Raw genomic sequence first — 461,373 nt, forward strand, 5'->3', positions numbered from 1 at the left:
TGACCTTCATCGTGAGATCGATCCGTACACCTCCGCGCCCGTGGCCCGAGAGCGCGACGACATCCGGTTCGTCGTATTCGGTTACCGTCCAATGGATCACGTTGCGGAAGCCCTTGACCTTGATCAGCGACGACACCTGCGTGCCCTCCGAGATCTCGTCGGGGACCCCGCCTTTCCAGCCGCCGAAGATCGTCATCCACTCCGAGAACCTGCTCAGATCGGATGCGAGCACCCACGCCGACTCGGGTGACATGTCCGAGTGGACGCCCACCTCGACTCCGGCCATCCGAACCTCCCTCCCTCGTCTGACGCCAACACGTCTCCATGCCGACCGTACGGTGGAATGGCGAAGCGCGCAGATCGGCCGCGGCCCGCGACGAATGACTACTCGGTGTACTGGGCGATCTGGATGAGGTTTCCACACGTGTCGTCGAGGACGGCGGTGATCACCGGACCCATCGCGATCGGTTCCTGCGTGAACCGGACACCGAGGTCACTCAGCCGGGTGAACTCGGACGCGATGTCGTCGACAGCGAACGATGTGTAGGGAATCCCGTCGGCGACCAGCGCCTCCTTGAACGGCGTGACCGCCGGATGGCCACTGGGTTCGAGGACCAACTCGACGCCGTCCGGGTTCTCGGGCGACACCACGGTCAACCATCGCGCCTCCCCCATCGGGATGTCGTGCTTCGCCACGAAACCCAGGACGTCCGTGTAGAACCGCAACGCGGTCTCCTGATCGTCCACGAGCACGCTGGCCAGGTTGATCCTCATGTCGTTGCGCCTTCCTCGTTCTGGTCACCGGACCCGCCGGTGTCCTTCTCGGGTGTGTTCCAGTCGGGTGTGCGGAGCCACCGCTCGACGATCGGCTCGAGTGGCTCGGTGTTGATGTAGTGGAACTTGTACCGCCCGTCACGTCTGGTCTCGACCAGACCGGCCTGCGCGAGCACCTCGAGATGTTGCGAGATCGCCTGGCGCGACGAGCCGAGCCCGTGCCTGGCGATGAGCCGGCCGCAGATCTCGAAGAGGGTCTGACCGTCACGATCGGTCAACTCGTCGAGGATCGCTCGACGCGTGGGATCGGCCAACGCTTTGAAGACGTCTCCCATGGCCGCGACGTTACGCAAGTAGGCACTTGCATGTCAAGGTCGTCGATCACGCGTTGAGGACGTGTCGGGCGCTGCGCACTGTGCTGCACAAGGACTTCCAGTATTCTCCGACCGGGTCGGTCGAGGAGGCGCAACGGTGATGCTGTCGATTGTGATCGGCCTGATGGTGATGATCGCGTGGGCCCTGATGTCGCGGCGCCTGACCGACATGCGCATCACCGGTCCCGCAATGATGGTCGCCGCCGGACTGGCCATCGGTTTCACCACGAGCGACGAGATCGGCCACACTCTCAACACGGTCGTCGCAGAGCGTGTCGTCGAACTGATCCTGGCGCTGTTGCTGTTCGTCGATGCGATGGAGGTCAAGGGCGGATACTTCGGCGGGGAGCGGCGAGCGGCCCTGCGCCTGCTGCTCGTGGCACTCCCGCTGTCGTTGCTGGTCGCCGTACTGGTGGGCTGGCTGCTGATACCCGGTTTGTCGATCGCCGTGCTGCTCGTCATCGCCTGCGTCATCGTGCCGACCGATTTCACGCCCTCCCCGGCGATCCTGCGCGATCTTCGTCTGCCCGAACGCATCCGTCATCTACTCAACGTCGAGAGCGGGTACAACGACGGCATCCTGGCACCCGTCTTCATCTTTGCCCTCGCACTGTCGGAGGGCGACGGCCACGCGGATCCCCTCGAAGCACTCGGTGAGGCACTTCCGGCCGCGGGATGGGCCGTGGTGATCGGCGCTCCGATCGGTATCGTCGCCGCCTGGTTGACCAACAAGAGCGTCGCCCGAGACCTCATGACGCCGCAGGCCGTCCGGATGAGTCTGGTCCTGGTCCCGCTGCTGAGTTATGCGTGCGCCATCGGACTCGCCGGCAACGGGTTTGTCGCGGCATTCGTCTGCGGCCTCGCCTATCGCGGGACTCGATCTCCTGCCCCGTCCGAGGCGGAACTCAGCCTGGCCGAAGACCTCAGCACGCTGACCAGTTTCGCGATGTGGTTCGTGTTCGGTCTCGTCACGGTGCTGCTCACCTCTGCCGGCCTCGAGTGGCGAGTGGTTCTCTTCGCCCTTGCCGGCCTGACCCTCATCCGCATGATCCCTGTGTGGGTCTCGTTGCTGCGCACGGATTTCGACCGGCGCGACCGATTGGTGATCGGCGCGCTCGGCCCGCGCGGCACCGCGTCGATTGTCTTCGGCCTGCTCGCCTACAACTCACTCGACGGTGAACCGGCCGACGTCACGCTCTACGCCATGGCAGCGACGGTGATCGGCAGTGTGATCATCCACGGGATCGGGTCCGCGTGGCTCGCCGAGCGGATGGCAGGCGGCGAGCACCCCTCGGCCACGCGCGGCCGACCGTAGGATCAGGAAATGACCTCCGCCGATCCGTCGCCCACCGGCGACAGCGGGTCTGCGTCACCGACGATCGGTGTCGAGGAGGAGTTCATCCTGGTCGACCGCACCACCGGGCATCCCGTGGACCGCAATCGAGAGGTGGCCGCGGCGGCCGCACGTCGCGGTGTCGATCTGGACCTCGAACTCACGTCGTGTCAGGTGGAGATCGCCACCTCGATCTGTTCGAGCAGCCGGGACGTCGCGTCCGAACTGCGCCATCTCCGCTCCGTCGTCGCCGACGCCGCCGACGAGGTCGGGGTCGGGGTGATCGCCGCCGGGGTGCCGCCTACCGTGCCCGACCACTTCCCCATCACCGACACGGATCGATATCGGCGGATCGGCCGGCAGTTCGGCATGCTCGCCCACGAGCAGGGGATCTGCGGATGTCATATCCACATCGGGGTCCCCGATCGGGACATCGCCGTGGAGGTCGGCAACCGACTCCGCGCACGGCTGCCGGCACTGCTTGCACTGTCCGCCAATTCGGCGATCTACCGCGACGCAGACACCGGTCATGCGAGTTGGCGGTCGATCTTGTGGTCACGGTGGCCGGCGGCGGGACCTCCGCCACATCTGCGCTCCCGCGAGCATTTCGAAGACCTCGTGGCGATGTTCGTGTCGAGCGGCGCCATTCTCGACGACCACATGGTCTATTGGGACATCCGGCCGTCAGATCATCTGCCCACCATCGAGATCCGGGTGGGAGACGTGCAGTCACGCGTCAGCGAGACGGTCGTCCTCGCCACCCTGGTCCGCGCACTGGTGATGCATTCGGTGGATCAGATCGCCGAGGGCGGGAACCCGCCTCCACCCGTTGACGCCGACATCCTCGCCGCCGCATTGTGGAAGGCGGCGCACGACGGTCTCGACGGGGACGGGATCGACGTCGGCACGTGCCGGGCCGTCGGTGCGCGCGACATGATCGCTGCACTCGTCGCCGATGTCGGATCGCAACTCGACGTCCTCGGCGACCGTGCCATGGTCGATCACGCTCTGAAAGGTCTGGTCGACAACGGAAATGGGGCCACTCGCCAGCGCAGATCGTTCGGCGACGGTGCGACATCTCGCGACATCGTCGCGGAAGCGGCCCGCGAATTCACCCGCTGAGACCCGAGGGCCGGAGCTATCTCAGTGTGGCCCCGTACACGTGCGTCACGTCGAGCGTCATCAGTACCCGACGGTCGGCGACCATCACGGCGCGGTACTCGTCCCAGTCCGGGTGCTCGCCGGCGCCGAGCCGGTAGTACTCGACGAGCGCGTCGACCTCGGGTCCGTCGGGGTCGGTAGTCGGCCCGGTCAACGTGACCGTTCCTTCGGCGGTCGCCCAGCTGTAGCCGTCGGGACTGGTGAACTCGATCGCCGCTCGCGGGTCGCGGCGGAGGTTCGCGGTCTTGGCGCGACCTTCCGTCATCGACACATGGATCTGATCGGCAGCACGGTCGTAGACCGCGGTGATCGGAGACATCTGCGGAAGGCCGTCCGACTTGATGGTCGCCAGGATGCCGAGCGTGCTGTCGGCGATCAGTGAGCGCGGATCGTAGGGAGCGTCGGTCATGGTGATGCCAACCGGATCCGTGACGGCGGCATTCCACCGGACGAGACGGAGGCCCGCCGACCAGCGCTTCCGTGTTCCCACGCGTCCGACATCACGTCGCCGAGAGGTCACCGCGACCGACGTCACGACGCTGTGGCGGCGCTTCGCCCGCCTCGACGCGCATTCCGATTCGGAGACAGGGAGTACGCAAACGCCGTCGACGGATCTATCGTGGCCGACATGACAACCGGAACCGACTCCACCCCAGCCCCCGGCACCGATGTCGACATCAAACCCCGCAGCCGCGACGTCACCGACGGCCTGGAGAAGACCGCCGCGCGTGGCATGCTCCGGGCGGTCGGGATGGGCGACGACGACTGGGCCAAGCCACAGATCGGCGTCGGGTCGTCGTGGAACGAGATCACACCCTGCAACCTGTCACTGGACCGGTTGGCCAAGGCCGTGAAGGAGGGCGTGTTCGCCGCGGGTGGATATCCCCTCGAGTTCGGCACCATCTCCGTCTCCGACGGGATCTCGATGGGCCACGAGGGCATGCACTTCTCGCTGGTCTCCCGTGAGGTGATCGCCGACAGCGTCGAGACCGTCATGAGCGCCGAACGCCTCGATGGTTCGGTGTTGCTCGCCGGGTGCGACAAGTCGCTGCCGGGCATGTTGATGGCTGCCGCGCGGCTCGACCTCGCCAACGTCTTCCTCTACGCCGGGTCGACACTGCCCGGGTACGCCACGCTGTCGGACGGCTCCGAACACCAGGTGACGATCATCGATGCGTTCGAGGCCGTGGGTGCCTGTTCGCGCGGACTGATGAGTCAGGCCGACGTCGACACCATCGAACGTGCCATCTGCCCCGGCGAGGGCGCCTGCGGCGGCATGTACACCGCCAACACCATGGCGAGCGCCGCCGAGGCCATGGGGATGTCACTACCGGGCAGCGCGGCCCCGCCGGCCCCGGACCGACGTCGCGACCGGTACGCGCGGGAGAGCGGTGAGGCCGTCGTGGGGATGCTGCGGCGCGGCATCACGGCCCGCGACATCATGACCAAGGAGGCGTTCGAGAATGCGATCGCCGTCGTGATGGCATTCGGTGGGTCGACCAACGCGGTCCTGCATCTGCTCGCGATCGCCCACGAAGCCGAGATCGAACTGTCGCTCGACGACTTCTCCCGCATCGGGTCCCGGGTCCCGCACCTCGCCGACGTCAAACCGTTCGGCAAGCACGTCATGACCGACGTCGATCGCATCGGCGGCGTTCCGGTCGTCATGAAGGCACTGCTCGACGCCGGACTCCTGCACGGCGACTGCCTCACCGTCACGGGGCAGACGGTCGCCGAAAATCTCGCGCACATCGCGCCCCCGATCCGGACGGACTCGTCCTCCGGGCGACCTCGTCACCGATCCATCCGACCGGTGGGATCACCATCCTCAAGGGCTCGCTCGCACCGGAAGGCGCGGTGGTGAAGTCGGCCGGCTTCGATTCCGACGTCTTCGAGGGTGTGGCAAGGGTTTTCGACCGCGAGCGATCGGCGATGGATGCGCTGGAGGACGGCACCATCACTGCCGGCGACGTGGTGGTGATCCGCTATGAGGGCCCCAAGGGCGGACCCGGCATGCGCGAGATGCTGGCGATCACCGGTGCCATCAAAGGCGCGGGACTCGGCAAGGATGTGCTGCTCATGACCGATGGGCGCTTCTCGGGTGGCACCACCGGACTGTGTGTCGGCCATGTGGCCCCGGAGGCCGTCGACGGCGGCCCGATCGCGCTGGTGGAGAACGGCGACCGCATCCGCCTCGACGTCGGCACCGGGACACTCGACCTCTTGGTCGACGACGACGAATTACAGAAGCGCGCATCAGGTTTCACACCGTTGCCCCCGCGGTACACGCGTGGCGTGCTGGCCAAGTACTCGAAGCTGGTCACCTCCGCGTCGCGGGGAGCGGTGTGCGGATGACGCCGAGGAGCGAGGTTCCGATTCCGGGCGACACCGGTGGCTAGGGACAACGTCGTCGCCATCGTGCAGGCCGGCGGACGTGGATCGCGGATGGAGGTGCTCACCGAGCGTCGAGCGAAACCCGCCCTGCCGTTCGGTGGCAACTACCAGTTGATCGATTTCTCGCTCTCGAATCTGCACCACAGTGGCATCGACGAGGTCTGGTTGTGCGTGCAGTACGAGGCCGACTCCCTACTGCAGGAGGTCGCGGGCGGTCGGCCGTGGGATCTCGACCGGACCCGCGGTGGCCTGCGCATGGTGCTGCCCGAGGAGTCCGACAACGCCTCCACGGAGGACGGATTCGCCACCGGCAATGCCGACCTGTTGTATCGGATACGCGATCGCATCGCAGACAGGGCACCCGAGGCGGTGATCGTGATGAGCGCCGATCACGTCTACGACTTCGACCTGTCCGACGCGCTCGCCACGCACCGAGCGTCCGACGCCGAATGCACGATCGTCACGACGACGTGTGCCCTCGAGGAAGCGGCGGCGCATGCGACGGTCCGGTCGCGCCGCGACGGCACGGTCACCGGATTCGAGTACAAACCGGAACACCCGACGACCAGGGTCATCGCCGCCGAGATCTTCGTGTACGACCCACGCGTCCTGGTCGCGGCCCTCGAAGAGCTGTACGGGCATACGGTCGACGGCTCCGACGACGAGAACGACACCGGGCTGGGCGATTTCGGTGACCATCTGGTGCCGTGGTTCGTGGCGCGCGGGCGCACGGTCACCCATGCGCTCCCCGGCTATTGGATCGACGCCGGGCGCCCGGAGACCTATCTGAAGGCGCATCGGGATCTGGTCGAGGGCACCATCGACCTCTTCCGACCGAGCTGGCCGATCCTCACCAGGCAGCCCCAACGCAATGCGGCGCGCATCGACGCCGGGGCGGTCGTCGCGGACTCCTTGATCTCCAGCGGCGCACGGGTGTCCGGCACAGTCCGGCGCAGTGTGCTCGGACCCGGGGTCATCGTCGAGCGTGGTGCGGACATCACTGACTCGATCATCTTCTCCGACACCGTGGTCCGCCGGGGCGCACGCGTCTCGTGGTCCATCGTGGACGAACGGGTCCGGATCGGTGAGGACGCGCGGGTGGGCGGCCGACCGCGGACCCGGCCGGTGCCCACCGACCGGATCACCCTGGTCGGCATGGACACCTTGATCACTCGTGGAGCCCGGGTCCCGCTCGGCACCCGGATCGGTGCCGGATCACGGTGGTCGTGACTCGTCCGGGCACACCTCAATCGAGGCAGAACTCGTTGCCCTCCGGGTCACGCATCACGATGTGACCGGACTCCAACGGCGGCGCGGGCTCACGCCGCTCGACGCGTGTCGCGCCGAGTGCCACGAGACGTTCGCAGGCTGTCTCCAGAGCCGCCATCCGTTCGTCCCCGTCGGCGCCGGGCGCCGCCCGCACGTCGAGGTGGACGCGATTCTTGGCCGTCTTGCCCTCGGGCACGCGCTGGAAGAAGATCCGCGGGCCGTCGTCGTCCGGGTCGATCAACGCCGACGCATCGTTTCGTCGTTCCGGGGGTATGCCGAACGCCTCCAGCGCCGCGTCCCAGCTCTCGAAGCCCGGGGGCGGGTCCTGGATCCGGTAACCGAGCACCTCCGCCCAGAAGCCGGCCAGCGTCGCCGGATCCGCGCAGTCGAACGTCACCTGAATCTCACGTGCCATCGTTCTCTCCTTTGATCGAGCGGATGAACCCAGCGTGACAGGCGTTGAGGACAGCCATGGTCCGTTATCGTCGCCGATACCGCCTTGGGTAGCGTTACACGGATGAACCTCCGCCGTGGCGCCCTCGTGTCCCTCTCGACGCTCGCGCTGACAGTGAGCCTCTCCGCGTGCAGCTCGAGCTCGGATTCGCCGTCGGACTCCACCGGCACCGGCACAGCTGCGGCCTCCGCGGCCGCCACGAGTTGCCCGACCGCGGCCCCGCAGGGATCGCCGTCACCGCAGTGGGAGTTGAGCGGCACCACCGGCAAGATCGCGGTCACCGGGTCCACGGACTCGACGGCGCCGGCGATCGACGTCACCGCCCCGTTCTCGGTCAGCCAGACACAGGTCCACACGCTCCAGGCCGGTGACGGTCCGGTCGTGCCCGAGACGGCCACGGTGTCGGTCTGCTACGAGGGCGTCAACGGTCGCGACGGCAAGGTCTTCGACAGCAGCTATGAACGCGGAACCCCGGCGGAGTTCCCCCTCGACGGCGTCGTGACCGGTTTCAAGAAGGCCATCGCCGGACAGACCGTCGGGTCCACCGTCGCCGTGGCCATGGCGCCCGAGGACGGCTATCCCGACGGCATGCCCGACGCCGGGATCGAGAAGGGCGACAGCCTCGTGTTCGCGCTCAAGATCCTGTCGGCACAGGACTGAGACGCACACGGGTCACCTTTCCGCGCATCTCACCCACCGTCGGGGGCACCCTCCGCTTCCGCGACGGCGCGTCGGGCCTGCCTGACACGGTCGAGTGCATCGTCGAGACCCTGTGCAGCCGTGCGCTGTTCGTCGTCGGCGACATCGACCTGACGACGCGCGAAGCGGAGTTCGGCGTCACAGGTGGCGAGTTCCGCGCGTAGTCGGTCGGCCTGCTCGACGAGCTCGTCCACGCGTTGCACAGCGGCGGCGCGTTCGCGATCACGTTCCGCGAGCTTGCTCCGGGCTTCCTGTTCGGCAGCCGCCACGGTGGCGAGTACCGCGGCGGCCGCGGCCACCCGGGTGGCGCGGCTCCGGTCGTCGTCGGTCGGGGCCGTGCCCTCCCCTGTCGCGACGTCGGTCGGATCTGGTCCGGTTTCTGCCGCGTCGGGGACGACGAATACCCCCGCCGGGCCGAAGCCGCTGTATTCGGCGGAGGTGACCAGGCGCCCGCGGCGCAGCGCGTCGGCCACCTCGGCATCGGCCACCGCTGCGCGAAGGGATTGACCGACCTCCCGGATCGCGTTGGCGGAGAGCGTGGTCCCGCGCGTCCTCGCCACATCCACCACTGCTGTCGTCGAGTCGGTGACGATCTGTTGCCGCAGCGTGGAGAGTTCCCGCAGTCGATCGGCCGATGATCTGCGCTGTGCCGCGAGCATCTGGTCCGCGAGATCCAGGACCGCGGCAACCCCGTCGGGGTCCTGCCGCGCCCACTGATTGATCGCCCACGCCACCTGCGTGGGTCGTCGCAGCACCGCGATCTCGCGGGCGAGCTCCGGGTCGCCGTTCGCCTTCGCCTCGGCGACGAGGTCCTTCCGCCGGCCGATGAAATCGCCGGGATCGAGACCGTAGAGGTCGTCGGTGATCTCGTCGATGTCCATCTAGCGGATGCTCCCCGTCGTTGGTATCCGCACCCGTCGCCGTTCGCCGAACCTGCCGAATCCGATGCGCTGCAGGATCGGCGACGACGTCTGTTCCGCATGGACCAGGGCGAGCGTCGCACCGCGGCGACGACCGTCGAGCACGCGGTCGAGAATCAGACCGCGATAGACACCGCGACCGCGGTACTCGGGCAGCACGGCTGCGCCCCAGAGCCGGGCCACTTCGCCGGCCAATGAATACCCGCCGGCGCCGACCGGGATGCCGGCCACGGATGCGACGAAGAGACCCGGTTCGCCGTCGTCGTCATGTGCCGACTCCGGATCCTGCAGGACCGGTGAGCGGAATCCCCACGCATCGGTCGAGACGCGATCGAATGCGGCGAGACCGTGCGCGTCGGTGACCCGGGTCGAGCCGACATCCGGTGGCATCGCGATCTGGCCGGCCATGTCCGGTCCGATCTCACATGCCAGGACGTCGATGACGGCGACGGTCCGCGCTCCCGACGCGTCCAGGAACTCGTTACCCAGCTCGGCCAGCGGCCCGGGTCCGATCGTCACCAGGACGTCGTGAGCGCCGTGGTCTGCTGCGATCCTGATCGCATTCGCAACGACCTGTTCCGGTTTCATCGGCGCGCCACGATAGTTGAGCAACGTGGCCTCGCCATCCTGCTGATAGAACTCGTGGTCGTCGACAACGAAGTACTCCGACCCGGGCGGATGCCACGACGACCGCCATGCCGCCGACTCCCCTCGCACCGCGTCCGGAGTCCAGTTGACGCGATTCGACGCGCGTTCACGACTCATGTTGCGCTGCACGATCATCCGATCCGAGACCGTCGTATCCGGTCCGGACCCGTCAGCCCACTCCGGCGATGAGTCCGCATGCCGAGTCCGGCGAACGAGTCGGTCGCCGAGTTGAGCACCATGGCCATTGTCGATCTCCTTGTCGTCGACGTCAGGGTACGACGAACCGACAGCGCCGGGCGACGGCCTCGGGCGACCGACTCCGGCGTCGCGCAGGCGGCTCTCTACCCTCGAGCCGTGCAGATCTCGACCTGGGTGGCCCTCCTGACGGCGTGTCTGCTCATCAGTTTCACGCCGGGCGCAGGGGCGATCAACACGATGAGCAACGCGCTCAATGTGGGGTTCCGTCGCGCGATCTGGGGCGTGCTCGGCCAGCAGGCGGCGCTGCTCATCCAGCTCCTGGTCGTGGCCGCGGGCCTCGGTGTGGTGATCGCCGGATCGCCCACGGCCTTCGCGGTCATCCGATACCTGGGCGCGGCCTATCTGGTCTATCTGGGTGTCCGACAGTTCCTGCGGCGCCCGGATATGTCCGACCAGGCCGCCGAGACCCTGGCCACGGAGTCGGGATGGTCGATGTTCGTCCGAGGCCTGTGGGTGAATCTGCTCAACCCCAAGGCGATCGTGTTCCTGCTGGCGTTCATCCCCGGGTTCGTACGTACCGACCAATCCCTGACCGGTCAGTACGCGATCATCGCGGTGACGATCGTCGTCGTCGATATCACCGTCATGTGGTTCTTCTTCGCAGTGGTCGCGCGCGGGTTCCGCCGGCTCACCGGCAGCGAGCGCGGCCAGCGCAATCTGAATCGACTGTTCGGCACGCTCTTCGTCGCGGTCGGGATCATGCTGGCCGTGCTCTGAGCGCGGCCCCGTCGTCCCCTCGCGCGGGCACCACCGGTTGACACCATGTGCCCGGGGCGGGTACGCAGACCGCATGGCAGTCGCGCCGACCTATCGGGAAACCCGTTACGACGAGGTGACCGTGTTGGCGTCGGCGAACGGCGGGGCGTTTCCGTACGGGAACTCGGTGGTGGTACGCGGGTCCGAGGCCACCCTCGTGATCGATCCGTCGCTGGAGGTCGACCACGATCCCGTGGACGCCGACGCCGTGATGGTCAGTCACGCACACGAGGACCACATCGCCGGTCTCCGACATTTCACCGGCGCGAAGTACGCGCATCACGCCGACGTCGCCGCCGTCCGGTCGCTCGCGGTACTGCTCGACGGCTACGGACTCACCCCAACAGAGCGGGCAGCGGTCACCGACGAGATCGGGGACCAATTCGGCTTGCCCGACGGTTTCCCGGAGTCCGAGGGGGTCGGTGACGGGCATGTGTTCGACCTCGGTGACGTGACCGCCACCGTCATCCACCTGCCCGGCCACACCGCCGGTCACTGCGGGGTCCTCGTCGAACCCACCGGGTTCCTGTACATCGCCGACGTCGACCTCACATCGTTCGGCCCGATGTACGGCGACGTCGGCAGCAGCGTCGAGGCCTATCTCGCATCCATCGAACGGGTACGCGCGATCGATGCGCGGTGGTACGGGACCTTCCACCAGAAGGGTGTGATCGACGGCCACGCGGAGGTCTCCCGCCGACTGGACGCCTTCGCTGCGGTGATCCACCGACGCGAGGATCGACTGCTGGCATTCCTCGATCGTCCGCGGACGCTGCCCGAGATCGCCGACCATCGCCTCGTCTACCGTCCGCACGTGGATCTGCCCTTCGTCGACGCCGTCGAACGACGAACCGCCGAACTGCATCTCGAGCGTCTCATCGCGCACGGTCAGGTCGCCGTCACCGCCGAGCAGGCCTTCGTCTCCACCTGAAACGCCGCCCCCTGCCGACGACTGCTGCAGAGGAGTCGGGACGCTCGGCGGCTTCGCACCGGTCTGCACAAAACAGGCCGATCGTCGGTGGGTCCGTGAAAGTATCGACGTCATGAGCGAGCACACATATCGAGTCATCGAAGTCGTCGGCTCCTCCCCCGACGGAACCGACGCGGCCATCGCGAACGCGATCGCGCGCGTCTCCCAGACGACGCGCAACGTCGAATGGTTCGAGGTCACCGAGACCCGCGGCCACGTGGTCGACGGCGCGATCGGCCACATCCAGGTGACCCTCAAGGTGGGGTTCCGCATCGACCCCGCCGATGCCGTCGACGGCTGACCGTCACCCGATACCGGATGCGACGATTCGTCTCAATCTGAGAGTTTTCCTGACTCAGTCCAGAAAAGCATGCATACTGTCCGTGTGCCCACTTCTCCCGAGTACGCCGAGCAGCTGCGGTCCGTCGCTCTGCGCGTGACCCGTCCGCGGGTGGCGGTACTCGAGGCGGTACACGCCCACCCGCACGCCGACACAGAGACGGTCATGGCTGCGGTGCGCGCAGCTCTCCCGGATGTGTCCCGGCAGGCGGTCTACGACGTACTCAACGCGCTCAGTGGCGCGGGTCTGGTCCGTCGCATCCAGCCGTCCGGCCACGTGGCGCGATACGAGTCACGGGTCGGCGACAACCATCACCACGTCGTCTGCCGGTCCTGCGGGGTCATCGCGGACGTGGACTGCGCCGTCGGGGAGGCTCCCTGCCTCACCCCGTCGGACCACCAAGGTTTCGTCCTGGACGAGGCCGAGGTCATCTATTGGGGTCTGTGCGCCGAGTGCGCGACCTCTCCCACTTCGGGATCACACCTGTGATCACAGCCCGAATCACCAACTCCCGAAAGGATTGTCGTGACTGAGGAAAATCCCGCAGCCGCTTCAGAGCACCCGCCGATCGCCGAGGCGCAGACGGACGCGGCGGACAAAGGGTGCCCGGTCCGGATCAAGCCGCCCGTCGAGGGCGGCGGCAACCGTGACTGGTGGCCCAACCAGCTCAATCTCAAACTGCTGGCACACAATCCGGCGGTCGGCAATCCCCTCGACGCGGACTTCGACTACGACGCCGCGCTCGGTGGGCTCGACGTCGACGCCCTGAAGGCCGACCTCACCGAGGTCATGACGACCTCGCAGGCATGGTGGCCGGCCGACTTCGGTCACTACGGCCCGTTGTTCATCCGGATGTCCTGGCACGCCGCCGGCACCTACCGGGTGGAGGACGGCCGAGGTGGTGCGGGATCCGGTATGCAGCGTTTCGCGCCGCTGAACAGCTGGCCCGACAATGCCAGCCTGGACAAGGCCCGCCGCCTGCTGTGGCCGGTGAAGAAGAAGTACGGCAAGGCACTGTCGTGGGCCGATCTCCTGGTCCTCGCCGGCAACGTCGCGCTCGAGTCGATGGGCTTCAAGACCGCCGGGTTCGCATTCGGCCGCCAGGACGAGTGGGAGCCCGAAGAGGTCTACTGGGGCCCCGAGGCCGAGTGGCTGGGCGACGAGCGCTACAGCGGAACCCGTGATCTGACCAATCCGCTCGCGGCGGTTCAGATGGGCTTGATCTACGTCAATCCCGAAGGCCCCAACGGCAACCCGGATCCGCAGGCATCGGCGATCGACATCCGCGAGACGTTCGGCCGCATGGCGATGAACGACGTCGAGACGGCCGCGCTCATCGTCGGTGGACACACCTTCGGCAAGACGCACGGAAACGGCGACGCCGAACTGGTCGGTCCCGAACCCGAGGCCGCCCCGATCGAGCAGCAGGGACTGGGCTGGGTCAACCCGCAGGGCACCGGTGTCGGCGCCGACGCGATCACCAGCGGCCTCGAGGTCATCTGGACCCACACACCGATCAAGTGGGACAACAGCTTCCTGGAGATCCTGTACGGCAACGAGTGGGAGCTGACCAAGAGCCCCGCCGGCGCCAACCAGTGGCAGCCCAAGGACGGCGGCTGGGCCAACTCCGTGCCCGAGGCGTTCGGGACGGGCAAGACCCATCCGTCGATGCTCACCTCGGACCTCGCCCTTCGGGTCGACCCGGTGTACGGCGCGATCACGCGTCGTTGGCTCGATCATCCCGAGGAACTCGCCGAGGAGTTCGCGAAGGCGTGGTTCAAGCTGCTGCACCGCGACATGGGTCCGGCGGTCCGCTATCGCGGTCCGCTGGTGCCGACCGAGACCTACCTCTGGCAGGACAACGTGCCCGCCCAGGAAGGCGCGGTCATCTCCGACGCGGACGCCGATTCGCTCAAGGCGCAGATCCTCTCGTCGGGACTGACGGTCGCGCAGCTCGTCTCCACGGCGTGGGCGGCGGCGTCGTCCTTCCGTGGCAGCGACAAGCGCGGCGGCGCCAACGGCGGACGGATTCGCCTCCAGCCGCAGGCCGGATGGGAGGCGAACGAGCCCGACGAACTCGCCCAGGTGACCGGCAAGCTGGAGGAGATCCAGGCGGCGTTCAACGCTGAGTCGGGTGCCAAGGTGTCCTTCGCCGACCTCGTCGTGCTCGGTGGTGTCGCGGCCGTCGAGAAGGCGGCCAAGGATGCCGGCCTCGACGTCTCTGTGCCGTTCACCCCCGGCCGCACGGATGCCACCCAGGAGCAGACCGACGTCGAGTCGTTCGCCTACCTGGAGCCGAAGGCCGACGGCTTCCGCAACTACGAGGGCAAGGCGAGCGACCTGCCGGCGGAGTACCGACTGCTCGACAAGGCCAATCTGCTGACGCTGTCGGCGCCGGAGATGACGGTCCTGGTCGGCGGTCTGCGGGTATTGGGTGCGAACTACCAGGATTCGGCGCTCGGTGTGCTCACCGACAAGGCCGGGCAGTTGACGAACGACTTCTTCGTCAACCTCCTGGACATGAGCACCCAGTGGGGTCCGTCGTCCGACGACGACGGCACCTACGTCGGCAAGGATCGCGCGAGCGGTGCCCAGAAGTGGACGGCGAGCCGCGCCGATCTGGTGTTCGGTTCCAACTCGCAGCTCCGCGCGCTGGCCGAGGTCTACGCCGAGGACGACGCCAAGGAGAAGTTCGTCGCGGACTTCGTGTCCGCATGGGACAAGGTGATGAACCTGGACCGGTTCGACATCTGATCCGTCCCTGACCAGTTGTCCTGACCGGTGACGCCGGGTCGTGCCTCAGTGGCCGGCCCGGCGTCGCTGTTTCCGGCCTGTGCCACCATGAATCGTGGCCACCCGATGGGATGAGACAGGCGCGCCGCGAGGTGACGCGTACGACGAGCGGTGGACGGCGATGGCCGCGGCCGGCCAGAACGTGCACGGTGAGGCCGACCTCGTGGAGACGTTGCTGGCCGGGCTCGACGGCGACTCGGTCCTCGACGCCGGCTGCGGTACGGGGCGCGTCGCCATCGAACTCGACCGCCGCGGCCACCGTGTCGTCGGCGTGGACGCCGACCCCGCCATGCTCGCCGCCGCACGGCGCAACGCTCCACATCTGAGCTGGGTCCGGGCCGATCTCGCCGATCTCGCCGACCTCGCGCCCCACCTCTCCGAGGTGTTCGACCTCGCGGTGTTGGCGGGGAACGTGATGATCTTCGTCCATCCGGGCACCGAGCTCGCGGTTCTCGCGCAGGTCACCCGCCGGGTGCGACCGAATGGTCTGGTGGTGGCCGGTTTTCAGCTCACCACCGACCGGATCTCGCTCGACGACTACGACGCACATGCCGTTCACCTCGGGCTCGAGCCGGTCGCTCGCTGGTCCACCTGGGACGGCCGGCCCTACGAGGGCGGCACGTATGCGGTGTCGGTGCATCGACGGGTGCGGTGAGGTCGGACTTCTGCGCCCGATCCGGTCACCCGGCATACGCTGGAGGTAGTCGTTATGCTGGCGCTTTCCACCGGAGGTCGCGGCAGACGCCGAGTCACCCAGGATGACAGGAGCGACGATGACCGCAGATCTGGGCGCGAACTCGCTGACGCCGGCCACACCCGCCGGCGGCGGCCACATCCGTCTGACGTCGCACAGCGGCGGGCTCGACGCCCTGCCGATCCGATGGGGTGCCCCCACTGCCGCCGAACGCGGACCCGTGGTCGGCACGACGTCGCGGCGAGCGCACCGAAACGTCATCGGCACCCACAGCGGCTCCTACAGCGTGTACCGCGCGCTGGCCGTCGCCGCCGGCGCCCTCTCCCGTGAGCACCGCGCAGATCTCACCAACACCACACCCACCGATGTCGTGGGCCCCTACCCCCAGTGGTCGCAGCCCGGCGCGATCGTCAGTCTCGATCCGTGGGGTGCGATGACGGCAGAGGCGTTCGCCACCGAACTCGCAGCGGGTCACGACATCCGTCCCACGATCGCGATCACCAAGGCGCACGTGGTCCTACCGGAGATCGCCGACGCGATCGCCAAGGGGCGATTGACCCCCGATGGCACACATCTGCTGGCATCCGGCGCGGCGCTGGTGACAAAGGCCGCGATCGAACCGGTGTGGCATCTGCCGAGTGTTGCCGCACGATTCGGGTGCACCGAGGCGGAGCTACGGCGGGTCCTGTTCGAGGAGACCGGCGGCATGTATCCGGAACTGGTGACGCGCTCCGATCTCGAGGTGTTCCTGCCGCCCATCGGCGGTCAGACCGTCTACATCTTCGGTGATCCGGCTGATCTCGCGGACCCCACTGTCGAACTGACCGCCCGCGTGCACGACGAGTGCAACGGTTCCGATGTGTTCGGGTCCGACATCTGCACGTGCCGGCCATATCTCACACACGCGATCGAGGAATGCATCCTCGGTGCCCAGCGCGACGGCGTCGGACTGGTCTCCTATTCACGCAAGGAAGGTCGTGCACTGGGTGAGGTGACCAAGTTCCTGGTGTACAACGCGCGGAAGCGTCAGGTCGGTGGCGATACCGCCGATCAGTACTTCGCTCGGACCGAATGTGTTGCGGGCGTGCAGGATATGCGCTTCCAGGAGCTGATGCCCGATGTCCTGCACTGGCTCGGAGTGCGCAAGATCCATCGACTGGTGTCGATGAGCAACATGAAGTACGACGCGATCACCGGGTCCGGTATCGAGGTGGGTGAACGCGTCAACATCCCCGATTATCTGATCCCCGAGGATGCCCAGGTCGAGATCGACGCCAAGATGGCCGCCGGATACTTCACACCGGGCCCGGTGCCCGACGCCGTCGAGCTCGGCAAGGTCAAGGGTCGAGGACTCGACGGATGACCGTCCACCTCGACCCTTCGGTCGGTGACACCTCCACCGACACCCCCGTCGGAGCAGCCGCGGAGTTACGCACGACCGACGCGATCCGCAGCCGTGCGCACGGTCTGCTGGACCGTGCGCGTGCCGGGGATTCCGCATGGTTCTCCATCGACGACGATGCCCTGCTCCTCGCGGCGGACGACGTGGTCGCCGTGACGCGGCGACGCTACCCGGATCTGGACATCCCTTTCCACAGCAGGTGGCGACACTTCGAGGCCGGTGGTCTCGATCGTATCTCCGGCGCGGCCGACCAATTGCCCACCGAGGTCGACGAGCGGGCGCGCGCACTGATCGATCTCGCGGTGGTCAGTGTGCTGCTCGACGCGGGCGCCGGACCCGACTGGGCCTTCCGGGAACCCGGCACCGAACTCTCGTTGGCACGGTCGGAAGGACTCGGTGTCGCAAGCTGGCACGCCTTCCTCGACGGTCGGTTCTCCGCCGGCCGAACGCCGATGGTGGATGCCACCGGGCTTCGTGATCTCACGGTCGAGTCGTTGGCCACCGCCTTCCAGGTCACCGGCAGCAACCCGCTGGTGGGGTTGTCCGGTCGCGTCGAACTGTTGCACCGGCTCGCCGACGCGCTCATCGCACGACCCGACGTCTTCGGCCCGGACGGGCGACCAGGCCGTCTCTACGACGCGCTCGTCGACGACGGCGATCGGAGCATCCCGGCAACCGACATCCTGTCCGCACTGCTGACCACACTGTCGCGGATCTGGCTGTCCGACAACAGCATCGGCGACCAACCTGTCGGCGACTGCTGGCGACACCAGGCCGTGCACGGCGCGGGCCGGACCGAGGGCTGGATGCCGTTTCACAAATTGTCCCAGTGGCTGACCTACTCCCTGCTGGAACCGTTCGCCTGGGCTGGTGTCGAGGTGAGCGGACTCGACGATCTCACCGCACTGCCCGAATACCGCAACGGTGGCCTGCTCATCGACACGGGCGCGATTCGGCTGCATGACCCGGCCCTGGTCGAGCGCACCTGGTCGGTCGGAGACGAGCTGATCGTGGAATGGCGCGCTCTGACAATCGCACTGATCGACGAACTCGCCCCGCTGGTCCGGGAGCGACTCGATGTCGAACAGTCGGCCCTGCCCCTCGCCTGCGTGCTCGAGGGTGGCACCTGGTCGGCAGGACGTGCGCTGGCACAACGGCTTCGGGGTGGGCTTCCACCGCTGGCGATCGCCAGCGACGGCACGGTGTTCTGACCGGCCGACAACACGAGACGGAGACAAGATGGACGACGTTGTTCTCATCGACCACCCGCTGGTGCAGCACAAACTGACCCTGTTGCGCCGCAAGGACACCTCCACCAACGACTTCCGGCGTCTGCTCAACGAGATCTCCACGTTGATGGCCTACGAGGTGCTGCATGACATACCCATGCACCCGATCACCATCGAGACGCCGCTGGAGACCATGACGGCGAACGTGATCGACGGAAAGAAGGTGGTGTTCGCGTCGATCCTGCGCGCGGGCACCGGGATCGTCGACGGCATGCTGACCGTGGTTCCCGGGGCCCGTGTGGGTCATATCGGCCTCTACCGGGACCCCAAGACCCTGATCGCAGTCGAGTACTACTTCAAGATGCCCGGTGATCTCGCGGAGCGGGATGTGGTGGTCGTCGATCCGATGCTCGCCACCGGTCATTCCGCGGTCGCCGCGGTGGAGCGGATCAAGGAGTACTCGCCACGGTCGATCAAGTTCGTGTGCCTGCTGACCTGCCCGCAGGGCATCGAGGCCTTGCATTCCGCACATCCCGACGTGCCGATCTTCACGGCCGCGGTCGACCGGGAGCTCGACGAGAACGGCTATATCGTGCCGGGTATCGGCGATGCGGGAGACAGGATCTTCGGAACCACCTGACGCCTCGTACACGGGGACGCCGTCCGGCTTGCGATACTACGGACATGAGGGCCATCGTGGTGACCGGGCCGCCCGGGTCCGGCAAGAGCTCGGTCACAACTGCGCTCCACGACCGCCTCGGGTCGGCCGGAGTTCCCAACGCGATGATCGAGGTCGACGAACTCGAACGCAGTTACCCGCCGCTACCGCCTCCGGTCGTCTTCGACAATCTGCGCGTGGTCGCCGCCGCATACCGCGACGCCGGATACCCGTTGGTGTTCATCACCGCCACCGTGGACGGCGAGAGCTACCTGCGGCGGCTCCGGTCAGCGCTCCCCGGTGTCGATCTGTTCGTCGTCCGACTCGACGCCGAGGTGGACACCCTGCGCCTACGGATCACCGAACGCGAACCGGCCTCCTGGCATGGCTTGGTCGAGTTGCTCGATTCCGCATCGACTCTCGCAGCGACCATGCGGGAGCTCGACGGCGTGGATCTGACGTTGCTGACCCAGAGTCGAGATCCTGCCTCGGTCGCCGACGAACTGCTCCGGCACCTCGGCCTTGACGGACTGCCCGCTCCGGGGCCGGCACCCGATGCCCCTACGGGGTGAGCGGGGCGGTTCATGACGGCAGGTGCCACGCCACCGCCGCACCGATCGCCCCGATTGCATTCAGCGACCAGTGCAGAGCGACCGGGGCGAGCAGGCTGGTGGTGCGATACCGCAGCCAGCCGAGAATCAGCCCGGCAAATGAAGTGGCCACGACGGCCCCCAGGATTCCGGCGATCTGCGCCAGTGTGCCGGAGCCGAGGATTCCGCTGAGCCCTTCGTTCCCCGAGGTCAGTCCCAGCGAGGAGCTGACATGCCATAGCCCGAAGGCCAGCGCACCCAGTCCCAATGTCGCCCGCACACCGAACAGCCGGCCCAGTGCCCCTTGCAGGACACCGCGGAAGAGCAGTTCCTCGGGCAACACCGTCTGTAGCGGAATCACGACGAGTGCCGCGAGCGTGGCCTCGGCTGCGCTGTCGTAGCGATCGGAGAGAAAGAACTGCCGCGTGGCCGGGATCGCCACGGCCACCGAGACAACCGCGAACACGATCACCACCGCGGCAACGGCATACCGGACTCCGGCCCGCAATTCGGCGCGGCTCAGGCCCATCTCGCGCCACTGCAGCCCCATCACGCGTGTCGCGGCCACCAGGGCCACGGCCGCCACCGGGACGGCGAGCATCCCGGTCCACCGTCCGGTGAAATGTGCCACGAGGTTCGTTAGCACCAGGACGATTATGATCCCGAGCAGCATGCCCACGGATCTGGCGCGCGGCACCGTCACGTCCGAGCTGGTCGTGCCGGCCATCGCGCATCCTCCGTCGGGTTCGCTCTTCTGCCTGAAGGTACCCGGTCCGGAACGGCGCGGACGCGATCTGACCTCAGTCCCCGATGTCGAAGTCCCCGAAGAGGTAATGCGACATCGACGGACCGACCTGGCGCGCCAGCTCCGCCGGGGATGCCGACACGATCTCCGGGACGCCCATCACGTACCTTGCCATGACGAGTCCCATCATTTGCGTCACGACGAGCGAGATGCGCCGCTCACGGTGGTCTGCTCGGGCTATCTCCCCCAAGGTCCCGCGTGCCATACCCAGGAAGAAGGCACGGACTCCCGCGGCGACCTCGTCGTGCGTCACGGCGACCCGAAGCATGGCGACGGCTCGTGCCCGCTGTTCGGGATGGTCCTCCCAGAACACGATCACCCGTCGGACGAGTTCGGCGGCAGGATCCGCCGTCGCTGCCGCATCGAAGCCGTCGAACACCCCTGCGGCAACGGGATCCGGCCTCAGCGCCGCGACCAGCAGGGCCTCCTTGTTTCCGAAGTAGTGATGGATCAATGCGGGATCGACCCCGGCCCGACGGCCGATGGCCCGCATGGTGGTTCGATCGAAACCGTTGTCGGAAAACAATTCTCGTGCAGCAGCAAGGATGGCGTCGCGATTCCCGCCACCATCGTCGGACAGTCTCGGACGACCTCTGCCCCGCCCGGTCACGGTTTCGGGCTGCGAGCGAGCACCAACATCCGTTCCTCGATGGTGGCGCGGACGGGACTGATCTCTGCCGTGATCCCCGCAGCGTCGAGGACCGACACGATCGCGTTCGGGTCGGTATCGGGTACCCGAATCGAGCGGCCCGCCAGGATCACCGGGATCTCCGCTCTGTTCAGAACGTCGAAAGCGGCCGCCCAGTCAGCGGTGTGGACGGCAACAGCCCGCGTGTCACCGATGATGTCGTCCTCGCTACCGGAACCCACCAATTTCCCACTTGCCATGAGCAACAAGCGATCACATTGTTGGGCCTCTTCCATGTAGTGCGTCGTCACCAGGACACCGACATTGTTGTCGGCCTGCCGCCGTATCGTGTCCCAGAGTTCAGCCCTGGACAGTGCGTCGACGCCCGACGTCGGCTCGTCCAGGACGAGCACGCTGGGCTGGTGCGCCAACGCCACAAAGAACGCGGCCTGCCGCTGAGCGCCCAGTGCCAGATCCCCGACCAGCGTGTCGCGTACGTCGCGCAGGTCTGCGGGCACGTCGGGCACGCCCACCTGGTAGGCGCCCGCACTGAACGACAGGTTCTCCTCGACCGTGAGATCGCGGTACAGGCCGAGATTCTGCGGGACGTACCCCAGGCGCGCCCTGCGCGTTCGATCCGGCGGTCCCCCCAACAACTCGACCGCCCCCTCGGTTGCCGGGAGGAGGCCCAGCAAGATGCGAATCAGCGTGGTCTTCCCCGCCCCGTTCGCGCCGAGAAGTCCCACCACCTCTCCGGGCGCAACAGTCATGGACACCGAATCGACCGCGGTGAAATCACCGAACCTACGGGTGACCGACTGTGCCCTGATGACCTCGCCGGTCATGATGCCCGCACCTCGTTCCGGCGGATGAGCGACAGTGAGATGACGATGTCCTCCAGGTCCGGCTCCACCGGGGTGCCGCCTTCTGGCAGCCCGGGCCAGTACTCGTGTCGCTCTCGCCCACGTCGCCACGACCAGTCTGGTCGAACCGGTACCTCGGATCGGGTGATGGCACCGGTGAATTCGGCGCGTACATCGTCGTATGAACCCTGCGTGAGGATTCGACCGGCATCGAGAACCACGAGTTCGCCTGCGCGTTCGGCCTCATCGAGATAGGTCGTCGACATGAGAACGGCCGCGCCCTCGGCAGCGGACTCGGAGATCATCCGCCACAGATCGATGCGGCTGACCGGATCGACACCGGTACTCGGTTCATCCAGGATCAACAGCTGTGGGTGGTGCAGCATCGCCATCGCTGCGCCCAGCTTGCGTCGCATACCTCCGGAGAGGGCCGAGGCCACTCGGTCGGCGGCTATGCGTAACCCGGCCCGGTCGATGAGTTCTTCTCGTCTCCGCGTGAGTTCGCCACCGCCGAGTCCGTAGATGCCTCCGACGAAGTCGAGGTTCTGTCGGACGGTCAGTGCCGCCCAGCTACCCGGCCCGGCCGAGAGGAATCCGACCTCATCCTTGACCGGCGCATGCACTACCCCGGAATCCGGTGTCACGGCGCCGACGAAGGTTCTCAGCAGTGTGGACTTGCCTGCTCCGTCACCACCGACCAATGCCACCACGCGACCCGCCGGAACATGCACACTGACATCGTCGAGCGCCGTTCGGTTTCCGAAGCGGACACTGACGCCGTCCGCGCCGGCGATCATGCCGCGCCCGCGTCGGCGGGGTCAACGGACGTCGAGCCGGACGCCGTCTTCACCTTCGACACGTCGGGCGCCAGGTCGCGGCGGAACCGCAGGGTTGCCCCGGTGAAGACCACAACCGCCATGGCGGTCAGCACCACGAGTGGGATCCACAACGACTCGATGGGCGCATCGCGGAGCATGACTCCCTGCGAGATCATCGTGAAGTAGGTCAGCGGCAGCAGATAACCTATCCACCGTACGCCCGCCGCCATCGCGTCGAGCGGGAATATCATGCCGGACAACAGGATCTGCGGCATCAGGAGCAGGAATGCAGTCTGGATCGCCTGTCCCGTCGTCTGCGAGATCGTCGATATCAGCACTCCCAGCCCGAGGACGACGAACAGGAAGATCGCCGCGCCGAGCGCGAAGACGAGAACACTGCCGTTGAATGGGACGTCGAAGAGAACCATGCCCAAGACGGTCACGACGATCATGTCCACCGCGGCCAGCAGGAAATACGGCACGATCTTGCCCAGGATCACCTGGCTCGGCGCGATCGGCATCACCGCGAGTTGCTCGAGCGTGCCGGCCTCCCGCTCCCGAACCAGCCCGATACTGGTGACGATCGTGCCGATGAAGGTCAGGATCAACCCGATGATCGCCGGCACCATGACCCACGACGTCTTGAGGTCGGGGTTGAACAGCACATCGACCTTGATCTGATCGCCCAGCTTGTTCAGGATGCCCACCGTCGACTGAGCGGCGAACAGGTTCGATCCGTCGACCAACGCGGTGGCCGGTTGCCGCGGGTCGGACGCCGACACGATGGCAACGTCGACCTTGTTCTCTCGCAACAGTTCCTCTGCCTGCGAAGTCGAAGCGTCGACGTTTGTCTCGGTGACCTCGAAATACGACGGCAGCGATCTGGAGACCTGTTCCGCGGACGGGCCGACGACAGCGGTCTGGACGGACGACACATAGAAGTTGGCCGCATAGCCGAAGATCACCAGCAAGAGGAGTGGCAGGACTATCAACATGGCCAGGGTGCGGGGGTCCCGCCGGAGTTCGCGAAATTCCTTGAGAATCATGGCGCGCATAGCCGATGCTAGGCACCACGCAGCCCGTTGGTCAACAGGCGATGAATTAAATGTCCGGGCGCCCTTCCCCGCCGTCTCAGTTGTGGGGCACGTCCGCGGTCAGTCCGCCGTCCATCACGAACTCGGTCCCCGTCGCGTAGGACGACTCGTCGCTGGCCAAGAAGACGATGAACGTGGAGACCTCACTGGATTCGGCGGGGCGGCCGAGTGGGGTCTTCACGATGTCCTCCGGCAAACCCTCGGTCATCGGAGTGCGGATCATGCCCGGATGGATGGAGTTGACCCGGATGTTGTGCGGCGCCAGTTCCAGCGCAGCGGATTTCGCGAGACCGCGGACACCCCACTTCGACGCGACATAGCCGTGCGCCCACGGGCTTCCACGCAGGCCCTCGACCGACGACACGTTGATCATCGAGCCGCCACCTGCGGCGATCATCGGATCCACGGCAGCCTGCATCCCGAGAAAGGTGCCGGTCAAGTTCACATCGATGATCTGCTTCCATTTGTCCAGGCGGAATTTCTGCAGCGTGCTGCCGTTGACGATGCCGGCGTTGTTCACCAGGACGTTGAGCTTGCCGAAATCGTCCACGGCCGTCGCCACGGCAGCCGCCCAGTCGTCGGGTGACGTCACGTCCAGGTGTACGTAGCGCGCGGCGTCGCCGAGTTCGTCCGCGAGCGCCTTGCCCTCGTCGTCGAGGATGTCGCCGAGGACCACCTTGGCGCCCTCCGCGACGAGCATGCGGGCGTGTGATGCGCCCATCCCCCGTGAACCACCGCTGATCAGTGCAACTTTGTCGTCTACGCGTCCCATGGCGAGCCAGGTTACCTGGTCAACGGGCAAATGAGAACAAGTTCTATCGACTTCGCCGCCGACGTGATCTACTGATATGGACAGTAGTCCGGACAATTGTTCACCTGACCAGGGCAAGGAGTGTTCGATGGCCATCCGTGTGGCTCACGTAGGGACCGGGAACGTCGGCCGGCTGGCCCTGCGGCAGCTGATCGACGACGCACGTTTCGAGCTGGTCGGGCTCTGCGTGTCGACCCCGGACAAGGTGGGCCGCGACGCGGCCGATCTGGCCGGGCTCGACCGCGGACCCACCGGCGTCGTCGCCACCGCCGATCTGGCCTCGATCATCGCAGCGGCACCGGACTGCGTGGTGTATTGCGCGATGGGTGACACCCGACCGGTCGAGGCACTCGACGACTGCATCCGGTTCCTGTCTGCCGGGATCGACGTCGTCGGGTCGGCACCGGTGTCGCTGCAGTATCCGTGGGGGGTGATGCCGCCGAAGGTGATCGCAAAGGTGGAAGCGGCGGCAGCCGAACACGAGGCGAGCATCTTCGTCACCGGTGTCGATCCCGGGTTCGCCAACGACCTCGTACCGCTGGTGTTCGCGGGTACCTGCCAGCGCGTGGAGCAGGTCCGGTGCATGGAGATCGCCGACTACGCGACCTACGACGGCGCGGCGGTGATGTTCGACGTGATGGGCTTCGGCAAGCCGATGGACGAGACCCCCATGCTCTTCCTGCCCGGCGTGCTCGGATTGGCGTGGGGCACCACGATTCGACAACTCGCGGCCGGCCTCGGGGTGACGGTCGACGAGATCGTCGAACGCTATGCGGAGGAGCCCGCGCCCGACTCCTTCGACATCGCGGCCGGACACATCGCCGCGGGAACGCGTGCAGCCGTGCGATTCGAGATCATCGGCATGGTCGCCGGCGCGCCCACGATCGTGATCGAGCACGTCACGCGTCTGCGCGACGATCTCGGCGCCGACTGGGCCACGCCGGCACAACCGGGCGGATGCTATCGCGTGGAGATCGTCGGCGAGCCGTCATATCGGGTCGACATCTGCCCCACCAGTGAGCACGGCGACCACAATCACGCCGCGATCGTGGCGGCCGCCGGCCGTATCGTCAATGCGATCCCCGTCGTGATCGACGGCCCGCCCGGCATTCGCACGGCACTCGATCTCCCGTTCGTGGTCGGTGCGGGAACGGGTTCCGGCGCACAGTGATCCGGCGACGGCGCCCGTTCCGTGACTCTCCCACGCTCGCGACTCTGGGCCGGGTCCGGCGTCAGCGCGAGAGAATCAACTCCGCAGCGGATCGGTAGCGCGCGTACACCTCCGGCCCGATCGCCGTCCCGGTGCGTTGCGCCGCAGGTACTTTCCATGCGGGTAGCTCACCGGTGAGGGCCCACGCCGCCTGGCGGGCCGCACCGAGCGCGACGTATTCGCCCGGCGCGGGCACCGTGACCGGGGAACCGAACAGTCCGGGGGCGATCGCGAGCACGGCCTCCGACCGGCTGCCACCACCGATCATCAGCACACGATCGATGGCGACACCCTGGTCCCGGATCAGCTCCATGCAATAGACGAGCGAGCACAGCAGCCCCTCGACGGCGGCCCGCGCCATGTTGGCCCGGGTGGCGTTGCCTCCGGTGATCCCGACGATGGATCCGGTGGCGTCCGGCAGATTCGGCGACCGCTCACCGGACAGGTATGGCACCATGACCAGCCCTGACGATCCCACATCGGCCGACAACGCGAGTCGCCCGAATTCGTCGAGATCCACGCCGAGCATGCCGGCCGCCGTCGCGAGCACCGGTGCGCCGTTGAGCGTGCACACCAACGGGAGCTGGCGGCCCGTGGCGTCCGCGAATCCGGCCACCAGTCCGGCGCCGTCGCGGGCCGGGGTCTCGGTGACCGCACTGATGACTCCCGAGGTACCCAAGGAGACCACACAGTCCCCCGCTCCGGCTGCGAGACCGAGTGCGGCAGCCGCATTGTCACCGGCGCCTACGCCCAGGACATGGCCGGTGCCGGTGCGGCCGGCCACTTCCGCGGGTTCCAACACCCGCGGGAGCAGTGGACGGCGGCCCCCGAAGGCCAACTGCAGCAGATCCTCTCGATAGGCGCCGTCGGCGGCCGAGAAGTATCCGGTGCCCGACGCGTCGCTACGGTCGGTGACCAAGGTGTCGAGGCCGTCGGCGCCACGGAGCCGCCAGGTCAACCAGTCGTGTGGCAGGCAGACGGCGGCGGTCGCGTCGGCGACATCCGATTCGTGATCGGCGACCCAGCGCAGTTTGGTCGCGGTGATGGAGGCCACCGGCACCACACCGACCTGCGACGCCCATTCCTGCGCGCCACCCAATTCGTCGACGAGAGCCGCGGCGCTCGGCGCCGAGCGGGTGTCGTTCCACAACAAGGCATCACGGATCACCGAGCCGTCGCCGTCCAGGCAGATCAGACCGTGCTGCTGTCCCGCCACCGACAGTGCGGCGACATCGTCGAGTCCGCCCGCCTCGCCGATCGCCCGGTTCAGCGCGTCCCACCACTGTTCCGGATCGATCTCGGTGCCCGCAGGATGCGGCGACGAGCCGGCGCGGACGACCCGCCCGGTGTCCGCGTCGCAGACGACGACCTTGCACGATTGCGTCGACGAGTCGACACCGGCGACGAGCGTTGCGCGCGTATCTGTCATCCGAGCAGCTCCTCGAGGGTCGCGCGGGCGCCGTCACGACGCAGCGACTCCAGCGCCGCCAGATACGGCTTGGTGAATCCGGCGTCCTCGGCGAGATCCCCGAACAGGGTGGTGTCGGAGACGAAGGCCAATGACTCGGCACGGGATTCGCGGGCCAGCGGGATCAGCCGATCCGCGAGCGGGTCGACGACGGAGATCTCGTCCCCGTCCTCGTCGACGCCCTCCGCGTAGCGTGTCCAGCTCGCCACCACTGCGGCCGCGAGGGTGACGTCACCTCCGTCGGTCAGACGCTCCCGAATGACCGGTACCAGCCATTTGGGGATGCGGTCCGACGAGTCCTGACAGAGGCGGGCGATCGTGTCGGCGATCGCGGGATTGGAGAACCGCTGGATCAACGTCTCGGTGTAGTCGTCGAGGTCGACTCCCCGGACCGGTCGCAGGGTCGGGCGTCCCTCGTCGTTCATGTAGCGGCGCAACAGTGTCGCGATGAGCGGGTCCGCGGTGGCGTCGTGGACATAGCGATATCCCATGAGGTACCCGAAGTAGCAGAGGGCCTGATGACTTGCGTTGAGCAGCCGCAGTTTCATCAACTCGTAGGGCGTGACGTCGTCGACGATCTGGACGCCGACGTCCTCCAGTCGAGGGCGGCCCATCGTGAAACGATCCTCGAGGACCCATTGGGTGAACGGCTCGGCGACCACCGGCCAGCGATCGTCGATCCCGGTTCGCGTCAGGACCTCCGCCCGCAGATCGGCCGGGGTCGCCGGAGTGATCCGGTCGACCATCGAGTTGGGGAACCGGGTGTGTTCGGCCATCCAGTCCGCCAGTTCGGGATCCTTGAGTCGCGCGAACGCGAGGAACGTCGATTCCGCCATCTCGCCGTTGCCCTGGATGTTGTCGCAGGACATCACGGTGAACGACGGGATACCGCGCGCCCGGCGCCGGCGGAGCGCCTCCACGACCAGACCGAACACGGTGACCGGCACCGCACCATCGGCGAGATCGGCAACGATCTGCGGATTCTCCGTATCGAACTCTCCGGTCGCCGGTGAGAAGTTGTAGCCACCCTCGGTCACCGTCAGCGAGACGATTCGGGTGTCCGGCGCGGCCAGTTTCTCGATCACGCGCTCGGGATCATCTGGCGCGAACAGGTAGTCGGTGATGGAACCGATCACTCCGGTCTCGACCCCTCCCTCGGGGTCCTTGAGGGTGAGCGTGAACAGGCCGTCCTGCGGGACCAGGGCGTCGCGCATGGCCGCATCGGGCGGTCGCACACCGACGCCGCAGATGCCCCACTCGAACGCGCCGTCGTCGCCGGTGGCGAGGAGCCGATCGAGATACATCGCCTGGTGCGCTCGATGGAATCCGCCGACACCGAAATGCACGATGCCGGTGACTATCCGGGTTCGGTCGTAGTCGGGCGTCGCGGCTCCGTCGATCTCCGGCAGCGTCGATTGCGTCAGTTCAACGGTCTCGGTCACGGGTCAGTCCTTACGTGTTGTCGGTTGTCGGTGTCGGACGGTCCGTGCCGGATGTCGGGTGGCGGGGCATGCCGGGGTAGACGACCGCCTTGATACTGCCCGGGATGCGGTCGGCGTCGAGGGCCGCCCGCGTGTCGTCGAGGCCGAAGCGGCCGGTCACCATCGAGTCGAGATCCACTCGACCGGAGGTGATCAGGGACAACGCGGTGGGCCAGGTGTTCGCGTACCGATACACCCCGGTGAGCACGATCTCACGATTCTGGATGAGCGACACCGGAAGTGCCATCGTGTCCGTGCCCATGCCGACCAGCACCGCTCGCCCCGCGGGACGGAGCGCAGACATAGCGCCGATCACCGCGGGTTCCACACCACTCGCGTCGATGAACGCACCGACCGGATCGACCGTGGCACCGGGCGAGACGACGTCGGTGGCACCGAACCTGCGCGCGACCTCGCGTCGATCGGGATCGGGTTCACTGACGACGATCGTGGTGGCTCCCGCGGCACGCGCAACCTGCGCACACATCAGCCCGATCGGCCCCGCGCCGGCGATGAGTACCGAATCACCCATGCCGACATCGGCTTTGCGGATGGCTGCGATCGCCACCGACAACGGTTCACAGAGTGCGGCCGCCTCGTCGCTCACCCGGTCCGGCACGGAGTGCGCGAATGCGGCGCCGATGGTCACGAACTCGCAGAGCGCGCCGTCGACCGGCGGCGTCGCGTAGAAGCGCATGTGCGGGCACAGGTTGTACAGTCCGCGCCGGGATTCGTCGCTGGCCGGATCCGGTGTCTGCGGCTCGATCGACACCCGCTCGCCGACGCGCGACCGCGAGACACCGCCGCCGACCGCGACGATCGTCCCGGAGGCCTCATGCCCGAGGACCAGGGGCGTCTCGACGACATGCGTACCGATCCGTCCGTGTCGCAGGTAATGGGTGTCCGACCCACAGACGCCGACCGCACTGACGCGGATGAGCACTTCGCCGGGCCCGGGTGTCGGCACCGGGCGATCCTCCACGGTCAGACCGCCGTCCGGGTGAAGGACACTCGACCGCATCGTGCGGATCGACAGGTCACTCTCGTCATCGATTGTTGCGTGCATCACATTCCTGATGTTAGCGTATTGAGCATAACTCCGGCTAGTGAGCATATGCTCACCGTGAACGCGAAGCGAGACCAATGACGACTCCCGCGAGGACCACACCTGACTCGGGACATGACCTGCGCCTTCTCGTGCGGGCGGCCACCATGTACCACCTCGAGGGGCTGACCCAGGCCGAGATCGCGACACGTCTTGGGGTGTCCCGCCCGACCGCCGGGCGGCTGGTGGCCCGGGCTCGCGCCCAGGGGCTCGTCCAGGTGACCGTGAGCGCGCCGGGGCACCTGAGCGCGTCGATCCACACCGACGTCGAGCGTTGTGTCGAGGAGACGTTCGGGCTCGACGAGGCCCTGGTGATCGACGAGATCGCCGACGGCACCGCGTCGGGCAACGCCGCACTCGGTCGCGCGGGCGCATCGGTACTCGCCCGACGTATCCAGGCGACCGACGTCCTCGGCTTCACCTGGGGACCCGAACAGGTCGCCGTGGCCGACGCGATGACGGCGAACTCGTCGTGCCGACAGGTGGTGCAGATGGACGGTTCGATGACCTCCGTCGAGTACCACACCGGCGTCGACCACGCCCTGTCGCGCCTGTCCGATCGCCTCCACGCCCAACCCATGCGACTTGTCGCGCCGCTGTACGCGGATCCGGACACGGTCACCGCGTTGGAACGGGATTCGATTCTGTCGCAGTCATTGTCAGCGGCGCGATCGGCGAATGTGATGCTGTTCGGCGTCGGCTCGGTGTCCACGTCGACCACTCTTTTCGAGGGTGCGTTCATCGACGCCATCGTGCTCGACGAACTCGACGAACTGGCGGCGGTCGGCGAGATCGGCGGTCGGTTCTACGACGCGCACGGCGTGGCGGTGGCATCGACACTCGTCGACCGGACCGTCTCCGTCCCACTCGACTCGGTTCGCGCCTGCCCCACCTCCATCCTCGTCTCCGGTGGAGAACACCGCCGGGACTCCATTCTCGGCGCGCTGCGCGGCGGTTACGCGACGATCCTCGTCACCGATCTCCCCACCGCGGAATGGCTTGTCGCCCAACAGAAAGGTGATCACTGATGGCCGAAAGACCAGGTTTCGCGCGGCGGATCAGGCGTGCATCGCGCCGTTCCCGCATGGCGGCGGCGTCCGGTGCCGCGGCCCTCGCGCTCGTCATGACCGGATGTTCCGGCGCGGGGTCACTCACCGACGGCGGTGGTGACGCCGTGACGGTCGCGATGGTGTCCAACTCGCAGATGCAGGACGCGGTCAAGCTGTCCAGCCAGTTCGAACAACAGAACCCGGGCATCAAATTGAAGTTCGTCACCCTGTCGGAGAACGAGGCGCGCGCCAAGATCACCTCTTCGGTGGCGACCGGCGGCGGCGAGTTCGACGTGGTGATGATCAGCAACTACGAGACCCCCATGTGGGCCGAGAACGGCTGGCTGGTCAACCTGACGCCCTACATGGACGCCGACCCCTCCTATGCCGCAGACGATTTCATCCCCACTCTGAAGACGGCCCTCTCGTACAAGGGATCGATGTACTCGGCACCGTTCTACGGTGAGTCGTCATTCCTCATGTACAACAAGAAGATGTTCGCCGACGCAGGGGTCACTCTGCCGGCAAAGCCGACCTGGCCCGAGGTCGCCGAGGCCGCGGCGAAGCTTCATCGCGGTGACGTTTCCGGGATCTGCCTACGCGGCAAGCCCGGCTGGGGCGAGTTGCTCGCACCACTGGACACCGTCATCAACGCATTCGGCGGCCGCTGGTTCGACGAGGACTGGAACGCCCAGCTGACCAGCCCCGAGGTGAAGAAGGCCGTGCAGTTCTACGTCGACACCGTACGCAAGGACGGTGAGCCCGGTGCGGCCTCGTCGGGCTTCCAGGAATGCGGCAATCTGTTGTCGCAGGGCCAGACCGCGATGTGGTACGACGCGACATCGGCGGTGTCGGTCCTCGAGAGCCCCGACACCTCGACGATCGCAGGTGACGTCGGCTACCTGCCCGCACCGAGCATGGCCAAGTCCGACAACGGATGGCTCTACACATGGTCGCTCGGCATCCCGACCAGCAGCGCCAAGCGTGAGCAGGCGTGGAAGTTCATCAACTGGATGACCAACCGCGACTACATCAAACACGTCGCCGACACCCTCGGCGCGAGCCACATCCCGCCCGGCAGCCGGATGTCGACGTACGAGCTGCCGGCCTACAAGGAGATCTCTGCGCCGTTCGCCGACGCCACGTTGTCGGCCATGACCACGGCCGACCAGCTCAAGCCCACCCTGAAGCCCGTGCCGTACACCGGCATCCAGTTCCTGGCGATCCCTGAGTTCCAGGATCTCGGAACCCGGGTGAGCCAGCAGATCTCGGCGGCCATCGCAGGCCAGATCAGCGTCGACACGGCGCTCGAACAGAGTCAGAAGTATGCCGAGACCGTCGGCAAGACCTACCAGAAGGAGAGGTGAGACGTGGCCACCGCACTCGCCCAACCAGGGGCCGATCCACAACCGCGGTCCGATGAACCGCTGAAGTCGCACCGGGATCACATCTCGCGCGCCGAGGGATGGCGCCGACGGGGCCCACTGCTGCCCGCCCTGATCTTCATGATCGTGGTGACCCAGATCCCGTTCGTGTTCACCCTCTTCTACTCGACGCAGTCGTGGAACCTGGTCCGTCCCGGCTCCCGTAGCTTCGTCGGGCTCGACAACTACTTCGCGGTCTTCACCGACGGCCAGTTCTGGCGGGTCACTCTCAACACCATCGTGCTGATCGTGGGTACCGTGCTCGCGTCGGTCATCCTGGGTCTGATCTTCGCCCTGCTGCTCGACCGGAAGTTCCTCGGCCGCGGGATCGTTCGGACGCTGCTGATCACCCCGTTCCTGGTGACCCCGGTCGCGGCCGCGTTGCTCTGGAAGACCAGTCTGCTGTCACCGACGAACGGTCTGGTCAACTGGGCGCTGAGCCCGTTCGGAGTCCACACCGACTGGCTCAGCCAGTACCCGCTGATGAGTGTCATCGCCGAATTGGTCTGGCAGTGGACGCCGTTCATGATGCTGCTGATCCTGGCCGGCCTGCAGTCGATGCCGCACGACATCAGCGAGGCCGCCCGCGTCGACGGTGCCACCAGTTTCCGGCTCTTCCGGGAACTGACCCTGCCGCACCTGCGGAGGTTCATCGAACTCGGTGCGGTGCTGGGCGCGATCTATCTGGTCAACACCTTCGACGCGGTGTACATGATGACCTCCGGTGGTCCCGGGGTGTCGAGTGCGAACCTGCCGTTCTACATCTATCAGCGCGCATTCCTCGGCTTCGACATCGGACAGGCCGCCGCCATGGGCGTGGTCACGGTGATCGGCACGATCGTCGTCGCGTCGCTCGCACTACGCCTGATCTTCAAGAGCTTCACCGGAAACGAGGAGGCAGCCTGATGAGTACCTCAACCGAGACCCGCGCATCGTCGACAACCGTCGACGGGGTGGAGATCACCCGCCGCAGCAATCCACGCGGGGTCCTGCTGACCGTGTTCACCTGGATTCTGGCGCTGGGGTTCTTCTTCCCGGTGTTGTGGATGGTGCTCACCGCGTTCAAGAAGGAAAGCGACGCCGCCACCAACCCACCGACGTTCATCTTCACCCCCACCCTCGAGCAGTTCAAAGAAGTGTTCGACGCCGGTATCGGCACCCCACTGATGAACTCACTGTTCGCCACCATCGTCTCCACCATCCTGGTACTGGCCCTGGGAGTCCCAGCCGCATTCGCCCTCTCACTGCGCCCGGTCCGCAAAACCCAAGACGCACTGTTCTTCTTCATCAGCACCAAAATGCTGCCCATCGTGGCCGCCATCATCCCGCTCTACGTCATCGTCGGACGCATCGGCATGCTCGACAACATCTGGACCCTGGTCATCCTCTACACCGCGATGAACCTACCCATCGCCGTCTGGATGATGCGCTCGTTCTTCCTCGAAGTCCCCAGCGAACTCCTCGAAGCCGCCAGCATCGACGGAGCCAGCCTCTGGACCTCCGTACGCGAAGTGATCCTGCCACTGATCTCCCCCGGCATCGCCGCCACCGCACTGATCTGCGTCATCTTCTCCTGGAACGAGTTCTTCTTCGCCGTCAACATGACCGCCGTCAACGCCCAAACCATGCCCGTATTCCTCACCGGCTTCATGTCCGGACAAGGCCTCTACTGGGCCCAACTCTCCGCAGCCTCCGTCCTGGCCGCCCTACCCGTGGTCATCTGCGGCTGGATCGCCCAGAACAAACTCGTCCGCGGACTCTCGTTCGGCGCCATCAAATAGCGGCGCACGCCACGTGACCCGGCACCCGTCCCAGCGCGGCGCCATCAAATAGCGGCGCACGCCACGTGACCCGAAACCCGTCCCAGCGCGGCGCCATCACATAACCGTCACCACACCAGTTCTCACCACCTCAGGAGACACCCACCATGGCTTCCATCACCTACGACAACGCCTGCTGCGTCTACCCCGGCGCCGACACCCTCGCCGTCGACCGCCTCAACCTCGACATCACCGACGGCGAATTCGTGGTCCTCGTCGGCCCCTCCGGCTCCGGCAAATCCACCGCCCTACGCATGCTCGCCGGCCTCGAAGAAATCGACTCCGGACAAATCCGCATCGGCGGCGACAACATGGTCGGCGTCGCCCCCAAAGACCGCGACATCGCCATGGTCTTCCAGAACTACGCCCTCTACCCCAACAAAACCGTCGGCGAAAACATGGGCTTCGCCCTCAAAATGCGCGGCATCGGCACCGAAGAACGCAAACAGAAAGTCGCCGAAGCCGCCCGCCTGCTCGACCTCACCGACTACCTCGACCGCAAACCCGCCAAACTCTCCGGCGGCCAACGCCAACGCGTCGCCATGGGCCGCGCCATCGTCCGCGAACCCCAAGTCTTCTGCATGGACGAACCACTGTCCAACCTCGACGCCAAACTCCGCGTCCAAACCCGCACCCAAATCGCCGCCCTACAACGCCGCCTGGGCACCACCACCGTCTACGTCACCCACGACCAAGTCGAAGCCATGACCATGGGCGACCGCGTCGCCGTCCTCAAAAACGGAGCCCTCCAACAATTCGCCACCCCCGCCGACCTCTACGACCGCCCCGTCAACGCCTTCGTCGCCGGCTTCATCGGCTCACCCGCCATGAACCTGTTCACCGCACCCGTCACCGACGGCACCATCACCATCGCCGGCTCCACCGTCGACCTCGACAACGAAGCACAAGGCCTCCTCCACAAATCCGGCCTCACCCACGTCATCGTCGGCATCCGACCCGAACACCTCGCCATCGGCCGCGACAACGGCATCAACGCCGACGTCGCACTCCTCGAAGAACTCGGCAGCGAAAGCTACGTCTACGCCGAAGTCAAAGATCCCACCATCACCACCCTCGACGGCGACCCAGTCACCCTCGTCGCACGCTCCCCCCACCGCGCACCCGCCAAACTCGGCGACGCAATCCGCCTACACCAAGCCGACCGCGCAGTACACCTGTTCGACCCGACCTCGGGCAACCGACTCGTGTAGCCGCGTCGCCGCAGGTGTCGGCGCTGATAGTGTTACGGCTCCGGCGACCGTAGGAGCTCATTCGGTGACATCTGACAGCACGACCTCCGAGGACGCAGGACACCCCGAGACAGCCTCTGGGCACGCACAACCGGAGGAGTCCGCCCCGCCGACCACCCGACCCGACGACGATGGCCGAAACGGCAGGACGGGCTGGTGGAGACGTCACCGACGCCGGTACGCCTTCGCGGGCATGATCGTCGCGCTGGTGTTCCTGTGGTTCTCCCTGACGCCGTCGCTGCTCCCCCGGGATGCACTCTTCCAGGGTCTGGTGAGCGGTGCCTCGGCGGCCGTCGGTTATGGCCTCGGCGTGTTCCTCACGTGGCTGGCGCGGTTCATGATCTCCCGGGACGAGTCCTGGCGGAGCGCGACGCGCACGTCGTGGATCGTCCTCGCGGTGATCGCCGTCATCGGGACCGCCCTGATGCTGATCTGGTTCTCGCAGTGGCAGAACGACATCCGTGACCTCATGGGTGTCGACCACCTGGGCTGGACGGCGTACCCGCTCATCGCGGTGATCCTGGTGATCATCTTCGTCCTGCTGGTGACGCTCGGCCAGGCGTTCGGCTCGCTCGTCCGATGGTCCGTTCGGCAGCTCAACCGTGTTGCCCCGCCGCGCATCTCAGCAGTCATCGGCGTAGGCCTGGTCATCGCGCTCACCGTCTTCGTGCTCAACGGCGTCGTCGCCAAGTACTCGATGCAGTGGCTCAACTCCAGTTTCGCCGCCGCCAACGAGGAGACGAAAGCCGACAACTCCCCGCCGACCTCCGCCCTTCGTTCCGGTGGACCCGGGTCACTCGTCACGTGGGATTCACTCGGTCGGGAAGGTCGTGTGTTCGTCTCCCGCGGTCCGGACACCGGCGCCCTCACCCAGTTCAACGGTGCTCCCGCCATGGAGCCGATCCGCGTCTACGCCGGTCTGGAGTCGGGCGATTCCATCCGCGAGAATGCCGAGCTGGCCGCCGATGAGCTGGTCCGCACCGGGGGTCTGCAGCGCAAGCTGGTCGCGGTCGGGTCCACCACCGGCAGCGGATGGGTCAACAAGGCCACCGTCGACTCGCTCGAGTACATGTACAACGGCGACACCGCGATCGTCAGCATGCAGTACTCGTACCTGCCCAGTTGGCTCTCGTTCCTCGTCGACAAGGAGCGCGCCCGGCAGGCGGGGCGCGCCCTCTTCGAGGCGGTGTCCGAACGGGTCTCGGCGATCCCGGAGGCCGAACGCCCGAAACTGGTGGTGTTCGGGGAGAGTCTCGGATCCTTCGCCGGGGAAGCCGCGTTCGGCAGCATTCCGGCGCTGGCTGCGCGCACCGACGGCGCCCTGTTCAGCGGGCCGACGTTCAACAACACGCTGTGGAACGACACGACACGAGAGCGCGATGCCGGTTCGCCGCAGGTGCTTCCGGTCTACGACAACGGCGCGCAGGTCCGATTCATCGCCGACGAGACGGACCTGACCCGACCGGATGCGCCGTGGAAGTCGTCGCGAGTCGTCTATCTGCAGCATGCGAGCGATCCCATCACCTGGTGGAATCCCCAGCTGATCCTCAATGAACCCGACTGGTTGTCCGAACCCCGTGGGCGCGACGTCCTCTCGGCGACCCGCTGGATCCCGTTCGTGACGTTCTTACAGGTGTCCGCCGACATGGCGGTCGCGGTGAATGTCCCCGACGGCCACGGACACGACTACATGTCCGCGATCCCCTATGCGTGGGCCGCGATGCTGCAGCCCCCGGGCTGGACCGAGACGAAGACCGCCGCGTTGCTCCCGCGGCTGAATCGGGACTGACCGACGAGGGGGTGCGGCCGGGCAGTCGCCGTCAGATGTGGCCGGTGGCGTCGAACACCCAACTGGTGTCGGCACTCGCGAGATCCGACATCCAGGTCGGTGGTGCGTTCTGGATGAGAGTCGCCGAGTCCCAGTAGTCCTTCCACAGGATGATCTGGCCGTCGCGGATGCGGTGCACCGTGACGAAGGGCAGGACGGCAACCTCACCGGTCGGCCACTCCCAGGTCTCCGAATGCTCATAGATCACGTCGTCGCCGGTACTCACCAGGAGACCGTCGTGGTTGGCGTAGGCGGTCAGGGGTTCGAAACCGACCTTGATGCGTTTGACGATGTCGACCGGTCCGCGTGCGGCCAGCGTCGGACCGAACGGAACGTCGACGTAGATGCAGTCGTCGGCGAGGAACGGTGTCACCGCATCCCAATCTCGTCGGGCGAGCGCCGCCCACAGACCGCGGACGATGTCGGCCGGATCAGCGGACATCGGCGAATGCCTGCTGCGGCGCGGGGCTCGGGGCGGCCGGGACGGCCGGCGCACGACGACCGTGCCGGAGGAACCGCCCGGTCCGGGTGACCCCGACGAGGTCGGTGGGTACGCCGTCCTCCACCACCTTGCGCCCGCTGACGTACACGGCGACCACGGTGTCGTCGTTGCGGTTCACCATCCGTGACAGCCCACCGTAGGCCGGTATGGGCGCCTCGGCGTACGCGTCGAGGGTGTCGTCGAGGTGGCGCGGATCCACGATCATGAGGTCGGCGCGATCACCCGGGCGCAGGTGACCCGCGTCGATCCCGTACCAGTCGGCGAGTTCACCCGTCATGCGATGGACCGCGGCCGAGACCTCCATGAACGGTCGCCCGGCGCACTGAGCCGAGTACACATGGCGCAGCAGGCGCAGTCCGAAGTTGTAGAACGCCATGTTCCGCAGATGCGCACCGGCATCGGAGAAGCCGAACTGGATACCGGGCTCCCGGGCCATCTGCTGGAGCATCTCGGGTCGATGGTTGGAGATCGTCGTCCGCCATCGGAGATCGGTGCCATGTTCGAGCACGAGGTCGAGGAAGGCGTCCACCGGGTGCAGCCCGCCGCGGTCGTCGCCGACCTCGCCGAAGCTCTTCCCGATCACCGACGTATCCGGACAGGCCACGATCTGCGCGTCGAAGAAGTCCCGATGCCACACCCGCATACCGAACTTGGTGTCGTAGTCCTTGCGGAACCGTCGTCGGTAGTCCTCGTCGCGGAGCAGGTCGTTACGTTCAACCTCCTCCTTGAGATGCAGTGCGGCCGCACCGGATCCGAACTCTTCGAAGATGACGAGATCGATCCCGTCGGCATAGACCTCGAACGGGACCGGGAGATGCTGCCAGCGGAAGTCGCCCCGGAACCTGTTGGCGAGCGCGGCGAGCGGACCCATCAGCTTGATCGCGAAGGGGTTGGCCTTGATGTCGGCCGCGGACAACAGACTCGTCTTGAGGGTGTTCCGACCGATACCCATCGAGGTGAACACCTGCGAACCCACGTTCAACGGATTGGTGATGTCGGGGCCCGCCTGCAGGATGCGCCCGGTCCTGCGCAGAATCGCCTTCAGCCGGCGTAGTTCCCGGGGTTTCGCGTAGGTGGACGGCAACGTTCGCGATCGGCAGGTGTCGCCGTCGAGCTTGTCGAAGAGCAACTGTTGCGAGGACATCCCCACGAATCCGGCGTCGAGTGCCATCGACAGCCAGCGTTCCATCTGCTCTTGCTCGGACGCGGTGGGTCGCACCGATTTCCGGGTCGCACGGTCGAGTCCCATGGCAGCGGTGCGCATGTCGGAGTGACCGATGAACGCGGCGACATTCGGCCCGAGGGGACGGTCCTCGAGCGCATCGATGTAGTCGGCCGGCGTCGACCAGGTCTTGTGCCGGTCGACGATGTCGATCACGTTCTGACGTGGGATCGCCTCGACCCGGCCGAACAGATCACCGGCGTCCGTGCCGTCGACGTGGATCGTCGACAACGAGCAGGAGCCGACCAGGATCGTCGTCACCCCGTGCCGCAGCGACTCCGACAGCCCCGGCTGGGCGAGGACCTCGACGTCGTAGTGGGTGTGGATGTCGATCATGCCCGGCATCACCCAGAGGCCCGCGGCGTCGACGACGTCGCGACAGCCCGCCTCCTCGAGCGGATCGGCGGACACCACGGCCACCGATCCGTCGCGAATACCGATGTTTCGCACCGCCGGGGGCGTGCCCGTCCCGTCGAACCACAGTCCGTCGCGAATGATTGTGTCGTAGGTCACCGAACCATTAGAGACGTGTCGGCGGATCAGTGTCAACGAATAGGTAGACATATTTTCATATCTGTACACTCGACCAACTTCGGCACTCGCCGATCGCCCCGCGGATCAGAGCAAGAACGGTCGGGCGAGCGACGCCGACAGCGGCGGATACTGGACGCATGACCGAGCCAGGGCGAGACCGGATACGCGAACTTCTCGACGCCGTACTCGCCGACGACAATCACACACTCGGCGACATGGCTGCCGGTGCACACGCCTCCGCATTCCACTTCAGCCGGCAGTTCTCCCGGCATGTCGGTGAGTCCCCGGTCGCACTCCGACGACGGGTCATGCTCGAACGCGCCGCCTGGCAGCTCCAGCGCGGGGAGTCGGTGACCGACAGCGCTTTCGCTGCCGGCTACGACTCGGTCGAGGGGTTCGCCCGTGCCTTCAGCCGCGCGTTCGGGCACCCGCCGAGCCGGATCGGCTCGCAGGCCGACCGCGGCCACTGGCTGCCGTCGCCCAACGGCGTCCACTTCCACTCGCCGTCGGTGCTCTACGTCGACAACGGCGCGGCCACCGAGGAGTCCGCCGGTGATGTCCTGTCACTGATGGTTCGTCACGATCTCGACGATGTCAGCGCACTTCTGGAGGCGGCCAAGGACATCGACGACAGCGCCTATCGCGCGAGGCGACTGCGCGGCCACCGGCCGCTCGCGTGGAGCGGTCCGGAGGAGTCCCTCGCCGAGGTCTTCACCCACCTCGTGCTGGACAAGCAACCGTGGCTCGCAAGCATCGCCGGCGACGACGACCCGACCCTCGACACCCCCGACGACGTCCAGACCCTGACCGAGGTCCACGCCGCGATCGCACCGCGCTGGCTCGCCCTCACCCGAGACATCGACCGCCGTGACGCGTGGTCGGACAGCATCGTCGACGCCATCTGCGATCCGCCGGAATCCTTTCTGCTGTCACAGATCTGGGCTCATGTCCTGACATTCTCGACGCACCGGCGGCAGATCGCCCGGTGGATGCTGTCCGACGCCGGTGTCGACGTCGCCGCCATCGACCCGGACCCCATCATGTGGCACCGACAACGATCCGGAGGAACCCTGTGACCACCGCCCGCGTCCGCTATTACACGGCAACGACTCTCGACGGCTACCTGGCCGATCAGCACGACTCGCTGGACTGGTTGCTCACCCAGCCGATCGACGAGGACGGCGCGATGAACTACGGCTCGTTCATCGAGGAGATCGGCGCGATGGTCATGGGCTACACGACCTACGCATGGCTGCTGGAGCACGAGGTCGGCGACGGCAAGCCGTGGCCATACGACATCCCGTGCTTCGTGTTCACCCACCGGGACCTCGCGCCGGTAGCGGATTCGGTGCGCATCGTCGAGGGCCTCCCGGCCGATCACCGATCGGCGATCGTCGACGCCGCGGCGGGCAAGGACACCTGGGTCGTCGGTGGCGGCGATCTCGCCGCACAGTTCGCCGACGCCGGACTGCTGGACGAGGTCGTCGTGTCCATCGCACCGGTCACGCTGGGCGCCGGACGGCCGCTGTTCCCCCGGCGATTCGACCTCGAACTGCTCGAGGTCGATCGCAACCGCGCCTTCGTGTGCGCGCGCTATGCGGTGGTGGGCCCCAGGCCGGTCGCATCGCCGTGACCCCCGGAACCGCTCGACCGTCAACGAACGGCCGCGGTCGGTCAGGCATCGCCGATGCGCGATCGCCGATCGATGTCGAGTTCGCGCGCCCACCGCGGCATGATGAAGATGCCCTCGGCCTCCGCGCAGATACCGTCGGCCGTCGAGATCTGTCCCTTCGCAAACGTCTTGACGCCCTCGGTGCGGTCGATCCACGCCTCGGTCCGCATCGACCCGAGTTTGGTGCCCTGCCGATAGCGGATCGACAGGGTGCCGGTCATACCCGGCGCGCCCGCGTGCACGGCGGCGTGGCCGAGGACCTGATCGAGGATCAGTGCGATGACGCCACCGTGCACCAATCCGGGCGGCCCTTCGTACTGCGGACCCAGCGAGAACTCGGCCCACACCCGGTCGTCGCCCGCCTCGAACTCGACCGGGGGTGCGACGGGATTACGGATTCCCTCGACCGCGTTTCCCCAGTTACGTTGCCGACCATCGGAATTGAATCGGATACCGAAAGAGGAGTCGATGCGCCGGCGTTCGAGGATCGCCGTCGCGGCGTCGATGAGTCGTTGCGCCTCGATGACGTCGTCCTCATCGACATCGGTGACCACGGTCGCGGCGACCAGTGCGCGCACGCTGTCACCGACTCCCCTGGCCACCTCCATCTGTCGAGTCAACTCCTCCGCAGGAATCTCCTCGGTGAAGTAACCGCTCACTGAACACCTCGCATCGTCGTACCGACCCGGACATCACGGTATCCCAGCCCCGATTCCGCCCGTCGACCTGCAGATCCCGAAGTGAACGAGAACACGTTCTCGTTTTGCTATCGTGTGGTCATGTCACGCATCGGCGGGTTCGCGGACGACGACATCGTGGGTTGGCTCGGTCTCTCACCGACCCTCGGTGGCGCCCTGGGCGACTACGCAAACGCTGTCTACAACCAGGGACGACTGGACGTTCGCACCCGGGAACTCGCGCGCATGGTGATCGCGGGGCACAACGAATGCGCCGTCTGCCGCGGGACCCGCGCCGCGTCGAGTGGGCTCGACGAGGAGTTCTACCTGCACGTCGACGAGTGGGCGACCTGGCCGGACTACTCCGACACCGAACGGGTCGCCGCGGAGTTCGCGCACCGATTCGCGACGGATCACATCGGCCTGCGTGAAGACGAGGAGTTCTGGCAACGCTGTCACGTGAGCCTGACCGACGAACTCGTCGTCGACCTCGCCCTGTCCTGTGCCCTGTGGCTCGGTCAGGGCCGGGCGCTGCGGGTTCTCGACGTCGGTCAGGCGTGCCGCCTGACCATCTGACCGGATATCCGGCCCGGTAGCCTCATCGGCATGAGCGATCAACAGTGGAAAGCGTTCGAGGTCTCGATCTCTGATTTCGTCGCCGAGGTGACCCTCACCGGCCCGGGCAAGGGCAACGCAATGGGCCCCGACTTCTGGCGCGAGCTCCCCGAGATCTGCGCGCAGCTCGATCGGGACGACGATGTGCGGGCCATCCTGCTGACCGGCTCGGGTGCCCACTTCTCCTACGGTCTCGATCTGCCGGCCATGGCCGGAGACCTCGGATCGGTACTCGCCGAAGGCGCGAAAGCACGGGCGCGCACGGAGTTCCACGACATGGTGCGTCGGATGCAGGGCGCCATCTCGGCAGTCGCGGACTGCCGCAAGCCTGTCGTCGCCGCGGTCTCCGGGTGGTGCATCGGTGGTGGTGTCGACCTCATCAGTGCCGCCGATATCCGCTATGCCAGTGCCGACGCGAAGTTCAGCGTGCGCGAGGTCAAGGTCGCGATGGTCGCCGATGTGGGCAGCTTCGCACGGCTGCCACTGATCATCGGCGACGGCCACCTCCGAGAACTCGCCCTGACCGGCAAGGACATCGATGCCGACCGCGCCCTGCGGATCGGACTGGTCAACGATGTCCTACCGAACCATGAGGGTCTGCTGGCCACCGCGCGCGCGACGGCCGCCGAGATCGCCGCGAATCCTCCGCTGGTCGTGCAGGGCGTGAAGTCCGTGCTCGATCACACCCGCCGGCCCGCCGTCGAGGACAGCCTGCGCTATGTGGCGGCGTGGAACTCGGCGTTCCTGCCCAGCGACGACCTCACCGAGGCGATCAGCGCCGTGTTCGAGAAGCGGCCGCCGGAGTTCCGCGGCGCCTGATCGTCCGCGACCCGATCAGACGAGGGCGATCGGTTCGAGCACGAAGACGGGAATCGTCCGCTCGGTGCGCGCGACGTACAGATCGAAGTTCGGCCACACCTCGACCATCCGCTTCCACGCGGTCGCGCGGTCGTCGCCGTCGAGTTCGCGGCAGGTCATCGTGGTGGTCCTACCGCGATGCCCGACCTCGACGGTCTCGGTGGCGCGCAGGTTGTAGACCCATTGCGGCATCTCGGGTCCGCCGAAGTACGAGCCGGCGATCAACCATGCGCCACTCTCGGTGGGGACCGCGAGCAGTCGGGTCGATCGCACCGCTCCGCTCTTGCGGCCGACGACGCGCAGATCGATGTTGGGCAGGCCCGCCACATCGAGCAGGCCGTAGCGCTGACAGGTCAGCGTGTGCAGCGCGTTGTCGCACACGACGATCTGCGGCAACAAACGCGGCATCCAGCTGATCGAACCGATCTTGATCGCCAGCGGTGTGAGGGCGCCCATGCCCCCAGTGTGACAGCAGGCGGACCGCAGCACATGTCGGCCCCGGTCGATGCCTGGGGTGAGTTGAACCAGGTGCCTCTCCCGCAGCGACGGCGCCAGCGATCACGGACCGGCGATCGGCGAACCGCGGGGAGCTGGTGGGCAGGTGCGGTAGCTTGGCTCCCGAACCGTCGGCGCATCGACGGCGGGAGCCCACGAGAGGTCGGACATGGCGCAGCGCATCCTGCTCGACGGAGGTCAGACCGGCACCCGGCTCCGCGTGGTCGGCCCCACGACATCGAGCGACCACGACGGCGCGCCGATCCACACCGACCGACCGGTTGTTGCGCAGATCGCCACCGCCGCAAGCGAACTGATCGCCGGCTTGGACGGCAGCGTCGACGGTCCGATCGATGAACTGGCCGCGGGAGTCTCCGGGCTCACTCCGGAGGCGACACGCCCGGAGGAGCTGTTGGCCGCCGTGTCGGGCCTCGGCATCCGATCGGTCGCCCTCGCGCATGACTCGGTGTCAGCGTATCTCGCGGCCAACCGGTTCGATCTCGGGGCCGTCACCGCCGTCGGCACCGGGGTCGTCACGCTCGGGGTCGGACCGGCCGGGACCGCGCGCGTCGACGGTTGGGGCCACCTCGTCGGTGACGCGGGCAGTGGCTACTGGATCGGGCGCGAAGGCCTCGACGCCGCGCTGCGCGCCTTCGACGGGCGGGGCCCGGCCACCGTCCTGGAGCGCTCCGCCACCGACGAGTTCGGTGACCTGCCGGAGCTGTACATGGTGTTGCAGGGCGACCCCGACCGGGTCGCCCGCACCGCGCGCTTCGCTCGCACAGTCGACGAGGCGGCGCGCTCGGGCGACGTCGTCGCGATCGACATCAACCACCGGGCCGCCGCCGAACTCGCGGGTTCGGTGCGGGCGGCGTTGGCCCGCAGCGGCTTCGGAGCCGACGTCCCCGCCCGGGTGAGCTGGATGGGCAAGGTACTGGGGCGCAACGAGCGAATCCGCGAGCGCTTCGTCGATCTCATGCGCAGCGCCGGACCCGACGTCACCGTCGCGGAACCACATGGAGAGCCCCTCGACGGGGTGGCCCTGCTCCTCGATCTGCCCGCCGACCACCCACTCGCCGGGGAGGTGCACCGCGCCTGATGCGGTACACCCCCCCACAGCGATCAGGACTCGACCGAGCCCAGCGAGTCGGTCAGCGTGCCCGCCAACAGCTTTGCGAACTCCGCGGGATCGCCGAGCTCACCGCCTTCGGCGATCACGGCCATCCCGTAGACGAGCTTCGCGGTGCCCACCAGCGCGGAATGATCGTCGCCCGCAACGAATGCCGCGTTGAGTCCGGTGACCAACGGGTGATCGGCGTTGAGTTCCAGGGCACGCTTGGACTTCGGCAGTTCCTGCCCGGAGGCACGGTAGAGCTTCTCGAGCTGCGGGGACATCGAGAACGTGTCGCCCACCAGGCACGCAGCCGACTCGGTGAGACGCGATGAGAGGCGGGCCTCGCTGACATCGTCGGACAGCGTCTCGCCCAACCAGCCGAGCAACCCCGCGAACGATTCGGCCTGCTTCTCCTTGTCCGCCTTGGCTTCCGCGTCGGCATCACCGTCGGCGTCATCCGCGAGAGCGTCGAGGTCGACCGCCCCCTTCGCGATGGACGTGAACGACTTCCCGTCGAACTCGAGCCCGCTCGTCACCCACATCTCGTCGACCGGATCGGTGAGCAGCAGGACCTCGATGCCCTTGGCCCGGAACGCCTCGATATGCGGAGAGTTCTCGATCTGCTGACGGGTCTCGCCGGTCATGTAGTAGATCGAGTCCTGACCACTCCTCATCCGCCCGACGTAGTCGGCGAGCGTGGTGAGGTCGTCTGCCGAGTCCGTCGACGCGAACGACGACGCCTTGAGGATGGCATCGCGATTGTCGAAGTCGTTGACCAGGCCTTCCTTCCACACCCGGCCGAAATGCTCCCAGAAGGTGCGGTAGTCCTCGGGCCGGTTGCTGCGCAGGTCGCCGACGGTCGAGATGATGCGCTTGGTCAGGCGACGGCGGATCGCGCGGATCTGTCGGTCCTGCTGCAGGATCTCGCGCGAGACGTTCAGCGACAGGTCGGCGGCGTCGACGACTCCCTTGACGAAGCGCAGGTACTCCGGCATCAGCTCTTCGCAGTCGTCCATGATGAAGACGCGCTTGACGTAGAGCTGCACACCGGAGGTCCGCTCCCGCATGAACAGGTCGAACGGTGCCTGCGACGGGATGAACAGCAGCGCCTGATACTCGAAGGTCCCCTCCGCCTTGACGGTGATCACCTCGAGCGGCTCGTCCCAGCCGTGGCTGACGTGGCGATAGAACTCGGTGTACTCCTCTTCGGAGACCTCGTCGGCGGACTTCGCCCACAACGCCTTCTGCGAGTTGATGGTCTCGCTGACGATCTCCGTCTTCGGCTCGGCATCGCTGCCGGACTCCTCGGCCCCGGATTCGGTGGCGGGGGCCGCCACCGGCTTCTCGACGTCCATCCGGATCGGCCAGGCGATGAAGTCCGAGTAGCGCTTCACCAGCTGCCGCAGCTTCGTCGCATCGGTGTAGTCGTACAGATGGTCGTCGGTGTCGGCCGGTTTGAGCGCCAACGTGACGGACGTGCCCTGCGGAGCGCCCGTCACCTCGTCGATCGTGTAGGTGCCGTCGCCGGTCGATTCCCAGCGGGTCGCCACGTCGTCACCGGCGAACCGCGTGACCAGGGTGACCCGGTCGGCGACCATGAAGGTCGAGTAGAAACCGATACCGAACTGTCCGATCAGTTCCTCCGACGCCGCGGCATCCTTGGCCTCGGCCAGCTTGCGCCGCAACTCGGCGGTGCCCGACCGGGCCAGCGTGCCGATCAGTCCGATGACATCCTCGCGCGACATGCCGATGCCGTTGTCGCGCACCGTCAGGGTCCGCTGGTCCGAATCCACCTCGAGCTGGATGTGCAGGTCGGACGTGTCGACGTCCAGGCTCTTGTCCTGCAGCGACTCGAGTCGCAGTTTGTCGAGCGCATCCGACGAGTTCGAGATCAACTCCCGCAGGAAGCTGTCCTTGTTCGAATACACCGAATGCACCATGAGATCCAGCAACTGACGGGTCTCCGCCTGGAACTCACGAACCTCTGTTTGACCACTCATGATCCACCTCCGCCTCAGAGCGTCTGCCGGAGCCGGATAATACCGATCCGAACATTGGCTACGCTGAGGTGGGTCGTCCCGTCGCCGGCGCGCACTCAGCGGGCCGACGCCGCCTGGCCGCCCGTCCGACGTTCGCCACAGGAAGTCAGGTGCATGCCTCCTCCTCGTCTGCTCTTCGTGCACGCCCACCCCGATGACGAATCGCTGTGGACCGGTGGCGCCATCGCCCGGCACGTCGCGCGCGGCGGGGACGCCGACCTGATCATGTGCACGTGGGCGGAGGGCACCTGGCGCCACGCCGAACTGATCGATGCCGCCCGCGAGCTGGGACTCCCCCGCCCACCGATCATGCTCGGCTATGCCGACGACCGGGTTCCGGAATCCGCGCCGGAGTCGCAGCGATTCTGCACCGGGTCGTTCGACGAGCAGGTCCGGACGCTGACGCAGCACATCCGTCGCCTGCGCCCCGACGCGATCGTCACCTACGACGCGATCGGGATCTACGGACATCCCGATCACATCCATGCGCACCGCCTCGCATCGTGCGCAGCCGACGCCGCGGCGAGCCCCCGCCTGTATCGGTCCGAGGGCGACGCGTGGCAGACGCGGTCGATCTACTTCGCGACCATTGCCGAATGGATGGTCGACGATGTGCGGGGCGATCTCTTCGCCAGCACCCCGCGCGACTACCTGCCGGGCACCCCGGAATCGGCGATCGATCTGACGCTCGACGTGATGCCGTGGCGCGACCGGAAGGCGGCGGGCATCAGAGCGCACAAGACGGAGCTGACGCGGAGCCGGACCATGCAGGCGTTGATGGCGATGCCGCCGGAACGGCGCAGCCGCCTGCTCGGCACCGAGAACTTCATTCGTCGTGACCTGGTGCCGGACGGTGTCGACCTGGGCTGACCGTTTGCCGGGCGGTCGGTGACGGCGCGTACGGCGTGAGCGCGGTCGGCCCTCACGTGCCGTCGGAGTCGATGACGCGGATGGGGGCGCGCAGTCCACTGGCGCGCTGCACGCGTCGCGTCACCGCGGCGGCCAGCACCTCCGGCGACCCGATGATGCGCACGCGCCGCTGAGCGCGGGTGACGGCGGTGTAGAGGAGTTCACGGGTGAGCAGCTCAGAACCCTCGGGCGGCAACACCACGGTGACACCCTCGAATTGGCTGCCCTGACTCCGGTGAATGGTCATCGCGTACAGCGCGATGACGTCGGCGAGCCGGGTCGGGTGCAGGCGTCGGATCCGAGAGCCTCGGCGGAAGACGACCTCGAGCCCATCGTCGCCGATCCCGCCCCCGGCCCCGTCACCGTCCCCGGCATCGCCTGCAGCACGGATGACGACGCCGCTGTCCCCGTTGAACGTCTCGGTCTGTCGGTCGTTGGCGGTCACCAGGAGCGGCTGCCCCGGATAGCGGGTGGACGGGTCGACGACGAGGTGCTGATCCGGCTGCTCGGCGAGCCATTCGACAACGCGCCGCGACCACCCCTCCACCCCCCAGGCGCCCTCCCGGTGGGCGCACAGGACCCGGTGCTGATCGAGCGCATCGAGGGCGGCGGAGGCGTCCGAAGCGGTTGCGGCCGCCCGCAGGGCCGCGCCCCAGGCCGCGACGTCTGCGCGCACACCGTCGAGGTCGTCGGCCCGCACCAGGGTGACCTCGGTGAGCGCCGGATCGGACACCAGCTCGACGACTGCCTGCGCGTCGCCACGGTTGATCGCCTCGGCCACCGTGGCGATACCGCCACCGAAGCGATGCCCGCGGCGCAAGGTGACCACCCCACGCTCGATCCGCTCGCGGTCGTCGATCACCGACATGACCGACTCATCGAGCACGCCCGCCGGCAACGCGGCGGGAACGGCCGGGTCGTCGCGGTCGACGAGATCGGCCAGTACGGCACCGGCCTCGACGGACGCCAACTGATGCGGGTCCCCCACCAGGATCACCCGCGTGTCGGGACGGACCGCGTCGAGCAACTTGCTCATCGCTGTCATCGACAACATCGACGTCTCGTCCACCACGACCACGTCGTAGGGCAGTCTGTTGCCCCGGCCGTACCTGGGCGTGGCACCGGGACGCCACCCCAACAGCGAATGGACCGTGACGGCCCGCACCGAGCTCGGTGCAGCGTCGTCAGCGGAGACGGCCGCCTGCAATTGCGCCGCGGCGCGACCGGTCGGAGCGCACAACCCGATACGTGCGGACCCGCCGGCGAGGCGGTCGAGGACGGCCAGGATGCGTGCGACCGTATAGGTCTTGCCGGTTCCCGGGCCACCTGCGACGACGACCGTCCAGCTGATCGCGGCCATCTGTGCGGCCACGCGTTGCAGGTCGACCTCGCCGGGCGGACGTCTGCCGAACACATCATCGACCGCGGCGCCGACGGCAGCCACATCGACATCCGGGCGCGTCGAGACCCGTTCCGCCAGCACCGATCGGATCAGCTCCTCCTGGCGGAAGTACTTGCGCAGGTAGAGCAACGGCCCGTCATCGGACGCGGCGAGCACGAGTGGACGCAGCGGACCGGCCCGTCCGCCGCGGACCAGGACGCTTGCGGTCAGCGCGCGTTCGAGTTCCTCCGGGTGCGGAATGGCGGCGGCGATCGCGGGGTCATCGCCGGCCAACTCGGACACTCGGGCGACGGCCAGGCAGGTGGAGCCGAACCGGATGGCGCGCACCGCCAGCGCTGCGCCGATCTGGGCCGCCTCCTCGACCGGCTCTCCGCCGAGTCCGACCAGCCTGCGGGTCACGTGCAGGTCGGCGGCGTCGAGGAGGCCGCGGGAGTTGAGCACGCCCAGCGCCCCGTCCTCGCCGGATACCGCCCGGGCGTCGAACGCGGGACGCGGCGGTGCATCCGCGCCCACGTCGGGGCGTTCGTGCGAGCGCGGTGCGGTCATGATGTGCCCTCCGCCAGGAGATCCGAGACATCTTCGACCAGCGCGGGCGGCACGTGCCATTCGAACACGCCGCAGCCGGCCGGGGTGTCGGGTCCGATCATTCCGCGGACGAAGTGGTACTGCACCGGTCCGAGATGATCGGCTGTCCGGTAGTCCCGCACCCGCCATCGCAGATAGCGATGCAGTGCAACGGAATACAACAGAGCCTGGAGCGGATAGTTGGCGGCGATCATCTCGGTGGCCATGGCATCACGGTCGAAGTCCTCGGCAGTGAGGTCGCCCGGCCGCAACCGGTTCGTCTTGTAGTCGACGACCACGAAACGGCCGTCCGGCGTACGCAGCACCGAGTCGATGCTGCCCGTCAGGTAACCGCGGAGTCGTTGCGGCGGCAGCTCACGTAGCCGATCGCTGTAGCCGGCGAGCGGGTCGTCGGCGGGCAGGTGCCTGTCCATCAGGTCGGCGACCGCGCTCATCGACACCGCAGATCGCGAGGACCCATCCGCACGCGGGTCGGTCAGCGGGAACTCGAAGTCGAGCTCGGCCAGCCGGTCTCGCGGTCGGATCTGCCACAGGTCGCCGAAGCCGAGCGGCGTGGTGAGGACACCGACGAGTGCCGCTGCCAGCAGATCGACATCGACGTCGACCATCCTGCGCTCGATCGACGTGCGGCACAGGTCACGGACATGCCCGGCCATGTCCGGGGCGTCGGTGTCTACGTATTCGAGGGTCTCGTGGACGAGCGTGCCGAAGGCCGCGCCGAACGGCATCCCGTTCATCAGCGACGGCGTTCCCGACGCGGGTGCAGTCTCCGCCGGGATGCGCTCGACATCCGGCACCGGCTCGTCGGCGATCAGATCGTCGTCGGCCTCACTACCGGACCCGAGGAGTGGCAGGTGCCCGTGTCCTGCGCCCGCAACGATCGCGGAATACGATGTGCGGCGCCAACTCTGATCGATCGATCGGTCGAACAGGGCGACGCCGAGACCCTCCGCGGGGCGTCGTGGCGGCAGCGGCTCGATCCGGCTGTCGCCGTCACGTCCTGCCACCTCCACCCGGATCGCGCCGTCGGCGGTGGCATAACCGGTCAGCACCCGGCCACACGTGTCCTCGTCGGGGACGTCGAAGGATTCCGGGACCGCCGACGAACCGTCCTTGCGGCCGAACAACATCCGATGCAGCGCCGAGATCCTGGTGAAGTAGGCGGGCGCCCACCAGAGCACCACCTGGGACTGGGCACGGGTGAGCGCGACGTAGAGCAGTCGGAGTTCCTCACCGGCCGATTCGGTCTCGTGCCGTGCCCACCGCGACCGGTAACCCGGCGCCTCCTTGCCACCGACGTCGAGGACCCGTTCGCCGGCGTCGTCGTGGAAGGTGAACGTCGCCCGGTTCGAGTTGCGTGCCCCGTCCCATGCGAACGGCACGTACACGATGGGGAACTGCAGTCCCTTGCTGCGGTGCACGGTCATGATCTGCACCGCCTGGGTGTCACGGTCCAGCCGACGCGTCTGGTCTTCGTGGCGCTGCCAGCGTGTGGTGTCGGCGATGCGGTCGGCGAGCCATTCGCCGAGTGCACTCAGTCCGCAGTCGCTGTCCATGACCTCGGCGTTGCACAGCGATGCCACCTGGACCAGGTCCGTCAGCGCGCGCTCGCCGTCCCGCAGTGCCAGCACCCGTTCGGCCACCGACATCCGGCTCATCAGTCGTTGGGACATCGCCGCGAAACCACCCTCGTCGAACACCCTGCCCAGGCCTTGCAGCATGGTCGCGAGTTCTGCCGTGTCCGCGCCGTCGTCGGCGGCCAGACGCTCGGCCGACCAGCCGATCAGGGGGCTGAGCGCCGCGAGCCGCACCATGTCTGAGCGTGCGGGTTGTTCGATCGCGCGGATCACCGACAGCCAGTGCCGGGCCGCCGCCGTGTGGAAAACGCTGGTGCCCGACCCGATGACGGCCGTCACTCCGTGTTCCTGGAGTTGCTGTTGGAGCGGGGCGACGGTCTTGTTGAGGGTGACCAGTACGGCGACGTCGCCCGGTTCGACTGGCCGGGTCACCCCGTCGACCTCGATGGTGGTGTTCGAGGCGAGCAGCCCCGCGATGTCGGCAGCGACGTCCGCGATCACCCGGTCACGCACGTCGCCGACGGAGGCGAAACCGCTGGCGCCCGTGACCGGGAACGCCGCCCGCGGAAACGCCCGCAGACGCACGGGGGGCACGCCGCGAATCCGGCTGCCCGCGCGGGCCGCCGTGACGTCGTGCACCAGGATCTGCGGGTGGCCGAGTTCGGCACCGCCGTAGAGCCTCCCGAGCGCATCCACCAGCGCACCGTCGGACCGGCGGTTCACGTCGAGGGCGCGTAGGGCGTCGGCCGAGGTCACCGCCTGCAGGTAGGCCAGGACCTCGGCGCCGCGGAAGCCGTAGATCGATTGCTTCGGATCACCCACCAGCACCAGCGTGCGGTGCTGGTGGAAGCAGCGCCGCACGATCTCCCACTGTTGTGGGTCGGTGTCCTGGAACTCGTCGACCAGCACCGCCTCGAACGACGCACGGATGCGTGCGCACGCCGCTTCGCCGACCACCGGATCGGTGACGATGCGAAACAGGATCATCTGCAGGTCATCGTAGGTTCGCAGGCGGGACAACCGCTTTCGGTCCTCGATGATCTCACGGATGCGCGCGGCGAACCGGGCGCGCCGGATCGCGACGGTCGCGGTCGCTCCGGTGGAGCCGCCGAGGTCGGCCGACGAGGGTGCGAGCGCGGCGGCGGGCTGGCGTACGGCGTCGCGGGCGATCGCGGTGGCGTCGGCCGGCGCGATGTCCGGCGCGTCGGAGCCCGCGTATCCCCGGATGTACAGGTCGAGTGCCGCCTCATCGACGAGATCGTCGACGTCCTCGACGATCTCGTGGACGAGTTCACGCTCGCCCAGGAAGCCCAGCGCGTCGAGCATGCGGTTACAGAAGGTGTGCGTGGTCGCGATGGTGGACGCGTCGAAATCCGAGAGGGCACGCGCGAGTCGTTCGCGGCGGAGCGCGACATCGGCCGGCACCCCGTCGGCCAAGTATCGGACCAGCGGGTCCGGGTGTGCGCCGCACGCTGCCGGATCGGACAGTGCGGCCACGAGTTCGGCGACGCGATCACGCATGCGCTCGCGGAGTTCGGCGGTGGCCGCCCGGCTGAAGGTGACCAGCAAGAGCTTGTCGATGGGCACGCCCTCGGCGATGAACCGTGCGCCCAGGCCGACGATCGCGAAGGTCTTGCCGGTACCCGCACTCGCCTCGAGGACGGTGGTCCCCGCGGGCAGCGGTGCCGTCACATCGAACGGCGTGGGAGTGGCTGTCATGTGCGCGTCTCGAATTCGATCAGGGGTTCCCAGACCAGCCGGGCGAGTCCGGTGAACACCGCGTCACCCGGTTCGCCCGGCAGATCGATTCCGCACCATCGGCCGTCTGCGGGAATGCTCTCGGCCAGCAGCGCGTCGAAATCCGTTGTCGCGGTGACATCGCCGGCGTATGCCAGACGCACGTGACGATCACGCCCCGCACCGAAGTCGCCGCCGAAGGCCTTACGGGCCGCCGGCAGCGCCCGATCCGCACGTCCGGTTCGCTGGTGATGATCGGCGAACTCGGCGGCCGGGTCCAGCGGCAGCGGAAGCACACGCTGCAACCCGACGTCGCGGATCGCGATCAGGGCCGCGAGCACCGCGGCGGGATCGTCGGGGACGGCGAACAGCGATCGGGCCACCCCGCTCCGGCGACCCCGGCCGACGACGAGTGCCGCACGTACATCCGGGAGTCCGCGGTCCCCGGCCTGTCGGGCCGCGGCGATGGCCAGCAGCCGAACCCATGCGACGAGGCGTTGCTTCGCCCGCAGTTTGGAGTACGTCGCGGTGACCATCGTGCCGGCGAAGATGTCCCCCACCGTTCCGGACAACCGCCTGCCGTCGGGCAGCGGGACCACCACATCGGAAGTCACCGGGCGACCGGAGCGTGCCGGGGCCACCGCGGCGAACACGGCCTCGACGTCGACCGAGATGGTCTGGAGTTCGCGGGTGCCGAAGGCGAACGGCGGCAACGTACCCCGGCGCAGCTCCGCCGCCTGGCAGGACGCCAGATCAGCGCCGCCGAGCATGCGGGACAGGAACCGGTCGCCGATCCCCCAACGATCGAGGGGTGCGAGCGCGACGTCGAGCTGGTCGGGGTGCGGGCGTTCCTCGTCGGGCACCCGGGTGCCGAGTCGCTGACGTACGAAACCCTCGATCGGATTGGTAAGGAAGGTGATCAGGGAGTCGAGGTCGACGTCGTCACCCACCGCCGGAACACGCACCTCGGCGATGAACGGGGCCCGGGCCGGATCGGTGCCCAGGGCGCGGGCACCGGCCAACAGCGCGGTGTCGAAACTGAACGGACCGGCCACGCCGGGCACCGCCCCCGCACGGAAGTTCAGCTCGTCGAACCCGTGCAGGGTGTGCACGATCGTGCACGACCGCTCGTCTCCCCCGGTCAGTGCACGCACCGCGTCGCCGAGCTCACTGACCACGACCGCAGGCGGAATACGCCGGCCGGACACCGGATCCGCGCCGCTGTAGAACACCAGCAGGTGCTCCTGCGCGGCGCAGATCGCGTCCAGGAACAGTTGACGATCTTCGTCGCGAGGATTCCGTTCACCGATCAGCGGAGCGCGGCCGAGGATGTCGTCACCGTCGACGCGCAGGGTGCGCGGGAACGCGTCGGCGTCGACGCCCAACAGGACGATCACCCGATGCGGGACCGAGCGCATCGGCACCATCGAGCAGACGGTGAGTTCGCCGGTGCGGAAGTTCGCCCGGGTGGGCACGGCCGCGACCAGACCGGCGACGAGGTCCCGGATGTCGCCGAGCCGCAGCAGCGGCGCCGCGACCTCCCGATCGTCGGTGTGCGCATCGTCGAACACCGCGCTGATCGACCGGATCGCCTGGGCCCGTTGCCATTCCTCGTCACGATCGGGACGCGCGAGCGCGTCGATCGCACCCACCACGATGTCGACCCACAGGTCCGGCGGATGGGCGCCGGCCACCGCTTCCAGTGTCGCCGACAGCCGTGCGATGAACTCGGCGAATCGACCGGCCAGATCGATCTCGGTGCTCTCGACGCCCGCCAGCGGCAGCGCGGTGTCGAGCCACTCGCCATCGGACTCCTCGGCGACCGCGCCGAGCATGATCCGATCGAGCCCGGCGGCAAAGGTGCCCTGCCCGAAGCCCGACAACCCGAACCGGGATCGCTGGGAATCGTCGATCGCCCAGCGGATGTTGCTGCCCACCAGCCATTCCCGAATGATCTCCAGATCGTCGTCGGTCATGTCGAAACGCTGCCGGACAGGTGGGCGTCCGAGCAGATCGAGGACGGCGCCGGCGGTGACGCGTCCGGCGCCCATCTCCACCACCGCAGCCACCACGTCGAGGATCGGGTTGGTGTGTCGCAGACCGCGATCGGCGAGTCGCACCCTGAGCTCGAAAGCGGGATGACCCAGTCCCGGCTGACCGAACGCCCCCCGGATGAGCGGAGCGAAGGTCTCGACATCAGGGCACATGACGAGCACGTCGCGAGGTTGCAGGGTCGGGTCGGCGGCGAACAGATGCAGCAGTCGGTCCCGGAGGACCTCCACCTGCCGTTCCGGACCGTGGCAGGAGTGGATCTCGACCGAGTCGTCGGGCGGGAGGATCCCGTCGGCGAGGTGATCGTCGCGGATGCCCGACTGCACAGCGGTCAACAGGGTCTCGTGCACCGGACCCGGCTCGGGAACGTGATGCGTCACCCGGTCCGCCATCGGCGCGACCCGACGCTGGAGTTCCTGGACGTCACGCGAGAGGCCGGCGAGGACCGGATGCCGCAGGACCGGTGGTCGGTGGTCGGCGCGACGCGGGCCTGCATCGGCACTCACGGACGTGGTCAGCGCGTCCCACAGGGCCGGACTCGGATGTGGGACGAACACGTGGACATCGCGATGGACGGCGAGCGCCCCGAGCACCTGGCGCAACGACTCGGTGACGCGGGTCGGCCCGAACACCGAGAGCCGTTCCGGCAGGTCCGTCGCGCCGGGCTCGGCGCGCAGCACCGCGCACGACTCCGCCAGCGACTCGGCCGGATGCGGCGCGCCGATCTCACGACGCACCGCCCGCCAGAAGTCGGGCTGCCATGCCAGGTCGGCGGGGACGGGTTCGCCCACTCCGTCGGAGTCGCCGCCGCGCGCCCAGTCGCCGAGCATCGCGGGTCGCTGTCGGCCGTAGCCGTCGAAGAGCTGCGCGATCTGTCGGGCCGTCGCATATCGCCTGCCCCGACGGTGTTCGTCGGGATCGGGGCGGCCATCGGCCCCGACGTGCCGGGCGAGGATCGCCAGTCGCGGATCGTCGATCATCTCGTCGAGAACGCGCAGGACGGGCCACGTCATCGCGGCGGGCCGCCAGGGTTCGCCGGCGCGTGAGCGGCCTCGCCGATGCCCCGGTCCACCGGGTCCGTCGGCGGACAGCGCATCGCCGAGGGCGGTGTCGGTCAGTTCCGCGGGCGAGAGGAAGTCGAGGTTCGCCGCCACACCGTCGGCGCGTCCGGCCGCACCGAGCCGGGTGGCGAGGCGCTGCTGCAGCCAGCGTTCGACACCGGCGGCGGGCACCGACACGATCTCGGCGCTCATCGGATCGGGCAGCGGCGTGATCAGCACGTCGGCGAGCGCATCGGCGAGCGCATCGGTGCGCTCGGCGCGGTGCAGGTGGAACATGATGTCGCCCTCGTGATGCGGTCGCGGTCGGGGTCAGGGCCTGACGGGAAGCCCGGCGTCGGCGACGAGGTGGGCAGCCAATACCGCCCGCACCGCGTCGGGGACCGGTGTCGGACGGCCGGTGTCGGTGTTCACCGAGACCATGGTGGTCTCCGCGACCGCGCACGTGGTCCCCGCCGGATCGATCAGCGTGAGCGACAACGTGAACGAGGTGTTGCCGATCCGGCTCACGCACGACCGGACGATCACCGGTTCATACGAATACTCCAGGACGGCGGTGAACACGATGTCCTGTCGCGCCACCAGCACCGAGAACCCGGCAGGCCGGTCCGCCAGCCAGGACGCGAACGAGCGGACCCGGCACTCCTCGAAGATCCGTGCGAATTGCACGTTGTTGATGTGGTGGTTGATGTCCATGTCGCCGAAGCGCAGCTGGATCGGGACATCGAGATATTGGTCGGCCACGATCGCAAACACTAACCGGTGGCCCCGACATCACCACCAACGACAACACACGTGCTCTGCTGCACCCGCGCGGGCGGCGGCGGACCGTACACTCACCGTGGGCACTGCACACGAGGGGGAGATCGTGATCCTGGAGACCGTCCGGTTACGGCTACGACCGGTCACGATGTCCGATGTCGACGCCCTCGTGGATCTCGACAGCGACCCCGCGGTGATGCGCTACGTCAGCGGTGGCGCGGCCACCTCCCGCGAGGAGATCGAGAACTGGGTCCTCCCCCGCGCACAGGCCGAACACCGTGCTCATCGCACCGGCATGTGGACCGCCGTCGACCGCACCACCTCGACCTTTCGTGGATGGTTCCTGCTGCGCGCGCCGCGGCACAGCAACCAGCCCGAACTCGAACTGAGTTACCGACTGCGTCGCGATGCCTGGAACCAGGGCCTGGCCACCGAGGCCGCGCGCGCCCTGATGACGATGTCTTTCCAGGAGATATCCACCGACCGCATCTTCGCCAGCACCATGGCCGCCAACATGGCGTCGCGACGCGTGATGGAGAAGATCGGGATGCGGCTCTCCGCGATCCGCATGTCGGACGACGAACTGATCTTCGGTGCCGGCGGTGGTGAGGTCGAATACGAACTGCTGCGCAGCCACTGGGAGACCACCACCATGCGCTGGTCGACGCCCTCGGCGCCCTCGTGGCGACCCGTCGCACCGGCCGGCTGGTCGTATCGACACGGACCGCTCTCGGACCTCACCGCCTGACGAGACAGCGCACCGTAGGACGGCACACGCATTCGGCCGGGGTCCTCACCGCGACCGAACTCCGATGATTGACTACCGTTAGGAGTCGTGCGGCAGCCCCACGCCGTCCACCCAGCGACAGGAGACGTTCTCTGATGAGCAGCCCAACTCCGACCTCAGCGCGCCCGCACGTCGTCATCGTCGGTTCCGGATTCGGTGGACTCTTCGCGGCCCAGCGCCTGGCGAAGGCCGATGTCGATGTCACCCTCATCGCCAAGACCACCCACCACCTGTTCCAGCCCATGCTGTATCAGGTGGCCACCGGGATCATCGCCGAGGGCGAGATCGCTCCGGCGACCCGTGTGGTCCTGCGCAAACAGAAGAACTCCAAGGTCCTTCTCGGCGATGTCTTCGAGATCAACCTCGAGGCAAAGACAGTCACCTCGCGGCTGCTCGAACGCGTCACCGTCACCCCGTACGACAGTTTGATCATCGCCGCAGGCGCGGACCAGTCGTATTTCGGCAACGACCATTTCGCCGAGTACGCGCCGGGCATGAAGACCATCGACCACGCACTGGAACTACGGGGGCGCATCCTCGGCGCCTTCGAGCAGGCCGAGCTGTCCGACGACCCGGAGGAGCGTGCCAAACTACTCACCTTCGTGGTCGTCGGTGCGGGCCCGACCGGTGTCGAACTCGCCGGGCAGATCGCGGAGATGTCCGACAAGACACTCAAGGGCACCTTCCGCAACATCGATCCGACCGAGGCGCGGGTGATCCTGCTGGACGCGGCGCCGGCGGTACTGCCGCCGTTCGGCGAGAAGCTCGGCAAGAAGGCCGCGTTACGGCTCGAGAAGCTGGGCGTCGAGGTCCAGCTCAACGCGATGGTCGTCGACCTCGACTATGACGGCCTGACCGTCAAGGAGAAGGACGGCACGACCCGCCGTATCGAATCGCAGTGCAAGGTGTGGTCGGCAGGCGTTCAGGCGAGCCCGCTGGGCAAGCAACTCGCGGAGCAGTCGGGTGTCGAACTCGACCGCGCCGGCCGGGTCAAGGTGAATCCTGACCTGTCCATCCCGGGGAACCCGTATGTGTTCGTCGTGGGCGACATGATGGCCGTCGACGGCGTGCCCGGCGTGGCGCAGGGCGCGATCCAGGGCGGTCGGTACGCGGCGGATGCGATCAAGGCCGGGCTGCACGGCCAGACGCAGGAGCAGCGCAAACCGTTCAGCTACTACGACAAGGGCTCGATGGCCACGGTGTCGCGGTTCAGCGCGGTCATGCAGGTCCCCATCCCCGGAACCAAGAAGAAGTTCGAGACCGAGGGCTACTTCGCGTGGCTGGGCTGGCTTGCCCTGCACCTCATCTACATCGTCGGGTTCCGCAACCGGCTCAACACACTGGTCAACTGGTTCTTCGCCTTCAGCACCCGCGGCCGTACCCAGTTGGCGGTCACCGAGCAGCAGGTCTATGCGCGTACCGCACTCGGTGCGTTGTCCGAGCTGGAGAAGAAGTCGGTGCCGGAGGTCGAGGCGGAATCCGCCGGCGCCGAACCCGACCCGACGCCCGAGGGCACCAAGGCCGAGGCGAGCTGACCCCGGTCAGCGGATCATCGTCGGCGCGAGGTCGAGTTCGTCGCACAGCGCGCCGGCGATGCCCGTCGACGCGGCGAGCGCCGTGGTGAGGGTGGCGCCGGCGATGCCCGCGGGTCGGGCGAGTTCCAGTCGCGTCGCGTAGGCGTCGGCCGACACCGCGGCCGGGCGGGCGTCCGGATAGCGGAACACGCTGCCGACGGCGCGATGTCCGGCGCCGGCCACCCCGCCCAGCGCCAGACGGTGCCGCAGCACCGGCGAATCACCGATGTCCACACGTAGTGATCCCTGCCAGCGCGCCCGCGCGGCGTGTTCCGGTGACTCCTCGGCCCGCCCCAGCTGCGCATGTTCGGCGATGATCACCATCGCCTCACTGTGGGCGATCACCCGCGTCGCGGTGTGGTGTTCGGCACCGGCGGCCACCACGGTCGGCTGCGGATCGAGATGAAGACGCGCGCCGTCGCCCACCTCGACGGTCCAGTCGGCGCGAGAGTCGATCCGTTCGATCGACGGCAGCGCGATGGTCGCGGCCACCGTCCGCAGCCGCAGGACGGCGTCGTCCTCGAGGATCACGCGGATGGCGATGGTGTCGCCGCCCAGGGGTGTCGCCGCGGTGCTGACCAGGTGCACCGAATCCGGCCCCGTGGTCCGCGCCGCGAGGCCGCCGGTGGCGGTGACCCGCGGCGAACGGCCGGGCCGGGCAACGATCTCGAGGTCGGTGTGCACGCGTCAGCCGGCCACCGTGATCGCGACCAGCTGCTCGCGCACCCAGCCGAGCACGTCGGTGGCCGCGGGATCCTCGGTGAGCGAGATCATCGCTGTCGGCCGCCCCTCTCGGACGCGCGCGGCGTCGGTGCGCATCACCTCGAGGTCGGCGTTGACCCGTTCGGCCAGGTCCGTCTTGTTGATCACCAGGAGATCGGAGTAGGTGACGCCGGGACCGCCCTTGCGCGGGACCTTGTCGCCGCCGGCCACATCGATGACGAAGATCTGAACGTCGATCAGCCCGGTGGAGAACGTGGCGGTGAGGTTGTCGCCGCCGGATTCCACCAGGATCAGATCGAGCGGCGGATTGGCCGCCACCAGGTCGTCGATCGCGTCGAGGTTGGCGGTGATGTCGTCGCGGATCGCCGTGTGTGGACAACCGCCGGTCTGCACCGCGGTGATGCGCTCGTCCGGGAGGACGGCATTGCGTCGGAGGAAGTCGGCGTCCTCGGTGGTGTAGATGTCGTTGGTCAGCACCGCCACCGACAATTCGTCGCGCAGCTGACGGCACAACGCCGCGACGAGGGCGGTCTTGCCGGAGCCGACGGGTCCGCCGACCCCGACGCGTAGCGCCTCCCCCGGCTCGCGGTGTCGCCGCGGGCGGGCGTGGTCGTGGGTGTGCGGCTCTCCGTCGATGAGATGGGGTGGCATGACGTCCTCTCGGCTATCGGGTGTGATTGAAGTTCGAATTCGTTTGTGGGACAACCGAATTTCCCGGTCAGGACATGAACAGGGGCATGTCTCGTCGCTCATGTCGTTCGGCGAACACGTCGAGCGTCGGGTCGGACAGATCGGCGAGCTCGACAGCCGCCGCGGCCGCGACGCGTTCACACTCGACACCGAGGTCGGCGATCATCACCGCGACATCCGCGGGATCGAGCGCGAGGAGGCGTTGGCCGGCGGTCGCCGAACCGCTCATCGTCGTGTACACGAGGACGAGGGCGGTGTGGAACCCCGAGAGTTGCGAGACCCGGCCCACCGCACCGGAGATGACCGGCAGATGGGTTCGCGGTGCGTGGCCGCTCCAGTCCTCATCCGGCCACAACCGACGGGCCAACCGCAGCATGCCCCGGCCCTGCGCCTGCGAGGCGCGGCGTGCCGCCGCCGACGGTGTGCGCGCATCGGTCTCCTCCTGGGCCGCAGGCACTTCCACGGTCCCGTCGGCCACCGCCGCGGCGATCGACGCTGCGACCAGGCCGGTCGTCACCACCCGCCGGTGCAGGAATCGCGCCAGGCTGTCGACATCGACCACTGCGCGGTCGGCGATGGCCTGTTCGACGCCCCCCGAATGCACGTGGCCACCGACGGGGAGCCGGGAATCGGCGAGCGTCAGCATCATCGCGAGCTGCGACCGGGTCCCGGGAGTCACATCGAACACGTCAGCGACCTCAGAAGAGGAAGTAGCGTTGTGCCATCGGCAGTTCGGAGACCGGTGCACTGTCCCAGACCTCGCCGTCGATGCGCACGGTGAAGGTGTCCGGTTCCACCGAGATCTCCGGCGTCGCCGAGTTGTTGGGCATGTCCGCCTTGCCGACGCGCCGGGTGTTGCGCACCGCGACCAGCCGACGATCCAGATCCAGGGACTCCTCGATCCCGGCGTCGAGCCCACCCTGGGCGACAAAGGTGACCGACGTGGCGGCCGCGGTCTTCGGTGACGCGCCGAACATCGGGCGGGGGAACACCGGCTGCGGTGTCGGGATGCTCGCGTTCGCGTCGCCCATCGCGGCCCAGGCGATCGCACCACCCTTGATGACCAGGTCGGGACGCACCCCGAAGAAGGCGGGATCCCACAGGACGAGGTCGGCGAGCTTGCCTGTCTCGATGGAGCCGATCTCCGCGTCGAATCCGTGGGCGATCGCCGGGCAGATGGTGTACTTCGCGATATAGCGTCTTGCCCGATTGTTGTCGGCGGCACCATCTCCGGGCAACGAACCGCGCTTGCTCTTGAGTACATGGGCGGTCTGCCAGGTCCGCAGCACGACCTCACCGATGCGGCCCATCGCCTGCGCGTCCGAACCGATCATCGAGATCGCGCCGAGGTCGTGCAGCAGGTCCTCGGCGGCGATCGTCGACGGCCGGATCCGACTCTCCGCGAACGCCAGATCCTCCGGGACGGTCGGGTTGAGGTGGTGACACACCATCAGCATGTCGAGGTGTTCGTCGAGGGTGTTGACGGTGTGCGGCCGCGTCGGGTTGGTGGAGCTGGGCAACACGTTCGGGTGCGTCGCGACGGTGATGATGTCCGGTGCGTGACCGCCGCCGGCACCCTCGGTGTGATAGGCGTGGATACTGCGCCCGGCGATGGCGCCGACGGTCTGCTCGACGAACCCGGCCTCGTTCAGGGTGTCCGAGTGCAGCGCGACCTGTACGCCGGTCTCGTCGGCGACGCGCAGGCACGCATCGATGGCCGCGGGGGTGCTGCCCCAGTCCTCGTGCAGTTTGAAACCCGATGCCCCGGAGCGAATCTGCTCGTGCATCGCCTCGGCCGAGACGGTGTTGCCCTTGCCCAGCAACGCGATGTTCATCGGCCAGTGATCGGTGGCCGCCAGGATCGATTTCAGGTGCCAGGCGCCGGGGGTCACCGTGGTCGCCTTGCTGCCCTCCGCAGGTCCGGTGCCGCCACCGATGAGGGTGGTGATGCCGTTGCCGAGCGCTTCGTCCATGATCTGCGGACAGATGAAGTGCACATGACAGTCGATGCCGCCGGCGGTCAGGATCTTGCCGTTGCCGGCGATGATCTCGGTCGACGGACCGATCACCAGATCGGGATGGACTCCGTCCATCGTGTCGGGGTTGCCCGCCTTGCCCATCGCGGTGATCCGCCCGTCGCGGATGCCGATGTCGGCCTTGATGATCCCCCAGTGGTCGAGGATCACCACTCCGGTGATGACCGTGTCGGGCGTACCGTCCGCCCGTGTCGCCCGGCTCTGTCCCATGGACTCGCGGATCACCTTGCCGCCGCCGAAGACCGCCTCGTCGCCGGCCAGACCCGGTCCCCCACAACGATCCTCGGTGACCTCGATCAGCAGATCGGTGTCCGCGAGCCGAATCCGATCACCGACCGTCGGGCCGAACAGTTGGGCATAACGGTCGCGTCCCAGTGTCGCCATCAGTCGAGCCTTCCCGGAGCGTCGAGCGAGATGCCGTGCACCTCGCGGGTACCGCCGAGCGGTACGAGGGACACCGCCATCTCGATGCCCGGCTCGAATCGGACGGCGGTGCCTGCGGGGATGTCGAGCCGACGCCCCCGCGCAGCCGAACGATCGAAGTCCAACGCGGCGTTGGCCTGTGGGAAATGCACATGACTGCCGACCTGGACCGGGCGGTCGCCGGTGTTGACGACCGGGAGTGTCACGGCATCCGCGCCCTCGTTCAGTTCGATGGTGCCCTCGACGGGCAGGATCTCGCCGGGTATCACCGACGACTCGGTTCGCGACATCTGGGCCTCCGCCGGCTAGTCGATCGGGTTGTGCACGGTGACCAGCTTGGTCCCGTCCGGGAAGGTGGCCTCCACCTGGACGTCATGCAGCATCTCGGGCACGCCGGCCATCACGTCGTCGCGCCCGAGCACCTCGCGTCCGGTGGTCATCAGTTCGGCGACCGACCGTCCGTCGCGGGCACCCTCGAGCACATGATCGGTGATGAGCGCGACCGCTTCGGGGTGGTTGAGCTTCAACCCCCGGCCCTGCCGGCGGCGGGCCAGTTCGGCGGCGTAGGAAATGAGCAACCGTTCCTGCTCATGCGGCGACAGACGCACCAGTACCTCTCCTAGCGACACGGATCCTCACCGGCGACGGACCCATCGGGGTGGCGCGCACACAGGCGGGCGGCGCGGCGTAGAAGACATCCTGCCACGCGATGCGGGACCCGTCTCGGCGAGCCGAGCCGGACCTCGTGGGAGCCTCAGGTCGGCAGTCCGCCCCCGCCGGCACGCAACTCGGCGAGCCGCTCGGTCGTGCACAACGGCGCGATGGCCGCGACCTCGGCGGCAGTGAACGCACCCGCCGCGGCACCGCGGTCCAGGACCGACGCCAGCGACAACGCGGTGGCGGGTTCATCGACGATCGCACCCGACCGACGATCGAAGTAGGACTGCAGCCGCTGTGCCGCGACCGGCATCGCCGATCGGAAGAATCCGATGACCGCCACCCATCGGGTCACCAGGTGCCCGGGGTGCATGTCCCACCCCTGATAGAACGCACGCTCCAGCGACCGCACGACCAGTGCGTGATGGCGGCGTAACGCCGCGTGGATCTGCTCGGTCGACCCGGCGGGGACGACCTGCGTCGAACCGTCACTGATCCATACCCCGGTCTGCGCCGCGGCGGCCTGCATCACCGCCTTCGCATGGTCGGCGACGGGGTGGGCCAACGACTGCTGGGCCGAGACGACACCGCACGCCGCGCTGTAGTCGTAGGTCCCGTAGTGCAGGCCGGTCAGCCGTCGTCCGCCGCGGTGGATCGCCTCGGCGACGGTCGCCCGACCGCCGGGCCCGAGGACCGCCTGCGGTATCTCGACCTGGAGTTCGTACCGGAGCCCGCCGTCGGGAAGACCGTGCGCCTGCTCGAAGGCGGCGCACAGGACATTCACCGCGTCGACCTGCCGGACGTCGCGCAACTTGGGCACGGTGAAGACGAAGCCGTCGGGAATCCCACCCGCGCCGTCGAGGACCAGCTCCAGGGTGCGCAGGCCGCGGCCACGCTCACGCTCACCGAGACCTTTCGCACGGACGCCCGCACTGCGCGGCGCGTGCGGGCGCAGGCGGGTCCATGCCGCGAGGGTCTCGCCGGCCCGCCGCGCGTCGGCGTCCTCGACGGCGTCGTCGCGCCAGCCGTAGCCGTCCTCGAGGTCTATCCGTAGGTCTTCCACGGGGTTGTCGCGCAGCCGCTGCCGCGCGAGGTCGACCACGGTGGTGTCGCCTCCGGCCAGCTCCACGAGCAGGTCCGATGCGGAGTCAGCGATTGCGGTCGCGTGTTCACCCCAGGAAGCAGGCGTGCCGGGATCGACGTCGGAGGCGGCGACGTACACGGTGTGCGCGGGTTGCGCGATCCCCCGGTCGCCGGGGTAGTACGCCGCGAGGTCCTCGTCGACCGGCCGCAGCAGGTCCTCCAGACGTGCCCGGACGTCGACGGGCAGACCTCTCGCCGTCATGCGCCGGATGGGATGGTCGGCACCTCGACGCCCTCGGGTAGCTCGACGTTCTGCAGACGAACCTGCGACGTCGCGATCACACGCCCCTGATCGTCGGTCATGGTGACCCGCCAGAGCTGCTGACGACGGCCACGATGGATGGGCGCCGACTCGACCGAGAGCGTGCCGGAACTGATCGACTTGAGGAAGTCGGTGTTGTTGTTGACGCCGACGGCGGTGCCACCGATGCCGGTCACCTGCAGCCAGGTGAACGCGCTGACACTGGCCACGCTCTCGGCCACCGCGCAATAGACACCGCCGTGCACGATGCCGAACGGCTGGTGATGTTTCTCAGATAGTTCCAGCGTTGCGACGACCCGGTCACCGCCGACCTCGCTCAACTGAAGCCCCAGTGAGCTGTCCAGCCCGCGGCCGAAGGTGTCCTTGATCAACTGTTCACTCTCAACGGTCATACCCATGAGATTGTCACGCGACCCCTCCGACGGCGACCGAAGGTCCGCGACGACGGCCGCGGTGCCCGCGACCGGTGACCCGGATCGACCGACGAGCCCGGGGTCGAATCCGGCCCGAGGGAACCGATAGGCCCCACGCTGCGTTACAGCGTGGGGCCTATCGCGGCGTGGACCGGGGGTCTCTGCAGCCCTCAGGACTCTCGCTCGGTCCGCGTGATTTAAATGTAGGGTAGCCTTACCAACGTTGTCAAGGGGCGACACGAAAAAGGGCCGTGAGCAGTACGGGAACACGATCGGCAATCGATGTGTGGCAGGCAGGAGAAGCAGAAGTAAAATGCGAAGAATGAACGGACTGGGCGACCTCGAGCGCGCTGTCATGGACACACTGTGGGCGAGCCCCACTCCGCAAACGGTGCGACAGGTCCACGAGGCACTGTCGCGCGACCGGTCGTTGGCCTACACCACCGTCATGACGGTGCTACAGCGTCTGGCCAAGAAGAATCTGGTGACCCAGATCCGCGACGACCGCGCACACAAGTACGTGCCGACGCATCCGCGCGAAGATCTCGTCGCAAGTCTCATGGTCGATGCATTGAGTGAGGCGGACGCGCCGGGTTCGCGGCACGCCGCGCTGGTCTCGTTCGTCGGACGGGTCGGCGCAGACGAGGCCGAGGCACTGCGCAACGCACTCGATGAACTCGAAGCCGCACGCGGATCGAGCGATACACGATAGATTCGCCCCAGCACGCACCTGCAGCGACACAACAGCCCACGCAAGGACAGCTTCGATGACCGCGCTCTTCTTCGGCATCCTGACCCTGGTGCTCATCGGCCCTGCCGCGGAAGCAATGTCCCGCGCATCCTGGCCGGTCAAGGCACCTCGGGCAGCGATGACGCTGTGGCAGGCGATCGCCCTGGCCGGCGTCCTGTCCGCATTCAGTTGCGGTCTGGCCATCGCGGCGAACCTGCTGGCGCCGGGACCCGACGGATCCCCGACCACCAATCCGTTCGACGAGATCGATCGACTCGGCCTGCCCCTGTGGCTGACCCTCGTCGGGGTCTTCGCGCTGACACTGATGGTGGGCGGGCGCCTGATGTACACCGTGATCCGCGTCGGCGTCCGCACCCGCGCTCGCCGCTACGCGCACCGGCAGCTCATCGACATCCTGGATCTGTGCGACCGACGCGACGTCGACCACCCGCTGTTCGCCAGCGACGTCCGCATGATCGACGTCGAGCAACCACTCGCCTACTGTCTGCCCGGTCTGAGGCAACGCGTCGTGGTCAGTGAGGGGGTCGTGGCCCGACTCAGCCGTGAGGAGCTGACCGCGGTCCTGGTCCACGAACGCGCACACCTGCGGGCGCGTCACGACCTCGTGCTCGAGGCCTTCATCGCCTTCCATGAGGCCTTCCCGCGCTTCGTGCGCAGCAGCTCCGCGCTCGGCGCGGTCGAATTGCTGGTCGAGGCGCTCGCCGACGACCAGGCGGTCCGCGCGACGGCACCCACCACGCTCGGACGTGCACTCGTCGCGTGCGCCGACGCGGTGGCGCCCCGAGGCGCCATGGCGGTCGGCGGCCCGACGACCCTGGCACGTATCCACCGGCTCCGTGACCAGCGCCCGACCCGACTGATCGCGGTCGGCGCGTACGCCGGGGCCGCGACGATTCTGGTGGTTCCCACCCTGGCGGTCGCCATCCCGTGGCTGACCGAGCTCAGCCGACTGATCTCGGCGGCGTGAGTCACCGCACCCTCCCGGTCGTGGTGCGGTCCCCTAGGCAATAGTCTTGATTCCATGACCACATCTGCCTCCACAGATCGGCCCGACTCGACCAAGGCACAGATCGGCGTGACCGGTCTCGCCGTCATGGGCTCGAACATCGCCCGCAACTTCGCGCATCACGGCTACACGGTGGCCCTGCACAACCGCAGCATCGCCAAGACCGATGCCCTGATCGCCGATCACGGCTCCGAGGGCTCGTTCATCCGGACCGAGACCATGGAGGAGTTCGTCGCGGCGCTCGAGCGTCCGCGCCGGGTCCTGATCATGGTGAAGGCCGGTGACCCGACCGACGCCGTCATCGAGGAGCTCGCCGGCCTGATGGAGCAGGGCGACATCATCATCGACGGTGGCAACTCGCTCTACACCGACACCATCCGCCGCGAGGCCGCGATGTCCGAACGAGGACTCAACTTCGTCGGTGCCGGCATCTCCGGCGGCGAGGAGGGCGCCCTCAACGGACCGTCGATCATGCCGGGCGGCCCGGTCGAGTCCTACGAGTCGCTCGGCCCCATGCTCGAGTCGATCTCCGCGCATGTCGACGGCGAGCCGTGCTGCACCCACATCGGCCCCGATGGCAGCGGCCACTTCGTGAAGATGGTGCACAACGGTATCGAGTACGCCGACATGCAGCTCATCGGCGAGGCCTACGACCTCATGCGCAAGGCGCTCGACATGCCGGTCGCCGAGATCGCCGACATCTTCCGTGAGTGGAACTCCGGCGACCTCGACAGCTACCTGGTCGAGATCACCGCGGAAGTCCTCTCCCAGGTCGATGCCGAGACCGGCAAACCCCTCGTCGACGTGATCGTCGACGCCGCAGGCCAGAAGGGCACCGGCCGGTGGACCGTGAAGTCCGCCCTGGATCTCGGCATCCCGACCACCGGCATCGCCGAGGCGGTGTTCGCGCGCGCACTGTCCAGTGCAACCGATCAGCGCAAGCAGGCGCAGGGCCTGGAGTCGGGCGCACTGGCCGCGGCGCCGACCGACGCCGCCACATTCGTCGACGACATCAACAAGGCGCTGTACGCGTCGAAGGTCGTCGCCTATGCGCAGGGTTTCGACCAGATCGCCGCGGGCAGCGCCGAGTACGACTGGAACGTCAAGCCCGGCGACCTCGCCACCATCTGGCGCGGTGGCTGCATCATCCGTGCCAAGTTCCTCAACCGCATCCGTGATGCATACGCGGAGAACCCGGATCTGCCGAGCCTGTTGCTCGCGCCGTACTTCCGCAGTGCCGTCGAGGAGGCGGTGGACAGCTGGCGCCGCGTGGTGTCCACGGCCACCCTGATGGGGATCCCGGTGCCCGCCTTCGCGTCCTCGCTGGCGTACTACGACGCGCTGCGGTCCGAGCGGCTACCCGCGGCACTGACCCAGGGGCTCCGCGACTTCTTCGGCGCCCACACCTACCAGCGCATCGACAAGCCCGGCACCTTCCACACCCTGTGGAGCGGCGACCGGTCCGAAGTGACCGAATAAGCTCGGGCCGAGAGGAGTTCGCGACCCACCGTGCGATTTGTCGAGGGCCACGCGCCCACCCATGACCTGACCTACGACGATCTGTTCATCGTCCCGAATCGATCGGACGTCGCGTCGAGGTTCGACGTCGACATGTCGACGGTCGACGGCAGCGGCACCACGATCCCGATCGTGGTGGCCAACATGACCGCGGTCGCGGGCAAGCGGATGGCCGAGACGGTGGCGCGCCGCGGCGGCATCGTGGTGTTGCCGCAGGATCTCCCGATCCCTGTCGTCGCCGAGTCGATCGGCTACGTCAAGTCGCGTCACCTCGTCGCGGACACCCCGGTGACGCTCACCGCCGACGACTCGGTCTCCGACGCGCTCGCGCTGATCCCCAAGCGCGCGCACGGGGCGGCCGTCGTGGTCGAGGACGGGCGCCCGATCGGCGTGGTGACCGAGAAGCGCTGCCGGGACGTGGACCGGTTCGCACGGGTCCGTGACGTGCTCGATCCCGACATCGTGATGTTGTCGGTGGAGACCGCACCGCGTGACGTGTTCGACGCGCTCGGCGACCTGCACCTCGGCCTGGCCGTCCTGGTCGACGGCGACGGACAACTCGCCGGCGTGCTGTCGCGGGTCGGATCGCTCCGCCACGGCATCTACCGGCCCAATGTGGACGACGACGGGCGGCTGCGGATCGCTGCGGCGGTCGGCATCAACGGTGACGTCGTGGGCAAGGCGAAGGCGCTCGCGGCCGCCGGCGCGGACCTTCTCGTCATCGACACCGCGCACGGCCATCAGGAGAAGATGCTCAGCGCTCTCGAGGCGGTCGCGACGTCGGAGCCGGGCGTCCCGATCGCCGCGGGCAATGTGGTGTCGGCGCAGGGCACCGCGGACCTGATCTCCGCGGGAGCCTCCATCATCAAGGTCGGCGTCGGCCCCGGCGCGATGTGCACGACCCGCATGATGACCGGCGTCGGTCGTCCCCAGTTCTCGGCGGTCGCCGAATGCGCAGCGGTCGCACGCGAACACGGCGCCCACGTGTGGGCCGACGGCGGCGTGCGTCATCCGCGCGACGTCGCGCTCGCATTGGCCGCGGGTGCATCGAATGTGATGATCGGGTCGTGGTTCGCCGGCACCTACGAGTCGCCCGGCGACCTCCAGCAGGACGCCGACGGTCTGTACAAGGTGAGCTTCGGGATGGCCTCCAAGCGTGCGGTCGCGGCACGGTCGGCCAACGACGGTGCGTACGACCGCGCGCGGAAGTCGTTGTTCGAGGAAGGGATCTCGAGCTCGCGGATCCGTCTGGACCCCGAGCGACCCAGCGTCGAGGACCTGATCGATCACATCTGCGCGGGAGTGCGCAGCACGGCCACCTACACGGGCGCACGGACGCTTGCCGAACTGCACGAGAAGGTCGTGCTGGGGATCCAGTCCGCAGCCGGTTTCGCCGAAGGCCGCCCGCTCCCGGGCGGGTGGTGACGGGTGGAGACGGTTCTTCTCGTCGCGGGTCTGGTCGGCTTCGTCGCTCTGACCCTGGGCACTGCCCTGTTCGTCGCCGCCGAATTCTCGCTGACCGCGCTCGAGCGGTCGACGATCTCCGACGATGTCGCGACCAACGATGATCGCCGGTCCCGCCTGGTACAGCGGGCGCACTCGACGTTGTCGTTCCAGCTGTCGGGTGCTCAGCTCGGCATCACGATCACCACGCTGATCACCGGTTACATCGCCGAACCGGTTCTCGCGCAGTTCATCGATCCGGCACTCACCGGGTTGGGGCTCAGTGAGTCGATGGCGTCGGGGACCTCGCTGGCCCTCGCGCTGATCATCGCCACGTCGCTGTCGATGGTGCTGGGTGAGCTGATCCCGAAGAATCTGGCGATCGCCAAGCCGCTGGCGGTGGCGCGGGCCACCGCCGGACCGATGACGATCTTCTCGGCGGCGTTCCGGTGGGCGATCAACGGGCTCAACGGGTCGGCCAACTGGATCGTGCGTCGCCTCGGCATCGAGCCCGCGGAAGAACTGCGCTCGGCGCGTTCCCCGCAGGAACTCGTGTCGCTCGTGCGAAATTCCGCCCGACAGGGCTCGATCGACGAGGACACCGCGGCGCTCGTCGACCGCTCGCTCAAGTTCGGTGAGCTCACCGCCGAGGATCTGATGACCCCGCGGGTCACCGTCGACTGTCTCGATCGCGATGACAACATCCGCGACCTGGTCATGGCGTCCTCGCGGACCGGACACTCCCGCTTCCCCGTCGTCATCGACGGCGACCTCGACGATCTCGTGGGCGTCGTGCACATCAAGCAGGCGTTCACCGTGCCGCCCGAACGCGCTGCCGGAACCACCGTCGCCTCCATCGCCCGGCTGGTCCCCCGGGTTCCCGCGAGCCTCGACGGCGATTCACTGATGGAGCAGATCCGCGCGGACGGGATGGAACTCTGCGTGGTCATCGACGAGTACGGCGGTACCGCCGGGATCGTCACCACGGAGGACCTGATCGAAGAGATCCTCGGGGATGTCACCGACGAGCACGACCAGGAGCGCGCCGACATCGCCGAGGACGGTGACGGATTCCTGTGCTCGGGTCTGTTGCGCATCGACGAGGTCGACGAGGCCACCGGCTACCGCGCCCCCGAGGGTTCCTACGACACCCTCGGCGGTCTCGTGATGTTCTGCCTCGGACGGATTCCCGAGGTCGGCGATGTGGTCGATCTGCCCAATCGGTCGGCGTCGGGCGATGACGACGAGGACGGCGAAGACCAGCCGCCGGCCGGTTCCGAGCCGACCTGGCGCGCCACGGTCACCCAGATGGACGGCCGCCGGATCGACATCGTCTCCCTGCGGCCGCTGACGGGCTCCGAGGATGACGAGGCCTCCGCCGCGAGGGGGACCGACGCATGAACGATGTCTGGGCTGTCGTCCTCACCGTCGCGCTGCTGCTCGGCAACGCGTTCTTCGTGGGTGCTGAATTCTCGCTGATCTCGGCGCGCCGGGACCGCCTCGAGGCTCTCGAGGAGAGTGGGAAGAAGCGGGCCCGCACGGTGATCCGGGCCGGTGAGAAGCTGTCCCTGATGCTGGCGGGAGCCCAGTTGGGGATCACCATCTGTTCGATCCTGCTGGGCCGCGTCGGCGAACCCGCTGTCGCGCACCTCATCGAGAAGCCCTTGGATCTGGCCCATGTCCCGCATGCGCTGTTGCATCCGATCTCGTTCGCCATCGCCCTGTCGCTGGTCGTCGTGCTGCACATCCTGATCGGCGAGATGGTGCCCAAGAACATCGCGCTGGCGGGTCCGGAGTCATCGGCGATGCTGCTGGTACCCGCCCACCTCGCCTTCATCCGGTTGGTGCGACCACTCATCGCGTTCTACAACTGGCTGGCGAACATCTCGCTGCGCCTGCTGCGGGTGGAACCGAAGGACGAACTGACCTCGACGGTCTCACCCGGCGAGCTGGCGCAGATGCTCAGTGAGTCCAAGCAGGAGGGGCTCATCGACGCCGAGGAGCACGAGCGGTTGACCCGGGCGCTGGAGTCGGTGAGCCGGACGGTCACCGAGGTGATGATCCCGCTCGATCAGATGCGCAACGTGTCCGTGGAGGTCGACGCCGAGACCGGCGGCACCGGACCGACGCTGGGCGCGGTCGAGCGCGCGGTCAGCGACACCGGGTTCTCCCGCTTCCCGGTCCGCGGTCCCGACGGGACGTTCACCGGCTACCTGCACCTCAAGGACGTCCTCGACGAGATCCTCGACGAGCGAGTCGGCCCGGACACCATCATCGGCATCGACAAGATCCGGCCGCTGCCGGTGATCGCCTCGACGACACCGCTGGACGAGGCCACCGCGGCGTTGCGGCGGACGAGTGCCCACATCGGTGCGGTCGTCGACGACAGCGGCCGGACCGTCGGCATCGTCGCGATGGCCGACCTCGTCGAGGAGTTCGTCGGCACGGTCCGCGACGAGACGCATCGGGTCTGATCGATGACGGCCTCGATGACCGCGCGGCACGTGGGCGACGTGCTGGCCCCTGCCGAGTGGCGCGCCCACCGCGACCGGCATCGCGCTCGCGTCGACGACCTGATCGGCCCCTATCTGCGCGCCCGTCGCCGGGGCGTCAGGCATCCCGTCATCGACTTCCTGTTCACGTACTACTCGTCGCGGCCCGCGCACGTGCAGCGGTGGCATCCGGGCCACGGCATCGTGCTCGCCGGTGCGGACGAGTATCTGGGTCTGCGCGGATACCACCGGGTCGACGGTGGCGTCACGGTCGACCCGGAGTTCCACCGCGGGCGCCTCGGAGCACTCGGCGCCACGGCGGCGCTGCTCCGTGCCACCGCGTCCCGGCCGGCGCGGCTCGGCTGTTTCGGCCTGCACGAGTGGGCGATGGTGTACCGGACCGACGAGCCACGCCACGACGCCCCGCTTCGGCTGGGCCGCGCGGGCACCGATGCGGTCGTCGACGAGATGCCGTTGCGGTGCACGCATTTCGACGCGTTCCGGTTCTTCACGCCCGCCGCGCGGCCGCTCAACGAGGCCGAACTCGACCGCGATCGGCAGGCGGCCGACGAACAGCCGGGCTGCCTGCACGCGACGATGGATCTGTACCGGGCGTGCTTCACCGTCGCCCCGCTGATCGACTCGGATCTGACCTTCTCGTGCTTCGCGTTGGCCCTGCGGGCGCGAGAACTCGACATGCGTGCGAGTCCCTACGACCTCACCCACCTCGGCTACGACCCGATACCGATCGAGACGGCGGCGGGACGCGCACAGTATGTCCGCGAGCAGGCCGCCATCACCGAGGCCGGGGCCGCGCTGCGAGAGGCGGTCGCGCAGCGGTGCACGACGCTCGTCGCACACGCCCCCACCCGCGTCAACTGACCGTCGTGATGGTCGTGGACCTGCCCGGATGCCCGATGTCGGCGCAGATTACCGGCGAGTAGCATGTTCGGTGTCGATTCACCGCTGGAGAAAGGCTGTCATGTCTGACCGGATCACCGTCAACGGGCTGCAGGTCGCTTCCGTCCTGTACGACTTCATCAACAACGAGGCGTTGCCCGGTACCGGCGTAGACCCCGACGCCTTCTGGACCGGTGCGGCATCCGTCATCGGCGATCTGGCGCCCCGCAACCGCGAACTGCTCGCGGTCCGCGACGACCTCCAGGCGCAGATCGACCAGTGGCACCGCGATCACCCCACGTCGGACGGCGCCGTGGACTTCGACGCCTACAAGGCATTCCTCACCGAGATCGGCTACCTCGTCGAGCCGCCCGCGGACTTCCAGATCGGCACCGAGAACGTCGACCGCGAGATCTCCGAGACCGCCGGCCCGCAGCTGGTCGTCCCGGTTCTCAACGCGCGCTTCGCGCTCAACGCCTCCAATGCCCGCTGGGGTTCGCTGTACGACGCGCTCTACGGGACCGACGCGATCCCGGAAACCGATGGCGCCGAGAAGGGGTCGTCCTACAACAAGGTGCGCGGCGACAAGGTCATCGCGTACGCCAAGGACTTCCTGGACAAGGCCGTGCCGCTCGAGCAGTGCAGCTTCACCGACGTCACCGCGTTCGCCGTGGTCGACCAGGCAGTCCAGGTCACCCTTGCAGACGGGACGACCTCGACGCTCGCCGATCCGTCGGCGTTCGCCGGCTACCGGGGTGAGCCCGCCGCCCCGACATCGATCCTGTTGCGCAACAACGGCCTCTACCTCGACATCGAGATCGATCCGTCGTCGCCCATCGGCTCGACCGATCCGGCCGGGGTGAAGGACGTCGTCGTCGAATCGGCGATCACCACCATCATGGACTTCGAGGATTCGGTCGCCGCGGTCGACGCGGACGACAAGGTGCTCGGCTACCGGAACTGGCTGGGGCTCAACAAGGGTGACCTCAGTGAAGAGGTCGCCAAGGGCGGACGGACGTTCACCCGCGTCCTCAACGGCAACCGTTCGTACAGCGCGCCGGATGGGACCGAGTTCGACCTGCACGGCCGTTCGCTGCTGTTCGTCCGCAACGTCGGGCACCTCATGACCAACAGCGCGATTCTCGACGCCGACGGCAACGAGGTCCCCGAGGGCATCCTCGACGGACTCTTCACCTCGCTGATCGGCATCCACGGGATGTCTGCAGAGGGACAGCAGAACTCGCGCACGGGGTCGATCTACATCGTGAAGCCCAAGATGCACGGCCCCGACGAGGTCGCCTTCACCGTCGAACTCTTCGATCGTGTGGAGAAGGTGCTCGGCCTTCCGGAGAACACCCTCAAGGTCGGCATCATGGACGAGGAGCGACGCACGACCGTCAACCTCAAGGCCTGCATCAAGGCCGCAGAGAACCGGGTCGTGTTCATCAACACCGGCTTCCTCGATCGCACCGGCGACGAGATCCACACCTCCATGCTGGCCGGCGCGATGATCCGCAAGGGTGAGATGAAGCAGCAGAAGTGGATTGCCGCCTACGAGGACTTCAACGTCGACACCGGTCTGCACGCCGGGCTGCAGCACAAGGCGCAGATCGGCAAGGGCATGTGGGCGATGCCGGATCTGATGCACGACATGCTCGAGCAGAAGATCGGTCACCCGAAGGCCGGGGCCACCACCGCGTGGGTGCCGTCGCCGACCGCGGCGACGCTGCACGCACTGCACTATCACCTCGTCGACGTCTTCGAGCGGCAGGACGAGATCGCCAAGCGCGATCCGGCGTCGGTCGACGACATCCTCACGATCCCCCTCGCGCCGAAGACCGACTGGTCGGCCGAGGAGAAGAAGGAAGAACTCGACAACAACTGTCAGTCCATCCTGGGCTATGTGGTCCGCTGGGTCGATCAGGGCGTCGGGTGCTCGAAGGTGCCCGACATCCACGACATCGCGTTGATGGAGGACCGGGCGACACTGCGGATCTCCAGCCAGCTGCTCGCCAACTGGCTGCACCACGGCATCGTCACCGAAGACGACGTCGTCGCGGCCCTCGAGCGGATGGCGCCGGTGGTCGACCGCCAGAACGCGGGCGACGCGTCCTACCGTCCGCTCGCCCCCGACTTCGACTCGAACATCGCCTTCCAGGCGGCAAAGGAGCTTATCCTCGAAGGTGCGAAGCAGCCGAGCGGCTACACCGAGCCGATCCTGCATCGCAAGCGGCGCGAGTTCAAGGCCGCCAACGCCTGATCCAGCCGCCCTGCCGACACCCGCATGGCAGCTGCCATGGTGTCGGTGGCGGTGACTCCGCTATCGTCGTCCGTTGTCACCCCGGTCACACGACCGGGGTCGACTCGGACCCGAGCAGCGGAAGGCGGGGGGTTGGCACACCATCGGAGTACTGACGGCCGCACGGGCATCCGTGGGCGTGGGGTCAGTCGAGGGCTGGTCGGTTCCCTGTTGACGTTGGTGCTGGTCGCCGCCCTGGTCCTGCTCTGGGCGCAGCTCGGCGACCGCATCGACCGCCAGGGCGACCAGGCCGCGGGCACCTGTGTGGAGGGGAAGACGACCGTTCCCGTCGTCGCCGATCCCGATATCGCCCCGGCGCTGGCCACGATCGCGCAGGAGTACGCGAAGACCGATCCGGTGGTCCGCGACCACTGCGTGACGGTGGAGGTGCGTCCCGGCGACGCGAAGGTCACCCTCGACGGTCTGTCCGGCACCTGGGACGCCGCATCGCTGGGCGCGTACCCGGCCGCGTGGGTCCCGCAATCCTCGATCTGGGCCGCCGACCTGATGACGGCCACACCAGCTGCTGTGGACGGAAAGCCCGCGTCGCTGGTGAGTTCGCCGGTCGTGCTGGCCACGGCACCACGATTGGCCGAGGCGTTCGAGGGGAATCTGGAATGGCAACAGTTGCCGACCCTGCAGCGACGTGACGCCGCCCTCGGCGACGTCGGGCTCGGCAGTTGGGGATCGATCCGTCTCGCGATGCCGACCGGAGCGCAGTCCGATGCGACCGCGCTCAGCGCCCAGGCGGTGGCGGCGCAGGTCACCCGCACCACGGGAACCCTGACCGAGCAGGATGCTAGTTCGTCACGGGTGGCCTCGAGCATCGATGCGATGACCGACGGTGCGCCGCAGTCACCCGACGGCACCCCGGTCGGCGCGGCCCGATCGATCGCCGACGCCGACGACGACGCGTCGGCACCCATTCACGCGGTGGCGATCACCGAGCAGGCCCTCTATCAGTTGACGAAGTCCGACACGTCGGCACGTCTCGCCGAGGTGGTACCCGGCGGCCCGACCCCGGTCGCCGACTACCCGATCATCCGATTGGCCGGTTCCGGGGTGTCGGCCGAGCAGACCGATGCGGTGTCGGAGTTCTTCGAATTCGTGAACAAGCCGGAACAGATGAGCACTCTGACCGCGCTCGGGTTCCGCGGCGACGCACCGATGCCGGCACCGAATGCGACCGTCACCTTCCCCGTCACCGCGAACCCGATGCCGACACCGGAGACGGCCGCGACCGTCACGATCAACCGACTGGTGTACGGGCCCGACAGCGGTCCTCGTCCAGCGGAGGCCGGTTCGTCGACGACCCCGGGTTCGACCAGCCCGGCCGCCGGCGGCTGACGGCGTCCACGAGACCGGCGCCCGGGGCTCTCCCCCGGGTCGCCGACGTCACGCCGATCAGTGGGCGAATGCCTCGATCGGTGGGCAACTGCACACGAGATTCCGGTCACCGAACGCGTTGTCGATCCGTCGGACGGCCGGCCACACCTTGGCCCGGGCACCAGCCGACGGCAGGCCGAGCGGGTAGACCGCGACCTCACGCGAATACGGGTGGTCCCACTCGCCGACGAGGGCCTCCGCGGTGTGCGGTGCGCCGCGCAGCGGGTTGTCCTCGGCCGGCCACACTCCCGAACCGACCTGGTCGATCTCGCCCCGGATCGCGATCATCGCGTCGCAGAACGCGTCGAGTTCGTCGAGGTTCTCGCTCTCGGTCGGCTCGACCATCAGCGTCCCGGCCACCGGGAAACTCATCGTCGGTGCGTGGAAACCGTAGTCCGCCAGCCGTTTCGCGACATCGTCGACGGTGACGCCGGTCGCCTTGGTCAGCGGCCGCAGGTCCAGGATGCACTCGTGTGCGACGAATCCCTCGCCGTCGGTCCGCGCTGCTTCGCTGCCGCGGCCGGTGTAGAGCACCGGATAGTGATCGCGCAGGCGACGGGCGATGTAATTGGCCGATGCGATCGCGGTCAGCGTCGCTCGGCGCAGACCGTCCGCCCCCATCATCGCGATGTAGGCGTAGGTGATCGGCAGGATCGACGCCGAACCATACGGAGCGGCCGAGATCGTGCCCTCCGACGAGAGTTCGTCGGCGAGCGGGTGACCCGGCAGGAAGGACGCGAGATGGGCACGAACGGCAACCGGCCCGACCCCGGGCCCGCCACCGCCGTGCGGGATGCAGAACGTCTTGTGCAGATTGAGGTGGCTGACGTCACCGCCGAAGCGACCGGGCCGCGCGACCCCGACGAGGGCGTTGAGATTCGCACCGTCGACGTAGACCTGACCGCCTGCCTCGTGGACGGCCGCGCAGATCTCCTCGATGTCGTGTTCGAACACGCCATGAGTGGACGGATAGGTGATCATGATGGCCGCCAGCACATCCCGATGCTTGTCGATCTTGAGACGAAGGTCGTCGACGTCGACGTCACCGTTCTCCCGGCACCCGACGACCACCACCCGCATCCCGGCCATCACCGCAGATGCGGCATTGGTGCCGTGAGCGCTCGACGGGATGAGGCAGATGTCGCGGCTCTCGTCACCCCGGCTGCGGTGATATCGACGGATCGCGAGCAGTCCCGCGTACTCGCCCTGCGAGCCGGCGTTCGGTTGCAGGCTGACCCGGTCGTAGCCGGTGACGGCGACCAGCCACTCCTCCAGCGTCGAGATGAGTTCCCGGATGCCGGTGGTGTCGGAGACGGGCGCGAACGGGTGCAGGCGCGCGAACCCGGGCCAGGTGACCGGCTCCATCTCCGCGGTCGCGTTCAGCTTCATCGTGCACGAACCGAGCGGGATCATGCTGCGATCGAGTGCGATGTCCTTGTCGGACAGCGCACGCAGGTACCGCAGCATGGCGGTCTCCGTGCGATATCGGTTGAAGGCCGGGTGGGTGAGGAAGTCGCTCTGCCGGGTCTCGATCGGCTGCGCGAACGAATGACGGCGCACCCCTTCGGCACTGAACGCACGCAGCACCGCGGCCAGGTCGGCGTCCGTGGTGGTCTCGTCGCAGGCGATGCCGACGGCATCGGCGTCGATCCGCCGAAGGTTGATGTTGCCGTCGCGTTTGGCGTTCGCGACGATCGCGTCGGCCTGACCGGGCGCACGCACCACGATGGTGTCGAAGAACGACGAATGCGCGATCGAGAAGCCGGCGACCGTCAGGCTGTCGGCCAGGAACGCCGCCGCGTCGTGCACTCGCCGCGCGATCGCACGCAGACCGTCGGCGCCGTGATACGAGGCGTACATCGCGGCCATGACGGCGAGCAGCACCTGGGCGGTGCAGATGTTGCTGGTGGCCTTCTCCCGCCGGATGTGCTGTTCACGGGTCTGCAGCGAGAGGCGGTAGGCGAGGTTGCCGTCGGCGTCCTTGGAGACGCCGACCAGCCGGCCCGGCAGTTGCCGAGCATGCGCGGAGTGCACCGCCAGATAGCCGGCGTGCGGACCCCCGAATCCCATCGGCACGCCGAACCGCTGCGTGGTGCCGAAGCACACATCCGCGCCCTGCTCGCCCGGCGGCGTGATCAGGGTCAGGGCGAGTAGGTCGGCGCCCACCGATACCAGGGCGCCGCGATCGTGCGCCGCCGAGATGATCGGCGCGACGTCGAGAATCCGGCCGGACGCACCCGGAACCTGCAGCACGACCCCGAAGAAGTCGCCGTCGGGCAACCCGCACTCGGGCAGCGACGGGTGCAACGACGCCGTGACCAGCTCGATACCGAGCGGCTCGGCCCGCGTGTCGAGGAGGGCGCGCGTCTGCGGGAACAGGTCGGCGTCGACGACGAGACGCGGCGAACGGGATTTGCCGGCGCGACGCATCAAGGTCATCGCCTCGGCCGCCGCGGTCGCCTCGTCGAGCATCGACGCGTTGGCGACCTCCATCGCGGTGAGGTCGGCGACCATGGTCTGGAAGTTCAGCAGCGCCTCGAGGCGTCCCTGGCTGATCTCCGGCTGATACGGGGTATACGCGGTGTACCAGGCGGGGTTCTCGAGCACGTTCCGCAGGATGACCGGCGGGGTGAAGGTGTCGTGGTAGCCGAGTCCGATCATCGATCGCGCGACCACGTTGCGGGATGCGAGTTCGGCGAGGCGGTCGTGCACCTCGTGTTCACCCATGGCGGGCGGCAGCGCTTGCAGACCGTTGTCGCCGGGCTCGTCGGCGATCACCGACGGCACGACGGCCGCCGCGAGTTCGTCGAGCGAGGAGACACCGATCTCGGCGAGGATGCGGTCGGTCTCGGCGGGGTCGGGACCGACATGGCGGTCGATGAAGGTCACCGGATCGGACGCGGAAGTGGCGGGCATGACAGGTCAACCTCTCGGCGGTCTGCGGCCCTCCCCCTCTGTCATGTCCGGAATCCGCGTTGGGGATACCTGACGCCTGAGAGATTCGGCCGAACCCGTGACGGGGGTGGCCTTTCACCGTGGGCGGACCCGGGTCACCCCGGGCCTCTTTCCAGAGACGCCGTCAACTCCACGGTCCTGGGTGCCTGAGAGTTTGACGAGGAGGTGTTGCTCCTTCGGCGGCCACCCCAACCCGATCGGTGGCTCTCTCCCGTGACGTAGCGACGCCCACCCAGTATACGGGTGGGCGGCTGCTGTGCAGTTCAGCCCCGCGCCGGGGCTGGAGGAGGCGTCAGCCGGTGCGGCGGGTACGGCTCTTGCGACGCGCGGCGAGTTCGTCCTCGGGAGCGGTCTCCGTCACGCCGCCGTCGGCCCGTTCGCCGGGGAAGTCGGCGATGGTGCCGGTCAGCTCACGCATCGCGCCGCTGACCGCGATGCCGAACACGCCCTGGCCACCCTGCAGCAGATCCACGACCTCCTCGGCCGATGTGCACTCGTAGACCGTGGTGCCGTCGGAGAAGAGCGTGATCCGCGCGAGGTCCTCGACGCCACGTTTGCGCAGGTGGTCGACGGCGACGCGGATGTTCTGCAACGAGATCCCGGTGTCGAGGAGCCGCTTGACGATCTTGAGGACGAGGATGTCCTTGAACGAGTAGAGCCGCTGGCTACCCGATCCGGCCGCGCCGCGGATGGACGGTACGACCAGCGATGTGCGGGCCCAGTAATCGAGTTGGCGGTAAGTGATACCGGCGATCTGGCAGGCACTGGGCACCCGGTAGCCGATGAGCTCGTCGGGAACCGTGTCGTTCGGGAACAGACCGGGCGCGATGTCGTCGAGGCTGCCCTGGGTGGCGGTCGTCGTGGGGGCGCTGTCGGCGGCACCGTCGGGTGCCGGATCCGTCGGTGACGTCACTTCGTCGTCGAACGGCTGATCGCCCACTGCAGACTCCCTCGCAACGCCTGGATCGACTCGAAAGGCACCGAACCCCGGGCAATGGCCTCGAGGACTGCTTCAACAGTACGCGCCTGACGGACGATCATCCTCCGTGCCCGCCGAAATCGGGCAACGTGTTGAACGGTAGGTCTCCAGGAGAGGGCGATCAACGCGACGCGCGGGACAACCTCAACCTCAAGTTGAGATCGAGCAAACAGTGACCTGGCAGTGGCCGTTCCGTGACCAACCGGGGCGGTGTCAGGCGCCGCCGCTGGCCTTGAAGTCGTCCGGCGAGACGTTGTCGAGGAACTCCTTGAACTTCTCCACCTCGTCCTCTTTGGCACCTGTCGCCGGGGCCTCCGAGTCGTCCTCTTCTTCCGGGATCAAGAGTCCCGCCTCGGTGAGGACGTCCTCGTCCGCGATGATCGGCACCCCGACGCGCATCGCGACCGCGATCGAATCCGAGGGGCGGGCCGACACCCGGACGTCGTCGGCGAAGACCATCTCCGCGTAGAAGGTGCCCTCCTGCATGTCGACGATCCGGACCTCCTGCAGGGTTCGTCCGAATTCGGCGATCAGGTTGACGATCAGATCGTGCGTGAGTGGACGAGGGGGTTCGATCCCCTTCTGCTGCAAGGCGATCGATGCCGCTTCGCTCTGCCCGATCCAGATCGGCAGGTACCGCTCGCCCTCGACCTCGCGGAGCAGCAGCACCGGCTGACTCTGTGGCGGCTCGACCCGAATGCCCACGACTCGCATCTCGCCCATCAGCACCCGCCTCCCTCTGATCGCGCGGACGCCATCCGGTCCGCTGCTTCGCTCCCGGCACGGCGTTTCGACTCGCTCGCTGCACGTCCCGTGCCGACAGTCCTTCGTTGTCAACGACGCTACACCGCAGACCGGCGCCGCGACGGGCGTGCGAGCGCGTTCAGTCCAGCACGCCGCGCACCGCGGCCTTGACCAGTTGGGTGTGCAGGGTCACCGACAATGCGGCGATCTCCCGGACGAGTTCCTCGGCCCTGTCTCGCGCCCCGGTCCCCTTGCCCTTGGCGATGGGGTTCGCGATCTGAGCGACGAGTCCGGCCTCGCGATCCGCGGACACCTTGAAGGCGCGCAGATGCCGAGTCTCGAGTCCGTAGTTCGCCAGTGCGGCGGCCGCTTCGACCAACTTCACCGCGTCCTCGTCGAAGAAGCCGGCCGGGCCCGCGATCAGCAGCCCGTTGCGCTGCAACTCGGTGACGAACGCCGAGTCGACACCCGTGCGCTCCATCAGCGCCTCGCGCGAGACACGGCCACCGCGGGTGCCGAAATCGGTCGCCGGGGCGACCGCAGTACGCGCCGAGGACAGCAGCCGGGTCCCCCCGGCACCGGCCCCGCCGTCACCGCGATCGATGGCCTCGAGTTGTTCTTTGATCACCTTGAGTGGCAGATAGCGGTCGCGCTGCGCGGTGAGCACGAAGCGCAGGCGCTCGCAGTCCGCGGAGCTGAACCGCCGATAGCCCGACGGCGCCCTCTCGGGGGTGATCAGACCCTCGGATTCCAGAAATCGGATCTTCGAGATCGTGACATCCGGAAAATCTTCGCGCAGGAGCGCGAGGACCGTGCCGATCGACATCGATCCCTCGCCGCGCTGACCTGCCGACGACGCCGTCACGGGGTCAGGCGCCCGCTTGGCCGTCGCGTGGGCCGCTCAGGAAGACCAGGCGGAACTTGCCGATCTGAACCTCGTCGCCGTTGCTCAGCTGTGCGGTGTCGACCGGCTCCCGGTTGACGTAGGTGCCGTTCAGGCTGCCGACATCGACCACCTGGAACTCGTTGTCGCCAAGGCGGAATTCGGCGTGTCGACGACTGACGGTCACGTCGTCGAGGAAGATGTCGCTGTCGGGATGCCGACCGGCCGACGTGGTCGCCTGGTCAAGCAGGAACCGCGACCCCGCGTTGGGGCCGCGCTTGACGACAAGCAGCGCCGTGCCGGGCGAGAGCCTTTCCACCCCGGTGTCGGCGGGCTCACTCGAGGTGGTCGTCCCGGCGTCGAGTTCAGAGATGAACTCCTCCCGGAAAACCGAGGTGGTCTCCACCGGTGCCTCAAGATCCTTGTCGTTTTCGCTCACCACTTCTCCTTCGTCTGTCTCGGTGCCCGGGGCTCTGAGCCCCGGCGCCTGCGGCCCCTCGGCCACGTGATGTGTGGGGACCTGGGTGCCCGCGATGCCGGTGCAGCATCACTGCGATCGGATATCCGGCTCGCCGAAGTCTTCGGATTCCGAACCGGTTCTGCTGTGAGTAAACCGTACCGTGTCGTGGGCGCCTCGCGGGTGGTCGAGTCGATTGGGACTCCGCCGATCATAGTCGCAGCGCCCGGTTCGCCCGACCGCTTACGGACGTCTGGTCGCCCGCCTGTCACCGCCCTGTCCATCCGGGCGGCGGCGAAGGCACTCAGCCGTCGATCACACCTCGATAACCGTCCGCGTCGAGCGTCCCCGCCAACGCGTCGTCGAGTGCCGACTCGTCGGCCACGTCGATGACGACCAGCCAGCCCGACCCGTACGGGTCGGAGTTCACGAGCTCCGGTGTGGAGTCGAGCGCGCCGTTGACCTCCGACACCGTACCGTCGAGCGGACCGAAGATGTCGGAGACACTCTTGGTCGACTCCACCTCGGCGAACGACTCGCCCTTCTCGACGGCGTCGTCGGGTGACGGCAGCTGAACGAACACCACGTCGCCGAGCGCGTCCTGCGCGAAGTCGGTGATGCCCACGCGCACGGTGGTCGGCCCGGTCCTCTCCACCCACTCGTGTTCGGCCGTATAGCGCAGGGCTGCGGGCACATTGGTATCGGTCACTGTCGCACCTTTCTCGCCTGAAGCGGAGAATCGAACGAATGGGGAAACATCGAACTGCTCCCGATCGACGACATTAGGTCATCGATACGGGCGGTGTCGGGTGGGTCGCCGGATCCGGTGCGACCGACGCCGTTGCTGCTCACGCGGCTGCCGAGGTACGGGGCATGTGCCGCAGCACCAGCACCGTCTGATACGCGTACAGCACGAATGACCAGAGATAGAGCGCGACGCCCCAGATCATGAACGCCCAGCCGATCGGGTAGCTGATCGTCCCGACGATCGAATCCAATTGTCCGGCAAGCAGCCACGGGAATGCACTCATCAGCGCGAAGGTCGCGGCCTTGCCGATGTAGAGGACCGGCAGCGCCACCAACCCACGGGACCGCAGCAACGGCGCGGTGGCGAACAGCGCGAGGTCACGGCCGATGATGATCGCGATCAGCCACCACGGCACGAACTCGCGGATCCCGAACGCGATCGGGATGATGACGATGTAGAGGCGATCGGCCGCCGGGTCGAGCAGGGCCCCGATCCGCGACGACTGATTCAGCCACCTCGCCAGCTTGCCGTCGGCCCAGTCGGAGAACCCGGAGAACAGCAGGATCGCGAAGGCCCAGCCGTCGGCCTTCTCCACCAGCAGCAGCCATACGAATACCGGGATCAGTGCGAGGCGCAGCACGCTCAACGCGTTCGGCACCGTGATGTAGCGATCCCGGGTGAGCGCGTCACCGGCGGACTCGCCGACGGCGGGTGTGTCGACCCGGTCCGGCGGATCGCCGGCTCCGGGCCTCCCGACCGGGGTCACCGGAAGATGCCGATGATGCCCTGCAGGGTCTTCGCGCCACCCGACGCGAACAGGTTGTCGTGCACCATGTAGGTCCACGTCGTCGTCGAGCGGTGCAGATCGGCTGTGCCGAGGTCGACACCGTCGTTGGTGATGGTCGCCTCCCGAAAGGTCTTGCGCGCGTTGTCGAACGCCTCGGCCGGCAGTGCGTCGAACTCCTTCAGGATCATCTTGTGGAACTCGTCGAGCGGGCTCTCCTTGCCCAGCGAACGCAGGTGGATGCTGGCGCGCTGGTCCGAGACGAATGCGAGATGGTCGGCCCACGCGCGGTCGAGGTGGAACAACATGATCTCGCGCGCCGCCTGCGCCAGCACCTTCTCGGTCACCGGTTCGGTTGCCGGCACGGGCGTGTCAGCGGTGTCGGTCACGGAATCGGGGTCGGTCACGGAATCGGTGTCGGTGTCGGTCTCGCTCGTGGTGTCCGCATCCCCGTCTGCGGTGTCGGCGGTCGTGGTCGCCGCCCCGGTCAACTCGGCGTGACGCTCGGGTTCCTTCTCGGCGAGCTCCTCCAGCGCGATGTCGGTGGTGAGGATCTCCATCCGGCGCTTCACCACGATGTCACGCTGCTGATTCACCAGCTTGTTGTAGCGCCACGTGTTGGCATGCAGCTCGAGCATCACGCCCTCGGCGATCCGCTGGGCCTGCTCGATCAGATCGACGCCCTTGGCGCCCATCGACCCGTCGTCGGCCTGAGACACCGGATCACGCTTGAACGCGAGATTCTTGGTGACGACCGGATCCTCGAGGCTGGAGAAGAAGACGGATCGTCCCGGGTCACCCTGGCGGCCGGCCCGTCCCCGCAGCTGGTTGTCCAGGCGCTCGGTGTCGTGGCGGCCGGTCCCGATCACACAGAGTCCGCCGAGTCCGACGACCTCCTCGCGGGCCTCCTCGTCGTCGCCGGATCCGCCGAGCCTGATGTCGGTGCCGCGGCCGGCCATCTGCGTGGACACGGTCACCGCGTCGCGAGCGCCCGCCTCGGCGATGATCTTGGCCTCTTCGGCGTCGTTCTTCGCGTTCAGCACCACCGACGCGACGTCGGCCTTGTCGAGGAAGTAGGCCAGTTCCTCGGATTCCGCGACATCGTGCGTACCGATCAGGATCGGCTGCCCGGTCTCGTGGATCTCCTTGACGTAGGCGACGACGGCCTCCACCTTGTTCGCCTTGCTGTCGTAGACCCGGTCCGGCTCGTCGACGCGCACGTTCTCGGTGTTCGGCGGGATCTGCGAGACGGCGAGCTCGTAGAACTGGCGGAACTGTTCGCCTGCGGCAAGCGCCGTGCCCGTCATGCCGCACACCTTGGGGTAGCGACCGATCAACGCCTGCACCGTCATCGTGTCGATGACCTCACCCGAATCCGTCTGGCTGAGGCCCTCTTTGATCTCCACCGCGGCCTGGACACCGTCCGGCCACCGTTGCAGCTGCGCGACTCGGCCACGCGAGGCGTTGATCAGGTGGACCCCGCCGTCACGCACGATGTAGTGGATGTCGCGCTCGAGGAGATACTGCGCGTGCATGGCGACGTTGACGTGCACGAGCGTGGTACCGACATGCTCTTCGTCGTACAGATTGATCCCGCCGAGTTCCTCTTCGACGAACGCCGCGCCGTCGTCGGTCAGGGTGACGTTGCGTCCTTCGGGATCGATCTCGTAGTGCTTGTTCTTCATCCGCGCGACGACATCGTGGATCGCCTGGTCGGGCACCACGGCCTCGGTCGATCCGGCGAGCACCAGTGGCACGAGCGCCTCGTCGACCAGCACCGAGTCCGCCTCGTCGATGATCGCGACGTCGGGCTTGGGTGCGACCAGGTCGTCGGCGGACTGGGCGAGCTGATCGCGCAGGACGTCGAACCCGATCTCGTTGACCGAGCCGTAGGTGATGTCCGCGGCATAGGCTGCCTTGCGTTCGTCTCGATCGGAGTTCTCCGAGACCGACTTCGCGGCGATGCCGAAGGCCGCGAACAGCGGTGCCATCCATTCGGCGTCACGCGTCGCCAGATAGTCGTTGACGGAGATCACGTGCACGCGATGCCCTTGTAGGACGTAGCCGATCGCGGCGATGGCACCGGACAGGGTCTTGCCCTCACCGGTGGCCATCTCGACGATGTCGCCCTCGAGGAGGCGCAGGGCGCCTTGCAGCTGGACGTCGAACGGTCGCAGGTCGAGCGTGCGGTCGGCGGCCTCGCGGACCAACGCCAGGAACCGGGCACGATCGTCGGAGCCGCGCGCGGTGATGTCGAGCTTCTCCGCCTCGGCGGCGAACGCGTCGTCGTCGATCTCGGCCGCCCACGAGGTGTGCGCATCCGCGTCCTTGATCAACGCGATGGACTTCGACTGGTTTCGTGACGACTGGGAACCCAGAAGTCGCCACATGCTGTTCGTCAGCTTTCCCACCGAAACACTTCTCCTGACTCGTGCCTGTCGGGCATGTGTACTGGTCGCGGCATCATTCTCGCAGCATCCGGCTTCGGCCCCGACCGGGCCCGAAGCCGGGGCCGCTGCCCCGAGGTCGCCGTCCACGGTACGCGTCACCACCTCCGCACCTATGATCGATCCACTGCGATCGGGTCGCGGCCGTCGCCGCCGGGAGGGGCACCACGATGAATCGGACTGTCGCACGCCTGATCCGGGCTGTCGTGGCCGGCTTCCTGATCGCGATCGGGGTCGGACTCGGCGCGTTCAACGCGTGGTGGGTGGCCCTGGCGATCGGTGTCCCGTTGATCTTCACCGGTATGGCATTGATACCGCGACCGTCGCGGATCTCCGAACTCGACGAGTTCCGTCGCGGATCGACTTCCGGCGCGGTGCCGATCGAGGTCGAGGCGATCACCCGGAGCAGCCTCGCCGCCGGCGAGCTACAGCCCACCATGCTCACGGCGACGTTGCGTCCGGCCGACGACACCGCCTACCGCGCACGCTGGATCACCTCGATGAGCAGAGGCCATTTCACCAGTTTGGTGGATCGGCCGTTCAGCACCGTGCCACCCGAGATGCTCCCGCCCCGCGCCGATCGGGACACGCCCGAGTTCGGCGATCAACCCGGCCGCTGGGCCCTCGTCTACCCCGCCACCACCCTGATCGCGGCGGTCGCCTTGCTGTTCGGTGTCTCCGGGTCGGTCTGGCACATCGACGCCTCGTTCCCATCGGTCGCGAACAACCTGGGCATCGGCGACGAGTCGGACCCGGCCGCCGCCACCGCGGATCTCACCGCGCGCATCGGCGACGTCCTCGACGAGATCGCAGGACTCGGGCCGACCGCTTCGGACAACATCCTGTCCATCACCCTCGACGAGGACGACACCTCCCGCGCCGAGGTCTACGACCCGGCCACCGGGCAGGCGATCTCCCTGTGGAAGTACGGCGGCCGCGGGTGGGAGGAACCGCGGCGCGCCGAGACCACCAAGCGTCGGCTCGACACCTTCCGCGCCGCCGAGATCGCGGGCACCGACGTCTCCACGATGGGACAGACGATGCAGGCCCGTCTCGGCACGGCAGGTCAGGGCCTGGTCCTCACCGACATGGCCGTGACCCGACCGGTTCGCGGGCAGCCGGTGCTGCTGGTCGGCGGATTCGGGGAGAACGGGATCTCCGACGTCGAGATACAGGGTCGCCCCGACGGTACGGTCGCCGAGTTCTTCGATCCGGGCGACTTCGACACGTCCTTCCGGCTCGCTCGATCCGCCCTCGATGCCGCGAACCTGTCCGCCGCCCGGTCGAATCTGCGCCGGTTCGAGATCCGCGGCACCAAGGACAACACGCCGACGATGTTCGCCGGGCAGATCCAGAACAGCGGTGGCGTCCTGATGGAGTTCACCGAGCCGGGCCGATCGGGCACGCTCACCGTCGTCCCCGGCGCCTTCCCTGCCCTGTCCGAGTACGCCGGCGGTTCCGACGGCTCCTTCTCGTTCGACGCCGTCTCCCCCGACGTCTTCGAGTCGGTGCGGACCCAGGCGATGGCACGGGGCAGCATCGAGCCGTTCGACCGCAACGCCATCGACATCCAGATGACGTCGATCTTCCAGCGTGACGGCCGACCCGTCATCCAGGTCGAGCTCGCCCGCGAATCAGCCTCCGCCGGAACCTATTCCGCCGACGGAAAGTTCCTCAAGCAGGGAAACTTCTGACCCGGACCGGCACGCGGCGACGACGCGGTCAGTCCGCGCAGGTCACCCCTCCTGCCGCTGCGGTGCCGGCGCGGGGCGGGCCTCGATCGCCCGCCTCGTCGCCGCCTTCAGCTCCGCGATCGCCGGTTGCGGCGGGTGCAGGCTCCCACGATCGGTGAGTGTCGTGACGATCTCGTGCACGCGGGTGTAGTAGCTGGCCTGCTCGGCGGGTGTGGAGCTGCTCTGCGCATGGTTGAACAGCTTGAGCGCCTTGTCCAGGTCGTCGCGGTCGGCCGCCTCCAGGTAGGTGGTACCGAGCTTGCGGCCGTTGGTCTCGCAGGCGATCCACGCACGTCGCACCCTGTTGACCGCTTGCTGGTACTCGTCGGCGCGCTGCCGACTGCCCGGGTAGGCGTCGGTCCGGAGTGCTGTCGCGTCGTCGAGCGCCTCGTGGAAATCCTGCACGGGTGTCAGGGTCACATCGGTGACCGCGGGGAACCGCAACATCATGTCCGGCTGCAGTTCGTAGTTCCCGTAGTCACGCAGGATCGTGTCGTGCCGACGGGTCGCCTCCTCCCACAACCGCTCGGCCGCCTCGTCGCTGCCCGCGTCGGCAACCCGGGGTGTGCTCGACCGCGATTCCGCGGCGGCCGGCCGGTCGACGTCGACGGAACCGCCCGAGTCGGGTGTGTTCGCCGCGGCCGCGGCCGCGCGTCGGGTGCGTTGTGGCGCACGTGCACGAAGACGTCCGATCACCTCGGCCGCAGCGGGATCGCTCTCGACGACCCCGATCCGCCATCGCTCGGGTTCCGTGGCCGCATCGTCCCGATCGGATTCCGTAGGGCCGAATTCGATTGTCAGCGTGCGTAGTCCCTTGATGGTCAGCTCACGGGTCGCCGCGGTGCGCGCACCGGTGGTCTCCGAGAGCGCCCCCAACGACACCGACCGGAGATCGGCCAGCGGACGGCTGACGATGCCGTGCTGTTCGTCCCCCAGGTAGACGCTGTCGGCGTCCGCGGCGATGATCACCGCGCCGCGACGACCGAGGCGCCCGAATGCCGCGAGCGCCAGCGAACAGGCCAGGGCGCCGGCGACGATCACCGCGGTCGCGGTGCCACCCACGTCGGCGGCGTTCAGGATCACCAGCGCGAGCAGGCCGATCACCATGCACACCCATGCGAACCGGGCAGCCGAGACGTGTCGTCGACCGAGGTATTCGGTCCGGCAGGTCACCGCCACCGTCGATACGTCAGCTTGCGTCATCGTTCACCGCCCGTTCCATCGGTTGGGCACGTCCACCGATTGGACTACGTTGGGTTCATGTCCTTCACCGGCGGAGAAGCGACCACGAACCGGATCGATCATCCCATCCCGGCGCACCGGGTGGGACGCCGAATCGGCACTGCGTCGAGGCGGGACCGGACTCGACTGACGGTGACCGTCGTCGGCCTGCTCGCCCTCATCGCCGCCATCCTCGGCGCGACCCCCGCGACGGCGGTGCCGGCGCCGCGACCGCCGGCACCCATCCGGCCTCTGCCGGTGCCACCGCCCGGTGATCCGCTCACCCCGTTGACCGGTAAGACCTATGCGTCGGTGGCCGTCGTCGGCGGCGCCATCCCGGGTGGCGGCCCGATGACGATCAGTTTCGCGTCGGACCACCGTGTCGGCCTCGGCGCCGGGTGCAACCGCCACCTGGGGACGGTCACCGTCGCCGGAGACCAGCTGAGGGTGCGCGCCCCGATCTCGACGATGATGGCCTGCCCCCCACCGCGTTCCGGCGCGGACAGCTGGCTGACGACGTTCACCTCGGTGCCGTTGACGTGGCGCGCGGTCGGTCCGGTGCTGACGTTGTCGAGTCCTCGACAGACCGTGGTCCTCGTCGAACGTCCGGCACGACCCCGCTGACACACGGGCCGCGACGGCCGCACCTCTCCGAACTCCGAAGGAGCCCCATGCCCTCGACCCCTCCCGCCGTGGTGACCGTCACCGGCGCCGCCGGCCACATCGGCTATGCGGCGCTGTTCCGGATCGCCGCGGGTGCCATGCTCGGACACGATCAGCCGGTCCGGCTGCGTCTGCTCGAGTTGCCGGGCGCGGTGTCGGCGGCCGTCGGTACCGCGATGGAACTCGACGACGGCGCCTTCGAGCAGCTCACCTCGGTGGATATCTTCGACGACGCCCGCGCCGCCTTCGACGGCACCGACTACGCCTTGCTCGTCGGCGCGAAGCCGCGGAGCAAGGGCATGGAACGCGCCGACCTGCTGCAGGCGAACGCGGCCATCTTCGCCGAGCAGGGTGCGGTGCTCAACGACGTTGCCGGTGAAGATCTCCGGGTCATCGTCGTCGGTAACCCGGCGAACACCAATGCCGCGATCGCCGCCGCCCACGCCCCCGACATACCGGCCGAGCGGTTCACCGCGCTCACCCGCCTCGACCACAACCGCGCGATCGCACAGCTCTCCCACCGCGCCGGGTGCCCGGCCCGGGAGATCACCCGCGTCTCGGTGTGGGGCAACCATTCCGCGTCGCAGTATCCGGACATCTTCCATGCCCGCGTGGCCGGCCGTAGTGGCGCCGAGTTCGCCGAGGACCGCGCCTGGCTTGTCGACGACTTCATCCCGACGGTGGCCCGGCGTGGTACCGCGATCATCGAGACCCGCGGCGCGTCCTCCGCGGCGTCGGCTGCCAGCGCCACCATCGACCACGTCCACGACTGGGTGCTGGGCACCCCGGACGGCGACTGGACCTCGGCGGCGTTGCCGTCGCCCGGCGTCTACGGGGTTCCCGAGGGTCTGGTGTGCTCGTTCCCGGTCCGATCGGTCGGCGAGCGATGGGAGATCGTCGAGGGGCTCGACATCAACGAGTTCTCGCGGACCCGGATCGACGCATCGGTGGCCGAGCTCGCCGACGAGATCGCTGCGGTCGGCGACCTGCTCCCCGCCTGAACGGGTCGATCGGCCCGTCGTCTCGCCCGACGGGCTCACCCATCGTGGGTCACTGTGCATCACAACGCCGTCGACCACCGTAAGCTTCGTCCATGGCGAAGAAGTCGAAGAACGGCGACAGTCCGAAGAAGGTCGCGAACAAGGTCTACGAGGCCGAACTGTTCCGCCTCCAGACCGAGCTGGTGAAGCTGCAGGAGTGGGTTCGCGCGACGGGCGCCCGCGTCGTGGTGATCTTCGAAGGCCGGGACGCCGCAGGCAAGGGCGGCACCATCAAACGCATCACCGAGTACCTGAGCCCACGCGTCTCCCGCGTCGCCGCGCTGCCCGCCCCGACCGATCGCGAACGGGGCCAGTGGTACTACCAGCGCTACGTCGCCCAGCTGCCCGCGCCCGGCGAGATCGTGCTGTTCGACCGCTCCTGGTACAACCGTGCGGGCGTCGAGAAGGTGATGGGGTTCTGCACCCCCGAGGAGCACACCCGATTCCTGCGTCAGACACCCATCTTCGAGCAGATGCTGATCGACGACGGAATCCTGTTGCGCAAGTACTGGTTCTCGGTGTCCGACGAGGAACAGCTCAAACGGTTCCGCTCCCGGATGGACGATCCGGTCCGGCAGTGGAAACTGAGCCCGATGGACCTCGAGGCCGTCTACCGATGGGAGGACTACTCCCGAGCCAAGGACGAGATGATGGTGCACACCGACACCGCACTCAGCCCGTGGTTCGTCGTCGAGTCCGACATCAAGAAGCACGCGCGGCTGAACATGATCTCGCATCTGCTGTCGACCATCGACTACGAGGATGTGCCGCGGAACAAGGTCGACCTGCCGAAGAAGCCCATCGACTCGGGCAACTACCGGCGGCCACCGAGGTCGCTCGCCAAGTACGTGCCCGACCATGTGGCCGCCCTCATGGGCGGCGATCACTGACGCGTCGGGCCGGTCTCCCCCGGAGATGGGTAACATCCGCGGAATGCATGTGCCCGGGATCGCGAACCTGCGCGGTGGCATCGTCGACCGGATCCGGGAGCGACGTCACCCCGAGGAGATCATCTATCTGATCGCGCCCTCCGGTCATCCGAACTACGGCGACGAACTGATCGCGCGCGCATGGCTGCATCATCTGGCCCGGGCGCGGCCGCGGGCGATGGTGGTCCTCGACTGCCACAGTCCGGGTCAGGCAGGTCTGCTGCTGCGCGGCATCCACCCCGGCGCGGTCTTCGTCGACACGCTGTGGCAGCTGACCCAGTACGCCGCCGACACCGAACGCACCGACGGACCCGACGCGCGGACGCCATGGACCTGGGTGGCCGAGGCGGCGACCCGCTTCGGCCCCGCACCCCGCCTCGCCGAAGGCGTCGACGTCTTCCGGCGCGCCTCCTCGGTTCACCTGCTCGGCGGTGGATACCTCAATCGGGTATGGCCACAGCATGTCTCGCTCGTGGCCGCGGCCGCGGAACTCGCCCGCACCACCGGCGTCCCCGCGTATGCCACCGGGCAGGGCCTGATCCCCCTGTTCGACGGGCCCGCGCGCGCGGTCCTCACCGAGTCCGCCGAGGCGTTCACCATCTTCGACGTGCGCGATGCCGCGTCGGCGGAGGCGTTGTCCGGCACGGCCGCACGACGTCACACCGGTGACGACGCGTGGTTGGCCGTGGACGATCCGGCGAGCACCCGACGCGATCCGGGCGGACCGGCGCGGCACGGGGTGACATTGTGTCTGCAGGCCGATCTGACCGAGGATTTCGCCGCGTTCGGGATGACCGGCCTCGACGCGCTCACCCGCTTCGTCGGCGCCACGCTCGACGCGTGGCAGGTCGGCGGCGACGCCGTCACGGTTCTCGAGGGAATCCCGGGCGGCGATCTGGAGATCCCGAGCCGCCTCGGCAATCGCCTGGCCGGCGCCGCGACGATCCCGTTCCTCGATGTCTGGCGGTCCGGACTCCCGGTCGGGCGCGGCGACACATGGATCAGCACACGCTTCCATCCCCATCTCGTCGCGGCCGCCGCGGGCGAATCCGGCGTCGCGGTCATCGGCCGGCCGGACTACTACGCGACCAAACACGAGTCGCTGGCCGCGGCCGGGTCACGATGGACGATCGTCGACGATCCCGACATCATCCCCGACCGGCCCGATGCGGGCGGATTCTCCGAGGAACACCGCGCTCGCGCGGTCGCATCGAAAAGGGCGCTGGCCCACCGTCTCTATCCGCGCCGTCGGTGGTGACCTGCCCGCCGTGAGTCGACGGCCAGCAATCGATACGATGGCCCGACCATGTGGATCGGATTCGCGGAACTCGACTACCTCCTCGGTGACGTGCACTCGCTCAAGCAGAAGCGATCGATCGTGCGACCGATGGTCGCGGAGATCCGACGACGGTTCGCTGTCTCGGTTGCCGAGGTCGACCATCTCGACGCCCATCGTCGGACGGTGATCGGCGTGTCACTCGTCGCAGCCGATCGGTCCCACGTGATCGAGGTGCTCGATGCCGTCGAACGGTTCGCCGCGGGACGACCTGAGATCGAACTCCTCTCGGTACGGCGGCGGGCGATCGTGTCCACCGACGTCTAGCGACGGACCGTTCCCGGTGCCTCAGGAGGCCCGGAGCAAACCTCAAGCGCCCCCGATCCAACTCAGCGCTCCAGATACTCGTGTGGCAGCCGGTCACTGCCGGGAACCAGGTATTCGTCGGCGGCCAGCATGCGGGTCCACTCACCGGTGAATCCGCGATACCTGCTGTCGACCATTTGCCAATCGGTCACCTCCAGGCCGTCGACGACGAGGCCCAGCACCGCCCCCGCGAGGGCGACGTCTGCACGACCGGCCGATTCCCACTTTCCGGCGGTCAGCTCGCCGGGATAGACGGTCAGGCAGCCGGATTCGTCAGTGTCGACCCGGCCGCCCAGACGTCGCAGATTGTCGGCGACGACCGCCCCCGACGCCGCGTCATCGACGACGATGCGGCTCGGCCCGTCGGCGAGTGCGGCGACCGCGATCAGTATCTGCGCGATCGCGTCGTCGCATACACCCAGGTCAACGGCACCCACAGCACCGCTCGTCGATCGTCCGGTGACGGTCAGCCCGGCCGCCGACGACACCACGTACCCACCCATGTCGGCGAACGCACCAGCCACCGTCTCAGCGGCCGACGACCTGTCAGGCCAGTTGCGAATGAGTACCGTGCCGCCGGTGATGAGGCCCGCCGCGGCGAACGCGGCCGCCACCGCCACATCGGGCGCGTCCGTCGCGGGAGCGGTCGGAACGCTCACCCGGGCACGCACCGGTGCCGCTGCCGTCGGCGCACGCCACCCTCGTCCGCCGCTCACGGACGCACCTCCATCGGGTAGTGATAGCTCTCTTTCACGGTGTCCAGATGCACCCAACTGTCGATCCGCAGCACCGACCGCAGCGCCCGGAGTCGATCCAGCACACTGACCACCTCCGCCAACGAATCCGCGTCGATCGTGGCCAGCAGGTCATACCGGCCGAGCGTCTCGGCCAGGAAGCGCACCTCGGGCATTCCGGCGAGCAAGTCACCGCCGGCCGCGACGGGGCCGCGCAGCGAGAGTCCCACCCCCACGTCCACTCGCCCATCGCGCCGCCCGGTCCGCGTGATGGCACCGATGCGAACCACACCGTTGTCGATCATCCGCAGGACGCGGGTCCGGGCGGTGCCGGTGGACACCCCCACCCGCTCGGCCAAGGCGGTGAACGGCAGACGACCATCGAATTGCAAGTGCGACAGTATCTTCGCGTCGACCCGATCAATCCCCACATCGGCGGCCTGAGTGGGCCGCAACACGTCGACGGTCAGGTTGGTGTAATAGAGCGTCTCGGTCTCACGCACCCCATCGACCGACCGCACCCGGTCGAGCACCGCGGCGAGTTCGGCATCGCTGCGCGCGCGGACCTCCGCGATCAGCGGAAAGCTCCCCGATGCCAGCGACACGAACGGCACCTCGGGCATCGCGGCCAGGGCGTCGGCCACGCGACGCACCGGCTGGTCGACGGTCAGCGAGATGTGCGCCAGCGAGCGAATCCCCAGTGTCAGCGGATGCACGATACCGACGACCCGCACGATGTCCTCGTCGAGCATCTGGCTCAGCCGCCGCGCCGCGGCAGCTCTGGAGATGCCGACCCGGTCGGCCAGATCGTTGGCCGTGATCCGCCCGTCGGCGCGCAACTCGTCCAGGATCTGCAGGTCCACACCCGAGACCGACGCCGGCCTTTGTTCATCACGAGAAATTAACAATTCCGCTCTTTTCGACGCTGACGGACACATTCTCAGTCAGATAAGCACTTCACTCGGGACCTGCTGCAAATTCACCATCTAGGTGATCGAATCTGCAACTTTAGTGTCCAGTACTGACAATTCTAGTTTGTTTCACCCGCTGAGCACACCTAATGTTCCGTGATGAAACGACCGGCGACCACGCCGGCAAGTACACGACGAGGTCTGAGGAACGCCATGCGAAGAGTTCTGGTCAGCATCGCCGCCACCGTGTTGGCAGCAACCACGATCGCCGGCTGCGGGAGCAGCAGCGGGGGCACCGAGGCATCGGGTGACGCACCCGCGGGCCTGCTGCGTGAGGGCCAGCTCTCGGTGTGCACCGACCCCGAGTATCCGCCGATGGAATACTTCGCCGATGGCGACACCTCCAACCCGGTCGGCTTCGACCCCGACGGCGCCCGCGCCCTGGCCGACCTCTGGGGCCTCGACATCACGTGGCAGAACACCGCATTCGACGGCCTCATGCCTGCGCTGCAGGCCAAGCGCTGCGACATTCTCTGGGCCGCCCTCTATCTCAGCCCGGAACGTCTCGAGGTTGCCGACGGCAGCCCGTTCATGAACACCGGCCCGGGCCTGATCGTGCCGTCGGGCACCACCGACATCACCACCTCCGACGACCTGTCCGGCAAGACGGTCGCGGTACAAGGTGGCGGCTCGAATGAGTTGACACTCAAGGACCTGTCGAGCAAGTTCGAATCCGAGGGCAAGCCGGGCATCACCATTCAGCCGTACCCCAAGACCGCAGAAACCGTCGCCGCCGTCACCAACGGCAAGGCCGACGCGCTCATCGAGACCGACGTCGCGGTGGTGGACATGGTCAACAAGTCGGGCGGCAGCCTCAAGTCCGTCCCCGGCGTCTTCCCCGCGGAGACCAAGTTCGGCGTGTTCACGCTCAAGGACTCACCGCTGAGTCCCGCCGTCGCCGAGGGACTGCAGACGCTCAACGACAACGGCACACTGGGCAAGCTCGCCGAGAAGTACGGTCTCGATCCCAACAGCATCGTCACCGAGTAGGCCATGACCTTCGAGTGGAACGTCTTCATCGACGCGCTGACCTCCGGCACGTTTCTCCGCGGAGCGTTGCTGTCGCTGGCGCTGGCGGTCGTCTCGATGATCGCCGCCACGGTCATCGGGTTCGTGGTCGCGTTGCTGCGAATCGCGAAGAACTCGGGCGCACGCTCGGTCGGTTGGACCTACGTCTGGTTCTTCCGCGCCATCCCCACGCTGCTGGTGCTGCTGCTCATCTGGAACGCCGGCCCCCAGCTCTTCCCCGCGCTACGGGAGAACTGGTTCACCCCGTTCCTGGCCGCATTCGTGGGCTTCGCCGTCGTGGAGGCGGCGTACATGGCCGAGATCCTGCGGTCGGCGCTGCTATCGGTCGACGACGGCCAGCACATCGCGGCCCGCGCCCTCGGCCTGCCACCGCACAAGGTGTTGTTCAAAGTGGTGCTGCCGCAGGCCATCAAGGTCGCGATTCCGCCCAGCGGAAACGAGTTCATCGCGATGCTGAAGTACACGTCGCTGGCCTCGGTCATCTCGCTGCGCGAACTGCTGACAACCGCACAATCCGAGGTGTCGGTCACCTTCCGCTACGCCGAATACTATTCGGCTGCACTGATCTACTACCTCGTGATCGTCAGTGTCGCGATGTTGGGCCAGTACTTCCTCGAACGGCGCTACCAGTGGATCTCGAAGGGGCAGCACACCTCGGTGACCACACCGACATCCCAGGAGGTCCCCGCATGAGTGAGCCGGTACTGCAGGCGATCAACCTGCATCGCACATACGGCAATACCGAGGTCCTCAAGGGTGTCGACCTCACCGTCGGCAAGGGCGAGGTCAAGGCGCTGCTGGGGCCGTCGGGGTCCGGCAAGTCCACCATCCTGCGCCTGTTGGCCCTGCTCGAGCCGGCCGACGACGGCGAGATCCTGCTCAACGGCAAGCAATTGGGTGTGTCGGTGATGTCCGACGGGACCACCCGGCCGCTGCGGGAATCGCATCTGGCCCGCCAACGTCGCGACATCGGGATGGTGTTCCAACGGTTCAATCTCTTCGCGCACCTCGACGTGGCGCACAACGTCACGCTGGCGTTGACCGAGGTCGCCGGTATGTCCAAGGCCGATGCCCGGCAGCAGGCCGAGGCCATGCTCGAACGCGTCGGGATGGCGCACCGGCTCAAGCACTACCCCAGCGAGTTGTCCGGCGGACAGCAGCAGCGGGTCGCCATCGCGCGGGCGCTGGTGATGAACCCGTCGGTGATGTTGTTCGACGAGCCCACCTCCGCGCTCGACCCGGAACTGGTCGGCGAGGTACTCGACGTGATGGAACAACTCGCCGACGAGGGTATGACCATGGTGGTCGTCACCCACGAAACCCGTTTCGCCCGTCGCGTCGCCAACGAGGTCTCCCTGTTCGACAGCGGGCGGATCGTCGAATCCGGTCCGCCGGAAACGTTCTTCGACGACCCCAGCCATGCGCGTACCCGACAATTCCTGTCCCACCTGCACTGACATATCACCGACCGATGTGGAGCATCCCAGAGATGAGCGACCAACGACCGCTCGCCGTCTACACCGACACCGACGACCTCAATCCCGCTGCCGGGGTTGACCTGTTGTCCGGCAATGGCTTCCGGGTCGAGGTGTGCCAGACCCGTGATCCCGACCGGATCGCCGAGGCGGCCGCCGGTGCGAGCGCGCTGTTGGTGGGTTATGCACCCATCGACCGCGAGCTGCTCGACCGACTGCCTGATCTGCGGATCATCGCATTGCTCTCGCGCGGCTACGACAACGTCGACGTGGCCGCGGCCACCGAACGCGGGATCTGGGTATGCACCGTCGCAGATCTGGCGTCCGAAGAGGTCGGCACACATGCCTGGACCCTGAGTCTGGCTCTGTTGCGCCAACTCCCGTACTTCGCCGGGTGTGGCACGGTGCACGGGTGGATCGATCGGCCGCCAACGCTGCCGCGCCGACTGTCGGAGGTGACCGTCGGCGTGCTCGGCCTGGGGAGCACCGGCCGCGCGTATGCCGAACTCGCCGCTCCCGCCGCCGCGCGGGTGCTGGCACACGACGTCAGCCGCGGGCCGGACCGACCGGACGTCCCCGGGGTGCAGATCGTCGATTTCTGGACGGTCATCGAGGAAGCCGATGTGCTCTCCCTGCATCTCCCGCTCACCGAGAAGACGCGCGGCATCATCGACGCCGAAGCGATCGCCCGAATGCGTGACGATGCGTACCTCGTCAACGTCGCCCGCGGTGCGCTGCTCGACCCCGCCGCACTGCTCGACGCGCTCGATCACCACCGGCTGGCCGGCGCCGCACTCGATGTGTTCGACACCGAACCCCCGGCCGCCGATGACCCGCTGCTGGCGCATCCCCGGGTGCTCACCACCCCGCACGTCGCGTACCTGTCCACCACCACCGAAAGCGGCTACATCACCGCGCAGGCGAACAACGTCCTCGCCTGGCACGACGAGGGCCGGCCGACCGATCCCATCAACCACATCGCAGGAATGCCATGCTGACCCCCACCGCCGAACTGGCCGTCTTCCAGTCGCTGTGGGCGATGGAGGATCTGCCGACTGCCCGCACACCCTGGACGCTGCCCGAACAGGCCGCGCGTATCTCGGAAGCTGGGTTCGCCGGCCTGGCCGTCGACCTCGGGGCCCGACAGGCACCCACCGCCGCGGACCTGGCACCGCTGCTCGCGGAGCACGACCTCGCCGCGATGGTGTTCGCCTTCGTCGGCGACCGGGCCGGCCTGGACTCCGCCATCGAGTACGCCCACGGGATCGGGGCGATTCGCATGGTGGTGTGCGCCCAGATCTACGGATTCGATCCGGTTCCCCTGTGCGAGACGCTGACCGACTGGTACGAGACGTGCCGGCAGGCCGGCATCACGATGCAGGTGGAGACCCACCGCAACACCGTGACCAACGACCTGCGATTCACCAATCTGCTGCTCGGACACCTCGACCCACGGATCGAAGTGGCCGGCGACCTGTCTCATTTCGTCTGCGCCAACGAACTGCCCGACGACCCCACACCCGAACACGAGGCACTCATCACCGCGGTGTTGGAGCGATGCGGATCGTTGCAGGGCCGCATCGCCACCCGCGGCCAGGTCCAGGTCCCGCTGGGCACACCGGCCGGCGCCGGGTGGGAGCGGCGGTTCCGCGGCTGGTGGGAGACCGGTTTCCGGTCGATCCAGCGGCGCCATCCGGGCGAGCAGATCGTGTTCTGCACCGAACTCGGCACCCGGCCATACGCCATCACCGACGTCGACGGCAACGAGCTTTCCGACCGTTGGCACGAAGCCCTCATCCTCAAAGAGTGGGCGGCCCAGGCGTTCCGCGCCGCCACCGAAGAACTCCAGGAGCAACGATGACCATCAGCGACAGCGTCACGGCGGTGTCCCCCACCGATCACGTCAGCGCCGCAGGCAACCGGATCGTGTCCGGACCGCTGCAGAGCGACAGCAGCCAGCGAGCGCTGATTCCGGCGCGCGCCTATGTGGGACAAGAAGAGTTCGACCTGGAACAGGAGCGGATCTTCTCCTCGGGTTGGGTGTGGGCCGGGTTCGCCCATTGGGTCGACGAGCCGGGCAAGGTGCATCCGGTGACGGTCGGGGGCAAACCCCTGCTGATCATCCGGGGCGAGGACGAGCAGGTCCGCGTCTTTCACAACTCGTGCCGTCACCGTGGCATGGCCATGCTCGATGAGCCCGCCAAAGTCCGTCGGCGCATCCAGTGCGCGTATCACTGCTGGTCGTACAACCTCGACGGAAGCCTTCACGCCACACCGTATTTCAAGCGAGAGCGCACCCGCGCGCTACCTGAAGGCGCCGACGACCTCGGCCTGCTCGCCGTCTCGTCGCGTGTGTGGGCGGGCATGGTGTTCGTGAACCTGGCCACCGACTTCGCCGACACCGACGCTGCGGCCGCGGATTTCGCCGAGATGTTGGCGCCCATCACCGCACGTTGGGATCACGTCGATTTCGACCGCATCCATCTCGCCGACGAACGCGAGTTCGACATCGCGGTGAATTGGAAGCTGGTGGTGGAGAACTTCCTCGACTTCTATCACCTACCGTTCATCCACCCCCAGGTCGGTCCGGTCAGCGCCTCACTCGACGTCGATGACGTGTGGCTCGCCGATCACATCATCGGCGGGATGTATCCGCGGGGCGCGGCCGGCAAGACCGCGAAATCCGACGAGTCGCTGCCCTTCCTCGGTGACGTGCCCGTCGAGCGCACCGAGAGCCAGGACATCTTCTGCGTCTTCCCCAACGCGCTGCTGTTCCTCGAGGCCGACTGGTTCCAGGTCATCGGGTTCGACGCCGCCGCCCCGGACCGTACGGTGGAACACATGGCGATCTTCGTCGACTGCGATGCCGCCGCCGAGAAGTACGGCCCGGCCCGCAAGAGTCTGACCAACATCCTGTTCGAGGTGAACGAGCAGGATCTGCCGATCCTGCATCGACTGCAGGTGGGGCGCCACTCACCCGCGTCGGATCGAACCAATCTGGTGACCCATTGGGATCAGATCACCGCGCACTTCCAGGATCTCGTCGCCCGCAAGGCCGGCTACCAATGAGCGGCAGCGACGCCGGCGAGGCCGAGCTCCGACGCCAGCTCGCCGCCGTGTATCGGCTGGTGGCGCACTACAAGATGACCGATCTCATCTTCACCCACATCTCGGTGCGCATCCCGGGCCCCGAGGATCATTTCCTGATCAATCCGTATGGGCTGTTGTTCGAGGAGATCACCGCGTCGAACCTGGTGCGGATCGACCTCGACGGCAACGTCGTCGGCGACAGTTCGGCCGTGGTGAACCCTGCCGGTTTCGTCATCCACAGCGCCATCCATCGCGAACGGGCAGACGCCCACTGCATTCTGCACACCCACACGCTCGCCGGGTGCGCGGTCGCGGCGTCGGCGACGGGACTGCTGCCGCTCAACCAGATCTCGATGGAGTTCCACAACCGGGTCGGCTATCACGACTACGAGGGGGTGGCACTCAACGTCGACGAACAGAAGCGGATCGTCGACGACATCGGATCGCACCCGGCGCTGATCCTGCGCAACCACGGACTGTTGACCGTGGGCGAGACGCCCGGGCGGGCGTTCCTGCGGATGTTTTACCTCAACAAGGCCTGCGAGATCCAGGTGGCGGCCACCCGCGCCGGCGACCTGGTCTTGCCCGACCCCGCCGTCGCCGAGCACGCCGCGCGCCAACTCAACGGCGAAGACGCCGGCGACGACTACACCGACGATGTGGGCCTGGATCTGGCCTGGGACGCCATGGTGCGCCTCGTCGAGCGCATCGCCCCGGACTACAAGGACTGAGAGCCGATGACCGCAAACATGATTCGCGGACCGCTGGATGCCAGCGCAACCCCGCGCTATACCGAACCGTCCACCTTTGCCCGGCTGCCCCGGCTCGACGAGGTGCCCGGTGCGGCGGTGAAGATCATCGGCATCCCGTTCGACAGTGGTGTCAGCTACCGGCCCGGCGCCCGGTTCGGCCCCGGCCACATCCGCGCGTCGTCAAAGCTGCTGCGCCCCTATAACCCTGCGCTGGATGTGGCGCCGTTCGGCATCCAGCAGGTGGCCGACGCCGGCGACATCGCCGTCAATCCGTTCGACATCGTCGAAGCGCTCGCGACTGTCGAGCATGCGGCAACCGACCTGACCGCCGACGGCGCCCGCCTGCTCACCCTGGGCGGCGACCACACCCTGGCACTGCCGCTGCTGCGAGCGGTCCACAAGGAGCGCGGCAAGATCGCGGTGCTGCACTTCGACGCGCACCTCGACACCTGGGACACCTACTTCGGCGCGCCGTTCACCCACGGCACCCCGTTTCGTCGCGCCAGCGAAGAGGGACTGATCGACATGGAGCGATCCATGCACGTCGGCATCCGCGGCCCCCTCTACGGCAAGGCCGACCTCGAGGCCGACGGCGTGCTCGGCTTTCAGATCGTGCGCTCGGACGACTACCAGTTCGACGGTGTCCGCAGCATCATCGAACGCGTACACCGGCGGATGGCCGGTGGACCCGTGTACATCTCCGTCGACATCGACGTTCTCGACCCGGCACACGCACCGGGCACCGGCACCCCGGAAGCCGGCGGCATGACCTCGCGCGAGTTGCTCAACACCCTGCGCGGCCTGGTCGGCCTCGACATCGTGGGCGCCGACATCGTGGAGGTGGCCCCCGCCTACGACCACGCCGAGATCACCGGCATCGCCGCCGCCCACGTGGGCTACGAACTGTTGTCGGTGCTCGCCGCCAACGAGGCACACCGGTCGGGTCACTGAGCCCGCCCCCGAGCAGACCCGTTTCCCTGCGCCCTGAGGAAGCCCGGAGCGCTGGGCGTGTCCGGGGTGATCAGCCCAGGATGCCGGCGGCCCGGGCCGCCCGCCGGTATGCTGCGGCCAGCGTGTCCACGGTCTCGTGGGCGTTGAGCCCGCTCGGATTGGGTACCACCCAGACCGCGGCGCCGTCCCACCGCTCGTCCTGCGGTCCGGCGACCGCCCGCGGCTGATCGAAGGCCGATCGGTACGCCGTGATACCGGCGATCGCGACGACCCTGGGCGACACGCGGCGCACCGTCGCGCGCAGCCGCCGACCACCCGCCCGCAGCTCGTCGGCAGACAGTTCGGCGGCGGTTGCGCTCGCCCGCGCCACCACGTTGGTGATCCCGACGCCACGACGACACAGGAGATCGCGATCGTCGTCGCACATTCCGGCCGACGCGTCGATCAGCCGGTCGACGATGCCCGCCCGGTACAGGGCGGGGTAGAAACGGTTGCCCCGGCGGGCGAAATGCGCGCCGACCGCGGCCGTCCACAGTCCGGGATTGATGCCGACGAACAGCAGCCGACAGTCCGTGCCGATCAGGTCCGGCACCTCGGTGCCGCCAAAGGCCTGCAACTGCTCGCGGGTGAAGCCCATCAGGACCCGTAAATTCCACTCACGCGTCCGGTGCCGGATGCGCGCCGGAGACACAGAACTGGTTCCCGTCCGGATCGGCCAGGGTGACCCAGGCAAAGCCCGGCATCTCGCGATCGGCGACCTTCGTCGCACCGGCGGCCAGCAGGCGTGCCACCTCGGCAGCCAGGTCCTCGGTCGTCAGGTCGAGATGCATCCGATTCTTTCCGGGGGTCGGGTCGTCGACCTTCTGGAAGGCCAACGCCGGGCCCGTCCCACGCGGCGCTACCACCACGAAGTAGCCCTCGTTCTCGGCGACGATGTGCCCCCCGATCTGCTCGGACCACCAGGTGGCCAGCGGTATCGGATCGGTTGTGTCGACGGTGATCATGGCGACGGCGATGGACATGGGGCCAGCGTAGTCGGACGGGACGCCGATCCGGCGCGACCGTGGAGGATCGGGTTTAGACTCGCGCTGATGGCCCGACTCGCGTATTCGGTTCTGGGCGGTCTCGGGGCGCAGATCGATTCCGAGACCGTCGAACTCGGCACGCGCAAACAACGCGCCGTGCTGGCCCAGCTCCTCCTCTCCGACGGCGACCCGGTCAGTGTCGACCGATTGATCGACGGCATCTGGGGGTCGTCGGCGCCCGACCGCGCCGAGGTCTCGGTGCAGGCCTACATCTCGGGTCTGCGCAAGGCGCTGGAGCCCGACCGGAAGCCGCGCAGCCCGTCGACGGTGCTCATCACGCGGGGCTCGGGTTACGCGCTCGTCGCCGATGACGATCAGGTCGACGTCCGGCTTCTCGTCCGTCGCATCACCGACGCCCACGAGCGCCACCGAGCCGGTGACCCCGCCGGGGCGGCAGAAGTCCTGCAGGCGGCCCTGACCCGATATCGACCGCTGTTGCCCGAGTTCGAAGGGCTGTCCTTCCGCGACGCCGCGGCGCAGCACCTGGCACGCACGATCACCGAGGCGCAGGAGCTGTCCTTCGAGGTCCGCCTGGCCCTCGGCGAGCACCGGGCCCTGGTCGCCGAGTTGGAACAGGCGGTGCAGCGATCCCCGCTCGACGAGAACCTGTGGGTCCTGCTGGCCACCGCCCGATACCGGCTCGGCCGGCAGTCCGACGCGCTGGGTGCGATCGCCGAGGCACGACGTGTGCTCGCCGAGGAGATCGGCGTCGACCCGGGACCACGACTACGTGCCCTCGAACGCGACATCCTCGACCACGCACCGACTCTGGACGCTCCGACACCGCCGGCCCGCGTCGTCGTCGCGGCACCGACCGAACCGGCGCTCTCCGCCGACGCCGATCCCGGCCGCCCCGCGCCCCCTGCCACCGACGCACTGATCGGGCGCACCGACGAACTGGCGGTGCTGCACAAGGCCGTACTCGCGTCGCTGCAGGGCCCTGGTGGTGTCGTCGTCGTCGAGGGCGAACCGGGTGCGGGCAAGACCGCCCTGCTCGACGAGGCGGCGACCCGGGCGGCGGGCGCGGCCGACCTGGAGGTGTTGTGGGGCCGCTGCGTCGAGGACGCCGCGGCGCCGTCCATGTGGCCGTGGGTCCAGGTCCTCGGTGCCGTACTGCCCGAGATCGACTCCGCCGACCGGACACGACTACTCGACAGCGACCTGGGGCGCATGGTCACCCAGGGGTCGACGGTGATCCCTCCCCCACGTGAGATGCCCGACGCCACAGCACGTTTCCGCTTCTACGATCAGGCGGCCGATCTCCTCGAGGGCGTCGCCGAGACACACCTGCTGATCATCGTCCTCGACGACCTGCAGTGGGCCGACAACGCAACACTGGAACTGTTCGCGCACATGGCCGCCCGACGCCCACCCGGCGTCACCTTCTTCGCATCCCTGCGGTCGTCGTCGCACCGGCCCGCGGTGGCCAACATCCTCGCGGCACTCGCCCGGCTGCCCGGTCACCGCCGGATCGAGGTCGGTCCGCTCACCGACGACGACATCTCCGAGATGGTGCGCCGTGAAACCCACGAGTGGCCGGCCGCCGGCACCACCGAGTCGATCGCCCGGCGGACCGGAGGCAATGCCTTCTTCGTCCGCGAGTTGGCGCGCATCCTCGCCGACCGCGGCTCCATCGGCGACAACGCCGTACCGGCCGGCGTCCGCGACGTGGTCCGGGAACGCCTGCGGCCATTGGGACCCGACACCATCGCCCTGCTGGAGATGGCCTCACTGATCGGCAATCGGGTCGATCTGGGGCTGGTTGCCGCCGCCACCGACCAGTCCGTCGATGCCGCACTCGACGCGCTCGACGCCGCCGACGCCGCAGGCCTCGTCGACGTCGGCGACGACCCGTTCTCGTTCACCTTCAATCACGACCTGATCCGCGAGGCCGTCGTCGACCAGGTCGGCGCCACCCGCGCGCGACGCATGCATCTCGCCATCGCGAGGCAACTGGACACCCGACGGATGCCCAACGCCACCGCGCAGCGGGCGCGTCACCTCTGGGCGGCCGGACCGCTCGCCGATCGCCTGGATACCGCTCGCGCACTTCTCGCCGCCGGCGAATTGTCCATGCGCACCTACAATTTCGATGTCGCCGAGCAGCAGTTGTCCGATGCCGCCCGGCTGGCGCGGGCCGGCGGGGACGTCGATCTCGAACTCGCCGCGATCACCACCCGGCTGTTCAGCGATGTGGCACGCAGTGGCTATTTCGCCGCCGATCGCGAGTTGCTCTCGCGGGCGCGCGAACTCGGCGAGTCGACGTCGGACGTCGCGTTGCTCGCCAACCTCGACTACGCACGCGGTGCGGCGCACTCCCAGGTCGCCGATACCCGCGCGGCGCATCGCGTCGCCGAGGAGTTGCGGGGCCGCGCGGAGTCGTCCGATGACCCGGTGGTCGTGCACCTGGGCATGCAGTTGTCGGCCATCGACCGGTTCGATCGCGGCCACATCGGCGACGCACACCGCCTGCTCGAGTCCTACGCACCACTCGACTCCGATGTCGCGGGCCTGCACACCGACCAGATCGTCCTCGCCCGCGGATTCCGGGCATGGTCCGCCACTCTGCATGTGAGCCCGGCTGCCGGCCGGCGGGTGTTCGACCGGATCGACGTGGGACCCGACGACCCGGTGTCCCACCTGGGTGTCGGCATCTTCGCGGTCACGGCGGGCGCGATGTCCGGGGACATCGACTGGGTGCAGGAGGTGGGTGAACGGCTCCTGTCCTCGTCCGATCACCGGGCCCTGGAGTATCTGCGTCGCGGAGGTGAACGGATCTATTGGTGGGCACGCGCGCTGGGCGACGCCCCCGACGAAGCTCTCGGCCACCTCGACCGGCTGGATCACGGCGACCATCCGCAACGCACCGGCATCGGGTTGTGGCTGGCTCTGCACGCGGAGGCGCTCACCGCGGCCGGCCGCCTCGAGCGCGTGCCGGCGCTGCTCGAGCAGGCCCAGGCGTTCGCCGAACGCACGGGACAGCGTTATCCCGACGCGCATCGGCTGTTGGTGTGCGCCGAGTTCCAGCACTGCGCCGCCCACCCGGCGAACGTCGTACAGGACACGCTTCGCGAGGCGCGTCGCGTCGCGCTGACACAGGAGGCGGCGACGCTGGTGGCGCGGATCGAGTCCTTCGCGTCGGATCACGGGTACGCACCCGACGCGGGCTGAGCATCGCTGCATCGTCCGAGCAGGTACTTCGCGCTTGAGGTCGTGATCCAAGCCGGTTCCAAGTCGCCGTCAAGACCCACCGACGAGAGTTCTTCACATCCGGTTCGCCGGAACCCCGATCCGCGCCGGAGACACCGGCCCACCAGTGAGGAACTCGCGATGACGACCCGATCCGCCGCCCCGCCGACCCAGACCGATCACGACGATCTCGCGGTCCGCACCCGAACCTCGGTGCTGGCCGCCCTGTCCGACCGCATCGCCGGCGACGTCTACGGACCGGGCGAACCCGGATACGACGAGGCGCGCAGCGGTTTCAACCTCCTCACCGATCACCGCCCCGCCGTGATCGCCGTGCCGGTGAATCGCTTCGACGTCGTCGAGGCCGTGCGTTTCGCCGCCGACGAAGGTCTCCGGGTGGCCATCCAGGCGACCGGGCACGGCCCCGGCGCGGCCGCCAACGGTGCCCTGTTGATCAACACTTCGGCGATGACCGACGTGACGATCGATCCGATCGGACGAACCGCGACCGTCGGCGCGGGAGCGAAGTGGGCGCCCGTGCTCGAGCAGGCACAGCAGCACGGGCTGGCCCCCTTGCTCGGTTCGACCACCGACGTCGGCGTCGTCGGCTACACCCTCGGCGGTGGATTCGGCTGGCTCGGACGCAAATACGGTCTCGCGTCGGATGCTGTGCGTTCGTTCGACGTCGTCACCCCGGACGGCAATCCCCTCCGCGTCAGCGCCACCAGCCACCCCGACGTCTTCTGGGCCCTGCGTGGCGGCGGCGCCGGGAGCATCGGCGTCGTAACCGATGTGGTGATCGACCTGTTTCCGGTGACCACGGTGTACGCCGGGAATCTCTTCTACCCGGCGGAGGACGCGCCCGAGGTCATGCGCCGATTCGCCGCATGGGCGCCGGCGCAGTCCGAAGACCTGACGTCCGCCGTCACCCTGATGAACTTCCCACCGCTCGACGTCGTCCCGGAGGCCTTCCGCGGCAAGAGCTTCACGATCGTGCGCGGCTGCTGGGCGGGCGATCGCGCGTCCGGCAAGGCCGTCGTCGACGAATGGCGGGACTGGAAGACCCCCGAAGTCGACCTGTGGGCGGAACTGCCGTTCGCCGCAGCGGACGCCATCAGCATGGACCCGACGGATCCGATGCCGGCGATGGTCACCACCGAGTGGATGAACGAGCTGCCCGACGAGGCCATCGATATCCTCACGTCACGAGTCCGGCCGGCGCCCGGCACGATGCCCCTGGTGCTGTTCGCCGAGATCCGCCACGCGGGCGGCGCGGTCGCCCGGGGGGCTGCGACATCACCCAACGACATCGGCCGGGACGGGACCTTCCTGCTCGAACTGGCGTCGATCGTCCCGGATCCGCACGTGGGGCTCGCAGTGGAGTCGGCGCTGCGGCTGACACGAGATGCGTTGGCGCCCTTTGTGACCGGAGCCGCGTATCTGAACTTCCTGGAGGGTGACGAAAAGGCGGCACGTTCGGCGAGTGCCTTCAGCCAGCCCAACCGGCGTCGGCTGGCGGCGATCAAGGCCGCGCTCGACCCCGACAATCGGTTCTGCCACGGCGTCGCACTGGGCTGAGTCATGGGCCCGGGATGTGCCGGCGGTCGCGGTGTGGCTTGATGGAGTCATGACACCCGACATCCCGCTGATCATCGTCGATGCGGCCAACGTCGTCGGTTCGGTCCCGGACGGCTGGTGGCGTGATCGGCGCGGTGCGACCGAGCGATTGCGCGATCAGCGGTCGGGCCTCCACGCGGAGGGGATCGACGGTGTCGGCGGGCCGGTCGAGGTCGTCATGATCGTCGAGGGCCGGGCGCGCGGGGTGTCGTCGTCTCCGACGGTGAGCACGATCGCTGCGACAGGATCCGGGGACGACCGGATCGTCGAGGTCGTCGCCGCGCACCCGGGACGCCGCCGCATCGTGGTCACCGCAGATCGGGAACTCCGCCGCCGGGTCCGGGAGTCAGGGGCCGAGGTCGCCGGGCCGTCGACCGTGCGGAGGCACTAGGACTTCGCCGACGTCCCGTCTGTGGACGTCGTCCCGCGCGGTTTCGCCATGTGCTTGCGCAACCGACCGAGACCCGTCACGCGGACCCTGCCCGTGACGCGAACCCTGCCGGTCACCCGGATCTTTCCCATCGTCTCGCCCGTTCCACTCGCCGATCATCGCCTGGTACTCAGCCGAGAGTACGCGCGGATCACCGCAGAACCGGCCGCCATGAGCCCGACGACGTCCGGGCCGGGCGGCCTCCGTTCCGGGTAGCATCTGGGCGGGGGCCCGCCGCACGAGAGGATCACCCATGGCGAACACCGTGGCCGACGCGATCATCACGACCCTGAAGAACTCAGGGGTGCAACGGGTCTACGGGATCCCCGGTGATTCGCTCAACGGGTTCACCGATGCCCTCCGTCGCGACGGCACCATCAGCTGGCAGCACGTGCGCCACGAGGAGGGCGCCGCGTTCGCCGCCGCCGCCGAGGGCGCGCTGACCGATGAGCTGGCCGTGTGCGCCGGGAGCTGCGGTCCGGGCAACCTGCACCTCATCAACGGGTTGTTCGACGCGCACCGCAGTCGCGTACCGGTACTCGCCATCGCCGCGCACATCCCGGCTCCCGAGATCGGCAGCACGTATTTCCAGGAGACCCATCCCGAACGACTGTTCGTCGAGTGCAGCGCGTTCTGCGAGATGGTCAGCACCCCCGAACAACTGCCGCGTCTCCTCGACATCGCGATCCGAACCGCGGTGGAACGCAGTGATGTCGCCGTGCTGGTCATCCCGGGCGAGATCTTGCTGGCGAAGGCGACCGGCAGGCGAACCGGAGCTCCGATCCGCCGCATCGACCGGGTCGTGCGACCCACCGACGCCGACTTGTCCGCGGCGGCAGCTCTTCTCAACCGATCCGAGAACGTCACCATCCTCGCGGGTGCCGGGGTCGCCGGTGCGCACGACGCGGTCGTCGACATCGCCGGCGCACTACAGGCGCCCGTGGTGCATGCCCTGCGCGGCAAGGAATTCGTCGAGTACGACAATCCGTACGACGTCGGCATGACCGGCCTGCTGGGCTTCTCGTCGGGATACCGGGCGATCGAGAGGTGCGACACCCTGCTGATGCTGGGTACCGATTTCCCGTACCAGCAGTTCTATCCGTCACAGGCGACCATCATCCAGCTCGACATCCGTGGCGAGCAGATCGGCAGGCGGACCCCCGTCGACCTCGGTCTGGTGGGCAGCGTCGCCGACACGATCCCCGCGTTGCTGCCGCTCATCGACCGTAACCGCAGCGCCGAGCATCTGGAGTCCGCACGCCGCCACTATGTCAAGGCACGCCAGGGGCTGGACGAACTCGCCGACAACGATCGCAACCGCACGCCCATCCACCCGCAGTACCTGGCCCGCCTGGTCAGCGACCTGGCGACCGACGACGCCGTGTTCATCCCCGACGTGGGCTCGCCGGTGGTGTGGGCGTCGCGATACCTGCGGATGAACGGTCGGCGTCGCCTCATCGGGTCCTTCTCGCACGGCTCGATGGCCAACGCCGTGTCGCAGGCCGTCGGTGCGCAGTCGGCCTTTCCGGCGCGCCAGGTGATCGCGCTGGCCGGGGACGGCGGCCTGGCGATGCTGCTCGGTGAACTGCTCACCATCACGCAGAACAAGTTGCCCGTCAAGATCGTCGTCTTCAACAACTCGTCGCTCAATTTCGTCGAGGTGGAGATGAAGGCGGCCGGATTCGTCAACTACGGGACGCAGCTGGACAATCCGAATTTCGCCGACCTCGCTGCCTCCGTGGGCATCCTCGGGCGACGGGTGGAGCAGCCCGACGACCTGCCCGCAGCGCTGCGCGCGGTGCTCGACCACGACGGTCCCGCACTGCTCGACGTCGTCACCGCTCGGCAGGAACTGTCCATCCCGCCGACCGTGACCGCCGCGCAGGCCAAGGGCTTCACGCTCTACGCGCTGCGTACGGTGATGTCCGGGCGCGGCGACGAACTGGTCGATCTCGCCGAGACGAACCTGTTCCGCCGGCTGTTCGACTAGGTGGCCGGCCACACAGCGTTCCGGAATGACACGATGGTGCGATGAGCACAACCACCGGGTTCGACGTCGACGCGTACTTCCAGCGCATCGGGTACTCGGGTGCGGTGGCGCCGACGCTCGACACCCTCACCGCACTCGTCGCCGCGCATGTACGCCACATCCCGTTCGAGAACCTGGACCCCCTGACGGGCACGCCGGTCGACCGACTCGATCCGGAGAGCTTGCAGGACAAGCTTGTTCGCCGCCGAAGAGGCGGATTCTGCTATGAACAGAACGGCCTGTTCCGATACGCCCTCCGCGCACTCGGCTATGGCGTCGAGCCACTCGCCGGTCGTGTCGTCTGGATGAGGCCACCGGGCCCGTTGCCCGCCGAGACCCATCAACTGCTGTCCGTCGCGGTCCCCGACGAGCCCGGCAGACTGCTCGTCGATGTGGGCTTCGGCGGCCAGACACCCACCGCCCCGCTGCATTTCACCATCGGCGAGGAACAGCCGACAGACCTCGAGCCGTTCCGTATCGTCGCGACCGACGACGAACGGTTGCTGCGGATGGAGTCCCGGATCGGCGGCGAATGGCGTCCGCTCTATCTGTTCAGCCCGAACCCGCGACCGGAGATCGACAGTGTGGTCGGCAGCTGGTTCGCATCCACACACACCGGATCGCATTTCCGCAGTCGCCTGACGGCATGCGCGATCGTCGGCGACGCCCGGTGGAACCTGGGCGGCCGCACTCTCACCATCCATTCCGCGCAGGGCGCGACCGACAAACGCAGACTCGCCGACGCCGACGAGGTGCTGGATCTGCTCGCCGGCGGGTTCGGCATCGACCTCACCGGAATCGAGGGGCTCGGCGACCGTGTCGGCGAAGTCCTCGACAACTGAACGCCGAGAGACTCACTCGGCCCGGGAGAACTCCGACGCCCGCGCCACCTGCTCGGGCGTGATCGCGACGCCGGTGTAACGCTCGAACTGCCGCGCCGCCTGCAGCGCGATCACCTCGGCGCCGCTGATCACCCGTTTGCCCGCGTCGCGACCGGCACGGACCAGAGGTGTGTCGGCGGGAAACGCCACCACGTCGAAGACGACATCGGCCGCGGCGATCTGCTCCCGATCGAAGGCGAGCACCTCCTCGTCGGCGCCGCGCATCCCCAGCGGGGTCACGTTGACCAGAACAGACGTCCCCGGTGCCGGATCATCGGCCGAATACCGAAAGCCGTACTTGTCCGCCAGTGCCCCACCGGACGTGCCATTGCGGGCGACCACGGTGACATCATCGAATCCCGAACCGCGGAAGGCCGCGACCACCGCCTTGGCCATCCCGCCCGAACCGCGGACGGCGACCGACGCCGCCGGGTCGAGGGAGTGCTCGGCGATGAGGTTCGCCACCGCCTCGTAATCGGTGTTGGATGCGGTCAGCCGACCGTCGTCGTTCACGATCGTGTTCACCGATTCGATCGCCGCCGCGGACTCCTCCAACCGGTCGACGAGCGGGATCACCGCTTCCTTGAAGGGCATCGAGACCGAGCACCCCCGGATGCCGAGGGCGCGGACACCGCGGACGGCTCCCTCGATGTCGTCCGTGGTGAAGGCCTTGTAGATGAAGTTCAGCCCGAGTTCGTCGTACAGGTGATTGTGGAATCGCGTGCCGATGTTCGACGGCCGACCGGCCAGTGAGATACACAGCGTCATGTCCTTGTTGAGGATGGGCATGACGCAAACACTACGACCGGACCGGATCGTGCGGGGCCACTCGCCGCGTCCGGCGCAGTAGTGTCGCGGGCATGACCGCGATGCGCAGCCGGCATGTCTCCCTCGTCATCCCCGCGAGCGCCCAGGAGGTCTATGCGTTCGCCGCCGACCCGGACAATCTGGCGGCCTGGGCCGCAGGCCTGGCCGCGGGGGTCCGCCGCGACGGCGACCTGCTGATCGCCGATTCTCCGATGGGCGAGGTGACCGTCCATTTCGCACCGCCGAATCCGTTCGGGATCCTCGATCATGACGTGACCCTGCCGGACGGCTCGGTCGTCTCGAATCCCCTTCGCGTGATCGACCATCCGGAGGGGGCCGAGGTCGTGTTCACGGTGCGGCAGCGAGACATGACCGACGATCAGTTCGATGCGGACTGCGACGCGGTCGCGCGTGATCTCACCGCACTGCGCGACGCCGTCACCGGACCCCACTGACGCACTCCGCCCGGATCGGCCAGGGACCCGAGACCGGATCGTGACCGTCGAGATCCGGCAGTTCGTGATGCTCATGCACCACACTGACCTCAATAGTCACATGAGTCACATGTGTAACTTCGGGAGGTCTCGTGCGACGACGGCTCGCGCAATGCGTACGCATCACCCTTGTCGGAGCCCTGGCGACATCCGCGTCCGTTCTGGCCCTGTCCCACGGTGCCGGACCGGCCGACGCGGCCCCCTGCGGTAACGGCGGATTCGGGTCCAGCTCGCTCGACACCGGATCTCTGGGATCGAGTGGGTCGTCCGGCTCCAGTGGCTCCAGTGGATCGTCCGGTAGTTCGGACATTCCCAACATCGGCCCCCAGGGCCCGCTCGTACCGTTCGTCGGGGCCAATACCCGCACGATCGGCTGGGTCACCGGTCCACTGAGCAGCAATCGCACCTTCAGCAGGTTCGGCATCTCCGGCACCGATCTCGGCGTCAGCTGGGACAACGGCAGCGGCCAGACACTGATGGCCTTCGGCGACACTTTCGGCAACTGCAACGTCGCCGGGCAGCAATGGCGCCACAACGTCCTCCTGCGGACCACCGACGATCAATTGTCCGACGGAATCCGGGTACCCGACGGCGTGGCCGGTGATCCGAGGTCGGGCACCGTGATCGCGCCGGGTCAGCCAAACTTCGCCCAGCAACTCATCCCATCACTCGGCGTCGCGAACATCGAGGTCACCACGATCCCGACGGCCGCGATCTCGCTACCCCACGGTTCCGGGCACCGCCAGTACATCAACTACATGTCGGTCCGGTCCTGGGGTACGGCGGGAAACTGGGTCACCAACTTCTCGGCGATCGCCTACTCGGATGACAACGGCCAGACCTGGCAGACGGATCGGTCCACCATCCGCATCAACGCACCGATCTCGCTGGCGTTGCCCGCCGATCTGCCGTCGGTCGAGTACAACAACGGCAAGTTCCAGCAGGGCGCCTACGTTCGCGGCCGGGCCGACTCGCCCGAGGAGAAGGACTACATCTATCAGTTCGGCACCCCGAATGGGCGATTCGGCGCGGCCTTCCTGGCGAGGTTCAAGCCCGAGGACATCCTGTCGCTGGATCGCTATCAGTACTGGGCCGGCAACACCCGTCGCTGGGTCGACGACATCACCGAGATCCCCGACGACGGGTCCGCGATCGTCGTGCCGGCTCCCGTCACCGAACTGTCGGTGGCCTGGAGTCCCTACCTGAACAAGTATGTGATGCTCGACGGCGACAACGAGATCAGCCTCCGGACAGCGGATCACCCCGAAGGACCCTGGAGCGCCCGTACCACCCTGGTGCCGCCGGGGCTCGTCGTGCTCTACGGTCCGATGATGCTCCCGCAGTCGCCCGCGCTACAGGGCGATTCGAAGGATCTGTATTTCAACGCCTCGCGGTGGAGCGACTACAACGTCATGCTGCTGAAGACAGATCTCAGCCGGATGCGGCGATAGACCGCAGCCGCAGGCCGGCCGTCGATCACCGACCGAATCCTGCGTCGCGCAACGCCTGTGCCATCGACCCGCTCGGTTGATCGCGCTGCGTCCGCCCCGAGTCCCGTCGCCCGTTCTGCGATCGGGCATTCCGGTCGCCGCCCTTCGGCCCCCGGGCAGGCGTGCGAGTCTCGCCGCGGTCCTTACCCGGACCCCGCTTGGCGCTTCGGGTCTCGTCGTCGAGCCGCAGGGTCAGTCCGATCCGCTGGCGTTCGACGTCCACATCGACGACCTTGACGCGGACCACCTGTCCGGACCGCACCACCTCGTGCGGGTCGGAGACGAAGCGATCCGACATCGCCGACACGTGGACGAGTCCGTCCTGATGCACACCGACGTCCACGAAGGCGCCGAACGCCGCGACGTTGGTGACCACGCCCTCGAGCACCATGCCGGGCTCGAGGTCGGCGACCTTCTCGACGCCCGCGGCGAAGGTCGCCGTCGCGAACGCCGGTCGGGGATCGCGGCCCGGCTTCTCGAGCTCGGCGAAGATGTCGGTGACGGTCGGCAGACCGAAACGGTCGTCGGCGAAGTCCGCCGGGCGCAGGCCACGCAGGGTGCGCGAGTCGCCGATCAGTTCGGTGATCGCCAGCCCGGAGCGATCCAGGATACGGCGGACCACCGGGTACGCCTCGGGGTGCACACCGGAGGAGTCCAGCGGGTCCTCCCCGTCGCGGATGCGCAGGAACCCGGCACACTGTTCGAAGGCCTTGGGCCCCAGGCGCGCGACGTCGAGCAACCCCTTACGGCTACGGAACGGTCCGGCCTGGTCACGATGCGCGACGATCGCCGAGGCCAGCGCCGGGGTCACGCCGGACACCCGGGACAGCAGCGGCACGGATGCGGTGTTCAGGTCCACCCCGACCGCATTCACCGCGTCCTCCACGACGGCGTCCAGACTCCGTGCGAGGGTGCCCGGGGTCACGTCGTGCTGGTACTGGCCGACACCGATCGACTTCGGGTCGATCTTCACCAACTCGGCGAGCGGATCCTGCAGGCGCCGGGCGATGGAGACCGCGCCGCGGAGCGACACATCGAGCTGGGGCAGCTCCTTGGACGCATACTCCGACGCCGAGTACACCGACGCGCCCGCCTCGCTGACGATCGCCTTGGCCGGCACGCGGGCACCCGCGGCACGGATGTCGTTGACGAGTTCGGTTGCCAGCGCATCCGTTTCGCGAGACGCGGTGCCGTTGCCGATCGCGACGAGCTCGACGTCGTGGCGCGCGACGAGCGCGGCGAGGGTCGCCTTGGCCTGATCCCACTGCTTCTGGGGCTGGTGGGGGTAGATCGCGCAGGTGTCGAGCACCTTGCCGGTGCCGTCGACGACGGCGACCTTGACACCGGTCCGGAAGCCGGGGTCGAGGCCGAGAGTGGCACGGGTGCCGGCCGGCGCGGCGAGCAGCAGATCCTTGAGGTTGGTGGCGAACACCGCGACCGCATCGGCCTCGGCACGCTGGCGCAGGCGAACCCGCGCCTCGATGGACGCCGAGACCATCAACTTGGTGCGCCACGCCCAGCGGGCGGTACCCACCAGCCACGGCGTGGCCGGGCCGGGATGAGATCCGTCGATGCCGAGTGTGGCGGCGACCATCGCCTCATAGGCGTCGTCCTCGCCGCCGTCGAGGGTCAGCGTCAGCGCCTCCTCCTTCTCACCGCGCAGCACCGCCAGCACGCGATGCGACGGCATCGACTCCACCGGCTCGGAGAACTCGAAGTAGTCCCGGAACTTCTGCGCCGCCGGGGTGGCGGCCGCGGCCTCGGATCGGGGCGCGGTCCGCATCGAGGCACCCGCCCAGAACCTCTCCCGGATCGCGCCGACGAGTTCGGCATCCTCGGCGGCCCGCTCCACCAGGATCTGACGCGCGCCGTCGAGGGCCGCCGCGGCGTCGGCGACGTTCTCGCCGACGAATCCGGCCGCGACGTCATCGGGTACCACGGACGGATCGTCGAGCAGCCGATCGGCGAGGGGCTCGAGCCCGGCCTCACGCGCGATCTGCGCCTTCGTCCGCCGCTTGGGCTTGTACGGCAGGTAGATGTCCTCGATCCTGGCCTTCGTCTCGGCGGCCAGCAGTGCCGCCCGCAGATCGTCGGTGAGCTTGCCCTGTTCCTCGATCGAGGCCAGAACCGCGTCGCGCCGATCGTCGAGTTCGCGCAGATATCGGAGACGCTCGTCGAGCGTGCGGAGCTGGGCGTCGTCGAGACTCCCGGTCACCTCTTTGCGATAGCGGGCGATGAACGGCACCGTCGAGCCCTCGTCGAGCAGCCTGACCGCCGCGGCGACCTGCCCCTCCCCGACCGACAGTTCCTCGGCGATGCGTGTGTTCACGGACTTCACAGCTGAGCTCGAATTCACTCGCAGGACCCTACCGAAGTCCTCGGACGCCGGCCGACATCTGCCTCACCCGGAGGGTCCGACCCATTGTCGTCACCATCGGATTCGGACATTCGGCCGTGGCCATCACGACTCTGCGGAGATAATCGGTCCTGCCGGTGATGCCTCCGAGTAAAGGATTCGATCCATGACTGACGTCGACGTGCTGGTGGCCGGTGCAGGACCCATCGGCCTGACGGCCGCGATCGAGCTCCGCCGCCGCGGAGTGGCGGTCCGGATCGTCGATCCATTGCTCGAGCCGCCGCAATACGCGAAGGCCGTCGGCGTCCAGCCCCGAACGCTCGAGGTGTTCGAGGGGATGGGGGTGCTGCGCGAGATCCTCGACGCCGGGATCGAGATGCGCGGCCAGATCGTCTTCGTGAACGGCGCCGAGAGCGGCCGCATCGATCTCGAACTGCCCACCGACATCCCGTTCCGGTTCCATTCGATCCCGCAGTACGAGACCGAACGCGTTCTCCGCGAACGGCTCGCCGACTTCGGGACCACGATCGAACGTGGTGTGCGGGTGACCGGTTTCGAGCAGGACGCCGACCAGGTCACCATCACCCTCGAGAGCTCAGACGGTACGGAGGACGTGCATGCCGGATATCTGATCGGCTGCGACGGCGCGCACAGCATCGTGCGAAAGACCTTGGGCCTCACCTTCGAGGGCGGTGCATTCGACGAGCAGTACATGCTCGGCGACGTCGCGGTGGACTGGTCACAGCCCCGTGGATACGGCGTGCGGTCGATGCATCAGACCGACGGCACGACCGACGACCTGCTCGTCTGTATCCCCCTGCCCGGCCACGGTCGCTATCGCATGTCGATGCTCGTGCCCGACGAACTCGCCGCCCCGCCGCCCACCGCGGGCGACGGCATCGCGCACGGCTTCGAAGGACCACGCGCGCCGGAGTTGTCACACATCCAGGCGGTGGTCGACCGGCTGTCCCCCGAGCCCGCGACCGTCTCGGACATGCGCTGGTCGTCGGTGTTCCGGATCAGTCATCGGATCGTCGACTCGTATGGGCGCGGACGGGTTTTCGTCGCCGGGGATGCCGCGCACATCCACCCGCCGACCGGGGCCCAGGGCATGAACACGGGCATCCAGGATGCGCACAACCTGGCCTGGAAGGTCGCGTTGGCGGTCGAGGGTGTCGCGGCGGACACGCTGCTGGCCAGCTACGACGCCGAACGCCGACCCGTCGGCGAGGAGGTGGTCGGGCGAACGGTCCAGAGTGCGCGGGAGGGAATCGGGGCCGACTCATCGGATCCGAGCCACATCATGCGCCGTGAGGCGCAGTTGCTCATCAGCTACGCGGGGAGCCCGATCGTCGACACCACCGTCGACGGTCCCGGACCGGTGCCGGGTGAGCGCGCCCCCGACGCCTACGGTCTCTCGCGGGATGTGATCAACTTCCCGATCCGTCTCTTCTCACTGCTCGATCGGCGTCGGCACACCGCCCTGCTCTACGCCGACGAATCTGCCGGTCCCGCGGACGTTGTCACGGCCGAGGCCCTCGCCGAGCGCATCTCCGCCGCCGCACACGGGCAACTCGACGTCTACCTCGTCGCGTCCCCCGAGGCACAGGTCGGCAGCACCGTGCTGCCGCTCGTCCGCGATGCCGACGGGCTCTTCGCCGCGGCCTATCACCCACGGGGCGGCACGGTCTATGTCGTGCGGCCCGACGGATACCTCGGCTATCGGGGCCCGTCCGATGATCCCGACGCCGCCACGAAGCACCTGGGAGCGACGTTCGCCTGAACCCGCTCGGCGTGCAGAGTCCGCTCAGCTCAGTGCGAACGCTCCGCCGGTGGGCTGCGGGGGTGTCGTCGACCGGCCGCCGCCGATATCTCGGCCGATCCACACGGTCGGGGTCAGCTGCCGGTACTCGTGGATGCTGATCGGCACACCACCGAAGTCCCTGGAGAAGTCTGCGGTGAACACCGGCTTCCCGTCGATGCGCGAGCCGCCCGAGGTCAGCGGACCACCGGCGTCGGCGCCCCAGACGTAGTTCTTGTGCACCCATGGTGCTCCACCCGGAGCGGTGGTGAAGGTGAGGGAATCACCGAGCTTGTTCTGCAGCGTGGTGAACGTGCGGGCCTGGTCGTACGGCAGCAACCGACCTCGGACCTGGAACGCCGGGAGCAATGCGATCGCCTTCTTGCCCACCGGCGCACTGCCCACCGGAGCCGCCTCGAACAGTTCGAGGATCTGCTCGCTCGAGCATCGGTGCTGCAGCGAGTCGACGGTGAGTCTGCGGTCTCCCGGATCGACCACACAGGAACGGTCCGGCCCGGTTGCGGTGGAACCTGGCATGTTCGACGGGGCAGCGGATGCGGGGGCAGACGTGACGGCGGCGCTGATCAGACCGATCAGCAGACCCGCCACCACAACTCCCCGAAGTCGGGTGATGATCACCGCTGCAGTCAACCGGGCGCGACGCGCCAAGGCAAACGGAGTGGTCAGGAGGGGCTTCCAGCCCAGCGCCGGCCCGAGCCGGTTGGGCAAGCAGGTAGTTCTTCCCTGCCGTCGGCGGCGGGAAAGCGCCACATGCGAACGCATCCGCTTGCGACACTGGGAACGTCAACGAGCCGACGACCACAGGACTGCAGATGACCGAAGGACAGGCGCCGACGGCAGGACCCGCGGACGCACCGGCAGACGAGCTCGACCAACGCAAGATCTGGTCGATCTTCGGCGGCCTCATGCTGGCGATGCTGTTGGCGGCGCTCGACCAGACGATCGTCTCCACCGCACTGCCGACCATCGTCAACGATCTCGGGGGCGCGGAGCATCTGACCTGGGTCGTCACCGCCTACATGCTGGCGACGACTGCAACCACACCGTTGTGGGGCAAACTCGGCGACCTCTACGGCAGGCGATACCTTTTCATCGGCTGCGTGGTGCTGTTCCTGATCGGATCGGCCCTGTGCGGCACGGCGATGTCGATGACCCAGTTGATCGCATACCGCGCGCTGCAGGGCGTCGGCGCGGGCGGTCTGATGGTGCTCGCGCAGGCCATCATCGGCGATGTCGTGCCACCGCGCGAACGCGGGCGGTATCAGGGCATGTTCGGCGCGGTCTTCGGCCTGGCCAGCGTCGCCGGGCCGTTGCTCGGCGGATTCTTCGTCGACAATCTCAGCTGGCGCTGGGTGTTCTACATCAACCTCCCGATCGGCATCGTCGCCCTGATCGCGGTGATCCTGGTCCTGCCGTCGACCTCGGCCCATGTCAAGGCGACGATCGACTATCTCGGCATCTTCCTGCTCGCGCTGATCGCCACCTGCATCGTGCTCGCCACGAGTTTCGGCTCGCTGTGGGGCTGGGGTTCACCAAAGATCCTGGGTCTCGTCGCCATCGCGATCATCGCGATCGCCGCATTCGTCGTCGTCGAGAAACGTGCTCCCGAACCAGTTCTCCCGGTCCGGTTGCTCACCAACCGGGTGTTCGCCATCGCGTCGTCGATCGGGTTCGTCGTCGGCTTCGCGATGTTCGGCGCGATCACCTTCCTGCCGCTGTTCCTGCAATCGGTGCAGGGCGCATCGGCGACCTCGTCCGGGCTGCGGATGATCCCGATGATGGCAGGCCTGCTGATCACGTCGATCGCCAGTGGTCAGCTCATCAGCCGCAACGGGCGCTACAAGATCTACCCGATCGTCGGTTGCGCCGTCTTCACTGTCGCCCTGTACCTGTTGTCCACCATGGACCGGACCACGTCGGACGTCCTGACCAGCGTCTACCTGTTCGTGCTCGGTGTCGGACTCGGCATGGTCATGCAGGTGCTGGTGCTCGCCGTGCAGAACGCCGTCGAGTATCGCGATCTCGGTACAGGCACCAGTGGCGCCACCTTCTTCCGCACCATCGGAGCGTCGGTGGGCGTCGCCGTGTTCGGCGCCGTGTTCAACAGCCAACTCGATGCGCACCTGACCGGCGACGTACCGCGCGCCGCGGTGGGCCCCTGCTCGGCCGAGGTGCTGGAGGCGTCGACGTTGAGCCTGCCGTCCTGCCCGCCGGCCGTGCAGGCGTGGTTCCTCGACGGCTTCACCGACGCCTTCCAGGTCGTGTTCCTGGTCGCCGTGCCGATCGGATTCCTCGCCTTCGCGCTGTCGTGGTTGCTGCCCGAGGTCGAACTGCGCACGGTCACCCGCACACCCGACCCGGGCGAGTCGTTCGGGATGCCCTCCGCCCGAACATCTCTGGAGGAACTCCGGTTGCAGGTGTGGCGGACGCTCGGCCGCGAGGATCGCCTGCGGATCTGGGAGATCGTCGTCGCGACGGCGGGCAGTCCGCTGTCGCGCGGCGAGGCGTGGATGGTCAGCCGGGTCGCGGAGGAGACGACGCGCGACCTGGCGACGATGTCGTCGGTGTCCGGGACCCCGCAACCGGTCGTCGAGCAGACCGCGGCGGCACTCGCCGAACGTGGGATGGTCACGATCGACGGCGACGAAGTCTCCATCACCCCGCCCGGCGCCGCTGAGGCCGATCGCCTCCTCGCGGCACAGCGCGAACGTCTCCGCGCCTTCGTCGCCGACTATCCCGGCAGCGACGAGGCCGACGTCGACGAGATGCTCGACGAGATCGCGCGGCGCCTGCATGACGAGGTGCCCGCCCAGGGGCTGGTCAGCCCTGGTGGCCGCTGAGGCAACACCCACGGAGAGGCCCCAATTGCAGTGCCGGCCCGGCAGACCGAGGAAGGCCGCCTAACGGGCGGCGGGTGCCAGATGCCGGGTGATCGCCGCCTGGATCTCGGCCGCGTCGGGTCCCAGCCATGCCGACAGGTGGGTGCCGACCTCGATGACGAGCAGACGCGCGTCGGGCAACGATCCCGACGCGTGCAAGGTCTGGTCGTACGGGACGTCGGCGTCGGTCTTGGCGTGCACCAGCAGCACGGGCGCGACCACTTCACCCAACGGCGATCGCAGTGTGGCGAACTGGTCGAAGTCGTTCTCGAAACCTGGCTTTCGTGATCCGCTGACCGTGTCGAACAATGCGGTGGCAAAGGTCCGCTGTTGCTCGTCGTCCATGATGCCGGCAGCCAACTCCTTTGCCTGGGCTCGGGTCAGGTCGCCTTCACCCGAGAGCAGGGTGGATATCGCGGCACCGGGCGCCTTATCGGCGAGCGTGGTCGCGAACCACCGCCCGACCCGGTTGAACAACATCTTCTCCTCCCCCAGCGCAACCCGTCCCCGTAACGATCCGGCGGGGTCGAACTCGGTACTCACCGCGGCAATCGCGACGACCGCGTTCACCCGCCGCGGATGAGCGGCGGCCAACGCGTAGGCCGTCGGGCCGCCACCCGACCAGCACATGACCGCGAACTCCTCGATCCCGAGGGCCGTCATGAGTTCCGCGCACTGGGTGGCCTGGCTCTGGGGAGACCGATTCGCTTCGGAGATCGGGGTGTTGAGGTAGCCGGGGCGTGAAACGGCGACAACGCGATGGGTGTCGGTGAGGAAGCCTGTCATGAGTGCGCCCTGATCGAAGCCACCGGGTGAACCGTGGATGAAGAGCACGGGCGGCCCACTGCCATGGTCGACGAACTCGATCGGTCCGAGTGATGTCTCCGCGCGCTGTGGGGTCGAATCGGGGGAACCGCTGCTCGGCCGTGCCATGGCGTGAGTCCTTCTGGTCCGGGGGTGTTCCGCAGGATCGTATCGCCGCATGTCAGCGGTCACCGCCGGTTCCGCGACAGATTCGTCGAACATCTCCGACCGGTGGTCGACAGGCGTAGCTTCAGGATGTCAACACCATCGAGAACGTTCCGGGTCGCCTGCGTACACCCATGCGCGTGGCCGGTTGCGCCGCGGCAGTGATCGCGGTGATCGGTGCACCGATCACCGCGGCCGCAGAGCGAGCGCCGATTCGGGCACCGGCGGCCGTGGCGTCGCTACCGAGTGTGCCTGCGGTGGGCGCGATTCCGCGGGCGTTCATCCGCAATCAGTTCCAGAATTGCGACGCGATCTGCCCGTACATCGCGCAGGGCCTGGTCGAGGTTCCCGTCGCGCTCTGGCACGCCCCCGGCGTGTACGCCGACCGGAGCGCGCGGGGCTGGTCCGTCCCGATGTCGGCGGGCGCCGCCGCGTTCTCGGTGACCCGACCGGCGAACGCAGCCATGACTGGGATCATCTCCAACGATCTGAGCCTGGTGTTGCCCCGGGCTCAGAATGCACTTGTCGTCGCTGTGGTCGAAGGACTCGAGATCGCGTCGGTGCTGCGAGCGGGACCGAGAAGCTCAGACGATGGTGATCACCGGGACCGGATCACCGAGGCGGTCGCCACCGGCCGCACCCGGGTCCTCGACGCTCTGAATCGGCCGCTGACACCGGATCCCGCGTCGACCGCGGTCGTGCGCACGCCCGCCCAACAGCGTGCGCTGGACACCATCGACGCCGGGTCGGCAATCCTGTTCCAGGCCCCCGAGATGCTGTTGCTGGGTGCCACGGATGCCGCCGATTCAGCGGCCCGGAACCTCACCGCGACCGGCGACCCGGCCGGCGCCCGCGCGGCGGGCGAAGCGCGCTTCCGGGCAACCGCCGACCGTGCCGCCGAGTTGGTTCGCGGGGCACTGTCGTGAGCCGGACGGACCCGGTGAAGCCGGTCACCGACGCCGACGAGGTGTCCGCGACCTACGGCTACTCATCCGAACTCAAGCGAACGATGGGATCGTTTCAGGTCTTCGCTGTCTCGTTCGCGTTCATCTCCGTCGCCGTCGGCATCTTCGGGACCTACGACGACCTGCTCGTGAACTCCGGCCCGGTCGGCATCTGGACGTGGCCGGTCGCGCTCGCCGGCCAGTTGCTCGTCGCACTGGTCATCGCGCAGTTCGCCGCGCGCATCCCGCTCAGCGGCTCGTCGTACCAGTGGGCATCACGGCTCGCGAATCCCCGGATCGGTTGGGGTTTCGGCTGGCTCACGTTCTGCTATCTGATCACCGGGCTACTGGCGATCGACAGTGCGATGGCCAGCCAATGCCTCATGCCACTGTTCGGCATGAGTCCCGACGAAGGCACCGCGCGGGTCATCACCGTCGTGATCCTGGTGGTCCAGGCCATCCTCGCGATCGCCTCGACCCGACTCGTCGCCGTGCTCAACTCGCTCGCCGTCGGCGTCGAATTGGCCATCGTCGTGATTCTGGTCGTCGCATTGCTGGTCGCCGCGGCAGTGACCGGTCGCGGCTCGGTGGACAATCTCGTCTCCCGCGGCGTCGCAGAGGGATCGACGAACTACTTCGCGTTCGGCGGCGGGTTGATGGCGGTGATGATCGTCGGCCTGGCCACCCTCGTCGGCTTCGACTCGGCGGCGAACATGGCCGAGGAGGCCCGGGACCCCCACCGGAGCGTGCCGCGGGCGATCGTGGGTTCGGTTGCCGCCGCCGGGATCCTGGGGATGCTGTTTCTGATCGCGCTGACCGTCGCCATCGACGACATCGCGAAGGTGACCGAGGCCGGATCTCCCGTCGCGGTCATCATGCGCGATCAACTCGGTGCGCCCACCGAACGAATTCTGCTGGTGGCCATCGCCATCGCGTTCTTCGGTGGCGGAATGGTCACCATGACGTCGTGTGCACGGACGGTCTTCGCGATGTCTCGCGATGGACGTTTCCCCGGGCATCGGGTGATGCGGCGGGTGAGCCGACGCACGCAGACCCCGATCGCGGCCACCATCCTGCCGCTGGTGATCGGCGTCGTCACGATGATCGCCCTGCCGGGTGACGCACTGATCGAGTTGATCACGTCGGGCACGCTGTTCCCCGCGATCACCTACGGTCTGATCGTCGTCCTGTATCTGGCCGTCCGGAAACGCCTGGACCGCAAGAAGGGTGCGTTCGACCTCGGCCGCTTCGAGCTGCCGGTCGCGGTGTCGGCACTGATCTGGTCGGTGTGCGCGGTGACCGTACTGCTCGCTCCCGCGGGGACGGGCGTACCGCTGGTGATCGTCGCCGGGTTGATCGCCGTGGGCGGGCTCTACTTCGTCTTCATGGTGCTGTTCCGCCGTGATGTGCTCGATGTCGAGCCGGGAGTGGCGGATCCGATGGCGGGGCCGAATCGCTGATCGGGGACGCGCGACAGCGCTCGGTCGGACCGCCGACGCGCCGGCGCCGGCATCTCATCGAGAGTTCGCGTGCTCCGACAGATCGAGGTGCAAGGCCTGGTGCGCGTCCAGGAGGTGCCGCAGGCCGGTGTCGAGTGGCCAGGGATAGGTGAGTTCGTGCCCGAACCGGTCGTCGACCGCTGCCGCCGCACCGTCGGGCAGCGATGCCGGATCGACGCGCTCGGCGATCGACTCGAACAGCTCGACCGGCGTGGCGACGTAGTACAGCGGCCGGTGCGCACCCGGCGCGCTCATCCCGGCGGCGTACACCAGACCATGCGATGTGATCACCAGCCGGTCCGCCGCGATCGCCACCTCGCCGGCGATCTCGGTTCTGCCCCATTCCATCGCGGCGGCGCGGGACTCCTGCACCCGCCGCCACGTGTCGTCGGTCAGCAGCAGTTCGACATCCGTGCGGTCCATCGTCGACGCGGAGCTGTACTCCGGCCCGAAATGCCGCTGCAGGAGCTCATCGACGAAATCGACAAGCGGTTCACTCGTCGTCCAGTCCTCGCCCATCGCGCACGCCTCCGTCTCGAGTCGCTCGCCGATCATTGCGCGTGATCCCGACACTACGCCACCACCCGGCGAACCACGGGGAATTGCGCAACCGCGGACAGCCCCGGATTCGTCACCGTCCCCGCACGTCCTGTCTCATATTTCCAAGTCGGTCTCGAATCATAATCGACGCTCATATCGAGACAGATCATCTGCGATATGACCGACTGTTCTCGATATTCGACATGGGCCTCTCGCATGGGTCTCACTTTCAACGGTCGCGTCGCACGAGTTTCGGAACACTTTTGAGATAGGGTTCCGGACATGAAGCCGGATACCGCCGGCGGGTCCGTAGGGATGCTGCTGGGCTACGCACGCGCAGGCACCGACACCCACCCGCTGGAGTCGCAGATCGATGCCCTCACCGAGATCGGGATCGAGCCCACGCGGATCTACAGCGATGGGATCGTCGCGGTCTCGACCGGGCAGCGACGCCCGGGCTGGACCGCCCTGCTCGACTATGCGCGTCCCGGGGACACCGCCGTCGTCATCGGGGTCGATCGACTCGGCCGCACCACCAGGGAGGTCTTGGCGAGCGCACGCGACCTCGCCGATCGACAGATCGGACTCCGGTCACTCCGCGAGGGTCTCGATACCGATGACCTCGCCGGAGCGATGATCGTCGGGGTCCTCGCCTCGCTGGCGGAACTCGACGGCGAGCCCGCACGGCTGCGCCCCGGAGCCGCATCCGGCTCCTCCGTCGGCCGGCCGCGGGCCCTCGACGACGACCAGGTCGCCGTCGCCGAACGCCTGCGTGCCGACGGCCAGCCCGTGCCGACGATCGCGGCCACCCTCGGCGTCAGCCGCGCCACCCTCTACCGCACTCTCGCCGAAAGGCGTTCGATCCGTTGACAACCTTCGACCCAGGCGCGCCAGAGCTGGACATCACGACCGCCCACGGCATCGTGACCCGGCTGCCCACGTCGTTTCCGATCATCGACCCGGAACTCGACGGGCACCTCGATCCGGATCTGTTCCAGAAGGGGTTCGACGACGCCAACTCCCGGCTCGACACCTTTCCCCGTTCGTGGGCACGACATCATGCGTCGACGACGATGGCGGCCGCGCCGGCCGCAGACGACGACGAGCCGAGCTACACACGCGGGTACCGGGCGGCGCTGTACGGCTACCTCCGTCACTCGGCCGACTGAGCCGGTAAAAGGGACCTGCCCGACGGCCGGCAAACCGCCTGAGGAACGATAGAGGCCACTCTGACGCAGGCCGATAGGACACGAGCAGGTGAGCGAGACACACGGTGGTGACGCGATCCCGGTCTTTTTTCTCTCCGACAGCACCGGGATCAGCGCCGAGACCATGGGTAACGCACTGTTGCTGCACTTTCCCGATCATCGGTTCGACCGGACGCTGATCCCGTTCATCACCACCCCCGACGATGCGCGCGAGGTGGTGCGCACCATCGACGCGACCGTGGACCGCGGCCTGACTCCCCTCGTCTTCGCGACAGCCGCGCTCGACGACGTCCGTATCGAACTGGCCAAGACCCGCGCACCCCTCATCGATTTCTTCGACATGCACATGCAGCAGGTCGAGGAGATCCTCGGGGCGCGTGGCGCCCGCACACCCGCTCGTCTGCACGGCGTCGGCGACGTCAAGCGGTACAACGCACGCATGCAGGCCGTCGAGTACGCGATCGAACATGACGACGGTCAGAGTCTTCGCTCGCTGGACAAGGCCGACGTCATCCTGGTGGCTCCGTCCCGCTGCGGCAAGACTCCGACGACCATGTATCTCGCGTTGCAGCACGGTCTGCGCGTCGCGAACTATCCACTGATCGACGACGATTTCACGAGCACGGACCTGCCCCGCCCGATCCGACACCTGGCCGACCGCTGCTTCGGGCTCATGACCAGCGCCGCCCGCCTCAGCGCGGTCCGAACAGAGCGACGCCCGGACTCCACCTACGCGTCCCTGCGCCAGTGCACCTACGAACTCAAGCGCGCAGAGGCGCTGTACCGCGCCCACGACCTACCCATCATCGACTCGTCGGCGAAATCCGTCGAAGAGATGTCCACGATCATCTTGCAAGTGCTCGCCCGCAGACCCCACCCCGAGAGTTGAGGAGCCATTTCCATGAACAGCAACATCCGGTGGTTCGCCGACCTCGGCCTCGCCGATCTCGACCAGGTCGGCGGCAAGAACGCGTCGCTCGGTGAGATGGTCCGCAACCTGACCGACCTCGGCGTCCGGGTCCCCAACGGTTTCGCGACGACCGCCGACGCCTACCGCCGATTCATGAACCAATCCGGATCGGCCGGCACCAGCCTCGCCGCCCGGATCAGTGCGCGGCTCGCCGACCTCGACACCGACGACGTCCAGGCGCTGGCCGAGGCAGGCCGAGAGATTCGTGCGGCCGTCATGGATCAGCCCTTCCCGTCGGATCTCGAAGCCGACATCCGGACGGCGTTCGCGGAACTGTCGGGCGGCTCGGACGAGGCGTCGTTCGCGGTGCGGTCCAGTGCGACCGCCGAGGACCTGCCGGATGCGTCGTTCGCCGGCCAGCAGGAGACATTCCTCAACGTGCGGGGCATCGAAGCAATCCTGCAGGCGATGCGGGAGGTCTTCGCGTCGTTGTACAACGATCGCGCCATCGCCTACCGGGTCCACCACGAGTTCGACCACGATGTGGTCGCCCTGTCGGCGGGTGTGCAGCAGATGGTGCGCTCCGACATCGGCACGTCGGGGGTCATGTTCACCATCGACACCGAGTCCGGTTTCCCCGACGCCGTGTTCGTGACGTCGTCGTACGGGCTCGGTGAGGCCGTCGTGCAGGGTGCGGTGAACCCCGACGAGTTCTACGTCTACAAGCCTGCGCTGCGAGCGGGCCGTCCCGCTGTGCTCAAGCGCGGCATCGGGTCGAAGGCAACCAAGATGATCTACACCACCGACCGCTCGGTGGGCCGCACGACCGAGTTCGTCGACGTCGAGCCGGCCGAACGACGACTGCTGAGCCTCACCGACGCCGAGGTCGAGGCGCTGGCCCGCCAGGCGCTGTTGATCGAAGAGCACTATGGCCGACCGATGGACATCGAGTGGGGTAAGGACGGTGTCGACGGCGAGCTGTACATCCTGCAGGCCCGCCCGGAGACCGTGCAGTCCCGGGCCGCGGTGACCGGCCAGCAACGGTTCCGGCTGAACGAGACCGGCCCGGTGCTCGTCGAGGGCCGCGCGATCGGCGCACGTATCGGCGCAGGCGCCGTCCGGGTGCTGGAGTCGGTCGAGCAGATGCACGAGTTCCAGGTCGGCGAGGTGCTCGTGGCGGACATGACCGACCCCGACTGGGAGCCGATCATGAAGCGCGCCAGCGCGATCGTCACCAATCGTGGTGGCCGTACCTGTCACGCGGCGATCATCGCCCGCGAGCTGGGCATCCCCGCGGTCGTCGGTTCCGGCGGGGCCACCCGGTCACTCGAGGCCGGCCGCGAGGTGACCGTCTCGTGCGCCGAGGGTGACACCGGTTACGTGTACGACGGATTGCTCGACTTCGACGTCACCGAATCGTCGATCGAGGCGATGCCCGAGATCGCCACCAAGATCATGATGAACGTCGGCACCCCAGAGCAGGCGTTCGCGTTCTCCCGCCTGCCGAACAACGGTGTCGGACTGGCGCGCCTGGAATTCGTGATCAACCGCCAGATCGGGATCCATCCCAAGGCCCTGCTCGATTTCGAGACCCTCGACGGGCCGCTGAAGCAGCAGATCGGTGACGCGATCGCGGCCTACCCGAGTGCCCGCGAGTTCTTCGTCGACCGGGTGGCCGAGGGGGTCGCGACGATTGCCGCGGCGTTCGCGCCGCACCCGGTGATCGTGCGCATGTCGGATTTCAAGTCCAACGAGTACGCGAAGTTGGTCGGCGGGGAGCTGTACGAGCCCGAGGAAGAGAACCCGATGATCGGGTACCGCGGCGCGTCGCGCTACCTGTCGAAGGACTTCGCCGACTGCTTCGCCATGGAATGCGCGGCCCTGAAATACGTCCGCGACGAGATGGGCCTGACCAACGTCAAGATCATGATCCCGTTCGTCCGCACACTCGCCGAGGCCGAGGGCGTGATCGCGCTGCTCGACTCACACGGCCTGCGTCGCGGTGAGAACGGACTCGAGGTCATCATGATGTGCGAGGTGCCGTCCAACGCGGTCATCGCCGACGCCTTCCTCGATCACTTCGACGGCTTCTCCATCGGCTCCAACGACATGACGCAGCTGACGCTCGGACTCGACCGTGACTCCGCACTCGTCGCGGACTCCTTCGACGAACGCGACCCGGCCGTCAAACACATGCTCGCTGCGGCCATTTCGGCGTGCAAGGCCCGCGGCAAGTACGTGGGCATCTGCGGGCAGGGGCCCAGCGATCACGCCGACCTCGCCGAATGGCTGCTCGAGCAGGGCATCGAATCCATGTCGCTGAATCCGGACACCGTCGTCGACACCTGGACGCGACTGGCCCGCCTGGGCTGACAACGACAACTCCCGACGCAGTTCGTCGCGCGAACTGCGTCGGGAGTTCATGAATTGCTTCGGCCGGTGTCAGCTCATTCGAGCACGAAGACCGGGATCAGCCGGTCGGTCTTGGTCTGGTACTCCGCATAGGGCGGGTACGCCGCAACGGCCAGGTCCCACCAGTGCTCGCGCTCGGCGCCCTCGACCTCACGTGCGGTGAGCTCATACACTGTCGCACCGTCCTGCGCCGTGACCTGCGGGTGTGCCTTCACGTTGTGATACCACGACGGATGGCTCGGGTCACCGCCCTTGGAGGCGACCATCGCGTACTTGCCGTTCTCCTCGACCCGCATCAACGGGACGTAGCGCTTCTTGCCCGACTTCGCCCCGGTGGTGGTGAACAGCACCACCGGTCGGTCCATGATCAGGACGCCGTCAGTGGTCCCCTGCTCGAGAATCTTCTCGGTCTGGTCACGCACCCACCCCTCGGGGCTGAGTTCTGGTTGTTCGCTCATGCCCATTGGCAACGCCTCCAAGGCGCTCGGCATTCCACGGCTGCTCGGTCAGCAGTTCGATCGGGACGAGGTCGGCGATGGTCGTCCGGTCCGATGCCGACCCCGAGAACCTCACCTGGCGCCTGCGCCCCGGCGGCTGCCCGGATGAAGACGCCCCCGACGGTGTCTCAACTCGCGCCAACGTGGTCGTCCGTGTCGAGCACCGGCCATCGACTCGCCGCCCAACGACGACGAAACCCCCTCCGAGGTGATTCGGAGAGGGTTTCTCGTGGTCGGGCTGACAGGATTCGAACCTGCGACCCCTTGACCCCCAGTCAAGTGCGCTACCAAGCTGCGCCACAGCCCGTTTGCCTCCGAGGAGACAGCCCCGCAAGCGGAGCGTTGATGAGCCTAGCCGACGGGCGCCGGTTCGATCCAATCGCCTGGTCAGCGAGCCGGATCGGCCGGGCCGGAGTCAGGCCGCCGGAGTCCGCTTCTTGTACCAGATCCAGGCACCGGTGACGATGACAGCACCGACCAACGATCCGATGATGCCGCTGGCGCGGAAGTTGAGACCGTCACCGGCGAGCAGGCTGATCAGCAGTCCACCGATGAACGAACCGACAACACCGGCGACGATTGCGAGACCCCAGTCGATGGTCCACATGTTCTTTCCGCCGATGATCAACTGGGCGAGAGCGCCGATGACCATTCCGAAGACGATGAGTCCGATGATGAGCACGAGTGGAAGTATCGCATGCCGCACAGGCGCTGCCGCACGTGACACCGGGTGCGCCATCGACGGGCCCGGCCGACGTCTCAGCGCTTGCGGCGCTGCTCCCGCTTGTCCCGCACACGCACGTTGACCCGCACCGGCGAACCATCGAAATTGAACGTCTCCCGGAGCCTGCGTTCGAGGAACCGTCGGTAACCGGCCTCGAGGAACCCGGTGGTGAACAGCACGAAGGTAGGGGGTCGCGTGGCGGCCTGGGTGGCGAACATGACCCGGGGCTGCCGACCACCACGCAGCGGCGGCGGTGTGGCGGCGATGACCTCCTTGAGCCAGTTGTTGAGCCGTCCGGTCGCGACCCGCTTGTCCCAGGATGCCAACGCACCCTCGAGTGCGGGCACGAGTTTCTGGACCGAACGGCCGGTGCTCGCCGAGATGTTCACGCGACGCGCCCAGGGCACCCGGGCCAGGTCGCGGTCGATCTCCTTGTCGAGCTGATAGCGGCGATCCTCGTCGACCAGGTCCCACTTGTTGAACGCGATCACCAATGCGCGGCCGCTCTCGATGATCATCGACAGCACCCGCAGATCCTGTTCGGTGACCGGTTCGGAGGCGTCGATCAGGAGGATCGCGACCTCGGCGGCGTCGAGCGCGGCCCGGGTACGCAGCGAGGCGTAGTACTCATGCCCGCTCGCCGTCCGCACCTTGCGCCGCAACCCTGCGGTGTCGACGAATTGCCATGTCGTGCCATCGATGTCGATGAGCTCGTCCACCGGGTCGACCGTCGTGCCGGCCACGTTGTCGACGACCGAGCGTTCCGATCCGGCGAGCTTGTTCAGCAACGAACTCTTGCCGACGTTGGGTTTACCGACCAGCGCGACCCGTCGCGGGCCACCGAAAGCTGGTGCCTCGCGGGGCGTCTCGGGCAAGACGTCGAGGATGATGTCGAGCAGGTCGCCCGCCCCCCGACCGTGCGCTGCCGACACCGGATGCGGCTCACCGAGACCCAACGACCACAACGTGGCGGTGTCGGCCTCGGCCCGCTCGCTGTCGACCTTGTTGGCCGCCAGGATGACCGGCGTCTTCGAGCGGCGCAGCACCCGTGCCACCGCCTCGTCGGTCGAGGTGGCGCCGACCGTGCCGTCGACCACCAGGACGATGGCGTCGGCGGTGCGCATGGCCAGTTCGGCCTGCGCTGCCACGGCCTGCTGCAGACCCTTCGCGTCGGGTTCCCAGCCGCCGGTGTCGACAACGGTGAACCGCTGACCCGACCAGCTCGCGGCATAGGACACGCGGTCACGCGTGACCCCGGGGATGTCCTCGACGACGGCCTCACGGCGGCCGAGGATCCGGTTCACCAGTGTGGACTTGCCGACGTTGGGCCGTCCGACGATGGCCACCACCGGCACCGGGGTCGCGTCGATCGGTTCTCCGTCGACGTCGAAATCGGTCAGCTGCCAATCGGTTTCGTCGGACCAGACGCCGTCGCCGGGCAACGCGAGCTCGTCGCCGGGCGCACCGAGGGGATTGTGCTCACTCACGACTGCACTCCGATCCGATCGCGTACCAGGCGGCCGAGTGTGTCGACCACCTGCTCGAGGGTCAGGTCACTGGTTTCCACGATCACCGCGTCGTCGGCCGGCCGCAGCGGCGAGATCGCGCGCGTCGAGTCGAGGTGGTCGCGGCGATTGACGCTCGCGAGCACGTCGGCGTAGTCGCCGGCACGTCCCGCGGACAGGTTCTGCTTGTGCCGTCGGGTGGCCCGCGCTTCCGGGGTCGCGGTGAGGAACACCTTGAGGTCGGCGTCCGGGAAGACCACGGTCCCGATGTCCCTGCCCTCCACCACGACGAACGCACCCTGCGCCGCGCGACGTTGGACGGCGACGAGTCTGGTGCGCACCGCGGGCACGGCCGACACCGCGGACACGGCATCGGTCACCCGGTCGGTGCGGATGGCGACGGAGACGTCGGCACCGTCGAGAAAGGTGGTCGATCCACCCGACTCGACGTCGAGGCGGATGTCGGCATGCGCGACCCGCTCGCCGATGGCATCGGTATCGTCGAGCGGCACCGCGGCATCGAGCACGGCCAGGGTGGCCGCCCGGTACATCGCGCCGGTGTCGAGGAACCGTGCCCCGACACGATCGGCGAGGATCTTCGACACCGTCGACTTCCCGGTGCCTGCGGGTCCGTCGATCGCGATGACGCGCGTGCCCGCGGCGTCGCCGCTGCTCACAGCCCCACCGCCTTGTACAACTCCCCGATCTCGTTGTTGTTCAGCACTCGCAGGCTTCCGGGGCGCTGCTCACCGAGGGCGACGACGCCGATGTGCGTACGCACCAGGGCGGTCACCGGGAATCCGACCTCTTCCATCATGCGACGGACGATCCGGTTCCGACCTTCGTGCAGGGTGATCTTGACCAGCGACTGACCCTCGTGGACCTCGACGACTCCGAACGAGTCGACCGCGACCGGGCCGTCCTCGAGCTCGATGCCGCCCCGCAGGGTGCGCCCGAGCGAGCGCGGGACCTCACCCTTCAGGGTGGCCAGGTAGGTCTTGGGCACCTCGAACGACGGATGCATCAGCCGGTGGGCGAGCTCACCGTCGTTGGTCAGCAGCAACAGGCCCTCGGTGTCGGCGTCGAGCCGACCGACGTGGAACAGGCGCTGTCCGGACATCACGCGTTCGGCGACGATGTCGCCGATGCACGGACGACCCTGATCGTCGGACATGGTCGACTGCCAGCCCTTGGGCTTGTTCAGCGCGAGGTACTGCTTGTTCTCGTCGATGACGACCCGTGCGCCGTCGACCCGGATGATCGCGGTGTCGGGATTGATGCGCAGACCCTGCTCGGTGACGATCTCACCGTCGACCTCGACACGTCCCGCGGCGATGAGCTCCTCGGCTCCGCGCCGCGACGCGACGCCGGCCGCGGCGAGCACCTTCTGCAGCCGCACCCCGTCGGCGACGTACGTGGCGCCGGATTCGTCGGCGTTCGGGCCGGGTGTCTGGTGGCGGGCCGGTTTCGCATTGTTCAGACGCACCTTGCCCGAGGTCACGTCGGGTTTCGACGACCCCTTGCGATGCGTCTTCTTCGTCGACCGGGCGGCCGGATTGCCCTGCCCGTGGCCCTGGGACCTGCCCGTGGACTTGGGAGTCTTCTTGCCGGTTGCCTGCGCGCGCGTCGACCTCTTGCGCGGGCCCGGTGTGCCGTCTCGGCTAGCGGATGCCATATCTCAATCCTGATTGTCGGTGTCCGGAAGGGGTGCCGCACTGTCGTCGGGGTCCGGTCCGGATGATTCGTTCCCTGTCGAGTCTGACCGGTGAGCATCGAGTTTGGCGAATCGCGGGTCCGACGAGATCTCCTCGTCGAGGTCATCGATCACGTCGACGTCGGGCAACAACGGCGCCAGGTCCGGCATTTCGGACAGCGATGCGAGCCCCAGCCGCTCGAGGAACAGTTCGGTCGTGCCATACGTGGTGGCCGTCGTGGCAGCGTCGGTCCCCACCTCGTTGATCAGGCCACGCGCCACCAGAGTCCGGATGACGCCGTCCACGTTCACACCGCGGATCGCACTCACCCTGGCGCGCGACACAGGCTGCCGATAGGCGATCACCGCGAGGGTCTCCAGGGCGGCGCGGGTCAGTTTGGACCGCGCACCGTCGAGCAGCAGCCGCTCGACGTAGGGCGCGTACTCGGCGCGGGTGTAATAGCGCCAGCCGTCCCCGGCGAACCGCAGGTCCATCCCGCTGTTCGCCTGGGTGAGTTCCTCGGACATCCGGGTGAGCATCGTGTGGACGCGCCGCCGATCCTGATCGACCGCGGTGGCGAGCTCATCGGCACTCACCGGCGAATCGACCACCAGCAGGACCGCTTCCAGCGCCGACCGCAGTTTCGCGTCGTCGAGTGCGCCCTCGCCGTCGTGATCGAGGGAGGTCTGACCGGCGGCGATGTCGCCGGCCCCGAATCCGTTCTCCTCGCTCATCCGTAATCCTCCGCCCTGTCGATGTTCACGTCCTCCACGGCGCGGTCGCCCGTCCAGCTGACCTGCAGGTCCCCCAGCGGTTCCGGCTGTTCGAACGTGATCGCCCGCTCGCGGAACAGCTCCAGCAGACCGAGGAAGCTGCCCACCACCTCCAAACCGTTCGCACAATCTTCCGTGAGCGTCCGGAACGAGACCCATTCGTCGGGGTGGGCGGCCAGCAGGCCGGCCATCCGCCGCGCCTGGGCGGGCACCGACACCTTTGAGACGTGCAGGTGGTCGAGCCCCACGGTCGGTGTCGGGCGCGGCGTCAGAGCCGTCGCGGCCACCTGGGCGAACCCGCGGGCGTCGACGCCCAATGTCACCTCGGGCAGCAGCTCGGAGAAATGTTCCTCCAGAGATACCGCACGCGGATAGCGTTGCAGGGCGGCAGCTTCGAGCTCCCCGAACAAGGCCGCGACCTGCTTGTAGGCCCGGTACTGCAGCAGCCGGGCGAACAGCAGGTCGCGCGCCTCGAGCAGCGCGAGATCCTCGGGGTCGTCGACCTGACCGGACGGCAGGAGCCGAGCCGCCTTGAGGTCCAGCAGAGTTGCCGCGACGACGAGGAACTCGGTGGTCTGTTCCAGACCCATCTCGGGGCCCATCTCGCGCGTGTACGCGATGAAGTCGTCGGTGACCTCGTGCAATGCCACCTCGGTGACATCGAGGCGATGCTGACTGATCAGGTTCAGCAGCAGGTCGAACGGACCCTCGAAGTTGCGCAGCCGGACCTGGAATCCCGCCGGCTTGTCGGCCGGGGCCGGATCGTCGGCCGCCGGATGGTCGGCGACGACCTTCGCCGCGTCTTCGACGTCGGTGTCCCCGTCGATCATGTGGGACGCGAGTTGCGGGCGATGACCTCGCGCGCCAATGCGCGGTAGGCCTTGGCGCCCGCCGACTTCGGCGCCCACGACGTGATCGGTTCGCCCGCCACACTCGTCTCCGGGAATCGGACGGTGCGGCTGATCACCGTGTCGTACACGGTGTCGCCGAACACCTCGACGACCCGCGACATGACCTCGCGCGAGTGCAGTGTCCGCGCGTCGAACATCGTCACGAGGATTCCGCCCAGACTCAGGCGCGGGTTGAGCCGGTCCCGCACCTTCTCGACGGTGTCGGTGAGCAGCGCGAGACCGCGCAGGCTGAAGTACTCGCACTCCATCGGGATGACGACCGTGTCGGCGCATGCGAGCGCGTTGACGGTCAACAATCCGAGCGACGGCTGACAGTCGATCAGCACGAAGTCGTAGCGGTCGAGCACCGGATGCAGGGCGCGCGCCAGCGATTGCTCGCGGCCCACCTCGGTGACGAGTTGGATCTCCGCGGCGGACAGGTCGATGTTGCTGGGCAACAGGTCGAGGCCGTCCACGCGGGTCCGCATCAACACGTCGTCGGTGTCGGCCTGTGGCGGCACCAGCAGGTTGTAGACGGTCTGATCGAGGTCGTGGTGCGGCACGCCCAGCCCCGCCGACAACGCACCCTGTGGGTCCAGGTCGACGAGAAGCACGCGGCGTCCGTACTCGGCGAGCGCGGCACCCAGGTTGATGGTCGAGGTGGTCTTGCCCACCCCGCCTTTCTGGTTGCACACCGCGACGACCGTGGCCGGGCCATGTCGATCCAACGGCGTGGGTTCGGGAACCGGACGATACGGCCGGCCCGTCGGACCGAGCTCACCCTCGTGATCGGTGTCCTCGTCGCTCTCGCGGCCGGGCGAGACCGAGATCCGGTACTGATCGTCAGGTGAGGTGGCAGACCGCGGTGCCCCCGGGGTGCTCACGTGTCCGCCACTCCCTTCCCTCATCCGACTGCTCTGCTCCGGACCGCTGGTCGCGACCGTGAAATGCTGGTCCCAGCCTAGTGCTTCGCCTCGCCGATCCGGCGGAGCATCGCCGACATCGAACAGGGCGACTTGATCGTCGCTCACCGCGCCCTCGGGTGGGCCGTCGCGTAGACCTCGCGCATCGTGTTGACCGTCACCAGTGTGTAGACCTGCGTGGTGGTCACCGAGGCGTGGCCCAGGAGCTCCTGGACCACGCGCACATCGGCTCCGCCGTCGAGGAGATGGGTGGCGAAACTGTGTCGCAGGGTGTGCGGCGACACAGTTTTGTCGAGTCCGGCTCGGCCGGCCGCATCGGCCAGCACCTGCCAGGCGCTCTGCCGCGAGAGTCGGCCACCGCGGGCATTCAGGAACAGGGCCGGATTCGCCTTGCTCGCCAACGCCGGTCGACCGCGGACCAGATACGCCTCGAGGGCGTCGATCGCCGGACCACCGACCGGGACGACCCGTTCCTTGCCGCCCTTGCCGCGAAGTCGGACCGCGCGGGTCGTCCTGTCGATGTCGTCGACATCGAGCGCGGTGGCCTCCGAGATGCGGGCACCGCAACTGTAGAGCAGTTCGAGCAGGGCCCGATCGCGAAGCGCCCGAGGATGATCCGCCGCACCGGCGGACTCGAGAATGGCGAGAACCTCGTCGACGGGCAGCGACTTCGGCAGGCGCCGAGCCGGCCGAGGCGGCCGCACCGCATGCGCCACGTCGGCGTCGACGACCCCCTCGGCGGCGGCGAATTTGTGAAAACCCCTGACCGCCACCAGGGTTCGTGCGATCGAGCTGTCCGCGAGCGGCGCCAGCCCGGCCTCGGTGTCGCCTCGTCGCAACTCGACGAGGAATTCACGGACGTCCTGCTCGGTGACCGCGGCGAGCCCCTCGATGCCTCTGGCGACCAAGTACTGCTCGTACCTGTCGAGATCACGACGATACGAGCGCACCGTGTTGGCGGCGGCGCCGCGTTCGACGGTGAGGTGATCGAGGTACCGGGTGACCTCGTCGGCGCCACTGCCCGCCGAGGGGGAACGGACTCCCGAGTGCCCGGACGGGGACTTCGCCGTCCCCTCGGCAGCGAGCGTGGGGGCGCCGACAAGGGTCGCCCGGCCGCCGTGCACGGCGGGTCGGCTCACCGCCGCGCCCGCCGTTCGCGCAGGGCCGTCGGCTCGTCCGTCCAGGGTGCGTTCGTCTCCCGCAGCCCGACACCGCGGGCGTCGGCCGCGGCGGTCGCCAGGATGCCGGCGACACTCGTCGCGTTGACGATGTCCCCGCCGAGGACGCGCCCGACGGCGTCGTCGAGTGTCAGCCACTCGACCGACATGTCGGCCTCCTCGTCGTGCCGTTCGGCCGCCTCGAGCTGACGGAGGTCTTCGGCGAGGTAGAGGCGCAGGGCCTCGTCGGTGAAGCCCGGCGACAGATCCAGGTCGACCAGGACATGCCACCGGTCGGCCGCCAGATCGACTTCCTCGCCGAGTTCGCGCTTCGCCGCGTCCAGCGGCGTCTCGTCGGGACCACCGTCGAGCAGTCCGGCCGGGAGCTCGAGCAGCCGGCGGCCGATCGGGTGACGGTACTGCCGGACCATCGCGATCCGGCCCTCGGCGTCGCGGGCGACCACGGCCACCGCGCCGAAGTGCTCCACGACCTCGCGCTCGGCGACCCGGCCGCCGGGCATCTCGACCTCGTCGACGCGCAGCGTCAGGATCGCGCCGTCGTAGACGGTCCGCGTGCCCGCGACATCGAATCCGTGTTCGCCGGACGCCGCACCACGCGATGCGTCGCCCGAACCGGGTTTGCTCAAGCGCCGACCTCGGCGTCGGTCTCGTCGTCTTCGGCCACGGCCCGCTCGTAGTCCCCCAGGTCGACCGGAAGGCGTTCGGCCGCCTTGTATTTCAGTGCCGCGTCGATGAACGCCCGGAACAGTGGATGCGGGCGTGTGGGACGGCTCTTCAACTCCGGATGTGCCTGCGTCGCAACCAGGAACGGATGCACCGACGGCGGGTACTCGACGAACTCGACGAGGTGCCCGTCGGGTGAGGTGCCCGAGAAGACCAGTCCGGACGCGGCGATCTTGTCGCGGTAGGTGTTGTTCACCTCGAAACGATGTCGATGCCGCTCGGAGACCTGGGTGGTGCCGTATGCCTCGGCGACCACACTGCCGGCCTCGAGTGTGGCCGGGTAGGCGCCGAGCCGCATGGTCCCGCCGAGATCGGCTTCGCCCGCGACGGCATCGGTCTGGTCGGCCATGGTGGAGATCACCGGGTAGGGCGTCTCCGGGTCGAACTCGGTGGAACTCGCGTCGTCGAGTCCGGCAGCGCGGGCCGCCTCGATGACCACACACTGCAGGCCCAGACACAGACCCAGCAGCGGTACACCGCGTTTGCGGGCGTAGTTGATCGCCCCGACCTTTCCTTCGATCCCGCGGATGCCGAAACCGCCGGGGATGAGGATCGCGTGGACATCGCCGAGTGCGGCCTGCGCTCCGTCCGGGGTCGCGCACTCGTCGGACGGCACCCACTTGATCTCGGTGCGTGCCTTCCAGGCGAACCCGCCGGCGCGGATGGCCTCGGTGACGGACAGGTAGGCATCGGGCAGGTCGACGTACTTGCCGACGAGCGCGACGGTGACCGTCTCCCGCGGGTCGTGCACACGCTTGAGCAGCTCGCCCCACTCGGTCCAGTCCACGTCCCGGAACGGCAGTCCGAGTTTGCGCACGACGTAGGCGTCGAGCTGCTCGTGGTGCAGGACCTTGGGGATGTCGTAGATCGACGGGGCGTCGGGCGTGGAGATGACGCCCTCGATGTCGACGTCGCACATGAGCGCGATCTTCTTCTTCAGCCCCTCGGGGACCTCGCGGTCGCAGCGCAGGATCAACGCATCGGGCTGGATACCGACGTTGCGCAGGGCCGCCACCGAATGCTGTGTCGGCTTGGTCTTGAGCTCTCCCGACGGGGCGAGGTAGGGCACCAGGGACACGTGCAGGAAGAACACATTGTCCCGGCCGACGTCGTGCCGGATCTGTCTCGCGGCCTCGATGAACGGCTGCGATTCGATGTCGCCGACCGTCCCACCGATCTCGGTGATGACCACGTCCGGGGCCTCACCGTCGGAGCCGGGCTCACGCATGGCGAGCACCCGGGCCTTGAGCTCGTCGGTGATGTGTGGGATGACCTGGACGGTCTCGCCCAGATACTCGCCGCGCCGCTCCTTGGCGATCACCGTCGAATAGACCTGTCCGGTGGTCACATTGGCCGACTGCGAGAGGTTGCGGTCGAGGAAGCGTTCGTAATGCCCGACGTCGAGGTCGGTCTCCGCACCGTCCTCGGTGACGAACACCTCGCCGTGCTGGAACGGGTTCATAGTGCCCGGATCCACGTTCAGGTACGGGTCGAGTTTCTGCATCGTGACCCGGAGGCCACGCGAGGTGAGAAGTTGCCCCAGGCTGGACGCCGTCAATCCCTTTCCGAGGGACGACGCGACACCGCCCGTCACAAAGATGTGTTTGGTGTCCGTGTGCACACGAAGTGGTCGCAAATGCGTCTCCCGTCGGCCGATTCCAGGCCAGAAAACCTGATTACCTACGGGACTCCAGGGTAACACCTCGACGGGGAAACGACTGCCGCCACACCGACAGGCACCTGCTGCGCGTCGACAGCATGGCCCGGGACGTCACCGACACCGCGGGCCCGCGATCATCCCGCCGACGCGGCCGGCCCGGGTTCGGCGCCGACGGTGATCGCCCGCGCACCCGGCCCGGTGCCGTAACCGCCGGTCCGCCCGTCGGCTTCCTGCGCCAGGGCGAGCACCGTGGTGATCCGGCCGGTCTGCTGATCGACGTTGTCCACCGTCGACACCGCGTTGCCCAACGCCGGGTCCGAGCGCACCACCGCGAGCGGCGACCCGCCGGTGGCCGAGCCCGTGCGTCCCACGAGCACGCCACCCTGTCCGCGGGCGGCCATCGCGGCCGCCATCCGCCCTGTCAAGGCACCCTGGGCACCGGAATCCTCGCCGAGTGCGTCACCGGTGACCACCACGACCAGATCGGCGGGCGAGATCGCGCTGTCGGCGTAGCCGATGAAGCCGCCTTCGCGCAGGGCCTGCAGGCCGAGTCGGATGTCACCTCCGGACGCGGCGGCCTGGCCGTCGCGATGGAGTACGAGCGCGCCCAGCAGGTCACCGATCCGACCACCGGAGTCGGTGAGCTCGGAGCGCAGGGTCGCGCCGGGCGGGATGGTCTGGTCGACGATCGTGCGAAGCTGTTCCGCGTTCTGGTCCGCGACCAGCGCGTCGGTCATCGCGATCTGACCGGAGAACCGGCCGCCGGCAGTCGAGATCGACTCCTTCACCGCATCCACATCGGCGTCGGCCGCGTTGGGCGCGGTGACCACCAGCACCGACTGCCCCTTGAGGGCGCCGTCGATCAGCCGTGGCGCGACCGCGGCGTCGAAGCTGTTGGCGGCGTTGACCTGTTCGTTGAGCTGGTCCCGCTGTTTCTCGAGGTCACCGATGCGGTCCCGGGAGGTGCCGGTGACCGAGTTGACCCGGTCACCGACGAAGCCGGAGCCGAGGAACAGCCCGAGCGCCAGCGCCAAGAAGACCGCGACGAGTGAGATCGCGTGCTGCCGAAGAGAGATCATTGACTACCGGTTCCAGACGCCTCGGGCCCACTCGACGGCCTGGTGGTACTGCGCGACCGCCCAGTCGGTGACCTCCGGCCCCATGTTGGAGAGCAGGACCGCCGCGATGACCGCTATCAGTGCCGCCAGGATGACGCAGGCGATGGCGGCACCGGAGACCCGGCTGCGGTACAGGGTGGCGACCGCCTTGGCGTCGACCAGCTTCGGTCCGACCTTGAGGCGGGTGAGGAACGTCGACGGGTTGCTCTCCCGACGCGAACGGTCGAAGAAGTCGTCCAGGGTGCCGCCGTAGCCGACGGTGACGATGAGGTCGGCGCCGTGATAGTCGGCGAGCAGCAGCGCGAGATCGGCCGCCGCTCCCGCCGCCGGGAACGTGGTCGCGCCGATGCCCAGGTCCTGAATCCTCGAGAGTCCCGCGGCGTGCCCGTCGGTGTCGGCCGGAAGCACCAGCTGCGCACCGGATTTGAGAGTTGCGGTCTTCATCTCCTCGGGGTCACCGACGATGACGGCAGGCTTGTAACCCGCCTTCATCAGGGTGTCCGCACCGGCGCCGACGCCCACGAGCACCGGGGAGTACTCCTTGATGAACGGCTTGAGGGCACGCAGGTCCGCGCCACGGTCGGCCCCGTCGGCGACGATGACCACGTGCCGGCCGGCGAGATCGGCGTCGACGTCGGGCACGCCGACGCCGTCGATCAGCAGCGGCGACTCGCTGCGGATGAACTCGATCGTGTTGCCGGAGAAGGCCTCCAGATGATCGACCAGGCCGGTCTTGGCCTCGATCATCATGTCCGCGATGTCGCTCTCCTCGAGCTCGGTGCCGAGCGCGAGGCGACGCTCACCGACGAAGAGGCGATCATTGTCGATCCGGAGCTTGGCGCCGTCCTTCACCCGCTTGAAGACCTCGTCGCCGACGTTGTCGAGCAACACGATGCCGGAAGCGACGAGCACCTCCGGACCGAGGTTGGGATAGCGGCCGGAGATCGACGGCGACGCGTTGACCACCGCGACGACGTTGGCCTGCACCAACGCATCCGCGGTCATCCGATCGAGATCGATCTCGTCGAGGATGGCGATGTCGCCGGGACCGACCCGGTCGAGCAACCGTCGGGTGTTCTTGTCGATCCTGGCGATTCCGGTGACGCCAGGAAGTGCATCGGTGGTGCGGGCGAGCAGTGCAGGCATCTTCATGACGCCCATGATTGACGCGGGGTCGCGGCAATCGATGGAGGCGCGCCGTAACAACTGCAACTTTTGTCACACGAGTAACAGCTGTCGCGCTGCCGGGGTCAGTCGGTGGCCTCGACCTTCTCCGACTCGGCGGTCGCCAGTAGCTCCTCGGCGTGGGCGCGACCCGTGTCGGAGTCCCCGAGCCCGGCGAGCATGCGTGCGAGTTCTGCGACGCGCTCGTCGCGATCCAGGGTGCGCACGGTGCTGGTGTGCGGCCGATTCTTTCGGCCGCCCCCCGAGTTCTTGCCGATCACCAGATGGTTGTCCGCGAAGGCGGCGACCTGCGGCAGGTGTGTCACCACGATCACCTGGTGGGCGCGGGCCAGTCCGGCCAGTCGCCGCCCGATCTCGACCGCGGCGCGGCCCCCGACGCCGGCATCGACCTCATCGAACACCATGATCGAACCGCTGGTCGGGGCCGCCAGCACGACCTCCATCGCCAGCATCACCCGCGACAGTTCACCGCCGGACGCGGATCGCGCGATGGGCAACGGGGTCGCGCCCTTGTGCGCGAGCAGCGCGAACTCGACCCGGTCGGCGCCGCCCGAGCCGGCATGGGCGCGCGTTCCGTCGACGTCGATCGCGAGTCGGTCGTCGTCGCCGGCCGCATCGACGCCGACCTCGACGGCCAGCGCGGCATCACCCATGGCGAGCCCGGAGAGTTCCGCCGACACCTTTGTCGCCATCGACTTCGCGGCGGTCTTTCGTCGGCGGCGCAGAGCCGTGGCGGCCTCCTGGACCTTCCCCTGCGCGGCGAGTGCGGCGTTCTCGAGTTCGGTGATCGACCGGTTCGGGTCGTCGATCTCGGCCAGCCGGTCCTCGGCCGCGTTCCGCCACGCGATGACACCGTCGATGTCCGGGGCGTACTTGCGTACCAGCGACTTCAGCTCCGACTGCCGGGTCAACAACTTGTCGAGTTCCTCGGCGTCGGCGGGCAGCCCGGCGAGGAACGAGGTCAGCTCCTCCCCCACATCGGTGACGACGGTCAGCGCCTCGGCGACTCGCGGGAGCAGATCCCGCAATGTCTCGTCGGCGGACGTCTCCAGGATGGTGCGGACCCGCCCCAGGCCCTCGACGACCGAATCGGAATCGCCGACGACGATCTCCTGTGACTGCGCTCCGGCGGCCCGGACGGTCTCCAGGTCGGACAGCCGATGAATCGTCGCGGCCAGTTCGTTGTCCTCGCCGGGCTTCGGGTCGACGGCCGCGATCTCGTCGATGCCGAAACGGAGCCGATCCGCCTCCTGGGCGAGTTCGCGATAGTTGGTGCGGCGTGCGTCGAGATCGTCGAGGATCGTCACCCACTCGTCGCGTGCCGTTCGGTAGGTCCGCAACGCCGTGGCCACGGTGGATCCGGCGAAGGTGTCGAGAGCGGCTCGCTGATGCTCGGGTTTCAGCAGTCGTAGTTGATCGTTCTGGCCGTGGATCGTCAGCAGGTGGTTGGTCAGCCGCCCCATCACGCCGACCGGGACCGACCGGCCGCCGAGGTGTGCGCGTGAGCGGCCGTCGCTACCGACCGAACGGACCGCGATGACCGTGCCGTCCTCGTCGATGTCTGCGCCGGATGCCTCGAGGATCTCGACGACGACCGGGTCGTCGTCCGCGTCGGCGGTCGCCCCGGGCTCGGTGAGACGGAATCGGCCCTCGACAGTCGCCTTGCTGTCGCCGGTGCGCACGCGCGATGCGTCCGCGCGGGCGCCGGAGAGCAGGTGAAGGCTCGTCACGATCATCGTCTTGCCCGCACCGGTCTCACCCGTCAGGACGGTGAAACCGGGATGGAATTGCGCGGAGGCCTGCTCGATGACACCCAGGCCTTCGATGGACAGTTCTTCCAGCACGTCAGATCGGCCTCCCCCGCCAGCCTGTCACCGGTAGATCGAATTTTGTCACGAGACGGTCGGTGAAGGGATCCGAGTCGATGCGGACCCAGAGCACCGAACGTTCACTGCGCACCACCTCGACGCGTGCGCCGGCAGGCACGTCGAGCCGGCGCCGCCCGTCGCAGAGGGCGAACGCCGACCGACCGCCCTTGTCGATCTCGACCGCGACGAGCGAACGTGGGCTCGTCACCAGCGGACGGGCGAACAGGGCGTGCGCGTTGCTGGGCACCACCAGGATGGCCTCGAGATCCGGCCACATCACCGGCCCACCGGCCGAGAACGCGTAGGCGGTGGATCCCGTCGGCGTCGACACCAGCACACCGTCGGCGCCGAACGCGGACACCGGGCGGCCGTCGACCTCGGTCACGAGTTCGAGAACACCATGGCTCGTGCGGTTCAGGATCGCGATCTCGTTGAGAGCCCAGCTGCGTGCCGGCGGCTCGTCCGGTCGCGCCGGGTCGATCACCGTGACGTCGAGGGTCATCCGCGGTTCCACCCGGTAGTCACGGGAGATCAGCTGACGCATCACCTCGTCGACGCGGTTGGCCTCGGCCTCCGCCAGAAATCCGATGCGCCCCAGGTTGATGCCCAGCACCGGCACCTCGGCCGGATAGGCGAGTTCGGCGGCGCGCAGGAACGTGCCGTCCCCACCGAGGACGATCACGACCTCGCAGCCCTCTGCCGACGCCGGTACCGCCGACGTGACCTCCACGGCCGCTCCGATGCTCCGGAGATGGTCCGGATCGACCGGATGACTCTCCGGCGGGGCCGGATCCACGGCGACGTCGGTGTGGGCCTCGACGGCCGCATCGCGAGATCGCGTGTCATGATCGACGATCCGCAGGCGCACGCCGGCCGCGGCGCAGTGACGCGCAATCGACTCCATCGTCTGTGTGACGACTTCTCGCCCGGTGTGCGCGACCACCAAGAACTCTCGGTGCCCCGCCCCATCGGCGACCGGGTCGTTGGCCACAGTGGTCCCTTCGTCTGTCAGCGAGGTCCGTTCTCGACGGCTCTGCCGATCATCTCGATCAGTGCCGAATCGTCGGACGTCCCGGGGGCGGGAGCCGTGTTGTCGGCGTCCCCGCGCGTTACGTCGGTTCGGACTCCGACCCTATCCGGCCGGGACGGGTTCGCGTCGGCCCGGTCGCCCCCGGTGGAATTCGGCACACCGCGACCCGACCCACTCGGTTCGGTTGCTGTGACCGCGCGGACCTTGCGCAGCCACAGAAAGAACTCGACATTGCCCGATGGACCGGGCAGCGGGCTCGCCACGACGGCACGGGTGTGCAGGCCGAGATCGCGTGCCACGCGGGCCACCGCGAGGACCGCGTCCGCACGTTGTTGCGGGTCCCGGACGACTCCGCCGGAGCCCACGCGGTCCTTGCCCACCTCGAACTGGGGTTTGACCATCGGGAGGAGATCGCCACCGACGCGGGTGCATGCCGCCAGCGCGGGCAGGACCAGCGCGAGTGAGATGAACGACAGGTCGCCCACCACGAGGTCGACCTCGCCGCCGATGTCGGTGGGGTTCAGATGACGGACGTTCGTGCGATCGCGCACGGTGACCCGGGCGTCGTTCTGGAGGCGCCACACCAGTTGGCCGTAGCCGACGTCGACGGCCACCACCTCGGCCGCATCCCGCCGCAGCAGGACGTCGGTGAAACCGCCGGTCGATGCGCCGGCGTCGAGGCATCGCCGCCCCGCGACGGACAGGCCGGACGGCCCGAACTCCGCGAGCGCACCCAACAGCTTGTGCGCACCTCGGGAGGCCCAGTCATCTCCGACCGACTCGACCACCACGATCGGGGTGTCGCGGCCGACATTGGTCGCCGGCTTCACGGCGACGACGCCATTGATCTTGACGAGCCCGTCCGCGATGAGGGTCCGGGCCTGTTCGCGCGAGCGGGCCAGACCACGACGAACGAGCTCGGCGTCGAGGCGAGCGCGGGGCGCCACGGCTCAGCAGTCTCTCATCGTGTGTCGACGTCTTCGAGCGCCGTGGTCAGAACGTCATGGGCCTGTTCGAGCAGTTCGGTCTGACGCCCGAGCGCACTGAGATCGAACGTGCCGTCGACAGCTTGGCGAACCTCGTCCACCTGCACGAGCAGCGCCGACACCGCAGCGGTCACGGCGTCCGGGTCGGTGTCCGGAGCCTGTGCGACCTCACCTGCGTCGGGCGCCGGCGCACCGGCCGACCGCGGCATCAGGTGGGGCCCGGGCCGCGGCGGACCGGGCACCGGTCCGCCGTTCTGCTGCGAGGAGCTTTCGGAGTCACCGGATTCGATGTGGCCGGAGTCGATCATGATGGCACCAACGCTAGCGCACGGTACCGATACCGACCGAGTTCAGCACACCGCGTGCCGCGTCGTCGGCGCTGCTCACCGTCAGTTCGGACGGATCGAGGCCACCGTCGTCGATCGCGTGCCACACGACCTCGGCCAACGCCGGCACCAGGCTCTCCGGTCGGCCGGTGCCGTCAGACCTCACGGTCGCCGTGTCGCCGCTGACGTCGATCGACCATCCATCCTGCTCACCCACGCGGACCGAATCCGCATCGGCGAACAACCCGGTGAGATCGGCGACCACGTAGGTCGGCCGCTGCTCGGGCGGCGCGATCAGCAGGTCCGCCACCGTGCTGACACCGGTCAGGACCAGCACGCTGTCCACGCCGACCGAATGCGCACCCTCGATGTCGGTGTCGAGGCGATCGCCGACGACCAGGGGCCGCGAGGCGCGGCTGCGGGCGATGGCGTCGGCCATCAACGGCGCAGCCGGCTTTCCCGCCACCAGCGGTTGTTTACCCGTGGCGTGGGCGACGGCCGCGACCATCGATCCGTTGCCGACCAGCTTGCCGCGCTCGGACGGCAACGTGGCGTCGGTGTTGCAGGCGATCCACAGTGCACCCGCACCGATCGCCAATGCCGCCTCGGACAGCTGAGCCCACCCGGTGTCGGGCGAATGGCCCTGGATCACCGCTGCGGGACGATCATCGGCGCTGCGGGTGACCCCGATGCCGACCTCGCGGACTTCCTGCGCGAGTCCTTCGGTGCCGATGACGAGCGCACGTGATCCCGGCTCGAGATGCTCGGACAGCAATCGGGCCGCCGACTGTGCGCTGGTGACCACCTGATCTGCCGTTGCCGCGAAACCGAGCTCGACGAGATGATCGACAACCTCCGCAGGACGTCGGCTGGCGTTGTTCGTGACGAAGAACCGTGCGGTTGTCACCGCCTCGAGGGTCTCGCGGGCGCCGGGAATCGCGCGATGGCCGGCAAAGACGGTGCCGTCGAGGTCGAGGAGCAGCGCGTCGTACCGAGCGGCGAGCGCACCGGACGATGCATCTGTGGGAACCGAGGGTGCTGCCGCGGCAACGGGTGTCGTGTCCACCGCGGCAATAGGTGTCGTGTCCACCGCGGGGGCCGGTGTCGTGTCCACCGCGGGGGCCGGTGTCGTGTCCACCGCAGGAACGCTGGGTTCCACCACCGGAGACGGCGCCGACGAGGCGGTCACCGCTTCCGAGGGCGACACCACGTCCGCGGTCTCGACGGCCGGTGCCGACGCCGCGATGAGAGACTCCGGCGCCGCCGAGGCCGTGTCGATCCCCGACTCGGGCGTGACCACATCGCCCCCGCCCGCGTCCGCGTCGACCTGGGGTCCGTCGGCCAATTCCACCAGTCGCAGTTCGGCATCGGTGACATCGTCGACGTCGGCCGAGGCTGCATTCATGAACCAGGTGATCGCTTCGTCCACGCGGTCGGCGGCCGCCAGCGCCGAGGCATACGCATAGTAGAGACGAGCTGCGGGCGTTCCCGACTGTCCCGGCTTCAGGTTCTCCGATTGCAGCGTGACGATCGCCTTTTCCGGTTCACCCAGATCGATTCGGGCGCCGGACTCGACGATGCGCATCTCGGTGGCCTCGTCGCCGACAAGGGCTCGACCTTCCTCGCTGCGCGCGATCTCGACCGCTCGCGCGGGGCGACCCAGACCGCGCTCGGCATCCGCGATGAGCGGAAGAAGCGCGGTGCTGCCGGTGATCCGGCGCGCGGCACGCAGTTCCGAGAGAGCTTCCTGCCACTCGCCCGCGTTGTAGGCGGCGATGCCCATCGTCTCGCGGACCAGACCCACCCGTCCGGCACGCCGGCGGGCGGCTCGGGCGTGCTCGAGCGCCAGCGTCGGATCCTCTTCGAGAAGACGGGTCACCATCACGAGATGGCGCGCGACATTCTCCGCATTGGTCTTGTCCAAGGTGAGTAGATCCCGCCGGACCTCGGTGTCGAGATCGGAGGCGGCGACGTCGGCGGGCAGAGCCGGCTCGTCCGGCCGGCCCGCCGAACCTGTCCCACGCGTGGGACGCTCGGGCCGACCCGAGCGTCCGTCACGTCGCTGCGCACCGTCGCGTCGCGCTCCGCCGGTCCGGTTGGGGCCGCCGTCGCGTCGGGGGGTGCGGTCACGATCTGTCATAGCAGCCAATCTATGCCTCGAAGCCGGATGAACGTAATCGAACTGGATCCCCGACAAGGGCGCTGCACGGCGAGCCGGCTGCGTCATCCGAGCGGAGAAATGCCAACGGCCCTGTATTCGATCGGAATCGAATACAGGGCCGTTGATCAAATTGTGTTCGGCGGTGTCCTACTCTCCCACACTGATTAGGGTGCAGTACCATTGGCGCTGGAGGGCTTAGCTTCCGGGTTCGGAATGGGACCGGGCGTTTCCCCTCCGCTATGGCCGCCGTAACTTTATGAAACCCACACACACTTCGGGTTTGTTTTGCCTGATTGTGTGTTGTTTCAGAGGTGCATAGTGGATGCGTCACAGTCTTATCGGTGATAAGTGTTGTTGGTAAGTCCTCGGCCGATTAGTACCAGTCACCTGAACCCATTACTGAGCTTACAGTTCTGGCCTATCAACCCCATGGTCTGTGGGGGGCCTTACCCCTCGAAGGGGGTGAGAAACCTCATCTTGGAACAGGCTTCCCGCTTAGATGCTTTCAGCGGTTATCCCTTCCGAACGTAGCTAACCAGCAGTGCCCTTGGTAGGACAACTGGCACACCAGAGGTTCGTCCGTCCCGGTCCTCTCGTACTAGGGACAGGTTTCCTCAAGTTTCTGACGCGCGCGGCGGATAGAGACCGAACTGTCTCACGACGTTCTAAACCCAGCTCGCGTGCCGCTTTAATGGGCGAACAGCCCAACCCTTGGGACCTACTCCAGCCCCAGGATGCGACGAGCCGACATCGAGGTGCCAAACCATCCCGTCGATATGGACTCTTGGGGAAGATCAGCCTGTTATCCCCGGGGTACCTTTTATCCGTTGAGCGACACCGCTTCCACTTGCCGGTGCCGGATCACTAGTCCCGACTTTCGTCCCTGCTCGACATGTACGTCTCACAGTCAAGCTCCCTTGTGCACTTACACTCAACACCTGATTGCCAACCAGGCTGAGGGAACCTTTGGGCGCCTCCGTTACATTTTGGGAGGCAACCGCCCCAGTTAAACTACCCACCAGGCACTGTCCCTGAACCCGATCAGGGTCCGAGGTTAGAAGTCCAATACGATCAGAGTGGTATTTCAACAACGACTCCACCCACACTGGCGTGCGAGTTTCACAGTCTCCCACCTATCCTACACAAACCGAACCGAACACCAATACCAAGCTATAGTGAAGGTCCCGGGGTCTTTTCGTCCTGCCGCGCGTAACGAGCATCTTTACTCGTACTGCAATTTCGCCGAGTCTGTGGTTGAGACAGCAGAGAAGTCGTTACGCCATTCGTGCAGGTCGGAACTTACCCGACAAGGAATTTCGCTACCTTAGGATGGTTATAGTTACCACCGCCGTTTACTGGGGCTTAAATTCTCAGCTTCGCACCCCGAAGGGCACTAACCGGTCCTCTTAACCTTCCAGCACCGGGCAGGCGTCAGTCCGTATACATCGTCTTACGACTTCGCACGGACCTGTGTTTTTAGTAAACAGTCGCTTCTCTCTGGTCTCTGCGACCCACACCAGCTCCCACCGAAAGGTGTTCACCAGTCTGGGTCCCCCTTCTCCCGAAGTTACGGGGGCATTTTGCCGAGTTCCTTAACCACAGTTCTCTCGATCGCCTTAGTATTCTCTACCTGACCACCTGTGTTGGTTTGGGGTACGGGCCGTGTACCAACTCGCTAGAGGCTTTTCTCGGCAGCATAGGATCATGGAATTCGCCGCAACGGCTACGCATCACCTCTCAGGATATCTGTGGCACGGATTTGCCTATGCCACTCCCTACAGGCTTACACCAGTACAACCACTGACTGGCCCCACTACCTTCCTGCGTCACCCCATCGCTTGCCTACTACCAGCCGAGGTCCCATGCAGCCCCATCCGGTCACCCGAAGGTGATCCATCCGGTTTTGGATGGTTAGTACAACTGATTCAGCATGGACGCCTGTACACGGGTACGGGAATATCAACCCGTTGTCCATCGACTACGCCTGTCGGCCTCGCCTTAGGTCCCGACTCACCCTGGGCGGATTAGCCTGGCCCAGGAACCCTTGGTCATTCGGCGGCAGAGTTTCTCACTCTGCTTTCGCTACTCATGCCTGCATTCTCACTCCCACACCCTCCACACCTAGCTCACGCCGGTGCTTCCAGGGATGCAGGACGCTCCCCTACCCACCCCACCCACTACACAACACCCCGTAAGGCATTGCGGATGTATTGGTGGAGTGCCGCGGCTTCGGCGGTGTACTTGAGCCCCGCTACATTGTCGGCGCAGGATCACTTGACCAGTGAGCTATTACGCACTCTTTCAAGGGTGGCTGCTTCTAAGCCAACCTCCTGGTTGTCTTCGCGACCCCACATCCTTTTCCACTTAGTACACGCTTAGGGGCCTTAGCCGGCGATCTGGGCTGTTTCCCTCTCGACTACGAACCTTATCGCCCGCAGTCTCACTGCCACACTCTCACTTACCGGCATTCGGAGTTTGGCTGACGTCAGTAACCTAGTAGGGCCCATCGGCCATCCAGTAGCTCTACCTCCGGTAAGAAACATGCAACGCTGCACCTAAATGCATTTCGGGGAGAACCAGCTATCACGGAGTTTGATTGGCCTTTCACCCCTACCCACAGCTCATCCCCTCCATTTTCAACTGAAGTGGGTTCGGGCCTCCACGACGTCTTACCGTCGCTTCACCCTGGCCATGGGTAGATCACTCCGCTTCGGGTCTAGACCCGGCGACTCAACGCCCTATTCAGACTCGCTTTCGCTACGGCTACCCCACACGGGTTAACCTCGCCACCGAGCACTAACTCGCAGGCTCATTCTTCAAAAGGCACGCCATCACCCACCACCCACCAAAGGGTGCACAGGCTTTGACGGATTGTAAGCGTCCGGTTTCAGGTACTATTTCACTCCCCTCCCGGGGTACTTTTCACCTTTCCCTCACGGTACTAGTCCGCTATCGGTCACCAGGAAGTATTCAGGCTTACCGGGTGGTCCCGGCAGATTCACAGCAGATTCCACGAGCCCGCTGCTACTTGGGAGAACATCACGCAAGACTGCAGGTTTTCAGCTACCGGACTCTCACCGACTACGGCAGACCATTCCAGGCCACTTCACCTAACCCACAATTTTATCACTCACGCCCAGCACGGCAGCACTGAGAAGATGAACCCCACAACCCCACACACACAACCCCTGCCGAGTCTCACATGCGCATGGTTTAGCCTCCTCCGCTTTCGCTCGCCACTACTCACGGAATCACAATTGTTTTCTCTTCCTATGGGTACTGAGATGTTTCACTTCCCCACGTTCCCCCACACAGGCTATACATTCACCTGGTGGTAACACCCCATCACGGGTGCTGGGTTTCCCCATTCGGACACCCTCGGATCACAGCACGGTTGACAACTCCCCGAGGACTATCGCGGCCTCCCACGTCCTTCATCGGCTCCTGGTACCAAGGCATCCACCGAACGCCCTTAAACACTTACAACAACACCTACAAACAACCCCCACACACAGTGAGGACCAAATGTAGACATCACCACAAAACGATAAACAACAAAATCAACCACAAACACCACAGTGTTCATGACAAATAAAGATGCTCGCATCCACTATGCACTTCTCAAACAACACACACCCGCCTGCGGCCGTACCTCGAGCTCCCATCACAGGAACCGTCTACGATTCGACCCGCCACGCGGGCACCGAGACAACACGATGTGTTCTCTCAGAACCCCGATAGTGTGCTGATGACGCGCCGGCCTCACGGCCGACGACCGACTCGAGTCATCCGAGATTCGGAAGACGTCGCGCCTGTCTGATGTTTCACCCTCGAACACACACTCGCCGCGGAACATACGCCCACGAAACGAGTGATGTTGTGTGCTCCTTAGAAAGGAGGTGATCCAGCCGCACCTTCCGGTACGGCTACCTTGTTACGACTTCGTCCCAATCGCCGATCCCACCTTCGACAGCTCCCTCCACAAGGGTTAGGCCACCGGCTTCGGGTGTTACCGACTTTCATGACGTGACGGGCGGTGTGTACAAGGCCCGGGAACGTATTCACCGCAGCGTTGCTGATCTGCGATTACTAGCGACTCCGACTTCACGGGGTCGAGTTGCAGACCCCGATCCGAACTGAGACCGGCTTTAAGGGATTCGCTCCACCTCACGGTATCGCAGCCCTCTGTACCGGCCATTGTAGCATGTGTGAAGCCCTGGACATAAGGGGCATGATGACTTGACGTCATCCCCACCTTCCTCCGAGTTGACCCCGGCAGTCTCCTGCAAGTCCCCGGCATAACCCGCTGGCAATACAGGACAAGGGTTGCGCTCGTTGCGGGACTTAACCCAACATCTCACGACACGAGCTGACGACAGCCATGCACCACCTGTACACCAACCACAAGGGAACATACATCTCTGTATGCGTCTGGTGTATGTCAAACCCAGGTAAGGTTCTTCGCGTTGCATCGAATTAATCCACATGCTCCGCCGCTTGTGCGGGCCCCCGTCAATTCCTTTGAGTTTTAGCCTTGCGGCCGTACTCCCCAGGCGGGGTACTTAATGCGTTAGCTACGGCACGGATCCCGTGAAAAGGAACCCACACCTAGTACCCACCGTTTACGGCGTGGACTACCAGGGTATCTAATCCTGTTCGCTACCCACGCTTTCGCTCCTCAGCGTCAGTTACTACCCAGAGACCCGCCTTCGCCACCGGTGTTCCTCCTGATATCTGCGCATTTCACCGCTACACCAGGAATTCCAGTCTCCCCTGTAGTACTCAAGTCTGCCCGTATCGCCTGCACGCCTGCAATTGAGTTGCAGAATTTCACAGACGACGCGACAAACCGCCTACGAGCTCTTTACGCCCAGTAATTCCGGACAACGCTTGCACCCTACGTATTACCGCGGCTGCTGGCACGTAGTTGGCCGGTGCTTCTTCTCCAGGTACCGTCACTCACGCTTCGTCCCTGGTGAAAGAGGTTTACAACCCGAAGGCCGTCATCCCTCACGCGGCGTCGCTGCATCAGGCTTGCGCCCATTGTGCAATATTCCCCACTGCTGCCTCCCGTAGGAGTCTGGGCCGTGTCTCAGTCCCAGTGTGGCCGATCACCCTCTCAGGTCGGCTACCCGTCGTCGCCTTGGTAGGCCATTACCCCACCAACAAGCTGATAGGCCGCGGGCCCATCCCAAACCGCAAAAGCTTTCCACCACAGAACATGCATCCCATGGTCATATCCGGTATTAGACCCAGTTTCCCAGGCTTATCCCAAAGTTTGGGGCAGATCACCCACGTGTTACTCACCCGTTCGCCACTCGAGTACCCAGCAAGCTGGGCCTTTCCGTTCGACTTGCATGTGTTAAGCACGCCGCCAGCGTTCGTCCTGAGCCAGGATCAAACTCTCCATGAAAATCATTCGAAATACGCCGGCAGAGCCGGCATCTTTCAACACAATCTCAGTCAGAGAGATATATAGACCTGACCATTTCAAAAACTAGCAACACCCACTCACCGAGTGGGTGTCACAAAATAATTCATCTTGATGTCCAAATCCTTGGACACACGATGCCAATCATGGCATCAGACAATTCATCAACACACTATCGAGTTCTCAAAGAACACACACCCACCGGCACTACCCCGTAAAGAGGCGCTCACCTGAAGGCTGACGTTCTGGTTTGGAATGTTGTCCGTCTCCGGCGCAACTCTTCCAGCCTACCAGACCCTCTCGGCGTCCCGCAACTCTCGGTCGAAGTTCAATCGGGAGTGTCTGGCAGTCCGAGATTTCGATTCAGGCGCACGAAGCTAACCTGGTCGATTTCTCGGGGCGGTCAGTGCAGAAACCGGTTTCCCTTCCCCGTTTCCCCTCTCGGGGCTGTCCGGGGCGGCGCCGTGGTCGCTCTGACTTGAAGAAAGTTACGCAGTTCCGCAGCCAGGGTCAAATCGCCTGTTCAGCGAATGTCAGCTGCTGGGAAAGTGCAGGTCAGAGCGGTGCGGTGACCGGCGCATCGGCGATAATCGGCAGTTTGGGACGTCCGTACCCAAGTGTGATCTGCGCCATGCGCACCATCCGTTCGGACAGTAGATGCGTCTCGATGGTCAGTTACCTGCATCAACGCACCTCCATAGCGTCGGAGGTGTGAAGACCGTGGACCGTCTCGTCCGTCAACGCCCGCGCCCGGTGGTCCGTCGTGCGACATCCCTACCTGCCGGTTTCGCGACATGCGGCGAGTTCGGCTGGCGTCACCAGGCCCACGGCGTGGAGATCGTGCACCGACTAGACGCCGCCACCATCTCCGACTCCACGATGATCGCCGGCCTGCTCCCTCTGGTCGATCTCGGAGTGATCGCAGGTCAGGACGCGTTCGAGGCTGCCGCCGTCGGTGTCATCCGCACGTCCGCGACCACCGAGGCACGAGGATGGGCCGCGTTCTACGACAACTCCCTACAGGAGCTGCGTTCCGGCGACTCCCCCTTCAGCCCCATCCACCGGCGGGCGCGGTCGCTGATCCTCGGGGACAGCGTCCTGGAGGTGGGGTCGTGTTTCGGGTTCTTCGCACTGCAATGTGCCGAGGACGGTCGCCAGGTCCAGGCCTGCGACATCTCGGCGGGCGCCGTCGACCTGCTCATCGGCAACTCACGTCGTCGCGGTGCTCCGGTGCACGCAGTCGTCGGGGATGCCACCGACCTGCCGTTCGCGGACGACTCCGTCGACACCGTCACCCTGATCCACCTGCTCGAACACCTCGACGAGTGGGCCGCGACGACCGCGCTCACGGAGGCGCTGCGGGTGGCGCGGCTGCGGGTGGTCGTCGCAGTTCCGTATGAGGAGAACCCCAGCGAGCATTTCGGTCACCTGGTCCGGCTCTCCGAGGCGGACCTGCGGGGTTGGGCCGGCACGGTCGGACATGCCGGTGCCGACTATCTGGAGGATCACGGCGGATGGCTGATCCTGACGCCGCCTGGATAGTCAGCCGCTCCGACGGGCACTGAAGTTTTCCTGCCCCAAGAGTTTTGGGCATCGACCCGGAACGCGGCGGGTCATATGAGACCCCGTTTGCTCGCGATGTAGACGGCATCGGTGCGTTTGGAGACGCCGAGCTTGCGGATGATGTTGCGGATGTGGAACTTCACCGTCGACTCGGAGATGAAGAGCGTCTGCCCTATCCCCTTGTTCGACATCCCGTCGGCGAGCAGCCGCAGCACCTCGCGTTCGCGATCGGTGAGGGCCTCGGGACCATCCCCCTCGCCGGACACCGTCCGCAGCACGATCGCCGCGCTCCGCGGATCGAAGGCACTGCCGCCACCGGACACCGCCTGGATCGCGCGCACCAGTTCTGTCGTGTCCACGTCCTTCACCACATAGCCCCGCGCCCCGGCCTTGACCGCCCGGACCACCAGGTCGTCGTCGAGGAACGTGGTCAGCACGAGCGCCGCCACCCCGGGGTGGCGGCCCGCGATCTCACGGATGAGTCGCAGACCTTCGTATTCGGTGCCCGCGGTGAGCTTGAGGTCGACGACCACCACGTCGGGTCGGCACCTGGTCACCTCGGCCAGGGCGGCATCGTAGGAGTCGGCCTCACCGACCACCGAGATGGACGACTCGCGATCGAGCAGCGAGCGGATGCCCTCCCGCAACAGGGCGTGATCGTCGACCAACATCGTGCGTACCGCGGTCGTCTCCGGCGCAGTCATATCGCGTTCTCCCGTCTCCGGCGCGAGGCCGGCCGATCGTCGTCGCCCACCGGCACCTCCACCGCGATGCGCACCCCGCCCATCCGCGAGCGACGAATGCGCAGCGCACCGCCGAGTTCCTCGGCCCGGGTGGCCATATTGGCGAGGCCGCGGTGCCGGCCGGCGAGGTCGCCGAGCCGCGCCGCCCGCATCACCCGGCGCATGTGGCCCGGGTCCCCACCGCCGTCGTCGTCGACGACGAGGCCGACCTCGGCCTCACCGTATGTGAGGGTGATGCGGGCCGACGATGCCTCGGCGTGGACCGCGGTGTTGAAAAGTGCCTCGCCGGCGATCCGCAGGATCGCGTGCTGCACGTCGTCGGGGAGGTCCCGGACCCGCCCGGCCACCCGCACCTCGGTCGCGAGGTCTGCGGGCATGTGCATGGAACACAGGCCGTCGAGTACCTCGCCGAGACTCAGTTCACTCACCGACGGCGCCTGATTGAGCGCATAGATCACCGATCTCAGCTGCTCGACGGCGTCGCGGGTGAGTCGACCGGCGACCTCGAGCCGTTCGGCGGTCTCCGGTCCGGATTCCATCCGGCACACCTCGATCTGCATGCCCGCGGACAGCACGGACTGGGTGACCGAGTCGTGGAGTTCCCTGGCTATGCGCTCGCGCTCCTCGACGACCAGACGCTGCCGCATCGCGGCCGACAGTTCCCGTTGTGTCCGTTCGAGTTCCACATTCCGTGCGGCGAGGTCAGCCGCCTGCTCGGATGCCTTCGCGTATGCGTCCTCGGCGCGCGCGAGCTGGTGACGGCTCTCCTCCAACAGTGCCGCGTTGAGCAACGCGACCGCGGCCTGGCGGGCCAGGATCCGCATCACCACGAGGTCAGCCGAATCGACCAGCTTGTGGTCCGGGGTCCAGGCCGACAGCCCGCCCACCACCCGGCCGTCGAGGTGCACCGGGACGTGCAGGTGGTGGTCGTCGACCACCGGTCGGGTCAATTGGCCCATCTGGTTGCGCAGGATGTCGTTGAGTCGATTGAGCACCTCGTCCGGCAGATGGCTGGGCGTCCGGGCCATCTGCACGCCCTCGAAGGCGAGGATCGTCCCGTCGCGCGTCATCATCAGGTGTCGCGGCCCCGTCCGGTCCAGTTCACCGTCACACAGCGCGAACACCACCCATTCGGCGTCGAGATGTTCGTGGACCGCGCGCACCACCGACAACACCAGCGTCTCGGGCCCCTCCGCGGTCTGCACCAGGGCCCGAGAGATCCGGTCCAGCGCACCGACGACGCGGGTCAGACGCTGCTCGACGCCGCGATATTGCGCATAGTGCGAGCCCTTGACCGAGTGCAGACCGAGCAGCGAATCGAGCTGGTCGGCACCGGCGACATCGTCGCCGGCCTCCGTCCTGCGCAACTCGTCGGCGCGACCCATGACCTAGAGTGCCTCGCGATAGATCCGCGCGACGTCGGCGGCGACCGGCTGTCGGGGATTGGTGGTCATACACGCGTCGGCCATCGCGTTCGCGGTGAGTATCTCGAAGTGCTCTTCTCGGACCCCCAGCGGCGCAAGCGATCCCGGCAGTCCGACCCGCTCGGCGAGAGCTGCCACACTCGCCGCGAACCGGTCGGCGGTTGCGTAGGGCGATCCGGCCTCCGGGACGCCCACCGCGGCGGCCAGATCGACATAGGGCTGCGGGTCGAGCTCGGCGTTGAACCGGATCACGTGTGGGAGCAGGACGGCATTGATCGCACCGTGCGGCGCGTCGCAGAGCCCCCCGACGGGGTGACTCATCGCGTGCGTGGCACCGAGGATGGCGTTGGTGAACGCCATCCCGGCCTCGAGCGCCGCGTATGCCATGTCCAGGCCGGCGTCCGGGTTCGTCGGATCGTCCACGAGGCGCTCGATGCAGAGCCACGCGGTGGCGATGGCGGACAGCGCCACGGTGTCGGTCAGGCGGCTGTGCGCGACCGACGCGAAGGCCTCGATGCAATGCGTGATGGCATCCATCCCGGATTGCGCCACCACCTCCGGCGGCATCGTGGCCAGCAACCGCGGATCGATCACCGACACGTCTGGCACCAGACCACGTCCGATGATGGTGACCTTGGTCCGCCGGTCCACGTCGTTGATGATGCAGAACTGGGACACGTCGGAGCCGCTGCCGGCCGTGGTCGGCGCGGCCACCAGCGGCGGCAGCGGTCGACGAGCGCGATCGATGCCCTCGTACTCCAGGATGTGGCCGCCGTTGGCGGCCAGTATCGCCACCCCTTTCGCGGCGTCGATCACGGACCCGCCGCCGAGGGCCACGATGCCCTCACAGCGAGCCGCCTCGTAGTGCTCGAGCGCCGCCGAGATCTCCGGCGCACGCGGGTTCGGCGATACACCCGTGAACGAATAGACCTGCAGTCCAGAAGATCTCAGACGATCGGCGAGCTCGGGGTACCACGGCGTGCCCATGACCTTGAGATCCGACACGATCATCAGACGCCGGACACCGAGACCCGATGCGGCGCGCGGCACCTCGGCCAGGGATCCGCGACCGATGATGATCTCCGGGGTGTGGAACTTGGCGATACGCACCCCGCCGCGGGTCACCGCGTCGCTCACCTCGGTACGCAACGTCACCTCACCTGTCCCATCCCCCTTGTCGCGATCCTACGCGGATGCGTGCACCTCACGCGCCGTATGCGTCCACCGAGACCTGCTCCAGCGCGGAGAGGTCGTGGACCACATGAACCCGGTCGCACAGGGCCGCGTAACCGGGCAGATCGCACGATCCGAGTCCCCACGAGTACGTCGGCTCGGGGGTGATCCAGATCGTCTCGCGGGCCCGACGCGTGATCTCCTCGAATGCCGCCAGATTGGGATCACGCCCGTTGTTGCGACCATCCCCCAGCACGATCACCGTGGTCCGCCGGTTGATCGCGCCGCCGAACTCCTCCAGGAACGTGGCCAGCGCCGAGCCGTAGTCGGAGTCCGCGTCGGTGTCGAGAACCCCACCCGCGGGCAGCCCGGAAACCACCAGCGACAGCGCCTCCTCGGGCGGGTGCTCGGCGAAGAGATCGGTGATCTCCACCAGATCGGAGACGAAGGCGAAGGACCGCACGTGCGCGACCATGCTCTGCAGTCCGTGCACCAGCTGCAGGGTGAATCGGGAGGCCGTCCGCACCGAGAGCGAGACATCGGTCAACAGCAGGAGACTCGGCCGATCGGTCACCTTGGCGACCGTGATGGGTCGGAACGGCACACCGTCGTAGCGCAGATTCGCGCGCATCGTCCGCGCCGCGTCGACGGTCCCGCGCGCGGCCAGCTTCCGTCGCGCACGTGGGGCGCCGTGCAGGCTGCGGATCAGCCGGCGGATCGAGTCCTCGAGACTGGCCCGCTCGTTCTCGTGGATGACGTCGCGCACCGACGCCTTGATCTCGCGGCTCTCGAGTTCGTGGTCGGTGGCCATCAGCTGCTCGAGATGATCGCGCAACCTCTCCGGCAGGCCGTCCAGCAGTCCGGCCAGCGCATCGCGCAGGGCGGCGAGTTCCTCGGGATCGGGTTGCCCGCCGGTGCCCTCGTCGTCGGCGTCGAGCCAGTCGAGCAGCGCCATCTCCTGTGCCACCGACAGTTCCGCGTCGAGCTGAGACGAGTTCCCGGTCACCAGCTCGCCCGGCCGCCCCGGGTTGTGCAGCCTGGACACGGTCAGCTGGACCCGGGCGGCCGCCTCGGAGTTCGGCACCTCGTCGGCGGACAGCACGATCTCGTCGGTCAGCGACGCCATGTCGAGTTTGTTGGCCTCCTGGTGGAGGTTGTACTGGTCGGCGAGATCCTCCGGATCGAAGTACTGCCGGATGTTCGACGGCGGACCATGACTGTGACCCTGCTGCGGAGTCTGGCCCACCTCGTCGGACAGGGTGTACTCCTCGAGTTCACCGGAGTCGCTGAGGTCGTCGTGGGTGTGTGAATGTCCGTGTGCACCGGATGAATCCACAACGGCCCGTAGTCCGAAGAACTTGTCGAAGACCTCGTTGAACGTCGCCTCGTCCCGTCGGTCCTTGACCAGACAGACCTCGAGCGCGGACCGCAGCAGCTCACGGTCGCCGAGGATCTCGGCGGTCCCCGCGGCCTGCATCGCGTCCATCGCCTCGGACACCCCGATGCGGATTCCGTGCAGTCGCAGCAACCGGACGAACCGGTGCACAGCCCCTTCCATCGCGGTGACCTAGAACGGGCGCTTGCGCGCGGTGCCGCGGGCCTTGAACGAGCGACTCCCCTGGCCGGGACTCACCCCACCGCGGGTACCCGCGTCGTTGTGACTGCCGGGCGACCCGTAGTAGTCGTCGGCGTGCCGGCCCGGTGCATCCTTGGCGGCGCGCTTGGCCTGACCGGAGTTGTCCCCGTGGTCGTGGTCGTGGTCGCCATGATCGTGATCGTGGTGATCACGTGAGTGGCCGTGCGAATGACCGTGGCCGTGGCCGTGGAGGTGAGCGGGCACCTCGGCATTCGGGTCGACCAGCCGCGGTATCGCATCGATGGCACGGGTCAGGTCGCGGTCGTACTTGACGACCACATTGGCCGTGTCGGAGAGGATCTCGGCGTTGAGCTCGTCGGCGCCGAGGACGGCGAGCGTGCGCGCCCAGTCGATCGCCTCGGAGATGCTGGGGGCCTTGCGAAGATCCAGGTCGCGGAGTCCGCGGACGATCTCGACGAGCTTGGCCGCGAGCGTCTCGGACAGTCCCGTGTTCTTCGACTTGATGATCTCGAGTTCGCGCTCGGCCTCCGGGTAGTCCAGGGACAGGTGCAGGCACCGCCGCTTCAGGGCTGCGGAGAGATCACGAGTGTTGTTGGAGGTCAACACGATCATCGGCTGGTGGGTCGCCACGAAGGTGCCGATCTCCGGCACCGAGACCTGGTACTCGGCGAGCAGCTCCAACAGCACCGCCTCCAATGCCTCGTCGGCACGGTCCACCTCGTCGACGAGCAACACCACCGGATGATCCGAACGCACCGCCTCGAGCAACGGTCGTGGCGCCAGGAAACGCTCGGAGAAGAAGACGCTCTCCTCCGCCCCGATCCGCTCCACCGCCTCGGCGATGGTGGACGTGTCGGCGACGACCTGACCGATCTTCTCGCGCAGCACCTGCGTGTAGAGCAGTTGCTTGCCGTAGTCCCACTCGTACAGGGCGGTCGTCTCGTCCTGGCCTTCGTAGCACTGCAACCGGAGCAGTTCACGCCCGGTCACCTCGGCGAGCGTCTTGGCCAACTGGGTCTTGCCCACGCCGGCCGGGCCCTCCAGCAGGATCGGCTTGCCCAGCCGGCTCTGCAGGAACACCGTGGTGGCGAGTCGCTGATCGGCAAGGTAGCCGGCGTCGGCGAAGCGCTCGACAACGTCCGCCACGTCGGTGAACTCGATCGCGTCGTCGGCAACGGTCGGATCGAGAGTTGAGGTGTCATCGGCGAGGTGGACGGACATCGGTGTCTCCGGTTCTCTGCGTTGCTGATTCATCAGCGTGTCTTCATCAGCTTGTCGAATGCATCGGTGATCGCGGCTTCCTTCGGGTAGGAGACGGATGGCGGACCCGGGTCGGGGGCATTGGGTCCGCCATCCGCCACCGTCGTAGAGGTTGGGGGACCTCTACGAGATCAGGTCGTCGAGATCACCGTTGAAACAGTGATCGACGACGGGCCGGACGGTCTCGAAGGTGCATTCCTTCGGGTTGCCCGGCGTGCATGCGTCACCGAGAACGTGATTGGTGATCGCATCGATGGATTCGGGGGCTCCGGAGATCTCCTTGCGGTTCTCGTAGAACTTCGTCGGACCGGTGCCGAGACGGTTCTTGATGTGCGAATCCTGTGTGACATCGGTGAACTTCTCGGGGATGCCGACGTCGCGCAGCAATCGGATCGCGGCGTTGAGCGCCTGGTCGGCCGCCTGCACCTTGGTCATGCCGTGCGTGTCGACGCCCATCGCCTCGGCGAGATCGGCGAAACGGTCGTACAGGACCGGCATGTTGAACGCCCACACCCGTGGCAACGCGATCGCGTTGTTGAGGCCGTGGTGGGTGTCGTAGAACGCCGAGACCGCGTGGCTGATCGAGTGGATGATGCCCAGGCCGCCCGAGTTGAATGCCTGCGCCGCAATGTATTGCGCGTACATCATGCCCTCGCGGCCGGCGAGTTCGGTCGGATTCCAGGTCGCCTCACGCAGATGACGCGCGGTCAGCCGGACGGCGTGCAGCGCATTGCCCATCGACGGCGGGAAGTTCAGTCGCGACACGTAGGGTTCACTCGCGTGTGCCAGCACGTCGAAGCCGCACTGTGCGGTGAACGCGACCGGGCAATCGTAGTAGAGAACCGGATCGTCGATCGCCAGTGTCGTCACCGAGGCGTCGTCGAACGCCACGTACTTGTGCGGCTTGTCCGGATCGGTCGTGGTGTCGGTGATCACGTAGGCCCAGGAGGTCTCCGAACCCGTACCGGCCGTGGTGGATACGGCGATGTGCGGGGGATTCTTCGGGTTCTCGCTCTTGTTGAAACCCTCGAACTCGTTGATGTTGCGACCGTCGTGGGCCACCGAGATCCGGGCGCCCTTGCAGGCGTCGTGGGCGGACCCACCTCCGATGGAGATGAAGGAGTCGCACTGCTCGGTGTTGTACAGCGAGACGGCGTCCATCACGTTGTAGTCCTTGGGATTCGACTCGACCTGGTCGAACAGGACGACCTCGAGACCGTGGTACTTGCACGACTCGACGATCTTGTGCACGGTGTCGCTGCCGCGCAGGCCGGTGGTCATCACCAGGGTCCGCTTGAAACCGAGCTTGAGGGCCTCGGGGCCGATCATCTCGTGTGCACCGGGACCCATCATGGCCCGCGGGAACGGGTGAAACTCCTTGATGGGAAACGGTTTCAGTAGTTCGTCAACCTGCATGATGACCTGACCTCCTGCGCGATGCGCATCTTTCAACGTCGGTAGTGGAGCACCGGCGACGTTACGCGCGTCACACATCACCAAACAGGTCTCGAACGTCAAACCGTCCGTTACGTCCGCAGCACTACCCGGTCGGTAGCGAGCGACCTGTCCGATCGGACAGGTCGGCCATCGTCCCGACGTCGAATCCCCATGGCAGTTCCAGCCGATGGCGGGCCAACGTGTCCGCGTCCGCGAGGATGTCGAGGATCGCGCCGTCGGCGACCACCCGTCCCTCGTCGATGATCACGGCCCGGTCGCACAGTTGCGCCGCATAGGGCAGGTCGTGGGTCACCACGAGCATGGTCGTGTGGAGAGTCAGCAGGGTCTCGGCCAGTTCGCGGCGCGCCACGGGGTCGAGGTTGGCCGACGGCTCGTCGAGCACCAGGATGTCGGGTCGGCAGGCCAGGACGGTGGCCAACGCGCCCCGCCGGCGTTGCCCGCCGGAGAGGTGATGCGGACTGCGTTGGGCGTGTTCGGTCATCCCTACCGCGGCCAACGCTTCCCCGACGCGTTCGGCGAGTTCGGGGCTGCCGACCCCGAAGTTGGCCGGTCCGAACGCGACATCCTCCGCGAGGGTCGGCATGAAGAGCTGATCGTCGGGGTCCTGGAAGACCAGTCCCACCTGCCGCCGCACCTGACGCAGCGAGTCCTTGGCGACGGGCGTGCCGTGGATCCGGACCTGTCCCCCGGTCGGCAGCAACACGCCGTTGAGGTGCAACATCAGCGTGGTCTTGCCGGCGCCGTTGGGCCCGAGCAATGCCACCCGCTCACCCGGGCGGATCGAGAGGTCGACACCGTCGAGCGCGAGATGCCCGTCCGGATAGGTGAATCGCAGATCGCGTGCCTCGACGGCCCACTCCCCCGATGTGTCGTGATCGCATCGCGTCTGATCTGTCATCTTGTCCCCCAGGCGATCACGGCGACCATGACGGCCACCAGAGCGGGCAGTGCGACGGTCACCCATTGACCGGCGGTGGCGCGCGGGGCCGTCGCCACACCGGGCATCTCCGGTACCGACCCGGTGAAGCCTCGCGACATCATCGCCAGGTGCACGCGTTCCCCACGTTCGTAGGAGCGGAGGAAGAGGGCGCCGACACCCTTGGCGATCGCACTCGCCTGGTGCAGCATCCGAGGTGAGTCACCGCGAGCCAGCCGTGCGATGTGCATCCGCTTGATCTCGGCGGAGAGCAGATCGGTGTACCGCAGCATCATCACGATGACCGGGCTGAGTGTCCCGGGCATGCCCAGGCGAGTCAACGCCAGCGGGAGCTCGCGGGCCGGGGTGGTCGCGGCGAAGGTGAGCGACGCGGCGACGCCCAATGTGCCCTTGATGACGATGCCCCACGCCGCGTACAGGCCGGCGACCGACAACGAGAGTCCCGCGACGTCGATCCGCTGTCCGCCTTCGGCGAAGGGCAGCAGCACGGCGAGGACCACGAACGGGGCCTCGATGAGCATCCGCGGGAGTATCCATCGGACTCCGATGCCACCGCATCGCCACACCACGAACAGGATCGCGGCGTAGACCGCGTAGGGCCAGAACATCTCCCGGGGGGTGGCGACGACCGCGAAGACGAAGACGACCAGGCAGACCAGCTTCACCTCGGTCGGAGCCCGGTGCACCACCGAGTCGCCCGCACGATAGAGCGGATGGGCATGGCCGACACCCATGGTGCTCAGCGTCCGCCGTCGGCGCTCGACGTCGAGCGGGCGGAGCGACGCGAGGCGATCAGCCAGAACAGGCCCACCGCGACAGCGAGGGTGACGAGCACACCGATGACGCCGGCGATGCCGTTGGTGTAGCCGATCCCACGGACGGAGTAGTCGGCCAGCGGCGACGACGCCATCGCATGGTCGGTCGCGTGCTGGGCGATGCAGTTGCCGCTCAACTCCTCGGCGCCGTTGACCTCGACCGTCTCGCACCCGCGCAGCGTCGCCGAGTCCAGCCCGTCGGGCGACGAGCTGGCCGCATACGAGACGATGCCGGCGATCAGAAGCGCGGCCACGGCGAAGGCCGCCAAGAAGGTACGCCGACTGACGCGCCGCGGATGGCTGGTGGTGGTCATGCCGGGACTCCGATCGGATCGTGGCTGGTGCGGGCCTGGGTGCGCAGCAGGTACACCAGGTCGGGGCGCGCCCGCGCGACGGCCATCACCGTCACCGCCGTGATGAGCCCTTCGCCGATCCCGATCAGGGCATGTGTGCCCCACATGTAGGCGGCGACGGTGCCGAGCGATTCGGCAGCCGCACCCCCGAGTGCATACTCGACCACGAATCCCGTTGCTGCAGCTACTGTTCCGCACAGCGCAGCGAGGAATGCCACGACTCCGAGTCGGCCCACCGACGCCGATCGCCGCCCGATCAGGCGGTAGGCCGCAACCGCGACCAGGTAGCCGACGAAGGTCGAGATCAGCGCCATGTTGGTGATGTTCGCCCCGAGGGCGGTCACGCCGCCGTCGGCGAACAGCAACGCCTGGACGACCAGCACGATCGCGATGCACAGCGCGCCGGTGTACGGGCCGACCAGAATGGCGGCCAGGGCGCCCCCGAGCAGGTGGCCGCTGACGCCGGGCAGGATCGGGAAGTTGATCATCTGGACTGCGAAGATGAACGCCGCGACCAGGCCGGCCATCGGGACCGTCTTCTCGTCGAGATCGGTACGGGCGCGCCAGACGCAGAACGCCAGGCCGGCGAGGGCGATCACCCCGAACAGCGCGGAGACCGGCGCGTTGATGATGCCGTCGCTCATGTGCATCGCGACGGTCGTGGTGGTGGGTGTCAACGTGGACATGAGGCGACGTTAAGACCACCGCGGTCATCTGTCCACCTATTCAGATGTTTACGTGAACAGACTGTCCGAAGGGGCAGGTGGGACACCACCCTTAGGTGTGCCCGGCGCCCATCCAGTGCAGCAGACGGTGGACGGTGTCATCGTCGAGTCGATAACTCACCGACCGCCCGACCCGGGTGGAACTGACCCACCCCTGGTGCCGGAGCACACGGAGCGCTTGGGAGACAGCCGTTTCGGTCCGACCGACAGCGGCGGCTAGGTCCCCGACGATGATGCCGGGATGTCGGTGCAGGACCACGAGGATCGCCAGGCGATGCGGGTCCGACAGGAGATCGAAACGCGTGGCCCACTCGGCGATGTCCACGTCCGCATGCGCGGACCCGTCGGTCCCGCTACCGCCTCGCGACTCGTGGTGAACGTGCTCGGTGGCCATCGTCAGCCACCCACCCGCTCGATCTCGCCACCGAGGCTGCGCAGATTCTCCACGAAATGCGGGTAACCGCGATCGATGTGCTCGACGTCGTGCACCTCGGTCACCCCGTCGGCGACGAGTCCGGCGAGCACCAATCCCGCGCCGGCGCGGATGTCGGAGCACCACACGGGCGCACTGGACAGGCGCTCGATCCCGCGGAGCACGGCGTGATGTCCGTCGGTGCGCGCATCGGCACCGAGCCGGACCATCTCCTCGACGAACCGGAACCGCGCCTCGAAGACGTTCTCGGTGATCACCGACATCCCCTCGGCGATGGCGGCCATGCCGATCGCCATCGGCTGCAGGTCGGTGGGGAATCCGGGGAACGGCAACGTCGACACGTTGACGGCGATCGGTCGACGGTCCTGGCGTACCCGGAAGCCGTCGGCGAACCGGTCGACCTGCGCACCCGCGTCACCGAGCTTGTTGAGCACCAGCTGCAGGTGTTCGGGGAGCACACCGCGCACGGTGACGTCGCCGCGCGTCATCACCGCGGCGATCCCCCACGTCGCGCCGACGATGCGGTCGCCGACGACGCGGTGCGTGGTGGGATGCAGCCGGTCCACTCCGCGCACGGTCAACGTCGAGGTGCCGGCACCGTCGATCTGCGCACCCATCTGCTGGAGCATGACGCACAGATCGACGATCTCGGGTTCACGGGCTGCGTTGTCGATCGTGGTCTCGCCGTCGGCGAGCACGGCGGCCATCAAGATGTTCTCGGTCGCACCGACCGACGGGAACTCCAACGCCACGGGCGCCCCGATCAGCGAATCCGCCTCGGCGACCACGCATCCGTGCTCGATCGAACTGTGCGCGCCCAGCGCACGCAGGCCGGCCTGGTGCATGTCCAGCGGACGGGACCCGATGGCGTCGCCGCCCGGCAGCGCGACGACGGCACGGTGGCAGCGCGCCATCAGCGGCCCGAGCACGCACACCGACGCGCGGAACTGCTTCACCGCATCGAAATCGGCGTGGTACTTGGGCTCGGCCGGCGCCTCGATCCGCACGGTCTCACCGTCGATCGTCACGACGGCGCCGAGGCCGCGCAGCACGTCGGCCATCAGCGGGACGTCGGCGATCTCCGGTGCGTTGGTCAACGTGGTCGTGCCCTCGGCGAGCAGCGATGCCGCCATCAGCTTCAGCACGCTGTTCTTGGCACCACCCACGGAGACCTCACCGGTCAGGCGGGCTCCACCGGAGACCAGAAAGCGATCACTCACGCTGCCACCTTAGCTGTCGGCCCCGCGATCATCGGCGTTGCTCGGCCGCACTGCCACCCGCACCTCGGCTCGTCCGGCTCGCGGGCGGCCGACGGCGCTCGCCACCCGGCACCCACTTCACGTCGCCGTCGCCGTGCGGGGGCCGGTTGGCCACCCGGGACAGGATGAACAGCAGATCCGACAACCGGTTCAGGTAGCGCGCGGGCAGCACACTGGTGCGCTCGGGATCGGCCTCCACCGCAGCCCACGCCGAGCGCTCGGCCCTGCGGGTGACCGTGCGGGCGTGGTGCAGCAGTGCGCTGAGCGGACTGCCGCCGGGGAGGATGAACGAGTCCAGGTTCGGTAACCCCTCGCCGAAACCGTCGCACCACGTCTCCAGCGCGTCGATGTAGTCCTGTTCGACCCGCAGCGGGGGGTATTCGGGATCCGCGACCACCGGGGTGGCGAGGTCGGCGCCCGCGTCAAACAGATCGTTCTGCACGATCTGCAGGACCTCGGCGATGTCGTCCGGGACGTCGCCGCCGAGCGCCAGGGCCGTCCCGATCACCGCGTTCGCCTCGTCGCAGTCGGCGTAGGCCGCCACCCGCACATCGGTCTTGGCGACCCGGGAGAAGTCGCTGAGTCCTGTCGTGCCGTCGTCGCCCGTGCGCGTGTAGATGCGCGTGAGATGTACCGCCATGTCCTGAATCTACTTCCCGGTCAGGCCGCGACGATCGTCGACCTGCTGTCGTCAGGCGCTGCGCCGACGCTGCGATCGATGGGATTGTCGGGATTCGAGCCACGATTGGAACGCGGTGTCGGCGCCCGGCGCCATCGCGAGTTCGTAGGCGCGGCCGGCGTCGTCGGCGCCCGGCTCGAGTTCCATGATGATCATGCCCTCGAGGATGTCCGCCTCGGTGCCCTCGGGGCGACGGCGACGACTGATCTCGATCGACTGCCGGGTCAGGGTGCGTGTGGGTCCCGGGCGCAGCGAACTCAGCCGGAAGTAGCGCAGTGTCTCGTCGCCGTAGTGCACAGTCCCATGGCGCCAGCCCTCGTCGGCGGCGGCGGGGAGCTCGCGCAACAGCACCGGGGTACCCGCCTTGCGCAACTGCGCCAGCCGATAGGCCAGGAGGGCACAGACGAGCACGGCGACGACCAGCATGATGCCGAGCAGCAACGAGATCGACGACAACACCAGGCGCACACCTCCCGCCGGCGGCCGCGCGTGGGCTGAATGCGATGCGTTGGTTCACACACCGTGGCGAGTCGAGCGACTCGGTGCGCGGCCGTACCTGACACCAGCATGCCAGACACAGCACGGCGGCCGGCCATCGCAGTGTTGCGATGACCGGCCGCCGTCTGATCTGACCGCCTGTGGCCGCATGTCGCGACCCGCGGGTTGGGCTACTTGGCCGCGTGCTCCGCCGCCGCCAGGCGCGAATGCGCACGGTTGTACTCTTCGCTACCCGGCTCTGCTGCCTCCAGGGCTGCGCGCTCGGCCGCCGCGTCGATACCGTCGGCCCACTGGGCCGACTCGGCGAGCACCGTCACCGATTCGCCGGTGACCGACAGGAAACCGCCCTGCACGGCCGCCGACAGGCGCTTTCCGCCCTCTTCGACGATGACGACGAAGCCACCGGCGACGAGCTGGCCGAGCAACGGCTCGTGATTGGCCAGCACGCCGAGTTCACCAGAGGTGGTCTGCGCGATGACGAAGGTGGCCTCACCCGAGTACAACTTCTCGTCGGCGGCGACGACCTCGACGTGAAAGGACTTCTCAGCCATGACGATCCGCTACTTTCCGCTGATCTTGGCGGCCGCAGCCTCCACGTCGTCGAGTCCACCGCAGCTGTTGAAGGCCTGCTCCGGCAGGTGATCGAACTCACCCTTGGCGACCCGGTCGAATGCCTCGATCGTGTCCGCGAGCGGCACGACCGAACCCTTCTGGCCGGTGAACTTCTCGGCGACCAGGAAGTTCTGGCCGAGGAACTTCTGGATGCGACGTGCGCGCTGCACCGTCACCTTGTCCTCTTCGGAGAGCTCGTCCATACCGAGGATGGCGATGATGTCCTGGAGTTCCTTGTACTTCTGCAGGATCCGCTTGACCTCGTTGGCGACGCGGAAGTGCTCGTCGCCGACGATCGAGGCCTCCAGGATGCGCGAGGTCGACGTCAGCGGATCCACGGCCGGGTAGATGCCCAGCTGCGAGATCGGACGCGAGAGCTCGGTGGTCGCATCGAGGTGCGCGAAGGTGGTCGCCGGTGCAGGGTCGGTGTAGTCGTCGGCAGGGACGTAGATCGCCTGCAGCGAGGTGATCGAGCGACCCTTGGTCGAGGTGATGCGCTCCTGGAGCTCACCCATCTCGTCGGCCAGCGTCGGCTGGTAGCCCACGGCGGACGGCATACGACCGAGCAGGGTCGACACCTCCGAACCGGCCTGGGTGAACCGGAAGATGTTGTCGATGAACAGCAGCACGTCCTGGTGCTTCACATCGCGGAAGTACTCCGCCATGGTCAGCGCCGACAGCGCCACGCGCATACGCGTGCCCGGCGGCTCGTCCATCTGACCGAACACCAACGCGGTGTCCTGCAGAACGCCCATCTCCTCCATCTCGAGGTGGAGGTCGGTGCCCTCACGGGTGCGCTCACCGACGCCGGCGAACACCGACGTGCCGGAGAACTCACGGGCGATACGGGTGATCATCTCCTGGATGAGCACGGTCTTGCCCACACCGGCGCCACCGAAGAGGCCGATCTTGCCGCCCTTCACATACGGGGTCAGCAGGTCGATGACCTTGATGCCCGTCTCCAGGATCTCGGTCTTGCCCTCGAGCTCGTCGAACGGCGGCGGCTTGCGGTGGATGCTCCACTCTTCACCGTCGCGACCGAGGCCGGGGGTGTCGAGGCAGTCGCCGAGGGCGTTGAACACGTGGCCCTTCACGACGTCGCCGACGGGCACGACGATCGAACGGCCGGTGTCGGAGACGGTCGCACCGCGGACCAGGCCGTCGGTGGGCTGCATCGAGATGGTGCGCACCAGGTTGTCGCCGAGGTGCTGCGCGACCTCGAGCGTCAGGGTCTTGGCCACCGCGTCGAGAGTGATCTCGGCGTGCAGCGCGTTGAAGAGTTCTGGGATCGAACCCCGCGGGAATTCGACGTCGACGACGGGGCCGATGATGCGGACGACACGGCCGTCGGCCGAACCCGTCGAGGCATCCGAGGGTGTGGTTACTGCTGCGGTCATTGTGGTTGGGTCACTTCCTCTTGGGTCGATAGGTCACTTGGCCAGGGCGCTCGAACCGCCGACGATCTCGCTGATCTCCTGGGTGATCTGCGCCTGCCGGAGCTGATTGGCCTCGCGGGACAGCGAGGTCGCCAGCTCTTCGGCGTTGTCGGTGGCCGCCTTCATGGCGGTCCGTCGGGCCGCCGACTCCGACGCCGCGGAATCGAGCAACGCCGCGTAGACGCGGGTCGCGAGATACTGCGGCAGGAGCGCCTCCAGCAGGGCCTCCGGCCCCGGCTCGAAGGAGTAGTTGCGCGAGGACGAATGGATCTCGGCCTCTTCGGGATCGTCGTCCTCGGTCACCACGAGCGGGGCGATCCGACGGACCTCCGGCAGCTGGGTGAGCATGGAGACGAACTTGGTGTAGACGAGGTGGAGTTCGTCGACGCCCTCCAGGGTGCCTTCCCCGTCCGGCCGCTCCACCTGCTCGCCCGATCCGGCGAGGAAAAGATCGACCAGGAAGTTCGACGCGTTGCTGGCGTCGGAGTAATCCGGCGACTGGGAGAACCCGGTCCACGAATCGGCGACGGAGGTGTCGCGGAACGAGAAGTACCCGACACCCTTCTGCCCCATCACGAACAGCACCGGCTCCTTGCCCTCGTCGCGCAGCAGCGCGATGAGTTCACGGGTCGCCCGCAACACGTTCGAGTTGTAACCACCGCACATACCGCGGTCGCTGGTGACCACCAGGACCCCGGCACGCTTGGGCTGCTCCCGCTCGACGAGCAGCGGGTGATCGAGCGAGCCGGAGTTGCTCGCCAGTTCGGAGAGCACCTCGGTCATCTCGTGCGCGTACGGTTTGGCGGCGACGACGCGGGCCTGGGCCTTGGTGATCCGCGAGGTCGCGATCAGTTCCTGGGCCTTGGTGATCTTCTTCGTCGAGTTCACCGACCGGATGCGTGAGCGCAGCTCACGAATGCTGGCCATGCGTCCTCACCCCTTCCTTCGGACGATATGCGGACGACGCGATCACGACTTGCGGACCGTGATCTGCTCGTGCGTGACGTCCTCGGAGTCCATGGCCTTGGTCTCGGCCTCGTTCACCACACGCTTACCGTCGTGCGTCAGGTAGCTGTTCTTGAACTTGTTGGTCTCGTCGACCAGTGCCTCGGCCTGGTCGTCGGTCAGCACCTTGCCGCCGGCGATCGAGTCGTAGACGCCCTTGGCCTCGTGGTGCAGATGGCTGAGCAGCTGGGTCTCGAAGTTGCGCACGTCGTCGACCGGAACCGAGTCGTAGTGGCCCTCACCGCAGAGGTAGATGGACACGATCTCGTCCTCGACCGAGTACGGCGAGTACTGATCCTGCTTGAGCATCTCCACCCAGCGGGCGCCGCGCTCGAGCTGCGCCTTGGACGCGTCGTCGAGGTCGGAGGCGAAGGCGGAGAACGCCTCGAGCTCACGGAACTGGGCGAGCTCCAGACGCAGCGAGCCGGACACCTTCTTCAGGCCCTTGGTCTGGGCAGCACCACCGACGCGCGACACCGAGGTACCGACGTTGATGGCCGGGCGGACACCCTTGTTGAAGAGGTCCGACTCCAGGAACACCTGACCGTCGGTGATCGAGATGACGTTGGTCGGGATGAACGCCGAGACGTCGTTGGCCTTGGTCTCGATGATCGGCAGACCGGTCATCGATCCGCCACCCATCTCGTCGGACAGCTTCGCGCAACGCTCCAGCAGACGGGAGTGCAGGTAGAAGACGTCGCCGGGGTAGGCCTCGCGGCCCGGCGGGCGACGCAGCAGCAGCGAGATCGCGCGGTAGGCCTCGGCCTGCTTGGTGAGGTCGTCGAACACGATGAGGACGTGCTTGCCCTCGTACATCCAGTGCTGGCCGATCGCCGAGCCGGTGTACGGGGCCAGCCACTTGAAGCCGGCGGAGTCGGAGGCGGGCGCCGCGACGATGGTGGTGTACTCCATCGCGCCGGCCTCTTCGAGAGCGGTCTTGACGCCGGCGATGGTCGAGCCCTTCTGCCCGATCGCGACGTAGATGCAGCGAACCTGCTTGCTCTCGTCGCCGGACTCCCAGTTGGCCTTCTGGTTCAGGATGGCGTCGATGCAGACCGCGGTCTTGCCGGTCTTGCGGTCGCCGATCACCAGCTGACGCTGGCCGCGGCCGATGGCGGTCATGGCATCGATGGCCTTGATGCCGGTGGCGAGCGACTCCTCGACCGGCTGACGCTCGAGCACCGAGGCGGCCTGCAGTTCGAGAACGCGCTCGGCCTCGGACTCGATGTCACCGAGGCCGTCGATCGGCTTGCCCAGCGGGTCGACGACGCGACCGAGGAACTTGTCACCGACCGGCACCGAGAGGACCTCGCCGGTCCGGCTGACCTGCTGGCCTTCTTCGAGCGACTCGTAGTCACCGAGGATGACGCAACCGATCTCGTCTTCGTCGAGGTTCAGGGCCACGCCGAGCACGCCGCCGTCGAACTGCAGCAGTTCGTTGGCCATCGCGCCGGGCAGACCGCTGACGTGCGCGATACCGTCCGATGTGTCGGTGACGATGCCCACCTCGTCACGGGAGGCATCGGCTTCGAACGACGAGACATACTGCTCGATCGCTCCCTTAATCTCGTCTGGTGAGATCGTCAACTCCGCCATGGGTACTCGTCTTTCTTGCTCAGTCCGGCTGGTGGTTTGGGTTGTTCGCTGGATGTGATGGTCGTGTCGGTCAGCGCGGCAGGCTCTCGGCCGCCTTCGCCAATCGGGTCGCGACGTCGGCCTCGATCACCTCGTCGCCGACCGCGATGCGCAGGCCGCCGAGGAGGTCGGGATCGATCTCGGTCTGAACCGAGATCGTGCGGCCGTAGATGGTCCCGAGCACCGACGCGAGCCGCGCCTGCTGTGCATCGGTCAGATCGGCGGCCGACACCACGTGCGCCACCGATTCGCCGCGACGCGCTGCCGCCAGTTCGGCCAGGTGGTCGACGGCGACGTCGGCCGGCTGTCCGTGGAGCAGCACGAGCGTGTGCGACAGCAGGTACCACGTGTGGGCACCCACCTTGTCCCCCACCAGCGACTGCAGCAGGTCCACCCGCTTGGCGGCGTCATGGGTGTGGTCGGACAACAGCGAGGCCAACCGCGGGTTCTGCTCGAGCAGGCGGGCGACCCCGAAGAGTTCGTTCTCGACCTGCTCGATCGTGCCGTCGCGCTCGGCGGCGGCCAACACCACGAGGGCGTCCTGCCGACGCAGCGCCGCGGTGAAGTCGGCGGTGGTCGACCAGCGCTGTTCGACGGCCGCCACCAGGATGTCGACCACGATCGGTGAGACCTTGCCGCCGAACAGGTTGCGGGCGAGCTCGGTCTGTCCCGCGGTGTTGTCCTCGTCCTCGGTGAGCCGCTTGCGCAGCACCGGATTCGCATCGAGGAGTCGGATCACGTCGGTGAGTTCCACGGCCGCGGCGGTGAGCGCCTCGCCGTCGAGTGAACCCGCCTTGGCGTCGAACTCCTTGGCGACGGCGCGCGCAGCGTCGCGACTGCTCGCCCGCATGGAGTGCAGGCCGATCAGTTCCGAGCTGTGGGCGACCAGATCCCCGGGACCTCCGGCCGACATCGATTCGAGTTCGTCGATGACACGGTCGATGCTGTCGGACTGCGCCTGCGGATCGGCCAGATGCGACCGGACCAACTGCCCGGCACCGTCGACCGCGGTGAGACCGAGATCGGTACGGAGTTCACGGACGAGGCTGGAGCGGCTCAGGGCGACCTGGGCCTTGCCGTGCTCGGTGATCCGCTTGACCTCGGAGTCGGCCTGCGCCTTGATGTCCTCGGAGATGGCCTTGGCGTCGACGAGCGCACCCTTGTGCAGTTCCTCGGCCTCGGCCTTGGCCTCGGCGAGAGCCCGTTCGTGAGCGGCCTTCGCGTCGACGACGCGAGCCTTGGCGGCCTCGCTCTCCGCCACGTTGTGCGCGATGGTCTCCTTCTGGGCGTTGACCGCCTTGGAGAGCACCGGCCTCAGGTACTTCCAGAACAGGAAGATGATGACCGCGAACCCGATGAGGTTGCCGATGACGATGCTCAACTCAGTTCACCTTCTCCGTCGACTTTGCCGACACGTCGACACCCAGGACCCGACCTGCCAATGTCGCCGACAAGGCGTCGACGTCGGCGCGGGCGGTCGATGCAGCTTGATCGCCCTCGGCCTTCAGTTGCTTGGTCGTCTCGGCGAGCACGGCGTCCGCCTCGTCGGTGGCGCGCTTCTTCGCCGCGGCCAACTGCTCGTTGCCCTCGGCACGTGCCTGGTCCCGAATACCGGTCGCGTCGCCTCGAGCTTCTTTGAGCGCGGCCCGGTATTCGGTGTCGGCATCCTCGTAGCTCGCCGCAGCGGCACGGTTGTCCTCAGTTGTCTTCGCGACCATGGCATCACGGTCGTCGAGCACCTTGAGGATCGGTGGCACGACCATCGTCCGGATCACGAGGAAGACGATGACGAAGATGATCAGGCACACGAAGAATGTGCCGTTGGGGATGAGGAAGTTCTCTGCGGCGAGATTCATGTTGCGGATTTACCTTGATCCTCAGGATCCCGGTCGGAGACCGAGATCAGGACTGGCCGGAGATCGGGGTGGCGAAGACGAACAGCGCCATGAACGCCAGGTTGATGAAGTATGCGGCCTCGACCAGACCCACGGTGATGAAGAACGGGGTGAACAGGCGGCCCTGGGCCTCCGGCTGACGTGCGATACCCGCGATCAACTGAGCGCCGGCCAGACCGTCACCGATACCGGCACCGATCGCGCCACCACCCATGATGATGCCGCCACCGATCAACGCACCCAGACCAATCAGATTGGGATCCATTTAGAACTTTCCTTTCGGGTGAAAACTGGCAATCCGATTGCCAGGTCTTTGGCCCGGCCGGCGGTGCCGACCAGGGTCGAGCTGGTTAGTGGTGGTCCTCGTCGAGCTCCATCGCCTGGCTGAAGTACAGGATCGTCAGCAGCGCGAAGATGAAGGCCTGGATCAGACCGACGAAGAGGTCGAAGGACTTCCACAGGGCATTCGGCGCCCACATCACGTAGATCGGCATCAGCGCGATCAGCGCCACCATGATGCCGCCCGCGAACATGTTGCCGAAAAGACGGAGGGAGAGCGAGACGGGCTTGGCGATCTCCTCGATGATGTTCACCGGCGCGATGGCGACCGAGTGACCCTTGACGAGTTTGATCGGGTGGCCGATGATGCCGCGCCGCTTGACGCCGGCCGCGTGGTACCAGACGAAGACGAAGAGCGCGAGGGCGTAGACGAAGTTCGCGTCGCTGGCCGGCGGCTTGAGCCACTCGTGCGTGCCACCCTCGGCGGTGCCGTACTGCGCCGGGATGATCGACAACCAGTTGGCGATGAGGATGTAGGTGAAGAGGGTGACCGCGAGCGGCAGGACGAAGCCGGCGATCTTCATTCCGATCGCGCTCTCGATCTGGCTGCGCATCTGAACGGTGATGACCTCGAAGTAGAGCTGAACGGAGTTCGGCTTGTTCGACGTCATCTTGAATCGCACGAAGAACGCGAGGGCGATGACGATGACCGCTGCCACCGCACTGCCGATGACCGTGTCGATGTTGACGGTCATGCCGAGCCACTCGACCTCGGTGTGGTGGCCGACCTCGATCGCCGACTCCGACTCGGCCAGATAAGACGTTGCGGTCATGGCTGCTTACGAAGTCCTTTCATCACCGGAATCACCGTGTTGAGTACCAGGATCACCTGGCCGACAGCGAGTCCGAACATCGCGCCCAGCCCGTCGGGCCGGACCAGGATGGCCGCCACCAATGCGAGAACCGTGATGGCCCCGAGGCGGTATGCAGAATTGAGAGCGAGCAGTTTCTTGCGTGGGTCGGGCGCCGCGGCGACGTTCTCGACAGCACGCATGACCAGCTTCGTGTTGATGAACACCAACACCACACCGGCCAGGAAGAAGACGGCGAACCAGAAGTGGCCCAACAGGATCGATGCCACCCCAACCGCGACCGTGACGACGCCGGCGATGATGCCCGGACGGACGAGCCCGGTCGGGGCCGACGGGTAATAGGAGGTTGAGTCAGGGGCAGATGTTGTCATTCGCCTCTCCTCAATCCATCACCTGTCGTCACGGGCACAGGCCATCGCGCGTGCGATCGGCGACTGTCGTCACCGGACGTAAGCTCGCGGTTTTCTGTGACACTACCAACACCCGCACTCGCGCCAACCGGGGGGTCTACGCGCTGCGGAGCAGGCAGAGCGTCGATGTGGTCCGAGACCTGCCGCCGGTTTTGCCGGACCGGCCGGACTCGAGCCGACGTCGACCTACTACGACCGATAGTACATGGGTTTTTACCATTGCCTTACCCGGGGTCCCACTACTCCCCGATCGGTCGGGCACGACGCTGACCGATCAGGTCCGCCCCGCCACCGGATCGGTGGTGTCCGGATGATCCGCGTGACCGCGAGTGCGGAACTGGGCGTATCGCCGCTGCAACCGTGGGGCCATCGTGACCAACAGCGCCACGATCAGGCCGGCACCGAACATCGGTGCGACGACCGACACCGGGAACAGCGTACTGGCCGCCGCCGAGAACGCCAGTACTCCCACCCAGAGATAGATGATGAGCGCGACCCGGCGCTGCGAATGCCCGAGCTCGAGCAACCGGTGATGGAGATGCATCTTGTCGGGCGTGTAGAAACCCACGCCGGCACGGGTGCGCCGGACGACCGCCATCAACATGTCGAGCATGGGCACGAACACGACCGCGGCCACCAGGATCAGCGGCGAGAGCAGGGTGAACACGTCCGCCGGCCCGTATGCGTTGATCGCGATGCGACCGGATGCACTCGTCGACGCCGCCGCCAGCATGAGGCCGATCAGCATGGCACCGGAATCCCCCATGAAGATTCGCGCGGGCGAGAAGTTGTGCGGGAGGAAGCCGAGGCAGGCGCCGGCGAGCACCGTCGAGATCAGCGCCGGCGGGTAATAGCTGACGTCGCCACCCTGGTCGTGCAGCAGCCCGAGCGAGAACATGCAGATGGCCGACGCCGCGATCAGTCCCAGGCCGGCGGCCAGGCCGTCGAGTCCGTCGACGAAGTTGACCGCGTTGATCGTGGCGACGGTGATCGCGACGGTCAGCAATCCGGCCTGCAGCGGATCGAGGACCACCGTCCCGATGTCGGCGAACGGGACATAGAGCAGGTACCAACTGACGCCCATGATCACCAGGACGCCTGCCGCGGTCAGCTGACCGGCGAACTTGGTGAGTGCGTCGAGTCCCCAACGGTCGTCGATCACACCGACCAGCACGATGACGGTGCCCGAGACGATGACCGCGCTCATGTCGCTGGTGTAGGCGAAGCCCCTGGTCAGTGCGGGCAGGTTCGCCGCAAGGGCGATGGCGGCGACCATGCCGGCGAACATGCCCAGGCCGCCGAGGCGCGGGGTCGGGATCACGTGGACGTCGCGCACCCGCGGCACCGCGACGGCGCCGACCCGGATGGCGAAGACCCGCACGAGCGACGTCAGCAGGTAGGTCACGGCAGCCGCGGTCAGCCCCACCAGCGCGAGCTCCCGCAGCGGTACACCGGCTCCGCCGCTGTCGGCCGCCGACAGGGCGGTCAGCAGCGTTCCGGGATCGCCGGCGGGTGGGTCGAACACCCGCACCAGGCTACCCGCCCACCCGTGCCTCGATTTCGCGGCGGATCGCCGCGTGTTGTGGCCCACCGACCGGTTCGGCCAGCGCTCGATCGATCCAGTCGGCCACCGTCGGCATGTCGTCGACGCCGAGCCCGGCGAGGACCGACGACGGCGTGCCGACGCGGATGGCCGAGCCCTCGGCCGGGGGCCGATGGTCGAACGGGAGGACTGCCCGGTCGACGACGACACCGGCCGCGGCCAGCCTGAGCTGCGCCTCGATCCCGGTGAGGCCGACGGACGACACGTCCACCACGGCGAGATGGATGTCGGTACCGCCGCTCACGATCCGCAGACCGCGCGCGGTCAGCTCGTCACCCAGGCGGCGGGCCGTCGCAACGGTGGCTGCGGCATACTCGGCGAACTCCCGCGTTCCCGACTCCCGCATACACACCGCCGTGGCGGCGATCGTGTTCATCGCCGGGCCACCCTGCACGAACGGTTGGACGGCCTTCTGCAGGACCGCGCGATGCATCTCGCGGGCGAGGATCATGCCGCCGCGCGGACCCTGCAACACCTTGTGCGTCGACAGGGTGACGACGTCGGCGTACGGCACGGGCGACGGCACCACCGCGCCGGCGACCAGTCCCGCCAGATGTGCCGCGTCCACCCAGAGGATCGCCTCCGCATCGTCGGCGATCGCCCGTAGGGCGGCGAAGTCGATCACACGCGAGTACGCGGCGCCACCGGCGACGATGATGCTCGGCCGGTGCAGGAGGGCCAGGTCGCGGAGTTCGTCGTAGTCGATCCGCTCGTCGGCTTCGCGCACCCCGTAGTGCAGCGGTGCGAACCACCGACCGGAGAAGTTGGCCCGCGAACCATGGGTCTGGTGGCCGCCGTGCTCGAGTCGTAGGGCCAGCACGGGGTCACCGATCTGGGCGAACGCGGCGTAGACGGCGAGATTGGCGGCGCTGCCGGACAGCGGCTGCACGTTCACGTAGTCGGCGCCGAACCGTTCCGCGGCTCGATCGATCGCGAGCTGTTCGACCTCGTCGACCACCTCGCATCCCCCGTGGAACCGGGCGCCCGGATATCCCTCGGCGTATTTGGCTCCGAGGTCGGAGACCAACGCAGCACGAACGGCCGGACTCGCGGGCGTCTCGGAGGCGATCAGCTGCAGGGTCGACGCGCGGCGCCGACTCTCACGCTCGATGAGTCCGGCGATCTCTGGGTCGGTCGATGGGCCGGACATGGATCAGCGCGCGGTCAGGAGTTCGACGTCGAGGTCCAGCACCTCGGCGATGGCCGCGGTGGAGACGGCGCCCTCCCGCAGGATCCGCGGGGTGGACCCGGTCAGGTCGACGATGGTGGACGCCTGCGCGGCGGCAGCCGGTCCACCGTCGAGATAGACCGAGACCGATTCGCCCAGCTGCTCGCGGGCCTCGTCGACGGTCGTCGCGGGTGATCGTCCGGACACGTTCGCGCTCGACACCGCCATCGGCCCGACCTCACGTAGCAACTCGATCGCCACCGGGTGCAGCGGCATACGCAGCATCACCGTGCCGTCGGTGTCCCCGAGATCCCATGCCAGCGAGGGCGCCTGCTCGACGACCAGGCTGAGTCCACCCGGCCAGAACGCCTCGACGAGGTCGCGGCCTGCGGTGGACACCGACAGCACCAGTCCGTCGATGGTGTGCCAGGACCCCACGAGAACGGGGACCGGCATGTCGCGACCTCGCCCCTTGGCGGCCAGCAGTGCGGCGACCGCCTCGCTGTCGAAGGCCTCACAGCCGATCCCGTAGAGCGTGTCCGTCGGGAGGACGACCAGCCGACCGGCCTTGGCCGCACCGACGGCCGCGCGGATGCCCGCCGCCCGGGTGTCCGGTTCACCGCAGTCGAATACCGTGCTCACCCGGCCATCTTCCCACGACGGACGTCACGCGGATCGCAGCGGCCCGGCGGGTCCACGCCGTGCGGTGACGAACCGCGGCCGGCCGGCGAGGTCCCGATGCGCGCGGACGTCCACGAACGCGCCGGTCACCGACATCGCCGCCACCACCGCGTCCGACGTCGAGTCGTCGTGCTCGAGGCCCACCACACCGCCGGGACGCAGCATCCCGGCGATGACGGTCAGCATCGGGGTGATCACCGACATCCCGTCGGCCCCCGCGAAGACGGCCTCGGCGGGGTCGTGGGCCACCTCCGGCGCGACTGCAGCGCCGTCGGGCACGTACGGCGGGTTCGCGACGACCACGTCGATCGAACCGGTCGGGATCGACGCGCGCATGCGGTCCGCGTCGGTGACGTCGGCCGCCACCACCGACACCCTGGCGCGCACACTTCCGGCAGCGCGATCGACGTTGCCGCGCAACCACTCCAGCGCCACGGGTGACCGCTCGACGGCCCGCACGCGTGCGGTCGGGAGCATCGTCGCGATGGCGATTGCGAGGGCGCCACTGCCGCTGCAGAGATCGACGACCGACGCCGGGCCGTCGATTCGCCCCGCTGCGCCACAGGCCCATTCGGCGAGAAACTCCGTCTCCGGCCGCGGCGTGAACACGCCCGGCCCGACGGCGAGCTCGGCGGGTCCGAACGCTGCGGTTCCGATGATGTGCTGCAAGGGAATCCGCTGCGCACGACGGGTCACGGCCGCGCGGTACGCGGTGCGCGCGGCGTCGTCGAGCGCGTCCATCATCAGGAGCCGGCCCCGGTCGACGCCCGACAGCGCGACCAGCAGCCATTCGGCATCGCTGCGCGCAGAGTCGATCCCGGCGGCAGCCAATTGCTCAGTGGCCCGGGACAGTTCGACGTCGACCGTGCTCACTGCGCTTCGAGCCGGGCCTGCCGGTCGGCATTCACCAGCGCGTCGAGCAGCGCGTCCATGTCGCCGGCCAACACCGTGTCGAGGTTGTTGGCCTTGTAACCGATGCGGTGATCGGTGATGCGGTTCTCCGGAAAGTTGTAGGTCCGGATGCGCTCCGAACGGTCGACCGTGCGGATCTGCGCGGCACGCCCCTCGGCGGCCGCGGCGTCGGCCTCCTCCTCGGCCGCCGACTGCAGCCGCGCGGCGAGGACCTGCATGACTCGAGCCTTGTTCTGCAGCTGGGAGCGTTCGTTCTGACAGGTCACCACGATCCCGGTGGGCAGGTGCGTGATACGCACCGCCGAGTCGGTGGTGTTGACGCCCTGTCCGCCCTTCCCGGACGACCGATAGACGTCGATCCGTAGGTCCGACTCGTCGATCTGGACCTGCTCGATCTCCTCGGGTTCGGGGTATATCAGCACTCCGGCAGCGGAGGTGTGGATACGGCCCTGCGATTCGGTGACCGGCACGCGCTGGACCCGGTGCACCCCGCCCTCGAACTTGAGCCGCGACCAGACCCCGTCGCGCAGTTGCTCTCTCGACTTGATCGAGATGGTCGCTTCTTTGTAGCCGCCCAGGTCGGATTCGGTGACGCCGAGCGTCTGCGCCTTGAATCCTCGGCGCTCGCAGTACTTCAGGTACATCCGGGCGAGGTCGGCGGCGAACAGGGCCGATTCCTCGCCGCCCGCACCGGACTTGATCTCCAGGACCACGTCGTCGCCGTCGTGGGGGTCACGGGGCGCGAGTAGGTCGGTCAGCGTCGCGTCGAGTTCGGCCACGGTCGCCTCGAGCGCCGGGATCTCCTCGGCGAACGCCGGGTCGTCGGCCGCGAGTTCACGGGCCGCGGCGAGATCGTCACGGGCGGCCTCGAGACGACGATGCGTCGACATGACCGGCGCGAGTTCGGCGAAGCGCTTGCCGACGCGGCGCGCCGCCGTCGGATCGTCGTGCAGCGACGGATCGGAGAGTTGCGCCTCGAGACCGGCATGCTCGGCGAGGATGTCGTCGATCGCCGACGGACTCCGGCCCGACGATTCCTGTGTGGTCACGTGGTGCTCACCTCTCAGTGGTGTCGCTACCGGGATGTCGCTCACCGGGCTCTCATTCGCCGGCTTCCCGCCGCACACCGATCCGTACGGAGAAACGAAAAACGACGCCCGACCGGGCGCAGACTGTGCGCGCCGGAGGGGCGTCGTCGATCGGGCTACTGTGCGTCGGCCTTCTTGGCGCGCTTGCCGTAGCGCTTCTCGAACCGGGCCACGCGGCCGCCGGTGTCGAGGATCTTCTGCTTGCCGGTGTAGAACGGGTGGCACTGCGAGCAGACCTCGACGTTGATACGTCCGTTGTCCGCGGTGCTGCGGGTCTCGAAGGTGTTGCCGCAGCCGCAGACGACCGTGGTCGTCGCGTACTCGGGGTGGATTCCCTGCTTCATCTGGTTGTCCCTTTCTGTGGTCGCCGGGTCACCGTCGGGGATCGACGGTGTGAACCGGAACCGGACTCGACCGCTCAGTATGCCACGCGGGATGCGCCGCCCGGAAATCCGGGAAAGCACTGCTCGCTCGCGTCTTCGCGATCCACCCTGCCCAACACGGCACCATGGGGTTTCATTCCCAGGTTAGGTATGCCTTACGATACTAAGGCTTGGCTAAGTTGCCTGGCCACGTTGTAGCCGGTTTCCCGCCGGCGTCACTTCATCGTCGCAGTGGCGCCGGCGTCCGGCCGAGCTGCCTGCACGCGGGCGGCCCCGAGCCTTCGCCCGCTCCCGCGGGCGGACCGAGACCCGAGGACCGAATGCGGCCTGATCACCATTCCCGAGCACTGCTCTGGGACCCGAGCGACGAGAAGAGCAGTTGCGGCGTGGGCTTCATCACGCGCAAGGACGGGGTGCAGAAGCACTCGGTGATCGAGAAGGCACGCGAAGCGCTGTGCTCGGTCCCTCACCGTGGCGGCCGCTCGGCGCTGGGTGTCGGCGACGGCGGCGGCGTGTCGATGGATCTGTCGTTGCGGTTCTTCCGCAAGATCACCGGTCGGCCCGAGCTGCGCCTGGGTCGCTTCTGCGTCGGCAACTTCTTCCTTCCCGACGAGCCCGCCGCGGCCGAACGCGCGTGCCGACTCATCGAACGCACGATGACCGGACGCGGCTTCGGCATCCTCGCGGTCCGCGACGTCCCCGTGGACACCGGCGTCCTGCGGCCCGCCGCGGTCGCCTTCCAGTTGCCGATCCGGCAGTGGGTGTTCTCCGCGCCGCACCCCTGCCCCGATCCCGCGGAACTCGACCAGGTCGTCCAGCAGGCGCTGCTGCACATCGAGGCCATCGCCTTCACCAAGCCCCAGTTGGCGGGCCTATACCCGCTGTCGTTGTCCGCGCGCACGCAGGTGCTCAAGGGGCGGCTCTCCTCCCCCGAGGTCATCGATTACTTCACCGATCTCCTGGACCCGGATCACGCGGTGCACACGCTGTACTTCCACACCCGGTTCTCCACCAACACCGATCCACACCCGACGATGGCGCAGCCGTTCCGGTTCCTCGCGCACAACGGCGAGCTCAACACCGACAAGAAGAACCGCATCGCCCAGGTGACCGCCGCCACCGCGCAGCACCGCAGCATCGTCCGACCGCCCGGGCAGTCCGACAGCTCCCGACTCGACCAGACCGTCGCCGCCCGCGTGATCGAGGACCGCGTCGACCTGGTCACCGCCATCGTCTCGATGATGCCGCCCGCGTGGGAGAACGACACGTCGCTGTCCGAGCCGGTGCGGGCGATGTTCGAGTACTTCTCCCTGTACGAGGAGAAGAACGACGGTCCGGCCGCGGTGGTGTTCGGCGACGGCACCGTGATCGGCGCACGACTCGACCGGCTCGGCCTCCGGCCGCTGCGCAGCCTGGAGACCAACGACTACCTCTGCGTGTTCTCCGAAGCCGGGCAGATCTCGGTTCCGCCGGAGTCGGTGATCGCGCGCGGTCGGGTCTCGGCCGGCGGGATGATCTACTACGACCATCGCGAGCACCGGACGTACACGACGGTCGAGGCATACGAAAAGCTCGCGGCGGCAACGGATTACCGGGCACTGCTGAGTGCCGCGAAGATCGACCTGGCCGAACTGCCGGAGCGCGTGGCACCGTCGCCCGCGACGAGCGACACCGGCGGCGAACTGAGCGACCACCAGCGCTACCGGGCCTACTACCTCGACCAGGAGAGCTTCCGGTATTTCGTCGACCCGATGCTCGCCGACGGCGCCGAGCGCGTCTCCGCGATGGGTTTCGGCAACGCGATCAACGCGCTGACCGACATCGAGCCGAATGTCGCCCGCTTCTTCTCCCAACGGTTCGCACAGGTGACCAACCCGCCACTGGACAGCATCCGGGAGGCGGACGGCATGAGCCTGCGGGTCGCGCTCGGCGCGCGGCCCGGGACCGCTCCGGACGCCGGCGCCGGGACCCGCCAGATCGTGTTGCGCACCCCGATTCTGCGGGCTGCCGAGCTCGACCGTCTGTACACGCAGACGGAGAGTCCCATCCGTCGGTTCGACGCCTGCTATCCGATCGACCCGACCGACGCGGGCGGGGATGAGGATCGCTCGTCTCTCGTGGCCGCCATCGACCGACTGGGTGACGAGATCGTCGACTTCGCCGAGACACTCGGTGGGATCGCCGTCGTCAGCGATCGCGCGATCGCGGCCGACCGTGCAGCGGTACCGATCATCTTCGCGGTGTCGGCGATCAATCAGCGACTCATCGTCGCGGGGTTGCGGCTGCGCGTGTCGCTGGTGGCCGACACCGGCCAGGTCGAGTCGTCCCACCATCTCGCCGCCACTCTCGGATTCGGCGCCGCAGCGGTCCATCCACACTCGATCGATCGTCGGGCGGCCGCATCGGGCGTCGACGCGGGCTCACGCGACGCTGCGTTCGCGCGGTGGGTGAAGGCCGCGGAGAAGTCATTGATGAAGACGATGGGCCGCGTCGGGTTGTGCACGGTGGAGAGCTACATCGGCGGCGAGTTCTTCGAGCCCAACTTCCTCGACACCGCCGAGAAGGACCTGCGTCGGTGGTTCCCGAATCAGTACGCACCGGTCGGCGGCGTCGGGCTCGGCCCGATCGCCACCGCGACGGCCCGGGCACATCGCGCCGCGGTGTCCGCGCCGGCCGGCTCGGACAAGGACCTGCCACTCCTCGGACTGTTCAAGGAGCGCGCCGAGGGGGCGGGCCACTCGTTCGGCGCCGTCGCCGTGCGCAAGTACGCGGATCTCACGACCGAGAAGATCGCGTTCGCCACCGCCGATCGCGAATCTCCCACCGCGGGTGAGGCCGATCGCTCCGGCCGTCTGCGTCTGCTCACGCTCGGCAGGCTCGACGATGCGTTCGGACTCGATGCGCGGGCCTACACCGGCAGCAGCTACGACCGGCTGACCGACCAGGACATCGACACCTTCGCGATCACCGACGCCTACCGATCGTTCGCCGAGGACATCGCGGCACAGCGCGCCGTCCGGCCGAGCGCCCTGCGCGACATCCTGGGCCTGCCCCTCGACGTCACCGGCGCGAACACCGTGTCGGACTTCACCGGCCGACTCGGGCGAGCTCTCGACGAGATGGGCCACGCGGTCGCGGTCCGCGGTCTCGTCGTGTCCCCACTGGACGGGGCGGACGGCCGGAGCGGTTGTCATCTCGACCTGTCCGGCGACGCGATCGGGGTGGGCGGCGAGAACCGTGTCCAGGCCCTGGCCGAGGCACTCGCCGAACTGCTGGGCAGCGCGGTCGAGATCCTCGACTGCGGCGAGGGCGGACTCATCGTCGTCGGCGACGAACAGGTGGTACATCGGCTCGGCCGCCTGCGCACGCCGCCGTCGTCGATCGCGCTGAGCGAGGTCACACCCGCGCACGAGATCACCCCGACGTTCGCGTCCGGGGCGATGAGTCACGGTGCCCTCGTCGCACCGGCCCACGAGGCGGTGGCGCACGGCACCAACATGGTCGGCGGTCTGTCCAACAGCGGCGAGGGCGGCGAGCACATGTCGCGCTACGGCACCATCCGCGCCTCGGCGATCAAACAGTTCGCCTCCGGACGATTCGGCATCTGGGCGGGCTACCTCGCCGACCCGATGCTCCGGGAACTGGAGATCAAGATCGGTCAGGGCGCGAAACCCGGTGAAGGCGGGCAACTCCCGGCCCCCAAGGTCACCGTGGAGATCGCCGCCGCGCGCGGTGGCACGCCCGGCGTCGAGTTGGTCTCGCCGCCGCCGCACCACGACACCTATTCCATCGAGGACCTCGCACAGCTCATCCACGACTGCAAGGCCGCCCGGGTCCGGGTGATCGTGAAGCTGGTCTCCTCCGAGGGCATCGGCACCATCGCCGTCGGTGTCGCCAAGGCGGGAGCCGATGTCATCAACGTCGCCGGCAACACCGGAGGCACCGGCGCGGCGTCGGTGACGAGCCTGCGCTACGCGGGCCGGGCGGCCGAGATCGGATTGGCCGAGGTCCATCAGGCCCTGTGCGCCAACGGCTTACGACAGAAGGTGGTGCTACGTACGTCGGGTGCACATCAGACCGGTCGCGACGTGGTGACGTCGGCACTGCTCGGTGCCGACAGCTTCGAGTTCGGCACCTCGGCGCTGATGATGATCGGCTGCGTGATGGCCAAGAACTGCAACATCAAATGCCCCGCCGGGCTGACCACCAACCCGGAGGTCTTCGACGGCGACCCCCGCTCGATGGCCCAGTACCTGCTGAACATCGCCCACGACGTCCGCGAGATCCTCGCCGTCCTCGGCCTACCGAGTCTGGCGGCAGCGCGGGGGCGCACGGATCTGCTCACCCTAGTGGATCACCCCGCCGCGGTGACGGCGCTGCGACCGGATGCGCTCCTGGCCCGGATCGATCCGGTGGCGATCACCGATCCGGTCTACCTGGAACACGATTTCGCGATCGACGACATGCTGGTCGACCAGGTGCGCGCCGCGCTGATCGATGACGGCGCCGACCACGTCGAGGTGACGACACCCGTTCTCGGCAACCGCAACAAGAGTGTCGGCGCCCAACTCGCCGTCGACGTCGAGCGGACGCTCAATCACGAGTTCACCGCGGCCGAGGTCACCGGACTGCCGAGCGTGTACACCGACGACCGCGGACGCCGTTTCCTGGCGCCGGATTCGATTCGGGTCGCGACCGCCGGGTCCGCCGGGCTTTCCTACGCCGCGTTCTGCAACGACGGGATGCGGCTCACGCACACCGGAACCTGCAACGACGGTGTGGGCAAGTCGATGTCGGGCGGCAGTGTCATCGTCCGCTCCCCCGGCGGCGGCTCACCGTCGATCGGCGGCAACGTGTTGATCGGCAACTTCGCGCTCTTCGGCGCCACCGGCGGACGCCTGTTCGTGGAGGGCGAGGCCGGCGATCGGTTCGCGGTCCGCAACTCCGGAGCCACCGCGGTCGTCGAGGGCGTGGGCGAGTTCGCCTGCGAATACATGACCAACGGGGCCGTGCTCAATCTCGGCGGGTACGGCAAGGGCCTCGGCAACGGGATGAGCGGCGGGTTCCTCTACCAGTACGATCCGGCCTGCGAACTCGAGACCCGGGTCAGCACCGACTCCGTGGTGGTCGGCTCCATCACCGGCGTCGACGACCCGCTCGCCCCGATCCATCACCAGGCCGTCCGCCGGATGCTCGAGATGCACGTCACGGCAACCGGTTCGGCGGTCGGCACCCGACTGCTGCAGAACTGGGAGACCGAGCGTCACTACATCTGCTACGCGATGCCGCGGGCGTTGGTGGCCTACCAGGACAGCGACGCCCTGGTCGCGTCGATGTCGTCTCGCGATCTGCTCGACGAGCTGTCGACCTCGTTGGCCGGTCACCAGGTGCACGCTCTGAAGGTCAGCATCCGCAACGGCATCCCGGTCGCCGGCGGGGTGGTCCCCGAGTACGGGCAGACCGACACCGCCGAGATGTATCGACTGCTCAACGCCTTCACCGTGTTCGAGATCGCCCGGCAGGTCGCCACCGCCCGGCTCTCGCGTGCCGGGGGCGCACGCGGCGGTGCCGCGGCGGCGTGGACGGATCAGGCGGTGGCCGGCGGCGCCCGCAATCTGGTCCTGACCGAGGACTTCGAACTGGTCTCGCGGGTGGCTCGCTACGCGCGGGACATCCTGGCGCACTACGACGCCCGGCAACTCGCCGCGCTCATCGCAGCCAAGCGCGTCGACGACTACAAGCGTGCCCTCGCACTGCGCAACGTCTGGTCGATGGACGCCCCGGCGACCTACGGATGGATTCTGTTGCAGGACTGGAAGAATCGCGAGAAGCTCGGCGGCCTCCCCGGCTTCGACGAACTCTTCGCCGCACGCGCCGTTCCCGACGTCGCGGACGGCCTGCGATCGACACCGAGCATCGACACAGCAAAGGTCGGATGACATGCAGCTCCCCTACATCCCCTCCGACGTCCCGTTCACCGGTGACCAGAAGGCCTGGCTGGCCGGCTTCCTCGCCGGTCTGAACACCCGCATCGCCATGCCGCCCCCGTCCGGCACACCCACTGCCGGTGCCGCCGCATCGGTCGACGACGGGGCCGAGGGTCGAATCCCCCTGCAGATCGTCTTCGGCAGCCAGACCGGCACCGCCGAATTGCTCTCCGAGCAGGCCGAGACACTGGCCCGCACACACGGATTCGATCCCGTGCGATGCGATCTGGACGCCCTCGACATCACCGCCCTGTCGGCGGTGCGCCGGTTGCTGGTGATCACCTCCACCTACGGCGAGGGTGACATGCCGGACAACGGCGAGTTGTTCTGGCGGGCCCTCGCCGCACCGGACACCCCGCGGCTCGACGGCCTGTACTACGGCGTCCTGGCCCTCGGCGACTCGATCTATGACGGGTTCTGTCAGGCCGGCAAGAACATCGACACCCGGCTCGCCGAACTCGGTGCGACCCGCGTGGTCGACCGGGTCGATTGCGACGTCGACTACGAGGATCCGGCCGACGCCTGGATCGCCCGAGCGATTCCGGCACTCGCGGCGGTCGACGCGGGACCGCCGCCGAACCAGGTGGCGGCCGACGAGGCGACCGACGCCGAGGTGGATGCGCCCGAGCCGCCGGCGTTGCCGGCCACCCCCGCGAAGCCGTCGTCGGGCGCGCGCCGCGTCAGGTCGACGTGGACGCGCAAGAACCCCTACCCCGCGACCGTCGTCGCCAACACCCTGTTGTCGGATCCCCGGTCCGATAAGGAGGTCCGGCATCTCGAGATCTCCCTGGGCGACAGCGGCATCGAGTACCAGCCCGGCGACGGGATCAGCATCTCGCCGGTGAACGACGCCGACCTCGTCGGACGGATCATCGAACGTCTCGGTGTCTCACCGGACACGTTGATCACCGACCGCAAAGCCGAACGCACCCTGCGGGACACGCTCACCCACCACGTGGAGATCTCGACACCGTCGAAGTACCTCGTGGACTACATCGCACAACGCAGCCAGGATGCCGAGCTCGTGCACCTGACCTCGACGGGCGACCGCGAGGCGCTCGATGCGTGGTTGTGGGGCAAGGACGTTCTCGACCTGTTGGATGTGGACCCGGCGCTCACCGTCACGCCGGAGGAACTGCTCGCCGAACTGCGCCCACTGCAGCACCGCGTGTACTCGATCTCGTCGAGCCCCGTCGCACATGCCGGAACCGTGCACATCACCATGGCGACCGTGCGCTACCGGTCGGGCGACCGACAACGGGGCGGTGTGTGCTCGACGTTCCTCGCCGACCGCAGGCCGGAGGGAACGCAGGTCGACATGTTCATCTCGGCCAACAAGTCGTTCCGGCTGCCCGCCGACGACACCAAGATCATCATGGTCGGCCCGGGTACCGGCATCGCACCGTTCCGGTCGTTCCTGCACGAGCGCGCGGCACGCGGTGCGCGCGGTGGGAACTGGCTGTTCTTCGGCGACCGGCATCGTGACCACGACCACATCTACGCCGACGAGATCGACGGCTTCGTCACCGACGGGTTGCTCGACCGCCTCGACCTCGCGTTCTCTCGCGACCAGGAGCACAAGATCTACGTGCAGGACCGCATGCGGGAACAGGGTGCCGATCTGTTCGCCTGGTTGTCCCAGGGCGCCCACGTGTACGTGTGCGGTGACGCCACCCGCATGGCCCACGACGTCGACGTCGCGTTGCACGACATCATCGCCGAACACGGTGGCATGTCGGCCGAGTCGGCCCAGGACTACGTCGACGATCTCAAGCGCGCCAAGCGATATCTGCGCGATGTGTACTGACCCACCCCCACGACCCTGACGAGCACGACCCACGAGCACGCACGGGAAAGGAACGGCAACGATGCCCGAATCACCCCGACCATCCGACTCCGAACGCACCGGAGACCTCGCCCGTCCCGGATGTGGTGATCGGTGCAGTTGTCCGCGCTCTCGGGCGACGGCCAGCGACCTGGACACCCTGCTGGCCACGCCCGGCTTCACGGGGTCATTGCTGGGTTCCGACGTCTCCGCGGTCGCGGATCGACTACCGCTGCTCGACCAGGTCGTCGGCGTGACGGTGGCCGGCCCGGTCTTGATGAACGACGTCGGGACGCATGAGACACCGGTGGGCATCGGCGGCCCCATACGCTGTCGGCCATCACGGATCTCCCTGCGGCTCAATCCGTCCCGACTCGGCTCAGCGCTGGTCACCGATCCCGCGGCTCATGTGCCGCCCACATTGCGGCTGTTCGACACGGACGGCAACACCGCCCACGCGACGTATCTGACGGAGTCGTCGGATCGTCTGGCGTTCGAATCCCTGTCGATCGACGCGGGCGGCTTCGCCGATGGGCCGGCCGCGCTCGATCGCCCCGGTGACGCCGACCTCGGCGGCGACGGACGGCACCCGACCCCGAAGGTCGAAGATGCGCCTCCCGCGACCGATCAGATCGCCCAGTTCGACTCCGTCCTCGACGACGGTGGCGTCCGGCGGCTGTCGTCACTGCCCGGGCGCATCGACGACGGGTACGCGCGCGTGGAATCACGCCGCGTCATCGCCGCTCTCGAGCATGCCGCGCTGCTCGGCATGCCCATGACGCTGACCACCGCGGCTGCGGGGTGTCTGCAGATGCGTCACGATCGCCTCGACGGTGCCCGCGAGCATCGCGGCTCGATGGTGGTGGCGTCCGGTTCGTGCCGGGCGATGATCAACTTCACGCTCGTCGCCGAATGCTGGATCACCTGGTCCGACGGGGTGTGGGGCCGCACCGGGTCGATCGAACTCTATGACCGTCACGGCCGCTGCAGCCTGATCGCCACCCAGACGGGGTCGGTCTCCCCCGAGACCTTCGAGGCGTGGAATCAGTTGGTGACCGACGTCGCGGGATAGTCGCCCACCCCCCAACGCACCGGGCGGGACCCGGAATTTCGTCGAGCGTGCGCCCACCCGAAGGCGAGACGCACGCTCGACGTGACGTTGCGCACGATCGCGGGATCGCGTGCCCGCTCGGCGCACCCGGGTTCGCCCGGGTCACCTGCTAGTCGTCCCGCATCGCTCCCGGCGCGGTCTTCTGGACCTGCATCAGGAACTCGATGTTGGTCTTCGTCTTCTTCAGCTGGCTGATCAGCAGATCGATGGCCTGCTGGGAATCCAGCCCGGACAGCACACGCCGCAGCTTGTGCACGATCTGGAATTCCTCTGGCGACAGCAGCAATTCGTCCTTGCGGGTACTGGAGAGATTCACGTCGACCGCGGGGAACACGCGGCGCTCCGAGATCTTCCGATCCAGCTTGAGCTCGGCGTTGCCGGTGCCCTTGAACTCCTCGAAGATGACCGTGTCACCGGTGGAGCCGGTCTCGACCAGCGCGGAGGCGATGATCGTGAGCGAGCCGCCGTGCTCGATGTTGCGGGCTGCACCCAGGAAACGCTTCGGTGGGTAGAGCGCCGTGGAATCGACACCACCGGACAGGATTCGGCCCGAGGCCGGCGACGCGTTGTTGTACGCACGCCCGAGTCGGGTGATCGAGTCGAGCAGCACCACGACGTCCTTGCCGTTCTCCACCAGTCGCTTCGCGCGCTCGATCGCCAACTCGGACACCGAGGTGTGATCTGACGGCGGACGATCGAAGGTCGACGCAATGACCTCGCCCTTCACCGAACGCTGCATGTCGGTGACCTCCTCGGGGCGCTCGTCGACGAGCACGACCATGAGGTGGCATTCCGGGTTGTTGGTGGCGATCGCGTTGGCGATATCCTGCAGGATCGTGGTCTTACCGGCCTTCGGCGGCGAGACGATCAGGGCACGCTGACCCTTGCCGATCGGCATGATCAGGTCGATCACGCGGGTGTCCAACCGCTCCGGCGTGGTCTCGAGACGCAGACGCTGATTCGGATACAGCGGGGTCAGCTTGCTGAACTCGGGACGCCGCTTGGCGGTCTCGATGTCGGTTCCGTTGACGGTGTCGAGCCGCACGAGCGGGTTGAACTTCTGCCGCTGGTTGGGCTGCTCGCCCTCACGCGGGACCTTCACCGCACCGGTGATCGCGTCACCGCGGCGGAGGCCGTTCTTGCGGACCATGTTCATCGAGACGTAGACGTCGTTCGGCCCGGCGAGGTACCCGGAGGTGCGGACGAACGCGTAGTTGTCGAGGACGTCGAGGATCCCGGCGACCGGCTGCACCACGTCGTCGTCGGAGACCTGCGGCTCGTTCTGGCCGGTCGACTCGCGGTCGCGCCCACGACGCCGTTCGCGGAAGCGACGTCCACGGCGGCCGCGGCCGCTGCCGTCGTCATCGTCGTCGTCGCGGTTGTCCCGGTTGTTGCGGTTGTTCTGGCCGCCACCCTGGTTGTTCTGGTTGTCGCGGCGGTTCTGGTTGTCGCGGTTCTGGCCACCCTGGTTGTCGCGGCCCTGGTTGTCACGATTCTGGTTGTCGCGATTCTGGTTGTCGCGACCCTGACCACCGTCACGGCCCTGGTTGTCACGACCCTGGTTGTCACGACCCTGACCGCCGTCACGGCCCTGGTTGTCACGGCCCTGACCGCCATCGCGGTTCTGGTTGCGATTGCGGTTGCGGCCACGCTGCTCACCGCCGTCGGTGGACTCGGCGGGAGCGTCCTTCGCGGGCGAATCCTTGGTGGTGGTCTGCGACTCGGCGGTGCCGGTCGCCGACGAACTGCCGGTGTCCGCGCTGGCGGCCTCGGCGGGGCTCTCCGTGGTGGGAGCCGTGGTGGTGGAGGCCTCGGTGGTGGAGGCCGCTGTGGTGGGGGCCTCGGTCGATTCGGCCCGCGTGGCGCGGCGGCGCCGGGCCGGCGGTGCCGCGTCGGCGGTCTCGGTCGAGCCGTCGCCGTCGGTGATCGACATCTGGCCGTTGGTATCGGTCTTCTTCGCGGCGCCGGACGTGCTTTCCTGCCGCTCCTTGATGGCGGCGATCAGGTCGCCCTTGCGCATTCCCGACGTTCCCTTGATGCCCAGCTCACCTGCGAGCGCGCGCAGTTCGGTGAGCACCATCCCGGCGAGCCCGGTACGGGCACGGGTTGACCGCCCACCGGCGGGTGCCTCTGTGGTGGCCGGTGCGGAGATGAGGTCCGTATCCGTCAACGGATATCCTTTCGTTCCCCCGCAGACTGGAGCTGCGCTGGGGGTCATTGCCACCCCGCCTCACTTCAGGCGGGACTTCGTCCTCGTCGGAGGGTGTCCGCTCGGGGTTCTCCTCTGGGGACGGTCAGAAGAAATGTGGTCCGCTGCGGTGTGTCCGCTGGTGCTGCTCGACTGCCCCTGACAGCAGATCGTGCCACCGGCGGCGCCGGACAGCTGATCGAAGATCGGGAGAGAAGCACGGCAAGACATGCCTGCGCGGCTAGACCAGTATATGGTAACCCGTTCGCATGATAGGGGCAACACACCGATTGCGCCAAACCCGGAACCAGCCTCCCCGAGAACTCCCCGACCGACGACCTGGTCAGGAGCGACCGTGCGTGACCTCCACGCCACCCGCGATCGCCACTGTAGACGCCACGAACCCGAGGCCGGTGGCGATGTCGCGGGCATCGGCAGGAACCGGCCCGACACCGAGTACGAGAACGGTCGGCCCCGCGCCGGAGACCGTCGCTGCGAGACCGCGTTTGCGCAGCGCAGCGACCAGTTCCGCAGTCGGTGCCATGGCCTGCGCACGATAGTTCTGATGCAGACGGTCCTCGGTGGCCGCGACGAGCGCGCCCGGATCGGCGGTGAGGGCGACCACGGCGAGCGCGGCCCGACTGACGTTGAAGACCGCATCCCGACGGGGGACGGCATCGGGCAGCAGCCCCCGGGTGAACGACGTCGACGACTCCGTGTCGGGGACGAAGACGGTCGCGGTGATGTCGGGGTGCACCACGAGTCGGCGGGCCAGGTACCGGTCACCGTCCGGAAGGCCGGCCGGGTCGGGACCACCGTCTGCGCCGGATTCGGTCCAGGTGACGACGGCCGAGCCGAGGATACTGGCCGCCGCGTTGTCGGGGTGCCCCTCGAACTCCGAGGACAGCTGGACCAGCGTCTCGTCGTCGAATGCGTCCCCGACGCCTGCCTCAACGATGAGACCCGACGCCGCGGCGAGCCCGGAGACCGCGGCCGCCGCCGACGAGCCGAGTCCGCGGGAGTGCGGAATCGCGTTGACGCAGCGTAACTTCAGCCCCGGGGCCACGAACCCGGCGGCATCCAGGCCGCGGGTGATCGCACGTGCCACCAGGTGATCGGCGGTGCGCGGGACGTCGTCGGCACCCTCCCCGGTCACCTCGACCTCGATGCCGCCCGACGTGATCTCGACGATCAGCTCGTCGTAGATGCCCAGCGCGATCCCCAGGCAGTCGAATCCGGGCCCCAGGTTCGCGCTCGAGGCCGGGACCCGGACACGGGCCGAGATGCCCACGGGCAGAGCAACTTTTGCGAAGGTCACGGCTGCGTCTGTCAGGGCTGCGTCGGTCAGGGCTGGGTCGGTCAGGGCTGGGTCGTCCGGCATGTCGATGGCTGTGTCCGTCCGTTCAGCGGACGCCGAGTGCATCTGCCACCGCCACCGGGTCCACCGGGATGGCCTCGACCTCCGGCATCCCGGACAGCGCGGTGTCCGGATCCTTGAGGCCGTTGCCGGTCACCGTGCACACGACCGTGGAACCGGCCGCGATCCAGTTGTCCGCACGGGCGGCGAGCAGTCCGGCGACGCTGGCCGCCGAGGCCGGTTCGACGAAGACGCCCTCCCGGCCGGCGATCAGCCGGTAGGCCTCGAGCAGTTTCTCGTCGGTCGCCGCGCGGAACTGTCCGCCGGATTCCTCTTTCGCGGCGACCGCCTGGTTCCAGCTGGCCGGCGAGCCGATGCGGATGGCGGTGGCGATGGTCTCCGGATTCTTCACCGGCGCACCGTCGACCAGCGGTGCAGCGCCCGCGGCCTGGACACCCAGCATGCGTGGCAACGTCGCACTGATGCCGTCGCGGTGGTACTCGGTATAGCCCTTCCAGTACGCGGTGATGTTGCCCGCGTTGCCCACCGGCAGTGCGTGGACGTCCGGGGCCCGACCGAGCACGTCGACGATCTCGAACGCCGCGGTCTTCTGCCCCTCGATGCGCGACGGGTTCACCGAGTTCACCAGTTCGATCTCGGTGAACTCGGCAGTCGCCTTGCGCGCCAGTTCCAGGCAGTCGTCGAAGTTGCCCTGCACCTGGATGATCTTGGCGCCGTGCATGACCGCCTGGGCGAGCTTGCCCATGGCAATCTTGCCCTCGGGGATCAGTACGGCGCAGGTGATGCCGGCACGGGTGGCGTACGCGGCCGCCGAAGCCGACGTGTTTCCCGTCGAGGCGCACAGCACCGCAGTCTTGCCGTTGTTGACCGCGGTGCTGACCGCCATGGTCATGCCGCGGTCCTTGAAGGACCCGGTCGGGTTGAGCCCCTCGACCTTGAGGTAGACCTCGCAGCCGGTGATCTCGGACAGATGCGGCGCCGCGATCAGCGGCGTACCACCCTCGAGGAGCGTGACGACCTGCCAATCGTCGCCGACGGGCAGGCGGTCACGATAGGCCTCGATCAGTCCGGGCCAGCGCTGATGCACCGGGGTCACGTCAGTCATCGGTTCCTTCCAATCTCAGGACGCTCGACACCTTGATCACGGCATCCATGTCTTCCAGTGCCGCAACGGTTTCCGACTGCGCACGATCAGGGGCACGGTGCGTCACCACGATCAGTCGGGCATCCTCGCCCGCACCCTCCTGTCGCACCGCGGCGATGGAGACCGACCGCTTGGAGAACTCGCCGGCCACCTGCGACAGCACGCCGGGCTTGTCGGCGACCTTCATCGACACGTAGTACCGCGTCGGCACGTCGTCGACGGGGGCGATCGGCAGCGACGCATACGTCGACTCCAGCGGCCCCCGACCGCCGTGCACCTTGTTGCGCGCCGCCATCACCATGTCCCCCAATACCGCCGAGGCGGTGGGTGAACCACCCGCGCCCTGACCGTAGAACATCAGCCGCCCGGCGTTCTCGGCCTCGACGACCACGGCGTTGAATGCACCGTTGACCGTGGCCAACGGGTGACTCAGCGGGATCAGCGCCGGATAGACCCGGGCCGAGATCCGCTGCCTGCCATCGGCATCGTGGACGCGCTCGCAGATGGACAACAGTTTGACGGTGCAGTCGAACTTCTTCGCCGCCGCGAGGTCGCTCGCGGTGACCGACGAGATGCCCTCGCGATGCACATCGGCAGCGGTGACGCGGGTGTGGAAGGCGATCGAGGCGAGAATGGCCGCCTTGGCCGCGGCGTCATAACCCTCGACATCGGCGGTCGGATCGGCCTCCGCGTAGCCCAGACGTCCGGCCTCGGCGAGGCTGTCGGCGTAGTCGGCTCCGGTCTCGTCCATCGCCGAGAGGATGTAGTTGGTGGTGCCGTTGACGATTCCGGCGACCCGCTCGACGGTGTCGCCGGCGAGTGACTGCATCAGCGGCCGGACCACCGGGATCGCGCCGGCGACGGCGGCCTCGAAGTAGAGGTCGACCTTGGCATCGGCGGCCGCCGTGGCCAGCTCCCCGGTGTACTCGGCCAGCAACGCCTTGTTCGCGGTGACGACCGACTTGCCGCTCTCGAGTGCGGCCCTGATCAGCCCGCGCGCCGGGTCGATGCCACCCATCAGTTCGACGACGATGTCGACGTCGTCGCGGGCCACCAGCGCGGCCGGGTCGTCGGTGAGCAGATCCTGGGCGACCTTGCGTGGCTTGCCGAGGTCGCGGACCGCGATACCGCGGATCTCCACCGGTGCACCGACGCGCGCCCGCAGGTCGGCGGCGTTCTCGTCGATGATGCGGACGACTTCGGAGCCGACGTTGCCCATGCCGAGCACGGCCACGCCGATCGAGCGGTCAGGGGTCTGGTTCATTCGGTCACCTCCAGGGTGAGGAAGTCGTCGATCGTCTCCCGGCGCAACAGCAATCGCGCGGACGAATCCCGCACCGCCACCACGGCGGGACGCATGGCCATGTTGTACCGGCTCGACATCGAGTAGCAGTAGGCCCCCGTCGCGGCCACCGCGACCAGGTCGCCCGGCCCGAGATCGGCCGGGAGCCAACAGTCCTTGATCACGATGTCACCGCTCTCGCAGTGCTTTCCGACGACCCGACTCACCACGGCCGGGGCGTCGGAGATACGGGAGACCAGTCGGATGTCGTACTCGGCCTGATAGAGGACGGTGCGGATGTTGTCGCTCATACCACCGTCGACGGACACATATCGCCGCGTCAGGTTCTTGCCGATCGTCACGTCCTTGACCGTCCCGACGCGGTAGAGGGTGACCGTGCCCGGCCCGGCGATCGCACGCCCGGGTTCCACCGCGAGGGTCGGCATGGGCAATCCCACCGCCGCCGACTCGCGGCCGACGATCTCCGCAAGCCGCTCCGCGACATCGCCGATGGGCAGCGGGTCGTCCTCGGGCAGGTACGAGATACCCAGTCCACCACCGAGATCGACGATGGACATCTGAGCGGTCTTGTCCACCCCGAACTCCGCGACGACCTCTTTGAGCAGTCCGACGACGCGGTGCGCCGCCAGCTCGAAGCCGTCCATGTCGAAGATCTGGGAGCCGATGTGGCTGTGCAGCCCGACCAGACGCAGATTGTCGGTGGCGAACACCCGCCGCACCGCGTCCATCGCGACTCCGCCGGCGAGGGCGAACCCGAACTTCTGGTCTTCGTGGGCGGTGGCGATGAACTCGTGGGTGTGCGCCTCGACCCCGACGGTCACCCGGACGAGAACATCGGCGACGAGGCCGCGTTCCCCAGCGAGCGCGTCGAGTCGCTCGATCTCGATCATCGAGTCAAGCACGATGTGCCCGACGCCGGCATCGAGCGCCATGGCGAGCTCGTCGACGCTCTTGTTGTTGCCGTGCAGCGCAATTCGTTCCGACGGGAATCCCGCATGCAGCGCGATGGCCAGCTCGCCACCGGTGCACACGTCCAGCGACAGCCCCTCCTGGTCCACCCAGCGGGCGATCTCGGTGCTCAGGAACGCCTTGGATGCGTAATGCACCCGCCCGTACGGGCCGAACGCCGCCAGCATGTCCGCGCACCGCGACCGGAAGTCGGCTTCGTCCACCACGAACAGCGGGGTCCCGTAGGTCTGCGCGAGTTCGTCGACGCCCACCCCGTCGATCGTGAGTTCGCCGGACTCGTCACGAGAGGCGTTGCGGGGCCAGACGTTTGCCGGTATCTGTGCCAGCTGCACCGGGTCGTTGGGACGCTCGGCGAGATGCGGGGCGGCCAGCAGTTCGGCATGCCGCGGGCCGGCGGGGTGCGCGTTCACATCCGCTCCGGAGCGCTCACGCCGACGAGCTCGAGCCCGTTGGCCAGTACCTGCCGGGTCGCCGCGCACAACGCGAGCCGCGCGGCATGGATGTCGGCCGCCGGTTCGTCGCCCTGCGGCAGCACCCGACATCGGGCGTAGAACCGGTGGTAGGCACCGGCGAGGTTCTCCAGGTAGCGACAGACCCGGTGCGGCTCACGGAGTTCGGCCGCGGTGGCGACCACCTCGTCGAAGTCACCGATGGTCCGGATGAGTTCCCCCTCGGCCGGATCGTCGAGCAGGTCGAGGTGGTCCCGGGACAACTCGAGACCGAGGTCGGCGGCATTGCGCGACAGCGCGGACAGCCGCGCGTGCGCGTACTGCACGTAGTAGACCGGATTGTCGTTGGACTGCTTGCGCAACAGGTCGAGGTCGATGTCGATGTTCACGTCGACCGACGACCGGATCAGGGCGTAGCGGGCGGCGTCGACACCGACGGCGTCGACGAGGTCGTCGAGGGTGATGACCGTACCCGCGCGCTTGCTCATCCGGACCGGCACGCCGTCGCGCACCAGGTTCACCATCTGTCCGATGAGCACCTCGACGGTGGCCGGGTCGTCGCCGAGCGAGGCCGCGGCAGCCTTGAGCCGGGTGATGTAGCCGTGATGGTCGGCGCCGAGCATGTAGATGCACAGGTCGAAACCACGGTTGCGCTTGTCCCGGTAGTAGGCGATGTCACCGGCGATGTAGGCCGCGTTGCCGTCGCTCTTGATGACGACCCGGTCCTTGTCGTCGCCGAAGTTCGTCGAGCGCAGCCACCACGCGCCGTCGTTCTCGTAGAGGTTGCCGTTGGCCTTCAGCTCGGCGATGCACTCCTCGACGAGACCCGACGTGAACATCTTGTTCTCGTGGGTGAAGACGTCGAAGTCGGTACCGAACTCGTGCAGGCTCTCCTTGATGTGGTCGAACATCAGGTCGACGCCGACCGCTCGGAAGGTCTCCAGCCGCTCGGCGTCGGGCTGGTCGAGCACGTCGGGCACCTTCGCCACGACCTGGGCGGCTATCTCACCGATGTAGTCCCCGGCGTAGCCGTCCTCGGGGGTCGGTTCCCCCTTGGCCGCGGCCTCCAGCGAGTACGCGAAACGATCGATCTGGGTGCCGTGGTCGTTGAAGTAGTACTCGCGGGTCACGGCACCTCCCCGCGCCGCGAGCACACGGCCGAGGGCGTCGCCGACCGCCGCCCATCGGGTACCGCCGAGGTGGATGGGACCGGTCGGGTTCGCCGAGACGAACTCCAGGTTGATCGACCGGCCACCGAGATCGTCACCGCGGCCGTACTCGCGCGCGGAGTCCAGCACCGTCGACACGACCGAGTTCTGGGCGGCCGCCGCCAGCCACACGTTGACGAATCCGGGGCCGGCGACCTCGGCCTTGGCGATGCCCTCCGCGCCGGCGAAGGCGTCGGCGAGCCAGCCCGCCAGTTCCCGCGGGGCGACCCCGAGTTTCTTGCCCAGTTGCAGCGCGATGTTGGTCGCGTAGTCGCCGTGATCGGCGTGCCGCGGGCGCTCCACCACAACGGTCTCGGGCACCAGGGAATCATCGAGGCCACGGTCGCGGACAACGGTCAGCGTCACGGCGGCCAGCAGCGCGGCGAGGTCGGCGGGAGTCACGGGACACCATCCTATTGGCCCACGGCCGACCACGGACAATCGCCTCCGCCGCGCGCCCACCGATTGCGCCCGGAAAGCACTCCGCGGGCGACCAGTAAACTGTCGGACGCTGTGCCGATCCGAGGCCGGCGGGGTGTGGAGAAAGAGAGTGATGGCACGCAAACCGGGGGCGAATGTACCCAAGACCAGCAAGCGTCCGAGCAAGTCCGGGTCGGTGCCGACCGCCGCTCGTCGTCAGATCGACTGGATGGTCGTCGGCGCCGTGGTCGTGGTGATCGCCCTGATCGGCGGCCTGGCGTGGTATCTGGTCCCCAAGTTCGTCGACGAACAGGAGGCGGAGGCCCTCAAGCCGCAGACCGTCGCCGGATACGTGCCCTCGGCGCAGGATCCGGATCCGTCGACCCGTATCCCCGGGGTCACCAAGATCTATTACCCGGCGGCGCAGCATGTGCGGGCCGACCAGCGGGTCGCCTACGACCAGTCCCCACCGTTCGGCGGACCGCACGACGAGGTGTGGGCGACCTGTACCGGCATCGTCTACCCCAACCCGCTGCGCTCGGAGAACGCCGTGCACGCGCTCGAGCACGGCGCGGTCTGGATCACCTACAACCCGGACACCATCAGCGACGACGACCTCGACTCGCTGAAGAAGAAGGTGTCCGGCGAACAGTTCCTGTTCATCTCGCCCTACCCGGGCCTGGACCATCCGATCTCCCTGCAGAGCTGGGGGCATCAGCTCAAGCTGGACTCCGCCGGAGATCCGCGGGTCGACCAGTTCATCACCGCACTGCGCCGCAACACCGTCCCCGGTGTCTACCCGGAGAAGCCCGCGGAGGCCGCCTACCCGGAGACCCAGGCCGCCTGCGCGGCGATCCCCGGCTCCTTCGATCCGAGCAACCCCCCGCCCGCCGACGAGGGCGAGCCCGGGCCGAATGCGGTGAAGATGGACGGGACGGGCGGTATCCAGGCGACCGACGAGACCACCGGCGCCGGCGCGCCGATGCCGGCAGGCTGAGGCGGCGACGATGAGTGATCCCGCAGATGACGTGAACGCGAACCCAACGGGCGTCGTCGGCGAGACCGCCGATCCCGACCACTCACGCCGCACGCTGCTGACCGCGCTCGGCGGTATCGCGCTCCTGCTGGTCGGCATGGGCCTCGGACTGCTGATCGCGGCGATGCTGCACAGTGACGACGCGTCGGTGGCCGAGGCGCCACCGGCCGCCGATTCGGCGGCAGTCGGCTTCGCGCAGGACATGATCCGCCATCACGAGCAGGGCGTCGAGATGGCCACCATCGAGTTGGAGAACGGCACCGACCCACAGGTACGGAGCATGGCCTTCGACATCCTCACGGCCCAGAGCAATGAGATCGGACAGATGCAGTCCTGGCTGACCCGCTGGGGTTACCCGCTGATCAACCCGAACTCCCCGATGGCCTGGATGGGCCACGACGCCTCGGGACACGGCGGCGCGGGACACGGCGGCGGCGACGACCACAGTGGCCACGCCGACCACGACATGGGTGCCATGCCCTCGGGTTCGATGCCCTCGGGTTCGATGCCCTCGGGCGCCATGCCGGCGGACACCGCGGCCGAGGCCCCGCCCATGCCCGGAATGGCCACCACCGCCGAGATGAACCGTCTGCGGTCGTTGCGCGGTACCGAGGCCGACGTGTACTTCCTGCAGTTGATGCTCCGCCATCACGAGGGTGGCGTGCCGATGATGGAGTATGCGGCCGACCCCGCGAACGTCTCGGAGGACTACGTCCGCAACCTCGCGACCGCGATGAAAGCGACGCAGGACAAGGAGATCACCGTCATCGAGCAGATGCTGGCCGAGCGGAATGCGGCGCCGCTGCCGATGAACTGATCGTCAGCGCCGCCGCACCCGGTCCCATCGCGGCAGCGACAGCGCCGCGGAGGCGAAGAAGCAGATCGCGCCGACGAACGTGCCGGCCACCGCCATCGCCGTGTTCTCCGTCGTGCCCGCGGAGTCCACATACGCGCCGACCGCCGAGACGCCGAACGCGATGCAGCCGAGCAGGTTGATCTGCGTAGCCCACCACTCGCGGTGGCGCGGTGCCCAGAACCGCACGGCCTGGGTGAACACCACGACGGCGAGGATCCCGCTCACCAGGAACGCCACCGATCCCGCCGCGTCCGGAGTCCACACCCGGCGCCGTTCGGCGACAACGGTGTCGGCGTGCAGCGCGGCGGCGGTGCTCACATTGAACAGTAGGGTGCCGGCGAATTGCGTGGCAGCCGAGAGCCACTCAGCGCGAAACTCGCGCTTCCCGTCAGCAGTGGCAGTGGTCGCGGCGCCCGCGAGCGCGAACTGCACCAGCGCCGCACCGGTGAAGAACCACGCACCGACGAAGAAGCTCACGTTGGCCACCGAGGATCCGGCCCAGTCGACGAATCCCGGCGCCGAGCCCAGGGCGAACAGCGCCGAACCGATCATGAAGCCCCAACACTGCTTCTCCACGGTCGCCGACAGGAACCGCACCGGCCGGCCCGAGGCCGCGACGTCTGCATTCACGCCTCCATGATCACCGATACCGCTCGCCCGAGCCGATCGCACCACCACCGGGGTGTCGCTGCGTCGTGACACCGACGTCGTCTGGGCGGCGGCGAACGACCCGGGTCGACGGTGAAACGAATCGATCATTTCGTTTCTTTGATGCGTATGATGTCGCCATGCGCGTAGACGAACTCCTGACCGACGTCCCGACCACCACCGCGGATGCCCTCGCCGTCTTCGACGGTTCCATGGCGGTGGAACCGTCGTCGATGATCGGCACCTGGCGGGGCGCCGAACTCCCCACCGGTCACCCGATGGACGGCCTGCTGGCCGCAAGCGGTTGGTGGGGAAAGCAATTCGTCGATGCGGAAACGGTCCACCCGCTGCTGTTCCGGACCCGGGATGGCGCGGCACTGTGGGCGATGAATCCGATCCTGGCGTTCAGTGGGACGTCACTGGGCCAGTTCCCGGCGGTCAAGAAGCTCTCGTTCGTCCGGCCGATCGCGGCGTCGCGACTGGCGCTGCAGACGCGCGTCCCGAGGGCACGGCTGCGAACCACCCGATTCCGGGATGTCGACACGGCGACGATGCAGTACGACCAGTTGCCGATCAACGATGTGTTCCGGCGGATCTCGGACGACGCGGTGATAGGCGCGATGGACATGCGCGGATCGGAGCAGCCGTACTTCTTCGTTCTCCGACGAGATGATTCGTTGACGCTGCGCTGACGGAATGCGTGTCTTGGCAGGGATGTCACACCAGCCGGAGGCCGGCAAATGAGTGTCACGGTGCGCCTGCATGAATCTCTTTCAATCACAGTCGGCGCACACCGCCCGGAGGGCGGCAGGGATGTCACGGTGCCCCCGGCAGGATTCGAACCTGCGGCCTTCTGCTCCGGAGGCAGACGCTCTATCCCCTGAGCTACGGGGGCTCAACGGGCGAGAGTCAGACTAGCGCACGCCCGCGGCGGGGTCCCAATCGGGCTGGTCATGACACGCCGACCGGCCCGTGCAGGTGTACGCGCGATCCTGCCTCGCCACGTAGCACCTCGAGTTGTGCCGGAATGCGGGCGCGCAGTTCGTCGACGTGACTGACCACGCCGACCACCCGGCCGCCGGCCCGCAGGTCGTCGAGAACCCGCATCACCAGGTCCAGCGCGTCGGGGTCGAGTGTGCCGAAACCCTCGTCGATGAAGATGGTGTCGAGGATGCGGCCACCGGCTTCGGCCGACACGACGTCGGCGAGTCCCAGCGCCAGTGCGAGCGAGGCGAAGAACGTCTCGCCACCGGACAATGTGGTGGTCGCACGCACCGCTCCCGTGTATTCGTCACGGACCTCGATGCCGAGGCCACCACGACGGCCGCGGATGCCGGCGGCATCGGAATGGACGAACTCGTAACGCCCGGCGGACATCTGGTGCAGCCGGGCCGACGCAGCGACGAGCACCTCTTCGAGTCGCGCGGCCAACACGTACGAGCGCAGCGCCATCCGCCGCGAGTTCTGGCCACGGCCGGCCACCAGTTCGGCCAGACCCTGCAACTCCTCGTGACGGGCGCGCGCGGGTGCCAGACCATCGGCGGCAGCCCAGAACTGGGCCACGTAGTCCTCCAGGCCACCGACACGGGCGGCCACCACAGCATGACGTCCGGCCACATCGTCCCGGGTCGCGCGGGCATCGGTCAGGCCGGCGGCCAGTGCCGGCAGATCGACCGCCTCCGCGGCACAGGCCGCGGCAACCGCGGGGTCGGCCAGGGTCTCGTCGGCTCCGGCACGAGCGGCGGCCGCCCGCTGGATCAACGCCTCCCAGTCGGCGATCTGTGCCCGGCTCGCTGCGGCCATGCGCACGGCGTCGACGTCGGCACGACCGGCGGAGTCCACGAAATCCGCAGCGACACTGCGTTCTTCCAGCTGCCCGCGAATGTCGGCACGTCGCGACCGTGACTGCGCCTCCTCCTCGCGGGCTGTGCGAAGCGTCGTGGCGCGACGACACAGGTCGCCGAGTTCGGCGCGCCGCTCGGCGACGCCGATCCGGCCGCCTGTCGCCTCGGCGATCTCGGCGTCGAGGGTGGCGACATCCTCGCGCAGGCCTTCCACCCGTTCGCGCCGGGCCGCCAGCAACGAGCGATTCTCCGTGAGCCGCCCGCGCAACTTCTCGGTCTCCGCATCGATCGCGGTGATCGTGTCGGACAACTCGGGAACGCGTTCCGCGGAACGCTGCGCCGCTTCGAGTTTCGCCGCGAGCTGCGTGCGCTCGGCGTCGAACTGGTCGTCGGTCATCGTCCCGATGGTCACGTCGAGGTGCGCGCGCCGCTCCACGAGTGTTGCGCGCGCGTTCTCCTCCCGGGTGCGATCCGCCGCGGCACGGTGCTCGGCCCGTGCGGCCGCCTCCTCGTCGTCCTTGCCGACCGCCTCTGCCCCACCTGCGGCGGGCTCCGGGTGAGCCCGCGACCCACAGACACCGCACGGCATGCCGTCCTCGAGCTGCCCGGCGAGTTCGGCGGCCATCCCGGCCAACCGGCGCTCCCGCACATCCAGGTGGTGTTCACGCGCGGACGCGTGTGATTCGCGGGCCGACAACAGGCGGGTGTCGGTCTCCGCCAGTGCCGTGGTGACCGTGACACGGTCGGCCAGCGCCACGCCGATGGCGGCGACACGGTCTCGCTCGGCCTGCAGTCGCAGCACCTGCGCACGCGCCTCGACCGCGGCATCGAGCGCACGTACCGCATCCTCCCGGCGACCGGGAGCGGCATCGAGACCCACGCGCAGTTCGTCGATCGCCTTCTCGGCGACGCCGATCTCGGCCTCCATCCGTTCGACGGCTGCGACGAGTTCCGGACGCTGCTCCGCGCGTCGGGCCAGAGGCTCCCACCGCCCGGATTCGGCCGTCCACCGCTCGATCGCCGTCGAGAGCTCATCGGGGTCCGCATCGCACAGCGCTGCCCCCTCGGGCAGTTCGCCCAACGCCGTTCGCGCAGCCGACGCACCGCGAGCCGCCGCGGAACACGCCGCGGTTGCCCGGTCGAGTTCGTCGGCGACGACGATCACGGGTGCCGCTCGCCGTGCCGCCGCGAGTGAGTCCGCTGCCCGCGCCACGTTCTCCGCACCGGCCGCGAGCCGGTCCAGACGGCTGCGCGCCTCATCACCCCGGCGCCGCAGTTCGACGAGACGTCCGCCCTCCTCGTGCGCCGCCTGCGCCCGGTCGAGTGCGGCCTGCGCCGACGTCACGTCGTCGTGCAATCGCACTGCCTCGGCACGAGCGGACTCCAGGCAGCCCTGCGCCCAGTCCATGTCGGGGTCGGCAGGGGCAGCGACTCCACCCAGCGCCACGATCTGGCCGGCGATGCGGTCCAGGACGGATGTGCGCTCGCCCAACGCACTCGCGCTCTCCCGGGCGCGGTCGCGAAGCCAGTCCTCGAGGTCGCCGAAGCGCTCGGTGTCGAAGAGTCGTTCCAGGAGTTCTTCGCGCTCATCCGAATTGGCGCGCAGGAACCGAGCGAACTCCCCCTGCGGCAACAACACCACCTGGAAGAACTGATCTGCACTCATCCCGAGCAGCCGGGTCACGGCCTCACCGATATCCACCAGCCTGGTGAGGTCCGGGCCGGAACCGTCGAGATAGACCAGCGTGGCACGGGCATTGACCTTGGTGGTCCCGGCACCCCGCTTCTTCGGTCGGTGATGATCCGGCGACCGGGTGATGCGCAGGCGTCTGCCGGCGATCGTCGCCTCGAGCATCACCTCCGGAACCGATTCCGGCGCAGCATGATCCGAGTGCAACCGGCGGGCGTCGTGCCGAGCCCCCGGCACCCGGCCGAAGAGCGCGAACGCGACCGCGTCGAGAACACTGGTCTTGCCCGCCCCGGTCGGGCCGTGCAGGAGGAACAGCCCGTCACCGGACAGGTCGTCGAAGTCGATCGCGGTCTCGTCGGCGAAGGGACCGAAGGCCGTCATCGACAGCCGATGCAGTCTCATGCCGAATCCGCGAGCGAGCCGACGTCGAACAACATCCATTCCCCACTGCCATCGGCTTCCGGCTCGCCGACGACCGCGCGCAACGCCGCCTCCACGAGGCGACGCTCCCCCGCCGTCGGGTCATCGCGGACGTCGGCGACGAACGACGCGATGATGTCGGCGTCGTTCCGCCCGGCCACCCGGGAACGATAGTCCAGCCGGTCACCGACGTGGGGTCGATCCCACTGGACGTGCACCGCGTACGGGAACCGCTCGCGTAGCCGACGCATCGCATCGATCGGCCGCGTCACGTCGGTCAAGGTCGCCTCGATGTAATCCTCCTCCGCGTGCGCGAAGGAGTCGTCTGCCAGCAGATCGTCGAGAGTGCCGGTGAGAGAAGATAATCCACGGACGGTCGGCAGCTCCACCGCACGGACCTCGGTCACGCCGTCGGCACCGAGATCGACGATCGACACCGACTTGCGGTGCGTGCGTTCGCCGAACGAGTACGGCAGCAGTGAGCCGCTGTACCGAACCGTCTCGGTGAGCCGTTGCGGCGAGTGCAGATGCCCCAATGCCACATAGTCCACACCCGCGAAGGTCGCGGCCGAGACGGTTTCGACGCCACCGACGCTGATCGAGCGTTCGGAGCCGGCGGCGACGCCGCCGACGACGAACGCGTGTGCGGCCACCAGGGAGCGGACCGCGTGGCCCCGGGCGACCCGATCGCCGAGATCGGCTCGCACACGATCCATCGCGGCGCCGAGCACCGCGGCGTGGCCGCGGGCCGCATCGACACCGAGTTCGGTTCTGACCGAGTCGGGTTCGAGGTAGGGGATGCCGTAGATCAGGACCTCGCCGAACTCGTCGGACAGCGACACCGGGCGGTCGAGGTCGGCGACGGTGGTCCGCAGGTGCAGACCACCGGCCGCCGCGAACGACGATCCGGCACCGAGCCTGGTCGGCGAATCGTGGTTGCCGGAGGTGATGACGATCCGGGCGCCCGCCGCCGCGATCGCCGCGAGCCCGTCGTCATAGACACGCACCGCATCGGCTGGTGGCACCGATCGGTCGTAGACGTCACCGGCCACCACGACCACATCGACCGCCTCGTCGGCGACGATCCCGGCGAGGTGCGCCAGTGCCCGCCGCTGGTCGTCGAGCAACTCGACCCCGTGGAACGTCCGTCCCAGATGCCAGTCGGAGGTGTGCAAGACGCGCATGGGTGCCACTGTATGACCGCGCACCGACAACGCCCGGGAGGTGCGGCACGCGTGGCGGACGTCTGTCACTCAGGCCGCGCCGGCGCCCTCGACCTCCCCTTCGGCACGTGCTGCTGCGGCTGCTGCCGGTGCCCCCGGCGCACCTTGATGTTTCGGCTTGACGAAGAACAGTGCAGCCGCGACGCCGATCAGCAACACCGCGGCCGGCAGGTAGAGCGACTCGCCCATCGCAGTGGCGAATCCCTCACGGACGAAGGACGGCAGCTGGCCGACCGCACTGTGGTGCTCGGTGTCGACGCCGGGCAGTTCGGCCGCGAGCCTGGTCTGCATGAGCGCACCGACCGCCGCCGCGCCCAGCACCGAGCCGATCATCCGGGTGGTGTTGTAGACACCGGCCCCGGCACCGGCCTGATGCCAGGGCAGGTTGCGGGTCGCGGTGGCCGCCAGCGGCGCCCAGATGCCCGCCGACGCGATGCCCATCAGGCTCATCGGGATGATCAGCTGCCAGACCGGGGTGTCCGGGCGGGCGATCATGCCCAGCCAGCCCACCGCGATCGAGTTGAGCAGCAGGGCCGAGGCGATGATCGTCCGCGGGTGGACGCGGTCCAGGATGCGGCCCACGATCGGCGCGAGAATGCCGGTGAGCACAGCCATCGGGACCATCATCACCGCGGATCGGGTGGGCGACATGCCGCCGACGAGCTGGAGGAAGAACATCGTCGGGATCATCAGTCCGGAGATCGCGAAACCCATCGAGGCGATACCGATGTTGGCCAGCGAGAAGTTGCGGTCGCGGAACAGCGACAGCGGGACCAGCGGCTCACCCTTGATGCGCGACTGCCAGTAGACGAACAGCGCCATGGTCAGCAGACCGCCGATGATCAGCGTCCAGATCCACCATGCCCACTCGTACTTCTCGCCGTCCTGGATGCCGAAGACGAGGGCGAACAGACCGATCGCCGACAGCGCCACGCCGATCCAGTCGAACTGGTGATCGTGGGTCTCGACGTCGGGCACCAGGATCGCGGCCAGGATGAGGCCGACGATGCCCACCGGGATGTTGACGAAAAAGATCCACTCCCAGCCGAAGCTGTCGGTGAGGATGCCGCCCAGCAGCGGACCGACCAGGGTCGCGACGCCGGCCACGGTGCCCCAGACACCCATTGCGGCACCGCGCTTCTCGGGCGGGAAGATCCGGGTGATCAGCGCCATGGTCTGTGGGGTGATCAGCGCTGCGCCGACGCCCTGCAGGGCGCGCGCGGCGATGAGCTCGCCGATCGATCCGGACAGTCCGCACCACACGCTGGCGATCGTGAACACGAGCAGACCGAGCTGGTACACCCGCTTGGGGCCGAACTTGTCGCCGAGGCGGCCGGTGATCAACAACGGGACCGCGTAGGTGAGCAGGTAGGCGCTGGAGACCCAGACGATGCCGTTGACGTCGGTGTCGAGCGCGGTCTGGATCTGCGGCTGGGCGACCGCCACGATCGTCATGTCGACGAGGATCATGAAGAAGCCGACGCACAGCGCCAGGAGCGCGGCCCAGGGCCGCGTGGTGATCTGCGCGGCCGGAGTCGGGGTTGTGGTCATTCGTCATTCGCTTTCTGGTGAAGGGCACCCGCGATGACCGAACTGCCCTGGTACTTCGAACCCGGGTCGTCGAGCCATTCGATGGTGGAGTTCTGGAGTCGGCCGACCAGGTCCTCGACCCAGTCGATCTGTGTGCGCAATGTCGCGATGCGACAGCCGATGTCGAGGTAGAACATCTCTGGCGTCCCCCGCTCGCGAACGCCCGCGATGCCGTCGGTCAACTCGACCAGGTCGGCACGCATCGCATCGATGCGTGCCGTCAGGAGTTCGATCACCCGCTCCCGGGGCAGCCCGTGCGCCTCGGAGAGTGCGAGGTAGAGCTCGGGGTACTCGACGGGATGTCGGGCGATGATCTGCTCGAGGCTCTCGTCCAGGGTCCGGCGACCGACCTCGGTGATCGAGTACACCGTGCGCTCGGGGCGGTTCCCCTCACGCTGGATGTCGTGCACCTCGATCAGATCCTGCGCCGCGAGACGGTCGACCGTGTGATACATCGTGCCCGGCCGGAACTTCGCGAGACGGTCCTCGCGCCGTTCGATCGTGGTCTGGAACATCTCGTACGGGTGCATGGGCCGCTCCGCGAGCAGGCCGAGCACCAACACCGCCAGCGGCGGCAGAGGTCCACACGCTTTCGTTCCCACGACACTCCTGATTGATCCAATGCAAATATTCCATGCGGAATATACCGCTCCGGCCATCGCATGCCAAGCGTCGGTGTCGATCACTACTGTGGGCACCATGGGCAACGACGAGAGCAGCGGCGGAGCCGGCACCGCCGGCACCGGGAACGTCGAGGAACAGGGCGTCTACGTGACGTCGGGACAGGAGTTCGTGCGCGACACGAAGTACATCGAGACCCGCATCACCCGGGACGGACGCGACGGCTACCCCGTCGAGCCGGGCCGCTACCGGCTCGTCGCCGCCCGCGCCTGCCCCTGGGCGAACCGGACGCTCATCGTGCGTCGACTCCTGGGCCTCGAGGACGTCATCTCGCTGGGCCTGTGCGGTCCCACCCACGACGCCGATTCCTGGACCTTCGACCTCGATCCCGGCGGCCTCGACCCGGTGCTGGGGATCCCACGACTCAAGGACGCCTACGAGAAGCGGTTCCCCGGCTACCCCAAGGGGATCACGGTCCCGGCGGTCGTGGACATCCCGAGCGGCGAGGTGGTCACCAACGACTTCCCGCAGATCACCATCGACTTCGAACTCGAGTGGACCGACCATCACCGGCCGGGTGCGCCGGATCTCTACCCCGAGCGCCTGCGCGACGAGATCGACGAGGTGAACCGCGGCGTCTACACCGAGGTCAACAACGGTGTCTACCGGTGCGGGTTCGCCGGCGACCAGGACGCCTACGACAAGGCCTTCGATCGCCTCTTCACCAAGCTCGACGAGTTGACCGAACGCCTCTCGACGCGCCGATACCTGGTGGGCGACACCATCACCGAGGCCGACGTCCGGCTGTTCACCACGCTGGCGCGGTTCGATCCCGTCTATCACGGACATTTCAAGTGCAATCGGGAGAAGCTGGCCGAGATGCCCGTGCTGTGGGCGTACGCGCGCGATCTGTTCCAGACACCCGGGTTCGGTGACACGACCGACTTCGCCCAGATCAAGCGTCACTACTATGTGGTCCATCGGGACATCAACCCGACCGGGATCGTGCCGGCCGGACCCGATCTCACCAACTGGCTGACACCGCACCACCGCGAGGAGCTCGGTGGCCGGCCGTTCGGCGACGGCACCCCGCCTCCCCCGCCGAAGCCAGCAGAAACCGTCCCCGCAGAAGATTGGGTGCCCATCCATGGTTGACATCGGTAAACACGTCACCGGTAAACACGTCACCGGCCAGCACGTCACGGGCACGAACAGCCCGGGCCCGAAACCACCGGGGAAGGCCGTCGAGGTCACCGGTGGGCTGCTGGACCGTGCCCAACGACTCCAGGCCCCGGCGGTCGCGAAGTACGTCCGCAGCATCCGCACGGCGCACCCCGAGGAGTCTCCCGCCCAGATCATCTCGCGATTGGAGAAGATCTACCTCACCGCGGTGACCGGTTCGGGCGGTGCCGTGGGTGCGACAGCCGCGATCCCCGGCGTCGGCACGATGACCGCGCTCGGCGCGATGACCGGCGAGACCGCCTTCTTCCTCGAGGCCTCGGCCCTGTTGGCGCTGTCGATCGCCGAGGTACACGGCATCCCGGTGCACGACTCGGAGCGTCGCAAGACCCTGGTCCTGGCGGTCGCCCTCGGCGAGGAGGGCGTCGTCGCGCTGGGCCGGCTCGTCGGCACCCAGGGTGGCGCGCTCCGCCGACTCGGTGGTGCCGCGATCCCGGGCGGCGGGCTGGGCAAGCTCAACAAGACGCTGATCAACAAGCTGACCAAGAAATATGCGATCAAGCGCGCCCCACTGGTGTTCGGCAAGCTCCTGCCGGCCGGCATCGGCGCGATGATCGGCGGAATCGGCAACCGGGCCCTGGGCAAACGCGTCATCGCCAATTCCCGGGAGGCGTTCGGCCCGCCGCCGTCCACGTGGATCATCGACGGCCAGATCCTCGGCGACGCGGGTCTCCCATCGGCCGGCGACCGGCCCGAACTGGATCGGTGACTCCCACGCTACAAACCGAACCGCGATCGACCCGGCCGGAACCGGGGTCCCCGGCACCCGACTCCCCCGCGCCGCGACCCTGGATCCGCCGACTTGCCGCCGAGTGTTGGCGGCATCGCGCCCTCGTCCTGATCACTCTCGGGGTGACCGCGGTCGCCGTCGCCGTGGACCTGATCGCCCCACTGCTCGCCAAGGCGGCCATCGATCACGCGACCGGCGCCGTCCGTGACGGCCTCACCATGCCGGTCATCATCGGCGCGTTGCTGACTCTCGCCGTCATCCGATACGCCTGTCAGTTCGGCCGCCGGCTCACCGCGGGCCGGTTGTCGATCGTCGTGCAGAACGCGCTCCGGCTCCGGTTGCTCGACACACTCCTGCATCTGGACGGCAACGCGCAGAACCAGATCCGCACCGGTCAGATCGTCTCCCGGTCGATCTCCGACCTGCAGATCGTGCAGGGACTGCTCGCGATGGTGCCGTTGTCGGCGGGCGCGGCGGTGCAGGTGATCTTGGCGGTTGGCATCATGGCGTACCTGTCACCGCTGCTCACCTGCGTCGCGTTGATGATCTTCCCCCTCGTCGGCTTCGTCGTCTTCCGAACGCGCCGAAAGCTTTTCGCCGCGACCTGGTCGGCCCAGCAGGCCGCGGCCGACGTCGCGCAGCACGTCGAGGAGACCGTGACGGGCGTCCGTGTGGTGAAGGGATTCGGCCAGGAGGACCGGGCGGTCGACGAGCTCGTCGGCCTCGGTGCGCGGCTCTACTCGCTGCGCCTGCGCGCCGGGAAGATCAACGCGCGCTTCACTCCCACGATGGCGGCCATCCCCCAGCTCGGTATGGTCGCGGTGATCGCCGTCGGCGGCTACCTCACCATGCACGGCCACATCACCGCGGGCACGTTCCTCGCGTTCGCCACCTACGTGGCGTCGATGACCGCGCTGGCCCGGCTGCTGACCAATCTCGTCGTCAGCGCGCAGTTGGCCCGGGCCGCGGTCGACCGCGTCTACGACGTGATCGAGCACCCGCACGACCCGGCCGGGTCGAACACCGCGACCCTGCCGGACGGCCCGCTCGGACTGCGGCTGCGCGGAGTCGGCTTCTCCTTCGACGACCGGCCGGTGCTGACCGATGTCGACCTCACCATCGAACCCGGGGAATGCGTTGCGGTGGTGGGTCGTCCGGGTTCGGGCAAGTCGACGCTCGCCGACCTCGCCGGCCGCTACTACCGACCGCACACCGGTGTGGTCGAGTTGCTCTCCGCCGACGGCACCCATCCGGTCGAGGAACTCGCCCCGGACGCCCTGCACGGAGCGGTCTCGGTCGTCTTCGACGAACCCTTCCTCTACTCCGACACCATCACCGCCAACATCGCGTTGGGTCCCGAGGAGACCGTGCCCGGCGACGATGCGCCGAGCGCGCGGCTCCTGTCGGCCGCACAGCGCGCCGACGCATACGAGTTCGTCGAGGGCCTGCCCGACGGCTTCGAGACGGTGGTCGGTGAGCGTGGTCTCACCCTGTCGGGCGGACAACGGCAACGAGTGGCGTTGGCCCGTGCGCTGTACGCGGACTCCCGGATCCTCGTCCTCGACGACGCCACGTCCGCCGTCGATGCGACCACCGAGTCGCAGATCCTGCACGGGCTCCGCGCCGAACGTCGCACCATGCTCCTGCTCGCCCATCGCCGCTCCACCCTGACGTTGGCCGACCGCGTAGCGGTGCTCGACGACGGACACATAGTCGACGTGGGTACGGTCGCCGAACTCGACGAGAGGTGCGCCCTGTTCCGGTCGCTGATGTCGGCCGCGGACCCGGAAGAGGCCGGTCGACGGAGCGTCGGTCAGGCACCGCCCGCGCTCGCGCTCGATCAGCTGTGGCCCGACGACGCACCCCGCGACCCCGTCACCGATACGACGATCCGTCGGCCTGCCACCCCCGCCACGGGTCCCGGTGGGGGCGGCGCGCGAGGCGGCAGTGGGATCGGCGGCGCGTTGGGGTCGATGCCGGCGACTCCCGAGGTGCTCGCCGCGGTGGCCGCCCTGCCACCGGCCGACGAACAGCCGCGCGTCGACGTCGTGGCGGCACGGGCCGAGGAGCGATCGTTCTCCCTGCGCGGCCTGCTGCGACCGGTGCAGTGGCTGATCGCCGCGGCCATCCTCGCGATCGCGGTCGACACCCTCGTCGGACTGGCCTTCCCCTCACTGGCCCGAGCCGTCATCGACGCGGCCACGCACACCGACGAACGCACCCTCTGGTGGGCGACGGCGATCGGCGTGGTGCTGGTCGGTGTGGGCTGGATCGGGTCGTCCACGGAGATCGTCTACGCCACCCGGGCGGGCGAGCGCGTCCTGTTCGGCCTCCGCGTGCGCAGCTACGCCCACCTGCAGCGACTCGGGCTCGACTACTACGAGCGCGAGCTCTCCGGCCGCATCATGACGCGGATGACCACCGATGTCGACGCCCTCTCGACGTTTCTGCAGACGGGTCTGTCGACCGCCGTCGTGGCCGCGTTCACCCTGGTCGGCGTGTCGGTCGCGCTGGTCATCACCGACCCGCTGCTCGGGGCGCTGATGCTCCCGGTGTTCCCCGTCCTGATCGTCGCCACGGTGATCTTCCGACGCATCTCGTCGGTCGCCTACACCCGGTCCCGCGAGCTCGTCAGCATCGTGAACGCGGACTTCCAGGAGAATATCGCGGGCATCAAGACCACCCAGACCTATCGCCACACCCCGGCCGCGTCCTCCCGCTTCACCCGCCGCACGCTCGACTGGGTGCATGCCCGGATGGTGTCGCAGAAGGCGATCGCCACCTACTTCCCGTTCATCACCCTGATGTCGGACCTCGCCGCGGCCGTGGCGATCGCCGTCGGCGCCCACCAGATCACCACCGGTTCACTCTCCGCCGGCACCCTGGTGGCGTTCATCCTCTACCTGTCGATGCTGTTCGGCCCCGTCCAGCAGCTCTCCCAAGTGTTCGACGGATACCAGCAGGCGGTCGTCGGGCTCCGCCGCATCTCCGATCTCCTGGGCACCCCGAGCTCCCTGAGCAGTCGCGACGACGTCGTCACCACCCCCGACGGCGGCTTCGACGGTCGCGCCGTCCTCGACGGCGTCAGCTTCCGTTACAGCGGCGCGGACCGCGACGCGCTGTCGGACATCGACCTGACCATCCCGCCCGGGTCGTCGCTCGCGCTCGTCGGGAGGACCGGCGCCGGGAAGTCCACGATCGTCAAACTGCTCGCCCGCTACTACGACCCGACGTCGGGTGCGGTGCGGATGGACGGAACCGACATCCGCGATTTCGCCCTCGCCGACTACCGTGGCCGTCTCGGTGTCGTGCCACAGGAGCCGCACCTGTTCACCGGCACGGTCGCCGAGAACATCGCCTACGGACGGCCCGACGCCGATCGCGAGGCGATCGCCGCGGCCGCCCACGCCGTCGGCGCCGACGGCATGATCGCTGGGCTACCCGGCCGGATGAATCACCCGATCGGCGAACGCGGCCAGGGGTTGTCGTCGGGTCAGCGGCAGCTGATCGCGCTGGCGCGCGCCGAACTCGTCGAGCCCGACCTCCTGCTGCTCGACGAGGCGACCGCGACCCTGGACCAGGCGACCGAGGCGCTCGTCCTCGCCGCCGGCGAGGCGCTCACGCACCGCCGCACATCGGTCATCGTCGCGCATCGGTTGGCGACCGCCGCGCGCGCCGACATCATCGCCGTCGTCGATCAGGGGCGGATCGTCGAGATGGGAACACACGCGCAATTGCTGTCGTTGGGACAGAGGTACCGCGCGTTCTGGGATGCAGGTGTCGCGCCCGACGTCGACGGTATCGCCACCGCAGGTGACATGCGCCTCAGATGAGTCCGGATGGTGAGGTCAGCCGCACGCCCTGAGCAGCGCGCGCGTAGCATCGGCAGGTGGTTCACCGATAGTCTTCACAAGGGACTTTCCCGGTGACAAGCGACCCGACACCAGAGGGAATTGAGGCGAGATAGCGCTGTGAGCAGTTCGATATCGGATTTCGGACAAAATACGTGGCTGGTCGAGGAGATGTACCAGCAATACAAGAAGGACCCCAATTCGGTCGACCCGAGTTGGCACGAATTCCTGGCCACCTATGACCCCGGTTCGAACGGCTCATCCTCCGACACCGCAGTCGCCGCCAATGGCAGCGCCGGATCGGGCACCGCCTCCTCCCGCACCGCACCCGCAGCAGCCAAGCCCGCGAGCACCACCGCAGCCCCCGCCTCCCCCGCCCCGACGAAGACCGAGAAGACCGAGAAGACCGAGCCGGCCAAGCAGCCCTCGAAGCAGGTCACCCTCGACCAGCAGCCGACCGCGGCCCCCGCCCGCAAGTCCGGCCCGACGAAGGAGTCCACCGCCACCAAGGCCGCGTCCGGGCAGAGCACCGCGAGCCGCGACGGGTCGGCCCGTTCGCAGAACCGCGCGAAGCCGACCGTGCCGTCGTCCGCCGGCAGCACCTCCGCCGAGGACGAGAACAAGGTCCTGCGTGGCCCGGCGGCCGCCATCGCCAAGAACATGTCGGCGTCCCTGCAGGTTCCGACGGCCACCAGCGTGCGGGCGATCCCCGCGAAGCTGATGATCGACAACCGCATCGTCGTGAACAACCATCTCGCCCGCACCCGCGGCGGCAAGATCAGCTTCACCCACATCCTCGGCTACGCGATCGTCCAGGGGATCAAGGCATTCCCGAACATGAACCGGCACTTCGCCGAGGTCGACGGGAAGCCCAACGTGGTCACCCCGGCCCACACCAATCTGGGCCTGGCCATCGACCTGGTCGGCAAGGACGGCAACCGCACGCTGGTGGTCGCGGCCATCAAGGGCTGCGAGACCATGGGCTTCGCCGAGTTCTACACGGCCTACCAGGACATCGTCCGCCGCGCCCGCGACGGCAAGCTGACCGGCGACGACTTCGCCGGCGTGACCATCTCGCTCACCAACCCCGGCACCATCGGCACGGTCCACTCGGTGCCGCGCCTGATGAAGGGCCAGGGCGCGATCATCGGCGCCGGCGCGATGGAGTACCCGGCCGAGTTCCAGGGATGCAGCGACGAGCAGATCGCCGAGCTCGGCGTCGGCAAGCTGATGACGCTGACGTCGACCTACGACCACCGCATCATCCAGGGTGCGGAGTCCGGCGACTTCCTGCGCACCATCCACGAACTGCTCCTCGACGACGCGTTCTACGACGAGGTCTTCACCGCGTTCCACATCCCCTACGAGCCGGTCCGCTGGCGCCGCGACATTCCCGCAGGCCTGGTCGACAAGAGCACCCGCGTACTGGAACTCATTGCGGCATACCGCAATCGCGGACACCTGATGGCCGACATCGATCCGTTGATGATGGACAGCGATGCCCGGGCCAGCCATCCCGATCTCAACGTCCTCACCTACGGTCTGACGCTCTGGGATCTCGACCGCGCGTTCAACGTCGGCGGCTTCCACGGCCAGGACAAGATGAAGCTGCGCGACGTCCTGTCGATCCTGCGCGACGCGTACTGCCGGCACGTCGGCGTGGAGTACACCCACATCCTCGAACCCGAGCAGCAGCGCTGGATTCAGGAACGGGTGGAGATCAAGCACGTCAAACCGCCGGTCGCCGAGCAGAAGTACATCCTGTCCAAACTCAACGCCGCCGAGGCCTTCGAGACCTTCCTGCAGACCAAGTACGTCGGCCAGAAGCGCTTCTCGCTCGAGGGTGCCGAGTCGGTCATCCCGATGATGGACGCGGTGATCGACCAGAGCGCCGAGCACAGCCTCAACGAGGTCGTCATCGGCATGCCGCACCGCGGTCGCCTCAACGTCCTCGCGAACATCGTCGGCAAGCCGTACTCGAAGATCTTCACCGAGTTCGAGGGCAACCTGAACCCGTCTCAGGCGCACGGTTCCGGTGACGTGAAGTACCACCTGGGCGCCGAGGGCAAGTACTACCAGATGTTCGGCGACAACGAGATCAACGTCTCGCTGACCGCCAACCCGAGCCACCTCGAAGCGGTCGACCCGGTTCTCGAGGGACTCGTCCGCGCCAAGCAGGATCTGCTCGACGACGACGAGCAGTTCTCGGTGCTGCCGTTGATGCTGCACGGTGACGCCGCGTTCGCCGGCCAGGGCGTGGTCGCCGAGACGCTGAACATGGCGATGCTGCCGGGCTACCGCACCGGCGGCACGATCCACATCGTGGTCAACAACCAGGTCGGATTCACCACGGCGCCAGAGCATTCCCGCTCGACCGAGTACTGCACGGATGTCGCGAAGATGATCGGCGCACCGATCTTCCACGTGAACGGCGACGATCCGGAGGCCTCCGTGTGGGTCGCCAAGATGGCGGTCGACTACCGCGCGGCATTCCACAAGGACGTCGTGATCGACCTGGTGTGCTTCCGCCGTCGCGGACACAACGAGGGCGACGACCCGTCGATGACCCAGCCGGCCATGTACGACGTGATCGACACCAAGCGCGGCGTCCGCAAGAGTTACACCGAAGCCCTGATCGGCCGTGGTGACATCTCGACCAAGGAGGCCGAGGACGCCCTGCGCGACTACCAGGGCCAACTCGAGCGGGTGTTCAACGAGGTCAAGGAACTCGAGAAGTACACCGCGGAACCGAGTCCGTCGGTCGAGTCGGATCAGACGCTGCCGACCAAGCTCGTCACCGCGGTCGACAAAGAGGTCCTCGGCAGTATCGGCGACGCGTTCCTGCATGTCCCCGACGGTTTCGAGCCGCACCCCCGCGTGAAGCCCGTCCTGGAGCGGCGCCACGAGATGTCGCGGCACGGCGGCATCGACTGGGCGTTCGCCGAGCTGCTGGCGTTCGGCTCCCTCGTCCTCGAGGGCCGGACCGTGCGTCTGTCCGGCCAGGACTCCCGCCGCGGTACCTTCACGCAGCGGCACTCGGTGCTCATCGACCGCGACAGCGGTGCGGAGTACACGCCGCTCAACCACCTCAAGCCCGTCGAGGGCGAGGACGCCGGCGGCCGCTTCATGGTCTACGACTCCCCGCTGTCGGAGTTCGCGGTGGTCGGCTTCGAGTACGGCTATTCGGTCGGCAGCCCCGACGCGCTGGTGATGTGGGAAGGGCAGTTCGGCGACTTCGTCAACGGCGCTCAGTCCATCATCGACGAGTTCATCTCGTCCGGTGAGGCCAAGTGGGGTCAGCTCTCCGACGTGGTGCTGCTGCTCCCGCACGGCCACGAGGGTCAGGGTCCCGACCACACGTCGGGTCGCATCGAGCGATTCCTGCAGCTGTGCGCCGAGGGCTCGATGACCGTCGCACTGCCGTCCACCCCGGCCAGCTACTTCCACCTGCTCCGCCGGCACGTCCTCGACGGCATCAGCCGCCCGCTGATCGTGTTCACCCCGAAGTCGATGCTGCGCAACAAGCTTGCCGTCAGCCCGATCGAGGAGTTCACCGACGACAAGTTCCGTTCGGTGATCGATGATCCGAAGTTCGTGTCCGGCAACGGGGATCGCGACAAGGTCAAGCGCGTGCTGCTGGTGAGCGGAAAGCTCTACTACGAGCTGGCCGCCCGCCGGGACAAGGAGAAGCGCGACGACGTCGCGGTCGTGCGGATCGAACAGCTCTACCCGGTGCCGCACCGCCGCCTGCGCAACACCCTCGAGCAGTACGGCAACGCCGACGACTTCGTGTGGGTCCAGGAGGAGCCGGCCAACCAGGGCCCGTGGCCGTTCCTCGGACTCTGGCTGCCGGAGATGCTGCCGGACCTGCTCAAGGGTCTGCGCCGCGCCTCGCGTCGCCCGATGTCGGCGCCGTCGTCGGGATCGAGCAAGGTGCACGCCGTGGAGCAGCAGGAGATCCTCGACGAGGCGTTCGGCTGATCTGAGCCTCGATCACAGGTTGCCGGTCGGCTCGCACAGCGAGCCGACCGGCACCTTTGTCTTCAGACCTGCGGGACCGTCTTCAGACCTGCGGGACCGTGTTCAGACCTGCGGGACTGTGTTCAGACCTGCGGGACCGTGTTCAGACCTGCGGGACGACGGCGGCGAGTGCCGGCAGCGCCGCGGTGATGAGGGCCAGCAGTTGATCGCGGGTGATGACCGGGTCGGTCAGCCAGCTGATGGTGGTCTCCTCGACGAACGAGATCCAGCCCTGAACGGTCATCTCGACCACCGGGGTCACCGAGATCCCCAGCGCCGGCGCGTGATCGAACACCCGGGAGGCCATCACCGAGCGGGTCTGGTCGAACACCTCGCGCATCGCCGGGTCGGCGCTCGACGACCCGCGCATGAACGCCATGTAGGCCTTGCGGTTGTCGCTCACGTAGTCCACGAACGCGGACATGGATGCCGACAGCATCGTGATCGGGTCCCCGAGTCGCGGATCCGGCTCGGTGCACTCGAGCATCTCGTCGGCCTGAGCGCGTGCGATCGCGACGTGGAAGTCCTGCTTGGACTCGAAGTAGTGGAACAACAGGGCGCGCGACACCCCGGCAGCCTCCGCGATGGCGTCGATCGACACCTGTTCGAGCGGCCGGTCGCGCACCATGTCGAGGCCGAGTTCGACGAGTTGATCTCGCCGGGCCTCCGGACTCATCCGGGTGCGCTTGGCCGCCGGCGCCGAACCTGAGGTCACCGCCACAGTCTATGTGTCCTCTCATCCGCTGTCCTTGCTGGTCGACTCCACCGTAGGCTGTTATTGATCATTATTCAATAAGCTATTGACGAGTATTCAATAGGACTCTATGGTGAGATCATGACAATGATCGATGTACAGATCGCCATCATCGGCGCAGGCTTCTCCGGGCTGGGCGCAGCCGTCAAGCTCAAGCAGAACGGATTCGACGATTTCGTCATCCTCGACCGCGGCTCCGACTTCGGCGGCACCTGGCGCGACAACACCTATCCGGGTGCGGCCTGCGACGTCCCGTCGCACCTCTACTCGTACTCGTTCGAGCACAACCCGACGTGGTCGCGGTCGTACTCGCATCAGCCCGAGATCCACCGGTACATCAACGGGGTCGCGGACAAGCACGGCGTCCGCGCCAACACCCGTTTCGGCACCGAGGTCGAGAACGCGGCATGGCACGAGGACGAGCGGCGGTGGATCCTCGACATCCTGCGCGACGGCACCCGCGAGCAGGTCCGCGCGGAGATCATGATCGGCGCGGTCGGCCCCCTCTGTGAGCCCAACCTCCCCGACATCGACGGCTTCGACTCCTACCAGGGCACCATCGTGCACTCGGCACGATGGGACGACGACGTCGACTTCACCGGCAAACGGGTGGCCGTGATCGGGACCGGGGCGTCGGCGATCCAGCTGGTACCCGAACTCGCCGAGGTCGTCGGCCGGCTCGACGTCTACCAGCGAACCGCGCCGTGGATCGTCCCACGCACCGAGCGGCCCTATTCGGCAACCGAGCAGTGGGCGTTCGCCAACGTCCCCGGCTACCAGTCCGCGGTGCGCGGCGCGATCTACGCGATGAACGAGGTCACGGCATTCGGCCTCACCTACTCCCCCCGGTCGCTCAAGCCGGTCGAGTTGGTGTGCCGCGCCAACATCGCCCGTTCCATCAAGGATCCCGAGGTCCGACGGAAGGCGACGCCGACCTTCCAGGTCGGCTGCAAGCGGATCCTGCGGTCCAACGACTGGTATCCGGCCATCGCCCGGCCCAACGTCGACCTCGTCACCGACGGCATCGCCTCGATCTCCGAGACCGGCATCGTCACCCGCGACGGCACCGAACGTGAGGTCGACGTGATCGTGGTCGCCACGGGCTTCCACGTCACCGACTCCCCGGTGTTCGACAAGATCATCGGCGCCGAGGGCCGCAGCATGGCGAACGTCTGGGACGAGATCGGCATGCAGGGATACAAGGGCTCGTTCGTCCACGGGTTCCCCAACATGATGCTGATGATCGGGCCGTCCACCGGTCTCGGCCACACCTCGATGGTGTACATGATCGAGTCGCAGCTGAACTATCTGGTGGACTACCTCAAGACGGTTCGCGCGCAGGGCATCACCCGCACCGACGTCACCGCGCAGGCACAACGGCGCTACAACGCCGACGTCCAGCACGAACTGCGTAACAGCGTGTGGGTCAACGGCGGCTGCGCATCCTGGTACAAGGACCACCACGGCAACATCACCACCCTGTGGCCGGGCTTCACCTTCAACTTCCGCCGCATCACCAAGAAGTTCGACATCGCCGCCTACGATGTGGAGCGTCGCGGGGGCCGTGCCGTCCCCGCCGCATCGCCGACCGACACCGAACCCGCGACGGCCACCGCCTGATCGCCGATCCCATCTCAGGAGGACACATGAAAGACTTTCGTGACAAGGTCGTCGTCATCACCGGTGCCGGCTCGGGCATGGGCCGCGACCTCGCGGTCAAACTCGGCACGATGGGCGCCAAACTCGCCATCTCGGACATGAACCCCGACGGACTCGCGACGACCGAGAAGCTCGTCGGCGAGACCGGCGCCGCGGTACACGCGCAGATCCTCAATGTCGCCGAACGCGAGGCGGTGCTCGACTACGCGGAAGCCGTTGTGGCGCACTACGGCACGGTCAACGTCGTGTTCAACAACGCCGGCATCGCCCACCACGGCGAGATCGAACGCACGGAGTTCAAGGACATCGAACGCGTGATGGACGTCGACTACTGGGGCGTCGTCAACGGCACCAAGGCGTTCCTGCCGCATCTCATCGCCTCCGGCGACGGACACATCGTCAACACCTCCTCGCTGTTCGGCCTGCTGGCCGAACCCGGTCAGGCCGCGTACAACTCGGCGAAGTTCGCGGTCCGCGGATTCACCGAGGCGCTCAACCAGGAGATGATCATCGCCAAGCACCCGGTGAAGGTCAGCTGTGTGCACCCCGGCGGCATCAAGACCGCGATCGCCCGCAATGCGACCACCTCCGGCGATCACGATCAGAAGAAGACCGCCGACTTCTTCGACAAGTACCTGGCGCGCATGACCTCGGCGGACGCCGCCGACGTCATCATCGACGGGGTACGCAAGAACAAGGCGCGCATCCTGGTCGGGAACGACGCGAAGGTGCTCGACATCTGGGTCCGCCTGGTCGCGTCGAAATACCAGGGCATCTCCGCACGCGTCACCGGATGGGCGATGTCCAAGGCCGAGTGAACCCATCCCGATCGGGCCGGCCGGCCGTCACAGCCCGTGTTCGGCCAGCCACCCGTCGGCGAGCTCACGGGTGTCGGCGCCGGTCGCCGCGCGACCGGCCAGGGTCGCCAGGTCGGCCGTCGTCAGCTCCCCGGCCACCTTGTTGACCGTCTGCATCTCGTCGCGGGAGAGGGCCGCCGTCCGATAGACCGGCACGAGTTGCTGGGCCCGCGGGCCCGCGACGACGATTCCGGTGGTCGCCGACCCCGACTGCTCCGCCGGCCCCGATTGTGCTCCTGACCCCGATGCTGCCGGCGCCGCCGCGGAGTCCGCGGCCGGGGCCGGCGCCTGCAGGGCCCGGATCTCGTCCGCCGCCCCCTCCGCGTCGTCGCCCGCCACATCGAGCGGGGTGAGGATCCCGACGGCCCGTCCGCCGGCGATCCGCTCGATCGCGGCGGCCGTCGTCGGCACCGACTCCACGGGACCGAACCGGCAGCCGGTGGCGGTGAACGCCTCGATCGTGGCGGCGTCGGGCGCTCCGACCACCACCACCGGCAGTCCGGATGACATCTGGGCGCAGTCGGCGAGCTCGGTCACCTTCCGCTGTTCGGCCACCGACGCCGCGACGATCACCTGCGGGGTGGCCACCACCATCGTCGGATCGCCGATCGAAACACCCTGCGGCAGTGATCGATTCAGATCCGTGTAGGTCTCGTCGGCGGTGGCGGGCGCCAGCTGCGGCGCCAGTTGCGACAACAACCGCCCACTGAACGCCGGGAACAGGTCCACCGAGGTCGCATCCATGTCGTCGAGCAGGGTCCGGTAGTCCCCGGCCCGGGTGTCCGACGACACCGCACTGCCGGCGTGGCGCAGCGCCCCGGCATAGATCTGGGCCATCACCTGCATCGCCGGCATGTCCGACGCCCCCATCACGAGGGGACGGTCACCCGGTTCGGTCGTCGAACATCCCGCCACCGCCACGGCGAGGCCGACGGTCACGAGGATCGCTGTCGCGGCGCGCTTGATCACGCGCCCCAGGTTACTGGCCGCCACGGCGCGCGCCCGAGCGCGTCAGCCGGCCGCCGCGATGAAGCCCTCGATGGAGTCCGCCATCAGCTGGACCGCGATCGCCGCGAGCAGCAGACCGGCGATCTTGGCGAGCAGGGTGATCCCACCGACGCCCAGGACGCGGATGAGCACTGTCGAATACCGCAGGACGATCATCACCACGAGGTGGACACTGATGATCGCGGCGGCGATGGCGACGTAGCCGGCTACGTCGCCGGACACGCTGCTGACCTCCACGATGACCGCGGCGATGGCACCCGGGCCGGCGAGCAGCGGGGTGCCCAGCGGCACCAGAGCCACGTTCACGTCGTCGCTGGCCTGCGGCTTGCCCGCATTGCCCAGCCCGGTCAGCAACTGCAGCGCGACCAGCAGCAACAGCAGGCCGCCGGCACCCTGCAGCGCCGGGATGCCGATGTGCAGGTAGTTCAGGATCGCCTTGCCGCCGATGGCGAACACGCTGATCACCAGCAGACTCACCAGCGGCGCCTGCCACGCCGCGCGCCTGCGGTACTCGGGCGACCGGTGTCCCACAAGGCTCAGGAACAGTGGGATCTGACCCGGCGGGTCCATGATCACGATGAGGGTGATCAGGGTCGTCGTGTAGACCGTCACGTCGAAGGGCACGCGGTGATACTACGAGTAGCATCCGAAAGGTGCCCTCGATGCCACACATTCGACCCGGCGGTCTCGTCCCCCCGCGGCGCGACAAGAGGCCGATGCCGCACATCCGCGTCCCGGTCGCCCGCGCGGTGGTCGACTGTGCCGTGTACATCGACGGACATCGTCAACCCGGCCGGATCTCCTACACCGCCGCCCTCGAACAGGTGCGGTCGAGCGGCGAGGGGTTCGTCTGGGTAGGGCTGCACTCCCCGACGACGACCAGATGCAGGACGTGGGCGAGGTGTTCGGGCTGCACGAACTCGTCGTCGAAGATGCGGTCAACGCGCATCAGCGGCCCAAACTCGAGGTCTATGACGACACCCAGTTCCTGGTCCTGCGCACGGTCAAGTACGTGGAACACGAGTCCATGGAGAAGGCCAGCGAGGTCGTCGAGACCGGCGAGATCATGATCTTCGTCGGGGCGGACTTCGTGATCACCGTCCGGCACGGCGACCACACCCACCTGTCCGGACTACGCAGGCGACTCGAGGCCCGCCCGGAACGTCTCGTACTCGGGCCGACGGCCGTGCAACACGCGATCGCCGACCTGGTGGTGGACAGCTACCTCGCGGTCACCGAGAAGATGGAGAACGACATCCTCGCCATCGAGGAGTCCGTGTTCGGCCCGCGCAGGTCGTTGAACATCGATCCCGTCTATCTGCTCAAGCGCGAGGTGCTCGAACTCCGTCGCGCGGTGACCCCGCTGACCGGACCGCTCGCCCGCCTGACGGGACAGAACCCGTTGGTGCCCAAGGAGATCCGGCGACACTTTCGCGACGTCGCCGATCACCTCACCACGGTGATCGACCGGATCGTGGAGTACGACGAGGTGCTGTCGTCGCTGATCGGCACCGCGGCCGCGAAGGTCGGCATCCAGCAGAACACCGACATGCGCAAGATCTCGTCGTGGGTCGCGATCGCCGCCGTCCCCACCATGGTCGCCGGGATCTACGGCATGAACTTCGACAACATGCCGGAGCTCCATCAACGTTGGGGGTACCCCACCGTGCTCGTGCTGCTGGTCGTGGCGTGCTCGGTCCTGTGGGCGGTCTTCCGCCGCCACAACTGGTTGTAAAGGGCGGTGGTCAGAGTTGCGCGCCGGACCGATCCGGTGACCGCACGTCGATCGCGGCCTCGCGCCACGCGTCCCGCAGGGCGTCGACTCCCTTGAGTCGCACCCAGGCGGCCTCGTTCGCCGTGATCGGCACGGCGCGGAGGAACCGGACCGGATCCATCGGTTCGTCGAGCGGGAGTTCGTCGAGGTCGTCACGCTCCAGGATCATCGCGGTACACGTGGAGCCGTCCCAGATCGGTTCGGAGAGGTCGATCAGTGCGTCCTCGGCGAGGATGAGCCCCTCGACCGCGGGCGCCGCGGCCAGTGTCGCCAGGCGACGATGCAGCCCGGGCAGTGCCCGGCCACCGTGCATCCGGACGACGAGCTCGGCCCGGGGGCCACGCACCGGATCGGCGTGGATGTCGGTCGGCTCGGACATCGGGTGCCGCGCACAGCCGACGGTCGCGTAGACGACGTCGTCGCCGGTGACGAAACGCAGCACGTCGATCGGCTCCACCCCGAGAAAGGTCACCGAGGCGCGCTGGGGTCGGGCACCCAGTCGCTCGGCGAGGTACTGACTGATCCGATCGGTGACGGCATCGCTCACGCCGTCCACCGTAGTAGGACGTGTCGTGGGCGCGATCACCTAACCTGAATGCGTGGTGCGTGTCCTGGCGGTGGCCGACGAGGTGGTCGATTCGCTGACCTTCGGGGTCGGCATCGACGGCCGACCGGACCTCATCCTCGGCGCGGGAGATCTGCCCTTCGACTATCTCGAGGTGCTCTCCACCCTCTGCGACGCGCCCTGCGTGTTCGTGCCGGGCAATCACGACCGCGACCTCTCGGGCTATCGCAACGGCCGCGCCGGCTGGCTGCGGGCCGGCCTGCCCAGCGACGACCCCGGCCCCCGCGGCGCGATCAACGCGGACGGTCGGACGGTGGAAGTCGCCGGACTGCGGATCAGTGGCCTCGGCGGGTGTCGTCGCTACAACAGCGGACCCAATCAGTACACCGACACCCAGCAGCGGCTCCGGTCGTGGCGGCTGCACTGTGGCCGGCCGACGCCCGACATCCTGCTCACCCACAGCCCGGCGCGCGGCGTCGGGGATGGTGATGACCGCCCGCATCGCGGGTTCGAGTGTTATCACGGTCTGGTCCGGTCGCTGCGGCCCACATTGATGGTGCACGGCCACGTCCATCCGTTCGGCACGCATCCCAGCGACAAGATGATCGGCGACGACACCATCTCGATGAACGTCGTGGGGTATTGCCAGTTCGACATCGACCCGGGGACCCGGGAGTTCCAGATCGTCCGGCGGCGTCATGGCGCGTGACACCGGTTTCCCCACCGCGGACGCGGAGAACGACTTCAGCCGGATGCGCCGGCACGCCGAGATGTCGCGCCTGCTGGCCTGGTTCACCCGGCAGCCGGCCGACGTCAACACGATCCTGCCGTTCGACGAGGTCGTCGCAGCGTTGGGCCGGCTGGGCGAGACAGCCCTCGGCCTGCAGCAGGTCGAAGTGGCCTCGATCGTCGGGAGTGTGGACCGCACAAAGGATTTCGACCGTTACTTCCGGCCGACGTCGTCACGGATCCGGGAACGGTGGCAACGCCTCGCCGAGGCCCAGCGGCGCGGTGAGTCGATGCCGCCGGTGCAGTTGTACCGGATCGGTTCGATGCATTTCGTCATCGACGGCCACCATCGGGTGTCCATCGCGATCGCCCGGCACTTCCACACGATCGACGCCTACGTCACCGAGATCCACACGCGGATCTCACCCGACGGCATCAACGTCGCGGGCGACCTGCTCCTCAAGGACCATCGCCGACTGTTCCTCTCCCGCGTCCCCTTGAGCGGTTCGCAGGCCGATGCGATCCGGCTCGTCGACCCCTTCGACTACGCCGAGCTCGCGGAGAACGTGGAGGCCTGGGGATTTCGGCTCTCCCAGGAGATCGGCGAGTTCGTCAGCCGGGTGGACGTCGCGCGGCGCTGGTTCGGCGAGGAGTTCCTCCCGGTGGTCCGGATGGCGCGTCGGGCGGGCATCCGGCAGGATCTGACCAGGGACGCGGAGCTCTACATGTGGCTCGCCTGCGAACGTTATCGTCTGGTGCGCAAGCACGTCTGGGACGACGAGATCCTCCGCGAGCTCCGCGATCAGGGGCAGCGACGCCGACGATGAGAAGGGGCACCACCACATGACCGTCACGCCAAGCGATGTCGATCGACTGCGACGCTGCGTCGACCTCGCCCGGGAAGCGCTCGACGACGGGGACGAACCGTTCGGGTCGACGCTCGTGGCGGCCGACGGAACCGAGCTGTTCGCCGACCGCAACCGGGTATCCGGCGGCGACGCCACCCAACATCCGGAGTTCGCGATCGCCCGCTGGGCCGCAACCAATCTCACTCCGGCGCAACGCGCGTCGAGCACCGTCTACACCTCCGGCGAACACTGCGCGATGTGCTCGGCGGCGCACGCCTGGGTCGGCCTGGGTCGCATCGTCTATGCGGCATCCACCGAGCAACTCGGCGCATGGCTGCTCGAGTGGGACGCACCGGCGGCACCGGTCGCGCCGCTGTCGATCCGGCAGGTCGCGCCGGGCGTCCCGGTCGACGGCCCGGTGGACGAGTTCGCCGACGCCCTGAAAGCGCTCCACCGTGCCCGCGTCACGCGAGACGCAGGTTGACCCCCGACGCCAGGTCGAACACGGCCACCTTGGCCGGGTCGTAGAACAACTCGGCGGTGCTGCCGCGGGCGATGGCCGACTCCGGTGCCACCCGCGCGATCATCTGTCCGCCACCGATTTCCGCGCCCGAATCCGCGGAGAGCTCGGCCAGCGCATCGCTGGTCGGGTGCGGCGCGTCGACGCTGAAGTAGACGTAGTTGTCCGAGCCCATCGACTCGATGACGTCGACGGTCGCGGTGAAGCTCGCTCCGTTGGCGCGGGCGGCGGAATCGACGAGTGCCGCATCCTCGAGATGCTCGGGCCGTAGTCCCACCAGGACATCGCCGTTGCTCTGGGCCTTCTGGGCGTTGGCCACGACCTGCTGATGGTCGGGCACGCTGACACGGCCGAGCGGGGTGTCGATCCCGTCGCCACCGAGCCGGCCGGGCAGGAAGTTCATCGACGGTGAGCCGATGAACCCGGCGACGAACAGATTCGCCGGGTTGTTGTAGAGCTCCTGCGGCGAGCCGATCTGCTGGACGTGACCACCGCGCAACACCACGACGCGGTCGCCGAGGGTCATCGCCTCGGTCTGGTCGTGCGTGACGTAGACGGTGGTGGTGCCCAACCGGTTCTGCAGACGGGCGATCTCGGTGCGCATCTGCACGCGCAGCTTGGCGTCGAGGTTCGACAGCGGCTCGTCCATCAGGAACGCCTTGGGCGAGCGCACGATCGCGCGACCCATCGCGACGCGCTGCCGCTGACCACCGGACAGGTTCGCCGGCTTGCGGTCCATGTACGGCCCGAGGTCGAGGATCTTTGCCGCCTCGTCGACCTTCGCGGTGATCTCCGCCTTCGACAGCTTCGCCAGCGTCAGCGGGAAGGCGATGTTGTCCCGCACCGACATGTGCGGATACAGCGCATAACTCTGGAACACCATGGCGATGTCGCGGTCCTTGGGAGCACGATCGTTGACCCGCTCCCCACCGATCCGCAATTCGCCGGACGAGATGTCCTCCAGACCCGCGATCATGTTGAGCGTGGTCGACTTCCCGCAGCCCGACGGACCGACCAGGATGATGAACTCGCCGTCGGCGATCTCGATGTCGACCCCGTGGACCGCGGTCGACCCGTCCGGGTACTGCTTGGTGACGTTGTCCAGAACGATGTCGGCCATGGTTATCCCTTCACCGCGCCGGAGGTCAGCCCGGCCACGATTCGACGTTGGAAGAAGAGCACGAAGATGATGATCGGAATGGTGATGACCACTGCGGCCGCGGCGATCGAGCCGGTGGGTTCCTCGAACTGGCTGTCACCGGTGAAGTTCGCGATCGCCACCGGTGCGGTGATGGCGCGCTCGGTGGAGGTCAGCGACAGGGCGAGCAGCAGGTCGTTCCACGCGAAGATGAACACCAGGATGGCGGCGGTCACCACGCCGGGGGCCGCCAGTGGGGCGATCACCTTGCGGAAGGCCTGCCACGGCGTCGCGCCGTCCATCTTGGCCGCCTTCTCCAGCTCCCAGGGGATCTCGCGGAAGAACGCCGAGAGTGTGTAGATCGCCAGCGGCAGCGCGAAGGTGATGTACGGCAGGATCAGGCCCGGCCACGTGTCGAACAGACCGAGGTTGCGCTCGATGTTGAACAGCGGTGTGACGAGCGAGATCTGCGGGAACATCGCGATCAGCAGCGCCGCGCCGATCAACACCTTCTTGCCCGGGAAATCGAGCCGGGCCACGGCATAGGCGGCCATGGTGCCGAGTATCACCGCGATGAGGGTGGTGATCAGACCGATGCCGATCGAGTTGCGCAGCGCGCTGGTGAAGGCGCTCGTCTCGAAGATGCCGGTGTAGTTGTCCCAGGTCCATTCCTTGGGGATGAAGCTGCCGTCCTTGACGCTGCCCGGTGGCTTGAACGACAGGCTCAGGATCCACAACAGCGGGATGATCGCATAGAGGATCACCAGGATGTTGGCGATCGACCACCAGGCCTTGTTTCCCATACCGGATCTCACGCGGCCCTACCTCCCCTCGTTGTCGGAACCGGGCGCGGCCGCGCCGAAGCCCTTGATGAAGATGAACGCGATGATCGCGACGCAGATGAAGATCAGGATGCTGATCGCCGAGCCGACACCGAGGTTGAACGCCTTGAACAGATTGTCGTAGCCCAGCATCGATACCGAATAGGTGTTGTTGGAGCCTCTGGTCAACACGTAGATGTTGTCGAACACGCGGAAGGCGTCGAGCGTGCGGAACAGCAGGGCGACCAGGATGGCCGGCTTCATCAGCGGGATGATGATGCGCCACAGCCGTGTCCACGCCCCGGCACCGTCGACCTGGGCGGCCTTGAGCAGATCGTCGGGGACCAGGGCCAGACCGGCGAGCAGCAACAGCGCCATGAACGGCGTGGTCTTCCACACCTCGGCGAGCACGATGATCGCCAGCGACGGCCACTGCTCGGTCAGCGGTGCGCTTCCGTCGGGCAGCAGGTTGGCGAGGTAGCCGGTCTCCGGCGTCCACGCGTAGTACCAGGAGAACGCCGCCGCCACCGTCACGATGCCGTACGGGATCAGGACGACCGTACGGATGGTGCCCCTACCGAAGATGGTGCGGTGCATGACAAGTGCGATCGCCATGCCCAACACCAGTTCGATGACCACCGACACCACGGTGATCCCCAGGGTCACCGAGAACGCCGTCCACCAGTAACTGTCGGAGAGCACGGTGGCGTAGTTCTCGAGCCAGACGAAGCTGCGTTCACCCGGTGCCGACAGGCTCGACTTGTTCAGCGACAACCAGAACGCGTAGATGATCGGGTAGCCGGTGACCAGTGCCATCATGATCGCGGCGGGTGCCACGAGCCAGAACGCGAGTCGCCGCTCCGCGGCCTTGCCCTCGCTGAGCTTCTTGCCGCCCTTGGCCGCAGCCGGCGACGCCGCATCGGGCCGGACCGCGGTGCTCACGCCTCCGCCGCCCGCCGGCACGGCGGACGTCGCGGGACCCCCCGCGGCGGACGCTGCGCCCGCGGGTGGCGTCCAAGCGTCGGAGTACACCGGCTGCGCCCCGGTGTCACCCGTCGACGGCGGTCGCACCGACGGTTCGCGGGGCGGTGTGTCATCCGGGAGGCTGTGCCGGCCCGGGCGGGACCGGTTCTCGCCGTTGTCTCCGGTTGTCATGGGATCAGACCCTCCCCGTCGATCGCCTTGCGGACCTGCTCGGCGAGTTCGTCGACCAGCGTCTCGGGATCCCATTGGCCGACCGGACTCAGTTTGGCGGTCAGCAGGGTCGAGATCGCCTGGTACACCGGCGAAGCCGGTCGCAGAGCAGCATTCTGGGATTCCAGCTGGGTGCGGATGTCGTCACCCATCGGATACGCGGCCTTGAAATCCGGGTCGTCGTAGATGGCCGAGATCGTCGGCGGTGTACCGCCCTCGACCGAGTAGACCTTCTGCGCCGCCTCGTTCGTGAGGCACTCGGCGGCCTGGAAGGCCAGGTCCTTCTGCTGCGAGGTGCTGGCCACCGCGATGTTCACGCCACCCAGCGTGGTCTTCGTCGGCAGCTCCTTGCTGACACCGGGATACAGCGCGAAGTCGAACTTGGTGCGGACCGTCTTGTTCACCGGCGCCAGCTGCGCATCGGTCGGCGGATTCTCGGCATCCTCGGCGAGCAAGCCCGCGTACTGCTGCATCTCCGGGAACCACGGGACATCGCCTGCCGCGGCATTGGATCGCATCGACGAGAACACGAACGGCCAGTTGACCTCGAAGGCCGCGCTGCCGGTCTCCATGCCGAGGCGCGCCGACGACTCGTCGGAGTTGGTGAGCGACGGGTCGTGACCCGGCGCCGTCGCGACCGCCTTCAGCACCTCCAGTGCCTTCACGGTGGCCGCCCGGTGCTCCGGGGTGTCGTTGAGCGTCACCAGGTTCGGGTCATCGGCGCCGACCACCGACCCGCCGGCGCTGGCGAGCACCGAGTTGAACCACACCATCAGGCCCTCATACTGCTTGCCCTGCACCATGATGTAGCTCGGTCCACCCTTGGCGCGGATCGCCTGGGTGTCGGCGAGCATCTCGTCCCAGGTGGTCGGTGCGGTCGACTTGTTCAGGTACTTGCGCAGCAGATCCGGCCTATACCAGAGCAATTGGGTGTTGGTCCAGGTGGGGATCGCGTAGAGCCGCTTGTCGGCGTCTTCGTCGGTCTTCCACATCGCCGTCTCACGCGGGCCGCCCAGATTGGTCTCGGCGACCTTGGCCGCCAACGCTTCCGGTACCGGCTGAATCCATCCGGCATCGGCGAACTCGGCCGTCCACACCACGTCCATGCCCATCAGGTCCAGGCCGGGATCGTTGCCCGCCAGGCGGCGCGCCAACTGCAACCGCTGGTCGTCGGCCGACTTGGGCAGCGGCGTGGTGACGATCTCGTACGCCCCATCGGAGTCGGCCGAACACTGCTTGCCGACCTTGTCGATGAACGTCGCGCCGTCAGCCGGTGGATAGATGTTGAGAACCCTGGGCGTGTAGCCCGATCCGCACGCGGTGACGATCGGCAGCGCGGCGACCAGTGCGGCCGCTGCCACCACCAGTTTTCGTCCTACCCCGCTTCGCGATCCACGGTCGGGGGATCGGCCCGTCGGAGTTCCACCGAATTCGGAAGTGCCAGCTCGGAACCGCACGCAGCCTCCTTGATGTCGTTCGCGGTGCAGGACAACGAGGCTGCACCGGTCAGCGCCTGCTGCGTAACGTTATATGTCGCGGTTCGTGACATGCAACACATTCGGCATGGGCGTGCCAGAACGAGGGGGAATCGTGACGTCCGTTGTTCTGTACGTCACTTTCGCCGTGGTGAATCCGGAGCCAGGATCAGTTCGACAACCGGCTGAGCATGTCGCGGGCCCGCTCGGCGCTGCGGGGATCGCACAGCACGTCATAACGCCCCGCGACGAGTTGCATCGTCGACGCGAAGTCACGCTGCCCCCGGGTCGCCGCGTAGGGGATCGTCGCCGAGATCAACCCGAAGATGATGCCGCCGACCAGACCGACCACGACCGGCGTGAACCCGGCCCCGCTCACCACGAGGGAGACCAGCAGACCGAAGAACACGCCGAGCCACGCGCCGGACACGATGCCGCCACCGATGACCTTGCCCCAGCTGAGTCGGCCGATCACGCGCTCCACCTGCATGAGGTCGACGCCCACGATCGTCACGTCCTCGACGGTGAAGTTCTCGTCCGACAGGTAGTCGACGGCGCGCTGGGCCTCGGCGTAGGTTCCGTAGGAGCCGATCGGCCAGCCCTTGGGCGGGGTCGGCAGGCCCGGGGTCGCCCGGCCGGGCCGCATCGGGTTGGTCATGTCGCGTCCTCCCAGTGAGTTGTCGGCGCCGCGTGTCGCCGCTGCGGAACGTCGGGTGCCACCACGGCGCACGATAGTCGACGTCGGAGCACGTCGTCGGCTGTGCAACACCGGCGGATGTGCCCCGGCGGCATATGCGCAGGGCATGCAGCCGATGCCACTACCCTTACTGCCATGGCGTCCGTGAGCAAGGTGTTCGTGGCCAGACTGGTCGGTTTGGCCGTGCTCGGACCCGATGGCGAGTCGATCGGCCGGGTCCGGGATGTGGTGATCGCGGTCCGGATGACCGGACAGCAGCCACGGGTCCTCGGGTTGGCGGTCGAGCTGACCACCCGTCGTCGGATCTTCGTCCCGATGCTGCGGGTGACCACGATCGAGCCGCAGGCGGTCACCCTCAACACCGGTACGGTCAGTCTGCGTCGCCTCCATCTGCGCCCCGGTGAGGCGCTCGCCATCGGTCAGATCCTGGACTCGCGCGTCCGGGTCGACGATCCCGATCTCGAACACCTCGCCGGCGTCGACGTCAGCGTCGTCGACCTCGGTATCGAACGCACGCGCACCCGCGACTGGGTGGTCGCCCGTGTGGCCGTCCGCCCCGGGCGCAAGGGATTCCGACGGCGCGGCGAGACGCACGTGGTGGACTGGCATCGCGTACACGGTCTGACACAGACCGAGTTGAACCTGCCCGGCCAGGGTGTGGCGCAGGCGCTGATGCAGTTCGAGGGGATGCGCGCAGCCGACGTCGCCAACGCGCTGCGTGAACTGCCGGTCAAGCGGCGTGACGAGATCGCCGAGGCACTCGACGACGAACGGCTCGCCGATGTGCTGCAGGAACTCCCGCCGGACGATCAGATGGACATGCTCGAGCATCTCGGGCTCGAACGCGCCGTCGACGTCCTCGAGGAAATGGACCCCGATGATGCCGCGGACCTCCTCGGCGAACTCCCCGACGCCGAGGCCGAGTCGTTGCTCGAACGGATGGACCCGGAGGAATCCGAACCGGTCCGACGACTGCTGACCCACTCCCCGGACACCGCGGGCGGGTTGATGACGTCGGAGCCCATCATCGTGACCGCATCCACGACGGTCGCGGAAACACTTGCGCGCGTGCGTGATCCCGACATCACGCCGGCGGCCGCGAGCCTGGTCTTCGTGGTCCGGCCGCCGACGGCCACCCCCACCGGCAAGTACCTCGGCTGCGTGCACCTGCAGGCACTGCTGCGCGAACCCCCGGCCAACATCGTCGGTGGCATCCTCGACAGCGATCTGTCCCACCTGCGTCCGGAGGACTCCCTGGAGGCGGTCACCCGCTATTTCGCGACCTACAACATGGTGTGCGGCCCGGTGGTCGACGACGAACGCCACCTCCTCGGCGCGGTCAGCGTCGACGACCTGCTCGACGAATTGCTGCCCCGGGACTGGCGCGAGACCGAACCCGAGGACGCCGACGTCATCGGTGGCGGCGGGATCAACCCGGCGTCCGGGATCAACACGGCAGGAGCGGGTGCGTGAGCACCGAACAGTCCGGTCGCCGTCTGGACACGCCGCGTCCCCGGCGCGGGCTGTCGTTCAACCTCGACTCCGACGTCGTAGGGGTCTACGCCGAGCGGATCGCCCGCTTCCTCGGCACCGGCCGCTACCTCGCCATCCAGACCGTCCTCGTGATCGTGTGGGTGGCGCTCAACCTGATCGCGGTGTCCTGGCGGTGGGACCCGTATCCGTTCATCCTGCTCAATCTCGCGTTCTCCACCCAGGCGGCGTATGCGGCACCGTTGATCCTGTTGGCGCAGAACCGGCAGGAGAACCGCGACAAGGTCGCGCTCGACGAGGACCGGATGCGCGCCGCGCAGACCAAGGCCGACACCGAATTCCTCGCCCGCGAACTCGCCGCGGTCCGACTCGCCGTCGGCGACACGGTCACCCGCGACTACCTGCGCAAGGAGTTCGACGACCTGCTCACCGAACTCACCGAACGGCTGACCGATCGGCCCGTGGACCTGTCCACCCCCGGCGGGGACGACGACGAGCGCCATCGACACCGTGGCGGCGACTCCCCCGGACGCTGAGGCCCCCGCCGCCGACATCCCGCGGTGGGCGCCCGCGTCACGCGGTCAGCGCCGGGACACGTGAGCGATGTAACACCGTGACGTCGCGTTCCCGATCAGATGCATGTGATCGAGGATTGTCGGGTTCGGGTACTGGGGCACTCGACCCATATGTATGGTGGGTCACACGTCGTCCACCCCGGTGAGCCAGAATCCGGGGAGCCGGTCAGGCCAGGTACGACGGGTATCCGCGATACCACGGGGGCGGACATGCGTGCGCGTCGGAACAACGGAGTTGGTGTGGACGGACGGTCGATGCCGGTCGAGCGACAACAGCCGCTGTGTCATGGGCCGACTCGGGTGAGGGTGCCACGATGACGCCCCGGCCTTTCCGTCGTGCGCAGGGCCCGAGCCGGGCACGTCTGCCGCGTCGCGCACTCTCCGTGACCGCAGGCGGAGTCCTCGTCGGCGCCCTGGTGCTCGGTGCTGCGGCGTCGAGTGCGTCCGGAGGCGCGATCGCCGTGTCACCGACGGCGAAGGACGACGGTCCACCTCCCGCTGCGGCGGCCATCGTGCCCGGTGCGCCCGTGACACTGCTCGGTTTCGCGCCGCCACCCAAGCGGGTCGAGCCCGCTGTGGTCGCACCGCAGTTCCGCATCGCCGGCGATCTACCGAGCGGCCCGCTCGGAATTCCCGGTGTCGTGCTGCAGGCCTACAAGTTGGGCGCCAACCGGGTCGCCGCCGAGAGCCCGCAGTGCAAGCTGCCGTGGTTCCTGCTCGCCGGCATCGGCCGGATCGAGTCGAATCACGCCTCCAACGGCTCGGTGGACCAGTACGGCACCACCATCAACCCGATCGCCGGCCCGGTCCTCGACGGTTCGCTGGCCGGCAATGCGGTGATCCGTGACACCGACGGCGGTCGCATCGACGGCGACCCCGGACACGACCGCGCGATGGGGCCGATGCAGTTCATCCCGAGCACGTGGGCGAGCTGGGGCTCGGACGCCAACGGTGACGGCAAGTCCGATCCGAACAACGTCTTCGACGCGACGTACTCGGCCGGGCGGTACCTGTGCGCGGGTGTCACCGACATCATGAACGACAAGAACAAGGTCGCCGCCGTGCTGCGGTACAACCATTCGATGGAGTACGTCGCGAACGTCCTGAGCTGGGCGGGCGCGTATGCCACGGGCGTGATGCCGACGAACCCGATCCCCGAGCCCAAACGCAAGGCGAGCAAATCGTCGACGTCGAAGCCGTCGAAGCCGTCCAAGCCGTCGACGTCGAAGCCGGGCGAGAGTTCGTCGGACCCGTCGTCGAGCACCGCGACGACGCCTCCCCCGCAGACCTGCCTCGGCGCGCTCTGCCTGCCGCCGAACCTGGTCCCGCCGGGTCTGCTGCCGCCCCAACCCCCGACCAGGCAGGCCCCCACCAAGGCGGTCCCGCCGAAGCAGGCGCCGACCGGACGGCAGGCGCCCGCACCGGGCACCACCACACCGGTCCCGGCGCGCTGACCACCCGGCGCGGTCGTCCGGCCCTGCGCGCTCTCCCGGCGATCGGTCCCTTCTGCGGCGACGGCTAAGCTGGGAACCGATGACTACCGGAGTTGTACCCACCGAATCGTCGGTTCGCGCTGCCCTGAGCAAGGTCAACGACCCCGAGATCGGCAAACCCATCACCGAGCTCGGCATGGTGAAGACGATCGACGTCAACAGCGACGCCAGCGTGGACGTCGTCGTCCTGCTCACCACGTCGGGTTGTCCGATGCGCAACGAGATCTCCGGCCGGGTGGAAGGTGCTGTCGCCGATGTCCCGGGCGTCGGCGCCGTCCGTGTCGCCCTGGACGTGATGGACGACGAGCAACGGACGGAACTGCGCAAGAAGTTGCGTGGCGACAAGGCCGAACCGGTGATCCCGTTCGCCCAGCCCGGATCGCTGACCCGGGTGTATGCCGTCGCGTCCGGCAAGGGCGGCGTCGGCAAGTCGAGTGTGACGGTGAACCTGGCGACCGCGCTCGCCGAACGCGGGCTGACCGTAGGCGTACTCGACGCCGACATCTACGGCCACTCGGTGCCGCGGATGCTCGGCAGCGATGCCAAACCCACACAGGTGGAGCGGATGATCATGCCGCCCATGAACCACGGCGTGCGGTTCATCTCGATCGGACAGTTCACCGACGGCAACACCCCGGTGACCTGGCGGGGGCCGATGCTGCATCGCGCGCTGCAGCAGTTCCTCGCCGACGTCTACTGGGGTGACCTCGACGTACTGCTGCTCGACCTGCCGCCCGGCACCGGCGACGTCGCGATCTCCATCGCCCAGCTGATCCCGGGAGCGGAGATCCTGGTGGTCACCACCCCGCAGCAGGCAGCGGCCGAGGTCGCCGAGCGCGCGGGCGCGATCGCCCTGCAGACGCGGCAGAAGATCCTGGGTGTGGTGGAGAACATGTCGTGGATGGAGCTGCCCGATGGCACCCGGATGGAGCCGTTCGGCTCCGGCGGCGGTCAGAAGGTCGCCGACCGCCTCACGCAGGCCGTCGGGGCGCCCGTCGAGTTGCTCGGTCAGGTGCCGTTGGAGACCACGCTGCGCGAGGGCGGGGATGCGGGGGTACCCGTGGTGCTGTCCGCGCCGGAGTCGGCGTCCGGGTCGGCTCTGCGGGCCATCGCCGACAAGCTCGCGGTTCGCCGTCGTGGCCTGGCCGGGATGAGTTTGGGCATCGACACCACGCGCCACGACTGAGGCGGGTCACCGACCGCTCAGGTGGCGTCCCAGTCGGTGACGTTCGGCCGTTTCGCCGGGCGGGCGGTCTCCGCCGCAGCGGGTGTCGTCGGCCCGCCCGCGGGTGATGAGGTCTCCGGTGGCGTCGGCATGGGCGCCGAGACCGGTTTGATGGCGGGGGTCTCGGTGACCGAGCGGTCGACCGTGGTCGGCCCCAACCCCATGGTGAAGACGGAATCATCGCCGTCGAGAAGATGCTTGGTCACCATCGCGCGCGGCGTCATGCCCCGCAGCTCGTTGAGTTCCGACAGTGGTTTGCGCAGCTCGTCGAACTCCGGGCCGAGTTCTTCCTTGAGCTGATTGGTGGCGCCGGTCGCGTAGTCGCGCACCTGGCGCAGCGACTTCATCGTCCAGGACACCGCGTCCGGCAGTCGATCCGGCCCGAGGATGATCAGTCCGGCAGCCAGCAGGACGAGGATCTCACCCCAACCGATACTGCTGAACATCTGTCATCCCCATTGCTCGAGGCCAGGAGTCTCAGTCACTGGCCGGAGTGATCGTGCCCTTGAACGTACGCCCGTCCCGCCAGTAGCTGAAGTCGACCCTCTCGTCGATCTTCGCGGTCCGGACCGCCACCGTCAATTCGTCGGCACTCTCGATGGACCGGCCGTCGAACGAGGTGATGACGTCGTCCTCGCGGACGCCCGATTTGTCGGCGGGGCCGCCGGCGACGACGTTGCGGACCTGGGCGCCGAGCACGCGGTCGTTGCGTACCGAACTCGCGTTGACCCCGATCTGCGGGTGATTGACCTTGCCCTGTCGGATCAACGTCTGCGCGATGGGCACGACCTGGTTGATCGGGATGGCGAAGCCGAGGCCGATCGAGCCACCACCGGGCACCAGTCCCGCGGTGTTGATCCCGACCACCTCGGCGTCGTCGTTGACCAGCGGGCCACCCGAGTTGCCGGGGTTGATCGCGGCGTCGGTCTGGATCGCGTCGATGACCGCATCGGTGTCAGACTCCGCGTCGGGCCGGAGCGGCACCGGACGATTCAGGGCGCTGACGATGCCGCTGGTGACGGTGCGATCGAGGCCCAGCGGGGAGCCGAAGGCGATGACCTCTTCACCGATCTGCAGGTTGTCGGAGTTGCCGAGCTTGGAGACGGTGAGGTTGTCGACGTTGTCGACCTTCACCACCGCGAGATCGGTCTTGGTGTCGCGCCCGACGATCCGGGCCGGGACGCGGGTGCGGTCGGCGAACACGGCCTCAAGTTTGGCGTTGCGGTCGTTGGCGGCCATTGCGATCACGTGATTGTTGGTGACGATGTAACCGTTCTTGTCGATGACGAAGCCGGAGCCGGTGCCGACCGCGCTCGAGGTCCGGACATCCAGCGCCACAACCGATTTCTCCACCGCGCGCGCCACGGTCGCAACGGGCGAGCGGGGGTCGGCGTCGCGGTCGTCGTCGCCGGTCGCCAACTGCACCGAATCCGAGTTGAGGGGTGAGACGACCTCGGCGGTCCAGCGGCCGAGCAGCCCGCCGACGAGTCCGACGAGGATCGCGAGCACGCCCAGCGTCGCGAGCGCATGCCAGCTCACCCGCCGACCGAACAGGACATCCTGGATGCCGAGTTTCGGTCCCGGGTCGGTGGGTTCGGGTGTCGCGGGCCGCGTCAGAGCGGGGCCGGAGAGGCCGACCATGCTCTCCGGATCGCGCCACGGGTCGGCGGGTACGGGGTCGACGAGTGGCTCCCCGTAGGTCGCCAGCGGATCGCGCTGCAGGGTCTCGGACTCGCCCGCCGGCCGACGGAAGGCCTCGGCGAGTACCGGATCGGGAGCAGCGATCTGCGGTTCCGGTCGATCGGTGTTCGACGACTGGTCGAACGAACCGCTGACGCCGTCAGGGCGACCGAACACGGCGGCGGTCTGCGGTGAGACCACCTTGTGCTGTCTGGCCTTCTCGTCGGACATCGCATCGATCGAGGTGCCCGAGTCCTGGCGCGACTGCTCGGATGCGAACTCGGCTCCCCGGTCGGTCGCGTCGCGCGGCGCGATGTCGTCGGCGGACTCGGTGCTCCGGTCGAGTTCGCTCTCCCCTGTGGTGTCCACCGGTCAGCGGCCTCGCCAGCGATTCATCCGGGCGCGGGTACTGCTCTGATCGGCGATGTTCGGCTGTCCGTTGCGGGGGGCACCGGTCACCGGGAATCCGGGCGCAGCCATCGGGCTGGGCGGGCGGCCACGATCCCACGGCGCGATCTGTCCGTGCGGATCGGTGTCGGCCTCGTCGGCCGCGGCGCTGACATCGATCTCCCGAGTCGGGATCTGGCTGAGTTGCCCGAGCAGTCCGGCGGGGATGGAGACGTCGCCGGCCGAACGGAGTCGGGCTCGCGCGGAGATCTGGGCGTCGACTGCGGACATGCATTCGGTGCAATGTGCGAGGTGCTCGGTGGCACGCATGTGTGCGGTCATCCCCAGCTCCCCGTCGACGAACGCGGCGACGGCCTCGGAGGCGAGGTGCTCGGTCGGCGCGAACCGTCGGCCACCCGGGGTACCGGGCGCGCGGTAGGTGCGGTTGGGCGCGAAGGACGTCGTCACGGGAGACCAGGTGGCCGGATTCCAGGCCGATCGGCGACGCCGGCGGAGATTCGACGTGGGTAGCGGGTTACCTCCCGGCTGCCCCGAGGTGGGTCGACCTCGGTTCATCTCCATCTTGACGCTCACCTCTTCCGCCACGCGGGCCACTCTGCCGTCCGACTGCCGTCGTGTTCCGATCGATTCCACGCTACTGCGCTCTCGGCGGATGTGCTGTCGCACCACCTTCGAGCGCGGCAACCCAGCCTATCCGAAGGTGACAACGAAGCCCGGCCGACGGTGGTTCCCGAATCGGCGAATCGACGCGGGACGGGCGTGTGATCGGCGGAGGCGCCTAGTGCGCGCTCCCGATGGCGACGGACCGACTGCCCGTGTGACCTCGGGCGATGAGATGGTCGCGGATGGTCTGCCGGCCGCGATGAATACGGCTGCGGACGGTACCGAGCTTGACGCCGAGCGTCGTGGAGATCTCTTCGTACGACAGACCCTCGATGTCACAGAGGACGACCGCGGCGCGGAACTCCGGCGGCAGGGCGTCGAGCGCCTCCTGCAGGTCCGGGTCGAGATTGGCGTCGTGGAAGATCTGCTGCGGGTCCGGGGTGTCGGCGGGCACCCGGTCGTACTCCTCGGGCAGTGCCTCCATGCGGATCTTGCTGCGCCGACGCACCATGTCCAGGAACAAGTTCGTGGTGATGCGGTGCAGCCAGCCCTCGAAGGTGCCCGGCTTGTAGTTGGAGAGGGAGCGGAAGACCCTGATGAAGGTCTCCTGGGTCAGATCCTCGGCATCGTGCTGATTGCCGGACAAGCGGTAGGCCAGGCGATACACGCGATCGGCATGCTCGCGCACCAAGTCGTCCCACGACGGCATCAAGGTGTCGTCGCCGGTGGCATCGAATCCCGCCGTCCCGGTCGGGACGACGTCTGCAGACCCCAGGGGATCAGTCATGTTTGGTGGCCCAGTTCCCTTCCCCGGACATCGCGTCGGATGACGGATGTTCACGATGGTAAACCACCTTCGCCGACGGTCTATTCCCCCGGCGTCGGGTGGTCGTGCAGCGACGAAGTCGTCGCACTGGCGCATCAGGTGCGTTGCTAGAACCCTCTCCCATCGGGGTGTGGTCGCCGTATGAGAGTGCTGAGGTTTCGCTGAGGAAGTCGCGGGCATTCGCGGTCGGTCGCCAAACGGCCCCTGACCACCGACTTCGGCGGCCGGTGGCGCGCCGCCGACGGATTCGAGACGGCGCGACCTAATCTCAGGGGGTGACCGATTCATCAGACGGTTCCGGGTCGTCGTCCGCGGCGTCCGCGAATGCGCTCATCGACTATGCGGAATCGGCGATCGTCGAGGACGACGCGCTGGTGGCGGCCCGCGGCCGCGCCGAAGAACTCGGTGCCGCGGCGGTCGCTCCCGCCGTCGGTGCGCTGCTCGCCCTGCTGGCCCGTTCGTGTGACGCGCATGCGGTCGTCGAGATCGGCACCGGCGCCGGGGTGAGCGGGCTCTGGCTGCTGAACGGGATGGCGGCCGACGGCGTGCTCACCACGATCGACCCCGAGCCCGAACACCATCGGGCCGCGCGGCAGTCGTTCGCGAGCGCCGAGATCGCGCCGGGGCGGACGCGGTTGATCAACGGGACCCCGAGGGAGGTCCTGCCCCGTCTCGCCGACGCCTCCTACGACCTCGTCTTTGTCGACGGCCCGCTCATCGACCATCCGCGCCACGTCACCGAGGCCGTCCGGATGTTGCGCCCCGGCGGGGTCGTCGTGGTGCACAACGCGACCGCGGACGGCGCGGTGGCCGACCCGACCCGTACCGACCCGCCGGCCGCGGCGGCCCGCGAGGCCGCACTGCTGATCGCCGACGACGAGCGACTGTTGCCCGTCGTGATCCCGCTGGGCGCGGGCGTGCTGGCCGCCGCGAAGGCCCGCTGAGCGGCTCCCGCGCGACGACCCCGTCCGGTCAGACGTCGGTGGAGAACCGAATCCCGTTGTCGGGCAACTGAACCCCCGGCCACACCCGAGCTCCACGAAGGAGTTCGCAACGGGCGCCGATGTCGGCGCCGTCGCCGATCACGGTGTCCCGGATCAGTGCCCGGGGACCGACGCGCGCACCGAACCCGACGATGCTGCGCTCGACGACCGCGCCGGCCTCGATGACGGCACCGTCGAAGATGACCGCACCGTCGAGCCGCGCCCGCGGACCGATCTCGGCCCCGCGTCCGACCACGGTGCCGCCGATCAACACCGCCCCCGGGGCCACTCCGGCCCCCTCGTGCACCAGCGACTCGCCATGCCGGTCCCCGAGTGCCGGCGACGGGGCGATGCCCCGCACCAGGTCGGCCGATCCGTGGACGAAGTCGTCCGGCGTGCCCATGTCCCGCCAGTAGGCGTGGTCGACGTGTCCGTGGACGTGGCGCCCCTCGGAGAGGAACTTCGGGAACACCTCACGCTCCACCGACACCGGTCGTCCGGCGGGGATCTCCTCGATCACCGAACGCCGGAACACATAGGTACCCGCGTTGATCTGGTCGGTCGGCGGGTCCTGCGTCTTCTCCAGGAACGCGGTGACCCGGCCGGTCTCGTCGGTGGGGACGCAGCCGAAGGCGCGCGGATCGCTGACCCGCACGAGGTGCATGGTGACGTCGGCGCCGCTCTCCTCGTGGGTGTTGAGGACCTCGCGAACGTCGGTGCCGCCCAGAACGTCTCCGTTGAACACCAGGATCGTGTCGGCGGTGAGTTCGTCGAGCACGTTGCGGATACCGCCGCCGGTGCCGAGCGGCTCGGTCTCGGTCACGTATCGCAGGCGTAGCCCGAGTTTCGATCCGTCACCGTAGTACTCGGAGAACACATGGGCCTGGAACGAGGTCCCCAGGATCACGTCGGTGATGCCGGCCTCGCGGATGCGCGAGAGCAGATGCGTCAGGAACGGGACGCCCGCGGTCGGCAGCATCGGTTTCGGCGCCGACAGCGTCAGCGGTCGCAGCCGGGTGCCCTTGCCGCCGACGAGGACGACGGCCTGCACCGACGGCGAAGCGCCGGACTGGTCGTCACGCGGCTCGTCGACTCGGTCCTCACTGGTCACGGGTGTCACCTTTCGTGTCGTCACCATTACTCGTCACCGCTGTTCGTCACCATGACGCCGGGCCGCGATCACCGCGACCCGGGAACGCACTGCCAGACCGGCCCGCAGCGCGAGCCGCAATGGGGCGCGCAGCAGACCAGGATGCCGATCCGCCTGGAATCGATAGGCACTGCGATGATGCGCGGGCAGCATCTTCTCCGGGTTGCGCCCGGCCGCGTGGCCCTTGGTGTGGACGATCTCCGCAGACGGCACATAGACATTGAGCCACCCCGCCCGGCCGAGCCGGTCACCGAGGTCGACGTCCTCCATGTACATGAAGTATCGGGAGTCGAAACCGTCGATCGAGTCGAACGCCGACCGCCGGACCAGCAGACAGGAGCCCGACAGCCAGCCGACGGGCCGCTCACTCGGCGCCGCGTCGTCGGCGCGGTAGGCGGCCGTCCAGGGGTTCGATTTCCAGATCGACCCGAAGAGCGCGTGTCCCGCGCCGGAGATCAGATCGGGCACCCGGCGGGCGGACGGATAGATCGATCCGTCCGGTTCCCGGATCAGCGGACCCAGCGAGCCCGCGCGCGGCCACCGACGGGCCGCGGCGAGCAATTCGTCCAGCGACCCGGGGCCCCACTCGACGTCGGGGTTGACCACGGCGATGAACTCCACGTCGGGATCCACCTCGGCGACGGCCCGGTTGATGCCGCCGCCGTAGCCGATGTTGCCGCCCGTCCGGACTAGGGTCACGTTGTCGAACTCCTGCTCCGCGGCCTCGGGTGCGCCGTCGGTGGAGCCGTTGTCGGCGATCACGACCCGGGGGGCCGGCATGTCGGTCGCCTTCTCCAGGCTCCGCAGGAACGTCGACAGATACTCCCCCGACGAATAGGTCACCGTCACGACGGCAAGCTGAGCAGTCACCGGGTCAGGGTAACCAACCCGGCGGACCGATCCGCGCGCGTTCGGGTCCACGGTCAACCCGCGGCCGGACCGGCGTCGGTGACCGCGGCGTGCAGCGCCGACCGCCAGTCCCGTAACGGCGTGAGTCCCGCGGCCGCCCATGCGTCCCCGGAGAGCACCGAATAGGCAGGTCGGGGCGCCGGACGCGGGAACTCGGCGGTCGAACACGGCAACACCCGGTCGGGACTCGCGCCGACCTCGGAGAAGACGGCCCGGGCGACCTCGTACCACGTGACGCTGCCGGCATTTGTGGCGTGCAACACGGCCCCGCCGGTCGTGTCGGAACGTCCGGCGGAGACGAGTTCCCACAGCGCATCCGCGAGGTCGGCCGCATATGTGGGCGATCCGGTCTGGTCGTTCACGACGGTCACCTCGTCGCGCTGCGCCTCAAGGCGCCGCATGGTGCCGACGAAATCCGTGCTCTCCGGCCGGCCGGTGTAGACCCACGCCGTGCGCACCACCGTCGCCGTCGGGTCGGTGGCCATCACCACCCGCTCGCCGGCGAGCTTGGAGGCGCCGTACACCGTCTCGGGCACTCCGGTCGCATCGTCGGCCCGGTACGGCTCCGCGCGGCGGGGGCCGGTGTCGGTGGCGGCCGCACCGGCGAAGACGTAGTCGGTGGACACGTGCACCAACCAGGCCCCGACGCGCGCCGTCGCACGGGCGAGCAGTTCCGGGCCGTCCCGGTTGACCGCATACGCACCGTCGGGATCCGCCTCCGCCCCATCCACATTCGTGTAGGCGGCGCAATTGAGGACCACGTCGCCGGGCGCCAGATCGGTGAGCGCATCCGTCACCGACGAGGCATCTGTGAGGTCCAGCTCGGCCGAGGTCAGCGGCCGGACGGCCGCGGGCGCTGGCGCGCTGGACTGCAACGCCGTCCCGAGTTGCCCGCCTGCACCGACGATGTACGTGGTCGAAGCCATGGGACACATGGTGCCGTACTGCGATCGCGAGCACCCGATCATCGGTCGGTGATGTGGGTCTCCACCGTGTCCACCGGCGTTGCGCTCTCGAATTTCTTGTTCACTTCAGTAGCCTGGCGTCAGCACAGCAACATCTGACACGTCTACACCACGAACATCGGCACGCACTCGTGTAACACCGTCTCCGACGGGCGTTGTGATCGCCGACGTTCGCCGACGATGAGAGGGATTGACCGGCCCGTGGAGTCTCGACCCGATGGTGCACGCGGACGTCCTGACGGACGCGCACGTCCCGACGAGCCCACCGCACGCTCTCGCGACCGTGCCGACGGCCGTCCCCGACGCGCACAACCGCCCACCGGTGAGCCGCCGCGCCGACGTCGACGTCCCGATGCCGGCGAGCCGCGCGCCGATCGTCGCGCACCCGGTGATCGTCGCGCACCCGGTGATCGTCGCGAGCCCGGGGAGGGCTCCCCCCGCAGCTCGGAACAACCCCGCAGGCGCCGGCCCGCCGGGCCGGCCAACGATCAGGGCCGCCGGGTCTCGGGCGAGATCCACACCCGGGGCGCGGGAGACCCGTCGGGCCGCCCGCGACGCCGCCCTCGTCCCGAGGACGAGCCTCGGCGGCCACGGCCCACGGGCGATGCCCGTCGGCCGACCGGCGCACCCGGCGCCGACGATGCCCGTCCCCGGCGACCACGTCCGCCGCGACCGCCCGAGGGGTCGGCGCCGGCAGCCGGTGAGCCGCGACGACGACGGCGTCCCGCCGAGCAGACCCCGCGTGCGGGTGAACCGCCGCGTAAGGCCCCGCCCAGGCGCCGGCGTCCCGCCTCGGCGGCCGGCGCCCCGACCGAGAAGCCGGCCACGGCCGCCTCGACCGCACCCACGGCGTCGACGGCCCCGGTCCGACCATCCTTCTCGTGGCGATCGAGGTCCACCCGTAAAGGGGTGGGTCGCGGGCTGATCGCGCTGCTGTCCGTGTCGGTGCTGCTGTGCACCGGCTACGCCTGGAACAGCGTGAGCAACCTCAACTCCAACATCACCCAGCTGGCCGGTCTCGGACTCGGCGGCGCCGACGACGGCGCCGTCGACATCCTGCTGGTGGGCACCGATTCACGCACCGACGCCAAGGGAAACCCGTTGTCGGAGAAGGAACTCAAGCTGTTGCGCTCCGGCGAGGAGGTGGCGACCAACACCGACACGATCCTGCTTATCCGAATCCCGAACGACGGATCGTCGGCGACCGCGATCTCCATCCCCCGCGACTCCTACGTCGACGTCCCCGGAATCGGCATGTCCAAGATCAACGCGGCCTACGGCACCACCAAAGAGGGAGTCCGCGCCCGCGCCGTCGAGTCCGGCACCAACGAGGCGACCGCGGAGAAGGAGGGCACCCAGGCGGGTCGTCGGGCCCTGGTCGACACGGTCGCCAACCTGACCGGAGTCAAGGTGGACCACTACGCCGAGGTGGGGCTGCTGGGCTTCGTCCTGCTGACCAATGCGGTCGGCGGCGTCGACGTCTGCCTCAACGAGGCGGTGAACGAACCCTTGTCGGGCGCACGTTTCCGTGCCGGACGCCAGACGCTGAACGGCCCCAAGGCATTGAGCTTCGTCCGTCAGCGCCACGGATTGCCTCGCGGCGACCTCGATCGGATCACCCGCCAGCAGGTGTTCATGGCGTCGCTGACCCAGAAGATGCTGTCCGCGAATCTGCTCGCCGACCCGGGCAAGCTGTCCGAACTGCAGCAGGCCGTGTCGCGTTCGGTGGTGATCGACGACAACTGGGACATCGTGAAGTTCGCCGAGCAGCTCAAGGACCTCAGCGGCGGCCGGGTCAAGTTCGCCACCGTCCCGGTGGTCACCGAGCAGGGCTGGAGTGAGGACGGTCAGCAGAGCGTGGTGCAGGTCGATCCCAAGCAGGTCCATGCGTTCACCGACAATCTGTTGAACAGCAAGAAGAAGCCCGATGCGGTGGAGCGCGGTGACTACACAGTGGACGTGGTCAACGCGGGCACCATCGACGGGCTGGCCTCGAATGTGGCGAACATCCTGACCAACAAGGGGTTCCAGGCGGGCAAGTCGGCGAGCGGCGCCGCCGACGACCGGGATTCGGTGGTCTACGCGCACTCCGACGACGCCGGCGCGCAGCAGCTCGCGAGAGACCTGGGGGGCGCCGAGGTCCGCGTGGACTCGTCGTTGCCGGACAAGCGCCTCAAGGCGGTGCTCACCAACACCTATGAGGGGCCGGGCTCCATCAGCGACACCGGCAGCCAGGCCGACAACACCCCCGCCAGCGAACGCGTGGGCAACAACCGTCCGCCGATCACCGCCGGCTCCGACGGCCCGACGTGCGTGAACTGATGAGCACCCCGACCCTCACCTCCGCCGTCTTCGACTCCGTCGTCGACTGGTCGCAGCCGATGCTGACCTACTACGACCACGACTCCGGAGAACGTACCGAGCTCTCCGCGGCGACACTGGGCAACTGGGCCGCCAAGTCCGCCAACTTCTTCGTCGACGAGCTGGGCCTCGGCGCGGGCGATGAGGTCCTCGTCGACCTGCCCGAGCACTGGCAGACGGCCGCGATCCTGCTGGGCGCATGGTGGGCCGGTGCCCACGTCCGGTTGCCGGGCGGGGACGACCTCGAGACCGGTTCGCTGGGCGCGGCGGTGACGAGCGCCGACCGGATCGACCGCTACGACGACGTCGACGAGTTGCTCGTCGCCTCACTCGATCCGTTCGCGATGGGCGTGCGCGACCTCCCGGTCGGCGTGACCGATTTCGCGAGCGCGGTGCGAGTGCACGGAGACCAGTACAACCCGCCTCGGACAGCGTCCGGCCCGGCGCTCGACGGCGCGGGCACCGAGACGGTCATCACCACCGCACGGGCGGCCGCTCAGGCGGACGGCATCACGACGGGTGCACGCGTTCTCACCACCCGGCCGTGGCAGACGGCCTCTGCGGTGGTGGAGAACCTGGTGGCGCCGCTGCTCGCGGGCGCCTCCCTGATCGCGGTCGCGCACGCGGACGAGCAGCGCCTGACCGGGTTGTCCGACACCGAACGGGCGACGATCACCCTGCGCTGACACCCGATCCGCTGCATCTCCCCCAGGTATCGGTTTGCCAACAGCCATGGTCTACAGGCGAGCGCATGTTTACCGTGTGACCCATGCGCATCAAAGGGAGAGTTGTTCACTTGTTGGGCGCGAGTGTCCTGAGTGTCGCAATCGGCGTGGTGGGACCAGCCGCCACCGCGCCTGTCCAGGCGTCACCGGTCACGGCGTTCAACGGACTCATGTCCACGGTCGGCGGATGTCAGACGCCGATCCCCGAGTTGATGAAATGGTGCACCGATCAGGAACGGCTGACGCCCGAGGTGCCGATGATGTTGCAGCTCAATCCGTTCGGCACCAGGATCGTGGTCCTCGGCGCCGCTCTGAACCGCGACGGCTCGATGAAGCCGGTTCTGATCACCCGTCTGCAGGCGGCGTTGTCGCTGGCGCGAGCATTTCCCCCGGCGGGCATCATCACGACGGGCGGCCTCCCGCGGGGCGGCCGCACCGAGGCGCAGGCGATGAAATGGTGGCTGGTCGCCCACGGCATCCCCGCCGGCCGGATCGCCACCGAGAATCACTCTCGGTCCACCGTCGAGAACGCCCGCTACACCGCCCGGATACTCGCGGCGGGCCGGGCCACCGGCGCTGTCGTGGTCAGCAGCCCGACGCACGTCAAGCGCGCGATGCTGAACTTCCGGCAGTCGGTCAACGGATCGATTCCGATCGCGGGTGTCATCTCCGGATTCACCAACGGCGCACCAGCGGGCTCCGGATCAGGCAGCGGTTCCGCCGGATCGAGCTGACGGCACCGCGATCCACCGCCGCCCCTCCCCAAACGCGCTCGGGTACGGCATCCTCGAACGCATGAAGATCCCCAAGACGGTCGCACGTATCAACAAGGTGGTCACCAATCCGATCCAGCGCCAATGGGCGCCACGCATCGCCCCGTTCGCGATGGTCGAGCACGTGGGACGCAAGTCGGGCAAACAGTATTCGATCCCCGTCCTCGCGTGGGTCGACGGCGACCGGCTCTCGATCGTGCTGACCTACGGCCGGAATACGGACTGGGTCCGCAACGTCACCGCCGCCGGCGGGTTCGGCTTGATCCGGAAGTCCGAGCATCACAAGGTCGTCCGACCGAGGATCATCCCGTCCGACTCACCCGACGTGGCGCGCGGGGCACGCGTACCGGCGCGCTTCTTCGACTCCGTCCTGACCGGGACCATCGTCGCCGACGATGGCGACCCGACGACGTCCGACTGAGCGGGGATCTCGTGCCCGACGACGCACTCGACGATTTCACCGCCCGCGATGTCACCGTGGGGGCCAGCACCCGCCGCGTGTACAGCGCCGGGTCCGGGCCGGCGGTGATCGTCATCGCCGAGATGCCCGGCATCAGCCCGAAGGTGGCGGATTTCGCCCGCAAGGTCGCGGGACGGGGCCTGACCGCGGTCATGCCCTCACTGTTCGGTGTGGACGGGCGGGACCCGCGTCCGGACAGCCTCGGCCGGGTCGGCTCGGCACGAAACATGGTCGGCACCATCGTCCGCGCGTGCATCAGCCGCGAGTTCACGGTGCTCGCCACCGGCAAGGCGTCACCGGTCGCCGACTGGCTACGCGGGCTCGCCGCGCAGGAGCACGAGCGCTGCGGTGGTCCCGGGGTCGGCGCGGTCGGTATGTGCTTCACCGGAGGTTTCGCGCTCGCGATGGCCACCGACGACCGACTGCTCGCGCCGGTGCTGTCCCAGCCGTCGCTGCCGTTCGGCATCATCGAGTCGCGCAACCATTCCATCGACATCAGCGATGCCGAGCTGGCCCGGGTGCGCGCACGCTGCGGTGCGGGACTGCAGGTGATGGGTCTGCGTTTCGAGGGTGATCGCCTGTCCCCACGCACCCGGTTCGACTTCCTCCGCGAGCAGCTCGGCGACGCATTCCTGGCGGTCGAGCTGCCCGACTCGACGGCGAACCCGGACGCCATGCTCCCGCAACCTCATTCGGTGCTCACCGAGGACCTCATCGACGAGCCGGGTCAGCCGACCTACGACGCCCGGGAGAAGGTACTCGACTTCTTCGTGGAGAAGCTGGTGGCGAACACCTGACGCGGCCATGGTCGCGAAGTCTCCGGCGGCGTCCTGCGACAATTCCGGGGTGCCACAACCCGGATACGACGCCATGGCCGATCTGTACATCGAGACGTTCCCGTCGCCGTACGCGACGCCACTGGAGCGTCACCTGGTCGCCGCGTTCGCCGACCTCGTCGCGCAGGACCCTGTGCCCGGTGTGGTGGTGGACATCGGGTGCGGTCCGGGACAGATCACGGCCGACCTTGCCGCGCGGGGACTCTCGGTGATCGGCGTGGATCCCAGCCGCGAGATGCTGCGCATCGCCCGCCGTGATGCTCCCACGGTGCGGTTCGTCCAGGACGACGCACACCTCGGATCGACCGAACTCGCCGACGTCGACATCGCGGCGATCCTCGCGAGGTTCAGCCTCATCCACGTCCCACCGTCGGTCGTGCCGGACGTCCTGGCCGGTTGGGCCGGCCGGTTGGCGCCCGGCGCGCTCGTGGCCGTGGCCGGACAGACCATCGACTCCGACGAGATCACGGAGTTCGACCACGCGGTCGCCCCCGCCTGGCGCTGGTACCCGGACCGCCTGTCCGATGCGCTCTCGACGGCCGGGTTCGACGAACTCTGGCGGACGGTCAGCCGGCCCGACACACACCACCGGTTTCCCGCAGTGCATCTGGTCGCCCGACGGCGGTGAGTCGCGTCCGCGAGCCACCGAACCTGTCGGTGGTCGAACGTATGTTTGATTCATGACCTCGAGTGTGGTGGTGGCCGGGCAGGTGGCCGAGGATGAGCAGCATTCGGCGACCGAGTTGGTCGAGGTGCTCCATCACTGCAATGCGGTGCGCGCGTCGGCGGATCACCGGATGTTGCAGGCGGTCAGTCTGATCCATGAGGAACGCGAGCAGGACTATCTGATCCGCCTGGCGGCGGGGGTCGGTACCGGGGAGAACACGTCGCTGGCCGAGCTGGAGAAACTCGCCGTACGGGTGGCCGGTGGCGAGGACCCACGCGCCCAGTACGGTCCGACCGGCCTCGAGCACGCCATCGCCGAGGTCGGCGCCGCATTGACTGTCTCCCCGGCACGAGCCCGTCAACTGATCGAGGCGGGCAGCGTGCTGCGTCATCAGTTGCCTTTCACCGGCGCCACCCTGTCGTCGGGTCGGATCGATCTCGAACGATTCCTGATGGTGGTGCGACGCACCGAACTGTGCGACGCCGAGAAACTCGCACTGATCGACATGCTGATCGCCGACGCCATCGAGACCCGTGAACCGATGTCGATGACCCGGTTTCGCACCATGATCGACAAGGTCATCGCCGACAACGACCCGGATGCGGTGCGTCGGCGTCGCGAACTCGTCGACGCCGACCGCGGCATCTCGATCCGCCCGGACCGCCACACCCCCGGCCAAGCTCGTTTGTCGGGTTCGCTGCCCGCCGCCCAGGCGGCAGCGCTGGACGCGCGACTCGACGCCATGACCGCGGCCGTGCATCCGGGCGACCCGCGCACCGAGAAGCAGCGACGCGCCGACGCACTGGCCCACGGCCGTCCCGCGCTGACCTGCCGATGCGGCGACTGCACGGCCGCCCCCACCGACGTCGCCGAGCCCGGATGCCAGTCCGACACCGAGTTCGCCGACGATTCCGCGCCGCCCACCGAGTCCACGACGCCGCCCGACGTCACCGCCCCGCGGCCGACGTTTCACATCGTGGTCAACCTGAGCACTCTGCTCGGCCACGACGACGATCCGGCAGTTCTCGACGGACACGGTCTCATCGACGCCGACACCGCCCGCACCCTGGTCACCGAAGCCCGCCGCACCTATGTACGGCCCGACCTGTCCACGCCGCAGGCCATCGAACGCTACGCACCCGGCAAGAAGGTCGCCGACCTGGTGCGTGCCGGTGAACTGTGCTGCACGTTCCCCGGCTGCAACAACAGGGCGTGGCGCGCCGATCTCGACCACAGTGTTCCGCACGGTGACGGTGGACGAACCCACCAGGACAACCTGAAGCCGTTGTGCCGCTTCCAACGTCGGTTGGCCCAAAGACCGTGTAGGCATATCCGCAGTCAGAGCTATCTTCTGTCGCATGAGCGCCGACTTCCGCCCGCTGATTATGGGCACGCACACGCCGGGCGGGCACCCCGGCCCAGACATCTATGGGCGGGCGCGGTCAGACGGGATGGTCGGCCTGCGGCTGGCGCAGGGTCGCACTGGTATGGACATCTGGCTCGAGCCCAACCAAGCCGACGAGCTAGCCAGCTATCTGCTCGACGCCATCTACACCGCGCAACTCGCTGCGCAAGAACGTACGCGTCCGTGATCAGATCAGCAGAAAGCCCCCCGGTTCCGCAGCCAGGGGGCTTTCCATCCACAAAGTAGACCTGTTGGTCTGAGCGCGATGCTAGGCCTCGACGCGGTCGGGTGGCAGCCGTTTGAGAGATTCGTCACCGCATCTCGTGATGCAGCTCACAAAAGTGTAATTCACTTCTGCCTCATTGGCCACACTTGACATCCGTCAAATTGTCCCTGCCTGCCCTTTTACCATTTTCTTAGCTTGAGCTGCGGAAACACATCGCTGTCGTTCGTCTCGACCTGGGTTTATTCTGTGGTCGGCAGCGTAGCTGTCATCCACAAAGTAGAGAGAAGGTAATCATGCCCGACAATCCCCTGGGCGCGCTCGGCAAGGCCATCAAGGACGCAGCGATGGCGGCGAACCGCAAGATGTGGGACGAGATCTTCGTCTTCGTTGACCCGGACCAGTCGCCTTTGACCGCCAACATCCGCAAGCAGGGCGACGAGGCCAAGGACATCCTCCGCGGCATCGTCATCACCCTCGGCGAGTTGGAGAAGCGTCTTCCGCCGTCGAAGGATCAGGCCGCTTAGGAACACGCGGCGCGGCAAGCGGGACGCCCCCTGGGACTCCGCACCCCGGGGGGCGTTCTTTGCCCGACTGACGGTAAGGCAGGTCAATGTCAAAAGAAAGTCGCGCGCGACGGGTCGCGCGTGAGGAGAAGAAGGCTCGCGCAAAGCGGGCCCGGCGAGTGGAACGCGACAAGCGATCCTCTCAAGTCCGGATGACGGTGGTGAACGCCAGCCAGGACGCTGAAAACGCGACATCGCTGGCGCAGGAGATGCAGCTGTGCAACTCGGCTCTCCTATACGCCGATGAAGTCACGTTGGTAAGCCCACGGGCAGCGCTTCTCAAGAACGCCGAGGACATCAACAATCTGAACGGCATCGAATTACTTCGTGTCTTCAAAAACGTTGCGCCCAAGTTCTTTCCGGATATGGACGAAGAACTCCGAACGCTATTCGAAACAATCGACGGGCTGCCCCCGCGAGCGCAGCTGCCACGGGAGCTGCGCGACGAATACGACCGCAATGTGCGCTTCCTGAACAAGGGGCTGGCCCCGATTAAGGAGACGATGCAGGGCAACGTCGAGCAGATGTTCGGCGAGACTGGCTACGGCCAGCTGCAGGAGGCTGTCGATCTCGGCATCTTGACGATCGACAGCATGGCCGGAGCGGTAGTCGATGACATCAGCGAAGACGGCGCAATGGTGCTCGGGTTCACTCAGAAGATCGACGAAGTGCTCAGTGACGGTGGCCGGTACCCCCTATTCGACGCTGCGGCAGGCAACATCGTCCGCCTCGGCGTAGACGCAGGATTCTTCAGTCCAGCTCCCATGGCCCGCCAACTGGGTGCCGACGCGGCCATGGCGGATGGCCTGTTTGATCGGCTGCCAAACTTCCAGTACGCCACGCCTCTCGAAATCATAGACATCCGAACGGAACTCAGTGGTTCACTGGCGGCGTTCCGGCAGGGAGTGCGCAGCCTGACGGACGGGCTGGAGATTGCACCCGAAGACCCAAACTTCGGCAATCAAGTTGTCGATGCTTGGAATCAGAAGGTGTCACCGGCTATCGCAGAGATCGAAGCGACAATTGCCGAGAACCGAAGCATGTCTGACTTGTTGAGGAGAACGGTCAAGAATCCGCTCGGGGCGACATCTATGGGGGGCTTCGTGACGTTGCCCGCGACCCTCGCAGTTGCCGCGGGGCCGATCGGGGCGCTGGCCGCCGCAGCAGGCACTGTGTTCGGGTACGGGATGGCGACTACACAGGCTCTGATCGACGAACATAAAGAGATCAGCAGCCAGAAAAAGGCGCAGTTCTACTTCCTCTATGGCACGAAGGAAAGGCTTCGACCCCAGGGCGGCTAAAACCCCAGACTCAGGCAGCATGAGAGCGCCAATGCCGACCGGGGCGGCTCCTACCGGGGCAGGGGGTCCGTCCCCTGGGGGTGTTCGTGCAGTTCAGGGGCATAACGGAAGCCGGTGGGCAGTGCCACCCGACCTAGCCGGTGGTCACGCTGCGGCTCGCGCTCGCCCAGCCCTCGTCCAGCCTTGGCCTGCCATGCCGTCTTGCGCTTGTGGCACGCACGGCATACGCACTGCAGCTCCTCGACTGTCAAGGTGTGCGTCCGCTCGACGCCACGGACGGCCACGCCCACAACGTGGTCCAGCTCCTGGTAGAAGCCGGTGCAGCCCTCGTAGCCTAGCTGGCACAGGCCCTGGTCGCGCAGGATGACGGCCCGGCGTACCCGCCTGGGGATGTGGCTACCAGTGCCTGCGCCCGTACCTTGCCACGGCATCTTGTGCTCCTTGATGTGATTGGCACCAACGTGCTGGTCGCTGGTCGCATTGGCCAACACGCTGGTGCCGTAGCCCAGTCGCTCGACAGTGACATGCGTTGCGCTGCACTGGCTCTGGGACACTAGTGGTAGGTCGGGGGCAGGTTGTGAGCTCCACAAGGGCAACCTGCCCCCGACCAGGTGTTGGGCGCTCAAGCTGAAGGGGCCAACTCCCACAGCCGCGCTGCCGCAACACGTTTGAGCGGTGCGTGGCGGTCAGTCGTCCCAAGGCCGAGCCACCACGAACCACGTACTTAAGCCTCCAGCGCCACAGTGACGACGCGGTTGGGCTTGGCGACCACGGCACCGAACCTGAAGGTGACCATCAGCGCCACCGACTGCTGGTTCCACAGGTACTCCTTGCTGGTGGCTACCAGTACCTGGCCGTAGGCGCTGATCACGCCCTGCTTGTCCAGCACGACCAGGCGGTCGGCGGGCACGTCGCGGTCCACGACCACGGGCACGTTCAGCAGCTGGCGCTGCGGCTGTGCCTGAGCGGCGTTGCCCAGTAGCGGAGCCTGGCTCTCGCCGCCCAGCTTGAGCTTGGACACCTGCGCCCACGCGAGCGGGTTGGCGAGGATCTGGCTGGCCTTGCCGCCATCGGCTTCGATGGTGGCGATGGCGTCCACCAGTGCGTCCAGGTTGCCTGCCGTGATGATGTCACCATCAATCTCGGTGAGCGGCTGGTGCAGCAGACCCGCGGGCGGGTTGATTGCCGGGGCCACCGGCGCGGCCTGTGCCAGGAATGCCCGGTTCGCTTTGCGCACCAGCGCTTCTCGTGCAGCATCGGAGATCAGCGCCGCAGCGTCGTCCTGCCCGTACTGCTCCACGGAGATGGGCACGATCAGGCCCACCTTGGACGTGTGGATCACGGCCTGTGCGTCGTCGGGCTCGAGCTCGGGGATGACGTTGCCCTCGGGCACGAACGGGATGTCGTCGGGGTCGAAGCTGACGTAGGGCACCAGCACCGCTGGCGCATCGCCCTCGACGTTTCCGGCCTTGGTGGTGGCCTGGATGATCAGGGCCTCGGGGATGATGTCCTTGGGCGCAACGCCCTTGACGTCCATTGCCAGTGCCTTGACGGCATCTGGGGTACTGAATACATTGCTGGGCATGATGCCCACCTTCCTGCGGCGTTACCGCGAGACGTGTTGCTATGCAACGGTTCTGATTCGTCTCACGGCAACCCCAGGAAACCGCGCCGCACTGGTGGCGGGAGCGGTGCGGGCACCAGGCCAACGCACCGTCCCGACCAGTGTATACCCGCAGGGGGTATAGCCGTTCTAGCGCGACACGCCGAAGGCGGCGTCCCAAGCGGCCTTACCGCTGGGCTGCTGCGGCATGTAGCCGGTGCCGTTCCCGACGTTCGGGTTGGGGCGCGGCCTGCGTGGCATCTGCAGCACCAGGCGCTCGGCCTCCATGGCCTCGGCTAGGACGTCGATGTCCAGTACGCCTACGCCTTCGGCGGCACCCTCGGCGGTAATGCCGCGGGCCACCATGGTCTCGGCGGGCACACCCACGCGCTCGGCGGCGATGGCGAACAGCACCTCGTTGGCCGCGCTCAGGTGGTCCCGCAGTTCGGTCATCTCGGCTTCTGCATCGCGCAGCTGCTGCCGGTACTTGACGGATTCGGCACCCGCCTTACCTGCTCCTGCCGCCTTCGCGACGTCGGCCCAGTAGTCGCGCTCGGCCACGACGTCGTCGTAGGTGGGCTGGCCGTCCTCGGTGGCGGGTGGCGCCTCGGCGGCGGGATCGATTGCCCCGTCGAACATCTCGTCGTCCTCGGTGGTGGTGGTGTCGTTCGGCATTGTCATTACAGATCCTCCAGATCGGTTGCGGTTACTAGTTGCTCGCTGGCGCGGTCGACCCACGCCTGCATCTCCAGCTCGCCGTCCAGGGCTCCCAGCACGCCGGGCTTGAGGGTCTCGATGTACTGAAGCAGTTGCACCACAACGCTTATTAGGCCCAGGGTGTCCGCCAGGTCACGCTCTGCCACATAGTTGAACGCACGGTCGAAGAGGAGCACGGCGGGCTGGTTGTGGAACTCCCGCACCAGCTTGAGCACGGCCTTAGCCAGGGCACGCTCCTGGTCGTTCAGGTCAACCCTGCAATCGGGGGGCGTCAGGGCGCTACCGACGAAGAAGGCCATCTCGGTGCACTCATCGAGCAACTCCTCTAGCCCGGTGTCGGTACGCTGCCCGGCCGCGATCACCAGTGCCACACCGCAGCCCAGCACCACGGCCGGGTGCGCGTTGCGGTCGATCAGCACGGGGTAGCCCGCGGACGATGCTGCCCGCAGCATGTCGTGGCAGACGTTGCGGTACTGCGTCATGGTGGGTGGCTTGGCGGTCATGCGGTGATCTCCTTCGGTGGTGTGTTGCGGCCGTGTCGGCCACGGACGGCGATGTTCTCCGCGGTGGTGGGTGACGGCACCCGCAGCGGCTTCTTAGGCGGCGTCGGGGGCAGACGGCCCGCGACAACACCGGCAGGGCGTTGCGCTGGCGTCAGCGCGTCGACCCAGGCGGTGCACAGCTGCAGCGCCGGACATCCGGCGCACAGTTCCAACGCCTCCGGTGCGCGGGGATCGGCCGGGGCTTCGGCGTCGAAGATCTCCGGCCATCCCCGGCAGGCGGCACCGGGCAGGCGCGGCAAACCAGCAAGCGCGGAGGTGAGTCCGACTATTGGGTGCTCGGCGGGTTCGCGCCACGACTGCCGGGTGCGGATCGGTTCGGTCATCGGGTGGCCTCCCCCTCGGCGTGGTGGTGTAGCCGGTTACCGGTAACTGGTAGTCGAGCCACACGTCCCCCTGCCCTCTTCGAGGGCAGTGGGGTACGTGATTGGCGGCGTTGTGAATGCCATGACAGCGCCCGTGAATGCGTTGACCTGCAATCTTGGCCGGAACCGTGAATGCCATGAGTGGCTGCATGAATGCGATCAGCCGTGAATGGTCTGACCTGCGGTTTCGTCGGTTCCGTGATTGGTTCGTGGATGCTCACAACGTCACCGCCGCGTTTGCCGGGAACCAGGCTGTGGGCGTCTTCACGTGCCCGCCTGTTGCACCCTTCACTGCGGTCAGCAGGCCCAGCGTCGCGAGCCGATCCAGCTTGCGCCGGGCCTTCTCGATCTGCGCCTGCGTGGGCGTGGCGTCGGCGTTCCGGCAGAACAGCGCCGCGGCCGCGTCCCTGGCGGTGAGGCCGTTCTCCTGCGCCGCCGTAGCCAGCTCAACCAGGTCGGCGTGGTGATGCACGACGACGGTGCCCGCGCCGTGGTCGTGCAGCAGCGTCAGCGGCCCGACCTCTTCGACGGGCTGGCGGACGTGACGGCATTCCACGATGGGGTCGCCGGGTTCACCGGCGAGCAGGATGATCGATCCGGTGCCGTTGGTGATCCAGGCGCTGCCGTAGATGTCGGCGGCCTCCTTGGGCGGGCCGCCGTTGGCACCGCGCTTTGTGACGTGGTGCAGCTCGCACAGTTGACGGCCATCGGCGACCAGCAGTGAGCGCGCCCGGCTGTATCCGGCACCGACGGCGTCTTCGGATAGCCCGACGGCGGCGTCTTTCACCGAGTCCAGGAACACCACTTCGGCGTCGGCGTCTCGGGCCAGCTGTAGCAGGAGTTCGGGACGCTTCGCCAGATCCGCCGGCGGTGGAGCCGCCCAGATCATCAGCTGGTCATCGAGCACATCCCGGTCAGCCGTGTCGAACTGCCGGGAAAGTGCTCGCGCTGCCTGGTGGGGCCGGTCCATCAGCAGGGCGAGAACTCGCCCCTGCACCGGGGCCACGGGCAGTCCCAGCAGCGTGCCGTCACCGCAGCCTGTCAGCCGCAGCTGGGCGCGGATCAGTAGCCCCAGCAGGGTGGTCTTGCCCAGGCCCATGCCTCCGGCGATCATCAGCGATTCGCCCTCGGCCCACAGGATCTCATCGCCGCTACCCCACAGCGCTCGCGGCACCTCGGCGCGGTCGAAGATGAACGCACCGCCGCGTTGGAAGGCGAACGGCTTGTACTCCTCGGCAGCACGGTTGGCGTTGTCGGCGTCCTGGCCCACATCGATGCCCCAGTCAGCGGGGTTGAAGCTGAACGCCTCGCCGGATACCCGCTCTTCGGCACCGCGGCGCACCTCCTCGGGGTCGGCACCGAGTGCCTGCGCCACCGCCCAGGAGAACATGCCCCAGCACTCGTTGTGCGCGGCCTGTTCGGTGCGCGAACCATCCTGCAGGACGGCTTCTTTGAACACCGACCACACGCGCTCGGCGGCGTCCTTCGCCGGATACAACCCCGCGGCGGCCTCGCGCATCGCCCACGCGAGCGCGCTCATGGTGCTGTCGTGACGCGAGTTGCCCGCGGCGATGTCGGCGCGCAGCTTGTCCACTACGGCGGTCAGCAACTCAGGCCGCTGCGCTGCGGTGTGCTCGGCCACGAACTGGTTGACCACGGCGTCGGTGGCGGCGTCCGCGGACGGTGTTCCATCTGGTAGCAGATCACCGAGTTCATCGGGTAGCGCCGGTACCAGACCAGTTGTTAGCCAACGATATTCACCGTTTCTGGGGTGTGGTGTTGGCGCAGCGATGATCACGCCGTTGGTGCCGCGGATCTCGCCCCACGCGCCGCCCAGTTTGCCGGTGCTGTTACCGATGGTTCGGCCGGGCGGCGCGGCGAAGATGTAATGCCCCCGGCGTTCCTGATCGGGGCGGGTGGACTGGTAGGGCGCGGCCTGCAGGTGCGGGCGCATGACGTCGGGCACGTTGCTTGGTGTGTCGACGTCGAACACCACGGCACCGGATCGGCCGACATGTAATGCGATGCCGTAGTCGGTGCCCGCGAACCAGGCGGCAAGCACCTTCGGATCGCGACTGGACTGCGAGTGCCATCCCTTGCCCACGACGCTGCCGGGGTTCTTGATGTCCCTGGGATCGGTGGGCAGCACGTACCACCCCGCCTTGGCGTAGGCCATTGCCGCGGTGAGCATGTCGGTGTCGTCATGCAGGTCGGGGATTGCCAATCCTGTTGAGCTAGAATGAGACCCAGATGCCTGCTCGGTATCTTGGAAGGTGCCCCCGGTGGCCTGGTCGCTGCCGGGGCTTCTTCGTTCCGGGGGAATCATGCGGCACCACCGCCGTCCTGCCGCGCCGGACGTAGCAATTCTGCCAGGCGATCTCGTTGATCTTGAGTGAGCTTTGGTGCCTGGTCGACCACCTTCTGAATGTGCTCGGCGAGCACCAGCTCGCGCAGTGTGCGCTGCGCCTCCAGGTGTTGCGGACTACCCGGCGCGTGCCGACCTAGGACGCAGGCGCGTCCGCGGGCACTGGCGACGTGGGGTTGCGGTTTTCCGGCCACTTGAAACCTCCGTGGGCAGGGGGAGATGAACAAGTGGCGGCGCTGGTGTGGCGGCGCATTGTCATCTACCTACCCGTGGGTTCGTGGACCGGACCATCTGTCGGTTACGAACGCTACACGCAAACGGCGGCAGGTCAGGGAACACCAACTAGTGCGATAAGCCAACGCCCCCAACAGTGTTGGCATGGCAACACTTACCGCGGGCGTTGGCTTCTGTGGCGGCGATGTCTTACTTCCACACCACCTGCACCCGCTCGGCGGCGTCGACCCGCTCTCCGTTGCTTGCGCGGGCACCCTTGCCCACCGGGCCGACCGTGACGTCCATCAGCGTGGCCAGCACGGCGCGCAGCCGGTCGGGGCTCAGCGCGGCCACGGCGTCCACCACCTCGTCGGTGCCCAGCGGCAGATCCATGAACAGGCGCACCTTGTCGGCGTCCTGGTGCTTGGCCTCGATGGCGGCCAGCTTCTCGGTGATGTGGGCGGTGGCCACCTTCACCTGCTGGGCGGTCATCAGGCCCTCGGCGTAATCGACGGCCAGGCCGTCCAGGCGTGCGCGCAGCGTGTTGGCCTCGGTGCGCAGTTCCTCGGCTTCGGTGGCGTCCTGGGCCTCGGCCTTGAGCAGGTCCACGGCGTCGGGTCGAGCCAGTCGGGCGGCCACCAGCGCGAGCAGGTACTGCTCCACGTCGTGGGCGCGAATTGATGTGCCGTAGCACGCTTTACAGCGGTAGACCGATGTCCGGCCGCGGTCAACCTGCATTCCGGCCAGCTTGCCGTTCTCGCACTTGCCGCAGTGCACGACACCGGTCAGCAGGTGGCGCTTCACGGCCGTGTGCCCGCCTGGACGGCGCTCGGGTGCGCGCAGGATGGCCTGCACTTCCCACCACACCTGCTCGTCCACCAGTGGCTGCCAGGTGCCCTTGACCGGGTTGCCGTCCTTGTCGCGCACCAGCTCGTCGTTGTGGTCGCGCAGCCCGGCGTTGCGCGGCTTGCGCAGAAACAGGCTGGCCGTGCTCGCCGTCCATGGCTTGCCGTTGAGCCCGTGGGCACCTTCGGCGTTGAACGTCCTGGCCACGTCGGAGATCGAGCCACCGGCCAGCACCGCGGCGTATGCCTGGCGCACCAGATGCGCGGTCTTCGGGTCGGGCACCGGCCCCTGCGGGCTGTCGAGGTAGCCGAACGCCCGTCGCCACTGCGGCTTGCCAGACTGCGCCTTGTGCTTGGCCGCGATCCGGTGGCGCTCGGCCTTGTGCTCGACCTCGTGGGCGGCGACGGTGCCCTTGATGCGGGCGATCATGCGTCCCTGCGGTGTGGACACGTCCACATCCCCGCTCGCGGTGGCCAGCGCCAGATGCTTCTCGTCGGCCAGGCACATGAACGCCTCCAGCTCCACTGGACGGCGGTGCAGCCGGTCGAGGTCCCAGGCCACCACGGCGCTGATCTTGCCCTCGCGGATGTCGGCCAGCATGGCCTCATAGGCGGGGCGGCGCTTGCCCTTGCTGGCGCTGATGTCGTTGTCGGTGTACACCAGCGGCTCGCCCCACCCGCGGGCGGCACACAGGGCCAGGCACTCCTCTCGCTGGCGGGTGACACCGGCCTTCTTGCCGCTCGGATCGTGGGATATACGCAGGTAGATGGCCGGTTTATCGGCGGTTGTGGTCGTCATGACCAGAACAGTACCTCGGCCAGCCGGTGACACCACCGGATCAAGAACTTCGGCATCGGCTGGCGCGACTACCAGGACCCGCTCGGCACCGTGTTTTTCCAATCGCCCACCGGGCACACCTATCTCGGCAACGCCTTCACCGGTCGCGACCTGTTCCGATCACTGACCCGCACCGGGTCACCACCGGAACACCCGGCCCGACAACGCATCGACACCATGCGCACCCGACGCGCAGAGACGATCACACGCGCCGACGAACGAGCCGCCGATCGATGGAACAAGGAGAACCCACCACCATTCTGACCGCGGCGAGGATCCGGCAGACCCGGGTCCGACTACTCCCCGCCGAGCAGCTTCTCCCGCAGCGCGGCGTCCTTCTCCAGCACCATCGATTCCAGTCCCCGCTGGAAATCCTCCATGCGCGAACGCAATCCGGAATCGGCGGAGGCGAGGATACGCACAGCCAACAAGCCGGCGTTACGGGCACCGCCGATCGACACCGTCGCCACCGGAACCCCGGCAGGCATCTGCACGATGGACAGCAACGAATCGAGGCCGTCGAGGGTGCGCAGCTGCACCGGCACGCCGATCACCGGCAGCGGCGTCGCGGACGCGACCATTCCGGGTAGATGTGCCGCGCCACCGGCACCGGCGATGATGACCGAGATCCCCCGGGCCGCAGCGCCGGACGCGTAGTCGAGCATGCGCTGCGGCGTCCGATGCGCCGACACCACGCCGACCTCGAATGGAACCTCGAACTCGGCGAGCGCCTCGGCCGCGGCTTCCATTGTCGGCCAGTCGGAGTCGCTGCCCATGATCAGTCCGACACGCGGTCGGGTCGGCTCAGGGGTCTGCTCGACGGACTCCGTCGAGTCCGATTCGCTGTCGGTCATCAGTGCACATCCCATCCATCGGTCCATTCGGCCGTCGACATCCAGTGCGCGGCGCGTTCCGCACGTTCCCGGACGTCGGCAACCGAATCATTCTGGGTACCAACAATGTTGACGTGACCGATCTTACGATCGGGACGTTCGCCCTTACCGTACAGATGCACCTTCGCATCGGGCATCCGGGCCATCAGATGATGCAGACGCTCATCCATCGACATCACCGGCGCCTCGTCGGCGCCGAGGACGTTCGCCATCACGGTGATCGCGGCACGAGGTGAGGTGTCGCCGAGGGGATAGTCCAGGACGGCACGCAGATGCTGCTCGAACTGCGAGGTGACCGCGCCGTCCATGGTCCAGTGCCCACTGTTGTGCGGCCGCATCGCCAACTCGTTGACCAACAGATCACCGTCGTCGGTCTCGAACAGCTCCATGGCCATCACCCCGACCACACCGAGTTCGTCGGCCAATCGCAGCGCCATCTGCTGGGCCTGCTCGGCGACGCCGTCGGACAGGCCCGGCGCGGGCGCCAGCACCACCGCGCACTGCCCCTTGCGCTGCACCGTCTCCACCACCGGCCATGCACCGCCCTGTCCGAACGGTGAGCGCGCGATCATCGCCGACAGTTCACGCCGCATGGCGACCTTCTGCTCGACGATGAGTCCCGCCCCGGCGGCATACTGCTCGTCGAAGACCGTCAGCGCCTCGTCGCGATCGTCGAGCAGCCACACCCCGCGCCCGTCGTATCCCCCGCGGATGGCCTTCAGCACGATCGCCCACCCGTGCACCTCGCCGAACGAGACGAACTGCGCGCGGGCGGTGTCCCGATCGCCGGTCAGGTCGGCGAAGGCCGGCACCGGCAGGCCGAGTTCCGCGAGGCGTACGCGCATCGCGAGCTTGTCCTGGGCGAAATGCAGCGCGGCCGACGGCGGACGCACCGCGACACCCTCGGCTTCCAGCGCCTGGAGGTGCGCCAGCGGCACACCCTCGTGATCGAACGTCACGGCGACGGCACCCTTGGCCGCCTCGCGCAGGTCGGCGAGATCGTTATGGGAACCGAGCACGACGTCTGCGCTGACCTGCGCGGCGGGGTCGGCGTCGGTGGCCGCCAGCACCCGCAGACACTGCCCGAGCGCGATCGCGGCCTGGTGGGTCATCCGGGCGAGCTGACCACCGCCGATCATGGTCACGGTAGGCATTCTGGAACTCACGCGACACATCGTTCCACGACACGGACATCATTCGCATGACCGCCCGCTGAAGTTACCGCTCGGTTTTGTTTCGTACACTCACATCTTGTGCCCTTCATCGACGAGCTCGTCGCTCGACTGCCCGAGCCGGTTCGTCGGCTCGCGATGCGTCATCACGAGCTGATCAAGTTCGCTCTCGTCGGGGGCACCACGTTCGTCTTCGACCTGGTGATCTTCTATCTGCTGACCTTCACGGTCCTCGAGGAGAAGCCCGTCGTCGCGAGGATCATCTCGGGAACGCTGGCCACCATCCTCAGCTACGTCCTCAACCGGGAATGGGCGTTCAAGAACCGCGGCGGCCGCGAGCGACATCACGAGGCACTGCTGTTCTTCGTGATCAGCGGGGTCGGCGTCATCCTGGCGGCCGCACCGCTGTGGCTCGCCAACAATGTGTTCGACCTGCGCAGCAACGTGACCGTGACCGAGCTGGTGATCCTCGACTTCGTGCTCGGCTTCATCATCGGCAACCTGCTCCAGATGGCATTCCGGTTCTGGGCGCTGCGAAAGTTCGCGTTCCCCGAGGAGACATTGCGTGGCGGCGACGCCGGCTCGACCGACCTGCACGCCGATGTCGACGAACTCAACGATGAGGAACTCGGTCACGCGTGATCGTCGGGTGTCGGCCGGCCGGCGGCCCGCCACCCTCCCCGGACCCGGTCGACTCGGGGTCCTGCGCCGACGGCACGACGATCGCGAACACCGGCGGACGACGTGAGGTGAGTTCGAGGCGGCCACCGTCGGCCTCCACCAGCGCCCGCGCCAGCGACAGGCCCACACCGTTGCCGCGCCCGGCGGAGAACCCGCGGCGGAAGATCAACGACACGAGTTCGTCGTCGATGCCCGGCCCCTCGTCGGCCACCGTGATGCGCAGCATGTCGGCGGACGGCAGATCGTCGACATGGATGCGGCACGTCCCGGCGCCGTGCTGGAGCGCGTTGTCGACCAGCACGCTCACGGCTTCGCGGAGCCGGCCCGGCCGGGCACTGACGGCGGTGGTGTCGCCGCCGAAGGTCGCCGAGATCGACCGACCGACCGCGCTGAAGGCGGCGCGGAAGTCGCCGATCAGGGTGCGGACCATCTCCTCGACGTCGATGTCGTGCGGCGACGCCGGATCATTGCGGGAGGCGGCCACCATCTCGTCGAGCTCCCGGGACAACCGCTCCACCTGCTCGAGGGCGGCCTCGGCCTCCCCGACCACGGCCGGATCGGGATGCATCGACAGCTCGTCGAGTCGGAGCTGGATGGCGGTGAGGCGGCTGCGCAGCTGATGCGAGACGTCGCCGACGATCTCACCCTCCCGCTCCAGACGGAGCGCGATCTCCGAGTTCGCGTCGCCGAGCGCGCGCGACACCCGGTCGAGTTCGCTGATCCCATACGACTTCCACTCCGACCGGAAGTCGCCCTTGGCCATCGCCGCCGCGCGGGCCGCCAGGTCGATGAGTGGGTCGGCCACCCGACCCGCGGTCACCGCCGCCACGATGGTGCCGGCCGCGATGGAGCTCGCCACCACCAGTGCGACGATGCCTATCGCGGCGAGCTGGTCATCGCGGACCTGCGAGAGCGGGATCTCCAGCAGCAGCGAACCCGCATTGCCGAGCCCGATCGCGTCCTCCATCGTCGCGCCCTCGATCGGGTCGCCGACGACGGTGACAGCGTCCACCCCACTGCCCACCGGATACCGGACCGTCAACCTGCCACCCTCGGGCAACAGCAGCTCGAAGGCCGCGACGTCGAGCGTCCCCTCGGCGACGCTGCCGGCCGACCCCTCCTGACTGATCAGCTGATCGGAGATCAGCTTGAGCCGGCTGTCGAGGTTCTGGTGGGCGTTGTCGGAGACCCACCACCAGGCGATGACGCTCAGGGGTATGCCCAACAACAGACCGACCGCCATGATCATGGCGATCATCGTGTTCAGGATCCGGCGACGCATGGACCGCTCAGGGATCGAAGCGGAAGCCGACGCCCCGCACCGTGACGATGTGACGTGCCCGGTCCGGCTGATCGTCGCCGATCTTCCGGCGCAGCCACGAGATGTGCATGTCCAGGGTCTTCGACGATCGCAGGTCGGCCGAGCCCCACACCTCGGTGAGGATCTCGTCGCGGCTCACCACCTCGCCGGCCCGTTCCATCAGGAAACGCAACAGGTCGAACTCCCGGTTGGCCAGCACGAGGTCGGCGCCGTCGACCAGCACCCGTCGCCCGCGGGTGTCGAGTTGGATGTCGCCGCCGTCGAGCACCTCGTCGGCACTCTGCCTGCGGCGCAGCAGGGCCCGCACCCGGGCGAGCAGCTCGGCCAGGCGGAACGGCTTGCCGACGTAGTCGTCGGCGCCCGCGTCGAGTCCGACGACGAAGTCCACCTCGTCGGTGCGCGCGGTCAGCATCAGCACCGCGAGCTGCGGACGGGCGGAACGGATCCGACGACAGACCTCGAGCCCGTCGATCTCGGGGAGACCCAGATCCAGGATGAGCAACTCGAATCGGCTGTCGAGCGCCTGGGTGATCGCTTCGGCGCCATCGGTGACGACCTCGCACCCGTACCCCTCGCGGGTCAGGGCCCGCGCCAACGGTTCGGCGATCGCCGCGTCATCCTCGGCGAGCAGCACATCGGTCACGCGCCGACCCCCTCGTCGCGTCGGGGATCGAGCCGGTCGTCATCGGTCATCCGGTCGTCCCCGGCGCGCCCGTCGTCGTCATGGGAATCCAGGACCTCGTGGTAGAGCAACGCGTGCACCCGCTCGACCTGAGGGATGTCGTCGAACGACAGCGGCTCGTCCGATGCGGACTCGATGATGAGCGTGCCGGTCCGCAGCAGCCGGTCGATCGGGCCGTGCCGGAACTCGACGGTGTTGATCCGTCGGACCGGGATGTCGATCCCCGACCTCGTCACGATGCCGTTGCGGAAGATCACCCGGCGATCGGTGAGGACGAAATGCGTCGTCTTCCACGACACCAGGGGCCGGACGAAATACCAGGCGAACGCGATCAGCCACACGACCCCGATGATGATGAGCAGCACCAGCCTGGTGGTCGACCCGAGTTGTGCCCCGCTGACCATGCCGGCCAGCACTCCCGCGACCGCGGTCACGATCAGGAACAGCAGAAACGGTCCGAGCAGGCATTTCCAATGCGGATGCCGATGCAGGACGATCTCCTCGCCGGGGGCGAGGTTCTCCCGTGGATAGGACATGGCAGCCAGCTTAATCCGCTGTCGACCGCCTGTTGCAGGCATCACACCGTCCAGCGCGCCTTGACTTAGGAGAACCTAACAAGCCTGGGTACACTGGCCAACCGACAGCGAACCGGGAAGACCGCGAGATCCGGGGCGACACGCCGGGTGTCGGCCACGGGACGACGTTCAGGGTCCCTGCCCGCACGCACGCCCGAGGAGAATCCATGTGTCACCGCGCCCTGCGTATCCGCGTGACCGATCGACGGGTGGCGCGATGAGCACCGCCACCGACGACAGCACCGCGCACCGGCCCGCCACGGTCGGTGTGGAGCAGGGCGGCCGCGCCCGGGGCCTGAGCGTCGACATCGTCTCGATCATGACGTCGAGCCTGGTCACCAGTGCCCTCGGATTCGTGTTCTGGACCATCGCCGCGCGCGGGTACTCCACGGCCGAGGTGGGCCGGGCGTCGGCGCTCATCTCATCGTCGACACTGTTGGCGACCCTGGCCAATCTGAGCCTCGGCGGGCTCTACGAGCGCTTCCTGCCCATCGCGGGGGCGAGCACACGGCGCATGGTCGCGCTCGGGCAGTGCGCGATCGTCGCGGCCGCAGCCGTCTTCGGTACCGTCTTCGTCTTCCTGGGCCCCAGTGAGCAACTCTTCGACCACACCGTCGAGCGGCTGTTGTTCCCGGTCGCGGTGATGATCCTGGCGATCTTCGCCATTCAGGATTCCCTGCTGATCGGACTCGGCCACCCCCGGTTCGTCGCGATCAAGAACGTCACCCAGTCCACCGCCAAACTCGTCCTCGTCGCCGCGTTCATCCCGCTGGCGACGGGCACCGCCATCATCGGCTCATGGGTGCTGCCGGCGACCGTGATCGCCACCTGGATGGGCGTATCCGCCATCCGAAAGGCCGCGCGACGCGCGACCGGCCCCGGATCGATGCCCCCGGCTTCGGAGATCGGTCAGTTCTTCGCGGGGTCCTTCGTGATCACCGCCGTCGGTGTCGCGGTTCCGCTGATCCTGCCGTTGATCATCGTCGCCCGGCTCGGCACCGAGATGAACGCCTACTTCTCGCTGTGCTGGCTGGTCGTCACCACCGTCGCGATCCTGATCAACGCCACGGGCGCCCCGTTCGTCTCGGCCGCCGCCGAACCCGACACCGACCGGCGTGCCGCGACGATCCGGTTCATCGTGCTGTGCTCCAGCGCAGGCGCCGTGGGCTGCATCGGGCTGATCGTCGCCGCCCCGCTCGTCCTCGGCATCCTCGGCGCACGGTACGCCGCACAGGGCACCGGCCTGATCCAGCTGATGGCACTCGCCCTGCCCGCGGTCGCCCTCATCACGATCTACACCAACCTGTCCAGGGTCGAGCGTCGCCTTCGACTGGCGGTGGCGACGCAGATCCTCTTCGGCCTCGTCGTCATCGCGAGCGCGGCGCCCGCAGCCGACCGATGGGACCTCACCGGGGTCGCCTACGTCTATCTCGCGGCGAATCTCGTCGTCGCGCTCGTCCTTATCGTCCCCACCATCCGTGCGGTGCGGCGAGCCTTGTCCACGCCGCCGGCACCACGCGACGCACCCGGCGAACCCGCCCACCTCGGGCCCGATCCCGGTCCGGCGACGGCGACCGCCGCGCCCTTGCTCGATCCCCCACCCCTGATCGAGCCCCTGCCGCCGCTCGAGCCCCTGCCGGTCGAGCCCCTGCGGCCCGTCGATCCCGACGCCACCGTTGCCGACCGCTTCCACGAGATGGCCGACCGACGCGGCGGGATGACCGCGCTGCGCGCCGGCGACGCCACCCTCTCGTACGCGGAACTGTCCGACCGGGCACGTTCTGTCGGCGCCACGATCGACGAGATCGCCGGGATCACCGGTCCGGTCATCCTGCAGGCAGGCCTGCAGACCTCCACGGTCGCGGCCGCTCTCGGCGTGTTCACGACGCACCGGCCGTTGGTGGCCCTCGACCCGCAACTACCCGCCCACCGGGTCGACGGCATCATCGACGCGCTGTGCGGGCACGGGCGCGCGCCGGCGATGACAATCGCCGACGACGAGCACCGTGACGTCGCATCCGCCGCGGCAAGCGCGCACGGCTTCACGTGTCACGCGCTCGACGAGCTCATCGCCGCGCGACCGAGCCCCACCGGGATCCCATCGCCCGGCGCCACCGCCGTGATCGAGCATCGCGGACACCGGGATTCGGTGACGAGCATCCAGTTCACGTCGGGTTCGACCGGCGCGCCCAAGGGTGTGTTGCATCCGAACGGCATGTGGCTGTGCGACGCCCAGCTCATGCGCGACGGCTTCGGTCTCGGCGAGGGACGTCGCGTCGCACTGTGTCTGCCGATCAGTTTCGGCGCCGGACTCAACGTGCTGATCGGATCGCTGCTGTGTGGCGCCGAGGTGATCGCCGCCGACCCCCGGGTGCTGGGCCCGGCCACGCTGCTCGACACGATCGCCGACTCCGACGCACGCACCGCGTTCCTGACACCGTCGTTGCTGCGGGCGCTGATCGGCGAGGACGACCGGCGCGGGACGTCGGCGCTCGCCGGCCTCGAACGCATCATCACCACCGGTGAACCGCTCGCCGCCGAGCTCGCCCGACGGGCCCGGTCGGTCGCACCGCAGGCCGTCATCACCAACTGGATCGGATCGTCGGAGACCTCGGCACTCGCCTACCACGACCTGCGCCCGACAGACCCCATACCGTCGGACACCGTCCCGGCGGGACACCCCGCGCCACACAAGTCGATCCGCATCGACGACGACGGCCGGATGACGGTGTCGTCGCCCTATCTCGCCCTCGGCTATCTCGACCCCGAGCACGACCACGGCCGATTCGGTCGTGACGATGGCGGGATCATCACCTTCCGCTCGGGCGATCGCGCCCGGTTCGACAACGGCGTGCTGCACCTGCTCGGCCGCCTCGACGACGCCGTCAAGATCCGCGGTTACCTCGTCGAGCCCGCAGAGGTCGAACGTGCGCTGCTGCGCGACGGCGACCTCGAGGAAGTGGTGGTGACGGCACGGAGCGTGCACACCGGCGCCGAACTCATCGCGCATGTCGTGCCGTCCGGCCAGACCCGCACCCCGTCGGCCGCTGCGTTGCGGCAACGGCTGCGAGGTCGACTGCCCGACTGGATGGTGCCTGCGCACATCGTCGTGCTCTCGCAGCTACCGCGGACTACGCGCGGCAAGGTCGACCGAACGGCCCTCCCCGTCCCGCAGCGCGGTCCCATCGACCCGCCGCAGTCGCCGTTGGAACATCGGATCGCCGAGGTCTGGGCGACCGTCCTCGGCCTGGACGCGGTCGGCAGGACCGAGAACATCAACGAGCTCGGCGGCGACTCGCTCTCGGTGCAACGCATCCTCGCCGAGTTGTCCGCCCGTGACGGCCTTGTCATCCACCGATCAGATGCGGCGGCCGCCCCGACCGTCGCCGAGATGGCCGCACTCGCCGACCACGACGACATCGTGAACTCATCGATGCCGTTGTCCCCCACCACTGTTCGACTGCGCTCCGCGGCCGGACGGCCGTTGTTCTGTTTCGCCGGGGCCGGTGCGTCGGCACTCGCGTTCGTGGCGCTGTCCAACCGGGTGGCCGGCGACGTCGGCGAGCACCTCGGGATCGGGCCCGTCTATGCCTTCCAGGCCAACGGGCTGGGCAACCGTGGTATCCCCGACTGGACCGTCGGCGCGGCCGCCCGTCGTCACCTGCGCGACCTCCGACGCATCCAGCCGTCCGGCCCGTACCTGGTGGCCGGCCACTCGCTGGGCGGATTCGTCGCCCTCGAGGTGGCTCGCCGTCTCCGGTCCGCGGGCGAGGAGGTCGAACTGGTGGTCGTGATCGACACCTTCCTGCCGCCGCGACTCGCCGCGCTGCGCACGTTGCCCGACCCCGATCCCGCCGAACCCGCCCTCCGCCCGTCACCCGAGGGTTACGTCTCCCCGTGGCCGGAGATCTCGCGACGCGAACTGTGGCTGCGCCGCCTGCGACTACCGCTCGCCGGACTCGTCCACGGCACACCGACCGAGGTGGAGAAGGCGCTCGAGGAGGTCGGCGTGCGGGTGAGCCGGACGCACCGGCCGAAGCCGTACGACGGCGCGGTCCTGTTGATCCACAGCAGCGAGAACCACGACGACCCGGGCGTGTGGCGTGCACATGTCGTGCACGGCGAGCTCGACGTCGTGCGGCTCGACTGCGATCACGGTTCGATCGTTCGCGACCCGCACATCTCCGACGTCGTCGACGCCGTCGTCACACGCATCGACCGCGCACGGAAGGGCACCGACTCAGCCCGTTCCCGGTGACGAGTCCGGATTTCTCCCGTCCGCGGCCACGTACACTGCGAACCACAGCACGTCCGGCCGTCGCCCTGATCGTCCGGACAGGAGTCCGAGGCAGGTCCATACCGCCAGGTCAAGGAGAAGCCATGAGTTACCGCGACCCGCGTGACCCGTACGACCCGCGCACCGCCCGGTACGAGCCCGGCTACGAACCGGAGCCACAGGCGTACAGCAGATCCGAGGCCTACCCACCGCCCGGCGGCGCCGCGCACCCGCCCAAGCCGCGCCTCGGCCCGGACATCAATCCGACGATGTTCGTCGGCGGAGTGGTGATGACCGGTGTGGTCACCGGACTCGCCGCATGGCTGGTCGCGTGGGTGATCCGCGCGCTCGTGGAGCGCGTGAACGAGGCCGGCAAGTTCGGCGTGTGGAATCCCGTCGCCCGCGACGAGTTCTGGTTCGCCGTCGTCGGTTTCCTCTGCGCGTTGGCCGCCGGTGCGCTCTGGTACGTGTTGCAGCTGATCACGCCGTCGCCCGATCAGTTCTTCCGCTGGATCGTCGGTCTGCTCATCGCGGCCGCGGTGATCATCCCGCTGGTGTTGTCGGCGGAACTGTCGGTGGGCATCGCCACCGCGGTACTGCATCTGGTGATCGGCATACCCATCCTCGCCCTGGTGCCCGCGATGGGACACAAGAGCATCCGGGGCAACTGAGCGGTCAGTCCCCGATCGCCCGCAGGTGGGTGACGTCGCCGGCCGCGGCGACCACCTCACGTCCGTCCGCGTCGATCACGATCCGGCCGGCGGAGTCGACCCCGGTCACCAGCCCGACAACCTCCTGATCGCCCGGCAGGGTCAGTCGCACCCGTCGCCCCACCGTGTCACTGCGCTCGCGATAGATCTCCGCGAGACGCGCCACGTCGTCGGGCCACAGTGCCAGGAGATCGGACAGTGCGCGCAGGAACGCTGCGGCCAGATCGCTCGCCGACACCGGTTTCCCCGTGACGATCTGCAGCGACGTCGCGGTCGGGACCGGCAACTGGTCCTCAGTCATCGCGGTGTTGATGCCGATCCCGATCACCGCGATGCCACCCGACGGCGACCGCGTGTACTCCGACAGGATGCCCGCGACCTTGCGGTCCTCGATCAGCACGTCGTTGGGCCATTTCAGCCCGGGCCTGACCCCCACCACGTCGTCGACGGCCTGTACCGCCGCGAGGCCGGCGATCAGCGACAACCATCCGAGGTGTTCGGTGTGATCACCGACCTTCACCGCCGCCGACATGGCGAGCTGGCTGCCGCGGGGGGCGGACCACACGCGTGCGTGGCGTCCGCGGCCGGCGGTCTGATCGGTGGTGATCCGGACGGTCCCGCCCACGTCCTCGCCGGCGGAGCGCTCGACGAGGTCGGCGTTGGTCGACCCGGTCGCGTCGACCACCTCGATCGTGTGCCAGCGGGTACCGGCGAGGAGTTCGGTGAGCATCGAGGCATCCGGCGTCGCGTCATCCACGGTCATACCCGAGACGCTACTTGCCGAACACGCACGTCACACAGCATCCCGGCGGACGAGTCGGCACCGAGGCGCGCTGGACGTCGAGGCCTCCCGACCGATCACTCGGGAACATGAGGGCAATCTCACGTTGATCCGGTTGACGTGGCTCACACCCGGGTAGTTAGCATCGTCGTCATGACGACAGCTTCGCGCGAGGACGGCGCCGCTCCCGACATCCACACCACGGCAGGCAAGCTTGCCGATCTGCGGAACCGTCTGGAGGAGACAAAGCACCCCGTCGGCGAGGCTGCGGTCGACAAGATCCACGAGAAGGGCAAGCTCACCGCCCGTGAGCGCATCACCCACCTCCTCGACGACGGCTCGTTCGTCGAACTCGACGCGCTGGCGCGTCACCGCAGCACCAACTTCGGCCTCGCCGAGCGTCGTCCGCTCGGCGACGGTGTGGTGACCGGCTACGGCACCATCGACGGCCGCGAGGTCTGCATCTTCAGCCAGGACGTCACCGTCTTCGGCGGCAGCCTGGGCGAGGTCTACGGCGAGAAGATCGTCAAGGTCATGGACCTGGCGATCAAGACCGGCCGCCCGCTGATCGGCATCAACGAAGGTGCGGGCGCCCGCATCCAGGAGGGCGTCGTCTCCCTCGGCCTGTACGGGGAGATCTTCCACCGCAACGTCCGCGCGTCCGGCGTCATCCCGCAGATCTCGCTGATCATGGGCGCCGCGGCCGGCGGACACGTCTACTCGCCCGCGCTCACCGACTTCGTGGTGATGGTCGACAAGACCAGCCAGATGTTCATCACCGGCCCCGACGTCATCAAGACGGTCACCGGTGAGGACGTCACCATGGAGGACCTCGGTGGCGCACACACCCACATGTCGAAGTCCGGCACCGCCCACTACGTCGGACAGGACGAAGAGGACGCGCTCGAGTACGTCAAGGATCTGCTCGGCTACCTGCCCAGCAACAACCGGGCCGAGGCACCGCGACTGCCGGTGGCCCAGCCGGCGGCCGGGTCGATCGAGGACACCCTCACCGACGAGGACCTCGAGCTCGACACCCTGATCCCGGACTCGCCCAACCAGCCGTATGACATGCACGAGGTGATCCGCCGCATCCTCGACGACGACGAGTTCCTCGAGGTCCAGGCCGATTACGCGACCAACGTGGTCATCGGCTTCGGCCGCGTCGACGGCCGCAGCGTCGGCATCGTCGCCAACCAGCCCACGCAGTTCGCCGGATGTCTGGACATCAAGGGATCGGAGAAGGCCGCGCGGTTCGTCCGGACCTGCGACGCCTTCAACATCCCGATCGTCACGCTGGTCGACGTCCCCGGCTTCCTGCCGGGTACCGACCAGGAATACAACGGCATCATCCGCCGCGGCGCCAAGCTGCTTTACGCCTACGGCGAGGCCACCGTCGGCAAGATCACCATCATCACCCGCAAGGCCTACGGCGGCGCGTACGACGTGATGGGCTCCAAGCACATGGGCGCCGACGTCAACCTGGCGTGGCCGACGGCCCAGATCGCCGTGATGGGCGCTTCCGGCGCGGTCGGCTTCGTCTACCGCGGTCAGCTCAAGGACGCGGCCGCCAACGGCGACGACGTCGACGCCCTCCGTCTGCAGCTGCAGCAGGAGTACGAGGACACCCTGGTCAACCCGTACGTCGCCGCCGAGCGCGGGTATGTCGACGCGGTCATCCCGCCGAGCCACACCCGTGGCCAGATCGCCACCGCGCTGCGCCTGCTCGAGCGCAAGATGGTCACCCTTCCGCCCAAGAAGCATGGGAACATCCCCCTATGAGCGAGAACGCCACCGACGCCGCCCCCGCCGCGCCGTTCCTGCGCATCGTGCGCGGCAATCCCAGCGACGACGATGTCGCCGTGCTGGTGTCCCTGGTGGCCGCCGCATCCGGATCGTCGGACGGCGGGCACACGGAGACCGGACCGCGCGATGACTGGGGACGGGCCGAGGACCGGCTGCGTCCGGTGTGGGGTGCACCCACCAGCTTCACCAATCTGAGGTGGTGACCACCACCTCGGTGGTTCTCGGCTCCGCATCGCCTGCCCGCCTGCGGGTCCTGCGCGACGCCGGACTCGACCCTCGGGTGATCGTCTCCGACGTCGACGAGGACGCGCTGCTGGCGACCCTCGGGGATGCTCCGCCGGCGGAGGTCGTCGTGCGCCTCGCCGGCGCCAAGGCCGACGCCGTGGTCGCGGCCGTGCTGAGCGGCGACCGGGACAGCTCGGACGTGGTTGTGCTGACCTGCGATTCGATGCTCCTGCTCGACGGCAGGCTCAGCGGCAAGCCACACACCGTCCCGGCCGCCCGCGACCAGTGGCGTCGCATGCGGGGCCGGTCGGGGCAGCTGCTGACCGGCCACCAGGTCACCCGGATCAACGCCTCCCGGGTCGTCGGCACCGCGCAGGCGTCCGCATCGACGACGATCCATTTCGCCGACATCGACGACCCGACGATCGACGCCTACGCCGCCACCGGTGAGCCACTCGCCGTGGCGGGCGCCTTCACCCTCGACGGACTCGGCGGCTGGTTCGTCGACGCCATCGACGGCGACCCCTCGTCGGTGATCGGGATCGGTCTGCCCACCGTCCGCCGCCTGCTCGACGAGGTCGGCATCGACGTCACGACGCTGTGGCGTTTAGGCTCGTCCGCGTGACTTCCTACGTCGAGCGCACCACCCACGACGACGATCTCTTCATCCGCATGGACCGCGCGTTCGGGGTCCCGGTGCTCAGCCAGGCGATCTGGCGGCTCACCGAACCGCTCTCCGCCGCGGAGCTCGAGCGGATCGGACGTCGTCTCCTCGAGAGCCCGATCAGTCGCCGCCTGCACCGCAGTCGACTCCCGTTCGTCCGCGACCACTGGACCGCCGCGGGCGATGCCGCCGGTCGCACCCACCTCGACCCACCGCTCGCCGACGACGAGATCCTCGACTGGATCGAGCGTGCGGCCGACGTCCGCTTCGACCTCGCGAACGGTCCGGTGTGGGAACTGCGCGCGGCGCCGCTGGCCTCCGGTGGCGGCATGGTGACCCTCTGCTCGTCCCACGCCGTCGGCGACGGTTGGCTGGGTGGGCGCGCCATCATGCAGGCGACCGCCCCCGACGACACGCTCGCCGACGCCTACGCGCCGGCGACGCCCTCACTGTCCGACAACGTCCGTGACGCACTCGGTCAGTTACGCAGCATCGGTGCCGGCCTGGCCGGTCTGGTCCGCGACGGACGGGCCACGCGGCACGAGGTGCCCGCCGCCGAGTTCGTCGCCCCGGTGACGTCGCTGTCGACCCCGCGCCCGCCCGAACCGTCATCGGACGAGATGGCCCGCGAGAACCCCATCAGGACCCCGCTGACCATCGTCGCCATCCCGGGCGACGACTGGCGCGCGACGTTCGCGAATGCCGGGGGGACGAGCAACGCGTTGTTCGTCGCGATCGTCATCGGCCTGATCGTCGAGAGCGGACGAGCCACCTGGGAGGACCGCGTCCGGGTATCCGTGCCGATGTCGCTGCGTCCGGTGGAGGACACCCGCGCCAACTCGACCACCGGCCTCACCCTCGACGTCCCGGCCGCGTTGAGCCGCGATCGCGACCTCGCCGCGATCCGCACGCTGGCGAAGGACGCCTACCGGGCCGCGGGCGAGAAATCCAGCCGTCTCCTGCGCCTACAGCCGCTGATGCAGGCCCTGCCGGACGCCGCCGTCAACGCGCTCAGCCGCAACGCCGCAACGCCTCTCGCCTTGGCATCCAACGGCGGTGTCGTCGATCCCGGGTTCGCAGGCCTCGGCGAGCCGAGTCGGGTCGAGACGTTCGCATCCCGTGCGACCACCCAAGGGGTGAGCCGCGAACGCCTCATCCGGCTCCGCGGGGGGCTCGCGGCATGGTTTCATGACACCGGGCACACCACCACCCTCGCGGTCTCCGGGCTCGACCCGGTGGCCTTCCCGACGTCCCACGAACTTGCAACAAGCGTTGAAAAAGAATGTGCGCGTTGGGGTTTGACCGCGCAGAAGTGGTGACATTTCTCACCTGAACGACTGGACCGTGGGGTTCGCGGCACCCTATGGTTAGTTTCACTTGCAAATGGAACAGATTTAGGCTTACCTAACTTTGTTGTGCGGCACCTCGCTCGCGCGCACCTGAACCGAGGAGTAGACAGTCGATGACGATTGTTCGGACACGACCGGTCCGAGAGTTCGCCACCGGCGCGTCCGGCCGCCGCTTCGCCCGCGTCACCGCGGTCGCCGCCATCGTCGTCGCGACGGTGGCCACGTTGTTGGGCACCGCGAGCATCGCGTCGGCCGCCCCGACGTCACCGACCATCGAACGCGTCGTCCGCGAGGGCCCGACCCGCTACGGCGTGTACGTGTACTCGGTCGCGATGCACAAGACCGTGAAGGTGCAGGTACTGGTGCCGCGGGTGCAGAGCGGACCCCGGCCGTCGCTGTACATGCTCAGCGGCCTGGGTGAAGAGGACCCGCAGAAGAGCATCTGGCTGCTGAAATCGGACGCCGAGCAGTTCTTCGCCGACAAGAACGTCACCGTCGCACTGCCACTGGCCGGCAACGGCAGTTTCTACGCCGACTGGCAGCGCGACGACCCGAAACTGGGCCGGTACAAGTGGGAGACGTTCCTCACCAAGGAGCTGCCCCCGCTGATCGACGCCCGGTTCGACGGCAACGGACGCCGCGGCATCGCCGGCTTGTCGATGGGCGCCGGCTCGAGCCTGATGCTGGCCGCCCGCAACCCCGGCTTCTATCGTGCCGTCGCCGCCTACAGCGGCTGTTACACCACCACCGGACCGGCCGGACAGGCCTATGTGCGGGGCATCGTCTCGGCGTTCGGCGGCGACCCCGACAACATGTGGGGCCCGCCCGACGACCCCGCCTGGAGTGCGCACGACGTGCTGCGCCATTCCGCCGGCCTGCGGGGTAGCGCCGTGTACGTCTCGACCGGGACGGGACGAGCTGGTCGGTACGACGCACCCGGCTACCCGGGCAACTCCGACCCGACCGACCGTCAGGTCGTCGGGGGTGCGATCGAACTGGGTTCGCTGTGGTGCACCCAGAACCTCCAGGCCCAGCTCGCCGCACAACGAATCCGGGCGTCGTTCCACTACGTCGACCCCGGAACCCACTCCTGGCCCTACTGGGTCGATCAGCTACACCGCAGCTGGCCGTTCATCAGAGCAGGTCTGAGCCGCTGACACCGATGATCCCGCGGGGGCGATGACATTGACGAAGGAGTTTTGATGGAATACACCGAGCTCGCCGACTACCCACTCCCCGGCGGCACCCTGACCGCATGGGTCCCCGAGGCGACACCGGACGCGTGGTCCGATGACGACCGGCGTCTGTCGTACATGCACGTCGAGCACGCCAACCGCGCGGCGGCCGAGGGCGACGCCTGGTACAGCCAGTGGATCGGTACCGCCTTCATGATCCATCGCCCCCTCGACGGCGACGCCCTGGCGCAGACGATGATGCGCTGGTACGCGCGCCACGAGGCGTTCCGGACGTCGGTCACCGACGGCGGATCGGGCGAACCGCGACGGATCACCCTGTCGGCCGACGCGGTATCGGTCTCGCGCCGGCCGATGGGCACCGACCTCGGCAGCACCGAGGTGTTCGAGCGGATCAACGAGTACTTCAACACCACGGTCAGCCCGTTGACGTGGCCGCACTGCGTCGCCGTCACCGTCGAGCTCCGCGACCGCGACGACGCCTTCCTGCTCGTCTTCGCCGCCGACCACACCGTGATGGACGCCTACACCCAGGTCTTCGCGATCAAGGAACTCACCGCGATCTACGAATCGGTCGTCTCCGGCGAACCCGACGGTCTCGCCGACTTCGGCAGTTACGTCGACTTCTCCGACGCGGAGCGCGCGCTCGGGGACCAGATCCGCGACTCCGACGACGCCGTCGCCGGGTGGAGTCGGTTCTTCGCGGCCGCCGATCCGGAGTCGACACAACCGACGCCCATGCCGCGATTCCCCATCACCCTGCCCGTGGACACCGCCGAGAAGCCCACGATCGTGGCCGAGCGCACGCCCGAACGCGGATTCCAGGCCACCCTCTCCTCGTGGCTGCTCGACGCGTCGGAGACCGCCGCGTTCAACGCCCTCTGCAAGGACGCCGGCGCCAACATGCAGGCCGGGATCTACACCGCGCTGTCGATGGCCGCGGCACGGCTGAGCGGGTCGGGTGACCTCCGCTTCATCAACCCGATCCACACCCGCAGCGAACTGCAGTGGGGCGAGGCCGCCGGCTGGTTCGTCGGCATCATCCCGGTGCACCTGCGGACGCAGGGTGCGACCACCTTCCGCGAGGCCATCGGCCCGATCGCGGCCAGCGCGGCCGAGTACAAGCGCGTCGGCGCCGCACCGTTCGCCCCGATCGCCGACCTCATCGGCGGCGACACCACCCCACCCGGACTCGTCGTCTCCTACATCGACCTACGTCACGCCGAGGGAGCCGACGAGTGGGAGCCGCGCAACGCCCGGGTGTTGCGCAGTTCGACCCGCAACGCCGACGAGGTCTACTTCTGGATCAACCGGGTCCCGGCCGGCACCAACATCTCGTCGCGGTTCCCCACCGGCCCGCAGGCCGACACCGTCCACCGCTTCATCTCCACGTTCCACCAGATCCTGAAGACGGTGATCGCCGATGGTGATCTCGCCTACGACGCACCGGTTCTCGACTCCACGAACGCGCCCTAGGACCAGATGAGCCGGACCCCGCTCCTACACTTCCCACTCGTCGGCGGCACGACGGTGCAGTGGCGCCTGGCCGACCCGGAGGGTGCGCTCGCCGCCGCCGAGCGCACCCCGGACGGGGTCACCTTCCTGCAGTCCGACCACCTCGTCGCCGCCGCGGCCAAACAGGGCCGCGGCGAGACCCACACCGGGACAGCATCGGCGGTCACGGTGTTCGACGGCCCACTCGACCGCCCGGCCATGGCCGCGGCGCTGACGGCGTTCACCCGCCGGCACGAGGAACTGCGCGCGGTCTACGGTCTCGACGACACCGGACCCGTCCGCCGGGTGGCACCGGCCGAGGTCACCGAGTACGTCACCGTCGAGCACGGTGCGCATCTCGCCGACGACGACGACGTCATCGGCCACATCGTCGATCGCATCGAGACCGAGGCGATCTTCGACCGGATGCCCGGCGTCATCTACGGTGCGGTCGACGCCGGCGACCGGTTCACCTTCTACATCGGGACGGATCACGCGCACACCGACGGCTTCTCGCAGTTCCTCGGGCTCCACGAGATCGCCCGGCTCTATCGCGGATTCCGCGACGGGGACGTCCCGCGGCCCGCGGACGCGGGCACGTTCGGCGATTACATCGCCGCCGAGAAGGCGATCGTCGCGACCGCCGACCCGCTCGATCCGCGAATCGCGCAGTGGCGGGAGATCCTGTCCGCCAACGACGGTCGCGTGCCACGGTTCCCATTCGACATCGGCCTCGCCGACGGCGAGCCCGCGCTCGCCCGGCCGATCCAGCGGACCCTGCTCTCCGGCAACCAACTCGACGCGTGTGACGCGCACGGCGGCGCCCGCCAGTCCTTCGTCGGCGTGATCTATGCCGCCCTCGCGGCCGCGCAGCACGAATTGCTCGGCAGCGAAAGATATTTCACTGCGACGGTGCTGGCCACCCGCCCCGACGGGCACGCGAGCACCCAGGGCTGGTTGTGCAACTTCGCCCCCGTCGAGTTCCCGGTCGCCGCGGGCACGCCCTTCAGCTCGGTCGTCAGCGCGGCAGGCGATGCCGTCGCGCGGGCGCGCGACCTCGCGACCCTGCCGGTCCACGTGGCCTTGGCGGTGCTGGCCGCCGACGGCAGCTACATTCCCGACGAGGGTTCGCCACAGATGGTGTCCTACATCGACTTCCGCAAGATCCCCGGCAGCGACGACCCGGTTCTGCAGCGGGTCACCTGCTTCCCGGCGATCGGCCTGACCCGCAACGCCAACATGTGGTTCACGCGTTACACCGACAAACTCACCATGCTGGCCCACATCCCGGACAATCCCACCGCGCGTTCCACCTTCGACGCCTACGCCGACGCCGTCCAACGCTGGTTGACGGCATACGCCGAGGGTGCGGATCCGTCGATCGGCGCCAATCCGCGGATCGGGGCGTCATCGTGAAACTGTGCGGAGTCGACACCGTCGACATCGAGCCCGGCGACGTCCACCGATGGGAGCTGTCGGCATCCGCGCCGTCCGAGCCCGTCGCCGTGCCGCCGTCGGAGAACGAGAAGTTCCATCTCGATGCCGTGCGCCGCCACCGCGCCGCCGGCTGGCTGGCGCTCGCGCTCGAGTTCGACGAAGCGGTCGCCGTCGACGACCTGACCGACGCCCTGCGGGCGCTCATCGACCGACATGAGGTGCTGCGCTGTCATTTCGTGGCCGACGGCGAGGAGTACCACCGCCACTGCGTACCCGCCGGGACGGTCACCGTCACCCCGGTCCCCGCCGCACCGCCGACCGGGGGCGCAGCCGGTCGGCTCGCCGAGGGTCTGCTCGCCGAGATCGCCACGGCCTGCTCGCCGTTCACTCCCCTGCACCATTTCTTCGTCGCCGTTCGCCGACCCACGTCGACCACCCTCATCGTCGCCTTCGACCACTGCTACGTCGACGCGTACTCACTGGCGGTGATCGCCGCCGACCTCGCCGACGACCTGGCCGGCACCCCGGTGGCACAGCCGGCGAGCTACCTCGACATCCGAACGATCGAGGAGTCCGCCCCGGTGGTGGCCGCCGACGATCCGCGCCTGGGTGCGTGGGGCGAGTTCCTCGCCGCCAACGACTGGGCGGTTCCGGAGTTCCCCCTCGACCTCGGTCTGGCCCGCGGCGAGACCGCCGACGTGCACACCGACATCCGGACACTGATGTGTACCGCTTCCGCGCGCCGCTTCGAGCGGGCCGTACACGCGGTGAACGCCCGCACCTACCCGGCATTGCTCACCGCCGTCGCCGACGCCGTTCACGACGCCGGTGGTCCCGCCGAACTGGCCACCATCCTCCCGGTACACACCCGGTGGGGTGCCGACGACCGGCGGACGGTCGGCTGGTTGGTGGGAAACGCCCCGATCCGGTTGAGCGCCCGCGCCGCGGTCGGCACGGCACTGCGCACCAATTCGACCCGTCTCGGCGAGGCACTGCCCCTCGCGCGGATCGGCCTGACGCCGGTCTACCGGACCTACGCCGACCTGATCCGCGCCAATCGCAACGACGTGTTCATGGTCTCCTACGTCGACTACCGCAAACTCGGTCTCCCCGAACATATCTCGACCCGACAGATCTCCAGCTCACGCGAGACCGACGGGGCACAGTTCTGGTTCTGGCGTGACCTCGACGGCATCCATGTCCGGACCCGCTACCCGGACACCCCGGTGGCACACCGGACGATGCGCCGGGTCCTCGCGGCACTCGACGCACGGGTACACCACATCCATGCCGCCGAGCCGCGACATCGCGCGGGCTGAGGCACCCGCGACCGCACCGATCCGCCCCGGCACACCGCACACCACACCGACCTCATCTGTGGGTAGGCTCATGTGCGAGACACCGCGCGTCGGCGGATCCGTCACGACAGCCTGGTTGCGGACCGACGACACTCATGAAGGGACCGCAGTTGAGCGTTGAGACAGATCCGAATCCGGCGTTCGCCACCTATGCGCACCCGGAGCGTCTCGTCACGACCCAGTGGCTGTCGGCGCACCTCGGCGCCAAAGGACTCAAGATCATCGAGTCCGACGAAGACGTCCTGCTCTTCGACATCGGCCACATCCCGACGGCGCAGAAGGTCGACTGGCACCTGCACCTGAATGACCCGGTCACCCGCGACTACATCAACGGCGAGCAGTTCGCCGAACTGATGCGCAGCAAGGGCATCGAGCGCGACGACACCATCGTGATCTACGGCGACAAGAGCAATTGGTGGGCCGCCTACGCCCTCTGGGTCTTCACCCTCTTCGGCCACGAGGACGTCCGACTCCTCGACGGCGGCCGCGACGCCTGGATGTCCGAGGACCGCGACACATCCTTCGACGTCCCCGAGTATCCCCGCTCCGACTACCCCGTCGTGGAGCGCGACGACAGCCGTATCCGCGCATTCGCCCCCGAGGTGCTCGCCTCGCTCGGCACCGCGCCACTCGTCGACGTCCGGTCACCGCAGGAGTACACCGGCGAGCGCACCCACATGCCCGACTATCCGGAGGAGGGTGCACTGCGCGGCGGGCACATCCCCACCGCCGTGTCGATCCCGTGGGCCAAGGCGGCCGCTCCCGACAGCCGGTTCCGGTCCAAGACCGAACTCGACGAGATCTACGCCGATCTCGATCCGACGACGCCGACCATCGCCTACTGCCGCATCGGCGAGCGATCGAGCCACACCTGGTTCGTCCTGACCCATCTGCTGGGCTTTGAGAACGTACGCAATTACGACGGGTCCTGGACCGAGTGGGGCAACGCCGTGCGTGTGCCGATCGCCATCGGCCCGGAGCCGGGCTCGGCCCCCGCCTGAGATATGAGTCTGCCCGCACCACTGGCCGAGATCGTCGAGGACTTCGGCGCACTCGGCGACTCGGACAAGGTGACACTCCTCCTGGAGTTCTCCCGCGAACTGCCCGACCTCCCGGGACACCTGCGCGAGGACGCCATGGAACCGGTACCGGAATGCCAGTCGCCGGTCTTCCTGTCGGTCGACGCAACCGACCCGGCGTCGGTGCGGCTGTATTTCAGCGCACCGCCCGAGGCACCGACCACCCGTGGCTTCGCGTCGATCCTGCATCAGGGGCTCGACGGCGCGTCGGCCGACGACATCCTTGCCGTGCCGGCCGATTTCTACCACGATCTGGGCCTCGGTTCGGCGGTGAGTCCGCTGCGCCTGCGCGGCATGGCAGGGATGCTCGGCCGGATCAAGTCCCAGGTCCGTGCCGCACGGTCGGGTGACCGAGCCGGCGGGCCGTCCCTCGGGACATGAAGTTCATCCAGATCCGTGAGGAGCCCATCGATCCCGGCGGACTCGTCGAGTGGATGCCCTACGTGCCCGGCGGTCTCGGCACCTGGATTCACGATTCCCGCCTGACCTCCCACAACCACGAACAACACCTGCGGTCGGCGTTCGAGTATCGCCTCCGCACCCGCCGCGAGGGCGGTCGCGAATCCTGGCTCGGGGTCTCCATCGAATTCGACGAGCCGTTGTCGATCCCGGCGGTGCGTGCGACGCTGATGCGCTGGATTGACCGCCACGAGGTGCTCCGCAGCCACGTGGTCATCAAGGGTGACGGCCTGCAACGGCTCAGCACCGCGCCCGGCACGGTCAAACTCAAGATGGGCCGGATCGGTTGGTACACCGAATCGGGACCATTGGTCGAGCAGATCGCCGGTGCGTTCGACCGGGCCACGGCACCCCTGCACTGGCCGGCGTACATGTTCGCCACCGTCGGCCGGGAGGATTCGTTCACGCTGCTGTTCGCCGCCGACCACTCGCTGGTCGACGGCTACTCGCTGATCATGGCGCAGCACGAACTGGTCACCCTGTACCGGGCGGCCCGCGACCACACCGAACCCGAACTCCCGGAGGTCGGCAGCTACGTCGACTTCAGTGCCGAGGAGCGACGCCAGGCCGACCAGACCGGCGCCGACCATCCGGCGGCCGCGATATGGTCCACATTCCTGCGTGCCGGCCGGGGAGGAATGCCGGGATTCCACCTGCGGCGGAGTGACCCGGAACCTTCGGCAGCCCGACTGCCCGGACCGGTCGTCGAGCCGGGCGACGACTCGCCGGTCCCGCAGGACGCCATCACCGGTGTCGTTCTCGACGACGACGCCGCCAACCGATTCACCGCGGTCTGCTCGGCGGCCGGCGGGACGATGACCGCAGGCGTGCTGGCCGCCTTCGCGCTCGTCTACCACCGGCACACCGGCGACCCCGAGTTCCGCTGCGTCCTGCCCCGCCACACCCGCGACGACAAGCGCTGGCTGACCGCTCTGGGATGGTTCGTCGCCGTCGCCCCCTTCTGCATCGACGTCTCCGACTCGCCGACCTTCGATCAGGCGGTGGTGCGGGCCACGGCGGAACTGAAACGATGCAGGCAGGGCGCATCACTGCCCTTCCTGCGGGTGGCCGAACTCATCGGTCAACGCGGGGAGCCCCGCTTCGTCATCTCGTTCATCGACACCCGCTACGCACCGGGCGCGGCCGCCGCGGACGCGGGCCGGGCGAAGGTGCTGCGCAGCCACAGCTACGCGCCGCACGAGGTCTACATCTGGATCAACCGGACCCCATCGGGCATCCGGGTCTCCGCGCGTTTCCCACCCGAGCCCGTCGCGGTCGCGGCCGGTCCCGAGGCGGGAGTGAACAATCCCACTCCGCCCGATCACCCGGACGTTCCGGTCGCCGAGATCGGCGACGGCGAGACCACCGATATCGGTCCGGTCCACGCCTACCTGCGTGATTTCGCGCAGCTCCTCCGAGAGATCGGCGATACCAGCACGTTTGGCACCCAGGGGTGACCGACACGGTACTCATCGGTAACCTGACCGCAGCCGACCGATCAATTGCTCGGTGGGCTATGGTGTTGCCCGGAACACGCGACGCTTAGACTCCAAGTGTCGTGCGTCACCCGTCCGGCCCGCACCCGGCCGCCACGGGTGGACACCAAGACGAGTGATGTCCGACTTACCAGCCAGTGCCGCTCACGAGCGGCGCGACGCCCAGGAGAACAAGTGCCAAGTCCCTCTGCGAACAGTATTTCCAAGGTCCTCATCGCCAACCGCGGCGAGATCGCCGTGCGCGTCATCCGGGCCGCCCGAGATGCCGGTATCCCCAGCGTCGCCGTCTATGCCGAGCCGGACGCCGAGGCGCTGTTCGTCAAACTCGCCGACGAGGCATTCGCCCTCGGCGGACAGACCTCCGCAGAGTCGTACCTGGTGTTCGACAAGATCCTCGACGCCGCCGCCAAGTCGGGCGCCAACGCCGTTCATCCCGGATACGGCTTCCTCTCCGAGAACGGCGACTTCGCGCAGGCCGTCATCGACGCGGGCCTGATCTGGATCGGACCGTCCCCGCAGTCGATCCGCGACCTCGGTGACAAGGTCACCGCGCGCCACATCGCACTCAAGGCCAACGCGCCGATGGCTCCCGGCACCAAGGACCCCGTCAAGAACGCCGACGAGGTCGTCGCATTCGCCGAGGAACACGGCGTGCCCGTTGCGATCAAGGCGGCGTTCGGCGGCGGCGGCCGCGGCATGAAGGTCGCCTACACCATCGAGGAGATCCCGCACCTGTTCGAGTCGGCCACCCGCGAGGCGGTCGCCGCGTTCGGTCGCGGTGAGTGCTTCGTCGAGCGCTACCTCGACAAGGCCCGCCACGTCGAGGCCCAGGTGATCGCCGACCAGCACGGCAACGTCATCGTCGCGGGGACCCGCGACTGCTCGCTGCAGCGTCGCTTCCAGAAGCTCGTCGAGGAGGCCCCCGCGCCGTTCCTCAGCGACGAACAGCGCACCAAGATCCACGAATCCGCCAAGGCGATCTGCCGCGAGGCCGGCTACTACGGCGCGGGCACCGTCGAGTTCCTCGTCGGCAGCGACGGCCTGGTCTCCTTCCTCGAGGTCAACACCCGCCTGCAGGTGGAACACCCGGTCACCGAGGAGACCGCAGGCATCGACCTCGTGCGTCAGCAGTTCCGCATCGCCAACGGCGACAAGCTGGAGATCTCCGAGGATCCGACGCCGCGCGGCCACTCGTTCGAGTTCCGCATCAACGGTGAGGACGCCGGCCGCAACTTCCTGCCCGCGCCGGGCCCCATCACCGTGTACAAGGAGCCGACCGGCCCCGGTGTGCGTGTCGACTCGGGCGTCGTCGAGGGCGACGTCATCGGTGGACAGTTCGACTCGATGCTCGCCAAGCTGATCGTCACCGGCGAGAACCGCGAACAGGCACTCGAGCGGTCGGCGCGTGCGCTGGCCGAGTTCCAGGTCGAGGGTCTTGCCACGGTGCTCCCGTTCCACCGGCACATCGTCGAGAACCCGGCGTTCCACGGGCACACCGACGAGAACGGCGACGAGAAGTTCGACATCTACACCAAGTGGATCGAGACCGACTGGGACAACCCGATCGAGCCCTACACGGGTGGCGAGCCGATCGAGGACGACGAGTCGCTGCCGCGTCAGAACGTGGTCGTCGAGGTCGGTGGCCGCCGGGTCGAGGTCTCGCTGCCGGGTGATCTGACCCTCGGTGGCGGCGGTGGCGCCGGCAACGGTGTCGTCCGCAAGAAGCCGAAGGCGCGCGCGCGCAAGAAGGGCGGCAATGCCGCGGTCTCCGGCGACGCCGTGCAGGCCCCCATGCAGGGCACCGTGGTGAAGGTCGCCGTCGAGGAAGGCCAGGAGGTCTCCGCCGGAGAGCTGGTCGTCGTGCTCGAGGCGATGAAGATGGAGAACCCGGTCACCGCCCACAAGGACGGTGTGGTCACCGGTCTCGCCGTCGAGGCGGGCGCCGCGGTCACCCAGGGCACCCTGCTGCTCGAACTGAAGTAGCGAAGCAGACCGCAGGACCCGTGGAAGCCGTCGAGATCAATGCCGGCGCGTGGTACCTGCGCGCGCTGCGCGCCGACGACCGCATCTCCGACGTCCCCGCGCTCGACGACCTCGGACTCGACGACCCGGCCGGCTACGTCGCTTCGGCGACGGCCGGGTGGTCTGCGGAGACGGCATTCACGTGGGCGGTCTGTGAACCGACGACCGGTGAACTCGTCGCGCTGATCGGCTTCCGCGACGACGGCACGCCGGTCCCGCTGCAGGGCCGCGCACGATCGGGACACCAGTCGGCGCTCGCCGCCGCGACCGGTCCCGTCGCCCGGTTCGGAGCGGCCGCGATCGGCCTGGAGATCACCGACGCACTGACCGACGCGATCCCCATGCCCTAGCCCGGATCCCGCTCGCGGCGGATCCGTCGGTTCGGGCCGACCGGCAGGGGTTGGCCGGTCCTGCCGTTCAGTTCGGGCGATCCCGGTCCCGCCCGGACGCCAGATCGCCGCAGTCGACGCCCAGCACGTCGGCGGCGTGCGCCGCCAGATACCGTCCGGCACCGACGTCACCGTGCAGCGTCTCGGTCATCGCGTCGAGATGATCGGCGCCCACGTACACCGGGTGGCCCGGCAGGCCACCGAACATCGCGCGCGCCAAGACGTCGCGCCGCCGCGCGGCCACGCCGACGACACGCTCCACCACCGCCGCACCGACATCCGGTGTGTCAACAACATGTAAAACCATCCCGGCCACCCACGACCGTCCGCGAGCCACCCCGACCGCGCGGCGCACCGTCGCGCCGAGCCCATCGGCCCAGTCCGGCACCCACAGCACCGATGCCCCCGCGGGCGGCTCGACAACCCGGGCACCCATCGCCACGACCACTTCGCGACACCCCCCGTCCGCGAGTGCACGAACCGCATTCTCCAGCCATTCCCCTTGCCGCGCAACTATTTTCGGCTCTCCATACCGGGTCCCAGCGCCGGCTGCCAGCACCACACCGAGCACGCCGCCACCATCGTCGCCTGCCGTCGGCACCACCCGGTCACCGGAATCCGCCACCACCGATCACGTCACCTCCTGCTGTCCGATCCGCCCCTTTTACGCGACCGAAATATACGATCCACCACCAAGCGGAAAACCGTTGGCCGGTCCACTATTTACCTGCCACCGTGGGCGCCGCGCGCCCCGGACCCCAAGGCTGCAAGCAGAAGGTGAGAGGGACATGGCAACGGATTCCACCGCCCCGGCAGAAGCGCCGAAGAAGAAGAGGCGCGTCCACCCGGTCGATCAGGTGCCGCCCGCGGGCAAGCTCGTCGCGTTGGGCACCCAGCACGTCGTCGCGTTCTACGCGGGCGCGGTACTGGTGCCGCTGCTGATCGCCCGAGCCATCGACCTCGATTCCGAGGCACTGACGATGCTGATCACCGCCGACCTGTTCACCTGCGGCATCGCCTCGTTGCTGCAGGCGGTCGGCATCTGGAAGATCGGTGTCCGTCTCCCGCTCCTGCAGGGCATCACCTTCGCGACCCTGGCGCCGGTGATCCAGATCGCCAACAACAACGGGGGCGGCCGGGTCGGCTTGCAGACGGTCTACGGCGCGGTGATCGCAGCTGGCGTCTTCACCTTTCTGATCGCGCCGTTCTTCGCCAAACTCATCCGCTTCCTCCCGCCGGTGGTGACCGGGACGTTGATCACCATCATCGGCATCTGCCTGATCCCGGTGGGTGCGGGCGACGCCGTCAGCGATCCGGCCACCCATATGACCGACTCGGCCAACTGGCGCTGGGTCCTCTACGTCCTCGGCACGATTCTGTTGATCGTGTTGATGCAGCGCTTCTTCCGTGGATTCATGGCGACCATCGCGGTGCTGATGGGTCTGGTCATCGGCACCTTCGTCGCATGGCTGTTCGGCGACGCCTCGTTCTCCTCGGTCGGCGAGGCCAGTTGGCTCGGATTCACGCCCCCGTTCGCCTTCGGGTGGCCGCGCTGGGACATCGTCGCCATCGTCTCGCTGATCGTGGTGCTGATGGTGGTCGCGGTCGAGTCGACCGGTTCGGTCTTCGCGACCGGTGAGATCGTGGGCAAGCGGATCAAGAAGGACGACGTCGCGGCGACCGTGCGCGCCGACGGTCTCGCCACCGTCATCGGCGGATCGTTCAACTCGTTCCCGTACACCGCGTTCTCCGAGAATGTCGGTCTCGTCCGCCTGACCGGGGTCAAGAGCCGCTGGGTGGTGGCGTGCGCGGGTGTCATCATGATCATCCTCGGATTGCTGCCGAAGCTGGCGAAGGTCGTCGAGTCGATCCCGGCGCCCGTCCTCGGCGGCGCCGCGCTGATCATGTTCGCGACTGTCGCCATCGTCGGCATCCAGACACTGACGTCGGTCGACTTCACCGATCACCGCAACCTGATCATCTCGGCGACGTCGCTCGCGGTGGCGCTCTACGTGCAGTTCTCGCAGTCGTCGTCGCCGACCACCGTCATCGAGAAGTCGGGACAGCAGGTCGACGTACCCGCGCTGCCCGGCGTGGACCAGGCGATGCCCAACCTGATCCTGCAGATCCCGTTCTCCACCGGCATCACGATGGGCGCCATCACCGCGATCCTGTTGAACCTGCTGTTCTTCCACGTCGGCGCGAAGGGGCCGGCGGTCGCCGGCGGCGGCGCGATCACGCTCGACGAGGTCAACACGATGACCAAGGAGCAGTTCCGCGAGACCTTCGGCGGAGTCGCACAGAATGTCGACTGGGTGCTGGACCGGGCATGGGATCAGAAGCCGTTCGAGGACGTGCACGATCTGCGCAGCGCATTCCAGGACGCGATGCTGACCGGCAGCGACGCCGAGCAACTCGAACTGATCAAGGCCTTCCCCGATCTGGGCGCCGAGGACGAGGCGGGCGAACTCGTCGCGATCGACCACAAGGGACTCACCCACCTCGAGGAGACCGAGCACGAGAACGTCGTCAACCTCGCCTCCGCCTACCGCGACCACTTCGGATTCCCGCTGGTGATCTGTGCCCGCGAGACCGAACGGTACGACCGGGTGCTGCGCAACGGCTGGGCACGGATGGACAACGCGGAGCGCAGCGAGAAGTCGTTCGCGCTGATCGAGATCGCCAAGATCGCCAATTACCGATTCGACGACCTGGTCGCCGACGCCAATCCGATCACCTCGGCCCGTTTCAGCCGGCAACCGGAACTCTCCTAGGCTGGGCTGCATGCGGCGTGTCGATTGGCGGGGTGTGCCAAGTTTCAACGAGCTCTCCGAACGCCAGGCAATTCATCAGCTCTACGAGTGCTGCAGTTCGTCGATCTGGGCGCTGCGGGTGGCGCGGGCGCGTCCGTTCTCCGACGACGAGGCGTTGCTGGAGTACGCCGACCTGATCCTCGCCGAGCTCACCGACACCGACCTCGACGAGGCGCTGGCCGGTCATCCGCGTATCGGGGACCGGCCGGACAACCCGTCGTCGGCGCGTGAGCAATCGGGGGTCGCGGACGCGCAGGCCGAGGTACTGGCCGAACTGAAGGAGCTCAACGCCGCCTACGAGGAGAAGTTCGGCCACGTCTATCTGGTGTTCGCCAACGGGCGACCGGCCGACGAGCTGCTCGACATCCTCAAGCAGCGCATGAACAACGATCCGACCACCGAGCGCAGGGTGATGCGGATGGAGCTGGCGAAGATCAACCGCAGCCGGCTCGTCCGGATGCTGACCCCGGCGAGCATCTACCTCGAGGAGGAGGCCCCGACGTGACAGGACTGTCCACCCATGTCCTCGACGCGGCGAACGGTACCCCGGCGACCGGCGTCGCGGTCAGCCTGCGCGACGAGTCCGGCGCAGAGCTGGCCGCCGGCGTGACCGACGCCGACGGCCGGATCGGTCAGGTCGGCGCCGACGCCCTACCCGCCGGCATCTACCACCTGGTGTTCGACACCGGAGAGTGGTTCGCCGCCAACAAGATCGAGGGCTTCTACCCACAGATCGACATCTGCTTCACCATCGACGACCCGGCCCGGCATTTCCACGTCCCGGTACTCCTGAGCCCGTACTCGTACTCCACCTATCGCGGCAGCTGAGCGCCGGCCCGCGCCCGCCGACCGCGCCCGCCGACCGCGCCGTTCGACCGCGGCCCCGGCACACACCGGCCGCCAATGCGTCACACTCCCGCGACCAGGGGGTACAGTCAGGATGAAGTCGACGTTTAGCCGAGTCCCCGCAGTCGCGCGGACCGAGTCGGCGGTGGAGCGACTCGCTCGAGCCGCAATCCACCTCACATTTCTCCGAACGGATGCCCCATGTCCAACGATTCGACCCTGTTCTCGCACACCACCGACACCACGCACGCCGCGGTCCAGACCTCGTCGGCAACCGCCGACCTGGAGTTCTCCGACGCGCCAGACGAGTCATCCAGCGTCAGGCGAGACTGATCAGCGGCATCGCCGTGGCGCCCGCGCTCGGTCCGACCCGCCTTCAACTCGCACCCGACCTGACACTCGCCGTGGCGGGCGCCTGGCTGCCCTACACATCCCAGATCTCTCAGGAGCTGCCTGCCCTGCAGATCGCCGCGCGCAGCCGACTGGGCACCATCTCACGCATCGACGTGAACTGGCGCAACTTCGCGCGCTATCCCGGATTCGACTCCGAGAACTCGCCCGACATGCTGCCGCTCATGTCCATCACCGCCGATCGCGCCACCGTCACGCTGCTGGTGATCCCGCCCCGGACCGCATCCGCGCTGGCCGCGACGCTGCTCCGGCAGGCCGGCCAGGGCACCAGCCCACAGGGCTCCGAGTACAGTCACCTGTTCCGCGACGCGCAACGGATACTGCGACGGGCGGCGGCACAGTGCGGCATCGAGTCCGACGCCTCGACCGCCGGCTGAGGATCGTGCCGCCCCTCGGGGCGAAACGAGCATGCCGGGTGTTGGCCCGGCCGATCGTCCTCGCTACTCTGGGCGACGCAGTTGGTTCGCCGCTCGCGGGAGACATGGAGCCCCTACCTTCCCGGCCGGCGTCGACATCGGTGCCGTCGTCTGGTTGACGATCGTCGCCGATGAAGAGGGAATCCGGTGAGAATCCGGAGCTGTCCCGCAGCGGTATGTCGGAACGACCACCGTCACATGCACTGGACCGAAGGTCCGGGAAGCGACGGTCAGTAGGACGCCCCGCCTGGTATGTGCCGGGTCGGTGCCCGCCGACGAGCCCGAAGACCTGCCAGGTGTACCGGACGCGCCGCGTCCGGTGGCTCACCGCCTCGTGGAATGGGCGCAGGTCGAACTGGCGAATCACGACGTCCGCGCTCAGCGGACGTCGATGGGGCTTGCTCGACTCACCCTGCAGGGCGGTGGACCGTCCACGTCGTTCGCAGGAGTTCACTCATCATGTCGACAGCAGTACCGACACCGCCGACAACACCGCAATCCGCCCGCCACTTCACGGCGACCACTCTGGGCACCGCCCGCATCGGCCCGCACCGCGAACTCAAACGCGCTGTCGAGGGCTATTGGGCGGGACGCGTCTCGGCCGCCGAGCTCGATGTCGTCGCCGCCGATCTGCGGCGCCGCTCGTGGGAGGAATTGTCCACGGCGGGAATCGATTCGATTCCGGTCAACACGTTCTCGCTCTACGACCAGATGCTCGACACCGCCGTCATGCTCGACGCCCTGCCGCCGCGAGTGGCCGGTATCGACGATCCGCTCGACCGCTACTTCGCGGCGGCGCGCGGCACCGCCGAGGTGACCCCACTCGAGATGACGAAGTGGTTCGACACCAACTATCACTACCTGGTTCCCGAGATCGGCCCGGACACCGCATTCGCGCTGCGGCCGGACAAGGTCCTGTCCGAGATCGCCCAGGCACACGGCGCCGGGATCACGGCGCGGCCGGTGGTCGTCGGCCCCATCACATTCCTCGCACTGGCGAAGGCGGTCTCCGACGGACCCGCACCGATCACGCGGATCGACGATCTCCTCCCGCTGTACATCGAGTTGCTCGACCGGCTGGTCGATGCCGGTGTCGAGTGGGTCCAGTTCGACGAGCCCGCCCTGGTCACCGACATCGTCGACGGTCTCCCGGATCTCGCCGCCGCCGTATACGGCCGACTGGGCGAGGTCACCCGGCGTCCGGCGATCCTGGTCGCCACCTACTTCGGGGACGCCGGTGACGCACTCGGTGCATTGGCCCGCACCGGGATCGAGGGCATCGCCGTCGATCTGGTGGAAGGCACCGTCGAGTCGGTCGCTGCGGTACCCGAGCTCTCCTCGAAGCTCCTGGTCGCGGGCGTCGTCGACGGCCGCAATGTGTGGCGCACCGACCTCGACCGCGCGCTGGCGACCCTCGGTACCCTGCTCGGCTCCGCCGGCTCCCTGGCGGTGTCGACGTCGTGTTCGACGCTGCACGTGCCGTACTCACTGGCCGGGGAGGACGCTCTGGATGCCAACCTGCGCGGCTGGCTGGCCTTCGCCGCGGAGAAGTTCGGCGAGGTCGCCACGCTGTCCCGGGCCCTGCGCAACGGTCGCGACAGCGAACTGGAGGCGTTCGAGGTGTGCCGGTCGGCACTGGAGACCCGGCAGAGCGACCCTCGTCTGCGGGATATGGCGGTCCGCGACCGACTCGCCGCGATCACCGACTCCGACGTCACCAGGGGTGTCGCGGTCGAGCGGATCGCCGAGCAGAACGCGCGCCTCGGCCTGCCCGCGCTGCCCACCACGACCATAGGCTCGTACCCGCAGACCACCGCCATCCGCAAGGCGCGGGCGGCGTTGCGCTCGCGGGCCATCGACCGCGCCGAGTATCATCGCCGCATGCGCGCGGAGATCTCCGAAGTGGTTGCGCTGCAGGAGAAGATCGGACTCGACGTGCTCGTGCACGGCGAACCCGAGCGCAATGACATGGTCCAGTACTTCGCCGAGCAGCTCGACGGGTTCTTCGCCACCGCCAACGGCTGGGTGCAGTCCTACGGCACCCGATGCGTGCGTCCGCCGATCCTCTTCGGCGACGTCACCCGCCCGAACCCGATGACGGTCGACTGGATCACCTACGCGCAGTCGCTGACCGACAAGCCGGTCAAGGGGATGCTGACCGGACCGGTCACGATCCTGGCGTGGTCGTTCGTCCGCAACGACCAGCCGCTCTCGACGTCGGCCTCTCAGATCGCGCTCGCGATCCGCGACGAGACCGTCGATCTCGAGCGCGCCGGGGTCGGCATCATCCAGGTCGACGAGCCGGCGCTGCGTGAACTGCTGCCACTGCGCAGCGTCGACAAGCCGGCGTACCTCGAGTGGGCGGTCCGGGCCTTCCGACTCGCCACCGCGGGGGTCGACGACTCCACGCAGGTCCACACCCATCTGTGCTACTCGGAGTTCGGTGAGGTGATCGGGGCGATCGCCGCCCTCGATGCCGACGTGACGTCGATCGAGGCGGCCCGCTCGCACATGGAGGTGCTCGACGACCTCAACGCGGTCGGCTTCGCCAACGGTGTCGGTCCGGGCGTGTACGACATCCACTCCCCCCGCGTACCGGATGCCGAGGAGATCGAGAAGTCGCTCGCGGCGGCCCTCGATGCCGTTGATGCCCAACGTCTCTGGGTCAATCCCGACTGCGGCCTGAAGACGCGCGGCACCGACGAGGTGGTCGCATCGCTGACGAACATGGTCACCGCGGCGCGAAAGGTTCGTGAATCGATCTCTGCCACCAGGTGATCCGGCGTCGCCGAGAGTGATCTCGGTACGCCTCCTCGCCACGCTCCCCGGCTACCCGATCAGCGCCAGCGCACCGCTGGTCGGGTGGCCGGCGGGCCACCGTGCGAGCACGCACATCGAGACCACCTCGCCCACACCACTTCTCAGTCTCGCACCACCTGGGAGGGTGACACGCCGTAGCGCTGCCGGAATGCGGCGGCGAACCGGCCGGTGTGGGTGAACCCCCACGTCATGGCCGAATCGGTCACGCTGATCGCCCGCCCGCTCGTCAACTCGTCATGGACCGCCGCGAGCCGGATCTCGGTGAGGCACTCACGAGGCGTCTTGCCGACGTACTCCCGGAAACCCTCCTGCAGACGACGCACGCTCACCCCCGCCACCTGCGCCATGTCCGCCGCCGTCCACGGACGTGCCGGATCGGCCCGCAATGCGTCGAGTACGCGGGTGACGATCCGGGGTCGCGGCACGAGGTGATCGGTCGGGTCGTCGGGCAGCGCGGCGAGCAGGAACGCGTCGGTGAGCGACGCCGCCAACTGCTCGGCGACCAGCGGATTGGCCAGGAGCGGATCGTCGGCGGGTTGCCCCGCGATCGACCGCACCAGCCGCAGCCAGCTCGCACCCGCCGGTGACCGCAGGTCGAGCTGATCCGGGATCGGTGCATCCGGCAGCCCGGTCACCCGGCCGACCTCGTGCTGCAGGAAGTCGCGGTCGATCTTCACACCGACGATGGTGCAGGTGCTCGACCACCGGATGATGTCGGCCGGCGTATCCGGCGGATTCACCGTGGCCAGTCCGCTGGTCGACACCACCGAATGACCCCCGACGCACGTCTCCAGCACACCGCCGAGCGGGACGTTGATGCCGTAGGCACCGGGGTGATCGGAGTGGACGGCGACCTCTGCGCCCCAGCCGATCCGCGCGATCCGCAACGGGCCCACCACCGTGACCGCGACGTCGACGTCGGCCGCGGTACTGGCCGAGTCCCGCGGATTCAGATCGTGCGGGAAGTAGGCGTCCGACACGGCCGCCGAGGCCGCATCCCAGTCCGGGTCACCCGGGATCCGCAGCCGTTCGAGCTGGCTCATCAGTGTCTCCTCACGACCGCCGATCGCTCCCCACGGGTTCGCCGCGTTATCCGGCTCGCCGTCGCGTTCGGCGGATCGTCAGGCGGCTGCGGTCGCTTTATGTTCTACATCACATTCTGCCCCAGGAGAAAGGAGGACGACATGGAACGCAAGGCCCTGCAGAACGTGTTCGGCCAATTCGCCAGCGGTGTCACGGTGATCACCTGCACAAACGCCGAGGGACAACCCCATGGCGCGACGGTGACCGCGTTCACCGCCGTGTCCCTCGAACCGCGGCTGTGTCAGGTGACGATGACCCGGAAGTCCAAGGCGTGCGGGTTCCTGGACCACTCGCCGTTCGCGGTCAACATCCTCGCCGCCGATCAGCTCGACATCGCAATGCATTTCGCCGGGCGGCCCGCCACGCCTGGACCGGTCTGGGCCGACGGCCCGACCGCACCGATCCTGTGCGGCTCGGCGGCGACGCTCAGCTGCACCCCGTGGCGAAGCTACGACGGCGGCGACCACATCATCTTCATCGGCGAGATCGTCGATGCGCAGGCCAGTGGAAAGCCGCCACTTCTCTACTATCGCAGCACTTTTCATGACCTCGGTGATCCGAGCGTGGATTCGCTCTGGACCTTGTCGGCCGACGATCCGCATTCGGGTTGGTTCGACTCGACGACCACATTCACCCCGTTCCACCTCACGAACTCCGGGCAACCGGCGTGACTGCGACGCCCGCGTCGTTCGCACGATTCATCACGATCATCGATCAATCCATCAGAGAGAGGTATCAATCATGACGACCATCGAACGCCCGGAGACCGATGCGCCGCAGGAGAATCCGGCCGCCGACAGTCCCGCCAACAAGACCCGCAACTTCGCGTCGCGCCCGATGACCGGGGACGAGTACATCGAATCACTGCGTGACGGTCGCGAGATCTGGCTGCACGGGGACCGGGTCGAGGATGTCACCACCCACCCGGCGTTCCGCAACCCGATCCGGATGACCGCCCGCCTCTACGACTCGATGCACGACCCCGCCACCAGGGACAAGGTCACCGCGCCGACCGACACGGGCAACGGCGGGGTCACCATGCCGTTCTTCAAGGCGCCCACCAGTTCGGCCGATCTGCTCAAGGAACGCGACGCGATCGCGGAGTGGGCCCGGATGACCTACGGCTGGATGGGCCGCTCCCCCGACTACAAGGCGAGCTTCCTCGGCACCCTGCACGCCAACAAGGACCTCTACGCACCGTTCGAGGCCAACGCCGAACGCTGGTACCGCGAATCCCAGGAGAAGGTCCTCTACTGGAACCACGCGATCATCAATCCGCCGGTGGACCGCCAATTGCCGCCCGACGAGGTCGGCGACGTCTTCATGAAGGTGGAGAAGGAGACCGACGCGGGCCTGATCGTCTCGGGCGCCAAGGTCGTGGCGACCGGCTCGGCGATCACCAACTACAACTTCATCGCCCACTACGGCCTGCCCATCAAGAAGAAGCAGTTCGCGCTGATCTGTACGGTGCCGATGGACTCCCCGGGCATCAAGCTGATCTGCCGGACGTCCTACACCGAGCAGGCCGCGGTGATGGGCAGCCCGTTCGACTACCCGTTGTCGAGCCGCATGGACGAGAACGACACCATCTTCGTCTTCGACAAGGTGCTCGTACCGTGGGAGAACGTCTTCATGTATGGGGACGTGGACCGGATCAACGCCTTCTTCCCGCAATCGGGCTTCCTGCCGCGCTTCACGTTCCAGGGCTGCACACGACTGGCCGTCAAACTCGACTTCATCGCCGGCCTGCTGATGAAGGCCCTGGACTGCACCGGGTCCGGCGGATTCCGCGGCGTGCAGACCCGGGTGGGCGAGGTGATCGGCTGGCGAAACCTGTTCTGGACGCTGAGTGACGCGATGGCCCACAACCCCGAACCGTGGATCGGCGACACCGTGATCCCACGATTGGAGTACGGCCTGACCTACCGGATGTTCATGATGCAGGGCTACCCGCGGATCAAGGAGATCATCGAGCAGGACGTCGCGTCCGGGCTGATCTACCTGCCGTCGAGTGCCGCCGATTTCAAGAGTCCTGACGTCCGGCCGTACCTGGACAAGTACGTCCGCGGCTCCGATGGCATCACCGCCGTCGATCGGGTGAAGGTGATGAAGGCGCTGTGGGATTCGATCGGCACCGAGTTCGGCGGACGCCATGAGCTCTACGAGCGCAATTACTCCGGCAACCATGAGAATGTGAAGGCGGAGTTGCTGTTCGCCGCGCAGAACCGTGGTGGCGTCGAGTCGATGAAGGGGCTCGCCGAGCAGTGCCTGGCCGAGTACGACCTCGATGGTTGGACCGTGCCGGACCTCATCGGCAACGACGACGTCAGCTACTTCGGCGCGGGGAACTGAGGGGCCGGTCTATCGTTCCCCTGTGTCCGTCCTGACCGATCTCGACGATGCGCTCGCCGCCCACACCGGCGAGCGCATCGTCGTCGGCGTCACCGGACCACCCGGCTCGGGGAAGACCACGCTGGCGCGGACCCTCACCGAGCATTACCGCGCGCTGCACGGCGTCGGCTTCGTCGGTCACCTGCCGATGGACGGCTTCCACCTCTCGGACACCGTTCTGACGCAACTGAATCGGGCCGGCCGCAAGGGGGCCCCGGACACCTTCGACGTCGATGGCTACGTCGCGCTGCTGACACGAGCGATCAGTGCCGAGGGTGACGTCTATGCCCCCGACTTCGACCACACCACCGGCGAGCCCATCGCCGCGGCCCTGGTGTTACCCGCGACGGCGGCACTGATCATCACCGAGGGCAACTACCTGGCGCTCGACGACGGGCGATGGTCACCGGTCGCCGGCCTTCTCACCCGCCTGTACTACGTGGACGCTCCGGCCGACGTCCGTCGCGACCGGCTGGTGCCCCGCCACGTCGCCGCCGGCAAGTCGCCGAACGAGGCGCGCGCGTGGGTGGAGACCGTGGACGAGCCGAACGCCACGCTCGTCGCCACCACCCGTGATCGCGCGGACCTCGTCGTCGACGGCTCGGCTACCCGATCTCGATGAGCAGGTCGCCGGGGGCGACCTGGGTGACGGCGCCGACGGCGACACGGGCGACCTTGCCGCCCAGCGGCGCGGTGATGGTGGCCTCCATCTTCATCGCCTCGATCGTGCCGATGGCGGCACCGGCGGCGATCTCGTCGCCGACGTCGACCGTCAGGGAGACCACTCCGGCGAACGGGGCGCCGATGTGATGCGGGTTGGAGCGGTCCGCCCGTTCGGCGGCCTCGACCTCGGAGTCCACCGAGCCGTCGCGCACCGACACCGGACGCAGCTGCCCGTTCAGCACACACATCACGGTGCGCATGCCCCGCTCGTCGGGCTCACTGATCGCTTCGAGGCCGATCAGCAGTTGGACGCCGGGTTCGAGTTCGACACGGTGCTCCTCGCCATAGCGCAGGCCGTAGAAGAACTGATTCGCCGAGAGCCGCGACGTGTCACCGAATTCCTCGTAGTGTTTCTCGAACTCCTTCGTCGGAGCGGGAAACAGCAAGCGGTTCAAGGTCTCCTGCCGCTTGCGCCCGGGGATGTCCAGGGCGTCGGAATCATCGTCGGTCAGCGTCTCCGGCGGCGGCGCCTCACCGCGACCCTTCAACGCGATGCTGCGCAACGGTTCGGGCCACCCGCCTGCGGGGTCACCGAGTTCACCGCGCAGGAATCCGATCACCGAATCCGGGATGTCATGGGCGGAGGGGTCGGCGGCGAACTCGCTCGCGGTGACGCCACGGCCCACCAAAGCCAACGCGAGGTCACCGACGACCTTCGACGACGGGGTCACCTTGATCAGCCGGCCCAGCATGCGGTCGGCCGCGGCGTAGGCCTCCTCGACCGCCTCGAACCGGTTGCCGAGTCCGAGTGCGATGGCCTGCTGCCGCAGATTCGACAGCTGACCGCCCGGGATCTCATGGGTGTAGACCCGCCCGGTCGGTGCGGGCAGCCCGGACTCGAACGGCGCGTACACCTTGCGCAGCGCCTCCCAGTACGGTTCCAGATCGCACACGGCCTGCAGATCCAGCCCGGTGTCGCGGTCGGTGTGCGCCGCGGCCGCGACGATCGCCGACAACGCCGGCTGGCTGGTGGTCCCGGCCAATGCCGCGCTGGCACCGTCGACCGCCGACGCCCCGGCCTGCCACGCCGCGAGATAGGTGGCCAACTGCCCGCCGGGGGTGTCATGGGTGTGCACGTGCACCGGCAGATCGAACTCCTTGCGCAACGCCGAGACCAGGGTCGTCGCGGCCGGGGCGCGCAGCAGACCCGCCATGTCCTTGATCGCCAGCACGTGCGCGCCGGCGTCGACGATCTGCTCGGCCAGCCGCAGGTAATAGTCCAGCGTGTAGAGGTCCTCGTCCGGGTTCGCCAGATCACCGGTGTAGCTCATCGCCACCTCGGCGACCGCGGTACCGGTCTCGCGGACCGCGTCGATGGCCGGGCGCATCTGATCGATGTTGTTGAGCGCATCGAAGATGCGGAAGATGTCGATGCCGACCTCGGTCGCCTCGGCGACGAACGCCGTGGTCACCTTCGTCGGGTACGGGGTGTAGCCGACCGTGTTCGCCCCACGCAGCAACATCTGCAGGCAGATGTTGGGAATCGCCTCGCGCAACTGCGCCAGCCGATCCCACGGGTCCTCCTTGAGGAACCGCAACGCCACGTCGTAGGTCGCGCCGCCCCAGCACTCCACCGACAGCAACTGCGGGGTCAACGCCGCCACATACGGTGCCACCATCATCAGGCCCGACGTGCGGACCCGGGTCGCCAGCAGCGACTGATGGGCATCACGGAAGGTCGTGTCGGTGACCCCGAGCCGCTTGGAGTCACGCAGGTCGGCCGCGAAGCCCTCGGGCCCGAGCGCCAACAGACGCTGCCGTGACCCGTCCGGCGGAGATGCCAGCGTCGCCCGATCCAGGGTGGGCAGCTTGTCGCGCGGGTACACCTTCGTCGGGCGTTCCCCGTGCGGCTTGTTCACCGTGACATCGGCGAGATAGTTCAAGATCTTGGTGCCGCGATCGGCCGAGGATCGCGACGTCAGCAGCTGCGGACGGTCCTCGATGAACGATGTCGTCACCCGCCCCTCACGGAAATCGACATCGTCGAGCACGGCCTGCAGGAACGGAATGTTGGTGGCCACGCCACGAATCCGGAACTCGGCCACCGCACGTCGGGCACGCCGCACCGCGGTCGGGAAGTCGCGGCCCCGACACGTCAACTTCACCAGCATCGAGTCGAAATGACCGGACACCTCGGCACCGAGGACCGCGCCACCGTCCAGACGCACGCCGGCACCGCCCGGGCTGCGATACGCGGTGATCCGCCCGACATCGGGCCGGAATCCGTTGGCCGGATCCTCGGTGGTGATCCGGCACTGCAATGCCGCGCCACGGATCTGCAGCCGATCCTGCGACAGACCCAGATCGGCCAGCGACTCGCCCGACGCGATCCGCAACTGCGACCCCACCAGATCCACATCGGTGATCTCCTCGGTCACCGTGTGCTCGACCTGGATCCGCGGGTTCATCTCGATGAACACATGCCGCCCCTGTTCATCGAGCAGGAACTCGACGGTGCCGGCACACGTGTAACCGATGTGTTTGGCGAACGCCACCGCGTCCGCGCAGATCTTCTCCCGCAACTCCGGCGACAGATTCGGCGCAGGCGCCAACTCGATCACCTTCTGATGACGCCGCTGCACCGAACAATCGCGCTCGAACAGATGGATCACGTTGCCGTGGGTGTCGGCCAGAATCTGCACCTCGATATGGCGCGGATTGACCACCGCCTGCTCCAGGAACACCGTCGGATCGCCGAACGCCGCATCCGCCTCCCGCGAGGCCGCCGCGATCGCATCGGCGAGATCATCCGGATCGGCCACCCGCCGCATACCACGACCACCACCACCGGCCACCGCCTTGACGAACACCGGGAACTGCATGTCCGCCGCGGCCGCCAACAGTTCCTCGACATCGGCCGAGGGCTCCGAGGACGCCAGCACCGGCAGGCCCGCCGCCTTCGCCGCCGCCACCGCGGTCGCCTTGTTGCCGGTCAACTCCAACACATCCGCCGACGGACCCACGAACGTGATACCCGCCTGCGCGCACGCCGCCGCCAGACCCTGATTCTCCGACAGGAAGCCGTAACCCGGATAGATGGCATCGGCACCACACCGCACCGCCGCACCCACGACCTCGTCGACCGACAGGTACGCACGCACCGGATGATTCGGCACACCGATCTGATACGACTCGTCCGCCTTCAGGCGATGCACCGAATTCCGGTCCTCGTACGGGAAGATCGCGACCGTCCTGGCCCCGAGTTCATAAGCAGCGCGGAATGCGCGGATCGCGATCTCACCACGGTTGGCAACCAGAACTTTGTCGAACACTTGGCTCTCTCTCGTCACGCGCCGCAGGCGCACCGCTACAGAACAGGATCCAGCACACGCTGGGGTGGACCAGAGTACTGGCTCAGGGGGCGGATCAACGCGTTGGCTGCGACCTGTTCCATGATATGCGCCGTCCACCCGGTGATACGGCTCATCACGAAGATCGGTGTGAACGAGGCGATGTCGAATCCCATCATGTGATAGGCGGGGCCCGTGGGGAAATCGAGGTTCGGCTTGATGCCCGTGCGTTCCTCCATCGCGGCCTCGAGCTCGGAATAGATCTCACACCACCGACTTTCACCGGTGAGCTCGGTGACCTCGATCATCGCCTGCTTCATCGTCGGGACCCGTGAGTCACCGCTGCGATAGACCCGGTGACCGAAGCCCATGACCTTCTCCTTCGCATCGAGTTTGGCGTTGAGCCAATCGCGTGCGCGCTCAGGACGATCGATCTCGATCATGTCGTACATGACCGCCTCGTTGGCACCGCCGTGCAGCGACCCCTTGAGCGCGCCGATCGCGGCGGTGACCGCGCTGTAGATGTCGGACCGGGTCGACGTGACGACCCGGGCCGCGAACGTCGATGCATTGAAACTGTGTTCGGCATACAGGACCATCGACTTCTCGAATGCCCGGACGATCACGGGATCCGGGACCTCGCCGAAGCACATGTACAGGAAGTTCTCCGCGTAACCCAGCCCGAGATGGGGCGCGATCGGGTCGAGATCGCGGCGTCGACGCATATCGGCGGCCACGAGGGTCGGGAGCACCGCGAACATCCGCAGCGACTTCTCGTAATTGGCCTGCGGCGTGCTGAGGTCCTCCTCGGGATCCTCCGTACCCAGATAGCTGATGGCGGTACGCACCACGTCCATCGGGTGGCAGGTCTCCGGGATGCGTTGCAGGACCGCCTGAGTCGACCGATCGATCCGTCGGTTGGCGCGCTCCCGCTCGCTGAACGAATCGAGCTCGCCGGCCGTCGGCAGTTCACCGTGCCAGAGCAGATGGGCGACCTGCTCGAAGCTGCACCGCTGCGCAAGGTCCTGGACCGGATACCCGCGATAGGTGAGCGAGTTCGTCTCCGCCACCACCTTCGAGATGGCCGTCGTGTCCACGACGACACCGGCGAGCCCCTTGTGGATTGTCGGCGGATCGATCGTCTCGGTCGCGGTCATCGTCGTACTCCTTCGAGGGTGGTGGTGAAGGTGAACAGATCGGAATCGAAGTCGTTGTAATCGGCGTAGTGGAGCAGTTCGTAGAGCCTGCTACGGTGCTGCATCCCGTCGAGAAGTCCGGATTGCGTTCCGGTTGAATCGATTTCGCGAAGTCCCCGCTCCACCGCGCCCATCGCGATGCGGAGCGTGGTGACCGGATAGATCACCGCGTTGTACCCGACGTCGCGCAACTGGTCGGCGGTGAGGAGCTCGGACTTGCCGAACTCGGTCATGTTCGCCAGCAGCGGCACATCGACGGCCTTGCGGAACCTCTCGAACTCCCCGAGGTCACGCAGCGCCTCGGTGAAGATGAGGTCGGCCCCGGCATCGGCGTAGGCCTTGGCGCGATCGATCGCGGCATCGAGTCCCTCGATCGCGCGGGCGTCGGTGCGCGCGCAGATGACGAACTCCGGGTCCCGCCGCGCCGAGACCGCGGCCGCGAGGCGGGTGAGCATGTCATCGACGGGCACCACGTCCTTGCCGTCGAGATGACCGCACCTCTTCGGGTTGACCTGGTCCTCGAGGTGGCATCCGGCCAGGCCGGCGTCCTCGAGGGTCGCGACGGTCCGAGCCGCACTCATCGGCTCACCGAAACCGGTGTCGGCGTCGATGAGCGCCGGCAGATCTGTCGCCCGCGCCATCGCCCCACCCCGGGCCGCGACCTCGGTCAGGGTTGTCAACCCGATGTCGGGTAGACCCAAGTCGGCCGAGAGCACCGCACCGGACACGTAGACACCCTCGAAACCGACCTCTGCAATCAGTTTCGACACGAGTGGTGAGAATGCTCCCGGCCAACGCTGGAGGGTTCCCGACGACAATCCGGCGCGCAGCGCACGCCGCTTCTCGGTGTCGGGAACGGCTGAGGAGAACAGCGACATCAGAACAACCCCTTCGGTGTCTGCGGCGCCTTGTCGAGCACGACCGGCCGGACCCGCGTGTTCAGGGCCGCCAGGCCACCGGCCGGGATCGACGCCAATTGTGCTGCTGCGGAGAGGAACCGGTCCTGCTCGGCGGGCTCGACGACGCCTTCGGCCATCGCGCGGAACTTCGCGACGTACTGCTCGCGCCCGAAGGGACGGGCACCCAGCGGATGAGCGTCGGCGACGGCGAGTTCGTCGGTGATGACCTCACCGTCCAGCAGGGTGATGACCGCCTTGGCGCCGAAGGCCTTCTCGTTCGGGTCGGCGGAGTGATATCGACGGGTCCACTCGGGGTCCTCGACTGTGGAGATCTTGCGCCACAGGTCGATGGTGTCCGGTCGGTTGGCGCGTTCGGGCGCATAGGACGCCTCGTGATCCCAGGTCCCGTCCTGGAGGGCGACCGCGAAGATGTACATCACCGAGTGGTCGAGGGTCTCCCGACTGGCGGACGGATCGAACTTCTGGGGATCACCCGAGCCGGTGCCGATGACGACATGGGTGTGATGACTGGTGTGCAGCACGATGGACTCGATCGCGTCGAAGTCGGCGATCTTCTCGCGCATACGGCGGGCGAGGTCGATCGGCGCCTGACTCTGGTACTCGGCGGAGTGCTCCTTGGTGTAACTGTCGAGAATGGCGCGCTTCGGCTCGCCCTGACCCGGCAGGGCGATCGTGTACTCGGCGTCGGGGCCACCGAGCAGCCAGGCGATCACGCCGTCCTCCCCCTCCCAGATCGGGGCGGGAGCGCCCTCGCCGCGCATCGCGCGGTCCACGGCCTCGACGGCGATCTTGCCCGCGTGGGCCGGGGCGTAGGCCTTCCAACTCGAGATCAGCCCCTTGCGGGACTGGCGGGTTGCGGTGGTGAGATGCAGGGCCTGCCCGACCGCCTGGTAGATGGTCTCCTCGTCGAGTCCCAGCATCGTGCCGAGGCCCGCGGCCACCGACGGCCCGAGATGGGCGACGTGGTCGATCTTGTGTTCGTGCAGACACATTCCCCGCACGAGGTCGATCTGGACCTCGTAGGCGGTGGCCAGCCCGCGGATCAGATCCGCACCGCCGGCACCGACGTGTTGCCCGACGGCCACCAGCGCCGGGATGTTGTCACCCGGATGGGAGTACTCGGCCGCCAGGAACGTGTCGTGGAAGTCCAACTCGCGTACGGCGACGCCGTTCGCCCACGCCGCCCACTCCGGCGAGTACGTGCCGTCGATCCCGAAGACCGTCGCGCCGGGAGCGACCGGATGCGCCTGCGCCTGCCGCCGCGCCGACGTCACCGGACGCCGGATCACCGACGCCGCACTCACCGCGGCGTTGTCGATGACGCGGTTGATCACCATCTCTTCTGTGTCGGCCGGCACCTCGACCGGATCGACGGCGATCTCGGCGATCTTCTGCGCCAGATGCTCGCGCTGTGGGAAGTCCTCGGAACTGCGGCGGGTGCGGACCAGGTGATTGATCATGTTCGCACTGTATGCAGAGCGATGACCGCAGGAAAAGACCTGGCAAAGGCGTATTTTTGCGGACACCACGCCGCAGAACTGCGAATGTTGTGAACACGAGGCGCGGTACCCTCGCTCCATGGCCAAGATGTTCGTCGGCGCACGGCTGCGGCGCCTGCGCGACGAGCGGGGACTGTCGCAGGCCGCACTGGCCAGGCGGATCGACCTGTCCACCAGCTACGTCAACCAACTGGAGAACGACCAGCGACCGATCACCGTGCCGGTCCTGCTGGCGCTGAGCCGCGAGTTCGATCTGGACGCCGACTACTTCGCCGCCGACGGCGACGCCCGGCTGGTCGCCGATCTCGCCGATGTACTCGCCGCCCAACCCGACACGCCGGATGTGAGCCGCGCGGAGATCGCCGAACTGGTTGCCCGGATGCCCGCGATCGGCAGCACCCTGGTCAATCTGCACCGTCGACTGACCGCTGCCGACAGCGAACTCGAGAGCTACCGCGCGCAGGCCACCGGAGACCCCGGCCGACCCGCGTCGACCCCGATGCCGTTCGAGGAGGTCCGCGACTTCTTCTACGACCGGCGCAATCACATCGACGCGCTCGACACGGCGGCCGAGCAGATCTTCGCCGACAACGGACTGTCGATCGGCGGCCTCGATCTGCAACTCGGGGAACTCCTTGCGCGCGATCACGGCATCCGGGTCGCGATCACCCACGACACCGATCCGCATACACGTGCGGTCACGCCCAAGCGACGTTTCGACGCTGCGGAGGCCGTGGTCCACCTGGCCGGACGGCTGAGCGCCGGACAGCGGGCCTTCCAACTGGCGACCCAGCTGGCGTTGCTCACCCAGGCGGACGTGATCGACGACCTCGTGGCCGACGCCGACGACCTGAGCCCCGAATCGATTCCCGTCGCCCGCATCGGCCTGGCGAACTACTTCGCCGGCGCGCTCCTGCTCCCCTACGAGATCTTCCGGCGCGCCGCCGAATCGGCACGGTACGACATCGAACTGCTGAGCATCGGATTCGAGGTCGGGTTCGAGACCGTGTGCCACCGGCTGTCGACGTTGCAGCGCCCCGGCAGCCGGGGCATCCCCTTCATCTTCGTGCGGGTCGATCGGGCGGGGAACATCTCCAAACGCCAGTCGGCAACCGCGTTCCACTTCTCCCGGGTCGGTGGCAGTTGCCCGCTGTGGGTGGTGCACGACGCCTTCGCGACCCCCGGCCGCATCGCCACCCAGGTGTCGTCGATGCCCGATGGCCGCTCCTACTTCTGGCTGGCACGGACCACCGTCGAGCCATCGGCGTACCTCGCGCCGGACAAGAGCTTCGCCATCGGGCTCGGCTGCGACGTCGCACACGCCGAGCGTCTCGTGTACTCGACCGGCGTGAACCTCGCCGACCCGCGCACGGTGGTGCCGATCGGCGCCGGATGCAAGGTCTGCGATCGTCCGGCCTGCCCGCAGCGCGCGTTCCCCCAGCTCGGACGGCCGATCCACGTCGACCCGGGCGTCAGCGATTCGGTGCCCTACCGACCGATGCCCTGACATCCGTCCCGAGCGTCGCCGAACCGCCGGCACACCCGCACTGACACCGTGTGACATATCCGATTTCTCCGCAGCCACGCGACTCGATAGCGTAGCGATCGGAGGTGGAAGTTTCGTGAGTGCGATACGGCGTCCGGTCGACGGCGGGACCGGACAGCCTCCCGCGGTCCCCGATCGCCATCCCCGTCTCGCCGTCACCGTCCTGTGTGCGGCCGGCATCGTGGTGGCGCTGATGCAGACGATCATCGTGCCGCTCATCCCGCAGCTGCCGAGCCTCCTGGACGCGTCCCCCGGGGACACCTCGTGGGCGCTCACGATCACGCTGCTCGTCGGTGCCGTCATCACCCCGATCGGCGGGCGCCTCGGTGACATGTACGGCAAACGGCTGATGCTGCTGGCGAGCATGAGCTGCGTCGCGATCGGGTCGGCCGTCTGTGCGCTGTCGACCGCGCTGCCGCCCTTCCTGATCGGTCGCGGTCTGCAGGGCCTCGGTTTCGGCACCATCGCGCTCGGCATCAGCGTGATGCGCGACATCGTCCCGCCCCGCCATCTCGGCTCGGCGGTCGGCACGATGAGCGCGTCGCTGGGTGTGGGCGGCGCCCTGGGTCTGCCCTTCGCCGCCGCCATCGCCCAGCACCTGAGCTGGCATGCGCTGTTCTGGATCTGTGGTGCCGCAGCGGTGGCCGGCGCGCTCGGCATCGCGCTGACCGTGCCGGAGACCCCGGCCAAGGCGGGTGGCCGGTTCGACCTGCTGGGCGCCGCCGGCCTGGCCGCGATGCTGGTCTGCCTGCTGCTGCCGCTGTCCAAGGGCGCGACGTGGGGGTGGGCGGACCCGCTGACCCTCGGCTTCTTCGCCGGTTTCGTGGTGATCGCGATCGCGTGGCGTTTTCTGGAACGACGCTCGTCGAATCCGCTGATCGACCTCTCGGTGGCCGCCCAGCGTCCCGTGTTGCTGACCAACATCGCGTCGGTGGCGACGGGGTTCGCCTTCTACTCGATGCAGCTGATCCCGATTCAGCTGCTGATGGCGCCGTCGTCCAGCCCGAACGGCCTCGGTCTCGACATGCTCGGGGCGAGCCTGGTGCTCGCACCCAGCGGCGTCCTCATGTTCGTCTTCTCCCACGTCAGTGCGCGGCTGACCGTCACGTTCGGGCCCCGCGTATCCCTCGCGATCGGTGGTGCGGTCATCGGTGTCGGGTACGTGGTGTTCATCGTCGGGCTGGCCGGATCGTGGGCGTTGACCTGGTGGCTGATGCTCGTCGTCGCGTGTCTGATCGGCGCCGGGCTGGGCATCGCCTACTCCGCGATGCCGGCCCTGATCATGCGGGCCGTCCGGGTCGAGCAGACCGGGGAGGCCAACGGCGTCAACGCCCTCATGCGGGTGGTCGGGACGTCGACGTCGGCTGCCGTGGTCGGCATGATCCTGACGTGGTCCCTGGTGTCCGCGCCGGGACCGGCGGACACGTCGGTGATGGTGCCCGGCGAGGCCGGGTACCTGTGGGCCTCCGGGATCTCGCTCGGCGCAGCAGTGCTCGCGACCGTGCTGGCGCTGGCCATCCCGCCCAGCCGACCGTTGTTCGTCGAGGATGTCTGACCGTCGGGACGCATCGAAACCCGTCTGTAACGCGATCGTCGTAGCGTGACGCGGGTGTCCCCCAGTCACGACTCGGCCCGCTCGGCTGGCCGCCCCATGACCCTCATCGAGAACGCCTACGTCATCACCGTCGACGACGGCAGGCGTGAACTGCCCCGGGCATCCGTCCTGATCGACGGGACCCGGATCGTCGCGATCGGCGAGACACCAGCCGGACTGCCCGACGACGTGGTGCGCGTCGACGGCACCGGCCGCGTCCTCACCCCCGGGCTCGTCAACACCCATCACCACCTGTACCAGTGGATCACCCGTGGACTGGCCGCCGATCACACGCTCTTCCAGTGGCTGATGACCCTGTACCCGATCTGGGCCGGGATCGACGAGGCCGCCGTCCGGACCGCGGCGCTCGGCGGGCTCACCCAACTCGCCCTGTCGGGCTGCACCACGACCACCGACCACCACTACGTGTTCCCTGCCGAGGGCGGCGACCTCCTCGGTGCCGAGATCGACGCGGCGCAGACGATCGGTCTGCGCTTCCATCCGACCCGCGGCTCGATGGACCTGTCGGAGAAGGACGGCGGGCTCCCCCCGGATTCGGTGGTGCAGAACCTCGACGACATCCTGGCGGCCAGTTCCGACGCCGTCGCCCGGTGGCATGACCCGTCCGCCGACTCCATGCTCCGGATCGCCCTCGCACCCTGCTCGCCGTTCTCGGTGACGACCGACCTGCTCCGCGAATCCGCGCTGCTGGCGCGCGAACTCGGCGTCCGGATGCATACCCACCTGGCCGAGTCTCTCGACGAGAACACCTACTGCGACGAGCGATTCGGGTGCACTCCGCTGCAGTACATGGAATCGGTCGGCTGGGTCGGCGACGACGTCTGGTTCGCCCACGGCATCGAGTTCGACGACGACGAGATCGCCCGGCTGGCCGCCACCGCCACCGGCGTCGCGCACTGCCCCACCTCCAACGCACGTCTCGGCAACCGGATCTGCCGCACCCGCGACCTCGTCGACGCCGGCGTCCCGGTCGGCCTCGGTGTCGACGGCGCCGCCTCCAACGAGTCCTGCCGCCTGCTCGAGGAGGCGCACCAGGCCGTCCTGATGGCACGCGCGCGGGGCGGACCGACGGCGCTCACCACCCGCACCGCCATCGAGCTCGCGACGATCGGCGGGGCGCGAGTCCTCGGCCGCGACGCCGACACGGGCTCCATCGAGGTCGGCAAGCTCGCCGACCTCGTCCTGTGGGATCTGTCGTCGGTGGCGCACAGCGGCATCACCGATCCCGTCGCCGCCCTCGTCCTCGGTGCCATCCCGCCGGTCACGGGTAGCTGGGTCAACGGCCGGCCGATCATCGCCGACGGCGAGATGCTCACGGTCGACCCCGATCTCGTCGCCGCCGAGGTCGCCCGGGAGCACCGCAGACTGATCGACAAGGCGCGTTGATGGATCTGCACACCATCGAGCGGTACCGATATGCCCGCACCCGCGACGATCTGCGGCTCGCCCCCGGCGAATCCGTGGTCGCGGGGGGCACGTGGTTCTTCTCCGAACCCCAGGTGGACACCAGCGGCATCGTCGATCTGACATCGATGAACTGGCCGGCACTGGAGGACCTGCCCGACGGCGGATTGCGCATCGGCGCGACCTGCCCCATCGCCGACATCGTCGCGCTCGAATCGCGTCCCGGGTGGCGGGCGCAGCCGTTGTTCACCGAGTGCGCCAACGCACTGCTCGCGTCCTTCAAGATCTGGAACGTCGCCACCGTGGGCGGCAACATCTGCCGGTCCTTCGCCGCCGCCTCGATGGTCTCGCTCGCGGCCGGCCTCGACGGCATCGCGGAGATCTGGTGCCCCGACGGTACGGATCGTCGAATCCCGGTGGCGGAGATGATCACCGGAAACGGGACCAATCGCCTCGCCGACGGCGAGGTGCTGCGCGCCGTGGAAATCCCCGGCTCGTCGATGCGCGCCGATACCGCGTTCCGCAAGATCGCACTGGCCGAGCTCGGCAGGTCGGGCGCGGTCCTCACCGGCCGCCGTGACGCCGACGGATCGGTCGTCGTCGGGATCACCGCCGCCACGACACGACCGTGCCTGCTGAGGTTCCCCGGCACCCCCACCGCCGACGATCTCCGCGACCGGGTGAACTCCGTCGACGACTACTACAGCGATCCGCTGGGATCGGCTGATTGGCGCCGGGGCGTGTCCGCCGTACTGGCCGAGCAGATCCGTGTACAGCTCGCCGACCCGGCGCCGTCTGCACAAGGGGCGTCCCGATGAGGTTCTCCGTCAACGGATCCTGCCACGACGTCACGCCGCGCCCCGGCCAGTGCCTGCGTACCCTCCTGCGGGAGTCCGCGCATTTCGAGGTCAAGAAGGGCTGCGACGCCGGCGACTGCGGCGCCTGTTCGGTGCTGGTCGACGGAAAGCCCGTGCACTCCTGTATCTTTCCCGCCCAGCGGATCGACGGCCGGTCGGTGACGACGGTCGCCGGCCTGGGCACACCCGACGACCTGCATCCGATGCAGCAGTCCTTCGTCGACAACTTCGGCTTCCAGTGCGGTTTCTGCACGGCGGGCATGATCGTCACCGCCTCCACTCTCGATGACGACGATCTCGACGACCTGCCGCGCAGGATGAAGGGAAACCTGTGCCGCTGCACCGGTTATCGCGCCATCCGTCAATCCATCGAGGCCGGCGTCTCCGCCGTCCCGGCTCCCCCCGACAGCGACGCTACCGCCGCGGAACCCACCGTCGGCACGTCGGTCTCACCACCCGCCGCCCGGCGGGTGGTGACCGGCACCGAGCCCTACACCTTCGACGTCGCGGTCCCGGGCATGACCTGTCTGCGCGTCCTCTCGTCGCCGCATCCGCACGCGCGGATCCTCTCGATCGACACGGCCGCCGCCTCGGAGGTCGACGGCGTCGAACTCATCCTCACCCACGAGAACGTCCCGGGCCGAAGGTTTTCCACCGCACGCCACGAGCACCGCGAGGACGATCCCGACGACACGCTCATCCTGGATCCGGTGGTGCGGTTCGTCGGTCAGCGGGTGGCCGCGGTGGTCGCGACCACCGCGGCGGCGGCCGAACGCGCATGCCGCCTCATCGACGTCACCTACGAGATCCTGCCCGCGGTCTTCGACCCCGAGGCGGCGCGGAGCCCTGGTGCCCCGCTGATCCACCCCGACCGCGGTCCGCTGGACCGGGTCAATCACCCCGACCGCAACGTGATCGCGGACTTCCATCAGGGGTTCGGCGGCGACGTCGATGCGGCCCTCGGTGATTCCGCGGTCACCGTCTCCGGCACATGGTCCACCGCGCGCGTCTCGCACGCGCAGATGGAGACCCACGGCAGCATCGGCTGGCTCGACGACGACGGCCGGCTCGTGATCCGCACCAGCACGCAGGTACCGTTCCTGGTCCGCGATGAACTGGCCCACATCCTCGACCTGGACGCCGACCGTATCCGGGTGTTCGCCGCACGTGTCGGCGGCGGCTTCGGCGGCAAACAGGAACTCCTCACCGAGGACCTCGTCGCGCTCGCCGTCCTGCGCACCGGAAAACCCTGTGGCTACGAGATGTCCCGGTCAGACGAGATGTGCCGCACCACGTTCCGCCATCCGTTCCGGGTGTCGGTCGATCTCGGCGCCGATGCCGACGGCCGGCTGACCGCCCTGAAGGTCGATGTCCTGTCGGACACCGGCGCCTATGGCAACCACGCGATCGGTGTCATGTTCCACGCCTGCGCCGAATCCGTGTCGGTCTACAACTGTCCGGTGAAGTGGATCGATGCGGAGGTGGTCTACACCAACAACCCGCCGTCGGGCGCTTTCCGGGGATACGGTCTGGGACAGGTGATCTTCGCGGTCGAGTCCGCGATCGACGAACTCGCCGTCGCCCTCGACATCGATCCGTTCGAACTTCGCCGGCGCAACGCGGTGGCCGACGGCGATCCGCTCCTCATCGCCCACGCCGAACCGGAACCCGATCTCGTCTACGGCAGTTACGGTCTCGACCAATGCCTCGACCTCACACAGGCGGCGCTGTCACGTGGCAACGACGTCGCGGCACCGGAAGGTCCGCACTGGCGCGTCGGTGAGGGCATGGCGCTGGCCGCGATCGCCACCATGGCACCTCGCGGGCACATCTCGCGCGTGCAGGTCGGGGTGGACGCCGAGGGCACCTACCATGTCGGGGTCGGCACGGCGGAATTCGGCAACGGCACCACCACCGTGCACACCCAGATCGTCGCCGACACCGTGCACACCACCGCCGACCGCGTCCGTCTCACGCACGGCGACACCGATGCGGCCGACTACGACACCGGCGCGTTCGCGTCTGCCGGTACGACGGTGGCGGGCAAGGCCATTCACGGCGCCTGCCGCGCGCTGCGGGAGAAGTTGGTCGCGGCCGCCGCGCGCGTCGCCGACGCCGACCCCGCCCGCATCGAACTCGGCCCCGACGGCGCATGCGTCGGCGACCGGACCGTGTCGTTCGCCGAACTCCTCGACGCGGCGGATCCCGCATCCAGGGTCGCCGACCGCGTCGTCGCGACCGGTGAGGAGAACGGCGATCTCCGGTCGATCGCGTTCAACGTCCAGGCGTTTCGCGTTGCGGTCGACTCGGAGACCGGCACGGTGATCATCCTGCAGTCGGTGCAGGCCGCCGACGCCGGCACCGTGATGAACCCTCAGCAGTGCCTCGGGCAGGTCGAAGGCGGCGTGGCGCAGGCGATCGGATCATCGCTCTACGAGGAGGTCATGCTCGACGGCGCCGGGGTGGTCACCACACCCGTCTTCCGCACCTACCGCGTGCCGCAGATGGCCGACATCCCCACCACCGAGGTCTATTTCGCCGACACCGCCGACGAGCTCGGTCCGTTCGGCGCGAAGTCGATGAGCGAATCACCGTACAATCCGGTCGCGCCGGCGCTGGCCAATGCCATCCGCCGGGCGATCGGGGTGCGGCCCCACGAGCTACCGATGTCGCGCGATCGTGTCTGGCGCCTCCTGCACGGATGACGGCGCCGACGCGTCAGGCGCGCAGCAGCCCCTTCGCCACGTGGGTCACCTGGATCTCGTTGCTGCCCGCGTAGATCATCAGCGACTTCGCATCGCGCGCAAGCTGTTCCACCCGATACTCGGCCATGTACCCGTTGCCACCGAAGAGCTGTACGGCCTCCATCGCCACCTCGGTCGCCGCGCGTGACGAGTAGAGCTTCATCGCCGACGCCTCCGGCAGCGACAGCGGCTTGCCCGCCGTGGACCGCTCGATCGCGTTGAACAGCATGTTCTGCACGTTGATCCGCGCGACCTCCATCTCGGCCAGTTTGAGCTGGATGAGCTGGAACTGCCCGATCTCCTGGCCCCAGAGCTTCCGGTTCTTGGCGTAGTCGAGCGAGAGCCGCAGGCATTCGTTGATGATGCCCAGGGACAGCGCGGCGATCCCGACGCGTTCGGCGGTGAACCCAGCCTTGGCCCCCTCACCGCCGCGGGTGTCCGCACCGGTGTCCTCCGTCTCGCCGAGCAGGCGGTCCTTGCCCAGACGCACGTTGTCGAAGAACAGCTCCCCGGTCGGCGAACTCATCATGCCCATCTTCTTGAAGGCCTTGCCCTGCGTCAGCCCCGGCATACCCTTGTCGAGGACGAAGGACAGGACCTTGCGGTCCCGGATGGGGGTGTCGGTGCCGTCGTCGAGCTTGGCGAACACCACGATGGTGTCGGCGTGGGGACCGTTGGTGATGAACGTCTTCTGACCCTTGAGGATGTAGTCGTCCCCGTCGCGTTTCACGCTGGTCTTCATGCCGCCCAACGCGTCCGAGCCCGAATCGGGTTCGGTGATCGCCCACGCACCGACCTTCTCCATCGTCACCAGCTCGGGCAGCCAGCGCTTCTTCTGCGCCAGGGTTCCCTTGCCGCGGATGGTGGACGCGGTCAGTCCCATGCTGACGCCCATCGACCCGACGAGCCCCAGACAGACACCCGCGAGTTCGATGTTGAGGATCATGAACGTCGAGCTGGACATGCTCCCGCCACCGCCGCCGGACGACTTCTCACCGTTGGCCTCGGCCTCGAGTTCTTTCTCCAGGGCTTCTTTGGCCATCGCGTCGACGCCGAAGGTGGCCAGCAGTTTCCGGGTGATGTCGTACGGCGGCAACTGTCCGGTCTCGAGTTCGTCGATGTGCGGCTTGATCTCCTTGTCGATGAACGCACGCAACGCATCTCGCACCATCAGGTCTTCGTCGGACCACTCGAACATCGCCATACTCCCCGGAGCCGGTGTTCATCAGAACACGTTTCAGTTTCTTGATGTTCACTGTGTCAGGAGTCACTGCGTATGTCTAGGTACGCAATCGCGTTTTCGTTCCTTTGACGGCGGGGACGGCAGCGCCGGGCGTCATCCGATACGCGGTCGCCGGCCGCACCTCGACGGCGAAGAACTCGTCCGCACGCGCGGCGAGCAGCGCCTGCGCCACCGGCATCGACACCACGCACACCGCGCTCGACGCATGCTCCGTACCCCAGCGGTGGATACGTGCGACGAAGTCCGCGATCGTCTCGCCGCCGTGCGGGCACGCGGTGGGATCGGTGAACCACACCGCGAGTTCGTCGGGCGCGAGATCCTCAGGGGTCCGACCCGACCACGCACCGACATCCAGCGTCCGCAACCGCGGATCCACGGTGAACGCGCGACCGAGCAGGTCGCACGATTCGCGCGCCGCGGCCTCGGGGCCGCACGGCACCGCGCCCCGGGTCGGCACGTCCACCAGGGTCGCGGCCAGGGCCGACACCGTCCGTCGCCCAGCGTCATCCAGAGACAGGTCACCGCCGAACCGCACCGATCTGTTGGGGCCGGTGCGGCCGGCGGTGACGATGTGCACGACGGTTCAGCTGTTGCCGGCGACGATACGTTCGTCGTCGGCCGCGGGCGCCGAGGCCGGCGGGCGCGACAGCCGGCCGAGGATGAGGGCGAACACCACGGTCAAGACGGTCCAGAGGATGACCTGACCGGCGATCGCATACACCCGGAAGTCGCCGATCACGTCGCCCGGGAATCCCGGGAAGACGATCTGACCCGCGCCATCGGTGACCGGGCCGGGCACCTCGTGGAACTCCGGCAACAGCGCGACGGTGATGGTCACCGCCACGAGATAGCCGACGGTCGCGGCCACGCCGGACAGCAGGCCCCCGATGCGCGGACGCAACCAGAGCGCCAGCACCACGGCGGCCACCGCGAACGCCACCGACAGCAGGGTGATCGTCAGGAATGCGCCACTGCGCGCACCGATGGTGTCGTCGTCGCCGACCGCGGGCGGGTTCGCCGGGTAGGCGAAGAACGGCACGCCGAACAACGCGACGAATCCGATCGCGCCCAGCGCGGCCGCGACGGTCCGCGGATCGGTCGCCGGGTAGCGGCGGCCGACGTAGGCCCACAGGATCGTGAACGCGACCGCGAAGAACGCGCCCATGCAGACGGCGAAGACGACGGTGCCGATACCGGCGCCGACGTTCTCCTGGATGGACCGGGTGAACAACTCCCCGCCCTCACCGTGGACGTGTCCGCCGTGGGCCGCGGCCTCGAGCGCCTCCTCGGCCTCCGAGCGTCCGCCCTCGTAGTCGATCGCCTTGGCCACCTGCGGCTCGATGAAGAGCCGAGCGAAAATGAACGCGACGATTCCGGCGATCAGGCCCGAGAGCAGGCCTGCGCCGATGAACTTCTTCTCCATGTGTGGTTGTCTCCTGCGTCCTGGTTCGATCAGTGGCAGGGGAAGCCGAGGAAGTGACGGGCATCGTGCACGAACTCGTGCACATGGGTGTCGGAGCCGAAGACCGACACGGCACCCTGGTCATACCCGAGGAAGTAGTAGGCGAGGGCGGCGAGCAGCACGGTCAGGCTGAGCCACACGGCTGCGCCGGCGACCGAGAGATCCGGTACGGCCAGCGACCGCGCCTTGGCGGTCGTGTGTGTGGAGGCGGTCATTCGGTAGGTCCTTTCCCTGGGATTTCGCGTCCCGTTCACTGATCCAGACAAACTCCACCGGCGCAGTATTCTGGCTCTCCCGACACGTCGCGGACGACGCGATGGGATCACAGCGGCGCGACCGCTCCGGATTCTCACCGGATTCCCCGCGCACAGGTGTGTGATGACTGTATACCCGGGTTTGTCGGACACGTGAGGGATGATGACGGAGTGCCCCGGAAGGCGTCCGTACTCGACCGCTTCACCGCCCCGACTCGGCGGTGGTTCACCGGCGCCTTCGACGCGCCGACAGCCGCCCAGCTCGGCGCGTGGTCGTCGATCGCCGACGGCGAGAACACACTCGTCATCGCCCCGACCGGGTCCGGAAAGACCTTGTCGGCGTTCCTCTGGGCACTCGACCGTCTGGCGGCCGATCCGGCCCGCGAGCACGGCACGCGCGTCGTCTACATCTCCCCACTCAAGGCGCTCGCGGTCGACGTCGAACGCAACCTGCGCGCGCCGCTCACCGGCATCACCCGCGCCGCCCAGGAGCTCGACCTGGCCGAACCGAACATCACCGTCGGGGTGCGGTCGGGCGACACCTCCGCCGCGCAACGCCGCTCGCTGGTCAAGTCGCCCCCCGACATCCTGATCACCACCCCGGAGTCCCTCTATCTGATGCTGACGTCGGCGGCCCGGGAGACTCTCACCGACGTCGATGTGGTGATCGTCGACGAGGTGCATGCCGTCGCCGCCACCAAACGGGGCACCCACCTCGCGCTGACGCTCGAACGCCTCGACGAACTCCTCGAGAAGCCCGCCCAACGGATCGGTCTGTCGGCGACCGTCCGTCCACCGGAACTGGTGGCCGGTTTCCTCAGCGGCGCCGCACCGTGCCGGGTGGTGAAGCCACCGACCACCAAGACCTTCGACCTGCGCGTCGACGTGCCGGTCGAGGACATGGCCAACATCCCACCGCCCGAGGGCTCGGCCGACGAGCTCGACGATGCGTTCTCGCCCACCGCCGGATCGCTATGGCCCTATGTGGAGTCGTCGATCGTCGACCAGATCGAGAAGAACCGCGCGACCATCGTGTTCGCCAACTCGCGTCGGCTCGCGGAGCGGCTGACGGCCCGGCTGAACGAGATCCACGCCGAGCGTGCCGAGGGTTCACACCCACCGCCGCCGGCCAACCCGCGCGTCGCCGGGGGCGCACCCGCGTTCGTGATGGCCAGCGGTGCGAGTTCCGGCGCCGAGCCGACCCTGGCCCGGGCACACCACGGTTCGGTGAGCAAGGAACAACGCGCGCTCATCGAGGACGACCTCAAGGCGGGGCGGCTGGCGTGCGTGGTGGCGACCAGCTCACTCGAACTCGGCATCGACATGGGTGCCGTCGACCTCGTGATCCAGGTGGAGGCTCCGCCGTCGGTGGCCAATGGGCTCCAGCGGATCGGCCGGGCAGGCCATCAGGTGGGCGAGATCTCGCAGGGCGTGCTCTACCCCAAGCACCGCACCGACCTCATCCACTGCACCGTCACGGTCGAACGGATGCTCGACGGCGCGATCGAGGAACTCCGGGTTCCGCAGAACCCGCTCGACATCCTGGCCCAGCAGACGATCGCCGCCGCGGCGATCGACGACCTCGACGTCGAGCACTGGTATGAGGTGGTACGCCGGGCCGCGCCGTACCGCGAGCTGGCGAGGCAGGTCTTCGACGCCACCCTGGACCTGATCTCGGGGCGTTTTCCGTCCGACGAGTTCGCCGAACTGCGACCGCGGGTCACCTGGGATCGCGACGCCGGGACCATCGTCGGCCGACGTGGCGCGCAGCGACTCGCGGTCACGTCCGGCGGGTCGATCCCCGACCGCGGGCTGTTCGGTGTGTTCATGGTCGGGTCGCCGGGAGCGGAGCGAGCGGGACCGATGAGCGGTGAGAAGTCCACGCGCGTCGGTGAGCTCGACGAGGAGATGGTCTACGAGTCACGGATCGGCGACGTCTTCGCCCTCGGCGCGACGAGCTGGCGGATCGAGGACATCACGCACGACCGGGTGCTGGTCTCGCCGGCTTTCGGCCAGCCCGGACGGCTGCCGTTCTGGATCGGCGACACCGTCGGCCGGCCCGCCGAACTCGGTGCCGCGATCGGCAGGTTCACCGGCGCGGTCGCCGATCCCGACACGCTCGCCGAACACGCCGACCGCCTCGGTCTCACCGACTTCGCGCGCGCCAACCTCGCCGCCTTGATCGGCGAACAGCGCGAAGCGACCGGACATCTGCCCACCGACCGCACGCTCGTCGTCGAGCGATTCCGCGACGAGCTCGGCGACTGGCGACTGATTCTGCACTCCCCCTACGGTTTACGCGTCCACGCGCCCTGGGCGAGTGCGATCTCCGCGCGACTGCAGAACACCCTCGGCATCGAGGGCGCGACCACTGCCTCCGACGACGGCATCATCGTCCGGCTACCCGACACCGACGACGACCCACCCGGCGCCGCGGTGTTCGTCATCGAGCCCGATGCCATCGAGCAACTCGTCACCGACGCTCTCGCCGATTCGTCGATGTTCGCCTCCCGCTTCCGCGAGTGCGCCGCGCGTGCGCTGCTGCTCCCCCGGCGTGACCCCGGCCGCCGCGCACCGCTCTGGCAGCAGCGCCAGCGCAGCGCCCAACTGCTCTCCGTCGCATCCAAATTCCCCGACTTCCCGATCGTGCTGGAGGCCGTCCGGGAGTGCCTCCAGGACGTCTACGACCTTCCGGCGCTGATCGACCTGCTGACCCGCATCGGGCAGCGCCGTGTGCGGGTCGTCGAAACCGAGACGGCGAGTCCCTCCCCGTTCGCCGCGTCGATGCTGTTCGGCTACGTCGGAGCGTTCATGTACGCCGACGACGCCCCGCTCGCCGAGCGGCGTGCGGCCGCACTGTCCCTGGACACCAGCCTGCTGGCCCAGCTGCTCGGGCGGGTGGACCTGCGCGAGTTGCTCGATCCGGCGGTCATCGCCGAGGTCGTCGCACGTCTGCAGCGACTGTCGGCGGACCGGCAGGCCCGCGACGCCGAGGACATCGTCGACCTGCTGCGCTGGCTGGGCCCGCTGAGCTCCGAGGACGTCGCCGCGCGCCATCAGGGCGACGATCCACCGCTCGGTGACCTCGCCGACCTGCATCGCAGTGGTCAGATCATCTCGATCAACCATCAGGGACGGGCCCTGTGGGCCGCCGTCGACGACACCGCGCGTCTGCGTGACGCACTCGGAGTCCCTGCGCCACTCGGTATTCCGGCCGCCTACCTCGAGCCCGTCGCCGACCCGGTCGGCGATCTCGTGGGCCGCTACGCCCGCACGCACGGGCCGTTCGTCGTCGCGGATGCCGCGCAGGAACTGGGCATGGCGGTCGGCGTGGTCCGGGACACGTTGGTGCGGCTGGCCGCCGACCGGCGCGTCGTCGAGGGCGACTTCCTCCCCGACGCCGCACCCGCGGGGAGTCCACGGGTCACGCAGTGGTGTCATGCCGACGTGCTCGGTCAGATCCGTCGCGGTTCGCTCGCGGCGAGCCGGGCGGAGGTCGCGCCCGTCGGCACCGACGTGCTCACCCGGTTCGTGACGTCCTGGCAGCATGTCGACGACGGCCAGACCCTGAGCGGCGTGGACGGCGTGGCGGCGGTGATCGATCAGCTGGCCGGCCACCCGCTCCCCGCGTCGGCGTGGGAATCGCTCGTCCTGCCCGCCCGGATCGACGACTACACACCGTCGATGCTCGACGAACTGCTGAGTACCGGCGAGGTGATCTGGTCCGGCCACGGGCGCATCGGCGGTTCGGACGGGTGGATCGCGCTGCATCCGGTCGATGTCGCTCCCCTCACCTTGGCGCCCCCCGATGACATCGACACCGCCGCGCTGCACGCGCGCATCACCGAGGTCCTCGCTCCCGGTGGTGCACTCCGATTCGCACAGCTCGCCGACGCCGTCGCCGGTGACGACCCGGGCCGGCCGCCGGCCGCCGATGTCGAGGCAGGCCTGTGGGATCTGGTGTGGGCGGGGCGGATCAGCAACGACTCGTTCGCACCGGTGCGCGCGATGCTCACCCCCCGACGAAGCCCGTCGGCGTCGCGATCGGCGCCTGCGCACCGGTCGCGCGGCCGCGCGCCTCGTCTGCGCGCGCAGCGACTGTCCACCCGATATCTGGCCGAGCACGCATCCGGTCGGGCGGTGGCGCCGACCGCGAGCGGCCGGTGGTTCGCGCTCGAACACGTCGAGGCCGAACCGACGGTGACCACGCAGGCGTTGTGCGAGCAGTTGCTCGCCCGCTACGGCGTGATCACCCGCGGCAGCGTGATGGCCGAGGACGTCGTCGGCGGCTTCGCGCGGATCTACAAGGCACTCACCGTGTTCGAGGACAACGGACATGTGCGTCGTGGGTATTACGTGGAGGGCCTCGGGGGCGCCCAGTTCGCATCGCCGGCAACCGTCGACGATCTGCGACGGCACGCGCTGAGCGACCGGCGATCCGGCAACGCCGCCGTGGTCCTGGCCGCCACCGATCCCGCCAATCCGTATGGCGCGGCACTCGACTGGCCCTCGGCATCCGAAGACGGCGGGCACCGACCTGGCCGCAAGCCGGGGGCGCTGGTCGTCCTGGTCGACGGCACGTTGGTGGTGTTCGTGGAGCGGGGCGGCAAAACCGTGCTGACGTTCACGCAGTCTCCCGCAGCTCTGGAGGCGGCGGCGGGGGCGCTGGCCTCGCTCGTCCGAGCCGGACGAGTCTCCCGGCTGATGATCGATCAGGTGGACTCACAGCCGGTGCTCGCAACGGAATTCGCGCGGATTCTGGTCGCCGCGGGTTTCGCCACCACGCCACGCGGTGTGCGCATGCGTTACGGACAACATGCCTGAGGGGGACACCGTCTACGCCGCGGCCACGAGGCTTCGTGCCGCGCTGGACGGTGAGCGTCTCGTGTACACACAGTTCCGGGTCCCGTCGCTGGCGACCGCTGATCTGTCCGGCCGCACGGTGACGTCGGTGCGTTCGGTGGGCAAGCATCTGTTGATCGACGTCTCGGGACCGGACGACCATCCCGAGAACGGTGCGGTGAGCATTCATTCGCACCTGAAGATGGAAGGTGCCTGGCATGTGCACCCACTCGGGCGGCGGTGGCGGCGTCCGGGTTTCCAGGCCCGCGTGGTGCTACGTACCGATCGTCGCGAGGCGGTCGGATTCGACCTCGGGGTGCTGGAGGTGCTCACCGATCCCGACTCGGCGCTCTCCTACCTCGGTCCGGACCTGCTGGCGGTCGACTGGGACCGCGCCGAGGCGATCCACCGGATCGAGTCGGTTCCCGACGAGAAGATCGGGATCGCGCTGCTGGATCAACGTCTGGTCGCCGGTATCGGCAACGTCTACCGCAGCGAGATCTGCTTTCTGCGTGGAGTTCTGCCCACCCGGGCGGTACGCGACGTCGAGGTCGGTGCCGCGGTGGACCTGAGCAGACGACTGCTGTGGTCCAACCGCGAGCGAACCGCGCGCACGACCACCGGGCAGACCGCCGCCAACGCCCGGATGTGGGTGTACGGACGGCGTGGTCAATGGTGCCGAAAGTGCGGGACGCCGATCGAGCGAGGTGACCTCGGCCCGATCGGCGAAGATCGCGTGATCTACTTCTGTCCGCACTGTCAGACCTGAAGTGACTGTCAGACGTGAAGTGACTGCGATGGCATGTCCTGCCGAGCGATACCCGCCCCCGAATCAGACCGGGTACCGTTCGGGCTCCGGACCGAACTGGAAACGCCGACCGGCGATCTCGGCGACCGAGATCTCGACGTAGTTGTACTTGATCGTGGGAATCCACGGCCGGAGCGACAACTCGTCGGCGGCGGCGATGTCATGGGTCGAGACCAGCACTCGTGCAGTACCTTTCGCGACGACGCTCCATCCGCCGACGGCGTCGTGGTCGTCGGCCTCGAAGGCGACGTTCTCGTTCACCGCGATCTGGGCGAGTTTGGTTCCCTCGCCCGTGCGGAAGACGATCCGTCCGTCACCGGCATGGTAGTTGACCGGGTAGATGTCCGGTTGCCCGTTGACGCTCAGCGCGATTCGGCCCAGCGTGACGGTCGCGAGGAGTTCCGCGGCCTCGTCGTCGGTCAGTACCTGCACCACATTGTCGACCATGATCTGTCCTTCTGCCATAACCCATTGTTCCGGCGGCGGGCATACCACCACCAGAGCAGAAGGTCCCGATCTGTGCGATCGGGACCTCCCGGTGCGAGGGATCAGATCAGCCGCGCCTCACTCCGGTACGGGCACCGGCTCCAGGATCTCCGGCCGCGACTCGGGCGCGGCGGCACGAAGGGCATCGGCCGAATCGTCGTCCGGTTGCTGCTGGGACGCGATCTCGGCCTCGACGCGGGCTACGTAGGTGGCAACCTCGAAGGCGGTCTGCTCGGGTGTCCATCCCAGAACCGGCGCGAGGATGTCGGCGACCTCCTGCGCGCAATCCACCCCGCGGTGCGGGTATTCGATGGCGATCCGCGTCCGGCGGGCCAACACGTCCTCGAGATGGAGTGCGGCCTCGTCGATCGCGGCGTACAAGATCTCGACCCGCAGATACTGGGGTGCCGCGGCGACCGGCTGCAGCAGCGACGGATCATCGGCAGCGTAGTAGAGCACGTCGTCGATCAGCGACCCGTACCGGTTGAGCAGACGCCGAATCCGGTACGGGTGCAGTCCGTATCGCTGTCCGAGGTGTTCGCACTGGTTGATCAGCGCGAAGTAGCCGTCCGCGCCGAGGAGCGGTACGCGTTCGGTGATCGACGGTGCGACCCGGGTGGGGATGAAGTCGGTGCATGCGTCGACGGCGTCCGCCGCCATCACCCGGTAGGTGGTGTACTTACCGCCTGCGATCGACACCAGCCCGGGCGCGACCACCGCGACCGCGTGCTCGCGGGACAGTTTCGACGTCTCGTCGTCCTCGCCCGCGAGGAGCGGACGCAGGCCGGCGTAGACCCCTTCGATGTCACCGTGGGTGATCTTGGTGACCAGCACCTCGTTGACGCGCTCGATGATGTAGTCGATGTCGGCACGGGTGGCCGCCGGATGTGCGAGGTCGAGATTCCAGTCGGTGTCGGTGGTCCCGATGATCCAGTGGGTCTCCCAGGGGATCACGAACAACACCGAGTTGTCGGTGCGCAGGATGATCGCGGTCTCGCTGACTATGCGGTCGCGGGGCACCACGATGTGCACGCCCTTGGATGCACGGACCTTGAAGTGGCCACGCTGTTTTGACAGCGCCTGGACTTCGTCGGTCCAGACCCCGGCGGCGTTGATCACACAGTGCGCACGTACCTCGGCGAGGTCTCCGGTCTCCGAATCACGAACGCGCACACCGAGTACCCGGTCGGCCTCACGGAGGAAGCCCACCACCTGGGTGGACGTCCGGATCACCGCGCCGTAGTTCGCCGCGGTCCGGGCGACCGTCAGGCTGTGCCGGGCGTCGTCGACCACGGTGTCGTAGTAGCGGATCCCGCCGATCAGCGAGTTCCGCTTCAGGGCCGGTGCCACGCGCAGCGCGCCCGAACGCGTCACATGGTGTTGGCCGGGAACCGATTTCGCACCACCCATGCGGTCGTACAGGAAGATCCCGGCGGCGACGTAGGGCCGCTCCCAGACTCGTCGGGTCAGCGGATAGAGGAACGGCAGCGGCTTCACCAGATGCGGGGCGAGCAGGCGGAGGGAGAGCTCACGTTCCCGCAGTGCCTCGCGCACCAATCCGAACTCGAGCTGCTCGAGGTAGCGGAGGCCACCGTGGAACATCTTCGACGATCTGCTCGACGTCCCGGATGCGATGTCGCGGGCCTCGACCAACGCCACCCGCAGTCCTCGGGTGGCCGCGTCGAGCGCGGCGCCCACACCGACGACGCCACCTCCGATGACCACGACGTCGAATTGTTCACTGCTCAACCGGCGCCATGCCTCGGCACGGTAGAGCGGACCCATATCCGCTGGTCGGTCCGGGTTGAACTCGGTACTCATGTTTTCCGAGCCTAGGTCATGTCCCGTGATTCCGCCCGGAGGCCTGCGGCAGGAGGACGAGACGACATGACGTCGATCGATCTCACGGGCAGCCGCCGCGTGCGACACTGTGCGGCGTGGGAAGCGCAAGCACATACGTCGCGGCCATCGACCAGGGCACCACCTCGACGCGGGCGATGATCTTCGATCATCAGGGGCGGGTGGTCAGCAGCGAACAGATCGAGCACGAGCAGATCTTTCCGCGTGCCGGATGGGTCGAGCACGATGCCTCGGAGATCTGGCGCAACACGCGACGGGTCGCCGCCGCGGCGCTGGCGTCGGTCGACCTCAAGCACGGCGACATCGCCGCGTGCGGGCTCACCAACCAACGTGAGACGACTCTCATCTGGGACCGCGAGACCGGCGAGCCGATCCACAACGCGATCGTGTGGCAGGACACCCGCACCAACGACCTCTGCCGCGAACTGGCCGGTGACGTCGGGGTGGACCGGTACCGCGACCGCACCGGCCTGCCGCTCTCGACATACTTCGCGGGCCCGAAGATCCGCTGGCTGCTCGACTCCGTCGACGGCGCCCGCGAGCGCGCCGAGGCCGGCGAACTGTGCTTCGGCACAATGGATTCGTGGACTGCCTGGAACATGACCGGCGGTCCGGACGGCGGACTGCACATCACCGACGTCACCAACGCGTCGAGGACCATGCTGATGGACCTGCGCACCCTGGCCTGGGACGAGGAGATCTGCGCCGAGATGGGCATCCCGACCGCCCTGCTGCCCGAGATCCGCAGTTCCTCCGAGGTCTACGGGCCGCTCCGCGAGCACGGTTCGCTGCCCGGGGTGCCGTTGGCCGGCATCCTCGGCGACCAGCAGGCGGCAACGTTCGGGCAGGCGTGCCTCGATCCCGGTGAGGCGAAGAACACCTACGGCACCGGCAATTTCCTGCTGCTCAACACCGGTACCGAACCCGTGTTCAGCGATCACGGGCTACTGACCACCGTCTGTTACCGGATCGGAGATCAGCGGGCCCGCTACGCGCTCGAGGGTTCGATCGCGGTCACCGGATCGCTGGTGCAGTGGCTGCGCGACAACCTCGGACTGTTCACCCACGCGAGCGAGATCGAGACGCTCGCCGCGTCCGTCGAGGACAACGGCGACACCTATTTCGTCCCCGCGTTCTCCGGACTGTTCGCACCTCGCTGGCGACCCGACGCGCGTGGCGTCATCGTCGGGCTGACCAGGTTCGTCAACAAAGGCCATCTCGCCCGGGCGGCGTTGGAGGCCAGCGCTTTTCAGACGCGCGAGGTAATCGAGGCGATGCAGGCGGACTCCGGCGTGGAATTGTCCACCCTCAAGGTGGACGGCGGCATGGTCGTCAACGACCTGCTCATGCAGTTCCAGGCCGACATCCTCGACGTCCCGGTCGTCCGGCCGGTGGTCAACGAGACGACCGCGCTGGGCGCCGCCTACGCCGCAGGGCTCGCCGTCGGCTACTGGGAGTCCGAGGACGAGATCCGTGCCAACTGGGCCGAGGACAGGCGGTGGGAACCGCAGATGGGCGACGACGAACGCGATCGCCTCTACACCGGCTGGAATCGCGCCGTGGAGCACAGCCTCGACCTCGGTTGAGGGTGAGATCCGGACGCCCGACGACCGACCCGACGCCGACTCCGGACTCCGCTAGTCGAGGTCGTCGTGCCGGACCAGCTGCCGGGCGGCCTCGATCACCGATCCGGACAGCGACGGGTAGACCGAGAAGGTCTGTGCGAGATCGGACACCGTCAGTTTGTTCTGCACCGCGAGTGCGATCGGCAGGATGAGCTCGGACGCCGTCGGGGCGACCACCACGCCACCGATCACCACACCGGTCGCCGGTCGGCAGAAGATCTTCACGAATCCGCGTCGCAGACCGCTCATCTTGGCACGCGGGTTGGTCGCCAACGGCAACATGACGGTTCGGGCCGGGTACTCGCCGGAGTCGATGGCCCGCTGGGACACCCCGACGGTGGCGATCTCGGGTCGCGTGAAGATCGCCGACGCAACGGTCTTCAGCTTGATCGGACTGACCCCCTCCCCGAGGGAGTGGTACATCGCGATACGACCCTGCATCGCCGCGACCGACGCCAGCGGGAGCAGACCGGTGCAGTCGCCGGCGGCGTAGACCCCCGCGACCGAGGTCCGTGACACACGGTCGACGGTGATGAAACCGCCGCGATCGACCTCCACGCCGGCGCGTTCGAGGCCCAGGTCGTTCGTGTTGGGGACCGAGCCGACGGTCATCAGGACGTGCGAACCGGTGACGGTGCGGCCGTCGGCCAGATGTGCGGTCACCGAATCCCCGTGCCGCTCAACCCGGTCGGCGCGCGCGTGCTTGATCAGCTCCACACCGCGCTCGGCCAGTGCGTCCTCGAGGACCAGGGCAGCGTCCTCGTCCTCGCCGGGCAGCACGCGATCACGGCTGGACACCAGCGTGACCCGAACACCGAGTTCGGTGTAGGCGTGCACGAACTCGGCACCGGTGACACCGGAACCGATCACGACGAGGTGCTCGGGCAGCTGCTCGAGGTCGTAGAGCTGCCGCCACGTCAGGATCCGGTCACCGTCGGGTCGGGCATCGGGCAGGACACGCGGCGAGGCACCCGTGGCGATCAGCACGACATCGCCCTCGTACCGCTCGGTGGACCCGTCGTCGAGGGTGGCGATGACCCCGTGCGTCGACACCCCGAGCTGGCGCTCGTCGAGCTGGGCCCGGCCCGACACGAGCTTGACGCCCTCGCTGATCAATCGGGACCGGATGTCGGCGGACTGGGCGAACGCGAGGTCGCGGACACGCTGGTGGATCTGGGGCAGGGTGACCAGGGCGTCGTCGGTACGGATGTTGATGCCCAGATCGACGGCCTTGCGCACCTCGGTCCGGATGCCGGTGGAGGCGATGAAGGTCTTCGACGGCACGCAGTCCCACAACACGCACGCGCCACCGACGCCGTCGGAGTCGATCACCGTGATGTCGGCGCCGTAGGCGGCCGCGGCCAACGCGGCCTCATAACCCGCAGGTCCACCACCGATGATCACGATCTTGGTCACAGTTGAAAGTCCTCTCGCCATCCTCGGCTGCGCACGTGGTCGTCCTCCAACCTAGTCCCCCGGCGGCTGCGCGGCGCGCGGGTGGGGAGCCTCGGCTTTCGCGCTGCGCGTCGAGCATCTAGGCTTTCGCCCGTGCCGATATACGCCGCCTACGGTTCGAACATGCATCCCGAGCAGATGGCCGAGCGTGCACCCCACTCCCCGATGTCGGGAACCGGCTGGCTGCGCGGATGGCGTCTGACCTTCGGGGCGGCGACATCGGCTGGGAGGGCTCACTCGCCACCGTCACCGAGGACCCCGACAACCCGGACGCCAAGGTCTTCATCGTGCTCTACGACGTCACCGCCGAGGACGAGGAGAACCTCGACCGGTGGGAGGGTTCCGAACTCGGCATCCACGTGAAGCTGCGCGCACGGGTGGAGACCGCCGACGGCCCGGTACTCGCGTGGCTCTACGTGCTCGATGCCTACGAAGGTGGCCTGCCGTCGGCCCGCTATCTCGGGGTCATGGCCGAGGCCGCGGAGATCGCCGGTGCACCTGCCGAATACGTCCAGCAGTTGCGCCTGCGGGAATCCCGCAACGTCGGTCCCGGGCCGGGGCCCATCGAGCCCTGAGCGGCTGCCGTCCTCAGGCCCCGGCGAGCGCGATCCCGGCCAGGGTCCGCACCCCGACCTCCAGCGCGCGCTCGTCGATGTCGAAGTTCGGTTGATGCAGGTCGACGCGGGGACTGATCCCGTCCCACACCCCGAGTCGGCCCATCGCGCCGGGCACGTGCTCCAGATACCACGAGAAATCCTCGCCGCCCGGTGACTGCGGTGTGTCGGCCACGGCGTTCGGACCCACCGCCGCGACGGCGTCGCGCATCACCTCGACGGCCGGCTCGTCGTTCACCACCGGCGGAACCCCGCGGAAGTACGACAGGTCGTAGCGCACGCCGAGTGGCGCGAGCAGTTCGCCGATCACCGATCGGATGAGTGGCTCGAGCTCGCCCCAGGTGTCGTGGTCACCGGTGCGGACGGTGCCACGGAGACGCCCTTCCTGCGGAATCGCATTCGGCGCGTTACCTGCGTGGGCGGCACCCCAGACCATCACCGTGCCCGATCTCGGGTCCAGCCGGCGGGACAGGATGCCGGGCAGACCGGTGATCACGGTGCCCATCGCGTAGACCAGGTCGCCGGTCAGATGCGGACGTGAGGTGTGTCCGCCTGCGGAGTGCAGCTGCAGATCGATGTGGTCGGCCGCCGAGGTCAGCGCGCCGGCACGCAGCCCGACCGAACCGACGGGCAGCTTGGGGTCGCAATGCAGCGCGAAGATCCGGCTGACACCGGTCATCACACCGGCCGCGACCGCGTCCAGCGCGCCCCCGGGCATGACCTCCTCGGCCGGCTGGAAGATCAGCCGCACACCGACGGGCAGCTCGTCGAGCGACGCCAGCAGGTGCGCCACGCCGATGAGGATCGCGGTGTGTGCGTCATGGCCGCACGCGTGCGAGACACCTTCGACGGTGGAGCTGAACGGCAACCCGGTGTGCTCGGTGATCGGCAGCGCGTCCATGTCCGCACGCAGCGCGATGCGCGGTTGGTCGCCGGACCCGATGTCACACACCACGCCGGTGCCGAGCGGCAGCCGCCGCGGCGTCAGACCGGCAGCGGTGAGTTCGGCCATCACCAGCTCCGTGGTGTTGACCTCCTGCCGGGACAGTTCCGGCAGCGCGTGGATCCGGCGGCGCCACCCGACGACGTCGGATCCGTGCGCCGCCCACCATGCCCCGATCACATCGCGGGGCACCACCGTGTGGATTCCGCGCTCACCGACGGCCATCGCGCTCGTCCCTCACAACACGGTCGGCGGGGTCGTGGTCTGCAGGTCGTCGATCAGCGGCTGGCGCAGCCCCCGCTTGATGAGACCGAGGTTCGGTCCGCACAGCGGAGCGCGCTCGGCGGCGATCTCCCGCGCCCGGTCGAGCAGCCCGTCCACCTCGACCGCCTCCTCCATGATCCCGGCGGCCACGGCATCTGCGGCACCGTAGCGTCGCGAGGTCAGCATCGCCTCGGTGGCCGCGGCGTCGGTGAGCCGGGTCCGGATGAGTGAACTCATGCCGCGGGTGAACGGCATCCCGAGTGCGGCCTCCGGCAGTGACCAGAACCCGCGCTCGGTCCGCATCACCCGGACGTCCGCGCACACGGCCAACATCGCGCCCGCGCCGAAGGCGTGACCGTTGACGGCGGCGACGGTCGGCACCGGGAGGGTGAGGAGCTTGACGTACAGCTCGTGCACACGGTCGAGGTAGCGCGGCAGACCGCTCGCGTTGGCCGCGACGTAGTCGACGTCGAGGCCGTTGGTGAAGAACTTGCCGGTGGCGGTGATCACCAACGGCTTCGACGGCTCGCTCGCCACCCGGTCGAGCAGCCCGGCGACCGCGTCGATCCACTCGAGACGGAACCGGTTGTCCGGGTTGGCCTCGTCGAGTTCGACACCCTCGGTACCGAGATAGAGCTCGGTGACATCGCCTACAGAACTGAGAAACGGCATGTAGGAACCATATCGCCGGGCATTAGGGTTGGCCCATGGACCCCACCGCCGACGCCGATGCCGCCGCCGTCGCGGCCGCGGCGACCATCGCCGCCGAGACCGACTGCTCCGCCCACGACGTCGCCGTGGTCCTGGGCTCCGGCTGGGCGCCGGCGGCCGCCGCCTTCGGCGCCCCGATCGCGAGCGTGCCGATGTCGTCGCTACCCGGCTTCACCCCGCCCGCGGCCGCCGGTCACGGAGGTGTCGTGCACTCGGTGCACATCGGCGACCGGCGCGTGCTGATCCTGCTGGGGCGTATCCACGCCTATGAGGGCCACGACCTCGCGCGGGTGGTGCATCCGGTCCGGACCGCGGCCGCGGCCGGCGCGCACACGATCGTGCTGACCAACGCGGCAGGTGGACTCCGCGACGACATGTCGGTGGGCCAACCCGTGCTCATCAGCGATCACCTGAACCTGACCGCACGCTCTCCGCTCGTCGGCGCACGGTTCGTCGACCTGGTGGACGCCTATTCGCCCAGGCTCCGGGAGATCGCACGACGCTCGGACGCCTCGCTCGCCGAGGGCGTCTACGCCGGGTTGCCCGGGCCGCACTACGAGACGCCCGCCGAGATCCGCATGCTGCGCACGCTCGGCGCCGACCTGGTCGGGATGTCCACGGTGCACGAGACCATTGCCGCCCGGGCGGCCGGCATGAACGTCCTCGGGATGTCGCTGGTGACCAACCTCGCCGCCGGGATGACCGGGGAACCGTTGAGCCACAACGAGGTCCTCGAGGTCGGCAACGCGTCGGCGACGCGGATGGGTGAGCTGCTCGCCTCGATCGTCGCCGAGCTCTGAGCATGTCGACCATCGATCCGGATGACTGGATCGCCGCCGACCCCGATCCCGGCACCCGCGCCGAACTGTCCCGGCTCGGCCCCGACGCACTCGCCGAACGTTTCACCGACACACTGCATTTCGGTACGGCCGGGCTGCGCGGTCCGGTCCGCGCCGGACCCAACGGGATGAACGTGGCCGTGGTGACCCGCACGACCTGGGCACTGGGCCGGTTTCTCCTGGGTCACGGGCACGAAGGCGCGACGGTCGTCGTCGGACGTGACGCCCGGCACGGTTCCGCCGCATTCGCCACGGCGGCAGCGCAAGTGCTCACCGCACAGGGATTCGACGTGGTCACCCTGGCCGGGCCGGGACCGACCCCACTGGTGGCCTTCGCGTGCCGTGACCTCGGCGCGGCGTGCGCGATCACGGTGACCGCGTCCCACAACCCACCGGACGACAACGGGTACAAGGTCTACCTCGCCGGCGGAGCGCAGCTCATCCCACCTGCGGATCAGGAGATCGAAGACCTGATCGCCACCGCTCCGGCCGCGAACACCATTGCCCGCCAACATGTCTCGCCGGACTCCCGGGCACAGATGAACACCGCCCGCTACCTCGACCGGCTGAGTGCGCGATTCGGAAGCGTTCATCGATCCCCGGTGCGCATCGCGCTCACCGCGATGCACGGGGTGGGCGGGGCACTCGCGCTCCGCGCGCTTCGCCGCGCCGGGTTCGCCGACATCCATGTCGTCGCCGAGCAATTCGCCCCCGATCCCGACTTCCCCACCGTACGGTTCCCCAATCCCGAGGAACCCGGAGCGGCCGATCGCGTACTCGCGCTCGCCCGACGCATCGACGCGGACCTCGCGATCGCCCTCGACCCCGACGCCGACCGCTGCGCGATCGGCGCGCGCGTGCACGGTGGATGGCGCATGCTGACCGGCGACGAGACCGGGGCGCTGCTCGGGTCCCAACTGTTGTCCACCACCGAGCTGGCCGCGCCGATCGTCGCGAACACCATCGTGTCCGGCTCCCTCCTCCCGGCCGTCGCACGGGCCGCGGGAGTCCGGCACGTCCGGACGTTGACGGGCTTCAAATGGCTCGTTCGCGCCGGGGAACCCCTGCTGTACGCCTACGAGGAGGCGATCGGGCATTGCGTGGACCCGGTCGGCGTCCGCGACAAGGACGGCATCGGTGCGGCCGTCGTGGCGGCGAAACTGACCCACGAACTGATCGGAACACGCTCCGATCTGTCGGGGGCGCTCGACGACCTCGCCCGCCGACACGGCGTGCACGTCACCACGCAACGCTCGATCCGGTTGACCGATCCGGCGGAGATCACCGAACTGATGACGCGGCTGCGCACCGCACCGCCCCGTTCGCTCGCCGGCGTGCCGGTGCGGAGCGAGGACTTCGCCGCGCGCACCGACGCGCTACGCACCGATGCGGTCGAACTGACCGGGACGGCAACCGACGGGACGTCGCTGCGGGTGATGGCACGGCCGTCGGGTACCGAACCGAAACTGAAGTACTACCTCGAGGTCGTCGCGGCTCCGCACCGAGACCACCGCGGAGACGATCTGGCCGGCGTCGGTGCCGAACTGCACGACCTGGCCGCCCGCATCGCGGCGGAGTTGCCCCCAGGCGCGTGATCGCCCGTGGACGGGCTGGCTACCGTGATCGTCGTGCACTCGATCTCTGACCCGATCCTGGACGCGGCGAACATCGACGTGGTCCGCAACGGCCGACCCCTCCTGCACGACGTGTCGTTGCGGGTCGAGCCCGGCGAACACTGGGCTCTGCTGGGCCCCAACGGCGCGGGCAAATCCACCCTGATGACGATCCTGGGCGCGCGCGGCCACCCGACCACCGGCACCGTCGACGTCCTGGGCAAACGACTCGGCCGCGTCGACATGCGCGAATTGCGCACGCACATCGGACATGTCGACCCGCGGTGGCGCATCGATCTCCCGCTCACCGCACACGAGGTGGTGCTCACCGGCCTCACCAACACACCCGAGCTCGACCGCCGGCACGTCTACACGGAGGCCGAGCACCGTCACGCCGACGACCTCCTGGCCCTGCTCGGCATGACCTCCCGACGCGATTCGGTGTGGCCGGTGATGAGTCAGGGTGAACGCGGTCGCACCCTGATCGCGCGCGCCCTGATGCCGCGGCCCGACCTGCTGCTGCTCGACGAGCCCGCCACCGGCCTCGACCTGGCCGCCCGCGAGAAGCTCCTGAGCGGCATCGACCAGTTGCGCTCCGAGGTGCCCGGCCTGGCGAGCGTGCTGGTGACCCACCATCTGGAGGATCTGCCGACCAGTACGAGTCACGCGATGCTGCTGCGCGACGGCGAGGTGATCGCCGCCGGGATCGTCGACGAGGCGCTCACCTCCTCGACCATCAGCTCGTGCTTCGACCACGACGTGGTGGTCCGCCGGGCCGACGGCCGATGGGCGGCGGTCGCCGCCTGATCCGCGACCCCGTCAGCGGGGTCCGAACTGGCGATCACCGGCGTCGCCGAGTCCCGGCACGATGTAGGCGACGTCATCGAGCCCCTCGTCCACGGCCGCCACCACCAGACGCACCGGATGAGCGGAGTTCTCCAGCGCCGCGACCCCCTCGGGAGCCGCGACGACGCACACCGCGGTGATGTCGTCGGCGTTGCGGGCAACGAGGAGCTCGATGGTGTGCAGCATCGAACCGCCGGTGGCCAGCATCGGGTCGAGGACGAACACGGGCAGCCCGGACAGGTCGTCGGGCAGGGACTCCAGGTATGGCACCGGTTTCGCGGTCGCCTCGTCCCGCGCGATCCCGACGAATCCGACGTGGGCCTCGGGCACCATCGCGTGGGCCTGCTCCACCATGCCCAGCCCGGCGCGCAGAACCGGCACCAGCAGCGGCGGTGTGGCCAACCGGGTGCCCTCGCAACCGACCAACGGGGTCTCTATCGGAAACGACTCCGACGGCGCCTGCGAGAGCGCCTCGTAGATGAGCATCTGCGTCAGATCCGACAGTGCGGCGCGGAATCGCGCGTTGTCGGTGGCCTTGTCCCTCATCGTGGTCAGGCGTGCGGCCGCGAGCGGGTGATCGACGATCTGTACCTGCATGGCATCAGACTAGGTGGAACCGGACCCGACGGCCGCGCGTCAGAAATACATGACCGAGGTAACCGCCAACCCCCACGCACTGGACGCGTACGCGCGCGGCCAGCAATCCGCCGCCGGACAGATTCGCGCGCAGGTCGCCCACCAGCGCGGCGACATCGGTGCACTCACCACGACATTCGGCGTCATCGGTGCCGACTTCCTGTCGGCCACCGCCTACGTCCTCGACGGTCGGGCCCGCACGCTGGACACGGTCGCACAACGCCATGCCGACCAGGACGCCGGCACGCGATCCGCCGCCCGCGCCTATGTCGACGCCGACGACGTCAACGCCGCGCGGATGCCGTCGGCGGGCCCCGATCGGGAGCTGCGACTCTGATGCTCACCATCGACATCCTCATCGCGCCCCTGCGCATCATGATCACCGCGCTCGGCACCGGCGTCCTCCCGCCCGGCAACCCCGCCGACCGTCTGCGTTCGGCGCAACCGCACCTCGAACAGATCCGGCAGGGGTCGACGACGGCGACGCGCGAGGTGGCACGGGACTGGCGGGGCACCGGCGCCGACGGTGCGATCGCGGCCGCCGACCGCACCCACCGCACGATGGCCGGTGTCACCGACGACAGTGCGGCGATCGCCGCGCTCATCGAGGATGCCGGTGCGAAGGTGAAGGTCGCCGCCGATCAACTCGGCGGGCTGATCGACTCCTTCCAGCGCGCGGCCTCCGCGCTCGGGCCGACGCTGTTCACACCGCAGGGCGTCGCGATGATCCTGCCGGTCGCCCTCGAGCACATCGCGCGGGGCATGCAGATCGTCGGCCGGACCCAGGCCGAGTTGCAGTCCGACACCGACCGGATGATGGCCCTCGCCCGCACCACCACACCGGCGGAGGTCGGTGGTCTGTCCACCGGTCCGGCCAAGGGCGGCATCCCCATCACCCTCCCCGACGGGTCGATCGCCTACGCCCCCGACCAGCGCGCCGCCACGGCGGTCCGCGCCGCACTCAGTCAGCAGGGTGTCCCGTATGTGTGGGGCGGCACCACACCGGACGGCTTCGACTGCAGCGGATTCACGCAATGGTCTTATCGCCAGGCCGGCGTGGAGCTGCCGCGTCTCGCACAGGATCAGGACACCGCGGGATATCCGGTGAGTCAGGGCGATCTGCGCCCCGGCGACCTCGCCGTGTGGGACGGGCATGTCGCCATGTACGTCGGGAACGACCAACTCGTCGAGGCCGGCAGTCCGGTCGGTGTATCGCCGTTGCGCACCACGAATGCCGGTCAGGGCTTCCAGGGATTCTTCCGGCCCCGATGATCACCGCGGGGTTCACCACAGGCCCACGACGGGCGTTCACTCCCTCGACGCAGGGGCGCTACCCGAGTTCACAGGTCGCATCGCTACGCTGTGTCCTCATGGCCGGAGACATCGTCCCCATCGAGCTCGGACTCACCGACGGAAACATCTTCACCCTCTGGGCACCCCGGTGGCGTGAGGATGACGACGAGTGGGAGGCATTTCTCGGCCTCGACGAGGACCTCTACGGCTTCCCGGGGGTCGCCGAGCTCACCGCGTTCATCCGCAACGACGACGACAACGATCTCGTCGACCATCCGGCATGGCCCACCGTGGTCGGGCTGCAGGCCGACGAACTGGTCCCCGACGACAAGCACACCTACGACCTGGTCGGGGTACCCGAGCTCGCCGCCGAGGACCCCACGCCGGAGGTCATCGCCGAGCTCGAGGATGCGCTGGAGATCGTCCGCATCCTCGGTGAGGTCTGCGAACTGACCGTCATCACCAAGTTCTTCAACGGGAACCCGATCCTCGGTGCCGTGACCACCGGTACGCGCAACTTCGTCGGCCGCGACGGCGTGGACCTCTGGGTCCGGATCGGCCGCTTGATCGCCAAGCACTGGGACGACGTGATCGACGCGGTCGACGATGTGATCACCACGCCGAAGGTCGATGCCGCCGCAGTCGTGACCGCCGAGGCCGAACTCGAGGCCGCGGAGTCCGCCGAGGACGAAGACGAGCCCGTCGACGACGAGTTGGAGATCGTCGAAGGACACGCCGACGAGAACGGTGAATCCGACGAGTCCGACGACGACCTCGACGACGACACCGATGACGACGAGGACGACGACGAGATCGACGACGACGACTTCTGGGCCGGCGTCGGCATCGATCCGATCAAGATCGTGACCGGCGACGGTGAATACCTCTCGCTGCGCTGCTATCTCGGCGACGACCCGGTGTTCCTCGGCACCGACGGAAAGATCTTCGTGTTCACGTCGGCGCGGTCGCTGAGTCGATTCCTGGCCGATTCCGACGACCACGATCTCGCCGACGTGTCGACCTTCGACGAGGTGCGCACCGCGGCGACCGACGGCTCACTCGAGTTCGACGTCATCGACGACAACGTCTACGTGCTGCCCGGCCTCGCCGACGACATCACCGACGGACCCCGACGGATCGATCGGAACCAGCTCGACCTCGCCGTCGAATTGCTCACCGATGCCGCCGACTACGCCGAGGACGAGGCCGTCAACGAGGCGCTCGGCTCCACGACTCCGCTCGGCTGGTTCGTCGACTACGCGATCAACCCGGATCCCAAGCGGCTCGCGCCGAGCCCGCCGTTCGACAACGAGTCGGATGCCTGGCGCGCGCTGGTGCACGACTTCGAGGGCCGGCTGGTCAAGAAGTCGTGACGGCCCCGGCCGAGCGCACCACCCGCCCCCGCTGATCCAACCCGCTGATCGAGTAGGTTCCGAGCGCAGCGCACCACCCGCCCCCGCTGATCGAGTAGGTTCCGAGCGCAGCCCCCCCGCTGATCGAGTAGGTTCCGAGCGCAGCGAGGCACCGTATCGAGATCACCGCAGCCGAAACGTGCGGAAGGCGCGTCACGAAGAGGCCGCCGATCCCTCGGTCAGCCCAGCAACACCGCATATCCCGGCTTGATGACGTCGTCGATCAACGCGAGTCGCTCGTCGAAATGGATGAACGCCGACTTCATCGCGTTCACCGTGAACCGCTCGAAATCCGCCCAGCCGTAACCGAACTGCTGGGCAAGCCGATAGAACTCCTTGCTCATCGTGGTGTCGCTCATGAGCCGGTTGTCGGTGTTGACCGTCACGCGGAACCGCAGCCGCGCAAGGACATTGAACGGATGCTCGGCGATCGAGTTGACCGCCCCGGTCTGCACGTTGGAGCTCGGGCACAGCTCCAGCGGGATGCGCTTGTCCCGCACGATGTTCGCGATCTGCCCGAGCTCCGCCCCCTCGAACGACTCGGCGGCGAGGTCGGCACCCTCGGGCAGCGTGATGTCGTCGATCACCCGGACACCGTGACCGAGGCGATCCGTACCGCAGAAGGCGATCGCCTCATGGATCGACGGCAGACCGAAGGCCTCACCCGCGTGAATGGTGAAGTGGGCGTTGTTGGCCCGCATGAACTCGAACGCATCGAGATGTCGCGTCGGCGGGTGACCGGCCTCGGCACCGGCGATGTCGAAACCCACCACCCCGGCATCGCGGTAGCGCACGGCCAGCTCGGCGATCTCGCGCGACCGCGCGGCATGGCGCATCGCGGTGACCAGACAGCGCACCATGATCGGCCGCCCCGCCGCCGCGGCCTGCGCCTCGCCCTCGGCGAAGCCCGCGAGTACCGCCTCGACGACCTCGTCCAGGGGCATCCCGCGCTCGAGGTGTTGTTCGGGCGCGTAGCGCACCTCGGCGTAGACGACGCCGTCGGCGGCGAGGTCCTCGACACATTCGCGCGCCACCCGCGCCAGCGCCGACGGCGTCTGCATCACGGCGACCGTGTGCGCAAAGGTCTCGAGATACCGCTCCAGCGAGCCGCTGTCGGCGGCATCGCGGAACCACGTGCCCAGCGACTCCGCGTCGGCGGCGGGCAGGTCCGCGTACTCCACTTCGCGGGCGAGCTCGAGGACCGTCGCCGGGCGTAACCCGCCGTCGAGGTGATCGTGCAGCAGCACCTTCGGGGCGAGGGAGATGTTCGGCAGGTCGAGCGGGCGACCGGTCGGGGGTGTCGAATCCACGGGCGTCATGACCCGACGGTAACGCGATCGATCACCAGAGGCGTGCGCTGCGGCGGATCGTCGCCCACCGACACGGCATCGTCGAGCGCGGCCCGCGCCGCATCGAAGCGATCCGGGGTCTGTGTGTGCAGCGTGAACAACGGCTCCCCCGCCCGCACCCGGTCACCGGGCTTGGCGTGCAACGTGATCCCGGCCTCGGCCTGCACGGCCTGGCCGGGGACGGCGCGACCGGCGCCGAGGCGCCACGCGGCGACGCCGACCGCCATCGCATCCATCTCGGTGATGACGCCGCCCTGCGTCGCCGCGATGGTCTCGGTGTGCCGTGCCCGGGGCAGTGGGGCGTCGGGATCTCCGCCCTGCGCGGCGATCATCGCGCGCCAGGTGTCCATGGCGGCACCGCCGGCCAGGTGCTCCGCCGGATCGGCATCCGGCATGCCCGCGGCGTCGAGCATCTCACGGGCGAGGGCCAGCGTCAGCTCGACGACATCGTCGGGGCCACCGCCGGCGAGCACTTCCAAGGATTCGGCCACCTCGAGAGCGTTGCCCGCGGTCAGGCCGAGCGGGGTGCTCATGTCGGTGAGCAGGGCGCGCGTCCGCACGCCCGCGGACTCGCCGAGCCACACCATCGTCTCGGCGAGCTCCCGGCTCTGCGCCTCCTCCTTCAAGAAGGCGCCGCTACCGAACTTGACGTCGAGGACCAGCGCACCGGTCCCCTCGGCGATCTTCTTGCTCATGATGGAGCTGGCCAGTAGCGGAATCGACTCGACCGTGCCGGTGACGTCGCGCAGGGCGTAGAGCCGCCGATCGGCCGGCGCGAGATCGCCGCCGGCGGCGCACACCACCGCGCCCACCCGTTCGAGCTGCGCGGCCATGTCGGCGGAACCGACCTCGGCCCGCCATCCCGGGATGGACTCGAGTTTGTCCAGGGTGCCGCCGGTGTGGCCGAGACCTCGACCGGACAACTGCGGCACCGCCACCCCGAACGAGGCGACGAGCGGGGCCAGCGGGAGGGTGATCTTGTCGCCAACACCGCCGGTCGAGTGCTTGTCGACGGTGACCATCGGCCGGCCGTCCCGCCGCAGGCCCGAGAAGTCCATCCGGCGCCCGCTGTCGATCATGGCCTGCGTCCAGGTGGCGATCTCCCGACGACTCATGCCGCGGAGCAGGATCGCCATCAGCAGCGCCGACATCTGCTCTTCGGCGACCACGTCGCCGCTCCCGCTCCCGCTGCGCGCGTAGCGGTCGACGATCCACCGGATCTGCGCGTCACTCAGCTCCCCACCGTCACGCTTGGTCCAGATGACCGAGATGGTGTCGATGACCTCGCGGACGCGCGCCGGGTCGCCTGCGGCATCGGCACGATCGGCGGCGCTCATCGTCCGGCCGCCAGGTCGTCCGGACCGAATGCGTCGGGCAGCAGGTGACCCAGGGTCGTCGGACCACCGCGGTGATCCACGGCCAACCCGGCCCCGCCGTGTTCCAACAGGACCTGACGACACCGCCCGCACGGCATCAGCACCTCGCCACGGGCATCGCACACCGACACGGCGACGAGGCGTCGGGAACCGGTTCCGACGAGGTGGGCGACCAGCGCGACCTCGGCGCAGATGCCGAGGCCGTATGAGACATTTTCCACATTGCAACCCAGCACGATCCGACCGTCGTCGGTGATACCCGCCGCCCCCACCCCGAATCCCGAGTACGGGGCGTAGGCCCGGGCGATCATCGATTTTGCGTTGTCCCGCAACACATTCCAGTCAATGTCGGCCGTCAACCGAACCCCTCACAATCTCCTGGCGACGCTCAAGATGTGACATCCCTTACCATCACAAACCTTGGTAAGGCAAACCTAAGTCGAGATCAGTTGCCGCTCAAATCGGTTCGGGCAATTTACGCCCCGGCTCAGCATAGGTTTAAAGTCTCTTCCATGGGTCCACGGCCGAGCCTGATAATGCCGACTCGGCACATCCATCGACGCTGTTGGAGGCCAATTTCCCGATGAGCACCCCGACCGAGGTAGCACCGGAGCCGGTGCGCAAACGCTCCCTGTATCGCGGCGACCCAGGCATGTGGTCGTGGGTGCTGCACCGGATCACCGGTGTCACCATCTTCTTCTTCTTGTTCGTCCACGTGCTGGACACCGCGGTGATCCGGATCGATCCGAACAAGTACTCCGAGGTCATCGAGACCTACAAGACGCCGCTCATCGGCCTGATGGAGATCGCGCTCGTCGCCTGCGTGCTCTACCACGCGTTCAACGGCGTCCGCATCATCCTGATCGACTTCTGGTCGAAGGGACCCAAGTACCAGCGTCAGATGCTGTGGGTGATCGTGGGCATCTTCGTCATCGTGTTCGGCGCAGCGGCCATCCGCCTGCTGCAGATCCTGATCACCCACTCGTTCTAGGAGGCACCTGATGACTGCATCGCAAGCAACTCCGGGTGCCGCCAAGACCCTGGGCACCCAGTACGACCGGCCCGCGAGCCTGGACAACCCGCGTTCGCCCCGCATGCGCAAGGGCGGCAACTTCGAGAAGTACGCATGGCTGTTCATGCGTTTCTCCGGCCTGGCGCTGATCATCCTCACCATCGGCCACATGTTCATCATGCTGGCCTGGGATGACGGCGTGCACCGCATCGACGCGTCGTTCGTGGCGGCACGCTGGCGCGAACCCTTCTGGCAGGTCTGGGATCTCACCATGCTGTGGCTGGCCCAACTGCACGGCGGCAACGGTGTGCGGACGGTGATCGCGGACTACTCGCGCAAGGACTCCACCCGCTTCTGGCTGAACGTGCTGCTCGGCATCTCGATGATCCTGGTGCTCGTGCTCGGCTCGTACGCCCTGCTGACCTTCGACGTGAACAGCGTCGGCTAGAGGAGATTGACGGACACATGCAGGAACATCGCTATGACGTGGTCATCGTGGGCGCCGGCGGCGCCGGGATGCGTGCCGCCATCGAATCGGCGCCGCGCGCCCGCACCGCGGTTCTGACGAAGCTCTACCCCACCCGCAGCCACACCGGCGCGGCGCAGGGCGGCATGTGCGCCGCCCTCGCCAACGTCGAGGAGGACAACTGGGAGTGGCACACCTTCGACACCGTCAAGGGCGGTGACTACCTCGCCGACCAGGACGCGGTGGAGATCATGGCCAAGGAGGCCATCGACGCCGTCCTCGACCTGGAGAAGATGGGGCTGCCGTTCAACCGGACGCCCGAGGGCAAGATCGACCAGCGCCGGTTCGGCGGCCACACGCGCGACCACGGCAAGTCGCCGGTTCGGCGCGCCTGCTACGCCGCAGACCGCACCGGCCACATGATCCTGCAGACCCTGTATCAGAACTGCGTCAAGCACGACGTCGAGTTCTTCAACGAGTTCTACGCCCTCGACATCTGTCTCGGTGAGAACGCCGAGGGCGAGACCGTCGCCACCGGCGTCGTCGCCTACGAGCTGTCGACCGGCGAGATCCACGTGTTCCACGCGAAATCGATCGTCTTCGCGACCGGCGGTTCGGGACGCATGTACAAGACCACCTCCAATGCGCACACCCTCACCGGTGATGGCATGGGGATCATCTTCCGCAAGGGACTTCCCTTGGAGGACATGGAGTTCCATCAGTTCCATCCGACCGGTCTGGCCGGCCTGGGCATCCTCATCTCCGAAGCCGTGCGCGGCGAGGGTGGCATCCTGCGCAACGCCGACGGCGAACGTTTCATGGAGCGCTACGCGCCCACCATCAAGGACCTCGCACCCCGCGACATCGTGGCGCGATCGATGGTGCTCGAGGTCCTCGAGGGACGCGGGGCGGGACCGAACAAGGATTACGTCTACATCGACGTCACCCACCTCGGTGAGGACGTGCTGAACGAGAAGCTGCCCGACATCACCGAGTTCGCCCGTACGTATCTCGGCGTCGACCCGGTCACCGAGTACGTCCCGGTGTATCCGACCTGTCACTACGTGATGGGTGGCATCCCGACGAATATCGAGGGCCAGGTCCTCAAGGACAACGACACCGTGGTGCACGGCCTCTACGCCGCCGGTGAGTGCGCCTGCGTGTCGGTGCACGGAGCCAACCGCCTCGGCACCAACTCGCTGCTCGACATCAACGTCTTCGGGCGCCGCGCCGGCATCGCCGCAGCCGAGTACGCCAACTCCGCCGACTTCGTCGAGTTGCCGGAGAATCCGACCGACCTGGTCGACAACTGGCTCGAGCTGATGCTGTCGGATCACGGACACGAACGCGTCGCCGACATCCGCACCGAACTCCAGGTGACGATGGACAACAACGCGTCGGTGTTCCGCACCGAGGAGACCCTCAAGCAGGCTCTCACCGACGTCCACGCACTCAAGGAGCGCTACGCACACGTCCGTGTCCATGACAAGGGCAAACGTTTCAACAGCGACCTGCTCGAGGCCATCGAGCTGGGCTTCCTGCTGGAGATGGCCGAGGTGACCGTGGTGGGCGCACTGAACCGCAAGGAGTCCCGTGGCGGTCACGCCCGCGAGGACTACCCCGACCGCGATGACGTCAACTACATGCGCCACACGATGGCCTACAAGAAGGGCACCGACCTTCTCTCGGACATCGAATTGGACTACAAGCCCGTGGTGCAGACCCGCTACGAGCCGATGGAGCGTAAGTACTGATGACAGCGATCATGGAGAACCCCGCGCCCGCGTCAGACGAGCCGCCACTGCCTCCGGTGCCGGACGAGGCCACCATGGTGACCTTGAAGATCTTCCGGTTCAATCCGGAGAACCCCGACGCCCAGGGCTTCGAGAGCTTCCGCGTCCCGGCCCTGCCGACCGACCGTCTGCTCAACCTGCTCCTGTACGTGAAGGGCTACCTCGACGGCACCCTCACCTTCCGGCGCAGCTGCGCCCACGGGGTCTGCGGCTCCGACGCCATGCGCATCAACGGTGTCAACCGCCTGGCCTGCAAGCTCCTCATGAAGGACATGCTCCCGGCGAGAAAGGGCGATGGGGACAAGGGCAAGGAGATCACCATCACCATCGAGCCCATCAAGGGGCTGCCGGTGGAGAAGGATCTCGTGGTCGACATGGAGCCGTTCTTCGACGCGTACCGCGCGATCAAGCCGTTCCTGATCACCAGCGGCAACGAGCCGACCCGTGAACGCATCCAGAGTCAGCACGACCGCGCGCGTTTCGACGACACCACCAAGTGCATCCTGTGTGCCTGCTGCACCACCAGCTGTCCGGTGTTCTGGAACGAGGGCAGCTACTTCGGTCCCGCAGCCATCGTCAACGCGCACCGGTTCATCTTCGACAGCCGCGACGAAGCCGCGATCGAACGCCTCGACATCCTCAACGATGTCGACGGCGTCTGGCGCTGCCGCACCACCTTCAACTGCACCGACGCCTGCCCTCGTGGCATCCAGGTGACCCAGGCGATCCAAGAGGTCAAGCGCGCCCTGATGTTCTCGCGCTGACCGGCATCGATCGCCGACCGGCGGGTCGCGCCGCACCCGCCGCCGCAGACTTCTCTCTGCAGCCCCGACTCCGCCCCTCCCACAGCCCGGGAGGGGCGGAGTCGTCTCTCGGGTGGAACCGACACGCATCGGCCTGCGTCCAATGATCATGACCCGCACCCGTTTCGTCATCGTCGGCCTGGTCCTCACCGTGATCCTCGGAGGGCTCCTCGCATCGGGCCACGGGGCGTCACCCGCCGACGCGAGCCCGCGCTATCCCGGCAACGGGGACCGCATCACCGTCGTCCTCACCTCGGACCGTCAGTACAACAGCGCGGTTTCCTGGTACGACTCGCACAACCGGATGCGTCGGCAGAGCGACGTCCCACTCACCCGGTTCGACCGACGCACCCGCCTGTGGACGGGCTCGATGGTCTACACCAGCCGGGTCAGGCACCAGAAGATCGACACCCTCTTCCAGTCGAATGGCCGTTTTGCCCGTTGTGCCGTGTGGGTGAACAAGACGAAGGTTCGCGACACCACCGTCCGGTCGGCGCGATATGCGACCACGTACTGCCGCTGAGCAACTGAATCCGTAGCAAATCCGACAGTTTCCGAGAGAATCTCTACTTAGCGCGCGCATCTGCTACGGAAATCGTAGTCTTATCCCCACTATGGCCAGCTGAGTGGGAGACACGATGTCAGAGACCGCACACGCCGAGATCCACGCCGGCGAGAAAGGGTTGCGCGCCGGGTCGATCGGACTTCTCGGCAACGTGATCATCGGCTTGTCGGCGGTCGCGCCCGCCTACAGCCTCGCCGCGACGCTCGGCTACGTCGTCGCCGCAGTGCACACCAAATCGCCGGCGATGTTCGTCATCGCGTTCATCCCCATGCTGCTGGTCGCCTTCGCGTATCGCGAGCTCTCGCGAGACACGCCGGACTGTGGCACCACCTTCACCTGGGGTACCAAGGCGTTCGGCCCCTGGATCGGGTGGATCGGCGGCTGGGGGCTCGCGGTGTCGGCGATCATCGTGCTCGCCAACGTCGCCGAGATCGCCGCCGTCTACCTGCTGATGTTCCTCGGGCTGGACTCGTGGGCGGAGAACCTGTGGATCAAGGTCCTGCTGGGCTGCTTCTTCATCGCCCTGATGACCTGGATCAGCATCCGGGGCATCGTCATCAGCGAGCGGATCCAGGCGGTGCTGATGTTCATCCAGTTCGCCGTCCTCATCCTGGCGAGCGTGATCGCGCTGGTGAAAGTCGGGTTCGGCACGGCGGGCGACCAGGCGGTGACCCCGGAGATCGGCTGGCTCTGGCCGGGCGGACTCAGCCAGTCGGAGATCGCGGCGGCCGTCATCCTGTGCATCTTCATCTACTGGGGTTGGGATGCCTGCCTGGCGATCGGCGAGGAGACCAAGGATCCAGAGAAGACCCCGGGCCGCGCCGCGGTCATCACCTGCCTGATCCTGGTCGCCACCTATGTGCTGGTCGCCTATGCGGTGCAGGCGTTCTCCGGTTTCGGCGACACCGGCATCGGTCTGAACAACCCGGAGAACACCGGCGACGTCCTGACGGTGCTCGGCGAGCCGGTCGCCGGGGGATTCATGGCCGCCGCGTTGCTGCTCACCGTGAGCGTGTCCGCGTTGTCGTCGACGCAGTCGACGATCCTGCCCACCGCTCGTGGCAGCCTCTCGATGGCGGTCTACAAGGCGCTGCCGGACAGGTTCGCCAGCATCCACCCGCGATACATGACGCCGGCGTTCGGTACCGCCGTCATGGGCGGTTCGGCGCTCACGTTCTACCTGGTCCTCTCCCTGCTCAGCCAGGACACTCTCGGCGACTCCATCGCGTCACTGGGACTCGCGGTAGCGTTCTACTACGGCATCACCGCGTTCGCCTGCACCTGGTACTTCCGTCGCACCCTCTTCCAGTCCGCGCGCAATTTCTTCATGCGCGGCCTGTTCCCCCTCCTGGGCGGCCTCGCGATGACGTGGGCCTTCGTCAAGAGCGCCATCGACATGATCGCTCCCGACTACGGTTCCACGTCGGTCGGCGGCATCGGCGGTGTGTTCATCCTGGGGGTGGGGATGCTGGTGCTCGGCATTCCGCTCATGCTCGCTTGTTTCGCGCACAACAGCAGCTTCTTCAAGGGCGAGACCCTCAACGCCGACACCGAAGTGAAGGTGCCCGATGTCTTCTGAGCCCGCCTCCCCTGCTCCCCGTCGCTCCGCTCGCCCCCACACCCCCCATAGCTCCGCTCGCCCCCGCCCCCGCCTCGCGGTCGGCTACCTTGCCACGCCGTCGGGGGCCGACGGAGTGACCCTCGCCGTGGCCCTCGCCCGCGCCACCGGCGCGGCCATCGACCTCATCTGCGTGGTACATCCCGTCGAGTACGACGGTCACCCCGGACTCGACGAATATCGGGAACGCCTGGAGAACCAGGCCGCCCAGTGGCTCCTCGACGGTGCGGCCGCGATCCCCGACGACATCGAGACCCGCACCATCGTGACCGTCGACGACTCGTTCGCCGACGGCCTGGTCACCATGGCGCAACAGTCGGGTGCGGCGATGATCGTCGTCGGCGGGACCGGTGACGGCCTCGTGCGCCGCCACTCCCTCGGGACCGTGAGCACCGCACTCGTGCACTCCTCTCCCCTGCCCGTCGCGCTGGCGCCGCGCGGATACGCCGAACGGACCGAGGCGCGGTTCGATTCGGTGACCGTCGCGGTGTCCAGCAAGCCCGGCCGCAGCGACCCGCTCCCGTTCGCGGTCGCGCTCGCCGAACAGGGCGGCCTCGACCTCCGTCTGCTCTCACTGGTGTCGATCGACGCCCCGTTCGACGACGAGACCCCGCGCGCCGCGCGTGAGCGGCAGATCGGGGTCGCCGAGAAACTGCTGGCGGACACCCGGGCCACCGTGCCCGACGAGCTGGACGTCGACGTCCTCGTGGCCGACGGTGCCACCCTCGATGAAGCGCTGGACAACCTTCCCTGGGACGACGGGGACATCGTCGCCGTCGGTTCGGGCCATCTCGGCGCCGCCAACCGGGTGTTCCTGGGCAGTACCGCGGCGCGCATCCTCCGGTGGACCACCGCGCCGGTGGTCGTGGTGCCCCGGCCCTGATGATGGCGACCCCGACGATCCTCGAACTGCGCCATGCCGAATGCGAGTCGCCGGGCGCCTACGGTGCCGGTCTGGTCGATGTCGCGAGCATCCACACGGTGCGGGCGTGGCGTGATCCGATCCCCGACGACCCCGCACCGTACGCGGCCATCATCGTGATGGGCGGACCGATGGGGACCGACGACGGTCCGTCGATTCCGTGGATCGACGACGAGATCGCCTTGCTGCGCCGTGCGATCGCCGCGGGCACACCCATCTGGGGCGCATGTCTTGGCTCCCAGTTGCTGGCCAGTGCACTCGGCGCGGAGATCACCACCGGACCGGCGCCGGAGATGGGCATCGTCGACATCACGCTCACCGACGACGGCCTGCACGACCCGGTGTGGTCCGGGCACGGGGACACCACTTTCCCTGCGCTGCAATGGCATTTCGACACCTTCGCGGTGCCCGAGGGTGCCACGCTGTTGGCATCGTCGGCGGCCTACCCGAATCAGTTGTTCCGCCATGGGAGTTGCTACGGCATCCAATTCCACCTCGAGGTGGACGCGGTCGTGCTGGAGGACTGGCTCGCCGTCGACGACTACCGCACGGAGTTGATCGACCTGCTCGGCACCGACGGTGTGGCACACACGGTCGAGGAGATGTCGAGGATCGAGGGCGTGACGGTGCCACTGGCGATGAGCGCGATACGGCGCTGGTTCGACCTGTTCGTCGCCTGACGCGGCCCCGACCCCCGGGGTCGAGGTGCCGCTCTGCTCCCGAGGAACGTCGATTCCCAGGGCACGTCGGGTCAGCTGTCGAAACCGAGGCCGACCTTGTCCATCAGGGTCAGCCACGCGCCCCGTCGCCCGGCGCGTCGCTCGCTGCGGGCGAGTTCGCGCCGGGTCATGGTGATCCCGGCCCACCGCAACGGTTCCGGCGGGAAGGGAATCGGCTTGTCGCGCACCATCGTCAGCCGGGTCCGCGCCGTGTCGAGCCCGTCCACGAGATCCAGTGCGGTGCGCGCACCGAAATGCGAAGCACCCACCCCGAGTCCGGTGAACCCGACAACACTGACGACGCGACCATCGAAGGCCCGGTCCCAGAAGGCGCAGAACCGCGAACACGTGTCGATGACCCCACCCCAGGCGTGGGTGGCGCGGATACCCTCGAGTTGCGGGAAGTACTGCAACAGATGCTCGCCCAGGATGCCGAACTCGCTCGGTTCGAACTCATGACGTGCCCGTGCGTCGGACCCGTAGTGATAGAGCGCGTCCCACCCGCCGAACAGGATTCGGTCGTCTGCGGTCAGTCGGAAATAGTGGAACCGGGGTCCGCAGTCGGCGAGTCCTTCGCGACCCGACCAGCCGATCGCAGCGCGTTGCGCGGCGGTCAGCGGCTCGGTCATCAACGCGTAGTCCCACACAGGAACCGTGTAGAGCCGCAGGCGCCGGAGCAGCGAGGGGCTCGCGGATGTCGCGAGTATCACTGCTGCCGTGTCGATCTCACCGTACGCGGTACTCACCGACATGCGGGTGCCCCTGGATCGCAACCGGTCGACCCCGCTGTGTTCGAAGATCTGCACGCCCAGGCGCTCCGCGGCCTCGGCCAGACCCCAGGCGAGCTTGGCCGGATCCAGCATGATGACGTCGGGATCGTGCAGCGCCGCAACGACCATGGGCGATGCCACGGACTCGCGCGCCTGCGGCCCCGGCAGCAGCGGGAGGTCCGCGCCGAGCAGCGCCGCCGTCGAGGAGTGCTCCTGCAGTCCCGCGACCTGCCAGTCGAAGTTCGCGATGTCGAGTTCGCCGGTGCGTTCGGCGTCGGCGTCGATGCCCAGCCGGCCGAGCGCGGCCTCGATGTCGTCGAGGGTCTGCCGGCCCATCCGCAGCAACTCGGGCATCTCGTCGCCGAACCGCTCCACGCCGTTGGCGAGGCCATGGGTGATGCTCGCCGAACAGAATCCGCCGTTGCGACCGGAGGCGTGCTCGGCGATCCGATCCCGTTCCACCAGGACGACCCGGCGGTCGGGATTCTCCTCGGCGGCCTGCACCGCTGCCCACAATCCGGTGAAGCCGCCACCGACGACCACCAGGTCCGCGGTCACCGCACCGGACAGCCGAGCGCGGGGTTCCGGTCGCCCGGGCCGGTCGAGCCAGTAGGACACCGGTCGCGCCTGTGCCACCATCGCCCGCCCACGTTCGGTCCCGGCGGTCGCCCAGCTCATCGCTCTCCGGTGAAAACGGTTCGGTGCCAAGGCTTTTCGGCGACTCCGGTGATGTCACTCATGACATGCTTGGTGGCCAGGTACTCATCGAACGAATAGGTCGACATGTCCTTGCCGAATCCCGATGCTCCGAATCCGCCGTGCGGCATCTCACTGATGATCGGGATGTGGTCATTGATCCAGACACATCCGGCGTGGATCTCGCGCCCGGCCCGCTGTGCGCGGTAGACGTCCCGCGTCCACGCCGACGCGGCCAGACCGTAGACCGTGTCGTTGGCGCGGCGGATCGCATCGTCGTCGTCGGAGAACGAACTGACCGTCAGCACGGGGCCGAAGACCTCGTCCCGATAGATCTCGGCGTCCTCGGCCACATCGGCCACCAGGGTCGGCGGGTAGAACGCGCCCGGTCCGTCGGGCACCGTTCCGCCGGTGACCAACCGGGCGCCGTCCGAGACGGCCCGGTCGACCATGCCCGCCACCTTGTCCCGGTGCGCGCACGAGCTGAGCGAACCCATGTCGGTGACCGGATCCGTGGGATCACCGACCACCATCGAGCCCATCAATTCGGCCACACCGTCGACGAAGTCGTCGTAGAGATCGCGGGCCACGATCGCTCGCGTTGCGGCGGTACAGTCCTGCCCGGCATTGATCAGCGCCCCCGCGACCGCACCGTGGACCGCCGCGGTGAGGTCGGCATCGTCGAACACCACGAACGGCGCCTTGCCGCCGAGTTCGAGCTGTACGCGGGTTCCGTTGCGGGCCGCCTGTCCCATCACCAGCCGACCCACCGCGGTGGAACCGGTGAAGGTGACCATGTCCACGCCCGCGTGCCCGGCCAGTGCCGATCCGACGTCGGCGCCCGTGCCGACCAGGACGTTGAGCACACCGTCCGGCAGGCCGGCCTCGGTGGCCAGGCGTGCGAGGGTGAGTGTGGTCAACGGGGTCAACTCGGCGGGCTTCAGCACCACCGCACAACCCGCCGCCAACGCCGGGATGACCTTCCAGATCGCCATCTGGAACGGGTAGTTCCACGGCGAGATCGACCCGACGACGCCCACCGGTTCGCGACGGATCGACGAGGTGTGGTCGCCGGAGTACTCGGCGCTCGCCTTGCCCTCGAGGTTGCGGGCGAGACCCGCGAAGAAGTCGACGTTGTCGATGCTGCCGGGGATGTCGAACTCCGTGGCGAGGCGGATCGTGCGCCCGGTATGGGCCACCTCCTCGGCCGCGAGCATCCCACTGTTGTCCCGCAGGACCGTCGCGAGGTTCCGCAGAACTTCCGATCGCTCGGCGGGAGTTGCTGCACCCCAATCGTTCTGCGCCGACCGCGCCGATGCCACGGCGGCATCGACGTCGGCGGCACCGGCGAGCGCGACCGTCGCGACGGGCTCACCGGTGGCCGGGTTGAGCACGGTGTGGGCGGGCCCGTCGCCGCGCACGGCGGCCCCGGAGATCCAGCCGGTCGGCAGCGCGTAGGGGGAAGACATACCGGCGGATTCTATCAGTGTTGATGACGGAATCACTATCTCAAGTCGATGATTTCTACGGAAAACGTCGTTGTAGGTTGCCAACTACTGCTGAATCCGCCACCATCAACGTGTGGTCGACTCCTCCTCAGCACTCGACGCCACGGCGAAGAAGATCATCGAAGAGCTCCAGGCCGATGGTCGGAGTTCCTATGCCTCGATCGGGAAGGCGGTCGGACTGTCCGAGGCCGCGGTCCGCAATCGTGTACAGAAGCTCAGCGACAGCGGACTGCTGCAGATCGTGGCCGTCACCGACCCGCTCAAACTCGGGTTCTCCCGCCAGGCGCTGATCGGCATCCGCTGCACCGGCGACACCGAGGCGCTCGCCGATCAGCTCTCCGTGTGTCCGGAGATCGACTACGTCGTCCTCACCGCCGGCTCCTTCGACATCCTGATCGAGGTCGTCTGCGAGGACGACGATCACCTGCTGCGCATCCTCAACCAGAAGGTGCGCAATCACCGCGAGGTCACCGCCACGGAGACGCTCGTGTATCTGAAACTTGTCAAGCAACAGTACAATTGGGGTACCCGATGAGCATTGCCAACGAGCTCGCGACCGATCTCTCGCTCGGCGAACGCAGCGCCGCCCACCTCTGGGGGCACTTCGCACGACACGGCGACGGCATCACGCCACCGGTCATCACCCGCGGCGAGGGCATGCGGATCTACGACGACCAGGGTCGCAGTTACCTCGACGGGCTCGCGGGCCTGTTCGTGGTGCAGGCCGGACACGGTCGCGTCGAACTGGCCGAGGCGGCGGCCAAGCAGGCCAAGGAACTCGCGTTCTTCCCCATCTGGTCGTATGCGACGCCGCCCGCCATCGAACTCGCCGAACGCCTGGCCGCCTATGCACCCGGGGATCTCAGCCGGGTCTTCTTCACCACCGGCGGTGGTGAAGCGGTGGAGAGCGCCTGGAAGCTGGCCAAGCAGTTCTTCAAGCTGACCGGGAAACCGATGAAGCACAAGGTGATCTCGCGCGCGGTGGCCTATCACGGCACCCCGCAGGGCGCGCTGGCCATCACCGGCGTGCCGGCGCTGAAGCAGATGTTCGAGCCGCTCACGCCGGGCGGCTTCCGCGCACCGAACACCAACATCTACCGCGCACCGAGCGAGGACCTCGCCGCGGATCCGAAGAAGTTCGGGCGGTGGGCCGCCGATCGCATCGCCGAGGCCATCGAGTTCGAGGGCCCCGATACCGTCGCCGCGGTCTTCCTCGAGCCGGTACAGAACGCCGGGGGCTGTTTCCCGCCGCCCCCAGGGTATTTCGAACGCGTCCGGGAGATCTGCGACGAGTACGACGTCCTCCTCGTCTCCGACGAGGTCATCTGCGCGTTCGGCCGCATCGGGTCGATGTTCGCGTGCGACGACTTCGGCTATGTGCCCGACATCATCACCTGTGCGAAGGGCATGACGTCGGGGTACTCCCCGATCGGCGCGATGATCGCCAGCGACCGCCTCTTCGAGCCGTTCCGCGACGGCACCACGTCCTTCCCGCACGGATATACGTTCGGCGGACATCCGGTGTCGGCAGCGGTCGCCCTGGCGAACCTGGATCTCTTCGAACGCGAGGGCCTCAATCAGCACGTCAAGCAGAACGCGCCGGCGTTCCGCGCGACGCTGGAACGACTGCACGACCTGCCCATCGTCGGTGACGTCCGCGGGGAGGGCTACTTCTACGGCATCGAGTTGGTGAAGGACAAGGCGACCAAGGAGACGTTCACCGACGCCGAGTCCGAACGAATCCTGCGCGGATTCCTCTCGAGTGCACTGTTCGAGGCGGGCTTGTACTGTCGCGCCGACGACCGTGGCGACCCGGTGGTGCAGCTCGCGCCGCCGCTGATCGCCGGTCAGGCGGAGTTCGACGAGATCGAGCAGATCCTGCGGTCGGTGCTGACGGAGGCCTATACCCTGCTCTGATGCCGGTCCCCACGTCCCGTCTCCGGGAGTTGCCGAAAGTCGAGCTGCACGTCCACATCGAGGGCACGCTGGAGCCCGAACTCGTGCTCGAGCTGGCTCGCGACGCGGGCATCGCGCTGCCGTACCGGGATGCCGATACGCTCCGGGGGCGTTACGTGTTCGCCGACCTGCAGTCATTCCTCGACATCTACTACGAGAACCTCGGCGTCCTACGTCGGCGTCACGACTTCGCCCGCCTCGCATACCAATACGCGAGCAGGGCGCATGCCGGCGGCGTGGTGCACGCCGAGGTCTTCTTCGATCCGCAGGCGCACCGATCGCGCGGGGTGGCCGTCGCCGACGTCGTGGCCGGGCTCGTCGAGGGTTTCGACCGGGCGTTCGGGGAGTTCGGGTTCACCACCGAGCTGATCGCGTGCTTCCTGCGGGACCGACCGGTGGCCGAAGCCCTCGAGACCCTGGACGAACTGACGGCGTGCCGGGCAGCGATCGTCGGCGTCGGCCTGGATTCCGCCGAGGTCGGGCACCCGGCGTCGTTGTTCACCGAGGTGTTCGCCCGCGCGGCCGACCTCGGCCTACGGCGCGTCGCCCACGCCGGTGAGGAGGGCGGCCCGGATTCCGTCCGCGCTGCCATCGATCATCTCGGCGTGGAGCGGGTGGATCACGGCATCCGCAGCGTCGACGATCCCGATCTCGTCGCGGAACTGGTCGCCCGACAGATGCCGTTGACCGTGTGCCCGCTGTCCAACGTCCGGCTGCAGGCGGTGGCCGACCTCGCCGTGCATCCGCTGCCCGACCTGATCGCCGCCGGTGTGCTCGTGACGATCAATTCCGACGACCCCGCGTACTTCGGTGGGTACGCCGACGACAACTTCGCCGTGGTCGCCGACGCCTTCGCCCTCGACGACCCGGCGCTCGCCGCATTGGCCGACAATTCCGTGACCGCCAGCTTCCTGCCGGATGCCCGCAAGGCCGAGCTGCGCTCCCGGATCGCCGCCTGGCTAGCGGGCGGTCGCGATCCGGTGCGCTGAACGCGACCGGCCCCCGGGGTCGCTGGTAACCTCCGACCGGTGAAGGTGGGGATCATCCGTCGTTCGTCGGGCAGACGGAGATTCGCGCACCTCGTGGTGGCGGCGTCCATCGTGCTCCTTCCGCCGCTCGCGACGGCGGTGCCCGCGGCCGCCGTCCCACTCACCCCGATACCCACCCCGGTCACCGACCACTGCCCGCACCGGGTCGGCACGCCGCCGCCGGTCGACGAGTCCGAGGTCGTCGCCCCCGGCGCAACCACCCCGGCTCCCCTCCCGGTTCCGGACTCGGCGGTCGGCGGGGACCAGCTTGCCGCGTGCGGGGTGCTCGCCGACCCGGCCCTCGGCCCGGTTCCGCCGAACCTCACGTCGGCGGGCTGGCTGATCGCCGACCTGGACTCCGGACAGGTCATCGCCGCCAAGGATGCGCACGGACGCTACCGTCCCGCATCCACGATCAAGGTGCTCCTCGCCCTCGTCGTGCTCGACGAACTCGATCTGGACACCGTGGTCGCGCCGACGCCCGAGGACTGGGCCGCCGAAGGCGATTCCTGCGGCATGGGTCCGGGCGGCCACTACACCAATCGCGACCTGCTGACCGGCCTTCTGGTGGTGTCGGGCAACGACTGCGCGAACGCGCTGGCCCGCCAACTCGGTGGCGTCGAGGAGACCTTGACGAAGATGAACGCGAAGGCGCGGTCGCTGAACGCATTGGACACCCGCGCGGCGTCACCGTCCGGACTCGACGCCGCGGGAATGTCGTCGTCTCCCTACGATCTGGCGATCATCTTCCGGGAGGCCATGGGCAACAGCACTTTTCGCGAGCTGATCGCCATGCCCACATACCGGTTCCCGGGCTACCCCAAACGGCCGGACGTACCCGACGACAAGGACCACCCGGCCTACCTCATGCAGACGTCCAACCATCTGATGCTCGAGGGATATCCGGGCATGCTCGGCGGAAAGACCGGCTACACCGACGACGCCCGCAAGACGTTCGTCGGTGCGACCGAACGGGACGGACGTCGCATCCTCGTCGTGCAGATGTTCGGCCTGACGGTGGCGGACGACTCCTACTGGGATCAGGCGAAAGCCATGTTCGAGTACGGTTTTCGCGCACCACCCACCGCAACGGTGGGACAATTGGTGAGCGCCACGGCGACCACCGAGACCACGGCCCCGAACGCAGCGACGACGACCACCGCGGCGCCGACCGGGACACCCACCGTGACGGCCACCGGAACCGATCAGCCGACCCGCTGGTCGATCCGGATCCTCGTGGGCCTCGTCGCCGCATTGGTCGCCATCGGCCTGCTGCTGCTCGGACTCAGGCTGATCGCCCGACGCTGAGGGTCACGGGCCGGCGCGGGTCAGCGCCGGAACAGCCACGCCACGAACGCGCCGGCCGCGGCGCCGACACCCGCGACGGCCACGAGCGTCGCCGGTTTGGACACCGGGTTCACCTCGTAGTTCGGCGACACGACCACCGGCGGCAGCGGCGCGTCCTCCTCGGAAACCTGGAACTCGGAGTTGATCGGATCGGTCGCACACCACGCGGCGGCGTACAGCACGATCCGCGACGCCAGGTAGGCGAACACCAGCAAGCCGAGGAGTGGGCCGAAGGCCACGCCCGCGGGGCTGCCGAGCACGGACTGGAGATAGATGCCGCCGACCGTCTTGACGATCTCGAACGCGATCGCGGTCAGCAACCCGGCCTTGAGGGTGTTGCGGAAGGGCAAGCGCACCAACGGCAGCCGGGACATGATGAAGGTGAACAACATCCACGTCGCGAAGACCGACACGATGATCGACACCGTGCGGACGACCGCGGGCGCCCAGGCGGCGTCGTCGAGGCCGACCCAGGACAGCACCTCGGTCGTCAGACCCGAGTTGCCCAGGGTGGTGATCGCCATGGTCACGGCGAAGGCGACGCCGAGGATGGCGAAGGTGACGAGGTCCCACACCTTGGACATCACCGCGCTGCGGGTGACGCGACCACCCCACATCTCGGTCATGCCCGCGCGGACGCCGGAGATCCATCCGATGCCGGTGAAAGCAGCACCGAGGAGGCCGACGATGCCGACCGCGGTGCGGGAATCCACCGCGGAGGTGATGAGTTTCTCCACCGTGACGTCCAGCCCCTCGGGGACGTTCTCGACGATCGCATCCTGGAGATCCTGGAGCAGTTCGGGCTGGTTCGCGAGCACGAAACCGGCGATGGCGAACACCACCATCACGATCGGGACCAGCGCGAGGATCCCGTTGAAGCTGATACTCGCGGCATACAGGTTGCCGCGCCGGTCGTTGTAGCGCTGGAACGTCTGGATCAGGTGCTCGAGCCACACCCAGCGTTCGCGGGCGTCACCGAACGAGGTCTTTGCGCGCTCAACGGTCGTCTTGGCCGAATCCACCACCGAACTCACCTGTACCGCCTCCTCTTCGGATCACGGGGCCAGTCGGTCACCGGCTGATCACCCTCGGGGTGCCAGAATCCCCACCTTGTCATAGACGGCGGCCAAGGTGGCCGACGCGACCGAGCGTGCGCGCGCCGCGCCCTGCGCGAGGATCCCGTCGAGATACGCGGGGTCGTCCATGTACTCGGCGACCCGGCCGCGCAACGGCGTCACGAATTCGGTCAGCACCTCGGCGGTGTCGACCTTCAAGTCCCCGTAGCCCTTTCCCTGGTACTTGTCGACCAGGACGTCGACGGGTGTACCGCCCAGCGCCGATTGGATGGTGAGCAGATTGCTCACGCCCGGCTTGTTCTCGGGGTCGAAGCGGACCTCGGTGTCGGTGTCGGTGACAGCGGACCGGATCTTCTTCGCCGACTTCTTCGGCTCGTCGAGCAGATTGACCAGGCCGCGGTCGGACTCGGCCGACTTACTCATCTTCGCCGTCGGATTCTGCAGGTCGTAGATCTTGGCGAATTCCTTGACGATGTAGGCCTCGGGCACCGTGAGGACCTTGCCGAAACGCGAGTTGAAGCGCTGCGCCAGGTCGCGGGTCAGCTCGAGGTGTTGACGCTGATCCTCGCCGACCGGCACCCGGTCGACCTGGAACGCCAGGATGTCGGCGGCCATCAGGATCGGGTAGGTGAACAACCCGACGCCGGCGGCGTCGACGCCCTGCTTGGCCGACTTGTCCTTGAACTGGGTCATGCGGCTGGCCTCGCCGAAGCCGGTGATGCAGGACAACACCCACGTGAGTTGGGTGATCTCGGGGATGTGCGACTGCACATAGATGGTCGACCGCGCCGGATCCACACCCACCGCGAGCAGCTGCGCGACGCTGAGCCGGGTGCGGTCGCTCAATGTCGCCGGGTCGAACGGCACCGTCAGCGCATGCAGGTCCGGGATGAAGTAGAAGGCCTCGAAGTCGTCCTGCAGGGCGACCCATTGCCGAACGGCTCCCAGATAGTTCCCGAGATGGAAGGAGTCGCTGGTCGGCTGGATGCCCGACAGTACGCGGGGGCGACGGGCGCCGGCCACGGAGACGTCACTGCTCATGTGCCCAGTCTTCCAGACGTACGGGAGGCGATCGTCGCGAGCGTCGACCGATGATGCTCAGTCGTAGACGACGGTCATCGGCGCGTGATCCGACCACCGCAGATCGTAGGCGTCGGCCCGGTCGACGGTCGCTTTGACGGCGCGCTTCGCCAGCGACTTGTTCGCGAGCTGATAGTCGATGCGCCAGCCCGAGTCGTTGTCGAACGCCTTGCCGCGCCACGACCACCATGTGTACGGCCCCTCCTCGCCGGGAGCGAGGTCGCGCATGACGTCGGACCAGCCGGCGTCGAGCAGCCCGCCGACCCAGGTCCGCTCGTGCGGCAGGAATCCGGGACTCTTGAGATTGCCCTTCCAGTTCTTGATGTCGGCCTCGGCATGGGCGATGTTCCAGTCGCCGCCGACCACCACGTGCCGCCGCCTGCGGCGCAGTCGATCGAGGTAACCGCCGAACTCGTCGAGGAAGCGCGCCTTCTCGTCGAACTTCGCGACATCCTTCGGCACGGTCGTCGCGGCCGCGCCCTTGGGGAGATACAGACTGGCCACGGTCATCGGTCCGAGCGCACTGTCGAGGTCCGCCTCGATGTAGCGCGCGGTGGCGTCGAACTCGTCGCTGCCGAAGCCGGCCCGAACCCCGGTGAGGGGCACGCGACTGAGGACCCCGACGCCCGCGTGGCCCTTGACCACCGACGAGCTCATCGCGAACTGCCAGCCGTCGTCGAGGACCGGCGCGAGCGCGTCGCGCGCCTGGTCCTCATCGGCCCTGACCTCTTGCAGCAGGACGACATCGGAGTCCGCCGTCGCCAGCCAGGCGAGCAGACCGCGGTTGGCCTCCGAGCGGTGTCTGACCGCTGCCCGGATGCCGTTGACGTTCACGGTGCTGATGGTGATGGACACGGACAAGAGGGTACTGGCCGTTGTGGTGCGCCCGTACCAGAGGTAAGGCAACCCTTGTTTCTCATCCTGCTTTATGTAACCCTTACCTAACTGAACCTGAACGAGGTGAGAACAATGTTCGTTTGCATCTGCCGCGCAGTGACCGAGGACGAGGTCCATGACCACTGCTCGTCCGGCGCCATGTCGGTGGATGCCATCGGCGACAGGTGCGGCGCAGGCGAAGGCTGCGGCACCTGCCTCGAACGGATTCAGGAGATCGTCAACGAAAGGACCGCCACCGCGACCACCGCTGCATGACCGCATGACAGACGTCGTCTGACGTCATTTCCACAACCTCGGGTCTGAACCAGGCCGCGAGGCCTTTTGGCGTGCTACGTTCCTTGTACCACGGCGAACGGAGGCTCGGTCATGCGCGGCGACGACGAGGTGATCGCTCTACTCAACGAACAGCTCACCAGCGAGCTGACGGCGATCAACCAATACTTTCTGCATTCCAAGATGCAAGCCAACTGGGGTCTGACCGAGATCGCGAGCAAGACGCGCGCGGAGTCGATCGAGGAGATGCACCACGCCGAGGCCCTCACCAACCGCATCCTGTTCCTCGAGGCGCTCCCGAACTATCAGAAGATTCTTCCTCTGCGGATCGGCCAGACCCTCCGGGAACAGTTCGAGTCCGACATGGCCGTCGAGATCGAGGTCGTCGAACGCCTGCGTCCGGGCATCGCGATGTGCCGCGGCAAGGGCGACATCACCAGCGCGAAGCTGCTCGAGGACATCCTGAAGGACGAAGAGGATCACATCGACTACCTCGAGACGCAGTTGGAGTTGCTCGATCGTCTGGGCGAGCAGCTCTACCTCTCCAAGACGGTGGCGACCCCGCCCACCGTGGCCTGACCGCTCAGACCACACGCTTTTTCTGCAGCCCGCCGACGGCGGTCATGACCCGACGGTCGTGACCGCCGTCGGTTGTTGTGCGTGGGCTTGCGCAGCCCCGTCCGCGGAGATCCGGCTCCTGCGTGCGGTCGCGAGTGCGATCATCAGCACCAGAACACCGGCGACGGCGAGCGCCGCTCCGATCATCGACGGCGCCCGGTACCCGTGGCCCGCCGCGATCACCACGCCCCCGATCCACGCGCCCACCGCGTTCGCGATGTTCAGCGCCGAATGATTGAGGGCGGCGGCCAGGGTCTGCGCGTCGTCGGCGACATCCATCAGCCGGGTCTGCAACGCGGGGATCGTCGACGCGCCGGACAGGCCGATCGCGAAGCTCAAGGTCATTGCCGCCCAGGCGTTCTGCAAGGTCAGCGCGAACAGGGCGAGGGACACGCCGGTCGCGATCAGCCCGATGAGGATGCCGAACGGCACGCTGCGGTCGGCGAGGATCCCGCCGACGATGTTGCCGGCCACCATGCCGAGACCGAACAGCATCATCGCGACCGGGACGAGGGACACCGACACCCCGGTCACGGTGGTCAGCGCGGAGTTGAGATACGTGTAGAACGCGAACATGCCGCCGAATCCGACGACGCCGATCAGCAGGGTGAACCACACTTGCGGTCGCACGAGAGCACCGAGTTCGGTGATCGGATTGGTCACCCGCATGTCGGTCAGCGGCGGCATGAAGCGGATCAGCGCGACGATGGTCAGCAGGCCGATCACCACGACGAGGGCGAATGCGACCCGCCAACCGAGGGATTCACCGAGCCATGTCGCCATCGGCACACCGAGGACGTTGGCGACCGACAGCCCCAGCATCACCTTGCCGACCGCCTTCGCCCGGTCCCGCGGCCCGGCGAGGTGAGCGGCGACCAGTGCCGCCACCCCGAAATAGGCGCCGTGTGGGAGACCCGCGATGACCCGCGCCAGCATCAGCAGCCCGTACGTCGGCGCGAGGACCGTGAGGAGATTGCCGACGGTGAACGCGATCATCAGCCCGATGAGCAGCGTTCGCCGCGACACCCGTGCGGTGAGGGCCGCGATGAGCGGTGCGCCGATCACCACGCCCAGCGCGTACGCGGAGATGACGTGACCGGCGGTGGGTTCACTCACACCGAGCGTCTCGGCGATGTTGGGCAGCAACCCCATCGCGACGAACTCGGTGGTGCCGATGCCGAATCCGCCCAGGGCGAGGGCGAGGATGGCCCACCGTCGGACCGATGGGGACAGGGGTGGGGCGAGGTCGTCGGTGGTTACTGGGGCTGAAGACACTCAGTCTCCAACCGCCCTGACCGCCGGACCGATACCACCACGCCGGGTGAGTTCGTTCACACGATCGTCGACGACACGCCCGTCAGTCGTCGTCCGAGCCGCTGTCACCGCTCGAGGACGTACCGCTCTTCGACTTCCCGCCGCTGCCGCCACCGGTGACCCCGGGACCGCTGCCGGAGTCGGTTCCCTTGTCGTCACTGCCGCCGTCGCCCTCCGACGAGCCGCCCTCCGACGAACCGCCCTCGTCGGCCGACGTTCCTTGTCCGCTGCTCTGCGTATCGGTGGCGGCGGCCTCGCCGGACGGACCGTCGTCGCCCGGATCGGGGGCGGAGGTGTCCTGCGACGATGCGGGCTGCGAGTCCTGCACCGGCGGTTCGTGAGCGGGAGGGTCGTATGCGGGCGACTCCTCGGCGGGGGGCTCGGCCGACGCAGGCGGCTCGTAGGCGGGCGGGGTGCCGTCGCCCGTGCCCGACGACGACGGTTGCTCCGCCGACACCACCGGATCGACCGCGGGCGTCGTCGTTGTGGGCGCCGGAGCCGACTCGGCGGGCGCCGAGTCGGCCCCCGACGTTCCCACCGCGGGTGGGTTCTCGACCGCTGCGAGCGTGCGTGCGTAGGTGGCCTGTTCGTCGGCCATGCCGGCCGACACCGAATCATCGGCGAGCAGCATCGTCGACGCGCCGGTCGTGACGACAGGCCCGACCACCTGCCCGGCCCAGTACTTCACGAAGTTCGCCGGGTACAGCAGGATGCTCTTCGCGCTGGCGGCGAGCGCGGCCACGCCACCCTTGATCTCGTCCGGGGCGCGGTTCACGATGCCGTCCAGGATGGCCTGGAAGACGTACAGGTCCGGGAGATATGCGCCGTAGCCCAGATTGGGCAGCGATGGGAGCCGATCCTGTACGAGGCGCACCAGGGGCTGGAGGTTGGCGAGCGCCATCCCGTCCGGCAGCCGGATGGTCAGGTGGTCGGCGAGGAGGTCGGGGATGCGGTCACCGTCGAGGCCGATCGCATCGGCGCCCTCCCGGATCGCGACCATGATCGCGGAGTCATAGGCGACGACGCAGGCTCCCTCGGCGCTGCACTCGACGTCGTGATCGGTCCACCAGGCGAGTTTCGGGTCGCGGAACATGTGCAGTGGGTACTGATTGTGCTTGTTGAAGTAGCCGACGAGCCCGTCGATGGCACCGATCGGGTCATGCAACGGATCGGGGAGGTCGCAGATCGGATCGCCGTCGACACAGACCGAGGTGACCGGCACGTCGCCGAATCCGCCTTCTCTGGCTCCGGACATCGTGAGTCCCGGGATGATCCCGATCAATGCGAGTTCGATCCCCTCTCCGGCGACCGTGCCGTCCATGCGGGGATCGGCATAGAGTTCGCCGGACACACCCTCGTACTTGACGAGGACGTCGTCTGCGAAGTCCTCGGGGGTTCCGTTCACATCGACGAGGCGGTACTCGCCGGCGTCATCGGCCTCCCGGTTGGCGTCGACCTTCGGCGAGTTGCCGATGTCGGAGAGAACGTCACCGGCGACCCGAGCACCTTGGGAGTACCCCGCGACGACGACGGGGTTGCCGTCACACCGCGACTGATAGTCGGCGATCTCGTTGGCAGTGGATTTCTTCCCCGCCGCGACACTCTCGTCATACCCCGTGGCGCCGAGCGGCCACAGGGTCATCGGGTAGTCGGCGTAGATGATCTCGTAGGCGCCGTCCCCGGAGTACGGTCCCCCGACGTTCTCGTTCCGCGCGCCTTTACCCGTGTACCGCTGGGCGACCCCGACCATCGCCTTGCCTTCGGGATCCCACGTTCCGCCGACGATGACCACGGCGCCCGCGCCACAGCTCTCTGCGCGCGCATCCCCGATCGCACCCGGCAGACAGAACGCGGCTATCACCGCGAAGCCGGAGGACACCGCGATGAGCACGATGGAGAACCGATGAGACAACCGGAACCGACTGGTCATGCGCGTGCGACTTTCGTCAACCTGGGCGCTCGTCGGGCCGGACGTCGCGTTCCCCAGGGCTGAGCGCAGATTAGATCCGCTATCGCAAAACAGAAATGTTCCTGAGTGATGCTAACGATCTCGAACTGGGGTTTTACCATGCCGGGATGCAAAGTTCATCCTTTTGGATGACAGCCGTCCTCAGATCAAATCACGCCGATCAGGAGGGTTCTCGCACCTGTTTTGCCGTGCTATATCCTTGACGCCAGGTCATGAGCATCAGCGCAAAGCCCCGGCTTGCTGATCGGCAACCCTCCAACCGCGGTGGGGTGCTCCGGGTGATGACCGGGTTGAGGAACGCATACGCGTTTCCCGGCAAGCGCGGGTCCGAAGGTCGGACCCCACCAGGGTCGTTGCACCCTGCCGACCGTAGAAAGCGATCACACAATCATGTCTGACGTCCCCGACGGCACCCTCGACAACCCCGTCGACAACTGGAGTTTCGAGACCAAGCAGATTCACGTGGGTCAGGCCGCCGATGCCGCGACCAACGCACGTGCGCTGCCGATTTACCAGACCACGTCGTACACGTTCAACGACACCCAGCACGCGGCAGATCTCTTCGGCCTCGCCGAGCCGGGCAACATCTACACCCGGATCATGAACCCGACGCAGGATGCCGTCGAGCAGCGCATCGCCGCGCTCGAAGGCGGCGTCGCCGCACTGCTCGTCGCGTCGGGCCAGGCGGCCGAGACCTACTCGATCCTCAACATCGTCGAGAACGGTGGCCACGTCGTGTCCAGCCCGCGGCTGTACGGCGGGACCTACAACCTCTTCCACTACACGCTGCCCAAACTGGGCATCGAGGTGTCGTTCGTCGACGATCCGGAAGATCTCGACTCGTGGCAGGCGGCGATCCGGGACAACACGCGCGCACTGTTCGGCGAGACGATCTCCAACCCGAACAACGAGATCCTCGACCTCGAGGGCATCGCCGAGGTCGCCCACCGCAATCAGTTGCCGCTCATCGTCGACAACACGGTGGCGACGCCCTACCTGCTCAATCCGCTCGCCCACGGCGCCGACATCGTCGTGCACTCGGCCACCAAGTACATCGGTGGCCACGGCACCGCGATCGGCGGCGTCATCGTGGACGGGGGCACGTTCGACTGGCGCGCACAGCGCGACGGCAAGGACCTGTTCCCCGGTTTCACCACCCCGGATGCCAGCTACCACGGCGCGGTGTTCGCCGACCTCGGCGCACCGGCCTTCGCACTCAAGGCCCGCGTGCAGTGGCTGCGCGACACCGGTGCCGCGATCTCGCCGTTCAACGCGTTCCTGCTGGCGCAGGGTCTCGAGACGCTGAGCCTGCGAATCGAACGGCACGTCGCCAATGCACAGCGCGTCGCCGAGTTCCTCGATCAGCACGCCCAGGTCGAATCGGTCGCGTACGCGGGACTCCCGTCGTCGCAGTGGTACGACCGTGCCCAGAAACTACTACCGAAGGGGCAGGGTGCCATCATCGGATTCGAGATCGTCGGCGGCGTCGATGCCGGCAAGCGGTTCGTCGATGCCCTCTCCCTACACAGCCACGTCGCCAATATCGGTGATGTGCGGTCGCTGGTGATCCACCCCGCGTCGACGACGCACAGCCAGCTGAACCCGGAGGAGCAACTCGGCGCCGGCGTCACCCCCGGCCTGGTTCGCCTGGCCGTCGGGATCGAGGGTGTGGATGACATCATCGCCGACCTCGAGCAGGGGTTCGCCGCGGCGAAGTGATTTCGAGACAACGTGATCGAGGTGCATTGCAGAGTGAGTGAATTGTGTCGGTGAGTATCGAACCGGAAACCCAGCCCGCGCAACGGCCCGACTGGGAGAACATGCCGGACGGCGCGATGTCTCGCGTCGGCATCGGCTCGGTCTCGCTCGACAACGGCGGACGGATCGACGACGTCACCCTGGCGTTCCAGCGCTGGGGGACGTTGTCGCCCACCCGCGACAACGTGATCCTCACCCTGCATGCCCTCACCGGCGACTCCCATGTCACCGGCCCGGCCGCCGACGAGCACTCGTCGGCGGGTTGGTGGGACGGCCTGATCGGGCCGGGCTGTGCGATCGACACCGACGAGTGGTGCGTCATCTCGGCGAACGTGCTCGGCGGATGCAAGGGCTCGACCGGTCCGTCCTCGCCGGATCCCGAAGGGCGGCCGTGGGGTTCGCGCTTTCCGCAGATCACCGTGCTCGACCAGGTGCGGGCCGAGCGCGCACTGATCGATCGTCTCGGCATCACCGGCGTCGGCGCCGTCGTCGGCGGGTCGATGGGTGGCGCGCGGGCATTGGAGTGGGCCATCGAGTATCCCGAACTGGTGCGCAGCGCGCTCGTGCTCGCCGTCGGCGCGCGCGCGACCGCCGATCAGATCGGTACGCAGACAACGCAGATCGCCGCGATCCAGGCAGACCCGGATTGGCAGGGCGGCGACTATCACGACTCCGGGCGCACCCCGACCGCCGGGCTGGGCGTCGCACGTCGTATCGCCCACCTCACCTATCGGGGCGAGGCCGAACTCGATCAGCGATTCGGCAATCAGGCGCAGGGTGACGAAGAGCCGTTGACCGGCGGTCGATACGCGGTGGACAGCTACCTGCAGCACCAGGCGACCAAACTGGTCAAGCGGTTCGACCCGGGTAGCTATGTGGTGCTCAGCGAGGTCCTCAACCACCACGACGTCGGGCGCGGTCGCGGTGGGGTCCGCGCCGCCCTCGCGGGTTGCACGGTACCCGTGATCGTCGGGGGCATCGTGTCGGACCGCTTGTACCCCTTGCGGTTACAGGTCGAACTCGCCGAACAGTTGGGCAACTGTGTCGGCGGCCTGCAGGTGGTGCACTCCGACAACGGTCACGACGGATTCCTCACCGAGTTCGACGCGATCAGCGACCTGCTCAAGCGGACCGTCGAGATCGCCCGCTGAGCCGGCTTCTCGCTCCCTCGATCGGTATCCGCGCATTCGATCGAGTGAGCGGATACCGATCCGGGGAGCGAAAGCCGCCTAGCCGGTCGGTGTCGGCAGCGACGGTGTCTGCTGCTGCGGCGTCTGATCACGCGGCACAGCGTCGTCGGGCTGTGCCGCTCCCGGCTCCGGTGGCGTTGGCGTCGGCTGGGTGGACTGCGGCGCGAAACCCGGCGGCAACAGGTCGGGCGGGATCGTCGGCGTGGGCCGATCTCCCGGCCACGGCAGCGACGGCAACGGGAACGGCGACAATGTGCGCGTCGTCGTCGACGGCGGTCCCGGCTCCGAGGTGGGCGGCAGTTCCGTCGTGGCCCAACCCGGCGCATCATTCCATCGCGGTTCGGTCCGCGGCGTCGTACCAACGGTCGGTTCGGGCGGCAGTTGTGGCGTCGGCGGCGCCGCCGCCGGCGAAGTGGTCGTCGGTCGCGGCGCGGTCGAGGACGACGACATGGCCTCCGACGTCGTCGACGAGGTCGTCGTGGTCGGTGACGACGGCGACGGGGCCGGGCCGTTGTGTCCGGCCAGCGACGAACTGACCGCGTATATCGTCATCATCGCGGCGGCCAGGATCGCACCGACGACGGCGATCGGGGTCGCCGACAACCACTCCCGGTTCCGTCGGCCACCGATGAAGGCCAGCCGAGAGGTCGTGGCGGCCGTGGTTCGCGCCCGGGCCAGGATGGCGGCGCCGATCGAGGCGGCGAGTTCGGGCCCGCCGGGCACGATGACCTCGACGTCGTCCTCGACACCGACCATTCTGCGGACCGCGGGCAGATTCGCGATACCGCCGACGAGGACGACCGCCTCGGGCCGGACGCCGCGCTCGGCGCTGGCGGACAGGTACTCCCCCAACACCTTCCGCGCCTCACCGATCATCGGTGCCACCGCCGCATCGATCGTCTCAGCGGTCAGGGCCATGTGCCCGCCGCCGTCGGCGAGCAGGATCGAGCCGGCGCCCGCGGTGGAGCCCGGGGACGAGACCTCCTCCTTCGCGGTCCGGCAGGCGCTGAGCAATGCCCGCCGCCGCACGCGGGCTCCCATCGGCTCCTGGGCATCGTCGTCGGAGACCAACTGGCCGACGATCGCGCGATCGAGCTGACGGCCGCTGAGCACGCGAGAACGCTCGCGGGCGGAGATCTGCTCGGTCCCGGGTTCGACCGTGTACAGGGACATCCCGGTGTCGCCGCAGTCCACCACGACCACCGAGCCGAACCGACCGATCTGACCGGTCGCGGACAGGTACGCGACGACGGCCTCGTCGTCGTTCACGAGGTGGATCTGCCGCCGGGGTCCGGCGCCCCGGGATTGGAGCTCCCGGCGCTGTTTGGCCGTACGCGCGGCAACCCCGATCGGCCCGACCCGCAGCCCGGCCTCACGCGCCGCCCCCAGCATGAGGTCGATGCCCGCATTCACCCGTCCGGCCACGTCGAGCCCGTCGCTCCGATCGACGTCGATGACCCGGGTGTCGACCACGCTTCGACCCGCGTCGTCACGGGTGAGCAGGACATAATGGATCATTCCATCGCCTGCGGACACCCCCATCGACGTGGAATCGTCGGGAATGGTCGAGTCCTCGGCAGTGATCGTCGAAGTGATGCGTACTCCCCCGGGTGTCGGCGCCCCCTCGGGCCTCAGGTCACGTGTTGGTCTCTATTGTAATCAATCTGTGCCCAAGGGATCGATCGACGTCGCCAGCCAGAGGATGAGCGAGCCGACCGACGCCATCACCGCGACGTCGAAGAACCGATTTCTGACCTGGAGCAATCCGGCCCGCGACGTCGGGATCAGGGCCCTGAGAACGGCGCCCAGAAGTAGTGCGGAACCGAAGACGAACGCGCCTCGACGCCAGCGATCGAACAACACCAGCACCGCGGCGACCACCAGGCCGAGCAGCACGAGGAAGTACGGGATCTGCACCAGGTATCGCCGGAATTGTCGCGCATGCCGGATCCGCTCGACGCGATTCCCGGTACCCGCCTCCGGGCTCACCCGGCCGTTCCCGCCCCGGCGGCTCGCCCAGCCAACTGTGCCTCGGCCCGTTCGACGACGTTGACCAGCAGGAATGCGCGGGTCAGGGGTCCGACGCCACCCGGATTCGGGGATACGTGCCCGGCGACCTCCCACACGTCCGGCGCGACGTCGCCGACGAGGCCGCCCGCCTCGTCCCGGCTCACCCCGACGTCGATGACGGCCGCCCCGGGTTTGACCATGTCGGCGGTGACCAGGTGTCCGACCCCGGCGGCAGCGATCACGATGTCGGCCCGGGAGATCTCGGCGGCCAGGTCACGGGTACCGGTGTGACAGAGGGTGACGGTGGCGTTCTCGCTGCGGCGGGTCAACAACAACCCGATGGGTCGGCCGATGGTCACCCCACGGCCGACGACGGTCACGCGGGCACCGGCGATCGGGATGTCATAACGACGCAGCAGGTGGATGACGCCGCGGGGTGTACACGGCAGCGTCGATTCCTCACCCAGCACGAGACGGCCCAGATTGATCGGATGCAGCCCGTCGGCGTCTTTCTCCGGGTCGATGCGTTCCAGCGCGGCGTTCTCGTCGAGATGACGGGGCAAGGGCAACTGGACGATGTAGCCGGTACAGGCCGGATCGGCGTTGAGCTCGTCGATGGCCGCGTTGAGCTGCTCGGTGGTCGCGTCCGCCGGCAGGTCCTTGCGGATCGACGCCACGCCGATCCGCGCGCAGTCGGCGTGCTTGCCCTTGACGTAGGACCGCGATCCGGGGTCGTCGCCCACCAGTACGGTGCCGAGGCCGGGCGTGATGCCGTCGGCTCGCAGCTTCTCCACTCGGACGCTCAGGTCGGTGAAGATCTCGTCGCGCGTGGCCTTGCCGTCCAGTCGTATCGCAGTCACGGAAGACCATTGTTCCATTCGCGCGGTGCGTACCGTGGCACGACGTGGACCCTGCGACCGAACGTGTACTCCCGATCTCCGGCACGGACGTCGAGAGCGCACGCGCCCGGATCGGCGACTCACTACGCCGAACACCGATCCTGCGTACGGAACTCGACACCGTCAACGGGCCGGTCGACGTCGTGTTCAAGCTGGAGTACACCCAGGTCGGCGGCTGCTTCAAACCGCGCGGCAGCCTGAACGCGGTCCGGCACGCACACGACGCCGGCCGCCTCGACGACGCCGGGATCCTGGTCGCCTCGGGCGGCAACGCCGCGATCGGGGCGGCATGGGCAGCGCGCATCGCCGGCACGACATGCACCGTGGTGGTGCCGGAGACGGCACCGCAGGTCAAGGTCGACAGTCTGCTGGCGCTGGGCGCGCGGGTGCACCAGGTCGGCGATCGCTACCAGGTGGCCGCCGACGCCGCCGCGGAGATGGCCGACTCCTCCGGCGCACTTGCGCTGCACGCGTATGACCAACCCGACATCGTCGCGGGTGCCGGCACCATCGCGCTCGAGCTCGCCGAGGACGTCGACGGCCCGCTGACGACCGTCGTGTGCGTCGGCGGAGGTGGCCTGCTCGGCGGTCTGGCAGCCGCGATGCGCCCGGGCGATCGTGTGGTCGGTGTCGAACCGGTCGGCTCGTCCTGCCTGCATCAGTCGATCGCCGCGGGCCGGCCGGTGGCGGTGGACCTGGACAGCGTGGCGGCCGATTCGCTGGGCGCCACCCGGATCGGCGACCTGTGCTGGTCGACGATCGCCGACCGGGCGGTCGACAGTGTCGTGGTCTCCGACGACGATCTGATCGCCGCGCGCCGGCATCTGTGGACGCAGCACCGGATCGTCGTGGAGCACGGCACTGCCGCCGCCGTCGCCGCGGTCGCCACCGGAGCTGTTTCACCCGAACCGGATTCGACGTTGTGCGTGGTGTTGTGCGGGGCGAACACTCGACTCGATCTGTGACGGCGGGGCGGGTCGACAGTCGAATGACGCGTCGGCCGCCGTCATTCGCGTGATCGATCCGCAGCAGGCGGCCCGATATCGTCGGGGCATGTCCGCACCCGCGCCGTCGGGCCACCGCCGGCCCACCCCCACCCGGGCGATCCTGCTCGGCGCCCTCGTCGGCGGACTGGTCGTCGCGTCGGTCACCTTCATGATCACGTGGTTGCTGTTGTATCCGGGCGATCCGTTCGGCGGCAGCCCGTCCACCGCGGAGAGTGCGCAACTCACCACCGAGAACGACGACATCGTGCGCGACTTCACGACCATGGTTGCCGCCTCGGTCGCGGGCCTGGGTCTGGTCGTCGGTGCGTCTGCCGGCGCGGTGATCGGGTGGATCGCCCACACGGCGCTGCTGCGGCAGTCGCGATGATGCGTCCTACACTGTCCTGACCATGTTCCGCATCATGTTCTATCAGCCATGCATCCCGCCGAACACCGGCAACGCGATCCGACTGGCCGCCAACACCGGCTGTGAGTTGCACCTCATCGAGCCGCTGGGATTCGACATGTCCGACGCCCAGGTCAAGCGTGCCGGTCTCGACTATCACGAGATGGCCACGGTGACAGTGCATCCGGACCTTGAGACGGCCTGGACCGCGATGCAACCGGATCGGGTGTTCGCGTTCACGGCGCATGCGTCGCGATTTCACTCCGACGTCGACTACCGGCCGGGTGACGTGCTGCTGTTCGGCCCCGAGCCGACCGGACTGCCCGACGACGTTCTCGCCGAACCGGAGATCACCGATCGTCTACGCATCCCGATGCTGGCCGGACGCCGCTCACACAACCTCGCCAACGCGGCCAGCATCGTCGTCTACGAGGCGTGGCGGCAGAACGGATTCACCGGCGCGGTGTGATCGTGTCGGTGTGATCGACCGAGACGACGGTTGATTCACCCGTCGACGCGGAACCGTTTCGTCCGGGCGGTGGCACCGCCGACGAGAGCGATCTTGCTCTTGGGGACACCGAGGTGGTTGGCGAGGAGTTCGGCCACCGCCTTGTTGGCCCGGCCCTCGAGAGCCGGCTCCCGGACGAAGATCGTCACCGAGCCGTCCGGTCCGGTCTCCACCAACGGCCCTTTCCGGCTGCTCGGCTTCACCGTCACCACGATCTGCCTCGGCATGGCGCCCCTTCTCTTCCTAGTGCCAATCCCTGGAACGGGTCCCGACCCGAAGATCCAAGCGCTGCAAGCGCTCTGCCACCACGGTCACCGCCCCCTCGGCGTTCTGCACCGTGCCACGGATCAACAATGCTGACGCCGAGTGTGCCAGACTCCGGTAACGAGTCCACAACCCGACCGAACACACGACGTTCACCATGCCGGTTTCGTCCTCCAGGTTGATGAACGTCACACCCGAGGCGGTCGCCGGACGCTGGCGATGCGTCACCGCACCGGCCACCGAGACCCGCGAACCGTCGGGGACCGCCAGCAGACCGTCCGCCGGGACCACCCCGATGGCCTCGAGCCGCGGACGGAGGAACTGGGTGGGATAGGACGTCGGGGTGATCCCGGTGGCCCAGGCATCCGTTGCGGCGAGCTCGATGTCCGACAGGCCCGGCAGGACGGGTGTGTCGGCCGACGACTCGAGGGACAGCTGATCCGATCGCACCGTCGCGGCGGCGCCTGCTTCCCACAACGCCTGTCGTCGACTCACCCCGAATCCGGTGAACGCCCCTGCCCCGGCGAGACCTTCGAGGTGACGGACCGTCAGCTCGGCGCGGCGGGACACATCGGTGACGTCCCGGTAGTCACCGTCGCGGTCTCGGCAGTCGACGATCCGGTCCGCGATGTCGTCGCCGACGCTCCGGACACCACCGAGTCCCAGCCGGACCTCCAGTCCGTCGTTCTCCAGGGTCGCATGTGTCAGTGACCGGTTGATGTCCGGACGATGGACCACGACGCCGTGCCGCCGCGCGTCGGCGACCAGGGACTGCGGCGAGTAGAAACCCATCGGCTGCGCCCGCAGCAACGCCGCACAGAACGCCGCCGGGTGGTGCAGCTTGAACCATGACGAATAGAACACCAGCGACGCAAAGCTCTGCGAATGACTTTCCGGGAAACCGAAATTGGCGAATGCGGCCATCTTCTCGAAGATCCGGTCGGCCATGTCGCCGGTGATCCCGTGCAGATCCGCCATGCCGGCGTAGAACCGGAGGCGTAGCTGCTCCATCCGCTCGGGTGACCGCTTGGAGCCCATCGCCCGGCGCAGCTGGTCCGCCTCGGCGGCATCGAATCCGGCGACGTCGACCGCGAGTTGCATCAGCTGTTCCTGGAACAGCGGCACCCCCAGGGTGCGATCGAGCGCCTTGCGCATCGACGGGTGTTCGACCGTCGGCTGCTCGGTTCCGTTGCGACGCCGGATGTATGGATGCACCGACCCGCCCTGGATCGGTCCCGGCCGGATGAGGGCCACCTCCACGACCAGATCGTAGAAGTTCCGCGGTTTCAGTCGCGGCAGGGTGGCCATCTGTGCCCGGGACTCCACCTGGAAGACACCGACCGAGTCGGCGCGGCAGAGCATGTCGTAGACCGCGGGTTCGGTCAGGTCCAGCCTGGCCAGGTCGACCTCGATGCCCTTGTGCTCGGCAACGAGATCGATCGCATAGTGCAGCGCCGACAGCATCCCCAGTCCGAGGAGGTCGAACTTGACGAGACCTATTGCGGCGCAGTCATCCTTGTCCCATTGCAGGACGCTGCGGTTCTCCATCCGCGCCCACTCCGTCGGACACACATCGGCGATCGGCCGATCGCAGATCACCATGCCACCGGAATGGATGCCCAGATGTCGTGGCATACCCATGATCTCGCCGGCCAGATCGGCGACGTCGCCGGGCGCCTCGTCGGGAGCCTTGCTCCAGGCATCCTGCTGACCCGTGGCGTAGCCCAGTGCCCGCGCCATGTCGCGGACCGCGGACTTGCCGCGGTAGGTGATGACATTGGCGACCTGCGCGCTGTAATCACGGCCGTATCGGCGATAGACGTATTGGATGGCCTCTTCGCGACGGTCCGATTCGATGTCCACGTCGATGTCGGGCGGCCCGTCGCGCTCGGGGGACAGGAATCGCTCGAACAGGAGTTTGTTGGCCACCGGATCCACATTCGTGATTCCCAGGGCATAGCAGACAGCGGAATTCGCGGCACTGCCGCGGCCCTGACACAGGATGTCGCTGCGCTTGCAGAAGTTCACGATGTCGGCGACCACCAGGAAGTAGCCGGGAAAGGTGAGTGAGGAGATGATGGCGAGCTCGTGTTCGATCTGCCGGTACGCCTGTGGATGCGCACCCGGGGGCCCGTACCGGCGCGACGCCCCGGCCATGGTCTGCTCCCGTAGCCAGCTGATCTCGGTATGGCCGTCCGGGACGTCGAACGGCGGCAGCTGTGGCGCGATCAGTCCCAACTCGAATGCACAGTCGGCCGCCAATCCGACGGAATTGTCGATCGCCTCGGGGTGGCCGGGTAGGAGCCGTGCCATCTCGTCGCCACTGCGCAGATGGGCACCGCCGACCCCCGGGAGCCAGCCCTCGATGGTCTCGATGTCCGTCCGCGCCCGAACCGCCGCGACCGCCGTCGCGAGCCTGCGCCGACGTGGACCGGCGAAATGCGCTCCGGTGGTCGCGACCGTCGTCAGCCCCAGATCGCGGGCAAGACCGGCGAGGATCGCGTTGCGTTCGTCGTCCTCCGGCAACGCCTGGGCGGTCAGTTCCACCACGACGTCGGCGCGACCGTATCGGTCGACCAATCCGGCCAGGGCGTGCCCGGCCGCCTCCGGACCACCACGGTCGAGAGCTCGCCGGACCGCGCCCTTACGACAACCCGTGAGAATCAGCCAGTGCCCGCCCGCGCGGTCGGGCAGGGCATCGCGGTCGTAGCGCAGCAGCCCCTTCTCCCCTGCCACCATGTGCGCATCGGCGATCGTGCGGGACAGTCGCCGATAGCCCTCACCGTCGCGTGCGAGCACCAGCAGGTGTTCTCCGGGAGGATCCGGAATCCCGGTCCGGGTGACGTCGGGCTCCAGGGAGAGCTCCGCCCCGAACACCGTCGGCATCGCGAATTCCCGAGCGGCCTCGGCAAACCGGACGAGACCGTAGAAGCCGTCGTGGTCGGTGAGTGCCAGGGCCTGCAGGTCCAGACGCTGGGCCTCCTCCACCATCTCCTCGGGCATCGACGCGCCGTCGAGGAAGCTGTAGGCACTGTGTGCGTGGAGCTCGGCGAAGGGCACCGACGACCGGCCACGTTCGACACCGTCCGCGCGGTAGGTGCCACGCTTGCGGGACCAGGCGGGACTGTCGTTGCCGTCGCCCCCGGAGTTGTCCCCGGGTCCGAATGCCTCGCCCGGCCGACCGTCGCCCCGCGCCCGACCGGAGAGCACCCGCTCCATCTCCGACCACGTCGGTGGCCCTTGATCCCATCCCACTTCCCGAGTCTATCGAACATGTGTTCGACAGACCAGAAGGGGCGTCATCCGACGCTGCGCGGAATCCGCCGATCACCGATCGTCATGCCGACCAGCACCATCCCGATCACGATGATCACCACTCCCACGAGATGCAGACCACGGTCGGTCGCCTGTGCCCGAAGGCGATACCGATCAGGCTGGAGGAGAAGATCGCGCCGAAATACGCGAATGTGCGATAGAGCCCGGACGCCACGCCGATGGATTCGGCGGGACTCTGCGTGTACAGCGTCGCCTGATTGGCGAAGCCGCTGAGGCCGTTGGCGAGCCCGAACAGCACCGACATCGCGATCAGCACCACGACCGGGCTCCCACTGCCGATGCAGAGCGCCATCGCCCCCGAGCCGGCGAAGCACAATCCGGTCAGCAGCAACGGCCAACGCACCCATCCCCGTGTCGAGTTCACCCGGGCCACGACGATGCTCACCGCCGACAGCGGGATCAGGATGAGGCCGACCTGCGATGCGCTGTATCCGGCCGCTCCTTCCATCCATTGACTGATCCCGTACATCGCCATGTACGAGCCGAGCGCCGCAAGCGCCTGCCGGAGATACGTGCGCACCAGGGGGCCGTTGCCCGCCATCATGCGAACGTCGATGAGCGGCTCACCGGTCCGCCTCTCCCACCACACAAGGGTCACCAGCAGCGCGACGACGATCGGGAGCAGCCACCACGCCGGTGAGGTCAGCCCACTCAGGAAGACGAGCGCGGTCACGACGGTGCCGGCGAAGAGCACGATCCCGACGGGATCCACCGCACGCAGTACCGCTCGCCCGCCGCGGTCGGTCACCGGCGAATCCTTCGGCACACTGCGCAACACCCACACCAGGGTGAACACGGCAACCGGGATGTTGACGAAGAACACCGCACGCCAACCGAACACCCCGGCCAGCACGCCGCCGACAGGCAGTCCGATGACCGCGATGACCTGGGCGGCGATGGAGAATCCGCCGAGCACCCGACTCGGCACGCCGATGCCCGCCGCGTCGGCCCGCTTGCGGATCAGCGACATCGCCGTCGGATACGCGGCCGAGGTGCCGACACCGATCAGCGCCCGGGACAACACGAGGAGCCCGAACACCGGTGCCAGCGCGCCGATCACGCCGGCCAGGAGCAGAATGCACAGTCCGCCGACGAAGACGCGCCGGTCGCCGAACACCCGCGCCAGCTTGCCCATCGTCGGCTGCATCACCGCACTGCACAGATAGAGCACGGAGATCAGCACGGCCGTCGAAGACGGTCCGCGGTGGAAGTCGACTCCGATGCCGACCAGGGCCGTCGCGATCATCGAGCTGTTGATCGGGTTGAGGGTGGACCCCATCATCAGCGGTCCCGTGAACCGCCATCCGAACGGGTTCGGTCCCCTCTCACCGGCGACGACGCCGACCTCGGCCGGCGCATGGGCGGTCACCGCCGGGTGGCGTCGAGGAGTTCGAGAAGCTCTGCGGTCGAACCGGTCTCGGCGATCTGGGGAAAGACGGCGGACGTACTGTGCTGATGTCGAGCACCATCGGAATCGGTCATCGCGTCGACTGGCAACGTCACGTGGAATCCGGCCTCGTGGGCGTCGCGGGCCGTGGACTCCACCCCCGCCCCGGTCGCGATACCCACCACCACGACCTGGCTGACGCCACGCTCGTGGAGATCGTCGGCGAGGCCGGTGCCGGCGAACGCACTCCGCGCGTACTTGGTGACGACGAGATCATCTGCCGTGGGCCGGAATTCGTCGATCAGCTCGGACCAGCCGGCGGACATGTCGAGTGGGCCGCCGCCACCGAGGTCGGTTCGACCCGGCGGCCGTCCCTCGACGGTCACGAAAGCGATCGGCAGATCGTGCCCGCGGAACCGATCGACCAGCTCGACGGACCGATCGATCACCTCCCGCGCCGGATGTGGGGCCAGCTCACGGCCGACGATGCCGCGCTGCAGGTCGATGACGATCAAGGCCGTCCGGGGATCGAGTGTCGTCATGCTCACGCTGAGTTCTCCTGTCTGTCACGACTCGGCAAGTCGTCTGAGTAGGTCGGTCGCCGAGGCGAGATGCGCGATCTCGCCGTCGGTCAGGACCGCGGCCATCTGTCCGGCGAGCCAATCCTCACGAGCCAGCCGCCCGGCACGGAATTCGTCACGCGCCTGCTGGGACAGGTCGAGGATCGTCTTACGTCCGTCGCGGGGATCGCGCGTTCCCGACACCAGGCCGGCCTCGAGGAGCGCACCGACGATCGCGGCCATCGACTGCGGGCGCATACCTTCTGCCCGCGCCAGTTCGTTGGCGGTGGCGGGCCCTTCGCGCTCGAGACGGCCCAGCACGTTCGTCTGCGATCGGGTGAGATCGGAGGTGTGGGACTGCTGCCGCAGGCGTCGGATCAGTTGGCCGAGGGCAACCCGGAAGTCGGTCGCGATCGCTGGGAGGTCCACATCGTCGGACATGCCCCGACTCTACCAAATAAGACAGCTAACTGAACAGTTGCCTGGCTATATTGCGGAGATGTCACACCCCGAATGCCGGCGGATAGGTGATCACGCCCGCCGGGATCGGACGCGAACGATCCAGCGCCAGGTACATCAGCGCCCCATCGGGTACGACGAAGGACGCCGAGATGCCGGCCTCCGATGTCGGCCGGAACCCGAACCGCGGGTAGTACTCCGGGTGCCCGAGCACCACCACCAGGTTCTCCGCGGCACGCCCCCGGGCGAGGCCGAGCGCGCAGGTGATCGCGGCGATACCCACCCCGCGCCGCTGCCATCCGGGGTCGACAGAGCAGGGCGCCAACGCGAGTGCCGGCGCGTCGCCCACGCGACATCGGGTGAGCAGAGCATGTCCGACGATCTCGCCGCCGGCGGCGGTGGCGACCACCGAGAGGTCCGGAATCCAGACGTCAGGTTCGCCACGGAGTGCATCGACGAGATCCGCTTCGTCCGATCGGCCGAAGGCTGCCGTCACCACGTCACGGATCGCGGCGATGTCATCGGCCCGCTCTGTCCGACACTCGACCGGCAAGATGTTGCCATTCATCAATGTAAATGTCACCCTGGGTAGAAACCGGCTTCTTACCGTCCAGTAAGAACTGTCAGCTGATCACATCACGCCAGAGGATCGGACACCACAGTCATGACGACCTACTTCATCACCGGCGGTAGCGGATTCATCGGCCACCGGGTCATCGAGCGTCTTCTCACCGTCGAACCCGACGCCCAGATCTTCGCCCTCGTGCGCGGGCGGACGCTACCGGGCTTCAGCGAATCACTGTCCGCGATGAACGCCACCGGCAAGGTGACACCGCTCGTCGGAGATCTCACCGCGCCCGGTCTGGGCGTGGACGCCTCCGCACTCCCCGACATCGACCACGTCATCCATCTCGCCGCCATCTACGACATGACCGCTGATGCCGATTCGCAACAGGCGGCCAACGTGGAGGGCACCGCGCGCGTCGCCGACTTCGCACTGACTGTCGGCGCGATGATGCATCACGTCTCCTCGATCGCGGTCGCCGGGGACCATCGCGGCACATTCACCGAGGACGACTTCGACAAGGGGCAGGGGTTTCCGTCGCCCTACCACCGCACCAAGTTCGAGGCCGAGAAGGTCGTCCGGGAGCGAGAGGGACTGCGGTGGCGGGTATACCGCCCGTCGATCGTGGTCGGCGACTCGCACACCGGCGAGATGGACAAGGTCGACGGCCCGTATTACTTCTTCGGTCACCTGAAGTTACTCGGCCACCTGCCCTCCGCGCTTCCACTGCCCATGCCCGACCTCGGCGCGACCAACATCGTCCCGGTCGACTACGTCGCCTCTGCGATCGTGGCGCTGTGCGCCGACGATCCGGGCCGCAGCGGCGTCGTCCACCATCTGGCCGACCCACGGCGCCGGAGCATCACCGGTATGTACAACGCCATCGCACCGGGATTCCATGGGCCACATGGCCGTAACGTCATCCCCAATGCCGTCGTGGAGCCGCTGCTGAAACTCGCGGGCACCGGACCGTTGCGCGTGGGTCGCGATCTCGTCGCCGCCCAGCAGGGTATTCCGCCGGCATTGCTGGACACCGTCGCCCTGACCGTCGATTTCCGATCGGATCTCACCGTCGCGGCACTGCGCGATCACGGCATCACGTTGCCGGACCTCGATGACTACGGCCCACGCCTGTGGGCGTACTGGGCCGAGCACCTCGATCCGGCCCGGCATCGTCGCCGGGACCCACGCGGACCGCTGGTGGGCAAGAACGTCCTGATCACCGGTGGCTCCAGCGGGATCGGCAAGGCCACCGCCCGTATGTGTGTCGCGCGTGGTGCGAACGTCATCATCGTCGCCCGCAACGCCGACGGCCTCGACGCCGCGGTCGCCGAACTGAACGCGACCGCGAGCAAGGACGGCGTACCGCCGGGTCGGGCGCACGCCTACCAGTGCGACATCACCGACCAGGAGTCGGTCAATCGACTGATCAAAACCGTTCTCGCCGAACACGACCACGTCGACGTCCTGGTCAACAACGCCGGGCGCTCGATCCGTCGGGCGACCATCAACTCGACCGATCGGCTGCACGACTACCAGCGACTGATGGCCGTGAACTACTTCGGTGCGGTCGCCCTCATCCTGGGGCTGCTCCCCCACATGGTGGAGCGCCAGTCGGGTCACATCGTCAACGTGACGTCGATGGCGGTGCAGTCGCGTGTGGCACGGTTCGGTGCCTACTCCGCGTCCAAGGCCGCACTCGAGGCGTTCAGCGACGTCACCCGCTCCGAGACCCTCTCCGACCACGTCACCTTCACCAATGTGCGCCTGCCACTGGTCCGCACCCGGATGATCGCGCCCACCGAGGCCTACGAGAACCAGGCCGGGGTGTGGGGTGTGGACAAGGCGGCGTCGCGGGTATTGCACGGCATCCTGGACCGTCCCCGGCAGGTCGGCTCCCCGGTCGGCGCGCTGGCCGAACTCGGGCATCGGATCACACCCCGACTGACCACCCGGATCCTTCACCAGGAGTATCTGGTGTTCGGTGAGTCGGCGGCGGCGCTCGGCAAGTCCGGGGACCCCGGACCCTCGACCGGCGCCGGTCCGGACGCATGACCGACACCCCGTTCCTCACGGTCGATGTCGCACGTCTCGACACCAACATCGGCGCGACCGCCGCGCGGGCCCGTGCGACCGATCTCCAGCTGCGCCCTCACGCCAAGACCCACAAGTGCGCCCAGATCGCGCAGCTCCAGCTCGACGCCGGCGCCGTCGGCCTGACGGTCGCCACGATCGGCGAGGCGGAGGCCTTCGCCGACGCAGCTCTGACCGGTCGTCGCGACCTGTTCATCGCCTATCCGCTGTGGGTCACCGAACACAAGGGCGCTCGCCTGCGAGCGCTGGCCGACCGCATCCGGCTGCGCGTGGCGATCGATTCCGTCGACGGCGCCCGCCGGCTGGCCGCAGAGACCGCCGACGTTGACCTCGAGGTCGTCGTCGAGGTCGATTCCGGACAGCACCGCACCGGTGTGGACCCGGATCAGGCGGGCGTGATCGCCCGCACCGCAGTCGAATCCGGGTTGCGGGTGGTGGGGCTGTTCACCTTCCCGGGACATGGTTACGGTCCCGGCGACGCACGCCGCAGGGCGGCCGACAACGAGGTGGCGGCGATCTCCCGTGCCGCCGATCGGCTGCGGGACAACGGTATCGACCCGGTCGTTCGCAGCGGCGGTTCCACCCCGACGATCGAGTTCGCGGGGACCGAGGCCCTCACCGAGATCCGGCCGGGAGTGTATCCGTTCAACGATGCCCAGCAGGTCGAACTCGGCTCCTGCGATCTCGATGCGGTCGCGTTGTGTGCGGTCGGCACCGTGGTGCACCGGACCGGTCGACGCATCGTGGCCGACACGGGCAGCAAGATCCTGGGCGCCGATCGTCCGCCGTGGACGTCGGGCTTCGGGCGCCTGCTCGACGCACCGGATGCGAGGATCACCTCGCTGTCGGAGCATCATGCGGTGATCGACTACCCGCGGGATGACGACGCGATTCCCGAACTCGGCGCACGTGTGCGAGTGGTGCCCAATCACGTGTGCACGGCGGTCAACCTGGTCGACCATCTGTACGCGGAGGCCGCGGACGGGACGTCGGTGCGATGGCCGGTGATCGCGCGCGGCGCGAACTCCTGACCTCGACGACCGGAGGCTCATTCGTAGACTCCCTCTACCACCCAGGTCCGTGCGCGATACCGCAGCAACAACGCCCGTGAATCGTCCAGCAGGACCTGCGCGCACGCGATGACACCGTCGGCGGTGTCATCGATGCCGGTGGGCCACGGGCCGGCCCACCACCGCAGTTCCCATGACCCTCGTTCGGTGCCGTTGCGCTCCATCCGCACCGTGGTCGGCTCGGTGGTGAAGCCACCGCGCGCGGTGACCTCCACCGGTTGCCCCGTCAGGTCCAGGAGCTGGATCGGGGTGTCGAGCAGAACCGCCGGCGTCGGCTGCGGGAGCCTGCCCGGCCACGGCGCATCCGGGTCCCGTGCCGGGATCCGTTCGTCGCCGAGGGCCACCATCGTGATCCGATCTCCCGGGCGACGGCCACCACTGGGGATCGGCAGTTGTACGGCATCCCCACCGAGCAGTCCCTGAACCCGCACCAACGATCTGCGGGCACGCTCACCCACCTCGGGATCGTCGGGTAAACCGTTGCCGCTCAATGAGTATTGCAATGTCCCGGCGGCGGCGACCTCGATCGGCTCGAGCCGGAGCATGCTGATCGGCGAATCCGGCCGGTCCTCGGCACCAGCCCGGCCTCCGGTCAGCCACCCCTCGAGTTGCCATCGAATCCGGTCTGCGGTCGCCTCCGGGGTCAGCGGCTGAGCACATCGCCAGGTGCGGGCATGCCGCTGGCCGCGCTCGGTGACCGCCTCCACGGTGAGTCGGGTGCAGGCCGCCGATGCGGCAGCCAGTCGTCGGGCCAGCTCGTCGGCCAACCGTCGCCCGAGAAAGGCCGCGGAGTCGACGCGATCGATCGGCGGGTCGCAGAGATGCTCGATCACCAGATCGGCCGTGGCCAACTGTCCGGACGGGGGGCGGCCGGGAACGGCGTTGGCCAGTCGGTGCGCGACGACCGCGTCGGCGGAGAAGCGGGTGGCCACATCACGCACCGACATGTCCGCGAACGCCCCGATCGTCGAGATCCCCAGTCGGCGGAGGAGATCCACCAACTCCATCCGGGTCGGGTCGCTCAGGCTCGGTTCGATGGCGAGGTCGGCGATCGGCCGTCCGGCCAGATAGGCGGCATCCTCGCCGGGTGTCACATGGCTGCCCTGCCGGGCGGCCAACACCGCGGTGAACAGTTCGTCGGCCACACCCACCTGCACCTCCACCCCGGAGGCGGCCACCGCGTCGATCAGCTTCTCCGCCAACACCTCCTCCCCGCCGAAGTAGCGGGTCGCATTGCCCGACGGCACCACCAGCAGACCCGGCCGCAACACCTCCACGACCGGCACCAGATCGGCCACCACCGTCACCACCGGCTCGAAGACCCGGCCGTCGCGATGATCGTCGGTGGTCATCACGGTCATCTCCGGGCAGGCGGACTGCGCCTGCCGTTTCCGCATTCCCCGACGTACCCCGGCACCGCGGGCCGGCGCCGAGCACGCGATCACACGATTGGCGTGCACCACGGCGATCGGATGCTGAGGTGGGAGGTCGCCGGCGATCGCCGCCGCGGTCGCCGGCCAATCCGGGCACCACAGCGCGAGCACTCGTCCGGCTGCGGAGGCGACGGGTTCGGTGATCGGCGCGGCCATCAGTTCGCCACCGCCAGATCGGGCCGCCGCCGTGACGGCACCAGCCCCACCCGGCTGCCGGAGCCGTGATCACCTGCCACCACATCGATCTCGGCGGTCTCCCGACGATGTCCGCGGTCGGCGACGGACACCCGCAGCGACATCCCGCCGATCCTGCCGAAGCCCACCCGGGCCGCGGTGAGGTCGGCGGAGGCGGCGTCGCCGGGCAGATGGCGGTAGGTCACCACCTCGGCATCCATCCGCAACTGCGCCCCCGGCCAGGTCCCACCGGTCGTCATGAGGGTGGACAACTGCTTGCGCACCCGGCCCATCACCACCCGGGTGCGGGAGGGCGGCACCGAGATGCCCCGCAGTCCCAGCACCACGAGATCCATACCGTCGAGCAGTACCCCGGCCACCTCGACCGGATCGACCCCCGGATCGGGCACCGTGGCGATCCGGGTCAGATCGCCACCCAGTTCGACGACCGCACCGAGATTGAGCTGCGGCATGCCCACGATCCCCACCTGACCGCCCGCACCGCTCACCGACGCGATCATCGACAGCAGGATCGACCGGGCGCCGGAGACCGTGACCACGCTTCCCCGCGCCAACCCGCGACCGGGCAGCAACGAGGCCAGCGCGTCCGGGACCGGCAGCACGTCGACCGACCGATCGGCCACCTCGACGGCGTGCCGATCCGGTCGGCCGGACATCGCGGCGATCTGACGACGCAGACGTGCCAGATCATTGCCCGCAACGGTGCTCCCGGGGCTGTTCCCGATGGTGCCCTCACCGCCGGCAACGGCATCGACTGATGTACCCATGCATCCTCCTGACCAGCGACTTTCCGCAATCAGCGCGCCGGGAAGGAGCAAGCTGTTCGAACATGTTTTCGATTGATCCGATAGTAGGACGGGCCACCGACAACCGTCAACGCAGGAGGTGGACGCGCCGATGAGGACAGCCGACGCGCCGATCAGAACAGCGTGAGCGCCTGCTGCAACTCGGGCTTCGCGACGGGTTCGACGGCACTCTCCGCGCCGCGGAGACCCTGTGCGCCGGCCAGTCCGTGACGCTCCACCAGCGGTCGCATCCGATCACGCAGCCATGCCGAGTACTCGGGCGTCACGTAGGCACCGCGGCCGTAGAGTCCGCGATACCGGCGCACCAACGCGGGGTGCTGCTCGGCGAGCCAATCCATGAACCAGGACTTGGTTGCGCCACGCAGATGCATCGGGAACGCGGTCACCCCGGCCGCACCCGCATCGGCCAGCGACGCCAGCAGACCCTCGAGATGGGCGGAGGAATCGGTCAGATAGGGAATCACCGGCGCGACCATCACGTGGGGTGCGAACCCCGCATCGGACACCGCACGGATCAGGTCCAGCCGGGCCTTCGGCGACGGCGTACCCGGCTCCACCGCCTTCTGCAGCTCGGCGTCGTGGAACGCCAGCGAGATCGCGATGCTCACCGGGACCTTCTGCGCCGCCTGCCGCAACAACGGCAGATCCCGCCGCAACAACGTGCCCTTGGTGAGGATGGAGAAGGGTGTCGCGGACTCCGCCAACGCACCGATCACCCCCGGCATCAGCCGGTAGCGACCCTCGGCCCGCTGATACGGGTCGGTGTTGGTCCCCAGGGCCACGGTGTCGCGGTTCCACGACCGCCGTCGCAGTTCCTTGCGCAGCACCGCCGCGACATTGAGCTTGACCACCACCTGGCTGTCGAAGTCACGGCCCGCGTCCAGATCCAGATACTCATGCGTCGGCCTCGCGAAACAGTACCGGCACGCATGGGTGCATCCACGAAAGGTGTTGACGGTGAAGCGAAACGGGAGATTCGCGCCATCCGGTACCGCGTTGAGCGCACTCTTGGCGAGAACCTCGTGAAAGGTGACACCTTCGAAGTCGGGGGTCTGCACCGAGCGCACCAGCCCCGCCTTTCCCAGGCCGGGCAGAGCGCCGTCGTCGACCTCGACCCCCTGGTCGGACCACCGCATGCACAGAGTCGAACATATGTGCGATGCGCGTGTCAAGCGTGCCGCACCCCACGACGTCGCACCCGACTATCATGCAGCCTATGTCGACCACCCGCGATGGCTACCGCACACCAGGGCCGCAATACCTGGTCGCCGGGCGCTACCGACTGCGCTCGCGCATCGGCGGTGGCGGCATGGGCACAGTGTGGCTGGCCCGCGATCAGCTGTTCGACCGCGACGTCGCCGTCAAGCAGGTGATCTCCACCGAGGGACTGAGCGACGAGACCGCCGACAACGTCCGCAAGCGCGCGATGCGCGAAGGCCGGATCGCCGCGAAACTCGCCCATCGCAATGCGATCGCGATGCACGACGTCGCACTCGACAGCGGTGAGCCCTGGCTCGTGATGGAGTACCTCCCGTCCCGCAGTGTCGCCCAGATCCTGCACGCCACAGGAACTCTCGGCGTACAGCAGGCAGCCCAGATCGGCGCCCAGGTGGCCGATGCGATGGCCGAGGCCCACACCGCCGGCATCGTCCACCGCGACATCAAGCCCGGCAACATCCTGATCACCACCACCGGGCGCAACGCCGGGCTCGTCAAGATCACCGACTTCGGCATCTCCCGGGCGAAGGACGACGTCAGCCTCACCAAGGCCGGCGTGATCACCGGCACCCCGGCCTATTTCGCCCCCGAGGTCGCCCGGGGTGCCGAGCCGGGCGAGGCGTCGGATGTCTATTCACTGGGCGCCACCGTGTACACGATCGTCGAGGGCCAACCCCCGTTCGGCGTCGACGACGACTCACTGGTGTTGCTGCACAAGGTCGCTCGCGCGCAGATCAACCCGATGACCAAGTCCGGCGCACTGGCGCCGGTGTTGTTGAGACTGCTCGAACCCAGTCCGGCGAAACGACCGTCGATGGCGCAGGCCCGCGATCTGCTCGCCCGGGTCGCGGCCGGGGATCGCGGGTCGACACATCAGGTGTTGACCAGCCCCCTCACCACATCCGATGGCGGCGTGCCCCTCTGGGTCCAGCGGACTCCGCGCCCGACGCGGACCACGTCGACGGGCACCCACCTCCCGGTCGGCGGCCCCGGACCGTCGAACCCGGCGCGCCCCGCCCCGCCGCCGCGGGCATCACGCCCGCAGGCACCGGCAGGAGCCGCCGAATCGTCCGAATCGTCCCCGGCGACGCTCGTGTCCGGCCCGCGCGCCACGAGCGGATCCACCACATCGCCGACGACTCTGGCGCTCTCGATCCTCGCCGCCGTCGCGGTGCTCGCCGCCGTCGTGATCCTGGTGATCGCCCTCGTGAGCTGATCGCCACCGTGAGCTGATCACCGGAGTCGGTGTCAGCCGATGTGCCGGGTCGCCGCCCAACGGGTCAGTGCATTCCGGTTGGACTGCTGGGTCTTGCGCAACACGTTCGACGCGTGCGTCTCGACCGTCTTGATGGAGATGAACAGTTCCTCGGCGATCTCCCGATAGGTGTAACCGCGCGCCAGCAGGCGCAACACCTCGAGTTCTCGTTTGGTCAGCGAATCGAGCTCGGGATCCAGTGGCGGCTCGGGCGCCGAGGACCGACCGGTGAACGAGTCGAGGACGAAACCGGCGAGCCGCGGACTGAACACCGCATCGCCGTCGGCCACCCGACGGACGGCGTCGGCGAGTTCGGCACCGTCGATCGTCTTGGTCACGTAGCCGCGGGCGCCGGCACGGATCGTCGCGATCACATCCTCGGCGGCGTCGGACACGCTGAGCGCCAAGAAGACCGGGGCGTCGTCGCCGGCCATCGTGTCGGTCACCCCGCGCAGCACGGCGACCCCGCCGCCGGACGGCATGTGCACGTCGAGGAGGACGACGTCGGGCCGCAGGCGCACGATGCCCTCCACCGCCTCGGCCACGGTGCCCGCCTCACCGGCCACGAGGAGACCCGGCTCGGACGCCAACTCGGCGCGGACGCCGGACCGGAACACCGCGTGGTCGTCGACGAGAAAGATCCGGCAGGGCGCCGCGTCTGTCATCGATGTCCTTCCCCTGTACGTGAATGTTCGCCCGGCGCAACGGACTCGACGTCACGCTCGCCTCTGGCGAGCTCGCCGCGCGGCATGGTGAGCCGTACGTTGGTCCCACGTCCGGGCGTGGAGTCGACCACGGCGTCCCCGCCCGCACGCTGCATCCTGGCCCGGATGGATCGGGCGATCCCCTGCCGGTCGTCGTCGACGAGATCGAGTTCGAACCCGACGCCGCGATCACGGACGAACACCTCGACCCCGTCCTCGGTCACCTCACCGTAGACGTCGACCTTGCGCTCCCCGGAATGCTTGGCGGCGTTGATCAGTGCTTCACGCGTCGCGCCCACCAGGGCGGCCCACCGGCGTCGTTCGGCTGCGGGTTCGTCGTCCGGGCGCAGGTCACCGACGGTGATCACGTCGACCTCGATGCGATAGTCGTCCTCGACCTCGGCACCGACGCCCTGCAGGCTCGCCGACAACGATCCCGCCCGCTGCGCGGGGTCACCGAACAACCAGCCGCGTAGCTCACGTTCCTGACTCCGGGCCAGCCGCGCGACCTCCTCCGGCTGACCGGCCTGCTTCTGGATCAACGCGAGCGTCTGCAGCACCGAGTCGTGCAGGTGGGAGGCGATCTCCTCGCGCTCGGCGTTGCGGATGCGGGCCGCGCGTTCCTCGTTCAACGCGCGCCACATCCGCATCCACAGCGGGATGGTCAGCAGCACGACACCGATCAGGGTGGCGACGACGGCCAGCAGGGTGGTCGACAGTCCACCGAAGTTCTGGTTACCGGCGAGCACGATGACCACCAGGCCACCGATCACCAACAGGGCACCGCCGATCAACCGGGTCCAGGTCAGTACCGGTGTCCGTGGTGAGACGCGGGAGGTGTCGAACTCCCGCCACACCAGACTCGCCCCGACGATGACGAACACGAACGGGACGAGGTAGGCGGCCGGCGTCCCGGATGCGGCGAAGCCGACGACCGACATCGCGACCAGACCCACGATCGCGAGTCCGTAGGCCTGGCGGCGCTCACCCGGTGCGGGCGGCGCGGTGTCATGGCCGGGCGGACAGAAGAACCACAGCAGTCCGTAGGCGAGCACCCCGGCTCCGGCGAGCGCGGCGAGCACCATGAACACGACTCGGACCCGGAAGGCGTCGACACCCAGGTGATCGGCGACACCACCGGCGACACCGGCGATGACCCGGCCGCCGTCGCGCCGCACCAGCCGCGGCGTCTCGGAGGACGGGGCCGGTGATGCGGGCACAGGCACACCACTACTCACACCTCGATAGTGGCACGACGACCCCTCGATGCACATCAGGGACGTTCTCAGGGTCATCCCCCGATGTGCGAGCCGCTTCGGGTCGCCAGGATGGGGACCATGGACACGAAGCAGTTCGAAGGGATGTGGGCGACCCGGCCGATCCGGCCGAACCGGCAGCGGACGGTCGCGGGTGTGTGTGCAGGCATCGGAGCCCGCTATCGGGTGGATCCGACCTTGGTGAAGATCGCCTTCGTGGTGTCGACCCTGTTCGGCGGCAGCGGCCTCGTCCTCTACATCGCGGCATGGGTGGCCACGCCGAGCGAGGACCGGTCCAACGACGAACTCGGGTCGATCCGGCACGGCGACGCCACGCTCGGGCATCGCTCGATGCGTCACCGCAAGCACCGCAATCCCCAGTTCATCCTGCTGATCGTGTTGGCGATCATCGTGGTGACGTCATTCGGGCCGAACAGCACCTGGAGTTCCGGCGGGCTGCTCGGCGCCGCGCTGATGCTGGTGGGATGGTGGCTGCTCTATCAACGCACCCCCGAGCCGCCGGCGGGTACCAGTGTCGACACGCATCGGCAGGCCCCCGCGGGCACCGGCCCGACCGGTGACGCCCTGCAACCGTGGATTCCCCGGTCGATGATGAATCCCACTGTCGCCTCGACGATGTCGTCGTCGGTGCCCGGGACGTCGGCCTGGCCGGGAACCGCACATCCGCCGACGCCACAGCCGATGTCGCCCGACAATCCCGTCCCGTCGGCCATCCCGTCGGAGTCGACGGCCACGGCGGGGATGCCGACGGAGTCGATGCACCGCACACCGCCGTCCTGGGATCCGCTCGGTGCTGCGCAGTTCGCCTGGGATCTGCCCGAACCCGCACCCGACCACACTCCGGTCGACCCGACCGAGCGTCGATCCCCGTTGACCCTCATCGTGATCGGCCTCGCGGTCATCGTCGGTGCGACCGGCGCCGCATTGCACCAGATCGGTGTCGACTGGTTCACCCCGGCCCGCGTCCTGTCGATGTCGCTCGCAGTGGTGGGGATCGGTCTGATCTATGCGGGCCTGCGGCGCAGGCGCGCCGGTGGACACAGCTCGGGCCTGGTCCCCGTCGCACTCGCGCTGGGCGTCGCCGTCGTCGCGACCACCACGATCGGCAGTCTGGACGGATTCCCGTCCGGCGGCATCGGCGAGCGGAACTGGAAACCGCTCAGCGAGAACGACATCAAGAGCGACTACACCCTGACCGTGGGCAAGATGGTGCTGGATCTGCGCGACGTCGACCTCACCGCCGACCGCACGGTCCGCCTCGAGAACGGAATCGGCGAGATTCAGGTACTGGTCGACCAGAACATGAACGTTCGGGCCGAATGCGATTCCGGCATAGGCGATTACGTCTGCCCGGCCGGCTTGGACGGTGGCCGTGACGGCACCGACGGCCCGGTCCTCACCGTCGACGCACGAACCAACATCGGACATGTGGAGGTGGCTCGATGAGCACGGACACGACCGGCCACGACGCCCGTCACCGCTCCCCCGGACTCGTCGTCCTCGGCATCGTCGCCCTGTTGGTCGCGGGCTGGGGAGCCGTCGGCGAACCCGACCTCATGTCCGCCGCCCATCTCGGCTGGATCGCGGTCGCGGGCGGCCTGGTGGTCGGCCTGATCCTGATCCTCACCGGCGCGCGGTCGTCGCGGCGGTAGCTCCCGACGTGACGGCATCCGACGGGGAGCCGATCACTCCCACTCGATGGTGCCCGGCGGTTTGCTCGTGACGTCGAGGACCACACGGTTGACGTCGGGCACCTCGTTGGTGATGCGGGTCGAGATCACCTCGAGCACCTCGTAGGGCACGCGCGTCCAATCCGCGGTCATCGCATCCTCGCTCGAGACCGGTCGCAGCACGATGGGATGGCCGTAGGTGCGTCCGTCACCCTGCACGCCCACACTGCGCACGTCGGCGAGCAGCACCACCGGGCACTGCCAGATCTGACCGTCGAGCCCGGCCGCGGTCAGTTCCTCACGAGCGATCAGGTCGGCCTTGCGCAGCATCGCGAGTCGGTCCGCGGTGACCTCGCCGACGATCCGGATGGCCAGACCCGGGCCCGGGAACGGCTGACGCCCGACGATCTCCTCCGGCAGGCCGAGCTCACGGCCCACCGCACGGACCTCGTCCTTGAACAGCAGACGCAGCGGCTCGACGAGGTCGAACTCGAGATCGTCGGGCAGACCGCCGACATTGTGGTGGCTCTTGATGTTCGCGGTACCGCTGCCGCCGCCGGATTCGACGACGTCGGGATACAGGGTGCCCTGCACCAGGAACTCGACCTTCTCGCCGTCGGAGGCGTGGTCGCCGAGGACGTCGGTCACCGCGCCCTCGAACGAGCGGATGAACTCGCGGCCGATGATCTTGCGCTTGGTCTCCGGGTCACTGACCCCCGACAACTCGCGCAGGAAGGTGTCCGCGGCATCCACCGTCACCAGACGCGCACCCGTGGCACCGACGAAGTCGTGCTGCACCTGCTCACGCTCCCCGGCGCGCAACAGTCCGTGGTCGACGAACACGCACGTCAGGCGGTCACCGATGGCGCGCTGGACCAGCGCCGCGGCCACCGCAGAGTCCACACCACCGGACAGTCCACAGATCGCGAGGCCGTCACCGATCTGATCGGCGACGGCGTCGATCAGCTGGTCGGCGATGTTGGCCGGTGTCCACGTGGCCTCGAGACCGGCGACCTCGTAGAGGAACCGCGTCAGGATCTGCTGGCCGTGCGGCGTGTGCAGGACCTCGGGGTGGTACTGCACGCCAGCCATCCGCCGGTCGACGCATTCGAACGCCGCGACCACCGCGCCCGGCGTCGAGCCGGTCACGGTGAACCCCTCCGGCGCGGTCTGCACCGCATCGTTGTGGCTCATCCAGACCGGCTGCGTCTCGGTCAGACCCTGATGCAGCACGCCGTCGCCGTTGACCGTCAACGTGGTCCGGCCGAACTCACGGCCCCCGGTGTTCGCCACCACGCCGCCGAGTTCCTTGGCCATCGCCTGGAATCCGTAGCAGATACCGAAGACCGGTACGCCGAGGTCGAGCAGCCGCGGATCGAGCCCCGGGGCGTCCTCGGCGTACACCGACGCCGGACCACCGGACAAGATCACGGCCACCGGCCGCTTGGCCTCGATCTCGGCGATCGAGGCGTCGTGGGCGATCACCTCGGAGAAGATGCGGGCCTCACGGACCCGCCGGGCGATCAGTTGCGCATACTGCGCGCCGAAGTCGATGACGAGTACCGGTCGCGGACCGTCGAAGTCGAGCGGACTGTTCGAGGCGGGAGCACTCGGCGTGGCGCCGGACTCAGCAGAAGAATCTGTCACCTCGACGAGTCTAATGGCCCGCGTCCCGGGTGCGGTCCGCGCGGCGCCGGTCGGGCCCAGGGTCCCGAGCCCGACAGCCGACCTCGGTCTTCGCTCCGTTCCTCCTGCGTGGAATACTGGCCAATCGCGATGGACACCACGACAGCACACAGAAATCCCTGGTCACTGAGCGTCGCCGACCTCACGCAGGCGGCGGTGTTCGCTGCGCTGATCGCGGCGCTCGGCCTTCCCGGGACGATCAACATCGGCTCGGCGGGGGTGCCGATCACCTTCCAGTCGCTCGGCGTCATGCTCGCCGGCGCGGTCCTCGGCCCCAAGAAGGGCACCCTCGCGGTGGGCATCTTCATGGTGCTGGCGATCGCCGGGCTGCCGATCCTGTCGGGTGGGCGCACCGGGGTGACCGCGTTGTCGTCGCCGACCGCCGGGTTCTTCATCGGATTCCTGCCGGCCGTGATCGTCATCGGCCTGCTCACGGCGATGATGATGCCGCGCTACCGCGTCCTCTGGGGAATCGTGATCAACCTGCTCGGCGGCATGGTGGTCCTCTATGCGTGTGGCTCGATCGGGCTGATGATCCGCTCGGACATGACCCTGTGGGCGGCCGTCGCGACCAACGGCACGTTCGTGATCGGCGACGCCGTCAAGGCCGTCGTCACCGCGCTCGTCGCCGCACAGGTCCACCGCGGCTGGCCCGGTCTGATCACCCCGCTGCGATTGCGCCGATCCACGGCGACGGCTTGACCGACCGGACGCCGGGATGATCGAGTTCCGCGACGTCGGCCATGCCTACGACGGCCGGATCGTCCTGCGCGACATCACCATGACGCTGGCCGAGAACCGGATCGGCATCGTCGGCGCCAACGGCAGCGGGAAATCCACCCTGGCGCGGCTGATCAACGCACTCGTCACACCCGACTCGGGAACGGTCATCGTCAACGGCGTCGACGCGGCCCGACACAAACGACAGGTCCGCAGGCAGGTCGGTTTCATCTTCTCCGACCCCGACCGGCAGATCATCATGCCGACGGTCATCGAGGACATCGAACTCTCCCTCACCCGGACCCCGCTCACGAAGACCGAACGCGCGGCGCGGGCGCGGACGGTCCTGTCGCGGTTCGGGTTGGCCGACCACGCCGACCATCCCGCACAGCGCCTGTCGGGCGGGCAGAAGCAGTTGCTGGCATTGGCGTCGATCTTCGTCACCGAACCGGCCATCGTGGTGGCCGACGAACCGACGACCCTCCTCGATCTGCGCAACAGTCGTATGTTGCGCCGCGTGCTGGCGACCCTGGACGAGCAACTCGTCGTGGTGACCCATGACCTCGATCTCGTCGACGATTTCGACCGCGTCATCGTCATGGACGAGGGCCGCGTGGTCGCCGACGACATCCCGACCGTGGCGCTGGCCCAGTACCGCCGGATGATGGCATGAGCGCACTCGGCGTGTACCGCCCCGGCAACACCGTGCTGCACCGGTTGCCGCCCGGTGTGAAACTCATCGGCCTGGGCGTCGTGATCCTGGTGATCTCGCTCGCGGTGCGCTCGCTCACGGCACTCGGAATCGCGGTCGTCGGCGTCGCGGCCGTCTACGCGCTCGCCGGCATCGGACCCGTCACCGCGTGGCGGCAACTGCGGCCGATGCGGTGGGTCCTGTTGCTGATCTTCGTTTTCCAGGTGGTGTTCACCGACTGGCACCGGGCCCTGATCGTCTGCGGGGTGCTCGCGCTGTCGGTGGCGCTGGCCGCCGTCGTCACGCTCACCACGCGGACCACCGACATGCTCGACACCATCACCCGGGCGCTCGGGCCGCTGCGGCGCTTCGGCTTCCCGACCGACCTCATCGCGATCGCACTCGCGTTGGCGATCCGCACGATCCCACTCATGGTGGAGATCGTCCGTCAGGTCGACGAAGCACGACAGGCACGCGGATTACGGCCCGGCCCACGCATTCTCGTGGCTCCGGTGGTCCTCGCCGCGCTCCGCACCGCCGACGGTTTCGCCGACACCCTGACCGCGCGCGGACTCGACTGAGCCCGCTCAGGCGTGCAGCGAGAGTCCCACCTTCTGGAACTCCTTGAGGTCGCTGTAGCCGGCCTTGGCCATCGCCCGGCGCAGCGCGCCGATCAGATTCAGTTCGCCGAACGCATCCTGCGACGGTCCCGACAGGATGCATTCCAGACTCGGACGATCCTCCTCGGTCGCGATCTGCAGTAGCGCGCCCCGCGGAGTGTCCGGGTGTGCGGCCGCCGACGGCCAGTACCAGCCCCGGCCGGGGGCCTCGGCCGCGGCGGCGAGCGGGGTACCCAGGACCGCCGCATCGGCACCGCAGGCGATCGCCTTCGCGAGGTCGCCGGACGTGTGGATGTCACCGTCGGCGATGACGTGCACGTACCGGCCGCCGGTCTCGTCGAGATACTCGCGCCGCGCCGCCGCGGCGTCGGCGATCGCGGTGGCCATCGGCACGCCGATCCCGAGCACCTCACCGGTCGTCGTCGCGCCGGCCGCCGAGCCGTAGCCGACGATCACGCCCGCGGCGCCGGTGCGCATGAGGTGCAGCGCGGTCCGGTGATCGTGCACGCCGCCGGCGATGACCGGGATGTCGAGATCGGCGATGAAGGTCTTGAGGTTCAACGGTTCCCGCGCCGTACCGTCGGCGTCGACCTGGGCGACATGCTCGGCGGAGATGATGGTGCCGTGCACCACCAGCAGCTCGACCCCCGCCTCCAGCAGCGCGGGTGTCAGCTCCGGCGCATGCTGCGGGCTCACGCGAACGGCGGTCGTGACCCCCGCCTCGCGCACCGTGGTGACTGCCTCGCGCAGCAACCCGGTGTCGAGCGGAGCCGAATGGAGTTGCTGCAGATGGCGAATCGCGGCGGTCGGGTCCGGATCCTCGGTCGCGACGCGGATCAGTTCGGCGATCTTCGCGTCGACGTCACGGTGACGCGCCCAGAGACCCTCACCGTTGATGACACCGAGCGCACCGAGCTTGCCGAGAGAGATGGCCATCTGCGGCGACACGAGTGCGTCGGTGGGATGGCTGAGGATCGGGGACTCGAACCGATAGGCATCGATCTGCCACGCCGTGGACACGTCCTTGGACGACCGGGTCCGACGGGACGGGACGATACTGATGTCATCGAGTTCGAACGTCCGGCGGGCTGTACGACCCATACCGATGTCGACGAGGTCACGCACCGTTGCGCCTTTCTGCTACGTGAACTGATCGCAGGTCGATGAGACCAGGACGATCCGGGATCGAACGTGCTTCAGCGGGAATAGTAGTTCGGCGCCTCTGCGGTGAGCGTGATGTCGTGCGGATGGGATTCCTTGAGGCCGGCCGCGGTGATCTGGACGAACCGTGCCTGATGCAGTTCGGTGATGGACGACGCGCCCGTGTAGCCCATCGCCGCCCGCAACCCGCCGACGAGCTGATGGATCACCTGCGAGAGGGGACCCCGGAACGGGACACGTCCCTCGATGCCTTCGGGGACCAGCTTCTCCTCCTTGAGGACGTCGTCCTGGAAGTAGCGATCCTTGGAGTAGGACTTGCCTTGGCCGCGACCCTGCATCGCACCCAGTGAACCCATACCGCGGTAGCTCTTGAACTGCTTGCCGTTCACCAGGATCAGATCACCGGGCGCCTCCGCGGTACCGGCCAGCAACGAACCCAGCATGGCGGTCGACGCGCCGGCGGCCAGCGCCTTGGCGATGTCACCGGAGTACTGCAGGCCACCGTCGGCGATCACCGGCACGTCGTGCTGCTTGCACACCGCGACCGCCTCGAGGATCGCGGTGATCTGCGGTGCGCCGACCCCCGCGACGACCCGCGTGGTGCAGATCGAACCCGGTCCGACGCCCACCTTGACCGCATCCGCGCCGGCCTCGACCAGAGCGAGAGCCGCCTCCCGGGTGGCGACGTTGCCGCCGACGATCTGCGCCCGGTCCCCGACCTCGGCCTTGAGCTTGGCGACCATGTCGAGCACCAGCCGGTTGTGGGCGTGCGCGGTGTCCACGATGATCACGTCGGCACCCGCGTCGGCGAGTGCCATCGCGCGATCCCACTGCGGGTCACCGGTTCCGACCGCGGCACCGACCAGCAGTCGACCGTCGGCGTCCTTGGTCGCCAGCGGGTGCTGTTCGGTCTTGACGAAATCCTTTACCGTGATGAGTCCGGTGAGCTTGCCGTTTCCGTCGACGATCGGCAGCTTCTCGATCTTGTTGCGTCGCAGCAGACCGAGCGCGGCCTCCGCGGACACACCCTCCTGCGCGGTGATCAACGGCGCCTTGGTCATCACCTCGACGACCGGACGGGACTGATCGACCTCGAAGCGCATGTCCCGGTTGGTGATGATGCCGACGAGCTCGCCCACCTCGTCCACCACCGGCAGGCCGGAGATCCGGTACCGGGCGCACATGGCGTCGACCTCGGCGAGGGTGTGCGTCGGCGTGCACGTCACCGGGTCGGTGACCATGCCGGCCTCGGACCGCTTGACGGTCTCGACCTGACCGGCCTGGTCCTCGATGGACAGGTTGCGGTGCAACACCCCCATACCGCCGGCGCGGGCCATGGCGATGGCCATCCGCGCCTCGGTGACGGTGTCCATCGCCGAACTGACAAGCGGCACCTTGAGGGTGATGTTCTTGGTCACCCGCGACGATGTGTCGGCGTCGCTGGGTATGACGTCGGAGGCCGACGGCAGCAACAGGACGTCGTCGAAGGTGAGGCCGAGCATCGCGACCTTGCCGGGGTCATCTCCACCGGTGCGAACGTGCGTCATCTCTCCATGGTATCGGCACCGGGCCAGTGTTCAGGGTCACCCCGCATGACTTGCCGACCCGTACCCTGCGCCGCCGCGATCTGTGGAGTCCTCGACCCACCCCGGACGGTTCATCGGTTACCGTGGAAGTGTGCGTGACCACCTGCCACCCGGCCTGCCGCCAGATCCGTTCGCCGACGATCCCAGTGATCCGGCGTCGGCTCTCGACTCGGTGGAACCGGGCATCCCGCTCGATGAGAACGAGCGGATGGCCGTCGAGGAGGATCTCGCCGATCTCGCCGTCTACGAGGCATTACTGCACCACCGCGGCATCCGCGGTCTCGTCGTCGTCTGCGACGACTGCCACGAGGACCACTATCACGACTGGGACATGTTGCGGGCCAATCTTCTGCAGCTGTTGATCGACGGCACGGTCCGTCCGCATGAGCCCGCCGTCGATCCGCGCCCCGATGCCTATGTCACCTGGGATTACTGCCGCGGCTACGCGGATGCGCGCAGCCACATCGACGACGAGCGATAGTCGCCGCACACCAGCCACCAAACGACTGACGTCACAGACGACGCGGGACGTATCGATGTCGATACGTCCCGCGTCGTCTGTCGAGGTGGTTCCCGGAGGGGACGGTTCAGCCGAGCGGCGGCAACGTGGTCGTCAGCGTCGGGAACGTCTCTATGGTCTCCGGGGGATCGATGGTGGGCACCGACGTCGCCGTGGCCGTCGTCGGCGGCGGCAGTTCGGTTGTCGGCGGCACCTGGGTGACCGGCGGCGGCGTGTCGATGGTGCTCGGCTCTCCGGTCCGTGCATCCGTCGGCGGGTCGGACGTCACCGGCGGCGGCGGATTCGGCACGGTGACCGATGACCTGTCGTCGACGCCCGATCGGCGCAGATCGCGCGGCGGGGCCGCCGGATCGGTGATCGACGGATCGACGGATGTCCCGCCACCACCGACGCTTCCGGGTATCGACCGCGCGGCCGACGACGCGGCCGACGACGCCTTCGACACGGCCGGGTCCGCACGGAGACGTTCGATCCACGCGTTCATGCGGTCCCGGGTGTCCGCATCGCGGACCGGACCGAGGTTCTTCTGGGCCTTCGCGATCAGCTCGGCGGCTTGAGCCGTGTCGCCCGCGGCCACCGCGGCCTCTGCCTTCTCGAGATTCGACTGCACATCCATCGACGCCTGGGTCTGACTCGCGGCCTCGGAGAAGACGACGCGCTTGACGCCCCAGAGCGGGTCACCGGGCGAGGAGCCCTCGGCGAGCACGGTCAGGCCGGCGCCGGCGATCACGACGATCGCCGCGGCGCCCGAAGCGACCCGCAGATGACGGATGATGCCGCGGCCGCGACGTGCGCGTTCGGTGGCGGCGATGGCGGTCTCGACGTCGTCGACGGTCGGCAGGTCCGGGACCGGCTCGGTCACCACGTCGTGGCGCCAGCCGGACAACAGCTCCGCCAGGTGGTATTCGGTGTCGTCCTGCGTCGGTACCGGCTGATCCTGCGACAACGCATCGAGGAACCGGTCGTCGGCATGCACCGATGTCATGTCGATCGGCTCGGTCATGTCCCAACCGGGCTCGGCGAGATCACGCTCGTCGTTCATCGACCTCACCTGCCTTCCTCAGTTGGTCTTTCAATTTGGCCAGTGCCCTGTGCTGTGCCACCCGGACCGCGCCTGCGGTGCTGCCGATCGCGTCGGCCGTCTCCTCTGCGGAGAGCCCGACCACCAGACGCAGCACCAGTACCTCACGCTGTTTCTCCGGCAGGATCGTGAGCAGGGCGCGCATCCGACGGCTGGCGTCGGCGTCGAGCGCCATCTGCTCCGGGCCCCCGGTGAAGGTGGTCGTCTCCGGCAGGGTGTCCACCGGGTCGGCCTTGACCCTCCCCGCCACCCTCATCGCGTCGGCGACCTTGTGGGCAGCGATGCCATATACAAAGGCCATGAACGGCCTGCCCTGGTCTTGGTACCGGGGCAGCGCTGTCATCACCGCCATCAACGCCTCCTGCGCGATATCGTCGGCGGAGAACAGGTGGCGTTCTCCGACTCCAATTCGCCCTCGGCAGTAGCGCAGAATGGGGTCCTGCACACTTTCGAGAACTGATGTGAGCGCGCCGCGATCGCCGTGCCCCGCGGCACGGACGGCCTCGTCCAGCTCAACACCCGTCAGTTTCATCGTCAGTTGAGATCCCCGTGTTACATGTGAGTTGTGGTGTTGCGAGTGCGCTTTGTCCCCACGTCACCTTAGCGATGGCCGGTGACGGTCGGATCACCCACTCACGTCACCTATGGTTCGAACGGGACGCCCCGGCGGATGAGTCCGGCCCGAGTTCGCGAGAGGTCACCCGCCACCTGCGCATCTGCCGGATCGATCCCCTGACGCAGTGCCAGCGAGGCCCACTCCAGAGGAAGCAGCGCCGCGTCCCGCGCCCGGCGGGTCACCTCGGTCGCGAGCCCGTTCGCCCGCGCCGGATCGCCGGCGGTCGCCGCTGCGGCGGCGGCGATGAGCATCGTCTTCACCCGGTGACGCTCCGGGGTGCCGTCGACCGCCGCGAGCTCCGACGCCTCCCGGGCGTGCTCGGTCGCCCTCGCGGGATCGCCCGCGTACATGGCCAACTCCGCCGACACCCAGGCGATGCGCAGGCGCGGCCGCCGGCCACCGAGCCAGCCCTCGTCAGCCCGGCCCTCGTCAGCCCGGCCCTCGTCGGGGGCCACCACGGCGCGGGCCCGGTCGAGCAGCCGACCGGCAGCGGCGAGGTGTAGCCGACCGAGGTGATCCGCGGCCAGCCCGACCACCGCATCCAGGACCGCCGCCCGATGCCACTCCGCCGCGCCCGGGAGTTCGGCATCCCCCTGCCCGGAGAGCACCGCGGACAGTGCGGCCCCGTCGATGCCCGCTGCGGCGCGATGCCGGCCCGCCTGCCGCAGCAACGACGCCCGCGTCGAACCCGCCAACGAGACCAGCACGCCGTCATCGGCACCCCGCGCTCGGCGGCCGACGTCGGTGAGAATCGTCAGGGCACGCGCAGTGTGACCCATACCTCCCAGTTCGACGGCCTGGGCCCAGCACACATAACCATCCGCACGTTTGCCCATATCAGACCCTATTTTTGCCGTGATTTCAGAGACGTTTGCCGAGAAGGAACCGGTTCCAGTTTGCATGAATTTAACCTGCCGTCACAAACATTAATTCTCCCCATAAGTCACCTACGCATAATCTTCGGATTTCATGCGTGTTACACGCTCGTCGTTGTGTCACGTCACCGTCATCGAACGGCACCGTCGGCGAAAAGTGACTTCCGCCAGAGGAATTGCCAGGTCAACGGGGATTGTCAGGACATGCGAAGGGGGTGAGATCAGGCCCTTTTCCGCATATGGTATGCCGGTCCGGTTGCACAACATCCCGTTAACATTTCTCGAATTTTCATCATCGCGGAGCACCCATTTGGCGGGATTGACTCTATTTCTTCGTCTTGCCTACTGTGGGTTTCGCGCCACTGATTCATTCACGTGCCACTCGCAGACAAGGAGTCGCTGTCATGCCTCAGCCCAACCTTCTCCCCGGCCCCAATGCAGACATCTGGGACTGGCAAATGCAGGGCCTATGTCGCGGAGTGGACTCTTCGATGTTCTTCCACCCCGACGGCGAGCGCGGTCGTGCACGTGCGCAGCGGGAGCGGCGCGCCAAGGAGATGTGCCACCAGTGCCCGGTGATCGCGCAGTGCCGCGAACACGCCCTCGCCGTCGCCGAGCCGTACGGCATCTGGGGCGGACTCTCCGAGTCCGAGCGCAGCATGCTGATGAAGCGCGGCGTCGGCCGCCGCATCGCCAGCTAGACCGACCCGCACGGCGGAGAACCGTCACCGGTCAGTCCGCCGGGGTCAACGCCCTGACCATTCCACTCGACGCCAACGGGGGCATCGATCCGACTGGATCGATGCCCCCGTTGGTGTCGGTCAGGTCAGCTGCCGCAGCGGTCAGTGTGCGTGGCCGTGATGACCCTGCCCACCGGCCGCCTCTTCCGGCTGATCGACGATCGCGGTCTCGGTGGTCAACACCATCCGAGCCACCGATGCGGCGTTCACCACTGCCGAACGCGTCACCTTCACCGGATCGATGATCCCCTCGGCGAGCAGGTCGCCGTAGGTGAGTGTGGCGGCGTTGTAGCCCTTGCCCGTCTCGGCGACCTTGGCCACCACGACGGCGCCGTCGACGCCGGCGTTGGATGCGATCCAGTAGAGCGGCGCGCGGACGGCGTCACGGACCAGCCGCACACCGAGCGCCTCGTCCTCGGGCAACTCGTCGGCCAGCTTGTCGAGCACCTTCGCGGCCTGCACGATGGCCGTGCCGCCGCCGGGGATGATGCCCTCCTCGACCGCGGCCTTCGCCGCCGCCACCGCGTCCTCGACGCGGTGCTTGCGCTCCTTGAGCGCGGTCTCGGTGGCAGCACCGACGCGGATCACCGCGACGCCACCGGCCAACTTTGCCAGCCGCTCGGCCAGCTTCTCGCGGTCCCAGTCGGAATCGCTGTTCTCGATCTCGCGACGCAGCTGCTCGGCGCGCGTGGCGATCTCCTCGGCGGTCCCGGCACCTTCGACGATGGTCGTGGTGTCCTTGGAGACGACCACGCGACGGACCGAACCCAGCAGGTCGAGCTCGGCGTCGGCGAGGTTCACGCCGATGTCGGAGGAGATCACGGTGCCACCGGTCACCACGGCCAGGTCCTCGAGGAACGCCTTGCGACGATCTCCGAAGAACGGCGCCTTCACGGCGACGGCCTTGATGGTCTTGCGGATGGAGTTCACCACGAGCGTCGACAGCGGTTCGCCCTCGACGTCCTCGGCGATGACGAGCAGCGACTTACCCGCCGAGACAACCTTTTCCAGCAGCGGCAGGAACTCCGGCAGGGAGCTGACCTTGTCGCGGTAGATCAGCACGAGCGCGTCGGTGAGGACCGCTTCCTGGCTGTCGGCGTCGGTGACGAAGTACGGGGACAGGTAGCCCTTGTCGAACTGCACGCCCTCAGTGATGTCGAGTTCGGTCAGCAGGCCGGAGCCTTCCTCGACGGTGACGACACCGTCGACGCCGACGCGGGTCATCGCCTTGCCGACCATGACGCCGACTTCCTCGTCCCGCGACGACACGGTCGCGACCTGGCCGATGGCCTTCTCGCCGTCGACCGGGGTGGCCACGCGGAGCAGCTCCTCGCTGATCGCATCGGCCGCCTTGCCGATCCCGGCACCGAGCGCGATGGGGTTGGCGCCGGCCGTCACGTTACGAAGGCCGCCGGTCACCATCGCCTGGGCCAGGACGGTCGCGGTGGTGGTGCCGTCGCCTGCGACGTCGTTGGTCTTGGTCGCCACGGACTTGACCAACTGGGCGCCGAGGTTCTCGAAGGCGTCCTCGAGGTCGATGTCGCGCGCGATGGTGACGCCGTCATTGGTGACATTCGGGCCGCCGAACGCCTTGGCCAGCACGACGTGCCGGCCACGCGGGCCGAGGGTCACCTTGACCGTGTCGGCAAGTTGGTTGATGCCGCGCTCGAGCGCGCGGCGCGCTACATCGTCGAATTCGATCTGTTTGGGCATGGGTCCCTTTCGGGTGAGAAGGAAGCAGAGTCGGGGTGGTCAGCACCGCAGGGAACGGCACCGCCCCGGCGCCCGACGAGGGCACCGGGGCGGTCGACACACGAAGTATCTCGCGGGTCTTACTTGCCGATGACGGCCAGCACGTCACGTGCCGACAGGATCAGGTACTCCTCACCGGCGTACTTGATCTCGGTGCCGCCGTACTTGCTGTAGATGACGGTGTCGCCTTCTTTGACGTCGACCGGGACACGGTTGCCCTGCTCGGTCACCCGTCCCTCGCCGACCGCGATGACGGTGCCTTCCTGCGGCTTCTCCTTGGCGGTATCCGGGATGACCAGACCAGACGCGGTGGTCGTCTCTGCCTCCACGGCCTGCACCAGGATCTTGTCCTCAAGCGGCTTGATGTTCACGCTCGCCACGATGTGGGTCCTCAACTTTCGTACAGAGTTGTTGAACGATCTCTCGAATTGCACGTTCATGGCTCTGAGTTCACGCCCCGCCGTCGCGGGTGTACGAGGCTTCACCCAGTGCCACTAGCACTCTATACATGAGAGTGCCAGCACTCAAGGGCACAGGCTGCAAAAGTCGATCCGCCCTCGGCGAACGGCGCAGGCAAACCACCGCGACGACACCCGTGTCGACCGACTCCGGATGCCCGGCGCAGTGCGCCACCGTCGGCACCGTGCCCTCCGACGTCCCGGGTCAGAGCTGGCTGACCTGCACCGACATCCCGGGGTCGGTCGCCACGGTCAGTGGTGACGGCTCTGCTCCCCCGCCGATGACGTGGGCACCCAGCGTCGCGATCATCACGCCGTTGTCGGTGCAGAGTCGCGGTTTCGGGACTCGCAACGTGACCCCCGCGGCGGCGCAGCGCTCCTGTGCCATCGAACGGATTCGCGAGTTCGCGGTCGCCCCGCCTCCGAGCACCAGGGTGTCGACATCCAGATCCGTGCAGGCGCGGATGGCCTTCATCGTGAGGACGTCGGCCACCGCCTCCTGGAACGACGCCGCGACATCGGGGATCGGGACCCCGACGCCCTCCCGATCGCACTTCTCGACGTACCGCGCGACCGCCGTCTTCAGTCCGCTGAACGAGAAGTCGTATCGTGCGTCGCGTGGACCGGTCATCCCGCGCGGGAAGGCGATCGCCGTCGGATCCCCCTCGGCTGCGGCACGATCGAGCGCCGGCCCGCCCGGGAACCCGAGATCCAGAAGTCGGGCCACCTTGTCGAACGCCTCCCCCGCCGCATCGTCGACCGTGGTGCCGAGTTCGACGATCGGTCGCGCGAGATCGGTGACGTGCAGCAGGTGGGTGTGCCCGCCGGACACCAGCAGCGCCACGCACTCGGGCATCGGCCCGTGCTCGAGGGTGTCCACCGCGACGTGCCCGCCGAGATGGTTCATCGCGTACAACGGCACGTCCCAGGCCAGGGCGTAGGCCTTCGCCGCGGAGACGCCCACCAGCAACGCGCCGGCCAGCCCCGGCCCGATCGTCACCGCGATCGCATCCGGACGATCGATGCCGGCCGCCTCGCGGGCGCGCTGCATCGTCGGCACGATCGCCTCCAGGTGGGCCCGCGACGCGATCTCGGGCACCACCCCACCGAAGCGGGCGTGTTCGTCCACGCTCGACGCCACCTCGTCGGCGAGCAGTTCCGCGGTGCCGCGGCCTCCGTCACCGGCTCCGTCACGATCCCACCGGACGATCCCGACACCCGTCTCGTCGCAGGAACTCTCGATCCCCATCACGATCATCGGGCGCCCCCGGACTCCCGGGCCGACGCCGGTCGGACCATGGTGTACGCGTCGGCGCCCGAAGGCTGGTAGTAGTTCCGACGAATCCCGGATCGCGCGAAGCCGTGACGCTCGTACAGTGCGATCGCGGTGTCGTTGTCGGTGCGTACCTCGAGGAACACCGGTGCGCCACAGTCGTCGGCCACCGCGAGCAGGGCCGACAGCAGCGCACGGCCGTATCCGCAGCCGCGATGCGAGGGCGCGACGGCGATCGTGTGGATCTCGCACTCGTGGTTTCCGGCCGAACCCAGTGTCGAGATGCCGGCATAGCCGACGAGTTCTGTTCCTGGCCGCTCCCGCGCGGCGAAGTAGCGGTTGTAGGGGGCGTTCAGCTCCGCACGGAACGCGGTTGCGGGCCAAGGAGAATCGTCGGCGAACATCTCCTTCTCCAGCGCCGCGCAGCGCGGGATGTCGGAGTAGTCGAGTTCGTCGATCAGCAGTTCCGAGGTCGTCATCGGGCCACCTCCCGGTGCGGTCGATCCGCGCCACGCGGCTTCTTCTTGGGTTCCACCGCATCCGGCCGCCGCAGATACAGCGGGACAAGGGGTGCGGGCTCCGGCGGCGAACGGAGGTCGTCGACGGCGGCGAGCACGAGGCCGGTCACCGAGGGCACGGTCGAGACGCCGATGGGCCGCCCGAAGAGTTCGGCGTGGGCCGGCGAACCGACCACCAGATCGATGGGTGCGTCCGCGAGGTCGGCGACCACCCGGGCCGGCGCGGTGACGTCGGGACCGGTCACCCGGGCACCACCTTCGGCATAGCGCGCCCAATAGATTTCGCGACGTCGCGCGTCGGCGACGACGAGCAACGAACTGATCGCTCGATCAGATGAGAACTCCTGTGCGGCAATCGCATCCAATGAGCACACCCCGTACGCGGATAGTCCGAGTGCGTCCGCGAAGGCGGCCGCGGTCGCCATCCCGACGCGCAGCCCGGTGAACGGACCGGGACCGCACCCGACGACGACGGCATCGAGATCGGACCGGCTCACCTCGGACTCGTCAAGGACCTCGCCGATGAGTGAGGTGAGCACCTCGGCATGCCGTCGGCCGTCGGCGACCACCCGCTCGGCGAGCACCGCGGGGTGCCGGTCCCCGTCAGCGAGGTTCGCGACACCGGTCACCACGGCATCGCTCGATGTGTCGATGGCCAGGATCTGCATCAGCGGTCCACCCATTCCCAGTGCGCGGTACGGACTTCCGACTCGGGCTCCCGACCCAGCCGCACCCGCAGATACCGCTCGGCGAGATGTTCGGCGACGCCTTCGCCCCATTCCACGACGACGACCGAGCTCGTCAGGTCGGTGTCGAGATCGAGCGCGTCGAGTTCGTCGAGTCCACCGAGCCGGTACGCGTCCACGTGGATCATGCCCGGCGATCCCGGGCGCCCGGGACGATGTTCACGCGCGATGATGAACGTCGGCGAGGAGACACGGCCGACGACTCCCAGTCCGGCAGCGAGACCCCGTGCCATCGCGGTCTTCCCGGCTCCCAGCGGGCCGTCGAGGATCACCAGATCACCGGCGCGCAGGGTGGCGGCGAGCTCGCTGCCGAGCGCTTCGGTGTCGGCCACCTCGGGCAGGGTGCGCGAGCCGTGTTCCCCGTCCGTGATCCCCTCGGTCATCGGACCAACCTCTTCCACCAGCGCCGGCGTGGCTGGGGTGCCGCCGCGCGGGCACGGTCGACCAGGTCGGCGATCGCCTCGGTGACCTGGTCCGGGCTCTCCATCGGCACCATGTGCCCGGCGCCCTCGACCACCACGAGCCGGGTGTCCTCGCCGAGCTCGGCATACATCCGAACCGATTTCGGCAGCGGCGTGAGACGGTCCTCGTTGCCGCACACCACCACCGACGGCACCTGCGCCAGGACCGGCAGGGCGGTGGACTCGTCGTGGTCCTCGAGGGCGTGCAGGAAGTTGACGATCGTCTCGATCGGGGTGTTCTGGATCATCTTCTCCACCGCCCGGCCGGCGGTGGGGCTGTAGAAGTCGCCGCCGAAACTCGCGGCGATCAGCACCGGCTCGACGGCCAGCCGGGTGACGCCACGTCCGGCCCGGACCAGGGCAGGCGCGTGGCGCACCGACAGCCGGAACGCGTCGAGGAGCGGATTGGTCAGCCCCTCGCCGAGTCCCTCCTCGGTCAGCTCCCGACATGCGGTGGCCACCAGCGCGACTCCGGTCACCCGCCCATTCGGCCCGAAGAGCGCCGGGTCGCGCCGCGCCAGACCCATCACGGCCATTCCGCCCATGGAGTGGCCGACCAGCACGATCGGGCCGGTCGGCGCGACCGCCCGGATCACCGCTGCGATGTCATCAGCCAGTTGGCCGATGGTGCAGGTCTCGGCAGGCGCCGGATCACTGCGGCCGTGCCCCCGATGATCGAAGAAGACCATCCGGATCGAGCGGTCGGCCCAGCGCTCCGCGAGCGCATACCGCTGGAGATGCCAGCTGGCCATGCGCAGGCTGAACCCGTGCACGAACACGACGGTCAGCTCCGGTTCGACGTGGTCGGGGTCCGCGCCGGCCGGGCCGGTGGTCACCGTCCGTACCGCGAGCTCGAGTCCGTCGTCGGCGCTCACCGTCGTGTCGAGATCGTCGTACATCGTGGTGAAATCGACGTCGGCGAACGGATCGACGAGCCCCCGGGCGCGGCGTCGCGCGACGTTGCGGGCCACCCCACCGGCGGCGACCGCCCCCAGCGCCGCGACACCGGTGACGCCGGCCAGCCAACCCATCCGCTGCGTGTCATCCACGGGCGCCGCCCACATACTCGCGGACCGCACGCGCGCCGATACCCGAGACGATCTCGTAGTCGATCGTGCCGATCGTGTCCGCCCAGTCGCGCGCCGTGACGCCGCCGTCGCGGCCGTTGCCGAACAGCTCGGCGCGGTCCCCCTCGGCGACCCCGCCGCCGTCGGGCCCGAGGTCGATGACCAACTGGTCCATACAGATTCGTCCCACACCCGGGAACGAGCGCCCGTTGATCCCGACGGCGATCCGGCCCGACAGCAGCCGCGGAACTCCGTCGGCATAGCCTGCGGTGAGCACCGCGATGGTGGTGTCCTCCCGGGACACCCAGGTGTGACCGTAGGAAACGCCCTGCCCGGCAGGGAGTTTCTTCACCAGGGCAACCTCGGCGGTCAGAGTCATCGCGGGGACGAGCCCGAAATCCCCCCGCTCGGGCACCGGGGTCCGGCCGTACAACGCGATCCCGGGTCGCACCAGGTCACGCGACAGGTCCGGACGGGTCAGCGCCGCAGGCGAATTCGAGATGTGCATGATCTCGGGCCGGGCGCCGAGCCGGCGCAGGTCGGCGGCGGCATCGTCCAGGCGTTGCGCCTGTTCAGAATTCAGTGGATGGTCGGGCTCGTCGCCGCGCGCCAGGTGACACATGATCGCCCGGACGACGACCGCACCGTCGGCCCGGGCGTTGGCCAGCGATTCGGCGAAATCGGCCCATTCGTCGGCGGCGACCCCGCTGCGGTTGAGTCCGGTGTCGACCTTGACGGTGACCGTCGCCGGCGCGGACCGCCGTGTCGCCGCGGCGACGACGGCGTCGAGTTGCCGTCCGGACGACACCGCGATGTCGATGTCCGCCGCGATGGCCGCATCGAAATCGGCGCCCGGGGCGTGCAGCCAGGACGTGATGTGTGCGTCGACTCCGCCGGCCCGCAACGCGAGGGCCTCCGCGATGTGCGCGACCCCGAGTTCCCTGGCCCCCGCGGCCAGCATCGTCTCCGCCACCGGCAACGCGCCGTGGCCGTAGGCATCGGCCTTGACCACCGCCAACACGTCGGCGTGCGCAGCGGTGCGCACGACGTCGACATTGTGGGCGATGGCATCGAGATCGATGGTCGCGGTCAGGGCGGATGGGGTCATCGGCTCCATTGTCCCAGACCGCTGCGGGTGGTTTTCACCTGTGCGATCCCACGGTGGGCCCCATCACCCTGCCGAGAGGGTGTCGCGGAGATCGCGAATGGCCGGGCGGACCGCACCCAGCAGGTTCGACGCCCCGATCGGCGCTCCGCGACTGGCCAGGTCGGCTGCGTGCGCATGCACTCGCGCCGCCGCGGCACCCGCGAGCTGTGGCGGCAGGCCCGCGGCGAGGAGTGCACCGGCGATGCCGGAGAGGACATCGCCGGCACCGGCCGTCGCCGCCCACGAACCACCCGCATCGTTACCGAGCACGGCCCCGGTCGGATCGGCGACCAGGGTGATCCGACCCTTCAGGAGAACGGTCACCCGCCAGCGCGTCGCCAGGTCCGCGACCGCCTGCAGACGATCGGCACCGACCTCGGCTCCTGCGAGTCGTGCGAACTCACCCGCATGCGGGGTGAGCAGGGTCGGCGCGGTCCGGCCGACGACGAGTTCGGGGTGCTCGGCGACAACGGTCAACCCGTCCGCGTCGACGAGCACCGGCAGGTCGGTTCCCAGGAGTGCGCGGAGGACCGTGAGAGCGTCGTCGTCGGTGCCGGCACCCGGTCCGACGACCCAGGCCTGCACCCGGCCGACGTCATCGAGGGTCCGGGCGGCGACGACCTCCGGGTAGTGCGAGACCACCTCGTCGGCGGCGGTGCCGACGTAGCGGGTCATCCCCGACGTCGCGGTGACCGCAGCCCCGGTCGCCAGGATCGCGGCACCGGGATAGCGCGCCGAGCCCGCGATCACCCCGACGACACCCTGACTGTATTTGTCGTCGGACGGGCTGGGCACGGGCCAGCACCGAGCGACCTCGGCATCGGTCAGCGACGACAACCGCGGCGCCGCATCGGCATTCGACGTGACTGCGTCGGCGGAGATGCCGATGTCGACGACCTCCACCCGTCCGCACGCGGGTGCCGCGAGCAGGTGGGCGTTTCGCGGGACGCCGAAGGTGACGGTGATCGATGCGCGTACCGCGGGATCGTGCACCACCCCGGTATCCGCATCGACACCGGATGGGAGGTCGACCGAAACGATGAGGGGGCCCCCGGACTCGGCCGGGGTCAGGCGCGCGAACACGGCTGCGGCGCCCTGTCGCAGCGGTCCACGGCCGCCTATCCCGACGACACCGTCGATCACCAGGTCGAGTCCCTCGGGCAACGCATCGTCGATGCGGCCGCCGGCATTTCGGTACGCGGCCAGGCCGCCCTGATGGGCCTTCTCGGGTGCGAGGAGCACCGCGGTGCACGCGACACCTCGTCGCGCCAGAACGGCACCCGCATGGAGGGCGTCGCCGCCGTTGTCGCCGGCACCCACGACGATCCCGACGCGCCGCCCGTAACAGCCACCGGTGCGACGGAGCTCGCGGAGGATCACGGCCGCGACCCCGGCCGAGGCGCGCCGCATCAGCGTGCCGCCGGTCAGCAGGTCACCGGTCGCCGCTTCGGCCTGCCGGACGGCCTCTGCATCGAGATAGCGGATCGGCATCGACCGGCGGCTATTCGACGGTGACCGACTTGGCCAGGTTGCGCGGTTTGTCGACGTCGTAGCCGCGGGCCTGGGCGACCGTCGCGGCGAAGACCTGCAGCGGGACCGTCGACACCAGCGGCTGCAACAGGGTCGGCGTCTTGGGGATCGGGATGAAGTGATCGGCGACCTTGGCGGCCGAGACGTCGTCGGGTTCAGCGATCACGATGGTGCGGGCCCCACGGGCCTGGATCTCCCGGATGTTGCTGACCATCTTCGAATGCAGCAACGCGCGTCCTTCCGCGGACGGCATCACGATGATCACCGGCAGACCGTCCTCGATCAGCGCGATCGGTCCGTGTTTGAGCTCACCGGCGGCGAAGCCCTCGGCGTGCATGTAGGCGAGTTCCTTGAGTTTCAGTGCGCCCTCGAGGGCGACCGGGTAGCCGACGTGCCGGCCGATGAACAGGACCGTGTTGTGATGAGCCAGCGAACGGGCCAGGTCGCGCACCGGTGTCATGGTGCCGAGCACCTCGGTCACGACGTCCGACATGGCCTCCATCGCGGCGAACTCGCGGGCCACCTCGTCGGCGTACTTGGTGCCGCGGGCCTGGGCGAGCGCGAGACCCACCAGGTAGGCCGCGACGATCTGCGCGAGGAAGCACTTCGTCGACGCGACACCGATCTCCGGTCCGGCATGGGTGTAGAGCACGGCATCGGATTCCCGCGGGATCTGCGCACCGTTTGTGTTGCAGATGGCCAGGACGCGGGCCTTCTGGTCCTTGGCGTGGCGGACCGCCTCCAGCGTGTCCGCGGTCTCGCCGGACTGGGAGATCGCGACGACGAGCGTGGACCGGTCCAGCACCGGGTCGCGATATCGGAACTCACTGGCCAGCTCGACCTCCACCGGCAGCCGCGTCCAGTGCTCGATCGCGTACTTGGCCAGCAGCCCGGCATGGTAGGCGGTGCCGCAGGCCACCACGAAGACCTTGTCCACATCGCGCAGATCGTCGTCGGTGAGGCGCTGTTCGTCGAGAACGATGCGTCCGCCCTCGAGGTGTCCGAGGAGGGTGTCCGCCAACGCGGCCGGCTGCTCGGCGATCTCCTTCAGCATGAAGAAGTCGAAGCCGCCCTTCTCCGCGGCCGCCAGGTCCCAGTCGATGTGAAAAGGCTTGCCGGCGCGCGGATCCCCGTCGAAGTCGGAGATGCGGTAGTCGTCGGCGGTGATCACCACCACCTCGTCCTGACCGAGTTCGACGGCGTCGCGGGTGTGCTCGATGAAAGCGGTGACGTCGGAGCTGACGAACATCTCGCCGTCACCGACCCCCACCACCAGCGGGGTGGACCGTCGGGCGGCGACGATCGTGTCCGGATGATCGGAGTGGGTGAAGACCAGGGTGAAGGCGCCCTCCAGACGGCGCAATGCGGCGTAGGCGCTGGACACGAAGTCCCCGGCGGTCGGGCCCGTCGCGTAGAAGCTCTCGACCAGATGCACCGCGGTCTCGGTATCCGTGTCGGAGAGGAACTCGATCCCGGCGTTCTCGAGTTCGGCCCGCAGCGGCGCGTAGTTCTCGATGATGCCGTTGTGGACCACGGCGAGTTTGCCGTCGGTGCTCACATGCGGGTGGGCGTTGCGGTCGGTGGGCTTGCCGTGGGTGGCCCAGCGGGTGTGACCCATGCCGGTCGTGCCGCTGAGGTTCTCCGGCCCGATCGTGGCGATCTGCTTGTCCAGGTTCTCGAGTCGACCGGCCTTCTTCTCGACCGCGGTGCGGCCCGCACCGTCGAGAATTGCCACCCCGGCCGAGTCATATCCGCGGTATTCCATCCGCCGAAGTGCCTCGACCACGATGTCCAGCGCATCGCGCCGACCGACGTATCCGACGATTCCACACATAGACAGTCAGGGTACCTGTGATCTCACCGCTTCCGGCCCCGCCGCTTGCGCGGCTTGACACCCAGCAGGTGGGACACCGGGTCGACCGCCTGCGCGGGCGGGTCGACGACGTCGACGACGCCGAGTTTGCCGAGGGTTGACTCGGGATCGGAGAACGCCTGGTATACGGGGTCGCCGGCCACGGTGTGCAGCAGGAATCCGGTGCAGACCGCTCGGATGAGCCCGTGCACCGCCCGGTCCGACCCGTTCATCCCGATGAACGCCTTCACGGTGCGCCGCTCGAGGAGATCTCGGGCATGCGCGCGGGGCACGGTGCGCAACACCACATCGCCGCCGTAGGCCTGGGCCAGCGGCAGCGCGTTGCTCTCGACGGTGTGGAGTTCGCCGGCACCGGCCACGACGAGGCCGGGCGCGGTGACCAGACCCGCGGCAGGCAGCAGCACCGACGTCGTCGGCGCGGGGAAGAGTGCCGCCACGCCGGACACCGGCACCGCGGGCTGGCCGGCGATCAATTGGTCGCTGGCGGCCAGGACGGCCGCCGCTGCGCCGAAACCGTGGCCGACGACGCCCACCCGGTCGGCGTCCACCGTCACCGCGCCCAGGCCGAGAGGCACATGCGAGACGATCGCCAACGCGGACCGCAGCTCCGCGGCAAGTCCGACATCCGACGCCAGGACACCGCTGTTGCCGTCGGGCGCGACGGCCACGATGCCCCAGGATGCGAAGTGGTAGAGCAGGTCCCGATATCGCTTGCTGTCCGCCAGCCAGGTGTGCCCGACCGCGATCGCCGGCAGACCCCGGCCACTCTCGGGCGCAAAGACCTGCCCCCGCATCCCGACGATGCCGAGGTCGCCGCGCAGGACCCGATGCGGGCCACGACGCGCCAATTCCGTCATCAGCCGGTCGGGCGACCTCGACGGCTTCCCGCCACGGGACGTGCGCGCTGACCTGGACTGCACTGGTTTCGTTCCCGGCACACCGACAGCCTATTCGTCCGTCGCCGATCGATGGGGACTGGCCTCGGCCACGTCGGCGGGCAGCATGATCCGCGGCGGGGCGTCCGCGACGTCGGCCTCCTGCCGCAGCTTCTCGCGCAGGCGCACGTCGGGATCCGTGCTGTGCCGATGCTCCGCCAGTTCGGCGGCCAACCGGCGCTGGACATCCGAATAGGTGTGCGACGCAGCGATGACCTGTGCGGTCGCCCGCCGCGCGATCGCTTCGATCTGATCTGCGAGGTTCATCGGGCCCAGGCTCTCATTCGTCGCCGGCCAGCGCCAGGTCGCCGCCGGAGGAGTCCGAGGGATCGGACTCGCCGGGAACGGCCGACGCCGGCGCGTCCGGCCGGGCGTGCCCGCCGGTCGCCGACTGCGGCGAGGTCTCGTGGGGTGCGAGCCCCGCGTCCTCGGCGGGCGCCGAACGGGCCTCCTGGGGTGGGGGTGGGGGCTCTGGGGGTGCCAGGGGTGCAGCGGGTGCCGGGGGTGGCGCGACGTCCGGGGTGGACCCCGACGACGGTGTCAGCCGCAGTGGGACGTCGGGACGCTCGGTCTCCGGGTTCTCCGCGCTCCCCGGCGGCTGATGGTGGTGCGGGGCCTCATCGGTCCCGGAGCCGGTGGCGGTCTGCGCGGTCGACTCGACCACCTGGTCGTCGGGGTAGGGCTCGACGTCCATCGTCTCGGTGACCCGGTTGAGGTGCGTCAGGATCTCGTCGATGCCGGTGACCGTCGCGTCGGCGGAGGTGAAGTAGAGCCGGGCACGCGACGCGATGTCGTCGATCACCACGCCGAGTGGCAAAGCCCCGGTGACGATCGCCTCCGGTACGGCCGCCACCGGAATCCCCGCCACGAGCGGGGCGGACAGCCGCGCGACCGTCAGGTACCAGGTACGGAGGAGTTGATCGATCCCGGCGGACGCCGCGCTCGTGGCCTCGGCCAGGGTGCGCAACACGTACAGATCCGATTCCGCCCGACGCTGATGCTCGACGACTGCCGTGACCGCATGGACCCCCGTGTCTCCCGTCCACCCGCGAGCGAGTCGTACCTGCTGTTCGGGGAGCCGATGCAGATGGTCGGCCACGGCGCGGTGCGCGGCGGTGAGTCGGTGACTGTCGGCGGCGAGACCGGCCACGCCGAATGCCCCGACCCTGCGAAACGGGTGACGGACCTGAGCCGCCTCGGTCACCTCGGCGCCGAGCGTGGCACCCAGCGACAGCACCTCGATCAGATCCTCGACCCCGGCGACTGCCTGATCCCGAAGCGCGGCAAGAGAATCCGTCGCTGTGCTCATGACTCGCCCGCCGCCCGACGGCGACCGGCGGCGCGGCCCACGTCGTCCGCCGCCTCGTGATCGGCGGCGATGAGGGTCGAGAGCCCGCGACCGAGCGTGTCGGACAGCCGGCCGGCGGCACGCGATTGCTCGGTGAGGCGATCCGCGATCACCCGACCCATCTCGCGGTATCGGTCACCCAGCTCGCGATAGTCCTCCCCGACCGCCCAGCCACCGAGATCGTGGCGGCGGATGTCGTCTGCGGCGGCACCGACGACCTCTGCCGCACGGTGATAGAACCCGACGACCCGAGCGACCTCGTCGGTGTCCACGGTCATACCGGCGTCGCCCATCGCTCCCCCTTCTCCGCGCCCTACGAACCGGATCGATGGCGACCGGACCGATTGTCGCGCACGACTGGCGTTGAAGTTTAGACGCGCGAAGTGCGGGCGCGGTTCCACCGGGTCCGCTCGCGACCGGTTCGGGTCGCCACCCGCCCGGCCCTCACACCACCGAGTGCTCGACGAGACTGCGCGCGCAGTCGAGCACCGTCTGGCGTGCGGGACGAGGCCGCCACCCGAGGACCTCCCGCGCCCTGTCCGCGCTGTGCCGATTCGTGCGTCCCAGGATCGGGACGATACGGCGCAGTTCCGGGCTGCGCCGGGCCGCCAGACGGACGAGCCGGTCGGGAATGCCTCCGGTGCCGACCTTCGCCGCCTGATCACCGAGATCCGCGCGCAGCATCCTGGCGATGTCGCGCATCCAGAGGAACTCTCCCGTACCGAGGAAGCGTCGACCCGCGGCCGCCGGATGGTCGAGGGCGCGCAGGTGCAGGTCGACCAGGTCCCGGACGTCGACGACCTCGACGCCGATGTTGGGCGACCGGGGTGCGCGTCCCTCGAGCATGCGGGCGATGATCCCGGCCGAGCCCAGGGCGGACGGCGTGAGGAGCGGGCCGAGAACGGCACCCGGCAGAATCGTGGCGAGCTCAGGCGCGTCCGGGGCGTCCACGAACTCCCACGCCGAACGCTCCGCAATCGTCTTCGCGAATCGGACCGGGATCACATCGTCCTCGAATTCCACTGCGCTCCACTGACTCTCATCGGAAACGATGTTGTCGTCGAACGACGCCGGATTCGCTGCGTTCGCCGCCGACGTCACCACCACCCGCCGTACCCCGGCCACGGTCGCGGCCTCGAGGACGCGGGTCGTGCCGTCGACCACGGCGCCGACACGGGTCGGATCGCTCGACAGCTCCGCCCCGCTGGGCGACGCGATGTGCAGGACGAGGTCGACACCGGCCATGGCCGATGCCCAGCCGTCGTCCGTGCAGAGGTCGGCGGTGGCGAACTCGAGCAGGTCGGTCGAACCACCCAGTCGCCCGGCGGCGTCGACCACGTCGGCACGCTTGCCCGGATCGCGCAACGTCGTCCGCACCCGGCGACCCCGACGTACCAACTCGGCCACGGTCCACCCGCCGAGGAACCCGCTGCCACCCGTGACCAGGACGAGTTCGGACATGGTGCAACCCTGCCCTCCGTCAGGAACTCAGACCGTGATCTCGACGTCGTGCGCACGCACCGCGTCGAGCAGCGCGGTCGGGCGCTCGGCGGGTGGAACGTCGTGGACGAGCTCGAAAGAGCAGCCGATCGCCCGCGAGCCACCGTCGGCCTCGTCGCTGTCGCCGATCATGAGCGCGTCACGGGGCGCCACGCCGAGCGGATCGAGCGCGGCGTGGAAGATCCGCGGATCCGGTTTGATCGCACCGACTTCGAACGACAGCGCGTACGCGTCGACGATGTCGGTGATGCCGTGCAGGGCGAGCACCTCCCGCAGGTCGAACGCGATGTTGCTGACCACGCCCACCGGGATTCCGGCCACACGCAGGCCGCGCAGCACGGCCTCGGTGTCGGGGAAGATCTGCCACGAATGCGGGTCGAGCACCCTGCCGTAGAGCTGCTCGGCGTGACCCGGCGTCGCCAGTCCGGACGCACGCAGCATCGCGAGATAGGCGCGACGGTGCTGGGCAGGGTCGAGATCCCGCTGCTCCCAGGCAATCCGGTCATCGCCGTCGATCACCGAGGGCAGTCCGACCGGCTGGGTCATCCGCCGGATCAGTTGCGCCTGCGCATCGAGGTGCAACTCGTTGCCGTGTTCGTCATGCAGCCCGGCGAACCAGTCGTCGCGCGCCTCGAACCGGAAGAGTGTCCCGGAAAAGTCGAAGAGTACTGCTTTCGGAGTGCTCACGATCCCGCGGCCTCGACAACCCCGGCGATGCGCCGCGCGACCGACCGTGCGGTGTCGGCGCTACCCGCCTCGACCATGACGCGGACGAGTTGCTCGGTACCGGACGGACGGAGCAGCACGCGGCCGTTGTCGCCGAGTTCGGCCTCGGCGTCGGTGACCGACTGTTTGACCGCCTGGGACTGTGCGACGGCGTGCTTGTCGCCCACCCGCACGTTGATCAACTCCTGGGGCAGTACCGTCATGATGCCGGCCAGGTCCGCGAGTCGCTGTGCGCCTGCGGCCATGTGTTCCATCAGCAGGAGCCCGGTCAGGATGCCGTCGCCGGTGGTACCCGAGCCCGGGACGACGATGTGCCCGGACTGCTCGCCGCCGAGCGAGTAGCCGCCGCGACGAAGTTCCTCGAGCACATAGCGGTCGCCGACAGCGGTGGTGCGCAACGTGATCCCGGCCTCGCGCATCGCGATGTGCAGGCCAAGGTTGCTCATCACCGTCGTCACCAGCACGCTGTCGCGCAGTCGGTTGCGCCCGTTGAGAGCGGTCGCGAGGATGGCCATGATGGCGTCGCCGTCGACGATCTCACCCGTCGAGTCGACCGCCAGACACCGGTCGGCGTCACCATCGTGGGCGAGGCCGAGGTCGGCGCCGTGTTCGAGCACCGCGGCCTGCAGTTTGCCCATGTGGGTCGATCCGCAGCCGTCGTTGATGTTGAGACCGTCGGGCGTGGCGTGGATCGCGATCACGGTCGCGCCCGCGTCCTCGTATGCCTGGGGCGCGAGTTCGGAGGCTGCGCCATGAGCGCAGTCCACCACGACGGTCAGGCCGTCGAGCCGATGATCGATCGACGCGGCGAGATGCTTGCGGTAGCGCTCACCCGCATCAGGTGCGTCGAGGACGCGACCGACGGCGGCGCCGATCGGTCGGTCGAAGTCGGCGTCCATGGCCGCCTCGATGCGGTCCTCGACCGCGTCGTCGAGCTTGTGCCCACCGGCGGAGAAGAACTTGATGCCGTTGTCCGGCATGGGATTGTGCGACGCCGAGATCATCACACCGAGATCGGCGGAATAGTCCGCGGTCAGGTATGCGACCGCGGGCGTCGGGACGACGCCGACGCGGATCACGTCGACACCCGTCGCCGCGAGGCCTGCACAGACGGCGGCCTCCAGCATCTCACCGGAAGCCCGGGGATCACGACCGACCACCGCGCGGGGGCGCGAGTCGCGGTCTCGTGAATCCTCGGCGAAAACGACCGCGGCGGCCGAGGCCAGGCGCAACGCGAGCTCGGGAGTGAGCTCGTCGTTGGCCAGGCCCCGGACGCCGTCGGTTCCGAAAAGGCGTGCCAAGATCAGCGCTTGGAGTACTGCGACGCCTTGCGGGCCTTCTTCAGGCCGTACTTCTTGCGCTCCACCGCACGCGGGTCACGGGTGAGGAAGCCGGCCTTCTTCAGGGCCGGACGATCATCGGGGGTGACCTCGATCAGCGCGCGAGCGATGCCGAGACGCAGCGCGCCGGCCTGGCCCGAGGGGCCGCCACCGACGAGCTTGGCGAAGATGTCGAACGACTCGGTGCGCTCGACGGTGACCAGCGGCGCCTTGATGAGCTGCTGGTGCACCTTGTTCGGGAAGTACTCCTCGAGGGTGCGACCGTTCAGTTGGAACTGACCGGTACCGGGCACGAGGCGCACCCGCACCACGGCCTCCTTGCGGCGGCCGACGGTCTGGATCGGGCGGTCGATGACGACCGGCTCGCGCGAATCGGCCGGGGCCGCCTCGACGTCGGTGTCGTAGTCATCGGCGGCCTGCTCGACGGCCTCGACGGCCTGCTCGACCGCGGACTCGGCGGCAGCGGTGTCGTCACCGGCAGCGGCCTGGACCTCGGCGGCGTTGTCCACGGCGGCCTCGACCGCCTCGTCGCTGATGTTCTCGTTGCTCACTGGGCCACCTGCTTGATCTCGAAGGGCACGGGCCGCTGGGCCTCGTGGGGATGGTTCGGGCCTGCGTAGACCTTCAGCTTGGACGCCATCGCGCGACCGAGCTTGGTGTGGGGCAGCATGCCCTTGATGGCCTTCTCGACCACGCGCTCGGGGTGGCTCTCCAGGAGTTCCGCAGTGGTCTGGACCTTGAGCCCACCCGGATGCCCGGAGTGGCGGTAGTTCAGCTTGCGCTCGGCCTTGTTGCTGGTCAGCGCGACCTTCTCGGCGTTGATGATGACGACGAAGTCACCACCATCGGCATGGGGCGCATAGGTCGGCTTGTGCTTGCCGCGGAGCAGGTTCGCGCTCTGCACGGCCAGCCGTCCGAGCACCACGTCGGTGGCGTCGATGACATGCCACGCACGCGTGATGTCACCGGCCTTCGGGGTGTAAGTGGGCACAGTTGTCCTCAACTCTTCAGATGTGGGTGCTGGTCGGATGCGATGGCAGAGGTTGCTCCCGGCGACCAGTGGGGACCCGGGCCTCGACGATCCCTGACAGTCGCCTGCCGAGAGATGCCACGCACCAGCGGTCCAGGTTACGCGAGCGCGCTGGTCAGGGTCAAAACGACCTCATTCCGGCGCGATCCGGACCGACGACACCGCTCGTTCGCACTGCACATCCACCGCCTCGCCCGCACCGCCGGCCTGACAGCCGACCGAAACCTGCAGTCCGTCGTCGACGAGGACGTACCAACGGATCGCGGTACCCGAGGCCGGCGCCTCCCGGTAGCTGATCACGTCGCGACCCATGAACCGGGTGGTCGGCGAGAACTCGGTGACGACGTCGTCGCCGCGCTGCCGTATCCGATTGCCCAGGCTGGTCGCCACCGACGCCAGCGTCGAGTCGGACCGGACCTCGCTCTGGACCACCAGGATCCTTCGCCCGTCGTCGTGGTCGGCGAACACGGTGCGGTCGGCCCGGTCGCCCCCGCGATCGGACGCACCCAGTTCGGTCTGCCGCCAATCCGCGGGTACCACCACGCTCGTGCGCCCCAGCGTCACCCGCCGCTCCGGGGCCGCGTCGTCGCCGCCGCGTTGCAGGAACCCGACTCCCCCGGCGATCACCGCCACCGCGACGGCGATCGCGCCCGCGGCCCAGATCCACCGGCCGGTCGGGCGCCGTGGCGCCGTGGGGGCCGGGCCGACCACGGGCGCCACCGGTGGGTCGCCCGACTCGGTACGTCCGGTGCGCCCTCCGTAGCGCCTGATCAGCTCGCGGTCGACCGCCAGCACCCGGCCGGCGACGGCATGCGTCGACACGACCTCGACGGCCCGGGTCACCTCCGCGGTGTCGGCGCCGTCGACGAACACCGCCTCCACCGAGTCGTCGACGATGGACTCGGTCACTGCGGCGACGTCGGACGCGTCGGGTTCGATGACCTCGGTCGCCTCGATCTGCCACCCGGCCGCGGTCCGGCGCAGACGCGCCACGTCCCACCGCGCCCGGTGCGGCCGGGCGGGGTCGGATGCCAGGGTCGGCCGGTGCGTCGTCTCGACCACGGCGCAGCGTTGCATCGCGCCGTCGGAGTGACTGCGCGCGATGAGCACCGCACGCGGGACGAGGGTCACCGTCGTCGGCAGGTCCGCGGTGGCGCGGTGCAGCACCGACGAGCGCAGCCGGCCCCAGGTACTCGGATAGCCGATCACCACCGGCAGCGGGCCGTCCGGGCCGTGATCCGGCAGGCCGAGGTCGTGCCAGACGGCCTGCCAGGCCTGATGGCCGTAGCGACGCACACCACCGACCGTGACGGTCGGGACGTCGACGGCATCGAGCAGGGCGGTGACATCGGTCGTGCGCGCACCGGTCAGGTGTAGCTGCCCGTAGGCGAGGTCGACCACCGTCGGTCGTCGCGCGGCGGGTACCACGACGGTCACACCTCGGGTTCGACGTAGCCGACCTGGATCATCTCCTGCGGCCGCGTCCGGGAGATGAGCTCACCGCGCCCCGGCACGAGCTGCTGCATACGGACCCGACCCGTGATGTAGCCCTCGTCGCGGTCGCCGCTCATCAGCAGGATGTCGCAGGACAGGTCCTTGAGGCGTCCGATCAGCGGGTCGAACATCGCCCGTCCGAGGCCACCCGAGCGGCGCGCCACGATGATGTGGAACCCGATATCGCGGGCGTGGGCGGCCAGATCGACCAACGGCAGCAGCGGGTTGCCCGACGCCGCCGCCACCATGTCGTAGTCGTCGATGACCAGGTACACGTCCGCGCCCGTGTAGTACGACCGGTCCCGTAGCTGCTGGGGCGTCACGTCCTCCGGCGGGAGCCGCGCACTGAGGATCTCGGCCAGTTGCACCATCATCGGCGCCGCCTTGTTGGCCGAACTGGCGTAGCCGCCGAGGTGGTCGCCCTCGATGATGCCGAGCATCGTCCGCCGATAGTCGATGAAGACGATCTTCACCTCTTCGGACGTCGAGTTGCGGACCAGTCCGCGCACGATGTTGCGCAACAGCGTCGTCTTGCCGTGCTCGACGTCGGCGAACAGCATGAAATGCGGTTGGCTGGTGAAGTCGAGTACCACGGGCGCGAGTTCGAGCTCGCCGACACCGACGGCAACCTGATTGGGCCGCAGGGTGATCCCCGCGTTCGCCACCAGTTCGTCGACCTCCTGCTGGGCGATCTCGACCCCGAGTTTGCGCACCGCCATGGCCTCGCGCCCGCGGTACGCACCGGCGAGCTGGTCCACGGCGTGCTGGACACCGGCCGGCAGCGACTCGGGTGAGGGCACGCCGTCGAGGCGCGGCAGCGCGATCAGCATGTGCAGTTCCTCGGGCGTCAGTCCGCGTCCCGGCCGACTGTGCGGCACCAACGCCGCGGCGCGGCGGCCCATGTCGGAATCCATCGCATCACCGAGCTTCAGCTCGATCCGGCTGCCGATCAGGTCCTTCACCCCCGGCCGGACCTCGGCCCACCTCGACGCCGAGACGATCACGTGCACGCCGTAGGAAAGACCCTGCTGCACAATCGTGTTGATCTGTTCTTCCAGGAAGTCGAGTTCATTGCGCAGGACACCGACGCCGTCGAGCACCAGGAACACGTCACCGTGCCGGTCCCCGGCCAGCGGATCGGACGGGTCGAGCCCACCGCCGGCGAACCAGTTCTGCCGTCGCGCGCGGTAGTCGCGCATCGATTCGATACCCAGTCGGGCGAACAACAGTTCCCGACCGCGCACGATCGCGCCGACCTCGGCGACGGTGCGGCGCACCGCGTCCATGTCGCCCCGCGACGCGACCGACCCCACGTGCGGCAGTCCCGCGACGGACGCGAGGCTACCGCCACCGAAATCGAGGCAGTAGAACTGCACCTGCTCGGGCGTGTGGGTGGCCGCGGCGGACATGATGATCGTCCGCAGCGCCGTCGATTTGCCCGACTGTGGTCCACCGACCACCGCGACGTTGCCCGCCGCCCCACTCAGGTCCAGGCGGTGGTGGTCGCGGCGCTGATCGTACGGTCGATCCACGATGCCGATGGCGATCCGCAGATCGCCCGCCGCGCCGGGGGTCGTCCAGTCCCGGCGCCCGACGAGCTGATCCACGGTCGACGACTCGTCGAGCGGCGGCAGCCACACCTCGTGGGCGGGCGGACCATGGCCGGCCATGCGACCCACGAGGGTGTCCAGCAGGGTGGGCACCGCCGCCGCGGCCGGGTCGTCGTAGGCGGGCAGGTCCGGGGTGGTCGGTGGCTCCTCGTCGAGCAGCGCCTGCGCCTGGTCGAGCACCGACGAACTCGCGGCACCGTCCTCCAGCGGGACCGGGAGTGCGGTGAACACCTTCATCCGTCCGCGCGGACCGTTGTAGACGGGGCCGTCGTCGATCGCGCCGTCGGCGGCGACCGGCGAGTAGTACGGCCCGGACACGTAGGAGGTGTTGAATCGCACCGGTTCGGCCGAGTCGCATTTGAGGTATGCCGAACCGGGCACGCTCGGTAGGTGGTAGGCGTCCGGCACGCCCAGCACCGAGCGGGATTCGTTGGCCGAGAACGTCTTCAGACCGATCCGATACGACAGGTGACTGTCCAGCCCGCGGAGTTTGCCCTCTTCGAGACGTTGCGAGGCCAGCAACAGATGGATGTGCAACGACCGGCCGAGACGACCGATCGCGACGAACAGCTCGGCGAAATCGGGCTTCTGCGAGAGCAGTTCGGAGAACTCGTCGACGACGATGAACAACGCGGGCAGGGGTTCGAGCCGCACGCCGGACGCCCTGGCACGTTCGTAGTCGGTGACATTGGCGAAGTTGCCGGCCGACCGGAGCAGCTCCTGGCGGCGGTTCATCTCGCCGGACAAGGCGTCCTTCATGCGGTCCACCAGCGGGAGTTCGTTCTCGAGGTTGGTGATGATCGCCGCCACGTGCGGGGCGGACTCCAGCCCGAGGAAGGTCGCACCGCCCTTGAAGTCGACCAGTACGAGATTCAGCTCGGTCGGTGAATGGGTGGCCAGCATCGCGAGCACCAGGGTGCGCAGGAACTCGGACTTGCCCGAGCCGGTCGCGCCGATGCACAGACCGTGCGGGCCCATGCCACCGTGCGCACTCTCCTTGATGTCGAGGTCGACCGGCGTGCCGCCGGGTGTGTATCCGATCGGCACCCGCAGGCGATCGCGGCCGGTCCGACCGCGCCAGTACACCGCGGGATCGAACCGTGCCGCATCGGTGATACCCAGGAGCGCAGGCAGTCCCGGGTCGCTCGAGGTGGCCTCGGACTCGAGGTTCGCCAGGGCCGCCGCGGTGGCGAGCCGGTAGCGCGCCATACGTCGGGCCAGCGTCTCCACCTCCGGAATCGTCAGCGAGTCCATGTCGGCGAATTCCTCGACGCCGAAGGCGCTGCGCGCGGCCACCTTCCGGTTCCGCACCACGAGCTGCAGACCCCGGCGCGCGGCGAGTCCGTCCGGTGGTGCGGTCAGGTCGAGGACCGTCACCCCTTCCATCCCCGCGTCGTTGATCAGCCGCTCGTCGCCGGCGACGTAGCCGTCGTCGAGGATGACCACCAGATGCGACCTACCCGGCGTCGGCGGAGCGGAACGGCTGAACCGGCCGCGCTCCAGCAGGTCGGTGGCCATCGAGTTCTCGAAGTCGGCGAGTGTCGGATAGATCATCCGCATCGCGCCCAAACCGTCCCGCAGTGTCGGATGGCCAACGTGCGGAAGCCATTTCGCCCAATCCCAGGCCTCGCCGGCCGGGTCACCGGTGATGATGACGATGTGCAGGTGGTCGGGACCGTGGAACGCGCACAGCTCCACCACCATCGACCGCACGAGATCGCGGGTCTCCTGCCGCGCACCCTCGATGTTCACCGCCGGGAAACCGCGTAGCGAGATCGACGTCGGGAGCCGGTGCACCACGGAGTGGGTGCGCACGAAGCGGCGCAACGCCACCATCGACACCGGCTCGATGTCCTCGAGTGGGCCCGTCTCCGGCGGCATGAGCCGGGTCGCCAGCCGCTGCGACCCCACTCCGACACGGACATGGGCGAAATCGCTGTCGGTCGGACGGCGCTCCCACATCCGGCGGGTGCCCACGATCTCGAGCAACGCGGCCGGATCGGGATGGCTCCACGACAACGCCGCCCGCTGGGCATCGACGGTCTCGAGAACCTGCGCACGCGTCTGGCCGAGATAGCGGAAGTAGTCCTTGCGTTCCTCGTTCAGTTCGGCGGCGCGCTTGCCACCGCCGCGACCTCCTGCGGCGAACATGCCGAACATCGACATCAGCATCATCAGCGGGAACATCATGAACAACGGATTGGCCAGGATGTTTCGGCCACCGGTCGCGAACATCATCGCGATCATCCCGACCACCGCGACGACCATCACCACCGGCAGCAACTTCATCAGCATGTTGCCCGGGACCACCCGCGGCACATCCGGCGGCGGTGCGATGTTCAGCTCGCCGCCGGGAGTGCGCGGAGGCGTGATCCGGGGTCGACGGACAAACCCCTCCGTTGTGGCGACCACTCGATGTTCCCCCCGACCGCCCCGGCGGATCCGAATTGATCCGGCCGGGCCGCACTAGTACACAATTGACGCGGTTCGCTATGTTAACCGCGAACCGGGCGGGGAGGATCCACCAGATGTCGACTCTGGATGCGCAAGCGATGACGGCTCGATCGCCGGGCCAGGGACACGGCGCCGGTGCGCGCGGCGACGCGGGCATCGAGCCCGAACTCGTGCGGGTCTCGATCCTGGGCGGGAACACACAGCTCGATGTGGGTCTACCTGCGGCGTTGCCCATTGCGGCACTCATCCCCGATGTCGTCGCGCAGATCGAGTCCCGTAATCCCGCACGCCGCGACCCCGACGATCCGGACGGCGCCGACGGTCGCCCGTACGACCGTCAGAACCGCTGGACCCTCGGTCTCGTGGGACAGGAGCAGATCGCCCCGAACAGGTCGCTGGCGGAATCCGGCATCCGTGACGGTGACCTGCTCGTTCTCCGTTCCACGCGCACCGGTGAATCGCCGGCGCTGTTCGACGACGTCGTCGACGCTGTCGCTCGTTTGAATGAATCTCACTTCGCCAGTTGGTCACCGACCGCCGCGCGATATGCGGGACACACCGTCGCCATCCTCGCCGCGATCGCCGCGGCGGTCTCGCTGGGCGCCTTCCGGTCCACCAGCGGAGCCGTGTGGATCGCCGGCCTCGGCGCGCTCGCCGCAGTCGCGCTGCTCACCGCCGGGACCATCGTCGCCCGGTACTACCGCGACGAGACCAGTGCCGCGGTGCTCGCCGCGGCCGCCATGCCGCTCGTCTTCGTCACCGGCATGCTCCTGACACCCGGCCGGTTCGGGTCCGCCCACCTCACCCTCGGATGCGCACTGACACTGGTCGCCGCGGTCGTCTCCTATCGGTTGACCGCGGTGGGACCCGCGTTGCACAGCGCGGTCACCACGGCCACGCTGCTCGCCGGTTTCGGTTGTGCCGCCGAACTCCTGCTCGACGCGACGGTGCCCGACGTCGCCGCGGTCCTGGCCGCCGTCGGACTGCTCGTGGTGGCGCTCGCCCCGCGGGCCACCATCATGCTGGCCAAGCTGCCCCTGCCACCGGTACCCACGGCGGGCGCGGCGATCGACACCGAGGACATCGAACCGAAGCCCGCCATCGAGGGAATCGGCGCGATCGGTGCGATGGCACTTCCGAAAGCCGATGCCCTCGAGCGCCGTTCGTTCGTCGCGAACGCCTATCTGACCGGCATCGTCGCCGGTACGACGCTGGTGAGCGCGGTCTGCGCCGTCCTCGCCGCCGCCCCGCTGACCGGCTTCGCCCCCAAGACCGCGGCGTTCGCCGCCATCATCGCCGTGGTCCTCTGTCTGCGCGGGCGGTCACACAGCGACCTCGCCCAGGCCGCCTTCCTGATCGCCGGCGGTTCACTGGCGCTCATCGCGCTGGCCACCGGTTTCGCTTTCGGGGCCGACAACTGGCCCGTCATCGCGTTCGCGGTGGGGATGGCGATGGTCGCCGGAGCCCTGGTCCTCGGTGTCGTCGCGCCCAGGCAGGAGTTCTCGCCGGTGATGCGGCGCAGCGCCGAGATCATCGAATACATCCTCGTCGCGATCATCGTGCCGCTGCTGCTGTGGATTCTCGACCTGTACCGGATCGTCCGGGAGATCTGACGTGGGCAGGCACGGTGTACACCCGGCCCACCCGCCCCGCCTCCGACGTCCGTTCGGGATCGTCGGTGCGCTGGCGTCGACCGTCCTCCTGGTCGCGGCCATCGGGAGTGCGCCGGCGAGCGCACTGACCCCACCGACGGTCGATCCCTCGGCACTGGTGCGATCGGCGCCGGTGGCACCGCCGGAGCCGACCGAGCAGCGCACCCTCTGCGCCAAACCGCTGGCCACAGGTCGGCATGACAACGCGAAACCCACAGCCGCACAGGCAATGATGAACCTTCCGGACGCTTGGCGATTCAGCCGCGGCGCGGGACAGAAGGTGGCCGTGATCGACACCGGCGTGACCCCGCATCCGCGGCTGGGTCGAGTGCAGGCCGGGGGCGACTACGTGTCGTCGGGCAACGGCCTGACCGACTGCGATGCCCACGGCACACTGGTCGCCGGCATCATCGCCGCCGAACCCAGCCGCCACGACGCCTTCGCCGGCGTCGCACCGGACGCCGCCCTGATCTCGATCCGGCAGTCGAGCGGCGCGTACTCCGCGAAAGACCAGCGCAACCGCGACAACACCGATCCGACCGTCGGCTCCGGATTCGGGTCGGTCCGCACCCTGGCGAACGCGGTCGTGCACGCGGTGGACCTCGGCGCCACCGTCATCAACATCTCCGAGGTGGCGTGCGCGAGCGCCGGCACCCGACTCAACGACAGGTCACTCGGCGCCGCCGTCAAGTACGCCTACGATCGCGATGTCGTCGTGGTGGTCGCCGCAGGCAACCTGTCACAGAATTCCGGTTGCCGGCAACAGAATCCGACACCGGCGCCGAGTGACACCGGCGGATGGGGATCGGTGAGCACGGTCGCGAGCCCCGCGTGGTTCTCACCGTATGTGCTCGCCGTGGGGTCGGTCGACGCCGGTACCGGCGCACCGAGCGGCTTCAGTCTGAACGGCCCCTGGGTCAGCGTGGCCGCACCGGGCACCGACATCGTCAGCCTCGACAGCACCCGCGGGTCGGCGAAACTGGTGGATGCCCAGCAGGGCCAGGACGGCCCGATACCGATCGTCGGAACGAGCTTCGCCACGCCGTACGTGGCCGGTACCGTCGCCCTCGTTCGCGCCCGGTTCCCACGCCTGGGAGCGAAGCAGATCATGGAGCGGATCACCCGGACCGCCCACGCCCCGGGTACCGGGCACGACACGCAGATCGGTTACGGCGTCATCGATCCGGTCTCCGCGCTGACGAGTGAGATCCCCGGCGAAGGTCCGGATCCCACCGACTCGAAGGCCATCGCCGCGCCGGCCGCCGAGCCGATCCCCGACCACACCGCACGCAACGTCGCGCTCATCGGGGCAGGCGTCTGCGTCGCGGTGATCGCGGCAGTCCTCGGGATCGCGCTCCCCCATCGCCGCGTCCGGCGTCTCGGGCCCGACGAGTACTGATCCCGCCGCGCAAGGGCTATCCGGACTACTTCGCGGTACGTGCCGGGCGCAACTCGCGCGGCAACGCGAACGTCAACGTCTCGTTGGCGGTGTTGACCGTGTCGACGGTGTCGTAGCCGTACTCGGACAGGAAGTCCAACACGCCCCGGACCAGGACCTCGGGCACCGACGCCCCGGACGTCACACCGACGGTGGTCACCCCGTCGAGCCAGGCCGGATCGATCTCACGCGCGTAATCGACCAGATGCGACGCCGACGCCCCGTTCTGCAGGGCCACCTCGACCAGCCGCACCGAATTCGACGAGTTCTTCGAACCGACCACGATGACGAGCTCGCACTGCGGCGCCATCGCCTTCACCGCCACCTGGCGATTCTGGGTGGCGTAACAGATGTCGTCGCTCGGCGGGTCTTCCAGCAACGGGAATTTGGTGCGCAGTCGCTTGACCGTCTCCATCGTCTCGTCGACCGACAGCGTGGTCTGCGACAGCCAGATGACCTTCGACTCGTCCCGCACCACCACATCGTCGACGTGGTCGGGACCGTCGACGAGCTGGATGTGCTCCGGAGCCTCACCCGCGGTGCCCTCGACCTCTTCGTGACCCTCGTGGCCGATGAGCAGGATGTCGTAATCATCCCGGGCGAAACGCTTCGCCTCCTGGTGCACCTTGGTCACCAGGGGACAGGTCGCGTCGATGGTCTTGAGACTGCGCTCCGCCGCGGTCCGGTGCACCTCCGGCGACACGCCATGCGCCGAGAAGACGACGATCGCCCCCTCGGGCACCTCGTCGGTCTCACCGACGAACACCGCGCCGCGATCCGAGAGCGTCTCGACGACGTGCCGATTGTGCACGATCTCCTTGCGCACGTAGACCGGAGCACCGTGCTTGTCGAGAGCCCGCTCCACGGTCTCCACGGCACGGTCCACCCCGGCGCAGTACCCACGCGGTTCGGCCAGCAGGACTCGCTTGCGATCAACCATGGTGTCCAGGGTACGGGTCGATCGTGGTCCCCCGCCCCACTCCCGGCTCGCTCCCGGCTCGCTCCCGGCGTCGGGGTGACTCAATACCACATGGAATGGCAGAGTAGGACCATGGTTCATGCTCCCTACCCGGCCCGGATCGCCGCGGGCCTCGTCGTCACCGCGATCGAGGAAACCCGAAAACTGCCCGCGCTGGTGGTCACGCTGCCGATGACCGCGGTCAGCCAGACCCTGCAGGCCGGCATGCGGCTGCAGCAGAACTTCGCCGAACTCGCCATCAAGGGTGACCTCGCCCTCGAGACGTTGTTCGAGAAGCCCGCCGAGCAACCGGAATGGGCGCGCTTCGACGATGACGACGACGCCATCGACGCCGAGGCGGACCGCACCCCCATCGAGAGCCGCGGAGAATCGCCCGCTGTGACCGATGACACCACTGCCGGCGCCGATGCACCCGCCCCCGCGAAGGCGCCTGCGAAGAAGACCGCTGCGAAGAAGGCGCCGGCACAGCGGACCCCGCCCAAGAAGACGAACAACACCGGGCCGACACCCACCACCGACGAGAAACCCGCCGAGCCGTCGTCCGGACGCTTCGCGCTGTACAGCGCACCGCCCGAGGATCTCGTCACCCGCGACACCGCCGACGGGTCCGCGTCCACGGGCGTGGCCGCCTACGACGGACCGGTGCCCGAGATCGTCGAATACATCGAATACGACAACCTCACCCTGGCCCAGCTCCGCGCGAAGCTGCGCACCGTCGGACTCGACGAACTGGAGCAGCTCGTCGCCTATGAGAAGTCGACCAAGGCCAGGGCGCCGTTCATCACGATGATCGACAATCGCATCACCTCGCAGAACAGCAAGCGGCAACCGACGACGTGACGCCAGATCAGGCCGCATCCCAGCCGGCCGGGTCGGGGGCGCAGTCGGCGAATTCGGCCGAGAACCCGTGGCCCGTCCGCACCGTCAACACCAAGATCGCCGACTGGATTCACCGTCTGGGCCAGATCTGGGTCGAGGGACAGGTCACCCAGATCAATCGTCGGCCGGGTACGCGGGTGGCGTTCCTCACCCTGCGCGACCCGGCCGCGGACATCTCGATCTCGGTGACCTGCAGCCCGGATCTGTTGTACCGCACCGAAGTACCACTCAGCGAGGGCAGCCACATCGTGGTACTCGGCCGGCCCACGTACTTCACCGGCCGGGGCACGGTGTCCCTGCGGGTCACCGACATCCGGGCGGTGGGAGTCGGCGAGCTACTGCTGCGAATCGAGCGCCTGCGCCAGCTGCTCACCGCCGAGGGCCTCTTCCATCCGCGCCTGAAACGGCCACTTCCGTTCCTGCCCAAAGCGATCGGACTGATCAGCGGGCGGTCGAGCGCCGCCCAGCGCGATGTGGTGGCGGTGGCGACCGGCCGATGGGCCGCGGTGCGATTCGAGGTGCGGGACGCACCGGTGCAGGGACCGACCGCGGTCCCCCGCATCCTGACCCATCTCGCGGCCCTCGACCGCGATCCCGACGTCGAGGTGATCATCATCGCCCGTGGCGGCGGCAGCGTGGAAGACCTTCTCCCGTTCTCCGACGAGGCACTCCTCCGGGCGGTCGCCGCATGTACGACGCCGGTCATCAGCGCGATCGGACACGAACCCGACACCCCGCTGCTCGACCTGGTCGCCGACATCCGCGCGGCCACCCCGACCGACGCCGCCAAACGGGTCGTCCCCGACGTGGCGGCCGAGTTGGCCGGCATCGACGAACTGCGTCGGCGCAGCGCCCACGCCCTGCGGAACTGGGTACGCCGGGAATCGCATGTCGTCGACGGGCTACGGGCGCGCCCGGTCCTGGCCCGGCCCTTCACCATGATCGACGCGCACGCGGACCGCGTGGACCGCGCGCGGCGCGACATCCGGCGCGACATCCGGCGCCGTCTCGACGTCGAGGACCGGCGGCGCGAGCACCTGTCGGCCCGACTCGCCACACTGGGACCGGCGCAGACACTGGCCCGCGGCTACGCGGTGGTGCAGCGCACCGACGGCGACCACCCGCACGTGGTGGGCGCCGTCGCCGAGATGCCGGTCGGCGCCCGGCTCCGGATCCGCGTGGCCGACGGCGCCGCGACGGCGCACGTAACCGAAGGAGATGACGCGTGAACGGGGATGCGGCCCATGACGATCCGGCCGACCAGGACGGGGACGAATGGATTCCGGTCGAGGACCTCGGCTACGAGGAGGCCCGCGACGAACTCGTCGATGTGGTGGCCACCCTCGAACACGGCGGTCTGGACCTCGACGCCTCTCTCGCACTCTGGGAGCGCGGTGAGGCCCTGGCGAAGCGCTGCGAGGAACACCTCGCCGGAGCGCGCGATCGGATCGAGGCCGCGATCGCCGAGAGCGACCCCGACGACGAATGACCGACGCCGGGTCGAACCGGCAGCTAGGCGCGTCCCGGCAGAGGTTGCTGGGCCAGGACCGCGTTGGCGATCTCGGTCATGTCGTCGTCGGGCCCGCGGGACAGGACCGCGATCCGGACGTCACCGAGATCGGTGATCCAGAACTTCTTCTCGTCCGGGGTCGAATAGGTTACCCATTCACGTCCACCCACCTGCCGGGTACCGGACCCGAGCGCCTCGCCTCCACCGAGGTGGACGACGAGGTCCTCCTCCTTGGCGTCGGTCTGACTGAGCTGGACGTACGCGCCGACGTCGGAGATCCACCCGACGTTGCTGACCCGGGTCCCGCCGACCGCCTGCGTCGATCCCGAATTGGGCTTCCACCCCTCCGGTGTCGGCGGCCGACGGATCGGGAACGGCAGATCGCGCGCGTCCGCCTGCAAGGCGTTGGTCACGTCGAATGCGGGCGTCCGGTCGTCGGCGGCCTGACCGCTGAGGCCGACCGAGCAGTTGCCCGACGCGATCGCGACGATCGCGCAGACGATCAGCAGCGGTATCAGCGACCAGATCATGTCCTTGCTGCTGTGCAGGATGCGGGGTTTGGCGGCCATACGTCGAGTATCCCAAGCCCGGCGGCGACCGCCGCGCCCCACCCTCGCCCGCGCCGGTGGCCGACCCGCGGCGTCCGACCCTGTTCAACGCGCCGCCGACCATGTTGAGTGGGTGGATGCGACCACTGCGACGCTCACTGCCGGCCGTGTTGCTGACCCTCCTACTCGTCGCCGGGCTGTCCGGGTGCGGCAGCGGATCCTCGTCCGAGGGCTTCGAGGGCATCCGCGAATCCGGTGTCCTGCGAGTGGGGACCGAGGGCACCTACGCCCCGTTCAGCTACCACGACCAGAGCACCGGGCAACTCTCCGGCTATGACGTCGACGTCGCGAACGCGGTCGCCGAGAAACTCGGTGTGCGAGCCGAATTCGTCGAGACACCATGGGATTCCATCTTCGCGGCGCTCGGCGCCGATCGTTTCGACGTGGTCGCCAACCAGGTGACCATCACCCCTGAGCGTCAGGCGCGTTACGACCTGTCGGCGCCGTACTCGGTGGGCGAAGGGGTGATCGTGACGCGCGCCGACGACACTTCCATCCGTTCGCTCGACGACCTCTCCGGAAAGGTCACCGCGCAGTCGGCGACCAGCAACTGGGCGCAGGTCGCCCGCGACGCCGGTGCCCGGGTCGAGGCCGTCGAGGGCTTCACCCAGGCCATCACACTGCTCAATCAGGGTCGGGTGCAGGCGACCGTCAACGACAGCATCGCCGTGTACGCCTATCTGGCCGAGACCGGCGACACCAGCGTGCGGATCGCCGCGAAGACCGGCGACACCAGCGAGCAGGCGTTTGCGGCCCGTAAGGACAGCCGGATCGTCGGCGAGCTGAACCGGGCACTCGACGAGCTGAAGGCCGACGGCACGCTCACCCGGATCTCGCAGCGGTACCTCAAGGCCGACGCGAGCGGCTCACCGCAGGCGCAGCCCTCTGACCAGCAGAAATCTGAGCCCCGCAGCACCTGGCAACTCATCGCCGACAATCTCTGGCCGATGGCCAGGGCGACCCTCACGATGACCATCCCGCTCGCCGCGATCAGTTTCGTGATCGGGTTGGTGATCGCGCTGATCGTGGCACTCGCCCGGCTCTCGACCAATCGCCTGGTCTCGTGGCTCGCCCGCGCCTACATCTCGGTGATCCGCGGGACCCCCCTGCTCGTGCAGCTGTTCATCATCTTCTACGCGCTGCCCGAGCTCGGGGTGAGCGTGCCACCGTTCCCGGCCGCGGTGGTGGCGTTCTCACTCAACGTCGGCGGCTACGCGGCGGAGATCATCCGCAGCGCGATCCTGTCGGTACCGAAGGGCCAGACCGAGGCCGCGCAGACCATCGGCATGGACTACGTCACGACGCTGCGCCGGATCGTGCTGCCGCAGGCCGCGCGCAACGCCGTGCCCGGCCTGTCCAACACGTTGATCTCCCTGGTCAAGGACACCTCTCTGGCATCGACCATCCTGGTCACCGAGTTGTTGCGGGTCGCGCAGATCGCGGCGGCCCCGACCTTCGAGTTCTTCGCGCTCTACACCACCGCCGCGGTCTATTACTGGATCGTCTGCTTCGTCCTGTCCGGTCTGCAAGGCCGGCTCGAGCATCGCCTGGGAAGGTTCGTCACGTCATGACAGACAACCCCGTCACCCCACCGGCAGCCACCGGCCATGGCCCCCTGATCGACGTCGACGGACTCCGGAAGTCCTTCGGCGACAACGAGGTACTCAAAGGCATCGACTTCGCGGTCCCGGCCGGGAGCGTGACCGTCATCATCGGCCCGTCCGGGTCGGGCAAGACGACGATCCTACGGTCGTTGAACGCACTCGACCTGCCCGACGCGGGCATCATCCGGGTGGCCGACGAGACCATCGACTTCGCGGGGTCCTACGGCAAGGCCGACATCGCCCGATATCGCCGGCAGAGCGCGATGGTGTTCCAGGGTCACAATCTGTTCCCTCACAAGACGGTGCTGGAGAACGTGATCGAGGGCCCGGTGATCGTGCAGAAACGGCCGCGGGCCGAGGCCGTCGCCGACGCGGAGAGACTGCTCACCGAGGTCGGTCTGATCGAGAAGCGCGACGAGTACCCCGATCAGCTGTCCGGCGGCCAGCAGCAACGCGTCGGCATCGTGCGGGCGCTGGCCCTGCAACCAAAGGTCATGTTGTTCGACGAACCCACGTCGGCACTCGATCCCGAACTCGTCGGCGACGTACTGACCGTGCTCAAGGACCTGGCCGCGCAGGGCTGGACGATGGTGGTGGTGACCCACGAGATCCGGTTCGCCCGTCAGGTCGCCGACCAGGTCATCTTCGCCGACCACGGGGTGGTACTCGAACGCGGGACCGCCCGACAGGTGATCGACGACCCGACGCACGAGCGGACCCGGCAGTTCCTGCGCCGCCTCCTCGAACCACTGTGACCGGGCCGATCGCACCCGGGCGTGACATGCACGGACCGCCGACCCACCTGACCAAACCCCGCGCGTGACATGCAAGGATGAGTACCACCTGACGCATTGACATCGCCGCCACGCCGAGGAGTTCGACATGTCACCTTCCCCACAGGCCCCCGATCGCAACCTGGCTATGGAGTTGGTGCGAGTCACCGAGGCCGCGGCCCTGGCCGCCGGCCGGTGGGTCGGACGCGGCGAGAAGAAGAAGGGCGACGGCGCAGCCGTCGACGCGATGCGCGAGCTCCTCTCGACGGTGTCGATGCGCGGTGTCGTGGTGATCGGTGAGGGTGAGAAGGACGAAGCCCCCATGCTGTTCAACGGCGAGGAGGTCGGCAACGGCGCAGGCCCCGAATGCGACGTCGCGGTGGATCCCATCGACGGCACCACGCTGATGGCCGAGGGCCGCCCGAACTCCATCGCGGTGATAGCGGTCAGCGAGCGCGGCACCATGTACGACCCGTCCGCCGTCTTCTACATGGACAAGATCGCCGTCGGCCCAGAGGCCAAGGGCGCGATCAACATCGACGAATCCGTCGAGTGGAACATCAACTCGGTGGCCAAGGCGAAGGGTATCGACATCGCCGACCTGACCGTAGTCGTGCTCGACCGTCCGCGCCACGCCGACCTGATCGGTGAGATCCGTCAGGCCGGCGCCAAGATCCGCCTCATCTCCGACGGCGACGTCGCCGGTGCCATCGCGGCGGCCGGCGACTACAGCACGGTCGACATGCTGATGGGGGTCGGCGGCACGCCCGAGGGCATCATCACCGCCGTCGCCATGAAGTGCATGGGCGGTGAGATCCAGGGCAAGTTGTGGCCGCGCAACGACGAAGAACGTCAGAAGGCGATCGACGCGGGCCACGATCTCGACCGCATCCTGACCAACGACATCCTGGTGCGCGGCGAGAACTCCTTCTTCTGCGCCACGGGCGTCACCAACGGCGACATGCTGCGTGGCGTCACCTACCGTCCGACCGGCGCCACCACCCGTTCGCTGGTGATGCGCTCCAAGTCGGGCACGATCCGCCGGATCGAAGCCGTTCACCAGACGTCCAAGTTGCGTGAGTACGCGCGCCTCGATCTCTGACCCGTTCGCACGATCGGCGTCACACGACTCTGCAGCCCGACATCTCCACCGAGCTTGCACGCTCATCGATTCACACGAGGATGGTTGCCGCTTATGGCCGAACAGCAGTACCGCATCGAGCACGACACCATGGGAGAGGTCAAGGTCCCGGTCGATGCCCTCTGGCGTGCGCAGACACAGCGCGCGGTGGAGAACTTCCCGATCAGCCACCGCCCGCTGGAGCGGACGCAGATCCGCGCGATGGGCCTGCTGAAGGCCGCCTGCGCGCAGGTCAACAAGGACCTCGGTCTGCTCGATGCCGAGCGGGCCGACGCGATCGTCGCCGCGGCCAAGGAGATCGCCGACGGCAAGCATGACGATCAGTTCCCGATCGACGTCTTCCAGACCGGGTCGGGCACCAGCTCCAACATGAACGCCAACGAGGTCATCGCCTCGATCGCCAAGGCGGCAGGCGTCGATGTGCACCCGAACGACCACGTCAACATGTCGCAGTCGTCGAACGACACCTTCCCCACCGCGACCCATGTGGCTGCCACCGAAGCCGCGGTCACCGATCTCATCCCGGCCCTGGATCATCTGCGGCTGGCCCTGCTGGACAAGTCCACCGAGTGGCGTGAGGTCGTCAAGAGCGGCCGCACCCACCTGATGGATGCGGTGCCGGTGACCCTCGGCCAGGAGTTCGGCGGCTATGCACGCCAGATCGAGGCGGGCATCGAACGCGTCACCGCCACACTGCCGCGCGTCGGCGAACTGCCGATCGGTGGCACCGCGGTCGGCACCGGCCTCAACGCTCCCGACGGTTTCGGCACCAAGGTGGTCGCCGAGCTCCGCACCCTGACCGACGTCGACGCGCTGTCGTTGGCGGCGGACAACTTCGAGGCACAGGCCGCCCGGGACGGACTCGTCGAGCTGTCCGGCCAGTTGAAGACCATCGCGGTGTCGCTCACCAAGATCGCCAACGACATCCGCTGGATGGGCTCGGGACCGTTGACCGGCCTGGGTGAGATCCACCTCCCGGATCTGCAGCCCGGTTCGTCGATCATGCCCGGCAAGGTCAATCCCGTTCTGCCCGAGGCGGTCACGCAGGTCGCCGCACAGGTGATCGGCAACGATGCCGCGGTCACCTGGGGCGGCGGCAACGGCGCATTCGAGCTGAACGTGTACATCCCGATGATGGCGCGCAACGTCCTCGAATCACTCAAGTTGCTGGCCAACGTGTCCCGGCTGTTCGCCGATCGTTGCATCGTCGGGCTCAAGGCGGACGAGGAGCGACTGCGCACGCTCGCCGAGAGCTCGCCGTCCATCGTGACGCCGCTCAACAGCGCGATCGGTTACGAGGAAGCCGCCGCCGTCGCCAAGCAGGCCCTCAAGGAGGGCAAGACCATCCGCCAGACGGTCATCGACCGCGGCCTGATCGGCGACAAGCTGTCCGAGGCCGAACTGGACAAGCGCCTCGACGTCCTGAAGATGGCCAATCTCGATCGCGAGCGCTGAGGCTCCACGCACGGCATGACCGTGGCGGCGAGCGCACACGCGCTCGCCACCACGGTCATCTGCTTTTCAGCCGCGACCACCAGCGCCAGTCGTGAACGGCCACACCGCGATAGCGTGGATCACCGCGGAGTCCGGCGTCGACGAGGCGCACCTCGCGATCCATCGCGACCGGTCCGTCGTCGGCAAACGTGTGGTTTCGGTCCGCAGGTGATGTGGGTGGCACCGTGTCGATCCCGACCCAATACTCCCGGTCCGCCGCCGTGAGCCGGCGCCGCCCCGGCCCGGCGTACGCCAGGATTCCGTCGAGCCCCTCCGCACGGTCTCGGTACGCCATCAGCGCAACTCGTGACGCACCCGCTGCGATCAGCGTGAGGTAGTCACCATCGTCGATGTCGCGGTGCGCCGCCCAGGCCGGCATGTCGACATCGACCGGAACACCGGTGGCATCGGCGACCTGGTCGACCATGTCCCGATGACCGCGGATGAGCCTCTCCTGGGCAGACGCCCAGTCGTCGCGCACCCACGGCTCCACATCGAGGTGGATCCGGTCGAAGACGTCGGCGCCCACGGCATCGACAGCCCAGCGGACCGCATCCGCGGGGCGCTCGGCCCACGCCGGATCCCCGCCGAGGCACGCGACCTCGACGCCCGCCGCACGTAGCCGTGTCGCGACCGCCGCGATGGCGGGATCGGCACCACCGAGAGGTACCGACAACCACACATCGGTGACCCGATGCTCCGCGACATGTCCGACGAGCGCCCGGATGTCCGCGGCGCCACGCACCGACCACACCCACATCGCGCGCGACATGCCGCGAAGTGTAGGCAGCGGCGCGTAGTTTCGTCACCATGACGCAGCTTGCCGCCTTCCCCACCGATTGGCAGACCGCACTGGTCCTCGTCGCGCATCCCGACGACCCGGAGTACGGGATGGCCCCCGCCGTCGCCCGCTGGACCTCGGAGGGCAGGCATCTCGTCTATGCCCTCGCCTCCAGCGGCGAGGCGGGCATCGAGGGCATGGCCCCGGCCGACGCGGGCCCGGCCCGGGAAGCCGAGCAGCGGGCCTCGGCGGGGGTGGTCGGCGTCGACGACGTCGAGTTCTGGGGCTTCCCGGACAGCGCGATCCGCAACACCCCACAGCTGCGTGACCGCATTCGCGAGACCATCACAAGAGTGGCGCCCGATGTGGTGCTCTCGCTGTACGGCGGTCCGGAGTGGGCGCCGGGACAACCGAACCAGTCCGACCACATGGAGTTCGCCGCCGCCGTGCTCGAGACCTACGATTCGATGGACCCGATCGCGAGGCCCCGCCGCCTGTTCGAGAACGGACCGCAGGCCACCCATGCGGTCGACGTCACCGAACAGATCGACCTGGCCGTGAGTTCGTTGGCGGCGCACGAGCAGTACCTGTCCGTGCTCGACCCCGACACCCCCGTCGTCGAGCAGGCCCGCCGTCAGATAGACATGGTCACCGCACCTCGGGAGGACTTCGGTGGTGTCCGCGCGGCCTGCTTCGAACTGAAGCGGGGACCGGCATGATGCCGGTCCCCGCTCACGTTCGACACGTCCGGGTTGCGATCAGCTGCCCGCCGCGGTCCCCAGCAGCGACGGGACGATCCCGACGAGCCGGCTGAGCAACTCGGTCAGCGAATCGCCACCGGGGATGCTCGGCGATCCCGGGGCCGGTGACGTGGTGCCGGACTGCGGGGTGGCCGATCCGGGCGGTGTCGTGGGAGTCGCGGAGCTCGACGGCCCGGCCTGATTGACACCGATGGCGATCTTCGGATGCTTGGCGGGATCGAGCCACGTCAGTACCTTGCGCATCAGTTCGCGGTCGATCGCCACGCACCCCATCGTCGGCTGGTTGTTGGTGACGTGCAGGAACATGGCCGACGCCTTGCCCGGGGTGCGCTGCGGGTTGTGCGCGATGTTGACCGCATAGTCGTAGACGGGCCCGGAATCGTAGAGGTTCTCGCTGTCGCCGCCCGGACTCTTCGGCTGCCGGACCATCGTGTTGTAGGTCGGCGACTTCATGTTCGAGTCCCACCAGTCCTCACGGTCGACCTTCTTGTACGGCATCTTGGTGCCGGGGTTCGCCTGTCGGCCGAACGCCTGGTCGAGGGAGAACGTGCCTTGCGGTGTCCGGTAGACGTTGTCCTTCGGCTCGCCCATGCCCAACGACCCGAGAAATGCCTTTGTCGGGCCGATGACCGGCTTCCACGACTGGTCCGCTCCCCGTTCGAACGCGGTGAGGGTGGCTGTGGTGTCGGACGCCTTGGGCGCCGTCACGACGATCATCTGGCTCGTGTCCGGCTCTGAACTGCCGCTGCCGCCGAGTCCCAGATTCCCCGCGAGCGAGTTCAACACGTCGTCGAGCATGGGGATCCCGGTCGACGGGATCATCGGGGATGCAGGTGTCGAGGTCGGTGGCGCCGAGGGGGTCGTCGGGGCCGGGGTACCGGGCGCGGCGAGCGCGGTCCCGGCACCACCGGTCACCGCAGCGACCACCGCGATCACGAGTAGTCCCAATAACCTCATTCGCCTCATCAGTAACTTCTGCACCACAACAGTGTGCCAGTGCGCAAGAGGCAACGAATCTCGTGATGGTCACGGTGCGGTACAGATCCGATCACCGCGGATGGCCGGCGGAGGCGCCGATTCGGAGCCCGACACTGCACCATCCGGCCAGGGTCAGTAGTCTTCGTCGCAGGTCGCGGGCATACGTCCGCTCCTGATCACGAAAGGATGAACACGATGAACTTCTTCGAACTCTGGGCAGCCCTCGCCGAGCTTATCGCCGCAGGCATCCCGCTGGGATCCTCCTAGCCCCAACGCGTGCCACGCTGCCGCATCGGTCCTTCACCGGTGCGGCAGCGTCGTCATTTCGGACGCGCATCGCGACGCGTCATCGGGCCCGCGCGCAGCGGTGAGTGTCGCCATCGCCCGGTATCGAAGCTGGCGAATCCGGAATTCACAATCAGTCGCCATACTGGTTATCGCCTCGTCGAAGAATGATTTCCGGAATACGTCGGTGCGAATTCGGAAAATCGATCGAATTCCCTTCACATGACGCACCGATGATCGTTAGCCTGTCGGCGGTGGTCATTTGTTCACGACGCGACCGCCACCCGATTGCACGGACGAACGAAAGGATCAACACATGGGTTCCGCAGAATCCCTCGATCTCCTGACCTCGCTCCTCACGCTCCTCAACACTCTGAGCAGCTCAGCGCCGGCGGCCTGACTATCTCCGAGAATGCAAGGTGATCAACCGATTCCGTGGTGACCTTGCCTGAGCGCCACATCGGCCCACCGCTCTCCCGATCGGCCGATGTGGCGCTTTCGTATCAGCGAACAACTCCTCTCGCCTGCGCCGGCGCCCCGGGTGATACCACTCCGAATCGTAAGATCTACGAATAGTCGACAGTTCTCCCGAATTGTTCTGATCAATCCCGAGCCACCCGAATCAATTCTTGCGGGGCAATTCCGCGAGCAGTGGAACCGACCTCCAGGTCGGATCGATACGGACCGGCGTGAGCGCGCGCACCACTCCCGGGCGGGGATACTCGTCGAGCGGTGTCGGGCGCACCGCGGGGCCGTACGCGAGACCCACCTCGGCAGCGGCCGTCACGGGTGCCGCGGTGAGGATCGGCCGGCTGCCGACGGGCCGGGTCAGGGAGCGCGACACGACATCGGGAACCTGCTTCTCGGCGCACGCGCGGAATGTGCCGTCCCAGCCGGGTCGTTGCGATCTGCCGACCTGTACGACGATGGCGTTGGTGTGCTCGTGGACGGCCACCACGGTCGAGCAGCCGCCCATCGTCGAATAGCCCGTCGTGTCGTCGAGCACGACGAATTCGACGGTCAACGCACTGGGGTAGAGATATCCGACCATGGTCCCCGGGCCGAGGTCACGTGCCGGCGGCATCGCCGGGGCCGTGTACGGCACAGAGCTCTCCGTCGGTTCCGACGCAGCATGTCGACCGGTGTGTGTCTGCAGCGACGCGATGACCACGACGGCGACGATGAGCGCGATGATCGACATGACCGCACCGACGCTCTTCATCGCGTAGGCCTCGTCGCTGGGTTCGTTCGCGTCCGGGTCGCGGAACTTCCACGCCTCGGTCGCCCGCCAGACGCCGCGCGGACTCACCACCTGCCAGATCAACAGCGGCACCGCGACCAGCACGATGAGCACGACGAATCCCCACATGACTCCCCCTTCGACCAGAAGGCTAGAGCAACGCGGGTCCGGTTCGGAGGAACGTCATCTGTCGAAACGACGAGGCGCGTCGGAAACAGTCCACCCCGCCTGCCACGATCGGTGTATCGCGGCAGGCGGGGTGGACCTGTCTTACTGGGTGTGCGAGCCCTCAGTACGCCCCGGGTGCGAACTCCTCCAACATCTCGGTCACCAGGGCGGCGATCGGCGAGCGCTCGCTGCGGGTGAGCGTCACGTGCGCGAACAGCGGATGCCCCTTGAGCTTCTCGATGACCGCGGCGACACCGTCGTGGCGACCGACACGCAGGTTGTCACGCTGCGCGACATCGTGGGTGAGCACCACCCGCGAGCCGGAGCCGAGCCGCGACAGCACCGTCAGCAGCACATTGCGTTCCAGCGACTGCGCCTCGTCGACGATCACGAAGGAATCGTGCAGGGAGCGACCGCGAATGTGCGTGAGCGGCAGGACTTCCAGCATCCCACGGCTGAGCACCTCGTCGATCACCTCGGGTGACGCCAGACCTTCGAGGGTGTCGAAGACCGCCTGGGCCCAGGGGCCCATCTTGTCGGCCTCACTGCCGGGAAGGTAGCCGAGTTGTTGTCCGCCAACCGCATACAGCGGCCGGAACACGACAACCTTACGCTGCGTACGCCTTTCGAGCACCGCCTCCAGTCCGGCGCACAGCGCCAGCGCCGATTTGCCGGTACCCGCCTTGCCACCGAGGGACACGATGCCGACACTGTCATCGAGCAGCAGATCGAGGGCGACCCGCTGCTCCGCCGAACGCCCGTGCAGTCCGAAGGCCTCGCGGTCACCGCGGACCAGCTGCACCCGCTTGTCCGGGTTCACCCGGCCCAGCGCACTGGAACCGTGACCGAGGAGACGAATCCCGGTGTGGCACGGTAGCTCTCGTGCATCGTCGACGTCCACGACACCTTCGGCGTACAGGGTGTCGACGACCGTGGTGTCCACGTCGAGCTCGGTCATCCCCGACCACCCGGACACCACCACGTCCTGCGCGTGGTACTCGTCGGCGGCAAGTCCGACGGCACCCGCCTTGACGCGTAGCGGCGTGTCCTTGGACACCAGCGTGACGTCCTTGCCTTCCGCGCGAAGATTCAACGCGCAGGCCAGGATTCGTGAATCGTTGGTCTCGGTCCGGAAGCCGGCCGGCAGGACCGCGGGGTCGGTGTGATTCAGTTCGACCTGAAGCGTGCCGCCCTCGTCACCGATCGGCAGCGCGATGTCGAGGCGGCCGTGCTCGAGGCGGAGATCGTCGAGCATCCGCAACGCCTCGCGTGCGAACCAGCCGAGCTCGTGATGGTGACGTTTGCCCTCGAGTTCACCGATGACGACCAGTGGCAGAACCACATGGTGCTCGGCGAACCGCATGACCGCCCAGGGGTCGGACAGCAGCACGGAGGTGTCGAGGACGTAGGTGCGTGTGGTCACGTAGGGCTCCTACGTTTGTGCGGCACCCGCACAAACCAGTTCAAGTCGACCGGCGGGTTCTTGCTCGTTTCGGCTGGTCAGCCGATACGGGCGAGGACCGGGGCCGGCCCCCTCGTGCTGCTGGTGCAAACCACGAATCGAACCTCCCGGACGAACCGCTTCCCCGCGGCCCGTCATTCGTCAACGTACGCCGACACACCCCCGTCGGCTCGCCGTGCGGGGGTGTGTCGGCGTGAATTGTGCGTTAACGCAGGTTGCCGGTGAACTACGAACGACCGGCGAGCGCGAGAACACGCTGACGGGCGGCCTCCGCCTCGTCACCCAGTTCATGCACGCTGTCCAGCTTGAGCGCCTCGACCAGAGTCGCCGCGATCGCGGAGCGGGTCGAGTCGTCCTCGTAGCCGGCGATCAGGGCACGCTCGGCGTCGAAGTCCGCGACGTCGAACCCGATGGGCTCGACGGTGGCCAGTCGTCGGTCCAGGGCGAGGACCGTGCCCTCCTGATCGGCCACGAGCGCGGCGTTCAGGAAGGCGGCGAACGTCGTGGCCTGAACGGCGTCGTCGTGCGAGATCTTGGCAAGGATCTGCTTGAAGACGTCGTCGGTCACGCTGGCACTGAGTCGTTCGATGAACGCCACGCACTGGTTCTCGTGGATCGCCATCAGCGCGAGCACGTCCAGCGGGCCGAGATCGCTGACGTCCTCGGTGTGCTGCCGGTAACCGGCGGTCACGTGGATGCGACGGCGTTCCTCGGCGTCGACCGGATCGATCGCGCGGGTGACCACCAGGTAGTCACGCAGGACGATCCCATGCCGGTTGTCCTCTGCGGTCCACACACCGACCAGCTGACGCCAGTCGGAGAACGCCGGGAAGTGGATGGCGAGTACGCGGTGGTACGACGGCAGGTTGTCCTTGGTGAGCAGCAGCGCCAGCACCCCGGCCCGTGTCTCGTCGGACAGCGTGCGCTGCGATTCGTCCCAGTCGTCGCCACCGAGGAAGGCGAAGTTACGACCCGCGTCCCACGGCACCCAGTCGTGCGGGCTCCACGGGGAGGCCGCCGCCTGGTGATCCTCGGCGATCTCGGGTAGCGCCTTCTCCAGCGCGATGATCAACTCGTCCTCGGTCAATGCGTTCATCGTCAGACAGGATAGGCAATCACGCGACCGTCTGGCCAATTACCGCCCAAGACGGGTCCTAGACCCGGCTCATCAACCCCCACTCTTCCAGTCCGTCATAGAGCGGGAAGTCGAGTGCGAGACGTGACACACGGCCGCGCAGCGCCGAGACGTCGGCATCCTGACCCGCGGCGAGCGCGGTTCCGATGATGTCGGCGACCTCGGTGAACTGCTCGTCGCCGAAACCACGGGTGGCCAGCGCCGGGGTGCCGATCCGCAGCCCCGAGGTGACCATCGGCGGGCGGGGGTCGAAGGGCACCGCGTTGCGGTTGACCGTGATGCCGATCTGATGCAGCAGGTCCTCGGCCTGCTGGCCGTCGAGTCGGCTGTTGCGCAGGTCCACGAGCACCAGGTGCACATCGGTGCCGCCGGTCAACACGGAGACACCGGCCTTGTCGACGTCGGAGCCGGTCAGCCGCTCGGCCAGCAGCTTCGCACCCGACAGTGTGCGCTGCTGACGCTCGGCGAACTCCTCCGTCCCGGCGATCTTCAGGGCCACGGCCTTGCCGGCGATCGCGTGCATCAGCGGCCCACCCTGCTGACCGGGGAACACCGCGGAGTTGAGCTTCTTCGCCCACTCCTGCTTCGCGAGGATCAGACCCGACCGCGGGCCGCCGAGGGTCTTGTGGATCGTCGAGGACACGACGTCGGAGTGCGGGACCGGGGAGGGATGCAGGCCGGCTGCGACGAGTCCGGCGAAATGCGCCATGTCGGTCCACAGGTAGGCGCCGACCTCGTCGGCGATCGAGCGGAACGCCTCGAAGTCGAGGGTCCGCGGGTAGGCCGACCAACCGGCGCAGATCACCTTCGGCCGGACGTCCTGCGCGATCTTGCGCACTTCGTCCATGTCGATCCGGAAGTCCTCTTTGCTGACCCCGTAGAAGTGGTTCTCGTAGAGCTTGCCCGAGAAGTTCAGCCGCATACCGTGGGTGAGGTGCCCGCCGTGTGCGAGGTCGAGGCCGAGCAGCTTCTCCCCCGGGTCCATCAGCGCCATCAGCACCGCCGCGTTGGCCTGGGCGCCGGAGTGCGGCTGCACGTTCGCGAAATCCGCGCCGAAGAGCTCCTTGGCCCGGTTCCGCGCGATGTCCTCGACGACGTCGACGTACTCACACCCGCCGTAGTACCGCCGGCCGGGATAACCCTCGGCGTATTTGTTGGTCAGGACACTGCCCTGTGCCTGCAGCACGGCGCGCGGGACGAAATTCTCCGACGCGATCATCTCGAGCGTGTCGCGCTGCCGACTCAACTCACCGTTCATCGCCGCGGCAACATCCGGGTCGAGTTCGGCCAGGGACATCGAATTCAGGCTCATGCCTGACAAGTCTATGGTCCGGGATTCACGGCGCCGAGTTCGGCTCTCAGCTGCGCCGGTGTGAGTGGTTCGTCGAGCAGTCGACCGAAGCGCGCGAGGCGACCCGCCGGCGGCGAGTCGTCGAGCCAGTCGCCCAGCAGGCGATACCCCTCGACGTAGGTGGAGATGTAGGCGCGCCACAGCGGCGAGGTGAGGAACCGCAGCATCTGCCGGGCACGTTCGGGGGGCGCGAGCAGCCATCGTTGCAGGAATTCGGCCACGACGTCGGCGTCCGCCGACCGGTCGTGCAGGAGGAGCGCCGCGTCCTGCCGGACGCCGAGGAGGCCACTCGACGCAACCGACATCCGTTGCGCGCGGGCGCCGTCGAAGCGCAGGCCGAGGTCGGCGTAGATCTCCTGGGCCCAGAGCCCCCAGTCGGGTCCCATCGCGGCGACCAGCGCGTGGTCGGCGAGCCCCTCGGCCATCAGGCATTGCGGTGTGTTCACCAGGAAGATCGTCTGTTCGTCCTGCCCGCCACCGACCAGGAACTGTTCCTTGCGGCAGTGCTCGGTGTGGTGGCCGGGATAGGCCTCGTGGGCGATGAGGTGCGGCAGCGTCGACATGTACTGGGTGAGATCCACATTGATCGCGACCCGGGACCGGAACCCACCGAGGTAGTAGTTGAACCCCGACCACGGCTTGTCGGTGACGACCTCGAACTCGACGAGCTCGTTGTCCGGGAGCGGATACGTCGCGCGCACCCTCTCCCGCAAGGCTCCGCTGAACGCGCGGACGCAGTCGTCGACACGATCCGCGGGGATCTCGTCGGCCCGTTTGTATGCGGCGTAGGCATCGGCGAGTGTCTGCCCTGCCGCCCCGGGCACCCCGAGTTCGACGGCCATCGCCGCGTGCGCGTCCCGGTAGGCCTGCTCGTCGCCCATCGTGATGTCGACGTCGAAGTACGCCCGGACCTCGTCGACGAAACCGATCTCCTCCCCGGCGAACTTGCGCGCCGAGCACTCCAGCGCAGACAGGTGCGCACCGATGAACTCGGCCCGCTCCGCGGGGAGATCGGCCGGGAGTTCGGCGCGCAGGCCACGGGCCCGGTCGGCGAGTACCGCGGGTTCGGGAGCCGGGCCGTTGGCCACCTCCGCCCGCAATGCCGGGTCTCCGGTGTAGGCATCGACGAAGCCTTCCTCGAGGCGGTCGAACGCGAGGCCGAGGCGCAGGTACTCGGTGACCGGGGACGGCGGAACGGCAGAGCGGGCGGCAGGTGACGAGACCATGAACGGAGGCTACCGATCGCGCTTGAACAGTGCGCCCTAAGCTGTAGGACCATGGCACGCGACACGACCGGGCGCGACCCCAGTCTGTACCTGGAGCTCGACCGTCGACAGTGGCGTGACCTGCGCGAATCGATGCCGCTGGTGCTCACCGACACCGAGCTCCAGCAACTCGTCGGTCTCGGCGAGCAGGTCGACCTCGACGAGGTCGCCGACGTCTACCTGCCGCTCTCCCGTCTCATCCATCTGCAGATCGCGGCCCGCCAGCGCCTGTTCGCGGCGACCTCGACGTTCCTCGGTGAGCGTCAGACCAGCAGGCAGGTGCCGTTCGTCATCGGGATCGCCGGCAGCGTCGCGGTCGGCAAGTCGACCACCGCGCGCGTCCTCGCCGCCCTGTTGGCCCGGTGGGAGTCACACCCGAAGGTCGACCTCGTCACCACGGACGGCTTCCTGCTCCCGACCGCCGAACTCGAGCGTCGAGGCATCATGCATCGCAAGGGGTTTCCCGAGTCGTACGACCGGCGCGCACTGCTCCGGTTCGTCACCGAGGTGAAATCAGGCGCGCGGGAGGTGACCGCACCGGTCTACTCGCACATCGCCTACGACATCGTGCCGGATGTCAAACACTATGTGCGCCAACCCGACATCCTCATCCTGGAAGGACTCAACGTCCTGCAGACCGGGCCGACGCTGATGGTGTCCGACCTGTTCGATTTCTCCATTTACGTCGATGCCAAGACCGCCGACATCGAGCAGTGGTATGTCTCCAGATTCCTGAAGATGCGGACCACGTCGTTCGCCAAGCCCGAATCGCACTTCCATTACTACTCGTCGCTGACCGACGACCAGGCGACCGTCGCCGCGCGCGACCTCTGGACGTCCATCAATCTCCCCAACCTGAAGGAGAACATCCTGCCCACCCGGCCGCGCGCGACGCTGGTGCTGCGCAAGGATTCCGACCATTCCATCAATCGGGTTCGGCTGCGTAAACTCTGACCGGTTCGGCTGTCATCACCGCAGCTGACGTTCGTCCAGGCCGGCCGGGTAGCGACTTGTCACCGCGATGCGGTTCCAGGCATTGATCATCACGATGGACGCCAACACCTGACCGAGCTCGACCTCGTCGAATGACATTCGCGCGCGGGCGAACACGTCATCGGGAACGCCGTCCTCACCCAGCCTGGTCACGTGTTCGGTCAGATCCAGGGCGGCACGCTCGCGGTCGGAGAACAGGTGCGTCGCCTCCGACCACACCGAGACCATGCCCAGCGTGAGGGGTTCCATGCCCGCGGCAAGCGCGTCGGACAGGTGCATGTGCAGGCAGTACGCGCAGCCGTTCAGCTGCGACGCGCGGATCTTGATGAGCTCGCCGATCTCCGGGTCCACTCCCTCCGACGACGCGCGTTGCAGCGCGACAAGCGCCTTGTAGACGCCAGGATTGGTGCGCGGCAACCACATCCGTCGCGTATCCGGCAGCGACTCGGGGGTCACGCTCATGCCGCATACTCCTGTGCGAGCCACTGATCGAGGGTGGTCGGCGCGACCACAGAGGGCGTGTCGGGTACCAGCGCACCGTTGCGGATCGGCTCGCCTCCGATCCGGACGCCGAGGACCCATCGGGGCGAACCGTTGCGCTGCGCTATCGCCTTGCCGATGTCGGTGAGGTCGAGCACTTCGGGGCCCGCCACCTCGACGTCTCCCTCCGGCCGATGTATCACCGTATCCGTCAGCGCCGCAGCAGCATCCGCGGCCGAGAGCGGTTGACACCGCATGTGTGGCACCGCGGCGAACGGTCCGAGTCGCATGGTGCCCAGCATCTGCCGGGCGAGCTCGTACCACTGCGCGGACCGGACGATCGTCAGACGATCGGCACCCAGGGCGTCGAGGTAGGCCTTCTCCTGCGCGGCCTTGCCCTGGTAGTACCCGAACTTCGCGTTCACCGCCGGGTCCGCCGCATTGATGATGGAGAGACAGACAACCCGACCGACTCCGGCCGTGATCGCCGCCGCGGCCACATTCGCGGCGACCGTACCGAAGAAGCCGATCGCCTTCTTCGCGCTCGTCGTCGTCACGTTCATGCAGTCGACCACGACGTCGGCCCCGGCGAAGGCCTCGGCCAATCCGGTTCCCGCATACGCATCGACCCCGGTCGACCGTTGCGCGGCCACGACCTCGATGTCGCGGTCACGCAGCCGACCGGCCACGGCCTTTCCGATCTCGCCGCTGGCGCCCAGTACGACCACCTTCATGGCTCTCCCCTTGTCTTCTCGAGTGGTGCTGTCGAGTTCCAGATTAGAAGGTGATTGCACCAAGAAAGTGGTTCAATTCCAGAGTGGATAAGAGAGTCAATTCCGATCCGTGGGACCAGGTCGCCCAGCGCCTCGGGACCGATCTGTATCTCGATCTGCAACCGGATCCGACGGCCACACCGCGAGGTCGTGGGGCTCGCCGACGTCGAACACTCGCCGAGGCGCTGCGCGCCGCGATCGACGACGGTCGTCTCCCGGCGGGCACCGCACTCCCGCCGTATCGCTCGCTGGCCGCCGACGTCGGCCTGGCGCGCGGCACCGTGGCCACGGTCTATCAGGAGTTGATCGCCGAGGGCTGGCTCGTCGCGCGGCAGGGGTCGGGCACGCGGGTGGCCGACACGGCCCACCGGCAGGCCCGGGTCGGCCCGTCCGCGACGGCTCGGCCGGCCGCCCCACGACACGATTTCGCCCTCGGCCAACCGAATCCGTCGCTGTTCCCCCGCGCTGACTGGATCGCGTCCACCAGGCGGGCCATCACCGAGGCCCCCGACGAGGCATTCGGCCCCGGACATCCACAGGGCAGTGCGCGGCTACGCCGATCGCTGGCCGCGTACCTGGCCCGGGCGCGCGGGGTGCGGGCGGATCCCGACCACATCGTCCTGACGACCTCGGTGATGCATGCATTGGAGTTGTTGTCCCGCACGGTTTTCGGCGACTCGATCGCGGTCGAGAGTCACGGCCTGCCGTTCCACCGGCAGGTGATCGAGCGTGGCGGCACGTCGACCACGCCGATCCCCGTCGACGGCGGGGGCGCGGTGATCGACGCACTACCCGGACAGGCGTCGGGGGTACTGCTCACGCCGAGTCATCAGTTCCCGACGGGCGTCCCGTTGTCACCGACGCGGCGGACGGCGGTGATCGACTGGGCGCGTACCGGGAGCCGCCTGATCGTGGAGGACGACTACGACGGCGAGCTCAGGTACGACCGCGAACCGATCGGCGCGTTGCAGGCACTCGGTCCCGACGTGGTGATCTACACCGGCTCGGTGAGCAAGAGCCTGTCACCGGCGGTGCGCATCGCGTGGCTGGCCCTGCCCGCCCAGCACGTCGACACGGTCGTGTGGGCCAAGGGCATCCGCGAGCCGGACGCCAGCATCGTGGACCAGCTCGTCCTCGCCGATCTCATCGATTCGGGCGCCTACGACCGGCACATCCGCCGCAGTCGACAGCACTATCGCCGACGCCGGGACCTGCTGACCGCGCGTCTCGCCGACACCGGCGTCGGGCTACCCGGCATCGCCGCGGGACTCCATGCCGTCATCCCGGTGTCCGCGGACGCCGAGCCGGAGGTGTTCGCCGAGGCGGCCCGGCGCGGCTTCGCCCTGGCCCCGCTGTCACTGTTCCGGCATCCCGACGCGCCGGCCGGCGCCGACGTCATCGGCGGCATCGCCGTGGGGTTCGGGACCCCGACGGCATCCACCTTCGCCGCCGACGTCGATGCGCTCGTCGCCCTCATCGTCGACCACCCCTACCGCCGCTGATGATCTCCCGCGCCTGCTGCTATTTGCCGAATCGGCGGCTGCGGGCGGCGTAATCGCGGAGTGCGCGCAGGAAATCCACCCGACGGAATTCCGGCCAGTACGCGTCGGTGAACCAGATCTCCGAGTATGCGCTCTGCCACAGGAGGAAGCCGGACAGTCGCTGCTCGCCCGAGGTACGGATCACGAGATCCGGGTCCGGCTGGCCCCGGGTGTACAGGTTCTGGTCGATCGCGTCGACGGTCACCGCGTCGACCATCTGTTCCGGACCGTCGCCCGCGTCGAGGCGCTCCTGCAGGAGTGACCGCACGGCGTCGACGATCTCCTGCCGACCGCCGTATCCGACCGCGACGTTGACGTTCATGCCGACCCGCTCGCGAGTGCGATCCGACGCCGTCTGCAGTCGCTCGGCGACCGCATCCGGCAACTGCGCCAGGCTCCCGACGATCCGCACCCGCCAGTTGCCGGTCGGACCGGAGATCTCGTCCACGATGTCGGGCACGATCTCCATCAGCGCGTCGAGTTCGTCGGAGGCGCGCTGCAGATTCTCCGTGGAGAGCAGGTAGATGGTGACCGTCGAGATGTCCAGTTCCGCGCACCAGGCGAGCATGTCCGCGATCCGTTGCGCGCCGACCCGGTGACCGTGACTGACGTCCTCGAAACCGGCGTCACGCGCCCAGCGGCGATTCCCGTCGCAGATGATCGCGACATGGCGTGGCAGCCGCGTGACATCCATCAGCTGGATGAGGCGCCGCTCGTACACGCTCAGCATGGGACGCCGGAGTCGATCGGGTAGAAGTTTCATCGCTGCCTGATCTTATCGACTGGAAAAGTTACGGTACCGTAGGTTGCGTGAACACCCTGACGGACGGCCCCCTCGAGGCCATCAAACCCCGATTACGCGGTGTCATCCATCAATACTCCGCGTGGGTCGCCGCATGCGCCGGACTCGCCGTGGTGATCGGCGGGGCGATCCTGCGCGGTCCCGGCGCGGCCATCGCCTGCGCGCTGTACGCGGTGACGGTGTTCGGCGTGTTCGCCGTCAGCGCCAGTTATCACCGCATCCCGTGGAAGACTGCCCGCACGCAGATCCGGATGAAGCGGGCCGACCACTCGATGATCTTCCTGTTCATCGCAGGCACCTACACACCCTTCTGCGCGCTCGCACTCCCCGCCGGCGTCCGGTGGTGGGTGCTGGGGATCGTCTGGATCGGCGCGGTGGCCGGTGTGACCCTCAAGGTGATCTGGCCCAGCGCGCCCCGCTGGTTGGGCGTCTCGCTCTACATCCTGCTCGGCTGGGTGATCATCGCCGTCGCCCCCGCACTCGTCAGCCATGTCGGATGGGCGGTCATCGTGCTGCTCGCCCTGGGCGGCGTCTTCTACACCGTCGGCGGCATCCTCTATGCCGTCCGGTGGCCGAATCCCTGGCCGAACACCTTCGGGCACCACGAGGTCTTCCACGCCTGTACCGCGGTCGCCGCGCTGCTGCATTACGTCGCGGTCTGGCTGGTCCTGACCGCCTGAGTCGCCTGCCCGGTCTTCATCACGCGATCATCCGCCGGCCATTCCGCAGTGGCGGCGCGGACAGGTGAGGTTGTTCGTCTGGGCGCATGGCACGCAGCCCTGGCCCGGATGTCTCGATCGGCCCCGACAAGACCCTACGCATCGGCGTGACCCGCCGACGATTCCTCACCTGGACCGGGGTCGCCGCCGGCCTCGCGTGCGTCCCCGGACTCCTTGGCGACGCACCGACCTCGACCGGGTCGACCCGTGTCGGCGATCGGCTCTTCACCCTCGGTGTCGCCTCCGGCGACCCGGTGCCCGACGGGGTGGTCCTGTGGACGCGCCTGGCCGCCAACCCGCTCGCGCGCGGCGGCGGGATGGGATCGGCGCCCGTCCCGGTCGGCTGGGAGATCGCGACCGACGAGAACATGCGCAACGTCGCGCGGCGCGGGTGGACGCTGGCGTCCGCCGAGAACGGCCACAGCGTGCATGTGGACGTCCGCGGTCTCGCCCCGGCCCGGGACTACTTCTATCGGTTTCGCGCCCGCGCCGACATCTCGGAGGTCGGCCGGACACGTACCGCGCCCGCGGCCGGGGCCTCGCTCGCGACGTTGACCTTCGCCTTCGCCTCGTGCCAGTCGTGGGCCGACGGCCATCACGTCGCCTACGACGACATGGCCGCGCACGCGCCCGACGTCGTGTTCCACCTCGGTGACTACATCTACGAGAAGCCGATCCCGGGCGACGGTGGGCGACGCCGCACCACTGCGATGCCCGAGTCCGCACGCGGTGAGGCGATGGATCTGGCCGACTATCGCGACCGGTACGCGCTCTACAAACTCGATCCCCACCTCCGTCGCGCCCACCGGACGAGCCCGTTCGTCACGATCTTCGACGATCACGAGGTCGACAACAACTGGGCGGCCACGATTCCCGAGGACGGACAGCCGGTCCCCGACTTCCTGCTGCGACGGGCACAGGCGCTGCGGGCGTGGTGGGAGAATACCCCGGTTCGGGTCGACCACCGCCCGCGCGGTGCCGACGTCCGCGCCTACCGACGCTTCGAGTACGGGGATCTCGTCGAGTTCAACGTTCTCGACACGCGCACGTTCCGCAGCGATCAGGTCAACGGCGACAACGATTCCGCGCAGGACGCCGCCACCGCGGATCCGCGTCGCACGATCCTCGGGGCCGCGCAGGAGCACTGGCTCCTCGATGGATTCACGCACCACCGGCACCGATGGAACGTGCTGGCACAGCAGACCACGATGGCCGACCTCGCCCGCAGCGTCGACGGGTCGCGGGCGGTGAGTATGGACGGATGGAGCGGGTACGAGGCGGCGCGGGCACGTGTCCTCGACGGCGCACGGGCTCGGGACGTACCGAATCTCGTGTCGATGGTCGGCGACATCCACCGCAACGTGGTCGCCGACCTGCGCACCACGTATCAGCGCGAATCACCCACCGTCGGTGTGGAACTCGCCGGCACATCCATCTCGTCGGGTGGCGACGGCGAGGACAGCGACGCCGCCGACCGGGCACTCAAGGCGGCCTCGCCGCATGTCCGCTTCGGAAACGCCCAGCGCGGGTATGTGCTCAACCGACTCCACCGGGACCGATGGGAGGCCGAGTTCCGGGTGGCCGATTCGATCGCGACACCGTCGGCGAAGCTGCACCGTCGGGCTCTGGTGACGATCCCGGACGCCCGGCCCGACGTCGACGTGATCTGATCGGCCCGGTCGATACTGCTCGCAGCAGCGCCGCTCTGCGCAGGGCAGCACCACGGTGCGCGGACGCCTCGGTCGAACCAGAGTCGGACCCATGAGCGACGATCAACGCACCCTCCCCCTCCGCCGACGGACCGCGGAAAGTCTGCTGAGTCAACGTATCCTGATGCTCGACTCGGCTCTCGACGACGAGATCGGCAGCCAGATCTGCGCGCAGATGATGATGCTCGCCGCCGAGGATCCGGTGGCCGACATCGGTCTGTGGATCAACTCACCGGGCGGCTCCGTACCGGCCATGCTGGCGATCATGGACACGATGCGTCTCGTCCCCAACGACGTCTGCACCGTCGACCTCGGAATGGCCTACAGCGCCGGACAATTCCTGCTCTGCAACGGTACCCGCGGCAAGCGGTACGCCCTGCGACATGCCAAGGTCCTGCTGCATCAGGGGTCTGCGGGAATCGGCGGCTACGCGCCCGACATCGAACTGCAGGCCGATGATCTGCGTCATGTGCGCGACACGGTACTCACCATCATCGCCGAGCAGACCGGTCAACCCGTCGAGAAGATCTTCGCGGATTCGCTGCGCGACCACGTCTTCACCGCGGAGGAATCCGTCGATTACGGGTTCGTCGACCACATCGTCGACGACCTCGGCCAGATCCGACCGCTGACGCCGGCGTCGACCGGATTCGGGGTGACGCGGTGAGCACGTACACGATTCCCAACGTGATCAGCCGGACACCGCAGGGCGAGCGGGTGATGGACGTCTACAGTCGATTGCTGGACGAGCGGATCATCTATCTCGGCACCGAACTCGATGACGGTGTCGCCAACGCGCTCATCGCGCAGATCCTGCATCTGGACTCCGACAACCCCGATGCACCGATCGATCTCTACATCAATTCGACCGGCGGATCGGTGATGGCGACCTTCGCGCTCTACGACACCATGCAGTACTGCCATGCCCCGATCGCCACCACGTGTGTGGGGCAGGCGCTCTCGTCGACCGCGCTGCTGTTGGCGGCCGGCACCCCGGGCCGCCGGTCGGTGCTGCCGCACGCGCGGGTGCTGTTGCACCAGCCCTCCGGGCAGGGCCGCGGCACGATCCCGGATCTCATCCTGGCGGCCGAGGAGATCCTGCGCATCCGGGAGGAGATCGAGAAGGCGATGAGCCGCCACACCGGCCAGGACCTCGACGCACTGCGCCGCGACACCGACCGCGATCGGGTTCTCCGGGCCGACGAGATCGTCGCCTACGGACTCGCCGATCAGATCATCGACACCCGCGGGCAGGAGAACGGGGAGCGTCGCGGGCCGCGGTCGCGGTAGTCAGGCGGCCAGAGCGATCGGCCCCCGAGATCTGTTCATCGGCGCCACGCTCGGCACCGCGACAGATGGCACCGCGACGTGCGCGGACCGCAGCACCGGGACGGCGGTCATCCGGGACAGCTCGAAACTCACCTCGCGGGTGAGATCGAGCAGGGTCAGCCCGAGTGCACCCGCGACCGCGGCAAGCAGTTCCGACGACGCGTCCTTGCGGCCGCGCTCGATCTCGGACAGGTACTGGCTCGACACCCCGGCCCGCTCGGCCGTCTCCACCAGGCGTTCACCACGGTCGTGACGGTGCCGGCGGATGACCCGGCCGGTCACCTCACGCCACAACGGTTCGGCTGCATGCAGACGCGCGTCCATGGGCCGATGGTAGGTCGCCGAAAACCGTCTCGGCCGCCCGTTCTGCTGTCGGCAGAACCTCCGCGGACATCCGCCGCATACCGCGCGGACCTGCCGCAGGTCACCCTCTTACACTGAGCCGGTGATCGCCGCCGACCAGACCGTCCGCCACGTGCGTGGCAGCGTGGTCGGCACCGCGTCCGGAGCTGCGGCGATCGTCGCGCACGACGCCGCACACGGCGGACTTCCCGACGCCGCCGCGATCATGCTGATGGTGGCCGTCTGCGCGGCCACCGGGTGGGTGGTCGCCACCCGCTCGAGTGTGTTCTGCGGATGGGCCGGGCTCCTCGGCGCGCTGGCCGCCGCACAGATCGCGAGTCACCTCGTACTCACCGCCGTCGCCGACGGCCACCACGCAGCGCCGACCACACGGATGGTGGCGATGCATGCGGTCGCCGCGGCCGCGACGGCAATGCTGTGCCGGGCACTCGAACGCTCGGTCCGCGTCCTCCTCACCGCGCTCATCAGGATCGTCCGGGCATTGCTGACGGTGCCCGCGGATCGCCGGTGCTCGTGGACGGTTCGGACCTCGGAGGTCGTCGACCGCCGCTCCACACCGGCAGCACTCGCCACCATCGGGACGCGCGGGCCGCCCGCGCCGCTGACCGCCGGTTCTGCTCTCACCGGTTCCGTTCTCACCGCCTGACCCGACGCGCATGACGCCCGCGGGCCGGGCATCCCATGTCTGGCCCGCCCCTCGGCTGAGGCCCGCGCGTTCGAAAGGCATACCCACGTGTCCGTGACCCAGGATCCACCTGTCCCCTCCACCCCGTCGTCGTCACCGGGCGTCGACCACCCACCGCCTCGGGCTGCCGGCGGCGGTCGCCTGCTCGTGCGCCGACTGCACTTCTATGCCGGCATACTCGTCGCACCCTTCCTGCTGATCGCCGCTGTCAGCGGAGCCCTCTACGCTGTCGCGCCGACGCTCGAGAACATCGTTTACAGCAGCTATCTCCACACCGATTCCCGCGGAACCGTCAAGCCACTGGCCGAACAGGTCTCGGCGGCCGCACAGTCCCGGCCGGACCTCACGGTGTCGGCGGTACGGCCGTCGGTGAATGACGGTGACACCACCCGCGTCCTGTTCGACGATCCGGGGCTCGGCGAATCCGAACGCCTCGCCGTGTTCGTCGATCCGGTCACCGCACGACCGGTCGGCGAGCTGGTCTCCTATGGCAGCAGCGGGGCACTGCCGCTACGCACCTGGATCAGCAGCCTGCATCGCAATCTGCATCTCGGCGAACCGGGGCGTCTGTACAGCGAACTGGCCGCATCCTGGCTCTGGGTGATCGCGCTCGGAGGTCTGATCCTGTGGGTCTCGCGGTACCGGCGGGGTAACGGCCGGACGCGGTTGCTCACGATCGACCGGTCCTCGCGTGGGCGCAATCGAACCCTGAATTGGCATGGTGCGATGGGGATCTGGATTGTCGTCGGCCTGGTTTTCCTCTCGGCGACCGGTTTGACCTGGTCGCGGTACGCGGGTGAGAACGTGTCCGAGGTGCGGTCGGCGCTGCAGTGGACGACACCGACTCTGGACACGACGTTGCCCGGCGCGGCGGTCGCGGCGCCCGGCAGTGTCGGTCACGAAGGACACGACGGGCACACGTCGTCGCCGACCGTGGTTGATCCGGCGGGGACGGACGCGTCCATCACCCGACTCGACGACGTGCTGGCGGCGGCTCGGGCCGCCGGCATCGACGGGAAGGTCGAGGTCGCCATCCCCGAGTCGTCGGACGCCGCGTTCACGGTGACCCAGACCCGGGAGGCGTGGCAGTTCTCTCCCAACTCGGTCGCCGTCGACGGCGCCACCGACGCCAACGTCGACGAATCCTGGTTTGCCGACTGGCCATTGGCGGCAAAGCTGACGACCTGGGGCATCGCACTGCACATGGGTGTGCTGTTCGGCCTCGTCAGCCAGATCGCACTCTTCGTGCTCGCTGTCGTGCTGGTGGCGATCATCATCCGCGGCTACCAGATGTGGTGGCAGCGGCGACCCCGGCGCGGTGGCGCACCGGTCGGCAGCCCACCACGGCGCGGCGGGCTGCGGCAACTACCGATCCCGGCGATCGTCGGTGTGCTCGTCGTCGCGGTCGCGGTCGGCTGGTTCATCCCACTGCTCGGCCTCAGCCTCGCCGCATTCGTCCTCGTCGACGTTCTCATCGGAGCGGGGAAAGCGTTGCAGCGCAGACAGACCTGAGATGCGGCCAGGTCGGGCGGCGGAGTGAGAGCCGCCGCCCGGCCGGTGTGGCTGGCGGTCGGGTAGCGCGCGACGCGCCTCCCCAGCTGGTCGAGTAGCTTGCGAGGCGCCGGCCCCCGCTGGTCGAGTAGGTCGCGAGGCGCCGCCCTCCGCTGGTCGAGTAGGTCGCGAGGCGCTAGCCGAGCGGGCGTATCGAGACCACACTCACCGGGGTCCACGTTTCTGTAGGTGGCCGGTGAGACGATGTCTTCGGTTCACGCGGAATGCGTCGACACCGCGGACCGACCCCCGGGGCGGGGGTTTGGGTTTCGATGTCTGTCGGACCCGCTGAATATGCTGTTGGTGAGTTTGGTTGTGGTGCGGGCGTGCGCTGTGTGATGACGGGCAGTTGATGAGGGTGTCCCTGTCGGTCGCGAGTGTGAAGGCCTGTGCTGGTGTTCTCTTGTTCGGATCCTGTCGCCGCGGATGCGGCGATCACCTGCGCGTCGGCAGCTGATGCTGCGGTGGCCGCGGGTGAGCATCTACGGGTCAGCCGCCAACACGAAGCCCGTGCCCTGCTCGCGGCGTACCGGTTGGGGCAGTCGGTCTATGACGACATGCTGATATCGCTGAACGCCACCGGGCAGATGCGGGCCCGCAACACCGCCGACAAAGCCGCCGTCGGGGAGGTCTCGTTGGCGTTGGGCTTATCGCGCACCAAAGCCGGCTCCTGGTTCAACCTGGGTGAAGCGCTGCAACGACTCCCCAAGATCCGGATGCGATATCTGGCCGGCGAGTTCAGCACCCCCCGAATGGCAACCATGGTCTACGCCGCCCAAGCCGCACCCGAAGGTGTCATCACCGACCCGAGCACAGACCCGCCTGAGTCGGATGTCGCGCCCGATTCCACGACGCCCGATCCCCACGACCCAGTCAGCGGAGACGATCCGATCGATCCCGACGAAGCCCCTGATCCGGCGAACCCGGCCGATCCCGACGTCGCTGACCCGGTCACCGAGGACGCCTCTCCCGATGACGCGTCCTCGGCGTGGACGTTTGAGGATTTGGCGTTGGAGTTGGGGTCGCGTCCGACGACCGATCCGGTATTGCGCGATCAGTTGGCCGAGGCGGTGATCAGTCTCGATCCCGAGGGCGCCGCACAAACGCGTGAGGAGTTCGGGCAGGCGTGGCAAAACCTGACCGTCACCGCCGACTCCTCCGGGCACATGAACGTCGATGGGTGTGTGCCCGCCGAAGACGGCGTCCACCTCGCCCACCGCATCGCCGCGTTGATCGCCGCACGAGTGTGTCGCCGCGACCCGCGCCGCATCGGGCAACAACGGGTGATGGCGTTGGCCGAGATCACCGGCGTGCCCGGCAAAACACTGACCTGCGGCTGCGGCCGCAGCGACTGCCCCCACAACCCCACCCCCGACACACCAAACCCCAACGGCCCCAACGGCCCGAGCGGCCCGAACGGTCCGAGCGACCCGAGCGGTCCCAGCGGTCCGAGCGACCCGAGCGGCCCGACGGGCCCGAGTGGCCCGACGGACACGACAGGCCCGAGTGGCCCGAGCGGTCCGAACCGTCCGCCCGCTCCCGAGGGTCTCGTCGAGCCGACAGAGTCGCCGGACGCGAATGGGTCTGGCGCCGAGGAGACTCCGTCGGAAGTGGACGCCGGCGACGTTGGCGACACCGATGGTCCCGCCGACGATGCCGCACTGAGCGCAGATGCCGCGCCCAGCGACCATGCTGCGCCCAGGGCAGATGCTGGGTCCGGCGAGGATACTGCGTCCGGCGAGGACGGTGCGCTCGCCGACGACTCCCGTGTCACCGAAGACGCTGCAGTGAGCGACGATTCGGCACCACCATCCCCACCCGCCTGGACACTGCTCCTCGACCCCACCACCACCACCACCACCGAGGTTCCCCGACTCCGCGGATACGGGGCGATCGACCCTGCCCTCGCCACAAAACTGGCGCACAAGTCGACACTCATCCCCGCACCCACCGACGCGCCGTGCCGGCGCCCTTCCGGGCTGATCATCGTCGGCGACCACGACCACGACCCACCGGCGCCACCGGTCTGAAGTACCCCAGGTTTAGTTCCGTCATCTGTAGGAGGATGGAGCCATGCCACGTCAGTATCCGCCGGAGTTCCGGCAGAAGTCTGTGCGCATGTTGGAGACGGCGTTGGAGGCCGACGCCGAGCTCTCGGAATTCGAGGCAATCCGTCAAGTTGCGGCCAAGCAGCAGGTGGCCGAGGAAACGCTGCGCCGGTGGCGCCGTAAAGCCCAGATCGACGCCGGGCAGCGGGCCGGCACCAGCAGCGAGGAGCACGCCGAGATCCGGCGGCTGAAGAAGGAAGTCGCCGAACTGCGGCGGACCAACGAGTTACTCAAGTCGGCGAGCGCGTTTTT

The 461,373-nt window shown here is 68.0% G+C and carries 404 protein-coding genes, 2 tRNA genes, 3 rRNA genes, 4 pseudogenes, 4 riboswitches and 1 other annotated feature (3 of these 418 cut by a window edge); of the genes and pseudogenes, 190 read left to right on the forward strand and 223 right to left on the reverse strand.

Annotated features, from left to right (window positions below; translation table 11 throughout):
• The 3 genes from D7316_RS05765 to D7316_RS05775 all read right to left on the reverse strand — a co-directional run.
• On the reverse strand, positions 1 to 286 hold the 5' portion of the coding sequence (locus D7316_RS05765) for a type II toxin-antitoxin system Rv0910 family toxin (protein ID WP_124707428.1). The gene continues 143 nt to the left of window position 1, outside the view; the window shows 286 of its 429 coding nt (coding positions 1–286); it begins with the start codon at positions 284 to 286; the stop codon falls past the left edge of the window.
• A gap of 98 nt (positions 287 to 384) precedes the next feature.
• Positions 385 to 774: a VOC family protein gene (locus tag D7316_RS05770; RefSeq protein ID WP_124707429.1), complete on the reverse strand. Its 390-nt coding sequence runs from the start codon at positions 772 to 774 to the stop codon at positions 385 to 387.
• Complete coding sequence (locus D7316_RS05775; protein WP_124707430.1) at positions 771 to 1,109, reverse strand: ArsR/SmtB family transcription factor; 339 nt, start codon at positions 1,107 to 1,109, stop codon at positions 771 to 773. Before D7316_RS05775 ends, D7316_RS05770 begins: the two co-directional genes overlap by 4 nt.
• Positions 1,110 to 1,248: 139 nt before the next feature.
• Here D7316_RS05775 and D7316_RS05780 point away from each other — a divergent pair, with 139 nt between their 5' ends.
• Together D7316_RS05780 and D7316_RS05785 are read left to right on the forward strand one after the other, a co-directional pair.
• A complete protein-coding gene (locus D7316_RS05780) occupies positions 1,249 to 2,463 on the forward strand; it encodes a cation:proton antiporter (protein WP_164473863.1) in 1,215 nt (404 codons plus the stop codon).
• Between the two features lie 9 nt (positions 2,464 to 2,472).
• Positions 2,473 to 3,603, forward strand: coding sequence for a carboxylate-amine ligase (locus D7316_RS05785; RefSeq protein ID WP_124707432.1), 1,131 nt, complete (start codon positions 2,473 to 2,475; stop codon positions 3,601 to 3,603).
• 16 nt (positions 3,604 to 3,619) lie between these two features.
• On the opposite strand, the gene D7316_RS05790 is transcribed toward D7316_RS05785, so the two are convergent.
• Positions 3,620 to 4,051: a PPOX class F420-dependent oxidoreductase gene (locus D7316_RS05790; RefSeq protein ID WP_124711147.1), complete on the reverse strand. Its 432-nt coding sequence runs from the start codon at positions 4,049 to 4,051 to the stop codon at positions 3,620 to 3,622.
• A gap of 219 nt (positions 4,052 to 4,270) precedes the next feature.
• Here D7316_RS05790 and ilvD point away from each other — a divergent pair.
• Positions 4,271 to 5,997, forward strand: a pseudogene (gene ilvD / locus D7316_RS05795) (dihydroxy-acid dehydratase).
• 36 nt (positions 5,998 to 6,033) lie between these two features.
• Complete coding sequence (locus D7316_RS05800; RefSeq protein WP_124707433.1) at positions 6,034 to 7,266, forward strand: glucose-1-phosphate adenylyltransferase family protein; 1,233 nt, start codon at positions 6,034 to 6,036, stop codon at positions 7,264 to 7,266.
• Between the two features lie 16 nt (positions 7,267 to 7,282).
• Here the strand turns inward: D7316_RS05800 and D7316_RS05805 are convergent, their stop codons facing one another.
• Entirely contained in the window at positions 7,283 to 7,720 is a 438-nt protein-coding gene (locus D7316_RS05805) for a VOC family protein (protein WP_124707434.1), read from the reverse strand.
• A gap of 102 nt (positions 7,721 to 7,822) precedes the next feature.
• Between D7316_RS05805 and D7316_RS05810 the strand changes: the two genes are divergently transcribed.
• Positions 7,823 to 8,419, forward strand: a complete 597-nt coding sequence (locus tag D7316_RS05810; RefSeq protein ID WP_124707435.1) for an FKBP-type peptidyl-prolyl cis-trans isomerase — start codon at positions 7,823 to 7,825, stop codon at positions 8,417 to 8,419.
• A 29-nt stretch (positions 8,420 to 8,448) separates the two neighbouring features.
• On the opposite strand, the gene D7316_RS05815 is transcribed toward D7316_RS05810, so the two are convergent.
• Positions 8,449 to 9,339 (reverse strand): hypothetical protein, encoded by an 891-nt coding sequence (locus tag D7316_RS05815; protein ID WP_124707436.1) that lies wholly within the window; start codon positions 9,337 to 9,339, stop codon positions 8,449 to 8,451.
• Positions 9,340 to 10,143 carry a GNAT family N-acetyltransferase gene (locus D7316_RS05820; protein WP_124707437.1) on the reverse strand — a complete coding sequence of 268 codons (804 nt, stop codon included), beginning with the start codon at positions 10,141 to 10,143 and terminating at the stop codon, positions 9,340 to 9,342.
• Between the two features lie 78 nt (positions 10,144 to 10,221).
• On the opposite strand from D7316_RS05820, the gene D7316_RS05825 reads away from it, so the two are divergent.
• The 10 genes from D7316_RS05825 to D7316_RS05870 all read left to right on the forward strand — a co-directional run bounded on the left by D7316_RS05825 (position 10,222) and on the right by D7316_RS05870 (position 19,698).
• Positions 10,222 to 11,001: a LysE family translocator gene (locus tag D7316_RS05825; protein ID WP_232016790.1), complete on the forward strand. Its 780-nt coding sequence runs from the start codon at positions 10,222 to 10,224 to the stop codon at positions 10,999 to 11,001.
• 73 nt (positions 11,002 to 11,074) lie between these two features.
• Positions 11,075 to 11,971, forward strand: a complete 897-nt coding sequence (locus D7316_RS05830) for an MBL fold metallo-hydrolase (protein WP_124707438.1) — start codon at positions 11,075 to 11,077, stop codon at positions 11,969 to 11,971.
• Between the two features lie 112 nt (positions 11,972 to 12,083).
• On the forward strand, positions 12,084 to 12,311 hold the full coding sequence (locus tag D7316_RS05835) for a dodecin (RefSeq protein ID WP_124707439.1): 228 nt from the start codon (positions 12,084 to 12,086) through the stop codon (positions 12,309 to 12,311).
• A gap of 69 nt (positions 12,312 to 12,380) precedes the next feature.
• On the forward strand, positions 12,381 to 12,839 hold the full coding sequence (locus D7316_RS05840; protein ID WP_408609979.1) for a Fur family transcriptional regulator: 459 nt from the start codon (positions 12,381 to 12,383) through the stop codon (positions 12,837 to 12,839).
• 36 nt (positions 12,840 to 12,875) lie between these two features.
• Positions 12,876 to 15,104 carry a catalase/peroxidase HPI gene (gene katG / locus D7316_RS05845; RefSeq protein ID WP_124707441.1) on the forward strand — a complete coding sequence of 743 codons (2,229 nt, stop codon included), beginning with the start codon at positions 12,876 to 12,878 and terminating at the stop codon, positions 15,102 to 15,104.
• 94 nt (positions 15,105 to 15,198) lie between these two features.
• The gene (locus D7316_RS05850; protein WP_232016791.1) at positions 15,199 to 15,798 is read left to right on the forward strand and encodes a class I SAM-dependent methyltransferase; all 600 of its coding nucleotides are present in this window, start codon (positions 15,199 to 15,201) and stop codon (positions 15,796 to 15,798) included.
• 118 nt (positions 15,799 to 15,916) lie between these two features.
• A complete protein-coding gene (locus D7316_RS05855) occupies positions 15,917 to 17,200 on the forward strand; it encodes a GTP cyclohydrolase II (RefSeq protein ID WP_124707442.1) in 1,284 nt (427 codons plus the stop codon).
• Positions 17,197 to 18,450, forward strand: a complete 1,254-nt coding sequence (locus tag D7316_RS05860) for a URC4/urg3 family protein (RefSeq protein WP_124707443.1) — start codon at positions 17,197 to 17,199, stop codon at positions 18,448 to 18,450. Before D7316_RS05855 ends, D7316_RS05860 begins: the two co-directional genes overlap by 4 nt.
• A gap of 28 nt (positions 18,451 to 18,478) precedes the next feature.
• A complete protein-coding gene (upp, locus tag D7316_RS05865; protein ID WP_124707444.1) occupies positions 18,479 to 19,108 on the forward strand; it encodes a uracil phosphoribosyltransferase in 630 nt (209 codons plus the stop codon).
• A gap of 44 nt (positions 19,109 to 19,152) precedes the next feature.
• Positions 19,153 to 19,698, forward strand: coding sequence for an ATP-binding protein (locus D7316_RS05870; RefSeq protein WP_124707445.1), 546 nt, complete (start codon positions 19,153 to 19,155; stop codon positions 19,696 to 19,698).
• A gap of 10 nt (positions 19,699 to 19,708) precedes the next feature.
• Here the strand turns inward: D7316_RS05870 and D7316_RS05875 are convergent, their stop codons facing one another.
• From D7316_RS05875 to D7316_RS05900, 6 genes are all read right to left on the reverse strand, one after another.
• Positions 19,709 to 20,443, reverse strand: coding sequence for a CPBP family intramembrane glutamic endopeptidase (locus D7316_RS05875; RefSeq protein ID WP_124707446.1), 735 nt, complete (start codon positions 20,441 to 20,443; stop codon positions 19,709 to 19,711).
• Between the two features lie 73 nt (positions 20,444 to 20,516).
• Positions 20,517 to 21,131 carry a TetR/AcrR family transcriptional regulator gene (locus D7316_RS05880; protein WP_164473737.1) on the reverse strand — a complete coding sequence of 205 codons (615 nt, stop codon included), beginning with the start codon at positions 21,129 to 21,131 and terminating at the stop codon, positions 20,517 to 20,519.
• Complete coding sequence (locus D7316_RS05885) at positions 21,128 to 21,994, reverse strand: ABC transporter ATP-binding protein (RefSeq protein WP_124707447.1); 867 nt, start codon at positions 21,992 to 21,994, stop codon at positions 21,128 to 21,130. The genes D7316_RS05880 and D7316_RS05885 overlap by 4 nt, the downstream gene beginning before the upstream one ends.
• Positions 21,991 to 22,809 carry an ABC transporter ATP-binding protein gene (locus D7316_RS05890; RefSeq protein WP_124707448.1) on the reverse strand — a complete coding sequence of 273 codons (819 nt, stop codon included), beginning with the start codon at positions 22,807 to 22,809 and terminating at the stop codon, positions 21,991 to 21,993. The genes D7316_RS05885 and D7316_RS05890 overlap by 4 nt, the downstream gene beginning before the upstream one ends.
• Entirely contained in the window at positions 22,806 to 23,885 is a 1,080-nt protein-coding gene (locus tag D7316_RS05895) for an ABC transporter permease (protein WP_124707449.1), read from the reverse strand. Before D7316_RS05895 ends, D7316_RS05890 begins: the two co-directional genes overlap by 4 nt.
• 76 nt (positions 23,886 to 23,961) lie before the next feature.
• Positions 23,962 to 24,696: a glucose 1-dehydrogenase gene (locus D7316_RS05900; RefSeq protein ID WP_124707450.1), complete on the reverse strand. Its 735-nt coding sequence runs from the start codon at positions 24,694 to 24,696 to the stop codon at positions 23,962 to 23,964.
• Positions 24,697 to 24,823: 127 nt separating this feature from the next.
• Between D7316_RS05900 and D7316_RS05905 the strand changes: the two genes are divergently transcribed.
• The gene (locus D7316_RS05905; RefSeq protein ID WP_124707451.1) at positions 24,824 to 25,906 is read left to right on the forward strand and encodes an NAD(P)H-dependent amine dehydrogenase family protein; all 1,083 of its coding nucleotides are present in this window, start codon (positions 24,824 to 24,826) and stop codon (positions 25,904 to 25,906) included.
• A gap of 61 nt (positions 25,907 to 25,967) precedes the next feature.
• On the opposite strand, the gene xylB is transcribed toward D7316_RS05905, so the two are convergent.
• Genes xylB through D7316_RS05920 form a run of 3 tightly spaced genes read right to left on the reverse strand, consistent with a single transcriptional unit; the run spans position 25,968 to position 29,960 of the window.
• On the reverse strand, positions 25,968 to 27,374 hold the full coding sequence (gene xylB / locus D7316_RS05910) for a xylulokinase (RefSeq protein ID WP_124707452.1): 1,407 nt from the start codon (positions 27,372 to 27,374) through the stop codon (positions 25,968 to 25,970).
• Complete coding sequence (locus D7316_RS05915; RefSeq protein WP_124707453.1) at positions 27,371 to 28,855, reverse strand: mannitol dehydrogenase family protein; 1,485 nt, start codon at positions 28,853 to 28,855, stop codon at positions 27,371 to 27,373. The genes xylB and D7316_RS05915 overlap by 4 nt, the downstream gene beginning before the upstream one ends.
• A gap of 10 nt (positions 28,856 to 28,865) precedes the next feature.
• Positions 28,866 to 29,960 (reverse strand): NAD(P)-dependent alcohol dehydrogenase, encoded by a 1,095-nt coding sequence (locus D7316_RS05920; RefSeq protein ID WP_232017136.1) that lies wholly within the window; start codon positions 29,958 to 29,960, stop codon positions 28,866 to 28,868.
• 77 nt (positions 29,961 to 30,037) lie between these two features.
• Between D7316_RS05920 and D7316_RS05925 the strand changes: the two genes are divergently transcribed.
• From D7316_RS05925 to D7316_RS05950, 6 genes are all read left to right on the forward strand, one after another.
• Complete coding sequence (locus D7316_RS05925) at positions 30,038 to 31,027, forward strand: sugar-binding transcriptional regulator (RefSeq protein ID WP_124707454.1); 990 nt, start codon at positions 30,038 to 30,040, stop codon at positions 31,025 to 31,027.
• Entirely contained in the window at positions 31,027 to 32,415 is a 1,389-nt protein-coding gene (locus D7316_RS05930; protein WP_456298018.1) for an ABC transporter substrate-binding protein, read from the forward strand. The genes D7316_RS05925 and D7316_RS05930 overlap by 1 nt, the downstream gene beginning before the upstream one ends.
• Positions 32,416 to 32,418: 3 nt before the next feature.
• Positions 32,419 to 33,378 carry a carbohydrate ABC transporter permease gene (locus D7316_RS05935; protein WP_124707455.1) on the forward strand — a complete coding sequence of 320 codons (960 nt, stop codon included), beginning with the start codon at positions 32,419 to 32,421 and terminating at the stop codon, positions 33,376 to 33,378.
• Positions 33,378 to 34,253, forward strand: a complete 876-nt coding sequence (locus D7316_RS05940; protein ID WP_124707456.1) for a carbohydrate ABC transporter permease — start codon at positions 33,378 to 33,380, stop codon at positions 34,251 to 34,253. The genes D7316_RS05935 and D7316_RS05940 overlap by 1 nt, the downstream gene beginning before the upstream one ends.
• A gap of 146 nt (positions 34,254 to 34,399) precedes the next feature.
• Entirely contained in the window at positions 34,400 to 35,503 is a 1,104-nt protein-coding gene (locus D7316_RS05945; RefSeq protein WP_124707457.1) for an ABC transporter ATP-binding protein, read from the forward strand.
• Between the two features lie 64 nt (positions 35,504 to 35,567).
• Positions 35,568 to 37,331: an alpha/beta hydrolase gene (locus D7316_RS05950; RefSeq protein ID WP_124707458.1), complete on the forward strand. Its 1,764-nt coding sequence runs from the start codon at positions 35,568 to 35,570 to the stop codon at positions 37,329 to 37,331.
• Positions 37,332 to 37,362: 31 nt separating this feature from the next.
• Here the strand turns inward: D7316_RS05950 and D7316_RS05955 are convergent, their stop codons facing one another.
• Complete coding sequence (locus D7316_RS05955) at positions 37,363 to 37,812, reverse strand: nuclear transport factor 2 family protein (protein WP_124707459.1); 450 nt, start codon at positions 37,810 to 37,812, stop codon at positions 37,363 to 37,365.
• Positions 37,802 to 39,658, reverse strand: coding sequence for an N-acyl-D-amino-acid deacylase family protein (locus D7316_RS05960; RefSeq protein WP_124707460.1), 1,857 nt, complete (start codon positions 39,656 to 39,658; stop codon positions 37,802 to 37,804). Before D7316_RS05960 ends, D7316_RS05955 begins: the two co-directional genes overlap by 11 nt.
• A 107-nt stretch (positions 39,659 to 39,765) precedes the next feature.
• Between D7316_RS05960 and D7316_RS05965 the strand changes: the two genes are divergently transcribed.
• Positions 39,766 to 40,704: a helix-turn-helix transcriptional regulator gene (locus D7316_RS05965; RefSeq protein ID WP_124707461.1), complete on the forward strand. Its 939-nt coding sequence runs from the start codon at positions 39,766 to 39,768 to the stop codon at positions 40,702 to 40,704.
• A complete protein-coding gene (locus D7316_RS05970; RefSeq protein ID WP_124707462.1) occupies positions 40,701 to 41,261 on the forward strand; it encodes a dihydrofolate reductase family protein in 561 nt (186 codons plus the stop codon). Before D7316_RS05965 ends, D7316_RS05970 begins: the two co-directional genes overlap by 4 nt.
• A 41-nt stretch (positions 41,262 to 41,302) precedes the next feature.
• Here D7316_RS05970 and D7316_RS05975 read toward each other — a convergent pair whose 3' ends face one another.
• Entirely contained in the window at positions 41,303 to 41,959 is a 657-nt protein-coding gene (locus tag D7316_RS05975) for a PaaI family thioesterase (protein ID WP_124707463.1), read from the reverse strand.
• 120 nt (positions 41,960 to 42,079) lie between these two features.
• Here D7316_RS05975 and D7316_RS05980 point away from each other — a divergent pair, with 120 nt between their 5' ends.
• Both D7316_RS05980 and D7316_RS05985 read left to right on the forward strand, forming a co-directional pair.
• Positions 42,080 to 42,553 (forward strand): carboxymuconolactone decarboxylase family protein, encoded by a 474-nt coding sequence (locus D7316_RS05980; RefSeq protein WP_124707464.1) that lies wholly within the window; start codon positions 42,080 to 42,082, stop codon positions 42,551 to 42,553.
• A 30-nt stretch (positions 42,554 to 42,583) separates the two neighbouring features.
• Positions 42,584 to 43,411 (forward strand): crotonase/enoyl-CoA hydratase family protein, encoded by an 828-nt coding sequence (locus tag D7316_RS05985; RefSeq protein ID WP_124707465.1) that lies wholly within the window; start codon positions 42,584 to 42,586, stop codon positions 43,409 to 43,411.
• Between the two features lie 15 nt (positions 43,412 to 43,426).
• Here the strand turns inward: D7316_RS05985 and D7316_RS05990 are convergent, their stop codons facing one another.
• Positions 43,427 to 43,906, reverse strand: a complete 480-nt coding sequence (locus tag D7316_RS05990) for a nitroreductase family deazaflavin-dependent oxidoreductase (RefSeq protein WP_124707466.1) — start codon at positions 43,904 to 43,906, stop codon at positions 43,427 to 43,429.
• 208 nt (positions 43,907 to 44,114) lie between these two features.
• Here D7316_RS05990 and D7316_RS05995 point away from each other — a divergent pair, with 208 nt between their 5' ends.
• A complete protein-coding gene (locus D7316_RS05995) occupies positions 44,115 to 45,044 on the forward strand; it encodes an N-acetylglucosamine kinase (RefSeq protein ID WP_124707467.1) in 930 nt (309 codons plus the stop codon).
• A 23-nt stretch (positions 45,045 to 45,067) separates the two neighbouring features.
• Here the strand turns inward: D7316_RS05995 and htpG are convergent, their stop codons facing one another.
• On the reverse strand, positions 45,068 to 47,059 hold the full coding sequence (gene htpG, locus D7316_RS06000; RefSeq protein WP_124707468.1) for a molecular chaperone HtpG: 1,992 nt from the start codon (positions 47,057 to 47,059) through the stop codon (positions 45,068 to 45,070).
• A gap of 153 nt (positions 47,060 to 47,212) precedes the next feature.
• Here htpG and D7316_RS06005 point away from each other — a divergent pair, with 153 nt between their 5' ends.
• Positions 47,213 to 47,968: a PIG-L family deacetylase gene (locus D7316_RS06005; protein ID WP_124707469.1), complete on the forward strand. Its 756-nt coding sequence runs from the start codon at positions 47,213 to 47,215 to the stop codon at positions 47,966 to 47,968.
• Between the two features lie 52 nt (positions 47,969 to 48,020).
• On the opposite strand, the gene recD is transcribed toward D7316_RS06005, so the two are convergent.
• The 4 genes from recD to D7316_RS06025 are packed head-to-tail and all read right to left on the reverse strand — an operon-like array spanning position 48,021 to position 57,162.
• Complete coding sequence (gene recD / locus D7316_RS06010) at positions 48,021 to 49,955, reverse strand: exodeoxyribonuclease V subunit alpha (RefSeq protein ID WP_124707470.1); 1,935 nt, start codon at positions 49,953 to 49,955, stop codon at positions 48,021 to 48,023.
• Positions 49,952 to 53,290 carry a UvrD-helicase domain-containing protein gene (locus D7316_RS06015; protein ID WP_124707471.1) on the reverse strand — a complete coding sequence of 1,113 codons (3,339 nt, stop codon included), beginning with the start codon at positions 53,288 to 53,290 and terminating at the stop codon, positions 49,952 to 49,954. The genes recD and D7316_RS06015 overlap by 4 nt, the downstream gene beginning before the upstream one ends.
• Positions 53,287 to 56,697, reverse strand: a complete 3,411-nt coding sequence (gene recC / locus D7316_RS06020; protein ID WP_124707472.1) for an exodeoxyribonuclease V subunit gamma — start codon at positions 56,695 to 56,697, stop codon at positions 53,287 to 53,289. The genes D7316_RS06015 and recC overlap by 4 nt, the downstream gene beginning before the upstream one ends.
• A gap of 33 nt (positions 56,698 to 56,730) precedes the next feature.
• The gene (locus D7316_RS06025) at positions 56,731 to 57,162 is read right to left on the reverse strand and encodes an acyl-CoA thioesterase (protein ID WP_232016793.1); all 432 of its coding nucleotides are present in this window, start codon (positions 57,160 to 57,162) and stop codon (positions 56,731 to 56,733) included.
• A gap of 124 nt (positions 57,163 to 57,286) precedes the next feature.
• On the opposite strand from D7316_RS06025, the gene D7316_RS06030 reads away from it, so the two are divergent.
• The gene (locus tag D7316_RS06030) at positions 57,287 to 57,928 is read left to right on the forward strand and encodes a GNAT family N-acetyltransferase (RefSeq protein WP_124711154.1); all 642 of its coding nucleotides are present in this window, start codon (positions 57,287 to 57,289) and stop codon (positions 57,926 to 57,928) included.
• A gap of 134 nt (positions 57,929 to 58,062) precedes the next feature.
• The gene (locus tag D7316_RS06035; protein ID WP_124707473.1) at positions 58,063 to 59,502 is read left to right on the forward strand and encodes an NAD(P)/FAD-dependent oxidoreductase; all 1,440 of its coding nucleotides are present in this window, start codon (positions 58,063 to 58,065) and stop codon (positions 59,500 to 59,502) included.
• 6 nt (positions 59,503 to 59,508) lie between these two features.
• Here the strand turns inward: D7316_RS06035 and D7316_RS06040 are convergent, their stop codons facing one another.
• From D7316_RS06040 to D7316_RS06075, 8 genes are all read right to left on the reverse strand, one after another.
• On the reverse strand, positions 59,509 to 60,225 hold the full coding sequence (locus tag D7316_RS06040; protein ID WP_124707474.1) for an urease accessory protein UreD: 717 nt from the start codon (positions 60,223 to 60,225) through the stop codon (positions 59,509 to 59,511).
• Positions 60,226 to 60,228: 3 nt separating this feature from the next.
• Positions 60,229 to 60,915, reverse strand: a complete 687-nt coding sequence (gene ureG, locus D7316_RS06045; RefSeq protein ID WP_124707475.1) for an urease accessory protein UreG — start codon at positions 60,913 to 60,915, stop codon at positions 60,229 to 60,231.
• Positions 60,916 to 60,982: 67 nt separating this feature from the next.
• Positions 60,983 to 61,600: an urease accessory protein UreF gene (locus D7316_RS06050; protein WP_124711155.1), complete on the reverse strand. Its 618-nt coding sequence runs from the start codon at positions 61,598 to 61,600 to the stop codon at positions 60,983 to 60,985.
• 52 nt (positions 61,601 to 61,652) lie between these two features.
• Positions 61,653 to 63,374 carry an urease subunit alpha gene (locus tag D7316_RS06055; protein WP_124707476.1) on the reverse strand — a complete coding sequence of 574 codons (1,722 nt, stop codon included), beginning with the start codon at positions 63,372 to 63,374 and terminating at the stop codon, positions 61,653 to 61,655.
• Positions 63,374 to 63,703, reverse strand: a complete 330-nt coding sequence (locus D7316_RS06060) for an urease subunit beta (RefSeq protein WP_124707477.1) — start codon at positions 63,701 to 63,703, stop codon at positions 63,374 to 63,376. Before D7316_RS06060 ends, D7316_RS06055 begins: the two co-directional genes overlap by 1 nt.
• A gap of 15 nt (positions 63,704 to 63,718) precedes the next feature.
• Complete coding sequence (locus D7316_RS06065) at positions 63,719 to 64,021, reverse strand: urease subunit gamma (RefSeq protein WP_124711156.1); 303 nt, start codon at positions 64,019 to 64,021, stop codon at positions 63,719 to 63,721.
• A gap of 146 nt (positions 64,022 to 64,167) precedes the next feature.
• Positions 64,168 to 65,415 (reverse strand): DUF6986 family protein, encoded by a 1,248-nt coding sequence (locus tag D7316_RS06070; RefSeq protein ID WP_124707478.1) that lies wholly within the window; start codon positions 65,413 to 65,415, stop codon positions 64,168 to 64,170.
• Entirely contained in the window at positions 65,412 to 65,867 is a 456-nt protein-coding gene (locus D7316_RS06075) for a PaaI family thioesterase (RefSeq protein ID WP_124707479.1), read from the reverse strand. Before D7316_RS06075 ends, D7316_RS06070 begins: the two co-directional genes overlap by 4 nt.
• 334 nt (positions 65,868 to 66,201) lie before the next feature.
• Between D7316_RS06075 and D7316_RS06080 the strand changes: the two genes are divergently transcribed.
• From D7316_RS06080 to D7316_RS06120, 9 genes are all read left to right on the forward strand, one after another.
• Entirely contained in the window at positions 66,202 to 66,600 is a 399-nt protein-coding gene (locus tag D7316_RS06080; RefSeq protein WP_124707480.1) for a BlaI/MecI/CopY family transcriptional regulator, read from the forward strand.
• Positions 66,601 to 66,655: 55 nt separating this feature from the next.
• A complete protein-coding gene (locus D7316_RS06085; protein WP_124707481.1) occupies positions 66,656 to 67,606 on the forward strand; it encodes a M56 family metallopeptidase in 951 nt (316 codons plus the stop codon).
• A 54-nt stretch (positions 67,607 to 67,660) separates the two neighbouring features.
• The gene (gndA, locus tag D7316_RS06090; RefSeq protein ID WP_124707482.1) at positions 67,661 to 69,124 is read left to right on the forward strand and encodes an NADP-dependent phosphogluconate dehydrogenase; all 1,464 of its coding nucleotides are present in this window, start codon (positions 67,661 to 67,663) and stop codon (positions 69,122 to 69,124) included.
• 30 nt (positions 69,125 to 69,154) lie between these two features.
• On the forward strand, positions 69,155 to 70,588 hold the full coding sequence (guaB1, locus tag D7316_RS06095; protein ID WP_124707483.1) for a GMP reductase: 1,434 nt from the start codon (positions 69,155 to 69,157) through the stop codon (positions 70,586 to 70,588).
• 3 nt (positions 70,589 to 70,591) lie between these two features.
• The gene (locus D7316_RS06100) at positions 70,592 to 72,007 is read left to right on the forward strand and encodes a hemolysin family protein (RefSeq protein ID WP_124707484.1); all 1,416 of its coding nucleotides are present in this window, start codon (positions 70,592 to 70,594) and stop codon (positions 72,005 to 72,007) included.
• Positions 72,004 to 73,080 carry a hemolysin family protein gene (locus D7316_RS06105; protein WP_124707485.1) on the forward strand — a complete coding sequence of 359 codons (1,077 nt, stop codon included), beginning with the start codon at positions 72,004 to 72,006 and terminating at the stop codon, positions 73,078 to 73,080. The genes D7316_RS06100 and D7316_RS06105 overlap by 4 nt, the downstream gene beginning before the upstream one ends.
• Before the next feature lie 15 nt (positions 73,081 to 73,095).
• Positions 73,096 to 73,980: a 3-methyladenine DNA glycosylase gene (locus D7316_RS06110; protein WP_232016794.1), complete on the forward strand. Its 885-nt coding sequence runs from the start codon at positions 73,096 to 73,098 to the stop codon at positions 73,978 to 73,980.
• Positions 73,981 to 74,080: 100 nt separating this feature from the next.
• Positions 74,081 to 76,258, forward strand: a complete 2,178-nt coding sequence (locus D7316_RS06115) for a malate synthase G (RefSeq protein ID WP_124707487.1) — start codon at positions 74,081 to 74,083, stop codon at positions 76,256 to 76,258.
• A 132-nt stretch (positions 76,259 to 76,390) separates the two neighbouring features.
• Positions 76,391 to 77,644, forward strand: coding sequence for a type 2 periplasmic-binding domain-containing protein (locus D7316_RS06120; protein WP_124707488.1), 1,254 nt, complete (start codon positions 76,391 to 76,393; stop codon positions 77,642 to 77,644).
• Positions 77,645 to 77,701: 57 nt separating this feature from the next.
• On the opposite strand, the gene gcvP is transcribed toward D7316_RS06120, so the two are convergent.
• The 8 genes from gcvP to secA2 all read right to left on the reverse strand — a co-directional run bounded on the left by gcvP (position 77,702) and on the right by secA2 (position 87,644).
• The gene (gcvP, locus tag D7316_RS06125; protein ID WP_124707489.1) at positions 77,702 to 80,599 is read right to left on the reverse strand and encodes an aminomethyl-transferring glycine dehydrogenase; all 2,898 of its coding nucleotides are present in this window, start codon (positions 80,597 to 80,599) and stop codon (positions 77,702 to 77,704) included.
• A gap of 162 nt (positions 80,600 to 80,761) precedes the next feature.
• Positions 80,762 to 80,862, reverse strand: a riboswitch (glycine riboswitch).
• Positions 80,863 to 80,930: 68 nt separating this feature from the next.
• Positions 80,931 to 81,578: a MerR family transcriptional regulator gene (locus D7316_RS06130; protein WP_124707490.1), complete on the reverse strand. Its 648-nt coding sequence runs from the start codon at positions 81,576 to 81,578 to the stop codon at positions 80,931 to 80,933.
• A 252-nt stretch (positions 81,579 to 81,830) separates the two neighbouring features.
• Positions 81,831 to 82,340, reverse strand: a complete 510-nt coding sequence (locus tag D7316_RS06135) for a bifunctional nuclease family protein (RefSeq protein WP_124707491.1) — start codon at positions 82,338 to 82,340, stop codon at positions 81,831 to 81,833.
• A 160-nt stretch (positions 82,341 to 82,500) separates the two neighbouring features.
• Positions 82,501 to 83,226, reverse strand: coding sequence for a transcriptional regulator FtsR (gene ftsR, locus D7316_RS06140; RefSeq protein ID WP_456298019.1), 726 nt, complete (start codon positions 83,224 to 83,226; stop codon positions 82,501 to 82,503).
• Between the two features lie 4 nt (positions 83,227 to 83,230).
• Entirely contained in the window at positions 83,231 to 83,686 is a 456-nt protein-coding gene (garA, locus tag D7316_RS06145; RefSeq protein ID WP_124711157.1) for a glycogen accumulation regulator GarA, read from the reverse strand.
• Between the two features lie 319 nt (positions 83,687 to 84,005).
• Positions 84,006 to 84,410, reverse strand: a complete 405-nt coding sequence (gcvH, locus tag D7316_RS06150; RefSeq protein ID WP_124707493.1) for a glycine cleavage system protein GcvH — start codon at positions 84,408 to 84,410, stop codon at positions 84,006 to 84,008.
• Positions 84,411 to 84,549: 139 nt separating this feature from the next.
• On the reverse strand, positions 84,550 to 85,113 hold the full coding sequence (locus D7316_RS06155) for a CDP-alcohol phosphatidyltransferase family protein (RefSeq protein ID WP_232017137.1): 564 nt from the start codon (positions 85,111 to 85,113) through the stop codon (positions 84,550 to 84,552).
• A gap of 98 nt (positions 85,114 to 85,211) precedes the next feature.
• On the reverse strand, positions 85,212 to 87,644 hold the full coding sequence (gene secA2, locus D7316_RS06160) for an accessory Sec system translocase SecA2 (RefSeq protein ID WP_124707495.1): 2,433 nt from the start codon (positions 87,642 to 87,644) through the stop codon (positions 85,212 to 85,214).
• Positions 87,645 to 87,850: 206 nt separating this feature from the next.
• Between secA2 and D7316_RS06165 the strand changes: the two genes are divergently transcribed.
• On the forward strand, positions 87,851 to 89,374 hold the full coding sequence (locus tag D7316_RS06165) for a YgaP family membrane protein (RefSeq protein ID WP_124707496.1): 1,524 nt from the start codon (positions 87,851 to 87,853) through the stop codon (positions 89,372 to 89,374).
• A gap of 42 nt (positions 89,375 to 89,416) precedes the next feature.
• On the opposite strand, the gene D7316_RS06170 is transcribed toward D7316_RS06165, so the two are convergent.
• Positions 89,417 to 90,616, reverse strand: coding sequence for a hypothetical protein (locus tag D7316_RS06170; RefSeq protein ID WP_124707497.1), 1,200 nt, complete (start codon positions 90,614 to 90,616; stop codon positions 89,417 to 89,419).
• Positions 90,617 to 90,673: 57 nt separating this feature from the next.
• On the opposite strand from D7316_RS06170, the gene D7316_RS06175 reads away from it, so the two are divergent.
• From D7316_RS06175 to D7316_RS06195, 5 genes are all read left to right on the forward strand, one after another.
• Positions 90,674 to 91,258: an META domain-containing protein gene (locus D7316_RS06175; protein ID WP_124707498.1), complete on the forward strand. Its 585-nt coding sequence runs from the start codon at positions 90,674 to 90,676 to the stop codon at positions 91,256 to 91,258.
• Between the two features lie 47 nt (positions 91,259 to 91,305).
• Positions 91,306 to 92,298 carry a malate dehydrogenase gene (locus tag D7316_RS06180; RefSeq protein ID WP_124707499.1) on the forward strand — a complete coding sequence of 331 codons (993 nt, stop codon included), beginning with the start codon at positions 91,306 to 91,308 and terminating at the stop codon, positions 92,296 to 92,298.
• Positions 92,299 to 92,390: 92 nt separating this feature from the next.
• Positions 92,391 to 93,227, forward strand: coding sequence for a polyphosphate kinase 2 (ppk2, locus tag D7316_RS06185; protein WP_124707500.1), 837 nt, complete (start codon positions 92,391 to 92,393; stop codon positions 93,225 to 93,227).
• A 43-nt stretch (positions 93,228 to 93,270) separates the two neighbouring features.
• Entirely contained in the window at positions 93,271 to 94,524 is a 1,254-nt protein-coding gene (locus tag D7316_RS06190; protein ID WP_124707501.1) for a polysaccharide pyruvyl transferase family protein, read from the forward strand.
• 48 nt (positions 94,525 to 94,572) lie between these two features.
• Complete coding sequence (locus D7316_RS06195) at positions 94,573 to 94,869, forward strand: DUF503 domain-containing protein (RefSeq protein ID WP_124707502.1); 297 nt, start codon at positions 94,573 to 94,575, stop codon at positions 94,867 to 94,869.
• A gap of 62 nt (positions 94,870 to 94,931) precedes the next feature.
• On the opposite strand, the gene D7316_RS06200 is transcribed toward D7316_RS06195, so the two are convergent.
• Both D7316_RS06200 and D7316_RS06205 read right to left on the reverse strand, forming a co-directional pair.
• Positions 94,932 to 95,624, reverse strand: a complete 693-nt coding sequence (locus D7316_RS06200; RefSeq protein WP_164473738.1) for a 3-phosphoshikimate 1-carboxyvinyltransferase — start codon at positions 95,622 to 95,624, stop codon at positions 94,932 to 94,934.
• The gene (locus D7316_RS06205; RefSeq protein ID WP_164473739.1) at positions 95,621 to 96,505 is read right to left on the reverse strand and encodes an Lrp/AsnC family transcriptional regulator; all 885 of its coding nucleotides are present in this window, start codon (positions 96,503 to 96,505) and stop codon (positions 95,621 to 95,623) included. Before D7316_RS06205 ends, D7316_RS06200 begins: the two co-directional genes overlap by 4 nt.
• Before the next feature lie 261 nt (positions 96,506 to 96,766).
• Here D7316_RS06205 and D7316_RS06210 point away from each other — a divergent pair, with 261 nt between their 5' ends.
• The 8 genes from D7316_RS06210 to speB are packed head-to-tail and all read left to right on the forward strand — an operon-like array spanning position 96,767 to position 103,910.
• Entirely contained in the window at positions 96,767 to 97,603 is an 837-nt protein-coding gene (locus D7316_RS06210) for an ABC transporter substrate-binding protein (RefSeq protein ID WP_164473740.1), read from the forward strand.
• A 3-nt stretch (positions 97,604 to 97,606) separates the two neighbouring features.
• Positions 97,607 to 98,335, forward strand: coding sequence for an amino acid ABC transporter permease (locus D7316_RS06215; RefSeq protein WP_124707506.1), 729 nt, complete (start codon positions 97,607 to 97,609; stop codon positions 98,333 to 98,335).
• Positions 98,332 to 99,099: an amino acid ABC transporter ATP-binding protein gene (locus D7316_RS06220; protein ID WP_124707507.1), complete on the forward strand. Its 768-nt coding sequence runs from the start codon at positions 98,332 to 98,334 to the stop codon at positions 99,097 to 99,099. Before D7316_RS06215 ends, D7316_RS06220 begins: the two co-directional genes overlap by 4 nt.
• A 32-nt stretch (positions 99,100 to 99,131) precedes the next feature.
• Complete coding sequence (locus tag D7316_RS06225) at positions 99,132 to 100,115, forward strand: C-terminal binding protein (protein WP_124707508.1); 984 nt, start codon at positions 99,132 to 99,134, stop codon at positions 100,113 to 100,115.
• Positions 100,109 to 100,978 (forward strand): sugar phosphate isomerase/epimerase family protein, encoded by an 870-nt coding sequence (locus tag D7316_RS06230; RefSeq protein ID WP_124707509.1) that lies wholly within the window; start codon positions 100,109 to 100,111, stop codon positions 100,976 to 100,978. Before D7316_RS06225 ends, D7316_RS06230 begins: the two co-directional genes overlap by 7 nt.
• Positions 100,975 to 102,186 carry an aromatic ring-hydroxylating oxygenase subunit alpha gene (locus D7316_RS06235; RefSeq protein ID WP_124707510.1) on the forward strand — a complete coding sequence of 404 codons (1,212 nt, stop codon included), beginning with the start codon at positions 100,975 to 100,977 and terminating at the stop codon, positions 102,184 to 102,186. The genes D7316_RS06230 and D7316_RS06235 overlap by 4 nt, the downstream gene beginning before the upstream one ends.
• The gene (locus tag D7316_RS06240) at positions 102,183 to 102,938 is read left to right on the forward strand and encodes a class II aldolase/adducin family protein (RefSeq protein WP_124707511.1); all 756 of its coding nucleotides are present in this window, start codon (positions 102,183 to 102,185) and stop codon (positions 102,936 to 102,938) included. The genes D7316_RS06235 and D7316_RS06240 overlap by 4 nt, the downstream gene beginning before the upstream one ends.
• Before the next feature lie 6 nt (positions 102,939 to 102,944).
• Entirely contained in the window at positions 102,945 to 103,910 is a 966-nt protein-coding gene (speB, locus tag D7316_RS06245; protein WP_124707512.1) for an agmatinase, read from the forward strand.
• A 70-nt stretch (positions 103,911 to 103,980) separates the two neighbouring features.
• On the opposite strand, the gene D7316_RS06250 is transcribed toward speB, so the two are convergent.
• Positions 103,981 to 104,547, reverse strand: a complete 567-nt coding sequence (locus D7316_RS06250; RefSeq protein ID WP_124707513.1) for a mismatch-specific DNA-glycosylase — start codon at positions 104,545 to 104,547, stop codon at positions 103,981 to 103,983.
• A gap of 19 nt (positions 104,548 to 104,566) precedes the next feature.
• Complete coding sequence (locus tag D7316_RS06255; protein ID WP_124707514.1) at positions 104,567 to 104,932, reverse strand: VOC family protein; 366 nt, start codon at positions 104,930 to 104,932, stop codon at positions 104,567 to 104,569.
• Positions 104,933 to 105,001: 69 nt separating this feature from the next.
• Here D7316_RS06255 and D7316_RS06260 point away from each other — a divergent pair, with 69 nt between their 5' ends.
• The 6 genes from D7316_RS06260 to D7316_RS06280 all read left to right on the forward strand — a co-directional run bounded on the left by D7316_RS06260 (position 105,002) and on the right by D7316_RS06280 (position 113,102).
• The gene (locus tag D7316_RS06260) at positions 105,002 to 108,166 is read left to right on the forward strand and encodes a BTAD domain-containing putative transcriptional regulator (RefSeq protein ID WP_124707515.1); all 3,165 of its coding nucleotides are present in this window, start codon (positions 105,002 to 105,004) and stop codon (positions 108,164 to 108,166) included.
• Positions 108,167 to 108,325: 159 nt separating this feature from the next.
• A complete protein-coding gene (locus tag D7316_RS06265) occupies positions 108,326 to 109,762 on the forward strand; it encodes an FAD-binding oxidoreductase (RefSeq protein ID WP_124707516.1) in 1,437 nt (478 codons plus the stop codon).
• A 49-nt stretch (positions 109,763 to 109,811) separates the two neighbouring features.
• A complete protein-coding gene (locus tag D7316_RS06270; protein ID WP_124707517.1) occupies positions 109,812 to 110,192 on the forward strand; it encodes a PIN domain-containing protein in 381 nt (126 codons plus the stop codon).
• Between the two features lie 93 nt (positions 110,193 to 110,285).
• Entirely contained in the window at positions 110,286 to 110,447 is a 162-nt protein-coding gene (locus D7316_RS27090; RefSeq protein WP_164473741.1) for a hypothetical protein, read from the forward strand.
• A gap of 37 nt (positions 110,448 to 110,484) precedes the next feature.
• Positions 110,485 to 112,221, forward strand: coding sequence for a ubiquinone-dependent pyruvate dehydrogenase (gene poxB, locus D7316_RS06275; protein ID WP_124707518.1), 1,737 nt, complete (start codon positions 110,485 to 110,487; stop codon positions 112,219 to 112,221).
• A gap of 41 nt (positions 112,222 to 112,262) precedes the next feature.
• Positions 112,263 to 113,102, forward strand: a complete 840-nt coding sequence (locus tag D7316_RS06280; protein ID WP_124707519.1) for an arylamine N-acetyltransferase family protein — start codon at positions 112,263 to 112,265, stop codon at positions 113,100 to 113,102.
• Positions 113,103 to 113,114: 12 nt separating this feature from the next.
• Here the strand turns inward: D7316_RS06280 and D7316_RS06285 are convergent, their stop codons facing one another.
• Entirely contained in the window at positions 113,115 to 113,930 is an 816-nt protein-coding gene (locus tag D7316_RS06285) for a shikimate 5-dehydrogenase (RefSeq protein WP_124707520.1), read from the reverse strand.
• Positions 113,931 to 114,001: 71 nt separating this feature from the next.
• Here D7316_RS06285 and D7316_RS06290 point away from each other — a divergent pair, with 71 nt between their 5' ends.
• Both D7316_RS06290 and D7316_RS06295 read left to right on the forward strand, forming a co-directional pair.
• On the forward strand, positions 114,002 to 114,403 hold the full coding sequence (locus tag D7316_RS06290) for an SRPBCC family protein (RefSeq protein ID WP_124707521.1): 402 nt from the start codon (positions 114,002 to 114,004) through the stop codon (positions 114,401 to 114,403).
• A 131-nt stretch (positions 114,404 to 114,534) separates the two neighbouring features.
• The gene (locus D7316_RS06295; RefSeq protein WP_124707522.1) at positions 114,535 to 115,893 is read left to right on the forward strand and encodes a DUF4185 domain-containing protein; all 1,359 of its coding nucleotides are present in this window, start codon (positions 114,535 to 114,537) and stop codon (positions 115,891 to 115,893) included.
• Positions 115,894 to 115,918: 25 nt separating this feature from the next.
• Here the strand turns inward: D7316_RS06295 and D7316_RS06300 are convergent, their stop codons facing one another.
• Positions 115,919 to 118,288, reverse strand: coding sequence for a Tex family protein (locus D7316_RS06300; RefSeq protein ID WP_124707523.1), 2,370 nt, complete (start codon positions 118,286 to 118,288; stop codon positions 115,919 to 115,921).
• A gap of 166 nt (positions 118,289 to 118,454) precedes the next feature.
• On the opposite strand from D7316_RS06300, the gene D7316_RS06305 reads away from it, so the two are divergent.
• Positions 118,455 to 120,071, forward strand: a complete 1,617-nt coding sequence (locus D7316_RS06305) for an FAD-dependent monooxygenase (protein ID WP_124707524.1) — start codon at positions 118,455 to 118,457, stop codon at positions 120,069 to 120,071.
• 24 nt (positions 120,072 to 120,095) lie between these two features.
• Here D7316_RS06305 and D7316_RS27385 read toward each other — a convergent pair whose 3' ends face one another.
• On the reverse strand, positions 120,096 to 120,818 hold the full coding sequence (locus tag D7316_RS27385) for a hypothetical protein (protein ID WP_232016795.1): 723 nt from the start codon (positions 120,816 to 120,818) through the stop codon (positions 120,096 to 120,098).
• A gap of 104 nt (positions 120,819 to 120,922) precedes the next feature.
• On the opposite strand from D7316_RS27385, the gene D7316_RS06315 reads away from it, so the two are divergent.
• A complete protein-coding gene (locus D7316_RS06315; RefSeq protein WP_124707525.1) occupies positions 120,923 to 122,950 on the forward strand; it encodes an MDR family MFS transporter in 2,028 nt (675 codons plus the stop codon).
• A gap of 60 nt (positions 122,951 to 123,010) precedes the next feature.
• On the opposite strand, the gene D7316_RS06320 is transcribed toward D7316_RS06315, so the two are convergent.
• Positions 123,011 to 123,922 (reverse strand): alpha/beta fold hydrolase, encoded by a 912-nt coding sequence (locus D7316_RS06320; protein ID WP_124707526.1) that lies wholly within the window; start codon positions 123,920 to 123,922, stop codon positions 123,011 to 123,013.
• Between the two features lie 176 nt (positions 123,923 to 124,098).
• On the opposite strand from D7316_RS06320, the gene D7316_RS06325 reads away from it, so the two are divergent.
• Complete coding sequence (locus D7316_RS06325; protein ID WP_232016796.1) at positions 124,099 to 124,884, forward strand: hypothetical protein; 786 nt, start codon at positions 124,099 to 124,101, stop codon at positions 124,882 to 124,884.
• Positions 124,881 to 126,362, forward strand: coding sequence for an APC family permease (locus D7316_RS06330; RefSeq protein WP_408609985.1), 1,482 nt, complete (start codon positions 124,881 to 124,883; stop codon positions 126,360 to 126,362). Before D7316_RS06325 ends, D7316_RS06330 begins: the two co-directional genes overlap by 4 nt.
• A gap of 54 nt (positions 126,363 to 126,416) precedes the next feature.
• Here D7316_RS06330 and D7316_RS06335 read toward each other — a convergent pair whose 3' ends face one another.
• Positions 126,417 to 126,956 (reverse strand): glucose-6-phosphate dehydrogenase, encoded by a 540-nt coding sequence (locus D7316_RS06335; protein WP_124707528.1) that lies wholly within the window; start codon positions 126,954 to 126,956, stop codon positions 126,417 to 126,419.
• A gap of 300 nt (positions 126,957 to 127,256) precedes the next feature.
• Between D7316_RS06335 and D7316_RS06340 the strand changes: the two genes are divergently transcribed.
• The 4 genes from D7316_RS06340 (at position 127,257) to ppsA (ending at position 131,432) form a co-directional block, all read left to right on the forward strand.
• Positions 127,257 to 127,811 carry a recombinase family protein gene (locus D7316_RS06340; RefSeq protein ID WP_124711160.1) on the forward strand — a complete coding sequence of 185 codons (555 nt, stop codon included), beginning with the start codon at positions 127,257 to 127,259 and terminating at the stop codon, positions 127,809 to 127,811.
• Positions 127,808 to 128,110 carry a hypothetical protein gene (locus tag D7316_RS06345; protein WP_124707529.1) on the forward strand — a complete coding sequence of 101 codons (303 nt, stop codon included), beginning with the start codon at positions 127,808 to 127,810 and terminating at the stop codon, positions 128,108 to 128,110. The genes D7316_RS06340 and D7316_RS06345 overlap by 4 nt, the downstream gene beginning before the upstream one ends.
• A gap of 88 nt (positions 128,111 to 128,198) precedes the next feature.
• Positions 128,199 to 129,038 carry a pyruvate, water dikinase regulatory protein gene (locus D7316_RS06350; protein ID WP_124707530.1) on the forward strand — a complete coding sequence of 280 codons (840 nt, stop codon included), beginning with the start codon at positions 128,199 to 128,201 and terminating at the stop codon, positions 129,036 to 129,038.
• Positions 129,039 to 129,050: 12 nt separating this feature from the next.
• Positions 129,051 to 131,432, forward strand: coding sequence for a phosphoenolpyruvate synthase (gene ppsA / locus D7316_RS06355; protein WP_124707531.1), 2,382 nt, complete (start codon positions 129,051 to 129,053; stop codon positions 131,430 to 131,432).
• Between the two features lie 74 nt (positions 131,433 to 131,506).
• On the opposite strand, the gene D7316_RS06360 is transcribed toward ppsA, so the two are convergent.
• The 22 genes from D7316_RS06360 to D7316_RS06465 all read right to left on the reverse strand — a co-directional run bounded on the left by D7316_RS06360 (position 131,507) and on the right by D7316_RS06465 (position 156,125).
• Positions 131,507 to 131,929, reverse strand: coding sequence for a nitroreductase family deazaflavin-dependent oxidoreductase (locus tag D7316_RS06360; protein ID WP_124707532.1), 423 nt, complete (start codon positions 131,927 to 131,929; stop codon positions 131,507 to 131,509).
• 269 nt (positions 131,930 to 132,198) lie between these two features.
• Positions 132,199 to 132,275 (reverse strand) — tRNA-Pro (locus tag D7316_RS06365).
• A gap of 108 nt (positions 132,276 to 132,383) precedes the next feature.
• Entirely contained in the window at positions 132,384 to 132,650 is a 267-nt protein-coding gene (locus D7316_RS06370) for a GlsB/YeaQ/YmgE family stress response membrane protein (RefSeq protein WP_124707533.1), read from the reverse strand.
• Positions 132,651 to 132,727: 77 nt separating this feature from the next.
• Positions 132,728 to 134,179: a ribosome biogenesis GTPase Der gene (gene der / locus D7316_RS06375; protein ID WP_124707534.1), complete on the reverse strand. Its 1,452-nt coding sequence runs from the start codon at positions 134,177 to 134,179 to the stop codon at positions 132,728 to 132,730.
• On the reverse strand, positions 134,176 to 134,874 hold the full coding sequence (gene cmk, locus D7316_RS06380) for a (d)CMP kinase (protein ID WP_124707535.1): 699 nt from the start codon (positions 134,872 to 134,874) through the stop codon (positions 134,176 to 134,178). The genes der and cmk overlap by 4 nt, the downstream gene beginning before the upstream one ends.
• Positions 134,871 to 135,872, reverse strand: a complete 1,002-nt coding sequence (locus D7316_RS06385; protein WP_124707536.1) for a pseudouridine synthase — start codon at positions 135,870 to 135,872, stop codon at positions 134,871 to 134,873. Before D7316_RS06385 ends, cmk begins: the two co-directional genes overlap by 4 nt.
• Before the next feature lie 3 nt (positions 135,873 to 135,875).
• Complete coding sequence (scpB, locus tag D7316_RS06390) at positions 135,876 to 136,625, reverse strand: SMC-Scp complex subunit ScpB (protein WP_124707537.1); 750 nt, start codon at positions 136,623 to 136,625, stop codon at positions 135,876 to 135,878.
• Positions 136,622 to 137,494, reverse strand: coding sequence for a segregation and condensation protein A (locus D7316_RS06395; RefSeq protein WP_124707538.1), 873 nt, complete (start codon positions 137,492 to 137,494; stop codon positions 136,622 to 136,624). The genes scpB and D7316_RS06395 overlap by 4 nt, the downstream gene beginning before the upstream one ends.
• A complete protein-coding gene (locus tag D7316_RS06400) occupies positions 137,491 to 138,462 on the reverse strand; it encodes a ParA family protein (protein WP_124707539.1) in 972 nt (323 codons plus the stop codon). The genes D7316_RS06395 and D7316_RS06400 overlap by 4 nt, the downstream gene beginning before the upstream one ends.
• Positions 138,463 to 138,581: 119 nt before the next feature.
• A complete protein-coding gene (gene xerD / locus D7316_RS06405; protein WP_232016797.1) occupies positions 138,582 to 139,616 on the reverse strand; it encodes a site-specific tyrosine recombinase XerD in 1,035 nt (344 codons plus the stop codon).
• On the reverse strand, positions 139,613 to 140,281 hold the full coding sequence (locus D7316_RS06410; RefSeq protein WP_124707540.1) for an NUDIX domain-containing protein: 669 nt from the start codon (positions 140,279 to 140,281) through the stop codon (positions 139,613 to 139,615). The genes xerD and D7316_RS06410 overlap by 4 nt, the downstream gene beginning before the upstream one ends.
• Positions 140,278 to 142,014: a CTP synthase gene (locus tag D7316_RS06415; protein ID WP_197718193.1), complete on the reverse strand. Its 1,737-nt coding sequence runs from the start codon at positions 142,012 to 142,014 to the stop codon at positions 140,278 to 140,280. The genes D7316_RS06410 and D7316_RS06415 overlap by 4 nt, the downstream gene beginning before the upstream one ends.
• A 158-nt stretch (positions 142,015 to 142,172) precedes the next feature.
• Positions 142,173 to 143,117, reverse strand: a complete 945-nt coding sequence (locus D7316_RS06420; RefSeq protein ID WP_124707541.1) for a copper transporter — start codon at positions 143,115 to 143,117, stop codon at positions 142,173 to 142,175.
• A gap of 3 nt (positions 143,118 to 143,120) precedes the next feature.
• On the reverse strand, positions 143,121 to 144,302 hold the full coding sequence (steA, locus tag D7316_RS06425) for a putative cytokinetic ring protein SteA (protein WP_197718332.1): 1,182 nt from the start codon (positions 144,300 to 144,302) through the stop codon (positions 143,121 to 143,123).
• Between the two features lie 104 nt (positions 144,303 to 144,406).
• Positions 144,407 to 146,185, reverse strand: coding sequence for a DNA repair protein RecN (gene recN, locus D7316_RS06430; RefSeq protein ID WP_124707543.1), 1,779 nt, complete (start codon positions 146,183 to 146,185; stop codon positions 144,407 to 144,409).
• Between the two features lies 1 nt (position 146,186).
• A complete protein-coding gene (locus D7316_RS06435) occupies positions 146,187 to 147,200 on the reverse strand; it encodes an NAD kinase (RefSeq protein ID WP_124707544.1) in 1,014 nt (337 codons plus the stop codon).
• Positions 147,201 to 147,217: 17 nt separating this feature from the next.
• Positions 147,218 to 148,186, reverse strand: coding sequence for a TlyA family RNA methyltransferase (locus tag D7316_RS06440; protein WP_124707545.1), 969 nt, complete (start codon positions 148,184 to 148,186; stop codon positions 147,218 to 147,220).
• 14 nt (positions 148,187 to 148,200) lie between these two features.
• A complete protein-coding gene (locus D7316_RS06445) occupies positions 148,201 to 148,533 on the reverse strand; it encodes a hypothetical protein (protein WP_232016798.1) in 333 nt (110 codons plus the stop codon).
• A gap of 13 nt (positions 148,534 to 148,546) precedes the next feature.
• Positions 148,547 to 150,691 (reverse strand): HAD-IIA family hydrolase, encoded by a 2,145-nt coding sequence (locus tag D7316_RS06450; protein ID WP_124707546.1) that lies wholly within the window; start codon positions 150,689 to 150,691, stop codon positions 148,547 to 148,549.
• A gap of 155 nt (positions 150,692 to 150,846) precedes the next feature.
• Positions 150,847 to 150,963, reverse strand: a 5S ribosomal RNA gene (gene rrf / locus D7316_RS06455).
• Between the two features lie 102 nt (positions 150,964 to 151,065).
• A 23S ribosomal RNA gene (locus D7316_RS06460) occupies positions 151,066 to 154,198 on the reverse strand.
• A gap of 406 nt (positions 154,199 to 154,604) precedes the next feature.
• Positions 154,605 to 156,125, reverse strand: a 16S ribosomal RNA gene (locus D7316_RS06465).
• The 16S, 23S and 5S rRNA genes sit together here, the layout of an rRNA operon.
• A gap of 729 nt (positions 156,126 to 156,854) precedes the next feature.
• Here D7316_RS06465 and mftM point away from each other — a divergent pair.
• Entirely contained in the window at positions 156,855 to 157,685 is an 831-nt protein-coding gene (gene mftM, locus D7316_RS06470; RefSeq protein ID WP_232016799.1) for a mycofactocin oligosaccharide methyltransferase MftM, read from the forward strand.
• A gap of 71 nt (positions 157,686 to 157,756) precedes the next feature.
• On the opposite strand, the gene D7316_RS06475 is transcribed toward mftM, so the two are convergent.
• The 29 genes from D7316_RS06475 to rpmE form a co-directional block, all read right to left on the reverse strand.
• Complete coding sequence (locus tag D7316_RS06475; RefSeq protein ID WP_124707548.1) at positions 157,757 to 158,410, reverse strand: MadR family response regulator transcription factor; 654 nt, start codon at positions 158,408 to 158,410, stop codon at positions 157,757 to 157,759.
• Positions 158,407 to 159,834 (reverse strand): MadS family sensor histidine kinase, encoded by a 1,428-nt coding sequence (locus tag D7316_RS06480; RefSeq protein ID WP_124707549.1) that lies wholly within the window; start codon positions 159,832 to 159,834, stop codon positions 158,407 to 158,409. The genes D7316_RS06475 and D7316_RS06480 overlap by 4 nt, the downstream gene beginning before the upstream one ends.
• A gap of 3 nt (positions 159,835 to 159,837) precedes the next feature.
• The gene (locus tag D7316_RS06485) at positions 159,838 to 161,022 is read right to left on the reverse strand and encodes an iron-containing alcohol dehydrogenase (RefSeq protein WP_124711163.1); all 1,185 of its coding nucleotides are present in this window, start codon (positions 161,020 to 161,022) and stop codon (positions 159,838 to 159,840) included.
• 55 nt (positions 161,023 to 161,077) lie between these two features.
• A complete protein-coding gene (locus D7316_RS06490; protein WP_124707550.1) occupies positions 161,078 to 162,604 on the reverse strand; it encodes a VWA domain-containing protein in 1,527 nt (508 codons plus the stop codon).
• 9 nt (positions 162,605 to 162,613) lie between these two features.
• A complete protein-coding gene (locus D7316_RS06495; RefSeq protein WP_124707551.1) occupies positions 162,614 to 163,864 on the reverse strand; it encodes an AAA family ATPase in 1,251 nt (416 codons plus the stop codon).
• Positions 163,865 to 164,026: 162 nt separating this feature from the next.
• On the reverse strand, positions 164,027 to 165,319 hold the full coding sequence (gene mdo, locus D7316_RS06500; protein ID WP_124707552.1) for an NDMA-dependent methanol dehydrogenase: 1,293 nt from the start codon (positions 165,317 to 165,319) through the stop codon (positions 164,027 to 164,029).
• A gap of 124 nt (positions 165,320 to 165,443) precedes the next feature.
• Positions 165,444 to 166,259, reverse strand: coding sequence for an energy-coupling factor ABC transporter ATP-binding protein (locus D7316_RS06505; protein ID WP_124707553.1), 816 nt, complete (start codon positions 166,257 to 166,259; stop codon positions 165,444 to 165,446).
• Positions 166,256 to 167,032 carry a cobalt ECF transporter T component CbiQ gene (gene cbiQ / locus D7316_RS06510; RefSeq protein WP_124707554.1) on the reverse strand — a complete coding sequence of 259 codons (777 nt, stop codon included), beginning with the start codon at positions 167,030 to 167,032 and terminating at the stop codon, positions 166,256 to 166,258. Before cbiQ ends, D7316_RS06505 begins: the two co-directional genes overlap by 4 nt.
• Positions 167,033 to 167,037: 5 nt before the next feature.
• Positions 167,038 to 167,427 carry a PDGLE domain-containing protein gene (locus tag D7316_RS06515; RefSeq protein ID WP_124707555.1) on the reverse strand — a complete coding sequence of 130 codons (390 nt, stop codon included), beginning with the start codon at positions 167,425 to 167,427 and terminating at the stop codon, positions 167,038 to 167,040.
• A complete protein-coding gene (locus D7316_RS06520) occupies positions 167,424 to 168,152 on the reverse strand; it encodes an energy-coupling factor ABC transporter permease (RefSeq protein WP_124707556.1) in 729 nt (242 codons plus the stop codon). Before D7316_RS06520 ends, D7316_RS06515 begins: the two co-directional genes overlap by 4 nt.
• 91 nt (positions 168,153 to 168,243) lie before the next feature.
• Positions 168,244 to 168,585, reverse strand: coding sequence for an ArsR/SmtB family transcription factor (locus tag D7316_RS06525; protein ID WP_124707557.1), 342 nt, complete (start codon positions 168,583 to 168,585; stop codon positions 168,244 to 168,246).
• A gap of 2 nt (positions 168,586 to 168,587) precedes the next feature.
• A complete protein-coding gene (murA, locus tag D7316_RS06530; protein WP_124707558.1) occupies positions 168,588 to 169,844 on the reverse strand; it encodes a UDP-N-acetylglucosamine 1-carboxyvinyltransferase in 1,257 nt (418 codons plus the stop codon).
• 28 nt (positions 169,845 to 169,872) lie between these two features.
• Complete coding sequence (locus D7316_RS06535; RefSeq protein WP_124707559.1) at positions 169,873 to 170,523, reverse strand: cob(I)yrinic acid a,c-diamide adenosyltransferase; 651 nt, start codon at positions 170,521 to 170,523, stop codon at positions 169,873 to 169,875.
• A 51-nt stretch (positions 170,524 to 170,574) separates the two neighbouring features.
• Complete coding sequence (locus tag D7316_RS06540; protein ID WP_124711164.1) at positions 170,575 to 171,018, reverse strand: DUF2550 domain-containing protein; 444 nt, start codon at positions 171,016 to 171,018, stop codon at positions 170,575 to 170,577.
• 212 nt (positions 171,019 to 171,230) lie between these two features.
• The gene (locus D7316_RS06545; protein WP_124707560.1) at positions 171,231 to 171,611 is read right to left on the reverse strand and encodes a F0F1 ATP synthase subunit epsilon; all 381 of its coding nucleotides are present in this window, start codon (positions 171,609 to 171,611) and stop codon (positions 171,231 to 171,233) included.
• Between the two features lie 9 nt (positions 171,612 to 171,620).
• The gene (gene atpD / locus D7316_RS06550) at positions 171,621 to 173,069 is read right to left on the reverse strand and encodes a F0F1 ATP synthase subunit beta (protein ID WP_124707561.1); all 1,449 of its coding nucleotides are present in this window, start codon (positions 173,067 to 173,069) and stop codon (positions 171,621 to 171,623) included.
• A 33-nt stretch (positions 173,070 to 173,102) separates the two neighbouring features.
• Positions 173,103 to 174,035: a F0F1 ATP synthase subunit gamma gene (locus D7316_RS06555; protein ID WP_124707562.1), complete on the reverse strand. Its 933-nt coding sequence runs from the start codon at positions 174,033 to 174,035 to the stop codon at positions 173,103 to 173,105.
• 42 nt (positions 174,036 to 174,077) lie between these two features.
• Complete coding sequence (gene atpA, locus D7316_RS06560) at positions 174,078 to 175,709, reverse strand: F0F1 ATP synthase subunit alpha (protein ID WP_124707563.1); 1,632 nt, start codon at positions 175,707 to 175,709, stop codon at positions 174,078 to 174,080.
• Between the two features lie 70 nt (positions 175,710 to 175,779).
• Entirely contained in the window at positions 175,780 to 177,129 is a 1,350-nt protein-coding gene (locus tag D7316_RS06565; protein WP_124707564.1) for a F0F1 ATP synthase subunit B/delta, read from the reverse strand.
• A gap of 1 nt (position 177,130) precedes the next feature.
• Positions 177,131 to 177,604 carry a F0F1 ATP synthase subunit B gene (locus tag D7316_RS06570; protein ID WP_124707565.1) on the reverse strand — a complete coding sequence of 158 codons (474 nt, stop codon included), beginning with the start codon at positions 177,602 to 177,604 and terminating at the stop codon, positions 177,131 to 177,133.
• Between the two features lie 46 nt (positions 177,605 to 177,650).
• A complete protein-coding gene (locus tag D7316_RS06575; protein ID WP_124707566.1) occupies positions 177,651 to 177,908 on the reverse strand; it encodes a F0F1 ATP synthase subunit C in 258 nt (85 codons plus the stop codon).
• 85 nt (positions 177,909 to 177,993) lie between these two features.
• A complete protein-coding gene (gene atpB / locus D7316_RS06580; protein ID WP_124707567.1) occupies positions 177,994 to 178,755 on the reverse strand; it encodes a F0F1 ATP synthase subunit A in 762 nt (253 codons plus the stop codon).
• Positions 178,752 to 179,165, reverse strand: coding sequence for a hypothetical protein (locus D7316_RS06585; protein WP_124707568.1), 414 nt, complete (start codon positions 179,163 to 179,165; stop codon positions 178,752 to 178,754). Before D7316_RS06585 ends, atpB begins: the two co-directional genes overlap by 4 nt.
• A 313-nt stretch (positions 179,166 to 179,478) precedes the next feature.
• Positions 179,479 to 180,729 carry a glycosyltransferase family 4 protein gene (locus D7316_RS06590; RefSeq protein ID WP_124707569.1) on the reverse strand — a complete coding sequence of 417 codons (1,251 nt, stop codon included), beginning with the start codon at positions 180,727 to 180,729 and terminating at the stop codon, positions 179,479 to 179,481.
• 10 nt (positions 180,730 to 180,739) lie between these two features.
• The gene (locus D7316_RS06595) at positions 180,740 to 181,957 is read right to left on the reverse strand and encodes a serine hydroxymethyltransferase (RefSeq protein ID WP_124707570.1); all 1,218 of its coding nucleotides are present in this window, start codon (positions 181,955 to 181,957) and stop codon (positions 180,740 to 180,742) included.
• Between the two features lie 3 nt (positions 181,958 to 181,960).
• Complete coding sequence (locus tag D7316_RS06600; protein ID WP_124707571.1) at positions 181,961 to 182,617, reverse strand: L-threonylcarbamoyladenylate synthase; 657 nt, start codon at positions 182,615 to 182,617, stop codon at positions 181,961 to 181,963.
• A gap of 24 nt (positions 182,618 to 182,641) precedes the next feature.
• Positions 182,642 to 183,529 (reverse strand): peptide chain release factor N(5)-glutamine methyltransferase, encoded by an 888-nt coding sequence (gene prmC, locus D7316_RS06605; protein WP_124707572.1) that lies wholly within the window; start codon positions 183,527 to 183,529, stop codon positions 182,642 to 182,644.
• Positions 183,526 to 184,617, reverse strand: coding sequence for a peptide chain release factor 1 (gene prfA, locus D7316_RS06610; protein ID WP_124707573.1), 1,092 nt, complete (start codon positions 184,615 to 184,617; stop codon positions 183,526 to 183,528). The genes prmC and prfA overlap by 4 nt, the downstream gene beginning before the upstream one ends.
• A 155-nt stretch (positions 184,618 to 184,772) precedes the next feature.
• The gene (gene rpmE, locus D7316_RS06615; protein WP_124707574.1) at positions 184,773 to 185,000 is read right to left on the reverse strand and encodes a 50S ribosomal protein L31; all 228 of its coding nucleotides are present in this window, start codon (positions 184,998 to 185,000) and stop codon (positions 184,773 to 184,775) included.
• A 359-nt stretch (positions 185,001 to 185,359) separates the two neighbouring features.
• Between rpmE and D7316_RS06620 the strand changes: the two genes are divergently transcribed.
• The 3 genes from D7316_RS06620 (at position 185,360) to D7316_RS06630 (ending at position 193,923) form a co-directional block, all read left to right on the forward strand.
• Positions 185,360 to 190,978 carry a glutamate synthase-related protein gene (locus tag D7316_RS06620; RefSeq protein WP_124707575.1) on the forward strand — a complete coding sequence of 1,873 codons (5,619 nt, stop codon included), beginning with the start codon at positions 185,360 to 185,362 and terminating at the stop codon, positions 190,976 to 190,978.
• A gap of 1 nt (position 190,979) precedes the next feature.
• Positions 190,980 to 192,833, forward strand: coding sequence for a sulfite reductase subunit alpha (locus tag D7316_RS06625; RefSeq protein WP_124707576.1), 1,854 nt, complete (start codon positions 190,980 to 190,982; stop codon positions 192,831 to 192,833).
• 61 nt (positions 192,834 to 192,894) lie between these two features.
• The gene (locus D7316_RS06630; RefSeq protein ID WP_124707577.1) at positions 192,895 to 193,923 is read left to right on the forward strand and encodes a ChuX/HutX family heme-like substrate-binding protein; all 1,029 of its coding nucleotides are present in this window, start codon (positions 192,895 to 192,897) and stop codon (positions 193,921 to 193,923) included.
• A gap of 148 nt (positions 193,924 to 194,071) precedes the next feature.
• Here the strand turns inward: D7316_RS06630 and rho are convergent, their stop codons facing one another.
• The 6 genes from rho to argS form a co-directional block, all read right to left on the reverse strand.
• Positions 194,072 to 196,132 carry a transcription termination factor Rho gene (gene rho, locus D7316_RS06635; RefSeq protein WP_124707578.1) on the reverse strand — a complete coding sequence of 687 codons (2,061 nt, stop codon included), beginning with the start codon at positions 196,130 to 196,132 and terminating at the stop codon, positions 194,072 to 194,074.
• A gap of 361 nt (positions 196,133 to 196,493) precedes the next feature.
• A complete protein-coding gene (thrB, locus tag D7316_RS06640; protein WP_124707579.1) occupies positions 196,494 to 197,531 on the reverse strand; it encodes a homoserine kinase in 1,038 nt (345 codons plus the stop codon).
• A gap of 22 nt (positions 197,532 to 197,553) precedes the next feature.
• Positions 197,554 to 198,633 (reverse strand): threonine synthase, encoded by a 1,080-nt coding sequence (gene thrC, locus D7316_RS06645; RefSeq protein WP_124707580.1) that lies wholly within the window; start codon positions 198,631 to 198,633, stop codon positions 197,554 to 197,556.
• Positions 198,626 to 199,936: a homoserine dehydrogenase gene (locus tag D7316_RS06650; RefSeq protein ID WP_124707581.1), complete on the reverse strand. Its 1,311-nt coding sequence runs from the start codon at positions 199,934 to 199,936 to the stop codon at positions 198,626 to 198,628. The genes thrC and D7316_RS06650 overlap by 8 nt, the downstream gene beginning before the upstream one ends.
• Complete coding sequence (gene lysA, locus D7316_RS06655; RefSeq protein WP_124707582.1) at positions 199,933 to 201,354, reverse strand: diaminopimelate decarboxylase; 1,422 nt, start codon at positions 201,352 to 201,354, stop codon at positions 199,933 to 199,935. The genes D7316_RS06650 and lysA overlap by 4 nt, the downstream gene beginning before the upstream one ends.
• On the reverse strand, positions 201,351 to 203,003 hold the full coding sequence (gene argS, locus D7316_RS06660) for an arginine--tRNA ligase (RefSeq protein ID WP_124707583.1): 1,653 nt from the start codon (positions 203,001 to 203,003) through the stop codon (positions 201,351 to 201,353). Before argS ends, lysA begins: the two co-directional genes overlap by 4 nt.
• 151 nt (positions 203,004 to 203,154) lie before the next feature.
• Here argS and D7316_RS06665 point away from each other — a divergent pair, with 151 nt between their 5' ends.
• Positions 203,155 to 204,018: a DUF3105 domain-containing protein gene (locus tag D7316_RS06665; protein WP_124707584.1), complete on the forward strand. Its 864-nt coding sequence runs from the start codon at positions 203,155 to 203,157 to the stop codon at positions 204,016 to 204,018.
• A 10-nt stretch (positions 204,019 to 204,028) separates the two neighbouring features.
• Entirely contained in the window at positions 204,029 to 204,874 is an 846-nt protein-coding gene (locus D7316_RS06670; RefSeq protein WP_124707585.1) for a DUF305 domain-containing protein, read from the forward strand.
• A 3-nt stretch (positions 204,875 to 204,877) separates the two neighbouring features.
• Here D7316_RS06670 and D7316_RS06675 read toward each other — a convergent pair whose 3' ends face one another.
• The gene (locus tag D7316_RS06675; protein ID WP_331852562.1) at positions 204,878 to 205,672 is read right to left on the reverse strand and encodes a hypothetical protein; all 795 of its coding nucleotides are present in this window, start codon (positions 205,670 to 205,672) and stop codon (positions 204,878 to 204,880) included.
• Between the two features lie 29 nt (positions 205,673 to 205,701).
• Between D7316_RS06675 and D7316_RS06680 the strand changes: the two genes are divergently transcribed.
• Positions 205,702 to 206,253: a DUF4334 domain-containing protein gene (locus D7316_RS06680; protein ID WP_124707586.1), complete on the forward strand. Its 552-nt coding sequence runs from the start codon at positions 205,702 to 205,704 to the stop codon at positions 206,251 to 206,253.
• 130 nt (positions 206,254 to 206,383) lie between these two features.
• On the opposite strand, the gene D7316_RS06685 is transcribed toward D7316_RS06680, so the two are convergent.
• The 5 genes from D7316_RS06685 to D7316_RS06705 form a co-directional block, all read right to left on the reverse strand.
• Positions 206,384 to 206,456 (reverse strand) — tRNA-Arg (locus D7316_RS06685).
• Between the two features lie 56 nt (positions 206,457 to 206,512).
• Positions 206,513 to 209,497, reverse strand: coding sequence for an AAA family ATPase (locus D7316_RS06690; protein ID WP_124707587.1), 2,985 nt, complete (start codon positions 209,495 to 209,497; stop codon positions 206,513 to 206,515).
• Positions 209,494 to 210,699: an exonuclease SbcCD subunit D gene (locus tag D7316_RS06695; protein ID WP_124707588.1), complete on the reverse strand. Its 1,206-nt coding sequence runs from the start codon at positions 210,697 to 210,699 to the stop codon at positions 209,494 to 209,496. Before D7316_RS06695 ends, D7316_RS06690 begins: the two co-directional genes overlap by 4 nt.
• Positions 210,700 to 210,768: 69 nt before the next feature.
• Positions 210,769 to 212,289: an MFS transporter gene (locus D7316_RS06700; protein WP_124707589.1), complete on the reverse strand. Its 1,521-nt coding sequence runs from the start codon at positions 212,287 to 212,289 to the stop codon at positions 210,769 to 210,771.
• On the reverse strand, positions 212,286 to 212,930 hold the full coding sequence (locus tag D7316_RS06705; RefSeq protein WP_232016800.1) for a PadR family transcriptional regulator: 645 nt from the start codon (positions 212,928 to 212,930) through the stop codon (positions 212,286 to 212,288). The genes D7316_RS06700 and D7316_RS06705 overlap by 4 nt, the downstream gene beginning before the upstream one ends.
• 97 nt (positions 212,931 to 213,027) lie before the next feature.
• Here D7316_RS06705 and D7316_RS06710 point away from each other — a divergent pair, with 97 nt between their 5' ends.
• From D7316_RS06710 to D7316_RS06725, 4 genes are all read left to right on the forward strand, one after another.
• Positions 213,028 to 214,104, forward strand: coding sequence for a glutathione S-transferase family protein (locus D7316_RS06710; protein ID WP_124707590.1), 1,077 nt, complete (start codon positions 213,028 to 213,030; stop codon positions 214,102 to 214,104).
• Complete coding sequence (locus tag D7316_RS06715) at positions 214,097 to 214,897, forward strand: hypothetical protein (RefSeq protein WP_232016801.1); 801 nt, start codon at positions 214,097 to 214,099, stop codon at positions 214,895 to 214,897. The genes D7316_RS06710 and D7316_RS06715 overlap by 8 nt, the downstream gene beginning before the upstream one ends.
• Positions 214,894 to 218,751, forward strand: a complete 3,858-nt coding sequence (locus D7316_RS06720) for an ABC transporter ATP-binding protein (RefSeq protein WP_124707591.1) — start codon at positions 214,894 to 214,896, stop codon at positions 218,749 to 218,751. The genes D7316_RS06715 and D7316_RS06720 overlap by 4 nt, the downstream gene beginning before the upstream one ends.
• Positions 218,752 to 218,940: 189 nt before the next feature.
• Positions 218,941 to 222,750 carry a multifunctional oxoglutarate decarboxylase/oxoglutarate dehydrogenase thiamine pyrophosphate-binding subunit/dihydrolipoyllysine-residue succinyltransferase subunit gene (locus D7316_RS06725; RefSeq protein WP_232017143.1) on the forward strand — a complete coding sequence of 1,270 codons (3,810 nt, stop codon included), beginning with the start codon at positions 218,941 to 218,943 and terminating at the stop codon, positions 222,748 to 222,750.
• A gap of 142 nt (positions 222,751 to 222,892) precedes the next feature.
• On the opposite strand, the gene D7316_RS06730 is transcribed toward D7316_RS06725, so the two are convergent.
• Positions 222,893 to 223,465 carry a TetR/AcrR family transcriptional regulator gene (locus D7316_RS06730; protein ID WP_124711168.1) on the reverse strand — a complete coding sequence of 191 codons (573 nt, stop codon included), beginning with the start codon at positions 223,463 to 223,465 and terminating at the stop codon, positions 222,893 to 222,895.
• Positions 223,466 to 223,624: 159 nt separating this feature from the next.
• Here D7316_RS06730 and D7316_RS06735 point away from each other — a divergent pair, with 159 nt between their 5' ends.
• Positions 223,625 to 225,163, forward strand: coding sequence for a flavin-containing monooxygenase (locus tag D7316_RS06735; RefSeq protein WP_124707593.1), 1,539 nt, complete (start codon positions 223,625 to 223,627; stop codon positions 225,161 to 225,163).
• Positions 225,164 to 225,189: 26 nt separating this feature from the next.
• Positions 225,190 to 226,020 (forward strand): SDR family NAD(P)-dependent oxidoreductase, encoded by an 831-nt coding sequence (locus D7316_RS06740; RefSeq protein WP_124707594.1) that lies wholly within the window; start codon positions 225,190 to 225,192, stop codon positions 226,018 to 226,020.
• A 27-nt stretch (positions 226,021 to 226,047) separates the two neighbouring features.
• Here the strand turns inward: D7316_RS06740 and D7316_RS27610 are convergent, their stop codons facing one another.
• Entirely contained in the window at positions 226,048 to 227,028 is a 981-nt protein-coding gene (locus D7316_RS27610; protein ID WP_269462488.1) for a glycine betaine ABC transporter substrate-binding protein, read from the reverse strand.
• A 42-nt stretch (positions 227,029 to 227,070) separates the two neighbouring features.
• Complete coding sequence (locus tag D7316_RS06750; protein WP_124707595.1) at positions 227,071 to 227,691, reverse strand: MarC family protein; 621 nt, start codon at positions 227,689 to 227,691, stop codon at positions 227,071 to 227,073.
• 38 nt (positions 227,692 to 227,729) lie between these two features.
• Between D7316_RS06750 and D7316_RS06755 the strand changes: the two are divergent.
• Positions 227,730 to 228,802 (forward strand): annotated as a pseudogene (locus D7316_RS06755) (magnesium and cobalt transport protein CorA).
• Positions 228,803 to 228,812: 10 nt separating this feature from the next.
• Here D7316_RS06755 and D7316_RS06760 read toward each other — a convergent pair.
• Positions 228,813 to 229,388, reverse strand: a complete 576-nt coding sequence (locus D7316_RS06760) for a suppressor of fused domain protein (RefSeq protein WP_124707596.1) — start codon at positions 229,386 to 229,388, stop codon at positions 228,813 to 228,815.
• A gap of 52 nt (positions 229,389 to 229,440) precedes the next feature.
• Here D7316_RS06760 and D7316_RS06765 point away from each other — a divergent pair, with 52 nt between their 5' ends.
• The 3 genes from D7316_RS06765 to D7316_RS06775 are packed head-to-tail and all read left to right on the forward strand — an operon-like array spanning position 229,441 to position 231,467.
• The gene (locus tag D7316_RS06765) at positions 229,441 to 230,115 is read left to right on the forward strand and encodes a metallophosphoesterase family protein (protein WP_124707597.1); all 675 of its coding nucleotides are present in this window, start codon (positions 229,441 to 229,443) and stop codon (positions 230,113 to 230,115) included.
• A complete protein-coding gene (locus tag D7316_RS06770) occupies positions 230,105 to 230,962 on the forward strand; it encodes a chromosome partitioning protein ParB (protein WP_124707598.1) in 858 nt (285 codons plus the stop codon). The genes D7316_RS06765 and D7316_RS06770 overlap by 11 nt, the downstream gene beginning before the upstream one ends.
• Positions 230,963 to 230,978: 16 nt before the next feature.
• Positions 230,979 to 231,467, forward strand: a complete 489-nt coding sequence (locus D7316_RS06775) for a nucleoside deaminase (protein WP_124707599.1) — start codon at positions 230,979 to 230,981, stop codon at positions 231,465 to 231,467.
• Here the strand turns inward: D7316_RS06775 and D7316_RS06780 are convergent.
• The 5 genes from D7316_RS06780 to D7316_RS06800 all read right to left on the reverse strand — a co-directional run bounded on the left by D7316_RS06780 (position 231,448) and on the right by D7316_RS06800 (position 236,789).
• Complete coding sequence (locus tag D7316_RS06780; protein ID WP_124707600.1) at positions 231,448 to 232,623, reverse strand: ABC transporter ATP-binding protein; 1,176 nt, start codon at positions 232,621 to 232,623, stop codon at positions 231,448 to 231,450. The genes D7316_RS06775 and D7316_RS06780 overlap by 20 nt on opposite strands.
• A 2-nt stretch (positions 232,624 to 232,625) precedes the next feature.
• Positions 232,626 to 233,444: a carbohydrate ABC transporter permease gene (locus tag D7316_RS06785; RefSeq protein ID WP_124707601.1), complete on the reverse strand. Its 819-nt coding sequence runs from the start codon at positions 233,442 to 233,444 to the stop codon at positions 232,626 to 232,628.
• An 18-nt stretch (positions 233,445 to 233,462) separates the two neighbouring features.
• Positions 233,463 to 234,617, reverse strand: a complete 1,155-nt coding sequence (locus D7316_RS06790) for a carbohydrate ABC transporter permease (protein ID WP_124707602.1) — start codon at positions 234,615 to 234,617, stop codon at positions 233,463 to 233,465.
• On the reverse strand, positions 234,614 to 236,020 hold the full coding sequence (locus tag D7316_RS06795; protein ID WP_232016802.1) for an extracellular solute-binding protein: 1,407 nt from the start codon (positions 236,018 to 236,020) through the stop codon (positions 234,614 to 234,616). Before D7316_RS06795 ends, D7316_RS06790 begins: the two co-directional genes overlap by 4 nt.
• A 280-nt stretch (positions 236,021 to 236,300) precedes the next feature.
• Positions 236,301 to 236,789: a general stress protein gene (locus tag D7316_RS06800; protein ID WP_124707604.1), complete on the reverse strand. Its 489-nt coding sequence runs from the start codon at positions 236,787 to 236,789 to the stop codon at positions 236,301 to 236,303.
• Between the two features lie 174 nt (positions 236,790 to 236,963).
• On the opposite strand from D7316_RS06800, the gene D7316_RS06805 reads away from it, so the two are divergent.
• The 4 genes from D7316_RS06805 (at position 236,964) to D7316_RS06820 (ending at position 241,573) form a co-directional block, all read left to right on the forward strand.
• The gene (locus D7316_RS06805) at positions 236,964 to 238,301 is read left to right on the forward strand and encodes a magnesium transporter MgtE N-terminal domain-containing protein (protein WP_124707605.1); all 1,338 of its coding nucleotides are present in this window, start codon (positions 236,964 to 236,966) and stop codon (positions 238,299 to 238,301) included.
• The gene (locus tag D7316_RS06810) at positions 238,298 to 238,855 is read left to right on the forward strand and encodes a DUF1003 domain-containing protein (RefSeq protein ID WP_124707606.1); all 558 of its coding nucleotides are present in this window, start codon (positions 238,298 to 238,300) and stop codon (positions 238,853 to 238,855) included. Before D7316_RS06805 ends, D7316_RS06810 begins: the two co-directional genes overlap by 4 nt.
• Before the next feature lie 353 nt (positions 238,856 to 239,208).
• Complete coding sequence (locus D7316_RS06815; RefSeq protein WP_124707607.1) at positions 239,209 to 240,348, forward strand: lytic transglycosylase domain-containing protein; 1,140 nt, start codon at positions 239,209 to 239,211, stop codon at positions 240,346 to 240,348.
• 79 nt (positions 240,349 to 240,427) lie between these two features.
• Positions 240,428 to 241,573 (forward strand): Mrp/NBP35 family ATP-binding protein, encoded by a 1,146-nt coding sequence (locus tag D7316_RS06820; RefSeq protein ID WP_124707608.1) that lies wholly within the window; start codon positions 240,428 to 240,430, stop codon positions 241,571 to 241,573.
• A 17-nt stretch (positions 241,574 to 241,590) separates the two neighbouring features.
• On the opposite strand, the gene tatB is transcribed toward D7316_RS06820, so the two are convergent.
• From tatB to sigE, 4 genes are all read right to left on the reverse strand, one after another.
• Positions 241,591 to 242,058 (reverse strand): Sec-independent protein translocase protein TatB, encoded by a 468-nt coding sequence (gene tatB, locus D7316_RS06825; protein ID WP_124707609.1) that lies wholly within the window; start codon positions 242,056 to 242,058, stop codon positions 241,591 to 241,593.
• Between the two features lie 31 nt (positions 242,059 to 242,089).
• Positions 242,090 to 243,661, reverse strand: a complete 1,572-nt coding sequence (locus D7316_RS06830) for a S1C family serine protease (protein WP_408609986.1) — start codon at positions 243,659 to 243,661, stop codon at positions 242,090 to 242,092.
• A gap of 3 nt (positions 243,662 to 243,664) precedes the next feature.
• On the reverse strand, positions 243,665 to 244,261 hold the full coding sequence (locus tag D7316_RS06835; RefSeq protein WP_124711171.1) for an anti-sigma factor: 597 nt from the start codon (positions 244,259 to 244,261) through the stop codon (positions 243,665 to 243,667).
• 217 nt (positions 244,262 to 244,478) lie between these two features.
• A complete protein-coding gene (sigE, locus tag D7316_RS06840) occupies positions 244,479 to 245,090 on the reverse strand; it encodes an RNA polymerase sigma factor SigE (RefSeq protein ID WP_124707610.1) in 612 nt (203 codons plus the stop codon).
• 314 nt (positions 245,091 to 245,404) lie between these two features.
• Between sigE and D7316_RS06845 the strand changes: the two genes are divergently transcribed.
• On the forward strand, positions 245,405 to 246,073 hold the full coding sequence (locus D7316_RS06845) for an O-methyltransferase (protein ID WP_124707611.1): 669 nt from the start codon (positions 245,405 to 245,407) through the stop codon (positions 246,071 to 246,073).
• Between the two features lie 28 nt (positions 246,074 to 246,101).
• Here D7316_RS06845 and manB read toward each other — a convergent pair whose 3' ends face one another.
• The 3 genes from manB to rfbD are packed head-to-tail and all read right to left on the reverse strand — an operon-like array spanning position 246,102 to position 249,106.
• Positions 246,102 to 247,223, reverse strand: coding sequence for a mannose-1-phosphate guanylyltransferase (gene manB / locus D7316_RS06850; RefSeq protein WP_124707612.1), 1,122 nt, complete (start codon positions 247,221 to 247,223; stop codon positions 246,102 to 246,104).
• A gap of 33 nt (positions 247,224 to 247,256) precedes the next feature.
• A complete protein-coding gene (locus D7316_RS06855) occupies positions 247,257 to 248,132 on the reverse strand; it encodes a glycosyltransferase family 2 protein (RefSeq protein ID WP_164473742.1) in 876 nt (291 codons plus the stop codon).
• A 53-nt stretch (positions 248,133 to 248,185) separates the two neighbouring features.
• Positions 248,186 to 249,106 (reverse strand): dTDP-4-dehydrorhamnose reductase, encoded by a 921-nt coding sequence (gene rfbD, locus D7316_RS06860; RefSeq protein ID WP_124707614.1) that lies wholly within the window; start codon positions 249,104 to 249,106, stop codon positions 248,186 to 248,188.
• Between the two features lie 231 nt (positions 249,107 to 249,337).
• Between rfbD and D7316_RS06865 the strand changes: the two genes are divergently transcribed.
• The 9 genes from D7316_RS06865 (at position 249,338) to D7316_RS06905 (ending at position 258,453) form a co-directional block, all read left to right on the forward strand.
• Positions 249,338 to 251,458 carry an LCP family protein gene (locus D7316_RS06865; RefSeq protein ID WP_232016804.1) on the forward strand — a complete coding sequence of 707 codons (2,121 nt, stop codon included), beginning with the start codon at positions 249,338 to 249,340 and terminating at the stop codon, positions 251,456 to 251,458.
• The gene (locus D7316_RS06870; protein ID WP_197718194.1) at positions 251,458 to 252,183 is read left to right on the forward strand and encodes a TIGR03089 family protein; all 726 of its coding nucleotides are present in this window, start codon (positions 251,458 to 251,460) and stop codon (positions 252,181 to 252,183) included. Before D7316_RS06865 ends, D7316_RS06870 begins: the two co-directional genes overlap by 1 nt.
• Before the next feature lie 149 nt (positions 252,184 to 252,332).
• Positions 252,333 to 252,956, forward strand: coding sequence for a YdcF family protein (locus tag D7316_RS06875; protein ID WP_232016805.1), 624 nt, complete (start codon positions 252,333 to 252,335; stop codon positions 252,954 to 252,956).
• A gap of 61 nt (positions 252,957 to 253,017) precedes the next feature.
• On the forward strand, positions 253,018 to 253,416 hold the full coding sequence (locus D7316_RS06880; RefSeq protein WP_124707618.1) for a nitroreductase family deazaflavin-dependent oxidoreductase: 399 nt from the start codon (positions 253,018 to 253,020) through the stop codon (positions 253,414 to 253,416).
• Positions 253,417 to 253,427: 11 nt separating this feature from the next.
• Positions 253,428 to 254,252, forward strand: coding sequence for a dienelactone hydrolase family protein (locus tag D7316_RS06885; RefSeq protein ID WP_124707619.1), 825 nt, complete (start codon positions 253,428 to 253,430; stop codon positions 254,250 to 254,252).
• 49 nt (positions 254,253 to 254,301) lie between these two features.
• Entirely contained in the window at positions 254,302 to 254,919 is a 618-nt protein-coding gene (locus D7316_RS06890) for a class I SAM-dependent methyltransferase (protein ID WP_124707620.1), read from the forward strand.
• Positions 254,920 to 254,971: 52 nt separating this feature from the next.
• Entirely contained in the window at positions 254,972 to 256,609 is a 1,638-nt protein-coding gene (locus D7316_RS06895) for an HNH endonuclease signature motif containing protein (RefSeq protein ID WP_124707621.1), read from the forward strand.
• A 273-nt stretch (positions 256,610 to 256,882) separates the two neighbouring features.
• Complete coding sequence (locus D7316_RS06900) at positions 256,883 to 257,113, forward strand: hypothetical protein (protein ID WP_124707622.1); 231 nt, start codon at positions 256,883 to 256,885, stop codon at positions 257,111 to 257,113.
• Positions 257,114 to 257,199: 86 nt separating this feature from the next.
• The gene (locus tag D7316_RS06905; protein ID WP_164473744.1) at positions 257,200 to 258,453 is read left to right on the forward strand and encodes a hypothetical protein; all 1,254 of its coding nucleotides are present in this window, start codon (positions 257,200 to 257,202) and stop codon (positions 258,451 to 258,453) included.
• A gap of 50 nt (positions 258,454 to 258,503) precedes the next feature.
• Here the strand turns inward: D7316_RS06905 and D7316_RS06910 are convergent, their stop codons facing one another.
• From D7316_RS06910 to D7316_RS06945, 7 genes are all read right to left on the reverse strand, one after another.
• On the reverse strand, positions 258,504 to 258,944 hold the full coding sequence (locus tag D7316_RS06910; RefSeq protein WP_164473745.1) for an HNH endonuclease: 441 nt from the start codon (positions 258,942 to 258,944) through the stop codon (positions 258,504 to 258,506).
• Between the two features lie 233 nt (positions 258,945 to 259,177).
• Complete coding sequence (locus tag D7316_RS06915) at positions 259,178 to 260,038, reverse strand: phage major capsid protein (protein WP_124707625.1); 861 nt, start codon at positions 260,036 to 260,038, stop codon at positions 259,178 to 259,180.
• A gap of 168 nt (positions 260,039 to 260,206) precedes the next feature.
• Positions 260,207 to 260,737 carry a hypothetical protein gene (locus tag D7316_RS27095; RefSeq protein ID WP_164473746.1) on the reverse strand — a complete coding sequence of 177 codons (531 nt, stop codon included), beginning with the start codon at positions 260,735 to 260,737 and terminating at the stop codon, positions 260,207 to 260,209.
• Positions 260,737 to 261,276 (reverse strand): hypothetical protein, encoded by a 540-nt coding sequence (locus D7316_RS06925; RefSeq protein ID WP_124707626.1) that lies wholly within the window; start codon positions 261,274 to 261,276, stop codon positions 260,737 to 260,739. The genes D7316_RS27095 and D7316_RS06925 overlap by 1 nt, the downstream gene beginning before the upstream one ends.
• On the reverse strand, positions 261,273 to 261,659 hold the full coding sequence (locus D7316_RS27245; protein ID WP_197718195.1) for a WhiB family transcriptional regulator: 387 nt from the start codon (positions 261,657 to 261,659) through the stop codon (positions 261,273 to 261,275). The genes D7316_RS06925 and D7316_RS27245 overlap by 4 nt, the downstream gene beginning before the upstream one ends.
• A gap of 256 nt (positions 261,660 to 261,915) precedes the next feature.
• Positions 261,916 to 264,024, reverse strand: a complete 2,109-nt coding sequence (locus D7316_RS06935; RefSeq protein ID WP_124707627.1) for a bifunctional DNA primase/polymerase — start codon at positions 264,022 to 264,024, stop codon at positions 261,916 to 261,918.
• A 462-nt stretch (positions 264,025 to 264,486) separates the two neighbouring features.
• A complete protein-coding gene (locus D7316_RS06945; RefSeq protein ID WP_124707629.1) occupies positions 264,487 to 265,920 on the reverse strand; it encodes a recombinase family protein in 1,434 nt (477 codons plus the stop codon).
• Between the two features lie 90 nt (positions 265,921 to 266,010).
• Between D7316_RS06945 and D7316_RS06950 the strand changes: the two genes are divergently transcribed.
• On the forward strand, positions 266,011 to 266,223 hold the full coding sequence (locus D7316_RS06950) for a hypothetical protein (RefSeq protein WP_124707630.1): 213 nt from the start codon (positions 266,011 to 266,013) through the stop codon (positions 266,221 to 266,223).
• 32 nt (positions 266,224 to 266,255) lie between these two features.
• On the opposite strand, the gene purE is transcribed toward D7316_RS06950, so the two are convergent.
• Both purE and D7316_RS06960 read right to left on the reverse strand, forming a co-directional pair.
• On the reverse strand, positions 266,256 to 266,813 hold the full coding sequence (purE, locus tag D7316_RS06955) for a 5-(carboxyamino)imidazole ribonucleotide mutase (RefSeq protein WP_124707631.1): 558 nt from the start codon (positions 266,811 to 266,813) through the stop codon (positions 266,256 to 266,258).
• Positions 266,813 to 268,027 (reverse strand): 5-(carboxyamino)imidazole ribonucleotide synthase, encoded by a 1,215-nt coding sequence (locus D7316_RS06960; protein ID WP_124707632.1) that lies wholly within the window; start codon positions 268,025 to 268,027, stop codon positions 266,813 to 266,815. Before D7316_RS06960 ends, purE begins: the two co-directional genes overlap by 1 nt.
• A gap of 78 nt (positions 268,028 to 268,105) precedes the next feature.
• Between D7316_RS06960 and D7316_RS06965 the strand changes: the two genes are divergently transcribed.
• Complete coding sequence (locus D7316_RS06965; protein WP_197718198.1) at positions 268,106 to 268,666, forward strand: GtrA family protein; 561 nt, start codon at positions 268,106 to 268,108, stop codon at positions 268,664 to 268,666.
• Here D7316_RS06965 and D7316_RS06970 read toward each other — a convergent pair.
• Genes D7316_RS06970 through D7316_RS06980 form a run of 3 tightly spaced genes read right to left on the reverse strand, consistent with a single transcriptional unit; the run spans position 268,638 to position 271,244 of the window.
• Complete coding sequence (locus D7316_RS06970; protein ID WP_124707633.1) at positions 268,638 to 269,987, reverse strand: sensor histidine kinase; 1,350 nt, start codon at positions 269,985 to 269,987, stop codon at positions 268,638 to 268,640. The two genes, D7316_RS06965 and D7316_RS06970, sit on opposite strands and share 29 nt — an antisense overlap.
• A gap of 7 nt (positions 269,988 to 269,994) precedes the next feature.
• Entirely contained in the window at positions 269,995 to 270,669 is a 675-nt protein-coding gene (locus D7316_RS06975) for a response regulator transcription factor (protein ID WP_124707634.1), read from the reverse strand.
• Positions 270,666 to 271,244 carry a PH domain-containing protein gene (locus tag D7316_RS06980; protein ID WP_124707635.1) on the reverse strand — a complete coding sequence of 193 codons (579 nt, stop codon included), beginning with the start codon at positions 271,242 to 271,244 and terminating at the stop codon, positions 270,666 to 270,668. Before D7316_RS06980 ends, D7316_RS06975 begins: the two co-directional genes overlap by 4 nt.
• Positions 271,245 to 271,500: 256 nt before the next feature.
• On the opposite strand from D7316_RS06980, the gene D7316_RS06985 reads away from it, so the two are divergent.
• On the forward strand, positions 271,501 to 275,541 hold the full coding sequence (locus tag D7316_RS06985) for an alpha/beta fold hydrolase (protein ID WP_232016806.1): 4,041 nt from the start codon (positions 271,501 to 271,503) through the stop codon (positions 275,539 to 275,541).
• A 122-nt stretch (positions 275,542 to 275,663) separates the two neighbouring features.
• Positions 275,664 to 276,230 carry a hypothetical protein gene (locus tag D7316_RS06990; protein WP_124707636.1) on the forward strand — a complete coding sequence of 189 codons (567 nt, stop codon included), beginning with the start codon at positions 275,664 to 275,666 and terminating at the stop codon, positions 276,228 to 276,230.
• Positions 276,231 to 276,234: 4 nt separating this feature from the next.
• Here D7316_RS06990 and D7316_RS06995 read toward each other — a convergent pair whose 3' ends face one another.
• Positions 276,235 to 277,032 (reverse strand): biotin--[acetyl-CoA-carboxylase] ligase, encoded by a 798-nt coding sequence (locus tag D7316_RS06995; protein ID WP_232016807.1) that lies wholly within the window; start codon positions 277,030 to 277,032, stop codon positions 276,235 to 276,237.
• A 171-nt stretch (positions 277,033 to 277,203) separates the two neighbouring features.
• Here D7316_RS06995 and D7316_RS07000 point away from each other — a divergent pair, with 171 nt between their 5' ends.
• From D7316_RS07000 to D7316_RS07060, 13 genes are all read left to right on the forward strand, one after another.
• Entirely contained in the window at positions 277,204 to 278,832 is a 1,629-nt protein-coding gene (locus D7316_RS07000; RefSeq protein WP_124707637.1) for an acyl-CoA carboxylase subunit beta, read from the forward strand.
• The gene (locus D7316_RS07005) at positions 278,829 to 279,059 is read left to right on the forward strand and encodes an acyl-CoA carboxylase subunit epsilon (RefSeq protein WP_124707638.1); all 231 of its coding nucleotides are present in this window, start codon (positions 278,829 to 278,831) and stop codon (positions 279,057 to 279,059) included. The genes D7316_RS07000 and D7316_RS07005 overlap by 4 nt, the downstream gene beginning before the upstream one ends.
• Positions 279,053 to 279,706, forward strand: coding sequence for a Maf family protein (locus D7316_RS07010; RefSeq protein WP_124707639.1), 654 nt, complete (start codon positions 279,053 to 279,055; stop codon positions 279,704 to 279,706). Before D7316_RS07005 ends, D7316_RS07010 begins: the two co-directional genes overlap by 7 nt.
• A complete protein-coding gene (locus D7316_RS07015; RefSeq protein ID WP_124707640.1) occupies positions 279,703 to 281,064 on the forward strand; it encodes a non-ribosomal peptide synthetase family protein in 1,362 nt (453 codons plus the stop codon). Before D7316_RS07010 ends, D7316_RS07015 begins: the two co-directional genes overlap by 4 nt.
• A gap of 143 nt (positions 281,065 to 281,207) precedes the next feature.
• Positions 281,208 to 282,251: an alpha/beta hydrolase gene (locus D7316_RS07020; protein ID WP_124707641.1), complete on the forward strand. Its 1,044-nt coding sequence runs from the start codon at positions 281,208 to 281,210 to the stop codon at positions 282,249 to 282,251.
• Between the two features lie 45 nt (positions 282,252 to 282,296).
• Positions 282,297 to 283,763 (forward strand): condensation domain-containing protein, encoded by a 1,467-nt coding sequence (locus D7316_RS07025; protein WP_124707642.1) that lies wholly within the window; start codon positions 282,297 to 282,299, stop codon positions 283,761 to 283,763.
• 6 nt (positions 283,764 to 283,769) lie between these two features.
• A complete protein-coding gene (locus D7316_RS07030; protein WP_124707643.1) occupies positions 283,770 to 285,197 on the forward strand; it encodes a condensation domain-containing protein in 1,428 nt (475 codons plus the stop codon).
• Entirely contained in the window at positions 285,194 to 286,537 is a 1,344-nt protein-coding gene (locus D7316_RS07035) for a condensation protein (protein WP_164473747.1), read from the forward strand. Before D7316_RS07030 ends, D7316_RS07035 begins: the two co-directional genes overlap by 4 nt.
• Before the next feature lie 149 nt (positions 286,538 to 286,686).
• Positions 286,687 to 287,577, forward strand: coding sequence for a sulfurtransferase (locus D7316_RS07040; RefSeq protein ID WP_124707645.1), 891 nt, complete (start codon positions 286,687 to 286,689; stop codon positions 287,575 to 287,577).
• Positions 287,578 to 287,580: 3 nt separating this feature from the next.
• Positions 287,581 to 288,036 carry a SufE family protein gene (locus D7316_RS07045; protein WP_124707646.1) on the forward strand — a complete coding sequence of 152 codons (456 nt, stop codon included), beginning with the start codon at positions 287,581 to 287,583 and terminating at the stop codon, positions 288,034 to 288,036.
• Positions 288,033 to 289,571, forward strand: a complete 1,539-nt coding sequence (locus tag D7316_RS07050; RefSeq protein WP_124707647.1) for a condensation domain-containing protein — start codon at positions 288,033 to 288,035, stop codon at positions 289,569 to 289,571. Before D7316_RS07045 ends, D7316_RS07050 begins: the two co-directional genes overlap by 4 nt.
• 213 nt (positions 289,572 to 289,784) lie before the next feature.
• The gene (locus D7316_RS07055; RefSeq protein WP_124707648.1) at positions 289,785 to 291,593 is read left to right on the forward strand and encodes an acetyl/propionyl/methylcrotonyl-CoA carboxylase subunit alpha; all 1,809 of its coding nucleotides are present in this window, start codon (positions 289,785 to 289,787) and stop codon (positions 291,591 to 291,593) included.
• Between the two features lie 20 nt (positions 291,594 to 291,613).
• Positions 291,614 to 291,982, forward strand: coding sequence for a GNAT family N-acetyltransferase (locus D7316_RS07060; RefSeq protein ID WP_124707649.1), 369 nt, complete (start codon positions 291,614 to 291,616; stop codon positions 291,980 to 291,982).
• A 67-nt stretch (positions 291,983 to 292,049) separates the two neighbouring features.
• On the opposite strand, the gene D7316_RS07065 is transcribed toward D7316_RS07060, so the two are convergent.
• A complete protein-coding gene (locus D7316_RS07065; protein WP_232016808.1) occupies positions 292,050 to 292,649 on the reverse strand; it encodes a nucleotidyltransferase family protein in 600 nt (199 codons plus the stop codon).
• Positions 292,650 to 292,809: 160 nt separating this feature from the next.
• Here D7316_RS07065 and D7316_RS07070 point away from each other — a divergent pair, with 160 nt between their 5' ends.
• From D7316_RS07070 to metE, 6 genes are all read left to right on the forward strand, one after another.
• Positions 292,810 to 294,795, forward strand: coding sequence for a solute carrier family 23 protein (locus tag D7316_RS07070; protein WP_124707650.1), 1,986 nt, complete (start codon positions 292,810 to 292,812; stop codon positions 294,793 to 294,795).
• 10 nt (positions 294,796 to 294,805) lie between these two features.
• Positions 294,806 to 295,339, forward strand: a complete 534-nt coding sequence (uraD, locus tag D7316_RS07075; RefSeq protein ID WP_124707651.1) for a 2-oxo-4-hydroxy-4-carboxy-5-ureidoimidazoline decarboxylase — start codon at positions 294,806 to 294,808, stop codon at positions 295,337 to 295,339.
• Positions 295,336 to 295,662: a hydroxyisourate hydrolase gene (uraH, locus tag D7316_RS07080; RefSeq protein ID WP_124707652.1), complete on the forward strand. Its 327-nt coding sequence runs from the start codon at positions 295,336 to 295,338 to the stop codon at positions 295,660 to 295,662. The genes uraD and uraH overlap by 4 nt, the downstream gene beginning before the upstream one ends.
• A gap of 219 nt (positions 295,663 to 295,881) precedes the next feature.
• On the forward strand, positions 295,882 to 296,013 hold the full coding sequence (locus D7316_RS27615) for a hypothetical protein (RefSeq protein WP_269462489.1): 132 nt from the start codon (positions 295,882 to 295,884) through the stop codon (positions 296,011 to 296,013).
• 14 nt (positions 296,014 to 296,027) lie between these two features.
• Complete coding sequence (locus D7316_RS07085) at positions 296,028 to 296,468, forward strand: DUF5994 family protein (protein ID WP_124707653.1); 441 nt, start codon at positions 296,028 to 296,030, stop codon at positions 296,466 to 296,468.
• Positions 296,469 to 296,602: 134 nt separating this feature from the next.
• Positions 296,603 to 296,818: riboswitch (cobalamin riboswitch) on the forward strand.
• Between the two features lie 148 nt (positions 296,819 to 296,966).
• Positions 296,967 to 299,285, forward strand: a complete 2,319-nt coding sequence (gene metE, locus D7316_RS07090; RefSeq protein ID WP_124707654.1) for a 5-methyltetrahydropteroyltriglutamate--homocysteine S-methyltransferase — start codon at positions 296,967 to 296,969, stop codon at positions 299,283 to 299,285.
• Positions 299,286 to 299,428: 143 nt separating this feature from the next.
• Here metE and D7316_RS07095 read toward each other — a convergent pair whose 3' ends face one another.
• Positions 299,429 to 300,370, reverse strand: coding sequence for an AraC family transcriptional regulator (locus tag D7316_RS07095; RefSeq protein ID WP_124707655.1), 942 nt, complete (start codon positions 300,368 to 300,370; stop codon positions 299,429 to 299,431).
• Between the two features lie 141 nt (positions 300,371 to 300,511).
• Between D7316_RS07095 and D7316_RS07100 the strand changes: the two genes are divergently transcribed.
• From D7316_RS07100 to D7316_RS07110, 3 genes are all read left to right on the forward strand, one after another.
• Complete coding sequence (locus D7316_RS07100) at positions 300,512 to 301,081, forward strand: flavin reductase family protein (RefSeq protein WP_124707656.1); 570 nt, start codon at positions 300,512 to 300,514, stop codon at positions 301,079 to 301,081.
• 70 nt (positions 301,082 to 301,151) lie between these two features.
• Positions 301,152 to 302,762, forward strand: coding sequence for a 4-hydroxyphenylacetate 3-hydroxylase family protein (locus D7316_RS07105; protein WP_124707657.1), 1,611 nt, complete (start codon positions 301,152 to 301,154; stop codon positions 302,760 to 302,762).
• 22 nt (positions 302,763 to 302,784) lie between these two features.
• Complete coding sequence (locus D7316_RS07110; protein WP_232016809.1) at positions 302,785 to 303,423, forward strand: nucleoside/nucleotide kinase family protein; 639 nt, start codon at positions 302,785 to 302,787, stop codon at positions 303,421 to 303,423.
• On the opposite strand, the gene D7316_RS07115 is transcribed toward D7316_RS07110, so the two are convergent.
• From D7316_RS07115 to prpD, 4 genes are read right to left on the reverse strand one after another with little or no spacing between them, the layout of a single operon-like run.
• Positions 303,407 to 306,796 (reverse strand): pyruvate carboxylase, encoded by a 3,390-nt coding sequence (locus D7316_RS07115; RefSeq protein ID WP_124707659.1) that lies wholly within the window; start codon positions 306,794 to 306,796, stop codon positions 303,407 to 303,409. The two genes, D7316_RS07110 and D7316_RS07115, sit on opposite strands and share 17 nt — an antisense overlap.
• Positions 306,797 to 306,831: 35 nt before the next feature.
• A complete protein-coding gene (locus tag D7316_RS07120) occupies positions 306,832 to 307,971 on the reverse strand; it encodes a bifunctional 2-methylcitrate synthase/citrate synthase (protein ID WP_124707660.1) in 1,140 nt (379 codons plus the stop codon).
• Positions 307,968 to 308,888 carry a methylisocitrate lyase gene (gene prpB / locus D7316_RS07125; RefSeq protein WP_124707661.1) on the reverse strand — a complete coding sequence of 307 codons (921 nt, stop codon included), beginning with the start codon at positions 308,886 to 308,888 and terminating at the stop codon, positions 307,968 to 307,970. Before prpB ends, D7316_RS07120 begins: the two co-directional genes overlap by 4 nt.
• Positions 308,888 to 310,390, reverse strand: coding sequence for a 2-methylcitrate dehydratase PrpD (gene prpD, locus D7316_RS07130; RefSeq protein WP_124707662.1), 1,503 nt, complete (start codon positions 310,388 to 310,390; stop codon positions 308,888 to 308,890). The genes prpB and prpD overlap by 1 nt, the downstream gene beginning before the upstream one ends.
• Positions 310,391 to 310,508: 118 nt before the next feature.
• On the opposite strand from prpD, the gene D7316_RS07135 reads away from it, so the two are divergent.
• The 5 genes from D7316_RS07135 (at position 310,509) to D7316_RS07155 (ending at position 318,556) form a co-directional block, all read left to right on the forward strand.
• Entirely contained in the window at positions 310,509 to 311,936 is a 1,428-nt protein-coding gene (locus D7316_RS07135; protein ID WP_124707663.1) for a short-chain fatty acyl-CoA regulator family protein, read from the forward strand.
• Between the two features lie 115 nt (positions 311,937 to 312,051).
• Positions 312,052 to 313,530, forward strand: a complete 1,479-nt coding sequence (locus D7316_RS07140) for an MFS transporter (protein WP_124707664.1) — start codon at positions 312,052 to 312,054, stop codon at positions 313,528 to 313,530.
• Between the two features lie 96 nt (positions 313,531 to 313,626).
• Positions 313,627 to 314,976, forward strand: coding sequence for an 8-oxoguanine deaminase (locus D7316_RS07145; protein WP_124707665.1), 1,350 nt, complete (start codon positions 313,627 to 313,629; stop codon positions 314,974 to 314,976).
• On the forward strand, positions 314,976 to 315,812 hold the full coding sequence (locus tag D7316_RS07150) for an FAD binding domain-containing protein (protein WP_124707666.1): 837 nt from the start codon (positions 314,976 to 314,978) through the stop codon (positions 315,810 to 315,812). Before D7316_RS07145 ends, D7316_RS07150 begins: the two co-directional genes overlap by 1 nt.
• Entirely contained in the window at positions 315,809 to 318,556 is a 2,748-nt protein-coding gene (locus D7316_RS07155) for a molybdopterin-dependent oxidoreductase (RefSeq protein ID WP_124707667.1), read from the forward strand. The genes D7316_RS07150 and D7316_RS07155 overlap by 4 nt, the downstream gene beginning before the upstream one ends.
• A 13-nt stretch (positions 318,557 to 318,569) precedes the next feature.
• Here the strand turns inward: D7316_RS07155 and D7316_RS07160 are convergent, their stop codons facing one another.
• The 4 genes from D7316_RS07160 to D7316_RS07175 form a co-directional block, all read right to left on the reverse strand.
• Entirely contained in the window at positions 318,570 to 319,793 is a 1,224-nt protein-coding gene (locus D7316_RS07160; RefSeq protein ID WP_124707668.1) for an acyl-CoA dehydrogenase family protein, read from the reverse strand.
• 82 nt (positions 319,794 to 319,875) lie between these two features.
• Positions 319,876 to 320,415 carry a histidine phosphatase family protein gene (locus D7316_RS07165; RefSeq protein WP_124707669.1) on the reverse strand — a complete coding sequence of 180 codons (540 nt, stop codon included), beginning with the start codon at positions 320,413 to 320,415 and terminating at the stop codon, positions 319,876 to 319,878.
• A 6-nt stretch (positions 320,416 to 320,421) separates the two neighbouring features.
• The gene (locus tag D7316_RS07170; RefSeq protein WP_124707670.1) at positions 320,422 to 321,261 is read right to left on the reverse strand and encodes a CbtA family protein; all 840 of its coding nucleotides are present in this window, start codon (positions 321,259 to 321,261) and stop codon (positions 320,422 to 320,424) included.
• A 29-nt stretch (positions 321,262 to 321,290) separates the two neighbouring features.
• Positions 321,291 to 321,515 carry a CbtB domain-containing protein gene (locus tag D7316_RS07175; protein ID WP_124707671.1) on the reverse strand — a complete coding sequence of 75 codons (225 nt, stop codon included), beginning with the start codon at positions 321,513 to 321,515 and terminating at the stop codon, positions 321,291 to 321,293.
• A gap of 65 nt (positions 321,516 to 321,580) precedes the next feature.
• Positions 321,581 to 321,661: riboswitch (cobalamin riboswitch) on the reverse strand.
• A 64-nt stretch (positions 321,662 to 321,725) separates the two neighbouring features.
• Here D7316_RS07175 and D7316_RS07180 point away from each other — a divergent pair.
• Together D7316_RS07180 and D7316_RS07185 are read left to right on the forward strand one after the other, a co-directional pair.
• Complete coding sequence (locus D7316_RS07180; RefSeq protein WP_124707672.1) at positions 321,726 to 326,378, forward strand: ATP-dependent helicase; 4,653 nt, start codon at positions 321,726 to 321,728, stop codon at positions 326,376 to 326,378.
• Positions 326,371 to 327,165: a DNA-formamidopyrimidine glycosylase family protein gene (locus D7316_RS07185; protein ID WP_124707673.1), complete on the forward strand. Its 795-nt coding sequence runs from the start codon at positions 326,371 to 326,373 to the stop codon at positions 327,163 to 327,165. The genes D7316_RS07180 and D7316_RS07185 overlap by 8 nt, the downstream gene beginning before the upstream one ends.
• A gap of 63 nt (positions 327,166 to 327,228) precedes the next feature.
• Here D7316_RS07185 and D7316_RS07190 read toward each other — a convergent pair whose 3' ends face one another.
• Together D7316_RS07190 and glpD are read right to left on the reverse strand one after the other, a co-directional pair.
• The gene (locus tag D7316_RS07190; RefSeq protein WP_124707674.1) at positions 327,229 to 327,651 is read right to left on the reverse strand and encodes a pyridoxamine 5'-phosphate oxidase family protein; all 423 of its coding nucleotides are present in this window, start codon (positions 327,649 to 327,651) and stop codon (positions 327,229 to 327,231) included.
• A gap of 117 nt (positions 327,652 to 327,768) precedes the next feature.
• Positions 327,769 to 329,511 (reverse strand): glycerol-3-phosphate dehydrogenase, encoded by a 1,743-nt coding sequence (glpD, locus tag D7316_RS07195; protein WP_124707675.1) that lies wholly within the window; start codon positions 329,509 to 329,511, stop codon positions 327,769 to 327,771.
• Positions 329,512 to 329,687: 176 nt separating this feature from the next.
• Here glpD and glpK point away from each other — a divergent pair, with 176 nt between their 5' ends.
• Positions 329,688 to 331,136, forward strand: coding sequence for a glycerol kinase GlpK (gene glpK, locus D7316_RS07200; RefSeq protein WP_232017148.1), 1,449 nt, complete (start codon positions 329,688 to 329,690; stop codon positions 331,134 to 331,136).
• A 51-nt stretch (positions 331,137 to 331,187) separates the two neighbouring features.
• Here the strand turns inward: glpK and D7316_RS07205 are convergent, their stop codons facing one another.
• Positions 331,188 to 332,591, reverse strand: a complete 1,404-nt coding sequence (locus tag D7316_RS07205; protein ID WP_124707677.1) for an NAD(P)H-quinone dehydrogenase — start codon at positions 332,589 to 332,591, stop codon at positions 331,188 to 331,190.
• Positions 332,592 to 332,723: 132 nt separating this feature from the next.
• On the opposite strand from D7316_RS07205, the pseudogene D7316_RS07210 reads away from it, so the two are divergent.
• Positions 332,724 to 333,205, forward strand: a pseudogene (locus tag D7316_RS07210) (gamma-glutamylcyclotransferase).
• Positions 333,206 to 333,218: 13 nt separating this feature from the next.
• On the opposite strand, the gene D7316_RS07215 reads toward D7316_RS07210, so the two are convergent.
• Positions 333,219 to 334,412 carry an amidohydrolase gene (locus D7316_RS07215; RefSeq protein ID WP_124707678.1) on the reverse strand — a complete coding sequence of 398 codons (1,194 nt, stop codon included), beginning with the start codon at positions 334,410 to 334,412 and terminating at the stop codon, positions 333,219 to 333,221.
• A 12-nt stretch (positions 334,413 to 334,424) separates the two neighbouring features.
• Positions 334,425 to 335,123, reverse strand: coding sequence for an enoyl-CoA hydratase/isomerase family protein (locus tag D7316_RS07220; protein WP_124707679.1), 699 nt, complete (start codon positions 335,121 to 335,123; stop codon positions 334,425 to 334,427).
• 35 nt (positions 335,124 to 335,158) lie between these two features.
• On the opposite strand from D7316_RS07220, the gene D7316_RS07225 reads away from it, so the two are divergent.
• Genes D7316_RS07225 through D7316_RS07235 form a run of 3 tightly spaced genes read left to right on the forward strand, consistent with a single transcriptional unit; the run spans position 335,159 to position 338,421 of the window.
• On the forward strand, positions 335,159 to 335,962 hold the full coding sequence (locus tag D7316_RS07225; RefSeq protein ID WP_124707680.1) for a purine-nucleoside phosphorylase: 804 nt from the start codon (positions 335,159 to 335,161) through the stop codon (positions 335,960 to 335,962).
• Between the two features lie 2 nt (positions 335,963 to 335,964).
• A complete protein-coding gene (locus D7316_RS07230; protein WP_124707681.1) occupies positions 335,965 to 337,596 on the forward strand; it encodes a phospho-sugar mutase in 1,632 nt (543 codons plus the stop codon).
• A gap of 33 nt (positions 337,597 to 337,629) precedes the next feature.
• Complete coding sequence (locus D7316_RS07235) at positions 337,630 to 338,421, forward strand: ABC transporter ATP-binding protein (protein ID WP_408609987.1); 792 nt, start codon at positions 337,630 to 337,632, stop codon at positions 338,419 to 338,421.
• 12 nt (positions 338,422 to 338,433) lie between these two features.
• Here D7316_RS07235 and upp (D7316_RS07240) read toward each other — a convergent pair whose 3' ends face one another.
• On the reverse strand, positions 338,434 to 339,057 hold the full coding sequence (gene upp, locus D7316_RS07240) for a uracil phosphoribosyltransferase (protein ID WP_124707682.1): 624 nt from the start codon (positions 339,055 to 339,057) through the stop codon (positions 338,434 to 338,436).
• Between the two features lie 49 nt (positions 339,058 to 339,106).
• Here upp (D7316_RS07240) and D7316_RS07245 point away from each other — a divergent pair, with 49 nt between their 5' ends.
• From D7316_RS07245 to D7316_RS07255, 3 genes are all read left to right on the forward strand, one after another.
• The gene (locus D7316_RS07245) at positions 339,107 to 339,433 is read left to right on the forward strand and encodes a type VII secretion target (protein ID WP_124707683.1); all 327 of its coding nucleotides are present in this window, start codon (positions 339,107 to 339,109) and stop codon (positions 339,431 to 339,433) included.
• Positions 339,433 to 340,368 (forward strand): C40 family peptidase, encoded by a 936-nt coding sequence (locus D7316_RS07250; RefSeq protein WP_124707684.1) that lies wholly within the window; start codon positions 339,433 to 339,435, stop codon positions 340,366 to 340,368. The genes D7316_RS07245 and D7316_RS07250 overlap by 1 nt, the downstream gene beginning before the upstream one ends.
• A gap of 98 nt (positions 340,369 to 340,466) precedes the next feature.
• On the forward strand, positions 340,467 to 341,762 hold the full coding sequence (locus D7316_RS07255; protein ID WP_124707685.1) for a primosomal protein: 1,296 nt from the start codon (positions 340,467 to 340,469) through the stop codon (positions 341,760 to 341,762).
• Positions 341,763 to 341,980: 218 nt separating this feature from the next.
• On the opposite strand, the gene D7316_RS07260 is transcribed toward D7316_RS07255, so the two are convergent.
• The 3 genes from D7316_RS07260 to D7316_RS07270 are packed head-to-tail and all read right to left on the reverse strand — an operon-like array spanning position 341,981 to position 344,885.
• The gene (locus D7316_RS07260) at positions 341,981 to 343,120 is read right to left on the reverse strand and encodes an adenosine deaminase (RefSeq protein ID WP_124707686.1); all 1,140 of its coding nucleotides are present in this window, start codon (positions 343,118 to 343,120) and stop codon (positions 341,981 to 341,983) included.
• The gene (locus tag D7316_RS07265) at positions 343,117 to 344,487 is read right to left on the reverse strand and encodes a thymidine phosphorylase (protein ID WP_124707687.1); all 1,371 of its coding nucleotides are present in this window, start codon (positions 344,485 to 344,487) and stop codon (positions 343,117 to 343,119) included. Before D7316_RS07265 ends, D7316_RS07260 begins: the two co-directional genes overlap by 4 nt.
• Complete coding sequence (locus D7316_RS07270) at positions 344,484 to 344,885, reverse strand: cytidine deaminase (RefSeq protein WP_124707688.1); 402 nt, start codon at positions 344,883 to 344,885, stop codon at positions 344,484 to 344,486. The genes D7316_RS07265 and D7316_RS07270 overlap by 4 nt, the downstream gene beginning before the upstream one ends.
• Positions 344,886 to 345,109: 224 nt before the next feature.
• On the opposite strand from D7316_RS07270, the gene sdhC reads away from it, so the two are divergent.
• The 8 genes from sdhC to D7316_RS07310 all read left to right on the forward strand — a co-directional run bounded on the left by sdhC (position 345,110) and on the right by D7316_RS07310 (position 352,385).
• Positions 345,110 to 345,517: a succinate dehydrogenase, cytochrome b556 subunit gene (gene sdhC / locus D7316_RS07275; protein WP_124707689.1), complete on the forward strand. Its 408-nt coding sequence runs from the start codon at positions 345,110 to 345,112 to the stop codon at positions 345,515 to 345,517.
• Between the two features lie 10 nt (positions 345,518 to 345,527).
• Positions 345,528 to 345,986 carry a succinate dehydrogenase hydrophobic membrane anchor subunit gene (locus tag D7316_RS07280; RefSeq protein WP_124707690.1) on the forward strand — a complete coding sequence of 153 codons (459 nt, stop codon included), beginning with the start codon at positions 345,528 to 345,530 and terminating at the stop codon, positions 345,984 to 345,986.
• A gap of 17 nt (positions 345,987 to 346,003) precedes the next feature.
• Positions 346,004 to 347,758 (forward strand): succinate dehydrogenase flavoprotein subunit, encoded by a 1,755-nt coding sequence (gene sdhA / locus D7316_RS07285; protein ID WP_124707691.1) that lies wholly within the window; start codon positions 346,004 to 346,006, stop codon positions 347,756 to 347,758.
• Positions 347,758 to 348,561: a succinate dehydrogenase iron-sulfur subunit gene (locus D7316_RS07290; protein WP_124707692.1), complete on the forward strand. Its 804-nt coding sequence runs from the start codon at positions 347,758 to 347,760 to the stop codon at positions 348,559 to 348,561. The genes sdhA and D7316_RS07290 overlap by 1 nt, the downstream gene beginning before the upstream one ends.
• A gap of 148 nt (positions 348,562 to 348,709) precedes the next feature.
• Positions 348,710 to 349,123 (forward strand): hypothetical protein, encoded by a 414-nt coding sequence (locus D7316_RS07295; RefSeq protein ID WP_124707693.1) that lies wholly within the window; start codon positions 348,710 to 348,712, stop codon positions 349,121 to 349,123.
• Between the two features lie 115 nt (positions 349,124 to 349,238).
• Entirely contained in the window at positions 349,239 to 350,744 is a 1,506-nt protein-coding gene (locus tag D7316_RS07300) for an APC family permease (RefSeq protein WP_124707694.1), read from the forward strand.
• The gene (locus D7316_RS07305; protein WP_124707695.1) at positions 350,734 to 351,666 is read left to right on the forward strand and encodes a universal stress protein; all 933 of its coding nucleotides are present in this window, start codon (positions 350,734 to 350,736) and stop codon (positions 351,664 to 351,666) included. The genes D7316_RS07300 and D7316_RS07305 overlap by 11 nt, the downstream gene beginning before the upstream one ends.
• On the forward strand, positions 351,666 to 352,385 hold the full coding sequence (locus tag D7316_RS07310; RefSeq protein ID WP_232016811.1) for a type 1 glutamine amidotransferase: 720 nt from the start codon (positions 351,666 to 351,668) through the stop codon (positions 352,383 to 352,385). Before D7316_RS07305 ends, D7316_RS07310 begins: the two co-directional genes overlap by 1 nt.
• Before the next feature lie 71 nt (positions 352,386 to 352,456).
• On the opposite strand, the gene D7316_RS07315 is transcribed toward D7316_RS07310, so the two are convergent.
• A complete protein-coding gene (locus D7316_RS07315) occupies positions 352,457 to 353,872 on the reverse strand; it encodes an NAD(P)/FAD-dependent oxidoreductase (RefSeq protein WP_124707696.1) in 1,416 nt (471 codons plus the stop codon).
• A complete protein-coding gene (locus D7316_RS07320; protein WP_124707697.1) occupies positions 353,869 to 355,359 on the reverse strand; it encodes an aminobutyraldehyde dehydrogenase in 1,491 nt (496 codons plus the stop codon). Before D7316_RS07320 ends, D7316_RS07315 begins: the two co-directional genes overlap by 4 nt.
• A 112-nt stretch (positions 355,360 to 355,471) precedes the next feature.
• Here D7316_RS07320 and D7316_RS07325 point away from each other — a divergent pair, with 112 nt between their 5' ends.
• The 4 genes from D7316_RS07325 (at position 355,472) to D7316_RS07340 (ending at position 359,690) form a co-directional block, all read left to right on the forward strand.
• Complete coding sequence (locus D7316_RS07325; protein WP_124707698.1) at positions 355,472 to 355,933, forward strand: Lrp/AsnC family transcriptional regulator; 462 nt, start codon at positions 355,472 to 355,474, stop codon at positions 355,931 to 355,933.
• Positions 355,930 to 357,315 (forward strand): aspartate aminotransferase family protein, encoded by a 1,386-nt coding sequence (locus tag D7316_RS07330; protein WP_124707699.1) that lies wholly within the window; start codon positions 355,930 to 355,932, stop codon positions 357,313 to 357,315. Before D7316_RS07325 ends, D7316_RS07330 begins: the two co-directional genes overlap by 4 nt.
• Entirely contained in the window at positions 357,315 to 358,343 is a 1,029-nt protein-coding gene (locus tag D7316_RS07335) for an adenosine deaminase (RefSeq protein WP_124707700.1), read from the forward strand. The genes D7316_RS07330 and D7316_RS07335 overlap by 1 nt, the downstream gene beginning before the upstream one ends.
• A gap of 93 nt (positions 358,344 to 358,436) precedes the next feature.
• Positions 358,437 to 359,690 carry a D-alanyl-D-alanine carboxypeptidase family protein gene (locus D7316_RS07340; RefSeq protein WP_408610067.1) on the forward strand — a complete coding sequence of 418 codons (1,254 nt, stop codon included), beginning with the start codon at positions 358,437 to 358,439 and terminating at the stop codon, positions 359,688 to 359,690.
• Between the two features lie 20 nt (positions 359,691 to 359,710).
• Here D7316_RS07340 and D7316_RS07345 read toward each other — a convergent pair whose 3' ends face one another.
• The 3 genes from D7316_RS07345 to D7316_RS07355 are packed head-to-tail and all read right to left on the reverse strand — an operon-like array spanning position 359,711 to position 362,740.
• A complete protein-coding gene (locus D7316_RS07345; protein ID WP_124707701.1) occupies positions 359,711 to 360,763 on the reverse strand; it encodes a YhjD/YihY/BrkB family envelope integrity protein in 1,053 nt (350 codons plus the stop codon).
• Between the two features lie 48 nt (positions 360,764 to 360,811).
• On the reverse strand, positions 360,812 to 361,846 hold the full coding sequence (trpS, locus tag D7316_RS07350; RefSeq protein ID WP_124707702.1) for a tryptophan--tRNA ligase: 1,035 nt from the start codon (positions 361,844 to 361,846) through the stop codon (positions 360,812 to 360,814).
• Between the two features lie 57 nt (positions 361,847 to 361,903).
• The gene (locus tag D7316_RS07355) at positions 361,904 to 362,740 is read right to left on the reverse strand and encodes an exodeoxyribonuclease III (protein ID WP_124707703.1); all 837 of its coding nucleotides are present in this window, start codon (positions 362,738 to 362,740) and stop codon (positions 361,904 to 361,906) included.
• A gap of 114 nt (positions 362,741 to 362,854) precedes the next feature.
• On the opposite strand from D7316_RS07355, the gene D7316_RS07360 reads away from it, so the two are divergent.
• Together D7316_RS07360 and bfr are read left to right on the forward strand one after the other, a co-directional pair.
• Positions 362,855 to 363,037, forward strand: a complete 183-nt coding sequence (locus D7316_RS07360; RefSeq protein WP_124707704.1) for a (2Fe-2S)-binding protein — start codon at positions 362,855 to 362,857, stop codon at positions 363,035 to 363,037.
• Between the two features lie 111 nt (positions 363,038 to 363,148).
• Positions 363,149 to 363,634 (forward strand): bacterioferritin, encoded by a 486-nt coding sequence (bfr, locus tag D7316_RS07365; protein ID WP_124707705.1) that lies wholly within the window; start codon positions 363,149 to 363,151, stop codon positions 363,632 to 363,634.
• Between the two features lie 42 nt (positions 363,635 to 363,676).
• Here the strand turns inward: bfr and D7316_RS07370 are convergent, their stop codons facing one another.
• Positions 363,677 to 364,948 (reverse strand): MFS transporter, encoded by a 1,272-nt coding sequence (locus D7316_RS07370; protein WP_124707706.1) that lies wholly within the window; start codon positions 364,946 to 364,948, stop codon positions 363,677 to 363,679.
• A gap of 82 nt (positions 364,949 to 365,030) precedes the next feature.
• Complete coding sequence (locus tag D7316_RS07375; RefSeq protein ID WP_124707707.1) at positions 365,031 to 366,917, reverse strand: PE-PPE domain-containing protein; 1,887 nt, start codon at positions 366,915 to 366,917, stop codon at positions 365,031 to 365,033.
• A 247-nt stretch (positions 366,918 to 367,164) separates the two neighbouring features.
• Positions 367,165 to 367,284: riboswitch (SAM riboswitch) on the forward strand.
• A gap of 62 nt (positions 367,285 to 367,346) precedes the next feature.
• Between D7316_RS07375 and D7316_RS07380 the strand changes: the two genes are divergently transcribed.
• Complete coding sequence (locus tag D7316_RS07380) at positions 367,347 to 368,675, forward strand: bifunctional o-acetylhomoserine/o-acetylserine sulfhydrylase (RefSeq protein WP_124707708.1); 1,329 nt, start codon at positions 367,347 to 367,349, stop codon at positions 368,673 to 368,675.
• Between the two features lie 44 nt (positions 368,676 to 368,719).
• Positions 368,720 to 369,865: a homoserine O-acetyltransferase MetX gene (gene metX / locus D7316_RS07385; RefSeq protein ID WP_124707709.1), complete on the forward strand. Its 1,146-nt coding sequence runs from the start codon at positions 368,720 to 368,722 to the stop codon at positions 369,863 to 369,865.
• A 78-nt stretch (positions 369,866 to 369,943) separates the two neighbouring features.
• Here metX and D7316_RS07390 read toward each other — a convergent pair whose 3' ends face one another.
• The 3 genes from D7316_RS07390 to D7316_RS07400 all read right to left on the reverse strand — a co-directional run bounded on the left by D7316_RS07390 (position 369,944) and on the right by D7316_RS07400 (position 372,774).
• Entirely contained in the window at positions 369,944 to 371,422 is a 1,479-nt protein-coding gene (locus D7316_RS07390) for an Hsp70 family protein (protein ID WP_232016812.1), read from the reverse strand.
• 141 nt (positions 371,423 to 371,563) lie between these two features.
• Positions 371,564 to 371,893 (reverse strand): DUF3017 domain-containing protein, encoded by a 330-nt coding sequence (locus tag D7316_RS07395; protein WP_124707711.1) that lies wholly within the window; start codon positions 371,891 to 371,893, stop codon positions 371,564 to 371,566.
• Entirely contained in the window at positions 371,890 to 372,774 is an 885-nt protein-coding gene (locus tag D7316_RS07400; RefSeq protein ID WP_197718199.1) for a bifunctional methylenetetrahydrofolate dehydrogenase/methenyltetrahydrofolate cyclohydrolase, read from the reverse strand. Before D7316_RS07400 ends, D7316_RS07395 begins: the two co-directional genes overlap by 4 nt.
• A gap of 44 nt (positions 372,775 to 372,818) precedes the next feature.
• On the opposite strand from D7316_RS07400, the gene D7316_RS07405 reads away from it, so the two are divergent.
• The 3 genes from D7316_RS07405 (at position 372,819) to D7316_RS07415 (ending at position 374,674) form a co-directional block, all read left to right on the forward strand.
• On the forward strand, positions 372,819 to 373,778 hold the full coding sequence (locus tag D7316_RS07405) for a serine/threonine dehydratase (RefSeq protein WP_232016813.1): 960 nt from the start codon (positions 372,819 to 372,821) through the stop codon (positions 373,776 to 373,778).
• 88 nt (positions 373,779 to 373,866) lie between these two features.
• Complete coding sequence (locus D7316_RS07410; protein ID WP_124707713.1) at positions 373,867 to 374,187, forward strand: hypothetical protein; 321 nt, start codon at positions 373,867 to 373,869, stop codon at positions 374,185 to 374,187.
• Between the two features lie 22 nt (positions 374,188 to 374,209).
• Complete coding sequence (locus D7316_RS07415) at positions 374,210 to 374,674, forward strand: tRNA (cytidine(34)-2'-O)-methyltransferase (RefSeq protein WP_124707714.1); 465 nt, start codon at positions 374,210 to 374,212, stop codon at positions 374,672 to 374,674.
• Between the two features lie 35 nt (positions 374,675 to 374,709).
• Here D7316_RS07415 and D7316_RS07420 read toward each other — a convergent pair whose 3' ends face one another.
• The 6 genes from D7316_RS07420 to D7316_RS07445 all read right to left on the reverse strand — a co-directional run bounded on the left by D7316_RS07420 (position 374,710) and on the right by D7316_RS07445 (position 381,287).
• The gene (locus D7316_RS07420) at positions 374,710 to 374,940 is read right to left on the reverse strand and encodes a DUF167 domain-containing protein (RefSeq protein WP_124707715.1); all 231 of its coding nucleotides are present in this window, start codon (positions 374,938 to 374,940) and stop codon (positions 374,710 to 374,712) included.
• Positions 374,941 to 374,956: 16 nt separating this feature from the next.
• A complete protein-coding gene (locus tag D7316_RS07425; protein WP_124707716.1) occupies positions 374,957 to 378,232 on the reverse strand; it encodes an error-prone DNA polymerase in 3,276 nt (1,091 codons plus the stop codon).
• Between the two features lie 115 nt (positions 378,233 to 378,347).
• Positions 378,348 to 379,682, reverse strand: a complete 1,335-nt coding sequence (locus D7316_RS07430; protein WP_232016814.1) for an MFS transporter — start codon at positions 379,680 to 379,682, stop codon at positions 378,348 to 378,350.
• Complete coding sequence (locus D7316_RS07435) at positions 379,679 to 380,242, reverse strand: isochorismatase family cysteine hydrolase (RefSeq protein ID WP_331852586.1); 564 nt, start codon at positions 380,240 to 380,242, stop codon at positions 379,679 to 379,681. The genes D7316_RS07430 and D7316_RS07435 overlap by 4 nt, the downstream gene beginning before the upstream one ends.
• Positions 380,243 to 380,266: 24 nt before the next feature.
• Positions 380,267 to 380,701 carry a MarR family winged helix-turn-helix transcriptional regulator gene (locus D7316_RS07440; RefSeq protein ID WP_124707718.1) on the reverse strand — a complete coding sequence of 145 codons (435 nt, stop codon included), beginning with the start codon at positions 380,699 to 380,701 and terminating at the stop codon, positions 380,267 to 380,269.
• A gap of 61 nt (positions 380,702 to 380,762) precedes the next feature.
• Positions 380,763 to 381,287: a GNAT family N-acetyltransferase gene (locus D7316_RS07445; protein ID WP_124707719.1), complete on the reverse strand. Its 525-nt coding sequence runs from the start codon at positions 381,285 to 381,287 to the stop codon at positions 380,763 to 380,765.
• A gap of 96 nt (positions 381,288 to 381,383) precedes the next feature.
• Here D7316_RS07445 and D7316_RS07450 point away from each other — a divergent pair, with 96 nt between their 5' ends.
• The gene (locus D7316_RS07450) at positions 381,384 to 383,339 is read left to right on the forward strand and encodes an SDR family oxidoreductase (RefSeq protein ID WP_124707720.1); all 1,956 of its coding nucleotides are present in this window, start codon (positions 381,384 to 381,386) and stop codon (positions 383,337 to 383,339) included.
• Positions 383,336 to 384,409 carry an alanine racemase gene (locus D7316_RS07455; RefSeq protein WP_124707721.1) on the forward strand — a complete coding sequence of 358 codons (1,074 nt, stop codon included), beginning with the start codon at positions 383,336 to 383,338 and terminating at the stop codon, positions 384,407 to 384,409. Before D7316_RS07450 ends, D7316_RS07455 begins: the two co-directional genes overlap by 4 nt.
• A gap of 17 nt (positions 384,410 to 384,426) precedes the next feature.
• Here D7316_RS07455 and D7316_RS07460 read toward each other — a convergent pair whose 3' ends face one another.
• The 3 genes from D7316_RS07460 to D7316_RS07470 form a co-directional block, all read right to left on the reverse strand.
• Positions 384,427 to 386,037, reverse strand: a complete 1,611-nt coding sequence (locus D7316_RS07460) for a DNA polymerase Y family protein (RefSeq protein ID WP_124707722.1) — start codon at positions 386,035 to 386,037, stop codon at positions 384,427 to 384,429.
• On the reverse strand, positions 386,037 to 386,843 hold the full coding sequence (locus D7316_RS07465) for a hypothetical protein (protein WP_408609988.1): 807 nt from the start codon (positions 386,841 to 386,843) through the stop codon (positions 386,037 to 386,039). The genes D7316_RS07460 and D7316_RS07465 overlap by 1 nt, the downstream gene beginning before the upstream one ends.
• Before the next feature lie 152 nt (positions 386,844 to 386,995).
• The gene (locus tag D7316_RS07470; protein ID WP_124707723.1) at positions 386,996 to 388,018 is read right to left on the reverse strand and encodes an Rv2578c family radical SAM protein; all 1,023 of its coding nucleotides are present in this window, start codon (positions 388,016 to 388,018) and stop codon (positions 386,996 to 386,998) included.
• An 80-nt stretch (positions 388,019 to 388,098) separates the two neighbouring features.
• On the opposite strand from D7316_RS07470, the gene D7316_RS07475 reads away from it, so the two are divergent.
• On the forward strand, positions 388,099 to 389,316 hold the full coding sequence (locus tag D7316_RS07475; protein ID WP_124707724.1) for a serine/threonine-protein kinase: 1,218 nt from the start codon (positions 388,099 to 388,101) through the stop codon (positions 389,314 to 389,316).
• 32 nt (positions 389,317 to 389,348) lie between these two features.
• Here D7316_RS07475 and D7316_RS07480 read toward each other — a convergent pair whose 3' ends face one another.
• The gene (locus D7316_RS07480) at positions 389,349 to 390,020 is read right to left on the reverse strand and encodes a response regulator (protein WP_124707725.1); all 672 of its coding nucleotides are present in this window, start codon (positions 390,018 to 390,020) and stop codon (positions 389,349 to 389,351) included.
• Positions 390,017 to 391,285 (reverse strand): PspC domain-containing protein, encoded by a 1,269-nt coding sequence (locus tag D7316_RS07485; protein WP_408609989.1) that lies wholly within the window; start codon positions 391,283 to 391,285, stop codon positions 390,017 to 390,019. The genes D7316_RS07480 and D7316_RS07485 overlap by 4 nt, the downstream gene beginning before the upstream one ends.
• 111 nt (positions 391,286 to 391,396) lie before the next feature.
• On the opposite strand from D7316_RS07485, the gene D7316_RS07490 reads away from it, so the two are divergent.
• On the forward strand, positions 391,397 to 392,782 hold the full coding sequence (locus tag D7316_RS07490; protein ID WP_124707726.1) for a PspC domain-containing protein: 1,386 nt from the start codon (positions 391,397 to 391,399) through the stop codon (positions 392,780 to 392,782).
• The gene (locus D7316_RS07495) at positions 392,779 to 392,988 is read left to right on the forward strand and encodes a hypothetical protein (protein WP_124707727.1); all 210 of its coding nucleotides are present in this window, start codon (positions 392,779 to 392,781) and stop codon (positions 392,986 to 392,988) included. Before D7316_RS07490 ends, D7316_RS07495 begins: the two co-directional genes overlap by 4 nt.
• A gap of 33 nt (positions 392,989 to 393,021) precedes the next feature.
• Here D7316_RS07495 and guaA read toward each other — a convergent pair whose 3' ends face one another.
• Complete coding sequence (gene guaA / locus D7316_RS07500) at positions 393,022 to 394,653, reverse strand: glutamine-hydrolyzing GMP synthase (protein WP_408609990.1); 1,632 nt, start codon at positions 394,651 to 394,653, stop codon at positions 393,022 to 393,024.
• 129 nt (positions 394,654 to 394,782) lie between these two features.
• Between guaA and D7316_RS07505 the strand changes: the two genes are divergently transcribed.
• The 3 genes from D7316_RS07505 to D7316_RS07515 are packed head-to-tail and all read left to right on the forward strand — an operon-like array spanning position 394,783 to position 396,684.
• Complete coding sequence (locus D7316_RS07505) at positions 394,783 to 395,394, forward strand: biotin transporter BioY (protein ID WP_124707728.1); 612 nt, start codon at positions 394,783 to 394,785, stop codon at positions 395,392 to 395,394.
• A gap of 16 nt (positions 395,395 to 395,410) precedes the next feature.
• Positions 395,411 to 396,085, forward strand: a complete 675-nt coding sequence (locus D7316_RS07510; protein ID WP_124707729.1) for an energy-coupling factor ABC transporter ATP-binding protein — start codon at positions 395,411 to 395,413, stop codon at positions 396,083 to 396,085.
• Positions 396,082 to 396,684 carry an energy-coupling factor transporter transmembrane component T family protein gene (locus D7316_RS07515; protein WP_124707730.1) on the forward strand — a complete coding sequence of 201 codons (603 nt, stop codon included), beginning with the start codon at positions 396,082 to 396,084 and terminating at the stop codon, positions 396,682 to 396,684. The genes D7316_RS07510 and D7316_RS07515 overlap by 4 nt, the downstream gene beginning before the upstream one ends.
• Before the next feature lie 6 nt (positions 396,685 to 396,690).
• On the opposite strand, the gene D7316_RS07520 is transcribed toward D7316_RS07515, so the two are convergent.
• Together D7316_RS07520 and guaB are read right to left on the reverse strand one after the other, a co-directional pair.
• Positions 396,691 to 397,848: a GuaB3 family IMP dehydrogenase-related protein gene (locus tag D7316_RS07520; RefSeq protein ID WP_124707731.1), complete on the reverse strand. Its 1,158-nt coding sequence runs from the start codon at positions 397,846 to 397,848 to the stop codon at positions 396,691 to 396,693.
• Positions 397,849 to 397,919: 71 nt separating this feature from the next.
• Positions 397,920 to 399,431, reverse strand: a complete 1,512-nt coding sequence (gene guaB / locus D7316_RS07525; protein WP_124707732.1) for an IMP dehydrogenase — start codon at positions 399,429 to 399,431, stop codon at positions 397,920 to 397,922.
• Between the two features lie 130 nt (positions 399,432 to 399,561).
• On the opposite strand from guaB, the gene D7316_RS07530 reads away from it, so the two are divergent.
• Entirely contained in the window at positions 399,562 to 399,951 is a 390-nt protein-coding gene (locus tag D7316_RS07530) for a DUF5319 domain-containing protein (RefSeq protein WP_124707733.1), read from the forward strand.
• 106 nt (positions 399,952 to 400,057) lie between these two features.
• Here the strand turns inward: D7316_RS07530 and D7316_RS07535 are convergent, their stop codons facing one another.
• From D7316_RS07535 to D7316_RS07545, 3 genes are all read right to left on the reverse strand, one after another.
• Positions 400,058 to 401,032 (reverse strand): anti-sigma-D factor RsdA, encoded by a 975-nt coding sequence (locus D7316_RS07535; protein WP_124707734.1) that lies wholly within the window; start codon positions 401,030 to 401,032, stop codon positions 400,058 to 400,060.
• Positions 401,016 to 401,603 carry an RNA polymerase sigma factor ShbA gene (gene shbA, locus D7316_RS07540; protein ID WP_124707735.1) on the reverse strand — a complete coding sequence of 196 codons (588 nt, stop codon included), beginning with the start codon at positions 401,601 to 401,603 and terminating at the stop codon, positions 401,016 to 401,018. The genes D7316_RS07535 and shbA overlap by 17 nt, the downstream gene beginning before the upstream one ends.
• Positions 401,604 to 401,713: 110 nt before the next feature.
• Positions 401,714 to 402,523, reverse strand: a complete 810-nt coding sequence (locus D7316_RS07545; RefSeq protein ID WP_124707736.1) for a hypothetical protein — start codon at positions 402,521 to 402,523, stop codon at positions 401,714 to 401,716.
• A gap of 443 nt (positions 402,524 to 402,966) precedes the next feature.
• Between D7316_RS07545 and D7316_RS07550 the strand changes: the two genes are divergently transcribed.
• Positions 402,967 to 403,263 carry a WhiB family transcriptional regulator gene (locus tag D7316_RS07550; protein ID WP_124707737.1) on the forward strand — a complete coding sequence of 99 codons (297 nt, stop codon included), beginning with the start codon at positions 402,967 to 402,969 and terminating at the stop codon, positions 403,261 to 403,263.
• A gap of 141 nt (positions 403,264 to 403,404) precedes the next feature.
• On the opposite strand, the gene groL is transcribed toward D7316_RS07550, so the two are convergent.
• The 21 genes from groL to eccCa form a co-directional block, all read right to left on the reverse strand.
• Positions 403,405 to 405,015: a chaperonin GroEL gene (gene groL, locus D7316_RS07555; RefSeq protein WP_124707738.1), complete on the reverse strand. Its 1,611-nt coding sequence runs from the start codon at positions 405,013 to 405,015 to the stop codon at positions 403,405 to 403,407.
• 119 nt (positions 405,016 to 405,134) lie between these two features.
• Positions 405,135 to 405,434, reverse strand: a complete 300-nt coding sequence (gene groES, locus D7316_RS07560) for a co-chaperone GroES (RefSeq protein ID WP_006334733.1) — start codon at positions 405,432 to 405,434, stop codon at positions 405,135 to 405,137.
• Positions 405,435 to 405,717: 283 nt separating this feature from the next.
• A complete protein-coding gene (gene tsaD, locus D7316_RS07565) occupies positions 405,718 to 406,770 on the reverse strand; it encodes a tRNA (adenosine(37)-N6)-threonylcarbamoyltransferase complex transferase subunit TsaD (RefSeq protein ID WP_124707739.1) in 1,053 nt (350 codons plus the stop codon).
• Positions 406,767 to 407,264 (reverse strand): ribosomal protein S18-alanine N-acetyltransferase, encoded by a 498-nt coding sequence (gene rimI, locus D7316_RS07570; RefSeq protein WP_124707740.1) that lies wholly within the window; start codon positions 407,262 to 407,264, stop codon positions 406,767 to 406,769. The genes tsaD and rimI overlap by 4 nt, the downstream gene beginning before the upstream one ends.
• Positions 407,261 to 407,986, reverse strand: coding sequence for a tRNA (adenosine(37)-N6)-threonylcarbamoyltransferase complex dimerization subunit type 1 TsaB (gene tsaB, locus D7316_RS07575; protein ID WP_124707741.1), 726 nt, complete (start codon positions 407,984 to 407,986; stop codon positions 407,261 to 407,263). Before tsaB ends, rimI begins: the two co-directional genes overlap by 4 nt.
• Positions 407,971 to 408,432, reverse strand: a complete 462-nt coding sequence (gene tsaE, locus D7316_RS07580) for a tRNA (adenosine(37)-N6)-threonylcarbamoyltransferase complex ATPase subunit type 1 TsaE (RefSeq protein WP_124707742.1) — start codon at positions 408,430 to 408,432, stop codon at positions 407,971 to 407,973. The genes tsaB and tsaE overlap by 16 nt, the downstream gene beginning before the upstream one ends.
• Positions 408,429 to 409,574, reverse strand: coding sequence for an alpha/beta fold hydrolase (locus D7316_RS07585; RefSeq protein ID WP_124707743.1), 1,146 nt, complete (start codon positions 409,572 to 409,574; stop codon positions 408,429 to 408,431). The genes tsaE and D7316_RS07585 overlap by 4 nt, the downstream gene beginning before the upstream one ends.
• Entirely contained in the window at positions 409,552 to 410,685 is a 1,134-nt protein-coding gene (gene alr / locus D7316_RS07590) for an alanine racemase (protein ID WP_124707744.1), read from the reverse strand. Before alr ends, D7316_RS07585 begins: the two co-directional genes overlap by 23 nt.
• Before the next feature lie 63 nt (positions 410,686 to 410,748).
• The gene (locus D7316_RS07595) at positions 410,749 to 412,215 is read right to left on the reverse strand and encodes an NAD(P)H-hydrate dehydratase (protein ID WP_124707745.1); all 1,467 of its coding nucleotides are present in this window, start codon (positions 412,213 to 412,215) and stop codon (positions 410,749 to 410,751) included.
• Positions 412,216 to 412,225: 10 nt separating this feature from the next.
• Positions 412,226 to 414,088: a glutamine--fructose-6-phosphate transaminase (isomerizing) gene (glmS, locus tag D7316_RS07600; protein WP_124707746.1), complete on the reverse strand. Its 1,863-nt coding sequence runs from the start codon at positions 414,086 to 414,088 to the stop codon at positions 412,226 to 412,228.
• A 23-nt stretch (positions 414,089 to 414,111) separates the two neighbouring features.
• The gene (locus D7316_RS07605) at positions 414,112 to 414,984 is read right to left on the reverse strand and encodes a dienelactone hydrolase family protein (protein ID WP_124707747.1); all 873 of its coding nucleotides are present in this window, start codon (positions 414,982 to 414,984) and stop codon (positions 414,112 to 414,114) included.
• 90 nt (positions 414,985 to 415,074) lie between these two features.
• Positions 415,075 to 415,329: a hypothetical protein gene (locus D7316_RS07610; protein ID WP_124707748.1), complete on the reverse strand. Its 255-nt coding sequence runs from the start codon at positions 415,327 to 415,329 to the stop codon at positions 415,075 to 415,077.
• Positions 415,330 to 415,342: 13 nt separating this feature from the next.
• A complete protein-coding gene (locus D7316_RS07615; protein WP_124707749.1) occupies positions 415,343 to 416,371 on the reverse strand; it encodes a hypothetical protein in 1,029 nt (342 codons plus the stop codon).
• Positions 416,368 to 416,703, reverse strand: coding sequence for a hypothetical protein (locus tag D7316_RS07620; protein ID WP_124707750.1), 336 nt, complete (start codon positions 416,701 to 416,703; stop codon positions 416,368 to 416,370). Before D7316_RS07620 ends, D7316_RS07615 begins: the two co-directional genes overlap by 4 nt.
• A 151-nt stretch (positions 416,704 to 416,854) precedes the next feature.
• Entirely contained in the window at positions 416,855 to 417,871 is a 1,017-nt protein-coding gene (locus tag D7316_RS07625) for an NAD-dependent epimerase/dehydratase family protein (protein ID WP_124707751.1), read from the reverse strand.
• 27 nt (positions 417,872 to 417,898) lie between these two features.
• Positions 417,899 to 418,600, reverse strand: a complete 702-nt coding sequence (locus tag D7316_RS07630; protein ID WP_124707752.1) for an HAD family hydrolase — start codon at positions 418,598 to 418,600, stop codon at positions 417,899 to 417,901.
• A complete protein-coding gene (glmM, locus tag D7316_RS07635; protein WP_124707753.1) occupies positions 418,594 to 419,937 on the reverse strand; it encodes a phosphoglucosamine mutase in 1,344 nt (447 codons plus the stop codon). The genes D7316_RS07630 and glmM overlap by 7 nt, the downstream gene beginning before the upstream one ends.
• A 2-nt stretch (positions 419,938 to 419,939) precedes the next feature.
• Positions 419,940 to 420,527, reverse strand: a complete 588-nt coding sequence (gene rpsI, locus D7316_RS07640; protein WP_124707754.1) for a 30S ribosomal protein S9 — start codon at positions 420,525 to 420,527, stop codon at positions 419,940 to 419,942.
• On the reverse strand, positions 420,524 to 420,967 hold the full coding sequence (gene rplM, locus D7316_RS07645) for a 50S ribosomal protein L13 (RefSeq protein WP_124707755.1): 444 nt from the start codon (positions 420,965 to 420,967) through the stop codon (positions 420,524 to 420,526). Before rplM ends, rpsI begins: the two co-directional genes overlap by 4 nt.
• Before the next feature lie 171 nt (positions 420,968 to 421,138).
• Positions 421,139 to 422,443 (reverse strand): type VII secretion-associated protein, encoded by a 1,305-nt coding sequence (locus tag D7316_RS07650; protein WP_331852563.1) that lies wholly within the window; start codon positions 422,441 to 422,443, stop codon positions 421,139 to 421,141.
• A complete protein-coding gene (gene eccCa / locus D7316_RS07655) occupies positions 422,440 to 426,522 on the reverse strand; it encodes a type VII secretion protein EccCa (protein WP_124707756.1) in 4,083 nt (1,360 codons plus the stop codon). Before eccCa ends, D7316_RS07650 begins: the two co-directional genes overlap by 4 nt.
• A 116-nt stretch (positions 426,523 to 426,638) precedes the next feature.
• Here eccCa and eccD point away from each other — a divergent pair, with 116 nt between their 5' ends.
• Together eccD and mycP are read left to right on the forward strand one after the other, a co-directional pair.
• The gene (eccD, locus tag D7316_RS07660) at positions 426,639 to 428,177 is read left to right on the forward strand and encodes a type VII secretion integral membrane protein EccD (RefSeq protein ID WP_408609993.1); all 1,539 of its coding nucleotides are present in this window, start codon (positions 426,639 to 426,641) and stop codon (positions 428,175 to 428,177) included.
• 58 nt (positions 428,178 to 428,235) lie between these two features.
• Positions 428,236 to 429,615: a type VII secretion-associated serine protease mycosin gene (gene mycP, locus D7316_RS07665; RefSeq protein WP_124711186.1), complete on the forward strand. Its 1,380-nt coding sequence runs from the start codon at positions 428,236 to 428,238 to the stop codon at positions 429,613 to 429,615.
• 25 nt (positions 429,616 to 429,640) lie between these two features.
• On the opposite strand, the gene D7316_RS07670 is transcribed toward mycP, so the two are convergent.
• A complete protein-coding gene (locus tag D7316_RS07670) occupies positions 429,641 to 430,594 on the reverse strand; it encodes a 4-hydroxy-3-methylbut-2-enyl diphosphate reductase (RefSeq protein ID WP_124707757.1) in 954 nt (317 codons plus the stop codon).
• A gap of 111 nt (positions 430,595 to 430,705) precedes the next feature.
• Here D7316_RS07670 and D7316_RS07675 point away from each other — a divergent pair, with 111 nt between their 5' ends.
• From D7316_RS07675 to D7316_RS07685, 3 genes are read left to right on the forward strand one after another with little or no spacing between them, the layout of a single operon-like run.
• The gene (locus D7316_RS07675) at positions 430,706 to 431,473 is read left to right on the forward strand and encodes a lipid droplet-associated protein (RefSeq protein WP_124707758.1); all 768 of its coding nucleotides are present in this window, start codon (positions 430,706 to 430,708) and stop codon (positions 431,471 to 431,473) included.
• Positions 431,470 to 432,741: an exodeoxyribonuclease VII large subunit gene (gene xseA, locus D7316_RS07680; protein WP_124707759.1), complete on the forward strand. Its 1,272-nt coding sequence runs from the start codon at positions 431,470 to 431,472 to the stop codon at positions 432,739 to 432,741. Before D7316_RS07675 ends, xseA begins: the two co-directional genes overlap by 4 nt.
• A gap of 50 nt (positions 432,742 to 432,791) precedes the next feature.
• A complete protein-coding gene (locus tag D7316_RS07685; RefSeq protein WP_408610068.1) occupies positions 432,792 to 433,001 on the forward strand; it encodes an exodeoxyribonuclease VII small subunit in 210 nt (69 codons plus the stop codon).
• A gap of 23 nt (positions 433,002 to 433,024) precedes the next feature.
• Here the strand turns inward: D7316_RS07685 and D7316_RS07690 are convergent, their stop codons facing one another.
• Positions 433,025 to 433,591 (reverse strand): DUF4245 domain-containing protein, encoded by a 567-nt coding sequence (locus tag D7316_RS07690; RefSeq protein WP_124707761.1) that lies wholly within the window; start codon positions 433,589 to 433,591, stop codon positions 433,025 to 433,027.
• Positions 433,592 to 433,707: 116 nt separating this feature from the next.
• On the opposite strand from D7316_RS07690, the gene D7316_RS07695 reads away from it, so the two are divergent.
• The 4 genes from D7316_RS07695 (at position 433,708) to D7316_RS07710 (ending at position 438,603) form a co-directional block, all read left to right on the forward strand.
• Positions 433,708 to 435,201, forward strand: coding sequence for an ABC transporter permease subunit (locus D7316_RS07695; protein WP_124707762.1), 1,494 nt, complete (start codon positions 433,708 to 433,710; stop codon positions 435,199 to 435,201).
• Complete coding sequence (locus D7316_RS07700) at positions 435,198 to 435,989, forward strand: amino acid ABC transporter ATP-binding protein (RefSeq protein WP_124707763.1); 792 nt, start codon at positions 435,198 to 435,200, stop codon at positions 435,987 to 435,989. The genes D7316_RS07695 and D7316_RS07700 overlap by 4 nt, the downstream gene beginning before the upstream one ends.
• Positions 435,990 to 436,116: 127 nt before the next feature.
• Positions 436,117 to 437,109, forward strand: coding sequence for a class II fructose-bisphosphatase (gene glpX, locus D7316_RS07705; RefSeq protein ID WP_124707764.1), 993 nt, complete (start codon positions 436,117 to 436,119; stop codon positions 437,107 to 437,109).
• Between the two features lie 93 nt (positions 437,110 to 437,202).
• Positions 437,203 to 438,603 (forward strand): class II fumarate hydratase, encoded by a 1,401-nt coding sequence (locus tag D7316_RS07710; RefSeq protein ID WP_124707765.1) that lies wholly within the window; start codon positions 437,203 to 437,205, stop codon positions 438,601 to 438,603.
• A gap of 55 nt (positions 438,604 to 438,658) precedes the next feature.
• On the opposite strand, the gene D7316_RS07715 is transcribed toward D7316_RS07710, so the two are convergent.
• On the reverse strand, positions 438,659 to 439,414 hold the full coding sequence (locus tag D7316_RS07715; protein WP_124707766.1) for a hypothetical protein: 756 nt from the start codon (positions 439,412 to 439,414) through the stop codon (positions 438,659 to 438,661).
• Positions 439,415 to 439,452: 38 nt separating this feature from the next.
• On the opposite strand from D7316_RS07715, the gene D7316_RS07720 reads away from it, so the two are divergent.
• The gene (locus tag D7316_RS07720; RefSeq protein ID WP_124707767.1) at positions 439,453 to 440,142 is read left to right on the forward strand and encodes a PIG-L deacetylase family protein; all 690 of its coding nucleotides are present in this window, start codon (positions 439,453 to 439,455) and stop codon (positions 440,140 to 440,142) included.
• Positions 440,143 to 440,181: 39 nt separating this feature from the next.
• On the opposite strand, the gene D7316_RS07725 is transcribed toward D7316_RS07720, so the two are convergent.
• From D7316_RS07725 to D7316_RS07750, 6 genes are all read right to left on the reverse strand, one after another.
• A complete protein-coding gene (locus D7316_RS07725; protein ID WP_124707768.1) occupies positions 440,182 to 441,141 on the reverse strand; it encodes a L,D-transpeptidase family protein in 960 nt (319 codons plus the stop codon).
• A gap of 928 nt (positions 441,142 to 442,069) precedes the next feature.
• Positions 442,070 to 442,816: a DUF6199 family natural product biosynthesis protein gene (locus D7316_RS07730; RefSeq protein WP_124707769.1), complete on the reverse strand. Its 747-nt coding sequence runs from the start codon at positions 442,814 to 442,816 to the stop codon at positions 442,070 to 442,072.
• A 160-nt stretch (positions 442,817 to 442,976) separates the two neighbouring features.
• Positions 442,977 to 444,278, reverse strand: coding sequence for a PhoH family protein (locus D7316_RS07735; protein WP_124707770.1), 1,302 nt, complete (start codon positions 444,276 to 444,278; stop codon positions 442,977 to 442,979).
• A gap of 265 nt (positions 444,279 to 444,543) precedes the next feature.
• Positions 444,544 to 445,413: an acyl-ACP desaturase gene (locus tag D7316_RS07740; RefSeq protein ID WP_124707771.1), complete on the reverse strand. Its 870-nt coding sequence runs from the start codon at positions 445,411 to 445,413 to the stop codon at positions 444,544 to 444,546.
• Positions 445,414 to 445,471: 58 nt separating this feature from the next.
• Positions 445,472 to 446,749, reverse strand: a complete 1,278-nt coding sequence (glyA, locus tag D7316_RS07745; RefSeq protein ID WP_124711187.1) for a serine hydroxymethyltransferase — start codon at positions 446,747 to 446,749, stop codon at positions 445,472 to 445,474.
• Between the two features lie 26 nt (positions 446,750 to 446,775).
• The gene (locus D7316_RS07750; RefSeq protein ID WP_124707772.1) at positions 446,776 to 448,029 is read right to left on the reverse strand and encodes a DUF885 domain-containing protein; all 1,254 of its coding nucleotides are present in this window, start codon (positions 448,027 to 448,029) and stop codon (positions 446,776 to 446,778) included.
• A 51-nt stretch (positions 448,030 to 448,080) separates the two neighbouring features.
• Between D7316_RS07750 and coaA the strand changes: the two genes are divergently transcribed.
• Positions 448,081 to 449,022, forward strand: a complete 942-nt coding sequence (gene coaA, locus D7316_RS07755) for a type I pantothenate kinase (protein ID WP_124707773.1) — start codon at positions 448,081 to 448,083, stop codon at positions 449,020 to 449,022.
• A 15-nt stretch (positions 449,023 to 449,037) separates the two neighbouring features.
• Here coaA and D7316_RS07760 read toward each other — a convergent pair whose 3' ends face one another.
• Both D7316_RS07760 and D7316_RS07765 read right to left on the reverse strand, forming a co-directional pair.
• Positions 449,038 to 449,523 carry a carboxymuconolactone decarboxylase family protein gene (locus tag D7316_RS07760; RefSeq protein WP_197718200.1) on the reverse strand — a complete coding sequence of 162 codons (486 nt, stop codon included), beginning with the start codon at positions 449,521 to 449,523 and terminating at the stop codon, positions 449,038 to 449,040.
• Positions 449,520 to 450,275 (reverse strand): SDR family oxidoreductase, encoded by a 756-nt coding sequence (locus tag D7316_RS07765; protein WP_124707774.1) that lies wholly within the window; start codon positions 450,273 to 450,275, stop codon positions 449,520 to 449,522. Before D7316_RS07765 ends, D7316_RS07760 begins: the two co-directional genes overlap by 4 nt.
• 83 nt (positions 450,276 to 450,358) lie before the next feature.
• Here D7316_RS07765 and pdxR point away from each other — a divergent pair, with 83 nt between their 5' ends.
• Complete coding sequence (pdxR, locus tag D7316_RS07770) at positions 450,359 to 451,816, forward strand: MocR-like pyridoxine biosynthesis transcription factor PdxR (RefSeq protein ID WP_124707775.1); 1,458 nt, start codon at positions 450,359 to 450,361, stop codon at positions 451,814 to 451,816.
• A gap of 19 nt (positions 451,817 to 451,835) precedes the next feature.
• Here pdxR and D7316_RS07775 read toward each other — a convergent pair whose 3' ends face one another.
• Positions 451,836 to 452,618, reverse strand: a complete 783-nt coding sequence (locus D7316_RS07775; protein ID WP_124707776.1) for an isoprenyl transferase — start codon at positions 452,616 to 452,618, stop codon at positions 451,836 to 451,838.
• Positions 452,619 to 452,665: 47 nt separating this feature from the next.
• On the opposite strand from D7316_RS07775, the gene trhA reads away from it, so the two are divergent.
• The 4 genes from trhA (at position 452,666) to D7316_RS07795 (ending at position 456,375) form a co-directional block, all read left to right on the forward strand.
• Positions 452,666 to 453,337 carry a PAQR family membrane homeostasis protein TrhA gene (gene trhA, locus D7316_RS07780; RefSeq protein WP_124707777.1) on the forward strand — a complete coding sequence of 224 codons (672 nt, stop codon included), beginning with the start codon at positions 452,666 to 452,668 and terminating at the stop codon, positions 453,335 to 453,337.
• Positions 453,338 to 453,423: 86 nt separating this feature from the next.
• A complete protein-coding gene (locus tag D7316_RS07785; protein ID WP_124707778.1) occupies positions 453,424 to 455,046 on the forward strand; it encodes an alkaline phosphatase D family protein in 1,623 nt (540 codons plus the stop codon).
• 91 nt (positions 455,047 to 455,137) lie between these two features.
• Positions 455,138 to 455,752, forward strand: coding sequence for a ClpP family protease (locus tag D7316_RS07790; RefSeq protein ID WP_124707779.1), 615 nt, complete (start codon positions 455,138 to 455,140; stop codon positions 455,750 to 455,752).
• On the forward strand, positions 455,749 to 456,375 hold the full coding sequence (locus D7316_RS07795; RefSeq protein WP_124707780.1) for a ClpP family protease: 627 nt from the start codon (positions 455,749 to 455,751) through the stop codon (positions 456,373 to 456,375). The genes D7316_RS07790 and D7316_RS07795 overlap by 4 nt, the downstream gene beginning before the upstream one ends.
• Here D7316_RS07795 and D7316_RS07800 read toward each other — a convergent pair whose 3' ends face one another.
• A complete protein-coding gene (locus D7316_RS07800) occupies positions 456,376 to 456,738 on the reverse strand; it encodes a helix-turn-helix domain-containing protein (RefSeq protein ID WP_124707781.1) in 363 nt (120 codons plus the stop codon).
• 121 nt (positions 456,739 to 456,859) lie between these two features.
• Between D7316_RS07800 and D7316_RS07805 the strand changes: the two genes are divergently transcribed.
• From D7316_RS07805 to D7316_RS07820, 4 genes and pseudogenes are all read left to right on the forward strand, one after another.
• On the forward strand, positions 456,860 to 457,423 hold the full coding sequence (locus D7316_RS07805) for a hypothetical protein (RefSeq protein WP_124707782.1): 564 nt from the start codon (positions 456,860 to 456,862) through the stop codon (positions 457,421 to 457,423).
• A gap of 87 nt (positions 457,424 to 457,510) precedes the next feature.
• A complete protein-coding gene (locus D7316_RS07810; RefSeq protein WP_124707783.1) occupies positions 457,511 to 458,974 on the forward strand; it encodes a PepSY-associated TM helix domain-containing protein in 1,464 nt (487 codons plus the stop codon).
• 434 nt (positions 458,975 to 459,408) lie between these two features.
• The gene (locus tag D7316_RS07815; RefSeq protein WP_124707784.1) at positions 459,409 to 461,043 is read left to right on the forward strand and encodes a hypothetical protein; all 1,635 of its coding nucleotides are present in this window, start codon (positions 459,409 to 459,411) and stop codon (positions 461,041 to 461,043) included.
• Positions 461,044 to 461,086: 43 nt separating this feature from the next.
• Positions 461,087 to 461,373 (forward strand): annotated as a pseudogene (locus D7316_RS07820) (IS3 family transposase); it runs 957 nt beyond the window's last position.
• Positions 461,365 to 461,373, forward strand: a sequence feature (AL1L pseudoknot) (it continues 93 nt past the right edge of the window). Its footprint overlaps the pseudogene before it by 102 nt.

This window comes from Gordonia insulae (assembly GCF_003855095.1).
In the GTDB taxonomy this organism is placed as follows: domain Bacteria; phylum Actinomycetota; class Actinomycetes; order Mycobacteriales; family Mycobacteriaceae; genus Gordonia; species Gordonia insulae.

What these genes read in the sequence shown, in the direction of transcription:
- D7316_RS07155 (WP_124707667.1), top strand. Translation starts at nt 315,809, where the DNA reads ATGAGGTTCTCCGTCAACGGATCCTGCCACGACGTCACGCCGCGCCCC.
- D7316_RS07145 (WP_124707665.1), top strand. Translation starts at nt 313,627, where the DNA reads ATGACCCTCATCGAGAACGCCTACGTCATCACCGTCGACGACGGCAGG.
- glpX (WP_124707764.1), top strand. Translation starts at nt 436,117, where the DNA reads ATGTCACCTTCCCCACAGGCCCCCGATCGCAACCTGGCTATGGAGTTG.
- D7316_RS07470 (WP_124707723.1), bottom strand. Translation starts at nt 388,018, where the DNA reads ATGCGGTGGTCCGACCAGGGGGTCGAGGTCGACGACGGCGCTCTGCCC.
- poxB (WP_124707518.1), top strand. Translation starts at nt 110,485, where the DNA reads ATGGCGAACACCGTGGCCGACGCGATCATCACGACCCTGAAGAACTCA.
- D7316_RS07225 (WP_124707680.1), top strand. Translation starts at nt 335,159, where the DNA reads ATGGACCCCACCGCCGACGCCGATGCCGCCGCCGTCGCGGCCGCGGCG.
- D7316_RS06165 (WP_124707496.1), top strand. Translation starts at nt 87,851, where the DNA reads ATGAATCGGACTGTCGCACGCCTGATCCGGGCTGTCGTGGCCGGCTTC.
- D7316_RS06075 (WP_124707479.1), bottom strand. Translation starts at nt 65,867, where the DNA reads ATGACCGTTGAGAGTGAACAGTTGATCAAGGACACCTTCGGCCGCGGG.
- D7316_RS07585 (WP_124707743.1), bottom strand. Translation starts at nt 409,574, where the DNA reads ATGTGGGCGGCGCCCGTGGATGACACGCAGCGGATGGGTTGGCTGGCC.
- D7316_RS06230 (WP_124707509.1), top strand. Translation starts at nt 100,109, where the DNA reads ATGCTGACCCCCACCGCCGAACTGGCCGTCTTCCAGTCGCTGTGGGCG.
- D7316_RS06475 (WP_124707548.1), bottom strand. Translation starts at nt 158,410, where the DNA reads ATGACTGCGCCGGAGACGACCGCGGTACGCACGATGTTGGTCGACGAT.
- shbA (WP_124707735.1), bottom strand. Translation starts at nt 401,603, where the DNA reads ATGAAACTGACGGGTGTTGAGCTGGACGAGGCCGTCCGTGCCGCGGGG.
- D7316_RS07410 (WP_124707713.1), top strand. Translation starts at nt 373,867, where the DNA reads ATGTCCGCACCCGCGCCGTCGGGCCACCGCCGGCCCACCCCCACCCGG.
- D7316_RS05890 (WP_124707448.1), bottom strand. Translation starts at nt 22,809, where the DNA reads ATGATCGCCGGCGCGGACGGCGTCAGTGTCCGCTTCGGAAACCGAACG.
- D7316_RS07765 (WP_124707774.1), bottom strand. Translation starts at nt 450,275, where the DNA reads ATGAAGGTGGTCGTACTGGGCGCCAGCGGCGAGATCGGAAAGGCCGTG.
- D7316_RS06945 (WP_124707629.1), bottom strand. Translation starts at nt 265,920, where the DNA reads ATGACGACCACAACCGCCGATAAACCGGCCATCTACCTGCGTATATCC.
- D7316_RS06905 (WP_164473744.1), top strand. Translation starts at nt 257,200, where the DNA reads ATGTCAAAAGAAAGTCGCGCGCGACGGGTCGCGCGTGAGGAGAAGAAG.
- D7316_RS06505 (WP_124707553.1), bottom strand. Translation starts at nt 166,259, where the DNA reads ATGACAGATCAGACGCGATGCGATCACGACACATCGGGGGAGTGGGCC.
- D7316_RS05995 (WP_124707467.1), top strand. Translation starts at nt 44,115, where the DNA reads ATGGCGCAGCGCATCCTGCTCGACGGAGGTCAGACCGGCACCCGGCTC.
- D7316_RS07505 (WP_124707728.1), top strand. Translation starts at nt 394,783, where the DNA reads ATGGACACCACGACAGCACACAGAAATCCCTGGTCACTGAGCGTCGCC.
- atpA (WP_124707563.1), bottom strand. Translation starts at nt 175,709, where the DNA reads ATGGCGGAGTTGACGATCTCACCAGACGAGATTAAGGGAGCGATCGAG.
- D7316_RS07380 (WP_124707708.1), top strand. Translation starts at nt 367,347, where the DNA reads ATGTCTGACGTCCCCGACGGCACCCTCGACAACCCCGTCGACAACTGG.
- D7316_RS07300 (WP_124707694.1), top strand. Translation starts at nt 349,239, where the DNA reads ATGTCAGAGACCGCACACGCCGAGATCCACGCCGGCGAGAAAGGGTTG.
- D7316_RS06240 (WP_124707511.1), top strand. Translation starts at nt 102,183, where the DNA reads ATGAGCGGCAGCGACGCCGGCGAGGCCGAGCTCCGACGCCAGCTCGCC.
- D7316_RS05775 (WP_124707430.1), bottom strand. Translation starts at nt 1,109, where the DNA reads ATGGGAGACGTCTTCAAAGCGTTGGCCGATCCCACGCGTCGAGCGATC.
- D7316_RS06785 (WP_124707601.1), bottom strand. Translation starts at nt 233,444, where the DNA reads ATGGGAAACAAGGCCTGGTGGTCGATCGCCAACATCCTGGTGATCCTC.
- D7316_RS06970 (WP_124707633.1), bottom strand. Translation starts at nt 269,987, where the DNA reads ATGCGTCGCCGGATCCTGAACACGATGATCGCCATGATCATGGCGGTC.
- groL (WP_124707738.1), bottom strand. Translation starts at nt 405,015, where the DNA reads ATGCCCAAACAGATCGAATTCGACGATGTAGCGCGCCGCGCGCTCGAG.
- D7316_RS06680 (WP_124707586.1), top strand. Translation starts at nt 205,702, where the DNA reads ATGCGCGTAGACGAACTCCTGACCGACGTCCCGACCACCACCGCGGAT.
- D7316_RS06055 (WP_124707476.1), bottom strand. Translation starts at nt 63,374, where the DNA reads ATGGCGACACTGGGACGCGACCGTTATGCCCAACTGTTCGGCCCGACG.
- D7316_RS06700 (WP_124707589.1), bottom strand. Translation starts at nt 212,289, where the DNA reads ATGACCACAACCCCGACTCCGGCCGCGCAGATCACCACGCGGCCCTGG.
- D7316_RS05990 (WP_124707466.1), bottom strand. Translation starts at nt 43,906, where the DNA reads ATGGGCGCCCTCACACCGCTGGCGATCAAGATCGGTTCGATCAGCTGG.
- D7316_RS06790 (WP_124707602.1), bottom strand. Translation starts at nt 234,617, where the DNA reads ATGACAACCGGAGACAACGGCGAGAACCGGTCCCGCCCGGGCCGGCAC.
- D7316_RS07750 (WP_124707772.1), bottom strand. Translation starts at nt 448,029, where the DNA reads ATGGTCTCGTCACCTGCCGCCCGCTCTGCCGTTCCGCCGTCCCCGGTC.
- D7316_RS06450 (WP_124707546.1), bottom strand. Translation starts at nt 150,691, where the DNA reads ATGACAGATCGTGACCGCACCCCCCGACGCGACGGCGGCCCCAACCGG.
- D7316_RS07625 (WP_124707751.1), bottom strand. Translation starts at nt 417,871, where the DNA reads ATGTCCGAACTCGTCCTGGTCACGGGTGGCAGCGGGTTCCTCGGCGGG.
- D7316_RS06820 (WP_124707608.1), top strand. Translation starts at nt 240,428, where the DNA reads ATGACTACCGGAGTTGTACCCACCGAATCGTCGGTTCGCGCTGCCCTG.
- eccD (WP_408609993.1), top strand. Translation starts at nt 426,639, where the DNA reads ATGTCGACTCTGGATGCGCAAGCGATGACGGCTCGATCGCCGGGCCAG.
- D7316_RS05965 (WP_124707461.1), top strand. Translation starts at nt 39,766, where the DNA reads ATGACCGAGCCAGGGCGAGACCGGATACGCGAACTTCTCGACGCCGTA.
- tsaE (WP_124707742.1), bottom strand. Translation starts at nt 408,432, where the DNA reads ATGACCGAGGGGATCACGGACGGGGAACACGGCTCGCGCACCCTGCCC.
- D7316_RS27245 (WP_197718195.1), bottom strand. Translation starts at nt 261,659, where the DNA reads ATGACCGAACCGATCCGCACCCGGCAGTCGTGGCGCGAACCCGCCGAG.
- D7316_RS06170 (WP_124707497.1), bottom strand. Translation starts at nt 90,616, where the DNA reads ATGACGCAAGCTGACGTATCGACGGTGGCGGTGACCTGCCGGACCGAA.
- D7316_RS06050 (WP_124711155.1), bottom strand. Translation starts at nt 61,600, where the DNA reads ATGCTGACGCTCGCCGATTCCCGGCTCCCCGTCGGTGGCCACGTGCAT.
- guaB (WP_124707732.1), bottom strand. Translation starts at nt 399,431, where the DNA reads ATGACGCACGTTCGCACCGGTGGAGATGACCCCGGCAAGGTCGCGATG.
- D7316_RS07105 (WP_124707657.1), top strand. Translation starts at nt 301,152, where the DNA reads ATGACGACCATCGAACGCCCGGAGACCGATGCGCCGCAGGAGAATCCG.
- D7316_RS07390 (WP_232016812.1), bottom strand. Translation starts at nt 371,422, where the DNA reads ATGATCCATTATGTCCTGCTCACCCGTGACGACGCGGGTCGAAGCGTG.
- D7316_RS07375 (WP_124707707.1), bottom strand. Translation starts at nt 366,917, where the DNA reads ATGACCAGTCGGTTCCGGTTGTCTCATCGGTTCTCCATCGTGCTCATC.
- D7316_RS07265 (WP_124707687.1), bottom strand. Translation starts at nt 344,487, where the DNA reads ATGAGCGCCGCCGATCGTGCCGATGCCGCAGGCGACCCGGCGCGCGTC.
- D7316_RS07515 (WP_124707730.1), top strand. Translation starts at nt 396,082, where the DNA reads ATGAGCGCACTCGGCGTGTACCGCCCCGGCAACACCGTGCTGCACCGG.
- D7316_RS05780 (WP_164473863.1), top strand. Translation starts at nt 1,249, where the DNA reads ATGCTGTCGATTGTGATCGGCCTGATGGTGATGATCGCGTGGGCCCTG.
- D7316_RS06110 (WP_232016794.1), top strand. Translation starts at nt 73,096, where the DNA reads ATGACCGCGCGGCACGTGGGCGACGTGCTGGCCCCTGCCGAGTGGCGC.
- cbiQ (WP_124707554.1), bottom strand. Translation starts at nt 167,032, where the DNA reads ATGGGTGTCGGCCATGCCCATCCGCTCTATCGTGCGGGCGACTCGGTG.
- alr (WP_124707744.1), bottom strand. Translation starts at nt 410,685, where the DNA reads ATGACCCCATCCGCCCTGACCGCGACCATCGATCTCGATGCCATCGCC.
- thrB (WP_124707579.1), bottom strand. Translation starts at nt 197,531, where the DNA reads ATGCCGGACGACCCAGCCCTGACCGACCCAGCCCTGACCGACGCAGCC.
- D7316_RS07785 (WP_124707778.1), top strand. Translation starts at nt 453,424, where the DNA reads ATGGCACGCAGCCCTGGCCCGGATGTCTCGATCGGCCCCGACAAGACC.
- D7316_RS07670 (WP_124707757.1), bottom strand. Translation starts at nt 430,594, where the DNA reads ATGGTTGATCGCAAGCGAGTCCTGCTGGCCGAACCGCGTGGGTACTGC.
- D7316_RS07120 (WP_124707660.1), bottom strand. Translation starts at nt 307,971, where the DNA reads ATGACCGCGACCGAGACGATCGATCCGCCGACAATCCACAAGGGGCTC.
- tsaB (WP_124707741.1), bottom strand. Translation starts at nt 407,986, where the DNA reads ATGGGTGGACCGCTGATGCAGATCCTGGCCATCGACACATCGAGCGAT.
- D7316_RS06220 (WP_124707507.1), top strand. Translation starts at nt 98,332, where the DNA reads ATGAGTGAGCCGGTACTGCAGGCGATCAACCTGCATCGCACATACGGC.
- D7316_RS06960 (WP_124707632.1), bottom strand. Translation starts at nt 268,027, where the DNA reads ATGTGTCGCGTGAGTTCCAGAATGCCTACCGTGACCATGATCGGCGGT.
- D7316_RS06620 (WP_124707575.1), top strand. Translation starts at nt 185,360, where the DNA reads ATGCGGCCTGATCACCATTCCCGAGCACTGCTCTGGGACCCGAGCGAC.
- D7316_RS06575 (WP_124707566.1), bottom strand. Translation starts at nt 177,908, where the DNA reads ATGGATCCCAATCTGATTGGTCTGGGTGCGTTGATCGGTGGCGGCATC.
- glpK (WP_232017148.1), top strand. Translation starts at nt 329,688, where the DNA reads ATGATCTTCGATCATCAGGGGCGGGTGGTCAGCAGCGAACAGATCGAG.
- D7316_RS07615 (WP_124707749.1), bottom strand. Translation starts at nt 416,371, where the DNA reads ATGAGCACAGCGACGGATTCTCTTGCCGCGCTTCGGGATCAGGCAGTC.
- D7316_RS06870 (WP_197718194.1), top strand. Translation starts at nt 251,458, where the DNA reads ATGAGCACCCCGACCCTCACCTCCGCCGTCTTCGACTCCGTCGTCGAC.
- D7316_RS06285 (WP_124707520.1), bottom strand. Translation starts at nt 113,930, where the DNA reads ATGCCCATCCTCAACAAGGACATGACGCTGTGTATCTCACTGGCCGGT.
- D7316_RS06980 (WP_124707635.1), bottom strand. Translation starts at nt 271,244, where the DNA reads ATGTCCTATCCACGGGAGAACCTCGCCCCCGGCGAGGAGATCGTCCTG.
- D7316_RS07790 (WP_124707779.1), top strand. Translation starts at nt 455,138, where the DNA reads ATGAGCGACGATCAACGCACCCTCCCCCTCCGCCGACGGACCGCGGAA.
- D7316_RS07190 (WP_124707674.1), bottom strand. Translation starts at nt 327,651, where the DNA reads ATGGTCGACAATGTGGTGCAGGTACTGACCGACGACGAGGCCGCGGAA.
- coaA (WP_124707773.1), top strand. Translation starts at nt 448,081, where the DNA reads ATGGCACGCGACACGACCGGGCGCGACCCCAGTCTGTACCTGGAGCTC.
- D7316_RS07800 (WP_124707781.1), bottom strand. Translation starts at nt 456,738, where the DNA reads ATGGACGCGCGTCTGCATGCAGCCGAACCGTTGTGGCGTGAGGTGACC.
- D7316_RS07000 (WP_124707637.1), top strand. Translation starts at nt 277,204, where the DNA reads ATGACGACAGCTTCGCGCGAGGACGGCGCCGCTCCCGACATCCACACC.
- D7316_RS06630 (WP_124707577.1), top strand. Translation starts at nt 192,895, where the DNA reads ATGCCCGAATCACCCCGACCATCCGACTCCGAACGCACCGGAGACCTC.
- D7316_RS07605 (WP_124707747.1), bottom strand. Translation starts at nt 414,984, where the DNA reads ATGACGGAATTGGCGCGTCGTGGCCCGCATCGGGTCCTGCGCGGCGAC.
- D7316_RS07175 (WP_124707671.1), bottom strand. Translation starts at nt 321,515, where the DNA reads ATGACCGCCTCCACACACACGACCGCCAAGGCGCGGTCGCTGGCCGTA.
- xylB (WP_124707452.1), bottom strand. Translation starts at nt 27,374, where the DNA reads ATGACAGATACGCGCGCAACGCTCGTCGCCGGTGTCGACTCGTCGACG.
- D7316_RS06190 (WP_124707501.1), top strand. Translation starts at nt 93,271, where the DNA reads ATGCATGTGCCCGGGATCGCGAACCTGCGCGGTGGCATCGTCGACCGG.
- D7316_RS07700 (WP_124707763.1), top strand. Translation starts at nt 435,198, where the DNA reads ATGACAGACAACCCCGTCACCCCACCGGCAGCCACCGGCCATGGCCCC.
- D7316_RS06495 (WP_124707551.1), bottom strand. Translation starts at nt 163,864, where the DNA reads ATGTCCGTCCACCTCGCCGATGACACCTCAACTCTCGATCCGACCGTT.
- D7316_RS05840 (WP_408609979.1), top strand. Translation starts at nt 12,381, where the DNA reads ATGCATACTGTCCGTGTGCCCACTTCTCCCGAGTACGCCGAGCAGCTG.
- D7316_RS05805 (WP_124707434.1), bottom strand. Translation starts at nt 7,720, where the DNA reads ATGGCACGTGAGATTCAGGTGACGTTCGACTGCGCGGATCCGGCGACG.
- D7316_RS07005 (WP_124707638.1), top strand. Translation starts at nt 278,829, where the DNA reads ATGAGCGAGAACGCCACCGACGCCGCCCCCGCCGCGCCGTTCCTGCGC.
- D7316_RS07445 (WP_124707719.1), bottom strand. Translation starts at nt 381,287, where the DNA reads ATGAATGGCAACATCTTGCCGGTCGAGTGTCGGACAGAGCGGGCCGAT.
- D7316_RS05955 (WP_124707459.1), bottom strand. Translation starts at nt 37,812, where the DNA reads ATGTCCGCTGATCCGGCCGACATCGTCCGCGGTCTGTGGGCGGCGCTC.
- D7316_RS07760 (WP_197718200.1), bottom strand. Translation starts at nt 449,523, where the DNA reads ATGAGCGTGACCCCCGAGTCGCTGCCGGATACGCGACGGATGTGGTTG.
- D7316_RS06105 (WP_124707485.1), top strand. Translation starts at nt 72,004, where the DNA reads ATGAACGATGTCTGGGCTGTCGTCCTCACCGTCGCGCTGCTGCTCGGC.
- D7316_RS06690 (WP_124707587.1), bottom strand. Translation starts at nt 209,497, where the DNA reads ATGAGACTGCATCGGCTGTCGATGACGGCCTTCGGTCCCTTCGCCGAC.
- D7316_RS06340 (WP_124711160.1), top strand. Translation starts at nt 127,257, where the DNA reads ATGCTGCTGGGCTACGCACGCGCAGGCACCGACACCCACCCGCTGGAG.
- D7316_RS07050 (WP_124707647.1), top strand. Translation starts at nt 288,033, where the DNA reads ATGAAGTTCATCCAGATCCGTGAGGAGCCCATCGATCCCGGCGGACTC.
- D7316_RS06915 (WP_124707625.1), bottom strand. Translation starts at nt 260,038, where the DNA reads ATGCCCAGCAATGTATTCAGTACCCCAGATGCCGTCAAGGCACTGGCA.
- D7316_RS05905 (WP_124707451.1), top strand. Translation starts at nt 24,824, where the DNA reads ATGGCCATCCGTGTGGCTCACGTAGGGACCGGGAACGTCGGCCGGCTG.
- D7316_RS06280 (WP_124707519.1), top strand. Translation starts at nt 112,263, where the DNA reads ATGAGCACAACCACCGGGTTCGACGTCGACGCGTACTTCCAGCGCATC.
- D7316_RS07255 (WP_124707685.1), top strand. Translation starts at nt 340,467, where the DNA reads ATGGCCGGAGACATCGTCCCCATCGAGCTCGGACTCACCGACGGAAAC.
- D7316_RS05985 (WP_124707465.1), top strand. Translation starts at nt 42,584, where the DNA reads ATGAGCGATCAACAGTGGAAAGCGTTCGAGGTCTCGATCTCTGATTTC.
- D7316_RS06535 (WP_124707559.1), bottom strand. Translation starts at nt 170,523, where the DNA reads ATGGCGGTACATCTCACGCGCATCTACACGCGCACGGGCGACGACGGC.
- D7316_RS06545 (WP_124707560.1), bottom strand. Translation starts at nt 171,611, where the DNA reads ATGGCTGAGAAGTCCTTTCACGTCGAGGTCGTCGCCGCCGACGAGAAG.
- D7316_RS06270 (WP_124707517.1), top strand. Translation starts at nt 109,812, where the DNA reads ATGACACCCGACATCCCGCTGATCATCGTCGATGCGGCCAACGTCGTC.
- D7316_RS07775 (WP_124707776.1), bottom strand. Translation starts at nt 452,618, where the DNA reads ATGAAACTTCTACCCGATCGACTCCGGCGTCCCATGCTGAGCGTGTAC.
- D7316_RS05940 (WP_124707456.1), top strand. Translation starts at nt 33,378, where the DNA reads ATGAGTACCTCAACCGAGACCCGCGCATCGTCGACAACCGTCGACGGG.
- D7316_RS05895 (WP_124707449.1), bottom strand. Translation starts at nt 23,885, where the DNA reads ATGCGCGCCATGATTCTCAAGGAATTTCGCGAACTCCGGCGGGACCCC.
- D7316_RS05830 (WP_124707438.1), top strand. Translation starts at nt 11,075, where the DNA reads ATGGCAGTCGCGCCGACCTATCGGGAAACCCGTTACGACGAGGTGACC.
- D7316_RS05900 (WP_124707450.1), bottom strand. Translation starts at nt 24,696, where the DNA reads ATGGGACGCGTAGACGACAAAGTTGCACTGATCAGCGGTGGTTCACGG.
- D7316_RS06115 (WP_124707487.1), top strand. Translation starts at nt 74,081, where the DNA reads ATGTCTGACCGGATCACCGTCAACGGGCTGCAGGTCGCTTCCGTCCTG.
- D7316_RS06555 (WP_124707562.1), bottom strand. Translation starts at nt 174,035, where the DNA reads ATGGCCAGCATTCGTGAGCTGCGCTCACGCATCCGGTCGGTGAACTCG.
- D7316_RS07695 (WP_124707762.1), top strand. Translation starts at nt 433,708, where the DNA reads ATGCGACCACTGCGACGCTCACTGCCGGCCGTGTTGCTGACCCTCCTA.
- rpmE (WP_124707574.1), bottom strand. Translation starts at nt 185,000, where the DNA reads ATGAAGCAGGGAATCCACCCCGAGTACGCGACGACCACGGTCGTCTGC.
- D7316_RS07330 (WP_124707699.1), top strand. Translation starts at nt 355,930, where the DNA reads ATGAGCATTGCCAACGAGCTCGCGACCGATCTCTCGCTCGGCGAACGC.
- sigE (WP_124707610.1), bottom strand. Translation starts at nt 245,090, where the DNA reads ATGACTGATCCCCTGGGGTCTGCAGACGTCGTCCCGACCGGGACGGCG.
- D7316_RS06315 (WP_124707525.1), top strand. Translation starts at nt 120,923, where the DNA reads ATGACCGAAGGACAGGCGCCGACGGCAGGACCCGCGGACGCACCGGCA.
- D7316_RS07030 (WP_124707643.1), top strand. Translation starts at nt 283,770, where the DNA reads ATGAGCCGGACCCCGCTCCTACACTTCCCACTCGTCGGCGGCACGACG.
- D7316_RS06665 (WP_124707584.1), top strand. Translation starts at nt 203,155, where the DNA reads ATGGCACGCAAACCGGGGGCGAATGTACCCAAGACCAGCAAGCGTCCG.
- D7316_RS05855 (WP_124707442.1), top strand. Translation starts at nt 15,917, where the DNA reads ATGACCGCAGATCTGGGCGCGAACTCGCTGACGCCGGCCACACCCGCC.
- D7316_RS05815 (WP_124707436.1), bottom strand. Translation starts at nt 9,339, where the DNA reads ATGGACATCGACGAGATCACCGACGACCTCTACGGTCTCGATCCCGGC.
- D7316_RS06490 (WP_124707550.1), bottom strand. Translation starts at nt 162,604, where the DNA reads ATGGAAGGGGCTGTGCACCGGTTCGTCCGGTTGCTGCGACTGCACGGA.
- D7316_RS07465 (WP_408609988.1), bottom strand. Translation starts at nt 386,843, where the DNA reads ATGGGTACATCAGTCGATGCCGTTGCCGGCGGTGAGGGCACCATCGGG.
- D7316_RS05980 (WP_124707464.1), top strand. Translation starts at nt 42,080, where the DNA reads ATGTCACGCATCGGCGGGTTCGCGGACGACGACATCGTGGGTTGGCTC.
- tsaD (WP_124707739.1), bottom strand. Translation starts at nt 406,770, where the DNA reads ATGATCGTGATGGGGATCGAGAGTTCCTGCGACGAGACGGGTGTCGGG.
- D7316_RS27095 (WP_164473746.1), bottom strand. Translation starts at nt 260,737, where the DNA reads ATGACAATGCCGAACGACACCACCACCACCGAGGACGACGAGATGTTC.
- D7316_RS07460 (WP_124707722.1), bottom strand. Translation starts at nt 386,037, where the DNA reads ATGGCCGCGCCGATCACCGAACCCGTCGCCTCCGCAGCCGGACGAGTG.
- atpD (WP_124707561.1), bottom strand. Translation starts at nt 173,069, where the DNA reads ATGACCGCAGCAGTAACCACACCCTCGGATGCCTCGACGGGTTCGGCC.
- D7316_RS06585 (WP_124707568.1), bottom strand. Translation starts at nt 179,165, where the DNA reads ATGACAACATCTGCCCCTGACTCAACCTCCTATTACCCGTCGGCCCCG.
- D7316_RS07335 (WP_124707700.1), top strand. Translation starts at nt 357,315, where the DNA reads ATGCCGGTCCCCACGTCCCGTCTCCGGGAGTTGCCGAAAGTCGAGCTG.
- D7316_RS07310 (WP_232016811.1), top strand. Translation starts at nt 351,666, where the DNA reads ATGATGGCGACCCCGACGATCCTCGAACTGCGCCATGCCGAATGCGAG.
- D7316_RS06515 (WP_124707555.1), bottom strand. Translation starts at nt 167,427, where the DNA reads ATGACCACCACCAGCCATCCGCGGCGCGTCAGTCGGCGTACCTTCTTG.
- D7316_RS06835 (WP_124711171.1), bottom strand. Translation starts at nt 244,261, where the DNA reads ATGGAGATGAACCGAGGTCGACCCACCTCGGGGCAGCCGGGAGGTAAC.
- D7316_RS07545 (WP_124707736.1), bottom strand. Translation starts at nt 402,523, where the DNA reads ATGGGCAAACGTGCGGATGGTTATGTGTGCTGGGCCCAGGCCGTCGAA.
- D7316_RS07305 (WP_124707695.1), top strand. Translation starts at nt 350,734, where the DNA reads ATGTCTTCTGAGCCCGCCTCCCCTGCTCCCCGTCGCTCCGCTCGCCCC.
- D7316_RS07280 (WP_124707690.1), top strand. Translation starts at nt 345,528, where the DNA reads ATGACTGCATCGCAAGCAACTCCGGGTGCCGCCAAGACCCTGGGCACC.
- D7316_RS06445 (WP_232016798.1), bottom strand. Translation starts at nt 148,533, where the DNA reads ATGATCGACTCCGGCCACATCGAATCCGGTGACTCCGAAAGCTCCTCG.
- D7316_RS06015 (WP_124707471.1), bottom strand. Translation starts at nt 53,290, where the DNA reads ATGACAGCCACTCCCACGCCGTTCGATGTGACGGCACCGCTGCCCGCG.
- D7316_RS07220 (WP_124707679.1), bottom strand. Translation starts at nt 335,123, where the DNA reads ATGCCGTTTCTCAGTTCTGTAGGCGATGTCACCGAGCTCTATCTCGGT.
- D7316_RS07100 (WP_124707656.1), top strand. Translation starts at nt 300,512, where the DNA reads ATGGAACGCAAGGCCCTGCAGAACGTGTTCGGCCAATTCGCCAGCGGT.
- D7316_RS06175 (WP_124707498.1), top strand. Translation starts at nt 90,674, where the DNA reads ATGTCCTTCACCGGCGGAGAAGCGACCACGAACCGGATCGATCATCCC.
- D7316_RS06985 (WP_232016806.1), top strand. Translation starts at nt 271,501, where the DNA reads ATGAGCACCGCCACCGACGACAGCACCGCGCACCGGCCCGCCACGGTC.
- glmS (WP_124707746.1), bottom strand. Translation starts at nt 414,088, where the DNA reads ATGTGTGGAATCGTCGGATACGTCGGTCGGCGCGATGCGCTGGACATC.
- D7316_RS06925 (WP_124707626.1), bottom strand. Translation starts at nt 261,276, where the DNA reads ATGACCGCCAAGCCACCCACCATGACGCAGTACCGCAACGTCTGCCAC.
- D7316_RS05960 (WP_124707460.1), bottom strand. Translation starts at nt 39,658, where the DNA reads ATGTCTACCTATTCGTTGACACTGATCCGCCGACACGTCTCTAATGGT.
- recC (WP_124707472.1), bottom strand. Translation starts at nt 56,697, where the DNA reads ATGTTCCACCTGCACCGCGCCGAGCGCACCGATGCGCTCGCCGATGCG.
- D7316_RS06625 (WP_124707576.1), top strand. Translation starts at nt 190,980, where the DNA reads ATGCAGCTCCCCTACATCCCCTCCGACGTCCCGTTCACCGGTGACCAG.
- D7316_RS07315 (WP_124707696.1), bottom strand. Translation starts at nt 353,872, where the DNA reads ATGAGCTGGGCGACCGCCGGGACCGAACGTGGGCGGGCGATGGTGGCA.
- D7316_RS07150 (WP_124707666.1), top strand. Translation starts at nt 314,976, where the DNA reads ATGGATCTGCACACCATCGAGCGGTACCGATATGCCCGCACCCGCGAC.
- D7316_RS07020 (WP_124707641.1), top strand. Translation starts at nt 281,208, where the DNA reads ATGACGATTGTTCGGACACGACCGGTCCGAGAGTTCGCCACCGGCGCG.
- D7316_RS06215 (WP_124707506.1), top strand. Translation starts at nt 97,607, where the DNA reads ATGACCTTCGAGTGGAACGTCTTCATCGACGCGCTGACCTCCGGCACG.
- D7316_RS07440 (WP_124707718.1), bottom strand. Translation starts at nt 380,701, where the DNA reads ATGTCCGACGATGTGGACCTCCCAGCGATCGCGACCGACTTCCGGGTT.
- D7316_RS06085 (WP_124707481.1), top strand. Translation starts at nt 66,656, where the DNA reads ATGACCGCGCTCTTCTTCGGCATCCTGACCCTGGTGCTCATCGGCCCT.
- D7316_RS07715 (WP_124707766.1), bottom strand. Translation starts at nt 439,414, where the DNA reads ATGTCGCGCGCGATGTGGGTGTGGTCGGTGCGTGGCGCCGCGGACATC.
- tatB (WP_124707609.1), bottom strand. Translation starts at nt 242,058, where the DNA reads ATGTTCAGCAGTATCGGTTGGGGTGAGATCCTCGTCCTGCTGGCTGCC.
- D7316_RS06360 (WP_124707532.1), bottom strand. Translation starts at nt 131,929, where the DNA reads ATGAGCGAACAACCAGAACTCAGCCCCGAGGGGTGGGTGCGTGACCAG.
- D7316_RS05790 (WP_124711147.1), bottom strand. Translation starts at nt 4,051, where the DNA reads ATGACCGACGCTCCCTACGATCCGCGCTCACTGATCGCCGACAGCACG.
- D7316_RS05925 (WP_124707454.1), top strand. Translation starts at nt 30,038, where the DNA reads ATGACGACTCCCGCGAGGACCACACCTGACTCGGGACATGACCTGCGC.
- D7316_RS06800 (WP_124707604.1), bottom strand. Translation starts at nt 236,789, where the DNA reads ATGACCAACCCGATGCGGCCCGGCCGGGCGACCCCGGGCCTGCCGACC.
- D7316_RS06900 (WP_124707622.1), top strand. Translation starts at nt 256,883, where the DNA reads ATGCCCGACAATCCCCTGGGCGCGCTCGGCAAGGCCATCAAGGACGCA.
- D7316_RS07025 (WP_124707642.1), top strand. Translation starts at nt 282,297, where the DNA reads ATGGAATACACCGAGCTCGCCGACTACCCACTCCCCGGCGGCACCCTG.
- rfbD (WP_124707614.1), bottom strand. Translation starts at nt 249,106, where the DNA reads ATGTGTCCCATGGCTTCGACCACGTACATCGTCGGTGCAGGCGGGCAA.
- D7316_RS05785 (WP_124707432.1), top strand. Translation starts at nt 2,473, where the DNA reads ATGACCTCCGCCGATCCGTCGCCCACCGGCGACAGCGGGTCTGCGTCA.
- prpD (WP_124707662.1), bottom strand. Translation starts at nt 310,390, where the DNA reads ATGATCAATCACCTGGTCCGCACCCGCCGCAGTTCCGAGGACTTCCCA.
- D7316_RS07475 (WP_124707724.1), top strand. Translation starts at nt 388,099, where the DNA reads ATGTCGACCACCCGCGATGGCTACCGCACACCAGGGCCGCAATACCTG.
- D7316_RS07675 (WP_124707758.1), top strand. Translation starts at nt 430,706, where the DNA reads ATGGTTCATGCTCCCTACCCGGCCCGGATCGCCGCGGGCCTCGTCGTC.
- D7316_RS06305 (WP_124707524.1), top strand. Translation starts at nt 118,455, where the DNA reads ATGACTGACGTCGACGTGCTGGTGGCCGGTGCAGGACCCATCGGCCTG.
- upp (WP_124707682.1), bottom strand. Translation starts at nt 339,057, where the DNA reads ATGCAGGTACAGATCGTCGATCACCCGCTCGCGGCCGCACGCCTGACC.
- D7316_RS06265 (WP_124707516.1), top strand. Translation starts at nt 108,326, where the DNA reads ATGACGACCCGATCCGCCGCCCCGCCGACCCAGACCGATCACGACGAT.
- D7316_RS07450 (WP_124707720.1), top strand. Translation starts at nt 381,384, where the DNA reads ATGACGACCTACTTCATCACCGGCGGTAGCGGATTCATCGGCCACCGG.
- D7316_RS06035 (WP_124707473.1), top strand. Translation starts at nt 58,063, where the DNA reads ATGAGCAGCCCAACTCCGACCTCAGCGCGCCCGCACGTCGTCATCGTC.
- D7316_RS07620 (WP_124707750.1), bottom strand. Translation starts at nt 416,703, where the DNA reads ATGGGCGACGCCGGTATGACCGTGGACACCGACGAGGTCGCTCGGGTC.
- D7316_RS06595 (WP_124707570.1), bottom strand. Translation starts at nt 181,957, where the DNA reads ATGTCCGGCCCATCGACCGACCCAGAGATCGCCGGACTCATCGAGCGT.
- D7316_RS06005 (WP_124707469.1), top strand. Translation starts at nt 47,213, where the DNA reads ATGCCTCCTCCTCGTCTGCTCTTCGTGCACGCCCACCCCGATGACGAA.
- htpG (WP_124707468.1), bottom strand. Translation starts at nt 47,059, where the DNA reads ATGAGTGGTCAAACAGAGGTTCGTGAGTTCCAGGCGGAGACCCGTCAG.
- upp (WP_124707444.1), top strand. Translation starts at nt 18,479, where the DNA reads ATGGACGACGTTGTTCTCATCGACCACCCGCTGGTGCAGCACAAACTG.
- gcvP (WP_124707489.1), bottom strand. Translation starts at nt 80,599, where the DNA reads ATGCCCGCCACTTCCGCGTCCGATCCGGTGACCTTCATCGACCGCCAT.
- D7316_RS07535 (WP_124707734.1), bottom strand. Translation starts at nt 401,032, where the DNA reads ATGAACGACGAGCGTGATCTCGCCGAGCCCGGTTGGGACATGACCGAG.
- D7316_RS05920 (WP_232017136.1), bottom strand. Translation starts at nt 29,960, where the DNA reads ATGCACGCAACAATCGATGACGAGAGTGACCTGTCGATCCGCACGATG.
- prpB (WP_124707661.1), bottom strand. Translation starts at nt 308,888, where the DNA reads ATGTCGCTGTTCTCCTCAGCCGTTCCCGACACCGAGAAGCGGCGTGCG.
- D7316_RS06255 (WP_124707514.1), bottom strand. Translation starts at nt 104,932, where the DNA reads ATGTCCATCGCCGTCGCCATGATCACCGTCGACACAACCGATCCGATA.
- ppk2 (WP_124707500.1), top strand. Translation starts at nt 92,391, where the DNA reads ATGGCGAAGAAGTCGAAGAACGGCGACAGTCCGAAGAAGGTCGCGAAC.
- D7316_RS07725 (WP_124707768.1), bottom strand. Translation starts at nt 441,141, where the DNA reads ATGAGGTTATTGGGACTACTCGTGATCGCGGTGGTCGCTGCGGTGACC.
- D7316_RS06780 (WP_124707600.1), bottom strand. Translation starts at nt 232,623, where the DNA reads ATGGCCGACATCGTTCTGGACAACGTCACCAAGCAGTACCCGGACGGG.
- D7316_RS06225 (WP_124707508.1), top strand. Translation starts at nt 99,132, where the DNA reads ATGAGCGACCAACGACCGCTCGCCGTCTACACCGACACCGACGACCTC.
- D7316_RS07435 (WP_331852586.1), bottom strand. Translation starts at nt 380,242, where the DNA reads ATGACGACACTCGATCCCCGGACGGCCTTGATCGTCATCGACCTGCAG.
- D7316_RS07710 (WP_124707765.1), top strand. Translation starts at nt 437,203, where the DNA reads ATGGCCGAACAGCAGTACCGCATCGAGCACGACACCATGGGAGAGGTC.
- D7316_RS06060 (WP_124707477.1), bottom strand. Translation starts at nt 63,703, where the DNA reads ATGTCGCGAACCGAGTCGTCGGTGATACCCGGCGAGATCCTGCCCGTC.
- D7316_RS05810 (WP_124707435.1), top strand. Translation starts at nt 7,823, where the DNA reads ATGAACCTCCGCCGTGGCGCCCTCGTGTCCCTCTCGACGCTCGCGCTG.
- purE (WP_124707631.1), bottom strand. Translation starts at nt 266,813, where the DNA reads ATGACCGACAGCGAATCGGACTCGACGGAGTCCGTCGAGCAGACCCCT.
- D7316_RS07360 (WP_124707704.1), top strand. Translation starts at nt 362,855, where the DNA reads ATGTTCGTTTGCATCTGCCGCGCAGTGACCGAGGACGAGGTCCATGAC.
- D7316_RS07245 (WP_124707683.1), top strand. Translation starts at nt 339,107, where the DNA reads ATGACCGAGGTAACCGCCAACCCCCACGCACTGGACGCGTACGCGCGC.
- D7316_RS07490 (WP_124707726.1), top strand. Translation starts at nt 391,397, where the DNA reads ATGGACACGAAGCAGTTCGAAGGGATGTGGGCGACCCGGCCGATCCGG.
- D7316_RS06895 (WP_124707621.1), top strand. Translation starts at nt 254,972, where the DNA reads ATGACCTCGAGTGTGGTGGTGGCCGGGCAGGTGGCCGAGGATGAGCAG.
- sdhC (WP_124707689.1), top strand. Translation starts at nt 345,110, where the DNA reads ATGAGCACCCCGACCGAGGTAGCACCGGAGCCGGTGCGCAAACGCTCC.
- D7316_RS06195 (WP_124707502.1), top strand. Translation starts at nt 94,573, where the DNA reads ATGTGGATCGGATTCGCGGAACTCGACTACCTCCTCGGTGACGTGCAC.
- D7316_RS05885 (WP_124707447.1), bottom strand. Translation starts at nt 21,994, where the DNA reads ATGACCGGCGAGGTCATCAGGGCACAGTCGGTCACCCGTAGGTTCGGT.
- D7316_RS05820 (WP_124707437.1), bottom strand. Translation starts at nt 10,143, where the DNA reads ATGAGTCGTGAACGCGCGTCGAATCGCGTCAACTGGACTCCGGACGCG.
- D7316_RS07295 (WP_124707693.1), top strand. Translation starts at nt 348,710, where the DNA reads ATGACCCGCACCCGTTTCGTCATCGTCGGCCTGGTCCTCACCGTGATC.
- D7316_RS06730 (WP_124711168.1), bottom strand. Translation starts at nt 223,465, where the DNA reads ATGAGTCCGGAGGCCCGGCGAGATCAACTCGTCGAACTCGGCCTCGAC.
- D7316_RS07455 (WP_124707721.1), top strand. Translation starts at nt 383,336, where the DNA reads ATGACCGACACCCCGTTCCTCACGGTCGATGTCGCACGTCTCGACACC.
- D7316_RS06520 (WP_124707556.1), bottom strand. Translation starts at nt 168,152, where the DNA reads ATGTCCACGTTGACACCCACCACCACGACCGTCGCGATGCACATGAGC.
- D7316_RS05770 (WP_124707429.1), bottom strand. Translation starts at nt 774, where the DNA reads ATGAGGATCAACCTGGCCAGCGTGCTCGTGGACGATCAGGAGACCGCG.
- D7316_RS07045 (WP_124707646.1), top strand. Translation starts at nt 287,581, where the DNA reads ATGAGTCTGCCCGCACCACTGGCCGAGATCGTCGAGGACTTCGGCGCA.
- rimI (WP_124707740.1), bottom strand. Translation starts at nt 407,264, where the DNA reads ATGACGACCTCGGAACTGCTGATCGACGAACTCGACTACTCCGACATC.
- D7316_RS06995 (WP_232016807.1), bottom strand. Translation starts at nt 277,032, where the DNA reads ATGACCGTGGATGACGCGACGCCGGATGCCTCGATGCTCACCGAACTC.
- D7316_RS07250 (WP_124707684.1), top strand. Translation starts at nt 339,433, where the DNA reads ATGCTCACCATCGACATCCTCATCGCGCCCCTGCGCATCATGATCACC.
- D7316_RS06715 (WP_232016801.1), top strand. Translation starts at nt 214,097, where the DNA reads ATGGTTGACATCGGTAAACACGTCACCGGTAAACACGTCACCGGCCAG.
- D7316_RS07095 (WP_124707655.1), bottom strand. Translation starts at nt 300,370, where the DNA reads ATGAGCCAGCTCGAACGGCTGCGGATCCCGGGTGACCCGGACTGGGAT.
- D7316_RS07420 (WP_124707715.1), bottom strand. Translation starts at nt 374,940, where the DNA reads ATGCCGAGGCAGATCGTGGTGACGGTGAAGCCGAGCAGCCGGAAAGGG.
- D7316_RS06395 (WP_124707538.1), bottom strand. Translation starts at nt 137,494, where the DNA reads ATGATCGACGGGGACACCGACGTCGAAGACGCGGCGAAGGTCGTCGCC.
- D7316_RS06670 (WP_124707585.1), top strand. Translation starts at nt 204,029, where the DNA reads ATGAGTGATCCCGCAGATGACGTGAACGCGAACCCAACGGGCGTCGTC.
- D7316_RS07480 (WP_124707725.1), bottom strand. Translation starts at nt 390,020, where the DNA reads ATGACAGACGCGGCGCCCTGCCGGATCTTTCTCGTCGACGACCACGCG.
- D7316_RS07320 (WP_124707697.1), bottom strand. Translation starts at nt 355,359, where the DNA reads ATGTCTTCCCCCTACGCGCTGCCGACCGGCTGGATCTCCGGGGCCGCC.
- D7316_RS07185 (WP_124707673.1), top strand. Translation starts at nt 326,371, where the DNA reads ATGCCTGAGGGGGACACCGTCTACGCCGCGGCCACGAGGCTTCGTGCC.
- D7316_RS05825 (WP_232016790.1), top strand. Translation starts at nt 10,222, where the DNA reads ATGCCGAGTCCGGCGAACGAGTCGGTCGCCGAGTTGAGCACCATGGCC.
- scpB (WP_124707537.1), bottom strand. Translation starts at nt 136,625, where the DNA reads ATGAGCGAGGAGAACGGATTCGGGGCCGGCGACATCGCCGCCGGTCAG.
- D7316_RS06235 (WP_124707510.1), top strand. Translation starts at nt 100,975, where the DNA reads ATGACCATCAGCGACAGCGTCACGGCGGTGTCCCCCACCGATCACGTC.
- ureG (WP_124707475.1), bottom strand. Translation starts at nt 60,915, where the DNA reads ATGCCACCCCATCTCATCGACGGAGAGCCGCACACCCACGACCACGCC.
- D7316_RS06570 (WP_124707565.1), bottom strand. Translation starts at nt 177,604, where the DNA reads ATGAATCTCGCCGCAGAGAACTTCCTCATCCCCAACGGCACATTCTTC.
- D7316_RS06775 (WP_124707599.1), top strand. Translation starts at nt 230,979, where the DNA reads ATGACCGTCACGCCAAGCGATGTCGATCGACTGCGACGCTGCGTCGAC.
- D7316_RS06260 (WP_124707515.1), top strand. Translation starts at nt 105,002, where the DNA reads ATGGCCCGACTCGCGTATTCGGTTCTGGGCGGTCTCGGGGCGCAGATC.
- D7316_RS06080 (WP_124707480.1), top strand. Translation starts at nt 66,202, where the DNA reads ATGCGAAGAATGAACGGACTGGGCGACCTCGAGCGCGCTGTCATGGAC.
- D7316_RS05875 (WP_124707446.1), bottom strand. Translation starts at nt 20,443, where the DNA reads ATGGCCGGCACGACCAGCTCGGACGTGACGGTGCCGCGCGCCAGATCC.
- D7316_RS06290 (WP_124707521.1), top strand. Translation starts at nt 114,002, where the DNA reads ATGACCGCGATGCGCAGCCGGCATGTCTCCCTCGTCATCCCCGCGAGC.
- D7316_RS07610 (WP_124707748.1), bottom strand. Translation starts at nt 415,329, where the DNA reads ATGAACCTCGCAGATCAGATCGAAGCGATCGCGCGGCGGGCGACCGCA.
- D7316_RS06740 (WP_124707594.1), top strand. Translation starts at nt 225,190, where the DNA reads ATGAAAGACTTTCGTGACAAGGTCGTCGTCATCACCGGTGCCGGCTCG.
- D7316_RS06935 (WP_124707627.1), bottom strand. Translation starts at nt 264,024, where the DNA reads ATGATTCCCCCGGAACGAAGAAGCCCCGGCAGCGACCAGGCCACCGGG.
- trpS (WP_124707702.1), bottom strand. Translation starts at nt 361,846, where the DNA reads ATGAGCAGTGACGTCTCCGTGGCCGGCGCCCGTCGCCCCCGCGTACTG.
- D7316_RS07510 (WP_124707729.1), top strand. Translation starts at nt 395,411, where the DNA reads ATGATCGAGTTCCGCGACGTCGGCCATGCCTACGACGGCCGGATCGTC.
- D7316_RS06650 (WP_124707581.1), bottom strand. Translation starts at nt 199,936, where the DNA reads ATGAACCAGACCCCTGACCGCTCGATCGGCGTGGCCGTGCTCGGCATG.
- D7316_RS06180 (WP_124707499.1), top strand. Translation starts at nt 91,306, where the DNA reads ATGCCCTCGACCCCTCCCGCCGTGGTGACCGTCACCGGCGCCGCCGGC.
- D7316_RS07550 (WP_124707737.1), top strand. Translation starts at nt 402,967, where the DNA reads ATGCCTCAGCCCAACCTTCTCCCCGGCCCCAATGCAGACATCTGGGAC.
- D7316_RS06420 (WP_124707541.1), bottom strand. Translation starts at nt 143,117, where the DNA reads ATGATCTCTCTTCGGCAGCACGCGATCTCACTCGTCGCGGTCTTCTTG.
- recD (WP_124707470.1), bottom strand. Translation starts at nt 49,955, where the DNA reads ATGACCGCACCGCGCTCGCACGAACGCCCCGACGTGGGCGCGGATGCA.
- D7316_RS07290 (WP_124707692.1), top strand. Translation starts at nt 347,758, where the DNA reads ATGACAGCGATCATGGAGAACCCCGCGCCCGCGTCAGACGAGCCGCCA.
- D7316_RS06210 (WP_164473740.1), top strand. Translation starts at nt 96,767, where the DNA reads ATGCGAAGAGTTCTGGTCAGCATCGCCGCCACCGTGTTGGCAGCAACC.
- thrC (WP_124707580.1), bottom strand. Translation starts at nt 198,633, where the DNA reads ATGACTGACGTGACCCCGGTGCATCAGCGCTGGCCCGGACTGATCGAG.
- D7316_RS07170 (WP_124707670.1), bottom strand. Translation starts at nt 321,261, where the DNA reads ATGGAGAAGAAGTTCATCGGCGCAGGCCTGCTCTCGGGCCTGATCGCC.
- D7316_RS07260 (WP_124707686.1), bottom strand. Translation starts at nt 343,120, where the DNA reads ATGACGCCCGTGGATTCGACACCCCCGACCGGTCGCCCGCTCGACCTG.
- D7316_RS07215 (WP_124707678.1), bottom strand. Translation starts at nt 334,412, where the DNA reads ATGGCCGTCGGTGAGCGCGGAATCCACACGGTGGTGCCCCGCGATGTG.
- steA (WP_197718332.1), bottom strand. Translation starts at nt 144,302, where the DNA reads ATGCCTGCACTGCTCGCCCGCACCACCGATGCACTTCCTGGCGTCACC.
- D7316_RS06320 (WP_124707526.1), bottom strand. Translation starts at nt 123,922, where the DNA reads ATGGCACGGCCGAGCAGCGGTTCCCCCGATTCGACCCCACAGCGCGCG.
- D7316_RS06695 (WP_124707588.1), bottom strand. Translation starts at nt 210,699, where the DNA reads ATGCGCGTCTTGCACACCTCCGACTGGCATCTGGGACGGACGTTCCAC.
- D7316_RS06385 (WP_124707536.1), bottom strand. Translation starts at nt 135,872, where the DNA reads ATGGCATCCGCTAGCCGAGACGGCACACCGGGCCCGCGCAAGAGGTCG.
- glpD (WP_124707675.1), bottom strand. Translation starts at nt 329,511, where the DNA reads ATGAGTACCGAGTTCAACCCGGACCGACCAGCGGATATGGGTCCGCTC.
- D7316_RS06250 (WP_124707513.1), bottom strand. Translation starts at nt 104,547, where the DNA reads ATGGGCTTCACCCGCGAGCAGTTGCAGGCCTTTGGCGGCACCGAGGTG.
- D7316_RS05870 (WP_124707445.1), top strand. Translation starts at nt 19,153, where the DNA reads ATGAGGGCCATCGTGGTGACCGGGCCGCCCGGGTCCGGCAAGAGCTCG.
- D7316_RS05930 (WP_456298018.1), top strand. Translation starts at nt 31,027, where the DNA reads ATGGCCGAAAGACCAGGTTTCGCGCGGCGGATCAGGCGTGCATCGCGC.
- uraD (WP_124707651.1), top strand. Translation starts at nt 294,806, where the DNA reads ATGCGGCGTGTCGATTGGCGGGGTGTGCCAAGTTTCAACGAGCTCTCC.
- D7316_RS07720 (WP_124707767.1), top strand. Translation starts at nt 439,453, where the DNA reads ATGACGCAGCTTGCCGCCTTCCCCACCGATTGGCAGACCGCACTGGTC.
- D7316_RS07070 (WP_124707650.1), top strand. Translation starts at nt 292,810, where the DNA reads ATGGCAACGGATTCCACCGCCCCGGCAGAAGCGCCGAAGAAGAAGAGG.
- D7316_RS06710 (WP_124707590.1), top strand. Translation starts at nt 213,028, where the DNA reads ATGGGCAACGACGAGAGCAGCGGCGGAGCCGGCACCGCCGGCACCGGG.
- D7316_RS07415 (WP_124707714.1), top strand. Translation starts at nt 374,210, where the DNA reads ATGTTCCGCATCATGTTCTATCAGCCATGCATCCCGCCGAACACCGGC.
- D7316_RS07495 (WP_124707727.1), top strand. Translation starts at nt 392,779, where the DNA reads ATGAGCACGGACACGACCGGCCACGACGCCCGTCACCGCTCCCCCGGA.
- gndA (WP_124707482.1), top strand. Translation starts at nt 67,661, where the DNA reads ATGACCACATCTGCCTCCACAGATCGGCCCGACTCGACCAAGGCACAG.
- D7316_RS06735 (WP_124707593.1), top strand. Translation starts at nt 223,625, where the DNA reads ATGACAATGATCGATGTACAGATCGCCATCATCGGCGCAGGCTTCTCC.
- D7316_RS07690 (WP_124707761.1), bottom strand. Translation starts at nt 433,591, where the DNA reads ATGGCCGCCAAACCCCGCATCCTGCACAGCAGCAAGGACATGATCTGG.
- D7316_RS06400 (WP_124707539.1), bottom strand. Translation starts at nt 138,462, where the DNA reads ATGAGGGAAGGGAGTGGCGGACACGTGAGCACCCCGGGGGCACCGCGG.
- D7316_RS27615 (WP_269462489.1), top strand. Translation starts at nt 295,882, where the DNA reads ATGTCCAACGATTCGACCCTGTTCTCGCACACCACCGACACCACGCAC.
- ppsA (WP_124707531.1), top strand. Translation starts at nt 129,051, where the DNA reads ATGAACAGCAACATCCGGTGGTTCGCCGACCTCGGCCTCGCCGATCTC.
- D7316_RS06070 (WP_124707478.1), bottom strand. Translation starts at nt 65,415, where the DNA reads ATGACGGCGAGAGGTCTGCCCGTCGACGTCCGGGCACGTCTGGAGGAC.
- D7316_RS06675 (WP_331852562.1), bottom strand. Translation starts at nt 205,672, where the DNA reads ATGATCGATTCGTTTCACCGTCGACCCGGGTCGTTCGCCGCCGCCCAG.
- D7316_RS07135 (WP_124707663.1), top strand. Translation starts at nt 310,509, where the DNA reads ATGGCCAAGATGTTCGTCGGCGCACGGCTGCGGCGCCTGCGCGACGAG.
- D7316_RS06805 (WP_124707605.1), top strand. Translation starts at nt 236,964, where the DNA reads ATGGCGTCCGTGAGCAAGGTGTTCGTGGCCAGACTGGTCGGTTTGGCC.
- speB (WP_124707512.1), top strand. Translation starts at nt 102,945, where the DNA reads ATGACCGCAAACATGATTCGCGGACCGCTGGATGCCAGCGCAACCCCG.
- D7316_RS06335 (WP_124707528.1), bottom strand. Translation starts at nt 126,956, where the DNA reads ATGATCGGCGAGCGACTCGAGACGGAGGCGTGCGCGATGGGCGAGGAC.
- D7316_RS06770 (WP_124707598.1), top strand. Translation starts at nt 230,105, where the DNA reads ATGGCGCGTGACACCGGTTTCCCCACCGCGGACGCGGAGAACGACTTC.
- D7316_RS07740 (WP_124707771.1), bottom strand. Translation starts at nt 445,413, where the DNA reads ATGAACGCATTGACCGAGGACGAGTTGATCATCGCGCTGGAGAAGGCG.
- D7316_RS06880 (WP_124707618.1), top strand. Translation starts at nt 253,018, where the DNA reads ATGAAGATCCCCAAGACGGTCGCACGTATCAACAAGGTGGTCACCAAT.
- D7316_RS07730 (WP_124707769.1), bottom strand. Translation starts at nt 442,816, where the DNA reads ATGTGGGGATTCGTCGTGCTCATCGTGCTGGTCGCGGTGCCGCTGTTG.
- bfr (WP_124707705.1), top strand. Translation starts at nt 363,149, where the DNA reads ATGCGCGGCGACGACGAGGTGATCGCTCTACTCAACGAACAGCTCACC.
- D7316_RS07230 (WP_124707681.1), top strand. Translation starts at nt 335,965, where the DNA reads ATGTCGACCATCGATCCGGATGACTGGATCGCCGCCGACCCCGATCCC.
- sdhA (WP_124707691.1), top strand. Translation starts at nt 346,004, where the DNA reads ATGCAGGAACATCGCTATGACGTGGTCATCGTGGGCGCCGGCGGCGCC.
- D7316_RS07595 (WP_124707745.1), bottom strand. Translation starts at nt 412,215, where the DNA reads ATGCCGATCCGCTATCTCGATGCAGAGGCCGTCCGGCAGGCCGAAGCG.
- atpB (WP_124707567.1), bottom strand. Translation starts at nt 178,755, where the DNA reads ATGACCGCAACGTCTTATCTGGCCGAGTCGGAGTCGGCGATCGAGGTC.
- D7316_RS05860 (WP_124707443.1), top strand. Translation starts at nt 17,197, where the DNA reads ATGACCGTCCACCTCGACCCTTCGGTCGGTGACACCTCCACCGACACC.
- D7316_RS07160 (WP_124707668.1), bottom strand. Translation starts at nt 319,793, where the DNA reads ATGTTCGAGTGGTCCGACGAAGACCTGATGGTGCGAGATGCGTTGCGT.
- D7316_RS05835 (WP_124707439.1), top strand. Translation starts at nt 12,084, where the DNA reads ATGAGCGAGCACACATATCGAGTCATCGAAGTCGTCGGCTCCTCCCCC.
- D7316_RS06815 (WP_124707607.1), top strand. Translation starts at nt 239,209, where the DNA reads ATGACGCCCCGGCCTTTCCGTCGTGCGCAGGGCCCGAGCCGGGCACGT.
- D7316_RS06525 (WP_124707557.1), bottom strand. Translation starts at nt 168,585, where the DNA reads ATGGCCACCGAGCACGTTCACCACGAGTCGCGAGGCGGTAGCGGGACC.
- D7316_RS06135 (WP_124707491.1), bottom strand. Translation starts at nt 82,340, where the DNA reads ATGGGCGAGATGCGAGTCGTGGGCATTCGGGTCGAGCCGCCACAGAGT.
- D7316_RS06990 (WP_124707636.1), top strand. Translation starts at nt 275,664, where the DNA reads ATGAGTTACCGCGACCCGCGTGACCCGTACGACCCGCGCACCGCCCGG.
- D7316_RS05945 (WP_124707457.1), top strand. Translation starts at nt 34,400, where the DNA reads ATGGCTTCCATCACCTACGACAACGCCTGCTGCGTCTACCCCGGCGCC.
- glyA (WP_124711187.1), bottom strand. Translation starts at nt 446,749, where the DNA reads ATGTCCCTGGCCGAACTCGACCCGGATGTTGCCGCGGCGATGAACGGT.
- metE (WP_124707654.1), top strand. Translation starts at nt 296,967, where the DNA reads ATGTCGACAGCAGTACCGACACCGCCGACAACACCGCAATCCGCCCGC.
- mdo (WP_124707552.1), bottom strand. Translation starts at nt 165,319, where the DNA reads ATGCAGGTTGACGAACTACTGAAACCGTTTCCCATCAAGGAGTTTCAC.
- D7316_RS06480 (WP_124707549.1), bottom strand. Translation starts at nt 159,834, where the DNA reads ATGGGTCGCGCCGACGAGTTGCGCAGGACGGAGGCCGGCGACGATGTC.
- D7316_RS06725 (WP_232017143.1), top strand. Translation starts at nt 218,941, where the DNA reads ATGTACCAGCAATACAAGAAGGACCCCAATTCGGTCGACCCGAGTTGG.